The organism is Rossellomorea aquimaris TF-12, from assembly GCF_001648555.1.
In the GTDB taxonomy this organism is placed as follows: domain Bacteria; phylum Bacillota; class Bacilli; order Bacillales; family Bacillaceae_B; genus Rossellomorea; species Rossellomorea aquimaris.
Window position 1 is genome coordinate 56,110 of the sequence record NZ_LQXM01000030.1, and the last position, 461,373, is coordinate 517,482.

Sequence of the window (461,373 nt, forward strand, 5' to 3'; positions counted from 1 at the left end):
TGAACAGTAGTCCAATCAAGTGATAGTATGAGATGACCTCACCTAATATGACAGCTGCTCCTATCAGAGAGAAGAACGTATTTAAATTTAGAAAAATAGAGGTTTCAGCTGCTCCAATTTTTCCGATGGAATGGTTGTATACCATATGTCCGACAGCTGTTGCCAGCATAGCAGAGGCAAAGAATAAGATCCATACCCAGCTTGGTGCATTCCCAAGCTCCTCTAAGCCTGTTGGTTCTTTGAATAAGCTGATAATGAACAACACCATAGATCCAAACAGAAGCATATATCCTGTTAATAATCTAGGATCTAACGTTTTAGCCGCTTTGCTAATAATGATAAAGCTCATTGCCTGCGAGAAAATAGAGATGAATACAAATAAATCTCCTGTGTTAAGATCACCTATTCCCTCACCACTTGATAAAACAATGATCGCTACCCCAACACTTCCCGATAGAAACCCCATTATTTTTATAACCGTTGGACGATTCCTTAGCAAAATAGAAGCGAGCATTGCTGTTAACAGGGGGCCTGTACCCAGAATTAATCCTCCATTTGTTGAAGTGGTTTGAGTTAACCCGACGGATAGGAAGTAATGATGACTAACTACATTTAGCGAGCCTCCCACCATTATGAACATCCATTCTCTCAGAGATGGTTTACGTACTTTCTTCATAATACCTAATAGGATGAACACCGTTATGCTAGCTGTAAATATACGTAAAGAGGTTATCGTGACGGGGTTGAACTCACTTACTAAAATTTTTAAAACAGGTACATTAAATCCCCAAATCAACATGATGAACACTAATACAATATAGGTCTGCCATTTTTTCATGTTATTAAGCCCTCATTTATGATCTTAGATATTTGTAATCTTTTCATCATAGCACCACACACTTTTCAAAGCTATGAAATTTTTGAAACAATTCCCAGGTTGGTTCCGTTATATAAATAACAGATAAAGGAGGCTATTTCATATGTACTTCCGTAAACATGCTCTATTAATATGTATACTTCCTTTTTTTATCCTTGTAGGTTGTTCAGTCAATCAGCTGGAAACAATCAATTCTCGTGTGATTACCCTTGATGAATACCATCAATTGACCAAAGGGCTACCATTAGAAGAAGCAATCGAAATTATTGGTGGAGAAGGAAAAATTTCAAGCGAGAGTGGTAAAAAAGGGACTCCATCCTATCAAATTGGCTATGTGTGGGACGGAGAGGCAGCAAATTCCTTTGCCCATATTTCTTTTCAAAATAATAAAGTCATTACAAAAATGCAAACAGGATTACGTTAAAAAATATAAAACTATTAGAGTCACTCTATAAAAATGACCCTAATAGTTTTTTATTTATAGGTTTTTAAAAAAAGCATTTGGATATATTAGCCGTTCAAATTCATGATAGATATGTTACTATATATTAGTTAGTGTTAGATTTATAGATTCGTTACAAGGAGGAACAGAAGATGGATTTCTTATTCCCACTTGGACTTGCCATATCATCTGGAGCAATTATTGCGCTGTTAAAAATCATAGCGATAGATATCATTTTGTCTGGAGATAATGCAATTGTGATTGCAATGGCAACAAGAGGATTACCAAAGGAACATCAAAATAAAGCGATCTTTTACGGAACAGCTGGTGCTGTCATCTTACGTATTCTTTTCGCCGCTGTTATAGTTTATTTATTGAAAATACCGTTTGTTCATTTAATAGGTGGTGTTCTTCTTCTTTGGATTGCATACAAAGTGCTTGTAGAAGGTGAAGAAGAAGCCAATATTAAGTCACACAGCGGACTGAAGCAAGCGATTACGACGATTATTATTGCTGATGCTGTAATGAGTCTTGATAACGTTATTGCAGTAGCAGGTGCTGCCCATGGTCATATCGGAATGATTGCCCTAGGTGTTTTCATCAGTATTCCGATTATGATTTTCGGATCAAAAGCAATTGTAAAAATGCTGGACAAATATCGTTGGATTGCTTATCTTGGTTCAGGAATTCTTGCCTATACAGCCGGTGAGATGATTGTATCTGATAAGAAGTTTTTAGATTTGATTAATTTACATCATGGATTTATCACCACGGTCATAACGATTGTCTTAACTATTAGTGTTCTACTCGCGGGATTCTTAGTCAATCAAAAAGAGGCTAATCGTTCTGACAAAACTCAAGAAGCTAATTAATGATATAGAAAAAAGATGCTTACTGGTGTAGGCATCTTTTTTTGTACTGAATTTATTTTTTTAATACGAAATAGGTGACTTCAATCGTTTCAATAAATGAACCAGTTGACGATAATTTAGTTAATTCGTCTGTGATCTCGGCTTCAAATTCCTCTACCTTTTCTCCTAGAAGAGCCCGATTACAAAAAGATGTTGAATAAAGATAACCGATGATATGGTCGATGGTCCACGGATAATTAAATGTGTAATTCCCTTTAGTAACTTGAGTCAATGGGGATCTTTCGAGATAATACTCATGTTTTTTTGCGTCTTTCTGATACGTACTTGAGCCTGCTCTCCGGTCGGTACCTAAATATTTTTGAATTACTTCTACGATTTTTTTCTGCCATTCCTTTTTCCCGTTCCACACGCTTCCCCCTGCTAAAATGACCAACGTGCCTTTAGGCTCAAGCATGTTAAAGCAGGAATGTAGTACTTTTTCCCGATTCATCCAGTGAAAAGCATTGCCAATGAAGATGGCATCAAAGGATTGATGTAGTTCTTCCATTTTCTCAGCAGATAGATGATGCCACTTTATGTTTGACCTTCCTGCTTCCTGTCCTTTAGAGAGCATTTCCAAGCTACTATCGATGGCATGAACTTCATGAAAGCTTTGGGACAATGGAATCGCAAGCTGACCCGTTCCGCATCCTAAATCCAGTAGTTTACTTTCGCTCTTTTTTTCTACGAAAGTAAGGATGAAATTTAGCAGTTCCTTTGGATAAGCTGGGCGAAACTTTTCATAGTAATGGGCAGTTCCATTAAAAAGGTCAGAAGGTTGATTGTTCATTGTATGCTCCTTATGTTGGTGAGATTTGAATGATTCTTGTTATTCACAGTGAAACGGATAAATAGCTTGGTTGTGCGAATAAAATGCGCTTTTTAACGCGTAAATACCTTTTTTCACCCTTAAATCTGGAATCTCAATTTCCTTTCATTCGTTCATCAAGCAATTCAAACAGGTTTCTTAATGCATTTTTTGGAATTTGAGAATAAAGGTCACCAACCGTTACTTCATAGCCGCATTGATTATCATTTATGGCATTGACGTAAGCCGTAATTCCTATACCTGTTTTTTCATAGATTTCGATTAGTACCTCTTCCATCTTTTCTTTTGACTCATGGAAGATGACATGAAACATATTCGAGACTGGTATTTCAGGTTTCGTGGAAACCCCGTGGCATTGTTGAAACAACTCGGCAAGTTCTTTTGTTTCCTTATAATACTGATCCATTTTGGAGATTCTTTTTTCAAAGTAATAATCTGCACTAATAATATAAGGGTAAAGACTAATCAAATCTCCCCCGTGACGTCTCTTCCACACTTTCGACTCTTTTATGAAGTCCTCTTCTCCAGCAAGGATGGCACCGGCAAGCCCTCCGATTCCTTTATAAAAAGAGATATAAACGCTATCAAACAGACTGCATAATTCAGCAGCTGATTTTCCGTAGTATGGTAGAATTTCATAGAGTCTGGCACCATCTAGATGTAGTTTCACTCCATTTCCCCTACAATAAGCAGAGATTTTTTCAAGGGTCTTGAATTCAGGAAGCTGTCCTCCGATTTCACGTTGAGGCAGCTCAAGCAATAAGCAGGAGATGTCCTCCTTCATATTTTGAACGTCTTCTAATTCAATGACTCGATCTTTATCTGCTAATAGGATAGGTTCAATATGATGCAATTCCTTTAAGCCATCCTCTTCATGGATTTCTAAATGACTCAATGGATGATAGGCTACTTTCTTTATCCCTTTTTGATCACACCAAATTCTAAGAGCAATTTGCTGAGCCATCGTTCCACTTGGAAAGAAAACGGCTTTTTCCTTTCCGAGGTACTTTGCCATTTTATCCTGGAAGTCTTCTATTAATGGACCAGAACCGTAAATATCGCTTTCCTGGTCGTCGTCTATTTCTTGTAATGCTTCTTTTAAAACACCTGCGTTCCGTTTGCCATGGCCATTTAATTGCTGATTCGTGCTTTTAAATGCTTGGAATAAGATTTTTGACATATAGGTACCCCTTTCTATTCTTCTATCACTTTATCGATAAAGTTCTTGAGTCGTTCTTTGTATTCACGTTCAGCTATTGTATATCCTTCTGTATGTCCTGCTCCAGGAACAATCCATATTTCCTTTTCACTCGTTGCGGCATCATATATTCGTGATGCCATTTCTGTTGGGACGAGTTTGTCTTGATCACCATGGATAATGAATAATGGGAGACCATTGTTTTTTACTTGCTGGATTGCAGAAGCTTCTGTAAAGGTATAGCCGGCTCTTAGCTTGGTGACAACACTTGTGACTTCCATGATGGGAAACGCAGGTAATTTGTATAAATAATTTAATTGATGTGCCAATTCTTCGTGAACCGACGTATACCCACTATCTGCAATAATCCCTTTCACTTCTGGAGGAAGTTCCTCTCCGCTCGTCATTAAAACAGTTGCTGCTCCCATTGAAAATCCATGCAGGAAAATAGAGTCTGCCCTTTTTTCGTTGATTAATAGCTCTGTCCATCTTTGATAGTCTTTCCGATCGGGCCACCCATAGCCGACGTAGCTGCCTTCACTTTTCCCGTGACCTCTTGCATCAGGCTTTAAAATATCGAATCCTAGTTCATAATAATACTTTGTAATCCCGGGCATTTGCTCGTTATTTCCCTTATAGCCATGAGCAAGGATAACTGCTTTTCCGTTGGAGTTTTTATTTTTCAAAAAAACGGCTTGTAATGTTAAGTCGTCGTCTGATTGAATTTCAACAGTTTCAAATGACTGATTCTCTGTCCACTCCATTAGCTCTTTTAGTTTTTCCTGTTCTTCAGGGTTGGCACTAACTGCTTGGGCTTCGTCTTCAGTTCCACCGTATAATTGGATCGATTCGTCGCTTCGATGAATGGCTACGTTGTAGAAATAGTTTCCTGCCCCGACAAGAACAATGAGGGTTAGTACTACTAAACTACTAATGATCTTCACCATTTTCTTTTTCATTCTTGGTTTCTCCTTATTTCAATTTTAGAGGTCCGTCCCTCAAACAAGTGCACGCTCTGTCGTTTGTTTCCATCTTGGGCGCATGGCTTGTTGGATGAATGCTGGTTTGTTGGCGTATTGTCGGATGACGTCTCGTATGTATCCTGGTCTGTATTGTTCATTTTGATTGTTTTTGAGAGATTCATAGCCTGAGCCACGTTGTAGGTAGTCTGAAGTTGCGACAGTATACCATTTTTCATCTTCTAGTGGTGTTTCTCCTATAAGGATTTCAGAGATTTGTTTTCCATTATGGATAATCTCTGCTCCTGAAACATGAAGGCTTCCAACATATTTCCCTCTAAATCCCGGTCCCTTTCCATCAGCAAGACAAATCTGTGCGTCAAGAGACTGTTCTAAAGCCTCTCTTAAGAACTTTCCTTGTATTTCAAAGGAGGTTGGATTTAATGGAGAAGGACAGATTTCAATTAATTTTTTATTAGACAAATAGTGAAAAGCTCCTGCATTGATGATACCACTGTTCATTAGCCCTATATCACACTTCAATATATCCTTTACTCCGTCAGCGATTAAGTTCGTGATGGGGTTTTCTTCCAAAACATCATGCCAAAGAGGCTGCTCAAGTGGATAAAGAGGTTCACTTAACATTTCGATTGCCCGTTCTTTGTTACGTTTTAAAATGGAAAGAATGCTTTCGTCCTGGCTAGAGTTTTTGGTGGGGATCGTCGTTGAGCGAATTAATTTTACTCCCTCACTTTTCACTTCAATTTCAAGAACTCCAATATGTTCACCAAAGCAGCCAGCACTGTTCATGATTGTGTTATGTACTACTTTTGCTTCAGAATATAGCTTGTGATCATGTGCTGAAAGGATGACATCAAACTCTTTTATTTCATGGACAATTTCATCGTCAGCAAATGTTCCCACATGATTAAGGAGAATAGATAGATCATAGTTTCCTTTATTACGATCGATCTCTTCCTTAATCGCTTCTTTATAAGGTGTAATATGTATGCCTAAGCCGTCATTAAAATCTTCTAAATCGGGAGACGATCCCGTTACGAGAATTCGAAGACCATTTTTATTTAGAATGACACTGGAAACAACACCTTTGACCTTGGCGCCTTCCTTCCTAAGAAGGTTATTACTAATAAACGGTACGGAGCTGTTGGTTGCCATATGCTCTAGTGTATCAATTCCGTTAAACATTTCATTGTTCCCAACTGTCAATGCGTCATACCCAACGTACTCTAACAATTCAATTGCTGCTATTCCTTTTGTTCCTTGCAATTCGATGCTTTTGAAATCGGCAAAATCTCCTCCGTCAAAAATAAGAGTATTTTCATCCTTCAGTTCCTTCATGAGAGTAGCTGCTCTTGAAAATGCTTCAAAATGGCTGTGAAGATCATTTGTATGTAAAATTTTCAGTTTCATCGTATACCTCCGTCGTTTCACTATTTTAGTACTATTTGGAAAATTCACTACTTTAATAGTAAAGGAAACCAGCACGGAAAAAAAGATAGGATAAGACTTTTTTAACAACTATTAATCATACAATTAACTTAAGGACTACATTTATTCAAATAAAGGAACCTGGAGATCTAGATCAAAACAATGAATGAGAATGGTATGAAGCTGACCTCTATGGTGATAAAGGTGAGCGACGATTTCTACAAGCCATTCAAATCTTGAATAAGTTACACCCCAATAAGCGGTTGTTTCTTCCTCAAGCTCTAATTCTGTTAGTTGTGATACCCTTTCTTTTAAAAAGGTGAAATTCTGGATAAGTTCTTCTTGAATCTCAGTTAGGGAATTTAAGGATACACTGGAATAGTAAGTGTCCATTTCTTCTTTAGTTGCTTCATTTAACAAATAGTAATCTGCTTTACAAATAAGAGCTGTATGAATAAGCAACTCTCCAATAGAACGCTTTGTAGTGACAGGTTTTTTATGTAAGTCTTCTTCTGTAAGCCCATCTATTATTTTGACGATTGACGAAATGGCTACCTCCATTTGATTCAACGTGCTTTGACAGTATAAGTTCATCGTAAGTCTCCTTTTTGCTCTTATTATACTCTTTATAACATTTAGGATTGACACATCCTATTTCATGAATATAAAATGTTGAACTAATATCAAGGAACAATTACATTTTACGCTCGTATAATCTTGGAGATAGGGTCCATAAGTTTCTACCAAACTACCGTAAATAGTTTGACTACGAGAGGGAAAACATGTAGGTTTTTTTGGATACCGTATGATTCCCTCTTCAATGTCAAACCCTAGGAAAACTGGGGTTTTTATTTTTAGGCTTTGATAAGGAGAGGGTTCACGTGAATAAAGATAATGAAAAGCTAAAAAAACGAATAGCTGTTGCAAATAAAGAAGTGCCAGCAGACCTTGTCATTAAAAATGGAAAACTAATAGATGTTTTTAACTTAGACATTATAGAAGAAGATGTTGCGATTTCAAACGGGGTGATTGTTGGAATCGGAGAATTTCAGGGTAAGGAAACTTTGGATGCTAAAGGACGATATGTGAGTCCCTCCTTTATTGATGCTCATGTTCATATTGAATCATCGATGGTGACGCCAGCTGAATTTGCCAAAGTAGTGCTTCCCCATGGAGTAACAACTGTCATTACAGACCCACACGAAATTGCCAATGTGTCGGGTGAAGAAGGTATTCAATTCATGCTCGATAACTCTGAAAGCATTCCGTTAGATGTCTTATTAATGCTCCCTTCCTGTGTACCTGCTACCCCCTTCGAAAATTCAGGTGCAGAATTAACAGCTCATCACCTGGAACCTTTTTATAAGGAAAAACGTGTTCTTGGACTGGCAGAGGTAATGGATTATCCTTCTCTTCAAAAAGGAGAAAATTCCATGATAGACAAAATTACCATGACATTAAAAAACCGTGATTACATTGATGGACATTTAGCAGGTTTAGATCCAAATGCCATCAACATTTATAAAACCGCCGGGGTTCAAACCGATCACGAGTGCAACACGGTTTCCGATGCACGTGAACGCTTACGACGTGGCATGTACCTGCTCATTCGGGAAGGCTCTGTTGCAAAAGATCTAACCTCCCTTATTTCTGTAGTAAATGAAAAGAATGCTCGTCGATGCCTATTTTGTACTGATGATAAACATTTGGATGACTTAATAGAGGAAGGCAGTATCGATCATAATATTAGACTAGCCATTCAATCTGGTATTGATCCTCTAATGGCGATTGGAATGGCCACTTTAAATGCAGCTGAGTGTTACGGTTTAAAAAATAAGGGAGCCATTGCCCCTGGATACGATGCTGACTTTGTGCTATTTGAGGATCTTAAAAAATTGAACATTATTGAGGTATACAAACAAGGTGCCCTTGTGGCAACAGAGGGCACCTATGTTGGTGACAATGTTGAAAAACCTTCACCAAAAGCTTCTCTCACATCTACCGTCCATATTCCGCAGATTCATACAAAGGATTTACGAATTCCAATTGGAGAAAAAGCAAATATCATAGAAATTATTCCAAATCAATTAAGAACAAATAAGTTGATTGAAGTTGTGCGGGTGAAGGATGGATATTTTACTCCTTCGATTAAAACTGACCAACTTAAAATGGTGGTAGTAGAAAGACATAAAAATACAGGGAATATTGGATTGGGCATAGTAAAAGGATTTGGTCTTAAAAATGGAGCCATTGCGACAACCATCGCACATGACTCCCATAACATCGTGGCAACCGGTACGAATGACCAAGATATTTTAAAGGCAATCGATGCTCTTGACCAAATGAATGGTGGCTTGGTCATTGTAAAAGAAGAAAAGGTCATCGCGTCCCTCTCCTTACCGATTGGAGGATTGATGTCGGATGAAGGATATAAAAGCGTGAATGTTGGACTTCATCAATTAAAAAATGCTTTTCCTCATGTTGGATTTTCTGGGCAATTCAATCCCTTCTTAACTTTATCATTCCTTACCTTGCCTGTTATTCCAAGCCTGAAGCTTACTGATCTCGGCTTGTTCGATGTCGAGCTTTCTCGTCATATTGAGGTTGGAATTTAGGTGCTGCTGCTTTCAACATTATTCTATCTATTAGGATTTTGGTCCGATATTGATGATAAATTGTCATTGTTGACGATTAAATAATACAGTTGAAAATAACTGTGCCATTGTTGATAATTAAGTCCGAAAAGTTGAAAATAAAAATTGAAATGTTGAGAATAAAATATCTCCTCCACGTTTTATTCAAAAAAAACACTTTTCACAAATAATATTTCATAAAAAAAGAGATGATTCCCACAAAGAATCATCTCTTTTATACTATTCTTCTTTTTGACCTGCCTGCTCTTCATCACTTCTCGTCGCAGCTGCTTCTTTGTCTGCTGATTCAGAGATGGCTGGCTGATATGGTCTTTCATGACCTCGGTTTGCATAGGATTTCAGTAGTTCCCCTACATCGATGCCAGTTAGTTCTCTTAAAGGCTCTTGCATGTCAACCATAGTTCTTGTGATACTTTTGCCAAAGGAAGGTACTCCTTGGCCATTTCCTGAATCAATGATTTTAACAGAATCGATATTGTTAAGTGGCTGAGCAATTTTTTCTGCAAAGACTGGAAGCATTTCAATTAGCTTCTCTGTAATAATAACATCTCCATGTTTCTCCATGGCTTCAGCTAATAGTTTACGAGCTTCGGCTTCGGCTTTACCGCGTTCGCGAATAACGTCTGCTTCAGCAGAACCTTCCTCACGACGTATTTTCGCTTTTGCTTCACCGTCGATTTCTGATTTACGTGCTTCGGCTTCTGCCTTACGAGTTGTTTCATAGTATTCAGCATCAGCTTTTGTTTTACGAACCTTTGATTCTTCTTCTTCAAGCTTTACAGCACGTTCTCTTTCTAAGAATTGAAGGGTCAGCTCTTCTTCTTTTACTTCTTTTGAAAGCTTTGCTCTTTCCAATTCATACGATTGCTCAGATTTTGCACGTGCTCGTTCTGTTTCTTCTTTAAAAGCAGCGTCTTTAATGTCTTTCTCTTTTTTGGACTCAGCGATGGAAATTTGTCGTTTGTATTCTTCTTCCTTCGCTTCCTGGTCTGTTTGTGCACGGTGAATACGAGTTTCTCTCTCGGTATTTGCTTCAGCAATTTCCGCCTGCTTACGTACCTCGGCAATTCTTGGTCGGCCAAGATTCTTTAAGTATCCATTTTCTTCATCTGCATCGCGTATATCTGTTAATCCAAGGGACGTGATTTTGAAGCCCATTAAATCCAGCTGCTTCTGAGCAATTTCTGAAACATCCGCATTGAATTTTTCACGATTGCTATTAATGTCTTCAACGGTCATTTTTGACAAAATAGCGCGAAGATTACTTCCCAGTACTTCTATAATTTCATCTTCAATTTCATTTTGATTTTTCCCAAGAAATTGCTCAGCATAGTTGGCGATTCCGTTTAATGTGTCAGCTACCTTTACCATAGCTACAGCATCTGCCACAATTGGTACGCCACCATTTGTGTAGACTCTTGGTGTCGAAAGCTTTAATTGGAATGAAGTAAGGTTAACTGGTGTAGACGTTTGGAATCGTCTTAATCTGTATCCTCCACCCCTGATGATTTTCATGGAACGTCCTTCATCATCGGTAAAAATATTTGTTTCCTTTTCAGGATCACCAAGCTTCGGTCCAGTAATAATCAATGCCTGATTTGATTTCGCTGTACGGTAGCGAAACCTCATCCAAAAATAATACCCAACTCCTACAATTGCAGCAATAATGAGTACAGGAATGAGGAACATAATGAAACCAATTACACTTAAAGATGCTAGCATTTTTTTACCCCCTCAAAAATATCTTTCTCATCATTATTTACGGAATAAAATGGCAATTGGTTTCAAAAATATTTTAATATTTAGTAAAAAACTCATTTACGTAGTATAATATAATACAGAAATAATCCTGTTATCGGATTTAAGCTACGGAGGGAAACATGGAAAAAACATTAAATTTCACAACATATTTTCAAGAGAATACTGAAGAAATTGTTGCTAAATGGCTGGGGTTTCGAGAAAAAGATGAATTCTCTATATTCAATTCAAATGCTAGTACTAAAGTAGAAAAGCAATTAATAGAAGAGTCTTCACTGTTTATAAACTATATGACAAACTTATTGGAAAATAATGAAAATAGCATTTCTAAAGAACTGAAAGACTGGAGTCAATTAATCGCTCAAAAACGAGTCAATGATGGAACGAGCATTGAAAAGGTTCTCGAACAGTTTAAGATTTTTAGACACTTGTATTTTCAATATATGAAAGAATTTTTCACCCAGAATCCTGATTACTTCCACCATAATCTTTTTAAAGTGATTGAAGATTATCATCTTATTTTTGATGATGTGATTCAAACATTCGTAGACTCCTTTAAAAAGCACTATGAAAATAGATTGATAGACCAGCTTGGACTTATTAACGAATTGAGTTCTCCTGTCATTTCCTTAACTGATCACATTGCCATTCTCCCTTTAATTGGAGACATTGACACATCAAGAGCCAAGTATATTATGGAGCATACTCTTAGAGAGTGTTCCGATATGGAGATAGAGCATTTGGTGATTGATTTATCAGCTGTGGCTGTTGTGGATACCATGGTTGCTCAAAAAATATTTGAATTATTTAATGCTTTAAAGATTGTTGGGGTGAACCCTATTATCACAGGAATTAGACCTTCCATTGCACAAACAGCTGTTCAACTGGGTATCGAGTTTAACAGTGTGACCATCCATTCTACCCTGATGAATGCTTTAAAGAGTCTTGGTTATTCCATTGATAATACTAAATAATAAAAAAGGTCTGAAACCCGTTTGTCTTATAACGGTTTCAGACCTTTTTTGTTTTATCGATTGAAAAAGTGGCCTAAGCCTCACTCGTTGCAGATTTATTATTTTTCCAGAACATATAAAACGAAGCTGAGAAAATGGTAATGTATCCGATAATGCTGAAAATATCTGGCACTTGACCAAATAAGGTGATGCTAATAATGGCTGAATACACGACGGTTGAATAGAAAAAAATTGAAATCTCCTTCGCTGGAGCAAATTTATAGGCCATGGTTATGCCAAATTGACCTACCGTTGCAAAGACACCTGCTGATAAAAGATAGATCCATTGCTTCAGGCTCATCGGTTCATAAAAAGCGATGACAAATGGAAGCAGTGTCATCGTGGTGAAAAAGGAAAAGTAGAAAACCACCGTATAAAATTTCTCTTTATCACCTAGAACACGTAGTACCGTGTAAGCTCCTGCAGCAAAGACGGCGGACAATACACCTGCCAGATACGGGATCGTTTCATATGAAAACTGTGGTTTGATAATAAACAACGTTCCGATAAAAGCAATAATCATGGCTACAATTTGAAAAAATCGTGCCCGTTCCTTTAAGAATATAGCAGAAAACAGAATGGTTAAAAAAGGACTGAGCTTATTTAACATGTCAGCGTCAGATAAGACAAGATTGTCGATGGCATAGAAGAATAATACCATTCCTACTGTACCTAAACTAGAACGCAGTAGTAAATATTTCTGATTCTCCCCTTTTCCAAACAATCTCTCTTTGTAAAATTTAACAAACCCAAATGCAATTAGGGCAGATATGACATTTCGAAAAAATGTTTTTTGAATCGTCGGGACATCCCCTGACAGCTTAACAAAAGCAGCCATCATGGAAAAACCGAAGGCAGATAGTAGTAATAAGATAATTCCTTTATTTCGATTGCTCATGCTTTCCTCCACATTACACTAATACATCTATTTTTATCCTTCCCTATCCTACCTTTTCTATCTATTGAAATCAAAAAATTGAGCTAATTAAACTAATTTTTTATTTTTGTATACGAGAACCAATAAGGAGGAACCGTGTATAAAAGAAAGAATGAACAAGGTAATATACGGGACAATCATATCTACTCCGTCCATTACATAGGAGAGCGGCTGAAAGGGAATATAAAGTACACCTATCATAAATAAAAAAATGAAGTTGCAAAGAGCGTAAATATGAAAATCTAATTTATTTAATAGAGTTTGCTTAATGAAGTACTTTACCGATACATTATTCACGAAGAGTGAAACCACAGCTGTGATCAGAATAGTCGTAACTGAATGGGTGTTTGACATAAGCCCTTGAATCGTTAATATCAATAAAAAAATGAATATACTACTGATAAGACTAACAGCTATTTTCTTCACAAAAAATCACTCCTTTGGTGTAATTATACACTAAAGGAGTGATTTGTAATACTTTTTTCCAAACTATTTCCATCTTTTAAGTTTGTGAAGGTTCTTTACGAACATCCCTGATAAGACCTTTGGAACCCCCATCTCTATACACTTTTCTTTCACTGTCTGCTTCATTTCATCAACGGTCATATCCTGTTGGGTGAATTCACCTTGTTGATAACAATGTTTACAATACATTGAACTGGGATTTAAGTTCTCTTCAGTTCCTCGGTCTTCTACTTTTTTAATGGGCATACTGCAACTTTGACATTTTTTAAATTCTTTCACTATGAAGCCTCCAGGTTACTAATCGTTGTCTAGTTTTACGATACCATAGCTTCACGTACAACAATAATAAATTTATGATAAAATGAAAAAGTTCACAATTAAATAATTGCTCGTTGGTGAGGTTAACCACTGCTGGTTAACCCCTTAAAAGGGAAGTTGGTGAAAATCCAACGCGGTCCCGCCACTGTAAAGCACGAGACGTCTTATGGTTCCCACTGTTTCAATTAGAAATGGGAAGGGATAAGATGTCCTTGACGCTAAGCCAGGAGACCTGCCATTCGAGAAGAACACAAAGTTCCTACGGGAGATAGGAGGGTGTTGCGCTTATGAAACGTCTAAGAAAATCCAGTTGGACTCTGAACGTTCCTTTAGAATAGCTGCATCTTCTCCTAGAAGATGCTTTTTTTATTTCTATTTTGAGGAGATGAATGGAACATGGAACAATCTTATTCAGTTGAACGTTCACGTACAGTCCAAACGAAATTGGTTTTACCACCAGACACGAATCACATGCAAACGATTTTTGGAGGAAAAGTGCTGTCCTATATTGATGAAATCGCTGCACTTTCAGCAATGAAGCATTCCAGCTCTGTTGTCGTTACAGCATCCATTGATTCTGTCGATTTTTTATCCTCAGCTACTGTTGGAGATGCCTTAAGTTTAGAAGCTTATGTTACCTCAACTGGTAGAACGTCTATGGAGGTTTATGTAAAGGTATTCTCTACTAATCTATTAACTGATGTCAAAACATTGACCACAGAATCATTTCTGACAATGGTCGCTGTTGATGAGAATGGCAAGCCGAAACCAGTTCCGGCAGTTATTCCACAGAGTGAAGAAGAGGTACGGTTATATAAAACAGCCCCACTTCGAAAGGAACATCGAAAGAATAGAGCATTCATTTTATAGAAGAAAAAAGCAAGGGTGATTTGCACCCTTGCTTTTGATTCCTTCAATGTAAAAAGATCATTGGAAACACCTGCAGTGGACTCAGATTTCTGTTTTGCTACTTTCCGCTTTCCTTTCACTCCATGATTCTCAATAAGGTCTCGTCTTACGAAATGAAAAAAGAAAGGTCTGGCGACCAGACTTTCTTTTCTCTATTTAGTCATCAATTGACCGTACATAATCAGCAATCTTAGAAATTTCCACTTCACTTAGCTCTTGCTTCTCTTCGTATTCATGTTTTTTAATGGCTTCTTCGATCGTTTTTGCACTGCCATCATGTAAATAAGGTGCTGTAGCAAAGACCCCTACCAGACTAGGGGTGTCAAAGCTCTTTCCATCACGGGGATTGGAAAATCGAGCTCTTGCGTCTCCCTTAGAGGCGGCATCCAATTTGTTTGCCGTTCCGATATCATGAAGATAATCTGTAAATTCTGTTGATAATTTTCCATCCTCATCGACTGCTTTGACACTATCGGTAAACTGATTCCCACTATGACAAGAAATGCAGGAGGCTTTCCCTTCAAATAATGCTTTACCGTCTTTTGTGGAACTCGTTGTTTTATAGGGGCTTTCAGGAACAGGGAAGGAACTTGGTTCTTGTAAATAAGCAAATAAATCATCATACATCGCTTCTACTTCAGGTGGTAACTCTTCTCCTGGGTCATATTCCATCATTCCACCCATTTCACCTTGAACCGTTAACAGGTAATCTGTAAAGTCATCTCGACTCCCATCCCACAAAAACAATCCCGTTTCCGCCGTCCGTGTGTTGGTGGGTACATTCCGTTGACCCTTCCCTGTCATTAAGGTTAAACCATTAATTTCACCATCACTATGACAGGAAACACAGCTCATCCAATTGTTCCCTGTAATATCTGCAGCAAATTCATCGCTGTTTGCACTATAAAAAATCGTCTTCCCTCTTCGGATTTGAGGGTCCAGAGGATCTTTTCCGATCAACTTTACATTGTCATGAAGCTTTTTAGCCCTTGCATGACTACTCGTTCCACCTGAACGAATGGTAGCTAAATCATGGGACATAGCATTGTGAACATATAAGGTTTCCCCGTCTTTGGACAAAATAACGCCCCGAGGATTATCCCCCTCAATTCTCCTTACGATTTGAGTGGCATTTCCACCTCGTTTTAAGTCAAATACAACTAAATCTTCACTCCCGGACATGACGACAAAAGCTTTCGATCCATCTGATTGAAATACCACATCATATGGGTTCGAGACAATCATCGTTTCATTTTTCGAATCGAGTACATTTATTTCTTTGAAAAGTTCTTTTCTTTTATCCACCAGCTCTTCATCTTTTTCTAAATCAACGATAGAAATAGCAGGGAATATCGTCTCTTCAAACTGAATAGCTGTATCGACATTCGTCACTAAATGTGGAACCCAAGCTGTTTTTCCATCAGGGGAAATGACGAACTGCTCAAGTGTGTTCGGAATTCCTTGACTTTGTTTTGGATTCGATACGTCTGGTGAGTCTGCAAGTTGAATCGTCTTCTTCACCTTTTGTGTATCCGTGTCGAAGACAGAAATCTCACCTGATAAATAATGAGGGATGTATAGTTTCTTCCCATTAGCCGTAATAGCCAACGTTCTTGGCCTGTCATGGACAGGGATTTTTTTGGTTACATCTCCACTTTCCACATCAACAAGCATAAGACTATTTTCTCGATAATTCGATACATATAGTGTCTTTCCATCTTGGCTTGTTATGATTCCAAATGGCTCTAATCCTACTTCATAGGAATCTATTACTTTATGATTTTCTAATGAAATCACATCGATTTTATTAGAGAAACGACATGAAACATAAAGTCGATCCTCATCTGGTGATAATGCCAGTTGTACAGGCTCTTTTCCAACAGGAATCTCTACTTCAACCTTCTGAGTCTTCTCATTTACAATGGATACTGTATTGGCATCTAAATTAGCAATGTACAGCTTTGAACCCTCTTTATTCTGAAGAATATTATTGCTATTAGTTGCTACTTCTCTGACTGAATCAAAGCTAGGCTTTTCAACACCGCTCATTTTTATTGAACAAGCAGCAAGCGTTCCTACAATGAGAAACGCCGCTGCATATACGATTATTTTTTTCATAGAACCCCTTCTTTATCGTTTTTCAACCGTCACAGGAAGTAATATTGGGGAAATTCCATATTTTCCGTGCCCAGCTTGAATTTGAGGAACCTTGTCTCCATCCGTATTACCAGATGAGTCCTTGCTGTCATAATAATCTCCTGTATCCCAGAATTCACTAGCCTGCATCCCTTCATCAAGTGCTGGTCCGTCAATCACTGTATCATAGAACTCAGCGTAACGAGAGGTAATCGTTTCGATTTCTAAGCTATCTGGCGCATCAGAATCAGATCCATTATTGCTTAGGTTTTGAAGAGCTACACGATAGGTTGCTGATAAAGCACCTGCTGTATAAGGCGTATACTCCATTTTTCCTTTTGATGTTTCATATGCTTTCAATTCTTTGTTCCATAATTGGGAATCCATCGCATCATAAATGGAACGAGCCGCTTCTCTATACTTCTCATCATCTGTTGCTAAATAGGCTGCTGTTAACCCTCGAATCGCACCGAGTTGGGCGTCTAACGTTATTTCTTTATCTGCACTCTTTTCGATGTCATATCCTTTGGCAACAAGGCCAGAATCTAACACAAGATTTTTAATGATAAAGTTTCCTTGCTTCTGAATCATTTCAAGAGCACGTTTTCCTTCCTCTGTCTTTAACCCTTCAGCAGATTCTCCTGAAGCATATCCAACCGGTAGTCCGTCGATGGCACGCTGGAAGATTCTCATTGATTCCATTGCGTATCCTGCTTGGAAAGTATCCATATAAGTTCCTTGCTCTTTACCATCATGCTCTGTTACAAATACACCACTATCATTATTGAAATGCATGGCATCCATGTTTTTAAAGACATGGAGCATAACATTATAGTTTGCAGTGAAGGGGTCCGTCCCTTTTACATCGTTATCAGGATTTCCATCGATATTTTGTGCTGGTGCGGAAGGATATGGGGCACCGTCAAATAATGCTTGGAAAGATGGCGTTTTATTAGGATTGCTCTCTCTTTGATCTGTCATGCCAAAGAATTCAGAACTAGGCCAAAGCATTAGCCATTTATCTTGAAGCATACTTTTAGCATCTTTAACCTCTAATGATTTTGCCATTGGAGCTTGCGCTTCCCCTTCTTCAGTAACTTCAATACTGTGAGGTAAATAAACAAAACCATCTGCCGGGTCATACTGGCTGCCTAATTCTGCGGATGTTAATTCACCTGTTGAACCATTTACAAATAATTCTTTTGAAATATAGTGTACTTTATTCCAGATTTCCTCGGTTAATACCGCTCCTTGAAAACCGTCTGCGGAACTCACACCTAATGCAATATTATTGTCATCGTCATCCTTGGAGGTTTCTCCTGCAAGCTCTTCATCGCCATCTACTGTATGGAATCCACCCATAAAGTCTCCAGCCCAAAGTGCCTGTTTTAGGAAGGTAGCTCCATACGCTGAAGGAACCAGCGTTTTTTCCATTTTCTCACGGTCCCATCGTAACGACTTAAAGTTTACTTGATACATAGGAACATAGCTTCCATCATCATTCGACGCATACTCACTCGTATCCACTTCCCCTTTATAATGGGGGTCTCCAGCAGAATATTCAATAAAGGTTGGAAACATATTGCTAAAAATTTCATCTTGGGAATATCCAACTGCATCTGCTAATTCATAAAAACGGTTGCCTAACTTTTCTTCATTTGTTTGACCATTGTCAAGGTTCTCTACTTCTGGCCCATTAATAAGATGAAGACCTAATCCTGATTTCTCAACCACTTCATACATGGCTTCTTCAGAATACTCGTATGATTCGACTCCGGCTGTATAATCAAACTTTGTAGGTTGATCTAATGTATTAATATCTAATATATCTAAATCCAGGCCTAAGCTTTCTGCCAAGGGCTCTCCAGATAATTCGAATTCTGCATAGGCAAACATGTTTCCTGCTGTATCAAACGTGTAATCTGATACGGCTACCTTGCTTGCGCTCTTATTTGTTTCTTCAGATTTCCCTCCATCTTTGTTTGAAACCTCTTCTTTATCGTTAAAACATCCGGCTAAAACTAGGGAAGAAGCCAGGACAGAGGCAGAAAGTACTTTCCATGGTCTGTTCATATTATGTATCTCCTCTCAACACTTTCAATTGATAATGATTTTCATTACCATTGAGTATACCCTAGTTGAGAAACAATCTCAATAGATTTTCTAAATTCTATTACAGGCTGTCATGGGATTGAAATTTTCATAAAAAAGTAAAAGCCTGCTTACCAAGTGGCTCTTTTTGTAATGTTTATAGATAACGCAGAAAAGAAAGGAGTAGTGGATTTCCGCTTCAGTTGCTCGCTTTCCGCCGGGCGTGAGTTGAGCATAAGTCCATTCTTCCACAAAGGCAAAATGCGCATTTCCGACAGAATCGCCTATTGCATTTCGCCCCTGAACCAAGCCCCTCCGCTTTTCGTACTTTCCCGCAGAAGTCGAGCACCTTCCGCACCAATCAACTTCCCAGCATGTTTTTTTAAAAGAAATAAATACAAAACTTTTAGCAACCAAAATTTCTAGGATGAGTTGAGATTGATTTTTTAGAAGGAAGAAGAATTCTATTTAGATTTTTCTTGTACTTCTATGAAAAGAAATCGACAACGGCAATCTTAATATACTTAATTGGAGCTGAAATCGACTGTTCTCAACCAAAAAAATAGCCTGATTACCATATTGGTAAGCAAGCTGACTAATGTTTTTTCAAAATGGATTAAAAATTCCGGATTAAAACTCTAACCAGCTGTCTCAACTCTTGAAAATACCACCTTGCATTTGAAGTCCCAAGCTTCTCTTCAAAAAATCCACCATGTTCATACTTTGTTCGAAAATGTTTACACAGCGAACTTAATAGTTTCATTGTATCTTCCTTGATCATTTATCTATTTAACTACTATTTTGTCCGACTTTGCTCTTGATACACAACTTATGATAACATCCTGATTCTTCTTTTCCTCTTCACTTAAAAAGGAATCATAATGATCCACTTGTCCCTCTAATACCTCTAGCTCGCAGGTCCCGCATCGACCGAGGCGACAGGAGTAAGGAACCTCTATTCCTGATTCTAACAATGCTTCTAGTAACGTTTTTTCCTTTGTAACATATATTGTTTGGCCATTTGTCAGCTCTACTTGGAATGGATTCATTTTCAACGGCAGTGGGGGTGTAAATTGTTCATAGTGAATACTACATGTTGGGTAGCCTATTTGCTTTGCCGTTTTAATAAAGTGACGTGTAAATCCTTCAGGCCCGCAAAAGTAAACATGTGAGCCAATTGGATGTTCTAACAGAGTAGCTTCACTCAGTCTATTTGATTCACTTTCTTGAGAAAAATAGAATGAAGTCTGCTTAGGGTACTGTTCCTTTATAAAGGAATAAAACGCGCAGGTCTCTTTTGTTTTTGCAGCATAGTGAAGTTCAAATGAACCACCTTCGCTTTGTAGCTCTGCCATCATGGAAAGAAAAGGTGTAATTCCTATTCCACCTGCGTAAAAAACATGATGTTTTGCTTTAAAACTAAGTGGGAAGTCATTCTTTGGATAACTAATCCTTAAAGTATCTCCGATTTGAATATGATGATGCCAATAATAGGAACCTCCTTTTGAAGCTTCACTCAGGGAGATTGAAATCCTATATGATTGGTTGTGTTCGGGATGAGTCGTTAAGGAATAAGATCTCGCTATTATTTCGTTCTCTTTTTCTATATAGGTAGTAATATGTGAGCCTCCACTAAACAAAGGCAATGTCTCTCCTTCTACTGAGCTCAATGTAAAGCTTTTAATCGAAGGAGTCTCTTGTTGAATAGATTGAACGGTTACACGTATTGTTTTTTCAAGATTCAAAGATGTTCCTCCTACTTTATTGTCGCTATATATCCTAAATAAGCTTGTCGTAATGAAGAATAATGATCAGATACGGAAAGTTTTAATTGACAGTGATCGCATTTTGCCATCTTCGTTTGATCAATTACTTCTGTTAATCCATGACAACGACAGCAAAAGATTTGGATGGTTTTTACACCGTAGCCAATATATTGTGCTTCTTCTTCAGAATAACCTATTTCCTCGGCTACCGATTTTAAACGCTCAAGCTTTTCCCAAGCTGTACATATGTATAAATAGCTTCCCATTTTTTGATTTCGTAACCAGGGAGAGGCATCCTCCGGCTCAAGTACCACTTCCAAAGGAATCGTCTTCTTCCTTACTTCATACATAATAGGAGCGAGAATTTCTAACCCTCTCTTATCTGCATAAAATAAATATTTATTCTTTCCCTCAATGAACATGGGTTTGGATCTACCTATCATCCACCTCACCTGCTTTTTAAGTATTCTAGAACGGTTTGTCTGTATTGTGATAGCCCCTTATATTCTGCAATCTGATCTGGAAGCTCTTTTAAAAGCTCAAAAAATTGTCTTCTCCATTCTTTGTTTTCAACGAAAGTTCTTAAAGGGAGGAGATGAGTATGAATGGTAAATAGAATGCTATTTGAACGGGGTAAGCGAAATAGTTTTTGAACCTCTACTCGTAAGTGAACTAATTCCCCTACGTTTTCCTTAGTCACTTCATTTCTGCCTTTCCCCCACACATCAAAGGTTTCAAGGGATGTGTCTAAGCGACTTCCCGCCATAAGGGACCAATTTCTCCTACTCCAAGGTTCCCCCGCTTCCATTCTCATTAAGAAGCGTACTATACGATCATCTAACCCTTCTTCTTTAAAACCAGGAATGGGACGATGGATTTCCTTGAAACTCATTCCCACGTTAAAGGCGAGTGACCAATTCGCCGGGAAACACAGTTGTCCGGCATCTAAAAATAAATCTCCATCCCTCTCCATCATCAAAATCAAGTCCTCCTGGACATGACGACCGATAAAATCTAAAGGCTCAAATGGCAAGGTAGTATGATCACCGGATACAAACGATTGTTTTTCACTTAGGATATGATTGTGAAATGTCCAATTTTCACCGTTTTTCTCAAGAGAAAAATGATTAGGATATTCTGAAACAAGATGCTCGAGGATCATATGAACTATTTCCCATTGTCCTCTCATTGCATGTGGCCGGGATTGAAAACATCTTTTTGGATGTTCCGTTAAGAGTTCTCTTTTAAGCTTTATTTCTTCACAATATGATGGTGTCAATTGAATACTGATGGGAGGTTCGAGAGGAAGTGAATTATTGGAATAACGATACATATCATCTTTAAATGGATATGGAAAAAAATCAAGATTTTTTATAATACTCACCCCTTTTTCAGAAGATTCTTTCTTTTATTTTAATAGAAAATGGAAACGATTTGAAGGTAAAATTAATCTAACTGTTTATAGTGGCAACTTTTATAAAAGGACTCAACGTCAAGAAGGAAAAATCCTTTGATAGCTATATGATGGCATATATAATTAGGACCAGTTGGATATGTCTATAATATGGAAGGTAGTGGATACATAAGAAAGACCTGACTCCATTCAGAGTCAGGTCTTTCTTTCATCATTCATTTTTCCTTTATAATACTCCACAAGCTCAGGATATTGAGCGAACTCTTTTTTACCTGTATCACTTAAATCATATACTCCTCTTTTGACGCGTTCAAACCAACGATAATAATTTTTTTGGAGAATAGAAGAGGTTTTGTCACCGGTCCCCATTTCTTTAAGAGCCTTCGGAGACATCGGACCATTTTTCTCCAGAAAACAGGCTATGTGGATACAGCTTTCTTTGTACGCCGTCATGATTTTCGTTTTATTGCTGCCTCCTGTATTGTAATCGGCACTTCTTCCTTCGATCTCTTTAATTAGTGACAAACGTTTTTTCTTACTGTATTTCATACTCTTTTTACGGTCAAAGGGTTCAGGATGAAAGACAAAGTCGATCTTAGGGGTGTTACCATTGAGCGAAACCGTGATAAGGCCTAAATCCAAACGACGAACCAAATGACACACGTCACTCCATCGTTTTGAACGAAGACGTTTCGGCTTTGGGATCGCAATGTACACCAAGTCAGTGAGTCTTTGACGTTTGGCAGCTTGAATTAGAAGGTCAATGGTCAAGGACAGCTTAAGCTCGACGATTACGAGATCCTCATCTTTAACAGCCGTTAAATCACAATCATTCACTTCCCCATTCACACGATACCCTAGCTTTGTAAAATGTTTTTGTATAGGTTGATAGAGGTCTACTTCCTTTTTTTTCTGATTCATATGTAAATACCTTTCTCGTGAAAAATTATTCTATCTAAAAGTATAGAGCATTTTCAGGAGAAACGAAATGTCACGATGAGGGTGTGTTAGCTTCTAGACGGGTTTTTACGCCTAATTGGACTTTTATCGGCGAAATTAATGGATTTATCGGCGAAATTTCAATTTTATCAGGGAAATCACTACGTTTATCAGCGAAATTTAAAATATATCAGCGAGCTAACGATTTTTCGACACCACCACACACAAATCGACACATCCCCTTACAACCACTCTCTTACCCCATAAAAAAAGGACCTCACAAGTGGGCGATTAAGCCCACTGGAGGTCCGTCCCTCTTATGGTAGTTCGGTTGTGCCCATGAGGTAGCGGTCGCATTCGCGGGCGGCTTCTCTTCCTTCGTTGATGGCCCAGACGATGAGGCTTTGGCCTCGGCGCATGTCTCCTGCAGCGAAGATTCCTTCTACATTGGTTGTGTATTTTCCGTATTCTGCTTTAACCGTCGTATTGCTTTCGGTTTCGATTTCGAGTTGGCCAAGTAGTCCCTGCTCGGGACCGCTGAAGCCGATGGCTAGCAGGACCAGGTCAGCTGGCCAGACTTTTTCAGTACCTGGTATTTCTTCTCGAATTTTGTTTCCTTGTTCATCATAACGGAGCTTAACGTTAACCGTATGAACTTCCTTAATATGACCGTTTTCATCTCCTACGAATTTTTTGGTCATGACAGCATAGGCGCGTGGGTCGTCCCCAAATACTTCAGCGGCTTCTTTTTGACCATATTCTACTCGATGGACGACAGGATATTGTGGCCATGGGTTCCCTACTTCATCTCGAATGGAGCCTTTTTTATCGTAGATATCAAATTGAGTTAAGCTTTTACAGTTGTGACGTACTGATGTCGCCAAACAGTCTGTACCCGTGTCTCCTCCACCAATGACGATGACATTTTTCCCCGTAGCTGAAATGTATTCACCATCTTCAAGGTTAGAATCCAGTAAGCTTTTTGTGTTGGAATGAAGGAACTCCATGGCATAATGGACTCCCTTTAACGCGCGTCCCTCTACTTGAATGTTTCGATGGACGGCTGCACCTCCACATAGAATGACAGCATCATAGTTTTGCCGTAAGTCTGAAACAGGGTAGTCTTGGCCAACCTCTGTATTTGTAACAAATTCAATGCCTTCTTGCTCTAAAATATCCACACGACGCTTCACTATTGAATAGGGAAGCTTCATTTCCGGAATTCCGTAGGTTAAGAGTCCTCCTACTCGATCATTGCGTTCAAATACTGTAACGAGATGACCTGCTTTGTTAAGCTGAGCAGCAGCAGCTAATCCAGCTGGCCCAGATCCAACGACAGCGATTCTCTTTCCCGTTCGTTTTTCTGGCGGCTCTGGTACGACCCAGCCTTCAGCGAATCCTTTTTCGATAATGGAACGTTCAACGGTTCGGATGGCGACAGGTGGCTCATTAATTCCTAAAACACATGCTCCTTCACAAGGTGCCGGGCACGCGAAGCCTGTGAACTCAGGGAAATTATTCATTTCGTGCTCACGTCTTAAGGCTTCCTTCCATTGTCCTTGATACACAAGGTCATTCCATTCCGGGATAAGGTGATACACAGGGCATCCTGTTGTAACTCCGTTGATTTCCATTCCAGTATGGCATGTGGGAACGCCGCAATCCATGCAGCGCGCCCCCTGCTTCTTTACTTCCTCCTCTGAGAGTGGAATCGTGTAATCTTCCCAATCCTTCGTTCGCTCAGCAGGATTTCGTTCATCTAATGATCGTCTTTTATATTCCATGAAACCAGTGGCTTTTCCCATTCATATCCCCTCCTTTTATTTAGCTGGCTCTAATATTTTTGTTCCCTCTTCAAAAGCTTTCATCTCAGCATCAAATTTCTCAAGACCGCTGTTTTCAAGCTCTGAAATTCTTTCTCTCATCTTCAAATATGACTTAGGAATGACTCGCACGAATTTAGACAGGTACGCATCCCAATTAGACAATATTTTCTTCCCATTCGCACTCTGAGTGTATTCTACATATTGCTGAATCATATCGTAAACTTCCTTTGTTTCCTCTGGATCAAATAACGGTTGAATAAGGACAAGCTCTTGGTTACATCTTGATCTAAACGTATCATCTTCATCAAGGACGTAAGCGACTCCACCAGACATACCAGCGGCAAAATTTCGGCCGGTGCTGCCTAATACGACAACTTTTCCACCCGTCATATATTCACAAGCATGGTCTCCAACACTTTCAACAACTACTTGTGCTCCACTATTTCGAACGCAGAAGCGTTCTCCTGCTACACCATAGATATAGGCTTCTCCTGCTGAGGCACCGTAGAAAGAAACATTTCCGATGATGGTATTGCGTTCAGGGATGAATGTAGAATTCGGATCAGGGTGAACGATGATTTTCCCGCCTGATAGTCCTTTTCCTACGAAGTCATTTGAGTCTCCAATGAGTCTTAATGTTAATCCTTTAGGAATGAAAGCTCCGAAGCTTTGACCAGCAGACCCTTTGAAGGTTAACTTAATTGTGTCCTCTGGCAATCCATCTGCACCATAGCGTTTCGTAATTTCACTACCAAGCATGGTTCCTGTTACTCGGTGGATATTTCGAATAGCAGTGGTCCACTCAACAGGGTCTCCCGTTTCCAGAGTTTCTCTGCATCTAGGAATAAGCTCCTGATAATCCAGGGTTTTCTCTAATTCATGGTCTTGCTTTTTCGTTGCATATCGTCCCACTTTTTCAGGAACGTCCGGTTGATAAAGGAGAGCTGATAAGTCGATGCCTTTCCCTTTCCAGTGGTCGATGGCTTCATTGGTTTGGAGGATATCTGTACGGCCAATCATTTCATTAATCGTTCTGAAACCAAGCTGAGCCATTAGTTCCCTTGCTTCTTGAGCAACAAAACGCATAAAGTTCGCTACATGCTCCGGGTCCCCCATGTATTTTTTTCTAAGCTCAGGGTCTTGGGTTGCAATTCCCACTGGACATGTATTCATATGACATACACGCATCATGACGCAGCCAAGAACAACAAGCGGGGCAGTTGAGAAACCATACTCTTCAGCTCCAAGTAAGGATGCAATCACAACGTCTCTACCTGTCATCATTTTCCCATCTGCTTCGACAACAATTCGATCGCGAAGACGGTTCAAAAGGAGGGTTTGGTGAGCTTCTGCAAGTCCAATTTCCCATGGTAAGCCAGTATGCTTCAGACTTGTTCGAGGGGCTGCTCCTGTTCCCCCGTCATATCCACTGATTAAAACAACGTCCGCTCTTCCTTTTGCCACTCCAGCTGCAATGGTTCCAACACCTACTGCTGAAACAAGTTTTACACTGATTCGGGCATTAGGATTAGCATTTTTTAAGTTATAGATGAGCTCCGCTAAATCTTCAATGGAGTAAATATCATGATGAGGTGGTGGAGAAATTAACTCAACTCCAGGAGTCGATCCCCTTACCTCTGCCACCCAAGGATAGACTTTTTTACCAGGTAGGTGACCACCTTCACCTGGTTTTGCCCCTTGAGCTACTTTGATTTGAATTTCATCTGCGTTCACCAAGTAATGGCTCGTCACACCAAAGCGTCCTGAAGCTACCTGCTTAATGGAGCTTCGACGAGAATCACCATTTTCATCAGGAGTAAAACGGTTTGGATGTTCTCCACCTTCACCGGAATTACTTCTTCCACCGATTTTATTCATAGCAATGGCTAATGCTTCATGTGCTTCCTGACTAATCGAACCAAAAGACATGGCACCTGTTTTGAAACGGCGACAGATTTCTTCTACTGATTCCACCTCTTCAATCGGAATAGGCTTTGATTCTTTGAAAGAAAGAAGACCACGAAGAGATTGAAGATTTTGTTTTTCATCCGTTAACATGTTGGAATATTTTTTGAACAAATCATAATTGTTTGTTCGACAAGCATGCTGAAGGGTATGAATGGTACTTGGATTGTAGGCGTGATCTTCACCGTTTTTACGGTATTGGAATTCATCGCCTGAATCTAAGGTCCTGTTCCCATCTTTCCGGTCATTAAATGCTTTTCCGTGTCTTAATAGAACTTCTTTTTCAATTAGATCCATGCCAATACCGCCTAATCTGGACGGAGTACGAGTAAAATATTTATCGATGACATCTTTACGGATTCCAACTGCTTCAAAAATTTGAGCACCACGATAGCTTTGAATTGTTGAAATTCCCATTTTGGACAATACCTTGATGACACCATCGGTTACGGCTTGAACATAGGTATTCACAGCATCCTCATAGGTTTGTTCCGGAAGCTCACCCTTATTAATCAGGTCGCGAAGGGTTTCAAATGCAAGATACGGATTAATTGCTTCAGCACCGTATCCAAGTAGTGCCGCGTAGTGATGAACTTCTCTTGGCTCACCTGATTCAAGGAGAATACTGACAGTGGTTCTTGTTCCTTTTCGAATCAGATGGTGATGAAGTCCTGAGACTGCAAGCAGTGCGGGAATCGCAGCTCTCTCTTTCTGTACTCCTCTATCGGATAGAATGATGAGAGTCGCGCCGTTTTCAATTTCCTGGTCTGCTTTTGCAAAAAGAGAATCTAAGGTTTTATCAAGCTGATCCTCTTCCTCCGTTGCATTAAACAAAATGGATAATGTAACAGCTTTAAAACCCTTTTCCGTTTGATGACGTAGCTTTTCCAATTCTAACCCAGTTAAAATAGGCGTTCTTAAATGGATATGTCTGCAGCTTTCTGGTATTGGATTGACAAGGTTTCCTTCTGCTCCAATGGTTGTTCCAACAGAAGTAATAATCTGCTCTCGAATCGCATCAATCGGTGGGTTTGTGACTTGGGCAAACAATTGTTTGAAGTAATTGTATAAAAGCTGAGGTTTTTTTGATAAAACAGCAAGAGGAGAATCATACCCCATAGATCCAACAGGGTCTTTCTTATCCGTTATCATCGGCTTGATGATTTTATTTATTTCCTCAGTGGTATAGCCAAATGCTTGTTGCTGCAACAAAATTTGATTATCTGCAAGATAAGCAGGCTCTTGAGTTGGTTCTGGTAAATCCTCCAGCTCGTATTTATTGTTATCTAACCAATTTCTGTATGGCTGTTCAGATGCTACACGAAGCTTGATTTCTTCATCAGGGATGATGCGACCTTTTTCCAGATCAACAAGAAGCATTTTCCCTGGTTGCAAACGATCTTTGTACACAATATCATCAGCGAAAATATCGAGTGCCCCTACTTCTGAACCAAGAACAATCATGCCTCCCTTTGTTACGTAATAACGGGCAGGTCTTAGTCCATTTCGGTCCAAACAGGCTCCAATCTGTTTTCCATCTGTAAAAACAAGAGCCGCCGGTCCATCCCATGGCTCCATTAAACAACTATGATATTCATAAAAATCCTTTTTCTTTGGGTGAATGGTTGTATCATTTTCCCAAGGCTCAGGTACCATCATCATGGCAGTGTGAGCGAGAGAGCGTCCAGAAAGGTGGAGGAACTCAAAGCAGTTATCAAACATGGAAGAGTCACTACCTGTCTCATCAATAACCGGAAGAATTTTCTCTAAGTCTTCATCACTAAAGACACTTGAATGACACAGCTTCTCACGTGCTCTCATCCAATTCACGTTTCCACGTAATGTATTGAATTCTCCGTTATGAATGGTATAGCGGTTAGGATGTGATCGTTGCCAGCTTGGAAAGGTATTTGTACTAAAGCGGGAATGTACAAGGGCTAATGCTGACTGAAACTCAGGGTGATTGAGGTCAATATAAAAGGAGTCTAGCTGCTCCGGAATAAGCATCCCTTTGTACACTATGGTAGTTGAAGATAAACTGCAAAGGTATATATCCTCCAGTCCTTCAACGTTAGCTACTTCTTTTTCAATTCGTTTACGGATCACATATAGCTTTCGTTCAAAATCCATTCGAGTTTTAACATCATCAGATGCTCCAATGAATACTTGTCGTATAAACGGCTTCGACTTGGAAGCAACCTTTCCTACAAAGGAATCATTCAAAGGTACAGGTCGCCATCCGAGTGTTTTCTGCCCTTCTTCTTCAATGATTTTTTCAAATATTTCTTTGCTCTTCATTCTTTTATCGTAATTTTCAGGAAGAAAGACCATCCCAATGCCATACTCACCTTCACGTGGCAGTAATATGTCTTCCTTCTCACATTGTTTTTTAAAGAAATAATGAGGAATTTGCGTTAGGATACCTGCACCGTCTCCAGTGCTTGTATCAGCTGATTGTCCTCCACGGTGCTCCAAATTACATAAAATATTAATAGCATTTTGAACTATATTGTGTGTCTTTTTGCCATCAATGTTCGCGATCATTCCAATTCCACATGCTTCATGTTCATGCGCTGGATCATACAACCCTTGCGCAACAGGAAGATTCGTTTTCATCTAGCGTCCCCCTCTTCAAAACTTGTATTATTTCAAGATAATAAATGATTAATTAAATTTTCTTAATTTTCGTAAGTATATCATGAAATTTAGAAAAAACGAAAAATTTAGTCAATAAAAAAATGCCTTTCACACCTCTAATTCATTGAATTTCCTCTGTGATTGCTGTGCCTATTCACCTTATTTAACTAAATTTTCAGAATGTTTAAATCCTTGTTATTCCAATAAAGAAATCGCTTACATCTTTATGAATTCTTTTCTTATATTTATACATATTTAACAATCAATTCTGTCTATTTTATTCACAAAAAAAATTTTTTATTTCTTTAATTTCTTCTGTTATTTTATGAGGAACACAGTTAGGGACGGACCTCTGAAATGTTCAGAGGTCCGTCCCTATTTTTGCAGGAAATTCTTTATTTGATTAAGATGATGGTGGTCGTGTTGAGCTAAGTTTGTGAAGTATTCTTTTAAGGTTATTTTGGTCGGTCCAATGGATATTTGCCTGGTCCATAAATCGTCTTCCAGTTGAGAGATTGCTTCCATAAGCCCTTGTCTCTTGGAAATAAATGATGCTAAGGTCTCTTCTCTAGTCTGATGTCTGCTCGTTTCCGATGATTGACGATTCAGTTCTTCGACATCTGGCGCTGGAGGCAGAATGACATTGTCTAATCGAAAATATGGTATTCTCATCTCTAAAACAAATTCATCCCAAGGAATCAAATGACCAACGGTTTCACTGATACTCCATTTATTCTCTTCCATTGGAGCTCTCCATTGCTCATTTGATAAGGTATTTAAAGACTTTACCCATTCGATAAAGTGAGTGTGATGAGAAAGAATCTCTTGTTTACTCGTATTCAATACAATCAGCTCCTTGACTACTTTTAGATCTCATTTGCTTCCTAAGTTAAATATAGTTCTTTCGCATTTTTTTTGGAAGATAAATGTTAGGGAAGGGAGTAAAAGAGGGACGGACCTCCCCGGGGAGGTCCGTCCCTCTACTATGCTTCTTTTATTGCTTCACTTTCTACTCTATCCATGAAGTCGGTGACAACTTTTTTGTTGTTTTTTTCTCCACCAAGTTTTAGTAGGACTTTACCTAAGAAGTTTTTGCCTGTATTTTGACCTTGGTAGATGAATTTTGTTTGGTTTTCTTCTAGTTTGATGAGGGTGAATGCAGCTTCAATATCGAATGCATTGGCTAGTGAGAAGCCGATTTTATTATGTTTTTTCTCTGGAGTATTTTCATATTCAAGGTCCTCTACAATATAGGTTTCCACTCTTTTTCCTTCTTTGTATTTTTGTCGATAGGTTGAACCTACAACGCCTTCTTTCCTTTCAAGTACTTTGTTTTCAATCACATTCGGCATGATCCGCTGAATGTTTTCAATTTCAAACAAGTTCCACATAACTTCAATATTGACTGGAATGGTTCGTTCTTCATGCCATTTAATCATCTAGATCCTCTCCTATTCCCATTTCGAAAAAATCATCCATTTCTTCGATAATATTTTGAATTCGTGTAATCTCTGTTTCTAAGTCCTGCTTCTTTGCTTTTATCAGCTTTTCCAAATTCTCAAATGACTCATCGTTCACGACAGTGAGCATTTCTTGAATGGAAAAATTGAATCTTCTTAAATAGACGAGTAACCGTCCAACAAGATATGAACCGTTGTCATAGTATCGATAGTTGTTTTTTGGATCGATATAGACGGGCTCAAGTAATTTTATATCGGCATAATAGCGTAATGTTTCCTTGCTTAGTCCTGTCATTTTTGAGAACTCACTAACCTTGTACATGCCTTCCACCCCTCAACAAAATCTTAAACTATGTAGTGCACCACACGGTCAACTACTTTCTTTTTATAAAAATAAGACCTGGCGGCCAAGGTGGCAGGTCTTAAGAATTTGACGGTATTATACTGCCCATTTACCTCACTGGTAGTAAGTCGGTCTTAGACAAAAGGATTCCCTTTATCTCTTTAACCGCTTCCTCAATATTACTTACGTTTAGAGTAATCATTTGTTCCTCTGAATATTGCTGTGCCGTATGTATGTATCTCGGATCATAATAGTACTCCAATAACAATTGTAGGATTCTTTCATAGTTTCTTTCCTGTAATTCTTCTTCAATCTCGTTGGCTATTGGACTATGAATTCTTCTTTTTATTACCCGGAATGCTTCATTAAACTCTTCATGATGGTCTTGTAGTTTATATTCTTCTAAAATATGACGAACTCTTTCTTCCATAGGCATGTTGATAAAGATATGGGTTCCTTTTTCTTTTTTCTCCAGTAAAAATCCTGGAAGCAATAGCTTACCTATTCTTTTGCTTTCCGCTTCAAACACGAAAAAAGCAGATTTTTGAAGCTTGTGGATTTCTTCAATGAGTAAGGAATCAAACGTTTTCTGATTGTTAGGATCTAAACCGATTCCACCAAAAATAGAGCCTCTATGATTGGCTAATCCTTCGATATCCAGTGTCGGGTACCCTTCTTTTTTCAGTTGCTTTAAAATGGTGGTTTTCCCAATACCCGTTCCGCCATTTAATACATAGGCATGGGGTTTTAAGTCTACAGTCTCTAATTGATCTAAAACCCAATGGCGATAAGCTCGAACTCCCCCTTCTATGCGAAGGACTTTCACTCCCATCAAATCAAGAAATGTAGCAGCCGCCTTACTCCTCATTCCTCCACGCCAACAAAAAACCACCTTTTCTCCTTCAAGTCGTTTAATCTCTTTTATAAATTGTGGGAGTTTAGCAGAAAACAGCTCCAGACCCCGATCCGTCGCTTTCTCAGCACTTGCTTGTTTATACAGTGTACCTACCTCTGCTCTTTCCTCATCATCAAACACCGGTATATTCACACTTCCAGGAATGGTCATCTCTTCGAATTCAGAAGGTGATCTGACATCGATAAACACGAACTTATTTCGGTCCAGATGAATCAATTCATTTATTGTCATGTCCTTAAACATGCACTCTCCACCTTTCTAAACCTATCTACCTATCATTTCCTCTTTTTGCTTTTAGTAGACAATATTTCCTAATACATGAAGTTTACCAAAGTTAAAATCATTCTGTACATATACTTTACATTCTCTATACCAAAAAAGCGCCTTGATTCCATCAAGGCGCTTTTTTCACTTAATATTTTAATCCATAAACCAAAAACCTCTCGTACAGGTTGTGCTCATGGATGCCAGTAAGGTTGATTTCTTTCTTCAATTCAAATAAAGGATGATCCTCTAAGTAATGAATATAATCATCGGATACATAATACAGCATGAGCTCAATATTTCGTGGTGAAGTCTCAAGTGAGTAGAGAATATTGTTCATGACCTTCATGAAAATTTCAACAGAGAAAGGATTAAAAAAGTAAAAGCGATTGTCCTCAGGATGAACTTCATAATCTTCAGCGAACGTGCATTCAAAGTGAATGGTGTTATTTCCTTTATGTTTTTGACCATAGCTTGTACGATTTTCCAGAGCCTTTCGATAAAACGATTCATTCATTTCGATTCCTACAACAGTTGAATGAAATAAATAGTGAATCAAAAAGTTCAATCGACCTTTTCCACATCCAAAATCGACTACCCGGTCACTGCTTTTCAATTCATATTGTTGAAACAAGGCTTTTAGTGCATGGTAAGGGGTCGGTTCATATCGATGGTAATGGATCGATCGGTGAACCGCCATTTTATCCTTTCCAGTTTTAATATTGAGTAAATCATCATAATAGTGTTCGCTCATAGTTTACTCCTTAAAGAAACCAATCTGCATTCTTATCCATATGAACAAATGGAATATCCGTTTCGATTTCTCCAGTCATACGCTTCATATTAACATCTTCTCCAAGAAGCCATCTTGCAAAATCGATTGTTACTGGTTCTCGATTTCCACCCAATGCAAACCAGGCTTTTAAATCCTTGGGAAAGTAAGCCGATGTATGGATGGTCCCTGCCCAGCTTCCATATAAGTCCGAAAAGATTCCTTTATCCTTATCATTCAATAACCGGAATGCTTCCCGTGCATCAGACACTTGACTTTCCTTCAATACCGATAACCTCCGCATCGAATCAACCAAATGGTTCCGATTCTCACCCTTCATCACCTCAAAATGATTCGTACAAATATTTGAGGGACGGACCTCCACTCCACGAGGGGAAGTTTCCACAACATAGGTGTCACCACTCTTGTCATACACCACATAACTAAAGGAATGACGATGTGGAATTTCCTTTAGCATATGGACTGCCTCTAAGACATTCCCACACGATTCAAGTATCAACCGCCCAATCATACAACAGATGAAGCCCTCACCAGGTTTTTTACGATGCATGAAGTTGTAGCCAATAGCCAAGCCTTTTTCATTCATTCCATCCATTCTGCCGGTTACCCGCTGACTAGGTCCTACAATGGCATATCCTCCATCACTCGGTTGAAAGAACACATACCGACCTTCGTATGTCTTTGGATGATAATCATAATTCCGAATGAGGTAAGAATCTCCTGTTATGATGGAGCAACCAGATCGTACGTAATCTAAGCGATATCCCCCAAACTCTTGAAGTACTCGTTCCATTGGCCACTGAAGAGCAGCCTCAAGACCTAATAGTTCATCCCATACTCCAGGAGCAAACTCTGTAATCGCTTCCTTCACTTCCTCGATCTCAATTATGAAACGGGGCTTTCTCACCTTCCATTGATTCTTACGGTTTTGAACCGTCAAGGAATTCTTTATTCGTTCACCTTGCATAACGCCAAAGTCATAATGAGTTCCACGAAATTGAATTACGTCTGTATAAATTTCCTTCATGATTGTCCCTCTTTTGTATGTATTTCTTTCCTTTAGGATAAGGGATACAAGAAGAGAAAGAAAGGAAATGAATTCTAAATCACATAATAAAAAAATACTTACCTCACCTTAGGGAAGTAAGCATTTCTTTCATTAACCTGCTGCCGTTCTCTGACCAAGCTCCTGGTCCAAAACCAATAGTGCTGCAGGATTATCTTCAGCTATCTTTAACCGGTCAACAATGGTTTGGGATTGAGCCTCTTCATCAATTTGTTCTCTTAAGAATTCTTGAATAATAACTGATGTTTGCTGATCATTTTGTGCTGCATACTCATAGGCTTTACGATAGGATTCTGTTACAAATTGTTCATGCTCTAACACCTTCTGAAAGGTTTGTAGAGGGGTTCCATACTCTGCTGGCTGTGCAGGTAAAGCCTGTATTTCAACCTTCCCTCCACGATCTGTTACATAGTCAATCCACTTCAGCATATGAGTCCTTTCTTCTTCAGCCTGAAGTCTTAACCAGCTTGCCATGCCTGTATAATTTTGTTGAGCCATATAAGCAGACATTGCTAAGTACAAGGTTGTAGATACATGCTCAATTTGAATAAGGTTATTGGCTAATTTCTCTATTTCTTTTTTAAGCATTTCCATCCTCCTCTAATATAGGGATTTAACTCTATATTTTATTGGAAGATGGTATTATTTATGCTTTATCTCTTGGAGTGCTCTTTGAGCAAACCAATGATACTGCTCTCTCATGGTTTCTTCTGTGCGTTTTTCCAACCCCCAGCTTGAGATGCTGGATGCATGCTTTAGCGTTGCCCACAAGTCCCAATAAGGGAGGGTGGTAATATCAAGATGAGGCATTTTTGATTGATACAAGTGTGTGAATATTGTCATCGCTTCAACTCCAAATGCCCATAACATTTCTAAGCGAGCATTGGATAGATCAGATAATGGATCACCTACTGATGCATCCTCCCAATCGATTATAGATACCAGTTCGCCACTTCTCCATAGAATATTGCCTGGCCAGAAGTCTCCATGTAAAATTACATGTTGATTTTGTGATTGAGGTTCATGTATGTCCGAACCTTCTTCTGTAAAATCCCTAAGCACTTCTATCCAATTCACATCGAGCTTTGGTAGAAAATTTATTTCTGAGCATTCCACTCTATGTATTTCAACAAGATTCGATGCAGCCTGTATAAGATAGCAATCGATATCAGACGGAGTAAAATCAGGTTTCCCTTCTATATATTCAATTAATATATACGAACCCTTTTCTCTATAATGAAGAGGTTCAGGAACCAAAACTCCAGCTGATTTCATATTTTTCAACAAATTAAATTCATCTCTGGCCATTCGCGGATTTTGTTTACGATCCGTTTCCCCATGCTCTCGAACAACCATTTTCTTGATTTTACCGTTTGGTTGCATGACCTCTATTGCCGTAACATTTGCTGAGACTCCACCTTTAAGTTGCCACATGCGGAGTAATTGAAGTTGGCTATCGATTTCTTGAACGATATTTTTTATCCTGCTCATGGTTTCTTTCTGCTTTTTTTATATAAGACAAAAACAGCTACAAGCCCAATCAGGATAATATATGGTACAAATGAAAAGAGAACTATTTTCGTTAAATCAGTCATGTTTACATTCCTTTCGACTTCACATTAATAAAGATACCCTAAAAAATCTAAATCTCCATTAGGCCATTCCCTTTCACCGACTTCTTTTATCATCAATTCTTCTATGTATTCATAACCAATCCCAATTGTGGTCTGATTTTGGTCATTAATTTTCAGCCATCTACACTTATTATGTGCAGAAGAGAATCCGTTTCGTTCGTATAGACCCTTTTGATCTGCAAATAACAATAGGAAATCTACCTTTCGATTTTGACAAAAAGATTCAACTTCTAAAAGGATACGTGAGCCAATTCCTTGGGAACGATAACGAGGTGCCACACATAAGTCTATAATTCCGAGGACTCTCACAGGTGTATCATTTACGTTCATCACTCTATAATCCAGTCCAGCATGCCCCACCAGGACACCTTCTTCATTTAAAGCAAGAACCCTAGCGTGGGGAAGCTGTTTATAATAAATTCGACTGGTTGGATAATCTGGTTGAAAGCACTCACTCAACAATGATTGAATTTCTTCTTTCATTCCATCATGGATATCCATTTCAAATATTTTATTGATTTTCAAAGGAATCGACTCCATCTCTTATTTCTTCACTGGTTTAAGAATGGTTCTTTGCAAAGGTACCCCGCCCATACTAACGTTTCGCTCAATAAATAAAAATGGTTTCCCATCTATCAGAAATTTGTGGTCACCTTGATAGTTTACCTCTTTCCCTTGAGACTCAAGTTCATTTTGAATGGCGTCAATATATTCTTTTTCTTTATAATATCGTTCATCAAAGTCGATTTGTATATAGCCTTGTTTATATCCCATCAACCAATTGAATAATAAAAAAAGTCCTAGCCCTGTTAGTCCAACAAAAATGATCTCCATCAACACAAATCCCCTCTCTCTATAACTATACGAACGAAACTACAAATGGTTTCAATGCTAAATAAATGAATCATAGGTCAGCTTGTGTTAATTTTAAAAGGAATCATTTTACCGAAAAAGGAGCGAATGGAATATGCGTGATAAAGAGATTTTGAAACAAGAAATTTTAGATGCGTCCCATTTTAGACATGCCACAAAGGAATTTGATCCAGAGAAAAAAGTTTCCGATGATGATTTCAAATTCATTATGGAAACCGGTCGACTGTCTCCAAGCTCCTTTGGTTTTGAACCATGGAGATTCCTTGTCATCCAAAACCCAGAGCTTAGAGAAAAAATTAAGAATACGGCATGGGGAGCATACGGTAAGCTACCTGAAGCAAGTCACTTCGTCGTTATTTTAGCAAGAACGAAGGTAGACACAAAATATGATTCCTCCTATTTGCAGGACCATTTCAAAAATGTAAAAAAACTGCCTGATGAACATTTGACCAAATACCTTGAAAAAATCGAGCAATTTCAAAAGGTTGATTTCGACCTGCTTGAAGGCGAGCGTCCATTATACGATTGGGCTGGTAAGCAGACCTATTTAGCACTAGGAAACATGATGACAGCAGCTGCTCAAATTGGCGTCGACTCGTGTCCAATCGAAGGCTTCGACATTGAAAAGATGAACCATCTACTAGCTGAGGAAGGATTACTTGAAGACGGTCACTTTAGTATCTCTGTAATGGTTGCTTTCGGATATCGAGTGAAAGAACCAAATGAGAAAACCCGTAGACCGTATGATGATATTGTGAAGTGGGTTTAATTTAGATTTACGTAGGTTCAAAAAAACGCTTGGGTACCCAAGCGTTTTTACTATTATTATAAATGGAATTTTTCTTTGATGATCGTTGCCACTTCTTCGGCACTCAAGTTTGTATTGTTTATCTTTATAAAGTTTGAATAGGTCAGTTCACCTTCATAAGAATTCAATCTGTATTTTTCCATCGACTTTTTCAAATCACCTTCAGACCATTCAATATCCCTTTTCGATGGCTTATGTTCAAGTCTATTAAAGCTTTTATTTCGCTCAAGTCTTTCTTCTAAATCCGCCTCAAGCTCGACAAAGTAAACTGTGCCTCCTCTCTTCTCGAACAACTGAGAGACATGATGAACATAATCCCAATCCTCCTGCATATCAAAGGCCCAGACGTAAGTAAAAATCAGTCCTTTCAAATGACTCTTTGATACTTCTTCAAATATTTCTTGACGAAACAGACTGACTAATCTCTTTCCTTCTTTAGTACCGTAGTCAAAGAAATGACTAACCAAATCAATCGTCATATGATTATGAAAAAGTTTCAAACCCGTAATTTTAGCTAATTCTTGTCCAACTGTCATTTTCCCCACCGCTTGAGGTCCAAATACAAGAACAAACTTCATAAGATCTCTCCTTTATTATTGGATAGCTTTACGTATTTCTTAATGAGATTTATGGCTAATCGAGCCGGTTTCACAGATAATCGATCCAATATGATGAAAAATCGGTCCAGTTATCCTGAAAACCGAGCCATTTGCGAGTGAAATCAGTCCAAAATGAAGAAAAATAAATCCGTTTTACATTTACCTCCAATAAAAACCACCCTAATGAGAGTTATTTCTCACCATCAGTAATTCTCCTTTTTAATAAATAGTCCCCATCCTTAAAATGAACCTGATTCATAAAGCAAACGATATTTTTTCCACAGCTGATTCCGTTTGGTTGAAGATTCAATTCTTTTCGTAACCCGCTTAGCACCTGTTCTTTTTCTGCTAGAGTCATCGTTTTAAAATGCGGTGTTACTGGGAATTCAATGGTAATGGAAACATAATATAAGTACGAGCCATCCTCTTGTTTTTCAAAAATGGCAGGGGTTGAAATACTGGTTTCCAGCTCCCCAGACATTGCTTCACCAGGATGATAGCTCTCCACTTTTTCTATCATACCCTGAAGCTTCTCTTCATCAATCTCATAATCCTTCCCAACTGAACACCCTATTAGAAGGAATGAAGTCACTAGAATGTATAGGAATAGCCCCTTCAACTATTGCCCCTCCCTATTAACATATTTTTCATTAAATTCCTCAACCCATACCATATCAATCGGATCATTTACCACTTCGTAATAATCACCTGCCACAATATGAACCACATCTTTAGTGGCATATACGATGGCTGGATTTGCTGTTGAATGGGTGATAGTGAATTCGAACCTCTCAATCTTTGTTTTTTCATCTATTGCATTCTGTGTGAATATTTCTTCACTTACTCTCTTGACGCGATACTGTGCCAAAAAGTCCATTAACTCGTCGGCAGCTCTTGGATCTTCGCTACTCCATTCGAAAAATGATTCACGTTGACCATAATGTTTCGTAAACCCAATTCCCAAAAAATCCTCCGACTTATATCGAACAAGATCATCTAAACCTTTTATCCGATGATCATTCCAATAATAAAAAATAAATAGCAATAAAACGGCACCCAAATTGAACAATCGATTTTTACTCATGCCCTTCACCTACTCAACTGAAGTTTTCTTTACTACATCGTACTTCAAAATGTCATTCTCTAAAAGGCGTTTATGGAAAAACATTCCAAAATATCACTGCACAAAAAAACATCCCACCTGTGGTCTAGTGGGATGGTAAACCTTATAAAAAAGGAGAGTACATCGTAAGTTCCAATTCTTGTCTCAAAGCGTATAAACTTGCCATACTTCCACTTACTAATAATTTATCCCCAAGTTTCAGCTGTGTATCTCCATGTGGAATAATGTAGTGGCCGTTTCGATTCACCACTAAAATCAATGAGTCTCCCAAAAACGGGATCTTCTTAAGTGAAGTACTGTCATATTTCCCATTATTCATATACACTTCACGAATAGAATCATTGTGCTGGGAGATAAAATCGACAACTCCTGGGTTATTGATTAAGGCTTTCAATAATGTTCTGGTCGAGTATAACATGGAGTATAATGTTAGCCCTTCTTTTGATACCTGTTCATGGAGGTCTGGGCTCTCTACTCTAACAATGATGTTTGGTGTACCTCTATTTTTTGCATACTTGGCTAGTTGAATGTTTTGTACATCATCACTCGTTGAGAAGACGATTTTATCTGTGTCAAAAGCATCTTCATTTTCCAGTAAGTCGATAGTGAAATCCTCAACGTAGATGATTGGGAACTCTGTATACTCTCTTAAAAATGCTGCATTATTATTTTCTTCTTTACTAATTACCTTTACTAAGTACCCTTCCTTCAACAAATCTAAAGAAACAGCTAAGCTTGAGCTATTCGCTCCAACAATGCATACAGTTTCCTGTACTTTTTCTTGTTTTGGAAAAATTCTTGTAAAAATAATGGGTGAGATTAAGCACGTTAATACAGAAACTAAAATGAGCGCTCCATTGAATTCATCTGTTATAACACCAAGCTCTAAGGCAACGGCAGAGGCAGCTATGACCAAACTCAATTTAGAAGTTGTTAGAATTCCGACACTAAGTACCTCTCTCCATGAATACCATTTCCTCATCACAAGGGACGGAATCATTTTTGCCACATACATAAAAACTAATAGAATTGGCATCAATAATAAAATTTTCGGATCACTAAATAACTTCGGTATATTTAATTTCACCCCCACCATTACAAAAAAAATAGGGATAAAAAAACCAAAACCAATGGAATCTAATTGCTGTACAAATTCTTTTCGTGGAGATAAGAGAGAAACGATTACTCCTGCCAAAAATGCACCTAAAATATTCTCTGCACCTAACGTTTCAGATAGTGCAACAAAAAACAAGATTAATGTAAACACCCCGCGTGTTCCAAGCTGGACTGTTCCACCTAATAATCGATCAAAAACTTCTACTTTAAAGAAACGTTTAATAAAGCGATAGGCTACAAATACGCCTAGAAACAGAATGAGTAACAGGGAAATTTGCATCCCTTTTTCAGCTTGAATCATGGCATAGACCGTTAATAAAACCATTGTAGAAACATCTGAAATAACCGTCACTAACAAAATGGTTTGTCCTAATTCACTCTGAAGAAGATTTTTTTCTTTTAACACCGGAACGACAATTCCTAATGAAATCGTTGAGATGATTAACGTCATTAAATAAGGCTCTGTAATTAAATCAAACCCTACCAGGATTGTTGATAATCCAAAGGATGTAACAAGTATGGCAATAAATATAGATAATGCCAGTAAGAAAGGGTTGGGTAATTTTTTCTTATTTCCATTTTTCTTAACGTTTTTCTTCACATCAAAGGCATTAAAGTCAATTTCTAAACCACTAATAAACATGAGAAAAATAAATCCAAGTAAGGATAGTAATTCTAAAGAAAAATCTTCCGATACGATATTAAATCCACTTTTCCCTATGATTAGTCCTGCAATAATTTCTGCAATCACTACTGGAACAAACGATAACCGGAAGTGCTGAAGAAATATAGGTACTAAAAAGGAAACTGATACAACAAGCATAAGGGATAAGATTGAATGCTGTTCCATTTTTATCGCCTTCTTTAATTAAGATAATGACTTTAATCCTCACACAATACAATGTTGGCATGCAATCATTTGGACTTACGTAAAAAAGCTTTCTTTATTAAAGTAAACCATAAAATCCTATCAATGCCTAACAATCTATAATAGGTTAAAACATTTTCTTCCATAACCCTGAAAACAATAGCAATTGTCCAAGCAAATCTCATCTCTATCAATATACTAATAGGAATCTATTAATAGGGGTTGAAAAAAATGAAAGAAAGATGTATCTCTTATTTCTCATGTTGCATTGCTGCGGCATTAGCTTTACTAGGTTTTATGGGGATTGGCTATGGAATTGGATTATCAGGAGCAGCAGCTGTGGAGGGTATTGCAAGGCAGCCAGAGGCAGCTGAAATGATCACTGAATTTCACTACCTTTATGTCGTCATTCCCGAATTTATTCTAGCATTTCTATTAGTGTTCCTATCCTTACTATTCATAGGAAAAGGTGGATGGAAGAAAGGTGGTTAGAAGGACTTCGTAAATATCTATTCTTTGCTTTTCAAAGGGTGGGCGTTTAACTTCCTGCTAAAAACCTCTTACCCCACCAAGGAAGAGCCTCCCTACTTCCCATTGATTAGCGACAATCTTTACTAAACCAGCCCTTAAGCTGGTTTTTTTCCTGAAAACCAATCATATTCCCTATTTTTATACTATATACTTTACTGTTACAGAAATTGTAAACAAGGAGGTGTATTTATTGAAAATAGGCGTTCTTTTTCTTAAGCTTGCTTCCCTTTACTTTTTAGTAGGGGTTGGTCTGGGGTTAACAATGGAGATGATAGAAGATCATCGTTTGGCAGGTGCTCATGCTCATATAAATCTCGTTGGTTGGGCTTCAATGGCTTTGTTCGGAGTTCTATATGTTCTCTTTCCTAAAGCAGGAGATTCTACCTTGGGGAAACTTCATTTTTGGCTTTATAACATATCCTTTCCGTTATTTATGTTAGGTTTATCATTCTTTTTAGTAGGTAATCAATCTTTGATGTTCCTACTTGTCATTTTCCCTAACATTCTTGTTTTGAGTGTGATCCTTTTTGTTCTTAATGTCTTTTTGAACGTTAAGGCAGCTGATGTTCATCCGTATTTAAACAAAGATTCTTCTGTGTAAAAGAAATAAATAGACCCTTCCAAAAAAGACCTGCTTCCTCTTTGAATAGGAACAGGTCTTTTCAATCGTTTTTCTGTTTTCTTACATATGCTTTAATTCATTTTTATTTTTTAATTGGAATCCAAACCTCACAGCGATAATTCTCATCATTAGGGTTTCCTGGTGGATATAATTCGAATTCTGGTCCACCTCCATGCTCATAACCTGTCGAAGGAAACCACTCGGAGAAAATGCGTTGCCATACATTTTGAATGGAATGGGGCATGGGTCCAACTGACTCAAATACAGCCCAAGTAGCGGCTGGGATACTCTTCGTCTCAAATGCATCGGCTGTGTTAGTGCTCTCTGCTCCGATGAAATAGGTAAACTCTCCTTTTCCATGCTCAAACTCCATACAAATACCAAGCATTTCATTGTTGTCTGCCGCTTTACACATTTTTTCATCCGTACCCGTGCTAATCATTTCATCCCAAAAGGCTGGGATTTGTTTATTGTTTTCTCCATTAGTGGTAGTCACTTTTTTTCCTTTACCTATGACTTGAAAGCCTTCTTTTTCAATAATTTTATAGTCCATTTCCTTCTCTCCTTTAAGCTGGATTTGAAATGAGATACGAGGAAATGCCTTTAAAGGAGAACCATACTCCTTCACTTGTGATGGAGATATTCCATGTGCTTTTCGAAATGCCTTCGAGAACGACTCTGGTGTTTCATAACCAAATTGCATGGCAACATCAATGACCTTCACATGACTATTCGTTAACTGTTGAGCCGCTAGGGTAAGTCTTCTCTTTCGGATATAATCAGCTACTGTATAACCTGTCACCATATGAAACAATCGTTGAAAATGAAATTTAGAGTGGTATGACATCCGAGCTAAATGGTCAAGATCAATCGTATCATCGAGATGATCCTCTATATACTGGATGCATTCATTCAGTTTGTTCAGCATTTCCATCATTTCTCACCTCCTTATGTATAGAGTAACAGTAGGAGAACGCGTCCTCCTGTTCTTTCGTGCTCATTACTGACAGGTCAGAGTGGTCTATATCTAACTGAAATTCTAGAAGACCGTTAGGATTTCCTTCTTCATTACCACAACCCATTCTTTAAACATGCTTTAAAAAATATACTACTTTACAATATTTCTCATACAATGTTAAGGACATCTATTTATCTAAAGGAGAAATGAGCCATGATTATTCCAAATCTATTTCAAGACAAACTCCCTCCTTCTAGTGAAGAAATCGTTTCCAAGTTACTGGAAAGTATTGTGGAAGAGGAGATTGCTATCACGAATCTCATATCCTCTGAAGCTGATAAAATTACTGCTTTCGTTGGAGAGAAAAATAACTTCCCAACAAATCCAACAAATCAAGAGATTATCACCTTTAACCAAACCATATATCGAATCATTGAATCCTTACTAATGAAAGAATGGTTACTGCTAAAAAAGATTGAAACCGTCCTTTCCTTGAAAGAAAAACTGGAAAATGAAAACAAAAATGAAATAAAAAATAATCCCCCTCTCATTGAAGAGGAGGATCAATAATCACTTAGCTATGAAGGGAGGGGAATGAATGAAGCAAGAGTCGAAGGAAAATTATGATGAATTATATCGATTGAGTGAGCTGGCATTTCAAAAGTATCTCCTAGCCATTAACACAATGTTAGAAGCAGTTAATAGAAGGGATTCAAAAGATGCTAAGCTTACAGAAAATGCTAAACTCATGTCTAACTTCATTAAAGGAACCGTCTTAAATCTTAAATCTCTTCAATATAAGAAAGTAAAGCTTCTGAGTAATGGTCACTTTTCTTCCCGTGAAGAAAATAGAGAACAATCAAAAAACAAAAAAATCATTCGTTCATATAAGCAACCTAACATGACTAAAAAGAGTATGCCGGAATTGGAGAATCCTAAAAACATTATTAGTTATAAAAGCAGCTTAGGAAACAGAACGAAACGAATTTCTATAAAAGAGGGGAAACCTTCTCCTCCATGGAAGCCTTCAAGCTCTACCAAGAAAAATTGACTTTTTAGAATTAACTAAACAAAGAGATTGGGGAACATTCTCTTTGCGTCTAATCCCATTTTAAGACAATAGTGTCTAACTTCATTTGATGCCAAATTGGGTTGTAACTGATCATACTCACCGTCTCCATATTTAAACTTAGAAAATAAGTTGTTTGTGTGCCAACAATGAATATGAGGGTGAAGTGATATAGAGTTTATTGATGTACTATCATAATCCAGCATTTCAGGTTTGATGTCGATCATATCTACGAGATGATTAACGGCTATTTCTGTACTATACATAGAAGAAACTCCTCTAAACCACCCTGGCCATTGCCCTTCATTTTCACTGAATTCTTCTTCAAGTAAGTATTTGGCAATATCAACACTTAGCTTGCATACCTCTCTAACTAATGATGCATTTCCATAATGAGTAGATCCTATGTTGTGAATTCCTTGATGTCTCAGGTTAAACCTTTGTGATATTTGCTTTAGATTTGTCCGCACAAGATCCGAGTTAGCGTAAGCACCTCTTCCCACAGTGTAATATGCGGGAATATAATCATTCCATGACGGAGTTAAAAAAGTATCCACATCGGTTCTCAATATATAATCATAGGATGTCAAAAAATCCGCTTCTTTGCTTGCGACACAGTAAATTGAATTCATAAATCGGTAGGTCTTCCAGATACCCTCTAAAGGTTCTAATTCAATCTTTATACAATCATCAGGTACAAGCTCTAAGGATTTTTTCGGTCCAAATACAACTAGGTCTGTATCCTTATTAGCCCCTATATACTGATAAGAACGATACAAGCATGCAAATTGTTGAAGTAAGCCACGGGTATAATCCAGATAAACGACAACCGCTCTATTCATGATTCTTTCCCCTCTTTTTTTAAAGTAATATACTGTTACCAGAATGAGATTCCCAGCCACTAACTCCAAGGGTATCCAGGTAATGAATCGGCTTTTCAAAAAAGCTCGGCTGAATAATCTCAATGGATTGACCTTGTACTAACCCTGGGATACTTTGCTTTAAGGAATACCTCCAATTTAAATAGGACTGGGCAGGAAATCCATAAAGAACAGTAAATAGTCCACCATGATAGTTTTTTCCTGTAAAAGCATTACCAATCCATTCGAATTCCTTAAACTGCTGATTTAAAAAATATCGCCCACTTAGTTTGTAGTAATAATCCGCATTAAAAGAACTAATCCAACGATGGGATAAATATAAACTAATTGCTTCACCAAGACCTTTATAAGGTCCATCTGCTGCATCTCTAATTATTCTCTTATCTCCTAGATATACATATTTATCTACCTTTTTTTCAATTTGGTAGGGAAGGTTTTTATCTAAGCCTATTTCAATGAACAAAATTTTCGCATTTGGTATATAATCCCGAATAGATTGAATTGTCTTCAAAGTTTGCCGTGCCCTTACTTGATCTGTATACGCTGACCGAGTGGGAGAGTAGCATAAAGGATTTGTGGAAACACTGATCGCAGATGAGATAATAAACAACGTCTTCCTGTTCACATCTATACCTCCTCACATTAATCTATAATGTTCATATACTTGTTCTTGATTCTTCATCCACTCTCTCAACTCTGTTAACATATCTTTATAATCCAATACCTTATAAGAGAAATCTCTTCTGCTATTAATAAGTGTTTTATCACCTTTTAATAGATCAACAGGTATTATACTAATATCATCTTTATTAAATTCTTCTCTTATCATAAGAAGTAATTTATATTTTGATATTCGTTCTGTTCCTGTTAAGTGAACCAGTCCAGAAACGCTATTTTGGAGTATCCAATATATCGCTTTGGATAGCTCCAGGGTGGTAACCCCATTCCAATATACGTCCTTAAACCCCTGAATGCTTTCAGTCTGCTTCATAAACCAGTGAAACAATCCTATTCCATTTCTTCTTATTTCCGGCCCGATAATGGAGGTTCGTATCGTAACGTGCCTTTGATTTGTAACTTCACCTAAACTCTTCGTTTTGGCATATATTGTTGTACCATCTTTCAAATCTGACTCCGTATAATGACCTTTTTTCCCAGAAAATACACAGTCTGTACTAATATGAATAAAACGATATTCCAGTTCATCTCCCCATTTAGCTAACCTATGTGGTAGTAAACTATTAATATAAATGGATTCTTCTAACCTTTCTGAGGCTTCATTATTCAAGATACCTGCCGTATTGATGACAACATCAGGTTTCAATTTTTTGAGATAGTTATAGGTCAGGGGTTCATCTGTTAGATCCAATGTTTCCTCTCTTGGATTCGAGGAAGTTTTACGAGTTGTATAATGGACTTCGCAGGTTGTTTTTTCATTAAGAAATTGCACTAAAAGGTGTCCTGCCATGCCATTTCCGCCTAATATACATATCCTCACCTTAAGAATCCTCCTTGTTCAAGAAGACCCTTTATTTGTTCTTTGCTCATTAGGTTTTCATTTGATTCATATATTTCAAACACAACTTTTGGATATGCTTTATATTTATTAAGAAGGATTTCAGGTGAAGTTTGAGGTAGAATCACATAGTAATCGTTGTTGAGTTCGTAGGTTTGCTTGGATTCATATTTTGAAATAAGTGTTTCATGCAGCTTTTCTCCAGATCTAATTCCAATATCTATAATCGTTGATGTTTTGCCTAAAGTTTCTATCATTACCTCAGCTAAATCGATCATTTTACATGATTTCATCTTCATCACAAAAGTTTCTCCACCATAAGACTCCATTGCTGCTGTAAGTAAAAGCTTAATCGCATCATTTATTGTTAAAAAGAACCGAGTCATTGCCCTAGAAGTAATAGGGATATCTTTGTTTTCTTTTAATAAATTTTTAAAAAGAGGAACTACACTACCATTTGTTCCTAAAACATTCCCTCCCCGAATACATACGAATTTTGTTTTCAGTTGATTTTGATTGGCTTGAATCACAAGTTTCTCCCCAATGGCTTTAGTCATACCATAAAAATTAATAGGGTCGACTGCTTTATCACTTGATACATCTACAACTTTATTAACCTTTTGAGCAATACTGGCACGAATCACATTTTCGGTACCTGTTACGTTCGTCTTAATTGCCTCCAAAGGCTGCTCCTCACATACAGGTACATGCTTGAGAGCAGCCAGGTGAAAGACATAATCAACATTTTCACACGCGTTTAATACTGCAAGATAGTCTCTTACATCCCCTACTAAAAACTTAAGTATTGTAAGACTATTAAATTGTCTTTTCATATTTACTTGAGCATACTCATTCCTGGAAAACAACCGAATTTCTTTTGGCCTTAGTAGAATAAGCTGTCTGACCAACTCATGTCCCCATGAACCCGTCGCTCCTGTTATAAGAATTGTTTTATTTTCAAACATCATGGTATGCCTCCTAGATCGTTTTTATAGTATATGTTTCATTATTTACATAGGTATAGTTGAATTCCTTACAAACGAAGTAAAAATTATTGTTATATTAAAATAGGCATTGTCTATTAATAGACAATGCCTAAGTCATAGAAAGATTATAGAGCTGGCGGAGTAGGTACTGCAGGTGGAATATCCAAAACGTCTTCTAGCTTGAATTGCAATAGCATTTGAGTTTTCAAAGCGGTTTTGAGCGTGCTGTTTACATTCTCGTTTACAGCAAGAAGCTCATCAATCGTTTGGGCACGCACCATCGTAGCTGGTAACGTACCAATTACCGCTTGAATTTTTTCAGCTTCCGCATTGATAATATGCGCTAAACCAAGTTCTTCAAAAGCAATCGAAGCTAACAATAAATTAATAACATCATCTCTATCGATATCGATAGAAGGTGTTACGTTGGGTATGTTAGGAAAAGACATATCCATTTCCTCCTTTCTATTTATATAACCAAGATATTCAAAAAATAGAATGTGGAATAAACTTCTACCTACAAATACGGCCTATTAATCACCCATTTTTCTTTTCTACTGTGGTAAGAATCTCCTCAAGCTTTAACCTTTCTTTCCCGTTAAAATGTTTTTTTAATAATTTTGGTACATGTCTTTCATTATTTAAAAGGGAAGATAGTAGATTTTGAGAATCTTTATGACTTGGTGACAGCAATAATGATCTCATAATAGAAACAATAGCCTCTTCGGCATTTTTAAGTTTTTGGTGGCAACGACTTATATAGTTCCATGCTAGAAAAGAACCGACTCCCTTTAAGATGAGATAATGCTTGTTCTCTTCTCCCATTTCAATACAGTCCTTAAAGCATTGAATAGCATCCTCATACTTTTTCAAATAATACAAGATGACACCTTTTAGATATACTAAGTCCACATAATCTGGATAAAGCTTAAGGGCCTTCTCAATCCCAAGTAATGCCTCCTTAAATTTACCCATAGCGATAAGAATTGAATATTTTAATTTATAGACCATGGATTGAGGCAATACTCCATTCTCTAAGAAGGATAGAATAGATAAATTCACATGTTCGAGTGCTTCTGAATATTGTTTTTTATTGTAATATTCTAATGCTATAAAGTAATGAGCCCAATAAATATTCTCTCCTTCTTCGATCTGTCGCATTAACATTCCCATATTTCGTTCAGGCTTTTTCTTTTTTTGAATTGTAGAATCAAGGTAGCCATAGTGATACACCTTAACAGGAAGAAAGCCTATACGATCTTTAGAGATATTTGTTAAGTCTAAACGTTCGTGCATGTTATTAATGAATCTAATACCTTTATTCCTAAATAAGCGCGTATGGGCAATTTCAGTCGTATTATCTTCATCAATACACTTTCCGTAATAATTTATTAATCGAAGATTTATTACATCATATTTATTAAAATTTTTTCGTTCCTTCAGAAAAGATTGATCGCTTAAATCTAGTTCTTCATCAGCATCCAACCATAAGATCCAATCCCCCGTTGCCTTCTGAATACCAAAGTTCCTCGCATCAGCAAAACTACCATTCCATGTATATTTCACAATATTAGATTGGTAGTTTTGACATAACTCCACCGTCTTATCAGTTGAACCTGTATCGACAATGATGATTTCGTCTACTACCCCTTTCACACTATTTAAGCACCGTTCAATACTTTCCTCTTCGTCTTTAACAATCATACATAATGAGATTTTCACCATGCTCATATTCTCCCGCCTTTCCATGTCATTAATGTAGTATATGACAGCAACAGTAAGATACTGTGGGCATTACAGAAAGAAATGGAAGCCTGTCTTGTAAATAGGCACTTCATGTTTGTTATACGATTTGACTATGGAAAATTCATTGGTTGATATCACAAATAAATTTGCTTGAATACTATACATAGAATGAAACAAGAAATGGAGGAATAACGGAAATGAAGGTAGCTCTCTTAACTATGTTCAACGGGCTTAGCAGTACGTACTCATTAGTCAATATCGTAGCAGAACAGCTTCGAATGCTACTTGACTCAAACACAGAGGTTAAACTCCTAGTAAGTGAAAATTGTCCTGATGAGGAAAGAAGAGGAGTTTTCTTAGATGATCGAATTGAATGGGTGAAAATCAAAAATAAAATAGATGGAAAGATTATTCACTGGAAGGATTATTCCAACCCTAAAGAAAAAGTACACGATACCTTTTTTAAAGAAGCTGATATTATTGCTGAGGATTTTGTTGATCAACTCTCTGATGTAGATGTATGTATCATGCATGACATTCACTTTCAAGGGTGGCACTTGGTTCATAATGTGGCCATACGTAAAGCTCAAAAACAACTACCAAATGTAAAATTTATCGCATTCACCCACTCTGCACCAGCAAATCGTCCCCTTAAAATAGAATGGCCTCTTTCAGCTCGATACAGTTCAATGCCAAATACAGTTTATGTATACCCTACACAATCAGGCATTCCAGCCCTTGCAAAACAATACAACGTTCCTGAAGGAATGTGCAGAGTAGTTAGCAATAGTCTTGATCTCTCTTCTTTTCAAGGAGAAGAAGTTCTTAAAATCAAAGAGAAGTTTCTTTTTCAAGAAGCCGATATTTTTGTCGTCTATCCTGGCAGATTAACGACGGCTAAAAAATTCGAAAAGGTAGCTTCTTTTTGTGGAGCCTTAAAAAAGGTTAGCGAGTATGACGTTAAGGTGCTGTTTTGTGATTTTCCCTCAAAAGATATTGAAGGGGAAAAATATAAAACAATTATTCAATTAGCAGGGTGTAAAAGTGGACTCGATTATAAAGACATGGCCTTCACTTCAGATCTCGGATTCCCACATGGTTTTCCAAGAAAAGGTGTATTAGAGCTTCTTGCCCTTTCAAACTTATTTATTTGCCCTTCATTCTCAGAATCCTTTGGACTCACAGTACTTGAAGCAGCCACAAAAGGAAATTTTTTGATTGTAAATGAGGCTGTTCCTGCTTTGGAGGAGTTAGGTAAAAAGTTGAATGCCCATTTTATGAGATGGGATGCTCGAAACTTTGGTTTTGATACGCGGGAAACGTATAAGCCTTCTGAACAGGCATATTATGAAGAACATGCCGCTAAGGTAATAAGTCGTATCAGAGAGAATCCTGTACTACATGCTAAAACACTAGCAAGACAACGTTTTAGTCCAGAGTGGGTATGGCGAAATCAGCTCGAACCTCTATTAAGGGGATAATTACTCTAATATAGTAAAAAAGGATGTCTGAACAATGTCAGACATCCTTTTTCTTTCTACTTCCAATATACCTCCTAAAAGCCCTCTGCAACAAATTGGTGTACTCCACCAGGGTTTAGAATTGGGAGTGTACCAATTGTACCAATGATATTATCTATAACCTCAATATCAGTTAGAGGAACATCACCTGTATTGGTTACGGTATATCTAAACCACGGCTTATCACCTGGATTTAAGAAAGGACCATTCGGACTGTTTGCATCATCCCATGTTACACCCTGATCCACTGAAACCTCTTTTACAATATTAATAGAAGGTGTACCGAGGGCATTTGGATTTGGCGATACATACACACCACTTGTACCAGAAGTCATACTAAATTGTGTTGTAAGAGTGTACCAACCACCAACAAAAATGCCGTTACTTAATGACTGGGTACTTCCAATCAAAAGACCACCCGGTCCAGCAATAGTTGGATCCCCTGTTGTCAGCCAATACCCTGTAAAGAAGCCACCACCACTAAAGTCACTTCCTCCATCAATTAGTGCACCTTGTCCATCATCAAACCTTGGTCCTTGCGGATAAGGCGGCAACGGAGTAGTTCCACCACCTGAAGAGTTGATATCACCAGCAACATGGATAAAGTTTGTAGGCTCTAATCCTCCAAGTGGAACAATAGCTCCTCCACTTTGGAACTTTACCTGCCCTTGATAACCATTTATTGGATTTGCATCCGTATCCCATCTAAGGATGTATACATCCCCTGGATCACCAGTAATATTGATTTCACTAGAAACAGTGAAACCTGAAGTCACGTTAATAACAAAAACTTCATCTATATTATTTTGGGTATTTAATCCATCTAAAGAACCTGCTGATACACTAGCAAACCCCGGTGAAGCAGGAAGTGCATTGATTTGTTGAAAAGCACTCACAAGGTCTGTTTCAAGATTACTAATTAGAGAAACATTACCCGTCGATCCAAATGCCTGCGCTGGAGACACTTCTGGTGGATCATTTTGATCAACAATATCTTGCCATGCACCTAGAGTGATATCATTCGTATAGATTGTTCCTGCATAAGGAACTCCACCAGACGTTCTTTCATCTGCTTGAATCCCGTCTACTGCAACATCTCCAACGAAGCCCTTTGTAGCTCCTTGCCAGTTAGCATCATCTCGACCGTCACCAAAGAAGAATAAATAATTGGGCAACTCACCAAGATTGATTCCACCAACAAGAATATCTTCTGTTCCAGGTGCTAATGGAGAATCATTAAAATTGTATCCTGAAATAACCGGAATCTCTGTACTGTTGTAAAAGGCGTTATCATTCTCAGAATACGTTTCATTATTGAATTCACCAGTAGCAGAAGCGATATTTTGGAAAATAACAGGCTGTGGTTCAGTTGTTGTTGTCGTTGTTGACGTCGTTGAAGTCGTAGTTGTTGTTGTGGTTTCTGTTGTTGTCGTTTCCGTTGTTGTCGTTTCTGTTGTTGTCGTTTCCGTTGTTGTCGTTTCCGTTGTTGTCGTTTCCGTTGTTGTCGTTTCTGTTGTTGTCGTTTCTGTTGTTGTCGTTTCTGTTGTTGTCGTTTCTGTTGTTGTCGTTTCTGTTGTTGTCGTTTCTGTTGTTGTCGTTTCTGTTGTTGTGGTCGTTGTAGTCGTTGTTGTTGTGGATGTTGTTGTTTCTGTTGTAATACCTATTACATCCTCCAATTTGAATTGAAGAAGCATCTGGGTTTTCAGAACCGTTTTCAGAATACGATTAACACTCTCATTCGTATCCGTAAGTTCTGATATTGTTGTAGCAGCTAAATCTGTATTTGGTAAAGTACCCACTACTGCCTGGATTTTTTCAGCTTCTGCATTAATGATATGTGCTAACCCTAGTTCCTCAAACGCAATGGAAGCCAGTAATAGATTGATCACTTCTTCACGAGTTAAATCAATAGAAGGTGTTATGTTAGGAATATTAGGAAAACTCATATTTTTCACCTCATTTCATGTATTTGTTTTCATTCTATGAAATGATAGTGTTTCTGAAAGGTATATCTGCCTACACTCTATCTATCGAAAGGAAAAAAAGGCGAACACACACTATGAACAATCCTATTATTATAATATTTCTTATTAGTAGAGTAGAAACGTAAATCTCTCACATAAATTCTTCTTATCCAGAGATAGATCATTCCCTTTAGCATCAATGTTGTGAAAAATTCCCCTTACTTATTGGAATTAAGACATACATACATTGTATATATATATTTTGTAAAAGAATTTGGAGGTGATTACTTATGTCAATGCCAAACATTCCAAATATAAAGCCTGATATTGATTTAAAAAGAGAAGATGTTATTAGTTTATTGTTAGCATCTATTGCCTTAGAAGAAATAGGTTTATCTCATTTACTTAATGCAGAAGGGGAAAAGCTGCAAAAATCGATCAGTTTGGCAAATTGCTCAGATGACCTTTTAAATGCAAACAAAAGTGTAGAGAGAATGCTAAGAACCATTATCAAAAAGGAAATGCTTTTACAGTTTAAGTTGGAAGATGTGGTGGAAATCCCTGTATCACACACTCGTCAAAACACGAGAGAAAAAAGTAAAAAAACGGACACTCCTCAAGAAAAATAAAAAAACACCTAGTCCAAGAACGATTTTATCGTACTACGGACTAGGTGTTTTTATTTCCTTAGAAGAAAACAGCTATTCTAAAATGTCTTTAATCTTCTTCAAATCCTTCTGATTCGCTCTTTTCATCATCATAGACATGAATGGAGTCATCCATTTTGAAAAACCAGTTGGGATTCCTTTGTTTCTCAAAGTCATTTTGGTTACATTAGAACGAATGGCTTCCCATGTGTAAATGGTTTCCATTGGAAATGGACCGTCTGCTGTTTTCATCACTAGCTTTTGTCCTGGTATCCATTCAACTATTTCATAAACATAGGATAACTGCTTGCCCAGGAATTGAGCTTTAAAGGCTATTTGTGATGAAATCGATAAGGGTCTTTCTGTCAACCATTCTGAAGAGTCAATATTTACATACCATTCCGGTGCATTGTCAGGATTGGCTGCATAATCGGCAACCTCCTGAAGTGGGCGATGAATTTCGATTTCAGTTAAAACATCTACCATTGATTGATCCTCCGTGTATCCCTATTTCTTTTTCTCAACATAATCTTTAAGGAGTGTTCCAAGTAAATACGTCCATCCTTCGGTATGAGCTTGTTCCCAATCATCCTGAATAATACCGGACGCATGATGAGATAGTTGTAGAAGAGTTGCCCCGTCTTCCTCAATGAGTCGATACGTATAAGAACTATTTACTGCCCCTTGCATACCAAGATGCCCTTGCATGCGAATTTCTTCAGGGGCATTAACATAGTATACATTTCCCCATACTGCCCCTTCATTTTCACGCCACTTCTCAACGAATTGACCACCTACTACTGGATCAAAGGTAAATTCAGAGGGAACTCCTTCAGGTGCTACTCGAAACTCCCACCAATCTCCTGCCTGTTCTGTTAATGCTTTGAATACTTGCTCGCGCGGTGCCTCAATTCTTACCTCTTGTTCAATGCGAAATACGCGACTTTGTTCTTGATTTGTTGCTTTCATTTCTTCTTCTCCTCCTTTGTTTTCTACTAATGAACGTATTTTGAGTAATGAATTAGCATTCGCTTCCATATACTTACCTACCCAGCGATTATGCATTTCCTGAAGGGGAACTGCGTTTAAATAATTTCGGCGAAATTTCCCTTCTCTCTTCACTACTATTAGATTTTCTTCTTCCAAAATCGATAAGTGCTTCATAATGCTATACCTTGTTACTTCAGGAAAATACTCATTTAATTCTCCCGTTGTTTTCGCAGATTGCTTAAGAATGTCAAGAATCCCCCTCCGGATGGGGTGCCCTAACGCCTTAAACAGTGTGGAAAGTTCGTCTTTCATACCAACGACCCTTTCAATTGTATTTTCATGTGAATAAAAGGTCACATGTAATATGTGACTTTATAGTAACATGATGTCTTTAAATGGTCAAGGATTCTTATACTATGTTTACCCTTAGTTGCTTTAAACGATTTATACAAATGTATCCCAACGTTATTTTTCCTAATACTCAATATGGAAATAGTTGGTGCATCCAAAGTGGATAACTGTTATAGTTTTAAGTAAGAACGAAGAGAATAGGTGGGGTTACTATTGAAAAGAAAACATGCACACCTGTTAGTCTCGGCTCTTTTACTATTCTTCTTAGGAATTTCCCTCAACCATGCCTCTGCACAAACACAGGTGATCATATCTAAAGAAAAAGCATTCGGTTATCAGTATTCGATTTACCAAAAAGATGATACATTCCTTTGGGAAATCGGTCATCAAGATCAACTAGTCACAGTGAAAGAAAACAAAAAAAATCGTGAGGACTTAGAACACTTTTTTCTCATTGTGAATAAGTTAGATATTTCCATTTACCAACTGATTATTTTCTCTTTCTATTTCCTCATCATATTAACCTCATTGTTTTTCGCTAAAAAAAAGAACATCATCATTCCAAGAAGTGTTTGGATCTTCATTATTGGTTTATTAGGCTATGCCATTTATCAAATTCTTGTACCAGCTTTTGAATTGAATCATTTAGTTGATGAAGCATCCCTCTATTATTATAGGTTGACACATTAATCGGTAAACTACATTGTGTTAAGTCCTTAAGCTTCTTTTTAAAACGAATTCTTTTTTTCATTCTCTTACATACAATGTATGGAGAGGAGGGGGAACTGAATGGACCGGTTTATCCTTTTAATGTTAGCCAGTATTCTGTCAGGTTTTGCTTTATTAAAAGTTCCTTTAGAAGGCACATTCTTATCGAGTATTGACCCAATAACTGATTTAATCGGTATCTTGGCCATTTTAATTTTTTCTTTATTCCTAATATTTAAAGGCGTAATGGCACTTATCGGTAAATAAAAAGAAGGAAAGGTTCAGATTTTTCTTTGAACCTTTCCTTTTTTAAATTAACCCTATGGTTCTTGTCCTTATTCTATACTCTGATTAAACCGTGTCCCACGAAAAAGGATCAGTACTTGGTTGTAAATGGTTAAAGTAAGTTGTACTCATTTAACATTAATGGGTATAACATGTTAGAAGAGGATTTGAACCTCTGAGGACACCCCGAACCTCTGCTACAATCAAACTATTTTCGTTACCGTTAGGGGTTCCCATTCTTGTATTTTTGCATTCTGCAGCAAACGGTGCTTCAACTGCTCTACTCGCTTCTGATAAGTGATTATACAATACCCTAAAAAAATGACCCCCAGTAACCGAGCTGGAGGCCAGGACTGCATAATTTAATCTATTGGAATATCAATTCTCTTATCATACCCTTTCATATAATGTATTCCTTCTATATACATATACTCCGGTATCTTATCGGTTTCAAATCTGAGTGTACGCTCTTTCATAAGAGTTCCATTTCGTTCCTTGATCATGTCTTGATTCTTGATTGTAAGGAGTGGGACTTTCTGAGCTTCATCTCCAATGAACACCTCATCTAGCATGACGGACTCTTCTGTCTTGATTTTGATTTCAATTGAATTCGAGGCTTTTGATACATTCTTTATCCAAAGGCTTTGCCCTCCTACCTGTATAGGTACATCGTCAACGACTTTCATTAAAGGTATGGATTGATTGACTCGTTTATACCCAGCAAATTCCTTTATATGAAGCTGAAGGGATGTAAGATCTTTAGGAAGAGCATCGTAATCCAAGTTAAACGTGAATCGGTCTCCAAAGGACGAGCTCATTCCACTTCCCCTCACTTGTACAGGATTACCGTTTGCCAGTAATTCGATTTCGCTTAATGGTTGTGAAATTCGATCTACATTTGCCACACTCATTGTTCCATTAATCACCGTTAATGTTGGAGTAGCCAGAATTGATTTAAACGATACCGACCCCTTATCTACCTTTATTTTTTTATTGATGGACTGTTTAAATTTTGTTTCCAAGGCTTCGTTTGGTTCATAAGGAAAGGCCAGTTTACCACTAGTTGCCAGACCGTTGACTAGCTCTCCATAATAATGAAGGGTCAATGTTTTAGAAAAAGCGCTTGGCGGTTCAAATTCCATCTGCCCTTTGATTTCTGTTTTCTCATCATTTATAAGTGCCCGTCCGCCTTCGTATCTAGCCTTTGTTAAAAAACCTGTGATTTCTGTTGGGTTAAAATGATTCTCATAAGAATCATCCACACCATTTGGATTGGATAATGTGTAATAGACTATCATTCTGTTCTCATCTGTTAAAACACCGTTTATTGTAATCGTCGTGCCCTGTCCTAGATGATAGCTTCGATCTACCACCTGCCCCATACCATCATCGTTTAAGTCCTTCAACGTTCCTGACAGGATATCATCAAAACCTAAGATTTTTTTACCGTAATAGGCAAAGGCATTATACTGATACCCTACCATGAACAGAAGTAAGACGGCGATTGCAGCTATTTTCCACATTGGACTAATTCGCTTTGGCTTTTGACGGACAGCATTTTTCAGCCTTGCTTCTAACTCATCAGGGGCTCCCATTTTATTGATCCGCTTTGACTCTTCCTTCAGCATTTTATTTATTTCATTCATCATTTTCCCCTCCGTACAAATCTTTCATTTTTTTCAACCCTTGAAAGGTTCTTGATTTGACGGTTCCAACAGAAACCTGTGTTATTTCAGAGATAGTTTGATAATCGTAATCGAGAAAATATTTTAACCGAATCGCCTCAGCCTGATTAGGGTTGAGTTTTTCGAGTAATTGATTGATATCCATCCGCTGCTCAATTTCAATAAAACCGTTAGGTGCCTCCATCCTCATCTCTATATGGCTGATATCCTGTTGCCAATCTTCAACAAGAACGACTTTCTTCTTTCTTCTTAATATTGTTTTACACCGATTGACAAGAATGGTTTTACTCCAGCTATAAAATGCTTCTGCCTTTTTTAATTGATGAATGTTTTCATAGAGTTGTACAATCATCTCTTCCATGGCGTCCAATGCATCATGCTCATTTCCCATGTACACATACGCCAATCGATAATAATCGTCTTTTTGATTCATGATTAACTCTACCAATGCATCCTTGTTGCCTTTCTTCGCTTTTTTGACTCTACCCTTTACATCCATTCTGTCACCTCTCTTCTATATAAGAGTATCAGATTTGTAAAAAAGTTCATTTTATTTTAAGGTATTTTAGATACTTTGTTACTTTTTTTGTAAAAAGATAGGTGTGATTGATTTTTAGATATAATCTAAAATGAATACAATAAACTTAGTAAAATCAACTCTTTTAAAGAGAGTTGTAGTCAATTTCTGTTTAAGTAAGAGAAGTTCTGTTTTGAATAAGCTTTCTTATAAATGGTATTGGGAACAAGTGGTGTTCATGGAGATTCTAATACGGGGATTCATACATTGAATGAGTGGATGCAGCATAATCTATCCTGACTGTAAGAAGCATAAAAAAACAGCCTGAACTACCTTTATAATGAGGTAGTTCAGGCTCCTTATTCATAACGATTAATTATTTGAAGTTAATGACGATCTTCCCTTTAGCATGGTGAGTTTCACTAAGTGCGTGAGCATCCTTTAACCCCTGCTCACTGAATTGATATGTCTCACCAACAACAGGTTTTAATTCTCCTGCTTCAAACATACTAGCTAGTTTTTGTAGCTGATCTCCTTTTGGATCAAGCCAAAGAAATTCAGCATGGACTCCGTACTTTTTCGCTTCCTCTTCGTTCGGTGGTTGAGCAATCGAAACAAGTTTTCCACCTTTCTTAAGAACCTTGTAACTATTAGACTGAACTTCACCGCCCATTGAATCTAAAACGAGATCAAAATCTTGAAGAACTTCACTAAAGTCCTCTTCCTTATAATTAATAAATTGATCTGCACCTAGAGATTTCACAAACTCTTCATTCTTCCCGCTTGCAGTTGTCGCAACATAAGCACCGAAGCTCTTTGCTATTTGAATAGCAAAATTACCAACACCACCGGATCCAGCATGAATAAGCACCTTATCCCCTTCTTTAATCTTTCCAAAATCCACTAGACATTGCCACGCTGTTAGACCAGCCAGTGGAATAGATGCTGCTTCTGAATAGCTCATAGATTCAGGGATTCTCGCGAGTAACGATTCATCCACTGGAACATACTCAGCGTAAGTACCTTGTCGAGTAGTTGCAGGTCTCGCAAACACCCGATCCCCTACTTCAAAGCTAGTTACATCTTTTCCTTTCTCTACAATAATTCCCGCAGTATCCCATCCGAGGATGATGGGAAAGTCAAAGGACAACATTTCTTTTAGGTACCCGGCTCTCACCTTCCAATCGATAGGGTTTATTGAGGTAGCATAGCTCTCCACTAAAACCTGATCGTCTTCAATTACCGGCTTGTCCAGAACACTTTCCTCTAATACTTCTTTATCTCCATATTGATTAATAACAATAGCTTTCATATGATTTCCTCCTATTTTATATATAGAATCAATAGTATTTGTTCTTCCCTGTAAAATATCCTGTTAACCATTTATTTCGCTCATTCAGCACATTCAATGGTAAGGAGTGCTATTAAAGCTCTCTCTAATGAACTTAAGCTAAAATCAATTTTGTTCTTTTAATATAAGGTTTTTCGTAAACTTTGTTACTTTTGAAAAGAGAGTAATGGTTGATTGCAGCGAAGGGTGCTCGCTTTCGGAGGGGCGTGAGTTGAGCCTCTCCTCGGGCTTTACTCTGCGAGGTCTCAACTTTCTAAGCATGAATCTTTGCGAAAAGAGCCTAATAATAAAAACACCTTCCCTCACGAAGGGGAGATGCTCGTTTTAATGTTCAATTCCAATCGTACATTTTATAATCTCCATTATCTGATGATAGCTTTAAAATATTTTGATCTTCGGGTATCCCTTTAAAATAAGCACCAATACAGCCTGTTGTGCATCGATGGCCGGATAATAGGATGTTTACATCTCTTTTTCCGTATGTACCTTCGAGTTCTTTCATAAAGGATAATACTCTACCCATATATTGTTGAATATCCTCGACACCTTTATAAATAGTAGAATCCGGAACGATTCCTGCTAGCGTTACTTCTTCCTTTTTTAATCTGTCAGCCTCCCCAATGTCAAACACATCAAGCCTTTGATCTATGAGTGCTTTTTTTCCTGTAACTATCTCTGCTGTTTGAATCGCTCTTTCCTGTGGAGAGGAGAATACATAATCGAATCGGAAGTCTTTAAGCTTTTCTCTTACCTTTTCTGCTTGCTTTAAGCCTACTTCGTTTAAAGGTAACCCTAACCTTCCTTGCATTCTTCCTTCTTTGTTCAAATCTGTTTGACCATGTCTTACTACATAGATCAAATTAGTTCCTCCTCAATATTTGTTTATATGCATGAAGGAGCGCTTCTATAGACTTTCTCCTTTAAGCTTAAACTTGTTTACTACCAATTATTTCAAAATACAACAATTTCATCAATGTAAAATAAAAAAGCTTGAAGAGAAAAACAATCATTTCTCTTCAAGCACATGCTTCTTTTTCCTAGAAAATAGGCAAATGATCAAAATTATTTTCCTTTATCCCATCCGGTTCGCTTCGTATTATATCTCTCCCATATTTATGGAAGACATCTACATGAGCAATATTACCTGCTTTTGCTTCTTGGAGAGCTGTAAGGTAGTCTAATTCTCTTCCGCTGCTTGTTTTAAAGGCGATCAAATCTCCATCGTCATTTTTTCGAACGGCGACGATCTGTTCTTTTCCAAAGTCTACACTCTCTACTTGTGCCTCTGGCTGTACTTCACCTTGAGCTAAGTACTCTTCATATGCTTTTTCAAAATCTTTTTTTTCCAATCTCTACACCTCCCGAACATACGTTTAGTGTGTGAGGTTAGTGTGGGATTTATGTATGATTACGTCTCATTATCCCTCGCCGTAGTACTCAGCAAAATACAAAAAAAACACTTTTTTGACAAGGTAATTCCTCAGCTCCCCATCTGTCTCTTTTTCAATTGGAGGTTCTGTAAGGGTGTACGCTTTAGCAGACAATAATTCAAATTTTTCTTTATCTACTTGGTTATGGTATTCATCGTCTATTATTCCTGATGTAAGGGCCGTCTTTGGATACCCTGTTAAAAAAAGATGCGTTCTTAATGCTAAGATAGGAGATAGATGCAAAAAGATAAACACACTTACTATGCCTATCAAAAACCACCATTTTTTCATTGAAATTCCTCTCCCCACTTCTTTACCAATCTTTAAACATGATAATGAATCGATAATTTTTTCCTCTGATTTCATTTTGAAATTCTGCTTTCTTTTGAAAACCTTCTTTTTCATATACGTTTATGGCACGTTCATTAAAATCTGCAACGGCTAACTCTAAATGGTCGTACCCTAACATACTTCTTCCCTGCTCAACGATTGCGTGAATAAAACCTGCTCCATTTCCCTTCCCTGTTAAAGAAGGCTTCATTTGAACGCCGACAGCTAAAATTTCTTCACCTTCATCGCCTACATTAAAAAATTCACAATTTCCCACTACTTCATCTGCTGCATTCACAACTGTAAATGCCCGTTTGTCATGAACGCTCTCTATAAAACCATCGATCTTTTCCTGTTGTATAGAATTGTCATAGAATGAATAAATCCCGTCAAAGGTCCATGTTAGAAATTCTTGAATGTCCTCATCGGTTCTATTTCTGATCATAAATGTCATCAGAATCCCTCTCCCTGAAAATTGTTATTTATTTACTATATTAACTTATATTACAATAAAACAGGGAACTAATGAGATTTAAGGGGGCTAATACATGAAAACTCACTGTCAAGCTTGTCAAAACCAGCTTTCCACAAATACATACAGTTGTGTTCACGAATGTACTTTTTGTGAGGATTGTACAAAAAAACATCTTTTTATTTGTCCTAATTGTAGTGGAGGGCTTATAAAAAAACCAAGTTCAGAGTAGTCAATTCTAGGGGGGAAAACTAATGAAATCAGCATTGTTGATTATCGATGTACAAAATGGAATGTTTACCATGAACCCGCCTGTGCACCATGGAGAACAGCTACTAGAGAATATAAACAAAATGAGAGATTTTGCAGACAAACGAAACATTCCTATCATTTATGTTCAGCATAATGGTCCAGCGAACAGTCCATTAGAGTTCGGATCAGAAGGCTGGAGTATACATAGGGACATTTCGCCGCGTAATCAAGATACGGTCATACAAAAGACCACTCCAGACAGCTTTTATAAAACAAACCTTAAAGACCACTTAGAAAAGTTAAACGTAGAACATTTAATTATTACAGGTATTCAAACAGAAGCGTGTGTTGATTCTACCTGTCGAAGTGGCTTTGGCTTGGAGTACAAGATTACTTTACTAACAGATGCCCATTCTACTTTTGATAAAGATTACCTATCTGCTATGCAAATCATTCAGCATCACAATGAAATTTTACGTTGGTTTGCAGATACGGAAACGACTTTTGATTTTATGTCGAAATAAAAATAGGAGCCTGGCACTTACGGTAGGCTCCCTTTCATTAATAACATTTCTCCGCCCCTCATTATCTCTTGATTACAAATAATAAAGTCCGTACATTTGAAAATAAGAAACAAACGATTTTCTCTCACTTTCCAATCTTCTCAACTATAACTCCCACAACTTCGTCTTCATCAATGGTAAACTCCATATTTATCTTATTCCGTTTATCAAAGTACCCAATAACCCTTGAACCTGTTTCATTTCTTTCATAATAACTCTTCCCGTATGCTTCAATGACTTCTTCTTTCGTTTTTCCTATATTAATCCCTTTTTCAGTTTGATAGCCTCCTTTAAAATAATAACGGAAAGTCTTTCCATCTTTGAGTCCAAACTCTACCTCCTCGTACTGGAGATATTTTGACTTTGGGTTTGTGATGCTCGTCATATGTTCAGGCTCACCGAACGTATCTTTTATGTCATGTTCATTCGATAGCAAAGGTACAGTTAGAATATTTTCTTTTGATAAATCTGTACTTTTTGTTCCATCATAGAACTCCATTTTATCCTTAGAGGATATGTCACAACTCGTGAGAAATGTCAGAAGAATGGCACATAAAACAAGTAAATTTTTCATTGTTCTCTCCCATTAAACCGTTAAATCATTTTCCGATTTTATTTCTAATGCGTTTCTTAAAAGACCTTGAAGCAAGGCTGCAAAGAAGGAAATGGTCAAACTAGCAAATATGATGATGATCCCTAATATGGCTATCCCAGGGTGAAGTGCATTTTGCACTAAGAGAAGCAACACCCCTAAAATATAAATAAAAATAATGACTATGGCATAATTCTTGATAAGCTTCAATGAAACCACAGCTAATTCTGAAAAAGCTTGCCTATTCTCAATATACTGCAATAGCTTAAAAGCTTGATATAATGCCATAAAAAATGGAACCGCCGAACTATACAAACCAAATAGGACCGGATATCTTAAATGTGCAAACTCTGGATTCAGTTCTACCGTATGCTCTGCCAACCAAGGGAGCAAAGTCAAACATAGACTGAATACGATGATGCCCATCATAACTAATGCCGACTTTAAAAAAAGAATGGTTCCTCGTTTCATAACGCACCCCTATTTCCATGTTTTTCTAAATTATATATTATTATTTATTGATAAACAATAAATTTTTATTGAAAAATAGACATAATAGGATGAATCCCACCGTAACCTAGTAAATTTTCATACAACCGATTAATTTCCTTAACAAATAGCGGGTGTTTTCACTAAAAAAGACAATTTGAGGGGTGAAAGAATCAAAAACCGGGTTGGGGAGAGTAAAACAAAGACGTTTCGCACTAAAATTCAGGAGATTTGAAAGTTTATTTTCAACTTTTGAGAGTTTATTATCAGCTTCTGCACTTTTATTTTCAACTTCAAAAATTATCGGGAATTTATTATCAACTTTGGGTCTATTTCGTCATTTCTAGAGGTTTATTATGAATCTATTATCTTTATTGATAACCTAATAATCGTTCCACAAATCAAAAACACACCCAACCTAAACACTACAAAGTGTCTGGATCAGGTGTCATTATTTCATTCTTATTTGAACGATATCCCACGCAATTGCTCTACCACTCCAGGAAGATTTGCTTCCCCATAGAACATAATCGTTGGTTCTAAGGTTGTCACTTCTCCTGACGCTGTCGAGAATTCTTGTACAGATCCTGTTAAAAATACCTCTTGATTCATGTACATTTCTGCTATCTTTTTCTTCTCAGGATGAACGACGGTTACTCTCTCTTTTCTATCGTCTGATCCTATTGTGACGTAAGGTGTGCCTCTTAAGAAAAATTCTTCAACTCCAGCATAATAGGTATGAAATACCCCATCACTTGGTAGATTCGCATAGCAGGATGACAGGTTCTCACTTGGTTTGAAGAAAGCCTCTAAAACAAGCTGTTCCTTTACAAATGTTCTATTTGAATCTTGATGAATCTCTCCGTAAAGAGCAAGTACCGGAACCTCTGGCAGTGTTAAGGCATATTGACGAAGAGTCACACCTTTCATCGTTTCATGTTCTTTGAAGGTGGTTGATAGACAAAGCCCCGTCCATTGATGACCATGCCCATCCAGTTTTGTAACTTCTTCAATAATTGTTTGCTCCTTCGTCATAGAGTAGTCACTCACATTATGGAACTTAAAATGAGCGCCACCTCCCCACGGATTCCACCATGCTTTTGGACCGGTTTTCGGATACTGGTGATGGAAGCTTTCTCTTCCTTCATACATTAAGGAGTAAATTCCTGGATAGTACGATGAAGAAGCTTTAAAGGTAATAACTCCATTATCAACAGTCCAGTCTTCTTCATTCCTTTTTACTTCAATCGCACTTTCTCCTTTTACAAGCTGGAGAGAATGAAGGTCTGCTCGTTGACTGGCTGAACGGAAATGTCCTGTAATGCTCTTCACTCCAGGAGTCCCATGCTCTATTGGTACATTCATTCTTGTGACAGCATCCTCTTTACTTGCTTCTTTGACAAAAGTTTCTCCTTCGTTCTCTAACGTTAAGCTTCCATGGACATATGGAGTCAACATTGAACGGAATGAGTAATTGACTTTTCTACCAACACTTGTAATCAAATCTCCGCCTTCTGCTTCTAATGCATAAAGTGGGAATTCCTTCATACTCGGTGCATCAGCTCCCATGACCCATTCACGCCACTCTGACCAGGAATTAGCCATATTCACTCCTACTTGAATAGGTCCTAGGCCAATCTCACCTTGAGAAGGAATGGATAGACGTTGGTATTCAATACTGAATTTCCAGTCATCTTTTCTTCCAACGGCTTCTTTGGTCCAGGCAAGTCCTTTCGTTTCACCATTAGTGGAGGAAGTGAATAACCACTCTTCAGAAATATCTTTATCACGGATGTAATCCATAAACGGAATAAGCGCCTCGTCACCTACCATGACGCCATCTTTTTGCGGAAGGGCAATACCTTTCAACATTGGAAAAAACGGTTGCAGCAGAAACAGATCATTCAGATCCTCAGGACCCTTATTCACGATTTCATGCTTCACTTCTACTAAACCATCTCCATATACTTTTAAGTATGTGTTCAGTAAAAGAGGAGCAAAAGCTTCTGACTCTAGTGATGTTTTCATCACAAAAGCTTCAGGCAGCTCAATGTATTCAATTGTAGATGCTTCCTTCTTTGAAAATTCTTCACTAAATGGTTTACCCAGTTTAGGAGACAGAAGGGTGATAGGTTCCTCTACTGAATGCACAGATCCAACCTTTACAATATGATTCCGCTTTTCTACTTCTACATAAAATGGACCATTGTAGCCAAGCCAGTGCTCATCAGTTTCTCCACCAAACTTGGCTCCATAGCCCGGGAATGCCAAGGATAGAGTCGTGTTTAAGGTAAAGGTTTCTCCATTTTCACGTTCTACCTCTACTTCTACAGTTTCTGATAAGAAACCATTTTTCAACAGGGTGCTTTCTAAAGGTATCGATACTCTTCCCTTTCCTTTGAGTACCGCCTTAACCTCAGACTTTTCCCACTTCACGACAGAATTCACGGGCAATGTAATGGTCCAATTTGAATTCTCTTCCAGCTGACTCTCGAGGTCAAGATGGAGGGTTCCCTTTTGATGGGCTCTCCAGTTCTTTTTAACTGAACGAAGGTGAAGCTTTCCTGCTTGTTTAGGAAACACACCCATTTTAAACGTAGATGATTGTCCGTTAATCTCGATATCTGCCCCAATCACAGGATGGGTTTTCCAAGGACTCGGCTCTCTTTGAGGCAAGTTCACTGTAACAGGGAATTCTCCCTTCCACTCGTTGGCCACTTCAATGGACTGTTTGAAGTCGTGATCGACAGTCTCTGTTGATACCCCTGACAAGGAAACAGGTAGCGGGTTTTCCGTTTTATTGATCACATGATAAGTCACAGCGTGTTCTTCTTTTTCAAGGAGTTTAAAGTCAGGAAGCTTCATTTCTATTAAAAGATCTTGCGTTTCAATGAGTCGAATTCCTCTTCCTGTTCGTTCAAACTGAACACGAACGAATTCATCTCCCGCTTCCCATTTGTACTCATAAAAGGTATGTTCCTTTTCTTTCAGTCCGTCAGGCTTGATGTCAATGATCCGTTGACTCGTAGAATACCAATCATTCTTTTCAAAGAAAGGTCGCAGCCAGTCAATCTGTAGTACCATTGGGATAAAGTTCATCAAATGAGTGCTGTCATCTCGATCTTCCCAGAAGAATCCGCATTTCTTGTACAATGGAACCGCTTTGGTATTCCCCGCCCACGTAAATAAATCCAGTCTCGGCCATTTTAACTCTACCGTTTTCTCAAGGGCTTTTAAAACCAGCTTCTTCCCGATCTTCAATCCCTGATAGCCTGGATGGACGTTTAATAAAGGAATGTAAAGAGCCCCCTGATCTTCTCGATACTCTGATAATCCACAATATCCTACAACCTCTTCCCCTACTGTCGCCAGGAATAAATGTAGATTCGTAGAGTTGGCTTCTTTTTCTTTCACATCCTGCTCCGTTGTTACAGTGGAATCTCCACCCCAATTTTCCCGGCTTTCATTCCACATTTTCGCGATGCCCTTTGCAAGGCCCTCATGATATTCTACTATTTTCACTTGCTCTAAAGTTGATTTCATAACTTCCTCCTACACTACGTTTTTATGTGTCTAACCTCACCCTTTTTTACTTCTTGCTTTACATCGACGATTTTAATCATCATCTTCTCCTCCTTCCAATAATTAATGGGAAAATTTTCTTCCCCCACTCACAGTTTAAAATGATATGTGAGGGAAGTAAAGAATATTCTAATTTGACTGAATATTTTTCTGATAAAAAAAGACAGACTCTAAAAAATAAGAATCTATCTAGACTCAAACAACCCCGTACTCTTCGTTACATGAATAACCCCATCATTCCTTACCCGTTTCTCTTCTAAAAAGCGAATAAACTCTGCTAGTTTCTTCTCTACTAATCTATTTTTAAGATCTGTATGGGTTGATAGGAGGTAATCGACAATACCCTGAACATCTGTCACCTTGAGGTTTCCCGGGAACATCTTCAGGTTCACTTCTTCGAATTGTGATTTCAGGTGTTCTGCCCCATTTTCAACTCCAAAGGCTTTTGAATGATTCAGTGCTGAAGAATAGTTTAAGGTAGGGTCAAATTCTTTCAATAACTCTCCCAATTCCATCATATGAGTGTCTCCAATAGTCGAAGAATAGAACACTCCACCAGGCTTTAATACTCTGCGAACTTCTTGAATACCCAATTGTTTATCCTGTACATGATAAAGCATATGGTTGGCGATGACGGCATCAAATTGATTTGTGTCATAAGGAATATCCTCAATGTTGATTTGATTGTATTGGATGTTCGGCATGCCCACTAACTGTTGCTTTGCATCCTCTATCATCCCTGCTGAAAAATCAGAGAGAGTAATCGTCCATTGCTCTGGAACCCGGTGTTTATTTTTCAACCAGAATAGCCCGTTCCCACACCCAATTTCTAGTATTTGAGCCTTGGGCGGAATATCGTACTGTTCGAATAGCCATGAGTGCCAGTCTTTTTTATTTGTGCTGTAAAGATCGTGGATATTAATTCGCATCTGAAGATTTGATGAGTTTTGATATTGTTTTTTTATTTCTCCCATTGATTTCTCCTTTTGTTAATATGTAAAATTTTTCTATTGTTATATTTTAGCATAGAATAAGATTTGGTGAGGGTGTCGAAATTTGCAGAATGGCAGATATATTGATTTTTTGGCAGATAAAAAATATAAAAGGCAGATAAAAATTTATTATGGAAGATAAGTCATGAAAACGGCACATAAATCTCAAAAACGGCAGATATTCCAAAAATAAGCCCCCAGCAGAGATTCCAAACTGGGGGCTAGTTTATTTTATATCATTAATATCTCCCGTAGATCCTCTTCTGTAAGGGTTGAACCCCCTTTTTCTTTAGGATCAATGATTTCTTCTACTAATTGCCGCTTTCGATCTTGAAGGTCATTCATTTTTTCCTCTATTGTTCCATGGGTAACAAGTTTGATGACTTGTACAACATTTTTCTGCCCCATTCGATGGGCTCGGTCCGCTGCCTGTTCTTCAACGGCAGGGTTCCACCATGTGTCGTAGAGAATGACTGTGTCTGCACTCGTCAGATTCAGACCTGTCCCTCCGGCCTTAAGGGAAATCAGGAAGATGTCACGCTCACCGGAGTTAAAACGTTGGCAAATTTCGACTCGTTCTTCTGAGGGTGTTTGTCCATCAAGATAAAGGAATCCATGCCCTTCCATTGAAAGCTCCCGGCTGATGATCTCGAGCATTTTGGTGAATTGAGAGAACACCAATACTCTTCTTCCTGAAAGCTTGGATTCTCTGATGATCCTCATTAACTGTTCAAATTTGGCTGAGCTGCCTTGATAGCCGTCTACAAACAGACTGGGGTGACAGCAGATTTGTCGTAAGCGGGTTAAGCCTGCCAAAATTTTGATGCGATTTTTACTAAGAGTTTGCTTATCTAAATGCTTCAGTGTATCGTGTTTGAGCTTTGCTAAATAAGCAGCGTATAACTGTTTTTGGGAAGGGAGAAGTTCTACGGTTTCCAGCATCTCCATTTTCTCAGGAAGGTCTGCAAGGACATCCTCCTTCAATCTCCGAAGCATAAAGGGTCGAATTCTTTTTGAAATGGTTTTCCTTGTAAGCTTGCTGTATTCTTTTAAACCAAGAAACAGTTCAGGGAAAACCACATGAAAGATGGACCAAAGCTCTTCGATTGAGTTTTCAACCGGCGTACCTGATAGAGCAAAGGAGTGATCAGCCTTAAGTTTTTTCACTGCCCGTGCCGTTTGAGTGATTGGGTTTTTAAATGCCTGTGCCTCATCAAAGAATACCGTGTGAAAGCTTTGTTTCTCATACCAATGAATATCTTTTCGTAGAAGTGGATATGACGTAATCAGTACATCCACACCCTCGATTTCCTTCTGCAAGTTCACTCGCTCAGTTTTATTTCCATCAAGAACAACAGCCTCAATGTTTGGAGCGAACTTCATCAATTCATTCAACCAGTTATAAGTTAATGAAGAGGGACATACAACCAAGACAGGAAGACGGTTTTGACGGATGGATGGAAGCTCAGAAAGGATATAGGCGATGCTTTGAAGGGTTTTACCTAGACCCATATCATCGGCAAGAATTCCTCCGAATCCATAGTAAGCCAGTGTTTTCATCCATTTATATCCTTGCTTTTGATAGTCTCTTAGGATGCTCTCTAAACTTTCAGGTACAGGGAAGTCTAGTTGATCTGGATTTTGGAGATGATCAAAGAACTCACGGAACGATTTCTCCAGCTCAAAAATATTCCCACCCTCTACCGTATCTAGAAGCTGTAAGCTCTGATTCAATGGCAAGACCAATTCGCTCCCAAGATCTCCATTCTGAACTTGAGGAGATTGAAGAAAACGATGTATATCCTGAAACTCTCTCGTCTCTAAAGAGAGAAGGGCTCCATTCTTCATTCGATAATATTTTCTTTTCTCTTCAAGTGCTCCTAATATTTCTCGAATGTCATGATCATTGATTCCATCCATTTCAAATTTGAATTCCAACCAATTCGTTCGTTCTCTCTTAACCTTTACTCTCACCTTTGGGTGACTGTTCTTTCTGAAAATCCGATTACGCACAGCGGTTGTGGCATACATTTGAACCAGCTTTTGAAGCTTTGGAACCACGTAATATAGAAATTCATACTCAAGCTCTTCGTTATGGAGGAAATAACCGCTTTCTGTCTCAGCAAAGGAGCTGTCCTTCATCAGCTGTAAAATTTCTTGTTCTTTCTCCACATCTCTAATGACAGGAGTATTTGCAGGTAATTGATTTTCCTCTTGTGGATTGAGTACATAGTTTCCATAGTGAAACTCAAGCCCTGCCAAAAGACGATTTTTCACTCGATCTAAATACAGCTTCGCCACCAAGGGAGTTTTCATAAACTGCTTGGCGACTGTCTCTGAAAGATGAACCTCCCCCAGCTTCTTAAGCCCATGGGCTACTTTATCTAAAAACAAGCCAATTTGATCTTGTGAAACAGGAATCCGATCAGTCCCTGAAGCCGTCAACATCTTTTGCAACTGGGTCAGACGCTGACAATCCTCTTGCTCTAAGGAAAAAAAGACCCCGTTATACAAAACAAATCGATACGACTCCAGGACCAGCACGTCTTTTAATCCTTTGACTTTCAGCTGGTAGCCCCCTTTCTCTGCTTCAGTAAAATCAAATTGCAAAGGGAGCTTTTTTTCTGATACCTGAATCTCTTCAACTTGTTTCCCATCATACTCTACCTTCACTTTTGCTTTACGAAGTAAGGGCATGACTCTCTCCCATGAAGTAGGAGGAATCAGAAGGAGATCTGAATTGTCTCTCAAGTGAGTTCCATAGACCTCTTCATCGTGAAGAACTTGTACAAGCTCTTCCATTACAGCATGTGGTTCCTGTTGAAAGCAGTGAAGATTTTGCTGAAAGGTAAAAGAGTTAGACAGACTGTACGGGTTCCCTTTTTTTACTTCCACTAAAAAACTTCGTATATCCTGTACTTTTACAGAACCGATTTTGACTTTAATCCCCAGTATTTGCTGATCTTTTTCAACGGTGACAGGGGTACATATAAACTCTGCTTCGAGTACTTCTCTATTTTCAAAATGAAGCTGGTGGCCACTTGATCGATTTTTCTGATCGTCGAAAAGATTGAATAATCCTTCCGTCAGCATATTAGTCGGTCCAGATGGGTCCAATCCATTCCGTTGCTGGTCATAAACAGCAAGCAAAACGGCTGCTATATGCTGACAATCACGGTCAAAGGAAGCTAAGCTTGGACAGCTGCAATTCGTATGAATATCCCCTTGCTTTCCCTTTTCGATTTTCACATGAAATTCTTCTGTACCAAGAACCGATGCCTCACATCCAAGTGAACCATACTCCTTAAACACAACTTTATTGGAACGATAGTACGACTCTCCCTTTTTAAAGGAGACAGTTCCGCACATCTCTTTAATGATTTTATGGTTTAATTTCAATGTTGCTCCCTCCAGGAGGATGATTCTCTTATTGAATACTATACCCTTTACTTTAACACAGGGAAAAGTAGGTTTACGATTCATAAAAAATAGTTTATCGGTCCGAAATGGTTACTTATCGAGCCGATTTTAGTTGGAATCAATCCGATCCAGCACACATTCGGTCCGTTTTACATTAATTGTAAAAACCTGCCCCCGCATGATTACGCAAGGACAGGTTTTATAGTCTAAACTTGTTTTCTTAAAAACATTTCTAATTCCTTCGGTGGCAATGGTCTACTAAAATGATAGCCCTGACCAATTTCACATGAATTTTGTTTTAGGAAATGAACTTGCTCTTCTGTTTCAATTCCTTCTGCGATGGTGTTAAAGTTCATGTTTTGACTCATATCGATGATGGCTTTAACGATGGAAACGTGATTGGTGTCTGTTATGATATCGTCAATAAAGGATTTGTCTATCTTAATATTGTCTATCGGTAAAAATCTAAGATTGTTCAAAGATGAATATCCGGTACCGAAATCATCCATGGAGAGGACAATACCTAATTCCTTTAACTGAGTTAACACCTTTGTAGAATGTTCAAAATCCTGCATGATACTTTCTGTAATCTCAAGCTCAAGGCGAGAAGGTTCAAGGTCAGTCTCTGCTAAAATCTCTTTGATGACGTCAACGAAACCTTCATCCTTGATCTGTCTAACAGAGATGTTCACTGCAACTGGAATGATTCCGACTCCTTGTTTTTCCCATGCTTTACTCTGTTCACATGCTTGTTTTAATACCCATTTTCCCATTGGAATGATTAATCCTGTTTCTTCAGCTAATGGAATAAATTCAATAGGTGAAATCGTTCCGCGAGTCGGATGTTCCCATCGGATGAGGGCTTCAACTCCTAGTATTTCTTTCGTTTCTAAATGGATTTTAGGCTGATAGAAAAGGGTGAATTGTTCTAGTTCCAATGCTTTTCGCAGTCCTGTTTCAAGCTCCATTTTCTTGGAAGAAGCCTTGTCCAGATGAGCAAAATAAAATTGATAGTTGTTTTTTCCCGCATCCTTTGCCAGGTACATCGCTTTATCCGCGTGTTTAATGAGGCTTTCTTCTTCTCTGCCATCCTCCGGGTACATACTAATTCCTATACTAGGAGTGACAAAGAACTCCTGGTCGTTAATGATGAACGGGGTCGTAAAATAATGAAGTATTTTGTTTGCCATTAACTTCACACTTTTACGATTCATATTAGGCAGAATGAGGATGAATTCATCTCCCCCTTGCCTGAATACTACCCCTTCCTCTTGAACAACCTGCTTCAAACGAATCGCCACTTTTTTCAGGATGATATCTCCTGTTGAATGTCCCTTTGTATCATTGATCACCTTAAAACGATCTAAATCAAGGAAAAGAATAGCAAAGGGTTGATCAGAAGAAGTGTCTAATGTTTCATTCAAATATTTTTTAAACATATTTCGATTCGGAATATCAGTCAAGGAATCATAATAGGCCATGTGATGAATAGTTTTCTCTGCCTTCTTACGTTCTGTGATATCACGGCCAACCAGCTGGATGGCTGTTCTACCTCCGTATAAAATCGGCATAATTGAAATCTCCACTTCTATTTCTTGCCCATCGAGGCGGAATACCTTTACCTCAAATCGTTCTCCTACAAAGGAATTACTAACCTTCTCTTTTATGTTAGAAACCGTTTTCGAGTCGGAAAATTCGGAAACATCTTTATTTAAAACTTCTGAAGGACTTGAAGCACCGATTAGTTTACTCCCTGCTTCATTGATATACTCGAACTTACTGTTACTGATCACGGCAATAATATCCGGAGACATTTCCACTAAGCTGCGGTATTGATCTTCACTTTCCTTCCGATCCGTAATATCAAATAGCACACTTGTAAACGAAGTCATCTCACCTTTTTCATCAAGAGTAGGGATGCCCCGATCTTGAATCCAACGCACTTGCCCATCAGGCTTAATGATTCGATAGATGCTTGTACAAGGTTCTCCTGTGCTAAGCTTCTCTTTCCTTTCATTTAACACACACTCGTCTTCTGGAAAAATGACTTTTCTCCACAGAAGGGAATCTCGATAAAATTCATCTAATGAATAGCCATATAATTTCTCAATACCCGGTGTGATTAATAGATGGTCCGCTTTCAAATCATGAGACCAAATGGCCACATCAAGAGTTTCGAATATATCATTTAAATTTTTGTTACTGTTCCTTAATTCCCTAGACGTACTTGAACTTCCCTGGATTAAGAAAAGCAGCAGGATCATTGTGATGAGCAATAAACCTAAATGCATTAAAAAAGATACCATCTCATGATCCTTCCAAATTAAATCAGTCAGTTCTAAAAGGATGATGGCAGTAAAGATAATGATGAAAGTTTGTTTATGCTGAGTAAAATTAATCATATTTTTCTCCCACTCACTATGAAGTCATTTCTTTATGCAAGTGTACTATTATTACTTAATTAGAACAATATATTCCATAATAATTGTCAAAAAGACAATATTCTTCCTTTTTAATTTTCTATCTCCCACACATTAAAAATCATTCCAAACGGGTCTTTTACGTAACAATCTTTCCCTTTTCCTTCCCAACGAACTATTTCGAATCCGTTTGTCAGTAAATGATTTTTTGCTTCTTCTAAATTGTTCACAAAAATTTCCATAACCGGCCCTAGGTTCTCGGTTCCTTTTATTAAAAAAATACTATTATTGTCCGTTCTAAATTCAACTTCATTTACAAAGCTTTGTTCTGGATGCTTCAATCCCAGTACGTTTTCATAAAACAACTTAGCTTCTTCAACATTTTCTACCTGAAAGCCAATATTCTTTGAAACCGTGTAATTCATTTCAACATCTTTCTTATCCACAGCATAGTGAAATTTTGAGTTTAGCCCCTCTTCAATATCCTTTAAATCTACTTCTAATAAATTTCTACTCTCGATATCTTCCACTATTTTTTTATATTTTTTAGCCAGCTCTAAAAATCCCTTTGCCTTTTCAGTGTGCATCATGTTCATGGTAGCCCTGGCTAAAGCTTCATATGCATAAGCTACATAGAAAGGCTCCAGGTTTTCATTAGTACTAACCGTTAGGCATTTTTGTCCATAAATCAATGCCTGCTCACCGTTTCCTACGACTGAATAAACACGGGAAAGCTGCCAATAACCTACAGAAAGATTTTGAGAAGTATGGTTTTCAACCTGATTCCAGTGCCACAACGACGTATGACAAAGATGAACCATTTCCTCTTTATCAGCATCTGTTAACTCCCTTTTATCGAGGAATTCCCACACTTGATTAAAGCAATATACAGCCAGTTGCTTATGTGAATAGGGTACACTGTCTTTCCGTTTCATCTTTATCTCTCCCATCATTTTCAGATTCTCTTAATTACTATCATACAGCTATTCCCCATTTTTTTCTAAATACAAGATCAAATCATTCCTGGTATACATAGATCTATAAAACAAAAAGAAACCTGGAGCAACATTCCTCCAGGCATTCTATTAATCTAAATGACTCATTAAAACCTCTTCATATTCCGTAAGAGCTTCATCCAGCATTCTTAGCCCCTCATCAATTTGTTCTCTCGTCACAATGAGTGGGGGAATCATGCGTATGACTTCACTATGGTTGCCGCACAGGTAGAATAACACTCCTTTTTCAAGGGCAAGATCAAGAATTTTCATTAAACCCTCTTGATTCGGTTTACCTGTATTAGGATGAATGATTTCAATTCCAATCATTAAACCCACTGCACGTATACTGCCGATCACCCTATGCTTTTCTTTCAGAAGCTCAAGCTTCGATACAGCATACTTCCCCATACTTTTAGCATTATCCAGCAGGTTTTCTTCTTTCATCACCTCCAGCGTGGCAAGGCCAACTGAACAGGCAATCGGATTCCCTCCAAAGGTCGTACCATGACTACCGAGTGGCCATTGCTTCATTAGTTCTGAAGATGCCACCGTCGCACTCAGAGGCAGTCCTGAAGCAATCCCCTTCGCTACTGCCATGATATCTGGTGTGACCCCAAAGGTTTGGGATGCAAACCAATCACCAGTACGTCCAAAGCCTGTTTGAACTTCATCGAAAATCAATAATATATCATGGCGATCACAGATTTCTCTTACTTTTCTCAGCCATTCTTTTGGAGGTACAATATAGCCTCCTTCTCCAAGAACAGGCTCTAAGATGACACACGCTACCTCTTCAGGCGTCACCTGATGATTAAATAGTGTTTCAAAATCTTTTTCCAGCTTCTCTACTACATATCTTACAGAATCTGATCCTTCTGGACTCTCACTCTCATTAGCATATGGAATTTGATAGGTTAGTCCTGAAGGCTGTATGAACTTTCTATACTTACTTTTTGAGGTGGTCACACTTAACGCACCTAGTGACCGACCATGAAAGCAGCCTGTAAAGGAGATGACATACGGACGTTGCTTCACATATTTTGCCAGCTTAATAGCTCCCTCGATAGCTTCGGTTCCACTGTTGGCGAAAAAGAAACTGTCTAAATCTCCTGGGAGGATTTCTGCTAGCTCATCTGCCAGCCTTAAAATGGAATCATACATAATCACCCCTGAAGGTCCATGCATTAAACCGTCTGCAGCGTCCTTTATTGCTTGAACGATTTTCGGGTGACGATGTCCCACATTGGTTACGGCAATTCCAGAGGTGAAATCAAGATACTTTTTCCCATCTAACCCGTAGTAGTAGCAACCTTCTTCTTTTACAACGGGAAGATTCGGGTGATCCTTTGCCATACTGGGAGCCAGGCGATTCGGCATTTTTTGAATAAGTTGCTCAAAGGTTGGTTTCATTCAATAATCCTCCAAACGTGTGAGTGTCTTGTATCACATAAAAAACATATGGGCCATTAAAGCAACAATCGGTAATGTGATAATGGTGCGTTGGATAAAAATAATCAATAAATCCAGGAAGCTAATCGGAATTTTTGATTTTATTAATAGAATTCCGATTTCGGACATGTAGATGAGCTGAGTTAAGGACATGGCTGCAATGACAAAACGAGTGAGCTCACTTTCAATCCCACTACCAACGACTGCCGGTAAAAACATATCTGCAAACCCGACAATCATGGCTGGAGCAGCATCGGCTGCCTGTGGAATTTGCAGTAGCTCTAACAGTGGTACAACCGGGTAGGCAAGGACATCAAAGACCGATGTATATTCCGCTACAACCAATGCAAGTGTTCCAAGAGCCATTACGAGTGGAATCAACCCAAACCAAATATCAAAGACGTTCTGAAGACCTTTTTTCGTTACCTCTCCCACACCCTTCACCTCTGAGGCTTTTTCTACTGCTTTTTCAATCCCCCATTGAAAACGAGACTTATCCTCAGGTACCGATTCAGAAATTTGCATTCCTACCGGCTCATAATAGGTGTCTTTTTTCGTAGAAAGTGGTGGGATTCTCGGGCAAAGTACCGCTGCTGCAATACCTGCCACCACAACGGTTGAATAAAGTGGTACAAACATGGATTCTAGGCCAATAAAGCTAACAATGACCAAGCTGAATGCAATCGAAGCTACGGAGAAATTCGTCGCAATGACAGCAGCTTCTCGTCTTGTGTAATAGCCTTCTTCAAATTGTTTCGTTGTAATCAATACTCCAACCGTTCCACTTCCCATCCAAGAAGCAAGTGCATCAATGGATGACCTTCCAGGCAACCGAAAGAGTGGCTTCATAATTTTTTGTAAAAGAGTTCCAAAGAAATCCATTAATCCAAAATCCAGCAATAACGGCATAAGTAATCCAGCGAATAAGAACCACGTTGTTAAAACAGGAACCAGTGAATACAGGACCGTTCCACCTGTAAAGTCAGAGGTAATCCACTCAGGACCTATTCCGTTTAGTGTCATGATGGCAAATGCAGAGCCGATGATTCGAATGCCAATCCAAAAGAATCCAACATCGAATAACCCTTGTAAAAAGGATTGACTTAAAATCCATTGTGGTTTAGCTATTTTCGTATAAATGGCTAAAAGAGCTGATGCACAAAAAATAAGAGTCATAAATAATGGAATGATTCCTTCAAGGAGACCTTGGAAATAAGACGCAAATATCCCTACCCCTATGGTCATATTTCCTTGATACATGACGGGTACTAAAAATAACAATACTCCTATCAATGAAGGAATAATAAACTTCATTGAATCTTTCACTGTACGTTCTGATTGAGTCTGGGTTTGTAAATGACTAACATTTTGTTTTCCGACTTCCACTGTCATACACCCCTTATAAATAATAATATTTCAGTAATCCAATCCCCCTGATTTCTCCTTATAACGATCCTCCTTATTCTCAATTGCCTTATCACTTAACTTACTTGCAAGTTCCGTGCCAATTTAATATTAAATTCTATGTTTTTTCATTTTTCTGACGATTGAAGGTTGACTGACTCCCAAAGCCTTAGCCATTTGAGTTGTTGTTTTATGTCTCTCTTTTGACTTGACCAATATTTGCTTCTCTACCCCCTCAAGGATCTCTTTCAAAGATTGTCCATCATGTGGAGGAGTAGTAATATCATGGTTACTTTTTATGTAGCGCTCTGGAAGGTTATCTATTTCTATTAAAGGTTTAGAGGAAGTCACAATCATTCTCTCAATGACATTCATTAATTCTCTTACGTTCCCTTTCCACTCATGTATTAACAGCTGATGCAGAACCCCTTCATCTAAGCTTCGTTGACGATTGTATTTTTCAGAAAAATGAGTAAGAAAATAGTTAATTAATGTAAGAATATCCGAGGTCCGCTTTCTTAAAGGTGGAATGGTGATAGGTACTACATTCAGACGGAAAAATAAATCCTGTCGAAACGTTCGATTCTCTACAGATTTTTCTAAGTCTTTATTCGTTGCGGCTAATACACGAAAATCGACCTGTTTCATCTTTGTTCCACCTACACGATAGAACTGTTTTTCCTGTATGAATTTTAATATTTTCACTTGATTTGAAAGGGACAGCTCTCCAATTTCATCTAGAAAAAGGGTTCCCCCTTCTGCAAGCTCAGCTAAGCCAAGCTTCCCTTTCCGATTTGCACCTGAAAATGAACCAGACTCATATCCAAAGAATTCTGATTCAAATAAGGAATCTGGAATGGCTCCACAATTCACTTCAATGAAGGGTCCTTTGTTTCGATTACTTTTATTATGTATGAATTTTGCTATATGAGATTTTCCTACTCCTGACTCCCCTAGCAATAACACATTCACATCCACTTCTGCCACTTGGATGGCCACTTGCAATACCTTCTTCATTTCATCGCTTGTTGCAATAATCCCATCGGAAAAATAATGGCGACTTCTAAGAATCTCGAGCTCGGTTTTCACTCGTTCCATTTCATCTTCCATGTCCATGAGATACTCCTTCATCTTCAATAATTCTGTTACATCATGTGAATAGCTCACAACCCTTACGAGTTCTTTGTTATGATTAAACACTGGAATCCCCGTAACAAGAAGTTTTTTTCCCTCATTACTCGTTTGAACAAGGGTGATTTTCTTTTTTTCCTTCAGTACAACCGGTGTTAATAAAGGGGTGAAAACCCCCTCCATTTCAAGATCATATACCGATCTTCCTAACATATCCTCTGATTTTACATTGTATATATCTCCTGTTGCCTCACTTACCTTCATAATAATTCCGTCCGTATTTGTTACTAAAATATCATCTTGCAACGAATCCAATATGGCTTCATTTTCATTCCAACTTTTTTTTCCATCCCCCACAACACTTCACCCTTTCCCTTTATATGCTTATTCATTATTGAATAATTTATTGAAAATTCAGTGTTCTAACTTAGTTATATCAAATAAACTTAACGTTTTATACAAAAACGAATAAATAATTCATTTTTGTATAAGCGACTACCTAACTTTGTTATACACAAAGTAGAACACTTTTGTTATACTAAACATATAACAAATCAGGAGGTGAAGCCTTGTTTATCCAAATTGAACCTCAATCTGATGTACCCATTTATTCTCAAGTTCAGAATGGCATTATGGAAGGAATTGTTCGTGGGGAATTGAAGCCTGGGGATACTCTTCCTTCCGTTCGGGCTCTTGCCGGGGACCTCGGCGTGAACATGCACACGGTGAATAAGAGCTATCATGAATTGGAGAACAAAGGCGTTATCAAGATTGTTCCTAAATCAGGAGCCATCATTTCCTCATCGTCTGAGGAAGGTGTTATGGAAGAAAGGATTGAACAGCTTTCACAAAACTTAAGACCACTTCTCGCAGAGTCCCTCGTCTACGGATTGGATGAGAAACAGATTCAGGATTTAGTCAGTTCCATCATTAAAAAGGTCAAGGGGGAATAATTTATGGAAATGGCACTATTATTGATCACAATCGGATTTTTGCTGATGATTCAAATCGCGGTTCCCTTTATTGTGAAACGAACGGTGGTGTTTGGTGTCACGGTTCCAATCGAACAGGTAAAAAACAAGCAACTACTGGGATATAAAAAAAGGTATGCCATCCTTACGTTTGTCTTCTCACTGGCTATTTTGCTTCTATTCTTTATTTGGTCAGGCGGCACACCTCAAGAAAACCATCTTATTTTAGCAGGGTTGTACCTTCCGTTTGTCATTCTATTCGTCTCCTTATCCCTTTATTTTTACTTCCATGCAAAAGTGACCAAACTCAAACAACAGCAAGAATGGTTTAAGGATCGTAAGCAGGTGAATATTTCTGAATTAAACATACGGTCAAAGGATGAAATGCTTCCATGGGTGATTTTTACGATTCCCATGCTTATTTCCATTAGCTTAATCGTTTTTACCCTTATGAACTATCACCAGTTCCCTAACCAAATCCCTACTCATTGGGGACCGGATGGAAAGCCTGATGCCTTTACAACGAAAAGCTATTTTTCCATACTGACCCTGCCGTTGATTCTTTTGGTGATGCAAGGAATGTTTATTGGAATCATAGAGATGACAAGAAAATCAGGCATTAAGCTTAGTGCCGGGAATGTAAAAGCATCACGCATTCGTCAATTACGATTACGCAAATACACGAGCTGGTTTTTATTCGTTGTTTCTATTCTTCTGACTATGCTGTTTTCGTTCCTGCAATTCACAACCCTCTATGAGAATGTCGTAAACGACCTATTGATTCTTCTTATGCCCCTTACATTCTCTGCCTTACTTTTCATAGGAGCCATTATTTTAGCTGTAAAGGTAGGGAAAGTAGATTCAGACTTTGATTTGGAGATCATTGAAGATGAAAATGGAGAGATTACGAATGTGGATGAGGATCATTATTGGAAAGGCGGACTCATCTACTACAACCCAAATGACCCTTCTATCTTTGTAGAGAAACGTTTTGGTGTTGGCTGGACATTGAATTTTGCCAGACCGATTGGATATCTGATTCTAGTTGGGCCACTCCTCATTATTCTTTTAATTACTTTTTTATAAAAACCAAAAAGAACCTTTCCAACTTCGGAAAGGTTCTTTTTTCTTTTACACTAAGAATTTCTTATATTTCTCTGCATCACTACTTTTACATTCCATCGTTAATTTCGTGCCGTTTTCCTCGTACTCCGTGTTTAACACGTTGGCATGCTCATTAAAGTATGAAATCAACTGACCTTGGTCAAAAGGAATCAACATTTGACACTTCTTATAATCTTTAAACAGATGGGTTTTGATTTGCTCAATTAACTCGTCTGTACCAATGCGTTGTTTTGCAGAAAAATAGATTCGATCCCCTTCTACTCTTGGGATCGCTTGGTCCATTAAGTCTGATTTATTATAGGCGTAAATGACAGGAATATCAGAAACACCGATGTCCTCTAATGTTTGATGAGTTACGTCCATTAACAATTCGAAATGTGGGTCAGAGAAGTCTATCACGTGTACAATCAAATCCGCTTCTGCTACTTCCTCTAATGTCGATCGAAATGCCTTCACGAGATGATGTGGTAGCTTATGAACAAATCCAACGGTATCCGTTAGCAAAAATGCTTTATTATCAGGTAGTGTGATGTTTCGCACCGACGTTTCCAATGTAGCAAACAGCATATCCTTCTCAAAAACCTGCTTGTTTTCATTCGGATGAAATTTCTCCACCAACGCATTCATCGTAGTAGATTTCCCCGCATTTGTATAACCGACTAGAGAAACAACAGGGAGACCGCTTTTTTGACGCTGTTTTCGTTGAGTTTTTCGAAGCTCTACAAGTGCATCCAGTTCTTTATTAAGAGCCGTAATCTTATCTTCAATTCGACGGCGGTCAAGCTCCAGCTTCGTTTCACCTGCACCTTTGTTACTCATTCCCGCTCCGCCACCTTGACGACCAAGGGATTCCTGTCTACCCATTAATCGGGGAAGCATGTATCGGAGTTGAGCCACCTCAACTTGAAGCTGAGCTTCCCTTGTCTTTGCCCGTTCAGCGAAAATATCTAGTATTAACATTGTCCGATCCATCACTCGTGTCTCAAGCTTCTCCTCCAAAACTCGAATTTGTGAAGGGGACAGCTCATCATTAAAAATCAATACGTCTGCCTCAAGCTCTTCAATTAACGGTAAGAGCTCATCGATTTTACCTTTACCAATATAATGAACATGATTCTTTTTCGGGAGGTTTTGAATCAACTCTCCTACTACCTCGATATATCTGGCATTGGCTAATCCCTTTAACTCCAGCATAGAATACTCGAAATCTTCTTTCGGACTTTTCGTATTCACACCTACAGCAATAGCTCTTCTTAGTTCTTCCATATATTTTTCACTTCCTTATCTATTTTACTAACACAATTTTCTGCCTGTGCTTCACAGTAAATGGAGGTGGACTCTTTTTCCGGAATGGGAGCTCCCATTCCCAAAATACAGAGGCTTACAGTATCCAGCACCCTATTCAATTCTATCTTTAAAAACAACAAAAAGAGGAGTCATGTGCCTCCTCTTTTCTACGTAACGTAAAATGAAGTATTCCTTTAAAAATAGGCAGACCATTCCCATTTACTCCGCACCAAAAGCAGAGCCCTTGAACATATTCAATTAACAGTTCAAATCACGGAATTCAAGTCTGATTAAAATCAACAGGAAAACCTCCATTTCTCATAAGTTAAAAACATCTTACCACATCGTGATTCCAATTGGAAGAAACTGCTTTGAGGTACTCATTTGAGGTTGAGGGTCGGACCTCTAATGGAGGTGTATCCCTTTATTAAAAGGTTGAGATTCGTTTGAGGTCCGTCCCTCTTTTTGCTTCCAGTCCTCCAACCAGTTTGAAAGTGGTCTACTATAATTTTTTAAAACTGTTATTTTTGGTGGTTGAATTTATAAAAAAGGGGCATTTGTCGCGGAGAAAGAGTTCTTTTTATTATTCACATATGGTGAATTGGAAGTGATAGCGAGTTTAAGAAGGAATAGAACAAAAATTGAGTCATTATGGCTACGCCTAGAGGATTGAAACTTGAAATTTAGTGAGATGTGGACAAAAATGTGCGAAATTGGGGATAAAATGTGTGAATATTTCCTATTTATGTGCGAATTTCCCCAATAAATGTGCGAAAATCCAACCATAATGTGCAAAATTGTGAACAAGTATGGTTCCTCATCTCGAATTGGGCCTGAATAGCTCCTTATTGAGCCACTTTTCATCAATATTGGGCCAGAATGTAGTGTAATTTGGCCACTTTCAAGAATAATTGGGCCAAATTGTGAACTCAACTCTCCGAGGAAGAGACCCTTAAATATGTAACCTCGTAAAACTAAACGAGGACATTTACCGTTACCTTAATCTAGTAGTTTCATATTTTGAATAAGGTATTCTCTTCGATCTTTGATGAATTTCAGAATAAATTGTGGCTCTTGATCAAACAAAGATATATCATCTTTTTTATATGGATCCTTTGAAAGGTATGGCCTGATATATTCATGAAGAGAATTTACTTTGGGTTCCATAAACTCCGGGGTAAATTGATTAGTCAAAATCGATGTTAATAAGTACTTATAAGATTTCCTAAAAGAATTTACTGCTAATAAACGAGCGGTCAGTGTATTAAATCCTTGGATACGTACATAATCATAGTCCATTGCCTTCCCATTTACATCTCTTCCCCACGTTGCATCATAGTCCCATGGGATGATTTCAATCTTTCCTGTTTCCCCACTAACATAAAGAGAGTAGTTGTGTACAAATCCATCATAGTTTTGTGTACAAACAACCCCTGCCAGCCATGCTAAATACTTATCCACATCAATATACTTTTCGATTTTCTTCTCGAACTCGCTTGGTAATAATGTGTTAATGGAATAAATGAAGTCTTCTAAAACATTTCGATCTTCCTTATTTCCACATTTTTGTTCGTACCCTAAAAGCAGGTTTTTCTTTACTTCTTTATCTAGATCGCTCATAAGAGAAAAGTTAGCGTCCCCATCAATCGCGTAAAAGATAGACCCAGCAGCTTTATTTCTATTTATAATGAATTGTTCATCCACAGATTCTAATTGAAGGTAAACTCCCTCTTGCTTTCCATTGATTACGAGAAAGACATGTTGTGATTTAGGCGAACATACTCCAATGCTAGAAAAGAAATCCAATGAAAGCTTATTTCGAATGAGAGAAGGGTCTCGATATTCTGCATTCAAGTGCCATTCTTTTGCCCCTAAAAACGTTTTTGGTTTATAAAAACTCACATAATAGGATTTCTTATTAAACTTTCTCGTATGAGATCCACGATAAACGATGTCTATATCGAACTTTTTTTTATCTATTCTTAAGGAACCCGCTACCGGCTCATCACACCATATATCACTTTTAAGTTCCTTCACATCTTCCGGCTGCAGAAACAATCGATACAGTGGCATCTCATTGTTGGTAGACATATCAAACCCTCCTTAAACATTTCGATAGTTAATCGTATGTTTTAAAGACTTGCCTTGCTACCTTTAAATGACATATTGCCTTTTTTTGAGTGTCTATTTTTTCTATTTATCCACTTTAGTCTATACATAGCTTGTCAATTCTACGTAGTTTATTAATAAGAGAAAAAAAGACTTCATATCTCTAAAATTCATAGGAGGGAAATATATGCAAAACTACAATCACGAAGAACTACTTCTTGCTGCTCAAGAAGTGGAGTCTGCAGGAATAGAATGCTTCATGTACAACGATCCATTTGATTGTCGCAGTACCCGTAGATCTACCAGACGCTCTTCTCGTCGCAGTACCTGCAGATCCTCTAGACGGTCCTCTCGTCGCAGCACCCGCAGATCCTCTAGACGGTCCTCTCGTCGCAGTACCTGCAGATCCTCTAGACGGTCCTCTCGTCGCAGTACCCGCAGATCCTCTAGACGGTCCTCTCGTCGCAGTACCCGCAGATCCTCTAGACGGTCCTCTCGTCGCAGTACCTGCAGATCCTCTAGACGGTTCTCTCGTCGCAGTACCCGCAGATCCTCTAGACGGTCCTCTCGTCGCAGTACCCGCAGATCCTCTAGACGATCCTCTCGTCGCAGTACCCGCAGATCCTCTAGACGATCCTCTCGTCGCTGTTCTCGCAGATCTTCTAGACAGTCTGGACCTAGAAATTTCTATAAATGGTATTCTTGATCATTAGGGTGTAAGTTATGAATTCATTTGCATCTCCAGCTTGGATTGTAATTTCAAGAAAATACCCTTAACATGATCTTTTTCACTGAAAACCGAAAAAGGTGCGGACGTAAAAAAACCGAGTATGAAATCAAGTGATCTCTTACTCGGCTTTTCTTCAATTTTTCATATAATAGAGCTCCGAAACTATTTCTTCGCCTCATGAACCTTCAACAACTTCCCTTTTACAGTCGTATGTTTCATCGCATTTAGAACTAGTGGTCCTTTGCCGTTTAAGATGTCCACATATGAATGGATTTCCTGGATGGATATGATGCCAATATCATCAGCGGAAACACCCTCAATTTTGGCAATGGTCCCTACGAAATCCACGGCGCGTATTTTCTTTTTCTTACCGCCATTAAAATATAGCTTCATGATTTCTTTATTTAATTCTGTGCTTTTATCTTTTTTAATACTTGGATTGGCATCTAATTTTCTTTCAAATTCAGCCTTTTTCTCCAACACTTTTTCTTTTGAAGGAGAATGTATTTTCGCAATGGCGAACCCAATATACTCTTCTATTTCATGTAAAAATTTCTCTTCAAACGGTGTGATAAAGGTTATGGCTTTACCACTTTGACCAGCACGACCTGTTCTACCCGTTCTATGAACGTAGCTTTCTTTTTCAAGGGGGATATCATAATTGATGACATGGCTAATACTTTCCACATCGATTCCTCTTGCTGCTACATCTGTCGCCACCAGGTAACGGAATTCTCCTCTTTTAAAGTCATCCATTACTTCAAAGCGTGCTTCCTGAATCATCCCACCGTGAATTTTATCCACAGGATATCCTCGTTCATCTAATTGTTCACATAAAGTATCGACTCTTTCCTTCGTACGGCAAAAAATGATGCAGCTATCAGGGTTTTCAACCGTTGTCATGTCTTTTAAAAGAGAGAACTTAGCCTCATCCTTTACTTCTATTAGAACATGATCAATTTTATCCGTCGTGATTCCTGTCGCCTCGATTTCAATATCAACAGGGGCCTTCATGTATTTATAGCAGAGATTTTCAACATCCTCTGGAAGTGTTGCGGAAAAGGTAAATGTCACTCTGTCTTTCGGGAGCTCCTGGATAATGGATTCAACTTGGTCAATAAAACCCATATTGAGCATTTCGTCAGCTTCATCAATGACCAGGTATTTTAAGCAATCGAGGGTTAGAGTTCCTTTTTCTATATGATCTAGCACTCGTCCAGGTGTACCTACGACTACATGGGTTTTCTGCTTAAGTTCTAATTTCTGACGATGAAAGGGCGACTTTCCATATACAGCTGCAGCCTTAATTCGCTTAAAACGTCCAATATTCGTGATGTCTTCCTTTACCTGTGCTGCCAGCTCGCGAGTGGGAGTTAGAATCAAGGCTTGAGGCTTATTTTCTTCCCACTCCACCATTTCACAAATTGGGATACCGAATGATGCTGTTTTCCCGCTTCCTGTTTGAGATCTTACAACAAGATCCTTCTTTTCTAGAGCTACGGGTAAAACTTCAGATTGCACCTCTGTTGGATTTTTATATCCTAAATCAGAAAGTGCTCTTAAAATTTCTTCACTTAATGGATAATCTTTAAAATGTTTTATACTCATATAGCAACCTCATTCTGTTAAATAAACTATTCTTATTATCTTAACTCATTGTCTTTTTTTATACACATTAGGACCAAGGACGAGGAGGAAAAGGAAGTTTACATAATAATTTCAAATTTGTTTAGGTAATCCACTAATAGTGTGTTATGCTTTACCTAACCATTTTTAACTTGTAACATGTTGTCTCCGGAGCTGACTTTCAAAAGTTGGCTCTTTTTTTATGCTTTTTATTAATTTCCACAAAAAAAGGACTCTACGAGAGAGTCCTTTTTTACAAAAGCTATTACGCTTTGTTTACGTTAGTCGCTTGAAGTCCACGTTGACCTTGCTCAGTGTCAAATGTAACTTTTTGACCTTCGTCTAAAGATTTAAATCCTTCGCCTTGGATAGCTGAGAAATGTACGAATACATCTTCTCCACCTTCGATTTCGATGAAACCGAAACCTTTTTCTGCGTTAAACCATTTTACTGTACCTTGTTGCATAATTGTTTCCTCCTGCGTGGATTGAATCCACATTTTATTACTATCGTTGCTCAATTAGATATCAAAGGCGAAAAGTTTAAAACTTATTCTTTCCTTACAGACCGAACAAAAATAATTCTTCTTTAGAATAACAGATAACCTCATAAAAAGCAAATCTTCCATTAAACTTCCTAATTATGAATGTTCACTTTGAAATAAAGGATATACTCCTCTTCTTGTCGAAATGATAACTAAAGGGGTTGACCCAATGGATAAAATGGGATTATTAAAGGATCTAAATAAGACGAGTCGTGGAAATTTTTTCACAATCGACATTCCGACAAATTCCACGAAGGAAGAGGAAAAGATTGAAGAGTTGGCTCGAGAATTAGAAAGAGAAGGAAAGATTCGAATTAGAGAATGCATACAGAAGGAATCCTCTGTTTACATACAAGGAATCATTAAGTATGCCGCTAACTAAGGTGCCTCCCTTTATGGAAGGGCATCTTTTTTTGGCAAAAAAAAGGACTCTACGAGAGAGTCCTTTTTTCACAAAAGCTATTACGCTTTGTTTACGTTAGTCGCTTGAAGTCCACGTTGACCTTGCTCAGTGTCAAATGTAACTTTTTGACCTTCGTCTAAAGATTTAAATCCTTCGCCTTGGATAGCTGAGAAATGTACGAATACATCTTCTCCACCTTCGATTTCGATGAAACCGAAACCTTTTTCTGCGTTAAACCATTTTACTGTACCTTCTTGCATGTGTGTTTCCTCCTATGTGGATTTGATCCACAATTTATTACTATTATTGCTCAATTAGATATCAAAGGCGAAAAGTTTAAATACTTTCATTCCTTACAGACCGAACAAAAATAATTCTTCCTTAGAATAACAGATACATTTCGAAAAAGCAAATGGAATATAAAAATTGGGCTTTTTCTTCAAAAAATGTTGTTTGAATGACTTGAGTTTTGCTGGATGGTGAGGAAAACTGCCACTAAAAAATTTCATTAAATTTATTTAGTTAAGAAATATTCGCTTTGTAAATTAATTTCCTCATTATGTAGATAGCTTAAGATACATCCAAACAAAAAGTCCATCTCCTCAAAGGAAATGGACAATTATATGATGACTACTTATCTGAATTCTCATCTTTGTTGTTTCCATGTTTAACACCTTTGCTTTTATAAGGCTTAAAGCTCTTTGCCTTTTTAGCACCGGCTTGCCAACGATTCCAGCCTTTTTTGCCTGTCCCTTGGCCAGTACCACTTTTCTTCTTTGGTTTACTCATATGTTCACTCCGTTACAATAGTAAATGATATCGTCCTATCATAACATCTTTTAATAATGGAAAGTAGGGCTCATGAGTTTATTGTTTTTCCAATTTATTTCTTTTCACCTGTGTAAACGTGGATTGCATCCTTTAGAAATTCAGCCAATCCTTCTTGCCGTTTATCATAATAGGCTTTAAACCGTTCATCATCTACATACATTTGAGCAAGACCTGCGTGACTTTCTTTGCTGTACTCAGTCCAGTAAAACATTAGCCATTGCTTGTGTAAATCCGCTGCTTCCTGAGCAATCTTACTTGACGGATCCCCCGTCTCAAATGCTTTCCCTAAGGTTTCCATTAATTGTTTCTCTAGATTTGTCACTTTTTCATACTCTTCTTGGGACATATTCATAACCTTGGCATTGGATTGATCAACTGTGTCGTCTCCGTACTTCTTACGAATTTCCTGCCCATATTTCTTTTCATTTTCATCGATCAGCTGCTTCTTAAACCCTTTGAATTTTTCTTTATCTGTCATGTTCATTCTTCCTTCCTTCACTCCGATTGTTTTATCCACATTGGCAATCAACAGTTCTAGTTGCTCCCTTTTTTCCTTGAGCTTTTTACGATGTTCCAATAAGGCTTTTGTTTCGTCAAAGTCTGGATCGTCAAGAATCCTTTTTATCTCCTCAAGCCCTACCCCCAGCTCTTTATAAAATAAAATCTGCTGCAACCGATCCACTTCGTCCTGCCCGTAAATACGATATCCAGATGAACTCGTTCTAGCAGGCTTTAACATCCCTATTTCATCATAATAGCGTAGCGTCCTGGTGCTAACTCCCGCTAATTCTCCAAGCTTTTTAACGGTGTATTCCATGAAATCACCTCCTGATAATGTAAGTTTATAGGTTGACGTTGGGTGAAGGTAAAGGGGAAATTTAAAGTTTTTCATATGTTAGGTATTACAAAAAATCGAGTATAAAATCTTTTCGATTTCATACCCGATTTACGGCTTCCTCACGACTATCATAACGATGAGGTTTAACTGATTTGTTTTTCATATTTTTGAACGGTTCGATTTATTCTTGTAATCACAACAAAGCATATGAGCGCTAATAGTTCACAAACAGTAATAATAATTCCCAGTGGAAGTACATTTTCACTTCCTGCGATCCCAACTAATGGAGCAATCATTCCACCAAACGTAAATTGCAATAGTCCGAGTAAAGCAGATGCACTTCCTGCTGATTTCCCCTGACTTTGCATTGCTAGAGATGTACACGTTGGATTGACAACCCCTATTGTTGCAACTACTAGGAACATAGAAATGAGAACAAAGACCAGCTTAGCATCCATGAGAAAGACAGTCAGCAATGAAAAGCTTCCAAAGGCAGCGAGAATCAATCCGAATTTCAACATTTTTGTTTCTTTTACACGTCCTGCCAATCGCCCTGTTATTTGACTCGCTAAAATAATCCCTGCTGCATTCATTCCGAAAATGAAGCTATATCCTTGAGGTGAAACATGATAATACTCTTGAAAAACAAAGGATGAACCGGAAATGTACGAGAACATCGCTCCGGAAACAAGCCCCTGTATAAGGGCAAACCCCATAAAGGTTCGATCACTGAGTAGTCCTTGAAAAGTAGAAAGGGTATTCCTCAATCCGCCTACAGAACGATGATTATTCGATAATGTTTCAGGCAATCGGAACGCGACGGTTAACAGCATTGTCACTCCTAAAAAAGCAAGAACAATAAAGATTCCCCTCCAAGAAACAAACTGAAGCAATTGTCCTCCTATAATTGGAGCGAGAATCGGCGCTACCCCCATCACCAACATGAGCAAGGAAAATATCTTTGTCAATTGTGGTCCCGAGAAAAGATCTCGAGCACACGAACGAGCGATAACAATTCCACCAGCTCCTGATAACCCTTGTATAAACCTCATCAAGATGAAGAACCAAATCGAAGATGAGAATGCACAAAGTATGGATGACACAATATAAATCGTTAGGGCAGTAATCAACGGCTTCCTTCTTCCATAGATATCACTTAATGAGCCATTGATAAGCTGACCAAAGGCAAGCCCTAATAAACAAGCCGTTAAGCTAAGCTGAGTTAAGGAAGTACTGGCATCTAATTCGGTGGTTAATATAGGTAGAGAGGGTAAGTACATGTCTATCGTTAATGGACCAAATGCGATTAACAAACCTAATAAGACAATACTTCCCTTTGAATTCTTAAACGAAGCTACGTTTTGGTTCAATTCAATCTCATTCCTTTCTTGGAACATGATTCTATTATACAGGTGCAAATTCGAAAGGAGTCAAATGACTTGATTAGAATTTCAACCAGAGATTTCTCTCACCTTATAATAAAAAAAAGGCTCTGTCAGCATTGTACTACGATTCTTCTTTTTAAATGGCTCTATTCGTAAAGATCTTTGTTTTATGACATAGGATCTGCAAGGCTCTGTTAATTACCATATTAAATAGATTTGCGTTACAGAGCTTAATAGGGACGAACATCAATTTAAAGGACAGGATTTTTTCTTAAATGATAAAATCAATCGCTGAACACTTTAAAAATGCTGGTTTTTCAAACGTATAGGTACTTATATTATCTATTTTAAGAAACTCTCGCTTAGTAAGTTGATTGGAACGGAAGGTGCTCGACTCCTGCGGGAATAGCGGGAAAGTTGAGACCCCACAGGGCAAAGCCCGAGGAGGCTCAACTCACGCCCCGCGGAAAGCGAGCACCTGGAGTGGAAATCAACCACTACTTTCCCTTAAAAGCAACAAAATTTATAAAGAGAGCCTATTAAATTCAAATAAAAAACCTAACCTTCAGCTTTCACTAAAAGTCAGGCATCTAAAATAGATTAAATATGAGGTATTTTAAAATAATTAGCTTTTCAAATTCATTTCAGAATCCACCATGATATGATTGCTCTTCTTTAATACAACTAAGGCGTAAACGGCAAATAGAATGCACAACACACCAAAAACCACTAAAGTGAATGGAGAAAAGCTTAGGTCATGTACACCATATTCATTCGTGGCGAAATATTCCGAAAGATCAACAATAAAATGAAAGATGATAACTGGATAAATGCTGCCATTTCGAAGACGCATGGCTGTGAGGGCAATACCGCCAGCAATGGCCCATAGAACTTGAAATAGACCAAATAACATATCTCCTCCACCCAGAATATTCCCTATGTGAATGAGACCAAATAATACGGATGGCACGACTAATGTGGCTAGCGTACCGAAACGTAAGAAACCTTTTACTAACACACCCCTAAAGATGGTCTCTTCATTTATCGCTACACATAATGCTGCAATGGTTAAAACAATCGCTTTTGAAACGTCACTAACGTTAAAACCAAATGATAAGACAATGAAAAGGGGAATGAGCAGTGGCGGCAACCATAATAGCCACTCTTTCGTAGAAACAGGTTTAGTAAAACCAAAACCTTTTGCTTCACCCGACCAATACACTAATGCAACAGATGTTGTGGCGAATAAGAGTTGAAGAAGCCACCCTAAATCCTTAATTGGATGTAATTCAGGGAAAAATATATTCAGAATATAGATGGCACCTATCCCAACAATTCTTGAAGCAACCAGGATAAAAACGGCAAACAAAATAGGATGAGCTCTAAAGAATTTCCTCATTAAAATTCCTACTTCCCATGGGTTTATCACAAACAATCTAGTTTATTCCTCATATTTAACAATTATGTAATTCGTTACATTTTCACTATTTCCTTCTTTGAATAACAAAGGAGCAAACCCGAAAGTTTGCTCCTTCTTTATCACTATTCAACTAGATAAACACTTCAATTCTATTAGAGTCCTCATTTAATGCATTCTCTAGAACGTCGCGTTTCATTCTCATACCACTTGTACGATATCGGTTGGAAATGGAATCAACGGATATTACTTCACCATTCACTTTGATTAATTCCGTTTCTCGGTTTAGGTGGTAAATGAATGTTACAGGACGGTTCATAAACTTAAACTCAAAGGTTAAACCATCAAACTTCTCTGGGAGAACAGGATCGATGATGAGATCTTGTCCTTCTTGGCGAATTCCCAGGCAGTTGGTGATTAATTGGTTCATGTAGATTCCCGGTCCGCTGGAGTAGATTCTCCATCCTCCTTTTACAGGGACAGTTCCATCCCTCAGCTCGCTAAAGCGTTCTTGTGCTTCATATCGAGTGTTAAATTTACCATCTGAGCTACTGAAGTAAGAATTACTTTGTCTTCTTTCAGCGTTTGGCACTACTTCTTTTAACCCAACAGGATTAATGATTTCAAGACCCTTCCACACTTCTTCCTTATTTCCAAGCTTCGCCATGGCTTCGACAAATCGAATGTGGGCGTGAACGTATTGGAGGCCAATTTCTCTTCCGAAATTCGCAGCTTGCTCCGCTCGCTTGAAGTGTGTGCTTACTCCACCTTTATAATTGGCAGGACGGTTCATTAATCGAACTCCGTCAGGACAATAGAGATGCTCCTTCACTAATTTGTAATGGGATTCTGCTTGTTCCTTAGTAAATAATTCTGAAATAATACTGCGGTTCATTGGCAGAAGTCGATACTCAATACCCGTTTTAGTGTCAGTCGGGTGAAGCATTAATTCTGCATGAGCTGGATCTTCCATATAAACAAAGCCTGGAATAACATCATTTTGCAAAATATAACGGTTAAAATCTGTCTGAATTCCTGATGCAAGGGCTTTGAACTCTGACGCTTCTTCATTACGCACTCCATGGAGAATGTTAGCCAGCTGATTTAATACTTGATAGGTCAGAGCTACCGTCCAGCTACTTGCCATATACTTTTTAAGTTGTGAATTGGCTGGTTGAAGGGTGTCGTCCCAATCTCCATCCCCGTAGGATGACAGGTGTGTATCGTGCAAGAAATGTTCTTTAATATAGTCGATTTCTTTCTGAATATGGTGTAATAACGTTTCTTTCCCCTCAGAAAAACCAAAGCCATCACGGATGGTATATGGAATTTCTTCCTCCAAAATGCTGTAATCATTTGTTGCTTTAATATAGTCACTCACTACTTTTAACGGCCAAACAATAATGTCACCATGGCTATCATCCTGCTGAATGTTAAAGTAGCGGTCAAACATGAACCATTGTGGCCAATTTCCGTTGTCTTCATATTGATGAGAATAAACGGTTTTGATGATATCTTTTACACTTTTGTAGTTGTGAGTGGCCATAAAGTACTCAGTTGGTCCCTGGCACACATCGCGGGTTCCCCAAGCTGCTCCGCCGTATTGCTCCAATCCATGTGGCACGGAGAAATGGACAAGCATATTGTGTGTGTACCACCATGCCAGTGAATTGACTTTGGCCAACTCACCTGGAACCTCACCATTTTGAGAAAGTGAAAATCCATTCATCACCTGATGATAGTACTGACGATAACGTTCGATTTCAGCTTTCATGTCACGTTTTTCAAACTCTCTTTCTTCTCCGTGAAGAAGACCTTGAATGGTCATGTTCCATTCTGATGAGGCAGTTAAATCCAGTACACATAGAGAGGCACTCCCCTCTTTTACATGATGAGCCAATTTCCCTTCGTTTTCTACGGTCAATTCTGCTCCATCTACTTTAATCTTATAAGAAAGATTTGGGTATGTTTCGCTGCTTTCAGATTGAGCATTAGCAGATATAGACAAGATGTCCCCATCTTGATCAATTGTATAAGGGACTTCATATTCATTATTGTTCATCGTCATTTGATTTGTCACAAGATAACGGTACTGTTTTCCATCCTTAGAGCGTACATTCAGTTGTACTTCAGGAGAATCAACCGTCGTATAATTAGTGATAACGATGGTATCGGTTTTTGTTTTATAGTACCAACGGGCATAATTAAATCCCAGTTCAAACAGGGAAGGCATCGTTAATAATCGATATACTCCCTCGATTTCAACATAAATGCGTTGACCCGATGTTTTCATGACATTTAAATGATTACGCGTATTCGTCAGCATCTTGTTAAAGGATGTATTTCCTATTACCAACTGGGAGTTAAATACTCCATACATAAAGGAAGTGGACGTCATTGTTCCTTCTTTAAGCTCGTGATTTCCACCAGACATAAGAATATGTCCGTGGGGGCGTTCCACAACAAGCTCTTTTTCTTTCAAGACAATATGCTCGTGAGTGTTGGTAAAGAAGGAAAGTAATTGGTTACCATCCCACTCTTCCGTGTGACGCTCTGGAAAGAGAGCTTCTATGTCTTCTTTAGACATTTCTTCTGTTTTCAAAGGCTCACCCATTTCCGGTGATAAAGCCACTTTTTCCAGAGGAGGTGGGAAGTTTTCTTTTAGCTCCTGCGTTTGCTCCCAAGCATTTTTGATCTCCTGTTGGAATTCCAAATTCGTGATGGCATCCGAATGATTCTCTTTAAATAGGCCGTAGAAAACAAAATGATTTTCTCCTGATAATCGAACTTTTTCTGATTGTAGGGCCGTATAGGCAAATTCATATTGATAGATTTCGTTTGCTAATGAAGGCTTTGTTAAAATTTCTGGTTTATTTGTTTCCTTATAGGATAGACCAAAAAATTGGAACCCGTCGGTTGAATATCCGACTGTCTTTCCCATGGATCCCTGTTGCATATAGGGGAAGCCACTCGTCTGTGGCTGATTTTGGCGAGAACAGAAGACATATCCTTTTTGTTCATCTTCAAACACTTTGTGATCAATGTATTGAGACATATAGGCTTCATTTGAGCGGACACCGCCTTTATCTGCCAATCCAAGATCCTGTCCATAAATCACATCTATCTCTACATCCTGTCCATCTACCATAACATCCCAGAACCAAGTTCCGTTTTGTGATAAAGTAAACGTTACTTCATAGGAAAGTTCCTCATGATTTCCTGACCACTTCACTTGTGATGCAGAAAATTGAACCTTGCTAGCAGATTGAACCCCGGTCAATGGAACAAATTCTATTCCTGATGGTTGATAGATTCGTAAGTAAAGATTGTTTAACGAACCATCGATTGGATTCGTCAACAATTGATTGATCATGGTAGATGTATGCTTTATTTCAAAAAGATCGCCACTATTTAAAAAGATGAATTGAAGATCACCGGATGTAATGGTATGTGTTGAATTCATTCTATTCCCCTCTTTTCGTCTATTTTACTAATGTGAAGGATTGTTCCGTTCCTTCTTTACTATTTGGACCAACATAGGCAATGAATTTCCCTGGGTCACTTTCAAATTGTAAATCTGAATGATGATAGCGAAGCTGTGGTTCTGTAAGGGTAAAGGTCAACTTCTTTGATTCTCCTGGTTCAAGGACCACTTTCTCAAAATCCTTTAGCTCTTTTAAAGGTCTAACCACTTCGCCACTCACATCCCGTATATAAAGCTGCACGGTTTCTTCCCCTTCCCTGGAACCATTATTGGTTACGGTAACAGAGACTGTTATCGGTTGGTCTGGTGTCATCACTTCTTCTGATATCGCCATTTCACTATAAAAAAATGATGTGTAACCTAAACCAAATCCAAATGGAAACAAGGGATCGTTCGGTATATCCAGGTATTGTGAGACATAGCGCACCTGTGCATCTGGTGCACCTTTTGGTCGCCCTGTATTGAAGTGATTATAGTAAACAGGAACCTGTCCAACACTAAATGGAAATGACATTGATAGTCTTCCTGATGGATTTTCATCTCCATATAATAGGTCAGCAACCGCGGCTCCACCTTCTGTTCCAGGATACCAAGCTTCCAGTACCCCATCTACTTGGTCAATCACACCATGTAAATCGAGTGGTCTACCATTGAAAAGAACGGCTACCATTGGCTTGTTCAGTTTCTTCAAATGCTGAATCAATTTGAGTTGAGCATCTGGTAGTTTAATATTCGCTCTACACCCAGCTTCTCCACTCATTTCAGAATCCTCTCCAAGTGCAAGGACGATCAAATCTGCGTCTTTCGCCACTCTCTCTGCTTCATGCAATTGCTCTTCTGAAACCGTTTCAATCCCAGACCCTTTTGCTAATGTAAGCTGAGATGACTCCACTTTCATTTTCATTCCTTCCCTTAACGTCACTGCGTCTTCTTTAGACCCTAACCATGACCACGGACCTAAGATATCGCCACTTTGAGCAAAGGGACCAATGAGTGAAATCTTCTGTTTCTTATTTAAAGGTAAAACGTTCTCATTTTTTAATAGCACACAAGACTTAACAGCTAGCTTACGGGCAATATCACGGTGTTCTGCGCTCATCACAATTTCTTGTTCAAGCTTCTCATCTGCACCACGATAAGGATTTTCGAACAACCCAAGCCTTTCTTTAAGTTCTAATATACGTAAAACGGCTTCGTCGATTATTGTTTCATCCACTACTTTTTCGGCTACCAGTTCTTTTAAATAGTTCACGTAGGTGGCTGTCATCATTTCGATATCAATACCTGCTGTAATGGATTTAAGGGCCGCTTCCTTTTCATCCTCTGCTACACCGTGGGGAATCATTTCTTTTACAGCTCCCCAGTCGGAAATAAGAACACCATTAAAGTTCATTTCTTCTCTCAGAATAGAACGCATGAGCTTCTTGTTTCCCGTGGCAGGAATACCAAGTACTGTATTAAAAGCAGCCATCACCATTTCACAGCCTTCAGCTAGTGCTGCTTTATAGGCCGGAAGATAGGTTTCACGAAGTTCTCTCTCTGACATATCAACCGTGTTATAATCACGACCCCCTTCAGCTGCTCCATAGGCGGCAAAATGCTTGACGCATGCTGCAACACGATGGAGATCATGAGTTAAATCGCTTCCTTGAAACCCTCTTACATAAGCCCTGGCAAATTGGCTGTTTAAATAGGAATCTTCACCGGTTGACTCCATCACTCTCCCCCAACGAGGATCCCGAACGAGGTCTACCATTGGAGCAAACGTGACGTGAACACCTGATACTGACGCTTCTTTAGCAGCAATTTCTGCGCTCTTTTCCGTTAATTCCAAGTCCCAAGAACAACCAATCCCAAGAGGAACAGGAAAGATGGTTTTAAAACCGTGAACAATATCAGACATAAATAACAAAGGAATACCCAGTCTATTTTCTTCTATATGAGTGCGCTGAATATTAATTATTTCCTTTGCACCTGACGCACCAAGAACGGAGCCACTATTCATCACAACTTCTTCGTCTATGCCCATATTAACCATAGGACCTGTAATTTGCCCTTGATCACTTGCCCCTTTAAAGAAAGGAGTCGCCAGCTGTGTAAGCTGAGCAATTTTTTCATCCAAGGTCATTTGACCAAGTAATACAGTGAGTTTATTTTCATTCATTGGTAGAACCTCCAAATTAAGGTTTTCTTGCTTAAATTGAAACGTTTCGATTAACAGTTGAAAAGAATTATAAAGGTAAATGATGAACCCGTCAACTTAATATTATCAATCTATCAACCCAACAAAAACCTTGATAAACCAATCTTAACAGTCAAAAAATTATAGGTATCATTTGGTAAATAACTTAAAAATCTAGTATTTTTCAGAAAAGTATTGAAAGCGTATTCATGTTTGATTATAATATAGTCATCGAAACGTTTCAATAATAGTTGATAAGTTTAAATATTTATTTTCCTGGTATCCTTTTCAGGACAATAAATCTTATCAGCACTGATTCAAAATTTTTTAATAGGGTTTTAAACTAATAGAAATGGAGATGAAGGTATGAAAAAGAAAACATGGTCTTTCTTAATGATTTGTGTACTTGCGTTATCTACTGTATTAGCAGGTTGTGGTGGCGGAAGCGACTCAGAGGATGGGAAGAAAACAATCACAGTTTGGGCAATGGGTGAAGAAGGTAAAAAGCTTAGTAAACTTGCTGACAAATTTGAAAAAGAAAACACAGATATTAATGTAAAGGTACAAGCAATTCCTTGGGAAACAGCTCATGACAAACTGTTAACTGCTGTGGCGTCAAAAAATGGTCCTGATGTTCTTCAATTAGGAACAACTTGGGTGCCGGAATTTGCAGATGCAGGTGCACTACTTGATCTAACTCCTTACTTAAAGGATTATCCGGATTTCAAACCTGAGAATTATTTCGCAGGTTCAGCAGACTCTATGACATATGATGATCAAGTTGTTGGTATACCTTGGTATATTGACACTCGTGTTCTTTACTACCGTACAGATTTATTAAAAGAAGCAGGATACGATAAAGCCCCTGCTACTTGGGATGAAATGAAAGATGCAGCGAAGAAGTTAAACGACAGAGGCGACGACGTGTACGGTCTTGATATCGACCGCAACGACCAAATCACACCGTTTATCTTTGCTTGGCAAAATGGATATGAATTTGAAGGTAAAGATAAGATGAATTTCGATAGTCCTGAATTTAAAGAAGCAATGGAATACTATACAAGCTATTTTAAAGAAGGAATCAGCCCTACTACTGAAGGAATGGATATTGTCCAAGCGTTTAAAGACGGCGTGAAGCCAATGTTCTTCAGTGGTCCATGGATGATTAATATCATTAATGACCAGGCTCCTGATCTTAAGGATAAATGGGCAGTAGCTGTTATGCCGAAGAAAGAAAAGAACACTTCAAGCATGGGTGGAGCCAACTTCTCTATCTTCCATAATTCAGAGAATGTAGATGAATCACTTAAGTTTATTTCTTTCGTAAATGAAGTGGACACACAAATGGAATGGCTGGAAATGTCTAATACCCTTCCATCAAGAAAAGAAGCATGGGAAGAGCCTAAATTAAAGGACGATCCTCTATTATCTGTTTTTGGAGAACAGCTGAAATCTACTAAAGCATCTCCTCAAATTAAAGAGTTTGAAAAAATTGCACAGGAATTCCTTTCAACGATTGAAAGAGTAACTGTTGGCGACGCTGACTTAGACAAAGAATTAGAGCAGTTTAATAAAAAAGCACAAGAAATGGTAGAAGAGTAAACAGAATCATTCAAGACGAAAATAAATGAAACAAACGCTTCTATTATGAAGTTATAGTAAAGTACATTTGGAGTTACAGGCATATGGATCACACCTTTGCCTGAGCTCCATTTTTAGCAAGCTGACCTTTACGAAGCGTAGTTTTAGTTAGGTGGGATATCATGGGCAATGGATTTAAATTCAATAAAAACAATAAACATCCATATGTGTTTATAGCTCCTGCGGTTATTATATTGACTGTCTTTAGTATCATTCCGATCATAGTAGCATTCTTTATAAGCTTTACAGACCTTGACTTAAAAGGCCTAGCCGATTGGTCCAACATCAGTTTCATCGGATTTGAGAATTATTCAAAGTTGATAACGGATGATTTATTTCATAAGTCGATCATCAATACATTGTTTTATGTTGTTATCGGTGTTCCCCTTGTCATTATATTCTCATTGGGAATCGCCTTATTGCTGAACTACGGAACAAGCTCGTTGTTCAAAGTGTTTCGGGGCGTATACTACATGCCTTCTATCACAAACATCATTGCCGTTGCAGTGATTTGGGGATTTCTTTACAACACAGAGTACGGATTATTTAACTACCTATTATCACTATTGGATGTGGATAAAATTCCTTGGTTAGGAGAGCCAACGATTGCGAAACTATCGTTGATTGTTTTAGCCGTATGGAAGGGAATCGGAATCAATATGATCATTTTCCTTGCTGCATTACAAGGAATTCCAAAATCCTATTACGAGGCTGCTGAAATGGATGGGGCCAATCGATTGCAGGTATTATTTAATGTAACGATCCCATTATTGAGATACGCAACTTTCTTCGTCACGATTACCACCTTAATTGGTTGGTTACAATTCTTCGAAGAACCATTTGTAATGACAAACGGTGGTCCATTAGATGGGACAATCTCAATGGCCCTATTCATCTACAAAAAAGGCTTCCAATTTAGTGAATTTGGTTATGCTGCAGCTGGTTCCTTTATTTTATTTATCTTTATCATTCTTATTACGTTATTTCAATTCAAGCTTAGAAAATCTGATACAGAATATTAAGTCTGAAAATTTATTAGTATCGGGGCTGAAACAATGAAAGCAAATACAATGAAACGAAAAACCGAAAAAACGCTAGTTACCTTACTCATGATTCTTGGTGGAATCCTGGTGTCCATTCCTTTCATATGGATGATTTCAAGCTCATTCAAGCCTGAAAGTGAAGTCTTGCAAATCCCACCTACCTTGTTCCCAGAGAATCCTACATTGGAAAACTATTTTAACTTATTTGAAAGCATGAACTTTGGGGTGTATTTAAGAAATACCCTTGTGATCGTCTTATTTTCCTTTTTAGGATTATTCTTTAATGCTATGGCTGGTTATGGATTTGCCAAGTTTCATTTTAAAGGGAAGGATAAAATCTTTTACCTTGTGTTAGCCACTATGATGATTCCTGCACAAGTTACGATGATTCCAGTTTATTTGATTTTAAATGAAATGGGCTTAACGAATACAATGGCCGGGATTATCCTGCCGGGTCTGGCAGCAGCATTTAGTATCTTTCTATTTAGGCAGTTTATGACCACGATTCCAACTGACTTAATTGAAGCGGCTCGTTTAGATGGAGCAGGAGAATTCTACATCTTCTTTAAACTAATTGTTCCGATTGCAAAGCCAATCTTTGCTGTACAAGGAATTCTAACGTTTATTGGTGCTTGGAATAGCTTCTTATGGCCGTTAATCATTGCTAATGACGAAAGCCTCTATACCCTATCAGTAGGACTTTCTTTGCTTCAAGGACAATATGCAAATAACTTCGGCTTACAAATGGCTGGTGCTGCCTTCATGGTGGTTCCTATTATCATCATCTTTTCCTTCTTCCAGAAGTATATCGTTGAAGGATTCACCATGTCGGGGATTAAATAATGATGACGATGGAACAGAAATGGTGGCATAAGTCGACAGTTTATCAAATCTATCCAAGAAGTTTCCATGATCACAATGGAGACGGGATCGGAGACATACAAGGTATCATTGAAAAGCTAGATTATCTAGCTTTTCTTGGTATTGATGTTATATGGTTAAGTCCTGTCTACGAATCCCCCAACGATGACAACGGATACGACATCAGTGATTATTACCGTATTCATGAAGAATTCGGGACGATGGAAGACATGGAACAACTCATTAAAGAAGCAAAAAAAAGAAACATCCATATCATCATGGATCTCGTCATCAACCATACATCCGACGAACACCCATGGTTCATCGAATCCCGCAAATCCAAAAACAACCCCTATCGCGACTTCTACATTTGGCGAGACGGGAGGGACGGACCTCCAAGTGAGCTAACCTCCATCTTCAGCGGCTCAGCTTGGGAGTATGATGAAGAAACGGATCAATACTACTTTCATTTATTTAGTAAAAAGCAACCGGATCTTAACCTTCATCACAAGGAAGTACGAGAGCACTTGTACAACATGATGAGCTTTTGGCTGGATAAAGGAATAAGCGGATTCCGAATGGATGTCATTGATCTTATCGGAAAAGAAATTGATCAAAACATTATCCCAAACGGACCGAAGCTCCATGAGTATTTACAGGAAATGAACGAGAATGTTCTTTCGAAATACAATGTGATGACCGTTGGAGAAACACCATCTGCCACTACTGAGATCGCCAAGCAATTTACAGGGCCAGGCAGAAATGAATTAGATATGGTATTCACCTTTCAACATATGTCCCTTGATGAAGTTCAAGGAAAAGGAAAATGGGAGCTAAAACCATTAGACCTGTTAGATTTAAAAAACACTCTCAGTCATTGGCAAACGGCTCTTCACGACAAGGGCTGGAATAGTTTGTATTGGAACAACCATGATCAACCACGAATTGTATCTCGCTTTGGAAATGATGGAGAATATCGAGTAGAATCAGCTAAAATGCTTGCCACCGTCCTTCATATGATGCAAGGCACTCCCTATATCTATCAGGGGGAAGAAATCGGCATGACGAATATTCAATTCGATACCATCAACGACTATAAAGATATTGAAACATTGAATTATTATAGGGAAAAAAGAGATGAAGGGGTCCCCCACGACACGATTATGCAATCGATTCAAGTCAAGGGACGAGATAATGCGAGAACCCCTTTTCAATGGGATACGGAACAGAATGCTGGATTTACGGAAGGAAAGCCTTGGATTGAAGTGAACCCTAATTATAAGGCAATCAATGCCGAAGCTTCTCTTCAAAACAAGCAATCCATCTTTTATCACTATAAAAAACTAATTGAACTACGAAAGAAACTCGACATTATCGTTTATGGTGAGTACGAACTTCTATTAAAAGAACACAAGGAGATCTTCTCTTACGTTCGACGCTATCAGAATGAAACATTACTTGTAGTGGCAAATTTTTATGAAGAAGAAACAGAATTTAGATTGCCGAAAGAAATAAGCGATTCCAATGCCACTCTCATTATCAGTAATTATGATGATTCGAACACTCACCCTGCTTCCCTTACATTGAGACCCTACGAAGCCGTCGTTTATGCAATGAAGGAATGATTTTCTCGTTCTGAAGCCTGTAATTGAAGGAACATAACGGTATAATAAGAGTAGTACAGAATACTCAGACTTATTACCGGAGAGCAACTGCTATTTGTATAGCAAGCATAGGATGTGAATACATGGCAACCATTAAAGATGTAGCAAAGCTTTCAGGAGTAGCCGTTTCCACGGCCTCCTACGCTTTAAATAACAGCACCAAAGTAAGTGAAGAAACAAGAAAGAAAGTATTAGATGCAGCAAAACAATTGAACTATCAAAAGAACGGACTTGCATCTGATTTAAAACGGACCAGTACGAATACCATTGCCTTGATTCTAAGTGATTTATCAGGTCCTTACTATTCTGAATTGATTAAAGGCGTTCAGGATGTAACCTCCACAAACGGCTATGATCTTATCGCATGCAGCTCTATTGGAGGAGCACAATCGACTGCGATTAAATTTTTGAAAGAAAAACGAGTCGACGGTGTGATTATTTTAGCTCATAACATCACAGATGAAACCATCATGGAATCTACAAGAGAAGGATTTCCTATCGTTGTATTAGACCGGGATATTCAAAACGACTTTGTTTTACAAGTGGAAGTGGACAATGTGGAAGGAGCCTTTCAAGCAACAGAACACCTCATTGAAAAAGGCCATAAAGATATCGCGTATATCAGTGGTCCGTATAATTCCCATGATAATGAACTACGTTTCAAAGGGTATAAAGAGGCCCTTGAAAAACACGGAATCCACTATCGCTCTAAATGGAAAACCTCAGGTGGGTTCACACGTGAAGGTGGATATAAAGCAACCAAAATGCTCATTGCTCAGCAAGATATCCCCCAAGCTATTTTTTACGCAAACGATGAAATGGCCATTGGTGGATTACAAGCTCTTTCAGAAAAAAAAATCAACGTTCCAGAAGACATTTCTATTATTGGATTCGATGATATTCAACTGTCTGAGTATGTTTCGCCTCCCCTTACTACCATGAGGCAGCCGAAATACGAAGCAGGTGCCTTAGCCGTTCATCTGATCTTCCAGAAGCTGGCGAAAGAAGAAGTCGATCCATATTATAAGTTGACAACTGAGTTAGTGGAAAGAAGTTCTGTGAAGGACAATCGCTAGTTTAACTGGAACATAAGTGATTTAGCCTACGTAAAACCCGAAAAAATTTGCGATTCACCTGGCAAAATTTTTCGGGTTTTTAGTTTAAATGTTCAGTTAGATATTCGTTCATTCAAGCGGTTGATTGGAGTGCAAGACGAAGACTCCTGCGGGAAGAGTAGCTAATGTGAGACCCCGCAGGAACCCAGTGACGAGGAGGCTCACGGGCTACCCGCGGAAAGGGAAGTCTTGCACGGATATCAATAGAGGTGATTAGAGTTTTGTCCCAGCCTCTTTTTGGTACATCTATCTTCTTCCATTAAAAAACCTGACCTCACGTTAGTTCTGAAGGTCAGGCTCTCTAAAAAATTCTATTTTTTAAATGATGTAAACTTCAACACACCCTTCATAAATTCTTCGTAGGATGCAAAATGTTTGTTCCATTGGTTATACCATTTGCGGATGGTCTCTAGTAACCAGAACGGTACTGATTTCCCATCGATTAAATGATAATGCTCATCATATCCTTTTTTTAAATGCTCCCACCTGAAGTCGTTTCCAGGCTGGACGTATTCAGATACATCAATAATTTTTGCCCGTCCGTCTTGAAGCAATATATTTTTCAAATGAATGTCTCTAGGATTGAGCCCTTTTTGACGGACGTATTCTCTCGCTTCTTCCACGTCTCTAACCACTTGTTCCGGGATATGAACGCCTTGTAGCAAGCAGTCATAGAGGGTGATTCCTTCCTCATAGCTTAATACGAGATATTTATCATTTGCAGCAAAGCACGTTGAGAAAAAAGGAGATTCTCCTATTAAACTGTAAACTTTTTCTTCAATTTTTATTTTGGCTATTTTGTCTTCGGCATACAGTTTAAAGGCATATTCCGGTGAATAAACAGATTGAAAAACCGCTGCATCAGTCCCCACCCCGACACACCTAAGGCTATCATCACCACCAAAAATGGTTACAGGCTCATTGTTTGGATTAGACATGACCGTCACTTGAGAAAGAGAATGAATGGCATCTTCCCATTTATTACTCATATACTTCCTCCTTCATTCTCTTTAAAACTAGTTTTTTAGTATGTGCCTCTTATTAAATCTATTTCTAAATCGTTTGTTTAATCCTATATATAAAAGGTTGTTATTGCAAAGATTTGCTTCTCTCTATGGCTCTGTCAACCAGTGTGTGCCAGGTAGTGAGGGGAACTGCTTCGCTTTCCGCGGACGTTCGGCCGAGCCTCCTCAGCTTCGCTTCCGGGGTCTCGGCACGCCCGTTCTTCCGCAGGAGTCTACGCATTTCCCCTCACCACCTATAAGAGTTTTAAGTGACAGAGCTTAATGGTGACAAAAAACAATCGAAAGAAGCTGTCTTGCTATAATTCAAGTTCAATTAACCACTACACACTTTTAAAAATGCTGTTTTTCAACCGTATATGGTATTAATATTAGTCTATAGCAAGAACCTCAGGCTAAGAAAGTTGATTCTCGCTGCAGGTGCTCGGCTCCTGCGGGAAATGCGGGAAGATACGAAAAGCGTAGGGGCTTTGTTCAGGGGCGACAAGCATAAGGCGATTCTGCCGGAAATGCGCTTTTTGCCTTTTTGGCAGAATTGACTTATGACCTCGAGCCTCTAAGCCCGGAGCTAGACATTGAGACCCCACAGGGCATGCGCCCCGCGGAAAGCGAGCACCTGGAGCTGAAATCAACTACTACTCGCTTTATCTATTCAATAGCCACAAAGTTTACGAAAACAGCCTTTCTGAAACAACATTCCTTGCAATGGAATTATGATCTCTTAAAGGCTTACGATTAGGGCGGGAAAAACTTAAATCACACCTAAAGTAGGTATTGAAATAACACTGTAATTAGTGCTGTATTTAAACACTAAAACCCAGATCCTAATGGTTCTGGGTTTTTATATCTTCATGAACTTCTTATTCCATTAATGCTCCTAGACTTGAACTATATATAAGCGGCTTCGTCCACTATAATTGAAATTGAATAAGCATAATGTGATATCAACTTTTTACTTTGGCTAATCCTAAAGCAAAATGCTCCCAGAGTATTTTTTCTACGGCCTCACCCTTTGTTTCGTCACACTCAACAATTAGAATGACTTCGGATTGTTTTCCCTTTAATCTTTGCTGTTTTTTATTGCTCATTAAGACAATAAACAACCGAATCAGTAGTCCAATAATAAATCCACCAATCGCACCGATTAATCCCCAATAGATTGGTCCCCACTTAAGTTCAAAACCGATGCTAGACGTGATGACAGCAAATGCTGTTGCTAAAGGCATGGCAATATCAATAAGAGAAATTCCGTCTGACCGGTGCAACGTATCAAATATCTTTCTGCTTTCTTCTCGATTATCAAGGGGGACAGCATATATATTTTCTTTTTTTATGCCAATTTTTTCTAAATTTGATATAGCGATTTCTAAAAACATGTTATTTTCAAAAGTTGAAAACAATTGCATACTCATACAATCTTTTTTCCTTTCAGAATTCGAAATGTTTTGACTTGATACTGATTCTTTAGGAAACGCCTCTGTTCTTTTTCGTAAAGCTTATTATTTTCTACAGTATTCGTATACGCATCAAATATAGCGAAACCATATACAGAAGGAAACATAAGTAACCACTCAGGTTTTAGTACGTTAGTCGCCCTTTCTATTTCCCCTAAAAAAATCCAAGATATGCCTTCTAACATGTGAGAGTAGTAAAAGAATACGACACTCCAAATGATGATCATGAAAGCTGCAACGATTCTATGAATGTATAGTTGCCCTAATCCAGGCATGAATAATGACCATAATACGGCTTGGATAGGACTTCTTTTATCCAAATAATTGATTTCTAATGCACCTATACTAAAGGAGTTTATTTCATGATCTTCTCTTTCAGTAAGTATATAAACGTTATTCAAATCAACTGTTGTGCGATAACTATCCCATATGGCAAAAATATAGACTGGTATATAAATTAGCAGCCAGCGAGTATCTAATACCTCTTTTGCCATGGGGATGTTCCCCTGAAAAGAATAGATCATTGCTAGGTTTACATGTGCCTTTAAATTTATAACTACTTCCCATGCAAATAAGAGGAATCCTCTTATATACTTCGACAACAGCAAATGACCAAATCCAGGAAAAGATACTGACCACCATGCAATAATATAAGGATTTCTTAAATGTATTTGGGTAGTGCCTAGAATACTGACATGTGCCTTATATCTTCTTGCAGTGTTATTGTTCGAATAATTTTCCAAAATGAGTCCGCCCTCTTGTGTTCATTAATGTCCTTATATTTTACATACTTGAGAAAATTTATTATAAATGTTTTTTTATGAACATTTGCTCAATTAAACGGCCATTAATTGTGTATGTAAACATAATTCCTTACAAGGGAGGTTCTAAGAGTAATTGATCAGCAGTAGTAAAATGTAGATTAACAGCGATTTCAACACGCTTATTTGTTAGACACTAGTTTTTGTTCAATTACTGATCGATGTGTTAATTCGTCTAAAACTCGGTTAAAAACAGATCTATAACAAAAAATAAAGCAGGTCTAATTCTAATGAGAATTAGCCTGCTATTTCATCTGTTATTTGCTGTTTCATCTCTTCACAAGGGTTCTCACATCATTAACCAGCGGGCATTTTCATCTTACCAATCATTGTTGAAAAGTAATGACGTACGGGATTGGTTTGGGTAAAGACTTCATCCTTTAAGAACGCTTCTTCATGGTGATCCAGGTTATCCTCCATTAGCTTAGGAGAGTATATCCTTTTTCCTTCCATAATGAAGCGAATCGATGAGGTTAACTCTTCACTAGGACTATCCTTTAAGAGATAGCCTTTAATATCTGACTTAACTACTTTTTGAAAATATCCTTCACTAGGAAATGTTGAAAGGACAATGACTTTACATCCCATCCTCTTTAAATTGTCTGCAAGTCCGTCCCTCTCGAGCATCTCGATATCCATCATACAAATATCTGGGCGTAATCGGTTTACAAGGTCGAGTATTTTTTCCCCTTTTCCCGCTTTTCCGACCACTTCCATATCGTCTTCTAAGTTGAGTAAGGAACCTATTGTTCCCAACAATAATTCTTGATCCTCTAAAATGACAATTCGAATCATGTATGTTCTCTCCTTATCTGGCCGTTACTAAGCAAAGACTCCCCTTTGAGTATTTGATCAGGGGAGTCAGGGTTAGTGAATTAATGTTCAGGTTTTGCTTGAGGCGCAATGCTCGTTTTCTTTGAAGAAGACTTAACGGCTTTAAAGCTGACAAAATTCTTTATATCGTCGTCCCAAAGTTTAAAACGTAGCGATCCTAAGCTCGTTGCAAGCGAAATCGTTGGAACGTGTTGCAATGGAGCTGTATTTTTGTGTGCTTCTTCAAGCTTGTAGTTCGGTACTCTTGGGCTTAAATGATGCACATGGTGGAAACCAATGTTCCCGGTTAAGAATTGCATTAGCTTTGGAAGCTTGTAAAATGAACTTCCTTCCACTGCCGCTAAAACATATTCCCACTCTTTATTTTCTTCAAAGTAAGAATCCTCGAATGTGTGCTGTACATAAAACAACCAAATTCCAACTGAACCTGAAATCATGAAAATTGATCCTTGTACAAGTAGAAATGACTGCCAACCAACTGCGAGACACAGAAGTGCAACCACAGCTACGATTAATACATTGGTTAAATAGGTGTTGTTACGTTCTTTTTTTCTGGCATTTTTACGATTAAAACGATTTTTTAAAAGGAAAACATATATCGGACCTAAACCAAACATGACGATTGGATTACGATAAAAACGATACGCTAAACGAAGCTTCAATGGTGCTTCTTTATATTCTTTGACAGTAAGTGTCCAAATGTCACCCGTTCCACGCTTGTCTAAGTTACCACTTGTAGCATGGTGAATCGTATGCTCATGTCCCCACTGATCGAAAGGAAACAGGGTCAGTACACCCATAATCGTTCCGAGAATTCGATTGGCACGACGACTTTTAAAGAAAGAAAAATGGGTACAATCATGAAAAATAATGAACATTCTTGTCAAAAATCCAGCAGCTATTATGATTGGAACTAACGCTAACCAATACGAAATGGATAGGCTTTGATAGGCAAGGAACCATAAAAGAACAAATGGGCCAAGTGTATTAATGATTTGCCATACACTTTCCTTTGTAGTTGATTTTTCAAAAGGTGCTATATCTTTTTTCAAGGTTTTAAGATTTGTCATAGAGTTGAATTCCTTTCCTTTAACTTGATAAGACTCATTATAGAGGAAGGAAATTGTTCTTGTTAGTAGTAGGTGTCATGTACAGGTTATGACATTTGTCATATTAGGGGGATTTTTTTAAGGTTATTTGCAATTTTTTAGCAGGGACAGCTCCCATTCCACTGCTTTAAATGCCTACTCCCTTTGCTTCTCTACTCCATTCAACTTTTTTATCTTGTAAGTCCCTTATAATGTCCATAGCTAATGAAAAAACTTCCACTAATTTATCGGAACGTAGCCAGTGGATTTGGTCATCTTTTGTATGCAATAGATCAGCGACTCCCGTACAACTGAACGGAATACTCGGAATTCCTTTTGCAAAAAAAGTAAAATGATTGCTTTCATACCAAGGGTTCGTCCATTGAACAGATGGGAAGTTCTTTTTTAACAACTTCAATTGATTCTCGAGTTCCTTTGAACCGGACATAAGAGTAAGATTGTTTGTACCAAGAGCTTGACCAACACCATCAAAATTCATAGCGACTAACGCTTGTTGAAGGTCATGTTTGTTTTCTCTTAAAAATATTTCGTCACCTAGTCCAAGATATTCCTCTGAACTAAAGGAAATAAACTCAAATCCTACACGACGACTATTCTGTTTCATGATTTCTTCGGCCAGCAAAAGCATGACAGAAACTCCTGAAGCATTGTCGAATGCACCACTGGTTTCAAACACCGTATCATAATGGGCACAGATAATAATTCTTTCTGGTCGAGTACCGTTTACTCTTCCGATAATATTCTTCGTTTTACCAGGCGTTCTTTCACTTTTGATGATCAATGATAAAGGAGAAGAATGATTATTACGTATTCTCAATCCTACTTCAGGTGTCACCGTAGCAGAAGGAATCGCAAAATCCCAGTCATTAAAAATAGGCAGGCTGCTCTCCTTTTGCATTCGGACTGTGATAACAGCAGCAGGCTTTTTCTGCTCAAGTAAAGAAATGATTTGTTGGTGATGCACTGGATTGTATATAGTAAATCCTTTAGGAACAAAATTCTCCTTTGACAGCTCGCCATATAAAAAAGCGATTTTTCCTGATAGATCCTGAGCTGCTTCCAACTCTTCTATCGTACAAAAAGCCATCACCTCTCCTCTTACCTCGCAAGGCGCTGAGAAGTTATTGCTTTTCACATCCAGTCTCTCACTATCTAAAGTGACATAAGCTTCATTAAGCTCCCAGTGGGGAACGTCAAATTCTTGTGTCTCCACCTCTAATCCTGCTTCTTTAAAAACGTTTTCGATATAGTTACCAGCTCTCAGGTTTTCCACTGTGCCAACTGGCCGACATCCAATTTCCCTAGATAAAAACCTGGCATGCTTCATTACTTGATCTTGTAAAGAACTCAAGGTTTTTCCTCCTTTTGAACGATTAATTCCATATTTTAACTTTAACATAAATATCCAATTATGAATCAAAAAAGGATGAAATCGTGATGATTTCATCCTTTTTCAACCAAATCCCAAACGTTAATTAAGATGTCTCTGATCCTTTATTTATTTTCATACATCGCGGATAAGTACCCTAAAACAGCGCCTAATATAGCTCCGCCAAGGACTTCTATCGGCTGATGTCCTAAAAGCTCCTTCAGTTCTTTTTCCCTTTCCACAAATTCAAAGCTAGGAAATTTTCCTGAACTTGAAATGGCGGCAAAGTTATCCTCCAATTCATTGACCAAACGTGCTATTTCACCTGTATGACGGCGAATTCCCTGAGCATCATACATGACGATTACACCAAAAATGACGGCCAGTGCCGTTTCAGTATGACCTGAGCCTTTATTCGCCGCTATGTAGGTACTAAGTGCCGAAACCCCGGCTGAATGGGAGCTTGGCATTCCACCCGTTGTCGCAACCTGCTTTACATCCCATTCCCCTGTCAGCTTCTTATGGGTCAGGATCTTCAGTCCTTGTGCAATCGCAATCGACGATATGGCTGTCAAAATTCCTCTGTTCATCTTCTTCATCTCTTTCATCCTCCACTTCGCAATCAGGTTCAAATTGCTTCTTTTATTTCCATTACCCTAAGTGAAGAATTTTATGCGAGTGCTCATGACATTAAGATAAAAAGTTGTATTCGTTACTTTTATGAATTTTTCTTAATGGAGTATAATGATCATTAAGATTGTTCAACGAACGGAGCAGAATAATTTCATTAGTATTTGAAATAAACTATACGCATTTAGGAAGTGATTAAAATTAGTGCAATTGTTTTATTTATACTTGCAGGAATAGCAGAAATAGGTGGAGGTTATTTAATCTGGTTATGGCTGAGAGAAGGTAAGCCTTTTTATTGGGGATTAGGTGGAGGAATAGCATTAGCCATATATGGAGTAATTGCTACATTTCAATCTTTTCCATCATTCGGCAGAGTTTATGCTGCATATGGTGGAGTGTTTATTATTCTATCTGTTTTATGGGGATGGGGCATAGATAAGAAAACACCTGATTTATATGATTGGGTGGGTGCAGGAATATGTTTAATAGGTGTTTCCGTTATGCTACTTGCACCACGTCAATAGAGTTTTCATTCAAGTCAAAGGGGCTTAGTGAAATAGGACACACAGAAAGTCATACCATTGATATGGCTTTTTGTGTGCCAACTTACAGAAAAAAAACTTTAACAAAAAAAGAACCAACATTTGTTGGCTCTTTAAATACTATTAAAAAGTGTGAGCTAAATCCTTAGCTCGTCCAATTGCATCTTCTTTAATTTCTTGTGCTTTATCAGGCATGGCGGCATGGCCTTCTACAAATAAGCCTTCAAAGGAAGGTACCCCATAGAATTGCATGATAATATTTAAATAGCGGTGACCCATTTCCATTTGAGCTGCCGGTCCCTCTGAATAGATTCCTCCACGAGCTTGAATATGCAGGGCTTTTTTATCAGTTAAAAGACCAACTGGTCCTTGTTCTGTATATTTGAACGTTTTACCAGCCACAGAGACTGAGTCAATATATGCTTTCAATACTGGCGGGAAAGAAAAATTCCACAGAGGTGTAACGAATACATATTTGTCAGCTGAAATAAATTGATCACATAGTTCTGTGAGTCTGCTTACTTTTGTTTTCTCCTCTGATGAAAGTTCTTCAAAACCTTTTCCTGTTTGAAGTTTACCCCAACCACTAAAAACATCTGCATCAATATGTGGAATATGTTCCTTATAAAGGTCAACGTTTACGATTTCATCGTTTGGATTTGCTTCTTTATAAGTATCGATAAACGCCTTCCCGACAGCCATGCTGTAGGATTGTGTGTCATCATGTGGATGTGCTGTGATGTACAATACTTTTGCCATTTTGTTATTCCTTCTTTCTTTATAGTTTGTCATAGGTTGAGTGGGTACATTAGAACACGCCAATTATCCTATATTCAAATATATTTAATTCATATATATTGAATTAAAGATAATTCTATATAACTATACTTTAGAAAGCAAAGAAACTGCTCATAAAATAAAGAGGTACGTTTCATACTAACCATACCCCTTTTTATGTAGTATTATTCCATATTGCTCATATAAGGATTTCCACTTATACTTTTTCTCATTTCCTCTGTTAAAGTAAATTCTTCCTTTTTGTTTTCTTCATTTTCAAAATCGCTTATGTGTTGAATGCTTCCATCATAATGGAATGGTTTATTTTCCATATCATTTCACCCCCGACAATAGTAGTATATACAATATTTTACTAAATAATTTACGTTTATGAATGGTTAATTTAAAATATTTCTATTTGCTATAATTGTTAATTGGTAACATGAGTTCGTCATTGGCTCTGTCAATTAGATTGTGCAGGATGGAGAGGGGAACTGCTTCGCTTTCCGCGGACGTTCGGCCGAGCCTCCTCAGCTTCGCTTCCGGGGTCTCGGCACGACCGTACTTCCGCAGGAGTCTACGCATTTCTCCACACCATCTATAAAAAAGGCGTGACAGAGCAAAAAAGCAATTTATATAATATTTCTAGGAAGGAAGAAGAAATTGACCATTTCATCCTTTGAATAATTTTTTCTAATAGTTTTTAGATTTATTTTAGATTATTAAAAGATTCATGCTTAGAAAGTTGATTGGAGCGGAAGGTGCTCGACTCCTGCGGGAAAAGCGGGGCAGGTGAGACCCCGCAGGCGCAGCCGAGGAGGCTCACCGCCCGCCCCGCGGAAAGCGAGCACCTGGAGTGGAAATCAACCACTACTCACTTTTTAAATAGAATTAGTTGCACCCTGGTTGACAGAATTGGAAGCACTAAAATCTATGCGAAAAGAGCTTTTCACATAGAAAAAGAATGAAATCATTATGATTTCATCCTTTGTTCTAGTATAGAGCATGTATTAAAAAGTTTTCCTTACGCACAAACCAAAACCTGGCGAACAAATCTCCCTTTACTCACTTCAGCACGATCTTCAATCGTAAAGCCGGCTTTTTCAATAACGGAATCCACGTCTTCTAAGGTGATAATCACTACCTTCGTGGCAAATCTTCTGGCACTTCGAAGCATTTCGAGCTGTTCATCCTCTGTAATCACTGAGCATAAGTTGTAAGGAAGATCAATGATTGCTGCATCATAGTGGTCGGTGACGTCATTGATATCCTTAAGTGTTACTTCTCCATCTAAACCAAAATGCTCCATATTCTCCCTTACTCCTGAAAGGATCAAGGGGTTTCGATCGCTGCCTACAATATCGATTCCCATGGATAATGCTTCTATGAGTACCGTTCCAATTCCACAGCAAGGATCAATCATCTTGATTCCATCAGGATTGGGAGCAGCAATATTCACAGCTGCTCTTGCCAGTCGTGTGCCGAGTGCCGTGGAATAACTATGAGGCTTCCATTGGTGTCGAAGCCACACCGCTTCATTTTTTACGTACTTCCCAAATACCCATCGTTCATTTGTCTTCATAACCCCAAACCATATGGTGGGATCCACTAATTCGGCTTCACCTTTAAGATGCAAGCCCACTTCCTTCTCTATCTTTCGAAGCTTCTTAAAACCAACCTTTTCATCATCAGGGTTTTGGACAAAAACGACTTTGAATCCATCCAGTGCTTCTAACTGATTCACTGCTTCTAACAATTCTTCAAAACTATTCCCCTCGCAAATCACACCAAGTCTTTCCCTTATAAAAGGACTTCTGCTAGGATCAATTTTCACTGAACTTTCTAGAAGACTAGATTCAGAGCTCTTGCCAAATAATGCTCTTCTTTCTAAGGCACAAAGGGATTCTTCGTTACTCTCCCAAGAATAATTGTATATATACGTTTTCGTTTCTATTATGATCAACTCCATACGATGAATAAACTCTGTTAGTATACTAGCTTATTGTATCATATAGGACGGAAGTATTATTTTGGAAAATCTCCTTCATTTTATGTAATCGTAACATTCTCATTTACTAGTCTATTTGTCACAACTTCATCACTTTAGAACCACATTGTATTTTTCAGACAATTGTTACTATTTATCGATTTACGTGTTCTAACCACTCTTGTATACTTGGAATCGAAACGTTTCACCAAATTGAAAGGAAGTGAATTATTTGAAGAAATATTTATCAGTGCTTTTAGTCATGTTGCTAATTGCCAGTGCCACTCTCCCTTCTGCTGCACTTGCAGAACAAGATAACAAAGGAAAAGAGGTCGCTTTATCCAAACAATTGAAAGCGATTTCAAAGAAAACCTATCGATATTTTGAAGACTTTACAAATGAAGAAACAGGATTGACGTACGATGCCGTACGAATGGACGACGGTGAGATCACTTCTCAAGAATTCACGTCACCAACCAATATCTCAATGTATATGATGAGCACGATTGCAGCTGAAGATGCAGGCATAATTTCACGAGAAGAAGCTGTAAATAAAATTAAAAATACGCTGAATTCTTTAGATGGTATGGATAAATGGAACGGGTTATTTTACAACTGGTATAACACGGAAGATGCATCCCTCATGACCGATTGGGGACAATTCATCTCCACCGTAGATAATGGATGGCTTTCTGCCGGTTTGATTGTTGTAGGACAAGCCTATCCGGAACTCTATGACCAAGCACATGCACTTGTAGAAGATATGGATTACGCTAAACTTTACACACCAGAAGTAGGACAAATGAGAGGCGGATATGATGTAGCAACAGAGAGCTATACAGCTCACCATTATGGTGCCTTTTATACAGAACCTCGCGTAGCCAGCTATATCGCCATTGGAAAAGAAGATGTTCCAGAAGAACATTGGTGGAAAATGTTCCGCACTATGCCTGAAAGTTGGGACTGGCAAGCCCAAACCCCTGAAGGCTATACGGAAACGTATGATGGAATAGATGTGTTTGAAGGACATTATAGCTATAAGGGAACGAAATATGTACCAAGCTGGGGTGGAAGTATGTTTGAAGCCTTAATGCCACAGCTTGTCCTGAAGGAAAAGGAACTCGGAAAAAATGCCCTTGGTTTAAACAACAAGCGTCATGTAGACATCCAAATCCAATATGCCAAAGACCAAGGATATGAAGCTTGGGGCATGTCACCTGCAGCTACACCAGAAAATTATTCTGAATTTGCAGCGACTCCACTTGGAATGGATGGATATAAGGCTGATGGTACTGTCACTCCACACGCTACCTTTCTAGCACTGGAGTACGCACCAATGGAAGCTTTCGAGAATATTCAAGCATTGAAACGTTTCGACACCTACGATAAATATGGTTTCCTTGATTCTGTCAATGTAGAAACAGGAGAAGTGACCCAGGCATACCTCGCTTTAGATCAGGGTATGATCATGGTCTCAATCGCCAACTATTTACATGATGGAGTGATTAGAGATTACTTCCACCAAGATCAAATCGGAAAATCACCAGAGGATTTACTCATCAAAGAGACCTTTTCTATTAAAGAATAAAATGAATACCAATATAGAACAGCCCAAGTGAATTCACTTGGGCTGTTCGTCTATAAATCGGAAGGTTATTCCTCAGGCTAATAGGGGAACATCTATACTAAAAAGGAGTTGGAATGATGCCTGAAGGTCCAGAAATCAGAAGAGCAGCAGATGATATACAGCGTGCCCTTCAACATAAACCCGTATTAGATGTTCACTTTGCATTTCCACACTTAGGGGAATATGAAGACTTGTTAAAAGGAGCAGTGGTGACCCGTGTGGATACGAAAGGAAAAGCCATGCTCATCCGCTTTGACAATGGCTACAGCATCTATTCCCACAACCAGCTGTACGGGAAATGGTATGTAAGAAACGCCTACAACTATCCTAAAACCAATCGCCAGCTACGATTAGCCTTACATAATGAAAAAAAATCAGCCCTTCTTTATAGTGCGTCGGACATCGAAGTACTTCGGGATGAAGAGGTACCCCATCATCCTTTCGTCTCAAAAGTAGGTCCAGATCTATTAAGTGAAACGGTTACGATGGAGGAACTGCAACAACGCATAAGAGACAAGAAGTTTCACAGAAGAAAGTGGTCGATTCTGCTGTTAGATCAAGGATTTGTCGCTGGAATCGGAAATTACTTGAGGTCAGAGATTCTCTATGTAGCAGGAATCCATCCCTCCCTTCGTCCTATTGACTGTACAGATGAACAGATAGGCAAAGCAGCCAAAGGAATGTTGGAATTAATGCATCAATCATACACAACAGGAGGTATCACAAATGACCTTCAGCTTGTAGAAAAGCTAAAAGCAAAAGGCATGAAACGTTCTCGTTATCGTCATTGGGTATTTAATCGGGAAGGGGCAGCTTGTTTTGTGTGCGGGAGTGAAATTGAGAAAATCATGGCGGGTTCAAGGAGACTGTATTACTGTCCAGTGTGTCAGGCATTGTGATTCTCCCTTAAGAGTTTTATTTCAATAGAAAATGCAGCCCTCAAACGAGGGCTGCATTTTCAAACTAATAGGTTCATCACGTACCACAAAATGTACGGTAAGGACGGTCTGACGGTTCTGGCAACGTGGCGTACTTAGCCTGTTCGTCAGAGTACTCATAAGGATTTGAAAGAACTTCAAGAAGTCTCTCCATTACACTGTAGTCTCCTTGTTCCGCTGCTGATAAAGCTTCCTCCACCCGGTGGTTACGAGGAATGATCGCTGGATTGCTTTCCCTCATTAACTGGTAAGAAGAGTCTTTTGATTCTGTTTGCCTCGAAAGCCTCTCCTGCCAGCGCACTTTCCATTGAGTAAATTCAGTGGCCTTACATAGTGGAGAATGGTCCTCTTTATCCAACGTTAATCCACGGAAGGTGTTGGTAAAGTCAGCACGATGTTTCTCCATTATGTTATGAAGGTCTTCAATGAGAGCTTTATCTTTCTCCTCTTCATTAAATATCCCCAGTTTCTTTCTCATTCCTTTAAGCCAATGGGAGTAATACAATTTAGGAAATTCTGCAATCGTATCCTGGGCCAGTTTGAGAGACTCCTCTTGATTATCATGGAGAAGTGGCAATAGACTTTCAGCAAATCTCGCTAGATTCCAACCAGCAATAGGCGGCTGATTGCCGTACGCATATCGCCCTTGAGTATCAATGGAGCTGAATACGGTTGCTGGATGATATGTATCCATAAATGCGCATGGCCCATAATCAATGGTTTCTCCGCTAATCGTCATGTTGTCGGTGTTCATCACTCCGTGAATAAAGCCTACCAATTGCCATTTAGCAATGAGAGCAGCCTGACGTTTGATGACTTCCTTCAGAAGGAAAACATAAGGATTGGAAGCCGATTTCCCTTCTGGGTAGTGGCGTTCAATAGCATAATCAGCTAGTGCACGTAACTCCTCAACCGAGGCGAATTTGGAAGCATATTGAAACGTCCCTACTCGCAGATGACTTGCTGCAACACGAGTCAGAATTGCCCCCTCCTGTTTTGTTTGCCTGTAGATTGGTTCACCTGTTGTCACTACTGCTAAGCTGCGAGTCGTTGGAATACCAAGGCCATACATTCCTTCACTGATGATGTATTCACGCAGCATCGGTCCAAGCCCGGCTCGACCATCGCCTCCCCGTGAATAAGGAGTTCTACCAGGACCTTTTAGCTGTATATCAACTCGTTCATCCGTAGGAGTAACCTGCTCGCCAAGAAGGATGGCACGACCGTCCCCTAGCATATTAAAATGACCGAATTGATGACCCCCATAGGCTTGAGCAAGAGGGTCAGCCCCCTTTGGGATCTCATTACCAGCAAAAACGGCTGCCCGATCTTCCTTCAATCCAAGAGACGCTGCCAAGGAATGATTGAAAACCCTTAACTCCGGTGAGCTTACTGGAGTGGGGAGCTGTTTTGTAAAAAACGTTTCTGGAAGAGTAGCATAACTGTTCTCTAGATTCCACCCTGTTTCCATCATATCTCCTTCTTTTCGTTAGGTTTTGAATTACAGCTGATTAAACTTATCTGCATCGAAATTCTGGAACACATTCTTATCATGCATCGGGAATACTTCTCTTCCCACCAGGTGATTGATGATGACTTTGTTTCGGTGAACAGCAAGTCCTAAATTTGTGGACCCTACACCATGGGAATGAGAGATTCCACTATGGACATAGATTTGGTTAGGGATATTTAAACGCAAGCGATAGTCGGCTTCTACTTCATATCTGCCCTGGTCATCCCAATTCATATAGGAGCCTAAATTTTCTCGAATAAAGCCAGGTACATTCGGGCGATACCCTGTACCTACAATAACTACTTCACTTTCATGAGTGAAGTCTTTATCCTGCTGCCACTGATGACATTGAATTTCACACATATCGCCTTTCTGCTCTATCCCTTTCACTTCTGTCAGAACCTGTAACCCTAAGTTCATATCTTCACCTGAAACGGAATGTTCATAAAGTAAATTATAAATATCCGTTATCGTATGGGAGCTGATCCCTTTGTATAATAAATCTTGAGTTTTAAAGATTTCATCCTTTTTTTCTTGTGGGAATTGATAGAAATAATTCACATAATCCGGAGAGAATTGCTCTACACTCAGTTTTGATTCTTCCATGGACAGGAAGCTCTTCGAACGAGTGATCCACGTTAATTTGTAAGGATGCTCCATTCTCTCTTTTAATAATTCACGGAACGCTTCTGCAGCACTTTGACCAGACCCGATAACCGTAATCGATTTTGCTTTTCGACAGCGATCTTGATTTTCAAGAAATTTTGACGTATGGAATACGTTTTCTTCTGGAAGACCTTGAAACGTTTTTGGCAGTACAGGAATACTTCCTGTTCCTAGCACAAGATTTTTACTATGGTATGTAGCCTGTTCATTCGTATGAACATCTTCAACTGTTACAGTAAAATAGTTTTCACTTTCATTATAATCCAATTCAACAACCTTTTTTCCAAAACGACAATTGTCCAATTCATTGGCAACCCACTGACAATAATCATTGTATTCCCTTCTTGGAATATCCAATCGTTGCAGGAAGTAAAAAGGATACAAGCGGTTCTTCTGAGATAAATAATTTAAAAAGCTATATTGATTTGTAGGATCCGCCAACGTCACTAAGTCCGCCATAAACGGAACCTGCAGCCTTGTCCCTACAATTAACATCCCCTTATGCCAATCAAACTGTGGTTTTTGGTCAAAAAAGACCGCATCCACCTCACAATTCCCTTCCAATAAAGCCGCAAGACTCAAATTGAAAGGTCCAACCCCAACTCCAATTAAATCATACATTTTGCTAGACACGACAAAACTTCCTCCCTTAGTGCTCTTTGTTCTATTATTAGGAGAAAAGAATAAAGTGATACCCATTGTCTCCTATATAAAAGGGTAACGTAACCGGGGATGGATGTCACGGGTTGTTTGTTTCACACATTGTTTCACGAGTACAATTAAAACTCACCTTTTAAAAAGGATATTAACGCAAAGATTGTTGTTTTATTAAATATTCTTTACCGATTTCTCTGTCAATCAGTATGTGCTAGGTGGCAGATAGCATTCGGCCGCGCCTCCTCATTGCTTAGTTGTGCAAAGAGCAAACAAAGAAAAAGTATTTCAACTATACAAGCAAAAATCAATGACTGTACACATTGAAAAAATGATGTTCTCTAAACGTGAAAGGAATTTAGATTCGTCTATATTAAAATACTCCTGCTTTAGAAAGTGGATTGGAGTGATATCAACCACTTCTCTCTTTTCAAGAGCAACAAAGTTTATGAAAATAGCCTATAAAAAAAAAGCAGGAGCAACTGCTCCTACTTCTTTATAAAATACGATGCTCGCTTTACACCCAACCCATTCCTCTAACAATCGTTGCAACAAGGAAGGTTACTGCAATGGCAATCGCAGTTGGGATGGCGAAGGATAAAAACGTCCACTTTTTACTCTTTGTTTCTTTATAAATATTTACAAGCGTTGTTCCACAAGGGAAATGGAGCAGGGAGAATAACATCATGCTTAACGCCGTTAACCAGGTCCAGCCATGGCTGACGAAAACGGCCTTCAATTCCGTTAAATCATCAAGCTCCAGCATCGCACCTTGTGACAGATATGCCATGATCAAAATGGGAACAACAATTTCGTTCGCAGGTAATCCAAGAATGAAAGCGGCCATAATGAACCCATCCATCCCGAGAGCCTGACCAAATGGGTCAAGGAAATTAACAAAGTACATGAGAACACTAGTGTCACCGATATAAATATTCGCCACAATCCATGTCAGAATCGATGCTGGCGCAGCCACGATGACGGCTCTTTTTAACACATACCATGATTTATCGATACTAGAACGCAATACAGTGTTCCAAAATTTTGGACGTCTATAGGGAGGAAGCTCTAATGTATATTGAGTTGGTACCCCTTTTAAGGCTGTTTTGGATAATACCCATGATACCGAGATGGTCACAACGATACCGATCAGCACCATGGACATGACCATCGCAGCTGTAACAAGTGAAGCTGACGCACCTGCGTATCCTGCCGCCATAAATAGAGAAGCAAGCAAAATCAACGTAGGCCACCGGCCATTACATGGAACAAAGTTATTTGTCAAAATCGCAAGCATTCTTTCTCTTGGTGATTCGATGATTCTGGTTGACATAATCGCTGCCGCATTACAACCGAATCCCATCGCCATAGTAAGTGACTGTTTTCCATGTCCACCTGCCTTTTTAAACAGTCGATCCATGTTAAAAGCAACACGAGGTAAGTAACCATAATTCTCTAAAAGTGCAAAAGCAGGAAAGAAAATCGCCATTGGAGGAAGCATGACACTGATTACCCATCCAGTTCCTCTAAAAAATCCAAGGACCAATACGCCGTGTAGCCAAGCCGGAGCATTCAGTGCATTAAATAAAACAGTCAGTTGCCCTTCCATCCAAGCAAATCCTTGGGCCAGCATACTCGAAGGGACATTAGCACCAGCAATCGTCAAATAGAAAACCGCTCCAAGCATAGCAAGCATGATTGGGAATCCCCAAATTGGTGACGTTAGCACTTTATCCAGCTTCTCAGAGTGAATTCTATCTTTATTTTTGTAGCTCACGACTTCTTTACAGATGGATCGACTCGTACTATAAATATTTTCAACAATTTCATCTCGCAGGTTTTCACTCGACATCCCTTTCGCGTGGTTAAGCAGGTACGTTAGGGATTGATCACCTTCATGTGGTTGCATTGACCGAGACATTGGATACTCCTCCTCCTTTACTCTCTTTTCTGAAATAATTGTTTAGTGACTCAATAATACTTTCATCACCGTCTAATAAACGTAATGCAATCCATCGAATTGGAAAGTCATCCCCGATCATTTGTCTTACCTTCGGTGTCAGCTCTTCTATTTTCGCTTCAATATCTTCTGAATAGGTCATTCGATAAGGGTTTGTGGGTACATTCCCCTTAGCCATTTCATCAACCGTATCCAACAACTCTTTAATTCCAGTTTTATTTCTTGCGGATATTTTCACAACTGGAGCTCCAAGCTTCATACTAAGAGCCTCACTATTTACTTCAATCCCTTTTTTCTTTGCTTCATCCATCAGGTTCAAACAAACAATGACCCGATCGGTCATCTCTAATACTTGAAGAGCAAGATTTAAATTCCGTTCAATCGAAGTGGCATCCAAGACCACCAATGTTACCTCCGGCTTTTCAAATACAATGTAATCACGAGCCACCTCTTCATCAGCAGAATTGGAGTAAAGGGAATACGTTCCCGGTAAGTCTATAATGGTGAATTTTGATTCGTTATGACGAAACTCCCCTTCTGCATGAATGACGGTTTTTCCCGGCCAATTTCCTGTATGCTGACGTAAGCCTGTTAATAAGTTAAACAGTGTACTTTTTCCTGTATTCGGATTTCCGGCTAGAGCTATTCTATATGAACTCATCACTCATCCCCTCCTATCTTTTCCACGATAATTTTCGAGCTTTCCTCTTTTCTTAATGCAATCGTTGTATCACTCACTCGAAATGCCATCGGATCCCCTAGGGGACTTTTTTGTATTACCTTAAGCTCCGATCCCCTTACAAACCCTAAATCTAGTAATCTTCTTCTCATCGTACCTTCTAATGATAATGATTTTATAAGAACTTCATCCCCTGGTTTACATTCAGACAGAAGCATGTTTTTTGATTCGGACATCTTTCATTCCTCCAGTAAAGTATATTGCCTGTTCCATAAAAAGTTTCCTCGATGCAACTTTATAGTTTCATCATATTCCCCATAGGACCAATTTGTCAAAAAAAGTTTGAAAATAATTCTTACAAAATTGAAAGGTATTTTTTGATTTAGCTCTGTCGTCTTCTCTCAAACATTAATACCAAAGGAAAAATTTCAAACCATTAAAATATACATTTAATTAATTGTTCATTTTTAACATTATTGTAAAAAATAAAATTATTTTGTAATTATTGACATAAACTTTTATACTTAAAGAACTAGTTACTGTTAGGAGTTGTTTTCATGAACAGAGGCAATACCATTACCTTACCTATGCAATTTGTACTTACATGTTTTGGATTATTCCTTTTTAGTGGCGCTGGTTCACTGCTTGCCTATGATAGCGAATTAGTGATCATGCTGGGTAAATACATTCAAACTTTGAGGGAAATCGTTCAAGATTTTTTTCACCCAACCTCTATTATCATCGAAATTGGAGAGCCCTTTGATACCAAGAGCTATCCAATTTATCCACTGTTTTTTCAGTTGTTCGGCTACTCATTTTCCCTTTTACTTCTTGCATTTTTACTCGCAACCTTTATATCTACCATTCTAAGTTACTTATTTATGTTTCTGCCAAGAAACGTGTACCGTTTCTGCTTTCGGTTGCTGGATTTGTTAGATTCCCTTCCAGATGTACTCATCATTGTCTTTATCCAGCTTTTCATCATTTGGTTTTTCAAGAAAACTGATATCCTGTTGTTTGACATCTATACGCTAGGTGAAGAAAAAATCTATCTTCTTCCTATTATATGTCTTGCTGTCATGCCTATCGCTTTCTTAACCAAGCATTTTTTATTCCAGCTTCGTGAAGAACAAGAAAAACCATACGTAGAATACTCATTTTCAAAGGGCTTCTCTAAAGCCTATACGATTTGGGTTCACCTGTTTCGGAATGTTTGGATTCACTTTTATTACCACATTAAACCGATTTTTCTACTCATGCTGTCAAACCTATTAATTATTGAGATCCTTTTTAATATTCATGGGTTTATGAATATACTCCTTGATGTATCCAGCAATACACCAAGTGCATTTTTCTTAGGGATGCTGATGATTTACATTCCATTCTTTGTTGTATTTTCAATGGGAGCTGTGTTCTTAAAAAAATGGCTGCCTGACGAGGAGGTTCGTTCATGAATATCTTTCGATCGCTTCGATTTTGGCTGCCCCTAAGCTTTCTGATCATCCTGCTGGCTGCGAGCTTTATAATCTCTGCATTCTATCCTGAGCTTTTGGAGCAGGGGCCGCCCTATTTAAAAGATGAAGAAACAGGAGAGTTACTTGCTGATCCTCCCTATACACCGTCTGAAATGAAGCCATTGGGGAGCGATAAACTGGGGAGAAACCTGTTCTATATCTTGATTGCAGGAGCAAAATACACCCTATTATCAGCTGCTATTATTGCTCTTCTTCGCATGATTGGAGGATTTGCATTTGGTATTGTGTATGCTTTTCTTCCAAGTTGGAGCAGACAGGTTATCAAAGGAATTGGGGATACATTCAACTTTATCCCACTAGCGATTATTGCCTTTGTGCTTCTCACTCCTTTACAGCTTGCCTTTCAGTCAGGCGCATTGTTCTCATTTCGTTTTCTCGTCATTGAAATCATCGTGATATCCGTCATCGTCATCCCTTCTCTCGGTATGTACATAGGAGAAGAGATAAAGGAATATTTGAAAAATGATTTCATTACCGTTTCCAGGCAAATTGGTGCAAGCAAATTCTATATTATTAAAAAGCACTTGCCACCACAGTTCAGCAGAAATGCTCTTGTTATGTTTTCAGAACAGCTTTCGCAAACACTTTATTTACTCATCCAGCTTGGTGTCCTTTACATTTGTTTAGGTGGACTTAAGATCGTGGAATTTGGCATCATGGAATCGGTACCTGAATACTTTTCTTATACAAATGAATGGGCAGCAACCATGAGTATTAACCTCCATCAGGTGTTCCTTTATACATGGCTAGCCCTTGCTCCTCTTGGATTCTTTGCTGTATCGATTTTCTGCGTCAATGAAATCACACGGTTCCTTAAAGAGGTATTGCTCGAGGATACGATTGCTGTTAAAAAGAACAAACAAGAAAACATAGCTCCTTACTCTTCAAAGGAACTTGAAGAACCATTCACTTTCTCACGTAACGTCCATTCAAAGGAGGGCTTCCATTGAAAATAAAACTAAGCGCTGCCCTTCTTTTTGCTTTCCTATTGTTAACAGGCTGTCGGGTGGAGATGGCGACGGAACAGGTACATCCTATTCCAAAGCCTACGGGTATAAAAGTTGATATTGCCGGAACCGTTATGCTTCAGGAAAAAGAACTTATTGTTGAAGGACAAACCAATCTCCCGAAAGATGCCATCATGTATGCTGGAATCAAAGAATATGGAGATCATGAATCATACGCCAGGGTGATCAATGCTAAGGCCGAGGAATTTGAAGAATATATAGCTGAAGGTACTGGAAAGGTGAATGATGAGGGACAATTTCAAATAAGAATTGATCGCATCAATCCAAAAAAACGATACAAACTGGAAGTTCTCTTCAACCCAGCCATACAAAAATCAAAAATCCAGGAAATCTACGGAATGACAGGAGAAAATATTAGGACCAACATCGGGTACACAGAATTCAAACACAACGGAAACTTCGTGAATGGGATGATAAAGGTTGCTCCAATTGTAAACATCGATGACTACAGCGGCAATGGGTTCAAATGGAACTTAACGGACGTGTTTCAAGGGAAATCCAGACCACTACAATAAAACATAAAAACAGCATCATTCAAACATGAATGATGCTGTTTTTTTCTACTATTCTATTGACTTAAGTCAATGAGACATTTTACTGATGGAGGTACAATACATATAATCTTGATACTGATTTTAAAGGAGGTTCTTAATGAAAACATCATTAATAAACCAAAATATTCAACGGTCATCAGCAATCATTGCAGGTGTTTCATTACTCATCATGGCAGTTGCAGCTTTTATATCTTACGGTTATGTTCATCTTTCACTGATGGTAAGTGGAGATCCTGCTTCAACAGTCCGAAACATCCAAGAATCCTTCTCCTTATTTCAATTAGAAATCGTTGGATGGGTTGTTATCATTCTTTTAGACATTGTTATTTCATGGGCTTTTTATGTTTATTTAAAGCCTGTGCACGCAGAATACTCCCTATTGGCAGCCTGGCTTCGCCTGATCTATACGTCCATACTCGTTTCTGCTGTTTCAAATTTAATTACGGCTAGCAGAATCCTCCAAGAAAACACTTTTTCAACTGAAATGCTTGCTTCAAAGATCATGACATCTATAGGAAGTTTTGAATCCATTTGGTCAATCGGGTTAATTGTATTTGGCACACATCTAATCTTGATTGGTTACGTCGCGATGAAAGCCACTCATATTCCTAAGTGGATCAGTATTTTATTAATAGTAGCTGGAGTCAGCTACATGCTTATTCATGTATTACATGGTTTTCTCCCACAGTTTGATAGCGTAACGACAATATTGAGCATACCGATGATGATTGGTGAAGTAGGATTTGGTATCTGGCTATTGCTAAAAGGGGGAAAGGTCAATCCTTACATGGAATGATGCCGTTTTTTAATGCGGCTCAATGACTCTGGAGTGATACCAAGATAACTGGCAAGCTGATGCTGTGGTACTCTGTTGACTAGGTCCGGCCTCTCTTTCTGTAAATCTTTATATCGATCTTCTGGTTTTGAAGAGATAAACGCAGCAAAATCATCCTTCATTTTACCCATATCTTCTTCCACCATTTTACGAACCATCCTTTCAAGAAAAGGATTTTCATTATAAAGATTTTGCTCTACTGTTACATCACCAACGACCATAACACTGTCTTCAAGACAAACCAAAGAATAGTTAGATGCTTTATCAATCGTATGCTGATTAAAAACAGTTACACTCTGCTCTTCTGTATAAAAATCCGATGTAATTTCTTTACCTGACTCATCAACAGAAAACTGTCGGACACATCCTTTTAATACAAAGTAACATTTATCAGGAACCTCACCTTGACGTAATAGAATGCTCCCCTTCTCAAAAGTAGCAACCGGAACATCTGCTGCCACTTTTTCAAGTTCGGGCTCACTTAATTCAGAAAAGCGTTTCATATAGTTAATAAGGATTTCTTTCATACATTGCCCCCTCTTTAAATATTTGGAATTATCTGTTTTAAAGCTATCATGTAGGGATAAACTGCATCAAGACTTTTTTGTCTATCAAATCAAAAAAGGAATCCAACTAGTTGGATTCCTTTTTTTACACTATTTTAAAACTAAAATTGCTACGCACTCAACATGAACCGTATGAGGGAATAAATCTACGGGCTGAACCTCTTTTAAAGTATATCCAAACGGTTCAAGCTCCTTAATATCCGTTGCGAAGGTATCTGGATTACAGGATACATACACAATACGGTCTGGTTTAGAACGTCCAATTCTTCTCATCACTTTTCCACCTGCACCTGAACGAGGAGGATCGAGCATCAATAACTCTGGATGTCCAAAGCTCTCTAACATTTCGTCGATTCCTTTTCTTGCATCCTTCGCCAGGAAGGTTGTGTTTGAGATGCCGTTATCCTCAGCATTTCGTTTCGCCGATTCAATCGAGCTCTCAACAATCTCAATTCCTGCAAGCTTGCCTACCTTGCTTGCGAAAGGAAGAGAAAACGTTCCGACACCACAGAACAGATCAATCATCTTTTCTGTTTCCTTTGGTTGTCCCAATTCAATCGCTAAGTCCACTAACTTCTGCGCCTGTGTTGGATTGGTTTGGAAGAAGGTATCAAACCAAAGGCGGAAACGGTAGCCCGCCATTTCATCATAAATGTAATCACGTCCAGCTAAGAGATGAATTTCCTCCGCTTGCGTCCGGTCAGCCCATGCTGTATTTTCCATCCATAACAAGCTTTTTACTTGAGGGAATTTCTCGCTAATACGATTTACCAAATCATCAACGGCCTTTTGATGAGCAGAAGGTGCTTCTGTTGCGAATAACCCCAGCATAAGCTCACCTGTTTCAAAGGATTGTCGAACCATTAAATGACGAAGTAACCCTTCGTGAAGATCCTTGTTATATCCTACTAGTCCGTGATCCTTCACCCAATCGGCTACTTCCATGGTCGCTTCCACCATTTCTTCACTGGCAATCAAGCATGTTTCCAGTGAAATGATTTTGCGAAAGTTTCCTTGCTCATGTAATCCCAATTCGCCTTCTGGTGAAAACGTAAATTCCATCTTATTACGATAACGCCAAGGATTGTCCATACCTAAAGTATCTCTTACAAGATCGGGATCATAGCCCTGCTCTGCTAATGCATGCTTTACGTGATCCGTCTTTTGCTTTAACTGACCTTCATAATCCCAATGCTGCCACACACATCCTCCACATCGTTCAAAGTGGGGGCATGGCGGTACCGTTCGTTCAGGATGGGCCTCCAGTATTTCATCGGGCATAGCCTTTCTTCTTCTTCTGTCAGGCTGGTCAACCGTTAGCCGAACCTTTTCTCCTATTAGCGTTTGCGGAATAGTAAGCCTTAATTTCTTAGGATTGCCAAGTTCATTTTCTCGCCAAATGACGGCTTCTCCTGAGCCTTTCCGATCAAATTGTTCTATATGAGCAACCATTGTCTCTGGTTTGATATTCGTCAATTTTGGATCCTCCTTGATAACTTCTGTCTAACTTTATACTTTATTAAAATTTGAGGTGTATTGCAACTGGTTGTAGGACATAAAACCTGTCTCCTCTATCCCATTTACAATTAGTCCCAACTCCCCTATACTAACTAAAAAAGCGAGGTGTTAGATTTTGGCAATCGTTACCGTAGATTTTGATGGTACTCTCTATCAAGGAAACTCCTTTAAAATCATGCTTCAAATTGGGAAGAAACGATTCACGAAGAAGCAGTGGGCAATTGTAGCAGGTGGATTAGTGAAGGCGGCAGCTATTGGTTCAGTCAGAGGCAAAAACAGGTTTCGCCACGAATTTTTCAAATCCTTCGCCAAGGCATTTAAAGGGAAAACAGATAAAGATTTAGAAGAATTTTTCCAGGAGCTTGTTGATTTTGGAAGAGAAGATATTCACCAAACCCTTGTCCACAAAATCCGTGAACACCAAAAAGACGGGGATACAGTCATATTACTATCAGGTGCACTTCAACCCTTTTTAAAAATCTTTACAAAAGACTTGAAATTAGACGTTCATGTTTTAAGCACTGAATTACTTTTTAATGAAAAAGGTCATTGCACAGGTGAGCTTGGTCCAATCATTAACGGAAATGTGAAAGTGGAGAAATTACTCCAATGGATCGAGGAACAGCAGCACTTAACCCATCATTCAAAAGAAATTTGGGCATACGCTGATAGTGAGAGCGATATCCCCTTATTGAAGTACGTCACCCACCCTATTGTGGTCAATCCAAGAGAAGATATGGTGAAAATTGCGGAACAAAATGAATGGTCGATTTTTGCTTAGAATAAAGATGCCCCTGACTTCCTAATAGTCCGGGGCATTCTTTATTTTTAATTATCTAGTTCGTTCTACATAAGGATAAAGAGGATCTCTTAGTGAAAATTCATATGTTTCGCCGTTTACAATCCCAACGACTTTTTCCCCATCATATAGCTCCAACATGAAATCAGCCATTTCCTTTGCTGTATGAAATTGAGGAATGGTGCCTTCATATTGAAATTCATCCATATCCATAGAGCGTTGTGCAAATTCTGTTTCTGTTGCAGCAGGTGCTAATACTTTAGCCTGCATTTTCGCTCCCATCGCCTTCAATTCTTGAGCAAGTCCTTCGGTAAATGCACTAACATAAAACTTTGTGGCACAATATGTCACAGCACCACCTACAATCGTATATCCTCCAGCTGAGGACACGTTTATTAGCTGTGTGCCTTCTATGGATGAATAGTCTCTTACATATAAAGATGACAAAATGGTGAGGGCTTCGATATTCAAGTGAAGCATGGTTTCAATTTTTGGAAGCTTTTGTTCACCAACTGGATCAAAATTCCCAAAACCAGCGTTATTGATCCACGTTTCAATGTCATAGTCTTTCAACGAGTTATAGAAATCATGTACATTTTCTGAGATTGATAAATCAGAGGTCTTGATAACAACCTCTAATTCAGGATGCTTCTGTTGTATTTCTTTTTTTAGTTCTTCAAGCTTTTCTTCTCTTCTAGCAACGATAATAAGGTTTTTCCCACGACCTGCAAATGCGTGGGTTGCTTCATATCCAATTCCAGAACTGGCACCAGTGATAACTGTATACTTCATCATGTTCTCCTCCTAAATGGACAATGCCATTGAATTTTCGTTACTAGTATGAGTATAATGGCTAGAGTTTACTCTAGGTCAAGTGATAGACTTGAACAAAACAGTAGGAGGTAACTATGTACTCAATCGGTGAAGTAGCAGACCTGTTCGGTATAAGCGTTCATACATTACGATACTATGAACAAGAAAACATCCTTTCCCCTCTTCGCAATCACAACGGAAAAAGAATGTATGATGAATCTCAAATAAAATGGCTCCGCTTCGTCCTCAAACTAAAAGAAACGCAAATGCCCATTGCCCAAATAAAAGAATATACGAAATTCGTCAAACAGGGTGAAGAAACAACATCTGAACGTATTTCCCTTTTAGAAAACCATCAAAAGATGATTCAGCAGCAAATAGATACCTTACTCGCTACCAATGAGATGCTGGAAAAGAAAATCACTGGTTACAAGATTTGGTTGAAAGGGAAGAATTCGTAGGTAAAACCTGTATATTGTTTCATTTGATAATTGTTCGATTTTTCATAGGAAAACTTGCCGATTCACCCGTTTATCTTGCCGTTTTGAGAGTTAATCTTGCTGATACGAGGATTAATCTTGCCGATATTGCTCATAATCTTGCCATTTTACTTTTTTTGTAAAAAATTATACAACCATTTCGCCTCACAAATAACAAATCGAGCCGATTTACCTCTTAATCGAGCCGATTCCATACAAATACGAGCCGCCTCAACGACTAATCGATCCAAAATGAAAGCTAATCGAGCCGATTTTGATCATAATCAATCCATTTTACTTTTTTTGGATATTCTAACGCCAACACCAATAAAAAAGGAACCCTCCAATAAAGGTCCCTTCCTCAACTACTATCCTCTTCTACACGTACTAATTCCAAAAGGAAGATAGAGTGGACACCAGTTAATAAATGCTGTTAATAATAAGACTCCACCGAATAAACCAATCCATTTCAAGCTGCCTTCTATAAAGAATAATAAAGATAAAAGAATGATTCCAAGAATGATCCGAATGACTTTGTCTACACTTCCAACGTTAGATTTCATGGCAAGTTCTCCCCTTTCAAACTCATTATCTCTCAAACGGGAATGAATTGTATGTGAGAAATGTTACTTTTACAGGTGAAAACAGCCTGAGTCTATAAAGAAGACTCAGGCTGTTATATGAATTGTCCTTAGACATTACTCGTCATTTTTATTCTTTTTGAACACTTTGTTTGAGACACCTTTTATGGCTTTGGAAGAGGTATCGGTTGCTTTTCCGATGACGTCTTTTCCAAAACTCGATGTATTCTTGATCACGTCTGATGACACATCCGCAGCCTTACCAACTAAGCCTCCCTCTCCTGAAACAGACTTTACAATGTTGTTCGCTGTGTCCGCTGACTTATGAACCAGATCATTGGCTTTTTCTGACGTGTCCTTTATGATGTTTCTACTTTTATTGTTTTCTTGTGTGATGTCGATCTCCTCCTTGTAAATGTGCACTCTCTACATCTATATGAGAAAGGAGGATGAATATTCGGATAAAAAAATGCCTACCCCAATTTTACAGGGCAGGCATTCTTTAATCATTATTTCGCTTGTAAACGACTAATTCGGTCATCCAAGTCAGGATGGGTTGAGAAAAGAGCCGATTTTCTTCTATTATTAATTTTCATTGTGGCAATGGCTGTCTGCTCTTCACCTTTCATACGGTTTGAATAAGCCTTCAGCGTTTGTAAAGCATGGACCATTTTATCTTTACCGGCTAAGTCCGCTCCACCACGATCGGCGTGGAACTCACGGTGACGTGAAAATGCAAAGACAACCATACTGCCGAGTATTGAAAAGGCGATTTGGAAAACAATCACAGCAACGAAATGAACGATGGGTGCCATTTCTTCTTTAACAAATCGAGAAGCAACCCATGCAGCAATTCTCGCCAGGAAGACAACAAAGGTGTTGACCACACCTTGCAGCAACGTCATGGTGACCATATCTCCATTGGCAACGTGGGCAATCTCATGGGCAATTACACCTTCAATGGCATCATCATCCATTTGATGAAGCAAGCCAGATGAAACGGCAACCAAAGATCTTTTCTTCGTAGGACCTGTTGCAAAAGCATTCACTTCAGGAGAATGGTAGATTCCTACCTGTGGCATATGTGTTAAGCCTGCCGCTCTTGAAAGACGGTGAACTTTCTCCACAACCATTTGTTCCTCAGAAGACATTGCTCCATTCGGATCGATGACACGGACGCCCATCATTTTTTTGGCCATCCAACGAGACATAGCTAACGAAATAAAGGATCCGGAAAAACCTATAATGGCACTAAAAATTAATAAAGCTCCAAAATCAATTCCGCCTTGAGCATTGATATAATTCCCCGCTCCAGTAACGGAGAAAATAATACTAATGGTTAGTAATACTAATACGTTCGTTAAAAGGAAATAAAATATACGCTTCCCCATATTGACTCCTCACTCTCATTTCAAGTTCAAATGAACCTGTATTTGAATCTATTATAAATTCTTTTAGGCTAAAATACAAGAATAATAACCGAATTGACGAGACTATGGGGAAGCATTACTATAAAAGGATATAGACGATAAGGGACGGAGGATTCATGGTGGAAACATTTACATTAACGCGAAAAAATATGGCTGACCTGCTCCTATCACTGAATGGTGGCACGAATCGTACTCCTCTCATGGTTTTACAAGACGTGTGGAGCATAGATCTCTCCTCAGCTGAAATGCCTCCCATCTTACAAAAAATCATGAAACCAGCTAAAAAAGAAATCGGCTTTTCCTTAAAGGAAATTGTCTCCTTAGGAAACCAAATTGAATTCACCAGCTTTCCCCAAAGCACGATACAAAACTGGGTAAAGCGTGACGTGAAGGGACTTATTGGCTCTCCTAAGCTCGGCAAAAAATATACGACAGAACAAGCCGCCATGCTATTCATCGTCGAGGATTTGAAAGCTACACTAGACTTTGATTCCATACGAAAGATTCTAACCCTGGTATTTAACAACATTGAAGACACTACAGATGACATTGTGAACCCAACAGATTTGTATGCTGCCTACGCTTCAATTTTTGATAAAATTCATCATCGACCTCTACAAGCGAAAATAAGCTCTCCAACTGGTTCTGTCAATCAGTTGATTGATCAATATATTAAAGAGGAATGTCAGATGATGTTACCTTCTTTTAATGGAGTGAAGGAAGAGAACCTCAACATTGTGTTAAATGTATTGATTGTATCGGTGTTGACGGTGCAGTCTTCTTATTATCAAGCGGTTACGAAGGAATATGTGAATGCTGCGCTACTTGGACACCGAGTATGAAATCATACTCGGTTTTTTATTTTCTTTGTTTTTTTCATCGATTTTAAAAGATATCCTCCCTTAAACTTACGGGGCTCATACGAAATGATAAAGGCATTCGGCTCATATTCTTCGATCATGTTCATTACATTTTTTTCTAAACTTCTTTTTGTCAAAATCTGAAGCTGATAACGGACACTATCCTTCCCCATTCCTTCAAATACGGTTACTCCGATTCCATTGTTCCGAAGAATCGACACCAGATCAGAATTCATATTCATTAAGTTAACAGTAAGAGTTGTATATCCTAGAGCCAATTTAGTTTCAATATAATTCCCTAAAAAGATGCCTGCTGAAAAACCCAAGGCATAAACGAGCATCTCTGGAATACTTTGCTCGCCGCTTAGGACGATGGATAAACCAAATACATAAATGAGCGCTTCTAAAAATCCAAAAATAGCTGCAAATACACTCATATTCTTCACAACAAAAATAATGCGAAGAGATAATGTTGGCACTAAAATGATTTGTAATAAAAAAATTAATAGGATGCTAGACATGTCTAAACCCTTCTTTCATTAAAGAAACGTAAGCTATTTTTTTCCGGACACTAAATCTTTTTTTATTATCTCGATTAATTCGCTTACTATTCGTGTAGAAGAGAATTTTTCATTGAATAACATGACAAATAATGGAATAATATACCTATCTAAAATAAGGAGGAATGTCCTATTCGTGTACCCCAGCCGGAAATAGAACACTATTTTCACACTGTAGAAATCAGTACATTTAGCGTTAGCGAAAACGGAGAGAAATTGGTGTTCAGTACAAATTTAAACGGTGAATATAACCTGTGGGCAATGGATTTTCCAAATTCCTTTCCATACCTACTAACTACGATCAATCAGGAAAGCAGCCTCATCCATGTAGATCACTCCAACGAAACGATCGTAGCAACATTTGAAAACAACGGAGATGAAAATTTCCAATTACATTACCTGCCTCTGTCAGGAGGAACACCTATCCCCTTCAATGAAAAGGAGGCCAAATCAACCTGTTATCATGCTTGCTTTACAAGTACGCAGGATATCTACTATTCTGCCAATCATGAAAACCACTTGTTAAATATCTATAAAACCAATTTGCAAACGAGTCAAACCACCCTTATTCAAAAAGGAGAAAAAGCACCAATCGTGGTAGCGGCTGTTTCTTCAAATGATTCATCCTATGTTTTTACGGAAAGCTATTCTAACACTCATGTGGCAGCTTTTTATCAATCATCAGGGGATAAAATATCTCTTGTCCCTGATCCAGCTGTGCCTCATACGATCCGTGACGTTTTATTTTCAGACGACACTGTATATTTCGTCACAAACTATCAATCAGAGTTTTCTTACCTTGCTTCTTTTAACCTCTTAACTTATGAATTTCAACCTCTTCTAAAACTAGAAAAAGAAGAAGTAAAAGCCATTCAATGGCATTCTGATACAAGCAGTCTATTTATAGCAACGGAAAAAGGTGTTCAAGATCAGCTATACCACTATGACATAGCATCGGCAAAGGTTGATTTCATTTTAAGTCCCTGTGATATTATCAAAAAAATGATCCTGACTAGGGATGGAACTCTATTTCTATTAGGTATTTCAGCAGACAGGACCGATAATATTTTCAAGTTGGACCATCAAAGGAACTGGACCCAGATCACCAATAATAAAGTACTCGGGATCAGTGAAGAAGACTTGATTAAACCTGAAATCATTCATTATTCTTCCTTTGACGGACTGGAGATTGAAGCTTTATTATTTAACCCGAAGAATCCAAATGGCTACACCATCCTATGTCCTCACGGCGGTCCACAAGAAGCAGAACGAATGATGTATAGACCATTATTCCAATACCTTGTACAAAGTGGTTATGCCCTTTTTGCTCCAAACTTTAGGGGGAGCCAGGGATACGGTGCATCTTTCGAAAAAATGGTGGAACAAAACTGGGGTGGTGGTCCAAGGCTGGATTGTGTGGCAGGGATGGATTGGTTGATACAAGAGAATCTCGCAGAGAAAGGAAAAATCTTTGCTTTAGGTGGAAGCTATGGTGGATATATGAGCCTTCTTCTTGCTGGAAGGGATCCAGACTACTTCTGTGGAATAGTCGATATATTTGGCATATCCAGCCTACTCACTTTCCTATCTAATGTCCCGGCCAGCTGGAAGCCACTTATGGATCAAATGGTTGGAAATCCTGAAAAGGACTACGACAAACTTGTGAGAGATTCTCCCATTACTTACATAGAATCCATGAATACACCTATGCTCATTATCCATGGGCAAAACGACCCTAGAGTAAAAACGGAAGAATCCGAAAGAATGGTTAAGCATTTACAAGACAAAGAAATCGATGTGGAGTACCTTCTATTTGAGGATGAAGGACATGGATTTTCGAAAAAACGAAATCAGATGGTAGCTTATCGGGAGATACTGGGATTTTTGGGAAAACAGATAATCAATAAATAAGCTGAAGTTCATAGAAAAATGCCTAGTCACAGGACTAAGCATTTTTCTTTTTATCTAACTTTTTTATTGGAATCCATACTTCTTCAACTGCTTCTAAATCAGTGGGGTTATACTCTTCAGTGAAGCGTTCAAAATGCTCTCGTTCATCTAATCCATACCCTGAAGTCGGTAGCCAAGATTCGTATATGTATCCTAACGTTTCGTTAAAACGACTGGCTGGACCATGATGAAGGAACATAGCATATAAGCCACCACTCATAGTAAGTTGCTGCATTTCTTCCATTCCGTTATCAAAGCTCTCCACCTCCACTGCTGCCCATTTTCGAAAGATGGTGGAAGTACTGTATAGCGTAGGATCAAATCCACTTTCAAAAACTTTCACGTTATACAATTTCTCATCCAAACTGTATGGAATGGATGTGCGGTGAGGCATGAAGCCTCGCCACAGCTCTCTTGTAGTATCCATCTCCAAAGACATACTCATAGATTTTCCGATTAATTTCTTTTCTTCTAACTCGACAATCGTCCGTTCCATTCTTGTTTTCATCTCCTTCAACTTTTGTCCTGAACGTTTAATTTTTGAAGCTCGTTCACTGTAACAAACTTATAGCCTGCTTCAGACAAGGATTGTAAAATCTCTTTCAATACTTTCTGTTCTTCTCCAGTTTGATCATACATTGGGTGAATCAATATGATAGAACCGTTTTTACTATTTTTCTTCACATAATCAACCTTATTAGCCGCACCATCTGGTTCAATATCCCAAGTGATGGTTTCTCTATTATGTTTGTTTAAATAATAAGGCAATATCAGAAGTTTTTTCCCGTTAGGAGGGCGGAAATCAATTTCACCCTTATAGCCACTCTCTCTAATTAACGTATCTGTTTTCGTAATCTCTTCCTCGATAAAGGCAGGCGTTTTAAAAATCATTCGTTGGTGGGAATAACTATGGTTCCCAATCTGATGTCCTGCATCTGCAATCTTTTTCGCTTCATCAGGATTTTTTTCGATTTCATTTCCAATGAGAAAGAATGTAGCTTTTGCATTGTAATCCTCTAACAACGGTAGAATCTTGTCTACATTTTTTGTAGGTCCGTCATCAAAAGTCAATGCCACTACTTTTTGCTGAGTTTCTACATGATTGGTTAGCCCACCAAACAGTTGAATATTTCGAGAGTTCATTAGTTTATAAGTACCTAGTAATAGCAGGAACACGACTAAGATTAGAGTAATAAATATCTTTTTCATAAGGGACCTCCTACTGATATAAAACTAGTTTACTATCATTGGGGACATATAGAAATAGATATTGAATCTGAAATACGCATAAAAAAAGAACCCTTTTCATAAAACGAATAAGGGTTTTTTCTAGACCGTCATTTTCCAACTTGAACCTGCCAACCAGTTTTCCTTTTCCTTATAATCAGGCACGATTTTTCCAACGAGACGCCAGAAAGAACGATCGTGATTCAGATGAACCATGTGGCACATTTCATGAACAACTACATAGTCAATGACCTCTTGTGGTGCCATGGCCAGTCGCCAGTTAAAGGTTAACTGCCTTCTTGAATCGCAGGTTCCCCAGGTGGTTTTACTATCTGAAATCTTGATAGAGCGTGGTTTTGCTTTGAAGTGACGTTGATGAAGAGAGATACTCTTCTCTACTAACGATTTGCACTGCTGGTAATAATATCGTTTTAAGGCTTGTTTTATTTTGTCATCCTCAAGCTGTTTCACATAGATGTGAAGAGTTTTTCCGTCAAACATGACACGGTCTTGAGGGGTCGTTGAATCCTCATGGATTTGTATTGGAAAGGAGTTTCCTAAATAAAGAAAGCTCTCACCCGGCTCATAGTTTTTCTTTTGTGGTCCAAGCAGTCTTTCCTTCATTTCTTTGGATTTTTGCAGAATCACATCCCACTTGTCCTCTAGTATTCGAAGTACAGCTTCATCCGGTGTTCCTTTAGGCGCATGGATTTCAATGTTGCCATAGTTATCGAGATAAATGCCGATGGAGGCACGATTTTTGTATTTCACTTCGTAATGGATCGTCTCACCTAAGTAAGTATGGTTCATGTCATCAATCCCTGTATCTTATCGCTAATCCCTTTAAAAAGTTTCGAGCGTATCGATCTCCACATATTTTATAATTCTTATGTCCTTCTCTTCTTAAAAGGGCACTTAATTCTCCTTTTGTGATTATTACTCCCGCATCTTCTAAAATCTCAATGATATCCTCACTCGTAAGGGTCAAGGCGATTTTCACTTTCTTTAGCAAAAGATTATTCGCATGTTCATACGACAATTCCGGTCTTTCCGGTTGTCCTGGCTTGGGTTCTTGTTTTCCTCTTTTAAACGTAATAAAGCCGTTTAAAAAGGACTCATACATATCATCATCACATGGGATATGGTCTTCATCTTCACCAATATCATAATCATCATCATAATCGTCGGTATCCTTCGATTTCGTAAGCACTTTTAGCACTTCTTCTTTTGTTAAATCAATGCCACCAAGCTTAAAAATTTCAACCATTTCTGTATTTTTAATATCGAGAGCATATCGTAGTCGAATTAATATATCGTTATTATCCATGTTCATTTGTGTACCTCCTGAAATTTTGCAATCGTCATTGTTCACTAAATCATTAGCTTAACACTTTCATGACATGTTTTATAGTATGTCCTGAAAGCTTTAATGGCATTTTTGGAAAGAATGCAGTCAATGTAAAAGAGGAAATATATTAAAGTAGTACGAGTTAATTATATACTTTATAATGGATGTAAGGAGGTGATATTCATGGAAAAGCAAATGCTCAAAATATTATTGGAGCTTCAAAAGGATATGAAGGAAACAAAAAATGATATCAGGGAGTTACGAAGTGAGCAAAAAGAAACCAAAGCAGATGTCTCTTCAATAAGAACAGACTTATCGGATACCAAAGCAGACGTCTCTTCAATAAGAACAGACTTATCGGATACCAAGGCAGATGTCTCTTCAATAAGAACGGACTTATCGGATACCAAAGCAGATGTCTTTTCAATAAGAACAGACTTATCGGATACCAAAGCAGACGTCTCTTCAATAAGAACAGACTTATCGGATACCAAAGCAGACGTCTCTTCAATAAGAACGGACTTATCGGATACCAAGGCAGATGTCTCTTCAATAAGAACGGACTTATCGGATACCAAAACAGATGTAAAAACGATTAAAGAAACGGTCAATAGAATTGAAGCATCACAAGCAGAAGAGGTAATTTCTTTGCTTAAATTGACTAAAAAGAAGTCAGATTTCGAAGTGGAGTATTTGAATACAAGAATGACAGACATCGATAAGCGGGTATTTAATCTTGAAAATCAAGTGGAAGGTTAATAGTCACTGTACGAAAAAAGGTCGAATATAAAACCTTCCTTCTCTTTCCTGCGACACAAACCACATAACATTAATCCTACCTACAATGACCCCATCTAGAACATATTTCCCCCAAGAAAAGTCCAATTTCCTTTGAATGATAAAACAAAAGGTGCGTCCCCCATCACTTTAAAGCGATAGGGGACGCACCTTTTTCAAGAATGGACGAGGGGAAAGCGAATGGTTACGGTTGTGCCGATTCCTGGCTCGCTTTCAAATTGAATGGTGCCGTTGTATTTTTCTACTATGTTATAGCAGATCATGAGTCCGAGTCCCGTTCCTTTGCTTTTCAAGGAGTAGAAAGGGGTACCAAGGCTCTTCACTTCCTCTTGTGTCATCCCTTGACCACTATCGTTAATTTGAATGACCACATGTCGTTTTTGCTTAGTAGCCGTTACGGAGACGGATCCGCTGTGATGAGAGGCTTCAATGGCATTTTTAATGAGATTGATAAGGAGCTGCTTCAATTCAATTGAATGGGCCATCACATAACACCCTTTTTCTACATCGAGATGAATGCTGTTATCATTCAACAACCCGTACATATTCAAAAGTTCCGTTACATCCTTCAACACGGGCTCGATATCAACGTGATTCAGCGTCTCCCCTTGATCAGGCTTTGAAATGGAGAGGAACTGGGAGATAACATGCTCAGCCGTATTGAGTTCGTTAATCATCAGTGAAAAATTCTGCTTGTGATTGAATTCTTTCTCCTCCGCATAATACTGCAAAAATCCCTTCACCACCGTCAACGGATTCCGAATCTCATGAGCGACTGCAGCTGCCAGCTGTCCTGTTGTCTTCATTCGCTCTGCCTGCTGCACCTGCTCATAATACAATCGTTGCTTCTGTATGCGAAGATTGGTTAAATGAAAGATAAAATATAGCAGGATTTGACTTGCCATGAAGTTTACAACGTTTCCTACTACGTCTGTGTATATGTATGGGTATGATTGACCTTTATCCACGACCACAATATAGCTAAACAAAAAGGCAATGAACAACATATTCAATACGAGAGAAAAATAAAAAAGCCTACTGTCAAAAAAAAGTATGGAAAAGGCGGGTATGAAGCAAAGCAAAACAAAGCCCGACCAAGTCTCCGGATACAGATAAAATAAGGTGTAAAAAAACACAGTGGAAGAGATCACTGTGGTGTATCTCAACCATGCATGTTCGAATAGAGGATAAAACAACAAACATGCAGAAATGATGGCTACCATTAATCCATGGATGATAAAACGTGAATTAAAGGGATTATCAATCACCACTCCCATGACCATCAACACGATGATAAAAGAAACAATCGTATAATAATATTTTTTATGTAATCGATCATGAAATTCCTTCATAGATTTCTCCTACTAGTAAACTATTTTTCTCCTATTCATGACAGGACATAGTAACTATCTTACAAATATCGGAAATAGTCAAATGAAGAAAAGGCACCTTTTAAATAGGTACCTTTTCTTTTACCTTTTCAATTTACTTAACCGCTACACCCTTAATCGTCGCTCCACCAATTTCAGCCTCTCTCCCAAACAATCTCGAATAGACGCCTGTATGGTTTTGAAGCAAATCCGTATGCTTTCCTTGTTCTACGATTCTTCCATGTTCCAGGACCACAATTTTATCAGCTGAAAGAACCGTTGATAAGCGGTGGGATACAATGATAATCGTTTGATTTTTCCCGGCTCTCAATACAGCCTCATTGATCTTGGTTTCTGTAATGGGATCAAGTGCTGAGCTTGCTTCGTCCAGAATAAGAATCGGAGCATCCTTTAAAATCGCTCTCGCCAGGGATAAACGCTGCTTCTGCCCACCTGAAAGAAGGCTCCCTCTTTCTCCTACCTTGGTATTCAATCCTTCCGGCAGGGTTTCAATGAGTTCACCCAGCCCGCTATCCTCCAACGCTTTCAGCAATTGTTCCTCTGTTGCATCCTGCTTACCGATTCTTAAATTCTCAGCAAGTGTGCCGCTTCGCAATAATACATCCTGGGTCACGATGGCCATTTGTGATCTCAGCCAAGCTGTATCCCATTCCTTAATATCGCGTCCATCGACTTCAATCCGGCCAACGCCTGTATCATAAAGCTTAAACAACAAGTCGACAATCGTGGATTTCCCAGAACCACTCGGACCAACCAACGCCCACTTTTCACCTGCTCCAATGGAAAAGGAAACACCCTTTAAGACGTTTTCTTCTTTTCCGGGATAGGCAAACGAGACATCCTTCAGCACAATGCTTCCACTTGCTCTTTCACCACGAATGCCTTCATGAACCTCGGCCTCAGAAGCTTCCTTAGATAAAAGAATATCGGAACGATCAAGGGCCGGTCCCGTTCTTCTGACTGAGAGCCAGTTACGAAGTAATCGCTGCATTTCGTTTGCTGCAATCGTCACCAGTCCACCAGCCGTCAGCATCTGTCCACTTGTTAAACCTTGATTCCAAATCAATAACGTAGAGATTAAATAAACCAGTCCTAAGGCAAATCCATTATAGCTCGCAATCACTACCACGGATTGCATTCTTGCCTTTAGTTCTTTAATGGAGTGTTGAACAAAGGTGTCACGAATGGCTATAACACTTTCTACCTCACTATCCGAAACCCCTAGAACCCGTGACAAATGAATGCCGGTTACCGATTCTCTTAATCTCTCAAGATACCTTGAAGCCTCTTTTCTTGCATCGGCTGAAGCTGTTCTTGTTCTCGCCCCTACATAATTAGAGGTCCAATAAAAAATCACACCAAGTACGACACTGGTTACCATTAAGTAAGGATGAATCCATAACAGCACAAGACTATAAATGAAAACGCCCTGAACACTGGCCATGAAGGTTGACCCTTCCCAAGCAAGGAAGTTATGAAGGGTATCGGGATCATCCGAGACCCTCGCCAGCATTTCTCCAGTAGAGTTATTGTGATAATGGGAGTACGGTAACACCTGCAAATGTCGGAATAACCGCAGCTTCTGCCAATTGGTCACGGTCTTTGCGGTTTGATGGCAAAAATATTCATCGATGACCATCATCACTAAATCTAATACGGATGATAGTATCAATAACCACATCAATCCCCATAGCCAGTTGTAGTTTTCACTCGGGATGATGGTATCCACCAGCCAGCTAAGGGCCAGAGTCGGAATTAACGCTGAAAATACTTGACTGATGGCAATGACAACAGAGTCTGCGATGACCCATTTTTTATAGGGCTTTAAGAAGGCAAGTACCCTTCTGCCGTCACGATTCTTCGTTTGGGAGACAGTATTCATCCAATCATCTCCTTTTCCAGCTCACTGTATTGTGCTTTATATAATTCATAGTACTTTCCTTTGCGTAAAAGGAGTTCTTCATGGGTTCCCTTTTCCGCTACCATTCCTTGATCTAAAAGAATGATTACATCCGCTTTTCTCACTGTCACCAAGCGATGAGCAATCGTAATCGTTGTTCGGCCGGGAATCAATTTTTCAAGGGATGCCTGCACTCTTTCTTCTGTTTCTCCGTCGAGAGATGAAGTGGCTTCATCAAATATCAAAACAGGCGGCTGTCGTAAAATCGCACGAGCTAAAGCAACTCGTTGTCGTTGACCACCAGAAAGCTTTAATCCTCTTTCTCCAACAATCGTTTCATAGCGTTCCTCTAATGATTCAATCAATTCCTTTAACCCTGCTGCTTCCACCGCTTGCTCCAGCTCTTCCATGGTGGCGTCGGGCTTTCCATATAAAAGATTTTGACGAAGGGTACTATTTAGTAGAAAGGTTTCCTGAGAAACCACTCCTACCTGTTGCCTGAAGCTGTTCCGATTATATTTGAATAGATTGTTCCCATCTATTAAAACGGAGCCTTGCTGAGGTTCATATAATCCTAGTAAAAGCTGAACCAGCGTACTCTTTCCTCCGCCACTGGTTCCAACAATTCCGATATGGTTCCCTTGCTCTAAGGAAAGAGAAACACCCTTGAGAATTTGTTTGTCGCTTGAGGGATAAGAAAACCATAGATTGTCTAATTCAATTTTTCCTTTTACCTCTCCAAAGGAAGGAAGAGTCTCCTCGTGCTCCTCAGGCAGATCAAAATATTCATAGATTCGATTTAACGCCGGGATCGCCTGCTGAATCGTCAAGGCATGCTCAGCAAGGGAGCGAACAGGCAAAAACATGATGGGAATAAAACTTAGACAGGCAACCAAGGTCCCTACTGAAATCCTTCCATCCCAAATGGCAAATCCACCAATTAACATGACAACTCCAGGAGCTGCAATATTAAATAAGTTTCCCAGTCTCCAGTTGACCTTGCCGATAAGGGCTGCTCGAATGGAGTAATTCTTCCAATCTGTTAGCTTCTTTTCCTGTGTTTCCACTTCCTTGTCCTGTGTTTGATAGGTTCTCACTAATCGAACACTCTCAATGCTTTCCTGTAAATGCTGATACATATCGGCACTCATCTCCCGCTGTACAGCACTCATTTTTCGCATGGTTTTACCTAATGTAAAGGACGGGATGATGTAAATCGCAAACACAACAAACATGACAATGGCAGCTGGCCAGAATAACACAAACACAGCAGAGAACGCCGCAATGGCACCAACCACCTGCTGAAGAATTCGAGGCACAACCGTATTATTCAAGTTTTGAATCGACTCCACATCATGAGTCAAACGGAATAACATATCTCCCCGTGGTGTCGTTGAAAAGAACGACATAGGCGTTCGATGCAGCTTTCGAAAGGCACGAATTTGCATATCCGTAATCACATCGAGTCCAATCTTCACTTGGACATATTCCTGCATAGTTTCAAACAGAGACTTCCCTAAGAATGCTCCGAGAACGCCTCCAACCACCCACAGTAAAAAGTTCATCTCCCCTCCTGCTATCACTTCGTCCACCAGTTTTTTCACCAGTATAGAAGGAACAATCGTAAAGAGACCCCCTATGACAGAAAACGTCAGTGCAACCAATAGCTTTTTCCAATAAGGTTTAAAATGCTCTAAAGTAGTTTTTAATAAGTTCATATTTGATCCTCCCCAAAATTCTATTTTATTACAATTAATGAAAATATTCACTAAAATTTTAGAGGGACGGAGGGACAGGTTCCTTGTCCCAAAAGGAGGGAACTAAAAAAGGGTTAGTAGAAGTTGCCATGAGGCATTCTACTAACCCTTTCCCTTTCGTTCTAAATTTTTTCATCTAATCGTTAATCAACCTCAACCACTACACACCCATAAAAATCCCCTGCTTCAATTTGTTCATTCGCCTTCGCAATCTCATCTAATTGATATGTAGCTGCAATTCGATGCTGAAGTCGATTTTCTTTCAAAGCAAGTGTAATATCCCTGATGGCATCTCTTTTCGCCTCTTCCGGCATGGCATAGACGATAATCAAGCGCAGGGTTAAATCCATAAACATCATTTCTTTAAAGGGTAAGGTCGGTTCCGTTACGACTGTTGAAGAGTAGGTCGCGATAACGCCGCCGATTCGAATCAGCTGTAATACTCTGGGTAAATTCGCACCAAATTCAACGTCGATGACCCGATCGACCTTAACTCCCCCTGTAAAACCTAATACCTCATCCACCATTTCATCTTTTTTATGATCCACCACAAAGTCTGCCCCTGCCTCCATGCAATGCTTGCGAGCTAATTCGTTACTCGCAGTAGCAATAACCGTCGCTCCTGCCTGCTTTGCCCATTGAATCGCATAGTGACCAACACGACCAGCACCTCCAGTGATCAACAACAATTGACCTTCAACAGGACCATCTGAGAACACACTCCGGTGAGCCGTCATAACAGGAATCCCTAAACAAGCACCCTCAACAAAACTCGTATTCTCCGGGAGAGGAATAGCCCGCTTGCTATCAATCGCCACATATTGTGCCGCACTGCCGTGAAGACGGCCATACTGAGCCTGATGAATCCATACTCGTTCACCAATGCGGGAATGAGGAACACCTGGACCAACCGCTTCAATCATACCTGCACCATCACTGTTAGGGATTACCGGACCATCATTAAGTAAGTAGGGAAATGATCCAAGGCGTTTTTTCGTATCAGAAGGGTTCACTCCTGACGTATGTATACGGACAAGAACTTCTCCATGAGCAGGGTCAGGCGTTTGGAACTCACCTACACGTAGAACCTCCGATGCAGGACCAAATTCAGAAAACCAAGCAGCTTTCATAATACATCCTCCTTTTTCTATTTTTTTAGTATGGCTATTATGATGAAATACAATCATTTTCTTTTCGACTCAGCCATCACTCCAATGAAAAAATGGACCAAACCAAATACCAGGATAATGGAATAAGGGATTTCTAGAGACGTTACTTTATTTATGACAAATGCAAAGAGTAAAGCAAGGGCAAAAGAAGATAAGAATGAAATCCAAACGGACTTTAGATTAAAAGATAAATAGCCCATCGATAGGAGTAGGGTAAGAAATAGTAGACTAAAAGAAATCCATTCCACAAAAGGAAGAGACGCCCACACAATCAAGCTAACCGTCACTCCGACAATGACTAGATATATGTAGATCATATTAACCCCTCCATTCTTTTATCTAGTACCCAAATCCGTAAGGGCAAAACACCATAAAAAAAGCACCCATATAGGTGCCTCAAAATCACTACATCAATACCCTTGAAACATATAACCATGTTTCTCTTCAGCAGCCTCGGCATCGGCTTTCGTCACATGAATCGTCCCACGAGGATGCTGTGGGGGAGCATAAATTGAGTACAGCTTTAGCGCAGTGTCTCCCGTATTGATGACATTGTGCCACGTACCAGCTGGAACCATAATAGCGAAATCTTCCTTCACTTCTCTTTGGAAAGTTAAGTTATCTTGTCGATTACCCATTTTCACGATACCCTGCCCTTGTTCAAGTCGAAGAAATTGATCAATTTTTGGGTGAACCTCTAAACCGATATCCTCCCCTGGATTAATGCTCATTAAGGTAACCTGCAAATGCTCCCCGGTCCATAAAGCCGTCCGAAACGTATCATTTTGAACCGTCGCCTCATCAATATTCACTGTATAAGGAGAAGGACCATAATCCTTTAACGCAACTCGATCGTCCTCGTCCGCTCCTAATGCACTTAATCGGTTCGCATGCTCCCATTCATCCTTACAAGCATTCACCAAAACATCATAAACCTGTGGATTCTGGGTCTGTAAACAGCCTATACGAAACAGCTCATAATCCGCTAATTCTGTTTCATACCCTTTTTGCAAACCCTCCCGGTACGAGTGAAAAGGAATACTCTCTACCTGATAGTAAGGCTGACTTCCAGTAAGGGAGGTATAGAGATTCGTTAATTGCCACCAGTTTCGCTGTTCATCCTTCATCATGTGCAGAAGGTCTTGCTGGTGCATTTGATTCGGTGCTGCATTGGCTAACCGACTATAAAACTCGGCAGATGAAGCCTTCCCTTTGATTCCGTTAAGGAGCACCTCCCCTAATTGCTGATGGTTTTCAAGTGAGTTTCTATTCATGTCATTTTGATTAGCATAGCCATAATAAGGATAGTTGTACATACTGCTCATTCCCTTCAGTTTTTTACCACGATATCTTATGCAAAGGAAAGGGAGATGTGCTTTTGACTATTTTTTAATAAGGCTGTATTCGTATTTCTATTTCAGATAAGAAAGAAGTAGTTGATTTCCGCTTCAGGATGCTCGCTTTCCGCGGGGCGCGAGTTGAGCCTCCTCGGGCTTTGCCCTGTGGGGTCTCAACTTTCACGCATTTCCCGCAGGAGTCGAGCACCTTCCGCTCCAATCAACTTTCTCAGCTTGAATTTTTTAAAATTAAAATGAAAACAACAATATTACAAGAGAGATGTGGTCAATAAATAGTAGACATTATGAAAGAAAACAACACTTTCTTAGAATAGAGCTTTCAAACTATTATTTGCATGATCGCAGCAACCCTTTTAATGACAAACGAACGTCGGTAACTTGTCACAATGTACTATGATAAAATGGGTACAATTCATTTTTAATAAATCACGTTACCAATGGAAGGGAGCCTGAAACCTTGTTACCGTCAGATCTAAGAACCAACATTCGAAACGGTCAGCACCAAACCCATACCTCTGGTGTATGTCAAAATTATGTTCAAACCAATTTAGTCGTTCTTCCTAAAGAGTATGCCTTTGACTTTTTACTGTTTACGACGCGAAATCCAAAATCCTGTCCAATTGTCGAAGTACTCGAAGCAGGTCAATTCGAATCTCAATACGCGAAGGACTCCGATATTCGAAGGGATATCCCTTTGTATCACGTATATGAACATGGTCAACTGGTGGAAAAGAAACATCAAATCGATGATGTTTGGAGAGACGATTTTGTCACCTTTCTAATCGGGTGCAGCTTTACGTTTGAAAGCCAGCTGATCAAAGGCGACATTCCTTTACGCCATATTGAGGAAAACAAGAATGTCGCCATGTATACAACAACTATACAGACGGAAAAAGCAGGCGTGTTTGAGGGGCCGATGGTGGTTTCCATGAGACCAATTCCTGATCACCTGGTACAGAAGGCCACGGACATAACTTCATTGTTCCCAAAAATGCACGGGGCTCCTGTCCATATAGGCGATCCGAGTGAAATTGGGATTAAGGATATAACAAAGCCCGATTATGGTGACTTCGTTGGGATTAAAGACGGGGAGACTCCTATGTTCTGGGCTTGCGGGGTCACACCTCAAGCGGTTGCTCTACACGGGAAGGTTCCGTTTATGATTACCCATTCTCCTGGGTGTATGTTTGTGATGGATTGGAGTAATGAGGAGTATTTGCGGGAATAAGAAAGGGGGTGCGTCCCTCGTCACGATAAAGCTTTAACGTGTTGAGGGACGCACCCAAAAACCTTTTTTATCATTTCCCCTTGCTATGAAACGGGTTTCATACATTAGGATAAAAGGAGAATGCGAACTCTCGCATTCTCCTTTTATGATTGGCGTAACGTGATGAGGGCGGCGTGACAATCAAACAATAAGCATAGGAACGGTTCCAAGGAAGTAAGAGAACCGTGCTTGTGCTTATTCTATAGCTACTACTCTATTTCATTTTTATACTTATTTTCAGTTGAATTTTCTCTTGTGTCTTCTATTTGTTGCAGTATGTTTTTTCTGTTCCTGCATCATTTCTAAAAACATAAGGGATCCCTCATCAAACTTGGGTTCTTCGGAATAACCCTTATCAATCGTATTCTGTTGATATATTGAAGAGTACAACTTTTAAGCCAATGTTTAACTCAAGGTTGATTATCATATAACTTTTTGTGTAAAATGTTTGAATATTCTTATAATGGTTAGTATAATAGAAAAAAGGTCAAGGAGCTGATTTCATGAAGAAGAATTTGCTTAACTCACCACAGTCTGATGTAAATCACATGGATTCATTATTTGCAGAAATGATATTGGACGAGGCTCTGCTTACATTTCGAAAAGAGCAAATCACACAGGGCATTGACCAATCATTACGTCAACGGAATAAAGAAGAGTTCCTGCGCTTAACGGAGGAATTAAATCATATTTAGAGTACGGAATAATATCTAATAGGTGGATTTTCTATCAGAAAAAGGACACTTTTCTTGCTGGATGTAGCAGGGGGATTGTTCTTTTTTTTGTGTGAATGGCCTTTAATCAATAAGTACCTTTTTAACAGACTGCCTAAAAGAAATCCTACCTGTTCCCTTTAAATTATCTTTTGAGTTAGGAATGTTTTGGGTGACAGGGATAAGAATCAAATTCTTTATACAATATTCATTTGAGAGGAAATTCTCAAAAAATATTAATAGCTCTTAGGCAGTTTAACCAATAGTAATTATTCAACCCTAATGTTTTTTTATCTGGGACCGTATGTATCATAATTAATTAGAGAGACCTAATCCATTAGTACACCGAGGGACAATACCTCATAAAAGGCATATTTTGGAGAAACCCTCCCTCAAAGTTCTGTGATAAATTGACTATATAGTTTGAAAGCCTGAAAGAATAATATAACTTGGAGTGACAAGATATGAACCTTGAAGAAATCTTCACTAAAAATCCTGCTTTAAAGAACCAGTGGCACCACGAGAAAAATAGAGAGATTAACCCATCAAACATACGCCTAAAAAACAAAGCTTGGTGGATTTGCGACGTTTCCCACGAATGGGAGGCTGCAATATCTAACAGAGTAAACGGCACTGGCTGCCCATACTGCGCTGGAAAGAAAGTTACATATGAAGATAGTTTAAAAGGCAAGTTCCCTCAGTTAGCAAAAGAATGGCATCCTGAAAAGAATGCTAAACAGCCGGAAACGGTTTCTCCAGGCTCCCATAAGAAAGCCTGGTGGATATGCTCAAAGGGACATGAGTGGGAATCTCCCATTCACGTACGATCAAAGGGCTCAAAATGTCCATATTGTTCGGGAAGATTACCAGACGAAAAGAATAATCTAGAGGTATTATATCCATATATCTCCATAGACTGGCATCCTCTTAAAAATAAAAAGAAGCCATCCGATTATCTTCCATTGAGCAATAAAGTAGTTTGGTGGTTATGTTCAAACGGACATGAGTGGGAGGAAAACATTAGAGTTCGAAGTCAACAACAAGGCTGTCCTTATTGCTTTAAAAAAAGACCAAGTCCCGAATATAACTTAGCCGCCCTTTATCCTGAAGTTGCCGATGAATGGCACTCTACTAAGAATGGTGATCTTATCCCCACGGAAGTGATGCCATTCACTTCAAAACTCAGAGCTTGGTGGAGTTGCAAAAATGGACATGAGTGGGAGGAAACAATTGGACACCGAACAAAAGATGGTCAAGGATGTCCTTACTGTAACAGACGGAAAGCAAACGAAGAGAATAGTATTACCTCCACCCATCCTCATTTAGTCAAAGAATGGCACCATGATCATAATGAAGGGCTTACTCCTTCTCAAGTACTATCAGGTACCGAAAGGAAAGTTTGGTGGAAGTGTTGGAAAGGCCATGAGTGGATAGCGTCCGTTAATGATCGTGCCAGAAAAGAAACTGGATGTCCTTATTGTGCGGGCCAAAAAGTATCCCATGATAATAACCTGGCATTCTTACGTCCTGACCTTGCAAAGCAATGGCATCCAACTAACAATGGGAAATTAACTCCCTACGACGTCACCTCCTGTTCATCAAAAAAAGTGTGGTGGCTCTGTGAAAAAGGACATTCGTGGGAAGCACCTGTGTATTATCGAGAGAGAGGAAATGGGTGTAGCTACTGTTCACATCAATCTACTTCTTTTCCTGAGCAAGCATTATTTTATTATTTAAAAATGGTTTTTACCGAAATAGACGGAGCATTCACCTATAATCCTGACAGCAAAGAAAGTGTCGATCTTTATCTTTCAAATAAACATGCACCACTCAATGACACTATCGCCGGCATAGCGATAGAGTACGACGGTGTCTATTACCATAAGGATAGAGTGGAATCTGACCAGCTTAAAAATGATTATTTAATTTCTAAGAATATCGTCATCATTCGAATTAGAGAATTGGGATTACCCAGCCTGGCCTATCATAAAAAATATATAGAAATTTTCAGAGACCTAAAACAACCTTTTACATCTGTCATCCAATTATGTCTTAAAGCTCTAACAACTTTAACGACCCAGGAAATCGGTACTAAATTAATGACTCTCGACGTTGACGTTGAACGTGACGAACTGAAAATCATTGAGATGTACAAAATGAAAATTGAAGAAAAAAGTGTCTCTTCACATGAGGTGCTGGCTTCTCAATGGCATGATACGAAGAATGAAAATATTGATTCAAGAGCCATAAAATTAGGTTCTCAGTTACGTGTTTGGTGGAAGTGTGAAAATGGACATGAATGGCAAACCAGAGTTTCACATCGTGCTGCTGGACGTGGTTGCCCTTATTGCAATAGCTTTAGTGTAGGAGCAGACAATAATCTCGAAGTACTCATGCCTGACTTGGCAAAACAATGGCACCCTTCAAAGAATAATGGTTTACTGCCAACCGATGTTACACCCGGTTCTGGGAAAGATGCTTGGTGGATTTGTGAAAAAAAACATGAATGGAAAGCAAGGATTGGAAGCCGTGCTGGAGGAGTAGGATGTCCCTATTGCAATGGTAAAAAAGTAAGCAGAGATAATTGCTTAGCAGTACTCAGACCGGATCTTGCTGCTGAATGGCACCCTACTAAAAATGGTGAATTCACACCACAGCAATTTGTAACTGGATCTAGTAAAATGGTTTATTGGCAATGCACACATGGTCATGAATGGAAAGCAAAAATTCATCATAGAAATGAAGGCAGAGCCAGTTGCCCTCAATGTAAAGAGGAGATAAACTCCCTAGAGACCCTTCATCCGAAGATTGCATCATTCTGGGATGAACATCTAAACGAACCTCTGGGTCCCCATAAAGTCTCACCCGGTATGAACATGGTAGTTTGGTGGGCATGTCGCTGTGGGCATTCCTGGCAAGCTGGAATCAGGAATATGGTCCGTCGGAAACATAAGTGTCCGGAATGTAAGAGTATAGATAATAGGTAAATTAAGAGAGTCGTTCTTAATTTATGAGTTGAGAAAGGGTTCAAATCTTTATTGTTAAGGGTATGACTCCAATAAACAAAGACCAGATTATTTTTTAATATCAATAGTTCTGACACGACTTCTATGGTTAGCAAACTAATTAAGGCTACCCTTAACAAAAGGGTAGCCTTTTTATCACCAATACAGTTTCATTTATATCTAAACTGATAGGTCATGATGACTATGCTGCTTGTTCTCTTTCCGTACGAATAACTCTTCGTCTGAGCCAGACTCCCCCAAGAAAAAATATGCCCCCTAGAAAGGCAAGAAAAACCAACGATATCCCCCCACCCTTTTGATACGGAAGGTTTGTGTAATATCCATGTTTCTCTCCTAATAGTCCTCTGATCCATTGGGTTTCCAGCTTAGACTTTGTATCAATGGTAAAATTACTTTCCTTTACCACTCCGTTTTCATTAATGTGATAGGTACGGTATTTTATTGGCTTTGCGTTCAGCACTTCTGCGTTTGGTGTCGTTTGCATGGCAACGATGAAGAACTCCTTCTCATTCTCTACCACCTTTTGGTATTGAATAGCCTCTGCAAAATCACCCATCCCCTCCGGATCAGCAGGAATTTTAAAGCCTTTTAGCTCTGCTAACGGTTCATCCTTCACTTCAAAGAGTATGTTCCCACTCTCTTTTTCCACAAACGTATTCACCTTCACTCCATGGAACACTTGAACAGGATCCACCACACCGTCTTCCTCCAGCGAGATAAACTCATACTGGTTTTCAAAACGATTTTGATAGAATGATTCCCTTATGGATTGAACTAGAAAATAAGCTACGAGAGTCATGACAAGAAAACCTGAGATGAAAAAGAAGTGACTTAGATACAACAATCGTTTCTTCTTATTTATTGTCATGGAGTCCTCACTCAGTTCTGTAGTTTTTTATTGGAGAGATCTTTAACCACCAAATAAATAGCTACAGTACTAATTCTTTAAGGAATCCTTATTCCCCTTTGGGAAACGTGACAAATATCTTTGGAGTTTTTGTTATAAATGATGGAATGATAGGTTGATATGTAGAAAATTGGGATTAAGATTCAGATCCTCAATCACCTACATCATCTCCTTCTTTTTCCTCCATCATGCTGCTCATCATGATCATCAACATGATCCTTGATTTGTTCCGATCCCCCTTCAACATTCTGATTAGTTAATTGAAGAAACCTCTCTAATGTAATCACCTGAACAGCCTGTTGTTTTAACCTGTTCATGAGGTAGAAACAAATTAATAGGATAAGGATGATCAAAACCAGAATAATTCCTTTACTCATATGGAACAACCCCTTTCTATTTCTAAGGATATGAAATTATAGGAGTTTGCATGACAACCCTTCCCCTTAATATTTCTTAGATATCCATCTTCAGACTACTAACCTGCCCTAAAGCTCGAACAATCTTTTTTCCCCAGAAGGAAATTTGACCTATAACGCCGAATTTCACCTTATAAAATGTAGTTAAGAGGAGAGCCCAAATGGATAAGCCAGTAAATGTACGTAGGTACGATTTGGATTGGATAAAAGTCATCGCCACTTTCTGTGTGTTTTTGTATCACTGTTCCATGTTTTTCAATCCATTTGAGTGGCATGTGAAAAATAACGAAGTTGATTCAACTTTCATCCTCGCCTTTTCACTACTGCTTGGAAGCTGGATGATGCCTATCTTTTTTGTCATTTCCGGGATAAGCTCTTACTATTCGTTACAGAAGAGAAGCGCAGGTACATACCTGAAAGAACGGTTTATCCGTCTTGGAATCCCTCTTTTATTCGGTGTTTTCATATTGGCTCCGCCACAAGTCTATATGGAGCGTATGGGTAACCATCAATTCACAGGTTCATTCCTTGATTTCATCCCTCACGCTTTTGATGGGTTCTATTTAGAAATAGGAGGCACGGGGAACTTTGCTTTCTTCGGTCTGCATTTATGGTATCTGCTGGCTCTCCTATTGTTCTCACTACTGACATCATATGTATTTGTGAAAACCGATACTTGTAAGAAAATCACGGCCTTCCACTTTCTGTTTGTTTCCATATTGATTATCCTTGCGTCAGCGTTCGTGGAAACTGTACACCTGGGTGGTTGGGATCTCGTCGTTTATCTCTTATTTTTCCTTACAGGTTACTATATTTTCAGCAGCAGCCAATTGCTTGACGTATTGCACAGGACCTTCCGAATTCATTTAACGGTGGGACTGTTGTCCACCATCCTCTATACGGCGTGGTTCATGAATGGCTTGCCTCCAGAGAATTCAGTGGGATCCTTTCTGTTCACATCCTTAATGGTGATGAGCAGTTTCAATCTGATTCTGTCTTTTTATTTCCTGGCCAACAAGTATTTATCCTTTTCCAACAGGGTGCTCAAGTATAGCAGTGAAGCCTCCCTGCCATTTTACATCCTGCACCAGCCGGTCATCGTACTTATTGGGTACCACCTCAAAGACCTTAGCTGGTCCATTCCAGTCAAAGCTGTATTCCTAATAGGGGTTTCATTTACCGTCATTGCACTTACCTATCATCTGGTGATCCGTCCGGTTTCATTCTTACGAGTTCTATTTGGAATCAAAGGAAAGAAACGGGGGATTTCCGTTGAGACGGTTTCTAGAAAAGAGGTCAGACCCCCTGCAGGCTAAGGGAAGCGCGGGGATGGTTCTCATGCTTCCTTTTCGATCAAGACGAAGCAGCAGAACCGTCCCCATGCATGGTTTTTTCCTAGTCATGGTAACGTTTATGAGTACTGGCACCGCAAAGCATGTTTGACAATAAAATAGACCATCCCGATTATATACAAAAAAAGAGAGCCAATTGGCTCTCTTTTTTGTTTCTTACATTTTTTTAGCACGGATAATAAATGATCGATTTTTCGTGCTTTCTAATGAAAAGGAGTTACCGATTCCGTCCATGACATCAATGACAATCTGTAAGTGTTCCCAATAATTGGAGTTAGAGAGATTCATATAATAGGGAGAGTCCAACACATCTCCTATTTTTTCATCTCTGCTACCAAGGGAAAAACCATCAGCTGTCATACAAATCGGAGAAGTGCCATCACAACAGCCTTCTGAATGCAGGAAAATAATTTCCCCAAATTCTTCTTGCAGTTGCTTAATCAGTGACTTTGCTTCTTCTGTCGCAACGACTTTTTTCATTTTAGAAAAAGCCCATTGAACCTTTGTTATATCCAACTAGGATATTTTTAGTCTGTTGGTAGTGACCCAGCATGGATAAATGGTTTTCACGGCCGATACCTGATTGTTTGTAGCCACCAAACGCCGCATGTGCCGGGTATTGGTGATATGTGTTTGTCCATACACGGCCAGCTTCGATTGCACGCCCAGCACGGTAAGCCGTTTCTCCGTTACGGGACCATACGCCTGCACCAAGTCCGTATAACGTGTCATTTGCAATTTCCATTGCTTCGTCAAAATCTTTGAAGGTTGTAACAGATAGGACCGGTCCAAAGATTTCTTCTTGGAAGATACGCATTTTATTATTCCCTTTGAATACTGTTGGTTCAACATAATAGCCTTCTGACAGTTCGTCTTCTAACTTGTTCTGTTGGCCACCGATCAACAGTTCTGCACCTTCGTCTTGCCCGATTTCGATATAAGAAAGAATCTTATCCAATTGTTGCTTAGAAGCCTGAGCACCCATCATAACCTCTGTATCCAGTGGATTGCCGACTTTGATAGCCTTCACGCGTTCAATCGCACGCTCCATGAACTTGTCATAGATGGATTCATGGATTAATGCACGAGAAGGGCAAGTGCAAACTTCTCCTTGGTTTAAAGCAAATAACACAAAGCCTTCGATCGCCTTATCCAGATACTCATCGTCCCCATCCATTACATCTGAGAAGAAGATGTTTGGCGATTTACCTCCAAGTTCTAGTGTTACCGGAATGATGTTTTCCGTTGCATATTGCATAATTGAACGCCCGACTGCAGTAGATCCGGTGAAAGCGATTTTGGCAATACGCGAATTAGTAGCCAGTGGCTTTCCAACTTCCAATCCTGTACCATGAACAACATTTAAGATGCCTTTTGGAAGTAGATCTTGAATAAGGTCAAGTAATATACAGATAGAAGCAGGCGTTTGCTCTGCCGGTTTCAGCACGATACAGTTTCCAGCTGCTAAAGCAGGGGCAATTTTCCAGGTAGCCATCAGAAGTGGGAAGTTCCAAGGAATAATCTGACCTACAACACCTAATGGCTCATGGAAGTGGTAAGCTACTGTATCTTCGTTGATTTCGCTGATTCCGCCTTCTTGAGCGCGAATGACACCAGCAAAATAGCGGAAATGATCGACAACCAATGGAAGGTCTGCGTTCAACGTTTCACGGACCGCTTTCCCGTTATCCCAAGTCTCTGCAACCGCTAACATTTCTAAGTTCTCTTCAATACGATCAGCGATTTTATTTAATATAACGGCACGTTCAGCAACAGATGTTTTTCCCCAAGAAGATTTCGCTTCATGTGCTGCATCAAGTGCCAACTCAACATCTTCAGCTGAAGAACGAGGAACGGCTGTAAAAACCTTACCTGTCACTGGAGAAATAACATCAAGGTATTTCCCTTTTACCGGCGCAACCCATTCTCCACCGATGAAATTTTGATATTGTTCTTTGAAGTGAATTAAAGCATTTTCTGTGTTAGGATTTGAATAAATCATTATGTAGTACCCCCGAAGTATTTTGTATTTTTTGTCAAATTTCGACAAATCTTCCTACAATTCTATATTAGAATATTATCTATCAACTAACAAGACTATTAGTAAAAGTAAAAATTATTAAAAAATTATGTCAACATAACAAAAATCCCCTAGTTGGAAGCACGGGGATTCACCTTTGGGAATCGCGACAAATATATTTGGGTTTTTTGTTGAAAATGATTCAATGATCCTATTTCATCAGGAGAACAATTCCTTCATCATAAATACCTGCTTTACAGTGGTTTGAAACCCCAAGCCCTTATATACGGCATACGATGTTGCACTGACAGGTGAATTCGGGACAAGCCTCGTAATATCCTCTGAAAAATCACCGAAAATCTCAGCCAGCATGGACGTGATAATGGAGTCTGCATCCTTTTGTTCCGGGTCCGCTTCACACTGATACACAATGGTATGAGTATGGTCTCCTTCTTTCGAAAAGGCCTTCCGATAATTCGCATATCCAATGGCTTTTCCATTCTCATCAAGTGCCATCAATGCCTGACTTCCTTTTGCACTTTGCCAATGCGTCTGCCATGGATTCATGCCTTGATAAAAGGATAATCGATCTAATTCATGAATATATACAGGATTTTGCAACGTATACAGACCCGTTGATGTCGTGATGGGAGACGCAGACAGACTTCCTTTAAGCTCTAAATATTCAAGATGATCGACGATGCTGTAGCCGCATTGTTCGTAAAGAGCAATGGCTTTCTCATTTTCCTGAATGGCCTCAAGGGTTGCGATGTCTACTCCCTCTTCCTGATAGATCTCCAATGATCGTTCAATTAACGCTTTTCCAATCCCATGTCTTCTATAGGAAGACGCAACCCCGGTTCCACCGTTCCAAGCGACCTTCTTCCCATCCACTTCCCTTATTCCACTCTTCACCAGTCCTACAGGCACCCCGTCCATAAAAGCGACAATCGAATGCTCCGTCGACAAACCCTCGTTGACCAACCGTGTGGTAAACGCGTCTGCATTCATCGTCATAGTGAAATAATAGCCCTCGAACCCAGTGTTCCAAGCCTGTACCGCTTCATCTAACGTACATTCTTTCAATCTCTTAATCTCTACCATTTCCCTCTTCCTTTCAAGGTCCGTATAATGTTGAATCTATTGTTATTTCTATGTCACTAGGTGAAAACCCTTCCTATACGATAGATTCTCTGGCCATTGAAAAAAAGGTGCCTGCCCCAGGTACGATAACGTTTTACCGTATTGGGGGCAGGCACCTTTTTTTGAACGTCTTTAACCGGCAGGATTTTGCAAAATCATATCGATATGAGGGATCCCATCATCCAGATAGGTCTCCGTTATCGCCTTGAATCCAAATGACCCATAGAACTCTCGCAAATATTCCTGAGCCTGAATCTTCACTGTTTGTTCCCCCCACTCATCATGGATGAAAGCCAACCCTCTTTTAACTAATTCACTTGCGAACCCTTGACCACGATAGGCTTCCTTCACAAGGACTCTCCCAATGGACGGTTCCTTGTATGAAACACCTGCAGGTAAGAGCCTGGCATAGGCCACCACCTCACCGTTTTCTTCCTTATAAAGATGAAAGGCGTGCAGATCCTTCCCATCGACTTCCAGGTAGGGACATTCCTGTTCCACCACAAAGACCCCGGTCCTTACTTGTAGTATTTCGTATAGCTCATGGGTTGATAATTCATTAAAGCTCTTTACCTTCCAGTTCATGATATGGGACACCTCTACTGTATTATTTTTTATATTGTACCATGGAAGCAAAGTGACGGTTCTCATGCTTCCTTCTTCGTCAATGGAAGCAAAAGAATCGCCCAAAAAAGCCTCACACCCAAACACAGTGTGAAACTCTTTTCTATCTTATCCCGGCAGCAAGTTTCTCAGATCGGCGAAAACATATCCAAAATCACACACTCCTCGAGCACTTTCACACGTTGCTAGATGCTTGATGGGAAATATTGCGTATCCACTTGACTCAGGATTCATTTTTTTCCATCGACTTCGAACTTGGATTATTGGTTAGGGCATAAGAAAAAAACGCGTGGGAACACGTTTTTTCTAGTTTACAATTTTGTTTTTCGATAAGTGAGGAGACAATTCCAGTGGTCCAACCATTTAGATAAAAAAGGAGATCTAAACCCTTCACACCTTTATCTTACGCCCCTTCCACTTCACAGAATGAAAAACATTCACCCGAACGAAAGAATAAAGGAAAATCACGGCGAAAAACAAAAAGAAAAGCGGATAAAAAGGGAAATACACCCATCTGAAATCCCCGACCCTGCGGGCAAACCATGCCGTTTGAACGGTGTAGAGGAAATACAGTGCCCCGTTGACGATCATGGCGGCGGTTTCTCCCTCCATAATCGAAGAGATCAATGCAGACGCGCTCGTTAAACTTCCAGTAATCCAGAGGATCACCATCAACATGACAACGGGATGAGTGGATTTGGAACCGACGGCAAAGCTTTTGCACCAGCCTTCGATCAGACTCCCCACCCCTTCCGGATACATGCGGAACGAAATGATCCCCCTGCCGCCCAGGCAGCGAACAGGAAGGTTCTGATCCAAAAAGGCCTCTCCCAGGGCCAGATCATCCATGATGGCACCCTCGATTTTCTCATGCCCTCCGGATAAAAAGTAATCGTCTCGATTACATAGAATACATGGACCGAACGATCCGGCGGCTTTGAACCGGGAGCCCCAGACGGTAAATAGATTCATACCTACCACAACAATAATGTTAAAGACAATGGAGAGATGTTCATACACACGCTCCACGGTGTGATAGGGCTGCAAGGCGAGGATCCCCCTTGCTCCTTTTCCCTGATAGTAATGGAGAAGATTACGTAATCCATCCATACTGGTGAATCTGGTATCGGCATCCAGGAACAGCAACCAGGTCCCTTTTGCCTCCTTAGCACCCCGCCAGCAGGCAGACGATTTCCCTGCCCCGATATTGTGTAGGACCGTTACACCGTAGCTTTCTGCGATGGCCGCGGTACGATCCGATGAATCGTCATCCACCAACAGAACTTCGAATCCCTTGAATCGCTGCTCCTGCAACGACTGCAATAACGGGGAGATCCTGCCTTCTTCATTTCTGGCAGGGATAATGATGGACAGAAACGGCAAGCCGGCCGTACTTTTTGAAATGAAACCTGGAACCGGCAAGGACCAAAACATGATCATGCCAATGATAATCCCCAGGAAACCCAGGATGAGATTAATCACTTCTGAAATTGTCATTTCACCTGCCTCCTTCCTCTAGAACTCACAAACGTGACAATCCCCGTTCAGACTTTATGTAGTTGAATCATCGTACAGATTGCCTGTATCCTGGTGTTCCTGCCTGATAACAGCAAGATCGGGCCACCCACACCTTTCCTTACAATCGTCTGCTTCACTTCTTGCCAACCCCTGACGTAATCGCCGAGATCCGCCCACGATTATATCGTTGAACCACAATAATCGGAAGGTTAAAGACAACGGCATACAGGACCATCACCCATCCTACCGATACTGGATTCCATATGAAGAACAGGGGAGCCGGGAGAATGGAGAGCCAATGGGTTAATTCCGCGCGTTTCGTTTCTGCGGCAAATATCATCAAGTCCCTCGACTTCGTCCCATGCAACCCCTTTTTGCTGTATCCCTTTTTGAAAAAAATCGTGCCATCCAGAATCAAACCCTTCCACGCTTTCACCCGAAATAGACACTGCCACAGTTTTCCGGACTGTTCAAAAGAGAACGTCCGAAACCAGAAATGGTCTTTCAAAAACCAGGTCAAAGGCAGTTTCAAGCAAACAGCCGAAATGAAGAGATGAAAGAACGTCCAGGCCATCACATCAATGAGTATCATCCAATGGACAGGCAGTGATACGATCATGACATCACCCCTTTTTTATCCAGAATCCCTCTCCATAATCTTCTTACCTACAAGCTGGCCGCTTAAGGTAACCATCGGCATTCCGCCGCCGGGGTTCACCGTCCCACCGACAAAATAGAGATTGTCGTAGCGTTCACTCTGTTTCGGATGCTTCAAGCCTTTATTCTTCTTACTGTCCGACACCGTCCCATAAATCGCCCCGCGGTCAGATCCATACGTACGCCTGATATCTTCCGGTGTCCACATATCCTTCGTGACAATGTTGTCACGCAAGCCATCAAGGCCCATTTTCTCCAACTTGATCAGGACACGCTCAGCGAATTGTTCATAGTCCTTTTGCGTATACGGATTCTCATCCCGGATAAACGGAATATGAGGCAGCACTTTGATATTTTCATGTCCTCGAGGGGCCTGAGTCGGATCGGTCTTATTGACATTGACGAGATAAATGACCGGGTCGTCCGGCAGTTCATGGCGGTGGAAGATCGATTCCATTTGCTCCTTCATATTTTCGGCGAAAAAGAAATTATGATGGCGGAGCTGCGGATAACTCTTCTTCACACCCAGATGCATGACGAGACCGGAACTGGCCGGTTCGAATTTCTTTTTTAATTTAGTAATATAATCGCTGTCTTCCTCCAGTAATCGCTCGTAAACCGGAATGACTTCCATATTGGACACATAATGATCGGCCGTCACCCGTGTCCCGTCTTCCAACACGGCTCCGGTAATGTCGCCATCCTTCTTTTCAAGTTTGACGATCTGCCGTCCCAGATGGAAGGTCACCCCCACTTCTTCCGCCAGCTTCACAAGAGCATCCGCGAGCTTGTGCAAACCGCCGGGAACATACCATGCTCCCTGATCATGCTGCATATAGATCATCATGTTCATCACGGCCGGCGCATCGTAAGGGGACGAACCCACATACTTGATAAAATAGGAGAGCATATCGCGAAACTGCTCATGACTGATCCGCTTATCAAGGGATTTATGCACCGTGGACATCAGGTCAATGTTCTTCAAGACATTGAACAGTCCCGCTTGCTTGACGATTCCTCTTGCCGTATCCGCACCTTTAAATAAGGTTTTATCCGTCATATCGTAATGGGTCTTCGAATGCTCCAGCAGCCGTTGATATTCACGAATGTCCTTTTCACTGAGAGAGGCGTTTTTCTCTCGCATTTCGTTCACATCTTCATACAAGTCTATGATATTTCCATCGGGAAAGAAGGAACGCCATTGATGATCCAGCCTTTCAATCTGGACATAATCCTTCATGGATTTTCCACTGGCAGCATACAATTTCTCAAAGATCTGCGGCATCGTCAAAATGGATGGGCCAAGATCAAAACCAAAGCCGTCTTGTTCAAGCCGGTTCAACTTTCCTCCAATGTGATTGTTTTTTTCATATAAGGAAACATCGTATCCCGCCTGAGCGAGTGTAATGGCAGCCGACACCCCGCCGAGTCCGCCTCCAATGATAAGTACCGTTTTCGTTTTCAATGGTTACCGTTCCTCCTGTTCGGAAATCTTGTTTGGATTATGTATGGTTATCTAAAACACGTTCAACATCTGCCTGGCCTTGTGCCAGTGCTTTTTCCAATACATCAAGTTTGTATTCTTTGCACTTATCTTATACCCTAACTCCCTCTCATAAAAAACGTTGAATGTGTTTGGGTGATGGTTCAATATGGAGGGGGTTAAGTTTCAGGCAGTATGTAGAGAGTTTGATATGAATAGTCTTGATAAGACAGGTTTGTGTAATAACCATATTCCTCTCCTGAAAGTCTCCTGTGATACATTGGGTCTCCAACTTGGACTTTATATCAATCGTAAAATCACTTTAACTCTCAAATAAATAAATAAATATAGTACTAAATCTTTAATTCCTTTTTATTAACTCAATCTGATTCTCCGACATCTGGATTAGGGATTCATCCTCTACCAGCTGGGACACCATCAGTGCTTTTTCAAAATAGTACAAGGAACGCTCATGTTTTACTTGATCCCTATATATCTTCCCCATTTGAAAATATAACTCCCCCATTCCAAACAGGATTCTATTTTCCTTGCATTCATTGATACCTTTTCTGATAAAGTACAACGAGGAATCCAACTGACCATCTAAATACTAGGCCCGTGAATAATTGTAGTACACCTTGATTAAGAGGACTTTATCACGAATGAACGGCAGCTGTTTCAAAAAGATCAATATGTCATCAAAGAGACGGATGGCTTCTTGATCATCCTTTATTTCTGTAAAAATATTGGCTTTTGTCAGACTCATTTCGATTTCCTTTTCTGAATAACTCTTCGATGTTGTCTCTTTCATAGAAAGTGCCTCATCCAAGAGTGACATGGCCTGTTTATAATCCTGATGAACTTTATAGAGATAAATGGCTTCATACCAAAGTAATGTCTGTTTATTCTTGAATTGCTTAAAGAGAGGATTCTCCTTCTCATACTCCACCAGTTCTTTTATCTGTTCATAGTTTTTCATCTTAAGGGCTTCACCTAACTGATGTAGAACCTCTTGAACATAATCCATGCGAGATACATACACGCTCTCAAGGAAATAGTTAATATCAATGCCAAGCCTCATAGACAACCGATAAAGTAAGTTGGCAGATGGGGAAATATCACCACTTTCAACCCTGCTGATAAACGATTGACTACAGATATTCTTGCAGAGCTCTTGCTGTGATAAGCCAAAGTGTCTTCTAAGCTCCTTAATTTGTTCGCCAACTCTTCCTTCTTGTATGTCCATAGAAACCTCCCGAAACAATTACTATCTTCATAATTCTCTTACATGAAGGAAGAACCCTTCTGATATCAGCAAAAAAAGCATCCGTCTTGGATGCTTCAGTTTTTCATCGAGGCTTTCGCTTTATTTATTTGATACTCTGATACTTGAACGAGGCCAATGGTAGGGGTATCCCCTTTGCATTCCTGCAAAGAAATGGATCCGCTTCTTTCCTCAATACTGCCACATTCAGTGCTCATTTTTTCTTCCCCTGTTCCAGACTTTAATACGTATATTAACACATTATCATCATAGGATAGTTCATTGAGACTCACCTGACGATTGGCAAAGTTCGCTACCACCACTTTGGCAGCTTTATTTTCATTTACCTCGTCGATAAATAGTAAGAGGTTATCCAGGTTTACTACCTTTCTTTCTTCATCTACAATCGTGTCTCCGTTTTTAACCGATTCTTCCATTGTGTATTGCTTTTCATTTGCAGGGGGATTGTTGGTGCACCCTACTAGCAATATGAACCCAATTATGAAACTAGTCGTTAATACTTTCAAAATGTAACCTCCTTGTCTAGTAATATGGAAGTTTATCCCATTAATAAGTTGTACTTTTAATGTGAGTATATAACATATTATTAAGTTTTGAATTTCTGATGTGTTGCTTTTATAGGAGAGATTTGTTGGTAAAATATGAGGTTTTAACTTTTTTCTTGTTTAGATATGAATATTGTAATAATTATTATTCACTTGTAATGTAATTAACTCTTTGTTTCCATTTGTTCTCCTAGCTCACTCACCTGTACTCCTAATAAACTCCAGCTTCAACGTTTCAATTGGCCCATTCAAGTTCATGGCGATTTCCACTTCCACTGCATCGCCATCCTTAGAATTGGAATGGTATTAGTCATCCCAGTAAATGAAAACATGACCACCTCAAATAAAAATGTTGGTTTGTACATCAGTCTAGCTGAAAACGTGGAATCTAATTCTAAAAAAATCTGATTTTTTGTTACGTGCCTTGGAAAAAATGTGAGAAGGAAATTATCGACTCTGGAATAACTACACTCAAAAATCTAACAAAAGGAATTTCGTTGCACCTACACGCATTACTAATGAAATCAAAAAACTATTCCTTTTTTAAAATACAATAAAGAATTATAATAATTATAAAATATGTATGAATATAACTCATATTACAAATATTAACTATACAAGGAGATGCTATGATTAAAAAAGAGTTCTGGTTAATCAAAGATAAAGAAGCCCACCTTATAACCATATTAGGTTTTAATGGAAAAGATGGGTATGGAGAAATACATTTAAGAGATAAACGATCAACAACATATGTATTTAGAGGATATGATAGACAAAAAGTTATGAAAAAAGCAAAGAATGAATTAAAATCTAAAAATTATTGAAATCTGATAACCTTTTAAAGTAATCAATAAAATACTAAACCAGAAAAGTTCATTCTTGTAGTTTTTCTCTTAAATATATTTCTTATATTCAATGTAATTCTGGTCAAACAAGTTTATGAGAAATCAGGAATGTGATAAAAGGCAACAGACTTTTAAGAAAAAAAGAAATTGGAACATTTTACACCTATAGAAGCATCAAATACGTGAGGAATTTGTAAAGTGGGAGTCCACAAAATGTCTATATTCATAGAAGGATTTAAAATTGTTTACAAATAAAAACTCTCCTTTATTGGAGAGTTTTTTATTCATTCAAACCTGTATCAGAATATACCAAATCAAGTTCTTCTTGATTTCCATCTATATTTTCTTTTTCAATTTCCAAAATTATTTTGCCCATTCGTTCTATTAAACCAACTACTAATGCATTACCCATACAGAAGTACCTCATCCGTTCAGTCATGCCTTCTGTCCACTCATCAGGAAACCCATTCAGCCGTTCACATTCCACTGGGGTAAGGAAGCGCAACCTGTTTGTCTCGGGATCTTCAACAACATGAGTACTTCGATTGACAGTGCCCTCGCTCGTTAACATGGTCCTTCCTGGCCTTTCAAGAGGTTCAGGGAACGCCATGCCGCCTTCAGAAAATATATACTTATGACCTGTAGCCGAAGTTCTTTCTATTTTCTTAGGGCCTTTTAGATATTTAAATTTATCAATTGCCGCCTCTGACAAATAGAACCTTTCATCCACACCTGACTGAAGAATTTCTCTCAAGGAAACCGGTGATTCTTCCTTAGGTGTAACTTCTTCTGTATAAACTAGGTCATCCCTCATAATGCCTGAATTATAATAATTCATCGAAAAGTCGTCGGAAATCTCAACTAAATCCTTTTTCATGATGAATGACTGAGGTTTTTTCTTTTCAGAAATCCCCTCTTTTACCGGGAAAGCTTTTGCAAAAAATCCCTCCTCATGAATCATTTTGCTCTCATCTACATTTCTTCTATTGATAACATAAGAAGTTTCATTTTTGGTGGCAAAGATGAAAACCCTCCTTCTTCTTTGTGCTTTTCCATATTCAGCAGCATTGATAATCCTCCACTCTACTGAATATCCTAGGTCTCTCAGGCTTGCCAACATAATCGAGAAGTCCCTTCCACGTTGTTTAGAAGGGGATTTCAGTAATCTATCAACATTTTCAAGCAAGACATATTTAGGGTTGGTCTCCTTCATTAATCTGGTGATTTCCCAAAAAAGGACACCCTTTTTACCCTGAAGACCCTTTTCACCGTTCAAACTTCTCGCCACGGAATAATCCTGACAAGGGAATCCCCCAACTATCATATCGATGGAATGACCCTTGAAAGTATGGGCATTAACGGTACTGATATCCTCGTTGGAGTGTATTCCTTGACCCTCAAACCGACGTGCATAACAGTCGAATGCATGCTGAACCTTCTTGGAAGGCTCCCACTGGTTTCCCCATACAACACCGAAACCACCTACTGCTTCCAAACCGATTCTGAATCCACCTACTCCCGCAAATAATTCTATTACATTTATCATGACCGAACATCCTTTCGGTTTTATTACTTAGGTTCATTATAATAAAAGTTGAACAAAAGATCAACTTTTTTTATCTCAAAAATAAAAATTATTATAGGTTTACAAAAGTATATTATATCAGAAAAACGGTCACCATTTGTAGGTATATTTTAAAATTGAACAATCCTAGAAGTATATTCATATCAGTCCCCTATTTACTTATTTTAATATTAACTAAGGGAATAAGGCAGAACAACCTAATGAACCTGATTATGGGTAAAAATAATAAGAGCTGGGATTTCCAGCTCTTACCTTAATACAGATTCATACTTTTATTAAATTGTGTATCCAGCTCTTTTAAAAGGCGCAATGGCTCCCCATGAGTGAAGAGTTGAAGATGTGCTCGAGCACGTGTGATTGAAACGTATAATAAGCGTCTCTCAATCTCCCAATAGTTTTCTTCTTTTTCTTCGTCAGGTGTACTCGTGGGTTCAACCAGATCGATAATGAATACAAAATCAAATTCCAGCCCCTTGGCAGAGTGGAACGTACATAGCTTTATGCCGGGAGTATGTGGATTGCCACCTTCTTTAATATCCTCAGGACGGTACCCTGCTGTCTCTAATTTTCTCAGTATCCGGTTCCTGGATGAATCTTTCCTCCAGGAAATTCCATTACGATATAATATGCCTATCGTACAGTCTGGCGTTTTAGCCTGGATTTTTTTTATCGATTTGATGATTTCATCGTCCTGGACACTTTCGGATTTACATTTATACAGGATAGGCATCGGCCCTTCCCTTGTCGGCAATGTCGGCGCTACGTATTCTTCATCATGTATGACAGTGTCATTTTGCTGAAGGCTATTTGCCAATTCGATGATCTGTTTTGTGGAACGGTAAGATTCCTTCAGGACCTTCGTGCGTCCACCAGTGATATTTATCCCTATTTCCTTCCAGGTGAACGAGGTCTTGTAGATTTTCTGACCTTTATCGGCAGCAACAATGAACGTTCTCCGTGCGATATTCTTCAGCACCTGTAATTGGACCTGCTGAAGATCCTGTGCCTCATCCACAAAGATATGGTCATATTTATCCCCATCCGAGATTTTTTCTTTATTTAGGAACAACGCCACTGCAGCATCGTCAAAGTCATTCCGATAGTCCTTTTCCTTGTTATAGGCTTCGAAAATATCAAATATGACTTCACGGTCAGCCATGGTTACACGTGTGGTTGTACCTCGCCCCCTACGGTTGACATCCAGGTATTCATCCATGGTCTGAATCGCTTTTCCCTTTATCCATTGGATTTCTTCCTTCAAGAAATCAAAGTATTCGCCATTATCAACGAATCTATGAGAGCGGTTGGACTTCACCTTTTCAACCCCTTGTTTGATGAAGTTATCCTGATGTTTCCCTTTCACCAACCAATATTTCTTTTTCATTGCCCGCGTGAATGCTCCCATTGCCCAAGAATGGAAGGTCTTGACCTCCAGATTTTTAAGGGCATATTTTTCAATGATATGCTTGGTTGAATTGTTCAAGGCCCCGGCATATGTGAAGATGACAACTTTATCTTCCGGGTATTTCATAGCTGTTTTCTTTGCTTTTTTCAACATCACGAGGGTTTTTCCACTTCCGGCAATACCTCTTATCAATACTTCATTCCCTTTATAATCCACTATATCCTGTTGTTCTTTAGTCAAAGTCGGTTCTGAATTTGTCATAATACATAAAAGGTGAACAAACTCCCCTTTTATTCCTTACACCTCACAATCTTCAATCGCTTTATGGCCAGTCATCATCATCATCATCATCGTCATCGTCGAAATCATCCTGCGATTGACCTATCAACCCTTCTATCTCAATCAATTCCAGCGCTTCATCGGTCAGGTCCTCAATTGAAGCGGAAGGAGCATCATCAATCGTCATTCTCCAATTGGCAGCGACTTGCTTCCATATAGAATCCATCCTTCTTTTCACCCCTTATCCATTGCCAGTCTTGCATCCATACATGTATCAAGATGAGGACAGAACTTACAATGCTTTCCTGGTGATGCCGGTGGGTTTGTCGAATCATTTTCAATACTTTCAATCATCATTTCATGTAACGATTCCTTCTTTTCCAATGTTTCTTGGAATAACCGATTGCGTTCATAAGAACTCATCCCTGGAAATTGTACCACTTTCCTTGAAGAACTGACGCTGACAGTTTCGTTGACATCATCATGACCGACAGACGAGACACCGTTGATGAACTTCCGGGCAATAGATTCCTTCTTGTAATGCGTCCATTGGGGAAATAAATTTCCAACCAATTGGATGATCTCATCTTTTTTCAGGGTCGTGCTTCGTTTGACGGTTCGAATCAACTCAGTGTAAAGAAATTGATGAACGAAATCATCAGCAAAAACAGGATATTCATTCGTGATATAGCTATAGTAGAAACGCCGTTGACATTGATTGAATTCTACTAAGTAATCATAAAATGAAAGTTCACGACGGGACTCTTCTATTTGACTTGAATGTATTTCCTTGAAATTGACAGGGTTTGGACGGATTTCCTCGTGTTTCCCCTCCCTATTCTGCTGGGAGGACAATATCTTCATGCCAAGCTGATGGACATACATCGCCGGATGTAAATCTTTTCGATCTAAAAAGTTTTCCATCCATGAAAGTTCAAGCTTCATATTTTCTCCATCAAGGAATTCCAAGGCGATGAATAGTAAGTATCTTGATATTTGCTTGATGGATTTGTTCCGAAGGATATTCAATTCAAGCACTTCATAACGAAGTGATAGTTTTTCGAACGTCTCCTCCTGAAGCGGCCAAGGCGTACTGAACTCGTCTAGAGGCAGCCCCTTCTCATCCAACCCTGTCAAATAAAAGGACTTCACTTTCCTCTTGAACGCTTCTCCATCTACTTCGATGAAGGGCTTGATGAATGTATTATCTTTCTTTGAAAGCTTCCCGCTTAAGTAAAGGTTGATTGCTTCGCCGATGTCATCGTAAAGGAAGAAGTTATCATCTTTGATGGTCTCCAACTTGGTATTCAATTCATTGATGACCTCGATTTCATCCTCGAATAATACGGAATTTTTTATGGGATTCCGGTTTTGGACGATATTGAGAAGTTTGGTAAAATGCCGGGAGATCGATGTTTCTTCTGTCCCCGCTTCAAACAACTCTTCAGCAATGAATATCAGCTGATCGGCGAAGTACTTGACCTCTACCACTTGTTTTTTTGTAAAAGAGAAATGTGCAATCTTGGTGAATGGACTCCGGACACTCTTTACAATCCTATCATCCCCGGGTTCCTCAAAATGTGGTAGTACATTCTCGTAATGATCCAGCAGCTCTTCAAACCTTTTCATCCAGCTTTGTGTACTTTCGCACCCCGAAAAGAACGGCAAAAGTTGTTTCAGGATGTAGGTAAAGTCCCTCGCGTTTTTCTTATTATTAGGATTGAAAAGCCAGCCTGATGAAAAGGTAGACATCAGAATATCTTCATCAAGGATGAACCTTTTCCCATCCAACATCCCATGAATTTTGCTTATAAATTGTCCTATCGGATACTGAAGGAAATTCCGATTTTCTGCAAATCTTTCCGGGTAATACTGAACAAGGATATCATTCAGCATGTCGGCATTCGTCGCAATTATTTGAACATCCTCTTTGTCTTCCTGTTTCCTTCCAATGGGGTAAGAAGGTATAATCACTTCATTAAGGAACTCAAAAAATGAATCATATTTTATGATATTCCCCCCATGATTCTTCTTCTGGACTTTTTCCCCTTCAAATGCCGATAGGAAGTTAGTTCCAATTGTCTCCTTCAAGATATCACGGTTACTTTCAATAGCCCACTCATCGGTCCAATTGAATTGTTCTGAAATGAAAGCCCTTGTAAAGTCAAAGGTCTCGGAAAATCGCTGATCATAAAAATTGAAAAATACAACTTCAAATCCCGCTTTTGCTAGCGCCTGCAAGAACATCTGCTGTTCAGGCGTGATGAAGTAAAAGCCATGTAAGACGATTCTTTGTCCTTCGGTAAGCCGGTAATCCGATTTATTTTTCTTATTCTTCTCTTCCAATAATTCAACAAGTTTGGCCTTCACATTGGCAATCGACCAACCATCCTGCAATTTCCTCCTGATTGAACGATAGGAAAAATCCGCTTCATATGCCTCTGACCAGATTTGTTGGAAATACTCTTCTTTCTCAGTGTGGCAAAGCCCGGATAAATCCTCGGGCATCACCCCTATATAAGTCAATAATCGGATAGTTTCAAGTGTATCCGCTATATTATTCCTGAAGGCTTCCTTTAATAAAGGGTTGGTAGGTTCACTTTCAGCCATCACTTTGGAAAGTGCAAGATACTGCTTTAATTGCTCCTCTGGCTTATTCCATTTAATCAATAATGTGTCGATGACTTCACGAATCGTAAAAATGGAATGGAACTCGCCCTTCTGTTTGTCCCTGTACGCATCCGCAATGCCATCAGCCAGATTTTTTGTGGCGCAGATATGGATGGATTTATTTATTTTTTCAAACTGAGAATGATGCCTCCATCTCTTAGGATCATCATAGGTGTAAACTTTTATCTTCATTGTGAGCTCCTTTTATTGCCTGATCTAGTAGGAATCCCCAAGTGAAATCCTGGACCCTCTTCGGCATCAGGAGGATTAAGCGCTTCTTTGCCCTTGTCATTGCCACATATAGGAGACGTGTTTCCTCACGTTCCACTTCAAATTTCTCATAAGAATTCAAGGATGAATATCGATCATTTTCCGTATGTTCTTTGATTGACCAACCAACCATTCGTTGGTGCCCTTCCATTTCCTTTTCATCCTGAACGTAAAAAGTGGTCCTATCGCTCGTAAATTTGTGGCCGACCTTTGGAATAATCACCGTATGATATTCCAATCCCTTCGAACGGTGTACCGTTGTTATCTCAACAGCCCCACTTTCAGTCTTGATCATTGGCTCATTTTCCGTACGATTCACACGTATCTGCAAAGATAACCACTCATGTAGCCTCCATAACGTCCCATTCATGGAATCGAATTGTTGTTGTATGAGATTCACGAGATGGAATAAATTCTTTTCATATTGCTTAATGGCATTCCTGAGTGTATTTTCATTGTCGATGCTTGACTTATAAAATCCTTCCACATTTCGAAGAAGACCTTTTTCTGAAATTACCTTCTGGATGACGGCTGTTGCAGGTAATAAACGCAGGTCTTCCAAGTAACAGTCGAAATCCCCTTCGAGATGGGACCGAAGGAATTTGATGATTTTCTCGTCATCCCCTTTGAAAGGAACCAAAAGTTTGCCTGGGATTGAATAACCGAAATAAGGTGACTGAAGGACATTGACCATATGTGTTGCCTCATGTGGATACATTAAAGCATCCAGTAACATCTTGAAGTGCAGCACGGCATCTGACTTAAAGAATGTCCCATCCAGATTTTGTACAGTGCCTAATTTAGCTCTATCACACCATTTCAGGACTTCCAAAGCTTGTTTATTGGTCCTGACGATGAGGGCAATTTTTTTATTTTCCTTTTCCGATAATTTTTCGACATGTTGGAATGCATTTTGAATCTCAAGAACTGTATTCACTTCAAGTTCTTTTGCCTTCGATTCTATTGTACAGAACTCATTATCTTCACTATCAATGTCCATGCCAATAAGGCGGTCTTCCTGGGAATAAGGAAGAAGGCTTTGAAGATTTCCCCCCTTGCCCCATCTCTTTTGCCCCCATACCAAGAAAAGTTTATCCAATTCATTCAGCAGGCTCTTGGTGGTCCGATAATTCTGATTCAAGGAAATGGGAACAAATCCAGATTGATTATTCTTCTTTGCAAACTCTTTCAGCCGCTCAAAGGAGGTATAATCCGCACCCCTGAAGCGATATATGGATTGTTTTACATCTCCCACCACAAATAGCTTATAATCTAAAAGGATTTGAAGGTTTGCAACAAGCTCTATCTGGGTATTATCGCTGTCCTGGAATTCATCCACAAACAGATACTTTTCAGTTTCAAGCTGCTTCATTTTATCTCCGTCTCTTGTAAAAAGCTTCAACTTGCGGATAAGGTCGCCCATGTCAATCGCATTTTCTTTCTTCTTCTCAATCTCCAGCATCGTTTCACAACGAGTAAATACATATTTGAAAAGGTTATGAAGGATCGTATATCTTTCATCTATGGCCATCCCCCACTCCAATTTCTGGATTTCTTCCTTCGTCAAACCCTTCTTCTCCATTTCATCCCAAAAGTTGTTCATCAAATTGACAACTTCATAATGATTAAACTTAAGAGATATCAAGTCAGTGATAGGATGAATTTTGAAATATTCATCAGCCAATCTTTCGATGATTTCCTTTTTCTTTTTGATAAAGCTCCTCAGCTTCATGTTGCGACCAAAACCCAACTCATGTGCCAGCTGAGTCAAAATGGTCTTTGAAAAGGAATGAATCGTACTGATTTGCATGTTCTTCACATCTTCAGCCAATAAAAGGTACTTTGTTTTCCCTGTCAGCTCGAACATGGTCAACAATTTCTTTTGTAGCCGTTCCTTCATTTCATTTGTGGACGAATTGGTGAAAGTAATCATGACGATGTCCTTCATTGTGATATCCGCCATTTCAACTAAATACAATATCCGGTCGATCATCACATAAGTCTTCCCGGTACCCGCGCCTGCCGTTATCATCAAGTGATTTGAAGGAAGTGTGTGTGCTGCGGTGAACTGCCCATAGTTAAAGTCTGGGAAAGCAGGGGCAAGGAAATCCTTAAGGAATCCAACATCGCCCTTCCCATCCTTCATCACCACAGTCTCCAAAGGTCCCTTCCATTTATCAGTAACAAACACCTGAAATTGGAAATCCTTCCGGAAGCTCTTAAATGTATCCAACCAAGCTTTCTCTAATGGAAAAGTCGTGAAAAGATAAATCTTGACACCTTCTCTCATTGAAGCTTCAATCGCTTCCTTTTCTCTTAAAAAATTTTGCTTGTGATGGAAGAGATATAACCGGGAATATGAGCGTTTCTGCCCAAGATTCATCTCTTCATGTTCTTTGATATAAAAATGCTTCTTGAGTAACAGCCACTTGTGGTCATTTAAAGGCTTTCTGGCTTTATATACTTCCATCCCATCAAGCTTTCGGACCCATGTCCCTTGAATGAAATCATCTTTGAACAGGATGGGTGGATTTGTGAGGAGCTCATCGAAGCCTTTCTCCTTCCACTGAGTGCTTGTAATATAAGGAAGCGCCACGACCGCCCGCTTAGTGAATGAACGATATAACAATGCTTTCTTTTCAATATCATCGCAAAGCATATTAAGCTGCTGCATCGCCTGATTGTATGGTTCTCCCTGCTTTGTATAAAAATCTTCATATAGCCATTTATGGCCTTGGATTCCCACGATATTGTCGATGGTGATCCCTTTTACCTCGATAACGGTCGCACCAAACTCGCGATCCAATAGTAATATATCAATCTCCCGTTTTTCCGAGTGATTTTTCTTGAACATGGGAAAATGAAGGAAACCGAAGCTGTCCCGCTTTGAGAATAATGATTTCACATGGTCCCATACAAGTCGCTCTGCATCGATTCCTGGTCTATAATCAACAACCGTTCCTTCAATAAACAATGTAAACAAACCTCCAAATGAACCGAGTTAGTCTCATTATACTAAACCTTATGTATGAAATGGGAATGAATTTACAAAACCCGACAATTTTCTTGTACCTTACTCCCTAATAATAAAAAGTCCCCTGAAACTTCAGGGGAACCTCCGATTTATAATAACGTCTTCCTGAAACCACTTGCTTCGTAATCCCTTGTATCAAAATCCTTTACAAATGGGGAGATTTTTATTTCCGGGTGTTTGGGAGAGTGGTAATACATAAAAACAAGTTGCTTCGCCCGAGTCAAGGATACGTATAGAATCCGTTTTTCCTTTTCCTCAAGCTCCTTTTTATCAGCTTCAAAATCCGGAGATTTCGACTTGACGAGTCTCACTTTATTCAGACTTTCCACCTCGTCCCTGTGTGGATAATGCTTTTTATCTATATCCAGTATGAAGACATAATCGAATTCTAATCCCTTGGTCGCCTTCGCCTCGATGAGATATACCTTAGGCCCATGCTGTCGATGCCCAGACTGGGTGCTGCGTTCAATATAGGTCCTGAGCTTGAAATACTGTTCGAGATATATCTTAATGTTATTTTCATCCTGTGTTTCATGCCTACGGTGGATGATTGCGAAAGTCCTATTGGGATGTATCTGATTTATGCTTCTAATTTTTGTACTTATTTCATCCAGCATGCCGACATAAGTTTTAAAAGCTTTTATCTGCGGTTTTTCTCCGGGTCGTGGAAAATACTTCTCATCGTCATACTTGGAGTCTTCACTTGAGCGATTGAAGTTTAAGGAATTCGCCAGCTTCATGATGGAATAGGTCGAACGCCAGTTCCGTTTCAACACGACGTTGTTTCCGCTCCTTATATTGATGCCAAGGGCCTTGTAAGAAAATGGGCTGCTTTTATATATTCTTTGCCTCTCATCTCCACTGAGGGATAAAGTACCTTTATCGAAAGCCACTAAGACCCTGAGCTGCATCGGTTGGAGGTCCTGTACCTCATCGATGAAAATGTGGTCATACATCTGGTCCTTCTTTAAGAGGTGGAAATTCTTCATGATGAGCAATGCAAAATCTTCTGGATCAACCCTATTATAGAAGTTCTTCAGTTGGTCTTCTTGATAATATACAAATAATCTGAATATGGTCGACCGTTGTTTCACAGATATATTTGGCAGCTGCCCACGCCCTACCCGGTCACACAATAGATAGTCTTCCTCGGTGATGAATCCATTTCCCTTCATCCACGCGAATTCCTCTGATAAAAATGATGTATTCTGGGTTTTTTTGATTGTATGGATAGCCGGAAGCTCCTTAAATTCATCGGATTCAAGCAAATCCATCAAACGGAGGATACGGGCCCTCACCTCGTCCTCCCCCCGGTTCAATCCCTTATGATTCGTGCGGAATTTACGGACTTTGACACCTATCGAGGCCAATAAACGATGCGCCAATTCATGAAAGGTCAGAAAATCGACCCTGTGGTTATGTTCCTGGAGTGCATCATAATACTCCGACTGCCTAAAGCGGTTCTGGGCATCTTTAATCAGCTCTTCACTGTAGGAAACAAACAGGAATCTTTTTCCGAATTCCTCGGACATCTTCTGCATCATCCTAGTTAAAAGGGTTATACTCTTTCCGCTTCCAGCAGTGCCCTTCACAAGCAAATGGGTGGATTCCATTTTTGCTACCTTCTGCTGCTCATCACTCAGTTCAATGTTATGAAGGAACTTCTTGGTTTGGTTTACTATATCATTCGCTGTGCTGGGGATTGTCGACAATGCCTCGTTCAATAGTCCGAATGCTTCGTTAAAGTTCGTTTCATCAGTTGTCATCTGTGTCATTGTCATCCCATCCTTTCTTGGAAATATCTACAGCGTATAAAGCATCCTCGCAATATCCGGCATGTGGGCAGAGTTTACAGAATTCGGATGGATTTGCCTCAGGCAACCCCTCATCTATTGAAGCGATTTGCGTTGCGAGCTCATTCCTTTCCCGCCTCTTCCCTCTCACCATCGCAAATGAAGTCCTCCACCGTTCATTTTGGAAGGCACCACGGTGGGTCAGGTATTGAAAGTACAGGGTGCTTTCTGCGTATTCAACATCCTCATACTTCAATCGATTGGTCAATCCATACTTCCTCATGCTCTGAACGAGGTTTTCCTCCATATTCGTATCAATGATTGCACGTAGGCGGACATCACCCATGAACGGGAAAAGGGTCTTCATCAACCGCATGACTTCGGTTTTGTTTTTTCCGATGGAAGCATACAGCTTCACCACATTCCCCATCAGGAATCCTTGGTGAAATGAGGAATCATATGTTGAAAAGCGATCGACGACACTACTGTAGAAAAAGCGTCGCTTGCATAAATTCATTTCAACGAATTCTTCATTGGGATATGATAGAAGTTCCTCCACCACTTTTGCCTTTTGATCCTCAGACGGTCCGGTGGAGCAGTTTACATATTGATACTGTGAACCTTTATCGTCAGCTGCCTTTTCCACATCCAATAGCTGCAAATAAATGGATTTGTCGAGGTTTTCGTGGTCATTCCAATTCCTGATCCAAGACAGCTGGATTTCCCCGTTGAAGCAAAGTCCTGTATAAAACAAATATTTTGAAAATGAAAGCTCATGCTTTTTCCGAAATAAGTACATATTAGCTGCAGGATTATCCAATTCTCTTAATAAGGCTTCGGACAATGGCCAGGGCATCGGTGTTTGCCCATTAGGAAAGTGCTTTTCGTCCATTCCACATAAATGAAGGACCTTATCGGATTTCTTATAGATGAGACCGTCCAGGGCTTGCATCTTTTGAATCTTAATATTCTCTTCAATATCCAATGCTTCTTCAAAATCCTCTTCATCCTTATCCTTAAGACCCGTTTTCAGGAATACGACTATTGCATCCGATAAGTCGGAAATATTATAGGGGCTATTCGATCGGCCAGGTCGCCCCAGCATATCCTCCAGCTGTGAGACGAGTTTTTTCTCCGTCTTCCCAAGTAGTGAGTCCCGCGTTTCATGATTATCGAGTAATTGTTTTATTCGATTGAAGTGTGTCTTGATCGTCACCCTTTCTTCCTCTATATTTATCAACCATTTCGCATCTTGTATCAACTTTTTGATGAAAGCCTCAATGATCCCTATTTCCTTTAGTGTCAAAGACAGGAAGGAAAATCGAAGCACCGGGTTTACACGCACAGCTTTGAAATGTTCCCCTGTTCTCAACCCATGAGTTTTAATGGGGCCGGATGATGACCGCTTCGCCATTTTCAATTTTTCTATGGACGACAGCCATTCTTCAACGGTCTGACACTTATCAAAGTACGGTAGGATTGCCCTTAGCTGCTCTGTATAACTTCTTGCATTAAGGCCATCGTATTCAAGCCATCCCGATGCGAAGCATTCAGCCAACATCGAACCATTCAAGAGATACTCCTGTTTCGATTCATCCCAGATGGAGTGAAGATGCAGCAAATACTGACCGATGGGATACGACAGAAAATGTCGCTCTTCTATGAACATATCAGGCTTGAATTCCATCAATCTCCCAGTCAGTTCATCCTGGTTTGGTGAGATATAACGGTGGTTTTCCTGTATATCCTGTACAAAATCAATCATATATTCATATGGTTTCTCAGAAATGGACGGCAACGGCTGCCTTTTATAACTCCCTTCAAATGCAGAGGCAAACAACCTGCTTGCCATAGACATGCCCTTTGATTCCGTCAGCATCCACTCCTCTTTGGAGACCCAACCATTTTCCACTGAGAAATTTTCCTCCAAGAAGGAAAAAATTGCAGGATGGTCCTTATGGTAGAGATTAATGAATACCAGGTTCATCCCCCGCTCCTTCCACTTTGTGAAAACATGGTGCTGTACAGGCGTGATGAAGTAGAAGCCATGGAGGACTACGGTATTACCCGTTGTATCAAGGAACGATTGTATGGTATCAAAGGAATCCAGGTTTTTTACTGCATCTTCCATATAGGTATCGAAGGTAGACAGCATTTTCTCCCACACATCGCAAAAAACACGCTCCTCCACCTTTTTACAGAGGGGGCGAAGACTTTCCGGTCTCAACCCGATTTCTGTAAGGTTCCTCATGGTTATCAAGACATTCAACTGATTGCGCTTAAATGATTGGATGATTTCTGCTGAACCATCATCATCCCATGCCCTTAGATGATCCGCCAGCTCAGCATATTGCTCGAACCGTTTATCCACATCATTCCATTCAGGATAGAATTTCTGGATGACCTCTGTCGCCGAGAAAAGCCCGGACGCCACCTCCCCCGTGAGACCATGCTTCAATGACTCTGTAGCACAGATGTGAGGGGAATTCCTAAATGGAGCATATTCGGGCAAATCTTGAAAGGTAAACGGATTTTCATACATGATGACATCCACTTTTACACTCATCCTTTACTCCTCCTATCGCTCTTTTTTCAATATTTTCGACCAAGTCATTTTGTAGGTATCGTTTTTCAGGTTCCGGATGATCATCAACTCATTCTTCGCCCTGGTCATCGCTACATAGAGAAGCCTTGTTTCTTCGTGGATGGATTCAGTGTCATCCTGTGAATTAAGCAACTCAAAATGATTATTTTTCCTCTCTTCATGGCCTGGTTTATTTATTAGCCAACCTACCCTTCGGCGCTCATTGTCAAAGATGATTTTGCTGAATGAAGTCGTGAAAGGACGTTCTGTGAAAGGGATGATGACTGTATGATATTCAAGCCCCTTTGCTCTGTGAGCAGTCAAGATATGGACGTGATCGATTTCCGCATCCATGCCTTCCACAGTCATTTCCTCTTCATCACGGTTGGTTGCAATCTGTACACGCAGCCAACTCTCGATTTTGTGAAGGGAGACAAATTCAGCTGAAAATGCCTGATGGAGCATTTCGAATAATTTACCTACATTCAACTTATATTTTTCCGTATCGTTGACTGACTGTTGTTGGAGTTGCTCAGGTGTATAATCTTCCGAAAGAAGATTCACCAAATCATCCATACGGCGGGAATATATCCAATTGAATGGCTCCCTTTCCTCAATGATCGTCCTCAGTACCGATAAGACAGGTTGATAAGTCAGAAGCCGCTGATAACGCTGGAATGGGAAAGAGGTCGATTCCTTCATCCTCTCGATTGACGACTCTTTGAATCCATTTCGATCAACAACTTCATGAAGGATATAGTCCTCCAATTGCCCGTAAGGACCATGCAATAGGTTGCTTAGATATTTACCATCTTCAGGATGGAGGAGGGCGAGTACCAAAGAATGAAAATGACGGATGGCCTTTGACTGAAAGAATCCACCACCGACTTCAAGCTTTGTCAATAGTTGCTGCCCCCTGCACCATTCATCCACCAAACGGGCCTCCTCGACCGTCCTGGTCAGGACTGCAATCTTTTCCCGCTTTTCTTCCTGTGGGTTAGAGTCATTCAGCTCAACTATCCTCTTAAATCCGGAGACTACCTTTGGTAGAATATGATTCCTCATATTCTCTTTCGTTTCCTCACGTTTAGTCTCAATTTTCAAAGGGTCATCTTCTTCGCCGCTTCTCATCCCCACCAAGCGGTCACTGCTTTCCTCGCCATCAACATCATAATCAAGATAGCCTCTTTCCCCCCACAAGGAGAAATGGACATCCATTTGTTCCAACAACCGCTCGGTAGTCCGATAATTCTTCTTTAGGTAATACTTTCCGTCATCGATGAAAATATCGCGTTGTCCAAGCTTCTCTTTCAAGATTTTGAACGCAGTGTGGTTTGCGCCCCTGAAGCGATAGATAGACTGCTTTATATCCCCAACAACAAACAAAGTTGCCGAAAATGCCTCTTGGATGGTCGCTATCAACCGTATTTGGATATCATCACTATCCTGGAACTCATCCACGAACAGATGGGAAATGGGCTGGCTTATATTCTTGAATGCATCCACTCCATGTCTTTCTCTTATTTCATCTATTTGCCTTGTCAAATCATTCATTGTAACCGCATTCAAAAGATTCTTCTCTTCCTGAAAGCGGCGCTCCAAATTCCGAATAACTGTTTGCAGCAGGTTGTTCATGCGCTCATTGCCCATCGTCCCTTCTCCGAAATCCGTTCCAATAAGTATTTCTGCTGTCGAAAAGCCCTTTTGCTCGAACCTCTCAGAAAAATCATATATAGTATCTATCAACTCATAGAGCTTCAATGGAGAAATCAGCGCTTCAATCGTCCCCGATGCTTGAGAGAGTTCCTTTTCGAAAAACCTATCGAGCTCCTCTTCAATCCATTCTTTCTTTTCCTGTTTAAAGCTTCGTAGCGCCACATTCAACCCAAAGCCCCCGAGTGAACCAACTTCCTTCAGTAAAGATTTAGAAAAGGAGTGAATCGTTTGGATCCTTATATCGGCAAGATGCTCGATCAACGTTAAAATTCCCCGGCTCCCTGTAGCCTTGAAGCGTAAAAATAAGCTTTCCCTCAGCTTATCATACATATTCCGTGCAGCTTCCCTCGTGAAAGTGATCATTACTATCTCAGCAGGTTTGACCTTTGCTGCTAGCAATAGATAAAGAATCCGATCGATCATGACGGTCGTCTTCCCTGTACCCGCCCCTGCCTTCACCATGATATTTTCATCATAGGCTGCATGCTCAATCAAGAACTGTTCGATATTGAAACGAGGGAAGAACCTGACTATGTGTTTCATCTCCTCGAGTGATTGACCATCAATAACTTCAAACGTCTGTGTTATCGATATATCCTCTTTATGAATATGTAAAAGATTGGCGTCGAGATATCCTTCAAAATCATCTTTATCTTCCAACAGAAAATCTGAATTTGTGAACAGGAGGACCTTAATCCCTCTTGCCAACAACTCGGCTATTTCTACTAGTTTTCTATTAATGCTTTCATTATCTGAAAATAATACGTAAGAGTATCGTATCGTCCGTTGCATTTTTTCAAAATTCCTCCCCTGCAGGAAAATGTGACTCTATCTATTTTACTAGAATACCATTTATATGGAAACGGGAAATATGTCTGGCGCCTAATAATTATCCTTAAATAGTCGTATAATATTTTCTATGAATTCAATTTTAACCTTTCACTGATTACATAAAAAAGGGGCTAGGATTTTGGCGAATACACGTGCAAATTCCTCAAACGTCAATAAACATATTCTCTTATCTGACCTGGAACTAATCCAATACTCTAATACAACGATCTACCAGAAAAGCGGGTACTTCTTCTTATCACCATCCGTCCAGAACAATCACTGGTGGTTCGATCTCAGAAAAGTTAATATTGATAAATTTAATAGAAATATAGAACAGGGCTTTCTGCTGGTCAGGTTGCTTGATAAATTCCTTATCTGCAAACTGGTAAACTTCATCGATAAAATGATTTCAGATGATATTTTTGCTAAAACCAAAAACAACTGCATCCATTGGAAGTTCAATATTGTTTATCGCAACAGTAAATACATAGCCATAAATCAGAAGGATAAAAAGAAGTATTTGCTTAGAAAGGTTTCTGTAATGCGGTTGAAGAAGTTAGTGGGAATAGGATGAAACTTATTACTTTTTATGTTTTGTAAATATGAGGTGTTGAATAAAGGAAAGTCATTAAATGACTTCCCTTTATAATATTAAGATTATATTATTCTTATAAACTACCATCAAGTTGACTAAACATGTAGGTATTATTCAATGTAATAATTTTCCACCCATGTATGTGGATGAATATGAATAATTCGATTGGCGTCCTTATTAGGAAAGTTGTTTGTAATTATAAGGTCAATTTAATTTTTTTGTACTTCTTCTTAAGAGTTAATTTCTTGCGAACAATTTTTTGAACTTCTTCCCACCCAATTCGAGCTTCATCTAAATCTTAATTTGATATATTCCACAACTGGCAACCCCCTTAAGACAAAACAATCCCCATGTTTTTTGTAAATAACAAGTAAATATTGTTTTGAGCTTAAGTCATTATAAAAATCAGACTCTTCCCAGTCTTAGTGTACAAACTCTTTGAATGTTTTGTGTGGAATTGAAATACTTTGCTCAATATTTTCTTTTTCTTCTATACTTATTGTCTTAACTTCAATATTAGCTTTTTCAAACTCTCTGGCCCAATCGGATTTAACAACAAGTATTCGATAAGTTAGTGAACTCCTCAATTTCATGTGGACTACTTATAATAGAGTCATAAGCATCCACTTTCTTACGATTATATTCATTCAATACATAGGTCATATAAGATTGTTTAAAACAAAATGTTCTTTTCATGGCTTTTACTTGAGGGCATAAAACTCCTGAGGTACATGAGTCCTTTGTTTGTTGTACTTGTGTATTAAAAAAAGAACATTATAACCTTAAACTTTTACGCTATTGTACTCATGTACTTTACTTAAACTCATTCCTATACGTTCAACGATTTCTGTAACTAAGTCATTCCCATTAATACCCTATACAGACAAAAAATTGAATGTAATTTATAATGAAGTTGAGTAGTGGATGAAAGTTTCTATTAGGGAGATGGCGATGGATAGAGAATATAAAACAATTCGAGAAATAAAAGAACGTGGTGAAGCTGCTATTGGTAAAATGATAAAGGAGCTTGTGACACAGGAGAATGTGGATAAGTGGTACGCTAGCCCAAGAAATAAAGGTTGGCTTGGGAATGCAGTTGAAAAAGATTGGTTCGGGCTAGCGAATAACAGTCGACCTGAGGCTGATTTCAAAAATCTAGGTGTAGAACTCAAATGCGCTGGGCTTAAATTTTTCAAAAATGAAAATTCTTGGGCTGCCAAAGAAAGACTAGTTCTTAACATTTTTGATTTTAATGAAGAATATGTGAGGGAGTTTCAGAATTCTTCCTTTTTAAAAAAGTCAAAGCTTGTAGAACTCATGTTGTATAAATATGACCCAGTTGATTATTTTCAATTCGAAGGAAAGGAATACCCAACCTATCCAGATTTCTCAATGACCCATTCTATTCTTTTGAATTTGTACGACTTGTTAGAGGATGATTGGGCAATCATGGAAAACGATTGGAACATTATAATGGATATGATTCGTCAGGGGAGGGCTGAGGACATTTCCGAAGGTATGACACAATACCTTGGCGCAGTGACAAAAGGAAGTAAAACTGAAAAGAACCAAACAACACAACCGTGTAGTGATGAGAAAGCACATAGACGAGCTTTTTCTTTAAGACCAGCTTACATGAAGGAAATTACGAAGCGAATTGTACAGGGCGAATTAAAGAGTTCAATTACTTACGATTCTTATCAATATGATTATCCTGAGTTACATAAAAAAATCAATGCTAAGCAAATTGGTACTCAAGAGCATGTCATAAAAAATTTATCCGAGTTAAAACACAAAACGTTTGAACAAATCATTCTCGATCAGTTTACACCGTTCTACAATATGGATAAACAATCCTTAGCAGAAAAATTTGGCGTTAGAATTAAAGAAAAGAATGATAAAGCAAGTTCACGGCTAATTGCGCAGAAAATGTTTAATCTAAAAGGTGATTTAGAAAAAACAGATGAGTTTAAGAAGGCTGGAATTGCTGTAAAAACAGTTACCGTAAAATCTAATCAGAGAAAAAAAGCATCCAAAAAAAGACTCACTACTGAAGGATTTAAACTTGAATCGGATGTTAGCTTCATCAAAGATATTAGTAACCTTGATTGGGAAGATACCCGAGTGTATGACTACCTTTCCACAACAAAATTCTTATTAGTAGTTTACGAGGAAACACCAGAAGGCGAGATATTTAGGGGTGCAAAATTTTGGTATATGCCAGAAAACGAACTCATGGGTACTGTCAAAAAAACATGGGAAAGAATTAAACAAACTCTCATTAATGGTGTCGAGTTAACGTTTAAACATGTTAAGAAAAGTGCCTCAAATAAGAAAGGTTACAAAATAGAGAATAATCTGCCGAGTCAAGTGAGTGGTCCTCAAATTCTTCATATTCGACCATCAGCTGACAAGTCGGATTATCGTGAAAGTATTAATTCAGATCAGCTTCCCTCTCCTGCAATATGGAAGTTTAGACCTGAGAATATGAAAGATATTTTGACAAATAATTATATGGTAAAGCAAGCCTTCTGGTTAAATAAAAATTATATGTACCAACAAGTAAAAGAATTTTTCGAATGAGATTACTAGCTTTGTACTAATGTCCTCAATATGGGTTATTTGTGGAAAAAATCTGGTTTATAATCAATGTTATACGTACTACACCCACTTTCATTTTTATATTTCGACATTAACTTAGAAAACCTAAAAAATGACTCATCTCCATGATGAAGATGAGTCTAATAATAACGCAATGAGATTCCACTATTTTATGATGGTTTGCTAATAACCTCGGTTCCTATATCAACCGTTTTACCAATTAAACTAACTCCTCGGAATCCGCGAAGGTTATTAGCAGGGTAAAGAATGTTAACATTGTCATCCCTATCATCTCCTTATCATCTTTAGAGAGCGACTCCCAAGTAGTCTCCATAGCAAGTGAAAGGGTATTAGCGATAAATATGCCAATAATCCAATAACTGCTACTAAGGGCAATGTTTAATGATTGGGCGAGGAGTACGGGATTCGAACCCGCAACTGCGCACACTTATTCAAGTATAAGATAATAATAGATAAGCCAACTTATAGTGTCAAAATACTATATGTGGTTTTTAGATGTATTAGAGATTTAGAGATGTATTAATTTCAAACGATCGTTAGATTATTAGGTGTGCCATTTTATTTAATTTGAGTATAAATTGACATAAACGATGTTATAAGAACTTTACATTTATTTAAGTAAAACAATAATCCCTGACTTTGTTATTAACTATGATTCGACAATTATTGTTAAAATCCTCCAGATAAAAAAACAGTGAAAGCCAATACTGGATTTTGGCCCTCTCACTGCTTCAAGTTAAGCTATAAAGAAACGAAAGTTATTTCATCATGTAATTTACTTAAATCCAACTCGTTTTCAAGAGAATCATTCAAATTCAGATTATCCGTAAACAAAATACCTCTGACTTCCACTCCATTATTTTGATCCATATACTGATTGGTTTCATCCTTGATGAAACTGATATAATCCACAAGTTCCCTAAGTCCTGTTATGGCATATTCCCTCCTGGAAGTATGTTTTACTTCCCCTATGAAAACTTTCTTTAATTTTTTGGTTCCTTTATCATACACTTCAACCAATATATCTGGTCTTCCACTCCAATAGGTAGAAGTATTTAAGCCTTTTCCGAAGAATTCATTTGCAAATCTTTCTGCTCTTTCCATTGAACCTAATTTCCTTCTTATGAATGGATGCTCATGAAGGCTCACTTCATTCGTAGTAATGTTAAATCTTATTTGACTCGAGCCTGATGAATCATGGTACATCTTATATAAAAAATCTTTATCGCTCCAATGAGCTAGAAGATTATTTCGGCCATCTATCATCTGCAAATGGGCGTTCTTGTTGTTCTGTTCAATCAATTTGACTACCCAGTATAACTCGAATAGGACATCCTCTTCCTGCGGATAAACGAATGTTTCCCGCAATAGTTGTTGAATTTCTAGTTGATTCATCTCACACGAAAGTACCTTTCGATATTGCTGTAAAATTGAAGCGGCGTTCCTATACAGTGGATTTCTGTGCTTTAACGTATCAAGTATCATCCGATCCGTTACTTTTGCTTTATCTGATTGAATTCTTGACAGGTATATATTTTTAGTGAGCATATAATTGACGATAGGCTTCAACCTATTCCAATCTTGAAACCATGTATATCTTTTATAATAGTCACTGTCTATTTTCTTATATAAGATGTCGTACAGTGTCTGGATAACTTCTAAAAGTACCAGATTTTCTTTTATGGCATATTCCCTGTTCCGTTCCTTCACTCCGAAGATCGTTTTATCCTTTGCATTCCTTGCAATGCGATCATTGATGGTTTTTGGCCAATTGATCTGTCCTTTTATTTGCCCGTGATATGTGTTCTGCTTTTCGGTCGTAGAAGTTTTTATCCTCCTTATGAGTATAGGTAATTCCCGGACGAACTGTTTTACTTCATCTTTTAATAAAAAGTGAATCTGAAGTAATTGTTCCAGTTGGGATATCTGCAAGTCCGTTTTCTTGATGAAGGAGTTGAGTTCCACTTTCCCTGATTTGAGGTAAATGACAAGAAAGTCACTGATTTCCTCAATCAGTTCTTCTGCACTTCGTTTCATAGACTAACCCTTTACATGGAAGAAATCTTCTGCAAATTGTTTTAACAGTTCCCCATCCACTTCCTTCAAATGACTTATACCTTCGATGAATTCAAGTATTTCCTTATCCATCAATCCTTCAAACTGCGGAAGTACGTATAGGATGATAGCCGAAGTGAAGTTCGAATCCAATGCAGTGTATTTAGCCAAATCCTCGACAATCGCCGGGCCGATTTGGCGATAGTCATTGATTTTCTGCCATGTAACAGCCAATACTTCCGTATATTTATAATCACTTATATCCCATGCGTTAAGGAAGTGTTGTACCAAATCTTCATCGATGCGTTTCGGGACACCCACCGGAATGAAGGCGAAACGCCTCATGAAAGCATAGCTCATTTCATATAGGGAAGCCTTATCCATTGTATTCATCGTACCGATCAAGCGCCAGTCATTTGGAATCAGGTATTCATGATTGTTGGGCTCCATTGTTTCCTCTTCCCCTTGAGGTCGTAATAAGAGGGGATGTCCACTCTCTGCTAGGAAATTCAAGGTTATCGTATCTCCGGTTAGTGCAGAAAATAGAGAACCAAATGCTTTATCGATATCGGCACGATTCATTTCATCGATGATTAACCATTTGTTGATTGGCTTATTATTGTTTCCATCCTTGAAGCATTGAAGGAACAACCCAGGATTGAAGGACAAGGTCCCGTCACTCTTTGGTCTGTATCCCCCGATTGTTTCATAAGTTGACCAGTCAGAGGTCGCGGTCGCCATTTTATAGTCAGCCTCAAAAGAGCGACATATCTGTTTGGCCAATTTTGATTTGCCCGTCCCTGGAGGTCCGGTAAGGATGATGTGCTTACCATTACGCAAGGCTGTCTCGACTTGTTTCAGCAGTAAATCTTTATCCTCGAAATACAAATTATATAGATTCAATTTCCTTTTAAAAGAGACTGTAGGAATCTTCACTTCTTTGATTACTTCATTAGTGGGCTCCAATGATAAAATTGTCTCGAATTCTTCCTTCGTTATCTCAAACAGGCTTCCCTGTGCTCCATTCTTGATTGGGGAACAACTTTGCAGTTCCTCAACTTGAGAAATTGTTTCCCAACTTATAGGGGTGATATCCTCAATATAACGAAAAGATACCCCCAATATCGGCTCATCGAACCCTTCTTCTTCAACTTCATGAAGACCCTTGACCACTTCCCCTTGAGCAACGATTTCCTTTCTAGGCGTGGACTCATAAAAGATAATCTTGTCTTCTGGACGTGCGTTTTCAAATGCTGAATAAACTCTCCTTTTGTTTCCTTTTTCATTATAAGCTGTGTAGTTAACCGCACCGCCATCTTTGATTTCCTCTACACTCCAAATTGATGGGCTGGCAGTCAACCAGAAATACCTTGTTTTCTTGTCCTCGGTAGGTGGAATGGTACTATAAAATTCTTTTGTTAGCACCTCTGGCCTCTTTTCAGGATTAAATACTGCTTGTTCTAGTTGTGGTATATGTGCCTTTCTGTATGGTGATTTGGAGTAATTCTTAAATCTATCCTTCACCATTTTCAATGTATCAAAATAGACCTTCTGCAAGTGAGAGTCATTCTTAAAATCCTCTGCTGGGACATGAGCTATGGCAATCGGTTCTTCGCTTTCTTCATTGGCAAACATATTCTTGTGATATGCATCATTTATTTCGCTTTCAGGTAAGGCAAGCTCTAAGAAAAGCCGTTCTTCGTCTTTATAAAAACCTAAAATCAACCATTTACAGAAATTGACTCGTAATTTTTTTGAAGATAACGTCATTGAAACTCGCTGGTCGCCCGGCTCCAAGATTCCAAGTTGATTTAGGGATTGATTTGTTAAATTGAAAGTCCATTCTGCTTCTTCCATAGAATTGAAAATTCCCGAAAATGTATTTGTTAATGCCGTAGATTCATCATCCATGAGTTGTTGCACAAACCGATACCCCTCTTCAGGAATCTTGAAAATGGATGCAGAACCCATCACAGTAGCTGAATCCAGCCCCATTCTGGATTTGAAGCCGGATTCTGATGACCTGACCGGTTCATCTAATGTCTTGAACCATTCGACACCGATACGTTGTCTCCACCCTTCACCATTTACATCAATGAATTTAGATTCATCCTCTTCATTAAAGAATGGTTTGGTTACCTGTCCGATAGCCAAGAACCCTTTATTTCCAGTATAAGCGATTACATAATCCCCTATGGCTATCTCTTTTATAATGTTCAAATTCCGGGTGACTGCTGCCAACTTTTGTTTTCCTTCTTCATATTGCATTGCAGCAACGCCATATTCCCTGGATTTTTCCCATACCATCGGATTCTGAGAGTGATACACATTGAAAAGCCAGTAGTTCCGTTTTACATCACTTCCATCCTGGGTTTTATCATAAATACCTTGCAACTCCTCTATGATTTTTGCAATCTCTTGATCTGCTTCATCCCAGCTGAGGACTTCTTTTTTCGAAAAGACCTTGCCCACCCTAATCCATCGACCTTCTGAAGTACTTAATAATTCTTTATATTGTTTCTGAAGTTCTTTGTCTCTTAGAAAAGTATCCAGTGTAATATACTTTTCATCGTCCCCTTCTGCAGTCGTCCAAACACTGTATTCACTAGTGTTTATATTTTCACTCTCAATCCACTCTTCCATATGGTCCAACCATAAGTTATGTTCCTGGACTGAGGTGGAGGAGCTCTCACTACTGTGCTTATGCCACTCCAAATAAACCCGTAGTGTATATTCATTGATCATGGCAGCAATACAAGACGATGATTGCTCCCTATCCTTATACTTTAATCTTGTCCAAAACCGGGTACGGACTGACCAACCATTTGTCCAACTCTCAGTAATTGGTTCACTGAATTCACTGCTTATTGAATTATATACATTTTGCATTAAAGCTTTCCAAGATCCCCATGATTCTTTATAGGTTTCTTTAACTCTTTCAACTTCTTCAGGAGACATTTCTTCCTTCAGCTTTGCAAACAAAAAAAACTCCCTATCGAACAGTTCAAAATGTTTCTCATGTAATTTCATCTTTTACACCTCTTTATTAAAAATTCATATCCTAGCCTATTGTTAAATCTCGTTGTTTTATCTCTTCTTCTATAAGCCATAATAAATAATCAACTTTACTATTAAATTCATTGGTTTTCCTAATAAATGGAACCCCATCTTTTATTACTGACACACTTAAACTAACGGCCCATATTAAGCATAGGATAAAATAGACGTATGGAGTATCAGGTGTAAGTTTCTCAAAGGCTGGGAGTACCAGGGCAACGGTTGATATGTATATAGCAATGATAGAGAAGTTATTCCCTACCTCTTTCTTTTGACATTTTAAAAAGACACTGATTTTACATAGTTCCCCAACGGAATTAATATCTTTAAGGTAGTTAATTGCTAAAATGTCTGTTCGTGCTTCTAGTAATTTTTTTGTAATATCTTTAACATTGTCTTCCATTACGAAACTCTCAATTTTCATATCCATGGAATGCGGATTCTCCTTTTAGTTTAGAGAAACTGTAAACTTTTTTTCTTAATGTATCTTTAAGGAGTCCAAATAGCGTCAATATCATTCTTGACAGAATAATCATAAAGCAAGATCATCTTCTTCGGCCTATAGTTCTGCATCAGCTTGATCAACTGATTATCGGTATCAATAGAAGCGAGCTTCTCATTACTCTCCACAATACCTCCAAGGTAACCTCTTTCCGGCTGCTTATCACTCTTTGAGCTTCTATAATATAATCATTCTGTATCTCGTGAAGGGGATGTTGTGATGGACGTGGATGAAGTCTTTTCCCACTTCACCATAGATATTTTCGAAGTCCAGGTTACAAACTTGGCAACGAACCTCATATTGTTCTATGCATTTCTTTCTAGCTAAAGGATTGCGCTCGTACTTATTGTTGTACAGTTCCACACGCTCCTTCTGCTAAAGCTTCAGCATAGTTCCCTCTTGTCAAATCATGATTGTTTTGGTTTCAATATTTGATTTCTTCCTTAAGCGTTTACTTTAAAAAAAGGTTTTTCAATGTAATCAAGAAATCAGTAAATTCATAAAATCTTCCATTCCCATATTATCAAAACATTGAAAAAAGAGCCACCTACTCTAGCGGCTCTTTCAAGTAATCAATTATTTTTTTCAATATCTAACTTCTGAGTTTTAACTTTAAAGATGATAACTCTTTGAAAATATTACTTGTGGAAAGAGACACTAATGCATCCTTCATCATTTTAACTTCGGACTCACCAACTTCATCTGTATGTGCAACTTTATTTCTTACCCGATGTATAGTCTGCCAGTTTCTCAAGAAAATATCTTTATTACCTATTCCCATACTGGTCCATCCATCGTCGTTAATATAACTCACTGCAAGCTTTTTGGATTTCCCTAGTTCCGGAGGGGTCCACTTTCCATAATGATTGTTATTGAGATCTACAGAAAAACCATTTCTTCTGTTACCAGTATAATTAATGTCTACAATAGCATTTTTATCCGGTTGATATTTATAATAATAATAAGGCAATTCAATTCCAAGATGTTTACGGACCCAGTGAATCAACGAACTATTGATTTCTCTTTCAAACATCTTGGCAAAGCAGATAGCGCTTGCCGAATGATCCAGATTAAGTTCTCTCATTCCCAAGAACCGTTCTACTCTCAATCCAGTCTGCAGAAATTTGAAAGAATGACCATCCAGCCATTCCGTTTTTATAGGAAACGCATCCTCCGAATCAAAACTGCCTTTTCTCTCAACCATATTCAAAAAGGTTGCCAATTTTATATAAATACTTTCCAATAGTTGAAATTCAGGTTGTGGTTCCAGGTCATCGTGACCAAGGTCCTTGATTTTCCTACGAAGTCCCTTGAGTTCTTTAATCACCCGTTTAATTGAATCCTTTCTATGCCTGATTGCAATTTTTTTCACATAAATACTATTGTAATCCCGTTCTCCTTCCACCAAAAAGCTCAAGACGTCTGATAAAGCCCTTGCTATACTTTCAGTCAGTTGTGAATCCCCCATTCCCTTACATAGGTCAAGGTCTTGTTCATCCAGCATCTGATATAACATTTCTTGTTTCTCTGACACTGAGTGTTCGGATGATTCTTTGACAGTATGCATTTTATAAGAAACACCCGTGAGCTTGAACATTTGCTTCTCTATTTGATTCGGGCAAGTCTTGTAATAACGGAAGGAGGAATTACGTACATCTTGTGTCACAATGATTGCAGGCAACATTTCAGGACTTATATTCAAACTATGGGCCAGTGCAAATACAGAATAACTCCCATCTTCCATGTTTGGTGTCTTTTCAAAAGAAGAAACCATATCACGGATATCCTGATAAAATGGCTTCCTTCCAACCAGATTCAATGCACCTGGTGAATCGACCAAGCCAAAAAACACCAGGTGTTCTCCAGAGCTGTTGTGTAAATTGGCGAATTCTTTAACAAAATACTCATGGAAGTCTTTATGCTCTAGAGGGTCATGTATTATAAAAGCATAGACACTGTAATCACTTAATGAGTCCAAAGCCAATTCCATTTCTATGCTTTCTCGTCTCATAGGATTTTGTTCCATCCCGTCGGCTATATATTTGAGAACCGTAAAATCCGACAATGGTACCCCCATAATCAATCCCCCTTATTAATGAAAATCTGACCTTCTTGTTCCTTTAAGAATGCCAAGTACCTTGTTTCCATCCAATCATAAAGTTCACCGAAATCTTTTCCTTTCAGGAGTTTTCTGTTACTGTTACGATTATTCTTGAAAATGTGACGTTTCATTGTAGAAATAGTCTTTGAGTTTTCCAAGAAGAAATTCGCAAATTGGTATGTATCTTCTAATACATAATGAAGGTCCCATCTCAATTCTTTCTTGACTGCAACTAAATCCCAATCTGAAGAAAGTGAGGTTCTAAAATTCCATTCATAATTCAGTGTATCACTCTTAAAATTATTACAAAAAAGCACCTTGAACCAACATGCATTATATCGTCCAAAAAAAGAGACAAAGGGAGCCTTTCTACCATGGCCATCACAACTGGAGATTGTAGTTATGCCAGCTGAACTTAAAGATTTTATAAACAAAGCCACCCCGGTTTCCAATGTTAAAGTTCGAACCTTTGGACCATGGATGGATTTTATAAAATATTTCCAGCTCCGCCAACCACCATTTCCCCCTGCTTCATGATTTTGTGCTGGATACCAGATTAGCTTGTCTTTATTATACAATCCTTCATTTATAAAAAATGTTCTACCTTCTAAATGAATCGGTAAATTCAATTTTTGAATAAGCCACCTAATATCATATAAATCTTCAGGATGATTTGCTGAAGTAAGAAGGATTTTATTTTCTTCTTCCTTTACCAGAAAACCACGATATTCCAAGCCTTCACTAGATCAATCATATTTAGTTCTTCCTCCAAGGGTATAGATGAATGATTTGGTTATTTATGAATAATAGTCAGAAGTGATGAAATATAAAATTTTTAAAATTAAGAAAACTCTGCATTAATATTACCAAATAAGAGGTAAAAGAGCTATAAGAGGCAAAATAATTTTTGATTTAATAATCCGCGTAATGATGACTAATCAATTGTAGGATAAAGCATTAATTGAATCAGAGGTAAACTAGTATAAAAAAAGGTCCCTATAGAAGGAACATTCATAATCTATTTAACGGATGGCCATTTAAAATCATTTTTATAAAATTGTTTTTTTAATCGGTTCAAGTCGTATTCCCACTCTGTTATTGAATATTTAAACTTTGTAGCACCATTCACTTGACTCGTTCTGTTCCTTATATGGGAGGTTATTGTTTTGACTGTCTGTTCCAAACCTAAATTAGGCAACGCATAATTTATTAGTACTCGCCACCTTTGATCCCGATTCAAACCAGTGATACGATATCCTATTTTTCGCAATTCAGACTCTGCATTGAATTCTATCTTGGATGTTTCCCGCCCATTTGTCTCCGATTTATTTGAAGTATCGTTATTTGAAATGCTACTTTCGGTTTGATTCTCATTATCTGAATAAACAGTTTGGGGTTCTACAACAACTGCTTTCACCTTTTTGATAAATTGATTTCTTGGCATTAAGACACTGTGCTCACACCCCTGGCACTTGATGCGTATATCTGCCCCTACTCTAATAATTTTCCAACTATTTGTTCCACAAGGATGAATTTTCTTCATTTTGACAATATCGTTAAGTCTAATTTCAATGTCTCTCATTAGATTGTTTCTCCTACCTTCAAGTTAACAACTAAAATATATCCTGCCCTTGCTCTGTCTAGTCCTCTACATCAATCAAGAAAATCTTCTCCTCAAACCCCCCTCGTTTTTCTGCTTTCTTCCGGCGGATTTCTTCCACTTCCTCAAATGTTGTACCAAGAGATTTGGCAAATTCATGTACGATTTCCATCAGGTCTGCCAATTCTTCCAGAGCTTCTTCCCTTGTTTCTGCATCCCGGTACTCCTCTAGCTCTTCAAAACTTTTATTCTTCAACTCTGTTATGTATTCTTCATCAGATAGAATTCTTGTTGAGAGTTTCTTACCGCTAGATTCAATGATTTCCGGGATTCGGTCTCGTACTAGTTTTTTGTATGTAGGCATAGGGAATTCCTCCCACATGTATTATAAAGTTATACTAATTTCCACCCTAATCTTACCAAATCAATGGGAAAAGAGCCACCTGCCTAGAGAGACTCTTTTCATATGTCAAATGATTCTTTGAAGGCTGTATTCAAATTGTACCTTACTCTTTCTTGATGGGAAGCCCCTGATCAATAAAATCAGTCCAGGTCGTCTGGCCGATTTTGAATAATCTTTTTCTTTTCGGTACGTTAAGGTCTTGCTCAGTCAGAAACAATTGGTAATAGTGATCGCTATTTTTCACAAAGAGTTCGTAATCCTTTAACTTCATGACGAACACTTCATAATTTAGATCCCATTCATGAAGCTACCGCTCAATGATTCCTGATACATGCTTCAGGAAATCTCCCACATTCATTATGCGCATCATATAGCTTTTCACCCTTCCGTTTATATTCATGGCATCCCTCCTGATTTAGAGCTTTTCCCGTCATTTTATTTACTTTCTGTTTTCCTACCTGATATCCAGTATAATTCTTCGTAGCTCTCTGTCCATCTTGAATAAACCTTGTATCAGGTATCCACATCGAGCGTTTACCAGGTCAGTGTGTTCGTTGGTGTACCCTGCAGAAAAGGATAACGCATTGAATGCCTTGCGACAAAGAGGTCTGCCCCCACGGGTAATCTGAAGTCTTAACGTGTTGAGGGTCAGACCCCACTAACTAGGTTGATTCGTATACCATTATGTTTTGTCATTCCTTTTTCTAACAGTATGATTCTATTATTTAACTAAATTTGGTATTTTACAAGTGAATGTCAAATTTAAAACCAAAGGGACAGGTGCCGTGTCTATTTACAACCAGATGACCTGTCCCCTTGATTATTTCTATATATAAGCATTCACATCCTTAACCCCTTCCTTTACATTACCTTCAATTTCATTGCGAGCGCTTTATTATAAAACCGCTTAGATTTTTGTGTTGGTGTAATTTATTTGATTGTTTTGAAAGGTCGGTTTGTTGGTGAAATAAAAAAAGTTTCATATATCTCTGTTTTAGAGGGATATGAAACTTTTTTTATGGAAAGGGCTGTTTTTTGAGATTAAGTCCTTAGCTCTGCCCAAAGTTCAGGGTCTGACCCCCTCGGCGTTAATGCGTTAGCCGACCGGGGGATCTGGCCCAGATTCCCCGTATACTTTTACCTATATGAAGCTGCCGAAGAGTTAGCATGAAATCGACCGACCGGGTTTTCCAGATCACGGGCTATCTCCAACGTATATAAGAGAGGATATTCGCATATGTATTGTAGAGCCGGCACCTGAAAAGGGTGTCAGTTCTTTTTTTTGCCTAAAGAACCCTTGCCGTATCACAGGGTATCGATTTCATATTATTCGACAAATTATTTGAAATGCGATTCTATTCAGATTTGTTAAAATTCAAAGAGGAAATAAGAATTTGCGGTAAAATGAACAAAGTGATTTCGGTTATTCAGAAAGGGGTAGCAAAAAAATGAATAAGAAAATAAACAGATTACTCTTGTTTTTAACAACTGTGTTTATCGCTGGTTGTGCCAATGTAGAAGGTGCAACCCCTATAGATAAAGAAGCAGATCAGAAAGTAGAAGCCACGGAGAATACTGATGTAAAAGATGAGAAGGAAGAAGCTGCTCCGGAGGTTGTGGATGAGCCTGAAGTAGAGGAAGCAGTCGCAGAAGAAAACTCAACCGAAACAAAAACAAATGATGAAGGGTTTCCAGGATTCGATCTCCTTGAAGTCGATGGTGGTGATTTGTCTGGGTATCGTCAACCGAACGTCGTCGTTGACATCGGTTTTGGGGACCGTGAGTATTGGGCATTCACGAATGAATACGGTCAGCTAGTGCGCGTCATTGCAGACGAAATCATTTTACAAAATGACCGAACGGAACCGGTATTATCGTCTGGCAGATATTACTCTGATGAAGCAAAGGTTCCTGGCGTCGAAAGTGCTGTGTTAGATGAAGGGCATATCATTGCTGACTCTCTCGGCGGGGTATCGAATGCTTATAATATCACCCCTCAAGACAGCACGCTTAACCGACACGGTGATCAAGCGTATATGGAAAAAAGTATCCGGGATGCAGGTGGAGTTACTAATTTTCAAGCCATTATCACCTATCCAAATACGGAAACCCAGATCCCTTCAAGTTATCAGTATACCTATACATTAAGAGGGAACGTAATCGTTGATACATTCGACAATGTAAACCCTGATGAAGTAAATGAATCACTTGGTTTAACAGAAAGTAAGCCCTCGAGTTCAAAGAGCTCAAACACAAACTCAACGAATTCAAACACAGAAGGCGATATCTCAAGCATTGATACGAACGGTAATGGACTGGTGACAATCAAAGAAGCAAAAGCAGCTGGCTTCAGCATGCCAATCACAAGCGATCACTGGTTATACCCTTATATGCGAGACAATGATGGAGACGGGATGGTCGGAGAATAGAATACCGATACGAAACTATGACAAAAAGCTTGGGACTCCCCTAGCTTTTTTCGTGGCCATCATACATTGGCAGACTCCCGGATTTCTAATGCTTTAGCGTACCAGTGATTGCCCAAATCGAAGTGAAGGAAGTTATTATGTTAGCAAATAGAGAAAGCCAAAGGGACAGGTTACATGGCTCATTTAAGAGTAAAGTACCGGGAAGCACTGGGACGGTTCTGATGCTTCCTCTTAATGTAAAAAGAAACACGATAACCTTTAGCCACGGTTTTCCATCAAGAACCCCATTCCTTCTAACAAAACCACTTAACCTGTCCTCGTACCTCTCCTACACACCCCCAGGCAAATAAACCCTAAACGTCGTCCCCTCCCCTCGCTCACTTTCCACCTGAATTTCCCCTTTCATCCGTTTAACAATCTGATAGCAGACCGTCAATCCAAGTCCCGTTCCTTTTTCCTTGGTCGAATAATAGGGTCTGCCGAGTACCTTGAGTTGTTCTGAAGACATGCCGGCTCCATTATCTTGAATCGTGATCATCATCCGGCCGTCATGATGACGACTTGCTGAAGCCGTGATTTCTCCATTTTCTTTTATCGCTTCGATGGCATTTTTCAGAAGATTGAGCAGGACTTGTTTCACTTCTATCTTCATCCCTTTGACCATCAGGTCGTTTTCAAAGTTTTGGTTGATTTTTATGCTGTTCATGACAGCATAAGTAGACATGACATCAACGGATTCATGCATGGTGTCGGTCAAACTGAACACCTCGTATTCCTCCGTCTGGGGCTTTGCAAGGGCAAGGTATTGATTGATGACACCTTGCGCGTGATCGAGTTCCTGTATGGATATGTCGATAAAGCTCTTTTGTTTCTCTGTTAAGGTTTCTCTCTGCAGGAGCTGCATAAACCCTCTTACAGTGGTCATGGGATTCCGGATTTCATGTGCCACAGAGGCTGCCAATTGACTGACGACATTGAACTTTTCAGCCTTCATGAGCTCTTTTTTGATTCTTATCTGTTCTAATCGATTTTCAATCAGATAAGCGGTCAGGATCAGCGTGATCCATATGATTAACGTGGAGCCTGCCACTAATGGGAGCTGTTTCAACTCATCTTTCTGGAGTAAATAAAGCGATCTTGTAATTGGTATGAACAGATAAAAAACCGAAAGCAGGAGCATTTTGTTCTTCCAGTTTAACCTTCCATACCATTTAGATAGAGGGATCAGCAACACAACGTAAATCGCATAATTCATGAGTAAAAAAAGCCATACATGGTCAGTAAACAAACCGATCACAAGCATGGTGAAGTACGTACCAACCCCCACCCTCTTCCCACCATAGAGAAAGGCAAGGATAATGGGAATCACTTTGAAATCGTACACATATCCGCTTGAGTAAACTACGGGAAAGATCATGGTAAACACTAAAACTACAAGATTCATGAAAAAGAACTTAAGGGTAAACCTTTTTGTGCTACTGTCCGATTCATTTGTAACCATTTGAAAGAGAAGAATCGTAAACAGAATAAATACCACATGCAAAATTAAATGGTGGACAGTCTCTAACATATAGGATCTCCTTTAAGTAGACAGAGTCTTTTCTATGTTCTTCGACATTCTTTCCGGAATTCCTTTCCATTTGTCACGAATATTCGACAGAAAAAAGGGACAAGTCCCCTTGTCCCCTACTCTTCAATATACGGCTGCTCCCTCAAATGACTCGTCCGCTCCACCATCGCATAATAAAAATGATCATACTCCACCCATCTTAATGGAACCTTCAGTTTAAGGCTATTCTCTTTGTTGAACACGCTGATATATTTCTTATCATAAGTCACTTTTTTAATTTCTTGAAGAGGGATGCTTTCCTTCTTATCCCCTTTTACCTTAATCAATTCTTTACCTACAATGGAGACAGCACTCCGTTTTTTCTTCCAAAGTTCATAGATTGTGAGTATTCCACCAAGGAGAGTGAAGCCTATGGAAATAAAAATCTCTTCATCTATTCCGTTAATGAAAACTCTTATCCAGTGGGAAATTAGAATGGCATAGAAGAACCATAAGCCTTTTGATAGTTTAGGTGAACTTTCATAATGAATGGTCTGTTCAACCTCGAGAGCATTCTCTTCACGCTTTTTCATAAACAGTAGCTTATGCTCTTCAATGGACCTGTTGTGAAAAGGCTCAAGATCGGTGTAAGTCCCTTCCCACATATCCGCACCGTCATCCTCTTCTTCCAATGCGTATCCTCCTGTCCACCCCGTGAGCACTTCTTCCCCATGCGAAAAGCTCAGAAGATAATAGCGGAGTGGCTGACCGTATGAATTGACGGTGTCCACTGAATCCACCACTTGGATATTATTTGGATAGATATTCATTAGTTCCCCTTCTTCATCCTGCAAATAGACAAGATGTGTAAAAAGGTGCGACTTGGCCAAAACAGGCTGCTTGGGACTGACTGGATATAAATGTTCTTTATTACTTTCCGCTAGTCCCCAGTACATCATTTCGGCACTTTCAACATTGACAGAAAGCCTTTCAAGGATATCCGATAAAACTTGGATATTCTTGTTCAAACAGACGATTGAGGCATTTGTGCTGATCCTCGGATCCTTGAACATTGTAGCCTCTTTCAGAAGGTCCTCTGTTTCTTCGGAAAAATAAAAGTTCATTAATCCTATCAGCACATTCATTCGATACCTCAGAAGGAAATAGGAATCCTTCCAGGATCGATACACATATTCAGGCTTGTATTCCCCATCATACACGCGGTACTCGTCCCTTAGCTTTTTATAATCGGCAATGAGCAACGGAAGAATTTTCGCCCTTTTGTAACCCGGCTCCACACCGGACTCATTAATTGCTGTAATGAAGTCATAGTACATGAATTTATAATGAGAAGATTCCAGTTTTTCGATTGTCTTATCGACAATGCCTCTTAACAGCACCGGAAACTCACATAGTTCCTCGACTGGCAACTCGACTTCCTCTTCTGAAATCAATCGGACCGTTTTATCATGGATTTCTTGAAAAATCCCCTCATCCTTCGTCATCAACAGACAGACCAGAGCACGGACTTTGGCGTCTCGATCCAATGTATCAAAACAGAGAATGATCTCATCAATGATTTCCGGCATCGGATAATCACAAACAAAATCTATCAAAGCAAAAGAAGGATTATCCCAACTGTCGACACGTTCAGGGAAAGAAGAAGCAGCTAACTTCACCATATCCTTTAACACTTCAACTCGAATCTTCAGTTGATCATTCTGTTTTAATTCATACAAATTCCCCAAAGCATCAAACCGCTTCTCAGGCTCAGGACTATGCAACTGCTTCATCATATTTCTTATTTTAATTTCGCTCATATTTTCCCCTTTCCAAAAACATCCACCTTTTTCTTTGTTATTTTATTATGGGGAGCCAGAGAACGCATGTGTCTTTATACCTATAAAATTTAAAAAAATTTACAGGTGGCGATAGAGAAATACACTTCCCAACTGCTCCATTCGAGTTTGTAACTTTTTTGAATAATAATGAGATACAGCCGTAGAAAGAAGCGTAAAATGAACTCCTCATGATACAATAATAATGAAAGTATGTTTCTCACATTAAAGGAGGGAATCACAATGTTCACATCAAAAAATGATTTCTTACAAGAATGGAAACAAGAAGCAGCCGTCACCCAAAAAGTGCTGGATGCACTAACGGATGAGTCGTTGAAGCAAGAGGTTTCTCCGGATCTGTACAGTATTGGGAGCGTAGCCTGGCATATCACAGGAGCCGCTTATTACTTCCCTGCTCAGGTAGGTGTCACCTTTGAGGTTCCAGATCTTCGGAAAGATGCACCGACATCTGCAACAGAAATCAGCGAAACGTATAAGCTGGTAAGTGATCGCCTGACAGAAGCCGTTTCTGAGCAGGTGTCTGATGAAAAGATGAATGAAATGGTGAATCTGTTCGGAATGGACATGCCGGTACAGGCTGTATTCCGTTTACTCATTCAACACCAGGTTCACCATCGTGGACAATTGACAGCTCTTATGAGACAAGCTTATTTGAAAGTTCCTGGCGTTTATGGTCCCAGTAAAGAAGAATGGGAAGCGATGAATGCTCAAAAAAGCTAAACATGAAAAAAGCCGGCCTGAGCCGGCTTTTTTTGGAGAAGGAATTTCATCATATCGTCCCCTTAAACTTCTCCGGTTTCTTCACATACCCTTCAATAATAAATCCACAGGCTGTGCAAATCACATATTCAACATTTGAGCCAAGACTCATTTTCTTTACCGGTGCCATTACTGCATACCCGGTTTGTTTACCCAAGCCCAATTCCTTCCCACCGCATTTTGGACATTCCGTTGCTTTTGTTGATTTGTTCATTAGAATACCTCCCATGAACATCTAGCACCTTACATACTTCCGCTTAAACCCAATCCTTCCTTTCTCTACTTGCTTCTGAATATCATCGGCAGCCTTTAGGATGCTGTTCGGTTTGTTGTCCCGTTTCATTTCTACCGGTCCAATTTCTTTTGCCGTCTCGAGGGCCCTTTCATGAAGAGGTACATAAGAAACTGCTACTGTCGTGACGAAATTATTCATCGAGGATTTCGTTCGTTCTGGAGCACTGTGAATGGTCTCTTTTACTTTTTCAAGCATCCCTGCAAGCTTCGTTTCCGAAAACTCTTCGTCTTTTCGATTCCCGAGCAGCCAGCAGTAGCAGCTCCACCCCGCTGACATTTTCAGCTCTTCTCCGCTTGCAATCCATTTATCAGCCACCTCTTGTGCGATATCAGCTTCAGCCAATGTAACGGCTACCACGTAATCGGACAGCATATAGAAATACGCCCCATCAATCCAACGATCAAAGTCCTTCTCTGTCATGGCTTTTGGATCAGCAATGATACCGGCAAAGTACATGGCATCGTAATTGCCTGTTGCATATAACTCCTCAGCCAATTCCTGATCCTTTTTGATTTTCTTAGCGATTGGTTTCATCGCACCTGTTGCAACCCCAAATACCGGCTCATGTGCACCATTGGATAGGTACATTTTCTTCGATCGTTCCTTACCGAGGGCTTCCAGCTCTTGCATTACGGTTTGTGAATTCATCTCTACACTTCCTTTTTTGGGAGGTTATTTTTTTGATTTAGTCCATCAGGTTTATACTTATTATCTTATAACACAATTTTACATTTGTCAGAGCCACTTCGATTTGTTTCAATCATGTTATATTTCTCCTGTTTTCTCTTATTCTATTAGAATTCTTTTTTTATAAAAACATTCCTTCAACACTTCTCACTTTTAATCAAACTCCTAGTCCACTATAATAATAAGTAAGAATTATCACAATAATCTAACACTTCATCCTTAGTAAGCAGTGTCTCATATCAGAAAGGAGAATGATAAATGGAAAACAATCATCGTCCCGATCAAAAGGATCACTCAGCAGCTGCAGGTCAGTGTCCTGTGACACATCACAAGGATAGTGCGATCACAACAACGACAGCCCCTGGTGGTACAACGAATCAACACTGGTGGCCGAACATGCTGAACTTGAACATTCTTCGCCAGCACGATAGGAAATCGAACCCTATGGGGGAAGACTTCAATTATAAGGAAGAATTCTCTAAGCTGGATTACGATGCACTGAAACAAGATCTTCACAATCTAATGACAGACAGCCAGGATTGGTGGCCGGCTGACTACGGTCATTACGGTCCATTCTTTATCCGGATGTCTTGGCACGCAGCAGGTACATATCGTGAGACCGACGGACGCGGAGGCGGCTCGTCAGGTGCACAGCGCTTTGCCCCTCTGAACAGCTGGCCGGATAATGTTAACCTTGATAAGGCTCGCCGTCTGTTATGGCCGATTAAACAAAAGTATGGAAATAAGATTTCCTGGGCGGATTTGCTTGTGTTAACAGGGAATGTGGCCCTTGAATCCATGGGCTTGAAGACATTCGGATTTGGTGCAGGACGTGAAGACATTTGGCATCCTGAGGAAGATGTGTATTGGGGTTCTGAGAAGGAATGGCTTGCTGACAACCGTTATTCCGGTGACCGTGAGCTTGAGAATCCACTGGCTGCCGTGCAGATGGGTCTGATTTATGTGAACCCGGAAGGACCAAACGGGGAGCCGGATCCACTGGGAAGTGCCCGTGATATCCGGGATACATTCGGACGTATGGGAATGAATGATGAAGAAACAGTGGCCCTTGTCGCCGGTGGTCATACATTCGGTAAGGCCCATGGAGCTGGTGACGCTTCTCTTGTTGGTGACGATCCGGAAGCTGCTCCGCTGGAAACACAAGGGTTTGGTTGGAACAGCTCTTATGGAAGCGGAAAAGGACGCGACACGATTTCAAGTGGTGTCGATGGTGCCTGGACAACAAATCCAACCAAATGGGATAATGGCTACTTTGATCTTCTATTCGGCTATGAGTGGGAGAAAACGAAGAGTGCGGCAGGCGCTTCTCAATGGACACCGGTCGGTATGAAGGAAGAGCATATGGCACCGGACGCGGAAGATCCATCCATCAAGGTGAAGACGATGATGACAACGGCGGATATGGCCCTGCGCATGGATCCCGACTATGAGAAGATTTCCCGTCGATTCCACGAGAATCCTGAGGAGTTCGCCGATGCCTTCTCCCGTGCCTGGTTCAAGCTACTTCACCGTGACATGGGTCCAAAAGCAAGATACTGGGGTCCAGAGGTTCCACAGGAAGACCTGATCTGGCAGGATCCAGTTCCTGCAGTGGATTACGATCTATCGGATGGTGAAATTGCCGAACTGAAAGAAAAGATCCTAAACACAGGCTTAACCGAGAGCGAACTGGTGAAAACCGCTTGGGCATCAGCAAGCACATATCGAGGTTCTGATATGCGCGGAGGCGCGAACGGTGCACGCATCCGCCTGGCTCCTCAGAAAGACTGGGAAGCGAACGAACCACAACAGCTTGAAAAAGTCCTTGGAGTCTACGAAGACCTCCAGAGCAAGCTGAACAAGAAAGTCAGCCTGGCTGATCTCATCGTACTTGGAGGAAACGCAGCGATCGAAAAAGCCGCAAAAGACGCCGGCTTTGAGGTTACGGTTCCATTCTCACCAGGTCGAGGCGACGCAACAGCTGAGCAGACCGATGTGGAAAACTTCGGCGTACTTGAGCCCGTATCAGACGGATTCCGTAACTACCAGAAGCAGGAATACGCTGTCAGCCCTGAAGAAATGCTTGTGGACAAAGCACAGCTACTCGGCCTGACTGCGCCAGAAATGACTGTCCTTCTCGGCGGTATGCGTGTCCTTGGTACCAACCATGGTGGCACGGATCACGGTGTTTTCACAGACAAAGTCGGTACTTTAAACAACGACTTCTTCGTGAACTTACTCGACATGGGCATTGAGTGGAAGCCAGCAGGCTTCAACCAATATGAAGGTCGTGACCGCAAAACAGGTGAAGTGGTGCGAACGGCCTCACGCTTTGACCTTGTGTTCGGTTCTAACTCGGTGCTTCGTTCATTAGCTGAAGTATATGCCCAGGATGATAACAAAGAGAAATTTGTCCGTGACTTTGTTGCCGCTTGGGTAAAGGTGATGGATGCGGATCGGTTTGATTTGAAATAACGATTACGGTATAAGAAAAAAACACGCCTCCACCTAGATGGGTGAGGCGTGTTTTTTCTTATAACGTGAATAAGATTTCTCCTAAATCTTATTCTCCTTCTCTATCTGGAGAACCGGGGGGATTATATTTCGGTGGAATCCTGAGCCACCCTCTCGATATCATCAAGTTTTTTAACGGTGCTGCGAATTTCATTAAGTTGATTTGAATGGAAAAGAACATTAATCCCACATCGGTTCGAACGGTTTTCGACATTGCCTGAGCACAAAAGGTAATGGATGTTGCCACTTTGGCTGAAATGAGATTGGCAATCTCATCGTCATTCAGCTTAACCCCTTCCGGCACAGCGTTGGAATTTGATATCGGTTTTTTAGGATTGACCAAAGGTAAGGGCACTCCTTCTTTTAAAAGGAATTCTTCTATTTTTTTCGTATCAGACTTACTACCTTCCAATGCGTTTTGTAACACATGCAGCATATCTTTATCAGTGGAAGTATTTAACCCTATTTGATAGAGGGAGTGGGCTTCATGAAAAGCAGTGAAAGCTGTCCATAAGTCCATTACTTCTCCTACATGTAAAGGCGGTTTAGGTGCTTCATCTGCAAAATTTTTTATAATGGCGGAAATCGCTTCAAGAGCACTTGTCATGGAATAGCCTCCTCGTTATTTCTCGCCACTATTATCCCCCATTATTCATAATCCATTCGTATGAGGGTACAATTGAAGAAAACAAGTCCTTCATTTAATTTCCTCATTTTATAAACGTCCACCTTTTCAGGAACCCTCATATAGTGCTTCCCTTCACATTTTCAAAACAACTAATATGATGTTATATTTTTCCTTAAAGGATTCAGTTGGGAATAAAGAGTTTACGCCCCTACTTTCTCACGTATCACATCTTCTTTTTCATCTGTTCTCTTCTCCAACTTATAAACCAACACCCCACCAATCAACAAAGCAATCCCAAGCAGCTTCTCCCAAGAAAGTGCAGAGGGTTCAAACCCGAACATGCCTCCTGTATTGACGATAAATGCGATGGTAATTTGAGAAATGAGCGCGATCGAAATCGCATAAGCTGGACCAATGAGTGTAACTCCCCTCATCAAGAAGAACACGATTCCGACACCGAACACCCCGCTAAATAGAAAGACAGGATTGACCCCACTAAAGTCCAGCAAACTTTTATCTTCCATTGTATAGAATACCGGCAGTGAACAGACGAGACCGAGACCAAGGACCAGGCTTGTTGTTGCCCACGGACCTGTTTTTTCACTGACACGAGCATTGAATACATTTTGTAAACTGATTAAGATTCCTGCCATAATGGCTAATCCGATTCCGATCATATGATTCCCTCCTTATTCATAGATGTTTCCTTTTGCAAGGATGCTGAGTTTTTCAAGATCTTTGATGGTGATGGAACCGTTGACCCGCTCGATGAGGTCGTCCGTTGCCATCTTCTTTAGTACCCGGTTCAGGTGACGATAGCTCGTTCCGATCCATTCGGCGAGCTCCATGAGATTGGATGTATGCATCTCCTGATGAAACATCGTCCCTTCGCCGGCTTCTGAAATGGATAATAAATAGCTCGCCAGGCGTACTTCGACGGGATACAGCATATGCATGCTCGTGATATGAGATTCCGTGTAAAACTTGTGGGCCACTGTATCAAATAAAAAGCGCAGGATCGCCGGATGCTCCTTCTCGAGCCTTGAGAGATCCGTGAACGGAACCGATAGGAACACCCCGTCCGTGACGGCTTCCACAGAGTTAAGAACCGCCGTCCCTTTTGCATATTCCACATCCCCAATCAGGGCAAGGGGACGCTTGAACCGGTTGATCAGCAGCTTGCCCTCTGGTGTATGGGTGAAGATCTTAATTTTCCCTTCCATAAGGAAATACAGTTCATCGACTTCTTCCCCCGTGGAAAATAAGACGTCTCCTTTTTCAAAGGAATACACTTTGATATATTTTCTAAAATGATTTGGAAATAACTCTTCCAGCTCGAATTGTTTTATATAATGGTCTGTTTCCGCACTTTGTATTTCTTTCATCATTTGACTCCTTCTTCTACAATTGGAAAAGGATAACCCCTGCAAGCATCATCGTCAGTCCCACAGCCTGCCTGGGCGTAACCGGGATCTTCTTCTCGCCGAACCATCCTCGTGACTCAATGAGAAATGCCGTACCGATCTGTGCCACAAGAAGAATCGCAATAGCCGCTGCCGGGCCGATCATATGAATCGCCGTTAGTTCTGAGAACACGACAATCACACCGAACGATCCTCCAATCAAGTACAGAAACGGCACCTGCCTGAAGCTCTTTCCTTTTCCATCTCTTACTTTCATATAGATGATCATCGCAATCGTAAAGGCCACAAGATGAACCATCGAAGTCGTATGCCATCCACCGATCGCGTCACTCATTCTTGCATTGAAAATTCCCTGCATGGTGATACATAGTCCCCCAAGCAGAGCAAATAAAGCACCTTTCATCGTTCATCCTCCTATTCTTTGTTCTATTAAATAGGAGGTTAAGGTTTTGTGAAAGGACATATGTCCTAAGGGTTGCCTTTTTTGTGATATGGCAAACAAAAGCGATATTAACTCCCATGAAAAAAGAATGACCATCATCACGATGATCATTCCTTTTTCATTCTTATAGTTTTCGTACCGCCTCTTCGATCCCATCATTTCCTGAAGTCAGATCAAAGCCTCGGTTGAAGGTGCGTTCCTCTGTTAAGGACGCTACAATCGTGTGAGCTACATCTTCACGTGAAATAGAGTTTCTTGAAAGATTTTCTGCTGCGGCTACCTTCCCTGTACCCGGTTCATTTAATAATCCCCCAGGACGGATAATGGTATAGGTTAAGCCACTCTGTTCCAATGCCAAGTCAGCAAAGTGCTTTGCTACATAATAAGCTTTTATGGACTCATTCCAATTCTTTCGATTATGAGCTTGTAGAGCACTCACCAAGATGAATCGTTGGATTCCCGCCTGCTTGGCTGCCTCCATCGTTTTCACCGCTCCGTCCAGATCGATGAGCAATGTTTTATCCGCACCTGTTTTGCCACCGGATCCTGCCGTGAAGACAATGGCGTCAGCACCTTTAAGACCATTCGTAATCTCATCCACAGTACCCTCTAAATCAACCAGAGAGGATTGAACCCCATCCTGCTCAAAAGACTGCGCTTGCTCTTCCTTCCTTACAATGGCTCTTGGTGTGTGCTCACTGCTTTCCTTTAAAAGACCAACCACTTGCTTTCCGATTTGTCCATTCGCTCCTACAACTGCTACGTTCATTTCATCATCTCCTTATCCCGATAGATTTGGTATGAATTCATCATGACATGTAAAGTGAATGGTTACAAATTATCTGTTTCTTTCCTATAACTTATCATCAACCTCCGAAGTATCTACATCATCTCCGAACCAATCACTCAGCTTCGCCTTGGCTTTTGCTTTTACTTCGTCATCGATATACATGGCCACCTGTAATAAAGCCAGACCTAACGCACCCAGGTCGTCGGTAAACCCAACACCCACGGCTATGTCTGGTATCAAGTCGGTCGGAAGAATGAAATACCCAAGAGCTCCGATGATTACCATCTTTGCTTTTACGGGAATATCCGGCTTTTGCAAGGTAAAATAAAGAAGCAAAGCCGTGTAAACGACTGAATGCCCGGCTTTCACGCCAAACTTCTTCAGCTTAGTCCAAAATTTATCTTCTGAAAAATGTTTTTCCATGTTGTCCATTTGATTTATACCTCCAATATCACCACTTGTTCATTACATTGTAGAAGGTTTGATGGAAATAGACAAATTTAAATAAAAATAGACCTTACTTATGATGTCTTCCCTTTCTACATCCCGTATTCCTTTCGATATCCATCTTGCTTAGGCTGAAATAGATCCTCATTGGAAGATCTGACATCCGAGAAATGATTTACATTATAATGCCCCCTCAGTGCGACATTATGATGGGCGATGATTTGTTCAGCCTTTAATGCAGATGAATCCTTGGTGGAATGACCGTCTGCCACCAGCGTGACGTCCAATCCACTGACCGTTGCATACCGAACGGCAGTGTCGATGCAATACTCGGTCTGACAGCCTGCTATTACAACATGAGCAACCTCTTTTTCTTTTAAAAAATCTAGTAACGGCGTCCCATAGAAGGAATTGGTCGCCAGCTTGTCAAACACGACGGCGTGGTCCGGAACCTGTAAATCCCTGTGGACCTGAAAGCCTTCCCCGTTTCCACCCGCCACATCCTTGTCTCTTATGAAGACGATATGGGCATCGGCTTCCTTGGCCATTTCGATGACCCGATTGATGGTTTCAATCAGTTTTTCCTTTTGAAAGACGGCCTGTTCCTTTTCGTTTCCTTCCACTAATTCCTGCTGAACATCAATGACGAGCAATGCCTGTTTCACGTGTAAAACCCCTTTACGCTTATTCCTCTTTTATTTCAAACCTCAAAGGAAATTCCATTAGTAAATAGTTCATCGTTTCACTGCTATAATCCTTTAATCGAACAAAATAAGCAGATCCTTCATGAAAGAGAACGGATTCTGCTATTGTATTGTATGGTAAAATGTAGTTGGAAATTTAGTTAAGCAACGTTAAAAGATGGAAAAAATCGGCTAGTTGCTGTTGTATATCTTCCAATAATAGATTGAAATCATAGAAGGTAGGAGGAGTTTCATGAGCAATATAGATATAAATACCAAAAGAGAACTGTCTGTACGTGGGACATTAACGATCAAAGAATATAAGAAGTTTTCATCTTTTCATACCAGAGGATGGATTAAATGGCTTGTGCTATCTACTTTTTTACTAATCTTCCCTTTTATCACTTACATTCTTTATAATCCTCGAGATATTTTTTATTTTGAAAACATGGCTGCCATTTTTTTGGTGAGTTCCACGGTCTCCGTTTCGATTTCAATCCTATTTTTTCTATACGCTAAGTTAATCATTCGAATTAAAGCAACAAGGGAATATAAGAGTGACCAATTGATAAAGAATGAATTCACCTATACTTTTCATGAAAATGGGATAAATCAAAAAAGAGGAAGGTCGATCACCTATATTGAATGGAATGATATTGTTTCAATTCGAGAGTACCCTCCTATGTTTCTTATATATGTATCTAAAAATAAAGCAATCGTCATACCGAAGAGATTTTTCGAATTAAGTGAAGAGATAATGCTATTTAAAAAAATCATGAATGAGAATGTTGCGTCAGAAAAGAATAAGATTACCTAGCGATAAAAGAATAGCGAATAAAAACCTTGGGAATATCCCAAGGTTTTTTTGTTGTGCTACAAATCATATGTTTTTTGCACTGCTATTTCGGATTTTGCTCCGATCCTTTCAAGAAATCATCCTGGAAGTAATACAATCTTCCCGATCTTTCCTGATTGTTTAAAATACGTTTGTGCTTCTCCCGCTTTTTCAAGAGCAAATGTGCGATCAATGACAGGTTTAATTTTCCCGGAAGAGATGGCTTCAAGCATACGTGTAAACTCTTGTCGTGTTCCTAAAACGGAGCCATATAAAGTGATATGCTTTAAATAAACCGTTCTGAAATCGAGTTCCGTTTTCTGACCACCGGCAGATCCCGAGATACAAAACTTCCCTCCTTTTTTCAATACTTGAAGGGATATTGAAAACAACGCATCCCCCACGACATCTAATACAGAGTCGACGGGACCTCCATTCACTTCGACTATTTCTTCAGCAAGGTTATGAGATCTGTAAGACAATACATGTGTGGCTCCTAGTTCTTTCATTTTATCCTCTAAGCCAATATCCCCCACTATGGCAATGACCTTTGCTCCAAAAACGTTAGAAGCAATTTGAACATTCAATGACCCTACACCGCCATTCGCACCTGTGACGACGATTGTCTCTCCTGCCTTAGCCTGGATTTGCTCCACCATATGCCAAGCTGTCAGCCCGCTTACAGAAAACACAGCACTTTCTTCATATGTTGAGAGTGGCATGTCATAACAAAGTTCAGCAGGCCATACGACATATTCAGCGTACCCTCCATCATACTCAGAACCTATGAAGGACATATCCTCAGAAATATGCTCATAACCCTCCTCGCCACTTGAGGTGAAAGGAAAAAGGACAACCCTCTTACCGATCAAGGCTTTCGAAACGTTCTCTCCGACTTCTACAATCTCACCTGCAATATCGGAACCGGGAGTTCTCGGAAACTGGACCCCTTCAGGACGCCAGCCTGACTTTGCACCTGTTCCATACGCGCCTTCTCTCATCCAAATCTCTGTGTTATTAATGGCACATGCCTTAACCTTGACCAGGACTTCATCCTGTTTCGGCGTCGGGATCGGAACTGTTTTTACTTCTAATTTGTCGATATCTCCGTATCCGGTAACTTGAACAGCCTTCATTAGCCCTCACCCTTCCATTATCTTCATTGTTCAATCGCTGTTATTTTATACGTTTCATGAACAGGCATACATGTTTCATACAAAAAGGGTTTTTTGTAAAGAATGTAGCTATTAACTGATCAGTACTTAATTGCATTTTATGAATGCATACCTTACCGCTCGTCAAATTGACCGGTATCATGGAATGGAAAATCACCTTTATATTACTCTTGATTTTGATTAAAAACGATAAAACTGCTTCTTAGATGTTTGTTCAATCGATCTTAATATTTTATACGGTCGACACTTTGGACTATCATTCTCACTGCTATTTTATGAGCAGGTTTTCACTCTTTTCGAGCCACTTTTAGGATTTATGAGCCGTTTTTGGGAATTTACGAGCCGAAATTCTCATATATGAGATATTTTCCAAAAATATACATCCCATTCATTGATTTTATCAGCAACAAAGCTTACAAAAACAAAAAATGCCTGGTCATCTATAATACTGACCAGGCATCTAATGGTTCTAAATCCTTTTATTTCGCATTCTCATCCGGCTGATGAATCCCAAAAATATTCCCTTCGGTGTCTATGTAGTATCCTTGCCACGCCATTCCAGGCAGGGCATACTTGGGCAGGGCGACCTTTCCGCCATGTTCCAGAATGCGCTTCTCTGTTTCATCGTAATTCCCTACTCCCATCGTACACGAATACCCATTCATCGGCTGGTTTGCTTCAGGAGGAGGACCTTGCCTCTGCATCAATGCACCGTTGATCCCGGGTACACTTTCGTCACCCGTCACCGCTCCAAAGTAAGGCATCCCGGCGAATTCGCTCCAATCCTCGAATTTCCACTGGAATACTTCTCCATAAAACTTCTTTGCTCTTTCCATGTCATCCACATGAACTTCGAAATGCACTAATCTTCCCATCGACCATCGCCCCCTAAAATATCATTCACTATAATCATTCTTTTTCGTCAATTAAAACCCTTTTTTTCAATAAAATAAATAGAAACCGTTCGACTCATTAGGGGGCCATAGTGGCTACCACTCTTAAGACTTCTGCACCAAGTGATCCTTCAACTGCTCACGTAGTGCACGTTTCAGAAATTTACCTACAGATGTTTTCGGTATTTCGTCCATAAAGACGATATCATCAGGAAGCCACCATTTTGCGAATTGAGGGGCAATGAAATCGATTAACTCTTGGTTACCCACTTTTCCTTTATATGGATCCTTCAACACTACGCAGGCAACAGGACGTTCTTGCCACTGCTGGTGAGGGACAGCGACAATGCTTGCTTCAAAGACAGCTTCATGTGCCATCAAGGCATTTTCGAGGTCAACAGACGAAATCCATTCTCCCCCACTCTTGATCAGATCCTTTGTTCGGTCAACAAGCTTGATAATACCTTCTTCATCGACTGTCGCAACGTCACCTGTGTAAAGCCAGCCATCCTTGAATGCCTCATGGGAACGATCATCCTTGTAATATTCATCTGCTATCCACGGTCCACGGAGCATGATTTCCCCCATTTCCTCGCCGTCCCATTTCACCTCTCCATCGACTCCCATTACTTTCATTTCAAGACCTGGTACAATGAGTCCTTGCTTCGAACGGATATCAAGGATTTCCTCTTCATCAAGTTCGGTCTGGTAGCTCTTGAGTCGAGAAACAACCGCAAGTGGAGTGGTCTCTGTCATGCCGTATGCGTGAAGGAATGGAATTTTGTACTTCGTTTCGAAGGTTTTGATCATTCCCCGTGGAGCTGCTGAACCACCGCATATAATGGATCGTAACGAAGAAGTCGTATAGTTCCCATTTTCCAGTTCATTCAGAAGTCCCAGCCAAATGGTTGGAACGCCAGCAGTAAGGGTCACTTCTTCTTCTTCAATCAGTTCAGCAAGAAGCTTTGGTGTGAATGACGGACCTGGTAAAACTTGAGTGGAGCCAAACCAGGTGGCGGCAAACGGCATTCCCCAGGCGTTGGCATGGAACATCGGCACAACCGGCATAACGACATCCCTTTCTGAAAGCGCAGCCGTATCAGCTAACCCAAAGGCAAAGCTGTGAAGGACAATTCCTCTGTGTGAGTAGACTACACCTTTTGGTTTGCCTGTGGTAGCAGATGTATAGCACATTCCCGCCGGTTCATTTTCATCGATGTCCTTTACGAATTCGAAATGTGGATTGGCTTCTTTCAATAGTTCTTCATATGAATAGACGGGTTCAAGTGTGGTCTCCGGAAGCTCGTCTTTGTCCGTCATGATGATATAGGCTTCTACTGTTTTGAATTGGTCTTTACTCTGTTCAATGATTGGCAGTAAATCCTCATCAACGAATAACACCTTATCTTCAGCATGGTTGATAATGTATGAAATATGTTCAGGAGACAGGCGGATATTGATGGTATGAAGAACCGCCCCCATTCCTGGAGCTGCAAAATAAACCTCCAGATGGCGATGGTGATTCCAAGCAAATGTCCCGACTCTATCTCCTTTTCCTACACCCAGATTCTCTAGGGCGCTTGAAAGTCTCCGTGTACGTTCTCCGATTTCCTTATACGTAAAACGATGCGTACCCGAAAATGTCCGTGAAACGATTTGCTTTTTCGGGAAAAACTTTTCTGCTCTTTCGAGTAGTGAACCTACTGTTAATGGAACATTCATCATACTGATATTTCCCCTTCCGTTTTCTCCATATTTTTATTCAATAACACCCTTCTTCTGCCAATCAAGAACTTCCTGATCAGTAGCATTAAGCCACTCTTGTAAAATTTCCTTTGTTTGTTCACCTTTTTCAGGTGGCGATGTGACAGACTTCCAATTTAAGTCCCCATGGATTTTCACTTGTCCTTCTAAAGAAACAAAGTCCTTTTCCTTAAAAATAGGGTAGTCAGCAAGCTGATCCGCTTCAAGTACAGGCGTAAGACAGCAGTCCACCTCCTGGCCAAATGCAGACCACTCTGATTGTGACTTGCTACGAAACAAATCAACCAGTTCACAATAAATCGAATTTTCTGATTTTGGTTTCAAGTAGTGGGCAGTCAGCCACTCCTCCCTGCCAAGTGCCTGACAAAAGTTTCGCCAAAATTTAGGCTCCAAGGCAGCAAGGCTCACATATCTCTTATCCTTCGTTTCATACAGACCATATGAAATCACGGTACCGTTTAAAACTTGAATGCCATTCGGGTAGCCTGTCTCCTTCTGGATTAGAACATGGTTCGTCATCAACGAAGCCATGCTATCGGCAATCGAAATGCAATGATAGCTTCCTTCACCTGATCGACCTCTGGCCACAAGTCCTGCCAGGATCCGTTCACTTGCTGCTAAACCGCCGATATAGTCTGCAAAGGTATGGTTCGGATGGACCGGCTTGCCCGTCCCATCCTTAAGCTGGGCAAGAGCACCGCTAACACTCATATAATTCAAATCATGACTGCCAAGCTCAGACATTTTCCCGCTGTTTCCGTAGCCTGTAATGGAACAGTAGATAATCGCGGGATTGAGACTGCTGACAGCCTTATAACCAAGTCCTAGCTTTTCCATAACACCAGGCCGGAAACTTTCAATGACAGCATCAGCCTTTTTAAGTAAGTCGAGGGCAATCTTTTTCCCCTCTTCATGTTTCAAATTCATGGAGATACTCTTTTTGCCGCGGTTATGGGCTGTAAAAACGAAACCATTCTCATTATGTCTTGCCGGATCTCCTTCAGGGGCTTCCACCTTAATAACCTCAGCTCCCAGTTCAGCAAGTCGTAATGTGGCAAAGGGTCCTGGTATATAGTTGGTAAAGTCGATAATTTTAATGCCACTTAGCATAGTAAGAGATCCTTCCTCCTTACGTGATGTGACCTTTTGTAAAGACGTTCTGCGCTTTATCAGTTGGTATTTTAATGTTTTGTGGTGCCAGGTACAAATTGCTCTTTTTGTACCTGGTACTAAATGGTCTATTGGTGCCAGGTACAGATTGTTCTTTTTGTGCCTGGCACCAAATGGTCTATCAGTGCCTGGTACAGATTGTTCTTTTTGTGCCTGGCACCAAATGGTCTATCAGTGCCTGGTACAGATTGTTCTTTTTGTACCTGCACCAAATGGTCTATCGGTGCCTGGCACCACCACCACCCAAACCCTAACCCCTTACCCACTTCCTATACTCAACCCCTTTTCAATCCAGTCGCTCAATAATGGTCGCGTTTGCCATTCCATGACCTTCGCACATGGTCTGCAAGCCATAGCGACCGCCGGTTCTTTCAAGCTCGTGTAGCATGGTAATCATCAGCCGTGCCCCACTTGCTCCAAGTGGATGGCCAAGTGCGATGGCCCCACCATTCGGATTTAATTTTGCGGGATCTGCGCCTGTTTCTTTGAGCCAAGCCATCGGGACAGGAGCAAACGCTTCATTGACCTCGAATACATCAATATCTTCTAGCTTTAAACCAGCCTTTTTCAGGACTTTCTCTGTAGCTGGAATCGGTCCTGTCAGCATCAAGGTGGGATCTGAGCCGACCACTACTCTTGTATGGACCTTGAAGCGTGGTTTCAAGCCCAGTTCTTCTGCTTTTTCACGGCTCATCAATAGGAGAGCCGCTGCACCATCACTGATTTGGCTTGAGTTTCCTGCATGGATGACACCGTCTTCCTTAAAAACCGTTTTTAATTCGGAAAGGGTTTCTGGTGTCGTGCCTTTCCTTGGACCGGAGTCCTCGGTCACGAATGTTGTTTCGCCGTTTTCCAGTGTGACCTCGAGTGGCATGATTTCCTTTTTAAAATATCCTTCAGCCTGCGCCTTCAAAGCTCGGCGATGACTTTCTGTGGAGAATGTATCAAGCTCTTCACGTGTAAATCCATATTTCTCAGCAATCCTTTCTGCTGATAGCCCTTGGTGAATGATTTCATAGCGTTCCTTTAACTTCGGGCTGAACGGGACGGCATCCCCATAGTTCGATGCCATCGGGACTCTGGACATATTCTCCACGCCTCCGGCAATCACGATGTCCATGTCACCTGCTAATATGGCTTGTGCTGCGAAATGGACAGCCTGCTGGCTCGAACCGCACTGACGATCGATCGTGGTGCCTGGCACTTGAATTGGAAAGCCTGCAATCAGTGCTGCCACCCGGGCAATATCACCTGCTTGTTCGCCTGCCTGAGTTACGCAGCCAAGAATGACATCCTCCACAAGACCAGCATCGATACCCGCTCGTTTCACCACTTCTTGCAGTACCTTTGCAGCAAGATCATCTGGACGGATATCCTTTAAAGCTCCCTTTCTTCTTCCAACAGGTGTTCTCACACCTTCTACAATGACGACTTCTCTCATGTTTATTCCACCCTTCTGTCTTCTAAGATCTATCACTCTATAAACCTAAGTTTTTAGCAATAATCGTCTTCATGATTTCATTTGTTCCTGCGTAAATACTCGCTACGGGAATGTCGCGGAACCGCCTGGCAATCTCGTACTCTTCCATATATCCGTATCCACCGTGGAGCTGCATGCATTCCCCGGCGATTTTCTTGGCAATGTCCGTCAGCTTCCACTTCGCCATGGAAACCTTTGTTACAATATCGTTCCCTTCGATATGCTCAGTAATCAACTGATCAAGGAATGCCCTGCCCATTTCGATTTCTGTCGCCATTTCCGCTATCTTAAATTGAGTGTTTTGGAATTTGCTCACGGGCTTTCCGAAGGCATCACGGCTTTTTACATACTCAATGGTCTGTTTGAGCATCACTTCTGATGCTATTTGTGCAGCGATGGCCACCAATAGGCGTTCCTGCTGAAGCTTTTCCATTAAGTAAACGAAGCCTTTTCCTTCTTCACCAAGCAGGTTTTCCTTCGGTACGAGGCAATCCTCAAAGATAAGCTCTGCTGTGTCCTGAGAATGAAGACCTACTTTGTTCAGCTTCCTCCCTCGTGAAAAACCTGGATTATCACGTTCGACAACCAGCAAGCTGACACCCTTATGCTTGGGGTTCGCTTTTGGATCCGTTTTACAAGCAACAACGATGAGATCCGAGTGAATGCCATTGGTGATAAACGTTTTTGAACCGTTTAGGATGTAGTGGTCACCTTCAAGGGTCGCCGTGGTTTGAATGTTCGCGAGATCCGACCCGGTACCAGGCTCTGTCATGGCAATCGCCGTAATAATTTCACCCGTAGTGCATTTCGGCAGCCAGCGTTTTTTCTGTTCTTCCGTCCCATACGCTGTGATATAAGGAACAACAATATCATTATGAAGTCCAATACCAACAAGACCGGAGCCCACTCGCTCAATCTCTTCATTAATAATGACCGAGAATCCCCAGTCGACCTCGCTGCCGCCATATTGTTCATCAATATCCGGGCAGAGATAGCCCTGCTCTCCCATCTTCCTCCAGAAGGAGCGTGGAATCATCCGCTCCTCCTCCCACTGATCATAGAATGGATAGGCTTCCTTCTCTAAAAATTTCCGTAAGGACTTGCGAAAGATTTCGTGATCGTCTGTTATATAAGGGGGGGTCATTTTCATCTCTCCTCGAGTTTTAGATATGCGCCTATTGTTTTACTCCGTTCAGCGATTGGCGCAGCTGATATTTTAATATTTTCCCAGAAGCATTTCTTGGCAGAGCATCTTCGATAAAGATTCTCCTTGGAACCTTATAACCTGCGAGTTTTTGGCGGCAAAAGCTTTTTAATTCCTGTTCGTCTATGCTGGCACCCTGTTTTGGTACAATGACGGCACAGACCGCTTCACCCCACGTTTCATCGGGTAGACCGATAATGGCAGCTTCCAATACGGCTGGATGTTCATAGAGAACTTCCTCCACTTCAATTGAATACACATTTTCTCCGCCAGAAATGATCATGTCCTTTTTCCGGTCTACGAGTGTGATGTATCCATCTTCATCAATGGTGGCAAGATCGCCGGTGTACAACCAGCCATCCTTTATCGTTTTCGCGGTCTCTTCCGGTTTTCCGTAATACTCCTTCATAATTGATTCACCTTTGATAATGAACTCTCCCACAGCACCAGGCTTAATATCCATCCCTTCTTCGTTCACCACTCGTGCTTCAGTCAGAAAAGCTGCTTTCCCACCCTTTCCAAAATGGGTTCTGTGTCCCTCTGGGGTAAGGAGAATTCCTCCTGGTCCTGCTTCAGTCAGACCACATAGGTTATAAAATTGGTCTGTCTTAAACAATTCGATACTTTTCCTTACAACCTCTGGTGCCATCGGTGCTGCACCATAGCCGCATCTTTTAATAGAAGAAAGATCATAATCAGTGGCATTTGGTACCTGCAGCATAAAGTTATACATGGCCGGTACCCCAAAGAAATGAGTAATCTTATGCTCCTGTATTGCTTCAAGTGTCTTCACCGGGTGGAAGTCACGATGGATGATGTGAGTGGCTCCAAGCACCACCCCTGAAATAAGGAACAGGTTTAGTTGAGCTGAATGGAATAACGGAGCAATATGAAGGAAGTGTTCTTCTTCGTTGATCCCCATGCTGATCATCATCGTAAGTCCCACATTAAAAATCCGTTTGTGGTCAAACAAGGCTCCTTTAGGTCTACCTGTTGTACCTGATGTATATAATATTTCCAAATCATCATCATCACTGACGAGAACGGACGGATTCTCTGTACTTACCCCAACGACTCTTTCGAATGAATGATGCCCCACTACTTTCGGAGCTCCAGTCGTAACCACATGCAAGACACCCGTTCCTTCTCTCGCAGACGTGATTGTTTCCTCGAATTCCCCGTCACAGAAGACGACAGCCGCGTCAGACTGTTCAAGAATATAATGAACCTCAGATGACGTCAGGCGGAAATTGACAGGTACGATTACCGCACCTATTTTGGCTCCTGCAAAGAAAGCAAGGACAAACTGATCAGAATTCTTCATCATCAAAGCAATTTTTTCACCCTTTTGAACTCCAAGGCCAAGTAGCCCATGTGCCAACTTATTCACTTCTTCATTAAATTGCTTGTACGTATACTTTCTTCCTTCACACTCAATCGCAAGCTTTTCTGGCTTCTTTCTCGCATTTTGTGCTAAATATGATCCGATATCCATTCTCGCTTCCCCCTATTATAATCAATATTGAAAACGCATTCATTATCTTACATGCAATAATTGTGCCAACTTTCAGAAAACAGTAGACAGCATGGTATTTCTGACCTGTGACAAAAGAGAGAAAAGAAAAGGTGTCCAGAAATTGGACACCTTGATTTGGACAGTGCAAGGTACGTATAGTGAACTTCCTATACAGATAACTCGTACTTTTTCAGTTTTTCATATAATCCAGAACGGCTGATTCCAAGTAGCCTGGCTGCCTGGGCTTTGTTACCGTTTGCCTGGATCATGGCCTTTTTGATTGCTCCAAGTTCCGCATCTCCTGCAAGACCTGCGTTTTTTTGCATCAGCGGCTCTGAAACTTGGGAAATGAGATAATCAGGAAGATCCTCTGTCTGTATATTTCCATGCTCTGCAAACGTCATAGCACGCTCAAGTACATTTCGAAGCTCACGTACATTTCCCGGCCAGCTGTATTGAAGTAATGCGTCCTTCGCCTTTCCAGATATCCCGGTAATACTTGTACCAAGCATGGAATTTAGCTCGATCATTAATTTGTTGGTTAGATGCTCCACATCATGAACACGCTCACGTAATGGGGGAATATTTAAGGAGATCACGTTCAGTCTGTAATATAAATCCTCACGAAATTCTCCTTCCTTCACCATCTTCTCTAGATTCCGATTGGTTGCAGCGATAATACGCACATCTACCTTGATGCGTTCATTTCCACCGACACGGTAAAATTCACGTTCCTGCAGGACTCGTAATAACTTTGCCTGCAGAGCGATAGACATATCTCCAATTTCATCAAGAAACAGCGTTCCACCATTGGCTAAGTCAAACTTCCCTACCTTGCCACGCTGCTTCGCTCCTGTAAACGCCCCTTCCTCATACCCGAAAAACTCAGATTCCAGAAGGTCTTCAGGGATCGCTGCACAGTTGACGATGACAAATCTGCCATCACTTCGGGCACTGCTGTTATGAATTGCATGGGCAAACAATTCCTTACCTGTCCCGCTTTCTCCCCTGATCAGCACAGTCGACCGGCCTTTCGCCGCTTTGGCAGCACTTTTCTTTAATTTATCCATATACGGGTATTCACTTAAAATATGGTCCCAGGTAAATCGTGCTGATTCGGTTTGTTGAAGCTGCCGGTGATAAAAGCTTGCCTTGTTTTCAGCTTTTTGCAGCCTTTTGAATAGCTCACTCACCTCATTTAACTGGCGGAACATCACCTTTCCTATCGCTCCGATGACCTTGCCATCCTTCAAGATTGGGATTCTGTGAACAATATATTTAATCCCTTTCCTTTCGTTAAAATCACTTATTTCAGCTGTTTCGGTCTTAAATACATTCGCAAGCTTCAATTGGGGTAGCACGCTGTCAACATCTTGATGTAATACCTGGGCTTTTTCAAGATCGAAAAGCTCAAGAAGCGGTGGACTTACCATTTTAATGATGTTCTTTTCATCCGTCATCAGGATTCCATCGTATGCATGCTCTAATGAAGTCTCGATTGTCAGCTTCAATTTCTTAACCGTTTGCAACTCCTCAGCCATTTTTTCGATTTCGGAAATGTCCTGAAATAAGATTATTTTACCTTCCTTACGGTTCACGGTTTCGTAGGATGAAAGATGGATGATGGATTTATATTTCTCATCATGATGATGGCCTTGTGGAGAAATGGCCAGGCTTGGAAATACGTTACCAAGCTGATGAGAAAGAATGGAGTCGATCGATCGCCCTGTGATTTTCGAAAAAGCTTCATTGGCATAGATAATCTGTGAATCCTCATCCGTCATTAATACACCTATATTAGAATGCCTTAAAATTGTTTCCAGCTGCTCCTTCAGAGTGTTGGCTGATTTTAATAACGCCAACACCATTTCTGTCTTTGTCAGTAATCCCATTACCTTGCCCTCTTCATCAAGGACGACCCCGGTACCAGCCTTGCTCGTTTTAACCATTTCCTCGATTTGGTGATACGGTGTATCCACTCGGATGGTGAGTGATTTCTTCTTTATGTATGACTCGATCGTTGTCTCAAGTGGCAATCGGTCGAGAATCATTTGATATAATCCGCTGCGTGTAAATACACCCTTGATGTTCCGATTTTCATCTGTTACAGGCAGCAGATTCCATTTCTTCTTCTTTATGATTTCTATTGCTTCTTTCAATGTTGTACCTTCTGTAATCACACAATCGACTGGAGTAACAATATCCCTGAACTGAAGCATTTCAATCCCCCTTTTATAGATGGTTTCTTTCCCTTAGAGTTATGCTATTACAGCGCATACCGGCTCATTTTAAAAACAGCACTTAGTAAAATCTGAAAATTCAATCTGTTATTTCTATTATAAGGCTTTACTGTTCAAAGGTCACTTCCTCAAGGGAACTTCTCCATAAAAAAGGCCCCTTTTGATCAAAAGGGGTCTTCTCTATTATTTTGGCTGCATTCGTATCCCTCCGTCGAGACGGATTGTTTCTCCATTCAACATAGGGTTTGTGAGGATACTTTCTACCAGATGAGCATATTCCTCAGGATGTCCGAGCCTCTTTGGAAATGGAACCATTTTACCAAGTGATTCAATCGCTTCCTCCGGTAATGATTCGAACATCGGGGTGTGGAACAGCCCTGGTGCAATGGTCATCACTCTGATGCCGTAAGAAGCAAGCTCCCTTGCGATAGGTAGCGTCATTCCCACAACTCCCCCTTTTGAAGCACTATAGGCTGCCTGTCCGATTTGCCCCTCATAAGCCGCTACCGATGCCGTATTGATCACAACTCCCCTTTCGCCAAGTTCACTCAGCTCATTCTTAGACATTTGTTCAGATGCCAGCCTGATCACATTGAACGTGCCGATCAAGTTAATGGTAACCACCTTAGAAAACTGCTCAAGAGAATGAATTCCTTTTCGTGACAACAGCTTAGAGGCAATCCCGATTCCTGCGCAATTAACCACTGTATTAATCGATCCGAATGCCTCAACGGTTTTGGTAATGGCGTTCGAGACTTCTTCCTCACTTGTTACATCCGTTCTGACAAAAATGGCACCCTCCCCTAGTTCTTCAACAAGGGATTGACCTCTTTCATCGGATAAATCAAGGATAGCTGCTTTGCCTCCTTGCTTGATAATCTGTCTTACTGTCGCTTCCCCTAACCCTGAAGCCCCACCTGTCACAATTGCAATTGATTCACTGATTTTCATGGAATGACCTCCTGTATATTCTATTCAATGATTTATATTGCAAGAATTGTGCCATACTGGATTTTCTTGTGTTTGTAAGAGGAAGAGAATCCAAACTGTCCAGAATCAGGACACTTTAGAAGGAATTTTCGACATTATATTAGAATCATCGTAGTGATCGATCGGTTCAAACAGATAAATCATAGAGAGTGATTTTGCTATAATGGAAATATTAAACTACATACCTGGCCCCCACCCAAAATTATAGAAAGGAATGGTATAACCATGATTATACGAGATACGAAAGATTCATTTATCATGATCAAGCAGCATGACCACGCCTTTTTATCCGGAAAAATCACAGAGCATTTTAAACCAAGTCTACTAAAATCCCATAGCTTCTTTAATGATGTACAATATGCCGCATATGAACATGACCGCAGCTGGATAGGCTTAGATGACACACCCATTTGGAATGATCAACTGAATATCCCTTACACCTTTTCAGATTACCCACTACTACCCAAACTAGCATTCTACAAAATTGGTTTAGATGAGATTGAAAACGTGAATCCCTATTCGAGTCTGCTTTGCAGCCTGCACTTTTGCTCATTCTTTACTCAGTCTAAAAATAAGGATTGTCTTGTTTTTTTACAGGAAGAAGCAAAAAGGCAATCGTCTATTAAGAGTCAACTTGACGTTGATGAGAAATTACTCCTTCAGCATTTTCGTTTACTTCAATTTTCCGATGACCTGTCTTTGTATCTTTGTTTGAATGAGCCTGGTGCTGAAAAAGAAGAAGAACATCCGTGGTTTCAGAACGGATTTAAGAACACGGAGTTGTTTCATCCTTTGAAACAACCACTTATGGCTGAATGGATCAAGGAACATGAAGTCACATTTGATGCGTTTCCTTTTATGAATGATTTTCACTTATCTTTAAAATACAAAGCTGTTTCAAAGAAGCTAATTAAAGATATGGGAATTGTTGATGCTTACGAAAAGAGTGAAATAGAAGAGCGAAGGATATTACTATGTAAAAAGGTCTGCCTGTGATGTGTACCATCATCAGAGGCAGACCTTTTTTATTGATCACTTTTCAAAAAAGAACATGGAAATGGCTCCTAATCCAACATGGGTTCCGACTGAGACGCCCATTTGCATAATATAGATTTCTTTAGAAAAATCTGTGTTTGATTGGATTTTGGCTTTAAGGTTTTCGGCTACTTTGATATCGGATGTATAACCAATGATGATGAACTCCGTTATATCACGGTCATATCGATTGGAAAGTTCGGTGACGTAATGCTTCAGTACTTTTTTTAGTCCTCTTTCCTTTGCCACGATGGCACCTTTACCTTTTTTCATGGTCATAATCGGCTTTAGCATTAGCAGTTTTCCTATAAATGCACTGGCATTGGTAAGTCTGCCACTTTTTAATAAATGATCCAAGTCGTTTACCGAAAGGAAGTGTTTGACCTTTTCTTTATATGTTTCATTAAACTCTACAATTTCTTCAAATGTTGCTCCCTGCTCCCTCATCATGGCACTTTGTAATAGAAGCAATCCACTTCCATGGCTCATGCATTTTGAGTCCACAACATGTATCTTCACTAGGGAGTCACTCTCTGCCTCATAGAAATACCCTTTGGCAATCTCTGCTGATTGATACGAGCCGCTCGTTCCACTGGACATACATATACAAAGGATTTCCTTATATCCGTCCTTAACAGCTTGATGGAAAATGGCGAGGTATTCCGCAGGGCTCGGCATTCCCGTAGTGGGAAACTCAGGTAAGTCCTCCATGAATCCATAGAATTCATCCGGTTCAATATCTACCCTATCCTTGTAATCCTTACCACCGATCGTAACCGTCAGTGGAGCCAAGCTAATATCGTATAATTCCAATACTTCATTGGATAAATCACATGTTGAATCAGCCATTAGTTTTATCATGTATGCCCTCCATTAGGTACCACTAGCATACCCTATCTTTCGTACCGAACTTTCATTACTCCCACTTAAACACATAACTGGCCAACGCAAACCCGCCAATAAGCCAGGCACCTAAGATCAGCGTCTCCGTCCCTAATTCAAAAAACGGAGTCCCTAGATTCATCGTCTCCCTCAAAGCCGAACTCAAATGAGCAATCGGCAGGATCTTCACAATAGGCTGAATGATATCCGGCATATCGCTGATGGGAAAGAACACGCCTCCTAAAAACAGCAAGGGAAACGTCACGAATCCTGCAATCGGTCCCGCACTTTCCGGGTTCTTCGCAAGGCCAGCGATGATAAAGCCCAGTGACATAAACGCAAGTGTCCCGAGTACAATGAAGAAAATTAACGCAAGCCAGGAGCCTGCGACGTTTATGTTAAAGATCAGATTGGCGATTAGCACAACCAGTAACGCCTGGGTTCCGTTTAATACCAGTCTCGCCGTGATTTGAGCAGCAATAAAGGTCGATGCTTTCAGTCTCGTTCCTTGCATTCTGCGCAGAATTCCTCTTTCACGCCAGGCGGAAATTTGTCCTGCGACACCGTTCATGTTGTTGCTCATAATCATCATGGCGACGATTCCCGGAACAAGAAAATCAACATATCGAATATTTAAGGCTTCAATTCCAACCTTTTCAACCGTCACTAAAGGCTTGTAATCCACAAGATCTTTACTGTACTGATCAATGATTCCGTTCAAAACCGTTAGTCCAAGCTCGGAGGTGGTGAGATTTTTTTCATTATAATAAACAGGAAGGGAGAAGGCTTGATTTTCATCCTTCAGATTCTCTTCGTATCCTTTAGGAATTTCAATAAGAAGCTGGATGTCTCCATTTTCAACGGCTTCTTTTCCCGTTTTAACCTTTTCGTACTTCCGTGTTTTCAGTCCCTCATTTTTGTAAAACAGATCCTTTAAATCCGTTGAAGAATTGGTTTGATCTTTATCGATGACCCCTACTGTTAAGGAAAAATCATTTTCATTTCCGGCAAAAGATCCAAGAGCCAGCATTAAGATAATCGGGAAGAGTAATGTAAAGATTAAGACCTGTTTGTTTCGGGCAAAAATCCGTAATTGTGCCAGTGTTAATTGCCAATAAGCTCTCATGATTCTCTGATACTCCTTCCTGTCATATGTATGAATACATCCTCTAGTGTTGCTAAGCGCGTTTGTAGATCCTCGATTTTCAAATGATGTTCTGTTGAAACCTGAATCAGGGATGTTAGGGCTTGCTGAAGATTGTCTGTATACAGCTGGACAAAGGTATCCTTGATTGAGGCTTCCTCTACTCCATCCATTTCCAAGAACCATTCTTTTTTAGGCGGATTGGCCAAATGGAATTCTACTGTACTCGTAGATTGTAATTTTTTCACCAGGTTCGTTGGGGTATCAAGTGCAATCAGTTCTCCTTGGTCCATGATGCCGATCCTGTCACAAAGCACATGGGCTTCATCCATATAATGAGTGGAAAGAATCACCGTTTTCCCCCGTTCCTTCAAGCGTATGACGATATCCCAAAGAGTTCTTCTTGCCTGTGGGTCGAGTCCCGTCGTCGGTTCATCTAAAAACACAATGTTCGGATCATGAATAAGTGCCAACGCAATCGCTAAACGCTGTTTCTGTCCACCAGATAGCCCTTTTATTCGGTCATTTCGCTTCTCGGTTAGAAGCATATCCTCTATTAATTCATTAATGTCTACGTTTTTTGGATAAAAGCTCGCATACAAATGGAGAATTTCTTCTACCTTTAATAATTCAAACAATGAAGTGGATTGAAGCTGTACGCCAATCACCTCTTTCACTTTGTTCACCTGTTTACGGACATCAAAACCTGCCAGTGAGGCCGTTCCTTCATCTGGTTTCCTTAGACCAACAAGCATTTCAATGGTGGTTGTTTTTCCGGCACCATTGGGTCCAAGGAGGCCGAATATTTCTCCTTTTTCCACCTGAAATTCCACGCCCTTAACCGCTGTAAAGGAACCGTATCGTTTCACAAGTCCTTTGACGTCTACCATTACTTCCGTATGCATAACAAACCTCCTCAGGATTGTAGTGTTTTTGTTCAAAAAAAAGAAACAGCATTTATAAGCTGTTTCTCTTTTCATTATACTTGATTTTCCTAAAACATGAACCAATATATTTCTTTAAATCGATGTTGCTGATTGTGCACTTGACGGAGTCTCACCTTCGATTTTATTCCTCACCGCCACCGAAATAATAAATAGAAGAACTAATAGGGAACCAGTCACGATGAAGGATGGAATAACGCCAATGAGTGTAGCAAGTCCTCCGCCTGCTAAAGGTCCGATGATGGTTGCTGTGGTCGTGGTGCTGTTGATGACTCCAAATACCCTTCCAGTCATATGAACCGGGGTCTTCTCTTGTGCCGCCGACTGAAAAGGAATGATGACCAATCCGAATGCCGTACCAACAAGCAATCCAAGTGTAGGAAACCAGAGGATGGATTGACTCAAATCATAATAAGTAAGAACCCCCATGGCCCCGAATCCCAATCCAATTCCCAATACGCCTAGACACATATAAAGAAAGGCATTATATTCTGTTTTTTTTGATAGATACATTCCCGTAAACAGCATTCCAAGACCTGATCCGGCAACACAATAACCAAACAAATCTGGTGAGGCATTAGTTAATTGACGAACCAGAACGATAATTTGAGAATCAGATAATTGGAGAATCAATAAGCTTACTCCAAGTAAAAATAATCCAAACATCAAAAAATTAATTTTCTTAATGAACTGAAACCCTACCTTTACCTCCTCTTTAAAAGAATGGCTTTTCTCTTTTTCAGAGGATACTTCTACTACTCCCTTAGGTAAAAAGAGAATGAGCAGGGCTGAAAGGAAAAAGGTTGCTGAATCGATATAAAAGACAGTATACGCTCCAAGCATGGTAACAAGGATCCCACTTAATAGGGGACCAATCACTTTGGAGCTGGAATTAATCATAGACGTAATAGCCATCGCTTCCTTCATATGTTCATCAGGAACTACTTCCTTTAACTTCCCGTTTTTTGCCGGGATAAAAACAGATGCGAAGAGTCCCAAAAGGAACAAGCAGCCATACACCATCCAAACATTTGTCGCAATCGTTAGTAAAAGGATCAAGACACCTCTTACCACATCTGAAAGAATCATCAACGTTTTCCGTTCCATCCTGTCTGCAACGGCACCGGAAACCGGTCCGAACAAAGCCATCGGCACAGCCAAACTTAAAATGATGAAGGACATTTGCATGGACGTTGCTTCCCACTTTAACCCCACTAACGTCATAATCGCTACAATACTCAACCAATCCCCTAAGCTTGAAATCGCCTGTGCTGTCATCAACCTAATAAAGTGTTTGTTCTTTCTTAATGAAGGACCCATATTATCTCTCCTTTTAAAATGACACTAATGTCGTTTTGTTAGTTTTATTATATCGACACCAATGTCTTTTTACAAGTGTTTTTTAAAAGATATTTGAAAATGGGCTTGGATACGGGGTTCAGCCTGTACTTTTTTTAAAAAATTTCAAAAAAAGGTTTTAAAAGACACTAATGTCGATTATAATAACGACAAAGGTGTCATTTTTATTGTGTCACTCACATATGATTTAAAAACAGACACAGAAAGGGGAATTTCCATGTTAGGGATTATTAAAGTATTTTACTTACACTCACAAGATGCTGAAGTCAAGAAACTCAAGGATAAACTGCTTGATCAGAAATCCAGTTTTTATAAACAAATACTTTAAATAAAGGAGGGATTCTTATGTTGGCGGCCATTTTCAAAAATGCTGAAGTGAAGCAAATCAAAGATAAAATTCTTGATCTGAAGTCGAGTTACTATAATCGAATTCTTTAATTTTCAATGAAAAGGAGGTTTTCTTATGTTGGTCATTATTAAATTCTTTTTCTTACACTCTCAAGACACTGAAGTGAAGCAAATCAAGGATAAACTGCTTGATCAGAAATCCAGCTTCTATAATCGAATGCTTTAAATCAAGTTTCACTATGAATATCATTAAAGGAGATACTCATGAAAAAATATCATTATCAGTAGAATGTGCCCGTAATGACATGTATATTTAAATATCATTACGAGCACATTTATTCTCTATATATACTCCTTCTACTTCACACCTCTGTTACTCTTTCCCATTACAATTCTCAAAACAAAAAAAGAAACAGCTTTGTTAGCTGCTTCCATTTGTATTTATACACGATGATGGTCTGCACGCCACTTTTGTACAGCCTGCTTTATGTCGTCTGGAGAAAGATTCTCAGACACGGCTTTTGCCACTAATTCAGGGAACTCTTCATCATCTGCAAATCGTAGAGCAATCACTTGCTTCAGTGAAAGCTTAGAGTCTAATAGTTTCCCTGTTAAACGATAATACCGAAAATTTTCTTCAGTCCGAATGATTCTGTCCTGAAGCTTCAGGGCGTATCCTCTTACCATAAGTGCCAAAAATACAAGAGTGACCGTAGTCAATAGCAGGACAAGACTTAGCAGCCACTGACTCCCCAGATTTTGCACGAAAAACATAATTGAAAAAATAAGCGTTATGAGAGAAAGCAGTGCAATAACCCCATGAAATAGTGGGTCGATCTTTCTGTGATGTTGATAGTTTTGTTGATTCATTATGTAACCTCCTATTCTTCTTTCATTATATACGTTTATGAAGGAATGTGCCGTTCTAGAAGATTATTCGAAAACCTCATTTTCCTTCTCCCTTTTTCCACTGACGGTTCAGCAATAGAAAAAAGGGTATCATCCGATACCCTCTTTCTTCTATGTTTGATCAATCTGTATGATGTACCGCACAACGATTCGGTCCGATTTCCAGCTCTTGCTTTCTTTCATAATCGGCATCTTGAACGCCACGGTTAATCATAATGATTTCTTCAAAGTTAGGCGGCTTCACAGAACTTGCTGATTTCTCTACATCATTGAGGAAATCTTCTCTTGAAGCGGTGAACATTTTTTCGTTACGCTTTCTGATATTGCCCAAGGTGTCGCCAATGTATCCCTCTTCGTTCAGTTCCGTATCAAAGTCCGCATAGTGGGATGGCAGAACTATGACATCATCCGCAATTTCAGAAACTTTATTGTATACGGTATTGTACAAGTCATTCGCCCATTCCCTTACTTTGTTTCCAAGGTCCGGTCGGCCAAGTCCGCTTACAAAGATCGTATCACCAGAGAATAATAGCTTCTTATTCACAAAGAAAGATACGCTCCCCGGTGTATGACCAGGTGTCTTTACGGCAAGTACTTCCAACTCGATATCTTTGAACTCAATCTTCTCATGGTTTTCAAATGGGTTGAAGTCGAATACGGCACCTTCGCTCTTCATCAGGTAATAGGATCCGCCTGTCTGATCCGCTAAGTCCTTCCCTCCTGAAATATGATCAGCGTGCAAATGTGAGTCGACGATATGAGTGATCTTCGCTCCTTCAGCCTTTGCTGCATCGATATATTCATCCACAAATCTTGCTGGGTCAACGATCAATGCTTCACCATCAGAAACAACCATATAAGATAAGCATCCTTTTCCGACACGCACGAATTGATAGACTTTTATCTTCTCATCTTCATATACCTTCGCTTGATACAAATGCTCGCTCCATGATTTCATACCACCACTGAGGTATGCTGAATTGATTCCTTCCTCATCCAGCATTTCAGCCACCATCATGGAAGAACCTTCTTTTGCACAGACCACTAGTATCTCACGATCGGAAGGGATCTTATCCATGATCCCTTCTATACCATCAAGTAACTCAAAGTATGGCACATTTAAATATTCGAAGTTTTCACCTTCGATTTTCCAATCCTCGAAGTCACTTATATTACGAACGTCCAGGATAAATGTGTTTTCCTTATTTAAAATCTTCTCGGTTATCTCTTTAGCCGTCCATTTTCTAATAGTCATCTCAATTACCCCCTAAGGTATATTTTATGATAAAAAAATATAGTGTCTTATTTATTTAATAGTTCCACTACTTTATTTGGATCAAACCCAAGAACCCATTGACCATTCACTTCAGTCTGCGGTACACCCATTTGACCTGTGGCCTCGACTAACTTCCTTGCTGCCACAGGGTCCACTTGAACATTTACTTCTTTAAAAGGAATTCCCTGGTCGTTCAGGAAGTTTTTCATCATTGTACAGTAAGGACATGTATTTGTTGAATAAACAGTAACACTTTTATTCATTTTTCCATCTCTCCTTTTACTTAGTATAAGATTTTTTTAGTATGAATTATACCCCTATAGGTATTTTATTCAGTAAATGGATAATTGTCAACAGTTTATTTTTGATAACTTTGCAGGACTTCGACCACCATGGATGAATACAAGTTCGCTACCACTGGAGAAACTTAGAAAATTAAAAAGGAGCCTGCATCCCAGTGCATCAATTAATGTTTGCATCTAGAAGCAGACTCCTTATTTTATAACCATACTTTTCCGTAATAAAGTTTTCCTTTTTCCCACTTTACCATATCTTTAGAACGTTTTTTCAGAAGGGATAATCTATTTTTTTGATCACTTTCTCCCCAATTTGGAACCAATCGGTTTTATAAAAGGGGGCAACTTAAAGGAAAGAGACTAATAGAAAAAAAGAATTTTAGTTCACCGGATGAACAATCGGTTTAAAGCCGCCTAATTCAACGATTTCTTTCTTCCCATCTACCGTTACCATAAAATAGTCTTCTCTTTCTGTGCAAGCGATATCTTGAACGGTTAATCCCTTCGCTGAGTAGAACTCTTCAATTTCACTCCGTTCAATGTTGGAAACCTCATTTTTCTTCTTTCCCTTTTCCACCGCTGGTTCAGCAGGAATTGTTCTTATTTTAGGAACAGACGGTTCATTTTGATTAAAAATCCCCTGAAGGAGCTTGATAATCTCTGAGAAACCAAAAAAGACAATTCCCCACACGACACCGTTAATCATTAAACCTATTCCAACAATAGCCTGCGTTGCACCTAAAGCGTTAAAGGCATCATTCATTCCATAATACAAACCCGTTATTATTCCCAATACGATGGATACAACACCAATCACATAAAGGGCTGAGGCCACACTGTTTTCTTTACTCGTCAAAAAAATACCCCCTTGAACAATTTTCTCGTTACAGGAATAGTATTCTTGTTAAAGGGTAATATTTCCTTTTTTTGAGGCTCTTCCATCGAAAAAGGACTACTCTTTTGCTTACGTTTCAGAAGCAGAAGAACAGTCCTCATTTTTTAGAACATACAGGGATTTTGATTGATTTAACGTACCCAAAAAGACTTCATTGATATCCGATATGTTTTGTTTAGCCAGCTTATTCATTAGCCATGATTCATCAACATCAAGTTGTTTTAAGTTCTCTGGTATCAAATGCCCTTCATTTATGACAATGAGAGGAATTTCAGTGGCACTCACAGGAAGCTTCATATCCTTAGGGGTCACATGAGATTCACGATCATATTTTATAACAGAAATAAATCCATTGGGTTCTAAAATAGCGTATTTAACCTGACTCACATCGAATACACCGTTTACGCGAAGTTCCGAAAGCAGCAACTCGATATTGATAAATTGCCGTTTTAAGTTTTTCACGACAACTCTCCCATTATCAATCAGTAGGGCTGGCTTCCCATTAAAGAAAAAACTAAATCTCCTATTTTTCAATGAAATCAAGCTTAAAATGATGTGCCAAGAGATTAGTGTCAACAAGGGGACCAACATATAGGTAAAGGAAACCTTTCCATCTAAAAGGGGCGATACGGTTATAGCCCCTAGAATCCAAATAAGAGCAAAATCATACGTAGTCAATTGACTTACAGCACGCCTTGATACGAACCTTCCTACGAAAAATCCAATAACCCCAACAATTAAGGTTCTGATTAAGTATCCCAGAAACGTTATTTCATCTATGACACCAAATACATCCGGCAAACATCAGCACCCCCTTAATTTAAATACAACTCATTTTGTTCCGTTATGAGTCCAATATAGACTTCCCCAATAGAAGTTACTTTTTGTTCTTTTAATTGAGCATGAACCCAGTCTATTTTTAGGTTTTTATCTTTCAATACTTTTCTGTCAATTTTCCCCTCATAAATCAATATTCTTGTGAGTTCTTTCGTTGTCATTGGTATCCCCATTGTCGATTTCGTCACGGGTAAGGAATGGCTATTTTTAGCCACACTGTAATGTCCGTTTGGTTCAGCAATTAAATAATCGACATTTTCCAATCCAAACACATTTTTTTGTCTTAAAATTGAAAACATATTGTCGATGGTAAGCAATGACTTTCTCAGATTGCCTTTTTTCACCTTCCCATTTTTCACTAGTACATTTTGCTTTTTCGAAGCAATGTATGGTGACAGCTTTATATAACTGTATGAAACCAATAAAATGATGACGATATATACAAACGTAATCGCAATCGCATCAATCGGCCGTGACTGGGGCTGCACCATTCGAGCGGCTGCAATATGACTAATCCCCGCACCCACCAGGAAATTATAAGGAGTCACAATCCCCGGCTGTCGGAACCCTAACGATTTATCTGCCAGAAAAAGAACAAAATATAAGATTGTTGTTCGGAAAAATAATTCCAAATAACTAAGCTCTTCTGCTTCGAATAATATATCTTTCCACTCCACCCTACCCATCTCCCCGACATCCTTATTTTTACTATTATTTCTTCATTTCCTTAAAGAATACCCTTATCATGATTTCCCGGTGCAAGAGAAAGAGCCTTTGGGATGATCCCAAAGGCTCTTTTGGTTGTTTATTTTAATGTTAGCTGTGCAACGCACTCCACATGCGCCGTCTGCGGAAACATATCCACCGGCTGCAAATACTCCACGCGATAATGCTTCTTCAAATAATCAATATCCTTCGCTAAGGTGGATGGATTACATGATACATACACGAGCTTCTTCGGCTTTACTTCTTTAATCGTATCAAGAAACTTGTTGTCACAGCCCGTTCTTGGTGGATCAACTACGACCACATCGGGGCGCCAGCCTTCTTTTTTCCACTTCGGCATGAGGGTTTCGGCACTGCCTACAAAGTACTCGGCATGGTCGACTCCAAATTTTTCGGCATTTTTCTTTGCATCCTCAATACCTTCTTTGATGACGTCCATTCCGCGGATTTCTTTTGCACCATCTGCCAGCCAAAGACCGATGGTTCCTACTCCACAGTAGGCATCCACTATCTTCTCTTCACCTGTTAATCCCGCTGCTTTTTTTGCTTCGTTATACAGCTTGCTTGTTTGGATCGGGTTCAGCTGGAAGAATGCCCGCGCTGAAAGTTCGTAGGTGAATTCTTCTAAGCGTTCTTCGATGCTCTCTTTTCCTGCCAGATGAATCGTTTCGTCTCCAAAGACAAGGGACGTTTTCTGTGGATTGATATTTTGAGCAATGGAAACTACTTCAGGTAAACGCTTTTGAATCTCAGTGAGCAGTAATTCCTTACGTGGAATATTCTTCACTGTTGTCACGAGTACGACTTGGACTTGTCCTGTTTCAAAACCAACACGAGTAACGATGGTTTTGATGAATTGTTTTTTCGTTTTAACATCAAAGACTGGAATCTTAAAGTCGTTGATGATGCGTTTGATTTCCGTTGTGATTTTATTGGTTAATGGGTGCTGAACGATACACTCGTCGATGTCGATAAGCTTGTTTGAGTTCATGCTGTAGAGGCCAGCAATGGCTTTTCCTTTGTCTGTACCCATTTGGAATTGGCTCTTGTTCCGATAGTGCCAAGGGTTTTCCATTCCGATGGTTGGACGGATATCCAGTTCATCCAGGTTGAGCTTGGTGTGTCGTTCCATGGATTGAAGAACGATGTCACGTTTTGCTTCCAATTGTCCGTCGTAGCTTAGATGCTGAAGCTGACATCCTCCGCATTGCTCGTAGACCGGGCATGGAGCTTTTGTTCGTTGCGGAGACTTTTTACGAATTTTTTTCACGCGAGCCTCTGTGAATTTCGGATGAACCTTTGTGACTTCAACGACTACCTCTTCTCCTGTAAGTGCTCCAGGAACGAAAACGATTTTGCGTTTAAAGAAGCCGATGCCTTCTCCGTTAATTCCGATCTTTTTTATTGTAAGAGGAAACTGTTGTTTCAACTCAATTTTGACACTTTTATCTTGTTGTTTTTTCATTTTTCCACGTCCGTTCTATTCAATACTTCTCCATAAATACAATGATGCATAACTTAAATAAGGGTGCCACGGGTCGCTGAAGGAATCAAGCTCTTCCATGGTTGGCTTTCGGTCCATTTCAAAAAGAATTTTAATGGCGTTCTGAATGCCGATGTCCGCTTTTGGAAAAAGGTTTGGTCGACCAAGCCCAAATAATAAGAAGCTTTGAGCCGTCCATGGTCCAATTCCACGTACTTTTGTCAGTTCTTTTATAATTTCTTCGTCTGATTGCTGTGCTAGTTCGTCTAAATCCAGTTCACCACTTATGATTTTTTCAGCGGTTCCAATGACGTATTCTGCTTTTCGCTGACTGAATTGAAGCTCTCTTAATTCTTCCACCGTTAGTGTAGACACTACTTCTGGTGATGGGTAAAACCAGACATCGTCCTTTTGCCAGCCATAGGTCGTCACAAATCGATGAGTTAAAGTAAAGGCAAACTTCAGGTTGAGCTGCTGATGGATAATGCTTTTAATAATCGTAGCAAAGGGATCGAACTCAAGGATGATGGGTGTTCCCTTATGCTCTTCAAAAATGGGCTTTAGGTCTGTGTTCAAGAAGTGTTCGTGAACCGAGTGAAGACTGATATGCCACTGAAAGATATGAAAGATATGCTTTTCTTTCTCATCTAAATCGTTCTTGTTTTCAAAGGTAATCGTGAACTCGGGTTCATCCGTGGTTCCCGTTGCTTGCACCTTGATGACTTCCCCTTGCCCATTCTTAAGATAATAAGGAACCTTGACGCTTCTTTCCTCTTTATCAACAGCATTCAATGGATCCAAAGACAAACGATCTAACACACGATCAAAATTATACGGACCCTCAATCGCCACATTCCTCACAAACATATACCTCTTCCTCCCGCTCATTTCTTGTATGTGTATTATAGCACAAGAGGGACGGACCTCTACAAGTAAAGGTCCGTCCCTTATGGTATTATTAGGTAAAAGGGGGAGAACTTATATGAAGCAATTGTGGATAATCATTTTCGCTTCTTGTTTCGTCCTATGGGCTTGTGAAGAGGAAACATCTTCAATAGATAACAAAGAACTCTTGCAGGATTACAATCCCATTTCTACTGACATTGTGGCGACTCATGGAGAGATTGAGAACCTAGATCGATTCAAGGAGTTTTTTGATCATGTATCAAGTGGTAAACCTGATTGGATTCGAGTGGTCTCTTATACTGAGGAGGGTGACGCGATTCTCCAGGAGCTGGACTATGATGGCGAGACCATCCAATCCAAGCTGGATTCTCGCAGAGACCGATTCGGCTCTGGTGTTGTGGAACGAATGTCGTGCATGAAATTGGAATACACTCAGAACACTTCGAGGTATGATCACGTTTATGAGCTGAAAGAGTGTGACAATGATGAGTATAATCGGACTGTGATATGGTATTGAGAAAGGGTTAGAGGGACGGACCTTCATTCCTAGTACCTTGTCCTAGGAATGAAGGTCCGTCCCTCTGGTTTATTTTTTCATCATGGGGTGCTCATCCAGGCTTTTGAAGGTGTAGCCTTTTTTCTTGAGGTCTTGGATAGCTTTTTCGAGTGCTTCGGCGTTGTCTTTTGATACTGTGTGTAGCAGGATGATGGCTCCCGGATGGGCTTGGTTCATGATGTTATCGTAGGAATATCGCCATCCTCTTTGCTGGTCGGTTTTCCAGTCGACAAAGGCCAGTGACCAGAAAACATGTGTATACCCTTCTTCTTTGGCAATTTTCAATGTACGTTCACTAAATACTCCTCTTGGTGGTCTGAGATATTTCATCTCCTTTTGACCCGTTAGCTCCGCTGTTTTCACTTTTACTTTTTCTAATTCTTCTCTTACTCGTTGATCTGTTACCGCTGTGAAATCTGGATGATGCCAGGAGTGATTTCCAACAATGTGACCTTCCTTTACCATTCTTTTCACGAGGTCCTCTGCACTTAACAGATAATGCCCGGTGACAAAGAACGTAGCAGGTACTTTTTCTTGCTTTAGAGTATTGAGAACTTTTTCTGTAAATCCATTTTCGTATCCATTGTCAAAGGTAAGATACAGTTCTTTTTTGTCAGAAGACCCTTTATAAAAAGCACCATATTTCTCAAGTAAATCATCGTATTGCCGCCCAGCTTCTGCCGGCACTTCATTTTGACTCTTCTTAAATCCCCAGCCAATCGGTTGATTCGAGACGGCTTGGGCTTGAGAAGGAATAACGAGGATTAGAATGGTAGCAATGATGAGGATTTTTAAAATTTTCAACATGTAACCCTTCCTTCATATTCGTTTTCTTTAGTTTTTGAGAAGATTGAGGTTTCATGCTTACTAATAGTATCCAATTTTATGAAAATCCTTTTAGAAATGGCTTTACACTTACAGTTGAAACATAATCGGGCTTAATCGGGCCACTTTTTGACGTATTTGGGCCACATTAAGCCTTAATTGGGCCTCTTTTTAACTTTATTGGGCCATAATCACCTAACATTGTGCCAAATTGTGAACGAAGCGCAGCGTAACGAACTAAGGTCCGTCCCTCCAAAACCACTACACAAAAAACCACCCCGCATCAATCGAGGTGGCTTCATTTCAATTATTTAAATACCGGCTCTTTAAATTGAGCTAGTTTTTCCAGTGATGATTTGTCTACTTCTTCATGTAGGCTGTTTCCGTGTGAGTCCATGGTTACAACGGCTGTGAAGCCTTCTACGTTCAGGTGCCACATGGCTTCAGGGATACCGAATTGCATGAGGTCTACTCCGTCTACACCTTTGATGCAGTCTGCGTAGTATTGAGCCGCTCCACCGATTGCGTTCAAGTAAACGCCTCCGTGCTCTTTCAGTGCTGCAAGTGTTTTAGGACCCATTCCGCCTTTTCCGATAACGGCACGGATACCAAAACGTTTCATAATATCACCTTGGTAAGGCTCTTCACGAATGGAAGTGGTTGGACCTGCTGCTTTCACATGCCATTGACCTTCTTCATCTTTTAACATAACCGGACCACAGTGGTAGATGACTTGGCCATTTAAATCCACTGGTGCATCATTGTCTGAAAGATGCTTATGGATCGCGTCACGACCTGTGTACATACGGCCGTTGATTTGAACAACGTCTCCTACTTTCAGCTCGCGCACTTTTTCTTCTGTAATAGGTGCTTCAAGAACGACAACGTTTGGCTGCTCACCAGAAGAAGCTGCTGCCGTTTCTTTTTCTGCTGCAAATCCTTCTGTTAAGTCGATTTTGTCTCCTTCTTGGTACATCCACTCATCTATTCCGCCTGTTTCCGTGTTTAGCTTCACACCTAAGCGACGGAACGCCCAGCAGTTGTAAGCAACAGAAACGAAAAAGCTTGCTGGAATACGATTCATCACGCCGACTTTACAACCAAGCAGCGTCGTCTCTCCTCCAAAGCCCATGGTTCCGATTCCAAGCTCATTTGCATTTTCCATCACATATTCTTCAAGCTTACGAAGGTCTTCGTTGGTATTCACATCATCCACGGAACGGAATAATTGTTCTTTGGCAAGATCATATCCAGATGAACGATCTCCACCGATTCCTACACCGATGAATCCGGCACTACACCCTTGCCCTTGTGCTTGATACACCGAATGCATTACACATTTACGGATTCCATCAAGGTCACGGCCAGCGCGGCCAAGCCCATCAAGCTCACAAGGCAGGCTATATTGAATGTTTTTATTTTCACATCCGCCACCTTTTAAAATCAGGCGGGCATCAACGTAATCTTTTTCCCATTGCTCGAATTTGATAACAGGAGTACCAAGGCCGAGGTTGTCCCCACTGTTTGCTCCTGTTAATGAATCAACGGAGTTTGGACGAAGCTTTCCGTCCTTCGTTGCTTGAACCATAGCAGCATAAATTGCTTCTTTGATTTCAAGCTGGTTGACACCGATTGGCGTTTTTATTTTAAAGGTTGGAAGACCTGTATCCTGACAGATAGGAGATACATTGTCATCAGCCATTTTTACGTTATTCGAAATAGTATCAAGGCTCATGGCCGCTCTTGTGCCTGCATTTTCACGAGCTTTTGCAGAACGGATCGCACGACGCACATCCTTTGGTAAGTTCGTTGAGGTTTCTACAATTAAGTCATACATGCTTTGCTGTAATGTCTCTTTATTCATCGTTCTTCCCCTTCCCTTTGCGTAAAGCTATTTATTGTCTATTTTCATAGGAATATTCTCATTTTTCATTCATTATTATACTCCTATAAGAATAAGATTGAAAGGGATTTCACAACGGAATTTCCTTTTCAAAATAACAAGAAACCTCGTCTTCTTCCATGTATGTAAAACCGTAATTTTTATAAAATTGAATAGCATCCTCCCACTTTTTATTGGTTTCGAGGATGAGTCTCCTTGCTCCTAATTTTACAGCTTCATTCTCAAGATGGAGTAGCATCGCACGTCCAAGCCCTTGTTGGCGGTACTCCTTTAATACGGACATGCGAACAATTTGGTAGGTGGCATCTTTTTCTTTTCTGATCGCCCCAGTTGAAACGATTCGTTCGTTTTTCATTCCTACAAAAAAGTGATGAGCCCCCCCTTTGTATTCTTCAATAATATTATAGATATCAGGATTCAACGAATAATCGATGAACCCAAAACGCTCACGAAACCCTGATAAAATCACATCCCTTGCTTCCTGACAATCTGCCTGACTAATCGGATTAATCACCATGACCCTATCCCCTTTATCTTTTATCCTCTTTGATGAGGGACGGACCTCATTTGTAACCAAATACCGTGCTATTGCTCATACTGATTCTTGTGAACATGTCATCATCCACCAGAGAGGTCCGTCCCTAAAAATATCCCCTTTATCTTCTATAATTAAATTAGACACAAAGACTGGAAATTCCTCTGCACAAAAAAGAGGGACGGACCTCCAAAAATTTTGGAGGTCCGTCCCTCTAATCGGTTTATTCGCTTTTCTTAAATTGTTCGCATTTTACTTCTATATCATCGATCATCGCGATTAGTCGATCGATATCTTCTACATCTGCTTGTTCAGGGTCGATTGAATCTAATACATCGACGAATAAGTTTAGACGTTGTTTTAAATAAGTAACTTGTGAATCTTTATCGTTAACTGCTTTACCCAATGTACTCTCTCCTTTCGTACCTTTACTATGGTAACCAATATTATTCGGATTGACAAGGACTTGTGATTTCTCAATAATGGATAGGTGACTTAAATAAAAAGGAGTTTCTTATCATGAAAACAAATACTCTCTCCAAGAAAATGTCCATAGAACATGATCCTTGGGAGGCTTACTTAGATGTAGATGAGCATGGTGACATTACGCTCTCCAATATTGAATTTACTACTACGACTCTTTGCAATATGAGATGCGAACATTGTGCCGTGGGATACACCCTATCACCAAAGGATCCTAGTGCTCTTCCCATTGAGCTGATTCTTTCAAAACTGGATGAAATAACGACGCTTCGTTCTCTTAGTATTACCGGCGGAGAGCCGATGCTTTCAAAGAAATCCGTTGAAAATTATGTATTACCTTTATTGAAATACGCCCATTCACGAGGCGTACATACTCAAATCAACTCTAATTTAACCCTGGAATTAGATCGATACTTATTAATTGCCCCGTATTTAGATGTTTTACACATTTCTCATAACTGGGGAACCATTGATGAGTTTATCGACGTTGGATTTGCCAACATGGAACGAAAACCTACCCGTGAGCAAAGAAGAAAGCTGTTTGATCGCATGATCGAAAACAGTAGGGCTCTTTCTGAAAACGGTGTCCTCGTTTCTGCAGAAACCATGTTAAATAAAAATACTCTGCCTTATTTAGAAAAAATTCATCGACAAATCGTTGATGAAATGAAATGTGGCCGTCATGAAATTCACCCTATGTATCCATCTGACTTTGCTTCAAGCTTAGAAACTCTTTCATTAGAAGAAACTCGTGAGGCGATTCGAAATATTCTTACCTTCAGAGATGAAAATGTATGGATGCTGTTTGGAACTCTTCCATTTTATCCTTGCAGCTCTTCTGAAGAAGACCTCGAATTATTAAAGAAGTTATACTCTGCCAAAAATGTAAGTGTCCGTAACGATCCTGATGGACGTTCTCGACTAAATGTAAGTATTTTTACTGGGGATGTCATTGTGACTGATTTCGGAGATACACCTCCCCTAGGAAATATCACAAAGGATTCTCTTCCGGAAATCTTCACGAAATGGAAGCAAGAGCCTCTTGCAAAAGAATTAAACTGTCATTGTCCAATGGCTCGCTGCTTAGGACCGAATGTCCTGGTAAAATCCATGTATTATGAAGATGTTGATTTTTCAAAACGCCAGGCCAAGATTTCACGATAAGAAAGATGCTTAGATTCGTATTGAATCTAGGCACCTTTTTATGATTTCCGTTAAAATGAGAGTTTTACCCGTCACAAAGAAACATTTATGCGTAAGTTTCAGTCTTTTATCCGTTAAAGTCCTCCATTTATCCGTATAATTGTGAACGATTAAATTCATTCTAAACACAAACCCCATCCACATCAAAAAAACACCCCGGAAACTATGTCCGAAGTGCTTCTAATGTGACGCGCCGTCATTATGATTGGGTTCTTGAGAATGCTTAGAGATGAGTTCATACGAATCTCCCCGTCGTTTTCCTCGATCTCTTTTTGCTCTTCTTACTCCAAACCAAATTCTTAAACCTGTAAAAACAATAAGCAACCCTACAAATAAGAATAGATATTCCATTTTCCCTCTCCTTTATTCTGAATATTCTAATTATTGTAACATATTTTACACATGAAAAAAAGAGTGAATGTCAGGATTCCTACAACTCACTCTTTTTTCTATTCTTATCGCGGAGACTCGCTTGCCATAAATCCGAAATGGACATGATCCTGAACAGGAATCCATGCTCCGACACCTTGTGACGTGACGTTTTTCACAACGATGGAACGCTCCATCCCTTTCATGACAAGGAAAACTTCCCCGTAGGTTACCTTTCCTTTTTCGTTAATGGCAGGAGCGTATGCATATAGATAGCCAAGTCGTTTTGGTGAAATGTTATAGACCTGGTCTTTTTTTGTTCCTGCTCCTACAATCGTTTGAAACGCGAGTGGTAGCTGGGATTTATCCATTGCTTTGATGAGCATCATCTTTTCCACATCTTCTGCGTGAGGAACTTTTGCTGTCAGCCCGCCTTTTACGGCTTTCTGAGCTTCTTGAACATAGTGGATTTGGTGATTTCCTTTTCCACCACGGTTATCGAAATAGTTGGTGTTGATCTTTTGGTATTCCCAGTTAGGGGACGTTTCGTTTGAAGCATAGTTTAATGGCCACTCTCCTAAATAAATAGTTGCCCTTAACCCTATTGTCGGTGCTTTATTAATATTGGTTTCGTTTAAAATACGAATCAGGTTGGGATTTTCGATTTTAACATTGGATGTATCAATTAGTTCTTGTGACATTTCACTTGGTTGGAGATACGGTTGATCTTGTGTTGAATTAGGATACGTGTTTTCTTTGGCAATATTTAAAACAGAGTTTGGAACCGTGACCTTCGCAGGGCTGCTTTCCTTTTTAGGACTCTTCTCTGCATTTTTTTCAGCATGAATACCAGTTGTTGCAACGAAAAATGCGAGAATGATCATTAGAGCAGTACGCATCATTTTCATAAAACTAACTCCTTTCAATCTTAACTTTTCAGGTTTGCCGTTAGTTTTTCCTATATAAACAGGCTTATCCAAAAAACTTTATTTGAAAGAATATTTACAAAATTCTTATTTTATTTTATAATCTAACTGAAAAGAAAATAATCAGGCTTCTCCTACAAAGCATATCTGATTATTTTTTATGTAAAGTTCATTTCTATTTTTTCCCTAAAAAAGACTCAGGCCCGCATGCGGACCTGAGTCTTTTTTTTACAACAGATAAAATCCAATTCCCATTATTAAATAGGCCGCCAGCAAGGTGAGTCCTTCAAACCAGTTCGTTTCTCCATCATTTGAAATGATAATGGTTAGTAATACCGCTGATACCATGGCCACGAGCTCAGGCAATGTAAACACAAGGGACATGCTTTTCTCAAATAACAATGAGATTAAAACGAGTACCGGGGCAACAAACATGGCCACTTGAAGAGTGGATCCTACAGCAATTTCAACGGCCACATCCATCTTGTTCTTATAAGCCATAATAATAGCTGACGCATGCTCAGCTGCATTTCCTACAATGGCAACAATGATAACCCCAATAAACAATTCACTCCAACCGAATGCTTCACCAACCTCTTCAAATGTATGAACGAGACGTTCAGATACATAGGCAACAGCGACAGTGGAAGCAGCAAGAATGAGTAAGGCTTTCCCTTTACTCCATTCCGGCTCTTCTTCGTGGGCTTGCTCTCCTTCACTTTCATGCTGATATACACCTCGATGGGTCACTAGCTTGAAGAATAGGGCAAATAAATAGAGAGCAATTAAGATTACAGAGATCCCAATGCTTAGTGTCATTGTTTTTGCTTCATCTATATCCTGCGCGAATACTTCCGGTATAACAAAGGCAACAATAATAGCAAACATTAAAAGTCCTGAGTTATGGCGTGCATCAAAGACGTTAAACTTCTGACGTTTAAACTTTAAGCCACCAACAAAGAAAGACAATCCCGCAACTAATAATAGGTTACCAAGAACCGATCCTGTTAGAGATGCTAATACGACTCCAATCAATCCAGCCTTCAAGGCAAAAATGGAAATAATCAGTTCAACGGCATTTCCAAAGGTAGCGTTCAACAATCCTCCAATACGTGGACCGGACACGACCGCCAAGCTTTCCGTTGATCTTCCCATAAAGGCTGCAAGGGCTATGATGGTGACACAGTATACAGCAAACATGACAACACTCGGCCAGTGTAAAAGTGAACCGATAACGGATAATGGAACTCCGGCAAAAACAAGCAGTGCAAAAATTTTATTCACGTTTTATATCCTTCCTTCTAAAGAAATTTGATTAAAAAGAATGAGATTAGACACATTAAAGGTAGAACCATTTAAGGAGGTAACATGATGGCAAAAGCATTAAAAGATCAAGTATTAGAGCTCCTTTCTCATCATAAAACAGGAACTCTGGCAACCATTCGTGACGGGAAGCCCTACTCTCGATTTATGATGTTCTACCATGATGAGTTAACACTTTACACCGCTACGAATGAGCATGCCCATAAAGCCGTAGACATTTCACAAAATCCTCATGTTCATATTCTGTTAGGCTATGATCGTGACTCAAACCATGAACATTATGTAGAAATTGAAGCAACTGCCGAGGTTGAAGAATCCGAAGAACTGAAGCATAAATTTTGGAATGAAGAGCTTAAAGCCTGGATTCCAAGTCCGGACGATCCCGAATACATGCTTCTCAAGCTAACGCCCAAAACCATTCTCTACTATGAAAAACCAGGTAAAGAACCACAGGAGCTCAGCCTTTAGTAGAATTATTTTTGAGGTCCGTTTCTCGGACCTCATTTTTTATTGTACGAGTTCAAAGGTTTCTTCGATTTTGATGCTGTCTTGTACGGATTGGACCATGGAGCAGTTTTTGCGTGTTAGGTGCATGGCTTTTTGAATTTTCTTCTCGTCAAGGTCCGTCCCTCTAATCGTAAAGTGCAGAGAGATTTCTTCTACACGGTTTGCTTCTTCTTCGTTTCGGGTGACGTCTGCTTTGATATGTATATCGTCAAATTCAATGCGCATTTTCTCCAGTACTTTTCGAAGTACTCCTCCACTGCAAACTGCTACGGATGAAACGAGTAATTGATATGGTCGAAAGCCATATTCTTCGTTACCCGAAACCTCTAACTTTCCAAACCCTAACTCTGTATAAAAGCCTCCATCTTGCATAGAAAATTCCATTATTAATTCCTTCCTTCCTATTTATGTAGTATGATGTACTAAATTTTACTCTATTCGTTTCGTATTGCCAAACATTCAAATTGAAGGTACCATCAGAGAGGTATAATTTATTTGATTGGGAGTTTTTTTATGAATCAGGCATTACGATTTCGCTTTAGGGTCTTAGTCGGGATTGTTGCGATCTCCGGGTTTTCCCAAGGGATGCTACTTCCTCTAATCGCTATCATTCTCGAACAGGAAGGCATCTCTTCTTCCTTAAACGGACTAAACGCAACCGCTTTATATATAGGAATTCTACTCGCCTCTCCATTAATGGAAAGACCTTTGCAAAAGCTAGGCTACAAACCAATGATCATAATAGGTGGAATCATAGTTGCGTCATCACTCCTCCTATTTCCTCTGTGGAAATCCTTTTGGTTTTGGTTTTTCCTGCGTTTATGCATTGGAGTCGGCGATCAAATGCTCCATTTTTCCACCCAAACGTGGATCACTTCTTTCTCACCAAAAGAACACCGGGGACGAAACATTTCCATTTATGGTGTTTCCTTTGGGATTGGCTTTGCCGTAGGACCGATGATGACTACATTGGTTTCAATACATCCGGCTTTACCGTTTATCATTTCGTCCTTATTAAGCATCATCGTTTGGCTGTTTGTATTTAAGCTACAAAACGAATTTCCTGAGCAACAGAATATGGGCAGTGCCACTTTCATCGGCTCCTTCCAACGATTTGGCAAGGTGTTCAAGTACGCTTGGGTCGCCCTTTTGCCTCCATTAGGCTATGGATTTTTAGAAGCTTCTTTAAATGGAAACTTCCCCGTATTCGCACTAAGAAACGGACTTTCCATCGAAGCCGTATCGATTCTTTTACCTGCATTTGCTGTAGGTGGCATTGTGTCTCAGCTTCCCCTTGGAATTTTAAGCGATAAATTTGGGAGACAAAATATTCTCCTTATCGTTATGCTAATCGGCTTCCTTTCCTTTTCAGCAGCAGGAATCGTAGCTGACTCTATACTAGGCTTATTCATTTGCTTCACACTGGCAGGTATGGCTGTAGGATCTACCTTTTCACTTGGCATTAGTTACATGACGGACCTTTTGCCAAAGGAATTACTTCCAGCCGGTAATATTATGTGCGGAATCTTTTTTAGCTTCGGTAGTATGATTGGTCCATTTGTTGGGGGAATTACGATAGACTGGCTCAAAGGTTCAAGCTTCTTCTATTTAATAAGCTTCATGCTATTCATTATTTTTGTAAGCTTATTATCCTTTTCCCTTCAAAATCGACGCCGGGAAATTACTCAGAACTAATCAGCACAAAAAACTTTCCAACCTCGTATAAATGTGGTATTATAAATTATAATAATTATAAATTAAAAACTTTTATAAATATATGTCCACGAACACCAGCAGATTTGCTGTCACCTGTAAAAGGTGGCAGCTTTCGTCGTTTTATAAGGGTATTGACGTTGATTATTATTCTCAATGAGAATCCTGGATTTTCATTTATTACAAGGAGGAAAACGTAATGAGCTCTCAATCTAAAGCCTTTCCTATGGGAAGCCATAATGAAAAAATACAATTACTTGATAAAATAAAGCCTCATGCAGAATTAATCGCCGCTTTAGTCAGTGGTGTCTTTATTTTACTGGGATGGCTGTTTTCAAAGGATGAATCCTCTGCCACCTTGAGCATCGTCTTTTATTTATTGGCCTTCGTTATTGGAGGATTTGCCAAAGCAAAAGAAGGAATCGAAGAAACGATTGAAAATAAAGAACTGAATGTGGAAATGCTCATGATTTTCGCAGCCGTCGGTTCTGCCATCATTGGATACTGGACTGAAGGAGCCATCCTTATTTTCATCTTTGCAGTCAGTGGTGCACTTGAAACCTATACGATGAATAAGAGTCAGAAAGAAATCTCAGCACTGATGGAATTGCAGCCTGAGGAAGCATGGCTTGTAACCAATGGTGGCGAAAAGAAGGTCCAAGTATCCACCCTTGATATTGGGGACCAAATATTAATTAAACCAGGTGAGCGTGTTCCAACCGATGGTGTCGTCATCAAAGGAAACACGACGATTGATGAGGCAGCTATCACGGGAGAAGCCGTTCCCGTTACAAAAGCTCAACAAGACGAGGTGTTTGCTGGTACGGTAAACATCAATGGTGCTATTACCATTGAAATGACCAAACCAAGCAGCGAAACCCTTTTCCAAAAAATCATCGATCTCGTTCAATCTGCTCAAAGCGAAAAGTCCCCTTCCCAGCTGTTTATCGAACGCTTTGAAGGGACTTATGTGAAAGTCGTTCTAGTTGTTGTCTTTCTTATGATGTTTCTCCCACACTTCTTCCTTGGGTGGAGCTGGACAGAAACCTTTTACAGAGCAATGGTCTTACTGGTGGTCGCATCTCCTTGTGCTCTCGTAGCAGCCATTATGCCTGCAAGTCTATCGGCTATTTCAAACGGAGCGAGACACGGTATTCTCTTTAAAGGTGGCGCTCACTTAGAAAACCTCAGCAATATTAAAGCCATTGCCTTTGATAAAACAGGTACCTTAACAAAAGGAAAGCCAGTTGTGACGGATCTGTTAGTAAGTAGTCAATTAGAGGAACATGACGTGTTACACATTGTGGCATCCATTGAAAATCAATCCAATCATCCACTGGCACAAGCCATTGTCGGTCACGCTCGTAAACAGTTAGACCGGGCTCTATTCCAACCCGATTCTCTCGAAGATGTATCAGGATGGGGAGTCAAAGCAATGGTAAACGGCGAAGAATGGAAAATTGGAAAAGCTGATTTTGTGGATAAAGTGTTAGCAGAACAATTCATGGATGGTGCTTTTAACAAGCTTGCTTCAGAAGGAAAAACCACCGTCTTCGTCGCGAAGGAAAATACAATCGTCGCTCTTATCGCTCTAAAAGACGTCGTTCGCAAAGAAACCATTGAAGCACTTGAACTCTTGAAAAAAGAAGGCGTCCAAACCATCATGCTAACGGGAGACAATGAAAAAACAGCACGCGCCATTGCCGAAGAAGCAAAAGTGGCTTCCTTTATCGCCGAATGTCTGCCTGAAACCAAAGTAGAAGAGCTGAAAAAGCTAAAAGAACAATTTGGAACAGTTGGAATGGTTGGAGACGGTATCAACGATGCTCCTGCCCTGGCAACGGCGAACGTCGGCATCGCCATGGGTGAAGGAACCGACGTAGCTCTCGAAACCGCCGATGTCGTCTTAATGAAAAACGACCTTACCCGGATCGCAGAAGCCATTAAACTATCGAAAAAAATGAAGCGTATCGTTCAACAAAATGTCGTCTTCTCCATCGCCGTCATTATGATACTGATCGCTTCAAACTTCCTGCAGCTACTGGATCTTCCATACGGAGTCATCGGTCACGAAGGAAGTACGATTTTGGTTATTTTAAATGGATTGCGTTTATTGAAATAGAGGAATGGCAGCTAATCTTTATGGATTAGCTGCTTTTTTTTGATGGGTGTTGGGTTTTTCTGCTGTTTTGGGGATTTATCTTCCGTTTTGGAATTTTATCTTCCATTATTTCTTTTTATCTGCCAAAATTCCAATATATCTGCCATTCTTGTAAATTCGACAAAAAACCCCCTGCCCTCCACAAGGTCCGTCCCTCATCTTCCGTTCGGAAAAATCCGCACCGTTCCCCTGGAGGTCCGTCCCTCAATAAATAAAAGCACAGCGCCAACAGGCGCTGTGCTTTTATAGTGATTTACTTCAGTTCTACATTATCAATCATCACTTCATGCTCTCCTATTGGTGAGCCTGTTGCACCTAATAAGAACTTTAAACTTGTTAGTTCACTTTTTGGCATGGTAAAGGTATATTCATAGTGTGTTTTCTCGCCATTGAGTTGAACCTTTTCTGATAGAAAGCGTGTGTATTGACTGTTTTCAATGGTTACTTCCATTGATCGTTCGACGGTTGATTGTGCATCGAAGGAAAGGGTGTATTGTCTATTCGGTTCTAAAACGACATTTCCTTGATAGAACTGAACGCTCCAAGTTTCATTTCCCTCTTGTCCAATCACAACTTTTGCCTGACCGTCTTCATGCTGAACGCTTGCTGCAGCATCCTTGTGAATATAGGAAGTCCATGGGTCTAGTCCACCATCGAAGGTTCCGTTTTTAATGAGGGATGAGTCAGCTGGCCCTCCTATTTTCACTAGCTTGATCCCGTCCAGTTTTACCTCTTCTGTGCTTCCACCTAGATGAATGATGAGTTGCGATTCTAAATCCGTTACATCTGGCATCATGAAGCTCATGGATTGCTCTCCCCATTCTGTATCAAGGGAAAGGGTTTCTGATGCATAGGTAACATGACCATCATGACTTTTGAATTCTATTTGAATATCCCGAGCACTTTCAGCTTTTGCGTTCAGGGTTAGCTCATATTCACTTTCACTTTGTAGCTGCAGTCCCTTTTGAACGAGTTGAACATCTTCAGAAAGATCCGCGAATTGAGCCCATAGAACACGTTCATCCGCATCCACTTTAATAGAAGCTGCATTTGCCGGGTCTACTATGTTCCAGTAAAGTAAACGGTCTGGATAGCCTTGATCAAAGGTACCGTTGTACACTAGGTTCCCATCAGGAAGTGGTGATTTTGAAGCATCCGGATTCATAACAATAGGAGAAATTTCTTCTATTCTTGCGTTGCCTATCCATACAGGCATAGTGGAAAGTCCAAGGTTAAATTCCATACGAGCGGCAAGGTCCGTCTCTTCTGTCATTTGAAACACCATTTCATATGTTTGAAGTTGATCAGTAAGAGAAAAAGATTCACTTCTTGAATAGGTTGCAAACCCTCTTTCTGCCCCACCATTAACCTTTACATTGATTGGACGATTATCACTTGATTTCGCATCAAATGTAACTCGATAATATCGTCCTTTTCCAATTGATGCATCCTGAATTAGTTGTACCGAATAAGGCTGACTGCCTGGATTTTGAATATCTACTTTCGCATACGATTGACCGTCAAGCTGGTCGATGGCAATATCCGCTTCACCGCCAAAGTCTGGTAGTGTAAGGAAATACCAATAATCTGTATTCTCTACCCCTTGAATTCCTTCTACGTTTTCCCAATCTTGGTCAAATCCATTGTTATAGATTAAATTCCCGTCCTCTAATGGCTGTTTCGCACCCTCTGGTAAAGGCTCTGGTTCTACCGTTGGAAGCTCCAGTGTTTTATATGGACGACCTGTTAAATCATAGGCACGTACGTATTCAACTTCCATTGACTGAGGGAACATCGTTTCTGCCGTTGGATCTCCATCAAAGTTCCCTCCAACTGCCAGGTTTAAAAGCAGATGAAATGGTTGATCAAACGGAGCTGGGTACGTGTAGTTTGCAGCAGTACTAGTACCTTTGCTGTACCAATTGTTTTGGGTTTGAGTTAGCTTTCCATCCACATACCAGCGAATTTCTCCCGGCTCCCATTCAAGAGAATAAACATGTTCGTCAGAGATCGTTGTTCCGTCTTCGAACGCATAGTGGGAACCTGTATACTTGTTGTTTGGCCAGGTTTCTCCATAATGAATAGTTCCGATTACCTCATGAGGGTTACTCCCTTGTACCTCCATGATGTCAATTTCTCCAGATGAAGCCCACGCTCCATACACATCATCCTCAGGAAGCATCCAAAATGCCGGCCAATAGCCTTTCCCAACCGGGAGGGAAGCCTTCATTTCAAATTTCCCATATGCCTTAGCGAAAAGCCCTTTTGTTTTCAAGCGGGCAGAAGTATAGGAATAGCCTTCATACTCCTCTTCTTTTGCTGTTATGAAAAGCTTTCCATCTTCTGTTTTTGCATTTTCAGGTCGGTCTGTGTAGTATTGCTTTTCATTATTACCCCAACCCGAAATAAATTGTCCGTTTTCATCTAAAAACCCGTTGCCAATATCAAATGTCCACTTATCCCGATCAATCTTCGTTTGATTAAATTCATCATGCCAAATGAGTGACCATGGTGTAACGAAGGAGGCGGCGTCGCTTGTTTCCTTCCCATTCACCACAATGGAGGTTTTTAAGGTTGCCTTTTCTATGGAACCTTCCCCATCAATCGTAGAGCTTTGACCACCCTCTGATACCACTAACTCCTGCACTAAACTATCAGTAGGTAGAAGAATAGATGAAAGCGCGTTCAAAATTAACCCTTCAGAAATACCTTGAAGCTCTAATTGAGCAAGACCACTTTTACCAGCCATTGTAATGGTCTCAAATTCCCCGTCTAGTGTAGATTTTTCTTTTTTAGAGGGAGATGAAAATACCGTTACATCTTGAAACCCTTCAGACGTAATCTCGTTTTCTTCTAAACTAGCATTTGCACTCAGCAAGGTTTCATTTATGTCTGATTTTCCAGAGACAGTAATTTTCGTTGAAAATGATGGTGTAATTACAGAGAGGATGTGTAACTTTGAATCTGTTACTTGAAGAGTTTCAGGTGCTGTTCCCTTTATTAGGGTTGTACCAAGTACCGTCACGTTATCTAACGTAATATTCTCACCAGCGTCAGGTGTAATGACTAAGTTCCCTTCAATCGTTGTGTCCTTTAAAATAGAATCCTTGAGATGGTATTGCTTTTCTTTGCTATTTGCTTTCCCCATATTTCCGGGAGCCAAAGCAAAGATCAGGCATGCAGCCGTAAGAGAGGTGACTACTTTTTTAATCATGATACGCCTCCTTTTTCATTTATGTCCCACGTAGGACATTTGCTTATAACTATAAGAGCATATCCCATCTTTGACAACATTTTTTTACAATAATAATAAGGAGAAGAGACACAAAAAAACGCTCAAACCCTTAGGATTTAAGCATTTTCTGAAAATTATTTTTTTGAAATACAGGAACCCCTTTTGACAAGGGATGCTTGAAAGGAACTCGTTTTTTCAATGGGCTGCTGCTCCATCTGATTAATCAACTGCTCAACTAATGAAACCGCCATCTCTATTCGTGGTACATGCATCGTTGTTAAAGGCGGAGAGGTATGTTCTGTCAGCAATATATCATCAAACCCAATAAGGGAGACGTCTTCTGGAACCCTTCGATTGGCCGCTCTTAAAGCTTTAAGAGCACCAATAGCAATATAATCATTTGAGCACACAATGGCAGACGGTAGTGTCCCCTTTTGAATCCAATGATTAATCGCTTCTGTCCCTGCTTCTTCCACGAATTTTCCTTTGAAAACAAATTCTGATTTTGGTTGAATCCCTGCTTTTTCAAGAGCTTTTTGGTAACCTCTATAGCGTTCATTGGCAGCATTATTATCTTCGTCCCCTGTAATGATGCCAATGTCCCTATGGCCAAGCTGAAGGAAGTAATGGGTAGCCTCCATGGCACTTGCTTCATTTTCAAATAATGGCATGGGAATTGAAGGCGCAGGATTGCCCACATTGTTCTGATCAAATACCCCTACCAAAAAGTTGGCTGATGTGATTTGATCCACAATCTCTTGAACGTTTGTCCAACTGATGATGATTCCCCCATCTATGCTTTTTTCACGGTACAGCTTTAAAATAGGAGAAGAATCCGTCACGTCGGTCATGGTCACAAGCACATTGTACCCCCGCTCAGAGCAAGCACTGATTATCGATCCAATCACCACACTGTAAAAAAGATCATCAGAATAGATTCGGTGTTTGGAAGGATCTTGTATGATAAAAAGCCCAATCGTGTGCGTTTTTTTCTTTACGAGTCGCCTTGCCGAAACATTAGGCTGATATTGATGCTCTTCCATAATGGTAAGAATACGATCCCGCGTTTCAGGTCGTACTTGGTCCGAATTGTTTAGCACACGCTGTACCGTCTTCCTCGATACCCCCGCAAGCTTCGCAATATCAAATATATCCATAATTTCCTCCTGATTGGTTGGTCTTTCTTTACGTTATATTATAGCCGATGATGGATTGGTTGTGTTTGGTTTATGTTTATCTGCCGTTTCGGAGATATATCTGCCGTCTTTTCAATTTATCTGCCGTTCCTGAAATATATCTGCCATTATTTCTTTTTATCTGCCAAAATCCAAATATATCTGCCATTCTTCCAATTTCGACAATATCCACACCGTTTCCTTGGAGGTCCGTCCCTCAAACATCCTCAAACATCTCTCAAAAACCTTTCAAACACCTCACCACAAAAACAAAATGAAACCTAGACGTCCTTCCAAACGTATATACAGTATAAATAGAAATAGAACCTTGAAAGGGGATCGACATGAGTAACATCTTATTATTTTCCGTTATCGTAGGCTTGGTTATGGCCTTATTGATTGTTCCTGTAACACTCTCTAGAAAGGACCGTAAAAAAGAGGGGCATCCTCCGCTTATTGGGTTCATGGTTGTCACACTAATATTATCTTTTGTGGCCGTATTTGTTTTTTATTATGTGACAAATCTTGATCGAAACTTCACTTCGGTTTGGATCTTACTGATATTTGCTACTGGAGTGGGAGCTGCCTTTGCCACTGGAGTCGAACGATTGGTGAAGAGTGCTCTGTTTCTAGCCAGCCTTCTCGTAGGAGCTTATTTTCTATCAGCCTTTGTCTTTAATGCTGATGAAAAATATGATTCTGCTAAGATGGAGGTTCAAACTGAAATTGAAGCATTTGATGAAAGTGAAACACCAGCCAGTGTTCCACCACAGTTTGCTCGAAATAAAATGAAGAAGTCCTTCGGTCAGGTACCGAATACGAGTTACTATGATCTTGGACGTTTGCAAATTCAAAAGGTTAATGGGGAGTATGTATATATTGCTCCTGTTGAATTCTCTGGATTTTTCAAATGGTTTAAGGGAGATAAAACACCTGGGTATTTCACCTTGAGCGCCACAGATTCGTCTGATAATCCAACCTTTATCAAAGAAGAAATGGTCTACACACCATCTGCTTACTTTAATAAGAAAATTGAACGGCATATTCGTATGAGCTATCCAACGTACATTTTTAATGGTGACGTTCAGCTTGAAATTGATGATGATGGAAAGCCTTATTATATTCGCACGTATGGAGAGTTTATTTCTGCTCGAAACGGTTTTGAAGTAAAAGGAATCGTGATGGTAGATCCGAAAAATGGCGGGGCAACATCCTATGCGCTAAAGGATGTACCAGAATTTATCGATGGAGCTTTATCACCGGACACGGTTAGTTTACAAAACAGTTATTTTGGTAACTACGTTCAAGGGTTTTGGAACAGCAAGTTTGGTAAATCGGATGTAAAGCTTCCTTCTGATGAAGGAACGGAAGCGAATGTGAGTCCTATTTTTGACGAAAATGGCGACATGTATTATTTCACGGACTTCACGTCTCCTAAAGAAGGCGTAGATTCCATGCTCGGGTATTCACTGACTAACTCTAGAACAGGTGAAGCCACCTTCTATACAGGAAACTTAGAGAAGTCTTACATGGATTCTCAAGGAGCTCTGCAAATCATACAGAAAAAATTCATCGAGAAGAAATGGGACGGAGAAATGCCTGTTCTTTACAACTTCTACGGTGAAGCAAGCTGGTTAACACCTGTATTGGATGCCAATGGCTTCCTGCAAAATTATTTTATCGTTTCAGCAGCGAATCCAGAAATCTCAGCCTATGCCAACACCCCAAATCAAGCCTTAAAGCAGTATAAAACAGCCCTGCAACGAGGCGGCAGCAGCGTTGACGGAAGCTCAAAGGCCGAAGAGAAGCAAGTAAAGGGAACCGTCGTCAGGGTCTACAAGGAAAAAGCCGGTGAATACACTACGGTTTCATTCCTACTGGACAACGGTCAAAGCTACATTGTTTCATCTGAAAATAGCTTACTTGCCATTTATTTAAAAGAGAACGATAAGGTTAACGTTACCTACTTAGATACTGGTGAAGCGTTCTTACCAGTCAAAGAAATGAAAATTGAAGGCTTGTAAAATAGAAGAAAAGACGGAATCCTCATGATTTCGTCTTTTTTTTGCATTAATATAGAAACTCCTCTGCATTTACATAGTAAATAAGATTATCCGTCCACTTCCCCTGCTCATGAATGAAGCCTTTCCTGGTACACTCATACTTCATCCCAATGCTTTCTGCCAGTTTAATAGAAGGAAGATTATCAAGGTTAATATGAGCCTCGATTCGATGGTAATTGATTTTCACATGTGCTAATTGAATGGCCGCTTTCACCGCTTCTTTCCCGTACCCTCTGCTCCAGTAGCTGTTGTGTAATATGTACCCAACTCTACCCCATTGGAAGTTGTACCTCATGAGAGTAGAGAAATCAATGGTACCAATGTTGGCTCCACCCTTTCTCAAAAACACTCCTAAGATGTATACCTGATCGTTTTCGATCATCTGATTATGCTTATCAATCATTTCGTTGAACCAGTATTCTGTGCACTCACTCATATCCTGATACCCTATATCATATTTATGCTGAGATGGAAGTCTATTAAGATGTTCATGGAGCCAATTCTGGTAATCTCTTTTTACAAAGGGCCTTACGATTAGTCGTTCTGTTTCAATCGTTAAGTCATTATGGTTCATGGGACACCGCTCCCCTCCGTTTGATTATGACTAAAGTATACCATGGATGTAAAAGAGCGTTCCTCATCTGAGAAACGCTCCAGGAACCTACTTTTCATCCCATTCTTCCTCTAATTCTTTTTCAATCTGCTCATCGGTTAAGAAGTCTTCATCCTGACGTTTCACGTGCTCAGTGATGGTGTTCAATTTGGCATGAATGACCCAAAGGCTGATTACTACATATAGCATAAATAAAACAAAGATGATTTCCACTTCCATATAATCGCCTCCTTTACCTATGTTTATTAAAAACAATCGGTAAATAGACGACTTATCCTAGAAAAAGGTGGGAAGAACCAGATCTTTTTTTAAAGCTGTTTTCGTAAACTTTGTTGGTATTGAAAAAACGAGTAATAATTGATTTCCTCACCAATCAACTTAGTGTAGAAATCAACGATAAGCTTAACATTAGAATATCCCTTCCGGAAAGATCCTTTTAATATGCTTTCGCCCAATATACCAAATGCTTCGATTCTTTGTCGCAGCAGATACACGTATCAGAAAGAGACTCCTGTGCAAACGGTATGCATCTTGACGTAGCACTTGTTTCTTCTTTGATTTTATCCTCGCAAGCTTCGTCTCCACACCACATGGCTTTGACGAACCCGCCCTTGGTTCGAATGGTTTCTGTAAACTCTTTGAAAGTTTTTGCTACGGTCGTTTGTTCTTCCCGATGATCTCTTGCTTTTTCCAATAAATGAATTTGGATGTCGGTTAGCAATTCGGCTACTTTTTCTTCTAATTCACTTACTGGCACAGTAATCTTTTCACCTGTATCTCTTCTTGCCAGAATAACTTGACCATTCTCTATGTCTCGTGGTCCTACTTCAAGTCGTAATGGGATTCCCTTCATTTCGTATTCATTAAACTTCCAGCCTGGCTTCTTGTCACTTGCATCGATATCGACTCGAGCAACAGAAGACAGCTGGTCTTTTAAGGCATAAGCAAAATCGAGAACCCCTTCCTTGTGTTGAGCAATCGGAACAATCATCAGTTGAGTCGGAGCAATTCTTGGTGGTACGACGAGGCCTCTGTCGTCACCGTGGACCATAATCATGGCTCCGATAATTCGAGTCGTGAATCCCCAGGATGTTTGCTGTACATATTGGAGCTTTCCTTCTCGATCGGTGAACTGAATGCCAAATGCTTTGGCAAAACCATCTCCTAAGTGATGGGATGTTCCTGATTGAAGGGCCTTTCCGTCATGCATTAAGCTTTCGATGGTATAGGTGTATGTTGCACCTGCAAACTTTTCTTTCTCCGTTTTTTGACCTTTGATAACAGGAATCGCAAGTAATTCCTCACATAGCTCTCCATATACCTCAAGCATTTTCAGGGTTTCTTCATGTGCATCCTCATGGGTTTCGTGACATGTATGTCCCTCCTGCCACAAAAATTCCAGTGTGCGAAGAAATGGACGTGTAGTCTTTTCCCACCGAACCACATTGGCCCATTGATTGTATAGCTTAGGCAGATCTCGATAGGAATGAATAATGTTTTTGTAATGCTCACCAAACAGTACTTCTGACGTTGGGCGGACGCATAATCGTTCAGCTAACTCCTCTTCTCCACCATGTGTCACCCATGCTACTTCAGGTGCAAAGCCTTCAATATGATCCTTCTCTCGCTGGAGCAGGCTTTCAGGAATAAACAATGGCATATACACATTTTCATGGCCTGTTTCTTTAATTTTTACATCCAGAGCATTCTTAATATTTTCCCAAATGGCGTACCCGTAAGGTCGAATGATCATGGAGCCTCGCACGCTTGAGTAATCAATAAGCTCTGCTTTCGTAACCACATCAGTATACCATTGGGCGAAGTCTTCCTTCATTCCCGTTACATTTTTCACAAATTCCTTTGCCATTGTAAGCACCTCTTTTTTATAAAATAAAAAAAGCCCTACTTCTCATTAGGGACCATTTCCGGCGGTACCACCCTAATTCAAAGCAAAGCTTTACTCTCATACATGATAACGGTATTGAACCGCTGATAAATCAGAACTTAGAGGCAGGTTCAAACGGTTGTCAGTAGGAGCTTTTCACCACACGGCTCCCTCTCTAAAAAGACAAGATCATTTTACTAATCCTCGGCATTGTTTCAACTATTTTAGATGATTATATAGAGATTTCTTATATGTGTCAATCACTGTTTATTCACCGGACATAACGGGATTCACTTCAAGATTCACGAAATCCCCATCATGGATTGCATAGAATAATCGTGAATCCTTTGAAATACTTAATTCTCTTTGAGGTCCGTCCCCGGAAAGGAGTATTTTTTCGATGGTGTAGTCGTAGGCTTTGCCTGCGAGTATGGGAACTTTGAGACCGGACTCTGTGATGTAATCGAATCCTACTGTTGTGAAGTTGCTTTCTCCTTCGAAGCCATGACCAGGACTACTTCTATACCAGCTATAACCTTTTTCCCCTTTAGTTATACTAGCCACCCATAGAGAACCGTCTCGCGAATAGAAAACAAGGGTCTCCCCTTCGACCTCTTTTGTTGATAGAAGTTCTGTTTTAGCAGTGGAATCCTCTACTTCACTATTTAATCCATATTCAATGGCTTCTTTTTTTGTATCAAACCATTGAGTGGAATCTTCCTCACTACAAGCTCCTAATAGAAGCATCATCACAAGAAACATGCTGGATATTTTTTTCATAGCTTCACTCCCTTATTCTCATTGTAACCTTTATACATTTATTTTCCATAAAATTCCGTTATTTAATTTCTTTGGGTACAAGCTGTAAAAACAAAGAATGATGGTAACAATCAACATTGTTAAACAACCGGTTATGACCATGGTCTCAAGGGAGATCAGGTGGGCTAAAACTCCAATCAATATAGTCGTGATGATGACGAGCACTCCCTCGATCAATCCATATATACTCCCTACTCTCCCCATGATCTCCACAGGGATGTTATTTTGGTAAAAGGTTTGAAAGCCTGTGTTAGCAAAGGCGAGGGCAAAGGATAAAACAAAGACTCCTATCGCTGCTAATGTGAATCCGTTTGAAATCGAATACACCACATAACCAGCCGAAACCATAACAGAGCCGATTCCAATCAGCAATGAAGGTTGAAGCCTTTTGACAAATACAGTATTCACAATGGACCCGACGACAAATCCACCTCCAGCAATACTGACAAGATACCCGTACGTACTGTTTGAAAGGGAAAGAACTTCTTTTGAAAAAGCAGCTTCAAGGGAATCCACCGCTGCTGTCATCACCAGCATAAGGCTGAATAAAAAGCATATGAGCATCACATAGGTATGACGAAGACTAAAGCTCCATACTACTTGCCAATCCTTTTTTAAAAGTTCAATGGAAACGGTATTGCCTGCGGTATGCTCTGTATCAAGATTAGGCAAAAGCAATGTGATCATTCCCGACAAAATTAATGCCAGAGCATTCATATAGAGAGCAAATACAGGGGTCCCAATGATAAATAATACCCCTGCAATGGCTGGACCTATAAGAAAAGCACCTGAACCGATCAGTGTTTTAAGTGCGTTAAAACGCTGTCTGCTTTCTGCTGGAATCAGCTTCGTCATATACGTGATAGATGTAGGATAAAACATGGCACTTGCCATATTGATGATAAATACAACGGCATACATCAATTCCATAGAAGAGATGAATGGCAATGTCCCGATCAATGCTCCCCTAAACAAATCCAGAGCTACCATTGCATTACGTTTGTTCATTCGATCGATAACACTTCCTGCCCAGCTGTTTGTAAAAAGAGCTGCTAATGGTTTTAAAACGTATAAAATACCAACAGCAAGAGCTGAACCACTTTCATCCAGGACAATTAAGTTTAGAGCGATAAGATAAATCCATGCCCCCACATTCGATATTCCGATTCCGAGCAACAGTAACAATGGATATTTTCCTTTTTTCATGTGAATTCCTCCCGCGATATGATTAAACCAATAAAAAAATCCCACCCCCAAGACATTCATCTTGGGGGCGAGATTTGTATCGCGGTGCCACCCCAGTTTATTAATATGTCACCATATTAACCTTTTCGGGTACGGCAAAAATAAGCTTATACCCTAGCTCTATAACAGGAGCTCCTGTCACATCATCACCAATTTAGTTCCAATGTGCTGCTCAGAGTCTTGGTTCAACAACGTCCCTCTTGCTCCCTTTCAGCTACCGGAGCTCTCTGTAAAGAATTCAGCCATCTAATCTTCTCGTCATCGCGTTTTGTTAATTTTTACTATATTATCATGTTACCATTTTTGTGTAAATGTTTAATTTTCAGCTTTTTCAGCCTCTGATAAAATAAAGTCATCTTCAAGCTTCCACCCATAACGCACATTATAAAATTCCCCATTGTTCATTTGTTCCCATAAGACTTTATTTCTTACCTCGATTTTAATGAAGTCACTCTTTTTAGCATACTTCCTTGGTGTACGAATATCCATTACAACATAATGCTTTTCACCGATGACTTCTTTATCTATCACTTGTCCTTTTGCAAACACATGATCCACAATAAACGGGACCGTGAGTAGTGTGATTTCCGTCGCCATTTCATCCTTCTCTTTCCTGCATCCTTGAAGTACATACTTTCCATAATCACGATTTTCACCGTACTCCAACTCTTCGCACTCATGCTTTCCAATGAAATCCCCATCAACCTTAAAGGTAAGGTCGAAATTATTACCATCGAAGCGAACATGGTGAATCCCTTCCTGGCCCTCTATCCCAAAAGAGATAACCTTGATTTCCGCTTTCTTCTTATTTTTAACCTTTTTATAAAATGACTCGAAATCCTCCAGGTTTTCAACCTCGTCGAACCCCCTAGTGACTTCCTTCACTTCATCACCAGGGAACGGGTTAAATTCGCCCTTTACCAAACCATAAATGAGGACAATCACCAGTATAATCCCAAAGCTTACAAAAGGGGCATACCATCGACGTCGGTACTCCTTTTTGTTCTTTTGGGATACCTTTTTCCGTACCTCATCCTTCATTTGATGGGTAAATTCAAACCCATTTAACCCTTCCTCCGTCATTTTTTTGATCTGATTCTGAAGCTCCCTATCCATCCTGATGCCCCCCTTTCGGATACATTTTATGTAATCGCCGTTTTCCATTTTTCAATCGGGTTTTCACTGTATTTGCATTGATATGTAAACATTCAGCTATTTCATTGATCTTCAGCTCTTCATAATAGTATAAAAATAATACCTCTCGATACTTTACAGGTAAGGATAATAAATGAGCATGAAGCTCCTTGCTGCTTTCATTTTGTATAGCAAGTGATTCAGGGATATCCCGCTCCTTGAGCAATTCACTTACCTTATTCGAAATTAAAACTTTCCTCGTGTCCCACCTCTTTAAATGGTCTTTGCTTTGATTAATGGCAATTCGTATAATCCACGTTTTAAGGGAAGATTCGCCTCTAAACTCATCATATTTTTGATAAAACTTCACAAACACCTCTTGAGCAATATCCTCAGCAAGGCCGTAATCCTTCACATATGAATAGGCAAGATACAACACCTCATTGCCATATTCGTTCATGACGTTTTCTAGTAATTCATCTTTTGATCTTTCGATTGGTTGCTTAAGGTTATCCCTCAATGTGTCATCACCTCTGCTCTACTTCCCTTGTATACTTTTGACGAGGCTAGGGGGAAAAAGTTTGATTTTATTTTTCCTGCCGATTTGGTGAAATACGTTCCATATTTTTGATTTACATTCCAAAATTTCATTTTTCATTCCATTTTTAAAATTTACGTTCCAAAAACTCTATATATCTGCCATTCTACATTTTTCGACACAAAAAAAGAGCGCTCCTCAGCACTCTTCTCTTCCCTGTCATGATTAGCTACCCATTTTACGACGAGTATTGCTAGGCTTCTTCGTTTGCTGACTTTGCATGCGCTGGTTTGAAGCCTGGCCATTGTTCGCTTGCTTTCCTTTGCCTTGTGCTTCTTTCTTCTTAGCCAGCTGTTGCTTCATCGCTTCTTGCAGGCTGATTTTCTTTTTTTCCGGCTGTATTGTTTGATCATTATTATTAGACATAATGTAATCTCCTTCTGAGACAACTATTTTTTGACTCTTTTTCATTATAATACAAGCGTTGACAGAAAACATCTGGATAATTCAAATGTTCCTTAAGCAACCAAAAAAAAGACCAACCCTCTAAGGGATTGGTCTCTACCTACTAGTGATATCCATTCTGCCCATTTGCAGAGCTGGAGGTTTTGTTTTTTGGTTTGTGTTTGCTGTTTTGCTTTGTTCCGCCGTCTTTTTTCGTTTTCTTTGTCACGTTGAATCACTCCTATTGAATGGTGTAAGCAAGGAAAACTGATCGTTGGTGAAGCATTCTTATTTTGCACCAAAAAAGAAAAGAGTTTCCCGGTAATTTCCGGAAAACCCTTTTCCATTATGCGGCTATTTCCTCGTCGACAATAATGTCTACACCAGCATTCAAACGTTTTTTCACTGTAGAAATAAAAGCAAGAATAGCACCGATCGTAACAATAGTTGCGCCTGCATAAGCCACCGTCATAGATAATCCAAATCCGATTGGTGCACTTAAAATATACGTAAAGGTTACCATGGTCATGAACACCGCTGGAATTGTCGCCACCCAGTGAGGCTTCCTCTGAAGGGCTAAATACATGGCACCGACCCAAAGGGCAATCATAGCCGTTGATTGATTTGCCCATGAGAAGTATCTCCATAAAAGGTTAAAATCAATTTTTGTTAGAACAAAGGAAATCGCAAATAGTGGTAAGGCAATCCATAAACGACTTGAAATCTTTGCTTGTCCTACTTTGATGTAATCCGCAATGATCATACGTGCACTTCTAAATGATGTATCACCAGATGTGATTGGAAGAATAATAACACCTAGAATCGCTAACGTTCCTCCAACCGATCCAAGCATTAGAATCGAAACTTCACTCACAACCGCTGCTGGTCCGCCTTCTTTAAGAATGGCATTCAGCTCGCCTGGTTGGAATAAACTCATAGCTGCTGCTGCCCAGATCATAGCGATAATTGCTTCTAAAATCATCATACCGTAGAAAATTTTACGTCCATTCTTTTCATTTTGTGTCGTTCTAGAAATGATTGGAGATTGAGTTGCATGAAAACCTGAAAGTGCTCCACATGAAATGGTTAAGAATAATAATGGGAAAATTGCAACAGAATCAGGATGCATATTGCTAAGAGTGATTTCAGGAATGTCCGCTCCTGTAATCACCAATCCTGCTCCAATTCCAACGGCACTCACAACAAGCAGTGCTCCGAAAAACGGATAGAGACGACCAATGATTTTATCAATCGGAAGAAGGGTTGCTACAATATAATAAATAAAGATGGCTGCAAGAATAACCCCTAAACCAACCCAAGCCGGTGTTAAATTAGAAATTAATGTAGCAGGTGCTGTAACGAAAACCGTCCCTACTAACACTAATAAAAGAATCGAGAATGCGTTTACAATATGCTTCATAGATTTACCAAGGAATTTCCCTGCAAGCTGAGGTAAATGAGCCCCACCGTTACGAATGGAAATCATACCCGTTAAATAATCGTGAACCGCTCCTGCAAAAATAGCTCCAAGTACAATCCAAAGAAACGCAACGGGACCATACAAAGCTCCCATAATCGGACCAAAAATTGGACCCACCCCTGCAATGTTCAATAACTGAATCATCGAGTTTCGCTTCGTGTCCATCGGTACGTAATCCACCCCATCCGCTTTCGCATAAGCCGGAGTCGAACGTCCCTCATTAATACCAAATATCTTTTCAATAAATTTTCCATATGTGAAATAACCAATAACTAATAATGCAATTGAGACCAGAAATGTGACCATGATGATGATCCCCTTTCGTTCTTTTGTGAATACGCTTACATTATATCAACTGCATTCACACATTCGACACATTCTGTTTAACATGTCCCAAAATCGGGTTAAGATGTTGGGAGGTGGGGATGACGTGTGGGGGTTAGGAGGGTGCCTGGTACATTTCAAGGGTTTGGTGCCTGGTACGAATGTTGGTTTCTGTGCCTGGTACATTTCTTCGCTTTGGTGCCTGGTACAAATGTTGGCTTTTGTGCCTGGCACATCTACCCACTTTGGTACCTGGCACCCCCACCACCACCAACAACAACAACTCCAACAGACCTACAACTCCAACCTCTCCCTCAATTCCTTCACATAATTCCGACTAACAGGTATAGCTTCGTTTGCTCCATGAACCTTTAATTGGTACACGCCGCTTCCCCAGGGAATGAGTTCTTCTACATATGGAAGCTGGACGAGGTAGCTTTTGTGGACCCGGAAAAAGGGATAGGTGTTTAATTTTGTTTCAAGGTCCTTGATGGTTAGTCGGCATGTGTATTTTTTCTTTTCTGTACAGATGAAGGTTTCTCTTTCTTCTCGACTTATGTAGAGAATGTCACGGGGCTTGATAAAGACGATTTTATCTTCGTCTTGAACGGCCAGTTTGCCTAATGATTTTGTTTCTTCCTTTGTTTCGAAATGGACTACTTTCTTTAATCGTTCCACTGCTTTGTCGAGCTGTTCTTCATCGAAGGGTTTGACCAGATAATCAACGGCATCGACTTGAAATGCTTTTAGGGCGTAATCTGGATAGGCTGTGGCGAAGACGATTTCTGGTTTGTGTTTCATTTTTTGTAGCGTTTCGGCTAGTTCTACACCACTCATACCAGGCATTTCGATATCTAGAAATAATACGTCTGGTTCTTTAGTTAAAATGATTTCCAAGCCTTTTTCTGCTGAGCTTGCTTCTCCTACAACCTCGATCCAGGAGTATTTTTTTAGAAGGTGCTTCATTTCTTCCCGGCTATATGGTTCATCATCAATGATGGCGATCTTCAATGTGGTTCACTCCTTCTTTCTTGATGGAAAATTGAACGGCTGTTCCCATTCCTTTACTTGATTGTATGAGCAGTCCTGCTTCTTTTCCTTTTAGCATTTCTAATCGTTTGTTTACGTTGTAAAGGCCAATGCCAGTTCCTGATGTTGACTCTAATGGCTGTTGAAGAATTTTTTCTAAGCGACTGGGTTCCATTCCATCTCCGTTGTCTTCTATTCTTACAACGACTATGTCATTCTCAGCAATGATCGAAATCGTTAATTGAAATCCTTCCGTTTGATTCTTCATTCCATGTTTGATGCTATTTTCTACCAGTGGCTGTAAAGTAATGGATGGGACCGTTGTGCGTAATGCTTCTTCATCTATTTTGTATTCGACATGTAAACGGTCATAAAATCTTGCCTCTTCAATTGCCAGATAGGCTTTCACATGCTGACATTCCTCTTTTAACGTAGAGGTGGATTTTGTGCTTCCTGTCAGGTTCTGGCGGATAAATTGAGAAAGGGAAATCAATAGGGTTCTTGCTTTATCCGGATTTATTCTGGTAAGGGACACGATGACATTAATAGTGTTAAATAAAAAGTGAGGACTGATTTGAGCTTGTAACGCCTTTACCTCTGATTCCTTTGCGAGTTCTTTATGGTAATCAATTTCAGCTAACTCCAACTGGTGACTGAGCAAAGTTGCGATTCCTTTTGTTAACTCCATTAAAATCGGTGTAATTTCTTTTTCTGAATGGAAATAGAACTTCAATGACCCGACTATTTCATCTCCTTTGTGCAGTGGTGCCATGATGGCAGCTCCGAGGGGACAGTCGTTTCGATCACATTGAATTTCTTCTCTTCCCACCTTCATTAATTCTCCCGTTTGAATGACTCGTTTGGTTGCTTCGGTTTGGATGGGACGTCCTTGTTGATGGTGATCTGAAGCTAGTCCAACATGAGCCAATATGTGAGTGGTATTGGTAATGGATACGGCAAGGGCATCAACATCCCTCATGAGAATTTGGCATGTTGCCTGTGCGCTTGTCTCATTCAAGCCTTTCCTCATATATTTGACTGTACTGTCTGCCAGACGCAGGGCTTTCTGTGATTGTGCAGCTCCCATTCGCTCTTCTTCATGAAAAACACTTTTTATGATGAGCAGGAAAATACCAGTGCCGATCCCGTTGGCGATAATCATGGGCCAGCCAATGTTAGAAACCAATAAGTATGCATCATCGAAGGGCTTAGCAATAAGGAGAATTAAGATCATCTGTATTCCCTCTGCTATAAACCCAACGATAAATGCTTTCTGGGGAGATACAAGTCTGCTTTTTTTCTCACGCTTCCCAATCCAGCCGGCCATTAAGCCTGCTATGATGGTTGAAATGGCGCAAGCGAGTGCTGTAAAGCCCCCTAGAAAAAAGCGATGGACCCCAGCGACGATTCCAGCTCCAATTCCAATCCATGGTCCTCCTAGAAGACCTGCTACTACAACGCCAATCACTCGGGAATTGGCGATGGCTTCATTTTCCTGCAAGTGCCATTGCCACTTCGTATATTCTTCTTGAAATGGATTAACGATTAACCCTGTGTATGTACCGACAATTCCAAAGAAACCAAATAACAAGATAATTAAAAGGGTTTGAGATTTTTTCATGTTCGTTCTTTGATCAATTAAATTTCGAAAAAAACCAATCCTTGTCATAACAAAGGCAATGGTCACAATAATTCCTAAACGTTCAATCATTGCAGCAATTAGCAAGCGTGGACACCTCTTTTTACTTTTTAAATCAAACAAAAAAGAAGACCTATTAACAACTCTTAATAGAATCTTCCCCAATAAAGACAACCTATATGTTCGGGGAGTGATTTCCCCATTTTAACATGAATCATTCTCTTTAATTGTAATTAATGCATTGATTTCGCCACCGATCATAATGATGATTCCCGTTAGATAGAACCAGATCATCAGAACGATGATTCCTCCAATACTTCCATAAGTTGCTGAGTAGTTTCCAAAGCTTCCTACGTAAAAGGAAAAAGCCAAGGATACGAGTACCCATCCTAATGTAGCAAAGATTGCACCTGGAAAAGCACTTAGGCATTTGATTCGTTTACTTGGAGCAAAAAAGTACAGACCAACAAAGATAATGAAGAGAATAATTGGACTGATTGCCCAGCGAATACCATTCCAAACCGTTAGGAATTGTTCAGAAAAACCGAATTGGGAAAATAAATAAATTCCAATTTGTTTTCCAAATACCGGTAGTAAAAGAGCAATGACAAACACTAAAATCATCGCCAGGGTTAACAGGATCGACATGAACCTGGTAACAAGGAATGACCTTGTCTCTGATACGTCATACGCTCGGTTTAAGCTTTTTACAATGGCGTTCATCCCATTGGATGCAGACCACATTGTGGCGATGATACTGATGGATAATAGTCCGGAATTCCGATTAGACATGACGTCCTGTAAGGTTTCATCAATCATCTTCATGGTTTCCCCTGGAGCAAAATCTCTTACAACTCCCAGTACATCCCCTTGTTCAACAGGAAGATAAGGCAATAGTGTCACTAGAAAAATAAGAAGGGGAAAGAGTGACAGAAGAAAGTAATAGGCAATTTGCGCAGCAAGGCCTGTTACATCATTGGCACTTATATTGGAGAATAGACTTTTTGAAAAACCTTTCCATCCTCCTTTTACGGTTTCATCTGACATGCTTTCACCTCTTTCATCAATATCCTTTAAACGACGATGTGACAGGCTGACTTTCTTCGTTCTCCCCTGTCAGTTCATTGGCTGTTTCTTTTTCCGTAAAGGTATCTTTATAAGCTTCTGAAGAGTCTTCAAAGGTTTCCTTTGTTTCCTCAATGATTTCTTTCACCTGAGGCGTCATCCCTTTGATTTCATCTACTTTTTCTGAAATGAATTGAATATCTTTGCTGACTTGATCAGCTGTAACCTTTAACTTTTCGTACACTTCTCTTGAAGAATCCACAAGCTGTTTTGGATTTTTCGAGTAGGTAGAAATGTATTGGCCACTGTTCTTTAAGGTAGACCCTACTTCTTGACGAGTTGTCCGATCCAGAAGAGATAGAAGCCCCCCGGCCATTGCTCCAAACACAATTCCTTTAAAAAATTTATTACTTCCCATATGTATTACCCTCCTTCAGAAAATAGACTGCTTTATTTTATTTCATACTTTATTAAGTTCTGTAATGATGGCTAAAGTTCCTTCATTAGAACAATCTTAACTAATAAGTTCCCATTCCTTTATATTGTAAAACATCCTTTGAAAAAAATCCCCATCATGTTAAGTTGACACGGTGAGTGAATCATGGAAAGATGAGAATAGTTAAAACGGTGAAGGAAAGGAAGATGTCCAAATGGATTTATCACAAAATACAACAGAAAATATAGAATTTATGATTACTTCCATCAAAGAAAAGCTGAACGTTGTCAATGCCGGGGCGATTAAGCCTGAACACTTCGACGAAGAAATGTATGAAGATCTTCATGACCTTTATGTCATGGTGGATCGAAAGGATCGATTTAGTCCAAGTGAAATGACAGCCATTATCGAAGAACTAGGAAAGCTGCGCAAATAAGAAAAAATGGGGACATTCCCTCCAAGGTATCTTTTTACCTCTTGGGGAATGTCCCCTTCCTTTTATTTTGAAAGTAACGCTAGAGATTCACGGTTAAATGCAGGGAGGTCATCAGGAGTTCTGCTTGTTACAAGCTGGTTCCCGCATACAACAACCTCTTTATCCTCGTAGGTTGCTCCAGCATACTCCATGTCTACTTTAATAGACTTAAACCCTGTTGCTTTTCTTCCTTCTAATGCTTTTGCCGTTATAAGTAGCTGAGGGCCGTGACAGATTGCAAACACTGGCTTTTTTTCGTCCATGAAATGCTTTGTGAAGGTCACGAAGCGATCATCCCCACGGAGCTGATCCGGTGAAAACCCTCCTGGTAGCAGCAACGCATCAAAGTCAGACGGATTAACGTTATCAATGCTTTCATCAATGGTAACCTTCGCTTCTCCCTGCTTTCCTTTTACACTCTTTCCTTTTTTCTTTTCAATCGTGATCACACTATGTCCTGCTTCTTTAAGGGCTTTTTCTGGATCTGTAAATTCCACATCCTCAAACATATCTGTTAGTAAGCATGCTATTTTAGCCATTTCATAAAACACTCCTATTTGTAAGATTATTGAAATTGTTCTCACTTAAAAATTACCCTGCTAACATGAGTTCAAACATCTCAACTGTCTTTCATCGTAAATTGTGAAAAGATCGTATCTCTTTGATTCGGGTATACTTCTTCTCCTACAATATCGTTGATGATTTGAATATTTCGGTCCACGGCTAAGCCTAAGTTTGTAGCACCTGCCCCATGGGAATGCTCTAAATTGGTGACGGTATAAAAATGATGATCTCGGTCCTCGTTCTCCTTAAAAACCAATTTATAATCTCTCGTCACCTTATATTTTTTCTCATCCTCCCAGACGATTCTGTCCTTAAAGTTTTCAAAAAACCAGGTTGGAATATTTGGCTTGTAGCCCGTAGCCAGAATGACCTTTTCAGAAAGGTACGAAAAATCTCTGTCTTCCTGCCACTGTCTGCAGCTTAAGACATACTTACCTTCTTCCTTCCGAATCTTATTTACCTCTGTAAGAGGTTGAATCGTAATGTTAGGCTTCGATTCGCTAACAGAGTGGTTGTAAAGGATATTATAAATATTGTTCAACGTATCCTGGTCTATTCCGTTTCGGAGCTGATCTAATGTTTCCAAAGCTTCCATTCGTTTTTTATATGTAAGGGAGTGAAAATAGTCCACATAGTCTGGAGCAAAGAATTCTTGTCCAAGCTTAGAGGATTCAAGCTGTAAAATCCCTTCTGAACGAGTGAGCCATGTGAGCTGATAGGAGTGATCCTTTTGCTCCTTTAACAAGTCATAAAACACTTCAGCTGCACTTTGACCTGATCCAACAATCGTAATGGAGGAGCTTTTTAGTGTATGATCTTTGTGAAAAAGATACTGACTTGTATGGTGCACATCTTCATCTGGGAGTCCATCCATTCCTTCTAGAATCAACGGTTTGCTTCCCGTTCCCATGACGACATGTTTAGCATAATACACTTCCTCTTCATCCTTTAGGCGATTATGAATGACTACCTTATAGCAATCTCCTTCGTCCGTTACCCCTACCACTCTACTGTCAAATTGACAATTGTCGAGCTGACTGACTACCCATCGAGCATAGTCATTGTACTCCTGCCTAGGCATTTCGAACTTATGGAAAAAGAAGAATTTATATAAACGATTATGTGTATGTAAATAGGTTAAATACGTATACTTGCTTTGTGGATTAGCAAACGTCACCAAGTCTGCTATGAACGGCACCTGCAAATCGGTTAGGTCAATGAGCATGCCAGGATGCCACTGAAATTCTGGTGTTTGATCAAAAAACCGTACTTTAAGATCCGTTTTTTCTTCCATTAGGGCTGCTAGGCTTAAATTATAGGGTCCGATTCCAACCCCGATACAATCATATACTTCTCTTCTATTCAATTGGCTCTCCTCCACTTTCACTTATCTTCTTTTCTTATTTTTACCCTAATAGGATGAGAGAATATCATGGTTTGTTAAAAATATTTGTAGGATTTATTAAAACAAAGGCTCTGTCAACTAGGATGTTCTGAATGGTGAGGGGAACTGCTCCGCTTTTCGGGGTCTCGGCACGCCCGTACTTTCGCAGGAGTCTACGCAATTCCCCTCACCATCAATAAGAATACACGTGACAGAGCAATAGTGACTTTAATGTGACGGTAGAAATCTACCACCGCTGACTATTAAAATTTTTTTCTGAAAGTTGAATGTTTTAGAACATTAAAAAACTCACACTAAGAAAGTTGTTATAGATTTATCGAAAAAAACTGTAAGATTAACCCTTTCTAAACACCAACACATACCACCCGCCTTCTTTAACAATAGGCTCAACGGACTCTACTGTGAAATTTGTTTTTTCAGCTAGAATCTCCATCTCTTTTTGGGATGGGATAGGATATAAATTTTCAAAGGTCATGAAAAAGCTGTTAAAGGCACTTGAAAATTGTTTTCCATGTTTTGATTTTTGCATGGGGGTTAAGACAAAGAATATTCCTTCAGGCTCAAGCCAGGTCGCTGCCTTTTCGAAAAATTGGAGTCGATCAGTAGGATCGATATAGTGAAAAAGATTGTTGGCCATGATCATTCCAAATGGTTCTTCAGGATCATATTCATGCAAATCTTTGTTGTAAATATCAATATTTTTATAGGTCGCCAGAGATTCTTGTGCTGCTTTTGCCACGGCTTCATGAATCTCAATCCCTACCATTCTCTTTGTTGGATATCGATCTCCTATTCTCTTAATATATCCTCCTTCTCCACAGCCTAAATCAAGCAGGGATTCCACATTGTATTTTTTGATAGCCTTTTGCACCTTTGGAAAAGCGAAGCGTTCTAATAGAATCGATGTTTTTGCCACGGTGGATCCATGTAGATCTGAGTTGAAATGCTGCTTTGTCTGGTTTCGAAGTAATTGCGGATAGGATAATAGAGCGGGAATATGTAATTCCATCATTTCCTTTAGAAGGATTCCAGAGGAGTGGGGATCCTTTTTTGACGTGGGTAATTTCCACCTGTTTCGAGTCGTTACCTTTTCATCCGCCACCCGTTTAAGGTGCTTGATTGTAATCCCAACCTCTACCCACTGCTCCAGCAAATCCATTTCAATATTCTTTCCGATGGCCACTTCTTGTATAGATGAAGGTTCTTTAAAGCTTTCAAACAACTCTAATTCATATCCTACATAGGCGTGCCAGCTATATAAAAAAGGGACATTTTTCTTCATCCATGTTCTTGCTCTCCACACCTTGACCATTTCTTTAATCATTGTAGGACCTCCTTTCCTTTCCAGGGATAATCTTGTTCTTTTGTAAATGTCGTTTTTCGTTTATCTTCTATCGATAGCGGCTTTGTACGAATTGGTAATACTCCACCTTGAACCATTCGATCATAAAGAGTCTCTCTCCACATTCCAAGACCAGAAATATTGAGCATTTGCTTGAATTGGGAAATTGAGTCGCGTTCCATGCGTTGAAGACTTTTATTTCGCAGCCACCCTACTGGTCGGTAGGGATATGAGTAGACAAGAGCCGATAAGTGACTTAAATGCATTTGATGTGCTACCCTGCTCTTTCTCACTTTTGGATACCACTCTAAATTAACGGGATTTAATTTATTTTCCTCATACATGTCACATAATAACTCTCCAAGGATGCTTCCATCTTGAATAGCCATATTCATTCCTTCTCCAGCCATTGGATGAACCGTATGGACTGCATCTCCTATCAGAGCTAAATGATCCATCACATATTTTTCCGCATGGTATTTTAAAGGAACCATGAGTTGAATTTGCTTCCAGTCCTTAATTTGGTTTACATACCCATCAAGGTCCGGACACATTTCAATATACAGCTTATGAAATTCGGATATTGGCTTTTTTCGAAGAGATTTATATTCTCCTGCTGGAATTAAGTACACTGATCTCACTTCATCGTTTGGTAACGGAAATAACCCGAGAAACGATTGATACGTAGAGACAATCCTTCCCTTTACCATGTCTTTTGGCCTTGGAAATGTCACCGTTAGGAAATGGTGATTATATTTCTTCTCCTTAACTTGAATGTCCATATAATCACGAGTAACAGAGCTTCTTCCTTCAGCTCCAACGATGAAATCACACTCTATCTCTTGTTGGTGTTTTGTATCTCGATCTTCAATGATCACAGTATGCCCATTTATTTTTTGACAAACTGTATTCGCTTTATAATGAAACGAAGGATATCTCTCCCCTTTTTCACGAAGGATTTCTTTTAGGGTTTCATGGTGAATCATTAATGAAAAAGGGTAGTCGCTTGGTAAAATAGAATAGCTCATTGTGGAATTCTCTGCTGAACTCTTGGTACTCTTCAATTCAATGAGCTCTAAATCGGTTATTGAATGTCCATTTTCAAAAACCTTTTCTATTACGCCGAGAGATTGAAAAATTTCCAAGCTTTTCGGCTGTAAGAGTTCACCCTTATATATGGAACTCGGTCCTGGAAGACGTTCTACAACTGTTACATCGATGTTGCATTGTGCTAATTTCAGGCCTAGTGTAAGACCACCTATGCCTCCTCCGCTAATAAAGACATTTGTCTTCATCCACTCTCACCTCTTTTCTTCCATTTAACCAATATGAGGAAAAACAAAACACACCGATGTGCTGGAAAATAGAGTACACGTTTAGACAAATTCCGTTCTTTTAAAACAAAACTATTTCCCGGAAAATAAGTGAAAATGAATTTATTTCCATAAAAAGAGCAGATTTTGTCACATACATCCTTCGACAAGATTCTTTTCGCAAGAACCAATGGCTCTGCCCATGTAATCATCAAGTCTGAAAAAGCAACAATGCTTATGAAAATAGCCATTAATTAAAAAACACCCAAAAAGAATTCTTTTTGGGTGTTTCTCCTATTCCTCTTCGTTTACAATCGGAAGCAAAATACTCACTGTAGTTCCTTCATTCACATTGCTCTGAATGGAAATCGAACCGTTATGTTCTTTTATGATCTTTTGGCAAATCATCAATCCTAATCCTGTACCTTTTTCCTTCGTACTGTAAAAGGGCTCGCCTAAATGCTTCATTCTCTCCGGTGGAATTCCGCTTCCTGTATCTTGTATGGTGATATTTGCGTCATTTTCATTCTTCTCAAGTTGTACACTCAGGAGACCTCCACTTGGCATAGCTTCTAACGCATTTTTCATGACATTGAGAATGACTTGCTTTATTTGATGAGAATCGCAATAGATTTCTGCTTCCTCTACTGAAAAGCGCACATCTACACCTTGCTTCAAACACTCCATTTTAATAAATTCAACTGAGCTTGTTAGTAGCGATGTGAGGGAGGTTAATGAAAATTGCACTGCTCTCGGCTTAGCCAGTGCCAGAAACTCATTCGTAATAATCTCTATTCGATCCAACTCACCTTGGATTACACCTAAATAAAAATCGTCTTGAGCACTCTCTGTCATTAGCTGGAGAAACCCTTTCAGAGTGGTCAGTGGATTCCGAATTTCATGAGCCACTCCCGCTGCAAGCTGTCCAATCATAGCCAATTGTTCTGATTTCTTTAAAAGATCCTCGTTTCGTTTCTTTTCAGATAAATCACGAATAATGGCAGAGACCCCTATCAGAGTCCCACTGTCGTTTAGGATTGGGTTCATGTTGAAAGCAATTTCCACTGGATTTCCGTCTTTATGATAGCGAACCGTTTCATAATCCTTTATCCGCTTCCCGGCTTTAACGGTTATTAAATTTTGCTTAAATTGTCCAAGTTGATTTTCTTTATGTAAAAAAGTAATCGGTGTTCCCACAATTTCATCCTTATTCCAACCAAACATCATTTCAAACTGCTGATTGACCTTTAGAACCTTCCCATCCGGGTCAAGGAGAGCAATACCGTCTCCTGCATGTTCGAAATATGCCTCAAGCAGCTCTTTCGCTTCCTTTAATTCCTCTTCCATTTTCAGTTTTTCTGTGATGTCTTGTCCAAATCCATAGATCCCAATCACTTTGTTTCTCACTCGAATCGGAATGTTTGTCACTGCTACATGACTTTTTACACCTTCTCCATTTTCAAACGTGGTGATGAATTTTGCGGCATCTCCTCTAAGGGCGATTTCAAAATTCTCTATGGCTTCTTTCTTACTGCCCTCAGCAATGAATGTTGTATAATGACTTCCTATCATATGGGGAGCAATGTGATTCCACTGGGTTTTAGCTGCAGGATTTACTTCCTGAATAATTCCGTTAATATCAACCATATAAATATTATCTGGACTATATTTCACAATCGATTTGTATTTTTGTTCACTTTCTATCAGCTTTCGTTGAATATCCTTCACAAGAGAAATATCGGAAATGGAGCAAATAATCTCTACGACTTTTCCGTTTTGGAAAACAGGCACAATAGAAGCCAAATACTCTAAATTTTTATATTTATCTTCATAGGTTAATTCTTCTCCCGTTTCCCAAATTCTATTAAGTTTAGGCTGGATTTTCCCTAAGTGATGAGAATCAAATACTTCTTGAATCGTTTTCCCTATCACCTTGGAGGGAGTTAAATTTAGCTTTTTCAGCAATTCCCCTGCTGCCATTTCAATCACAAAGTCTTCGTTTTTTTTCTTAATTTTATATGTAATGGTTTTCTGAAGACGCAAAGTGTTTTCAAGTTCAATTTTCAACGAAACGAGTTCGTTTTCATAGTTTTTCTTTTCTGTTATATCATGGAGAATAATCCCTACACTGTTAACAGTGCCGTCATTCTTGTAATTGGCCGGTGAGATCGTAATATTACAGGTGCTCAGCCGTTGATTATTCATTACAAAAGTCACTTCTTCTCCTGTGGTGCTGATGCCCCCAAGACCTTTCTTCACTAAATGGACAAAATCAGGGTTTTGGAGTGGAGGCTGCTGACATAACGATTCCCCTAAAAACTCATCCTGAACATCAAATAATTCTTGAAAAGATGCATTCATCTCTACTACTTTTTCGTTTTCATCTATAATACACACGCATGTCGGTGTGTTATGGATTAATGATTCATAAATAGCCGACCGTGAATCACTTAAAAAATGGCTAGTGATGACATTGGGTTCTTCTCTATTATCTTTTGGAACAATCGTTAAAAGCTCCAGCTGTTCGTCAATTCCCTTCCTCTTCATGACGAAATGATGATGATTGAATTGAAATAAATCCATACTTCTATTTAATAATGTGTCTTGATGTACATCCTCATTTTTTATTAGTTCTTTCCATTCTTCATTTTCTTCGACTACCGATTGAGTTTGTCGATCCCATAATGCTGCTGGAAATGGAATAGAATAAATGGTCAATGCATTCATGGGTTTCATATCTGTCATAATACCTTCCTTTACGTAACCATATTTATTCCATTTTACCCTAGATTTTCACACATATAAACGTAATTCTGTAATTCCATCTTATTAGAAGGCTCTTTTCTTAAAAAGTAGCAAAAAAAACCATAATAAAAACCTAAACGAGTATACGTTTAGGTTCGTACTTTTTGCAACTGAAAACATTGTGCAATCTCTGCTCCTACACGAGCATTATGTTTTACTAGAGCAATGTTTGCCAGTAGGCTCTTTCCTTCAGTCAACTCCTTAACTTTACCAAGTAGGTATGGAGTGACTTCTTTTCCCGTAATTTGCTGTTGTGCAGCTTCCCTTAGTGCTCTTTCGATGATCGAGCTCATCTCGTCTTCCTTCATGGCATACTCTCTTGGGATTGGATTAGCAATAACAACACCGCCGTTTAAGCCAAGATCCCATTTAGCTTTAAGAATAGATGCAGTTTCCTCTGGTGTATCGATATTGTAATTAACGGAGTGAGGGCTCTCTCTTGTGTAAAAAGCCGGGAGGGAATCCGTTTTGTATCCAAGCACAGGAACACCTTTCGTTTCCAAATATTCCATCGTCAATCCGAGATCCAATATAGATTTCGCACCAGCACAAACAACGGCTACATTGGTTGTGGCAAGCTCTTCAAGATCTGCTGAAATGTCCATTGTTTCCTGTGCACCTCTGTGGACCCCACCAATCCCACCTGTAACAAAGATGGAGATGCCTGCCAGCTCTGCACAAATCATTGTTGCAGCGACGGTCGTTGCCCCATCTTTCTTACTAGCCAGTATGTATGGAAGGTCTCTCCGACTTGCTTTGATAACATTCGGGGCCTGCCCTAAATACTCAAGTTCTTCATCAGACAACCCGATCTTTACTTTCCCATTTAAGATGGCAATCGTTGCTGGGACACACCCCTCTGTCCGGATGATATCCTCCACCTCACGAGCCGTCTTTACATTTTGAGGGTAAGGCATACCATGGGAAATGATGGTCGACTCCAACGCAACAATGGCTTTCCCATCTTCCATTCCTTCAATAACCTCTCGAGAAAACTCAATATACTGTTTTAGTTCCATCCTTCTTCCTCCTACTTTATTTAAAATGATTGCTAAACTCCTTTTGAACCTTACTTTGTGTCAGAAAAGGAGTGACGGTTCGATTGGATTGTAGAGTAATAGAGGAACAGGCGATTCCAATACGACACGCGCCTTCCGTATCAGAGCCTTTCATATAGCCGTATAAAATACCCGCCACAAGAGCATCTCCGGCACCTGTTACGTCTACTACGTCTATTTTTGGAGGAAGAATCGCACTTGCTTCTTTATAGGTAGTGTAATAGATTAATCCACGATCTCCTCTCGTAATGACGACTCGTTTTGCACCTCTTTGAGTGATGGCTTTCGCTGCTTTAAAATAGTCGCCTTCCTTTTCAATCTCCATTCCTAGATACGCTTCCGCTTCACCTTTATTGCAAATGAACCACGTTACTCCTTCTAAAGAAGAGGGAAGTTTGTTTATTTTAGGAGCTGAAACAGGAGTGATGGTTAAGGGAATTCCCTCGTTCTGACATCGACGAATAATATACTTGATCACTTCTTCAGGAAAATTCGTATCCAGCAACACCATTTTAGAAGAAGCAATCGTGCACCATCTTTTATCAATAAACCCAATGTCAACGCTTTCATAAATGTTCATGTCAGCTAACGCATACACCATTTCACCTGTCTCATCGAGCAGCGCTGAGTATGATCCCGTCGTCTCATTATTTAACAGTTGAGTAGAGCTAATATCAACAAACGGCCTTGTTTGGTTAAGAAGCCATTTTCCTTCCGTATCTTCTCCTACAACGGAAACCAGGTTCGAATCGATACCCAACCGACCTAAATTTTCAGCGATATTCCTGGCAACTCCTCCACTTGTTTGACTGGTCTTTACAGGATTAGATGTCCCCTTAAGCAATGAGTTCTCGCATTGAAGCTTGCGATCAATATTCGCGCCACCAATACATGTGATTCCTTTTTTGGTTGGCAGAACATAAGCACGCCCTAGAATTCTTCCTTCTTTTATCAAGTTGGAGATATACCCTGAAACTGCCGATCTTGATATGCCACTTCGGTCCGATAATTCCTGCTGGGTCATAAATGGATTTTCTTCTATATAAGATAACAAAAGCTTTTCTTTATCATCGTTCATAAGCTCCTACCCTCTTTAAATTTAACTTTTGTTAATATTCTAAACTTTTGTTCATTTATGTACAAGGTTGATTTTGAAGATTATATAGTATAGATGTCCTAGAAAAGACCCGCTTCATTTTTGAGTAACCTCCTCGATTCAGATGTTGAAGATACTAATTCGCCTTTGGAGTACAATTAAATTCACAACTAAAAAAGCAACGCATTGAAGCGTTGCTTTTTTCAATTTGGACCCTTTTAGTAGAATAATTCACTTTGTAAACTAATCTTTAAAGATAGAAATTTTAAGCCTACTACTTGTTGATTGCTTGCCAGATGTCACTCATTTAGCGTTTCACAGGATGATTAGGTTTGTTAATATCAATAACCCCATTGTCTACTGGATCAGATTGATTTCCACTGACTGCAAGATGATATTCCCAACTACCCCACACTGGAGTTCCTTCTCCTGTATAACGGGGATCTGTTTCATGAACAATAAGGTAAAAATACTTTTCACCCGTTTCCGTGTTCGTGATGTGATTTATCATCCATCCACTGTCTAGATAAGGATCTCCTCCAAAGTCACCACGATATTGAACTTTGTAATGATACACACCATCATCTTGAGTATACATGCCCGTTACATCGCCCACCGGAATACTGCCATCATCTGTCTGTTGACCAGGAACGACGGTACTCTTAGCCGACACCCCCGATACCATTAAACTCATTGTAAAAAGCATGACTAATGTAACTGTTAATAATTTCTTCATGTTAAAAATACCTCCTAGATTTTGATTAAGATGAAGATCATTAGTTGTTCTTACTATGTATGCTTCATGTTGGTCACAAAATTAGTTTACAAAGGAATGTACCAATCCTATCATAAGCAGAAAGAATATTTTGTCAATTTTTGTTGTAGTAGTATTATTAACTTAGTAACAAATACCTGTATGTTAATTATTTCGAAGTATACAGTTAATTAGCTCAAACCCTATAGTACAAGCTAATAATAACTCGGTTATTAAAAACGAACCAGTATTAACAAATGGGTTCGAACCCCATAAACAATAGTACATAGATATTGATATGCCAACAAAAAAAGAGGTGCGAATGATTATAATAACTCGCACCTCCAAAAATCAATACCATTTTGTGTTTTTTCCTTCTCAATCGAAATAGAATAACGTTTTTAGAAGAGGTTTTTTTATTCTCCCTAGTTAATTTTTCTATTTTCCGGTTCCTTCACTTTACCTATGTCTTTTAAGTAGTACTGGTCAGATGTAAAAAATTCATCAGTTAATCTCTTAACCTCTTTGCTTAATAAAAGAACAGCAATAATATTTGGAATTAAAATAGCTACAAGTGCTAAATCCAGGAACTGCCAAATCACTTTAGCTGCACCTATGGACCCGAGTACAATCGCTACTGTATATACGACCTTAATTACTTGGGCTGCTTTCCATCCAAATAAAAACTCTGCTTGCTTCGCACCGTAAAACACGATGACAATAATCGTCGATAAGACGAAGAATATAAGGGAAACGGTTACTAAGATTCCTCCAAATGAGCCAAAGTAGTTTGTAAAGGCTTCTGTTGTTAAGGCCGATGGATCATCTAAAGCATTCTCTGCTGTCCAAACACCAGATGATAGAACAACGAACGCTGTTGCTGTACAAACAATAAGTGTGTCAATGACAATACCAATAATTGCCCAAAGACCTTGTCTCACTGGGTGGTCCGTTGTGGCTGCTGCATGGGCAATCGGCGCGGTTCCTAGTCCTGCTTCATTGGAATAAAGACCACGGGCAAATCCCCATCGAATCGTTTCTGCAACGGCTACCCCTGCAAACCCACCCATGGCTGACATGGGTTGAAATGCATTCGATAATATCAATTGGAAGAACTCTGGAACTGCATCCAGATTCATAAATAGAATAACAACGGCACTTCCTACATAAATAAGAGCCATGAATGGAACAAATATTTCTGTTACCTTACCAATTCGTTTAATTCCACCGAATACAATTAAGATCACTATGAAAGCAATCATTAGCCCTGTAATCCATCCGTCGATATGAAAGGTTTCTTCAACAGTTGAGGCTACTGCATTTCCTTGTACCATCACGCTTGGAATCAATTCAATCATGAGGGCAAAAGCAAACCATACACCCAGCCATTTCATGTTCAATCCCTTTTTCATATAGTACATTGGCCCACCAACATACTCTCCCTTTTCATTCTTCTCTCGATAACGCACTGCAAGAACACTCTCTGAGAACTTGAGAGCCATACCGATTAATGCGATAACCCACATCCAAAATACGGCTCCAGGGCCACCAAACATAATAGCTGCGGGAACCCCAACGATGTTCGCTGCACCAATCGTAGAGGATAATGCTGATGTTAATGCCTGCAGTGGTGTAACAGTTCCTTCTCCCTTGGGCTTCTTAAATATGCTACCAATGGTTTGTTGAAATATGTAGAGTGGGTAGCGAAATTGAATAAATTTCAAAATGAAAGTTAAATACAAGCCTGTCCCAGCTAAGATGATGATTAAGGGTGGACCCCATATCCATGCTGAAACTTTTCCAATGATGTCAAAAAACTGATCCAATAGTGCTCCTCCTTAGGTAGACGAAGTGGCTAAAAATTGGAATGGTAAAGAATATAGCTCGTTTCCAGAAATTAGCCACTACTTCTAAATATTTTTCAAACATTTCCCTTTTATGGGCACAACCAAACATTTTGTTAGAAAATTAGGAGAATTGTTACCGATTGGAGTGGATATTATTAAATGGGGTTGCTTGCGGTGGTAATATGGCTCTATATCTTCTGAGACAGTTTTGAAATGTGCGAAAAACAACGATGAATGTGCGATTTTAATTGGAAAATGTGCGAAATTGGTTCACTAATGTGCGAAATTCCTTCAAGAATGTGTAAAACCCACAAAAGAATGTGCAAAATTGTGAACACTTTCGAGGGACGGACCTCTAACCCATAACCACGTTAAAGGTCCGTCCCTCAGCCCATCCAACAAAAAAATCTCAAGCCGGTTCATTCGCTGGCTTGAGATTTTTCCATTTTTATTCTGGTGATACGCGGGGGAGGATCAATACTTCTACTCTTCGGTTTTTTCCGCGACCTTCTGCTGTTGAGTTGTCTGCGGCTGGTTCGAACTCTCCAAATCCTTTGGCACTGAACCATTCAGGCTTGAGGTTTGGGTTGTCTAATATAATTTTCATAAAGTTTACAGCTCTCATGACACTGAGCTCCCAGTTTGATTCATACTCGGCGTTGCTGATTGGTACGTTATCTGTATGACCACTTATAATAATATTTCTGGGAGGATTCATTTCTAACAGCTTAGATAATTCTTTGGCTACATTCGTATCGTTTACTTGAACCGTTGCGGATCCTGAATCGAACAAGACATTATCCCGAATGGTGAGCAGTAACCCTTCTTTTGTTAACTTTGTGACAAATTGTGCTTCTAATTCATTCGTCTTGATGTATTGGTTTACTTTTTTCTGAATTTCTTTTAACTCTTCCTGATCCTTCTCAAATGCCAGTTTCTTAGCATCTTCCTTATCGGATTCATCGTTATTGGCTGCTCCTTCTTTCTCTTCCTGGTCACTTGATTGCTGAGGAGCCACCGGACTCGGAAAATCCATCATCCCTGTTCCCCCGGTAAAAATTTCACTAAACACTTGGGAAAGCTCTTCAAATTTTTCAGCATCCACTGAACTTGATGCATACAAAACGATGAAGAGAGCCAATAAAAGAGTGAGGAGATCCGCATAGGGAATGAGCCAGGATTCGTCCATGTGATCATCGTCGTGTTTCTTTTTACGCCGGCTCATCTGCATCCCCCTTCATTAACAGCACTCTCTCAGATGCTGGTAGATACGATGCAAGCTTCTGCTCAATCACTCGTGGGGATTCTCCTTCTATAATTGAAAGAATTCCTTCTACCATCATCATTTTCAGCTGTACTTCACGTTTTGATTTTCGCTTTAATTTGTTGGCAAAAGGATGCCATAAAACGTATCCTGTAAAAATTCCAAGCAAAGTGGCAACGAAGGCTGCTGAAATAGCATGACCCAGTTCATCCGTGTTATCCATATGACTTAGCGCAGCAATTAAACCAATAACAGCACCAAGAACTCCTAATGTTGGGGCATAGGTCCCGGCTTGAGTGAAGATCGCTGCTCCTCCACTATGCCTTTCTTCCATTGCATCAATTTCTTCATGCAGAACATCTCTTATGTAATCAGCACTTTGGCCATCAACAGCTAAAATAAGTCCGTCCCTCAAAAATAAATCATCTACTTCGTGAGTTTTGGATTCTAGTGCTAGTAGACCTTCCTTACGAGCTAAATCTGCGATTTGAGAGAAAAATTGTATTACTTGTTTTGGATCTTGTAAATTTTGTTCTTTAAATAAAATCCCAAATAACTTGGGAACTTTTTTTATCTCGTAGGTTGGGAAAGCAATCGTTACTGCTGCCACCGTCCCCAGGATAATGATTAAAATTGCAGCAGGGTTGACAAGGGCAATGGGACTTACTCCTTTAAACACCATTCCTACACCTACGGCAATGATCCCTAAAATTACACCTATTAATGACGTCTTATCCATCTGATAGCTCCACCTTACTCATCTTAGTCTATCTTTTATATCGGTACGGATTTTCATTTATTGAGGGTAAATAACTTTCTCTTTTTTCTGAAAAAATATGTATTTTACGCTATTCCGTTATTAATATTAAGATTTGCTCGTCCGATATTATGAATAGATAAATTAAAGGAGAGAAAGATCATGACCCCTAAACAACTGAAAGAAGTAGACAGTAAACGAAAGAATTTACTTATGCTCATCACCTATGGAATAAGCTTGATGGCAGGACTAGGTTATTCTATTTTAAACGAATCAGGAATCATTAATTTAACCGTTTACTCTTCACAATTAGTACTACTTACTGGGTATTTTCTTGTTTTGCATTTTGTTAGTAAAAAACCAGGATTATTTGTGTATATAAGCATTCCTACGATTTATATTATTAACGGCATTTGGCTGTTCCTTGAAGGCTCAAACCCTACAAATATGGTTACGTTGATTCTTCTCGCCATTTTTTCTGCGATTCACTTTCATTCAATTGTATTTGGATTTGGCTTTACTTCAGGACTTATTTTGCTTATCTTAAACAAAGTAATGGCACCTGCTGATAACGTACTTTTTGCTGAATTATTTGTTCCTTCATTATTAGTTTATATTCTGTTAGGAATCGTCCTTGGAGTTGTCATCAAATTAAACCGAAATCAATTTAAACAAATTCAAGAATTTATCCTTAATAATGAGATTGAAAGTAAGAATAAAGATGAACAGCGTTCTTTCCTTGCAAAAGAATTGACTACGATCACAAAAAGCATTAAACAAATCAATGAGCAGATTCAAACTCATCTTGTATCCCATGATGAAATGAGAACAGCCGTTACAGAAATTTCAGCTGGAAGTGTGAATCAAAGCGACCAGATCAACCATATCGCTTCTGTTGCGGAAATGACCATGACAAGAATGGAAGAAGTTACTCACCTATCAAATGACCTATCTATTCATTCTTCTGATGCCAATTCACTTGCTGTATCAGGAAATGAACGAGTTACCTATCTTCATGAAAACATGATTGAATTAAAGAATATTATAGAAGGACTTAGTCATACCTTTAAAGAACTGACTAGCAAAATTGAGGAAACCAACACATTTATTGGTAGCATTCAAGATATTACGGACCAAACGAATTTATTAGCTTTAAATGCTTCCATCGAAGCAGCTCGTGCAGGAGAAGCTGGCAGAGGATTCAGTATTGTGGCTGACGAAATTCGTAAGCTTGCTGAAATTACCCGTAACACAGCAACGAGAATCAATGAAAATCTCTCATCTGTTAACTCAGTGAACTCCTCTGCCTTAGAGATTATGAATTTAAGCTCAACGAAGTTAAACGAAAATGTTAGCGCTACAGGTGATGTAACCGAATATTTCAAATCCCTTCGTGAGAAACTGGATGCCATTTCAAAAGAATTCCAAAGGTTATCTACCACAGCCTCCTCTGTTAAAGACCAAACGGAAGAAGCAGGGCTGTCAACGAAAGAACTTGCGGCTGTCATTGAACAATCTTCTGCAGGACTTGAAGAAATCAGTGCAACGATTGAAACATTAAACCAAGACAACACAACCATTGCCGAATATATACAGGATACAGCTCAAAGTGCTGACCGCATCCAGAAGAGCATCCATAACTAAAGAATTTATGGTAAACTTTAAGAACTATCTAGGAATAAAGGGTGTGTCAGCTTGAAAAGAATCATCATGATTATACCAATCATGTTTATCGTCGCTTACTTGGCAAATTGGATCTTAAATAAGGACTATTCGGAAATTCCAGATGAAACGAGAATTCTCATTGTCATAGGTGGTACCCTCTTATCAGGGGTCATTTCCTTCTTTCTATTTAAAAAAGATGCCGAGGTAAAATAAATAATAAAAGAACCCTTGCTTATCAAAGTAAGGGTTCTTTTTTGGGAGAATAAAATTTTACATAGAATAGAAAATAGCAGGTTAATACACAAATGAATTATGCCTGCTTCATTTGTTGTTATGTCCTTGTTTGCATTCAATTTTGTGAAGATTTAGCACTTCGATTACCATTTCAATTTGCAATTGAACTGTTACCTATTCTCAGGCGCTCTCATGTAAAAGTTCATGTGATATAATCGAAACAAACATTCCATTAACTGGAAGGTCATTAGAGGAAGTCTGTTAATTTTGGAATGATCTACAAGGAGGTTTTTAATGAGGTTTTTAAAAATTTTATTACTTCTTAATATCTTGGCTGTATTTCTGGTCGGTTGTAATAGTGAAATTTCGATAAATCAATCTACCGGCAACCCAAGCCCAAATGATTATTTAAAGTACGAGAATGCTGATATTTTCCTCCTAGGCGATTATGTATATTCAAACGCACAAGATTTGGACTGGGTTTCTGAACTGGAATATGAATTAGGGGAAGAATTGGGGGAAATAACAAGTCAGGCAGATAGGGCATCCAACTTCAAAAATGGCACAGCTAATAAATTGCCAATTGGCACAAAGATATTCAACACTAATACACCTGCTTATATCGCGGTAGTTGATGGAAAAAAGATTCTCTATTTAAAAATGGTTGAAGGTTAAAACGGTATTCAACTAAAGGGGACTTTATTGAAACAAAGAAAACCCAGAGCATCTGGTCTCGGTTTTTCTTTTTAAATAACGTTTATTAACACTCCTATTTCTATGGATAATTTGGGTGTGGTTTAAGGAATTCCCTCCTTAAACGGAACCCATTATAGTAATTTACTTTCTATTTTTTGTTCATAATTTTTAAAAAGAGCACTGTTCGTCTTGATTCCCTTTTTAGAGAGCATGGAATTGTATCTCACCATTTTTTCATTAAGACTCCGACGAAGTTCTTCCTTCTCTAATCCGTCTTCACATACTCGAATCAGGTCTTCAATCTGCATCATTTCTTTTTTTACATTCATTTCTTCAGGTGAGAAACCGGCATTTTTTAATATTCGATGAGCCATTTTTAACTCCTGAGGCACTCCCAGTTCATCGTCTAAGTTCATCGGCTTACCGAACCCTGAAAGCTCTTTAAATTCCCCGTCTTCATAAGCCTTTTTAATTCTTTGTTCAGACAGTATCATCGCGAAATCCATACGCTATCCCTCCAACATGAATTCTCAGTGGGTATAGGTGATCCAGTTCCTTGACGTTATCGTAACAACCACTTGTACTTCTATTTTATCCATAAACGTTTTCTTTTTACGGATTATTTACGTCTATTTTCTGACAATTCATTACTACATATTTTAAGTATAGCTGGAAAAACTACACCTATCACTTACTAAAGGAGTGTTTAATATGTCACGTGGTAAATCGTTTGAATCAAAGAAAAAAGGGCATCCTGGAAATTTTCCTAAAAACAGCCTTTCACAAAAGCACTCAGAAGACCCTGCAGGAGATGAAGAATTAATCGCTACCCAAGAGGCTTTTAAAAATAGAGTGGATAAAGACGAGCATCGTTTTTAAGAAGAAAAATAAAAACTTCAGCCGTTTTGGCTGAAGTTTTTTTTCAGATTTAAGCTTTTATTCTATACTCATCAAACCTTCATCATTTCCTTTTCATCAACCTGTGCCAAATCCATAGAAGGTCCAAAGAATTCATAGTGAATATGACTGTCAGGTACACCCATTTCCTTTAATGCCGTAATAGCTGTTTTCATAAATGGAGCTGGTCCGCAAACATAACATTCCACATGAGAATCTACATAAGTAGATAAGATTTCCTTCGTGATATATCCTTTGTAATGGCACGAAGACTCTTCACTGGGATTTTCAAGAATATAGCAAGCTTCACCACTGGATAATTGTTTCATAGCTGCTTCTACATCATGTCGAAATGCTTGAACCCCTTCATTTTTACTAGCGTGAATAAAGACGGTTTGACGTTCAGGAGACGTATGAACAACTGTTTCAAGCATGCTTAACATTGGAGTAATCCCAACTCCTCCGCTAATAAAAGCTACTTTTCCATTATTCTGGTCTTGTAGTACAAAATCTCCAGCAGGAGCGCTGACTTCTAAAGTAGATCCTTCCCTTACCTCATCATGTAAATACGTGGAAACCTTACCGTTTGGCTCGAATTCCCCTTCTCTTTTCACTGAAATTCGATAATACTCACTATTAGATACAGACGATAAACTATATTGACGGATGTGGGTATTCTCTTCTCCGGGAATTCTCACTCGAACGGAAATGTATTGACCAGGCTTAAACTCAGGGACTTTCATTCCATCAGACGGTTTAAGGTAAAAAGATGTAATCACGTCACTTTCCTGAACCTTCTCTGTGACAATAAATGACTTGAAGTCTCTAAAGCCAGCCTCTTTTCTCTCTGCTTCTACGTACATTTCCTCTTCCACATCGATAAATACTTGAGCGATTACACCGTAGGCTGCACCCCATGCTTCGATAATTTCGTCTGTAGCCGCTTCTCCAAGTACTTCTTTTATAGCAAGAAGTAAATGCTCACCTACGATTGGATATTGCTCAGGCTTAATCCCTAAGCTTCTATGCTTGTGTGCAATTTGCTTTACTGCTGGAAGTAACGATTCTAATTGATCTATATTTTTTGCAGCAGCATAAATCGTATTCGCAAGAGCCGTTTGCTGACGTCCTTTTTTCTGGTTTGCATGGTTAAACACATTTAATAATTCTGGATGGTTCGAAAACATTGTTTTATAAAAATACGTGGTAATCTCTTTCCCTTTTACCTCTAAAATAGGAGCTGTGGATTTTACGATTTCAATTGTTTTTGGAGAAAGCATAACAATCACCTCTAAAAGATATATTTTAAATACATCTTTAATGTACGTCTAAAATTCATTCAAAGCAATACTTAAAATACATCTTTAATAATATAGACACATTTAGATACATTGCTCTCTCCTTTTTGTATAATAGAATTATCGGAATAGAAAGGTGAGATAAATGAGACTAACTTTATACACTGACTACTCTCTGAGAGTTTTGATCTTTTTGGCATCCAAACCAACTGACGAACTCTCTAATATAAAAGAAATTGCAGATGCCTACTCCATCTCAAAAAATCACCTGATGAAAGTAACCTATGAATTAGGTAAAGCCGGGCTGGTGGAAACCATTCGCGGAAGAAATGGTGGAATTAAACTGGCCAAAGAACCAGAACACATCAATATTGGAGAACTCGTGCGAATTACAGAAGAAGATTTCCACTTAGTAGAATGCTTTGACAGTGAACATAATAACTGCGTTATCACACCTGTTTGTGGATTAAAGCATGTGTTAGGAAAAGCATTACAAGCCTATCTCTCTGTATTAGATGAATATACTTTAGCCGATCTCGTTCAAAATCCAATGGAATATCGAATGCTCTTTCAGGCAAAATCACCTGAGACGACGTAACAAGTCGATGAAAAACTCTTTACCTTTATGGGTAAGGAGTTTTTTTTACAGGAATTCACCCTCTTTAACTAGAACTAGTAAGGATGGACATCCAAAAAGTCCCTTCAAAGGAGTGCTATCATTGATACGAGAATGTAAATTAGAGGATATCGAAACGTTAAATAAATTGGTTAAAGAGGTAGGGACGGACTATGAACCGATCGACCTGGGGGAAGAATTTCGTGATGCCCATCAATTCCTTTTGTATGAAGTAGGTGGAATCCAAGGGTTTGGCTATTCTTCCCTTTATCAGAATGGATTGAACGAAAAAGAGGCGCAGCTGAATCTATTTACCTTGCCAAACAGTAGACGGAACGGAATTGGAACTCTTCTATATCGAGAGCTTCTAGCTTTTCTTCTACCTGAAAACCCTCGTTCTCTAGTTGTATATATAAGAGTCGATCAAGAAGACCCAAGTCCTTTTTATGAAAAACAGGGCTTTAAGAAATGGTGGGGTTCTCCGGAACTAATCTACTTTGGGAAGGGGTTTCCAACTGTTGAGCTGGACTTCATTCCATATGAGGATGAATTTTACGAGAGGTACAGCAAGGTAAAAAACGATTGTTATTACCATATTCAAGTCTCAAATGACATTAAGCCTTATACATATCCACCAAATGAAACAGAACGAGCAGCACTTTTAAAAAGCAAGGAAAATATTTATATCCTTACAAAAGATGACAACCTCGTCGCCTCCGTAACCATTGGTGACGAAACCATCGATAACCTCATGGTCTCTCCTGCCTATCAAGGAAAAGGGCTCGGAAAATGTGCTCTTCAATTTGCAATGAATGCGATGATCGAACGTGGCAATGAGTACATTCGAATATGTTATATGGAGAATAATCAAGGCGCAGAGGAATTATACTATTCTCTAGGCTTCAAGCCTTTACAAAACACTCATGTTTATCGAAAGTTTGTTAAATAATACTCTTGGCTATTTAAGAGGAGAAAGTATTGGTTGATTGCCGTTCCAGATTGATTGCTTTCCGCTGGAGTCGATCAACTTTCTTCAATTATAGATGGTGAGGGGAACAGCGGAGACTCCTCTCGGAAGTACGGGCGTGGCGAGACCCCAGGCTCGGCCGAACGCTAGCTGCAAGCGAAGTGGTTCCCCTCACCATCTAAGCACACATTAGTTGAAAGAGCCATTGGTGGTAGCACTCATATTATCAAACAACGATTTAAGCGTATAAGCTATAAAAAATAGAGCCTGACTTTAATAAGAAAGGCTCTTTTCTTCATTTATCTTTTGCTTTTACTATATTTAAAGGTCATAAACACAAACAGTAAAAAGCTTAGCAATAAAGTACTTCCTCCAACGATGTAAAAGACCATCGTAAAGTTTTGAGGTAGATTGAACGGGTTTAAGTTATACAACCACATTCCGACTGTTAAGCCTATGGATCCAATAATGCTTGTCCATACATGGGCAAAGGCCAGCTTTGAATTCTTCGGTACTTCATATGAGCGATAGTAAGAAGAAAACGCAAACAAGCTTAACCATCCGACAACTAATATATGGGCATGAATGGGTTTAAAGGCATATGATCCTGCCCCTGCCATATGAGATCCCAGAAACGCTCCAATAAATCCATAGATTGCCGACATTCTTAATAGTAGTACATTCCACGCCACTTTGTATCCCCCTTCCCTTTCATCGTTATCCAATCATTATATATCGTTTATTAGTCCTTTGCTATGAATTAACTAGAATGTTAGAGAACGTTCATATTCTATAAAATCAATAGTATTCTTTTTCCACGATCCATTATACAATGAATGGGATTTGAAATTTCTAACAAAAGTATAGGTGATCATTGTTGTTTAAAAAAGCTAGTTTTTTATTGTTACTCCTTCCCTTCCTTCCCATAGCTACTTGGCTTTTAAAGTCTGACACCCCAATCGATATTCTTATTGTTGATAAAACTGTACCTCAGGCAGATTATCGGGAGCATGGAGGACTAGTTTGGCTCTTAAACTATTTAAAAATACAACACCCCGAGAGTGATAAACAGTATCTACAAACAGATTATGCCGGCTATCACCCAGAAAAAAATGATGAAAACAAAATTCAGCCCCTCACTAAGGACAACTTAGATGTCCCTCTTATTTACTTAGCTGATACGTACGGCGTTTACCCGGATCAGCAAGCAGATGATGAACGTGGAAACGAACCTCTGTATGGTGGACTTACAAATGAAGAAGTCACATTGATTCAAAACCAATTGTTCAATCAACCTACAACATTGGTAACGGAATTCAATACGTTAGCAAGCCCTACTTCAAAAAAAGCACGCGTAGAAATGGAAAAGCTACTAGGAGTCGAATGGACAGGATGGATTGGTCGTTATTTTCATGAATTGAATCCAGCTAAAAATGATGAGATTCCTGAATGGCTCATTTCAAACTATGGTTCACCTTGGAGCTTCAACGGCTCAGGAGTCGTCTTTTCTCATGCAAACGGAGACATTGTTGTCCTTGAGGAAGAAAAGCATATTAGTGAAGATTTTGTTTGGATAGAGTTTACTAAAAAGGGCGAGAGTCAATTTGGATTGGATAAAAGTCCTTCCTATCAATATTGGTTTGATATTGTTCAGCCTACTAATGCAGACTCATTAGCTTCCTATCAGATAGATTTAACTGACGAAGGAGAAAATCTGCTTGCAGAACATTCGATTCCCTCCACTTTCCCTGCTGTTACCCATCACATGACAGGGAAATCCGAGGTGTATTATTTTGCAGGAGATTACGTGGATATTGATGATACTCCAGCGTTCTATCATTATAGTGGAATGGATTCGATTCGAAGATGGCTCTCCTATGAACGCAAAGGACATGCCCCCTTCTTCTGGAAAACATATATTCCAATGATGAAAAAGATCATCGAGAACATCGAGAATGATGATATTGCATCTAGTGATGATCCTAAGAAACCTACTGAGCCTTACTACTCCAAAATCAAGGACGATCAATTTCAAGTGTTACAAAAGGGGAAGTGGGAAAACCTCACGATTAAAGGCGTTAACATCGGAATGGGGAAACCCGGGTACTTCCCAGGTGAAACAGCCATCACAAAAGAGGAATACCTTCGTTGGTTCACTCAAATTTCAGAGATGAATGCTAATACAATTCGGGTTTACACCTTACATCCACCTGCTTTCTATCAAGCATTGAAGGAATTTAATGAAGCTCATACAGACAATCCCCTTTATGTTCTTCACGGTATATGGATTGAAGAAGAGCCATTAGAAAAAAACTTAGATGCCTTTCATAAGGAAAGCACAGAGCCATTTAAAGAAGAAATGAAGCGTATGGTGGATGTGATTCATGGAAATGCCAATGTAGAGAAAAAAGCAGGTCATGCAAGTGGTCTTTATTCCGCAGATATTTCTCAATATGTAGCTGGATGGATCATTGGCATTGAGTGGTATCCGTACATGGTAGAAAACACAAACAAACTCCACCATGATATCGGTGATTATAAAGGAACACTGATTTATACCAAGGACGCAAAGCCTTTTGAGCACTGGTTAGGAAGCATGATGGATACCATATTAACCTATGACTATGAACACTATAAAACCTTAAGACCCATAAGCTTTACCAACTGGGTCACAACGGATTTACTGGATCATCCTTTCGAACCACTGGAGCAGGAAGATTTAGTCGGCATTGACCCTAATACTATTTATGTAAATGAGAAGATGGAACCGGGACAGTTTGCTTCCTATCACGTGTATCCTTATTACCCTGACTTCCTTTATCTCGAACCAGAATTAGCACAATATAAGGATAAAAACGGAGAAAGAAACAGCTATGCTGGCTACTTAAATCAACTCCATCAGGCCCATCGTATGCCCATTCTGATTGCTGAATTCGGTGTCCCATCATCAAGAGGAAAAGCCCATGACAACTCTTACGGCTGGAACCAAGGAGCACTAAGTGAAAAAGAACAGGGAGTAATTGACTCGATTCTCTATAAAAACATTATCGATGAAGGCTTACTGGGTGGACTTGTCTTTAGCTGGCAGGATGAATGGTTTAAACGAACGTGGAATACGAAAGATCTCGATGACCCAGAGAGACGCCCCTACTGGTCTAATTCACAAACCAATGAACAACATTTCGGATTACTGAGCTTTGACCGTCAAAAAATAAAAATTGATGGAGAAATAAACGATTGGTCTGATGTTGATTCCTTTTACAGTAACGATTCTACTTTTAAAGATATCCAGGTTACCCACGATGAACGGTATCTCTACCTTCAATTCTCCTTAAAGGAGAGTTTCGATTGGGAAGATACAGACATATTTGGCTATTTTGATACAGCTTCCTTTACTGGGAATGACACGTTTCAAGCAATGCCCATTATGGAGGGGACAGATTTTGTTCTTCATATAAATGGAAAAGAGAATTCAGCCTTATATGTCGATCGTTATTATGATCCTTTTTATTATGAATATGGTGAAAAACTAAAATTTTTACCTCAAGAGAAAAAGCATGGAATCAAGAACTCCGGGTTCTTCAATCCTATTCGACTAGCCCTAAGTAAGCCAATGACTCTTCCTTTAACAGGTGAGAAGCTGCCGTTTCACTATTATGAAACTGGAAAACTCACCTATGGAATTGGAAACCCTGAGGAAAAAGCGTACAATTCCCTTTCTGACTTCTATGTTAACGATAAAACGGGAAATATTGAAGTTCGGATCCCTTGGCTGCTCCTAAATTATCGTGATCCGAGTCAGCATGTCATTATGGATGACCTGTGGAAAAAAGGTCTTGAAGGAGCTGTTGATTCAAAAGGTATCACCATGAGCTTCTCTTTCGGAAAAGGGATGAACAATCAAGAACTTGATACGACACCTCAGCAACTATATGAATGGGACAAATGGGACTTACCTCCTTCAAAGGAACGGTTAAAACAATCGTATTACATTTTACAGGATCTGTTTCATCAATTTGAATAATCTTTTAGAAGTGGAATGATTGGTTCCACTTCTTTTTTTATAGCAGTACAAATACTTTCATCAGACACTGCATACTCTATAAAGATTAAAGTGTAAACACTTGCAAAGCCTGTGCGCACTGATACAATAAGAATGTAATGGAACATTCTGAAAAAAGGAGACTACATAACATGTCAAATTTTCAACAAAATTTAGAAAAGTATGCAAACCTAGCCGTTGAAGTAGGAGTTAATGTACAAAAAGGACAAACACTTGTGATTAACACTTCTATTGATTCAGCAGAATTTGTACGTCTTGTAGTAAAAAAAGCCTATGAAGTAGGAGCAAAGCACGTTTATGTGAATTGGAATGACGATGTTGTTAATCGTACAAAGTATGATCTAGCTCCAGACGAAGCATTCCAAGAGTTCCCTCAATGGAAAGCTAGAGAAGTGGAAGAGCTTGCTGAAGGCGGCGCTGCATTCATGAGCATCGTATCTTCAAGCCCTGACCTGCTAAAAGGAGTAGATCCTGAACGCATCTCAAACTTCCAAAAAGTAGCTGGTCAAGCTATGTCTAAATACCGTCAGTTTATCCAATCAGATAAAGTAAGCTGGTGTGTATTAGCTGCTCCTTCTAAAAACTGGGCTGCAAAAGTATTCCCGGATGCTTCAGAAGAAGAGCAAGTTGACCTTCTATGGGACGCTATCTTCAAAGCTGTTCGTGCTGATCAAGCAGATCCTGTCCAAGCATGGAAGGATCACGATGCAAACCTTCACGAAAAAGTCGAATACCTAAACGACAAAAACTACAAAAAGCTTCACTACACTGCTCCAGGGACGGACCTTACAATCGAACTTCCTAACGGCCACCTTTGGGTTGGAGCTGGAAGTGTAAACGAAGACGGCACAACCTTCATGGCAAATATGCCAACAGAAGAAGTGTTTACGGTTCCTTTAAAAACAGGAGTAAATGGAACGGTTTCAAGCTCAAAGCCACTTAGCTACGGCGGAAACGTCATTGACAACTTTACCATCACTTTTGAAAATGGACGTATCGTTGATGTGAAAGCTGAGGAAGGCGAAGAAATTTTAAAACGTCTTGTTGATACAGATGAAGGCTCACATTATTTAGGAGAAGTCGCATTAGTACCACATAAATCACCTATTTCTCAATCCAATATTCTTTTCTATAACACATTATTCGATGAGAACGCTTCTAATCACCTTGCAATCGGAAGTGCTTATGCATTCTGTATCGAAGGCGGAAAGAAAATGAACAAAGAGGAATTAGAGAAAAATGGCTTAAACAACAGCATCACCCACGTTGATTTCATGATTGGTTCAGACAAAATGAACATCGATGGAATCAAAGAAGACGGAACAACCGAAGCAGTATTCCGCGATGGTGGATGGGCGTTTTAATGAACTATAAGGTGAAGTAACCGATCTCGGTTACTTCACCTTTTTTCAACCCTTGATTCAAACTGCTTCGTCAAAGCAATCGCCGCGATGGTCGCGCCAGCAGCTTGTGCATAGCTTCCAAAGGCTGTAATTTGCAACCCTTTTTCTTTATTGTCATTTAAAATATAGGTTTCACCGGTTGCCTCGATTGCAGCGCCTAGAGATTGAATCGTATTTCCAGCCGTTAGAAGCCTTGAGAATTCCTCATCACTTAAACTCGCTCCATATGCTTCAAAGGCTACTCCAATGGACTGGACCGTGTCTCCGATTACATCAAGTCGCAGTCCCTCTAATTCTTCTCCCGAAAATTGGAGTTCCGCTGCCACCACATTTGTCATGTTCCCTGCCGCTTGAGTCCAATCACCCAAAATCCTAAATGTCTCTCCTTCTGATCCCGAAGACAATTTTGATGCAGCTACCCCTTGCAACGAATTCCCCGTGGCTTCAAACCCGTTGCCTATGGAAACCAAGCGAAACCCTAAGGGCTCCCCTTTTACAACTAATGTTTCCCCGATTGCTGCTATCACGGTTCCAACCACCTGTGTCCACGCCCCAGTTAGTAAAATCAACTCATTGATCAACACCATCCTCCCCCTCTCATTTTTGTTTTACCATAGTTCCATATTCTACAATTAGTTATTAAAAAAAATAATGTAAATTCCAGTAAATCGTTCTTGTCTAATCTCAATTATCAAGCTATGATATTCTAGTTCATCTATCGTTTCAGAGGGGAGGAATATAGATGAGAATTCGAGATTGGGACCGGAATTTAAAGGTTCGTTTATTTGGAGAAGCAGCCATCAATATTACATTTTGGATGTTTTTTCCATTTTTAACGATTTATTTTACAGAATCGTTCGGAAAGCAGACAGCTGGATTACTGTTGGTACTTTCACAAGTATTTGCTGTTGTTGCTAATTTAATGGGTGGTTATTGTGCAGACCGTTTTGGTCGAAAGCGCATGATGGTATTTTCAGCCTTCGGACAAGGCTTTGCTTTCTTAATATTTGGATTAGCAAGCTCACCTTGGCTTGATTCAGCCATGATTGGATTTATCTGTTTTAGTTTAGTAGGAGTATTCGGTTCATTTTATTGGCCAGCGAGTCAGGCAATGGTTGCGGATGTCGTTGATGAAAAAGACCGAAGCCATGTGTTCGCTGTTTTTTATACATCGATTAATATCGCCGTAGTTATTGGACCGATTTTAGGTGGGATCTTCTATGTCCACTACCGCTTCGAGTTATTACTTTCTGCTGCACTGATTTGTATGATGCTAGGCCTTCTCTTATATAAAATGACAAGAGAAACGGCACCAACCGACAAGAGCAAGCTTCTTGTTACAGAAGGTAAAAAGAAGGTTTGGTACAGTGTCATGACGGATCAATTTAAGGATTATGGTGTTATTTTTAAAGACAAAACGTTTTTACTATTCATTTTAGCAGGGATTCTCGTCGGTCAAACCTTTATGCAGTTAGACCTGTTAATACCCGTTTATATTAAAGATGTGATGGATCAAGCCACATTGTTTAGCATAGGAAATTGGTCTTTAACATTAGTAAGTGAACAAGTATTTGGACTCATACTTTCGGAAAATGGATTTTTAGTCGCTTTACTTACCGTCGTCATCACACGATGGATCACGAAGTTCCGCGAGCGAAATGTATTCATATTATCTTCTGTCATTTATGCAATCTCTATCTTTATGTTTGGACAAACAAGCTCCGTTTGGCTGTTTATCATCGCCATGGCCGTGTTTACCTTTGCAGAGCTTATGACAGCAGGAATTCAACAAAGCTTTGTTTCAAAGCTGGCTCCTGACCATATGAGAGGACAATATTTTGCCGCTGCGAGCTTACGCTTTACTATCGCAAGAACGATCGCTCCATTGTCAATTACCCTTTCATTATATGTAGGATACGATTGGACGTTTATCATCTTATCCATTCTTGCTTTAATAAGTGCAGGATTGTTTTTTATTATGTTCGAACGCTTTGAGAAGGAGCAAGCATCGGTGAAGAAAGAAGTGAATAGTTGAAGGTGTGGTGGAAATTGAGTCGTCGTTAGTAGAATCAAGCCGGATTAAGTGATAATCGAGCCGTTTTCTATAACAATCGAGCCAATTTCACGTAAAATCGAGCGAAAATAGTGCGCAATCAAGCCGTTTTCCAACAAATCACAGAAAAGGAATGACCCCCTTGGGGGTCATTCCTTTTCTCTTACTCTATTACAGTCCTAAACCAAAACTATCTTCAGAAGAATGTGTCATTGTTTCTAGACCAAGATCTGTTGAAAGACCAAGGTTTAACTCACGATCAGAAGAATTATCCTATTGAGTGTAGTTTGCATCAGCATTTACACCAAGGTTTGACATTAGTAAAGACTTATCTTCTTCGTCAGAAAATAAGTAACCTAGAGTTGTACCAGTATCGCTGCTACTCCAGCATTTGTGCACTCCTCCTGCTCATTTTCCATTGATTCAACCCAAAGTCCTGCATTTGTGTTAAAAAGTTTTTTTCACTATATATCATTTTTGAATTAACCCTATTTTGTTTAAGTAGTACAGTTATTACAGGTTCTATCACACAACAATAAATAGCACGCAAAAAAAAGCTCAGAGTTTACTGCTGAGCTTTTCTTATTTAGAGGAGTTATAAAGAAGATTTTATTCATTCACAATGATTACTTTCAAAATGCTCCCCTTCGTGAGGGCTTTTACCTTCTGGGGGTGTCCAAACGCTTTGGCAAATATTCTTTTCTACTACCACTGAGTAAGTATAAATCCACCCCTTTTCATTATCGAACTCAACATTTAAGTGATAAGGATTGTATTGTCTTCCTGTTTGACGGCTAATTTCCCACTCTTGATTAGGATATTTTCCCTCAAGATAATCTTCTAGTTGTTCTGCCTTATTGGATACTTGATCATCTATCCAATAAGGGCGAATAGCAAAGAATGAAAGTAATATTACAGTTATTGAGGATGCAATAATTAAACTCAAATTTCTACTCTTTTTTGGCACTAACAATGCGGCTACAAAAATAATTATTATTAAAAAAACAGACATTGTAATTTCTATTACTGATATTGGATGCACTACCATCCTCCATCCCCCTACTGATCAAACTTAAGGTTCATTAATCTTTCCTGTTAACTTGTCAACGAGAACAGAACTAACTCTTACATATCAATAATTTTATTTTTTACTCAGCTAGGAATCCGTTTTTTCCTCAAGTGATTGTCATAAGGAAAGTGGCTCCACAAGTAACAATTAAAGCAATAGGCATGATCAACTGATTCTTTTCCCTTTTTTCTTTCTTTCTTATAACTAGTAGAAACGAAGTGAAACCATATATCATTCCAGCAACCAATATGATCTGCACCATTAGTTCGTTCAAAGAAAGCCCCCCCTGCACTTCAATTTAATTCCAATTATTTCAAATGCTACCCAAACTGACAACCCCCTCTTTCTTTTAAACACAAAAGAAAGTATCAGCTTTAAATAGGAAAATGAGGAAGTATTAAAATTTTAATATTCCTACATGAATGATAGAGGTAGATCCTATTTTCAGGGGTATATTTCTACTAGAAAAGATAATACACTTAACCACAATTAAAATAGTTATAGTATGATTATCATATATAAATGACAATTTATAACAAATGGGAGATGGCTAGAATGAATGATTTCTTTAAGAATTCCGTAAAGTATTTGGTCGCGTCTTCATTGATTCTTTCTGCTGGTGAGGCAGTAGGCGTAACACAGATATTCGCTGCAGAGAATGACGGCTCCAAAGTTATAGAAGACGGAGGCGGTCAGGGAGGAGTCACCTGGGAGGAATCATACCGGAAGACTTCAGGCAGTTATACCATCATCGTGTATAGAAGTGCAAACGGGGGGAACCAGTGGAAAGAAGTCACCTATGATCAGTATGGAAATATCGTAAAGGTCGTATACGGAACATACTAAAAGCAAAAGGATGAAGGGTCACTTAGATCCATCATCTTTTTGCTTTTTATTGAAAGGACTCTGCCACTTTAATCATGTCACGTTTGGATAGGGTGACATCAGATTGTCCAGGCAAGTATTCGATTTCGTATAGGATATCCCCTTCAATCCATGTCAGGCGATTGATCTTCGCAGCACCATCTGATTCATAGTAACTTCCCTTGAATTGCCCTACTTTCACTTCTTCCTGGGACAATGTCAGATTCGTATCCGGATCAAAGGACTGAAAGGTCAGTTTGAGCCTCTGCTTTTCTTTTCCCATCAAGGTAATCATATGCATCGGTCCTATTGTGTCCTCTCTCGTTTTCGTATTGACATTATACACTTCAAAAGGGGCCTTTGTAAGAAACTTGAACTCCTTACCAAGTGATGCCGGTCGGTCAGAAGACTCGTATTGATAGATGGGCGCGCTGGCATTATTTCCGTCAATGAGCCCTAATTGCGTTCCACCAAAATAGACGAAGACAGAAAGGCATGCCACAACGAACAGAAAAGACATTAAAGGAGCAAAGACTGGTCTTTTATTGAAAGAAAACGACTTGGATGAAGACTTCGAATGAATCTCATTTAAGATATTTTCTCTCATCTTATTGGTAAAACCGTGTCCTTTAAAGGTCTCTTCTTTCATTAAACCTCGTAAATGTTTAAGCTCATCCATTCTTATACACCTCGTTTCGTTTAATCGTTGAACCGAGTAATGCCTTCCCTCTTGTCAGTCGGGTCTTCACTGTATTGGTGTTTATATTCATACAGGCACCAATCTCGGAAAGCTTCATTTCTTCAAAATAATATAAAAAGATAATTTCTCGATATTTGATGGGCAGGGATAAGACCTTTTGGATCAGCTCTGAATTCCGTTCTTTTTCAATCACGGTTTGTTCAGGTGCTCCCATCTTTCCTTTGACCATATCATTAATCTTATTGGATATACTGACCATCCTCGTATCCCACCGTCTTAAATAATCCTTACAGTGGTTAACGGCGACGCTGATAATCCATGTTTTAAGGGTAGATTCCTCGCGAAAGGTATCCATCTTTTGATAGAACTTGATGAAAATCTCCTGTGTCAGATCCTCGGCCAGGCTATGCTCCTTCACATAGGAATAGACAATATAATAGACATCATTTCCATATTCCGTCATGGCTTTCTCAAGTAGTCGATCCTTCTCTGATTTAGAAACATTCCTTGGTTGCTCCATTAGCTAAAACTCACCTGCTTTATCTGTATCTCTGTTAATATGACGTATCACTGAGGAAAAAAGTTTGGATTTTTTTACAAATTCATCAAAATACCCTGAGGTTGGTGTTGTAAATAAACCTCTCTTTCAAGTGAACATAATACCAATTATTTCAAAATCGGTCGGCTTGCTCAAGTGAAATTTTCATAAAAAAAGAGGCATATCCTGTTTTGGATAAGCCCTTTCTTCTTAAATAAGGTTATTCTTATATTGGAGGGCAAAAGGATGATAGTCCCTTCTCACAAAGCTGAAGAGAGCTTATAAACCAATTCTACTCTTACTCTCTGGATTCATTTATCCACCCTCTAGAATAAAGAACTTTTATATCTGTTAAACTATAAAAAGGGCACGAATCATGCCCCAATCTCCCCTTAAGTGGAATAACAACTATCTACTTAAATGACTCAGCCACCCTTATCATCGTCTCTTTTGTTACTTCAGTGTCTAACCCAACCGTTTGGTAATTTAAAATATAATAATAGTCTCCCTCGGCCCAGGCTAAGTCAAGACCAGCTCGATCATCTTCTGTAAAAAAACCTTCATTTCCGTTTACCTCAACATCTTCTTTTTTGAACTCTCCATGATATGATACATCTCCAGTGTGTACTCTTAGATTGAATATTTCTCCCTCTTTACCTTTAAACATTACGGGGTAAATGGCAGATTTGTGAGGAGGCAGCTGAAGTTCATAACCATCAACTTCCATCGGAAATTGAGTAGGTAACTTCGGTTGTATTCCTTCATTTTTCAATTCTTTCGATAGCTCTTCATTATTAAAACCTATTAATTCCTGTCCATTATTGCATCCTGCCGTTGCAAACAATAAAACTACCAGTAAAAGCATTGTCATTTTTTTCAAAAAAATCCCCCCCTGTTGTCTAACTTTACGATAAAACGAATAAAAGGTTTCAACAATTTACCTCGAAACTGCTGGTATGTTGTTTTATAACATGAGTCTATTATGCTCTGGCAACCAGTACGTAGTTGATGGTGAGGAGAACTATTTCGCTTTTCGGATGTTCCGCCCATACTTTCGCAGGAGTCTACGCAGTTCCCCCTCACACATCTATAAGAGAATAAGTGACAGAGCTTAATAGTGAAAATACAGTATATAATCGACCACTTTAACCTTAAAAAGGCTTTTATTGAAACAAGTAAGGTATTATACCTTTTCAAAACAACAAATTTTAGCCTTCTGGCATTACTAAAATCTTATGTTTTGGTCTAACAGAGCGCCTTCCTGAACATACTTTATTACCTTTGCACATTCATCCTTCACTCGTTTCCTTCCTATTTCCGTAAGGAACCAGTTATCCTCTCTTGTATTTTGATCTTCAGCTGGACACAAGGTGAAGTGAATCCAATCAGGCATATAGGTTCTTAAGGTTAAATGTACCCTTCTCATATGGTATGAGGTTGTTACTACTAGAATTCTTTTAATGTTGTGTAAGTGAAATTCCCTGTCTAAAACCAATAGTGATGCCAATACATTTTCTAGTGTTTGTAACGATATGGCTTCCGTTAATATATCCTTTTCAGGCACACCCAGTGCAATTGCTTCTTTTTTCAGCTCAAGAGCTTCCGGGAGTTCCTTATCTCGCCATCTAACACCACCGGAGAACAAAATTTTACCCGCTCTTCCTTCTTTATATAATTCAACTGCTTTAGGTAAGCGGTACTGAATCGCCTTGCTGCTGCCTACAACGAAAATACAGTCTCCATTTTCATTATCATCTTCAACCCCGGAGAACAACAGCTTTGTCATTTGATCATTGGAGAGATTTTCAACGTCTAATTTAGATATATACATTTGACACCTCTGGATTATTTTAAATAACTTAATTCCAATTATTTCAAAAAATCACTTTTTAGACAATATGTTATTCCATTTACCTAAATATCCTAAGATATCTCAAATCCCCGCTGCATCACAAGGGAAGATAAACGGATTTAGGTTATAAAAAATTTTCAGAATAGGATGAATGTGAAAAATTCCTTTTCCCCCCTTTTATGACTTAAAAGGAGATGTTACAATGTACAACCGTAAGCAATCTTAACGTAACTCGGAGCACTTCGGGTTAGTCGGAGATTCCAATCAATACTACGCAAAGAAAGGATGTTTTCAATGCATATCGGAAGCAAAGGCTGGTACGTACACGAACTAAAAAAAGCAGGTGTTCGTCACTACGAAGAACGCTATGTTGAATCATACAAAAAACACGTTCTAGCAAACCTATTAGAACGTACAAAATAATAGATACAAAAGAGGGACGGACCTCCCATGGAGGTCCGTCCCTCTTTTATTATCCTTAGATTGAAAATTGATAAAAGTAGGAAAAAAGAAACAATTGTATTTTCCATATTTTCTTTTTAGAAAACTGTTGTTGCACGGCTTTCCTGTGTGGTAAAGTAAAGAACATATTTTAAAAACTTCATACGAATTCCTTATATATCTATGGTGATATGGACCATAAGTCTCTACCTGGCAGCCGTAAATTGCTAGACTATAAGGAAAGTCTTATCTATATACTGACAAAGTGTGTGGAGGCTTTCTTTATGTTGAGTAGAGATTGTCTTCATGCACTTTTTTTAATTGATTTTCAAAGAGGTCTGACATCATACAACATAATTTTCTTTTTATCAGGATTCGTTGAAGGATACATTTTAGGAGGTTTTTTACTGTGAGTTTAATTTATGGCGTTTTATCCCTGTTAGGCGTCCTGTTTCTAGGTTGGCTGTGGAGCAGTAATCGTTCAGCTATTCAGTGGCGTACTGTCATTATAGGAATTTGTATGGAATTCTTACTAGTGTTATTTGTTCTAAAAGTTCCTTTCGGTCAGACTGTTTTGAAAAAAGCAGCCCTAGGGGTTCAGAAAGTCATTGATTTCAGTAATGAAGGAATTATGTTCGTTTTCGGAGGGTTCTTTGATAAAGGAACGAATATTTCTTTCGTTTTTGCCATCAATGTACTTGGTGCTATTATTTTTATTTCTGCTCTTATCTCTGCCCTTTACTATTTGCGAATCATTCCATTCTTTGTGAAATACATTGGAATTGGATTAGGTAAAATTTTAGGAACAACAAAGGTGGAATCCTTCAATGCCATCGGAAATTCATTTCTAGGCCTGGCTGAAGCACCATTATTAATTAAGCCCTATTTAATCAAATTAACCCGTTCTGAACTATTTGCCGTAATGGTTGGTGGAACGGCATCAGCAAGTGGAGCGATTTTAATTGGCTATTCTTTAATGGGAATCGACATGAAATTCCTCCTTCTATCGGTCTTTAGTGTACCGATTGTTTCACTCGTTATTGCAAAAATTATGGAGCCTGAAACAGAGGAATCAAAAACGAATGGAGACATATCTTTAGGAAAAACTACTCACACAAACGTATTCGAAGCGATTTCTGAGGGTGCTTTAAGTGGAACTCAATTAGCCATCAATATCGGTGGATTATTGATCGCCTTTATCGGAATTCTTGCTTTAGTAAACGGTCTGTTAGGTACTGTCGATACAAGTCTATCCACTGTATTTGGTTACTTGTTCTATCCTTTCGCTCTATTAGTTGGAATCCCTATGGATGAAGCATTTCGTGCGGCCTCCATTATTGGAACCAAGCTTTCAGTTAATGAATTTGTAGCCTATAAAGAACTATCGGAAATGATGAATGACCTATCTCCAAAAACGATTGCCATTTTATCAGTAGCTCTTTGTAACTTTGCTAACTTATCTTCTATCGGTCAGTTAATCGTTGGTTTAGGATCACTTGAACCTACTCAACGTCCAACTGTATCTAAGCTTAGTCTTAAAGCAATCGTCGCTGGAACACTGGCTAGTTTCATTACAGCTATTATCATTAGTATATTTCTATAATATTTTCTAATAAGATAGGTTTCTTTCAACGTCATTTAGTGAATAGTAAAAGATAGTGAACTTTTCACACTAGATTACGGAGGTTGACTCTTAATGAGACAAAAAAAATTCATGAAAGAAACGAAAACGACAAAAACGACTCACGTTCTTCCACCTGATACAAATCATCACGGAACATTATTTGGCGGGAAATTAATGGCCTATATAGATGATGTGGCATCCATTGCTGCAACTCGGCATGCACGTAAGCCAGTAGTCACTGCATCAACGGATTCTGTGGATTTCCTTAAACCTATAAAGGTTGGAGACTCTGTTACTTTAGAGGCTATCGTTACGTACACGGGTCGAAGTTCTATGGAGGTATGCGTTAAGGTGACAACAGAAGTTCTTCTTACGGGAGAAACGAATGTAGCAGCCATTTCCTTTTTAACCTTTGTAGCAGTTGATGGTGATAAGACGGCGGTTGTTCCTGAAATCGTTCCAGAAACAGAAGAAGAGAAATGGCTTAACGAAACGGCTCAAAACCGTGCCGAACACCGAAAAGCTAGAAAAAAGCATAGTCAAGAACTTGCCGAGTTCTTTAAAAAAGCATACTAGTATTCAAAACAAACACTTAGAGTATTTATTACTCTGGGTGTTTGTTTTTTTTATTCCTTTCAAACCTTTACATTTTAATGATTCTACACTTGATACTTTTTTCCTATCATTTTTATTGAAATACCTCTTATAATTAGGTCCGTCCCTCCGATAATAGAGAGGTACGAACATGTCGGGAATGTACAAACTTGTTCGGGGATTTATTATTTTATTTTATTTGGAGGTAAAGATTTGAAGAAGTTAGGGATGATATTTCTTGTTGTGATGATGGTGATGGCAGGTTGTTCACCAGCACAAGAAGAAAGCAGCAAAGAGAAACAGCATACAATTGGAATTCTTCTTTCTGATACAGGGTTAGGAGATGGTTCCTTTAATGATTCAGCCTTTCGAGGGTTAGAACGTGCTCGAGATGAGCTAGGTATTCTATTTGATTATCGCGAGGCTCCAGACGGAAACTTTGAAGAGGCTCTTCAAGAGCTTGTGAAGCAAAAGCATGATCTTGTCATTGGACTTGGTTTTTCCATTCAAGAGGCGATTGAAAAGGTTGCTCAAGATAATCCAAACCAACAATTTTTATTAATCGATGGTTACTCAGAACTTGATAATATTACGTCCATTACCTTTAAAGAACATGAAGGGAGCTTTCTCGTTGGAATGGTTGCAGCCATGAAAACGAAAAGTAATACTTTAGGTTTCATAGGTGGAGCAGATGTCCCTGTTATCCAGCGGTTTGAAAAAGGATTTGAACAAGGAGCTAAATACATCAATCCATCTATTAAAATACTTAAAGACAATGCCAATAACTTCGGTGATGCAGAAATTGGTCGTGCCCTTGCAGAGAAGCAAATGGAACAAGGAGCAGATTTTCTTTATCCAGCCGCAGGTTTTACAGGAGTCGGTGCCATTCAAGCCGCTCAACAAAAGGGGAAGTTTGCCGGCGGAGTCGATTCGGATCAATATTTCATCGCTGAGAAAGCAGTCGTCACTTCCATGGTTAAAAAGATTGATAATGCCGTATTCAACATATCAGAGGAGTTACTCTCTGACAAAAAATCAACACAACAATCATTCGAATTAGGTCTTACAGAAGACGGTGTTGGTTTGGCACCCATTCGTGTTCTAACTTTATCTGATGATGAAAAGAAACAGATTGAAGATGCTAAAAATAAAATTATTTCTGGAGAAATTTCCGTTAATATGCAATAAAAACCACCTAAGGAGTAACATATATGAGGCTAAAAAACAGATTATTGATTTTAGGGCTTATCCCCCTCATCCTTTCTACCTTCATTATTGGGTATATCGTGTCTCAATTGATATCGATACAAAGCTCGGCTAAGGATGATGTACAGGTTTTACTAGAAACTGAGCAATTAAGAGGAGATCTTATCGTTACGAAACAGGCTCTATCTAATTACTCTGTGAATTCAACAGAAGAAAATAAACTAGCTGTTGAGAATTTATTAAATGACTCCTCTTCTCAAATTAACGAATTAACCGCTCTTCTTTCGGTAAAAGAGCAACAAAACACACTAAACACTATTGAAAAAAAGTTCAAAGATTTAAGAACTATTTCAGAAGATGCCCTTAAAGCAAGTAATAAAGCAGAGATCAAGCGTCAATCCATTCGTATATCAGGTGTCTTAAATGATATGTACTTATTGACCAAACAAACGAATGATTGGTACCAGTCATTATTAAAAGAAAACAAACAAAAAATCTCTTTCATTGTTTGGGCTTCGATCATTGGGTTTTTACTGACGGTTCTCCTTTCACTTGGAGCTTCAACGATTCTTACTCAGCGAATCGTACGTCCCTTAAATGCTATGGTTCTAAATGCAGAAAAAATTGCAGATGGAGACTTAACCATTACATTGAAAAATACGAATCAAAAAGATAGTAAATTCGAGGTAATAAAATTAGAAAAAGCATTTACTCATATGGTGAATAACCTTCGGAATACTGTTCAATCTGTTCATACAATTGGAATCAGTGTTGAGAAATTCACTCATGATGTACAAGACCAAATGAACAGTCTTGCTGAAGGAAGTCACCAAGTAGCTACCTCCACTGAAGAATTAGCGAGAGGCAGTCAGTCTATCTCAGAGGATGTTCAAGAAACAGCTGCTCTGATGTCTGTAATGGCAGATGACTTTGCTGAAAACGTAAAGCAAGGTCAAGAATCAGCTGCCAACAGTAAGATTGCCCTTCAATCCGTCCAGCATGGTCGCTCTTCTTTAGATAAACAGAAGGAATTCGCTGAAATGATTGCAACATCATCTTCATCTATTAAACAGTCCATCGAATCCTTTGCCCAGTATGCTGGTGAAATTGAACATGCATCTCACTCCGTTAAAGAAATTGCGGATCAAACCAATCTCCTTGCCCTTAATGCAGCTATTGAAGCCGCAAGAGCCGGAGAAGCTGGAAAAGGATTTGCTGTTGTAGCAGAAGAAGTTCGTAAACTAGCTGAAGATTCTTCTGTTGCTACGCAGCGTATAGGAAATATGGTGGCAAACATTAAGCAAGGTATTCATTCGATTATGGAGGCTTCAGAGCAAGGAAACTCCCTTTCCAATCAACAAGTAGACTCTATGCTCGTTACCGAGAATGCATTTGAAGACATATCAGGCAATGTTTCCTCCATTTATGAAAAACTGACAAAGCTGGAAAATGCGATGCAATCTTCAAATGAGAGAACCACTCAAGTCATTGAAGCCGTTGAAAACATATCAGCCATCACTGAAGAAACAGCCGCTGGTACGGAAGAAATTTCGTCCTCTACTGAGGAGCAGCTTCGATACTTCGATCAAATGAAAGAGCAGGTACAGCATCTAAACACGATGACCATTGAAATGAAAAAACAGCTGGAACGCTTTACACTTTAATAGTAGGATTTAGAAACGCTCGGATTTCTTATCTGAGCGTTTTTATTGTAGGTTAATTTGTGATGGCACCTGCACTCCAATTGGGGTAAAGTGTAAAACGGATTGTTTTTATTCTGCACCGGCTTGATTTCTCTAATCTCCGGATCGTTTCTACCAGATTGTGGATCGATTTTAGCCGAATGTGGATTGATTTCTTCCGAGAAAACCTCGTTTTTCACCTAATATCCCTAAATCTATTAGAATTACCAGCATTTACACTCAGAATCCACTCAAAACATATCATCCAAGAACCATTTGGTTATCCCCTTTAATATCCCCACCACCTTCCTACTAGTCTATTTATCCTCCGTTTTTGTTACAGAACGTTTAAATCTTTTTAACGAAGAAATATTCTTTCAACAGACCAATATACGTATATGGGTATCAAAAACAGCTATATAATCACTCTTTTTCTCAAAAATGAAAGCCTGTAATCTGTCACACTTTGTAATATTTTGTCGGTGGTAAATTTCTCCACATTCATTACCCTCTAAAATCTCCTATACTGTATAGAAGGTTATACTGTGTAGAATTCTTATAGTTGGAGGAATACTGATGTTATCAAACTCTGAAATTGGGATCGATTTAGGAACTGCAAATATACTTGTGTATAGTAAGAATAAAGGAATAATTTTAAATGAACCTTCTGTTGTTGCTATCGACACAGAAACTAAAAATGTATTAGCTGTCGGAACGGAAGCGAAGAGCATGATTGGTAAAACACCAGGAAAAATTGTGGCTGTTCGCCCTCTTAAAGACGGAGTCATTGCAGACTTTGATGTAACGACTGAAATGTTAAAACAAGTGATGAAAAAAGCGAGTAAGAAACTAGGCTTCTCTATCCGAAAGCCAAATGTAGTCGTATGTACTCCTTCTGGTGCAACAAGTGTTGAGCGCAGAGCCATTCAAGATGCTGTAAGAGGCAGCGGAGCGAAATCTGTTACTCTTATTGAAGAGCCTGTCGCTGCTGCTATTGGAGCAGACTTACCAGTTGATGAACCTGTTGCTAATGTAATTGTTGATATTGGTGGAGGTACTACTGAAGTAGCCATCATTTCATATGGTGGAGTCGTTTCTTGTAACACCATTCGCATCGGTGGAGATCAAATGGATGAGGACATTGTTCACCATGTTAGAAAGCGTTACAACCTTCTTATTGGTGAAAGAACAGCAGAAAATGTAAAGATTGAAGTTGGACAAGCCCTGATTGATCATGAAGAAAGATCAATGGAAATTCGCGGTCGGGACTTAGTAACGGGGTTACCAAAGACGATTGTTTTATCTTCAACTGAAATTCAAGACGCTTTAAAGGAGTCCCTTCTTCATATCTTGGAAACCATTCGTGCCACATTAGAGAATTGTCCACCTGAATTGAGTGGAGACATTGTCGACCGAGGTGTCATTCTTACTGGTGGAGGCGCATTGTTGAATGGACTTCAAGACTGGTTAAGTGAAGAAATTGTTGTACCAGTTCATCTAGCACCGAATCCTCTTGAATCGGTTGCAATTGGGACAGGACGCTCATTAACCGTAATTCATAAGTTACAAAAAGTAAAATAATGAACATGCCGTTCAGATTTATTCTGAACGGCGTTTTTTTGCTCTTTCGCAATGATTGTTGTTTAAAGCTGATTTATGCTGCAGGTGCAAAACTCCAGCAGCGTAAATCAACAACTACTTTCTCCTCTAATATAACAATAACCTCAATGTTAAATTTCTCCCTTTCCACCCTATTCTACCCCCATACTCAACACACAATATTTTTTCGCAATCAGATATATTACCCCTCTTCAATTCTCTTTAAACCAAAGTGATCCAAATTCCTCTTTCATACGTTAGCTTCTTAGAAATTGAGATACCTTGGATTTTCTAGTATCCTTAAACTATTCATGTCAAACTTAAGGAGCATACTATGTCCGAAGAACTTAAGGATATTGATTTATATCAAAAGATATTAAATCAAAAAGATTCATCTGCGTTACGAAGTTTATATCAGAAGTATGAGAAACTCATTTATTCTTTTTCTTATAAAATGACACAAGATCGAGAAATTGCTGAGGAAGTCATTCAGGAAGTGTTTTTAAAGCTATGGAAAAAACATTCTCCTTATGATAGCACCAAAGGAAAATTCTCTTCCTGGTTATTAACCATGACACGAAATTCTTGTTTAGATGCTCTTAGAAAAAGAAAGAAGCATGAATCTGTTGAGTATATTGAAAAAGATTCACTTCAGATTAGTCATGAAACGCCTTCAGACTTATTAGAATGGAAGGAAAAAGGTTCAGCAATCAGAGACTGTATCAGCCTTTTAAAAGGCGATCAACAGAAAATTGTTGAGCTGTTCTATTTTAAAGGGTTAACTCAGCAGTCCATTGCTGATCATTCTGATCTTCCACTTGGAACTGTTAAAGGGCGAATTCGTTTGGCTTTAAAACATTTACACACTTGCCTTAAAGGGAAAGGAGGTATTTTCGAATGACTCAACACCAATGTGATCAGCTGCTGGATTATTTCAATGGACATTTATCACAGGTTGAGAAAGCAGCATTCGAAAAGCATTTGGCTACTTGTTCCTCTTGCCAGGAAGAGTTGATAGAATATCAACAGCTAGCAGACTATTTGCCTTATGCTACGAATCCTATCGAACCTCCGAAAGGCTTGGAAGAACGAGTTTTTTCTCACATTTTCAAAGAAGAGAATCCTACTCACATAGATATACAACGAGAGCCTAGGTCAAGCAGACAAAAACGAATGAAGTGGATATTCCCTTCCGTAGCTGCTATCTTCGCGTTGTCTCTCATAGGAAATATTTATTTATATAATGAAATCAACAACGAGGTTAAGCCTCCAACAACAGAGCAAGCTACTATTGATAAGGTACTCAAATCAGTAAATCTTGCAGCTGTTGAAGGTGAAGCTACAGGGACAGCAAGCTTAATCCAACACGGTGAGCAAACGAGCATGGTAATTCAGGCTTCTCAATTAAAGTCATTATCAAACAATGAAGTTTACCAAGTATGGTTGATTAAAGATGATAAACCTGAACGTGCAGGTACATTTATCTCTACTAAAGATGGAAAAGGTTCAGTCGTATATAGTATTAGTGAAAATCTGACTGAAAAAGATTGGGACACTGTTGCCATTACCCTGGAACCAGATGCCAATAGTCAAACTCCAAAAGGAAGTATTGTGCTGGCCTCTGAATTGTAAAAACATCCGATTATTTCGTTTCCCGAAAATAAATACAAAACTTTTAAAAGCTCAGGAGCCTATTGGCTGCTGGGTTTTTTTCATTTATTCACTTTCTGTTTTGATTCGAATGTTCTACTTATTGTTTAGGTCTAAAATACCCAGGGAATACACCTAAACATAAGACAGTAGTTATACAAATATATAACAAATATTAAACACTCTATTTTTTTACCTATAATTAAAGGATACACAAGTAAAAGAGATTACATATCTAACCACTTTCAACCTACTTAATAAATCTTTTAAAATATTTTTCGAAAAATAGTGATCCATCGTTTAACTTCTGTCGTTAGCTTTACGAAAATATAAAAAAACTAAAGGAGAGATTTGATTATGAAAATGAAAAAAGGTTATCTTGCCATCCCATTAAGTATGACTCTTATGATTCCAACAGTAGGTTCTGTATCTGCACACAACGGGGAAGATCACAGTCACGATGCAAAAGTAGATACGCCAGCAGGAGAATTAAGAACTTCTTTAGATCATTTACTTACAGAGCACGCATACTTAGCAGTCGAAGCAATGAGAAGAGGAGCTGAAGGTGCTGAAGATTTCGATGCAGCCGCTGGAGCACTAAATGATAACGCCGCTGACCTTAAAGGAGCCATCGCTTCTGTATATGGTGAAGAAGCTGGTAATCAATTTAATAAAATCTGGACGAATCATATTGGATTCTTCGTCGATTATGTAAAAGCTACTGGAGCAGATGACCAGGAAGCAAAAGATAAAGCATTAGCAAACCTAGCAGGCTATAAATCAGAGTTTTCTAAATTCCTTGAATCAGCGACTGGAGAACGTTTAGAATCAGATAGTTTAGCAGAAGGTTTACAAATGCATATTAACCAACTAATTGGTGCTTTTGACAGCTATGTAGCTGGAGATTATGAAAAGGCTTACGAATACGAACGTCAAGCTATCCATCATATGAGTATGGTATCAAAAGGATTATCCAGTGCCATCACTGACCAATATCCTGACAAATTTGAAAATACAATGGCTGTAACGCCAGCAACTGATTTACGTTCAACATTGAACCACTTACTAACTGAGCATGCCGCTTTAGCCACAATGGCAATGCAAAATGGTATTGATGGATCAGAAGACTTTGACGCATCTGTTAATGCTTTAAACACTAATACTGAAGATCTTGCAGCAGCGATTACCTCTGTATACGGTGAAGAAGCTGGTATGCAATTTCAAGATATGTGGAGTAAGCATATTGGATTCTTTGTAGACTATGTAAAAGCTACTGGAGCTGAAGATGAAGCCGCGAAAGAAGAAGCTCTTCAGAATCTTGATGGTTACCGTGCTGAATTCTCAAATTTCCTTGAAACGGCAACGGACGGCCGCTTAAAATCTGATGCTCTTGCAGAAGGACTACAAATGCACGTAATTCAACTTACTGGAGCATTCGATAGCTATGCAGCTGGAGACTATGAAAAAGCTTGGGATGAAATCCGAATGGCTTATGAGCATATGCTAAATCCGGCAAAAGGATTATCAGCAGCATTCACTGATCAATTCCCTGACAAATTCAAAGCTACAATGCCTTCAGATATGCCGAACACTGGTATGGGTGGAACAGCTGACCAAAACCAATTCCCAATTGAATTTCTACTGGCAGCACTAATGGTCATCGCTGGTGGAACAACACTTGGAATGAAAAAATACGCTTCAAACAAACAATAATCCTAACAAGAGGGACGGACCTATAAGGTCCGTCCCACAATGTGAAGATGAAAGGAGTGGCTTCACATGTTGTATTCTATGAGAGCAGCATTCCTTGTGCTTGTACTAATGACTATTTCTGCATGCAGTGCCGGAATAAATATGAATAATACAGCGGATGAGCCTAAAGAAAAGGCAACAGAACAGAAGGAAGAAAAAACAGAGAGACAAATGGCCAGTACGACAACAAAATCATCAGAATTTGCAAATACCATTGTCAAAGATGAACGTACAGGTATTGTCCCTGCATCCATTGAAATACCGGCCATTAATGTGAAAGCTCCATCAGTAGGAGTCGGCCTAAAGGAAAATGGTGAGATGGATGTAACCAAAAGCTTTGAAGAAACCTTTTGGTTTGACAAAGGCTACAAACCAGGTGAACCTGGAAATGCTGTCATCGGAGGTCATGTAGACAGTAAAGAAGGTCCAGCCATTTTTTATGATATAAAAAAACTTAAAGCTGGAGACGAAGTCATCGTGACGAGTAAAGACGGAGAAAAAAGAACCTTTGTTGTTACTGATAAAAAAGAATTCCCTTGGGACGAAGCTCCCCTAAGATCCATCTTTGGATACTCTCACGCAAGCACTTTAAATTTAATTACTTGTACAGGCGACTACGACCGCGCGGCGGAGAATTACAGCAAACGTTTAGTTGTTTATACTAAATTAAAATCATAAAACAACGGCACAATTTTCATTGGTGCTGTTGTTTTATTTTCATGTTCATTTGGAGAGCCTTTATTTGGATAATTTCTAACAAGATAAGAAATGCTATTCATGAAGGCAGGTGCATGAAATGAACGAACAACAACTGGAAGACTTATTCAGCTTTTATGGACATGAAGATTTATACAGACGTTTTAAAACCCCTATATATGTAACTGGTATCCTCGATCATGTTGACACCGAACTATTAGAAGATTTTTTTGAAAACTTCACTCTAGATCATTCCATTTTGTTTGATGAATTCCGGTTTTGGTTTCAGTATTATGAAGTATCGAAACGCCCTCCTTTTACTTATTAAAAAAAGCTGTTTTCTGCAAAAACACAGAAAACAGCTTTTTTAATATGGTTTTTCTTGATAAAAATAATTCGTTTGATTCCAGGTATTATCGTAATCTTTATGAAAAACATGCGTCGTTGCAGGAGAAACTGGTGGAATAAGCCACGTCCAATCTCCTGTTACAGAACGGTCAGCATTCTTTTCATTTTCTTCGAACAATCGAAATTGCTGGGCTGCTGTATGATGGTCTACGATGTTTACTCGATCCTCTTTAAAGGAATGTAATACAGCAATATTTAATTCAATCAGCGCTTTATCCTTCCACAAAGTAGCTGCTCTAGAAGTATCTAATTTCATACAGCTTGCGACTTTTGGAAGGAGATTGTATCGTTGTTCATCCGCAAGATTTCGCGCGCCTATTTCTGTTTCCATGTACCATCCATTGAATGGGGCAGCTTTGTACGAAATTCCACCAATCTTTAATTCCATATCAGAAATAATAGGAACCCCATACCATCTTAAACCGAGGTCCTCAAACCAAGAAAACTCCGGATGGCGAAGTGGCACCTCCAACGCTAAATCTTTCTTAATTTCTTTCCAATGAGGCTTTTGATCCCCAATTTGAACGACCATTGGAAGCACATCAAAATTTGTTTTTGATCCGTTCCAACCAAGGTCTAAGCATTTTTTTGTAAATTCAACGGAATGTGGATCTCCAATATATGTCCCACTCTCTTCATAACCCGCATACCTAACAAGTTGGTGATTCCATAATCGAATTTCAGGCTGGTTCGGTTGAGATGGACGAAAAATTGTAATGGTTGGCCTTATTCTCCCTCCATTAGTTGCAAACTCCAAATGCCGCTCTAAAGAGTTGAACACTTCATCTGCTGTTGATGCATGACGTTGGTCAAATACATGTAAGGAATGCCAAAAAAGCCGTCCTATGCAGCGATTACTATTTCTCCATGCCATCTTTGCTCCATGCTCTAGTTCTTCCGTTGTATGTGTATAAGTGCCATCTGCCTGTAGTTCCTTCTCTATTTGTTGTATTCGAAAATCTATGTCAGATTCACTTTTATTTAATTCTTTATAGCACTGTTCAATAAAGGCTTTCGCCTCACTTAAAATCGGTGTCAATATAATCGCTTCCTCGCAATCTTATTCAGCGCATACTGTACCTTTTAGTATAACACTCTTATAGGGCTATTTTCGTTGGTACTTTTGAACAACCCTTGAAAGTTATTTGGTTAAAAATGAGAGGATGTTGAGCCAAACACTCACCCCTTTAAACAATCCACCATTCTCTCTCCTGCTGATATCCCTGACAAAAAAGCACTCTCAAATCGAGTACGTCCTGCTTCATCATTCTCTCTTAAAAATGCATCTCCACAAACTATGATTTTCCCCCGCTCTCCCAGTTCTATGTAAGGAGAGTGAAATACCTCTTTAGCCTCTGCATATTTCCAACGCTTCAATTGACAATGGACGAGAGAATTATTAGGGCCTGTATACTGCTCAACAATGGCTTTTATCTTCTCTAGAATAGATTGATCACTTTCTTCATAATGCTTTTCTGCCCATATTCCTGTCATATACACACTAATCGTTACAGTTTTTGAAATGCCTTTTTTCTGATGATCCACGATTCTTTCCACCCCGTCAGGAAGTTGTTCATCAAGATGACCTGGGGAAGGAATCGCACTTTCCTTTTCCAAAGTAAAGAGTCCAACTAACGAAGGGGCAAACGAAATTTGATTAAGCTGCTTCTTGTCAAACTCTGAATCGATTAGCTCAAATGCTTGTGGTGCTGGGGGCGTAATAATGACGTGTTTTGCATTTATTCTATCTCCATCATGGAATTCAATTTCGAGAGGTCCGTCCCTCTTTTCCCTAACGTGCAAGACCTGTGAGTTGAGTTTGGTTGGGAGGTGTTGGGCTAGTTTTTTGGTTAGGGTGTTCATGCCGTCTGTGCTGGTGTAGCGTGGGTATGGGTGACCAAACCATTTTTTGATCCAGCCTGCCTGGAGCCATTTTTCCACTTCATCTTGGAGTTCTTTTGAGCGTACGGTAAAGAATTGAGCTCCATGATCAGCCTTCCCTTCTCCTATTCTCCTTGTAGCAAGTCTTCCACCTACACTTTTGCTTTTTTCTAGTATGATAAAGTTTTCTATACCATTTCTTTTTAATATTGAAGCAGCCATTATTCCTGACAATCCTCCACCAATGAGGACAACGTCTTTAACATTCATTTCCTTCAAGCACCTCTCTAGACTGACTTTTGCTCTAATAATGGCTCGTACATCATAAGAGCATGATTTTCTGTAATAAACTGATCGTCTATTTCCACACGCTCCCGATTATACACTTTCCTATAAATTTGATTGTGACGTAAATACCCGCCCCAAAATTCATGGCTTATTCGGTGTTCCTTTTCATATACTTCATATGTATAAAGGGAAGGCGAGCTCGCTCTCCACTCTCCCACCAATTGTTGATCCGTTAGATAAACATGTAGTTGGTAGGTTGAATCCGTTTCATTCTTTATTTGTAAATCTAAGTAGTTATACGCACAGGTTGCCCCACTACCAAAGGGCTGGCGACGATTCGAATCAGGGAATACATCATAACTATGTCGATGCCTTTCAGTTACAGTAAGTGGTGTATGAATTGTCATCCAGTAAATCAGATTAGACAGCTGACACAATCCTCCCCCGATACCAGGTTTAAAGGATCCGTAGTACAGAACCATCCCATCCACATACCCCTTTCTCTTCGTTGTGTTACCGAGGGTCTTCCAATAGGAAAATGTCTCCCCGGGCTTGATGGTCAGCCCATCGAGTTCCTTCACTGCAATCTTCAAGTTTATTACTTTGTTTTGCTGATACCACATATCCACGTCCTTTAATTTTCTAAATAAAGGCGTCCTATGAGTGAAAATAACATTTCGCTGCAAAACCTTTTCCTTTACTTTAGCAAACGTTTCTTTCGATGTCTGCCATTGAATATATCGCTTCGTTCGATAATAACAGGTACCTAGAAACACACGAAATGCAGATCGCATTTTTGGTTTGTAATCTAAGGATTTGTACATTTTCATCACCTTATCTTTTACATAGAATAGTATTTTTGTCTATCAATTCAACCACTAAAACAAAAACCACAACCCAATACCAATACCTACTAGAATGTATCCCATCATCTTTTTATAAAACTGAAGAAAATGCCCTACTAACATTAGTAATATAGCTAACCATTTAAAGTTATATTACTCTCTGATAGTTTCAGCAATGTATCCAATCCAGGTGGAGAAAATTAAAAATAGAATGATAGTGGGATTAAGAAAGTAAGTCCTATCCTAACCACATTCATTAAAATCCTCCTTTTCTAATTAATTTAGTAGACTGCCAGTTCAAGAAGTTTCTACTCTTCTTCTCTTTTTAATGAAAGAGTTTCAGACCCGTCTTCCCAATTAATTGTCATTAGTAATTCCACATATTCTGGCGTATTTCTTTCATTTAGACTTTTCCCTTCGTTCATGAATACCCCTTCTTTATTTAATTCCACTCCACTTCTCCCACTTCCCCAGCTTGGAGCTTCTACTTGATATTCGATCATCCCTACATTCTCTGGCTTATCTCCTGTATAAGTGATAATTACATCTTCACTTTCCTGACCAGATGCTTTATGGACAACTACTTTGGCTTGCCAGTTCTCACTCGCTCCTTTAAAAGTAAGAGTGTCAGAAAGCTGACAACCTGGGATAATACCAGTTAACACTATTAATAAAATTAGACCATACCTACGCACAGAATCTTCCCCTTTGAACTGACTATTTTTTATGATCCTCTTAAACATTTATCCATATAACTCTTCACTCAACCTTAAACTCCACTGCCAAATCCACAGAGACATCTGTGTAAGCAGGATCTAAATTCAAACTTTCTAAATTGATTAGTGCTTGGAATGGTGTATAGCCTTATTAGCCATGTGAACAGCTTCTTTCGGCACATATACTTGATAAGTGGAGGCAAATCCATACCCTCCTCTTTCTCCTCCTCCAGAACTAATCGTTTTAGTTTTATACTTCACTCCTTTATTCTGTAGTCTTCCGATTATGTTAGAGTATTCTCCTACTTCTTGAGTAGAGTAATTCAGTTCCCATTTATTGAAAATTTTTTTAAGGTTGAACATACTAAATCTCCCATTAATTTGACATAATATTCTGCCATTATATAACTATGTCAATTTTAACATATTTTTCCTAACAATATAATAAAAGCAGTGGGTAAATTGAAACCCACTGCTTTTATCGCTTTGATTATAACAATTCCTCTAGCTGTTCATATTTTTTATCTCGTTCCTTTTCCATCCTTTCTTTTTCTGTGTAAAGCTCTTGGAGGGTATTTATATCTTCCTGCACTAATAATTTTTCCTCAATTAACAAGATTTCTTCTTCTAATCCCTCAAGCTCTCTTTCTAAATGCCCCATTGAAAAAAGCTTATTCTTAGGTTCAACTTTCTTTTCCACAGTCTTCTCTGTCTTCTTCAACTCTACAACGGGTTCTTCCTGCGGTAACAATTCATGAAGCTTTTCCTTTGCCCAGCTGTATGGTCCTTCAAAGGAAAAGAGCTTGTTGCTATGAATCCAGTAGGTTTTCTTAAACAGCTTATTTAAAAAATAGCGATCATGGGAAACAGCTAATATGGTTCCTTTAAAGTCTTCTAACGCATCCTCTAATACTTCTCTGGAATCGATATCGAGATGATTGGTTGGCTCATCCAGGACTAAAAAGTTAATATCCTGATGCATAAGCTGAGCTAATCTTAGCCTCATTTTTTCTCCTCCGCTTAGCTGTCCAACCTTTCTAAACACATTGGGACCATAAAAGAGAAACCTGGCTAGAATGTGACGGGCATCTCCTTCTGCTACGGGAACTTCTTCCCTGAACGCGTCAATTAACCGGGCATTAGGGTCAGCAACAGTAAAGTGTTGCGATAGATAACCAAGCTTTACATTGCTTCCGATTTTCACCTCTCCACTGTCAGGGGATTGTTGCTCTAAAAGCATTTTCACGATGGTGGATTTGCCTGTTCCATTTTGTCCAACAATGGCCGTTCGATCCTTGAAATGGACAAGGATATTCGCTTCATTAAATAAAGATTTTTCTCCAAATGCTTTTGAAACATCCTTCATGGAAAAGACAACTTTCCCACTTCGATCAGTTTCTTCAAATTCTAACCCCATTTTCTTGCGATCTAAGATAGGGCGCTTAATTTTCTCCATTCTTTCTAATGCCCGTTCCATATTGCGAGCTCGTTTGTGCAAGGCTTCATTGGGAGGATTGGCTTGGTTTGCCCACTCTCTCAGCCTTTTGATGGCTTCTTTCATTTTCTTTATTTTCTTCTGCTGCTCTTGATACACTTGGAATTCAATCATCAAGCGTTCTTCCTTCTCTTTTACAAAACCAGAATAATTGGTGTGGTATATGGTTAGCTCTCCGTCTTCCAGGTCAAACACCTTCGTGATGATATGATCAAGGAAATAGCGGTCATGGGAAATGCATACGACGGTGCCATCATAATCCTTTAAAAATTCTTCCAGCCACTCAACCGCTCCAATATCTAAATGATTCGTCGGCTCATCAAGTAGTAATAAATCAGGATTTTGAAGAAGTATTAGACCTAAGCAAAGCTTCGTTTGTTCTCCGCCACTACACTGATTGAAGTCCATTTCTAACAGATTATTGACTTCTAATCCATTGACAATTTTTGAGATATTCGAGTCAATCTCATATCCTCCAGATAAGGTAAAATGATCCTGCAATTTTCCGTACTCCTCCAGCAGCCCATTGAGAAGATCAGGGTTTTCTTCCTTCCCCATTTGTGCTTCTAATTCTTTCAAACGTTCCTCTGTTCGTAACAAGTCTTTGAATGCAGAGCGTAATACATCAATTCCTTTCGTCCCTTCTGGATATTGAGGAATCTGAGCGAGATAACCAATCTTTGCTCCTTTTTTCATATGGATCTGACCTTGGTCAGGAGTCTCTACACCTGATAATAATTTAAAAATGGTTGTTTTCCCTGTTCCATTTCGACCGACAAGGCCGATTCGTGATCCTTCTGGTATTTCAAAAGATAAGTTTTCAAATATTAAATGACCACCAAACATTTTACTTAATTGTTGTGCACTACATAGTATCATTTTCCTCTTCCTTTCACCGGTTCAAAATAAGGAGTAAGAGGATCTCGCAAATATAAAAAATAGCCAGATGTAAGCGAAGGCTCACTTCTGGCTATAAAAGAGCATGAAAAAAGAGAGCATCCGCCCTCTTTCCATTTCCTTATAGAAAAGTTACTGGAATTGAGACCTCTTACCGTTCAAGTATTCATATTCATTTGCTAAAAAAGGGCATACGTGTCCCTTTGAATGCAAATACATGAAAAATTGCACGGCACATATGAATAAAGTCTAAAAACTTACCACGCAATCCTACTGAACGATTCATCTCAATTCCACCTCCTTTTCATTAAAACGATTATTTATATTGTTATTATATAATTTTTCAGAATGCTTTTGCAACTTGTTTTATGTCTTTTTGTATAGTACTCTCGATAGAATTAGTCCAATTACACCAATTGGAATCAGGATCATCGCTCGAATCGTAAAGTCTAGGAAGACTAAATCGGCTAAGAAAAATTTTACTAAAGCCAACCCTAAAAAGCCGATTCCTACCCATCGATAAAAGACATCCTTTTTGCTTTCTCCAACAATCAAGTACACGATAGAAAAAGCTGCGATGGCTACTGTAAACGCAGTGGTTCGCGGTGTGTAATCCCAACCAATCACAATGAAGTCTGTTGTCCTTAAGACTAAGAAAAATACTAAACCTGTTAACACTGTTTTAATAGCGACAATTGAAACATTTAAGAACGAAGAATCTCTTTTATTGTAATAGGTAAATAAATAGGTGTAGCCAAAGGCTAGTGCAAAAATGGGCAGCTCCTTTGATAAGAAGTCTTCTGATGTTCCCACCAACACCCCTAAGAACGAAAACATGATTAATAAATAAGAACCTGCTAACCCTAAGTAGCTCTCTCTTCTCCCCGACAACCAAAGTAAAGCCATGGCTTCAACAGCAATCAAAACAAACGTCCACTCATAATCGAATAGCTCAAATACAAACAGAATCAATTGAAGGAATCCAAGTACCAGCAATACATCCTTCGTCTGTTTCTTTTCCTTCGGCTCTACATAAGAAATCCCGATATATAGTCCAGCCAGTATTCCATAATAATAAAGAGGAATTTCTGTATAGATTGTATTTAATAAACTAAGTAAAATAAAGCTTCCAGAAGCAAGAGCCGGAATCATCTCTGCACTAACACGTTCATCTCGATTTAACACAATTAAGAATAAGATGTAGGCATGTTGAATCGCAAATGGAATAAAGACCGTAAAGGTAATCTCCCCTACACCAAAGGATGCGAAGAAAAACAGAGAAAAATACAGTAAGTAATAATGAATATTCCATGCAAAACGATAACGTTTCATTGTGCTGAAGGTCATTAAAATGAAAAACAGAACTAACTCATAGCCATAGAATAACCACTCATTTCGTTCATCTCCTGCAAAAATAAATGGGAACAAATATGCACCTATACCGATTAAGCAAAGAATAAGCTCGGACCCGTGTTTATGAGATAACCATAGTCCCGCTGAAATAATGAGAATTAGTAAAAGATTCGTTCCGATTCCACCAATGTATCCGTAAAGAACATTAGCTGAAAACAAAGTAATAACCCCAAGGACAATACTTCCTGACAATAAAGTCACGCCTAGCTTACGTTGGTCTTTAATGGATCGCTCCCCTAAAACATACATTACGATACTGATCAGTGCACCGGTAAGAACCCTTAAACTCGGCGTAATCCACCCATTTTGAGAAGCAGCCATGAATCCCCACACACTACCAATTAATAATACGAACAAAAATACTTTCGGCAGCCACCATTCAACAGAGAAGTCAAAGGTCTCTTTGTCTTTAGTGAAATCACTCGATTCTGTTTGGTTTTTCATTGGAAACACAGTACTTGCCTTAAGAACCTCTCTCTGTTGAACGTGAGAATGATCTTCACCTGTCTCACTCTCACTTTTCACACTCATTAACTGCCTCTTAACAGAATATAATTCTCTCTCTAAGGAATGAATACGCCTTTCCAACTGTTCAAACTCTTCTTTTTCCATCCCTACACCCCCTTGATGTTATTTTACAATAAAAGTGTAATATTTTCCTTTTATTTTTTTGAAAAATAGAAAAATATTATGAATGGATTAGAAAGATCTCTTTTACAGCAAAACAAAAAGCTTCATACGTTAAAAGTAACGCGTTCAGTTTGGAGTATAAAGTTATAGCACAATGGATATAGCATCCGAATGAACCAATAAAATCACACTATAGTTAGCACTGAATAAAAACGCTCAGAAATTTTAATCTCCGAGCGTTTTTATTCAGGTTTTATTCAATTCATCCCGTGAACAATTCTCATTTTTAATTGATAGGAGGATTATATTTTTCAATTAAATCATTCCATGAACCATTAAAACCTGTCCATTGACCGTTCTCGAATATTCCTAACACTTCACCTTTTCCTGATATAAATTTAATTATCATATCATCGTCTTTATACGTAGTTATTGGAAATTTAACTTTTATAGATTTGATTTGATTATTCTCTCCTAAAAACATTTCGTAATCAGAAGCATCATCAAGACCTTTTAGCACTTCATCGCCTATCAATGAATATTTCATTGAGTGACGCAATTCCTGAGCCAATCTCATTTGTTGATACAAAGTCTGAAATATTTCGTCAAAAGTTATGACTTTTGTTTCGTTTGTAACTTTTTTATTATTGTTGAATGAATACAGTTTTGTATGAGCCACTATTTGCGATAGATTTGCCAATATGAGGATTAGAATGACCACACCCAATATGATACTCAGTTTTTTCATGGATTTGTTCCCCTATCTTTATCATGATTGTTGCCTTTTTAATACAACTCTACTGCCAGATAGTTTAAGTACAATTATTATTCATATTATCACTTTAACATAAATATCCATTTCGCTTGTTGTTTGAAATCAACTAAACCAATAAAAATAAGCAGTCCCATTTGTTACTTGGACTGCTTAAAGTTTTATTATTTTATTTTTTGTCTAAAAGGATGATGCTTTTCCATCTATGCCAATCTCTTAAAGTTTTGTCCTAATATCTCATTCATCGTATGAACGGTGATAAAGGCTCGATTATCCACTTCAGTAATGTACCCTTTCAGTTTAGAAAAGTCTTTACGTCCAAGAATGGTCGTGATGACTTCTTTCTGATCTGATGTAAAGGCTCCAGTTGCCGTATGGATCGTGGCACCTTTCCCTAATTCATGTACGATATAGGATTTGATTTCATCGCTATATGCGCTGATGATCACTATTTCTTTATTTGAGTTAAATTGCTGCAATGCGTAATCAATGACAAGTCCGTTTAAGATTACTCCAAAGAATGCGTACATTCCGACTTGTGGACCGAACAGAACAGCAGAAGATAAAGCGATAGCTAAATCCGCTAACAGTACTCCTCGTCCTACTTCAATATTAAAATATTTATTAAAGATCAAGGCAACAATATCCGTTCCACCTGTTGAGGCTTGCTGATTGAAAACAATCGCCATGCCGATTGCGGCAATACACTGACCGATAATTAACTGTATGAGTATATCATCACTTAATGCTTGATTCATTGGTGCGAATCGTTCTAATATCCACACATAAAAAGAAAGGGCAAAGCTTGCATAAATCGTTTTGGCACCGAAATTGAAGCCAAGAAAGATAACACCAACGATAAACAGTACGATATTCGTTATGATCATAAAGGTTCCTAAAGACAGTCCTGGGAACAGATCATTTAGAATAATCGACAATCCACTTACTCCTCCTGTCGCTAAATTATTAGGCGATAAGAAAAAGTGAACATTTACTGAAACAAGAAATGCACCTAAATTCATCATTAAGAAAGAAAAGATTCTTTGTCGCATCACCGCAACCTCCTTTATTAAATGTATTTTTTCGTTTTCCGTAAAAAGTTGAACAACGGGATTATAAAGCCCATTGAGACCCTTTGTAAAGGGAATACGGTTAAAAAAATAAGGTTTAATAATTGTGAAAATTGAAAGGGTTTGCAGATGCGAGTCTGATAGGGTCCAGTTATTTTAACGTAAGAGCAGGTGTATCATACAAAAAATCCCCTTCAAAGATGAAGAGGATTTTTTCAACTAAACTGTTTTCGTGAATGAGTCGTTTTGAATTGAAGCTGTGGTATGGCAATCCCGAGGAGAATTAGAAAAATACCTATAAACTGTAGCAATGCTACATGTTCATGAAGAATCCACATTGCCGCCAGGATTGCAGCCGGTAATTCTGCTGCCCCAACAATGGTAGATATACTTGAATCTAAATGAGGTGTTCCCACTGCAAAAAAAATGACAGGAAGAATACTTCCGAATATAGCCACTAGCAGGCCAAAGTCTGCCATTTCAATGATTCCAACCGGCTCTTGTATAAAGGAAGGCTGAAAAGCAAGAAAGACGACGATTACACCACCCAATGTTATCACCATGCTTTTTTGTATGGTTGGTACTCCTTTGGCTACCTTTCCACTAAAAAAAAGAAATAAGGCAAAGGTGATGGCTGCAACAAAACCGTAGAAAATTCCTAATATGTTCCCACTCCATTGAAATCCGCCTGGAGCACCAACTCCTCCAGCGAGCAAAGTTCCCATCCATAAAAGTAGAACAGAAACGAGTTTTTTAGTGCTCGGCCATTTCTTCATGTATATCGATTCAATTACCAGTCCGATCCAAGTAAATTGAAATAACATCACCACTGCAATGGACGCAGGAACTTCATGAAGACTAAGCCCGTAAAAAATCCCGGTAATACTTAGAAGAATCCCAATTCCAAGAAGTGAATTCAACTGCTTCATGGATAATTTTACTTTTTTGGTAAATAGAAAGGCTAAGCAAAGCATTATTAACCCAAATAAATATTGAATCCCCGTTACTTCTGTTACTGTGTAGCCTTTAGCAAATCCTATTTTTACCACAGCAGCATGAATACCATAGCTGCTTGCTCCGATTAACACACAAAGGGCTGCATGTAAGGGTTTCAATCCTACTCCCCCTCTCCATTCTCTCTCGCAAGTATAATGCCTTGTTGTTTATTTCGGCAATAGAAATATTAATGTCTTTTTCTTGATCACCTTGATGCTCTCCCCACTCTAATAATAAAGCTCTTTTCAAAGTGTCCAGTAGTCAATTTTAGCTTTTATAATAGAAATGTTTTTTCTTTCGATTGTATTTTGTGACTATTGTTGCGAAAAGAGCCTAAATAAAAGAACGATCCTTCATTCAGGATCGTTCCTCACTCTTATCGATTATCTATCTTTTCAGGATACAAGTCGTGATTCATTAAACGGTGGTCTGCCATTGTTTCGTATTTCGTACCCGGCTTCCCGTAGTTACAATATGGATCAATGCTGATTCCACCACGTGGAGTGAACTTTCCCCATACCTCAATGTAGCGTGGGTCCATTAATTCTATCAAATCGTTCATGATAATATTCATACAGTCTTCGTGGAAATCTCCATGATTTCTAAAACTAAACAGATAGAGCTTCAATGATTTACTTTCAACCATCTTTTCACCAGGTATATAGCTGATGTAAATCGTTGCAAAGTCAGGCTGTCCTGTTTTTGGACAAAGGCTTGTAAACTCAGGACAATTGAACTTCACGAAATAGTCTCTGTTTGAATGTTTATTATCAAAGCTTTCCAGAATATGAGGAGCGTATTCAAATAAGTAATTCGTTCCTTGATTTCCTAATAATGATAGTTCTGTTAAATCTTCGTCTTTTCTTCCTGACATGTAAAAATCCTCCCTTTAAGTGCGACTCGAACTAAAGGAGGACATAGCATTTGCCTATGAATCATATATCAAGCTGTCATTTTGCAATTTCCTTTATTAGCTGTTAATCTTAAAGGATAATTGGCTTGAGTATTATGGCCTTTTTATTCATAGAACCATAGTTTTTTATAGAGGGTAAATGCTATGAACCTCTCTCAATTTAAGAGTTACATCTATCTTTACTGAGGTTATCATATATAACAATTGAGAGAAAGTCAATTCCAATAAAAATCGTCAAAAATGATGAAGGATTTACATGATTTTTATTGAATATACTACTTGTATTTTCACATTTCCAGGAGTGATGAAATGAACCAACTTGTCCAGACCTTCACCAAGTCAATTTTAACCGGAGACGTCCACGCCTTGTTGGATTTTCATTCGTCTTCTATACAATCTAAGATGGATGAGATAAATTTTTACGAAAAGGTTGTTAAACCTTCCATGTATCGAATTGGTGAGCTATGGGAAAAAAATCAAATCACCGTAGCTGACGAGCACTTAGCGACTGCTACACTTAAATATTTACTTGCTAGTCTGTATACCCCTCATGTCATAAATGAAACAAGTCCAAAGGCTCTTTTATTTTGCATAGAAGGTGAGGAGCATAGCTTAGGTTTAGAAATGGCCCACGAAGTGTTCAAGACAAACGATTGGAATACTCGTTTTCTAGGTTCAAATGTGCCAATTAAGGATATAGTAACGTTTATACAGTCTTGGGAACCACATACAGTGGCTATTTCTATTGGAATGACAACTGAATTACCACGATTGAAAGAATGTATCCAAGAAATTGAAAAGAACCACCCGAAAATGAACATTCTAATTGGTGGCAGACTCATTTCTCACTATACATTAAGCTTTTTAGAGACAGATCAAATAACATGTTTTGATGATTTATTTGAGTTAAACAAATACCTGGCTGATTTCTCTCAGCAAATGATTTCTCTTAAAGTATAACCATTTTTCATTAGGTTTCACTGATAGTTATCCCACATGTCACCTTCAACAATCAATGTTTTTTCGATTGAGTAGGGAGGGCTATAACGTCCGTTGACCTGTAATAAAGGAGTGATCATGTGGAAAATCTTCATTTATGTCCTATCCCTTATTTAATTTTAGATAGGAAATTCACTGTAATGGAAGCATCAAATTCAGGCTATTCTTTTATCAAGGATGGCGAGAATTTTTTATCTATAATAGAAGAAGAGAGTGCTCCTAAATTCTCTCGTATGATTCATAAAAACAGCACAGGGGAAATGGAATTAAATATTAAACAAAACTCTACCTTTGAGTTAGTTGAGTTATTTTACCAGTTTTCAGAGATGCAGCAAGCCTATCATGTTGCGATTATTTCAAAGGATACACAGTACAACAAGGTCTCTGAACAGATGAATGGACTTTTTGATCTGATGGGGAAATCAACCTTCCCTAGAAAAGAACCAAACCTTACTGATGTATTAGCTCAGGTTTCATCTCTTTATTTGAAACTGTCTAATACATCTGATTGGAATCGACAAGAAGTAATGAATAAGATTAAGGAAATTGAAAATCAGCTTCAGAAGAATGTAAAATAATTTATTATATAGGAGAGGTAAATGATGAAATTATTGACTAATATTCTTGAGTTCAACCAACAATTTGTTGAAGAGAAAGCATACGAACAATATCGCACCACCAAATTTCCTGATAAAAAATTAGTTATTCTTACATGTATGGATACACGCTTAGTTGAGCTACTGCCTAAATCAATGAATGTAAAAAACGGTGATATAAAAATCGTCAAAAACGCCGGTGCCCTTGTCTCTCATCCATTCGGAAGTATCATGCGCAGCCTTCTTGTTGCAGTGTACGAGCTTCAAGCAGATGAGGTACTCGTTGTTGGACACCATGATTGCGGCATGAGTGCTTTGGACAGTCACAGTCTGTTGGACAAAATTAAAAGCCGCGGAGTAACCGAAGATACCTTGAACACGGTAAACTACTCTGGTATCGACCTTCACGACTGGCTTAAGGGCTTCAATTCTGTTCAAGAAAGCGTCGCCCATAGTGTCGATATGATCAAACAACACCCACTAATGGACAAAAAAATACCTGTTCACGGCCTTGTCATCTCACCGGAAACAGGAAAACTTGATCTTGTTGTCGATGGATACGGAAACGAAGAGTAAAAAATGATAAAAAAGAGAGGGACGGACCTTAGGTCCGTCCCTCTCTTTTTTTATCTTTTTCCTTCTAGTTTTTCTCCAAGCTCTTCAATTCTTTCAAAATCGGCATTTCTTCCATTTCCTCTTGTGTTACATGTTTCCATTGTATTCCTTCAGGCTTCTCGTACGGCGTGTTTGTTTCAGATATCCCCTTCTCCGTCACGATATAATCGACAGCCAGATCATAAGAATCTCTCGGAATATCTTCTGAGACTAACTGTTCACTAATGATCGTGGTGATGACAGGGACAGGCTTATTTCCTATCTCCCTAATAATGGCATACTCCCTATCAGCATAGCCCTCTCCCTTCCCCAGCCTTCTTCCATCGGGATGAATCGCAACGGAACCGACTACAATTAGATCAATTTCTGGAATGTCAGTCAAAGGACTCACTTTCCCGTATGTATTCATATGCTTGATACTAGCCGCTTTTCTTTCTTCCCCATCTGGCACCCACTCCGGCTTAATCATAACAAAGCCATCCTTCAAGCGTGGTGTTGGAATAAGCAAAGTTTTTTTGTCCTTTAATACAGAAGCTCTAAGAGGAAGCTGGGGAGCATCAGGATTTACTTTTACCACTTGAGCATGTTGATAGACACCTAAACTTTGCACAAACTTAGCAGCACTTTCAGCTCCTTTAAAGTTAGGAATTCGATTCACTAACGGAAATGGGAAGCGGCCGAGCTTTTTCTCCGTAAGATTGTGCCAAACCATCTGTCTAATTTCATCTTTTGCTTTCATTAATTTCCCTCCCTTTTTAATAAATCCTATAAAATAAATAATTGCAAAAACAATTTTTGAATGGATGTTACTTACATGTCAATCTACGGATTATTGGTTCTTATCCACGTCATTACTGCAGTTGCAGGATTAGGTGCAAGTTTTGCCATGCCCGTTGTTATGAAAACTCCGGAGACTTCACAACAAGCGAAATATTCTTTGGATCTCAGCAAAAAATTTGAAGTTTTCGCGAAAGTGGGAAGCATCGTGCTACTCATTACAGACATGCAAAATAATAAAATGACACGTTTGGAATACAACGAACCAACCCAGCAATGATTATTCTGTTTTCGATACCATTTTCTCATTAAAAAATCGATCCTCACAAAAATCCAACACACATTCGATAAAATAGATCGTTTCCCTCGTCATGTCCTCTGAAGCAGACTCACCACTCTTACCTTCTCGAATGGAGAGTGCTTTTTGAATTAACTCACTAAACCTACCGTTGAACCGATCTCTAACCTTTATCAAAGCTTCTCTTTTAGAAACAATTCTTTCTTCCTCTAACGTAATCAAAATTCGACACAGAGTGGAAACAGCAAACTCCACCCACTCGTTTGGAACATAAAGAGGGGCCTTTTCTATCTTCCCTTTCCAGTAACTATAGAGGTTATATTTCATTTCTTCTTTTACGTCCTTCCATGAGATCTCATAGTTCAATTGGTGATCCGTTTTATGAAGGATTCGAGTATTCGCGGCCTTTAATCCATACCATGTGACAGCATTAATATCCCAATGTCCTTTATGAAGCTCACCTTCTGCACAGTATAGATAAGGTTCTAAATCTCGATTCTTTTTCCCTAGATTCTCTCGAGTGAGATACATGCCGTCCATACGGTCTCCATAAGGAATACCGGCCATTTTCTTATGGACTTCTTTCAAAGTATTTTCTTCCCTTATTGTTAAAGGCCTCTTGATAACAGTGACAAAATCTATGTCACTACTGTTCACCTCAAAAGCTCCAAGGGTTATGGATCCATATAAATAGGTCTCGATTATCAGCTCTGCTGGAAATTCACTGAGGAGGAATTTTTCATACGTACTTAACGTTTCTTTTATGACTGGTGGAATATTTGTCATGTTCTTCATCCTTTATCTTAAGGTATAGTATATGTAACTATTTATTTATTAGGAGGACGATTATGAAGGTTAGACGTGCAGTACTTTCAGACGTAGAGGAACTCGCTCAATTATTTAATGATTATCGAACATTTTATCATCAGCCCTCGGACATAGAAGGGGCACGACTCTTTCTTAAGGAACGATTATCTCGTGATGAATCTGTGGTTTTTGTGGTCGTTGATGAAAAAGAAATGGTTGGTTTTACTCAGCTGTATCCTTCCTTTTCTTCGGTTTCACTGCAACCTATGTGGATCTTAAATGATTTGTTCGTTGCACCTCAGGCAAGAAAACAAGGTGTTGGCCAAATGCTCTTAGATGGTGCGAAAGAACATGCAATTCAATCAGGGGCAAAATCTCTCATACTGGAAACCGATTGGGATAATGTTTTTGCTCAAAAATTGTACGAAAAAAATGATTATGAACGAGACACCAAGGTCTTTCATTACACATTGCCTCTCCAGTAATATAAATAGCCGGATCAACGCTCCTTTGTAGATCCGGTTCATTCATTTAAATGATTCGTATCGTTCATAAATCGTACAGCCCGTCCTCGTTCGGTCATTTCCAGTAAATGAAGGGTTGTATCTCCACAGTGAAAGTAAACTTCAGCATCAATCGGAAGTTTTAAAAAAGAGCATAAAAGATTATTGATAACTCCACCATGAGCCACGATGGCAACCCTACTTTCATTAGAAGATTCTGCTATTATTTTAGAGAAAATCATCTCAATTCTCATACGGAATTCTATGTGGGATTCTCCATTTTCAACGCTTTCGTGAAGGTGGTTTGGCATGATAATTTTCTTTGCCTCTTCATAGGATAAACCAGCCAGCACTCCATTATTATGCTCCATGAGATCCTCTTGGAACCGCACCTCACATCCTACTTTTTCAGCTAAAACGGTTGCTGTTTCCTTTGCTCTTTTTAAGGTACTAGACCAAATCACATCCGGTGGATATTCCCTCTTCACTCGATTGGCCATGGCATGAACCTGTTTTACACCATGAGCTGTTAGAGAAAAGTCCGCCCTTCCTTCGTGAACATGTAAAATATCTGCTTCTGATTCTCCATGACGAATCAATAAAATTTCCATAGACGCCTCCTGAATTTTGAAAATTAACATAATTAAAGTTAGATTTTACCATATTGCCAGATTGTTAACAATGATCATATAAAATAGGCATGGTTTCACGTACTCCATGCCCTTTTCACCTATTGAACTTTACCATTTTCGGGAGCTGCATCCTCTGTCCCTCTGATCATTGCATGTAAATTTTGTTTGTAACTTCATATATTGATAGTAAAGTAATGCGTGCCTTCCTTCTCTTGTATGAGGATTGATTCTTGATTGAAGTTGCTTCATGAACATCCGATCACATTTGCAAGATGGTCCATAGCGCTCATAGCATAAGTCATGGGCTTTACATGCCGCATCTACTGCATTTATGGGAGCTCCTGGACCGCTACATCCAGGTCCACACCATCTGTATCCCCGGGGAATACAAAAGCCTGGACGTCTATGATTTTTCCTCTTTTCCATATTGAGCATCTTCCTTCCTGCATATTCTAACGTTTAACTCTCTACCAAAAGGGAATTAGTTTACTATAACCACATAACATAATATGAATTATTTTTGACGGGGTTTGTCCTTTAGCCTAGAAGCACGATAATTATAAAATGTAGGAGGAATTAAAAATGGCAAGTTTTAAATTAAAAGATCAAGCACCTGACTTCACTCTTCCAACCGTTTCCGGTGAGGATTTCTCATTTGAGAAACACCGAAAAGAACATAATCACTGGCATCTTATCGTATTCTTTAGAGGTTCATGGTGTCCTGTATGTCAAGAAGAACTAAGAGAACTTCAAGCAAATAAAGAATACTTCGAGAAACACAATGTGCACTTACTGACCATCTCGAGTGACAAAATGGAAGACTTACAAAAATTTGCAAATGATGAGGATCTGACATTCCCAGTTCTTGCAGATGAAAACCTGGAAGCGATAAAAGCCTATGATGTTTTTTATCATGGAGAGGATGCTCCGTATGAGGACCATGGACAACATGGAGAGCCTGCTTATTTCTTAGTAAACGAAAAGGGTCAATTCCTATATCAGCAACGACAAACAAGCCCATTTGGTCGACCACATGCCAATGAGCTTCGAAAAATTGTTAAATATATTGGAAAAAATATTAAATAGCATGAAAAAGCCGTTTTGACATGTCAAAACGGCTTTTTTTATATTAACGCTAGTTCTAAACTTCTCTGAGCTTCTTTCACAGTAGCCTTTTGGTTCTCATGGTATCCGTATAAAAGTAACACAACGTTTGTATAGATCGCTTTAAAGCGGGCATATTCGAGTTCAATTGGCTGAACTTCTCCGTAAATATTAAAAAATGCTGCTCTTCCTTCTAGTGTTAAGAAACTGTATACCATGTTTAAATCTACTGCGCGATGCCCAATATGTACATCTCCCCAATCAATAATTCCAGAAAGAATTCCTTCTTCATTCACTACTACATTTTTAAAATGAAGATCTCCATGTACAAGTGTTTTTTCTTCTGGTAAAAGGTCTGTAGGTACTTTACTTAGATAATGATGTAGAGTCTCGACTTCGGTAAATAGTTGTAGCTCTCTTATTTTTTGTATATTTTTCTCTAACGGTTCAAATCGTTTCTCTACATCTAAGCGGGCTAATTCGTCTTGTGGCACATAGTACTCTTGCAGTTTCTTTCTATCCACCTTATGAAGAGATTTCATAAAGGCTGCTAGTTTAACAGCTGACTCCTCTCCCCTCTTTACCAACTTCATATGTGAAGGAAGCTTTCCCTTTACATAATGATAGCCAAGAAAAGGCCATGGATACATAGAAGAAGGCTTACCGTAGTATGTAGGTAATGGCAACTCTAACTGTAGATTTTGTTGATGAAGAAATGGTAAAATACCTCCTTCAGCTTCCAGTAATTCCACTGCGATTTCACGCCTTGGGAATCGGAAAACCCATCGATGATTCACTTGAAAAACTGTATTATCGAACCCATAATCCATTATGTTCAGTTGAAGAGGAGCTAACTCGGGAAACTGGGTTCCGATAAGCTCCCGGGCAACCTCTATAGTCATAGCCACTTCTGGCTCCCATACGTTTTGCACATGCATTCCCCATTTCTTCGAGTGTTTTTCTTTGTAGAGATTCCGTTAATTGTGATAAGTTTCAATCAAACAGTAAATTCTATTGAAGGAAAGATTAAAGGAGGAATCATTATGTTACCCGAATCACAGCAACAAATCCAATTGGCTTCTCGCCCAGAAGGAACGCCAACGAATGCAAATTTTCATTACAAAAAAGTGAATGTCCCTCAGCCTTCGGAACGAGAGGTTTTAGTTAAAACCCTTTACCTATCTGTCGACCCTTATATGCGTGGAAGAATGTCCGATGCGAAATCTTATGTAGAGCCATTTCAATTGCATGAACCCTTAATGGGTGGGGCCGTTGGTGAGGTTGTCGAATCAAAATCTGAGCAATTTCAGAAAGGTGATTTTGTTGTCGGTATGCTTCCTTGGCAGGAATACTCCATCGCTACTGAACAACAGGTAAGAACCATCGACCCAAACGTTGCTCCTATTTCCACTCACTTAGGAATTTTAGGATTAACAGGATTAACTGCTTATTTCGGTCTCCTTGATATCGGCCAACCAAAAGAAGGCGAAACAGTCGTTGTATCAGGAGCTGCCGGTGCAGTCGGTTCGGTTGTTGGACAAATTGCGAAAATTAAAGGAGCTCGTGTTGTAGGAATTGCCGGTTCTGATGAAAAAGTGAGCTACCTTACTGAAACATTAGGATTTGACCAAGGAATCAACTATAAAACAACCGATAACATTTATGCTTCATTAAAAGAAGCATGTCCTAACGGAATTGATGTTTACTTTGAAAATGTAGGTGGAGAAATTGGGGACGCTGCCTTAAGTTTACTAAACAAACATGCTCGTATTCCAGTCTGCGGAGCGATTTCTTCTTATAATAAAACGGACAGAGATCTTGGACCTCGTGTTCAAACCAGATTAATCAAATCAAGCGCCCTCATGAAAGGATTCGTTGTGAACGACTACAACGAACGTTTCAAAGAAGGAGCAACTCAACTAGGACAATGGCTTAGTGAAGGTAAACTCTCCTACGAAGAAACCATCACCGAAGGCCTTGACAACGTAACCGACGCCTTCCTCGGACTATTCCAAGGAAAAAACATCGGCAAACAACTCGTCAAAATCGCCGACCCAACTAAGTAATTAATACATTTGAGGGACGGACCTCCATTTCTACTCGAATCCCATTAAATCAACTTTTTGATTAATGGAATGAGTAGAAGAGGTCCGTCCCTCTTCTCTTTCTCGACACATTCCCATGTTTACGTCGTTGTTTAGAACGGGAATGGAGTAGGTATGTATATACAGCGAGAGCGAGGAGGAGCAGGTAGTATGAAGAAGTATCAGTTATATATTAATGGTGAATTTGTCGATGGGACGACTCATGAGTCGTTGGATGTGATTAATCCTGCTACGGAGGAAACGATTTCTTCGATTCAGAAGGCCTCAGAGGAGGATGTCAATCGAGCAATTGAGGCAGCTCATTCCGCCTTTAAGAATTGGGAGAAGGTGCCTTCTAAAGAACGAGCTGCCTATTTATATAAAATAGCCGATAAGCTTGAAGAACGTAGAGATTCATTTGTTCAGATGCTAACAGAGGAAAACGGAAAAACATTGGAAGCTTCTGAAGGTGAAATTGATCTGGCTATTGAGTATTTCCGCTATATGGCCGGATGGGCACTGAGATATGAAGGTGAAATTCTTGAAAGTGAACGCTCCAATGAGAATATCCTGGTTTATAAGAAACCGATTGGCGTCGTTTCAGGTCTCATACCTTGGAACTTCCCTATGTTTATTCTTGCCAGGAAGGTAGCTCCTGCAATTGTGACTGGATGTCCAATTGTGATAAAGCCAAGTCAATATACACCAAATACAGCATGTGAATTTGCGAAGATCATAGACGAAATCGAGCTCCCTAAAGGGGTCTTTAACCTTGTTACAGGAAAAGGATCTGATATCGGAAACCCTCTATCCAGTCATCCTAAGGTACGCATGGTTTCCATGACTGGTAGCTACCCAGCCGGAACGAAGGTAATGGAGGCAGCTTCTAAATCGATTACGAAAGTAAATTTGGAGTTGGGAGGAAAAGCTCCAGCCATCGTAACAAAGCATGCGAATATCGAGTTGGCTGTTGAAAAAATAAAAACATCCAGAATTACCAACTCAGGTCAAGCTTGTACGAATGCTGAAAGAGTGTATGTACATGAAAGTGTTGCCAAAGAATTTATCAGTAAAATGACAGAAGCCATGAAAAACACAGCTGTTGGCGATCCAACGAATCGTGACAATGACATTGGTCCTCTTGTTAATAAGGATCGACTTGATACTGTAACTAAAATGGTGAATACTGCCGTTGAAAATGGAGCCAAAATCCTTACGGGTGGAAAGCCTGTTGATGCCGGCAAAGGCTTCTATTACGAGCCAACCATTCTCGTGGATGTAAAACAGGACATGGAAATTATCCAAGAAGAAATCTTCGGACCTGTCCTGCCAATTATGACGTATACAGATTTTGATGAAGTGATTGAATTAGCTAACGATACAGAGTACGGTCTCTCTTCTTCTATTTTCAGTGAAAACTTACATGAGATTATGAGAGCAGCCAACGAACTGCGATACGGTGAAACCTTCGTAAACCGTGAAAACTTTGAAGCAATTAACGGCTTCCACGCTGGTCGAGGTCAATCCGGTATTGGTGGAGCTGATGGGAAGCATGGTTTAAACGAATACCTTGAAACTCATGTTGTTTACCTGGAGTATGATGAGAACTATAAAGGATAAATGAAGAAAGCCTATCTGAGTGCCTTTTCAGATAGGCTTTTTATTTTTTCGTACTATTTTTGCCCATAAAAAAAGCCCTATATCCATAGGACTTATTGAAAATACATTCAGTTGTATTATGAAACAATGAAGAAATTTGCCATTGCGATAAGAAGTAAGATAATAGCAACTCCAGAACTCATCCAAAGAATATCGTTGAAATCCATTTTCATGTCAGTTATTTTTTCTTTGTTTAGCATGGAACTTCACTCCCTTGAATATTTTCAATAAATCCAATGATTTTAAAAGTAGATAAGTCAAAAGCTGGATTGGTTGATGCAGAACACTGTGAACATTTAATATTTGATACATTCATCGTTGTACGAAATTCGTTTTCACATTGTGTGCACTCCAGAATGTGTAGATCTCTCTTCTTTCCTTTACGATCAAATTGTATGCGCTCTCTACCTCGGTTAATGTATGTCACTTTTTTTCTCTCCTGTCAAGTTTTATTTACTTAATATTTACCCCCTCTTCAAAGGTTGAAACATTTTTTATGTAATTTTTTCTAAAAAAATGGAGAGTTTCACCAAATTGTTCTAGATACGTAGACTTAGAGAGTTTGACCTAACAGCCCGTTTTCAAAAAAACCAGCCTCAAGGGGCCGGTTACAATCTCTTTTCCATATAAACTTGACGGTGACCTTTAGGGAAATCCTCTACCACACCAAATTCTTTGTATCCTATTTTTTGATAAAAATGAGGTGCTTGAAAACTAAATGTATCAAGGATCACCACATAACATCCTTTCTCCTTGGCATACTCTTCAATCTTCCTAATTAGTTTCGTACCATACCCCCCTTGTCGATATTCTTCCGCTACCCAAAGGAAATCTACATGTAAATGGTGCCAGAACATTTCACCTACTATACCACCGACAATCTCCTCTTCATCATTTCTCATAACAAAGCTAACTTTTTCAAGTGGCGTTTTCGTTTCTTCTTCAATCTGGGACATATTGTACTCAATCAATTTCTTTCTTATATAGTCACTATCTTCATCTATCCATTGCTTAGAAATCTTCAAACCCTTCCCCTCCTTCATTCAATTATTTTTCCTTACTTCTATTAACAGGTCAAGTTTACTTTATTTACCTAATTCACGTTTAAGAAGTATCCATGCCGTTTATAGAATAGTAAGGTTACAAATTTTCAATAAGGAGGAGTTCCATGTCTTTAAAGAAAACGATAAGCGTTTTAGAAAACTTATACTTACAAAAGCCTGATAAACTATTAACCTTGTACTTAAATACAGATCGAAGAGACCAGGACCAACAAGGTGGCGAATGGAAGATTGCGTTAAAAAATGGATTCAACCGATTAGAAGAATATTTAGAAAGCGCCCCTGAAGAATTGGATCGATTGAAAACCCTCCGGGAAAAAGTAGAAAACCATGTTTACAGCTTAGAAAGGGATTTGCCACGAAGCTTTATCATTTTTGCTTCTGCTGATAGTGGAATATGGGAAACCTTTGAACTTCAAGTACCTGTTGAGACCAACTTTTATTGGGAAGAGAATCCTAACCTCAACCAATTAAAGGCATTACACAATCAATATCCATTGACAGGTCTTGTTCTCCTGCAACAAAACCAAATTAAAATTCTCACTTCTGTATTTGGGCAGCTTGAGACGAAAGAATTTATGGAATTTGATCTCGACACTGAGGATTGGAGAACGTATGAAGGACCCCACCATGCGGACATCAACGGTGGAGGAAAAGCCAATCAACAAGAAGAATATGAAAATCGGCTAAAAGCGAATCAACAGCGATGGTGGAAAAGCCTTGGAAGTATTCTTGATAAAAAAGCCGCCGATGAAGCTTGGGAAAAAATCGTTCTCGTTGGTGATAAAGAAGAGGCTAACGTATTAGAAGAAAGCATGAACAAAAAGGTACATGAAACCATTCAGAAGAACTTATTAAATGAAAATGAGCATCGAGTTGTTGAGAAATTATTAGCTTAGAGGAAGGACTCGCATGGAAATGTCTGTGCGAGTCCTTTTTATTTTTAGATTTCAATTTATCTCTTATCTTTTTCCTTTAATACAATATCTTCTTCTGAAACTTTCTCAAATTTCATTACTTTTTCATATGAAACTAAATGATCGTTAGTAGCCCAATCGACTAACGAAGTAATAATATATTCATCCTTTTTCTTGTGAACGGATAGCTCGGTAGAAATATACTCATTTTCTTTGTGGTCAAGTCTATAGAATACATACGTGTAATTTTCAAAACTGTGTATAGAGAAACCATTTTTTTGAGGGTTTGCTAACATCTCATTCTGAACTTCTACTGGTACGTCCTCAATGTTAAGGACTTCGTATTCGACCTTTTGACTCCTCATTTTATAAATAGAGAATGAAAGTATAAGAACGACTATCATTAAAGTTATTGAGAGTGATTTTTTCAACCTTTACCTCCATCTTACCTTTCCCATATTATATATCATGTCAAAACTCTACTCGAAAAACAGGCACACGCTCCTGATCACTTCATACAATGAAACTAGGAGGTGTGTGCCCGTGCTTTCTCGTATAAAATGGTTATCCTTTTCGATTGAATTATTTTTAGCTGTTCCCATATTCGGAAATATTGCTGGTGATGGTATTCCTTTTCTCTTATGTTTAATTGCTCTGTGGCATTTTGGGGTGTTGGTTATCTCCAGATCTGAAGATCAACCGATTCTCGGCAGTGTTCTTGGTATTATCGCGTCTTTCCTAAATTTTTTCCCGGTCATTCGATTAATTGCCCATGCCGTTACGGCCATTGTACTTATTTTTGAAATTCAGAAAGCTCCTGGGATGGAGTAATAGTAAAAACGCAGGAGTTTTGAACTCCTGCGTTTTCATTTTAACTGGTTCCAATCCCTTTATCCGGTGTTTTCGGCTATTTATGGGGATGCATCCTCAGTTTATGCGTATGAATCCTGGTTTTATGCGTAAGATTCCCACTTTTATTCGTGAAAAACACTCATTTATCCGTTTCACTGTGAATAATAATAGTGATTCTAATTGAAATCCCTTTACTGAACGACTCCACCTGCATTTACATATCTAGCATTAAATTCCTGGACGAATTGGTTAGCAATTTCAGTGTCATGAATGATAAGCATATTTTCATCATTTACGTTGTTGCCATTTTCGCTCCAGTTGGTAGAGCCCACAATAACCGTTGGATCACTGTTTGTATCGGCATCAATAATCATAGTTTTGGCATGAAGCTTTCGGCTTTCATTCGCCGTGTAAACTGGGGCTGGATTTGCCCAGCGTGTATTTGGGTTGTTTGTGCTTGTCTGGGAAGCGGTTCTTCCTGTCATTTCAATGCTTGCAGACCACCATTGGTTCCAGAAGCTGGCATCAAATAATCCTTTCACATCAAATCCTGTTAATGTTCCTTGGTTATCAAGGTAACTGCCTTCCCATTTGTTCTTTAATTCGTCAACAAGTGCTTGATCACTCCATGCAAAAATGGTGAAATATGCACTTTCATCTGCTTCGGTTTTTACAAGCTCTGTCATATGGCCAACGGCATCGTCACCAGAAGAGAAATAGACTTCAACTGTCTCTCCACCAACCGTAACAGAGTGAGGAGTGTTGTCTATTTTTCTCGTACTGAAGTTTGCAACGGTGTTATCAGGCGTCGTTGTGCTACTTCCCCACATTTCCTCAAATTCAGTTTTATAAATAGAAGCAAGCTCAGGAGAATGAACCTCTACTACATGCTGTTGATTGCCATCTAATATTCCTTGATTCATGTTTTCTTCAGAACCATATAATCCTGTTACAGTAAAGTTCCAGCTTCCTGTGAATACCCATTTGTTATCTACAAGGGCAAATTTGTTGTGCATTTGGTTTCCTGGAGAATAGTAGCTATTGGCTTCCTTTAATTCCCCTTCAACAAATAGATAGCCTGTCATATCAGAGCTTCCGACCGTAACCGTGCGTTGTTGGAAGTCATTAAAGCTAGCTGGCAAGCTATATTCTGCTCGTTTCGCTGCATCTTCTACTACAAACATAGGAGAATCAGATAAGATATGAACATCATCTGCGGTTCCAACAACTTGATCTTGTCCACGAACTAGTTTTTCTAAGTATAATCTCATTGTTTCATAACGTTCTGTATAGTGAGGGTCTGTGGCATCCTTTGCATCTGCCAGAACTCTAACATCTACGCCCTGTGCCGCTTTTTGAATGAGTGTGTCGATCACTCTTGGTAAATTGATTTCATACGTAGCTAAATCAATGGAAGTCGTTGCCTCGTTTAAACGTTTAAGTAAACGATTTTCTAAATTCACATTGTAATTTGCATCATTTCCACTAGAAGCATATTGTGTGGAAGCACTTTTATTAAAATAAACATTCATAGCCCCAAGCTCCTCGCTTACATTCGTAAGAGATTCTCCTGAGTTCGTTGAAGACGTCTTTGAATTCACTCCTTTAGGTGTACCCAAGCCGCCTTCATATGTAGTTGTTGATGTGCTCCAATTCGATGATAAAGTACCATCTACAGTGCTGTCGTTTCGTTCCATTGTCGCCTTTGTATTATTGTCCCCGGCATACCAGTTATTTACTTCATCAATAACCGTCCCGCTCGCATCTTTTAAATAAAGAACTTCACTTGAATTTCCAAGTCCTCCAGTATAAATCAAATTAGCCGGGATACTAGGAATCGTATCATCACTCGTTCTTTCTAGTAAGTAAAATCCGTTTGCTTTGACTGTTCCGCTTAATGGAATACTAGGTGTTCCATCTTGAGCTTCCAACACCCATCCGTCAAGAGACATGCTCGATGATGTTCCGTTGTATAATTCAATCCATTCATCATTGTATGAAGCAGTTGTCCCCATCCAGGCTACCTCATTAATCACCACTGATTTAGAAGCAGCTGCTACTCCCTTTTCCATGGTCTCTTGAGGCTGTACAAGTCCCCCTAGAAGTAAAAACAAAATACTTACGACAGATAACGATACCTTTTTATTTCTCATTGCTTTCCCCTTTCAAAAATAGATTACAATTCTAAAAAAAAGATTACAATACTAGTATATTTTGTCGTATTTTGTAGTGTAATAGGCTAAAAGACATTATTTTTCTAATTATTTTGTAAATTAAATATAAAGATTGTAAATGTTCTAATCTTTTTTCCTATGTAACTTCCTTTAATTTCTTAAATATGTGAAAAGACCTTATAATAAGAGTTTTTCCATCTAGTTCAAAAGGACCGTGCTGTCGAAAAATCGTTACTTCGCCGAAAAATTTCAAATTCCGCTGATAAATGACGGGTTTTCGCTGATATATATCTTACAACATAAAAAAGGACCCTTAACGGATCCTTTTCAAATCAATAATATATGAATGCAAAGATAAAATTAATGAGGATAAACAGAACTAACCCTATTTTCACTGGACCCATTCCGAATGTAATGGCCTTGATTTCACCGGCATCCTGTCCTGTCCATCCCCGTATACCAGCATTAAATTGATTGCTGGACTGCTTCGTAAAAAAAGTAAATAACCATATGGCACAAAAAGTGACGAGCCCACCAACGAAAAAAGTGTCGACTGCTTTCCAACCAAAGGCTAGTGAAACAATCCAAAATACAATGGCTTCAATGGAGATGGTCAATAAGATTATACTTAAAGACTTTTTCATTCCTTCACCCTTCCTTTTTTACCTTTCAAAATCCCATTCTTCTTTTAAAACAAGATACAGAATTAACAGGGTATCTTCTAATTCTTCATAGGTTTGTTCCTCCACCTCTAACCCTAGTTTGGGATAGAGAATAAAAGCCAGCTTTCTCGTTAAATGATTTCGTTGACCCAATGGCAGTTGCAAGAAACGATTGCTGTATGTTTTCAGTAAATTCCATTCCTTTGTTCCAAGCTGATTCAAATTCCATGTTTCTATTACGAGGTCTTCTTTCCTAAGCCCTCGACGATTGATTTCCTTCTCAATGGCCTTCATTTTTTTCTTTTTCTTCACTTTTTCCTCATGAACCACTATGGTACCTGCGACCAGATCACCGATTCGTTTGTGCTTAGAGTGAAGATAAAGCATGGTCATACCAATGAAATAAAAAGCAGGTAATGAATCAATTAATCTCAAAAGATTTCGTATAAAGCTTGATAACAGGGTGATGCTGTGACCATTTTCTTGGATGACACGAATACCGAGCACTCTTTTCCCTACGGTTTTTCCTCCCCAGAAAAATTCCAAGAGGAAATAGTACCCCCAGTTGATAGCGAAAATGGCGACAATCCCGATGCCAAATACATATGAAGGCATGGATTGTAAAAAAAAGAAATCCGCCTGACCGTATGTAATTATCAGAAGGACAATGATAATCAATAGATTAACCGCCATTAAGATGAGTTGGTCCAGAATAAAGGCTGCTGCTCTGCTTCCTAATCCAGCAGGCTGAAACTGCAGTGATACATATTCAGGAGTTTTAATATCAACTTGATTATCGTACATGACAGCTCCCCCTCCTTTGGTTTAATTTTCCTGTTTTTGTTTCTATTCTTCTATAGAATTACTATAATAGTAGATATGATAAATCCAAAACAAGAAGGTGTTTTAATGAATGTGAAGCAATTTATCAAACAGCACCGTGAAGAGTGGAAGGAACTTGAAGAGCTCCTTACTTCCCTTCGTAAAAACAAGAATAAGACCGGAAAAAATATAGATAAGTTTCAGCGACTGTATCAAAAGGCTGCTCAAAATCTATCTTATAGCCAAACCTATTTTCCGAATGAAGAGGTTACGTCTTACTTAAATGGTTTAGTATCTAAATCTCATAATCTTTTATATAAAGATCAGATTTCAAGTATGAAGCAGGTTCGGCGTTTCTTCTCCACTACTTTTGTAGGCTTATTGTTTGAGCAATGGAAGTTTGTTCTGATTGCACTGGGGCTATTCATGGTTGGAGCTATCGGGGCTTACCTCTCCGTACTGAATGACCCATTAAACATCTATTCCATACTCCCGGCTAATATCTCGCAAAACGTTGATCCAACGACTCTCGGACAAAGTGACGGTGAGGTGGATTCCTCATTTATGTCTGCTTCGATTATGACGAATAATATTAAGGTCGCCTTTTTAGCTTTTGCTGGTGGTGTTACGTTTGGATTACTCACTGTTTATATGATGGTTTATAATGGCATCATTATCGGAGCCTTAGCTGCTCTGTTTTGGCATCACGGTAAAACATACGAATTCTGGGCTTATATCGTTCCTCACGGGATGATTGAGCTTACAGCTATTTTCATTGCAGGCGGTGCAGGACTGTTAATGGGCTATAAGCTTTTTGTTCCCGGTCGTTTTACGAGAAGCTTTCAATTAAAGCAACAAGCAAAACGATCCGTACAATTACTACTGGGAACGGTTCCACTCTTTGTGATAGCTGGGATCATAGAAGGATTCATTACGCCTGCTGCCATTTCTCTTGAAACAAAATATATGGTTGCCTTTGTAACGGTCATCGGTTTAATTTTATATGTTACCATTGGCAGGCTGCGATGGAATAAAGCTAAGTTGAACTTACAATAGTCCACGATTCATCATATCGATATAATACGAAACAGCTGTTGTTGCCAGTTTCTCTTCCCGGGCCTCCACCATTAGGAGGCCATTTTTTTCCCATTTTGCTTTTTCTCTTTTTTTGACAAGCGCTTGATTTTGCGCCATGCTTTTCACCATTGCGCTTTGAACATCTACAGGCTCTGACTTTAAGTTTTTTAATAAGGTTTCATCTTCAATTCCTATCGTTAAAAAGAGGTGTCTTCTTCTTAGCCTTTTTAAATAGAGTAAAGCATTATCTTCATGAAGAAATGTGTGAACATCACTGAACAACAATAGTAAACTTCTCTTCTTCTGTTTCGTTTCAAGGTAATGAAGGACGACGGCATAATTAGATTCTGCTGTATCTACTGTGAGGTTATACACTTGATGAATGATGGTTTGAAGGTGTTCCATTCCTTTAGCAGCCGGGATGAAGACCTTGACATCTTTACTAAAAGCGAGAACAGACACATAGTCTCCTTTTTGTAAGGCTGCTGCCGCAACGGTTAATGCTGCTTCAATGGACTTCTCTAATCGGTTTCCCCGTTTGAGCTCTGCCCCCATCATTCGTCCACAATCGATGAGAATGGTTATATACTTACCATGTTCAGGTTCGTATTCGTTTGTCATGACTTCTTGAAGCTTTGCTGTTTGCCGCCAGTTTATTTTTCGTGGATCGTCACCAACGACGTAGCTTCTAATCTTTGCAAATTCTCCAACACCGCTTCGTTGTTTGCGAATCTTTACACCGTCATACAACAGGAATTGCTGAGCACTCTCTATGACTTTTTTAGTTTCAGACAAATCCGGAATGACTTTTACTTTATCCACTAGCTCTATTGCATTTTGCTTTTCCCATAAGCCTAATATACTCCTGTAACGAAGATAGAGCTTTGACAGCTTATAATCTCCTCTAACGTGAGCTACCGTATCATAATAGAAGGTAGAAGTGGAGTTTCCAGCAAGCTTTCCTTGTAAGGGAAAACGGACAATAAAGCTTTGTGGTGTACCGTCTATCATTCGGATATTTGTTTCATGGTGAGAAGAATTACTCACATGGAGCTCCACCGTGTATTGAAGTCCTCTTTCTAGTTGATCAGTTATTTTCCGCTTCACTTTCACCTCTTTTTTCCCTGGTGAAAGAAGTAAATCGAATAAGCTAAAAGCTAGAAATAGTCCATTTACAATCAGGATGACCTGCCAGGATAATTGGAAAATCGCTCCTACTAATAGACAAGCAGAGACTGCAAAATAAAACAGCAATAACCGTTTCGTTGGCACAATTCCTCTATCTTGGAACAGTAATCGACCCAACAAGGTCCTGGATGATTTGGTCAATGGTCACTCCCTCCAATTCTATATGAGGAGATAATTGAATACGATGTCTGAGGGCAGGTCGTGAAACAATCTTGATATCATCTGGTGTCACATAGTCTCGTCCCGAAAGGTATGCCCATGCCTGACTGGCTTTTCCAATGGAAATCGCTGCTCTCGTACTGGCTCCAAAGCGAATCGACTCAGACTCCCTCGTTCGGCGGACAATTTGCATAATATAGTCTAGAATCGAATCATTTAATGTGACTTCTCCTATTTCTTTTCTAATGGCTAAAAAAGACTCAATGTCGAGGACTGCATCAATGTCATTCCCATAACTACGATTCTCAAGTACTTGCTTTAATACACTTTTCTCCTCTTCAAAAGCAGGAAAATGCATATCCAGCTTAAACAAAAATCGATCTTGTTGTGCCTCAGGCAGAGGGTACGTTCCTTCAAATTCAATCGGGTTTTGAGTAGCTACTACAAAGAATACGTCAGATAATGGATATGTTTCTCCTTGAATCGTTACTTGCTTCTCTTCCATTGCCTCTAATAAAGCTGCTTGAGTTTTTGCTGGAGTGCGGTTGATTTCGTCAGCTAAAAGAATATTCGTGAAAATAGGACCTTTGATGGTTTGGAAACCGCTATCCTTCATGCTGTAAATCGTGCTTCCTGTAATATCACTTGGAAGTAAATCTGGAGTGAATTGGATTCGATTAAAATCTCCCCCCAGTAAATGAGAGAGTGTTTTGACCATTTGGGTTTTGCCTGTCCCGGGGACACCTTCAACTAATACATGACCACCTGCCAGAATAGCAGATAACAAGAGTTTAAGATTCGTACTTTGACCTACAATCCGAGATTCATATTTCTCCATTAAGGACGCGACTTCTGGTTTCAACGCTCCTCCACCTCTTTCCTGATTCTATTTATCTTTTTAGACCAGAGTAAATATTCCTGTTTACTGAGGCTTTCTTTGTCTATGATTTCATGTAAACCTTTGAGAAGACCTGGGATTTCTTTCCGAGGAATTCCCATGATTTTTCGAGCCAGCTGCTCTTCTAAATCCACCCAATCCCTGGTTGTAGGAATACCCCATTTTTCTTGAAGCAATCCCCGAACATAGTCAGATTGAATGTTTATCGAGTCCCTATATTGACGTCCCTTTAAATACCATGCTCCTAGTGCTTTTATTCTTTCATCACTGAAGCGGACGGTCTCTTCTCTTGGTACTAAAATGGACCCAAAGCGTTTGCCCCGATACCACAGCCATAATAATGTGAAGATGACACATTGCAGAATAATAAGTAAAAACCACTTTGGATAAAGAGTGTGAACAGGTGCTCCCCCTTCTCCCCCATGGTGATACTCATCAAATAAAATCTTTTTTTCTGATGTCATTCCTTCTTCCAACAAGGAAAGAACAAGATGAAGATGATCTCTCGTTAAAATGCGCTCATTCATTAACCAATTTGGGGAATTCGAAACAATTAAATCCCCTTCCCCCACTTTTCGTTTTAAAGCCAGAACTCCCAGTTCGTCTTGTAGTAAAATGTCATCTCTTTCATTTGGGACAAGTCGGACATCCGATAGAAGATCTCCTTGATATGTATGACCCTCAGCATCTTTAATCTTTTCTTTATCCTGTTCTGCTTCGGGATATTTCGTTTTAATAGAAAACATGTCCTTTGGGTTTTCTTTAAAAAGGAGAATGGTGTTTCCAGCTTCCATAAATTTTTTATAGGCATTCATGTCTTCTTCACTGGAAATTGCGAAAGGTTCTACCATAATGAGTACTTGATCCTTAGACTCCAAAGATAAGTAGGCAGGTGAATGAGACCATCGTTTCACTGAACCCTGCTCATTTTCCAAGTATGTATAAACTGCTTTTGTACCAGTAGGAGCGGGAGACTCTGAATCGTATGGAGGATATTCCTGAGGCTTGTGAGATCCAAGGATGTAGCTCAGGATTAAAAACAGAGCAAGAAGAAAGGCGAGCCATATCCATGCTTTTAGATTTACATTTGATTTCAACGCTATTCATTCCACCTTTCCTCAGAGACATTAAGCAGATGCTTCCCTCTCCCTGTCCATCCAACTCTTGGCTTCATTTCGATACTTTTCATACTCTTCCTTCAGTATAAATCGTTCTCCATAGGCTACTTCATCAAATAAAATGGCGAGGTGATAGAACCTGTCTGCCTTACCTTCATGAACCCTTCTAAGCTCTTCGTAATAATCCCAGTTCGTTTTCCAAACTCTCGCCTCAAGCCATTCCTTCTCGTGAAAAAATAATAGTAAGGCCAGGAACATATGACGTGTGGCTAATGAATATTCTTCTAATTCCTCTTGTCGTTTTGCTTCTGCTAAATGACTCTCAAAGGACCACTGCATTTCATTCATCGTTTGTAGTGGTTTATTGTAGCGGAACTTCCGTCTGCGAAGCCCATTACGGATCGAAAGCGTCAACGTTACAAGAAGAACCAACACAACAACAATGATGATGATAATGAATAAACTTGACGCCACTTCACTGGTTGGAACCAAAGAAGGAAAAAGGTTGGCCAGCTTTTCAGCTAGCCACTCTTTTGCATTCTCCCACAGTTTTGTAAGGACGTTTTCTGATGCGTACGCCTTATATTCAGAACCATTCAAAATATCTTGCATCTTATCTCGTGCTACATCTTCTTTAAACACTTCTATCATCACCTAGCTTTCACGAGGAAATAGGTTCATTATTGAACTGCATTATAGTCATCGATCATTTCATTTAAGTCGTCTCCATCATGTCTTGTTTTTAAATCCAGGAACATAACACCGTAACCTACCGCGAACACCATTCCTGTAAACAATGAAACCAGATTAATAATCATGCCATACACTACACTGTTTCCTAGTAGAGCTCCAAATGACAATTCAAAGGCAATGCTTACGATTCCAACAATGAGTGAGAATATAATATATAATCCCATAAGCACCCACGTGCGTTTTTTAGTTAGTGTCCAACTTCTTGAAATTCCTGGTGCATCATTTTCTAATACAACCGCCCCAAAGTAAAAGCTCCAACGAGTCAGTAAGTAAGCAATTCCTACAGCAACGGCTAAAAATGCGATAATAGCAAAGATGATACCAACTGAAGGCTCCATAAAGACTCCAAATACTCCACCACCTATACCAATTATGATCATTGGCACAACGATGAGTCCAAAAACAATAAGTCCAAATAAAATACTGCTTCCAATGATCGGCCAAAAACGAGAGAATGCTTGTTTAATAACCTTCTTGACAGTATACTCTTCATTTTTGCGAATATGATTTAAGGCAAAAAGGATAGCCGCTTCTGCGACAGGTAATAGAATAATAGCAATCAAACCAATTAATGCAATTCCTATTTCTGCTGCCATATTGATGGGTTCTGACACAGCAACTGTTTCTGTATTAAAGCTATTTATAATATCCTCAATCCAGTTCCCACTATTACCGGCAGCTCTAAAGAAGCTCGTGCCTGCTGCTAATTGGATGAGTCCTTGTAGTAAATAAACAGGTCCTACTAATATTAAATAAATCAGAAAAAAGTCTTTAAAGCGATTTTTACTTAATCGAAACGTATGGTCCAGTATTTCACCAAACCCTTTTGGTCTACTAAATTGTTCATTCATACTTTTACCCCCATTAATAAATATTCAAAAATTGACAATATATCGTTTATTTTACCATTAATTATCCTATTTCGGTCTAGTAATGTAATATTTTGTTATTATTTCCACTTCGCACCCTCCCTCCTTTCATTCATATCTTCGATTGGAGGGATTATGACTTTATTAGAGGTAATTTTTCAATACGATTTCTTCAATGGCTTTGTCAAACCACCCCTTTCTTTCCTATACGAAAAAGAGACCCAAAAAGTTTTATTTTTCAGGTCCCTTTTTTCATTTATTTAACTAAATCATGCTTGAAGGCGTAAATGACTGCTTGTGTTCTATCTTGAACATTTAGTTTTGAAAGGATATTGCTTACGTGAGTTTTCACTGTTTTCAATGCAATAAACAATTCATCGGCAATTTCTTGATTGGTCTTTCCTTGTGTCATAAGAAGAAGGATTTCCAGTTCACGATTTGTTAGTTCTTCGTGGGGCTTAGAGACTGTTCTCTGTCTCATTCTTGTCATCATCTTTCCTGTCACTTCCGGCTCTAAAATCGACTGACCACTATATGTTTTCCGAACAGCTTCTGCAATTTCACTTGCCTTTGACGTTTTCAGCATATAGCTGACAGCTCCAGCTTCAAGCGCAGGATACACCTTATCATCATCTAAAAAGCTCGTTACGATAATAATTTTGGCGTCCGGCCATTGCTGAATGATTTCTTTCGTTGCTTGAATTCCGTCCACTTCCTTCATCACGAGGTCCATTAAAACAATATCTGGACGTAATTCGAGGGCTAGCTTTACTCCTTCTTTTCCATCGGATGCTTCACCTATCACTTCGATATCATTTTGAGCTGAAAGATAGGATGATACACCAATCCGAACCATTTCATGGTCATCAACAAATACTACACTAATCATTTTTTTCACCTACATCCTCGATTACGGGTACCTTAACTTCCAAGCGCGTTCCTTTGTTGGGTACACTTATAATTTTAAACGTTCCACCAATTTCAATGGCTCGCTCTCTCATATTTTGAAGTCCATAAGAGCTAGTCACTTTCGATTCATTTACATCAAATCCTTGCCCATCATCCACTACCCGAAGAATGATGATGGATTCTCTTTTGATCAAGCGAACGTCAAGGGACGTCGCTTTTGCATGCCGAAGAGTATTGGAAACAGACTCCTGCAAAATTCTGAACAAGTGATCCTCAACCCCTTTATCAAGAGGCATATCTTCGACTTTCCATTCAATATCCAATGGAACTTTCTGTGATAATTCGACCAGTAGCTCCTTCATTCCTTCTTGAAGATTTTTTCCCTTTAGAGCAACGGGACGAAGGTGGAGAAGAAGAGCTCTCATTTCCAGCTGAGATTGATGAATCATTTCCTCTACCATGCCCAGCTGTTTTTCCTCGTGTAACGAGCGAGTGGACGATGGGGTTTCAGTAATAGCTGACATCAGCATAGAAGCGGCAAATAACTGCTGACTAACGGAATCATGAAGCTCTCTTGCTAGACGATTTCGTTCCTGTGAAACAATTTCTTGAATTCTCTTTTCTTGTTCTTCTGCTTTTTCATTGGCCAGTTTTTGAGAGTACCGGGTTTGATCTGCAATATGCTTTCTTAAGGTATCAACCTTTTTCCAAACTTGTTGTAATTCTGTCGTGGTAGCTTCAGGAATTGAAACCGTTCTCCCTTGTTCCACCTGCATAAGGGCGTCTTCAATTTCTCCCAGCTGCTTTTTATTCGTTAAGCCTGATTGAATGCCAAACCCTACTCCCAGGAGCAAAGTGACTACAAGAATAAAGACGCCTCCTGGGATATCCATCATTTGAACCTCCCAGAGGAGAGACCAATCCTCTAATGGATATAAGTAAAAGAATGAGATAGCCAGGAAGACCAGGACCAAGAGGGAAAAAAGTAAACCGGCAACTATTTGTTTTCCGACTGTACTCATATTCTCTTCACCTCTAAATCACCAATCCACATAGAGGTAACAATTTTCACCTTCTGAACAGCTGTATCATATCCTGGAGTTTGATAGTACAAGGATTGATTAATAGCCTTTGGTTCCACTTGATCAAACAGTTCAATTGATCCAGCTAAAATTGAGTGATGAACGCTGACTTCCACATCATAGGGAACTAAAATTTCAATATTTCCTAAAATGTTTCGAATGGTTACAACGGTAGTTCCTTTCGGTAGCACCGTATTTCCCATGTCAATCACAGAATCTCCTATCAGACCTTGAATATTAATGTCGTTCCATTCGTACACATCTTCTGGTGTTCTCTTTGGTCCGAACCACTCGTTTTGGATAGCTGATTTCTTCATCACCAGTGGTTCTTGTGACTGGGTAAAGGTGTCTTTTATGGAAGGTGTAATATACTTAGGATGCTTTTTGGAATCCGCAAAACGAACGATTATGAAAAGTAAAATAGCAAAAAGTAAAAATTTAAAGGCCACCGTATTCAGTATATTGATGGCTAAGCTAATGATCCCAAACCATAATAGAAGCTTACCTGACGTTTTGGGTAATCTTTTTCTTCCAATATAAATACAAAATGCAGCGAGTACCAGAAAGACGAGAACCCCCCCATCATAAAAGGAGACTTCTAAAAGAATGAGTAATGTACCAATCAAAATAATCCAACTAATTCCATCTGACCGTAAACGATTGAACAAGGGGGTTCCTCCTTTCCGAATATATGTAATGGATCTTTCCCTTGAAATCATGAAAGGGGGTGAACCTTTTGGCTCCCCCTTTATTACTAACTAGAACTAGAATACCATGTTTTTTTATGAAAGTGCTGCCGTTTCCTCTTTTTTCATTTCTTTTTCCAATTTTGCTATTTTAGCATCGATGGTGTTTCGATAATAGGATGAGTTTACTCCATACTCTAACTGATCTAAATACGTTTCTATTTCGTTAAATTTTGAAAATGTCTGATCGTTATAGCTTGAGGATGATTCTAGTACTGAATTCATTTTATTATGCGCTCGAGCAATGTTCTCTCGGCCCATCAGTTCCATTCGCTTAATATACATATCCTTTAATTTATGTTTCATCTCTTCATATTTGCGTTCTAATTCTTGAAGTTCCTTAGAAGCATTTATTTTCGACTCAGCGATCCGTTCCACACGTTCTTCGTAATACGTTTGTTCTTGACGTGCAAACTCATACAGCTCATCTTCGTTGGCACTTGAAGCGACTTCTGCTTGATATTTTCGTTTTTCAGCTAGCTTAGACGCTTGCTCATATTCTTTTCGAAATTCCTCTTTCAGAAGATATTGCCTTTTCACGAGCTTTCTAACTTTTTCTACCTCTTGCTCACATTGTCTTAAGTATTGGTTTAAGACGGCTATCGGATTTTTCTTTTCTTTCTTATCTAATGCTTCGTGCAGGTCAGACATGACCGTATTTTTCATTCTCTCAAATAAGTTTGCCATATATTGAACTCTCCTTTAGTTTTTGTTTAATTGAGACCATTCTCTTTCAAAATTTTTGAATGGATCAGTTGTTTTTTCTTGAACAATATTCTCTTCTTTTTTCCAGTTCTTATAGATGATGTAGAGGATGTATAGAGCGACTAAACCGATAAGGGCTGGAAAATTAGATACGGTAGCACTGAATGCCGCTAATCCAATCAAGGCCCAGATGATTTTTTTAAATGTGGAGTCGGATTTCACAAACTCCTTGAAGCTGTAATACATAATCAATAAGCTAATGGCTAACCCGACAATCGGTCCTAAATTAGCAAGCAGGACGATGGCGGCAATCCCTCCAGCTACTAGCAATCCAAATTTTTTCATATGTTATTGCCTCCTTTCTTCTTCATGTCTCTATCCTACCTACTTTTTGAATTTCTCATAACGAGCTCGAGCTTTATTTTCTAATAGGACTTGAGACTTAGTGGGAGTAGGACTGGGTTGAGTGGCAGGGGTTTGTTATGTAAACTTTGTTGTTAATGAGACCAATCAGAAAGAGTGTAATATATGTATATTTTTGGAAAATGACTTATATCATTTGGCAAACGGCTCATAAAATCGGAAAATGGCTTAAAAAATTTCAAAACGGCTTATAAATCAGAATTCCGGCTTATAAGATGGAAGTCGAAGGTGTGGACTTTAAAAAAGTTCACATAAAGAATCGTATTAACTGACACCTAAGCTGCGTCTTGAGTAGAAATACGAGTTATTTTATTACTAAAGCAGACGAATGAACCCCTGATTTCATGTATCAGAACGTGTATAGTGGGTAAGCATTGAACTATTCCAAGGATATCAACTTGCCAAGTATGAACCCTTACGGTAGTACATTCTCAGCCAAACACTAATGGAATGAACCATGGCCAGAACTCATGGTATAAAACATTCTTGAAATAAAAGAAGGTCCGTCCTCAAGAGAGGGACGGACCTAAATGTTTAGTTTGTTAGTTCAAGGAATTCTTCTGCGTCTTTGATGCAAAGTTGAATCCCTTTTTCCCAGAAGGCTTCTTTGGTGATATCTTCGCCAAGGTGTTTCATGGCTAGCTCTTCGACGTTCATGACTGCTGTATCTCGAAGAAGAGACATGTATTTTTCTTCATAGCTTTCATTGGATTCCAATGCCTTCGCGTAAATACTTAAAGAGAATAAGTATCCGAAAGTGTACGGGAAGTTATAGAATGGTACTCCCGTGATATAGAAATGAAGCTTCGATGCCCAGAAGCGAGGATGCACTTCTCCAAGTGCACCAGCAAATCCTTCTTTTTGTGCTTCGACCATTAGCTCATTTAACTTTTCAGAAGAAACCATCCCTTTTTGACGTTCTTCATAGAAACGTGTTTCAAATAAGAAACGAGAATGAATGTTCATGAAGAATGCAACACTCCGTTGAAGCTTGTCCTCAACTAAAGCAATCTTTTCTTCTTTCGTCTCTGCTTCTTTTACCGCTGCATCTGCTACAATCATTTCGGCAAAGGTAGAAGCCGTTTCTGCTACGTTCATAGCATAGTTTCGATTTAATGTATGCATTGGTCTAAGGGCGTAGGAATGAAATGCATGGCCTAATTCATGGGCAAGTGTAGACACATTTGACATAGAGCCTGAATACGTCATAAAGATACGGGATTGATCACTCAGTGGAAACGACGTACAGAAACCTCCTGGACGCTTCCCTGGACGATCTTCAGCTTCAATCCAGTTATCCTCAAATGCTTTTTCGGCAAATTGAGACATCTCACTACCAAAGCGTGAGAACTGCTTTAAAATAAATTTTGCACCTTCATCATAGGACATAGTGCTTGTTGACTCTGCAACTGGTGCATCCAAGTCGTACCAATCCAAGTTCTCTTTGCCTAGCATTTTGGCTTTTCTCTCTAAATATTTTACAAACGGAGCTTTATGTTTTGATATGGCTCCCCACATTGCATCAAGTGTTTCCTGCTTCATGCGGTTGTATTCTAAAGGCTCCTTTAAAATTTCTTCCCAGCCTCGTTTTTTATAGACACTTAATCTAAATCCACCTAAGTGATTGAGCGTACGGGCAAACAATTCCTCATTTTGCTCCCAAGACTTTTCAAGCTTCTCAAACACCTCTTTACGTGTTTTGGGATCTGGACTCGATAACAAATTATTTGCTTGACCTACGGATAACTTTTTTCCATCATGGGGTATTTCCATAGAGCCTACAATGGTGTCATACATCTGACCCCACCCATGATAGCCATCGACTGCCAGAGCTTGTATGAGTGACTCTTCAGTGCTTGAAAGTTTATCCTTTGCTTTTTGTCTCCATTCGTTTAACACAAACTCAATCTGACTCAGGTTCTCATCTTGTAAAAGTTCGTTCCAAATGTCCTCTGAGCAATCTGACAGCTGTTGTTGAAATTTTGTGAAGGTAGAAGAAAAGTCTGCACTTAAGCTCGTTACTTCTCCTCTCAAAGAATCTGCTTTTCTATCATGCATGTTTTGCGCTTCTAAACACCCGACAAAGGCACCTGCTTGACGTAAATAAAGCATCACTTCTTTTGCTTCTTCAATCAAATTCCAAATCAATGTGCTGTCCTTTTTGGACTGAGGAGGATAAAAGGCAGATGCATTTTCCTCAAAATGATTTTTCTTTTCTTTCAAAGCTTCGAGATGCTGTCGAAACTCCTGTGACTCACTTCCACCTTTAAAAAAAACATCTAAATCCCAAACATCAGAATATGTATTATTTGTATGATTCATAATGGCCCCCTAATTTTCTCTATAAATTCTGTCTTATTTCTAATTCTCGATTGAAGTGTGAAATCCTTTAATGAATTACTCTCTCTCTTTTCTTAAACTCTCTCAAAAAAGGTTATGAATATGGCAAAAGTGGAATAGTAATAAAAAAATGATAAACTAACAAGCCTTTTCACACACAATAAGAATCGAGGAGGAATGACGTTGAAAAAATTAATTCTGAACATTTTTGCTTTCGCTTTGGTCATTGTGATGAACACCTTAGCTGTGACCTTGCCTTTAAATAATCAATCTACCCAAGAAATTAGTGACAGACTCGATATTATGATTACACCTGCGGGGTATGTGTTCTCTATTTGGAGTCTCATATATTTACTCCTTGCCATTTGGATTATCCGTCAAATCCCGAAAACAAGAAAGAACCTTCCTCTTTATCAGGAATCGAGCGGCCTATTTGTGCTTAGCTGTTTATTGAATTCCACTTGGATATTAGTATGGCATTATAATTATTTTTTAGTTTCTGTATTAATTATGTTAGGACTGCTTCTCACTCTTATCGCCCTTTATAAACGAGTGAAACATGCAAGTCCGTCCCTCCTGGATTTTGCTCCATTTTCTATATATTTAGGATGGATATCGATTGCGACGATCGTAAATATTACGTACTATTTGACGGATATCGGCTGGGATGGTTTTGGTATTTCAGATAGTGTTTGGGCATTTGCTGGTCTTGTTGTGGCTACGATTCTTGCCTTTTGGTTTCGAATCCGTGAGAAGGATTGGTTGTTCCCCCTTGTATTTGTTTGGGCCTTTGTTGGAATAGGAGTTAAAAATGGAGTTGATCATACAACATTCTCATACGTTGCTTATGCTTTAGCTGTAGTTATTTTGGTTTTTAACTTCTTTTATCACCGTAAAAAATAGATGTCGTATAGAATACCTCCTTCTGACTTACATTAAGTCTTAGGGGGTGTTTTTGTGACTGAACAAAAGAAAAGCCAAACGATTGCAGGTACAGATATTGATGAAGTAAAGCGCCAGAATCAAAACTCAGGATTGACGTACAATCAAATAAAGCAGATTCTCGGTGAAAAGTATACTGGAAAGAAGTAAGATAAAATATTTGTCAAAGTCCCCATCAAGAATATCTTTTAGAATGCTGGCTCTGTTCCAAAACAGCGTTGGTATAAGAAAAGCGTCGACTGTCTAGTCGACGCTTTCTTCATCGTGATATATTCTCTCTTCCTTAGCTTGTTTTTCATCTATCGCTTGCTGTTCTTTTTTTCGTTGAACCGTTAATTTTTCTTGAATCTTATTGAACTCTTTATGAGGCTTAGTAAGACTAATAATAACATCCCCTTGTTCTATTTTAGGAGATGCGCCTTCTGTAAAGAATTCAATCTTTCCAGTAGGCTTGAAGGCAAACATAAGTAATGTTCCTTCGTCCCTCTCTTGTAGATAGGATTCAAACGTGTATTTTTCCGTGATATTGGTTTTTCTTAAAATGTCTCCCCGTTCCACTCTCTTATTTAATTCCTCCCATGTAACATGATCTTGGAATAGAATACGTCCGCCGATCGTATGAACCATGTCCTCGAGGTCATCCCCCCGTTGACTCCGCAAGCTTAATTGGAACAAGTTGTTTCGTCCAATTTCAGGAACAAACGTTGTGCAAACAAGGGCATTATAAGAATCTAATTCTGTGGCTGCAATCATGTATTCATATGGTGTCATGTCTAAGTAATACTCCGTTTGTTCAGAAAGAATCTCTCCTCGATAGAAGGGAATTCCCGCCTTACGCACTGAAAACAGACGTTGCCACGATGAATCTGCAATCAAGACTGGCACCTTCAGCTCTTGAAGAGTTTTCGCAAATTCAGTGCTAAAACTGCTTCCACCGACAATAATGACACCCGGTCTGTCATCAATGGCTAAATCAAGCTTCTTAGCCATCCATTTAATTGAAAATCCATGGGCACAAACTGTAGAAAACACAAGAGCAAAGGTTAAGGATGTCAAAATCGCCGCGTCCTCAAAGCCCTTATCCAACAATACGGATGCAAAATAACCTGATACCGTTAAAGCTACTATTCCTCTGGGAGCAATCCAACCGATAAGAAGTTTTTCTTTGTTTGAGAGGTCCGTCCCTATCGTAGATAACCAAATTGAAAGAGGGCGGACTACGAATAGCATAAGTAGCACGAAAGCGATGATCTTCCAATTAAAGATTTCCAAAAGGGTATCGACTTTAAGTGATGCAGTCAGCATAACGAATATAGTTGAGATTAATAGTACTGAAATATTTTCTTTAAAGTGACGCATATCATCAATAGAAGAGATATGCATATTTGCCAAGGTCATTCCCATGGCTGTAACAGCCAATAATCCTGTTTCATGAGTGATTTGGTCTGAAATGGTAAAACAGGCAAGGACGAGTGCAAATACTACTGGTGATTTTAAAAACTCAGGCACATGACCTTTATCATAAATAAACCCTGTGAATCTTCCTAAACCCCAACCAAACAATACAGCAAATAGAGAGGCTGCAAAGAATAAAAGTAGGGATAATCCCGTTACATCATCACTGATAAGGAAGTTAATAATTTCAAAAGCAAATACTGCTAGTAATGCGCCAAATGGATCTACTACGATCCCTTCCCATTTTAATATAGCTGCCGGTCTTGGTTTCAACTTAGCTTGTCTTAATAATGGGAGAATAACGGTAGGCCCTGTTACAATGAACAATCCCCCGATAACAAAAGCTACTGCCCAAGATAGCCCTGCAACATAATGGGCTCCAAGTGAACCCAGAATCCAGGCTAAAAGGGCTCCGAATGTAACAATTCGAAAAACTGGCTTTCCTAAACCCTTTACTTCTCGGAAATCAAGATTCAAACTACCTTCAAATAATATAATGGCAACGGCCATAGAAATGATTGGCTTAAATACTTCTCCAAAATCATCCTTTGGATCGATAAAGCCAAATATCGGTCCTACTAAAAGACCAACTATGGACATGACCACAATTGCAGGAAACCTAAACCTCCAGGCAAGCCATTGGGATGCAATTCCTAGTACTCCGACTAACATGATGTTGAAAAGAATAGAATCAATCATAGCTTTCTCCTTTGAAGGTTATGAAATCAGTCATCATAACAAGTAATGATAGTATGTATCGATTTTCCCTTTATTACTGATTACAAGTATCTTATAAGGTTCGACCCTTTTAATGCAAAACAAACGCTTGATCAACTGTTTATTCATGATTATTTATGAGTGCGGTTCTTTTTAAAACAAAGCATTTCGTATTATTGTACTATTGAAATAGTTTGTGAAAGTAAACCGTTGTTAAAAAAGTTGATTGAATCGGAAGGTGCGAGATTCCTGCGGGAAAAGTGGGACAGGTGAGCCCCCACAGGCGCTTGCGCCGAGGAGCTCACCGCCCGCCCCGCGGAAAGCGAGCACCTGGAGCGAAAATCAACCACACCTATCTTCAATACCAACAAAGTTCATAAAATGAACCTAAATAAATACCACGCTTTTATAGTTTACATTTTAATCATAGGTTTTAACCAAAGAGTCGTTTCCAATTCTCTACATATTGTAAAATAATGCAGGAGCGTAATGAGTACTGCTCCTGCATTCATTCCCATAATCACTCCTTCCATTCCTAATTGGAGCTCAGAGCCAAGTAAATAAATGAAAGAGAAAGAAAATATGCTGGACCAAATCGTATGAAGCAGTGCATCCTTTACGAGCCCTAATCCAATTAAAAATGCTTGTAAAGGTAGCACTAAAAAGTGAAAGAGAAAATACGGCCATAATAACTTTAAATAATAGGCTGAGTACAAGGAATGAAAAAACGTTTCTGTTATGTAATCCCCAATATAATAGTAAATAAATACAGCCGGAATTCCATAACCCAGGGTCATCCACATCACCTGCTTCAGATGAGTCAGGATTCCTGTTATATCATTAGATGAAACCTTCTCTGAGATCGTTGGAATTAAAACAATCAGCATGGAAAAAGCAATAAATGCTGGAAAGAATCCAATGGTCAGAGCAATTCCAGCTACCATTCCAAAATGCTCGTTTGCTTCGATTCCGTTCATTCCTGATTGTATAAGTGTCCACTTAATAAGAAATGGCTGTATGGCGTGAGTGAATGCATGAAAAATCCTTAATATCGTTGTAGGGACAGAAACAGATAAAATTGAATTTCTCATTTCAACCTGAGATAAGTTTATATGTTTATTCTTCCTTTTACCCTTAATCTCAATAAAGTAAGCATGGAGTAAATACGCAAATACGAATGCCTCGCTGGCAATTAATGTGCACAAAGCAATAAAAATAGATGTATCAATTCCAAAGGATAGAAAATGATAAATAGAGATCAATAATAAAAGCTGTATTCCTTTCCGCAAAAAATTTGCAGCGGCTATTTTCCCCATCTGTTGGATTCCCATGAAATATCCTCTAGTGATAGAGGTAAACGCTACAATCGGGACAACCAACAGAATGAGCCAGGGAATGCCAGGGTGGTACCCTTGAAATAACGGTGTTGAAGATAGAATGAAGGTTAGGATTAAAAGTAAAACAATGATCGTAATAACAGCAAACCGAAATGCATAATGAAGCATCCCCCTATGATACCTCTCCTCCCGTTCAGCAAAAAACTTAGACAGGCTAATAGGCAGCTCCATGCTGGACAGAATAACTATCAAAAAAACTGTCGGTAATATGGACATATATGTACCAAGACCCGCTTCCCCAAGCTCACGAGCCAAAATCATATTAATCACAAATTCCAAACATTCACCTACAAAAGCTGTCGCAATCAATACCAACGTACCCCTTAAAAACACACTCATGCTTCATACCCTACCTTTATTTAGGATGGTCTATTCTATGATGGTTGTCCATGGAATATGTAGGCGCACGCACTTCTCTAATTGGTCTTAAGGTGAATTTTAAGGCGTAGGCATATAAAAAGCTGTACCCGGAAATTTTGTTGCTTCTAAAATAGAGAGTGATAGTTGATTTCTGCTCCAATCAACTTTCTAGGCGTGAATTCTTTATAAACCTAAAATAAATACAAAGTGAGCAGTAGTCCATTCTTGCTTTTGTCGCTAATTAGCTTGTCAACGCATTCTCATATAGATGACAGAGGCATTGGAAGCTTTTATAAAGAAGACAAAAAAACTGACTTAAACATAGCAGAAGCTAAGTAAAGTCAGTCCATCTTGAATAGAATTCACTATTATTTTATTAGGAGGGTTGTGATCGAATGGGCAGGAAGCAGAGTATTTATTCTTCCTTCCGAACACATAAGTGATGTCGTTTGCTCTTCATCTGTCTCATTCATCATTACAACAACAATCTCTCCGTCTACATTTTCAAAGGCTGTTACAAGAATGCTTTCAACTGGAACATGGCATGAAATCCTTCTTGCCCCCGCCTTAATATACTTACTGAAATGTCCAATATAGTAGTAGGAGCTATTATAGTGTACTTGATCCTTCTCCGTATCGACAATAATGGGGGCATCACAGAAATTCCCTACATGGTTGGGTCCACCGTGCTCGTTTAACACCAGGTTCCAATCAATCCATGCTTCAAGGTAATTGTTCAAATCACCCATAATATTTCTGCCATAACGCTCGCCCGTATGCCAAGCTCCTAATTGGACTCCACCTTCTATGCACCCTTCCGTAAAAATTAAATGCTTACTCGGAAAGGCATGATGGACTTTAGAAAGATTTTCAAACTCTTCCGATACATACCAGTGGACACCCGTTCCCCAGACATACTTAGCTGCCTCAGGATCAGATAACACAGTAGAAGCACGCTCAAACACAACATCGCGATTATGATCCCAAATAATCACCTTAACATCCTCATACCCATTTTTTTCGAGGGACGGACCTAGGTAATTTTTGATGAAATCTCTCTCTTCTTCTGCTGAATATAAACAAGAATCCCACACCTGCTTTGCTTCAGGCTCATTCTGAATGGTAATACCCCAAATTGGGATTCCCTCTTCTTCCATAGCATGGATATATTTTGAGTAGTACTCTGCCCATAGAGACTGATATTCAGGTAACAGCTTCCCACCATGATTCATTTCACAGTTTGTTTTCATCCAAGATGGCGGACTCCATGGTGAAGAAACAATGGTTACATCCTCACCCGCTACCTTCATGGCATCCTTGATAAGAGGAATAACCAACTTCCTCTCCCGTTCTATGGAGAAACTCTCTAAAGAAGTATCCTTCTCTTCTACATAAGTGTAGTTTCCTAAAGAAAAATCACAGCTATTAATATGCGTTCTTCCCAATCGATAGCCTAACCCTTCCTTTGGGTCAAAGTAAGAGTGGATGATTTCGTCTCTTTTTTCAGGACTGATCAAAGAAAGCGAATGAGCTGCTGCCTCAGTAAAAGCGCCACCAAATCCAAGCATTTCCTGATATTTCTGCTGTTCATCCAGCTTAATTACGATAGATGAAGATTGAGCCTCTGTACCGAATGTGAGTGGTTCTTTTATTGCGAACCGATCTCCAGTGTCTTTTGTTGTTTGAATCACTTGCACTTTCTTCTTAATCACTTTGTTACTCCTTCATGATCTTCGTAAATGGAATGAGCCTTTTTGTGATCTCTGATGATTTCAGCATATCGATATGCGCTGTCTTTCCAGATTCTTTCTTGTGTATCAAAATCAATATAAAGTATACCGAATCGTTTATCGTACCCGAAGCTCCATTCGAAGTTATCCATAAGAGACCATAAATAGTACCCTTGGATGTTCATTCCATCCTTATTCAATTCAGAAACGGCTTGAAGATGTTGTTCTACATATTCCACTCGCTCTTGGTCATGTACTCTCCCGTTCTCCAAAACATCATCAAATGCTGCTCCGTTTTCTGTAATAAAGATTGGAAGGTCCGTATACTCTTTTCTCAAACGACGAATTAAGTCTTTGAACTCATTAGGTGCAATGTCCCAACCCATTCCCGTCTTCTTATAATCTGAATGTGCTCCTCTATGTAAGAAGTCATTAGCAGCACTAAACTCTACAAGTCCACGGCTATAAAAATTGATCCCAAAAAAATCACATTCTGTTGAAATGAGTTCCATATCACCTGCATGAATGAAATCATAAGAATGGACGTATTTAGAGAATAGGTTCATCATATCCACCGGGTAACTCCCTTTAAATACCGGATCGAGGAACCAACGATTTGAATATCCATCCGCATTGTTTGCTGCAAGTTGATCATTATAGGAATGGCTGTTTGGATAGATTGGAGAAAGATTCAACGTAATCCCAATATCAGTCTTTGATTTAAGCTCTTCCTTTAATAACTTAACCGCTTTCCCGTGAGACACCAGCATATGGTGAACCGCTTTTACTGCTTCATCTAAATTTGTATGTCCCGGGGCATGCACTCCCTGATGATAGCCAAGAAAGCCTGCACACCAAGGTTCATTATGAGTGATCCAAGAATCGATTTCTGCATCTAGCTCGGTAAAACAAACCCTTGCGTAGTCTACAAACCAGTCAACTGAATCTCGGTTGACCCATCCTCCTTCCTCATGTGCCCATAAAGGAAGATCCCAGTGATACAGCGTTACAGCCGGCTTAATTCCTGCTTCTTTCAATTCGCGTATTAGCTTCTTATAAAAATCCATTCCCTCTGGATTGTACTTTCCTTTTTCCGGGAAAATTCTTGGCCACGCAATAGAGAATCGATAGGTATCTACTCCAAGACGTTTAATATGTTGGATGTCCTCTTCATAACGATGATAATGATCGCAAGCTACATCTCCATTGTGTTGCTTATATACTTTCCCTGGAATATCACAAAACATATCCCAGATGGAAGGTGTTCTTCCACCTTCTTTATGAGCTCCTTCAATTTGATACGAAGAAGTTGCTGTGCCAAAAACGAATGTTTTATCAAAATTCATAGTTGTTCCTCTCCCCTATTCCTTAATTGACCCTGCTGAAATACTGTTTACGATATATTTTGATAAGAATAAAAATGCAATCATGATTGGTACAACTGAAATAGCAATACCTAAATACATTGAGCCTAAGTTTTGAGCTACTTGAGAACCTTTTAAGAAGCCCATCAACACTGGTAAGGTGTACTTTTCAGGTGAAAATAAGATCACTAAAGGCATAATGTAGTTATTCCAAGACCCGATAAATGTAAAGATGGACATGGTTGCAACTGCTGGCATCATGATGGGTATGCCGACAGTATGAAAAATTTTGAATTCACTCGCCCCATCAATTCTAGCTGCTTCAATCAGACTGGGATGTAATGTTGTCTGAATATATTGTCTAAGAAAGAAGACCACGAAGGGACTAGCAATCGTTGGAACGATTAAAGGAATAAACGTGTCTAAAATCCCTAGTGTTTTACTTAACTCATAAAAACCAATCAGGCCCAGCTGACCTGGAACCATCATCATGACAAGCATGAATACAAATAAGAAGTTCTTCCCTTTAAATGTATAAAAAGCAAATCCATAGGCTGTCAGGGCTGAGAAATAGCCAGATAAAACCGTGACTAAAACAGAAATAATTAAACTGTTTTTAAATCCCGTCCAAATATTCACGTATTCCATCATGTTCGTGTAGTTTTCTACTAAAGAACTTCCCGGAATCAGCGTGAAACCAGTCAGGATTGCTTCATTTGAACGTGTAGCATTGACTAACATCATTAAAAAGGGAATAAAACAGATGATGGCCAGCATGCATAATGAACCATATATAACCGCTTTTACCATCATGCTTCTTCTTTTTAACTTTGATTCATGTGGTAAAAGAGTTGGTTTTGACTTTGGTAACTTACTATTTTCTATATTTTTTTCAACTGCTGTTCTTCCTAACATGATTTACACCCGCCTTGGTTGTTTGCGATTATTTCCATACATTCCTTTAAAAATAACTGCTGAGAAAATTAAAGTAATGACGAACAATCCATATGCCACTGCAGATGCGTAGCCATAATTGTTATATTTAAATGCTTGATTGTATAAGTAAAGAACCATCGTGTTAAGCGAACCATCTGGTGATCCGATTCCATCTGTTATCAGCATTGGTAAATCAAATAATTGGAGACCACCTATTAAAGAAGTGATCATGATATAAAGTAAAATAGGCTTTAATAGAGGAAGCGTGATTTTGGTAAACGTCTGCCAACGATTGGCTCCATCAATTAATGCAGCTTCATAGTAATCCTTCGAAATTCCAGATACCCCAGCCATCACAACAATAAAAGAATGACCAAACCACATCCATGTCAGAATTAATGATACGGATAGTTGAGCTGTTGCAGGTTCGTTTAACCAATTTATTGGATCTGAAATAAGCCCTATTTTTAATAGAAGCATATTCAATGATCCATGCTGCCAATCTAATAAAATACCAAATAATAAAGCAACCGAGCTAATCGTGATCAGATTAGGTAAATAAAAGATAGACCTGAAGAAAGGCAATCCCCTTAACTTCATTCTCATATCCGAAAAGATTAATGCTAGAATAAGAGCTAAACCAATTTGTAACGCGAAATTTATCCCCCAAATTTTCCATGTATTAACAAATGCTTCTACAAAATAAGTATCCGTTAGCAAACGTGTATAGTTAGCCAGTCCTACTACCTCAGCAACTCCACTGCCAGAATAGTTCGTAAAGCTATAGTAGAAAGTAAGCGCTACAGGATAAATACTAAATATTAAAAAGATAATCCAAAATGGGGCAATAAAAATGTAACCGTATCGGTTTAATTTACTCATATCCCCTTCCTCCTTCGAATAACGAATTTAGCAAGGGGCTGTCTTTCATTTAGACAGCCTTACTTGCTCTTTTTATAAGACTCATAACCTTTGAGACAGGTGAAGTTGATCTCAACTCCAATCAACTTCACTTTTTTATTAATCTAAATTATTTTTTTGGTACTTTTAAATCCGGATATGCATTCTGTGCTTTTTGGTAAAATTCCTTAATGGCATCATCCTTGGATTTCTTACCATCTACATATTGCTGAACTGCATTACCGTAGAAAGTATCAAGCTGTTGATCATACTTCGTTACAATTCCTGGTTCAATTTCTTTAGCTTGCTCCAGGAAGAACTGATAGTTATTTTGTCCACCAAGAAATTCATCACTGAAGTCATCTTTAATGGCATTTGTTACAGGCAGGTAAGAAAGAACATCTCCTGTTTCTTTCGCCCATTCAGTTAAGAACTCATCGTCTTGAGTCATCATTTTCACAAAGTCGTACGCAAGTTCTTTATTTTCTGATTTGTTATAAACTCCAAGCCATGTTCCACCCCAGAAATAAGGACTTGGTCCATTCGTTACAGCCCAATCGCCAGAAGAATCTTTAACATTTGTTTTTAGAACACTATGTAATCCCCAAGTAGGAAGTACATAAGAGAAAACCTGTGTTTCTTGTTCCTTACCATCTTCTTTTACTTTAATTGGCTTATCCATAGCTTCAAACCAAGACGGAGACCATTCAGGAGCTAAAGCTGTATAGCTGTTTTCTCTTAATTTTTTTGCATAATCTAAAAATTCGATTTTCTGATCAGTCAGTTTTAACTCATTATCTTCGTTCACCCAAGGCTGTGGGTTATCTCCTTGTGCGAACCAACGGATAGAACCTTCATCTGGAAACATTCTGTATCCTTTTTCTTTCATCTTTTCAGATACTTCAAATACTTTATCCATAGAACTAAGCATATTACCTATTTCAGTAGGGTCATCTGTTCCTAAAACTTCTTTGGCAATGCTTCTCTTATAGAAGAGACCACCAGGTGTTGTTTGCCAAGAAAGAGCTCGAACATTTCCGTCTTGATCTTTTCCTAAATCAAATACATAAGGAACATATTTATCAGCAATATCATTTACATTATAAGGATCTTCGGATAAATTCTCCCAATAACCTGCATCAACCCATTGCTTTAGGAAAGCAATTTCGCCGGTAAATACATCGGGTGCACCTACGCCACTTTCAAGAACAGGCTTTAATTTTGTTGGATAGTCCGCAATAGGAACAATCGTTAATTCAACCTTTACACCATTCTTTTCTTCAAAAGTCGTAATTGGTTTTTTCAACTCATCTGTAAATGACCAAACCTTTAAATCTACCTTTTTCTTGTCAGATTTAGAATCACCAGATGTTTTTGAATCACCAGAACAAGCTGCAAGTACCCCAAACACCAATACAAATGCCATAAATAAACTTAAAACTTTTTTCATGGAATTTCCTCCTAATGGTTTTATATATATATATTACGAAAGCGGTTTCGTATTAAGTTAAATAAAAAATGCCTGTTTTCGAAACCGGTTTCGAAAATACCAAAAAAAATTAGTTTCTTTTTTCTTTTTTCAAGCTTGTACAAGATTCTCTAATCATAAGTTCTACTGGGACAACCTCAGTAATCTTCACTTTCTGTTTTTGTAAAATTTGATGCATTAACAGCTTAGCAGCTTTAGTCCCTATAAGATCAGTATCTTGCCTTATAGTAGTAAGCTTCGGTGTAATATAACTGGACATTTCAATATCATCATAACCAACGATTGAAATATCTTCTGGCACTCTTAATCCTTGTTCCTTTATGGCTTCTATTGCTCCAATAGCCATATGATCCCCTGCTACAAATACTGCAGTGGGCTTATCCTTTAGAGTAAGCAGCTTCTTCATTGCTTCCTTACCTTCTTGAATGGAAAACATCCCTGCTTCTACAATGTATTCTTGTGGAATTGGAAGATTTAATCCCTTCATTGCCTGAGAATATCCTTTAATTCTTTCAGCACCAGCATCAATCATAGAGTCTCCGGCAATATGAGCAATCTTTGTGTGGCCAAGAGTATGTAGATAGTTAACGGCAAGATTCCCGCCCTCAATGTTATCGGAATAAACAACACTGCAATTCTGATTGTTCATATCGATTACGACTATCGGCACACTGCTATTAATCATATCCTGCACCTGTGGATCATGAGGATCGGAACAAATCACAACTATGCCATCAACGGCACGATAAAGAAAATGTTCTAGATAGCTAGTATCACGGTTTCTGAGATTACGAGATGCGAAAATGAGATCGTAGCCTTCACGCTCTGCATTTTTCCTGAAACTTTCAATAATGGCACTAAAAAACGGATGCTTCATCCCAACTTCATTCGCCTCAGAAAACATCACACCTATTGTCCAAGACTTTTTAGTAGAAAGGGATTGGGCATGAGCATTTGGTAAATATCCCAAATCTGCTGCTGCCTGTAGAATTTTCTTCTTCGTCTTTTCACTAACATCTGTGTAATTATTTAGAGCTTTAGAAACTGTCGTACTTGAAAATCCAGTCTTTCTAGCTAAATCATAGATAGTTACCATTGTGATCTCCTCTTTATCGAAAGCGCTTTCGTTAAAATTATTATATCCTAGACATTGTATTGAATCAATATAATTTTTAGAAAATTTAATGTTAGATTGAGAGAGAAACCATTGTACTTTTTTCATACTTCTCTATTGAATGAAAAGCTTTCATAAAAGGCTTCTATATTCAGCTATAGTAGTTACTCAGTTAAATAGATTAAAAGTTTACAAAAAAAGCAGCCCTCCTCAGGGCTGCTTTTTTCCACTCTATTCTTTTACTACTTTACGTCGAGTTAATTTCCCTTTTATTTTCATTAACACTTCATACACGATTGGGACTACCACAAGAGTTAATAACGTTGAGCTTGTGAGACCACCAATAACGGTTACACCAAGACCTTTTGAAATCAGTCCACTTCCTTCCAAACCAAGTGCTAGAGGGAATAGTGCTCCGATCGTAGCGATGGCCGTCATCAAGATTGGACGAAGGCGAGTAACTCCCGCTTCCAATAAGGCTTCTCTCGTTGATAATCCTTCTTTCTCTTTATGGATAACACGATCAACCAGGACAATGGCATTTGTTACAACAATACCAATCAGCATAAGAGCTCCAATCATTGATGAGATACTGATTGTTTCGCCAGCAATTAGTAATCCTACTAACGCACCGATAATCGTAAATGGTAAGGAGAATAAAATCGCAAATGGTGCAAGTCCCCCACCGAAAGTAATCACGAGAATCAAGTAAACAATGGCGATGGCTGCCAGCATAGCTAAACCTAATTGAGTAAATGATTCTTGAATATCCTCTGTTACTCCACCCATGTCTACCGTTACTCCGGATGGTAAATCCATTTCTTTAACCTTTTTTTGAACATCCGCAGATGCTTTTGATACATCATCAGTCTTTAATTCTCCACTCACTTGAGCAAAAACTTTTCCGTCTCTTCTTGAAACCGTATCTGATGTTTTTCCTTCTTTTACTTCTACAACCTCTTTAATCGGAACTTCCATTCCCAATGGAGATTGAATGGTTTTGTCTGTTAAATCTTCGATACTTTCGTAGCTTTCTTTTTCAACGTCAAGATATACGTTTACTTCTTCACCATCTTTTTCAATAGTGGTTAAGACTGGACGTTGGCGAGTTTGACTAAGCTCCATGGCAATTTGACCCGCTGTTAAACCAAGCTCACTTAGCTTTTCTTGATCCGCGATAAATGAATATTCATCATAGGATTCAGAAATGCTCGATCCGACTTTCTTGAAATCTTTATTTTCTTCCATCATAGATTGAACTTCTTTTACGACTGGTTCAATTTCTTTAAGGGTTTCTCCGTAAACATACACAACAATCTCATTACTTCCTGCGCTTGCAGAGAAATCCTGTGAAGCCCACTCACCAGTATTCGTTGATTCCTGTAAGTCTTTGATTACCTGTTCTTTTTCCTCTGAGAAATTCTCAGTGTCATCACTATATTGCACGTAGAAAATGGCATTATTCGTGCTTCCTGGACTCATTGGATTCTCTCCACCAACAGAATACTGAATCGTTTCAGCATCCTTGCGTCCTTCGAAGTATTCATTTGCTTCTTGAGCAATTTTATTAACCTCTTCTTCTGTTTGACCCGGCTCCGGCTTATAAGTTGCCATGACCATCTTCTCTTCATCTGACGGCAGGAAGCTGACACCAATAAGAGGAACTAAGAACAAACTTCCAACCAGCATAGCAATGGCTAGAATAGAGGAAATGATTTTATGGTTTAATGTCCAACTCAAAATACTTCTATACCACTTTGCTAAAGTGCTTGGTTTCTCCTTATGCTGTTTCTTTCCAACACCTTGTTTAAACATGGAGTGGGCAAGCATGGGAACGATCGTTACGGCAACCAACAATGAAGCCAATAAGGCAAATACAATGGTTAACGCAAATGGAAGGAATAACTCCCCAATCATCCCTTGCACTAATCCTAATGGAAGGAACACTGCAATAGTTACGATTGTTGAAGACATAATCGGAACAAACATTTCCTTCGTTGCTTCACGAATCAATGCCTTCCCTCGTAGTTCTTCGTCTTTTAACGACATTCTGCGATAAATATTTTCTACTACGACAATGGAATCATCAATTACACGCCCAATGGCAACCGTCATGGCACCTAAGGTCATAATATTTAATGTGATATCCATTTGTTTTAATAACAGAATAGCGATTAATAGTGATAATGGAATGGATACAACTGAGATAATCGTAGATTTTATATCTCGTAAGAAAAGCAAAATAATGATGACTGCAAACACGGCACCAAATAACGCTTTATTTAACATAGTGCTTACAGACTCTTCAATAGGCTCTCCTTGGTCAAAGGTAGATATAATTTCTATACCATCTAAATCTTTTTCAAACTTTCTTACTTCTTCTTTTACGGCATTCACAACATCCACCGTATTTGCATCTGCTGTTTTCACTACTTGAAGTCCAATAGACTCAATTCCATTCGTTCTTGAAATGGATTCCGCTTTACCAACTAGTTTAATATCCGCTATATCTGATAACTCAACCGTCGGAATGTTTGGAGATACTGTAGCTTCCCCACCCGTTTGAGGTGATGGTGGCGTTGTTTGCCCCCCTTGTGAAGGGTTTACCGTGCCTTCCCGATTCATCGAAGGAGTAACAGGTATCTTCACCTTTTTTAAATCTTCAATACTTGTAATATTTCCATCAATGAGTACCGACTTTTGGGTGTCTTTAAACGTATACAAGCCTAAAGGGGCTGAGATATCTGAACCTTTAATCATATTTTTAACAGTTTCTTCAGATAGTCCATATTCAGCCAATTTATCTTGATCAAAGACAAGCTGAGCCTCTTCCATTTCTTGACCTGATACTTGAATAGAAGCGACTCCATCTACTCCCTCAAGCTGAGGTACGATGGTTTCTTCAACTGTTGTCGTTAATTGTGATAAGGATTGATCCTCATTCGCTACACTAAAAGCAATGACTGGGAAAGCGTTAAAGCTCAGTCTAGAAACATCCGGTTCATTTACGCCTTCTGGAAATGATAGATCAGAAAGTGCTTCTTCTACTTCTGTTTTAGCTTCATCCATGTCTTTTGAAAATTTATATTCAATTTGAACGGCAGAAGCATTTTGGTAAGAAGTAGAGCTTACAACATTTACTCCATTTAAATTCCCCAACCGTTTTTCAATAGGAACCGATACTTTTTCTGCTACATCTTCAGGGGTTGCCCCTGGATAAATGGTCGTAACACTAACAATAGGAGTGTTAATATTCGGTAATGTTTCAAGCTTCATATTAAAGCCAGAATACAATCCGGCAATAATCACAATGATGGTCATCAACCATACCGCGAATTTATTTTTCAGAACAAAATTGATTGTTTTATTCACTCTTTACTCTCCCCTTTTCTCTATTAATGACCGACTAGTCATAACACATTCAAATATAACTGACCGTACAGTCACTAGTCAATATTAAAAGGTTTATTTTTTATGACCAATCAGTCATAATAGAAGATAGGAGTTTTATTGAGGAGAGGAACGTATGAAGGAAAAAGAAAAGTTAATCATTGAAACATCAATAAAGTTATTTGCAACCAAAGGGTTTAACGCCACCTCTGTTCAAGAAATTGTGAATGAATGTGACATCTCGAAAGGTGCTTTTTATTTATATTTCAAGTCTAAGGAAGCCCTGTTGTTAGCCATAATGAGCTACTATTTCCAAATGATTCATTCAAAAGTAAATGAAATTGAACATGAGGATTTACCCCCATATGAAAAATTCCGAAAGCAGATTCAATGTCAGCTGGTTGAAATTTGCAAACATAAAGAGTTTATTATTATGCAGATTAGAGAAAACGCAATGCCTTTCAACGATGAGATTCATGATCTAATTCGGGAAATGAAAGTAAATACCAATCAATTCTACAAGCGACGCTTATTTGCTATATATGGTAATAAAATAGAACCTTACTTTTGGGATATAACTCTAATGATTCAAGGTTTTTTTCAATCCTATTTAGAACTGGTTATGCTTGATAATATGGAATTAGATTTTGATTATCTCTCTACCTTTATCCTCAAGCGTACGGATGATGTCGTGGAGGGGTTATTAAAAAGTGGGGAACAGCCTGTACTTTCATTTGAAAAGATGGACGATATGATGAAAGGGCACACCACCTCTAAAATCACAGAGGCGACTCTAGTTACTTTGATAGAAAACTCAATTAATAACACAAATGATGAGAACACTAGAATATCTCTAGAAGTAATTAAAGAAGAAATTCAAAAAGAGCAAACTCGCCCCATTGTGATCAAAGGAATGCTGGTGAATATAGAGGGTGATTCGTCTCTCAAGGAAGCTGTTCATATGATTCGGCAGTATTATGATATTTAAACAACAATGCTCTTTTCACAAAGATTGTTGTTTTTAACATGGGTTCTGCCCTTGCTCTGTCAATCAGTGTGTGCTGGATGGTGGGGGGAACTGCTCCACTTTCCACAGGCGTTCTGCCGAGGAGCCTCACCGCCAGCCCCGCGGAAAGCGAGCTTCCTCTCACTGCAATCAACTACTACTCTCTTCTTTAAAATAGCAACAAAGTTTCCGAAAATACCCTTACGAAATAAGCATTTTTTTAAAATCCATAAACAAATTAACCCATCCTCACATGTGAGAATGGGTCTTCTTTTTAAGACAACACCTTTTCTTTTAAATTCTGAATCCCTTCCTTGCAAACTCCGTATTCGAGCCATGAACACCCTTCACATAAATGATCTAAGTCATCAGGCTGAACCAAAGTGGCGGTTTTCTTAATGATCTCTGATTTCATATATGTTTCACCGTGCTTTATCCTTAAATGGTGAAGCACCTTCCCATCTAAGCTGAGTACATGTGTATTAGAATCTTCACTTTTTTCACACTGGGTCTTTCCTTTATGGGGACATGCTTGGCAAGCATCATCAAAGGATTGAACCACTTGAATTGGGAAGTCCGTGTCATCATGGCTTATATCTTCTACAATGCTACTCATCACTTCAATAAACTTAGGGCTGTATCCCATTCCTTTAAAGCCGTGAATACATAGTAGATGATGACCTCTAATGATTCTCTTCATGTCTCTCCTCCTTTAAAATTGCTGAATGTGATCCGATTCATAAATAGAAATGCCCATTTGTGCAGGTTGATTAGCAGCTTGGTACATTCCATAAGCAACTTGCTTTCCGGCAATACTTTGATATTTCCTTAACTTCCCTACCATTACAGGGCGTATCACTCTAGAAAATAGCTCTCCAGCTTTTTCCCCTAACCTGAATTCTTCCCTCTCTCCTAAAAGCAAGGACGGTCTAAAGATATGTAACAAAGAAAAGTGCATGGCCTTTAAAGCTTCTTCTACGTCTCCTTTTACTCGACTGTAAAAAAATCTTGAGTTGGAGTTTGCTCCCATAGCTGAAATGATTAAATACTGCGTCGCACCATGTTCCTTCCCTAATTTCGCAAGCTGAATTGGATAATCAAAGTCTACTTTTTTAAAGGCTTCTCTTGTTTTTGCTATTTTAATTGTCGTACCGAGACAACAAAACACATCATCCACCTCTTCATGTGGTAGAAGCTTCATGGAATCGAAAGAAATAACCCTCTCTTCCAGCTTTTTATGCTTCAATCCACTACTTCTTCTTACGAAGGAAATAACCTTTTTATAATTTGGACTTTTTAGAAGGATTTCAATTAACTCTTTTCCTACCAAACCGGTAGATCCAGCAACTAATGCTACTTTTTCTTTTTCCATTTTCATTCCTTCTCTCTTTTTTATTCCATAATTAAAGCAAAAACAACTGATATTGCCTTAAATCAGTTGTTTTTTGATATTTCATGGAAGCTTCATCCAGCTATCTAAGTGGTGAATGGCTATACCATGATAGGGCAGGTCATTTGAATAGTACCTATCAACAATCTCAATCTGCCTATTCATTTCATCCTGTCCTTCCTCAAAAAAGGTTAGAAATCCACCCTCTGAGCTGGGAGCTGTTTCAACTCCTACCTTTACCTTCTTACCTTCTAAAAAGGCAAAATCCATTTCATTTTTTACTAGTTGGATGATTCCATTTGGACCCTCTGCCCGATCTCGATATGCCATTATCGCTACTTCATCGGTCTCAGATATAACCCACTGGGCAAGATTTCCTTTACCAAATTCATTTTGAAAGTATTTTTCATCAAACCAAAAAGGAATATCTACTCCTAATGAAAGCTTATGAGACTTAGAAAAGATAGCTGCATCCCGAATCATTTTTTGGTAGTTTAAAACCGTTTTTTTATATGAAGAGCTCCAGCCCGGTAATAAATAAGGTTCTACGTCTAAATGAACACCGGTAAACTGTTGGTTTTCATTTGACTGGTGTTGATAGTTCTCAACCCACTCAAAGAAAGTTGCAAGTGACTTTCCCCCTTTAACTGTGGCCCAGGTCGCTGCTCCATCAAGAGCATAAACCTTAATATGTTCCATTGAAGCTCTTTCAATGAACTGCTGATAATGCTCATTAGAAACTGACCGATTAATTTGCAAATAGAGTTCATTTACTCCGTTTGCTTTCAGGAAAGTAATGATTTCATCTTTATTTTCAATCAATTCCTCTGTGTTCCAAAGCCAAGTACTTTTCCCTTGAATACTCATTGCCGCCGCCTTTTCATTCATTGCTGTGCCTAATAAATTGATACCCAAAAGTAAGACCAAAATACATTGGAAAAACTGCTTTTTCATCATCCATGCTCCTCTTCTTTGAGCCGCGACTCTTAAGAAGAGTCTGGTAACCTGGCAGCCTTACGATTATTCGCTTTAGGCCCATGGCTTTGCGTCCTTATCTTTCAACAAGTTTGCCTTTTTCAGTTTGTTTTCATCTTCCTTTTAGTATAACTTTTTTTCTTAAAATGGATAGAGAAGTCAGGAATTTTTTTGAATATTTTTGATAAAGAAATACCTCTGCATATTATTACAATGTAAGGGTTATCATAAAAAAACTCTCTCAATAATTTAATTCTATCCTTTACATATTCATATTTTTCATGAGATAGTAACCAAATGTGTTTTTTGCAAAGTAATAAATTAAAGGAGCTTATAATACATGTCTACTAAAAATAGAACGACATCCAAAATTGATTGGCCCGTATTTGCCATCAGTGGTGGATTATTAATTGCTTTCGTTATCGCAGCTTTTGTAAGTATTGATAGCGTTAAGACTTTTGTAAATGGTGGCTTTGCATGGTCATCAAAGTACTTTGGAGCATTTTGGCAAGTACTAATGCTACTTCATTTTCTTGTGGCTTTGTATATTGCATTTTCAAAATACGGGAAGGTTCGATTAGGGTACTTAGAAAAACCTGAAATCACCACGTTTAAATGGTTGTCCATTATTATGGCGACATTACTAGCAGGTGGCGGTGTATTCTGGGCTGCCGCTGAGCCTATGTATCATTTCATGACGGTCCCACCTATGCATGAGGGTGTTGATGCAAAAACCGCAGGTGCCATCATGCCTGCCCTCGCTCAAAGCTATATGCACTGGGGATTCCTTGCATGGGCAATTTTAGGAACTTTAAGTGCTGTCGTTATGATGTACGGTCATTATCATAAAGGTATGCCATTAAAACCGCGTACTCTTTTATACCCTATTTTCGGTGAAAAGCTGAAAACAAGTATTTTAGGAACAATCGTTGATGCATTTGCCATTATTGCTGTTGCAGCTGGTACGATTGGTCCAATTGGATTCTTAGGACTGCAAGCGAGCTATGGATTATCTGCTTTATTCGGTATTCCTGATCAATTCTCTACACAGCTTGCCATTATTATCGGACTAGTGATTGTTTCAACAATTTCTGCAGCTACTGGTATTCATAAAGGTATTCAAATTTTAAGTAATTTCAATGTTCGTTTGGCCTTCGGATTAATCGTATTCGTTCTGATCTTTGGTCCTGGAGGATTTATCTTTGATTCCTTTATTTCATCTTTTGGTTTCTACGTTGATCACTTTATAGAATTAAGTACTTATCGTGCCGACAAAAGTTGGTTAGGTAGCTGGACCGTGTTTTTCTGGGGCTGGTTTATCGGATATGGACCTATGATGGCGATTTTAGTTAGTCGTATCTCTCGAGGAAGAACAATTCGACAGATCATAGTTGCTATTGCTGTTATCGCTCCTCTCGTTACAACGTTCTGGTTTACAGTCGTAGGTGGCTCAGGAATTTTCTATGAATTACAGAATCCAGGAAGTGTTTCTGAGCAGCTTACAAACGGTGGAATGCCGGCAGCGATGATTGCTATTACAGATCAGCTACCGCTAGCAGCGATTATTTCACCACTGTTCTTGCTTCTAACCATTATTTTTGTTGTGACCACTGGTGATTCCATGTCCTACACGATTGCCATGGCGGTTTCAGGAGAAGGAGATCCAAAGGTTTCCCTTCGTGTATTCTGGGCAATGCTAATGGGAGCCATTTCAGCCATTCTTCTTTATATTGGTGACGGAAGCATAAATGCACTACAAAGCTTTATCGTCGTGACAGCTGTTCCAGTTTCTATATTATTGCTGCCTATGCTGTGGCTTGCACCTAAAGTTTCGAAAGAATTACTTGCTGAACAGTACAATGAAAAGCTTTAATTCTTTTGTAAAAGAGTCTGTTACCTTTAGTGGTAACAGACTCTTTTTTTAGGGTTTTTTTAAATCCTTATGATAAACACTTATCGAATGATGCGAATTAAAAAAGGTGTATTCCATTTAAACACAAAATGGAATACACCTAATATGGAATGATTTGATAATGTCTCATTACAGAATGTCGTCATTAAAAAAACGCTTTAACTTTTCACTTTCTTCCTCACTAGCACGTTCTGAAGCGTATGGGTTTTCCTTGTCATCGGGATCATCGAGGTTCGTCTTGATTGCAAAAAATGGACCATTTGAAGGTTCTGCAATAACTCGATCATTTAGCTGTTTGAAATCCGGTATGTTTTTATTTCCTTTTTCCATTTAGTTTCCTCCTCTGTTTGTATTTCGTTCATTTTAAGGATGGAGGGTTTAAGTACTCGTATTTATGTTTTGTTGGATTTTCCCATTCTTATAAGCAATTAAAATGATATCTTCGTTTGTCTCCTGACGAAGCTCATTTTCCATATGCTTTACTTTTTCTAAAGAGTCGTCTGTAAGACTTGCCACTGGAAACTCTTGATTGTTCACTTTTTACACCTCATCCATTTTCTATTTGCTGTCCTATTTCCTTACCAGCTATGAATTCGTTCCCTTCTTCCACTTGGCTATGCTCATTCACAGAATCACCAGGTGTATAGGCGTTCACTTCATTTTCTTTAAAAGTAGACGTATCACTTTTCATTGTGAATTCCGGGTTAAGAGCTGTGTCCATCTCCATTTCTGCTTCTTTCTTTTTTCTGCCATTCATATATTCCACCTCCATTATTAGTATGGCTAATTATTCTTTTATTACACTTCAACTCTTATGAAAAGGGCTAAGCAACGTCTCGGTTGCTTAACCCTCTTTACTTTTGCCTGTTTACAAATAGATTGTTGCTAAGAAACAGACTTTATTTTTATACCCAGGAATAATCCTTCCCCCAGCTATCTCTTGCAAGTTCTTCAATTTTTTCGACAATATCATTCTCAACAGCAAAAGAATCTCCTTGTTCATAAGGATTGTAATGAAAAGCATAGAGTCTAGATACAAATTCGTGGAATGGAAGGGAGCATTCCCCTTCCCTCTCTCCGTTATCCATGACTGATGACTCAATGCCCTGTCCCCAGTTCTGAGATCCGTCATTGTTTGGATTGTAAAAATAAACTCGATAGTCTCCTTTAGGATCCTCAGTAATTCTTAAGATCGACACAGCGTGAAAGCCAAGAAGCTTCCCATGGACATTTGTTATGAAAATCCCCACTGGATTTGGGTAAATTAATCCGTAGTCATCATTATAATCTGGGTGGTGAGTAGAGTAGAACAACCTCACGAACCCTTGAAAATCAGAAATACGGCCAGTTAAAGGGTCAATTACGTTGCTAAACCCTTTTTGAACCCAGTCTCCATAAAATTCAGGATTTACCCATCGATGTCCATCTTCTCCCCTCAAGGATACCCTCATCATCATCTCACTATATATCCGATCAAGATGAGGAACAAGAACGAGTGACACAGAATCAAGCTCCTGATGAAGCTCAGGGGCTAACCCACCGCTCAAATCTTTCGAGTGAATGGGTATTCCCTCAAATTTGATATCAATATCACCATCCCGAGCTGCCCTTGGAATAATTTCAAGCAAATATCCTGGGGCATGCTGGGACCAGAGACTAATCCCTCTAGCTGCCTGGCAGGTAGGGTTCAGACCCTGACCAATTCCGAGGGGCTGTCCGAGAACACTGATTACACCCGCTAGAAGAACAGAGTTAGCCGTAATTCCTTCACCAGGTTTATATGCATTTAGAAGCGTTTTTCTTACTTCAGGTCTAATATCCAGCTCAATGAGCCTTCTAAGTCCCGGTGAGACCGGTGAAGACGAAAGTACACCTCTTTCAAGCATCAGTGCTAAACCATACACAGATTGCTTTGTAGCAGGGAATATGGCCACTTTTATTAGTTGACCAACTAATTCTGAATGCTCGTCAAGGTTCGCTTTCCCTTTATCATTCAATTGCAAGGCCACGGGAATAAGCTCTTGCATCTTTCTACTTAAAAATCGAAGCAGAATGGCATGATGGGGAGAAACTAATCCCGTCTCACGCATCGATTGAGCAAATGTAATAGATTCTTTCTCCAGCTCTTCTTTTGATAGCTCCATCAGTTTTTTCCGGTACTCTCCAGGGCTACTGATACTTTTACTTAACGGAGATGGTCCTTCGATCGCAGCTACATACCGTTCTAATACAAGTCTCTCAGCAACACTCAATTCTGAATGAAGCATCCTTTTCGCCGTTTTGATCATCGAGGTTGTACGTTTTACCATGATAGGTCTTTGAGCAGTAAGTCGTTCAATTTCCTTAATCAATGTAGTTGTGAGTGCTTGATAGGAAAGCTTTTGGGACAAAAATTGAAACAGCTCTGTGGCCCTTTCACTTTCCTCCCCACCTTCAATCCGAGAAACTTCCGTAGCTTCAGGAAAAAGAAGGTTAAGGTTTAGCACCATTACTTCGTTTAAGTAGTCTCCTGCCATTTCAGAAGAGACATTAGGGTTATCATATTCCCCTTCTGCTATGGATAACATTCTCAGTTCACTAAGAATTTCAATGATAGATGGAAGTCCCTTTGCTTGTAGAGATCCAGCCACAAGGGGGGGTTGGAGCTTAGATGCCTGCTCCCACGGTCCATCCTGAAAAACTCCAGCCCTTTCAAAGCGATTAGCATAGCGATATAAGGTCTCTAGACCTTCACTTGTCTCCAAAAGTCTTTGAGCTTCTTGATACACATCAGTTTGATACATTGATTTTGCGAAAGACGCTGAGTTCTCCAGGTCATCCAACGCCCGCATAAATCGTTCCTCTAACTTAGACGTTAATTCAAAAGCCATTTCAAATCTCCTTTATCAATCAGAATGCCGTATGAATAAGGGAATCAAATATAAAAATTAAACTTTTCATATTCCTTCAATAAGCTCCGCATTTCTTCGCTGTCTTCTCCATAAAAGAATATTGTTCCATAATGATTTCCGAAGCCAATTCTTTGGGCCACTTTACCTTGTGCCGGGCTAAACATATCATGCTTCTCAAAATAAGGGTGGTTTTCCAGTTCATCAGGTACTTCCAGCTTTTCTACATAATTCACGTGAGGATGAACCATTAAGCAGCCCGCATGTTTTTCAGCCTTTTCCCCTGTTGAAGGAAAGAATTCACGGAGCTCTTCTTCCGTTGTGTTTGGATCAGAACATAAAATTTGAGCTTGGTACGCACTGAATCCATAAGCTTTTTCTATTAGGTCAAAAATATGACCTCCCGGTACTCTGGCAGCAACCTCTCCAAAATGCAGAGTGCCATCGGAAGTAATGAAATACTCTGGATGAATGACTCCGTTTTCAATTTCAAATGCTTCAATTAACTGCTCAATTGCCTTTCGGATGATGGGTCTTTTTTCTTCTAAGGAAGGAGATGGTGGAACAAAGTTTGAGTATCCTAAACGAACATACTCTGTTATATTTAAAAATTGAATTTTCCCATTATGAATGAAGGCTTCACAAGAAAATTCCTGACCATCAAGATGACTTTCCATCAGTAGTGGAAAATCTCCATCTGCGATGGCATCAATATCTTCTGGGTTTTCTATTGCACGGTGTCCTACTGAACCGGCTTTATCTAGGGGCTTTACGTGGATAGGGTCGTTTTTATCTCCTTCTACTTTTAGAAGGGCTTCGTTAACTCGCTTTAAAAAGCGTTTAACATCTTCCTTATCTCTTGCTTCTTCAAATACGCCAACTTTAATTCCGGCAATTTGTGCCTTCCGCTTCATCATTCCTTTATCTCTTAAAAGTAGGGAACGGTTAAAGATTCTTGGCTCATTTCGAAAGCGTGAATTTAAAGCTCCTGCCCACTCTACACACTCTTCGTAAAGAGGGACCGCCACCTCTGCTCCCATTGCTTTTAATTGCTTATAAAGATGGTCTGACCCTTCATTTAATCGTTCAAAATCCCAGCCTACAAATGCTATATCATGCTTCTCTGCATATGATTCAAAGTCTGGCGGACCGACAACGACGAAAGGTCTCTCTAATTTTGCACAGGCTTCAATTGCAGGTAGACTCCAGCCGATCAATGCCGTTAAATAGGGTTTGGTTTTTTCCTTCTGATCCACTTTCAGTTTTTCTTGCTGTAATTCAAGTTGATCTAATCCCATTATTACCTCTCCCTTATCACATATTTTTTTACATTCCTTTTTTAGCATAACAAAGACGATAGCTAGAATGAAGTAATATGCTGAATTTTCAATCAATTCGACAAAACAAGTGATAAGACGACTTTAGTAGACAATTTCCTTATTTTTAGAACAACAAAAACGACTTGTCAATTTGACAAGTCGTTTTAAAGGGAAGTGCTTCGTTTGCCGCTAGTATCAGGTAGCAGAAAATGTACTACTTTTCACTCTAAAATTGCAACATTTTTTTAAGAAAAGAACAATTTCAATACTAAATTAGGTTCCTTATGGTCATAATCTCTATAAATTAACCTCTTTTTTACGATTTATAGACGGAATCACTACTTCAAGCAAGAGATATTATCGACAATCAAGGATTTATTTTCAACTTTTCAAACTTTATTTTCAACTTTTAGACTTTTATTTTCAACTTTAAAAAATCCATTAAAAATATAAACAACTTTTATGAATTAGTATCAACACTAATCGTTTATTATCAAAAACAAAACTTTATTATCAACCTAACCATGTCAACACCCATGTTATAAACAACTCAAAAGCTTATCCCCTTATCTATCAATAAATCATCATTAATAATTCCTGTACCTTCAATTACACCGTTCTCCACATCCGGTTGGACCGATGGATTGGACGGGTACTTTTCACCATCGAATGTAAGCATTTTGTAGCTACTCTTAATCCCACCACCGGATACATACATGATGATGTTCCTCCAACCATTCGTTTTCTTGTCTTGAACAATAATCGGGTTTCTCACTAATGAGAATTGCGAGCTTAATTTGTACTGGTCATCAACCTTTTGATAAATAAGAGCACTGCATCCTCCTGTACCACAAACTGTTGGACCAACCAGGTAAACAAATGTTTCAGGGGTTCCATCATCGTTTAAATCAATCCGATTATAATAATACTGAACTTTATCTTCGCCACGTTTCAAATGATATACTTTACTGAAAGCCTCTTCCAATTCACGATCAGGTTCCATTTCTGATTTTACAAAGGTGACATTGCTTAAATCAATTTGACTTGATTCATGGCTAGCAATTACCAAATTCGTCTTCTGTAAAAATAGAAAAATCAATACCATTGAGCCTAGAAGCAACCATGCTTTTTTATTCACTTTTTCTACCACCAATCATGAAAGAAATGTAGTGAATAGTCTCCCCTGAAATATGGATTCTATTAGGCAGACATTTTTCTTCATTCAAATATCCGTTGGTAGATAACCATGTCCATTGGCTCGCCGCTATATGTATTTGCTTCTCTGCTATTTGCCTTTTTTATAAAATAACCATTCTTCAACAATGCAATAGAGTCTTTATTTTTGGAGTTTGTATAAGCTTCAATGGTTTTTAGACCCATTGTGTTCACTCCATACTCAACAACTTTTGTTAACGCTTCGCTCATCAAGCCTTTCCCTCTATAACTAGGGAATAGTCCGTATCCTAACTCCCCTTTACGTTGTTCTTCTGATAAATTCCATATGGATGCAGTTCCTAGAATTTGATCGGAGTGAACATCTGCTATGGCCCAAATAATCCATTTATTGCTTTCCACTCCTGCATTCATTTTTTTAATATAGCTTTGCGCTTCTTCTTTTTCTGTATAAACCTGCATGTCCACATAAGGAAAATTTTCTTTATTTGATTGGTATTCAAAAATGGATAAAGCGTCCTTCGATTCTAGTTTTCTTAAAAGGATTCTGTCCGTCTCCAAAGTTGGAAATGGGCTGAATTGAAACGTAACCATATCTCTTCCCTCCACTCTATTGATATTAAAAATCCTCTAATGCATAGGCATTAGAGGAATAGAAATCCAGGAGATTATTCTCCTAAATCAACATTATGGTACACCTGTTGAACATCTTCCAGGTCTTCAATCGCATCGATCATTTTCTCGAATTGTTCCTGTGCATCTTCAGGTAGTTCTACATCATTTTGTGCAAGCATTGTTAACTCTGCCACTGAAAATTCAGTAACCCCGGCACCTTTGAATGCCTCCTGGACTGCATGGAACTGATCAGGTTCTGCGTATACGATGACAGCATCTTCTTCTTCTAAAATATCACGCGCATCGACATCTGCTTCCATTAATATCTCAAGAACTTCTTCTTCTGATTTCCCCTCGACACCAATAACTGCAGTAGCATCAAACATATAGGCAACAGAGCCACTTACACCCATATTCCCACCATTTTTACCAAAGGCAGCACGTACTTCTGAAGCGGTACGATTAACGTTATTTGTTAGGGCATCAACAATAACCATTGATCCGTTTGGTCCAAATCCCTCATAACGAAGCTCGTCGAAATTCTCTTCAGAACCGCCCTTTGCTTTATCGATGGCACGATCCACGATATGTTTAGGTACACTGTATGTTTTCGCACGCTCTAGTACAAATTTCAAGGTTTGATTTAACTCAGGATCTGGTTCACCCTGTTTTGCAGCTACATATATTTCTCTTCCGAATTTCGCATATATACGACTAGTATTAGCATCTTTTGACGCTTTTTTTTCTTTAATATTGTTCCACTTACGTCCCATCTCGTTTCACTCTCTTTCCCGATTATATCTATATCTCTGATATTTCACTCGTCTCTATTATACCTTAAAAATAGGGGAATTGGCTATGTGTTTACCTGTCACTCTTTTAAAAGAAGCCGACTCTTAAAAGAGTCAGCTTCCTTCTTGATACGCACTAATCGCCTCATATTCTTCTTCAAGCAATCGTGGGAGTCGGATGAAAATAGGCATTAATTTTCTATATGCTTCCGTTGCTTCAGGATTTGGCATATGAGAGTGAACCGATCCTACCATTTCACTTACCTTCTCTAATGAATTTAGTTTTCCTTGACCATACATTCCTAAAACAATAGCTCCTAGACAAGAGCTTTCAAAGCTTTCAGGAATTTGTACCTCCTGATCAAATACATCTGCCAGCATCTGACGCCACAATTCAGAACGGGCAAATCCTCCTGTTGCCTGGACACGTTTAGGGGCCCCGACTAATTCTTCAAGTGCCAGTAGAACGCTATATAAGTTCATCACAATTCCTTCTAAAACAGCACGGATCATATGCTCTTTTTTATGGTGCATTCCAAGACCAAAGAATGACCCACGTGCTTTTGCATTCCAAAGGGGGGCTCTTTCTCCTGCCATATAAGGATGGAAAAGCAAGCCATCAGAACCTGGTGCTACTTTTGCAGCAATATCCGTTAAAACCTCGTATGGATCTTTGCCTACTCTATTCGCTACCTCCACCTCTGCAGAGGCAAGCTCGTCCCGCACCCATCTAAAAATCATTCCTCCATTATTGACTGGACCTCCAATCACCCAGTGTTTATCCGTTAAAGCATAACAAAAAATTCTTCCTTTTGGATCTGTCACTGGACGGTCCGTGACAGCACGAATCGCTCCACTTGTTCCGATTGTCACGGCCACAACACCAGGTTCAATAGCGTTCACACCTAAATTGGATAGAACTCCATCGCTTGCTCCAATAATAAATGGCGTTTTTTCAGGGAGACCTAATATCTCTGTATACTCTGGTTTTAAGCCAACAATACTTTCAGTTGTCGAAACTGGGTCTGATAACTGATCTTCTCTAACCCCGGCTACCTCTAAAGCCTCTTTGTCCCAATACAAGTTTTCTAAATGGAACATTCCCGTTGCAGAGGCAATGGAATAGTCCACAACATACTTTCCAAACAGACGATGGAAAACAAATTCCTTAATGGAAATGAATTTCGCAGCCTTTGAAAATAGTTCTGGTTTCTCATTCTTTAGCCAAGTCAGCTTAACTAATGGAGACATAGGATGAATAGGGGTTCCTGTCCGACGATAAATATTCATTCCGTTCAAATCTCTTTTGATTTTCTCTGCCCATTCAGAGCTTCTATTATCTGCCCATGTAATGGAAGGGGTGATTGGCTGATGATTTTCATCTACTAAAATTAAACTATGCATAGCAGAACTAAAGGAAACGAATGAAATCTTCTCATTCGTTTGAGATGTAACTTCTTTCATACAGCTCATGACGGCATGGAATATTTCTTCTGGGTCCTGTTCTGCCGTTCCCGGTGACGGTGTATGTAATGGATATTCGACTCCATGGCGATGAATCGCTTCTCCTCTTTCGTTAAAAAGTACTGCTTTTGTACTGGTTGTCCCTATATCAACACCTATCATCAGTTCTGACATTATCGTTCCTCCTAATAAAATAGAGAAAAGGAAGAAGCAACACGGCTCTTCCTTCTCCTACTCATATTTTATCCTATTTTAGCTAATGAATATCCCTAAAATGAATGCAACAGCAACCGATCATCGTTTCCATTATCGTCCATAATTTTAATGTATCTTTTACGTCTAATCCAAAATAACGGTTCACTAACCAGAATCCACTGTCATTCACATGAGAGAACGCAGTTGCTCCTGAAGCAATGGCAATGACCATTAACCCAAGAACCGGACCTTCCATACCTAATGTAGCAATTAACGGACTCATTAATCCAGCTGCTGTAACCATAGATACTGTCGCTGAATCTTGAGCGATTCGAACAACCATGGCAATTAAGAAGGCAAGAGCGATAGGCGGTAAACTTGAACCTGCCATCATTTCTCCCAGTACTTCACCGACACCGGAGTTAATCAGTACCTGTTTGAATACTCCACCAGCACCTGTAACTAAAATGATAATTCCAGCTGGCTCAAGTGCTTTCGTTGCAATATCTTGAACATCTTGGCGAGAATATCCTCGTTTCGTTCCTAAGAAAATGAACGTTAGAAGGGTTGCAATCGTTAACGCTACAAACGGATGACCTAAGAATGTTAATACGGAACGCAACGTATTTCCTTCTTCTAACAATACCCTTCTTTTATAGAGACAGCTATACTGCTTTCATTAACTTAAACCATGACCCTTTAAAGCAACGATAAAACGTTTACAAAAAGTTCTATGTATCTCTAATTCTCATAGAGATATAAAAACTTATTTCGTGCCCTTGAGATAATTAAGAAATTTTTTCCATATACTCTATTATAAAAAATATTTTTATTTTTGCAACCGTTTACAGAAATTATTTTTATTTTTCTCTAATTCTTGTATAATTACATTATGAAAACCCTTACAGGAGTGTTGCTTATGAATCAAGAACATCAACATTGTTTAGCAAGTATCCGATCACATTACCCACAATTTAGTGTGACAGAGAAGAAGATTGCCGATTACATTTTGGAAAACCCCACTGACATTATCCATTCCACTATTAACGGCTTAGCTGAAGATTTAGGGGTAGCAGATTCAACTGTTTTTCGCTTTTGTAAAAGAATTGGATTTAAAGGCTATCAAGCAATGAAAATAGCCCTTGCATCTGAAATCGTGACAGGATTAAAGGATATTCACGAGCGAATTGATGAAGGAGACACAACTCAAACAATCGCCACCAAAGTATTTCGTTCAAATATAAAAACAATAGAAGATACCTTAATGGTAGTAGATGAGAAAAAGCTAATGAAAGCCGTTGATATGATGGTGGATGCACGGAGTATTGAATTTTTTGGTAGTGGAGGTTCAGGTGTCATTGCTCTGGATGCCTATCATAAATTTATTCGTACAGGCCTTCGTGTCCATGCAACAAGTGATAGTCACATTCAACTTATGACTGCTTCTCAAATGACAAGTGCTGATTGTGCCGTCTTTATTTCTCACTCCGGGTCTACGAAAGATATTCTTCAAGTATTGGATATCGTAAAGGATACGGGTGCTAAAACGATTTGTATTACTAATTTTGCTAAGTCTCCACTGAGCCAACAAGTTGATACTTCTCTCTTTACGGTCTCTGAGGAAACCGATTATCGCTCAGAAGCTCTGTCATCTCGAATTGCACAGCTGACTTTGATTGATGCCCTTTATGTAAACTTAATGATGCGTCGAGAAAAAGAAGGACAGGAAGCCTTAAGAAAAATGAGAAATGCCATTTCTGTAAAAAGGCTATAAAAAAGGTTGATCAGTAAAAAAACTGATCAACCTTTTTGGTGTTCTACTGTTCATAACCCTCATTTTATTCGTTGCATTTAATATTTCGAAAATAGCTTTTAAAAAATAAAAAAGACATCTACTAATGGTACTAAAATTACTTATGAACGTACTATTGGTTGATTATGATTACACTACTATAGACTTATATTTTCTTAACAAATTCAGATTTTAATTTCATGGCTCCAAAACCATCAATCTTGCAATCAATATCATGATCACCTTCAACCAATCTGATACTTTTTACTTTTGTACCGATTTTCAAGACTGAAGAGCTCCCTTTTACTTTAAGGTCTTTGATAACTGTTACAGCATCTCCATCGCTTAAAACATTTCCGTTTGCGTCCTTTACAACCTTAGTATCTTCGCTATTTCCCGATTCTAGTGTCCATTCATTAGCACATTCCGGACAAACAAAAAGAGTGCCATCCTCATACGTATATTCTGAATTACATTTTGGGCAATTTGGTAAATCTATCATCTTTACATTCCTCCATAGTGATGGATTTTCTAATGAATCCATTTCTCATATTATATTTAACTCTATTAATAAATGTCTCTTTTCTCAAAGTTGTTTGTCATAGGATAGCTCTGTCAATTTGTGTGTGCTTGATGGTCAGGAGAACTGCTTCACTATCTATAGGAAATTGCGTGACCGAGATGGGTAGTGATAAAAACCATTTATACAAACTAAATTCTTACTATACAAGTAGATTTTGAGCACTACTATGCAGAAATGCCACTTGTATTATACCTTTTATTTTAAAGAAGCGCATGGATATGTAAGAGAATTATGGTTTAATCCCTTTCAGGCTGATATTCTATCAATCCTTTCATTATCCTCTCGAAATTATTTTACTATTCTAACCATTTCCATTATGATTTTTATAGAGAACAGCAAAGGCGGGATGAGGATGAAGCAGGAAAAACAGTATACTTTAGAAGATGCATTACAATTGGACAAACAAGACTCATTAGCAAGCTTTCGAAACGAATTTTACATAAGAGATGGACACTATTATATGGATGGGAATTCACTGGGGTTATTATCAAAACGTGCAGAGAAATCCCTCCTGATTTCCCTTGACGACTGGAAAGAGCATGGAATCGACGGTTGGATGGATGGACAAGAGCCTTGGTATTATTATTCTGAGAAACTGGGTGAAATGACTGCCCCTTTAGTAGGCGCTAAAAAAGACGAAGTGATTGTTACCGGGTCCATTACTACCAACCTCCATCAGTTGCTCGCTACCTTCTACCAACCTAGTGGAAGTCGCTCTAAGATTTTAGCAGATGCCCTTACCTTCCCCTCTGACATTTATGCGATTCAAAGTCAGCTGGAGTTAAAAGGTTTTTCACCTGAAGAACATCTGATTAAAGTAGAAAGCCATGATGGAAACACGTTAAAAGAAGAGGACATCGTAAACGCCATGACTGATGATGTTGCTCTTATTCTATTACCTTCCGTCCTGTATCGAAGTGGACAGCTACTCGATATAAAGTATTTAACGAAGGAAGCTCACAAAAGAAATATCGTCATTGGATTTGATTTGGCTCATTCCATTGGCGCTCTCCCACATCAATTGCATGAAGATGATGTAGACTTCGCTGTTTGGTGTAATTATAAATACTTAAATAGTGGTCCCGGTGGTGTTGGAGGATTATATGTGAACAATCGACACTTTGGAAGAAAACCAGGACTTGCTGGCTGGTTCGGTTCTAGGAAGGATAAGCAATTTGATATGGAGCACACGTTGACACCTGCCGAGTCTGCTGGTGCCTTTCAAATTGGAACACCCCATATCCTAAGCAGTGCACCTTTACTCGGATCATTAGAACTATTTGAGGAAGCTGGAATCGAGAATCTTAGAAATAAGTCCCTTTCCCTTACAACGTTTATGATGAACTTAATCAACCAAGAGCTTTCTGAACATGGATTTACCATTTGCAATCCACTTGAAGATCAGCGTCGTGGCGGTCATGTGAGCTTAAAGCATGAAGAAGCAGCAAGAATATGCAAAGCTCTGAAAGTCAATCATGTAACACCGGACTTTCGCTCTCCAAATGTGATTCGTTTAGCACCTGTGGCTCTTTATTCTTCTTATAATGATGTTTTTAACACCATTCGTATTCTGAAAGAAATTATGGATAAAGAAGAATATAAACAATTTAAAAATACACGAAATGTTATAGCCTAACAATCTCCAGAGAGGATGAAACAGTTGAAAATCATTGATATTTCTCAACCATTACATAGTGGCATCCCTGTTTGGCCAGGGGATACCCCCTTTTCCTTTTCTTTGAATTGGACGAAGGAAGACACTGGATCTGTTAATGTTGGACAAATCACCATGAGCTCCCATACTGGCACTCATGTGGATGCTCCTTTCCATTTTGATAGCAAGGGAGGAAAAATCCTCGATCTTCCATTAGAGCGTTTTATTGGTCCCGCCATTGTCATTTCTGTTGACGACACGATGGAAATTGGACGTCAGCATATTGAAAAAATAGACTTAACAGGGATTAAAAAGGTCTTGTTTAAAACCAATGCCTGGAAGAACCCTGAACGCTTTCCAGAACGTATTCCTGCTATCCAAAAAGAGCTTGCGTCTTACTTACGTGACAAAGAAGTGGATCTTATCGGAGTTGACCTTCCATCTGTTGACCCATTAGACAGTAAAGACTTAAAAGCTCATCATTCCTTACATGAGAACGATATTGGAATTCTTGAAGGAATTGTTTTAAAAGACGTTGAGCCTGGAAGGTATGAATTATATGCCCTTCCTCTTCCTCTTCAAGAAGGAGACGGCTGTCCTGTACGTGCTGTTTTAATTGATCGAAATTCATAAGATTGCTTTACACTATTTCCTGGAGTTCGGTATAATAGAGAGAGCATAAAAAACATGAATTACAGAGTCCTGGCTGCCACCAGAACTCTGACAGTATACATTGCCGTTTGCGCAATATTATATTCTTTTAATAAAATCTGAAGTAACCTATCCCTTGCAGTTGTAATAGCGGGTGGGTTACTTCTTTTTTTGTGTTACTGCGATTATTGCTACTGTTAATGTACCAAAGGCAATCATCAGTTGTAGTACGTCTGCTGTTTCAATCATTTCTACTCATCACCTCCCACCTTAGGGAGCTGCCTCTTGCCCACCCAGCTATGTACACCGTATGTTTATTTTAACACAAAAACAGAACGTATGTTCTATAATTATAAGCATAAATAGAAAATAGTTCCTTTTTACTGAATTCCTTCCTATCTCCTATCTTGTTTTTCATCGAATATTTTCTCTACTCTTTTTCATAGACTAACTATATAGAGGTTTAAATTATCAAAAAGTTCACCATAACTAATAAAGTGAAAGGAGGCGGGAAAATGGGAATTGCGACAACCATTGGTTTAGTCGTTATACTGGCGATGATTATGGGCATTCTAATTTATTTCTTAAGACAAGCTTTAGATTCAAATGATTCCAAGAAAATTGATTCATATGACAAAGATCAAGATCATTTTTCACAATAATAAAATGAAAAGAGCATGCTTCCTCATAAGGAAGCATGCTCTTTTATATGGCAATTTCTTTTTCGCCTAACTCCATTGAACTCGAACAAAGAGGACAACTTTTTTTCCCATTGTCTTCCTTTCCATCGTTCTTCTGCCAGGCAATACAGGAATCACTCGTACAGATCCATGCAGTGATTGTAGTAGTTGGCCCTTTTACTTCCTTTACAGAAGGAGCCTGTTCTTCTTTTGGAGCTTTTTCCCGAAAAATATCTGCAATAAAACGAGAGCATTTTCGAGTATCTCCTTGATAATAAGCAGGGGAAGAAATAAATAACTTTTCCTTTGCTCTTGTAATGGCTACATAAGCTAACCTTCGTTCTTCCTCTAATGCACTGGCGTATTTCTCTTTTTGATTAGGGCTATTTAGAACCTTGTCCTCAAGCTTGTCAGCATTTAAGGCAGAGCTATGAGGTAAATTCCCTTCTATGGCTCCGATAAGAAAAACGACAGGAAACTCTAATCCCTTCGAACGGTGTATTGTCATCAACGAAACACTGTTCGTATCTTTCCGCTTGTTCTGGTTCAAATAAATTTCTTCATACTTCGCTTTCATTTCATCAATAAAGCTAATGAAACTTGAAATCGTATCAAATCGTTTAGCAGATCCTTCAAGTTCATCTAACATTTCTTTAATTAATTCCTTCTGCTCCGTTACCACATGGGATTCTTGAGCATCAATATATTTATGATAGAACTCTCTACGTATACGTTTGATGGCTGCTTCTGGTGAATCCTCTTGAATGTCTTTTAAAAACTTCATTCGATCCTTTAGATTCTTTACTTGAAATGGCTTGAGACCTGATAAAGTCGTTAAGTGTATAAGAGGATATTTTTTCCTCACTTTACGATCTTCCTCTAAAATATGAGCCATCCCTCTCTCTTTCCTTATGAACATGGTAGGTAATATGGATTCCATTGCCGAGAAGTTTCTTGGGACAATGGATAACCGAAGATAATCCACAACCGGCTTTACAGTCCAATTTTCATAAAATAGAGAGTCCTTTTGATTGTAAGGGTGAAAGGGGATTTCTTTTAATAATAGTTGCTCAAATACTGCTCGCCCACTACTCATCGTCCGGTGAAGGATAGTAACATCACCATATGAATAGCCCTCTCCTATGAGTCTAACAATCTCTTCCGTCACCCAAACCGCTTCTTCATCTGCGGTGGATGGCCTTGAATAGAGAGGCTTTAGCCCTTCTACCTTTGTGGCGATAAGCTCTTTATCCCGCCGATGAGTATTTCGTCCAATAACTTCATTTCCTAGACCAATAATGTACGCATCAGATCGATAATTTTCTTTTAACGTAACCACCTGAGCCGTTGGAAACTCTTGATCAAAGTCTAAAATAAATTCATTGCGCGCTCCGTTAAACGTATAGATGGTCTGATCATCATCACCTACCACGAACAAGTTTTCATGAGCAGCAATTAATTTAATCAATTCATACTGAACTAAGTTCGTATCTTGAAATTCATCCACCATCACATATTGAAAGCGATGCTGTAACGATTTTAAGAGATTAGGATTATTCATTAGTAATTCATAGGACTCTGTTAAAATATCATCAAAATCCAGTTTATGATTCATCCTCTTCCATTCTTCATATTTTAACAGAATCTCTCGAATCTCTTTTTCTGACTTGGACTTCTGTGGAAGGTCCTTTACATTCATTTTATTTAATTTATAATGTGACAATTGAGCAAGTAACGTTTCAGCATCGTAAGGATCATAAATACTCATTTCCCGCTGAATCTGCTTCAAAAGAATTTGCTTGTAACGTTCGTTCCCAATGATTTCTTGAGTATAATGACGAGATCTTAATAAGTATAAAAACAAGGCATGAAACGTACTGGCATGAACCCCATAACCTCCTTCTGCACCAGGCAAAACGGAAATCCTTTGCTTCATTTCTTCAGCCGCTTTTTTCGTAAACGTCACGAGCAATATATTCCTTGGATGTATCTTTTTCACTGACATAAGGTAGCCTGCTCGACACACTAATACCGTCGTTTTACCCGTTCCAGCACCAGCTAATGTTAAACAAGGTCCATCAACATGGCGTACAGCTTCAATTTGAGATCGGTTTAAATGAATCCCTGCCTCTTCGATTGTACGAAAGAAAAAGGCATCCTGCTCATTTGCACCTATTATTTCATGAGAGGTGTCTCCTTTATACAATGGAGCAAGGGGAATCTCTTTCTTCTCTGCTTCATATGGATAGATAGCATAATTGGTCAATACTTTATTCAAAGCTCATTCTCCTAGCTTTACTTAACGATTCATAACCTTCTCATCATAACAAGAGAGAATCGGGAATAGCAATGTGTTTTTCAATGGCTAAGTCGACCAGTAAGTAGTAGAGGTGACGAGAACTTCATTTTCCAGTGAAAAAAGAGTGCTCCAGATACTTTCTCTGAAACACTCTTCTTAGCATACAATATGAAAATTATCTTTTCCTTGTTCCTTTACTTTGTACATTGCCTGATCAGCACTTTTCATTAAGTCTTCAATATCACTTCCATGCTCAGGGTAGATGGCAATCCCTGCACTAAAAGTGACATGAATTTGTTTTTCCATAACTTGAAAAGGTTTTTTGCATAATAATAGGAGTTCTTTAGAATAAGAAAGAATTTCCTCTCTTTTATGTACGTGATGAACAATAATAAATTCATCTCCTGATTGCCTTGCCAGCATGGATCCATTTGGTAACAGAGACGTAAATCTCTTAGTAAACTCAACCAGCAATTGATCTCCATATGAATGTCCATAACGATCATTTACCTCTTTAAACTGATCTATGTCCATAAACACTAACGAAAATGGTGTTTCCTTTTTCATCAACCGGTCTATCTCTACCTTCAATCCTCGACGATTTGGCAATCCCGTTAATTGATCATGCATAGCCATATGCTCTAATTGAGTGAAAGTCCGCTGAAGCTCTTCATTTTTCTCTTGTAACTCTACTGTCCGTGCTTCAATTTGCCCTTCTAAATTCCTACTTAAAAGCTGGTAGGATCCAGCTAGCCTTTTATATTGATATGAAGAAAGGAGCTGCCTCAGGAAAAGGAAAAAAATAATACTTATAAAACCTATCCCTACAACGATGTCATCTGTACTTGTATAAAGTAGAAATAACGAAAGGATCCCCATTCCGCTTAGGATATTCCTCCAAAGTGAATGGGAATAATCTTTATAATAGAAAACACTTTCCCCTAATTTAAATTCTCGTTTATCTTTTACTAAACGAGTGATGGCCATAGATTGAAGTAAAATAGGCACCATCCATACCAACTCAAGTATCGTCCCTTGGAAAAAGGTTCTATTAAAAACAAAAAAGCTTTCCATTCCTAATTGAATACCCATAGAAATAGAGAATAGTAGTAACGCCAATCTGGGAAAGAAGTACCTTTTAATAAAAACAGTTAATAATAATCCAATAAACAACAGAAACTGTATAATTGGGTAACTAATCACTAAAAAACTTGTTGATAAAGGTAGACCCAGGGGTTGGACTAAAGAAGAAATCCACCAATGCCAAGACATAATAAATAACGCAACAAAAACGATTAAAGTATCAAAAGAATAATATAAAAAGTTTATCCGATTCCTGATTGGTAGGATGAGTAAGGTAAAACTAAGGATGTAAATTGATATGTATAGAAGATTCAAGATGTTTGTCAGATCCCACAAGGCAGTGGCTTCTGGAAGAGGTTGTTGAAGCATCAATACGATTTTCCCTGAGAAGTAAAAGGACATTCCCACTGCAATAAAACCAATAAACTTCTTCTTAAATCCCTTAGTGTTTATGAATGAGAGTATTAGTAAAAGTAGAACCATTCCCATACCTATGAACCCAAAGGCAATATTAAGGCTGACTCTAGTACTCTCGGTAACTTGTGTGAAGAGGTAAGAATATATCACAATATAAAGAATGCTTAAAAACAACATGTTCCTTGTTAACAGCAATGATTTCATAATAATCTTCCTATCATTTCATGGAATTTCTCTATCACTCTAAAATATTTCCATAGTAGATTTTACGGTATTGAGTAAATTAACACAATTCTCTCACTTTTTCATTTTACCTTAAAAACCATCTATATCCTACTAAATACTCATATTTTAATCTATTTTTTTTATTTTTTCACAATTAAATTATTGTGTTTGCTCTTTGAGAGAAAAAGTAGAGGTTGATTGCATCGAGAGGCTGCTCGCTTTCCCTCGGGCGGGCGGTGATCCTCACACCTAATAAATACAAAAACTTTTGGAAAAATCCACCCAAGGAGAGTAATGATTAATTTTTGATTTCGTTCTAAAGATATTTATATAAAATATTTTGTCAATATAAATATCTGTCACTAATTCTCTTGAAGATGGTAGACAGAGTCATTGTTTTGAGAGGATCCTTTTTATGATGTTAAACAACCGTTTAAGCTCTTTATCCTTAATTTGAGAGGGATTTTTTATATTAAACAAACGTTTGTTTAAATTGAATATGCTTCTTAAGGATTATAAAATGTCCATTAGCGGGTATTAAATACATAGGTGATATACGATGATTTTAACAAAATGGGGATTTACCCGTCGTAATAGCATAAAGGCAGAATTTGATTCCTATCCACATTCCCTTGTTATCCTTCGGAAAATTAAGAATTACTATTTTATTCACAAAATCCACTGGTCTCAGCTTGATCCTGTTGTAGAAAAACATCATCTTGAGGAAATGGAGATACTCGTTAATCGTGAACTTGATTTAGAGACATATTACTTTAATCGAAAAACACGTAAGATTTGATTCTGTGACAGCCTTTTTGAAATAGTGAGAAAAAATAAGAAAAAGAAAGATAACAAGTAAAATTGATTATAAAAACAGCCCAAATCGCATTATATTGATTATTCTGAAGATTTAAATAAAATTAAGATTTTGTTAATATATACTTAATAAAAGATTTACAATACACTCTTTAAAGGAAGGCGTGATTCCAATGACGTAAGTAAGCAAAGCATGTCAACATCACATCTGGACTTTGAAATCGGCCCGTGAAAACTGATTTCAAGATGTGTGGATATGCGGGAATGCGCAAATCTTATTTCAGGAGATGATTCCAATGAAGAATGTTAGCGAGACATGCTAGAATCATGATACGGTTAAAGATAGCCTGTGAAAACTATCTTTGTAGCATGTGGGCGTGTTGGGACTAAAAGGAGCAAGTAAAAATAAACTATATAATACATGCACTACCATTAAATTTAAATGAATGTGAAGTATGTTTATTAGTAAGAAAGGATAGAAAGTATAATTGAATACGGTTTACTTAATTTAAGGCGCTGTTTATGTGATGTATACATAAGCAGCGTCTTACATTTATTTTCCCTTTATTTTTCAAAAGCAGACTCCTTTAACACTCCTTCAAAAAATAAAGACTCCTTTCTCAAGAACGGTTTTCAATGGGATGTTTTCCGGATCCGGTCCATGCCTGCAATCCTCTACTACTTCTTCTCAATGACCTATACCATATATTAACTATAAATTTGTATTCCCTCGCCCTTTCTGTTTACAATCAAGGTAAGCTACTAAAAAGAACAGGAGAAACGGTGATTATTATGGAAGCAACTAAAATAATCGTAAGTAACGCGATTTTCACAGGAAATTCAACTGTTCCATTTGATGGATTTATTGCAGTACAAGGGGACACCATTATCGGTGTTGGCCCACGATCTGAAATGGAAATCTTTGTTGGTCCACACACAGAAAAACGGGATGTTGGCAACCGTCTTGTGATGGCAGGCTTCCATGACTTCCACCTTCATTTATTTTTAGGTGCCATGTTTGAAAGCTTTTGTCAGCTGACATTTGCCTATTCAGAAGAAGAAGCTGCACAAATGATTGCACAATATGCCAGTGAGCACCCTGAGGATGAATGGGTACTTGGCTTTGGGTGGCATCATGTTCGCTGGCAGGGTCAGACCTTACCCACTCGTCATTCATTAGATCGTGTTCTATCCCATCGCCCGGTCATTCTTCTAAACGAAGAAGCTCATAGTGCTTGGCTTAATACAGCTGCTCTTCACAAGCTTGGGATTCGTCGAGATACTGAAGAGCCTCAATTTGGAAGAATTGAAAAAGATGAGGATGGAGAGCCTACGGGTTTCTTATATGAAACAGCAGTTCAATACGTTATCAATGCCTTTATATTTGATAATGAAAAAACGAACAACCTAATGGAATCGTTTCTAAAAAAGACCGCCAGTTATGGAATCACTTCTGTATCAGATATGCTTCCCTTACCGGGCTATACACTGGGAGACCCTGCTTTTTATAGAAGTATCGAGGAAAGGGGGAGACTCACCACAAGGATTCATTTCTTAGATGTGTTAGACGGTAACTTTGAACGCGCTAAGAGCCTCAGGGAAAAATATCGCTCGGATAAGCTTCAATTTTCAGGATTAAAACAATTTTTAGATGGTGTTCCCCTTACCTATACAGGCTATCTATTACGTCCTTACTCGGACCGGCCATCTGAAATCGGTGGTACGATTTATGAGTCTGAGGTCTATCAAAAATGGATAGATGAAGCTGATAGAGAAGGCTTTAGAGTAAGGCTTCATGCTTGTGGGGATGGAGCAGTTAGACTTGGACTGGATTTATTTGAGCACGCTCAAAATGTAAATGGGAAGCGCGACTCCCGCCATACGATAGAGCATATTGAAGTTTGTGACCCAAAGGACTTTGAGCGTTTTTCAAAACTTGGAGTTATCGCTTCGGTTCAGCCTGAGCACCTCACCTCTGGATCCATGGAAACGCATGCCTATTTAGATCGTTTAGGAAAAGAGCGCTCACAATTCACTTGGCCATTTGGTTCCTTGCAGAAACATCATGCTCCACTTGCCTTTGGAACCGATTTTCCGATTGTCGATATTAACCCAATGCTGGGCATTTATCGAGCCGTTACACGAAGACATGAGGATGGATCTCCTCTTGAAGGGTGGAATCCACAAGAAAAATTGTCTTTGTCAGATGCTCTTATCCATTATACAAAATCTCCAGCTTACGGAAATTTCAGAGAGCATGATTTAGGAACCATCGAAAGAGGAAAGAAAGCCGATATCGTTGTACTGGATCGGAACATCTTTGAAGTAGATTCCTCTGAAATTCTTGAAACAGCCGTTCGGATGACGATGATGGATGGGGACATAATCTATGAAAAATAAACAAATTGGGTAAAAAATAGGTCCGTCCCTCAAAGAATGCTCTTCTTTGAGGGACGGACCTTTCTTATTTATGATTTTGGTGGTTCGCTAAGTCCGCCGCCGCGGATGGTTTTTTCTGTGAAGGGGAGATTTAGTTCTTTGCTTAATTTTTCGAGAAAGCTCAGTTCTCGTTTAGATACCAGACAAATGACGGTTCCTTCAGCTCCCATACGCCCAGTTCTACCGGAACGATGAATATATTGCTTTGTGTCTGTTGGAAAATCGTAATGGATAACATGTGTGACATCGGTAATATCTAACCCTCTTGCTGCTACATCCGTTGTCAAAAGGAGTGATACTTTCCCTGCTCTAAAGCGATCTAGAGAATGCTTACGCTCCATTTTGTTAGATTCACCTGCAAGAACTTCAAGCTCGACACCCTTGAATTTTAACTTTTCTTCTGCTTCAGAAAGCTTTTCTAGCTGATTGAAGAATACTAATGCCTTTATGTCTTTGAAATAAGCAAGACTTCGAAGGGCTTCCACTTTATCACGTAGCTCACTGTATACAAATACATGATCGACTTTAGGATTATCGAGATTTGCCTCCATCTTTACAATTTCATAGTCTTGTAATAAGTCATCTGCTACACTCTCTGTTTCATCTGAAAGAGTGGCAGAGAAAAAGAGAACCTGACGCTCTTTTAAGGTTGATTTAATGATGTCCTTTACCTCACGGATATGTTCTGGAGAAATCATTAAGTCAAACTCATCCACGATGATGGTTTTCACCTCGTGCATTTTTAATTTTTTCAGCTTCATTAGTTCTAATAATCGTCCAGTCGTACCGACTACAATATGAGGCTTTTTCTTTAGCTTTTCTAGCTGTTTCTTAATATTCGCACCGCCAATAAAGGCAGCACTGGTCACTTCGCTTCCTTTTGCCCACTTCTGGATTTCTTGTTGAATTTGCATGACAAGCTCTCTAGATGGAGCAAGAATGACTGCCTGTGCCTGCTTTCGATTTGGATCGATTGACTCAAGGACCGGGAGTAGATAAGCTAACGTTTTCCCTGTCCCAGTTGGAGACTCACATACAACGTCCTTTCCCGACATAATAAGAGGGAGAACACGCTCCTGTACAGGTGTTAAAGAGCTAAACTTGTTTTCTTCCCAGTTTTGTTGAATAAAGGGTGCTTTCATAATAGTAGAAATTGAGTTCATAAGATCATTACGTTCCTTTCCTAATGGGAAGATGCTGTGTTACTAATCCTTGTCTACAAGAGGCAAACAAATCTTCACAACCGTCCCTATTTCTTTTTCACTTTGAAAATGAATTTTTCCGTTATGTCTTTCTATAATTTTATGACAGACCGCTAAGCCAAGGCCTGTTCCTTTTTCCTTTGTGGAATAGAATGGTTCACCTAATTTTTCAACACGTTCAGACTCCATACCTACTCCATTATCCTCTACCAATATACACACGTTCGTACTCTCTTTAAATAATGAAATGGTCACTTTCCCCTCTTTTGTAGCTGGTATAGCCTCCACAGCATTTTTTATTATATTGATAAAAACCTGTTTGAGTTGGTTACCTTCTCCCATTACATAAAGGGATTCATATTCATTATTCTCGTATTGGATGGACACATTATCGAGATTCGCCTGTGCCTCCATCAGGATGAGCACCTGTCTGAGCAGTTCATCCACTTTTTGTTTTTGAAAATGAACATCCTGCTGCTTTCCAAGTATGAGCATTTCGCCGGAGATAAGGTCAATTCGACCTACTTCAGAAAGCATGATATCTAAATGGTTATGATCGATTGTATTCGTCGTTTGCATTAATTGAATGAATCCTTTTAATGAAGTTAAAGGATTTCGTATTTCATGAGCAACAGCAGCAGCCAGTTGTCCGATGACAGACAGTTTTTCAGATGCGACCATCATTTCTTCATTTTTGCGATAATGAGTAATGTCTCTCGCTATGGCATATAACCCTGTTACTTCCTCATCAACAATGATTGGTACAAATGAGCATCGAAGAATCTTGCTTTTATCATTTGGCAGATGTATGGTCGTTTCAAATTTCGAAGCCTTCCCTAAAAAAATCCCCCGAAAATGTTTGGTCACTAACCTTATGTCACTTTCATCTAGAAATGTTCTGAATTTCACTTTCTTTAATTCCTCTTGAGTAGATTCCAATAAATCTTCAGCCTCTTTATTGACAGAAACGACATTTCCTTCTAAATTCAACTCAAATACTCCATCAGGATTCTGTTCAAATAACGAATGATAATGTTGGTTTTGTATTTGTAATTGACGCTCTTTGTTTGTCAGCTTTTCATTAGATACAATCAGCTCTTGAGTTCTTCGATATACCAACAAATAAATAATAAAACCTGTTATGAGTATAAAAAACCAGCCTTTATACCGCTGAAAGTAAATATAGATACTCAGTTGTTCATGAGCAAGCGCCATAGAAACAGTATCAGATAGGATGATCCATAGTCCTCCAAGAAGAACATATGTAATGGCAACCCTTAAAGAGATTTCTTTTGCTTTTTTCATTGTTGTTGGTTCACCTGAATTCATCGTAGTGTTACTCCTATCCTTTCACAATTCTTACCAATTTATCAAAAATCTTTTTCTTTAAATAAATAGGAAGAGAATGGGTATATGGCAATACTTTGGATAAGTAAGGATAGCATGATAACACCAAATGTTAATGAATGCAGATATTCAGTTCCTTGTTTTTCAATTCCAAGTAATAAAGCAATAGACATTGTGCCTTTTATGCCTGACCAGGTTAAAATAAGAACTTCCTTCCAACCATAATTCCTTCTCCAAGATTTTCGCAATTTCACAACTCCAATAATAATAACATAGCGAACGATTAAGGAGAGAATAAATAGAAGGAAAATCCACCCTACTAAAGAAAAGGACAAGTACTTAGTAAATTCAATCCCTATTAATAGGAATAAAAACGTCAAAATAGTCGGTTCAATGACTCCCCAAAAACGGTCCAGGTCATTTCTAAAGTGATTTTCTTTAATCGTGCGTCCATATTCATAAGAAAGCATGATTCCACTTGCAACAGTAGCTAATACCCCAGAAACACCCATCTCTTCTCCTATGTAAAAACTTCCATAAGCTAAAATAATACTTAACATAACTTGATAGTTTGAATCTGTAGTAAAATGGATCGCTTTACTTACCAGCCAGCCGAGAACACCCCCGATTAGGGCACCTCCAATAGATACCCATAAGAATTCCCATGTAAATGAAGTGGCCGAAAACGTGCGTTCACCAAAATACATGCCTGCAACCACAGTAAACAAGACAATACTCGTACCATCATTTATCATGGATTCTCCTTCTACCACATCTGCAATATCTTGTTGGTTTGATGACTGTTTTAATATAGAAACAACTGATACTGGATCAGTAGGTGTCAAAATGGTCGCCATTAAAAGGGCTTCAAGATAGGAAATCGAAAAAAGTGGCTGTAGGGAATAATAAAATAATAAGCTCATTAACAGCGTCGTTAAGACAATTCCCACAGTACTTAATATCGAAATGATGCCCACATGCTTTTTTAAATCTTTAATGGGAAATTGATATGCTGAGATAAATAGTAAAGCAGGTAAAAACCAATAAAATATAATTTCCTTTGTTAACTTCACTTCTGTAAAAAACGGGAGAAAGGATAGCCCGATCCCAATTAAAAGTAATACAACAGGAACAGGAATATTCTTCTTCTTTCTATCCATGATAAAAACACTATATCCAATAACTAATAAAATAAGAATTTGAATTGGTTCCATAGAAGGCACCTCCATACCTAAAGTATTGTATTCTTTTTTTATTCCCTTACTCCTCTTTTTCATAAACTTGAACTTCTCTATCCTTCTTCCTATTTTTTCAATATTAAGTTTAATTTCCATAAAAAAGGTAAAAGGGTACTATATGCAGAAAGTAGGTGATGCACTATTTTGAGCATTATGGACAAGAGTAAGGCATTTAGCAAAAGCGGAACGATTACGTTGCCCACTAAATGGAGGCAACGCTTTGGACTTCTGCCCGGAAAACTAGCGGAGCTCTTTTATCAAAATAATTCCATCTACATTAAGCCAGCCGAAAAAGAATCCACTCATAATAAACGGTACATTTCTGAAAAAGGCACGATTCATATCCCACAAGAACTCCGTCGCGAAATGGGGATCACTTATCAGTCACCCTATTTTCTACACGTCAACGAAGATGAACACTGTATTGTGATCACCCATGAAGACGAATAAACAGGTGCGTCCCCCATTGCTTTAAAGCGATGAGGGACGCACCTGTGTTTCTTGGAGGATCGTGTTGCTTCCTGATTGAGAGATGGATAGTCTTTTCACGTTCATGTTAGGAAATACCTGCTGAAGTTGGCGGGTTAGCCATTCACTTGCTTCTCTTTCAACAAAGCATGCTATGGTCGGACCTGCTCCGCTTAAGGAAACACCGAAAGCTCCGAATCTAATGGCTACTTCCTCTACTGCTTCATAATGGGGAAGTAATTTTTTTCTGTAAGGCTGATGGTACCTGTCTTGTTTCATCATCTTTCCTACGGACTCCCAATCTTCCGTTAAAAAGGCCGCCACTAACACATTCGAAACTGCCCCTGCTTTAACAGATTCTTCATATGAAACGCTATTAGGCAGCACCCTTCGAGATTCAGAGGTTTTCAGCTCTGCCTTAGGAATAACTGAAACGACATCAATAGGTAAATCTTTTACCGTGATCAGGTTAACACCTTTTTCGTTGTAACAACTAATGACAAAGCCACCGTACAAAGACGCCCCGACATTATCAGGATGCCCTTCAAACTTTGTTGCTAACGAAAGCTTTTCCCCTTGAGATAAATGTAAATCGCATATGATATTTGCAAGCTCAACCCCTGCCACCACAGCAGCCGCACTTGACCCAAGCCCCCTTGTTAATGGAATATCACTAGAAACAAATAAGTGACAAGGTCTTGGTTTTTTTCCATACAGTTCTCCAACCTCACAAGCAACCTCCACTATGGAGTGGGATTCATCTTCAGGAAACACCTTCAACTCCGGTGATAAAGGAACCACCTTCCATTCAGAAGCTTCCTGTACCTCTACCGTTAAAAATAAATTCAACGCCAGTCCAAGAGAATCAAAGCCAGCACCTAAGTTAGCTGTACTACCAGGGACCGTTATCTTCCAGGATCGAGCTGCCCGTTTTTTCATACACCAATCGTTCCTTTGATATAATCCATCACCATATCCCGATTATTTGGCAATTTAACGGGATGAACCGGACTAAATTCCATTGCCGTTGAAGGATCTTTCAACCCATTACCCGTTAAGACAGCTACTACTTTCACACCTTTTTCAAGATTGCCGTCTTCCAATGATTTTTTTATACCGGCAATGGATGCACAGGAAGCAGGTTCGGCAAAAATTCCTTCTTTAGAAGCCAGAAGCTGGTAAGCATCAATAATCTCTCCGTCGGTTACTTCATCAATATGCCCATTCGATTCTTTTAGAGCGGAAACAGCCAGCTCCCAGCTTGCTGGATTCCCAATTCGTATGGCAGTGGCAATCGTTTCGGGTTGAGAAAATACTCGATTATGCACCAAAGCAGCTGCACCTGAGGCTTCAAAACCAAACATTCGAGGAAGACTTGATTTTTTATGCTGATGAAACTCTTTAAATCCCTTCCAATAAGCTGATATATTTCCCGCATTTCCTACAGGAATCGCCAATACATCTGGAGCTCCACCTAAGTCTTCAACCACTTCAAAGGCTGCTGTTTTTTGACCTTCCAAACGATATGGATTAACAGAATTCACAAGCGTAACGGATTCTGTTTTGCTTAACTCCCTTACAATTTCCAAAGCTTCATCAAAGTTACCTTGGATCGAAATGATCTCTGCACCGTACATAACAGCCTGAGCTAATTTCCCTTGAGCAATTTTCCCTTCTGGAATGACTACGATGCATTTTATCCCTGCTCTTGCAGCGTAAGCAGCTGCTGAAGCAGATGTATTTCCTGTAGATGCGCAGATTACTGTAGAGCTCCCAGATTCAATAGCCTTTGCCACCGCCAGTACCATCCCTCGATCCTTGAAGGAGCCTGTAGGATTCGCTCCCTCTACCTTTGCATATAGCTCAATACCCCATTCTTTTGACAAGGTTTTTAATTCAATTAATGGAGTGTTCCCTTCATTTAAGCTTAAAAGAGGGGTGTCTTCATTTACTGGAAGGTACTCTCTAAACTTCTCTAATAACCCATTCCACCTCATGGTTTCTCCCCTCCCTCTACGCGATATGAGCTTTGAACAGACTCAATCCCATGAAAATCCTTAAGCTCCATTAAAATATCTTCATACCGATCCAGAGAAGCTCTGTGGGTAACGAGAACAATTTCGGAATAGCCCTCTTCGTTTAAGGGATTTTGCAGTATTTTTTCAAAACTTACTCCATGATTTGAAAAGATAGATGTTAACTTTGCTAAAACCCCTACTTCATCTTGAACGTGCAGGCGTAAGAAATATTTAGATGAGATTTCATTTCGCTCTTTGAGTTTTTTAGGATACTGTGGATTCACAGCACTTTTACCCGTAACTCCGAGTCGCATATTTTTCATGATCCCTACCATATCAGACACTACAGCAGTTGCAGTTGGAAGACTTCCGGCACCTGGTCCGTAAAACATCGTCTCACCAACCGCTTCACCATACACATAGACAGCATTGTATTCATCATGAACAGAAGCTAGTGGATGTTCATTTTGAAGTAACGTCGGCTCGACGCTTACTTCAACCTTTTCACCTTCACGATGTGCATAACCAATCAATTTCATCGTATAACCAAATTGCTCGGCATACTGAATATCATCCTCTGTCACCTCTGTAATGCCCTTTACCTTCACGTCAGCCAGGTCCACATTCATGGAAAAACCTAAAGTCGAAAGAATCGCCATTTTCCTTGCTGCATCTAGTCCTCCAACATCTGCAGTGGGATCTGCTTCTGCATAGCCTAATTCTTGAGCTTGTTTTAAGACATCATCGAAGGTCCGTCCCTCTTTTGTCATTTTGGTTAAGATGAAGTTGGTTGTGCCGTTGACGATGCCCATCATTTTGGTGATTCGATCGGAAGCTAGGCCATCGACTAAGCTTCTGAGGATGGGGATTCCTCCTGCTACACTGGCTTCATAGAATAAATCACAGCCGTTTTTTGAGGCTGCCGCCAATAGTTCGGGACCATGAAGTGCCATTAAATCCTTGTTTGCCGTAACGACATGCTTTTTTTGGTTTAATGCATGGAGGAGGTGTTCCTTTGTTGCTTCAATTCCTCCCATGACCTCGACCACAATATCAATTTCAGGATCAAACAGGACTTCTTCTGGATTTAAGGTTAACATTCCATGCTCAACCGCGAACCCTCTATCTTTCTGTAAATCCTGAACAAGGGCTTTTTTTACTTTTACTGGACAACCAATTTGATGTGACAATTTATCTTGATGATTCTCAACAATTTTCACCACTCCGGCTCCCACCGTTCCCAGTCCTAAAAGTCCAATTGAAATTGATTCCATATGTCGAAAACCTCCATTTTGTTTATTTCTTGCGTACATTTGTATTTATATAGAGGACATTATAATAGAAATTTTTCCCTATTACAATATCATTTTTCTTTTTTTCGCTAATGTAAGAGCTTTCTTTGTTGGTAGATAAGGAGAAACTTTTTCTATAAAAAACGTTTACTGTTGATTAGAAAGACTTCTTTGGCCGGATTAGCTGGTATGTTCTTTTATTGGGCCATATTCGTGTCTGATTGGGCCACTCCCTTCAATAATCGAGCCAAATTATGAAAACCACTCCCATATTTACAAATAGAGGACCACTCCTAACCGAGTAGTCCTTCTATTTACACAATATGATGAATTTGCCTAACCATCTTCGAAAGGTCACGATAGACTGGGATTTTGCTGGGGTCTGCATTTCCACCGCTAATCACGCAGCCTACTTTCTTCCTTCTGACGTTCACTTTGTGACACATGGCTGCCGCTAGCGATGCTGCTCCAGCGCCTTCTACCAATGTTTTTTCTCGTTGAAGCATAAACATAATGCTGTATGAGATTTCTTCGTCTGTCACCGTGACCATGTCATCTACGTACTTTCGAATGACGGGGAAGGTTAATTCTCCGGGTTTCTTCACGAGAATTCCATCGGCAATTGTATGAACATGTTCCAGTGAGCCTTTGTTTCTGCCGGTAAAAAAGTTATACGTAGCAGGTGCACCAAGGGCCTGAACACCGACAATTTGAACTTTCGGATTAAAGGCTTTTACTGCTAACGCCATACCCGCCAGTAATCCTCCTCCTCCAACCGGCACTAAAATCATGTCCAAGTCACTGAGTTGTTGAAGCATTTCAAGGGCTACCGTTCCTTGACCAGCCATCACTTTAGGGTCATCAAAAGCATGAACATAGGTGGATCCATTTGATTGCATTTCTTCTATTGCTGCTTGATAGGCTTCTTGGTAGGTATCTCCACCAAGAACAATTTCTGCTCCGTAATGCTTTGTAGCTGCAACCTTTGTAGAAGGAGTTCTTTTTGGCATAAATATTTTTGACTTCACTCCTCGTAGGGCGGCAGCTAGAGCGACTCCTTGAGCGTGATTTCCAGCTGAAGCAGCGATGATTCCTTTTCCAGCCTCTCCTTCAGACAAGGACATTATTTTGTTCATGGCTCCCCTTACCTTAAAAGAACCTGTACGTTGGAGATTTTCCATTTTCAAATAGATTTCCCCACCGGTAAAAGCATTTAAAGTAGAGGATTGCTTTAACGGTGTACGATGCACCCGATGACTGATTCTTTCCATTGCTTCTACAACTTCAGCGCTGTTTATTAAATTCCCAAGCCACTCACCTCATATTGTTTAATATTTTTTTCATAGTTTAACGTCAAATCGATCTCATCCAAGCCTTCTAACAGCATTGTCTTCCAATATGGATCAATTTCAAAGGAAACACGTAATCCTTCCGAATCACAGATCGTCTGATGCAAAAGAGAAACTTCTATTTTGTATAAATCTACTTGGCTCTCATTTTTCCATAATGCCTCTACCGTATCTTCCTTTAGTTGAATGGGTAAAAGACCATTTTTTAAGCAATTGTTGTAAAAAATATCAGCAAAGCTTTTGGCGATGATCACTTGAAATCCATAATCTTTCAGTGCCCATGGCGCATGCTCTCTTGACGAACCACATCCGAAATTTTTTCCTGCCAGAAGAACCTGGGCATCCTTGTATTTTGGTGAGTCTAATGAAAAGTTTTGTTTAATGGTTTTCCCATCATCCTCAAATCGCCAATGATAAAATAAATATTGGCCAAATCCTTTTCTTTCAATTCTCTTTAAAAACTGCTTAGGAATAATTTGATCTGTATCGATATTGTCTCGATGAAGAGGAAAGACCTTTCCTTGAACTGTATTTATTGCCATCGACTCACCTCCTTAGGAAACTAGTACTCTTTCAAATTTTCTTACGTCTGTTAGTTTGCCTGTAATAGCAGCAGCTGCCGCCATCCCTGGACTAAGGAGATGAGTTCTAGATCCATTTCCCTGTCTCCCTTCGAAGTTCCGATTTGAAGTAGAAGCACATCGTTTACCAGGAGGCACAATATCATCGTTCATGGCCAAGCACATACTGCACCCAGCTTCTCTCCACTGGAATCCCGCTTCTTTGAAAATATGATCTAACCCTTCTTCCTCGGCTTCTTTTTTCACCTTAAACGAGCCTGGTACTACTAAAGCCGTGACACCTTGTTTCACAGAATGACCCTTCACCACTTCAGCAGCCGCCCTCAAATCACTCAACCGTGAATTCGTACACGACCCAATGAACACATAATCCACTTCAACCTCCTCCAAGGACATCCCTCCATGAAGACCCATATACTCAAGAGCCCTCTCCACCCCTTTACGCTCAGAAGGGTCTCTATAATCATGGGGATGAGGGACGGACCTCGAAATCGAGGTCCCCATCCCAGGGTTCGTCCCCCATGTCACATGGGGCTCTATGTCTTCACCTTTCACGATGATTTTGTGATCAAACGTGGCGTCTTCATCACTTGCAAGCTTACGCCATTCAGCTTTACACTCTACATAGGATTTGTTTTTCGGGATAAATTGTCTTCCTTCTAAATAATCAAAGGTGACTTCGTCAGGACTAATCAACCCTGCTTTCGCCCCACCTTCAATGCTCATATTGCATACCGTCATCCTCTCTTCCATGGACAGGTTCCGAATGACGTTACCTGTAAATTCTATTACATACCCGGTTCCAAAACCTACTCCATAGGAAGAGATGATATATAAAATGACGTCCTTTGCGGTCACACCGAAACCCAGCTCTCCAGACACTTCGATTTGCAGTGATTTAGGTTTTGTTTGCCAAAGGGATTGAGTGGCTAGAACATGCTCTACTTCACTTGTGCCAATCCCAAATGCCAGGGCACCAAAGGCACCGTGGGTAGAGGTATGACTATCTCCACAGACAATCGTTTTTCCTGGTTGAGTCAGACCAAGCTCAGGACCAATCACGTGAACAATCCCTTGATCAGGATGATGGATATCTGCAAGAGGAACACCAAATTCCTCACAGTTTCTTTGGAGGGTATCCATTTGCAAACGGGCTATTTCATCCCGAATCATGTGACGTTCTCGTGTTGGCACGTTATGATCCATCGTCGCGTAGGTTAAATCTGGCCTGCGCACCTTTCGATTTTTCATACGAAGTCCTTCGAATGCTTGGGGAGAAGTCACTTCATGTACAAGGTGTAGATCTATATACAGTAAATCAGGCTTTCCCTTTTCACTGTGAACAATGTGTTTCTCCCATATCTTCTCGATAATATTTTTCCCTGCCATGAACTCCCTCCTGGTTTAGGTATTTTTTACGAATATAGATAAATATCAGCGGAATTCTGAATATATCAGCGAAAATCGAAAAATATCAGCGATATACCGATTTTCCGACAAAACTTCCAATACACTCTTACCTCATCACATATAAGCCGCTAAAATCGAAGATAACGCATGATCTGCTTCTAATCTCTCTACTACAAGCTGACTCATGGCACCTGTACCAACAACGGTCCCCCGTCCCATGGTCCACAGATCTCCAGTGCGGAAGCCTGCGTTCAATACTTCCTGTACTGCCAGTTCAATCATTTCTGCTTCTTCTTTTAAGCCGAAGGAATGTCTCAGCATCATGGCCACTGATAGAATCATAGCTAGTGGATTAGCTTTTCCTTTGCCTGCAATGTCTGGGGCCGATCCGTGGACTGGTTCGTACAGTCCAAAGGTATCGCCTCTTAAACTAGCTGACGGGAGCATACCAAGTGAGCCTGTGATCATGGAGGCTTCGTCACTTAAAATATCTCCGAACATGTTTTCCGTTACGATGACATCAAATTGCTTCGGCTGATACATGAGCTTCATAGCTGCTACATCCACCAGCATGTGCTCTACCTCCACATCGGGATATTCTGAAGCCACTTCATTTACAACCTCACGCCACATTCGACTTGTTTCTAAGACATTTGCTTTATCAACAGACGTTAGTTTGTTCTTTCTTCTTTGAGCTAATTTGAACCCTTTATGGACAATTCGTTCGATTTCATTTCTGTCATATACAAGGGTATCAACGGCTACTTCATTATGCTTGCCTTGTCGACCGGATGGCTGACCGAAGTACAAGCCGCCTGTTAATTCCCTGACAATGACTAAATCTACTTCTTCCACGATGTCCCGTTTCAATGGAGATGCCCCCAATAAACTTTCAAATGCCTTTACAGGACGGAGATTCGCGAATAAATCAAACTCTTTTCGAATAGATAGGAGCCCTTTTTCAGGACGTAGATGAGGAGGAAGATGCTCCCACTTCGGACCTCCAACAGCTCCTAAAAGGACCGCATCGCTCCCTTTGCAAAGGGAAATAGTTTCTGAAGGTAATGGTTCTCCGAAACGGTCAATGGCAGCCCCGCCAATATATCCTTTTTCTACTTCAAATTCATGACCAAACCAATCCCCCACTGCCTTCAGTACTTCTAATGCTCCATCCATAATCTCTTGACCAATACCATCTCCAGGTAATACAGCGACTTTCTTCTTCATTAGAACTACCTCCTATTTTTTTATTTGAGGGACGGACCTCCAAATTTGCTAACTCTTACAAACTAGCTTTCACTGCTTCCTTCTCTTTCATATATTCATTCCTCTGACTTAATCGATTCACTGCATTTAGATAAGCTCTGGCCGATGCCTCTAATACATCTTGGGCAGTTCCCCGTCCGCTTGTGTTTTCGCCGTTATATTCCAGTCGAACATAGACCTCAGCGAGAGCATCCCTACCTCCACCGACGGAGTTAATCTTATAATCCAGCAGCTTCGATGGACTTGGGAGAATCTTCTCAATTGTGTTATAGATGGCTTCTACACTACCGGACCCGGTTGAAGCTAGCTGAGTCAGTTTCCCATCTTCCATTTTCAACTCAATCGTAGCTGTCGGAATATTATCCATTCCGTATTGAACCTGCATCCGTTCTAATCTAAAGCCTACTCCGTCAGCCATTTCTGTTTGCTTGTTGGTTAGAATGCTAAAGAGATCTTCATCGACAATCTCTTTCTTTCTATCAGCTAAATCTTTAAATGTTTTAAATGCTTCATTTAGCTTTTCTTCTGTAAGCTCAAAGCCAAGTTCAATGGCTTTATTTTTAAAAGCGTGGCGTCCAGAATGCTTGCCGAGAACGAGACGGTTGGAGCTGACTCCAATGAGTTCAGGGGTAATGATTTCGTAGGTGGTTTTCTCCTTCAACACACCATCCTGATGAATTCCCGATTCATGAGCGAAAGCATTATCACCTACAACAGCTTTATTGGCTGGAACTCTCATACCTGTCAACTTGCTTACAAGAGCACTCGTTTTCTTGATTTCATCCAGCTTCAATCGAGTTGTCGCCCCGTAAAAATCTTCTCGAATACGAAGAGCGACGGCTACTTCTTCAAGGGCTGCATTTCCAGCCCTCTCTCCAATACCATTGATGGTTCCTTCAATTTGATCGGCTCCATTTTCAATGGCTGCTAAGGAGTTTGCCGTCGCCATCCCCAGGTCATCGTGACAATGTGCCGATAGCTTCACCGCTTCGATATTTGGAACATGTTCTCTAACGTATCGAAACAATTCCCCGTATTTATGAGGCGTGATATATCCCACAGTGTCAGGAAGATTGATGACAGAAGCTCCTGCTCGAATCACTTCCTCCATGATTTTGACCAAAAAATTTAAATCCGACCGGCAGGCATCCTCAGCTGACCATTGAACGACAGGGAAAAATTTCTTCGCGTAAGTCACAGCCTTTACAGCGGAATCAATGACTTGGTCTGGTGTCATCTTCAATTTATGGGTCATATGAATGGGAGAGGTGGCAAGAAACACATGCAGCCTTGGCTCTGCCGTATTCTTCAGGGACTCCCAGACAGCATCAATATCTCGTTGTTGAGCTCTCGCAAGTCCCGTAACGGAACTGTTTTTTACAGTCGATCCGATCATTTTTACTGCATCAAAATCTCCCTTTGAAGCTGCCGGGAAACCCGCTTCTATCACATCGACTCCTAATCGTTCTAATTGTTTTGCTACTTCTACCTTTTCAACCGTATTGAGGTTTACTCCAGCGGACTGTTCACCGTCTCGTAGGGTTGTGTCAAAAATATCAATGGTTCGCACTCGCAACCACTTCCTTTTCTTTTGTAGAAGGCTTTTGTACAAATGGCATCATTTTACGAAGCTCTTTTCCCACCACTTCAATAGGATGCTGACTTTCTCGATGATTGATGGCGTTAAATTCAGGACGGTTCGCTTGATTTTCTAAAATCCATCCCTTGGCAAATTTCCCTGTTTGAATATCTGTTAATACTTCCTTCATACGGGATTTTGTTTCCTCGTTCACCACTCTTGGACCGGAAACAAAATCTCCCCATTGGGCTGTATCAGAGATTGAAAATCGCATTCCTTCTAACCCTTGTTCATACATAAGATCAACAATGAGTTTTAATTCATGTAAGCATTCGAAGTAGGCCACTTCTTTTTGATAACCCGCTTCTACAAGAGTTTCAAATCCTGCTTTTACAAGAGAGGTTAAACCTCCACATAATACTGCTTGTTCACCGAAGAGATCGGTTTCGGTTTCCTCTTGAAATGAGGTCTCAAGAATTCCAGCGCGTCCTGCCCCCACACCCTTTGCATAGGCTAAAGCTAGCTCGCGGGCATGGCCCGATTCGTCTTGAAATACTCCAAATAAAGCAGGAACCCCAGCTCCTTCTTCAAAGGTCCTTCTGACAAGATGCCCAGGTCCTTTCGGAGCTACTAAAAAGACATCTACGTCCTCTGGAGGAACGACTTGGTGAAAGTGAATATTAAATCCGTGTGCGAAAGCCAGTGCTTTCCCTGCTGACAGTGCTGGCTTGATTTCTGCTTCATACACTTTCGGCTGATGCTCATCGGGAAGAAGCACCATGATGACTTCTGCTTGTTCACACGCTTCCCGGACAGAGTAAACGTTGAATCCATCTTTCTCAGCCTGGTCCCATGACTTCCCTTTTCGTAAACCGACGACTACATCAAATCCACTTTCCTTCAGGTTTAGTGCATGTGCGTGACCCTGGGATCCGTAGCCAACAACTGCTACCTTCTTTCCTTTTAGAACCTCTTCGTTTACATCGCCGTTATAATATACCTTTACCATTTCCCTCATCCTCTCCATTTTGTTATTAGGAACTTTTCGCAAACTTTGTTTTTTTTTGAAAATGCGAGTAGTGGTTAATTTCCGCTCCAGGTGCTTGCTTTCCGCGGGGCTTGAGTTGAGCCTCCTCGGATTTGCCCTGCGGGATCTCAACTTTCCTACAATTTCCGCAGGAGTCATGCACCTTCCGCTCCAATCAACTCTACAAAATTTATTAATAGAATGTAAAAACACGAATTTACTGATCCTACTTTCTTCTAATTCACAATCGAATACTGTTTCAAATCCGTAACCGATTTTCCATTTCCTCTAGCAAAAGCTGTAATCCCCGTTCGAGCGATTTCCTTAATCCCATAAGGTCTTAGCAGATCAATAATTGCTTCGATTTTTGCTGTTTCACCTGTTACTTGTACGGTTACACTGTCGCGGGCGACATCGATAATCCCCGCTCTGAAAGGTTCTACAATTCCATTTATCTCTGACCGTGTCTGTCCAGTGCTCAATACTTTAATAAGTGCCAATTCTCTCGCAACGACTCCTTGATCCGTAATATCTGAAACCTTTAACACATCAATTTGCTTATGAAGTTGCTTTAAAAGCTGTTCAATTTTCCGATCATCCTCAACGTTTACAACAAAGGTCATTCGCGAAATCCCTTCTACCTCTGTGTAACCTACTGAAATGCTTTCAATATTAAATTGTCTCTTCGTGAACAATCCGGTTACCCGATTTAAGACTCCGCTTCGATTATGGACGAGAGCTGTGACAATCCGCTTCCTCATGGTTTCACTCCTAACATTTCGTGTAATCCTTTCCCTGGAGCTACCATCGGGTAGACATTTTCCTTCGGATTTACCAAACAATCGATAAGAACGGGTTCATCACTGGTTAATGCTTCTTTTAAAACTTTGTCTACTTCCTCTTGGGTTTTCACTTGGTAGCCTTGTATTCCATACGATTCAGCCAGCTTGACAAAATCAGGCTGAAGGGAAAATACTGACTGTGAATAACGTTCTTCAAAAAAGGTTTCCTGCCACTGTCTTACCATTCCTAACGTACCGTTATTTAACAAAACCACCTTGACGGGAAGATTCAGCTCTTTTAGTAGAACTAACTCCTGGAGAGTCATTTGAAATCCCCCATCTCCTACAAAAGCAACAACCGTACTCGATGGATTTGCTAACTGAGCCCCTATGGCTGCCGGAAATCCAAATCCCATGGTGCCAAGCCCTCCAGAGGTTACCCAATTGTTAGGCGATTTAAATGAATAATATTGTGCTGCCCACATTTGATGTTGACCTACATCTGTTGTTACTACTGCATCTCCGTTCGTCATTTCATACACCTGTTCAATTAATCGTTGGGGAGATAGCACGTCAGCTGACTGGTTATACCAATAAGGATATTCCTGTTTATATGATTGCAGATGCTTATGCCAACCTTCTAAATCTGCTTTTTCTGTTTCATACTCCAACAGTTTTGTGAGAGCCAGCTTCGAATCCGCTACGATTGGGATATGGGTTTCGACATTCTTACCAATTTCAGCTGGATCAATATCGATGTGTGCTACCTTGGCTCTTGGTGCAAAGGTGGCTAGATTGCCTGTTAATCGATCATCGAATCGGGCTCCTATATTAAGTAATAGATCACATTCATGCAGAGCCATATTACTGGAATAACATCCGTGCATTCCGGCCATTCCTAGAAATAAAGGGTGGTCTGCTGGGAATCCGCCTAAACCTAGTAGAGTGTGAACAACGGGTAGATCATACCCTTCAGCGAACTTCTTCAATTCTTCAGAAGCTTTTCCGTGAAGAACTCCTGCACCTGCTAAAATTACTGGTTTTTTTGAAAGCTTTATAGCTTCCACCAGTTTCTTTAGTTGGAGAGGGTTGGGATGCAAATTGGGCTGGTAACCCGGTAAGTCCATCTCCGCCTCCAGGCTCGGATAAGCTTGCTGAAGAGTTAAATCCTTTGGGATATCAACAAGAACAGGTCCTGGCCTTCCCGTTGAGGCAATATGAAAAGCTTCCTTTACAATTCTCGGCAAATCATTAATATCCCGCACCTGATAATTATGCTTCGTGATCGGCATGGTAATCCCTACAACATCCGCTTCCTGGAATGCGTCCGTTCCGATGACACCTGAAGCAACCTGTCCTGTAAAAATCACGAGTGGCAAGGAATCCATCATGGCATCTGCAATTCCAGTTACCAGATTAGTAGCTCCCGGCCCTGAAGTTGCAATAACCACACCCGGTTTCCCAGACACCCGTGCATATCCTTCTGCAGCATGTATCGCTCCTTGTTCATGACGAGCAAGTACGTGTTTGATAGGAGCTTTATATAGAGCATCATAAATGGGCAAAACCGCTCCTCCAGGGTAACCAAACAGAATATCAACCTTCTCCTTCTTCAAAGCAACCATAAGCATGTCGGCTCCATTAACATTTCCTGTTAATGTCTGTGAAGCTGGTTCTTCCTCTAATTTTGCTCTCATTTTAATCTCCTCCCTGGTAAGAATTAAGTTAAAACAACATTTCAAGACAGCTAATTTATAAAATATAAAAGAGCCCTTCCACCCACTACGACAGAATTTATCTTTCGCAGGGGCGAAAAGGCTCTTTTCCTTTCCACGGTACCACCCTATTTCGAAAATAACTGTAAACAGCTATTTCCCTTTGCAGGTCGACTTTACAAACAATCAACCTTCGTTTTGATAACGAGTAACAGTTACTCGATCACTCCTACTACGATTTTCAGAGGGATACTCAGAGGGGATGTCGGCATTGGGCGTATTACTGGTTCGCAGCACCACCAGCTCTCTGTAAATACAAAATCCAATCCTTTTGCCTCTTCAACGTTTTTTTGTTATTCCGTTTTCAACACTCCACCTGTACTAGCCGAGGTGACGAGCTTAGCATATCTTGCTAAGTAACCCTTCTTTATCTTTGGAGGAGGCTGTACCCACTCCTTTTTCCGTTCGTTTAATTCATCTTCAGAGACCATTAGGGAAATGGTCCGATTGGTTAAATCGATGAAAATAGGATCACCGTTTTGAATAACACCAATTGGTCCTCCTTCCGCTGCTTCTGGTGATACATGACCGATGGAAATTCCTCGGGAAGCTCCTGAGAATCGACCGTCTGTCATTAGAGCAACCTTCTTCTCTAACCCTCTTCCTGCAATAGCCGCTGTTGGTGCAAGCATTTCCGGCATTCCAGGTCCACCCTTAGGTCCTTCATAACGAATGACCACGACATGCCCTTCTTTTACTTCACCACTTTCAATTCCTGACAGGGCATCATCTTGAGATTCGTAAATAATCGCTTCTCCCATAAAGGTCTCAATGGAAGGGTCAACAGCTCCTACCTTAATTACACCACCATTTGGAGCAATATTTCCAAAGAGTACTGATAATCCTCCAACGGGACTATGAGCCTTCTCTCTTCTTCGTATCACATCATCATTTTGAATATGAGCATCTTTTACATTTTCATATAGAGACTTTCCTGTCACAGTGATCCGGTCTCTGTGGACTGCACCTTCCATCTCACAAAGCTCTTTAATAATGGCGCTGACTCCTCCTGCATTATGGACGTCCTGCATAGAGTAATCGGATGCTGGACTTATTTTTGATAAATAGGGGACTCTCTCAGCCACTTTATTAATTCGATTAATGTCGTAATCAATTTCTGCTTCGTTGGCAATGGCCAGTGTGTGGAGAACGGTATTAGTTGAGCCTCCCATGGCCATATCTAATGCAAATGCATCATCAATCGTATCCTCTGTTATAATGTCTCTCGGTTTGATATCCTTCTTAATCATCTCGACTAAATATTTCGCTGCATCTTTAATTAATTGATGCCTCTCGGCTGAAGTGGCTACAATCGTTCCGTTTCCTGGAGGAGCCATACCGAGCATTTCCATCAGTGAGTTCATGGAGTTCGCTGTAAACATCCCGGAACATGAACCACAAGTTGGGCACGCATTGGCTTCAATATCAAGGAGTTCTTGAGCCGACATTCTGCCTGACTGATGGGCTCCCACTCCTTCAAATACGGATACAAGGGATAGTGGCTTTCCATCACTGGATATTCCAGCCTCCATTGGACCACCTGATACGAAAACAGAAGGGACATTGGTTCTGACGGCTGACATCAGCATTCCTGGAGTGATTTTGTCACAGTTTGGAATATAGAAAACTCCGTCAAACCAATGTGCGTTGATCACTGTTTCTGCGGAGTCGGCGATGAGTTCCCTACTTGGTAATGAGTACCTCATCCCGATGTGCCCCATGGCAATCCCGTCATCTACTCCAATGGTATTGAATTCAAACGGGATTCCACCTGCTTCTCGAATCGCTTCTTTCACGACTTGAGCAAAGCCGTTTAAATGCATATGCCCTGGAATTATGTCGATATAGGAATTACACACCCCGATAAATGGTTTTTCTAGGTCTTCCAGCTTGACTCCCGTCGCATACAGTAAGCTGCGATGGGGAGCTCGATCGATTCCTTTCTTGATCATGTCACTTCGCACATCATCACCCCCAACTTATCCAACATGAACTTTTCTCTCATACACCTTCGTTCCATCCTGAGTCACTGTATTTCTAAATTCATGGAGCAGTCGATTCGTATGCTCTCCCGGTTTTCCATCTCCGATAATGCGACCATCCACTTTTACAACAGCAATCACTTCTGCTGCCGTTCCTGTTAAAAACACTTCATCTGCTGTATACACATCATGACGAGTAAATACCTCTTCCTTCATTTGGAACCCTAATCTGTCAGCAATTTCGATGATGGCATTCCTCGTGATTCCTTCTAACGCTCCAACGTATCCTGGAGGAGTTAGGATTTTTCCTTTTTTGACAATGAAAATATTATCGGCAGAACCTTCTGCCACATACCCTTGATCATTTAGCATCAAAGCTTCACTTACTCCAGCAAGGTTCGCTTCGATTTTTACCAGAATGTTATTTAAGTAGTTTAAGGACTTAACCTTTGGTGACAGAACATCTGCCCGATTCCGACGACTTGCTACGGTGACGATATCAATACCCGTTTCATATAAGCTTTTAGGAAATAGAGCTAATTGTTCTGCGATGACAATAATTTGTGGTCTCTTACAGGTGAAGGGGTCGAGCCCCAGGTTTCCAACACCTCTCGAGATGACCACTCGTATGTAGGCATTTTCTAGTTCATTCTTTTTTAATGTATTGACGATAATGTCACACATCTCCTGCTTAGAAGCTTCGATATGCAACATGATTGATTTTGCTGAGTCATAAAGGCGATCAACATGTTCTTCTAGACGGAACACATTTCCATCGTACATTCGAATTCCTTCGAACACTCCATCTCCATAAAGAAATCCATGGTCATAAACTGATACAACTGCATCTTCCTTTTTCACGTATTGACCGTCTAAGTAAATCCACTGTTCGTTCATGTTAATCATTCCTTTCTCCTTGTTATTTATCTGATTATTCAGAAACTTAATTGTACAGCTTAAGGACTATTGTTTCAGCTACTTTCAAGAAGCTTATTTTGGATCCCTTTGACTGTTTTTGTTTGGCTTGAAAAATTTAATTGAGGACAATATTACTCTCGTTTGCGAGGAAGGTCAACAGTCTTTTTGTAAATTTTTAGATTATTTAGATTAATCTGATATTAAGAAAACGCTTTCATCTTTGTCCTTATAGAGTTTGATTGATGATAAATTTTTTTGGATTTTTTTATAAAAAGGGTATGAATGGAGATTCATTCATGTTGGGGGATTTTGTTTAAAATTATTCGACATTATTTACTTTATATAGCTTTAGGGGAGGATTGTCCTACTTGAAGTAAGGTTGTCTTTTTCTCAACATTTTTACTCAATTGATAATGATTCGAATTTTTATTAGAGGCTAAGTGAAAATTTACTGCAAGTGTTTACGAAAGGCTATTTTCGGAAGGTTTGATGTTTTTCACAAAGAGAGTAGTGGTTGATTGCAGCGAAAGGTGCTCGCTTTCCGTGGGACGTGAGTCGAGCACCTTCCGCTCTAATCAACTTTCTAAGTATGAGTTTCTTAATAAAGATTAAAATAAATACCTTTCAAGTTTAAAAACATCATTTTTCAAAGTGTGCATTGGACGATTTTAGCTTGTATTGTAATAATAATTTTTCTTTAGAATATCTTATTCACTTTAAGCTCTGCCACAAAAAATTCTCTTAGATGGTGAGGGAAACTATGTAGACTCCTGCGGAAGTACGGGCGTACCGAAACCCCGGAAGCGAAGCTGAGGAGGCTCGGCCGAACGTCCGCGGAAAGCAGTTCCCCTCACCATCTAGCACACGCTAGTTGACAGAGCCTTTTCTTCATTCGCTCAAATTAAAATTTTTATAAATAAAAAAACCAATGATAAGCACCATTAGCACTTATCATTGGTTCCATGATTATACCCAAGTAAACATATAGTTAGGATCTTCGACATCTTTAGCCTTTTTGACTATTTTTAATGGCTTGAACGTATCAATCATTACGGCGAGCTCCAAGGTTTCTTTTTTTCCAATACTTGCTTCAGTTGTACCAGGATGTGGACCATGAGGAATTCCACTTGGATGCAGGGTGATCGATCCTTCTTTAATTCCTTTTCTACTCATAAAGTTGCCTTCCACATAATACAGTAATTCATCACTGTTTACGTTACTGTGATTGTATGGTGCCGGAATCGATTCTGGATGATAATCGTACAATCTTGGGACAAATGAGCAGACCACGAAATTATGCCCTTCAAAGGTCTGATGAACGGGTGGTGGCTGGTGAATACGGCCCGTGATTGGTTCAAAATCCTCAATGTTAAACACCCACGGATACAAGTAGCCGTCCCAACCGACTACATCAAGAGGATGATGATTCAGTACATGTGAATGAAGTGCTCCCCGGGATTTTGTAATCACTTCAAACTCCCCTTCATCTTCATGGGTTTGAAGTGTTTCAGGACCTCTCAAATCCCGTTCACAAAATGGACTATGCTCGAGGAGCTGACCATATTCATTGCGGTATCTCCGTGGTGTCGTTATTTGGCTGAAGGATTCCACAATAAGCATTTTTGTATCTTGTTCAGGAACGACTCGATAAATGGTTCCAATCGGTATAACGACGTAGTCGCCTTTTCCATAAGTAATCGAACCAAACATGGTCTCTACAGTTCCACTCCCAAAATGAATATAGAGCATTTCATCTCCATCACCGTTTCGATAAAAGCCGTTCATTTCTTCCGTTACATAGGCCGTTCCAATTAATAAATCGGTGTTTCCAAGCAAGTATTCTCTACTTTCCAGTGCGTCGCCCTTCTTTTCAATTCCGTCTGTAAAAAAGTGACGGTGACGAAGAGCACTATCCTCTTCAAATTCAGGCATATAGTTGCCTAGAAATTTCGTTTTGGCCACTGCAGTAGGGAGATGATGATGATACAGGATTGATTGTGTACCAGAGAACCCTTTTGTCCCCATGACCTGTTCTCTGTAAAGGTTTCCATCATCTTTTTTAAATATGGTGTGACGTTTGTGAGGTATCTTCCCCATTTGACGATAATACATGGTTTTCCCCCTCTCTAATATTGGCAACAGTATTTTGCAAAACTCCTAATCCATCAATCTCTAATTCCACCACATCCCCAGCTTTTAACCAGGGATGAGTTTCAGTACCAAGTTCTAAAATACATCCTGTACCTACTGTACCTGACCCAATGACTTCTCCTGGGTAAAGTGTTACATCCTTAGAAGCTCTTTCAATCATTTCCGCAAATGTATAATAAATATCTTTATAATTCCCTTTTGATAATAGCTTTCCATTTACCTTTGCAGTCATAGTGAGATTGAATCGATCTCCTTCTTTGAAAGAATCAAGTTCATCTTTTGTCACAAGATATGGTCCAAAGGATGTAGCAAAATCCTTCCCTTTCGCAGGACCTAAGCCTACTTTCATCTCATGTTTTTGAATATCTCTTGCGCTCCAATCATTCATGATGAAATAGCCGTAAATGTATTCCTCTGCATTTTCTTTGGAAATGTTCCGCCCCTCTTTGCCAATCACACAGGCTATTTCCAATTCATAATCTAGCCACTGACAATCTGAAGGGATTCCAATCACATCCTGGGGTCCCTTTACAGCTAAGTGATTGGTGAAATAGAAAACGGGTATGTCATACCATTCAGGAACCACCTCAAGCCCTCTTCGTTTACGAGCTGTTTTTACATGATCTTCGAATGCATAGAAATCTCGAATGCTGACAGGCCTTGGAATCGGAGACTCAAGCTTCACTTTTTCTAATCGTTCTACACCTTCGTCTCCCTCAGAAAATCCACCTAGATTCTCAACCTGCTTTATTCCATCCTCCCCTAACTGAATTAAGGAAAGGATATCCTTTGGTAAGCCCCCGTTACTTACTGTATGTAAATCCACGACGAAGTCTTCTTGGATTTTACCAACTCTTATTTCATTCTCTTTTAAAAAGCTTACTAGTTTCATTTCACATCACCTTTTTCGAATCAATTCAAATGAATCAGTTAATGGCTTTGTGTACATTTGTCCAGCGAGTCTTCCCACTGGCTTTAATTTCTCTGAATCAATCTTTCCGTCATAGTAAAGCTGATCTTCGATTCTTACACATTCAACTTTTCCAATGACCAGACTTCCCGCTCCCGGATGATTTCCAAAATGAAGGACTTCATGTAAAACACATTCCAATTGCACCTTACTTTCAGAAACACCTGGAGGTTTTACTGTTATTGAATTTTTCTTCGTTAATCCTACTTCTTCAAATTCATCCGTAGTAGAATCATACTCAATGGCACAATCATTCATTTTTTCTGCAAATTCTTCACTTACGATGTTGATAACAAATTCCTTTGTTGCTTCAATATTGGCAAGGGTATCCTTTTTGCTGCCGTCACTGCCTCTTCGCATAGGTGAGAAGCAAACGAGCATAGGTTCAGCAGAAATGGCAGTAAAGAAGCTATATGGAGCTAAATTAGCATTTCCTTCTTCATCCAATGAAGAAACAAAGGCAATGGGACGCGGCAAAATGGAGCCAATCATTAATTTATAGGCATCCTGCCATTGGAGTGTGTTTGGCTTGATATCCACTTACTTCACTCCTTTCTCTTCCAATATTTCTTCTAAAGCGACGATGAATCGTTGATTATCTTCCTCTGTCCCCACCGTTACCCGAACGGTTGTAGGATAGCCTAATAGTGTTCCCGACCGGATCACCAACCCTCTTTTTACTAGTTCAGAGGCAACGATTTCACCATTTAATGTAGTATCCACCATAATAAAATTAGATTGAGACGGAAAGTATTTTAATCCTAATCGATCAAATTCCTTTTCTAGAAAAGCACGCCCTTTTTCATTTTTATACGTACACTCTCGAATGAATTCCTGATCTTCTAACGCTATGACGGCTGACTTCTGAGCGACTGAGTTTACATTGAACACATCTTTCACCTTTTTCAGCTGTTCAGCAATTTCTTCATTCATGGCGCCAAATCCAACTCGGAGTCCTGCAAGCCCGTATATTTTTGAAAACGTCCTCAGCACAATCAAATTTTCAAAGGTTTTAAGTAATGGTAGAGTCTCTAAATAATCATCTGTTGTCACATACTCCATATAGGCTTCATCGACAACGACTAATATATGGGATGGGACACTCTCTAAAAATTGTAAAAGCTCTTTTTTGCCTACAATGGTTCCAGTAGGATTGTTGGGATTACACACAAACATAAGCTTTGTCTTTGGAGTGATTTTATTGTACATCTCATTTAAGTCATGAGTCCCGTCTACTAGAGGTACGATTACAGGAGTTCCGCCTTCTAAAAACACATTCGTTTGATATCTTGGAAATGTAACGTCCGCCATAATGGCTTCATCTCCACTATTAAGATAGGCTCTCGTTAAAAGTCTTATCACTTCATCAGAACCATTCCCAAACACAAGCTGTTCTTTAGGAACTCCTAAAAAGGTGGAGACTTTATGTCCGAGCTCCATAGTAGCTCCGTCAGGATAGAGAAATAAGTCTCCTCCATTACCTTTAAACCATTCCTTCACCTTAGGTGAGCAGCCATATATATTCTCATTTTCCGAAAGCTTTCTTATAGATCTTAGTCCGTGTTCTTTTTGTAAATCCCCTAATGTTTTCCCTAGTACATATGGTGCGATTTGTGTGACGACCTCTCTCGTTTTAAACTTTAGTGTCATACGCAGATCCTCGCCTTCCTCATGGATGAAGGGGGTTGACTCAATGGAGACCTCCTCCCACCACCATCTAGTACTGTGTACTATCTTGTGTGTAGAAGCAGGTACTCTCTTCTTGAGTTAACCCCCTAACCGGTCCCTTTGACCCCCGTCAATCTATCTCTATTTATCTACTTTTTATAGGTTTCCTCTACGCTCTTGCTCACGTTCAATAGATTCAAATAATGCTTTAAAGTTTCCTTCTCCAAATCCTCTTGATCCTTTACGTTGAATCACTTCAATAAAGAGTGTTGGACGATCTACGATTGGCTTTGTAAAGATTTGAAGAAGATATCCTTCGTCATCACGATCTACTAATATATTTAATTCTTTAATTTTAGAGATTTCTTCATCAATTTCTCCAACACGCTCAGACAACATCTCATAATATGAATCTGGAGTATTTAGAAACTCAACGCCATTTTCTTTTAAGATTCCCACGGTCTTAACGATGTCCTCCGTCAGGATGGCGATATGCTGCACACCTGGCCCGCCGTAAAACTCAAGATATTCTTGAATTTGAGATTTGCGTTTTCCTTCAGCCGGCTCGTTGATTGGGAATTTAATTCTTCCGCCATTATGCATAACCTTGGACATTAGAGCCGAATATTCCGTTGTAATATCTTCATCTGTAAAGTGACGCATTTCTTTAAAGCCTAAGACTTTCCCATAGTACTCTACCCATTCTTCCATTCTCTCAACGTTTCCAACTACGTGATCCACAGCGATAATACCTGCATCTCCATTTGTTAGGACAGAATCGTATTTTTCAAAGCCTGGCATGAAGACACCCTTGTAATCTTTACGTTCCACAAGAGTATGAATTGTATCTCCATATGTACCTATTACGGCTTTTTTCAATGTACCGTTGTCATCTTCTAAAGTCGAAGGAGGCATGATTTCAATTGCTCCACGGGATACTGCACCCTTGTAAGCCTTTTCAACATCATCCACCATAAGAGCGATGTCTTTAATTCCGTCTCCATGCTTCTTCACAAATTGGGAAACACGACTGCCTTCATGTAAACTTCCTGTCACAACTAAGCGTACTTTGTTCTGCTGCAGCACATAGGATACAGTGTCACGATTCCCTGTTTCTAAACCTGAATATGCAACGGTTTTAAAACCAAATGCCGTACAAAAGAAATGAGCAGCTTGCTTGGCATTTCCCGTATAATACTCTAAATAGTCAACATCTCTTACTGGGAAAAAATCTTCTACTTCTATCGTTTTCTTCGCTACATTTTCTTGCATCCTAATCCCTCCACAAAGTTTAGTATTTTCTGAATATTATATTAAATAGTTTTCCAGAACTTCTCAAGAGCAGCTAGTAAAGCTGAAACGCTTCTCTGTGATAAAGCCTGTTATCTATTGGCTATCTCTTTTTTTCGGGGAGGCAGATGAACGGCTGCTCCTTTTAATCCTTCCACGGCTTCTAATAAGCCCTCGTTATAGCTTGGATGGGGGTATAGCGGAAAATGAAAGTCCTCATCTCTCGCTACCATCTCAAGACCAAGAATCCCTGAAGTGATCAGCTCAGCTGCCCCGACTCCCATTATATGAATACCCACAATCAAATCCGTCTCACTGTCTGACACAACTTTGACGAAGCCGTCTTTCTCATTTGTCAGATGCGCATACCCATTTCCTCTAATGGGAAATTCACTCACTGCCACAGAATAACCCTCATCAACAGCCTCTTCCTCCGTCAATCCTACACAAGCAATCGGAGGACTCATCTGAACAACCGTGGGAACAAACTGCAAATCCACCTCTACACTAAGCCCACCAATCGCCTCCGCTGCCACCTTCCCTTGCTTAATGGCCTTTACTGCGAGGGACGGACCTTCCGTGACATCTCCAATTGCCCATATAGTTGAAATCGATGTTCTCCCTTGAGCATCTGTTTCGATATAGCCCTGTTCAGTTAATTGAATACCTAATCGATCAAGTCCCAAGTCTTTTACGTTAGGCTTTACTTTTCCACTTACTACAAAATGAGTCCCTTCAAGAGAAACCATTTCACCTGACTCACTCTTAAGCTTCAACTGTACTTTTCCTTCTGACGTTTTAGCTTCTTGAAGGAACGCATTCTTCATCACATGGATTTTCTGTTTCTTAAACTGCCTGAACAGCTCTTTTGAAATCCCGGAATCAAAGGGTAAAGGCTCATTCATAATAAGAGTGACACTACTGCCAAGGATAGAAAAAACCGAGGCGATTTCTAAAGAAATGTAATCTACACCATAGATAAGTAATTCATTCGGTATCTCTTCTAATTGAAAAATTTCTCTTTCCTTTAAGACATGAACAGAGTCAAACTCTATTCCTTTTGGATAATGAAAATCTCCACCCGTTGCCACAATGGCATGCTTAAAGTTGAAAAGGGAAAATTCATGCCCATTTTCAACTCCAATACGAGATTCTGAAAGGAAGGATGCTGATCCCTTCACTACTTCAATCTTGTTTGCGTTGCAAAGAGATTCTACACCTTTTCGTAATTGAGTAACTCGTTTCTCTTTATACTGCTGAAGAATAGCAATATTTGCCTCAACTTCTCCAAACTCCATACCCATTTCATTTAAATGGCTCATCTTTTTAAATTGTTGGGCAAAATGGGTAAACACCTTCGACGGGATGCATCCTTTATTTAAGCAGGTACCCCCTAGTTCTTCCCGCTCTATCAATGTTACGTTTGACCCTAAGCTAGCTGCACGAATCGCTGCATGGTAGCCTCCAGGACCTCCACCTAAGATCACAACATCTTTATCCTCTGTTATTTCCCCTACGACCATTTACATCAACTCCAGAAGCATAGATTGGGGTTGTTCAATAAGATCTCTTAATCGATTCGTAAACCTTACGGCCATTCCGCCATCGACGATTCGATGATCATAGGACATGGAAACGTTCATCATGGAGCGAACGACAATTTCATCCTTTTCATTCACCATTGGTCGTTTTTTAGTTTTGTGAAAGGCGAGGAGAGCAACCTCTGGCTCATTAATAATCGGAGTGGCTCCAATTGAGCCACCTAGTGGTCCTACATTACTAACCGTAAAGGTTCCGCCTGAAATATCTTTTATCGTTAACGTATCTTCTTGTGCTTTGATTGTCAGTTCCTTCATTTCTCCATGAATGTCCTTCATTGTTTTACTTTCCACATGTTTGATGACCGGAACAATCAATCCTTCTTCTGTATCGACGGCGATACCAATATTGTGTTGGTTTTGCAGTTCCACACACTCTTCCTTCTCATTGAGACGTGCATTGAAGATCGGGTACTCTTTTAAACAAACCGAAATCGCTTTGATAAAATAAGCTCCCATGGAGATTGATCCATTGCTGGCTTTCATGGTTTCTTTCCACTCTAATAGATTCGTTACATCTATTTCTTCAAAATGAGTGCAATGAGGAATCGTTCTTAATGACTGTGACATCTTAGCAGCAATTTGCCTCCGTCTTCCTCTGAATGGAATCGTTGTGGATTCAACTACCTTGACGGAGTTCTCTTGAACGATATCCTCTTTTCTTTCAGATGAGGAATCTTCTTGTGACCCACCATTTAAATATTGAAGAACATCTTCATCTAGGATTCTCCCTCCTGCTCCAGAACCTTTGACCTCTTCAATATTCACTCCATTCTCACGTGCAATTTTTCTAGTGTAAGGCGATGCTAGTATTCTTTGATTCTTCATTACTCTCGCTTTTTTGGGTGCTGCTATCGAGAGTGCACTTTCTTTTTCCATTAAAAGAACCGTTGATCCAACAGGAATGGTTTCACCTTCTTTTACGGTGAATTCCTTAATCACACCTGAAAAAGGGGCTGGGATCTCAGCTGTCATTTTGTCGGTTTGAACCTCTACTAATGGCTGGTCTGCCCTTACAACGTCACCAACATTTACAAGAAAGTGATTGATATTGGCTTCGGTCATTCCTTCTCCAATATCATGAAGCTTGACTTCCATGAACTCCCTCCTCTTCTAGTAGATTGCTACTTTTTCCACCGCCGCCAACACTCGCTTGCTATCAGGCAAATAGAAATCTTCAAATCCAAAATAAGGTACTGGTGTATCAAACCCTGTTACTCTCTCTGTTGGTGCCTTTTGATATAAAAAGGAGGTATCATTAATAATTGACATGACATCATTTCCTACTCCACCAGTGGCATGAGCTTCATGAACAATTACGGTCCTTCCCGTTTTCTGAACCGATGCTGCTATAAGGTCCTTATCTAATGGATAGAGAGTTCTCAGGTCAAGAACTTCACATGAGATTCCCTTTTCAGAGGCTTCCCTTGCTGCATCCTCTGCTACCTTCACCATCGCTCCCCATGCAATGACGGTTACGTCTTCCCCTTCTCGAACAACCTTCCCTTTTCCAATTTGCACTGTATATTTCTCTTCTGGAATGTCCTCACGGGAAGAGCGATAACATCTCATAGGCTCTAGAAACAAAACAGGATCAGGATCTTCAATGGCAGCAATCATTAATCCTTTTGCATCATAAGGAGTGGAGGGACAGACAACCTTAATACCAGGCATGTGAGTAAACAGAGCCTCTGTGCTATCAGAATGGATTTCAGGTGCCCTAACTCCTGCACCATAAGGAGCCCGGATGACAATTGGACAAGTAAAATGACCTAAAGTACGTGAACGTAAACGGGATGCATGAGTCATTATTTGCTCATAAGCAGGGTAAATAAATCCTAAAAATTGAATTTCAGCAACCGGCAAATAGCCATTGACAGCCATGCCGATAGCTGCCCCGATAAAACCCGCTTCACTTAATGGGGTATCAAGAACTCTCTCTTCTCCAAACTCCTCCTGAAGGCCATCTGTCGCTCGAAAAACACCACCATTCTTGCCGATGTCTTCACCCATTAAAAGAACTTCTTCCCTTTCCTTTAGCATTACTCGAAGACCATCCGTTATGGCTTGAACCATTGTGAGGGTCTTTGTTTTTATTAAGGTGCTCATTCTATTCACCTCTCCTATGCTCAAGGAGCTTTTCTTTTTGTTCTTGAATGGTCCATGTAGGAGTCGCAAACACATAATCAAAGATGACACTTGGATCAGCTGGTGGGTATGCCTCAAGCTCTTCAACTGCCAGATCCACTTCTTTTGCACATTCTTCTTTTACAGAAGTCACCCATTCTTCGTCTAACCAACCCTGTTTCTCCATGAAATTCGTCAGCCGGTCTACAGGATCACTATCCTTACGACGAGTTTCGCTTTCTAACTGATCACGATACTTGGTTGGATCATCAGCAGTGGTATGAGCTCCATACCTCCACGTAACGGCTTCAATTAACGTAGGTCCGTCCCCGTTTCTTGCTCTTTTTAATGCTTTTAACGTTTCAAAATAAACAGCAAACACGTCATTGCCATCGATTCGTACGCTTGGAATATCGTAGGCAAGTGCCTTTTGAGCAATGGTTTTCGTTTTCATTTGCTTATTCACGGGAACTGAAATGGCATATTGATTATTTTGATTAAAGAAGACAACAGGTGCTTCCCACACACTGGCAAGGTTCAGCCCTTCATGGAAATCACCTTCAGACGTCGCCCCGTCTCCAAAATACACGATGGCTGCGTTCTTCGTTCCTCTTCTTTTTTCTGCATAAGCTGCTCCTACTGCATGTGGGAGTTGAGTCGCAATCGGAATTCCAGGAGTGAAAATTTTTTTTCCTTCAGGCGGTACACACCCTTCATTTCTTCCTTTCCAAAACAGGAGAATATGGAGTAATGAATGTCCAAAGGTCATGGTAGCCCCATGGTCACGATAGGAAGGAAACAACCAATCATTCCCTTTCAAAGCTAGAGCACTTCCCACTTGAGAAGCTTCCTGTCCTTCATAAGGAGCATATGTCCCAATTCTCCCTTGGCGCTGCAAGCTAACGGCTTTTCTGTCAAAGGTACGAATGCGCATCATATGACGATAAAAATTCCGAGTTAATTCTTCAGAAATTTCTTTTTCATACTCTTCATGAACGAATTCTCCTTGCTGGTTCAATACTTGAACAAGTTGAAATTCCTCAATCATTTCATCACCTCTTTTGGTGGAATTATTTTATTGGATGGATTTTCTCTAGTAGAGTTTCGCAAATCCCTAATTGGGCGAACGGTGAACAGATCTCAGAATGAAATTTCGTGAAAAAACAACAAGCTACTGGAGAACAGATAGAGACTTGAGCTCGATTCACGTCAATCATTAGGAAGCCAATGGACACCTTCCTCTGATGGTTTTTCCTTTATTGTCTTACAGACCATTTTGGTCGTTTCATATGGGAGAAGAAGCTGTTTCTTCTTGAGCGAGAATGGATTCTTTCTTCACAGAAGAGATTGGCTGCTTCAACGGTTGTCATCTGTTGGTTTTCTGATTGTAGGTAAATATTCTGAAGGGTGTTGTAGATGGCACTTGTTTTTTGAAGGACTCGTTCTTTATTTGGTTCATACAATTCATCGGCTACTTGAATCAAGCCACCTGCATTGACAATATAATCGGGAGCGTACAGGATTCCTTTTTCATGAAGTTTTTTCCCATGAGAAATCTCTAACAATTGGTTATTGGCAGAACCTACGACCGCTTTGACTTTTAACTGGTCAACAGTTTCATTATTAATAATTCCACCAATGGCACAAGGGATAAAAACATCAGCATCAACCGAATATATTTCATCTCCTGATACTACTTTAATGGCAGCCCCCATGTTTTTAGCCTTAGAAACTAACTGATCAATCGATTTTTGACTAATATCTGTGACATATAAGTCTGCCCCTTCATCAAGTAAGCGCTCCGCCACTTTATAGCCTACTTTTCCTAAGCCTTGAATGGCATAACTTTTCCCATGAAGATCTCTTGAGCCCCAAACTGTTTGATTCGTAGCCTGAAGTCCATAAATAACACCCATTGCAGTTGGAATGGATGAATCTCCACTTCCCCCGTACACTTCATCTACGCCTACAATACAATTGGTTTCTCTTAGTGCGTAAACAAAATCCTCCGGAGTCGTTCCCATGTCCGTCCCTGTATAAAATCTACCGTTCAGTGATTCTACAAATTGACCGAAAGCACGGAATAGCTCTGGGTGTTTGTCTTTTTCAGGGTCACCGATGATAACGGCTTTCCCGCCGCCAAAATCTACATCAGCTGCTGCACACTTGTAGGTCATTCCTTTGGACAACCGAAGTACGTCCTCTAATGCTTCATCAACTGAACCATAGGGTCTCATTCGACACCCGCCTAATGCAGGTCCCAGAGTTGTGTTATGTATAGCAATAATGGCTTTTAAACCTGTATCTTCATCGTTACAAAAAACGACTTGTTCGTGATTTTTGATTTGTTCAAACATATCCATTTTCATGAAGTCACCCCTAATCCTTTTGTAAACGCTTTCAACCTATATTAAAAAAATCTAGTTTGCCGTTCTTTCTTTAATCTTCTCTTTAGGGAGAACGACTTGCTTTACATGACCTTTTCCGATCAATTTGTCTCTCTTACTTTCTTTGACAGTAACCTCGGTCAGGATCATGTTTTGTTCATATTGAATAACGACTGCTTTGATTTCAAGGCAGGTACCATTCTTCGCAGGTGCCACGTGCTCAACGGTTACCTTCGAACCCATGCCTTCTTCATGTTCTTCTAAATACGGAAGAATAATCTTTCTTGATGCCCATTCCATGTGATACACCATGGAAACCGTTGAATAGACAGGATGTACAACGTTTCCTTCAAACTGAGCATGCATGTCTGGGGTCACTACAATTGTGATGATTTCTGTCTTTCCTTCACCTAATCCAGACTTCATTGCTTTCCCCCTTTAAACTAACAAATTATATATTTTTATATAACGTTAATTCAACGATATAATAACATTTTGTATTATGAATAGTCAATAAATTGTTAAAATTTAAAATATTATATTAATATAAATTATGCATAGGGACGGACCTTCGGCAAAGCCGATGGGTCCGTCCCTCACTCATGTAACGCAAAAAAGGAACGAGTGGTTCCCTCGTTCCTTTTTGTGGTCTATGTTCTGTTTTCTATGAGAGGAGTGCACGGTCACTGGCAAGTTTACTTCCGCGAATGCGTTGGAATTCGTTCAGTAGTCCTTCAACGGTTAGGTGCTTTTTCTCTTCTTCATTTACTTCTAATATAATCTGCCCTTTATCCATCATAATGAGACGGTTTCCTAAGTCTAGAGCTTGTTGCATATTATGAGTTACCATGAGAGTGGTGAGGTGATATTTTTCCACAATCTCTTTTGTTAAGTTGGTAATTAAATCAGCTCTTGCCGGATCCAATGCTGCCGTATGCTCATCAAGAAGTAAAATGGATGGTTCGGTAAAGGTTGCCATTAGTAAGGAGAGAGCTTGTCTTTCCCCACCAGATAAAAGACCAACTTTTGCATTCAATCGATTCTCAAGTCCTAAATGCAAGGTTTCAAGTACTTCTTTAAAAAACACTCGTCGTTTTTTGGTTACCCCTAATTTAAACGTACGACTTCTATTCCGTGAGTAAGCCATAGCCAGGTTTTCTTCAATTGTCATAGAAGGAGCGGTTCCTGCCATTGGGTCCTGAAACACTCGACCAATTAATTTCGAACGCTTATACTCAGAAACCTTCGAAACTTCATGATCATCAATCAGTACATGTCCTATGTCAGGCAGTAAAACACCGGAAACAATATTCATTAAAGTTGATTTACCAGCACCATTACTTCCGATTACAGTAACAAAATCTCCTGGATTTAAGGTCAGTTGAATATCATCTAGGGCAATTTTTTCGTCTGGTGTTCCCTCATTAAATACTTTGTGAACTCTATTTAATTGTAACACCACGATCACCCTTTCCATCAGAGATAGGAGCTTTCTTAATTCGCTCAGCCATTCGTTGAGATTTGCGTTTTTTATCCCTATAACGGTCCATCACTTTAGGCATAATCAGCGCTAAAATAACAATCGATGCTGTGATCAGCTTCATATCTCCCGTTTCTAAGAAGTCTACACGAAGGGCCATACTGACAACCAGTCGGTAGATAATCGCCCCACCGATGACAGCTAACGTTGTACGAGCAATGGTCTTTGTTCCAAATAAAGCCTCACCGATGATAACAGATGCAAGTCCGATGATAATCATTCCGATTCCCATCCCAACATCAGCAAATCGACTATATTGAGCAATTAACGCTCCAGATAAAGCTACCATTCCATTCGAAATTCCTAACCCCAAAATAATCATCAGATTGGTGTTTGCGGAAAAGCTTCGAATCATTCGTTGATTATCCCCTGTTGCTCGCAGTGCCAGACCAATTTCTGTCTTCAAAAATCCGTCTGTCAAAAACTTAATCGCAAGAGTAATAATCGTCATAAAAAATAAAACGCTCCACGTACTCGGTAGAGGATTCCCCAGTCCAACTGCCACCCAAAGCTTATTTAAAGCAGCATCTATTCCCAGTGGTGACCAAAAACCTTCTATACCAGAAAAAGCGGTCTCCTGGCTCAATAACGGTACATTCGATCTTCCCATAATTCTGAGATTGATGGAATACAAAGCAATCATCATTAAAATACCTGACAAAAGCGCATTGATTTTACCAAATGTATGAAGTAGTCCTGTAATGCATCCCGCTACAAATCCAATAATGATCGCTGTCAATGTAGCTATAATTGGGTTAACGCCACTGACAATCATGGTAGCAGCAACGGCAGCTCCCGTTACGAAGCTACCATCTACTGTTAAATCAGGAAAATCCAGTATCCGAAAGGACAAATAGACTCCGAGGGCCATAATAGCGTATATGATTCCAGATTCAAAGGATGCGAATATTGCTGTTGGCACGAATCATCATCCCTTCCTATTTATCTTCTAAGAACTTCCCTAATTCAGACCAAGAATCCTGCACTTCGACTCCTTGTTCTTCTGCTGCTGCCTGATTAAACATCAATTCAAAATTTTGAGGTGCTTGTACAGGAAGTTCAGAAGGTTTCTTCTCTCCTTTTAAAATCTTCACTGCCATTAATCCTGTTTCATAGCCAAGATCCTCATAGCTAAATCCACTCGCTGCTATAGCACCTTTTTTCAACGAATCCAACTCTCCTACAAAAAGAGGAATATCCTTTTCATTTGCAACTCCGATTACAGATTCCAAAGCAGATACCACCGTATTATCTTTCGGAATATAAATAGCATCTACTCTTCCTGTTAAGGATTCTGCCGCTTGCTTTACATCAGCTGAAGTAGAAACAGATACTTCAACAATTTTTACTCCTTTTTCCTTAGCAAGCTTATTAATTTCAGCCGCTTGCACTACAGCGTTTTGCTCTCCAGAATTATAAATAATCCCGATTGTTTTCGCTTTCATTTCATCCGTAATGAAGGAAATCGTTTTAGAAATCGCTTCAGGATGTGTATCCGTTGTTCCTGTTATATTTTCACCTGGTTCATCGAAAGATTTTACTAGTTCAGCACCAACTGGGTCCGTTACAGACGTGAATACGATTGGAATGTCTTTTGTGGCATTTAAAGCATGTTGAGCACTTGGGGTAGAGTTCGCAAAGATGAGATCGACACTATCACCAACAAAATTTTTGGCAATCGTTTGGGAGTTAGTTGGATCCCCTTGAGCGATTTGTACATCAAATTTAACATTTTCGCCTTCTTTAAATCCATTATCTGCTAACGCTTTCTTAAAACCTTCAAATGCAGCGTCAAGAGAAGGATGTTCAACAATCTGGGTTACACCGATTACATATTCCTTATCACCATTTCCTGAGCTCTTGTCACTTCCACAGCCCGATAAAACTAGCATTCCTAGTAGCATTGTCATAACACCGATTAACAAACTCTTCTTCTTCACAGAAATCCCCCTTTTTCTTTCTTAATGTATGATGAGTAGTCTATGAGACTAGCAAACCCAATATGTATTTTCTATGATAAAAATAGTAATCAACGTAATTACAACGTTATATTATCACTCTTGTCACGAAATAGTCAATAATATTCGGAAAATTTAAAAATTAATATAATTATAGCTGTAAGTGGAGAGTAATTCTAGGGGGAGAGCGTAAAATTTATGTCGAAATGTAGAGTAGTGACTGCTTTTTAGGTGGAAAAGTGTCGTTTGTACATTGTTGATTGAGTTTCGCACATTAATTAGAGATTTTCGCACATTCTTATAGGTTTTTCGCACATTCAGTTGGAATTTTCGCACATTAATCAGGTGATTTCGCACATTCTTGTACGTATTTCTCACATTCTTTTAATTTCAAACAGCGATGACTCTATTAATTGAGCTACTTTAAGCTGGAATTGGGCCACTTTCTACAAAATTCGGGCCACTTTCAGACATAATTGGGCCAAACACAAAAAAAACACGGCCCTCCCAAGGAAGAACGTGCTCAAATATATTATTTACTCCCATAAGATTTTGATAGTTTACTAAAAATCTTGTTAACATCCACCATCATGTTCTCTACTAACTCTTTTACAGTCGGCACATGGGATACTAGTCCTGAAACCTGCCCCCCATTAATAAAACCTTGATCAAGTTTTCCTTCAAGAGCACCGATTCGATGATAATCCTCTGATGTCATCTCACTGAATTGTTCCAGGGGGACTCCCTCTTTTTCTTTTTGTATTAATTGGGCTGCATAAGGGGTCTTCATGACTCTTCTCACTCTACCAACGGAACGACCAACGATGACTGTGCTATCGTCGTTTGCTTCTACTAAAGTTGTTTTATAGTTTTCATGAAATGGAGCTTCTTTTGTAGCAATAAATCGGGTTCCCATTTGCACACCACTCGCACCGAGAGCCAGCATGGCAGCTAATCCTCTTCCATCTCCAATTCCACCTGCAGCAACAACCGGAATATTCACTGCATCCACAAGCTGCGGTATCAATGCCAGGGTTGTTGTCTCAAGATTCGAGTTTATCCCGGCTGCTTCATATCCTTCTGCAACCAGGATATCTGCACCTGCATCTTCTGCTTTCTTGGCTTGTTTTTTGGAAGCCACTACACAAATAACTTTAACACCTTGTTCATGAAAATAAGGCATGAGAGGCGCAGGGTTTCCAGCTGATAATGATACTACCGGTACTTCATGAGTTACGACTAATTCCATCAATTCTTGTAAATGAGGTGTAATAGAGATCGGGATATTGAGTGCAAATGGCTTCTTTGTTCTTTTCTTTGTATCCACAATCAGTTCTTCTACTTCCTCTACACTCATGGTTCCCACTCCGATGGTACCTAGGGCTCCTGCTTCTGAGATCGCCCCTGTAAGTGGGGCATTGCTGATATTCCCCATACCTCCTTGAATAATTGGATATTTTATATGTAATAAATCAGTTAAGTTATTCATAAAAATCCCCCTTCGTTAAATTAATGTTATACTTTTTAGAATTATTAGACAAGGGGGGGGATAATAGAGGTCCGTCCCTCAAAAAACACTTGCCTTTTTGGCAAGTGTTTTAGTTTTTATTCAAGTAGGAGGGGATGGGTCATGATGTCGTGGCTCAGGTCTTTGTGTTTTAGTTCGTTGCCGTCTTCGAATACACTTTCAAAGAAGCGTGATGCAGGTTCTGCCAGTGCTTTATAGTATTCTCCGAACAGAGAGGCTGCGTGTGCTCCTAACCATTTCTCAGGTAGTAGTTCTTCTGGTAAACCTGGGTCAACGAAGAGAAATTTTCTGTATTCATGGACGAGCTTTGTTCTTTCTACAAAGCATTCGGCATCGCTCATGTCACCTTTTTGAATTTTATTTTTATCAATCATGTACTGTTGACTGTAATGAGAAATAAATTCCTGGTATCGTTCATTGATTTCTTTAAGGTCCCAGCTTTTTTCAATTAAACGTTTATTTTCGTTTGGGCCATCATAATCTGCAATAAAAAAATCAACGTATTCTTTTATTTCATATTTTTTAATGAGAGATTGTACTTGTTTGTCTAAGTTGTTAGGTGAAATCCAAGTGCTTGTTGAAAGCGTACCGAATCCGCTCCATACTAATTCTTTTCTCAGTTCGTCTCGTATGCTTCGAATCTCTTCTGGAATGCTGTACATGAAAATTCTCCATTTACCGTCCCATTTTTCAGGCTTTAGTTTAAAAATTCTGTTTGCTGCTTCTTCCATTCGATTGACTCCGCGCTCAGTAAGGGAATAGTAGCTTTTGTTGCCCTGCTTCTCAGCCTGCACCCATCCTTGTTTATTCATTCGGGAAATAGCTGCACGTACGGCTTGGTCGTTATGGCCAAATTCATTTAATAAACGGATTAAACTTCCTATCCAAATTTTATTCCCGTAATGGCGGATGTAATCTCCGTATAATGTGAAAATCATTGATCTGGTATTCATCGGTGTAACCCCTTTTATCTGTTTTTACTTAGCATTCATCTTGTGACGTTTAATTTACGTTTAAATAATATCTTATCACATATTAGAAATATAAATAAATGAAAATTCTTTATTTGCTGGTTCCATTAGCTATAGGGATGAGAAAGAAAAAGCCCTGACCAAGTCAGAGCTCTACGATTCAATATTCTCAACCAATGTGGCAATTCCCTGGCCAACTCCAATACACATGGTTGAAAGGCCATATTGAACTTTCCTCTTTTTCATTTCATATAGGAGTGTGGTTAGGATTCTTGCTCCACTTGCTCCTAATGGATGACCGAAGGCAATAGCACCGCCATTTACATTCACGATATCTTCATTTAAGCCCAGCTCACGTATACATGCAATGGATTGTGCAGCAAAAGCTTCATTTAGCTCTACTAGCCCAATTTGATCAAGGGCTAAACCAGAACGCTTCAACACCTTTTGCGTCGCATAAATCGGTCCCAACCCCATGACAGACGGTTCTAGGCCTGCGGTGGCTGAGGTTACATAGCGAGCCAGGGGCACAACACCAAGCTCATCAGCCTTTTCTTTACTCATAAGCAGAAGTGCCGATGCACCATCATTCACTCCAGATGCATTTCCCGCAGTGACCGTACCTCCGTCAAAGAGTGGCTTTAATTTTTCTAGTTTTGCCATGCTTGTTTCCGGTCTGGGATGTTCATCCTCGATAAAAGTGGAGACATTACCTTTCCTGTCCCTCAGTTCTACTGGAATTATTTCTTCCTTGAAACGCTCTTCCTCTGTGGCTCGCTTTGCTTTCATTTGGCTCAAAAGAGCAAACTGGTCCTGTTCTACTCTCGAAATCCGATACTGCTTCGCCACATTTTCTGCTGTTTCAGGCATTGAATCGGTACCGAATGTTTCTTTTAATCGAGAATTAACGAATCGCCAACCTATGGTTGTATCAAACATTTCCATGTTTCCTCTTGGAAAATCCTTTGTTGGCTTTGCCATTACATAAGGGGCCCTTGTCATACTTTCTGTACCACCTGCAATAAAGATATCTCCTTCTCCTGCGAGAATCGCCCTTGCTGCATAGTTAACGGCATCTAAGCCTGAACCACATAGTCGATTGATGGTTGTTCCACCTACTTCGACTGGAAGACCTGCCAGAAGAGACGACATTCGGGCTACATTTCGATTGTCCTCTCCCGCTCCATTGGCATTACCAAAGACTACTTCTTCAATGGTATTAACAGGTACTTGTGGATTTCGTTCTACTAAACCTTTAATGACAAGGGCTCCTAAATCATCAGGTCGAACGTCTTTTAATGCCCCTTTGTATCTACCCACTGGCGTACGAACGGCATCTACGATTACGACCTCCCTCATGACTGTCGCTCCTTTTCCTTTAGCTCTGAGTAATCATAAACCCCTTTTCCAGATTTCCTGCCGAGTCTGCCTGCCTTCACATACTTTTCTAGTAGTGGAGCTGGTCGATACTTCTCACCTAACTTCTCGTGTAAATATTTAAGATTATTTAAGCGTGTATCCAGCCCAACTAAATCTCCAAGCTCAAATGGACCCATTGGATAGTTGAGTCCCAGCTTGATAGCTTTATCGATTTCTTCAGGGGACCCTAAGCCTTCCTGAAGCATATAAAAGGCTTCATTTCCAACCAACGCACTGATTCGACTGGTAACGAAACCTGGGAATTCATTGATAACGACCGTTTCCTTTCCCATTAGATGAGCCACTTTTTGAATGACTTCCGTTGTTTCATCACTCGTTTCAAGTCCCCTTACAATTTCAATCAGAGGCATTTTATGTACAGGATTAAAAAAGTGCATGGCAATGACTTTTTGCGGGCGTTTCGTGAAGGAACCAATTTCAGTAGGACTCATCGTTGACGTATTGGTGGCAAAATAACAAGCCTCAGGAGCATGTGCGTCGATTACTTCAAATACTCCTCGCTTAATGTCTGTTTTTTCAGGTACTGCCTCTATGACTACGTCAGCATTACGCACAGCAATGGATAGATTGGTAGAGTAAGACAATTGTTCTTTTGCTTCTATATACTCCTGTTGGGTAAGCTTTCCTCGTTCCAACCCTTTTTGAAAAATGCTTTGAATGTCTTGTTCAGCATGGTCTAATTGTTCTTTCTTAATATCTACCAGAGTCGTTTTAAAACCTCCAACTGCGCTTACATAGGCAATTCCTCTGCCCATTACTCCTGATCCTACGACGACAATATGTTGTGTCATTTCTGTCTCCTCCTTTTCTAGCAATAAGGGGTTGACCTTTTTAAAGGACAACCCCTAATAAATTCTTATACCCCAAATGGATTCAAAGGACGATTTCCAAAATAGGAGATAATACTCTTTGTTTCTGTATAAAGATCCAGCGTTTCTACACACAGCTCACGACCAAACCCTGACTGCTTGTAGCCTCCAAAAGGTGTACCTGGAAATGCTGAGAATGGACAATTGACCATGACAATTCCTGCTTGAATCGCTTTTGAGACTCTTGTAGCACGACCATGATTTTGAGTCCAAACGGCTGAACCTAATCCGTACTCACTATCATTGGCCATTTTGATCACTTCTTTTTCTTCCTTGAATTTCATCACTACTACAACTGGTCCAAAGATTTCTTCCTTTACGACCTTCATATCATGGTTTACATCTGTAATGATGGTTGGCTCATACCAGTAGCCTTTTTCAAATCCTTCTACCTTCGCAGCATTTCCACCTACTAATATAGTGGCTCCATCCTCTTTGGCTGATTCTACATAGCCATGGATGGTATCAAGCTGTCCTTGATTAATAATCGCTCCTATATGAGTTCCCTTGTCATGGGGATTACCGAGCTGAAGCTTCTTCGTTTTTTCTACGAATTTCTCCATAAACTCGTCATAAATGTCCTCGTGAACATATAATCTTGAACGTGCTTCACAGGATTGACCTGTGTTATAAAAGATACCGAATAAAGATCCATCAACGGCAGCATCTACATCTGCATCGTCAAATACGATATTCGGGGATTTCCCACCTAGCTCCAGTGTTACTCTTTTTAGAGTTTGAGACGCTTTTTCCATTATATTTTTCCCTATAGGTGTTGAACCTGTAAATGCTACTTTATCTACTTTCTCATGCTCGACTAAGTGGTTTCCTACGGAGGAACCTGCACCCGGGATTACATTGACCACTCCTTCAGGTACTCCTGCTTCAATACAAATTTCACCAAGAACAATTGCTGTTAATGGAGTCAGGGATGCTGGTTTTACCACTACGGAACAGCCAGCTGCAATGGCAGGGGCAATCTTCCAGGCTGCCATCATTAATGGGTAGTTCCAAGGAATGATTTGGGCACATACCCCAACAGGTTCTTTCTCAGCAACATTCGTAAATTGTCCTGGTACGTTGTTGACTGTTCCACGATGTCCAACAATTGCTCCAGCATAGAATTCGAAATCTTCAATGGCTTGCATGACTTGACCTTGTGCAGCAGATAATGATTTTCCACTATCCATGATTTCTAGGGCAACTAATTCATTAAAACGAGATCTCATAATGCCGGCAATTTTATTCAACACGCGAGAGCGTTTATTAATCGGAAACTTCTTCCACTTTCCAAAATCAAAGGCGTTTCGTGCAGCTTCTACTGCTTTTTCTGCATCCTCAACTGATGCCATTGAAACGGTGGCAATCGCCTCACCTGTCGCTGGATTATACGTTGTAAAGGTTTCACCTGATTCACTTTCCATGCGTTGACCATTAATCACTAATGAATAATGCTCTCTTTTCATTTCAAGAACTTCAAAGCTCTGCTCTTTTACTGTAGACATACGTCCATCTCCTTTTCGATTGGTTTATTTTCCGTGAAAGGTTGGTCTTCTTTTTTCTAAGAAGGCTGTCACACCTTCTCGATGGTCTTTAGTCTGACCTGCTATCCGCTGGGCATAGGCTTCTTTTTCTAAATATTCATGGAAGGAAACATCTTTACTTCCCTTTAATAAACGTTTCATCAGACCAATGGCTTTTGTTGGCATAGAAGCGATTCTTTCAGCAAATGCCGTTGTTTCTTCCTGCCATTGCTCAAGTGGAATCAGTTTCGTTACTAGCCCTAATCTTTCTGCCTGTTCTGCGGATATTTTTTCTCCAAACACCGCCAGCTCCAATGCTTTTGCGTAACCTAAAATATTAGACAGGTAGTAGAGATTACCTGAGTCAGGGACTAGCCCAACATGAACAAAGGCTTGAACAAAGCTTCCTTTTTCAGAAACCAGCCTGAAATCACAGGCAAGGGCTAAGCTGAATCCCGCTCCGGCAGCCACCCCGTTTACTGCGGCGATGATTGGTTTTTCACACAACTCAATTTCTTTCACCATTGGACCATAATTGTTTCTTAGTACTTCACCATGATCCATGCTCTCGTCTACTTCACTTAAATCCTGACCTGAACAAAAAGCCCGCCCTTCACCTGTGATGACAATCGCCCTCACTTCATCATTTCGAGACGATTCCTTCACAGCTTTCTGCACTTCAAGGTTTAACTGACGAATAAAGGCATTGAGTTTATCCGGTCGATTTAAGGTAATCCAGGCTACGTTATTTTTCACTTCATAGTTAATCGTTTCAAACATTATGCAGCCTCCTTAATTCCCTTTGAAATGTGGTTTTCGTTTTTCTACAAAAGCTTTCATGCCTTCCTTTTGATCTTCAGAGGCAAAAAGAAGATAGAAATTCTTTCGTTCAAATTGCATTCCTTCATATATGGAGTAATCCACTGCTTTGTGAACTGACTCTTTGATGAGACGAAGGGATAGAGGCGGTTTAGTTGCTAATTTTCGAGCGAATTTCTCTGTTTCTTCTATTAATAATTCCTTCGCGATGCTTCTGTTGATTACTCCCCACTCGAGGGCTTGAGATGCGGAGAACATTTCACCTGATAATAGCCATTCCATCGCTCTTGATTTTCCCATTAACTTTGTTAGACGCTGGGTTCCCCCTGCTCCAGGCATAACACCAAGGTTAACTTCAGGAAAACCAAAGCTCGCATCCTCGGAAGCAAACAAAATATCACAGCATAGTGCTAGTTCAAACCCACCTCCAAGGGCAAATCCTTGAACCGCTCCAATGATCGGCTTTTTAATCCAGGCAAGGCGATCCCATTCTGTGAACTGATTTAATAGTTCTAGGTCAATCGCTCCATCTTCAGCCATTTCATCAATATCGGCTCCTGCTGCAAAGGCTCTACCTTTACCTGATAACACAATAACCTTTACGTTGTCGTCTCGATCAAATGCTTCAAAGGCAGCTACAAGCTCAGATACCATGGGACGATTGATGGCATTCAATACTTTCGGTCTGTTTAGCTCAATAACACCAAGTCCGTCCCTCTCACTAACGACAATATATTCGTATTTTTTATTCATTCACTTCTTCACCGATCATGAGGGTGACGAGTTCAGCTGCAAAGCCCATTAAGTCCTTTCCAGATGCTTTTCCTTCATCAGATTTCATGGCTGATTTCAGTGCCTCATGACTTTCATAGTACATTTCACACATTAAGTAATATTTGCCTTCTCCACCCATTGGAGACCCAACAATCTTCGTCACATCCATCTTTTTAAGACCAGGAATCTTTGCCGTGATTGGTGCATGGGTATTGAAGTAATGCTCATCAAACTTTTCTTTGTCCTCAGGGTGTTTGTATAATGCGATTAGTTTTACCATTTTCAAATCTCTCCTTTAGGTTTAGTAGTTTAATAGGTTTTATTTACATCATGGTTGAAATGGGCTTCATGGCTTCAAAGGGATTTTTGCATTGCTTGCAATAAAGAATGCTCCTACAAGCCGTAGGGCCAAACAGATTCTCCATAGAAGTATAAGGTGAATCACAATAAGGGCATTGGATTTGCCAATCCTCTTCCCCCGTGAAATTCTTAGGTGGGGGAGCAATTCCAAACTCTTTTAATCTATCTCGTCCACCCTCCGTTAAACGATCTGAGGTCCATGGAGGTGAGTAGACAAAGTTGACCTCTACTAAGTCTGTCCCTAATTCTTCCTTACAAGCCTTTTTAACATTTCCCTTAATAATGTCTAAAGCTGGGCAGCCCATAAAGGTTGGGAGCAGCTCGATGACTATTGTGTCTTCAACTTGTTTGATACTATTGACCATTCCTAAATCAACGATGCTAACGGAATCAATTTCCGGGTCCTTCACAGAATGAAGGATGTTCCAAATATGTTGGGTCATTTCACTTCATCCTTTACCAGGTTGCTGCGGGATTTGAGTTATACACTTCACTTAATGTTTCAAGTGCTGTGTCTAAATCAGTAGTGTGCTCACCATTGCGTCCGTTTCCTTTTTTCATATCTACTTTTGGAGGAAAGGAAAGGCTTGTTGATTGGAAAACGGGTTGTAGTGCTAACTCCCATCGTTTCGTCAGATTCTCTTCCCCTTCAATCAGTGCCATGAGGGTCATTTCTTTCCCTAGTGGTCCTAATGTGAGGACACCTTTGAATTCATTTAATACTCTTTCAATGGCGTTGTTCATTCTAGAGGTCGCTTCTCCTCCTGCATTCACCAGCTGTATAAACCATGTTTTCCAGTGAAGCAGGTGGTAATATAACTCTGTATTCATTTTGATTGCCATTTCTGCAAGTGGCTCATAGGAGGAATTTTTCAAGGAGTCAATTTTCACTTTTTTGGCAACGGTGTAAAAATAGTGTCTCACCACGGCATAAGCCCAGTCGTAGTCAGGTTCTTTCAAATAGTGACCCGGACCATTCACTTCTTCTAGTAAAATGGCATTTTTTCGTTCCGCTGCTTTTCGACCATGAGCTAAATAATCTTGATCTCCTTCACCCAAATCTTCAAGCAACTGATAAAACATGGTGGCATGCCCCATGGTGTCTTGATTAATAGACGAGAAAGCAACATCCTCTTCAATATGGGGAGCCAATCCCAGCCACTCAGAGCCGCGGTAGGCTATGATAAAATCATCATCTGCTAATTGGTAGAGTAAGCTTAGGAGAGCTTTTTTATAATCCGGGTTAGGGATATCACTTGGGCTATTTACTTTCATTTCTTCTTCACCAACTCTCCCCATGACATGATTTCTTTTTCATCTAGCATTTCCTGTTCATACTGTCTCCACTTTTTCTTTAAGTAGCCATACCCTTTTGCATTACGATAATCTTTATTATCCAGTCGTTTTACACTTTCTCTTTCTTCAGGTGTCATCATGCGAACGTCTGAACGTTTGACTACCCAAATATCAGATACAGGCTCTCTTCTCATAAAATTCTCTTGAGCCATTACCATAGCTAATTCATGATTCGGAGCTAGCAGACTGAATTGGTGTTGCATAGGTGCCCCATCTGTTCTCTTGCTAAACACTTCAAATTCTTGATAAAAATTCTGCCCCTTGTCTGACATCCTCTCATTCCCTTCTAACTAACTTGATCACTAGGGCTAAGTGCTTCACGAACCCAAGCATTATTGTCATAGGATAATTCTCTTAAACGAAGACGATCCTTCGACTTAGGTCCCTTGTTCTTAATGATTTCCTTAAAGCGATTCCAGTCTGGCTGCTTGTAGATCCACAGCTCTTTTTCTTCATCGAAATACATGGTTTCATCTGGAAGGGTAAGACCTAATGACAGCATTCTGGGTACATATTTAGTGAAAAAGTCTTGTCTGAGCTGTTCATTTGTTTTCGTTCGAATTTTGTATTTAATCGTAATATCTTGTTTTGAAGATCCAGTCGTTTTCGCATCTCCAGGTCCAAAGAACATAAGAAGAGATTCCCACCAGCGGTCCACGGCATCTTGCACCAACGCTTTTTGATCGTCCGTTCCTTCAGCCAAGGCCATGATGATTGCTTCCCCATGCTGGGCATGAAAGACTTCCTCAGCGCAAATTCGTTTTAGTGCTCTTGCATAAGGTCCATAAGATGCGCTTAGCATATTGGTCTGGGTAATAATCGCCGCTCCATCCACGAGCCAGCCTATTAATCCTGCATCTCCCCAAGTCGGTGCTTCCATATGAAAGACATTATGAAACTTTAAATCTCCTGAGAATAAATCTCTCATAATATGTTCTCTCGTTTTTCCATATGGTTTCATCAAATCTTCTGCCACACGAAGTAAAAGCTGCCCATGTCCCATCTCATCTTGAACCTTTGCCATGATTCCCAGTTTCCGTCTTAAAGAAGGAGCTTTTGGGACCCACTCTTTTTCAGGAAGTGCTCCCATAATCTCACTTATTCCATGCATAGAGATGAGCTTTATTAAAGCATTCCGGTATTCATCAGGCATCCAATCGTCTGCTTCAATCTTTTCATCAAGTTCAATCTTTTTCATAAACCGTGTCATATTCTCTTCTTCCGTTAGTGGATTCGATAATAGATCACTCATTGTCCATCCTCCTTTATCACGATGTTTTCACGCATCATACGTAATTCGTGATAAAAATTTTTAACAAAAAAATTTACTGAAGCATCGGTTCCTCCCTTAAGTCAACAATACGAATCGCTTTCCCTTCTGAACGAGGAATTTCTTTAGGAGGTCTCACCTTAATATCCATTGAGACATAGCAATGATCTTTCATTAACCCCTTTACCTTTGCTTCTAATTCATTTATTTTTTCATGTTGTATATCTTTTGAAACCTTACGATAGAATTCATCTGTTATTTCAACCTGCAATTCAACAAGATCAAGTGCCCCTTTTTTCTTTAAGTGAACCTGATAATGAGGAGCTAACTCCCCAACCTGTAATAAGAAATGCTCCATTTCGGAAGGGAATACATTGACACCTCTAATGATCAGCATGTCATCGACTCTTCCCTTCACTCTGGACATTTTCACTGTTGTTCTTCCACAAGAGCACTTTCCGTGTTGAATCGAGGCGATATCTCCTGTCCGGTAACGAATAATTGGGAAGGCTTCCTTCGTTAAGCTCGTAAAAACAAGTTCACCCACCTCTCCTTCAGGTAAAGGTTCTAATGTATCCGGATGAATCACTTCCACAAGAAAATGGTCTTCAGCAATATGAAGTCCCTCCTGAGCTTCATGACATTCCATCGCCACTCCCGGCCCAATGACTTCACTAAGACCGTAAATATCACAAGCTTTAATACCAAGCTTTTCTTCGAGAGTTACTCTCATTGAGTTTGACCATGGTTCTGCTCCGAATATTCCGTATTGTAACGATAATATTGACGGATCTTTTCCTTCTGCTTCCATGGTTTCAGCTAAATTCAGAATGTAGGAAGGAGTTCCACAAATGACAGTTGGTTTAAAATCTTCTATTAAGGTAATCTGTCTGGACATGTTCCCACCGGAAACAGGAACGGTAATCATTCCTAACTTTTCGCTTCCATAATGAAGACCAAGTCCACCGGTAAAGAGTCCGTAGCCGTATGCGTTATGTAGTACTTCTCCAGGACGACCTCCTGCCATGGCGATTGAACGTGCTACAATATCTCCCCACATGTGTATATCATTCTGAGTATATCCAACGACTGTCGGCTTTCCACTTGTTCCGGAAGATGCATGTACCCTGACCATCTCTTCGCGCTTCACAGCAAACAGGCCAAAGGGATAATGATCCCTCAAATCCTTCTTCGTTGTAAGCGGTAACATTTTTATGTCTGACAAAGACTTGATATCTTCGGGCTTCAGTTGTCTCTTATCAAAATGCTCTCGATAAAAAGGGACATGGTTATAAACGACATGAGCAACTCTTTGAAGTCGTTCTAGTTGAAGGCGCTCCATTTGCGTTCGACTGACCGTTTCAATCTCATGCAAAATCATTATGCGTGCCTCCCTATTTTCTCCATTATATAAACCTATATTTATATAACGTTAATAATTCGTTTGTGTAAATATGTGTTATATTTAACTACTCAAAAGATAACGCCTTTACAGAAAATTGTCAATATATTTTCAGAAAATTTAATAATTAATCTTGCGCTTTTTTAAGGTAATTGAAGGACAACGACTAACCATGCAGAATTGATTAATAGACTCATGATTATAGGAGGGCGATTCTATGACAATCTATGAAGTGACGAAACAAATTCAATCGTTGGAATTGGAAATTATGACAAAGAAAAAACAGCTTGCCGAACTCCGGAAAGAACAAAGCTTACAAATAGTAGAAAACTACATGTTTCAGACCGTCGACCACTACACGATTACTCTTAAAGAATTATTTAAAGATAAGAATCAATTAATCATCATTCATAATATGGGCAGCACTTGTCGTTACTGTTCCATGTGGGCTGACGGCTTTAATGGTATCTATCATCATTTACTTCCATCCTGTGAATTTGTTCTTTCTTCACCTGATGACCCCATTGTTCAAGAAGACTTTGCTGCTTCTAAAGGATGGTCCTTTCCAATGGTATCTTCTAAGGAAAGTACATTTTCAGAAGATCTTGGTTTTAAAAATGAACAAGGGTTTATGCCTGGAGTCTCCACTTTTACCAAGGACACCGAAGGAACTATTTTCCACCATCATTCTGCTTTTTTTGGCCCTCATGATGAATACTGTGTAACCTATTCACTTCTTGATTTATTGCCGTCGGGTTCAGAGGATTTTGTCCCCCAATTAAAACGGTCGAACTCTTCCTTTCAACTAACGAATAACGTGGCCGTCGGTGTGAAGAATTATGAGAATGCTCTTCAGTTTTACTCAACTATTCTCGGCATGAAAGCTGTCAGCCAAGGGGAGACGGAAACAAAGTTTTCAATGAACGGAGTCAACTTCTTCATTGAAAACAGCGATAAAAATACCGTACATTTTGAATTTGCAGTAGATGATTTTCAGAGTTCAAAACAGAAGCTTCTTGATAGCGGCTGCACAGTGGATAAGACCCATTCCTCTAAAAGCGAAATGATTTCAGATCCTTATGGTTTAAAATTTCATTTGTATGAGATAAAAAAAGGCTAAATAAAAAGGCTTGCTTTAGAAAAAAATTCTAAAGCAAGCCTTTGCTCTTTATTCAGAATAAGCTGGGTTTAGTTTGGTTCCTTCAGCTTCTTCTTGTTCTGCCTTTAATTCTTTATCACGTTTAATTTTACCGTTTCCTACTGATAGAGCTACGCCTACCCCAATTGAAATAAACACAAGTCCTGTTAAAAATACAGTTGTGAATGAATCAGACCATGCCGTTTCAATAGAAGCTATCACGATACTCCCTATCTCTTTAGGAGCTTGAAGTAAGCTTGGTGTCACAAGTAACCCGAATAGAGCATCCGTTTTTTCACTTAGTATGGCTAGAATTTGACCAGCAGCAGGATTTTGTTGCTGTTCTGTCACTTCCTTCATATTCCCCTGGAGAGACTGATTCATTACAGCATTTAAAACGGTAATTCCAATAGTTCCTCCAATGGATCGGAAGAAGGTTGAAGCAGAAGTTACTGCTCCTAATTTTGATTTAGGAAATTCATTTTGTACCGCAATCATCAGCGTTGGCATGACAAGACCCATACCAAATCCCATCACGATCATAAAGAGATAAGCCGTAAATACTTTTGAAGATGGCCCCATAGTACTCATTAGGAAAAATCCTACTAACGTAATGACCATACCCATCGTTAGAACTGTACGGTATTTGAGTTTTAATAACAGCCTACCTCCAATGACGCTGGCTGTAATTAAAGCGATCATCATGGGAGTCATAGTAGACCCTGCTTGAGTAGGCGTTACTCCCAGTATTCCCTGCATAAACATCGGTACGAACATAATGGCACCAAACATCCCTAACCCTAACAGGAAGCCCAATGCATTCGTTGTGGCAAATACTCTATTTTTAAATAAACTTAAATCCAAGATTGGTTCTTTTGCTTTTTTTTCAATGAATCCGAAGACAAGTAATAACAGTAAAGAGCCACCAAAGAGAAGGAAACTTGTTCCAGATACCCAATCAAATTTGTCCCCGCCAAAATTGAGACCAAGCAATAATAGAACCAGGGCTGGAATAAGAGTCATGATTCCTAAGTAATCAATGCTAACTTTTTCTTTTGAACGACCAATATTTTCATATTTCAGACCTACAAATAAAAGGAGAGCTGATAATAAACCAAATGGAACATTGATTAAGAAAATCCAATGCCAGCTAATCGTATCAACAATAAATCCACCAATAAATGGACCAATAACTGAACTTAAACCGAATAATGCTCCAAAAACACCCTGCCATTTTGCACGTTGCTCAGCTGTAAAAATATCACCGATAATGGTTTGTGATAGTGGCATAATCATTCCTCCACCAATCCCTTGCAGTCCTCGATACAGGACTAACTGCTCCATTGAAGTGGCTGTGGCACACAAGCCTGAACCGATAATAAAAATGATGACTCCAATTAGGTATAATAATCGTCTTCCATATAAGTCCGATAATTTACCTACAATGGGTGTGACGGATGTGGATGTGATTAAATAGGCTGTTGTGACCCATGCAAAAATTGAAAAACCATTCAATTCTGCAATAATGGTCGGCATTGCTGTACCAACTACTGTTTGTTCTAAGGCACTGAAAAACATACCGATAATTAATCCAGTAAGAACTAAGCGTCTGTTAATTCCTTGTTGAACGGTCATACTATTCTCCCCTATTCTGTTAAATCTTTCTCTATCGCCGCTGCTAATTTTTCATAAATTGAGACAAATCTATCGACATCATCTTCCTCGAGATAGGATAAGTAACGAGTGAATATTTCTCTTCTTAATGTCTTTGCTTTTTCAAAAGCCTCTTTTCCTTCCGAGGTGAGGGCTAATTTAACAATTCGCCTATCCCTTTCATCACGCTCACGAGTTACAAATTTATTTTTAAGTAAGCGATCAATCATCACTGTAATCGCACTGGGTTTAACATCTAATTGTTCAGCCAACTCAGTTGACTTCGTACTATCTGTTGTTGATAAAAGGGAAAGAATATAAAATTGTGGACCTGTTAATTTCAATTCTTTTAAAGTAGTAGCCATGTCCTGCTGAATTTGACGATTGGATACTTGAAATACTCTAAATAAACGATCTATATATACATTTTTAATTTGGTCTTCGTTCACATTCTCCCTCCATTTCATTTCACTCATATAATATTTAACCTATTTAAATATTAATTATGTTATGTAAAAAAGTCAACATTGTTTTCTTCCTCAAAAATTGTCTGAAAAAAGCCATAATAAAGACTTTTATAAGAAAATGCTTTCATCAAAATTTATCATTTACAGTGAAGTTTCCTATCTTTATAATCGGGTTGATTGTTTTTTAACTCTCAATAAAGGAAGGAGCTCGCTCCGTGATGAAACAAATTCAATCCTTATTCAATATTGTACTCGGCGCATTCTTGATAGCCTTAAATATACATTTCTTCCTGTCACCAAATATGGTTGGCACAGGCGGAACCAGTGGAGCAGGAATTGTTCTAGCTCAATTTATTGATTTACCGGTTGGTGTGTTGATGTTCACACTTGATATGGTTTTATTTATTCTAGGCCTTATTCTGATTGGTCCAAGTTTTGGCGTCAAAACCATTTTCGCCAGTCTTTCACTAAGTGGAATGGTGTGGGGATTAGAAGTATTCCTCCCTCTTCACAATCCCATTAGTCACGATGTCTTAATTCAAATTGTGATAGGTACCATGATTGGAGCCATTGGTGTTGCCATGGTTTTTAATGAAGAAGCATCAGCAGGTGGAACAGGTGTCCTTGCAAAGATCATTCATAAATTCACCGGTCTTGAGCTTGGACGTGCTGTACTTGCCTCAGATGTTGTCATTGTGACCGCTTCTGCATGTTTCTTTGGGATTCAAATTGGTCTCTACGCATTTCTGGGTTTATTAATTAAAGGAATGCTCATTGATCGTACTCTTCAATTTTTTAATGAAAACAAGGAAATTGTTATTATTAGTGAACACAGCGAAGAAATTACACAGTTTATCGTAGATGATTTAGAAAAGGGTGCCACCATTCATTCGGCAAAAGGAGCGTTTTCCAACGATCAAAAAGAAGTCATCACCACCATTCTTGGTCGTAAAGACTTCTCAAAATTGAAATCGTATATTCAAAATACTGATGAAAAAGCATTTATTACGGTCCATAGCATGAATGAGATTTGGGGACATAACTTTAAATCTGTTGCTTAGAGTGAGTTATGAGCACACCATTTTTTTCGATTTATGAGCCGTTTCTAGAAATTAATAGGCCATTTTAAATATTTATATTCCTTTAACCAATGTAAAAAAGCCGGATCTTTTAGCAATACAATGCTAAAGATCCGGCTTTTATTAAATTAAAATAGTTTCGTTGTCCAAGACTCACAATTCCAAACATCTGTTGCCACATCTTGATAGAATTCCGGTTCGTGACTGATAAGGATAACGCTGCCTTTGTATTCTTTTAATGCTCGTTTTAATTCTTCTTTTGCCTCAACGTCTAAGTGGTTGGTCGGCTCATCAAATACTAGAACGTTTGATTCATTGTTCATTAATTTACAAAGACGGACCTTTGCTTTTTCTCCACCACTCAGTACTTCTACCTTACTTTCAATATGCTTTGTCGTTAGGCCGCATTTCGCAAGGGCCGCACGTACTTCGGCTTGATTAAAGGATGGGAACTCATTCCACACCTCTTCAATACATGTATTATTGTTTTTGGTTTTAATTTCTTGCTCAAAATAGCCAATATGAAGATAGTCTCCAAGCTCCACTGAGCCTGAAATTGGTTTAATTTCTCCTAAAATGCTTCTTAAAAGCGTCGTCTTTCCAATTCCATTCGCTCCTGAAAGGGCAATTTTTTGACCACGTTCCATTTTTAAATTAAGTGGTCTTGATAACGGTTCATCATACCCGATTACAAGGTCCTTCGTTTCAAAAATGACTCTTCCTGCTGTTCTTGCTTGTTTAAAGTTGAACTCGGGCTTAGGTTTTTCAGCAGCCAGTTCAATCATGTCCATCTTATCAAGCTTTTTCTGACGGGACATGGCCATGTTACGAGTTGATACACGAGCCTTGTTACGTGCAACGAAATCCTTCAGTTCCGAGATCTCCTGTTGTTGCCTCTTAAAGGCTGATTCAAGCTGCTGTTTTCTCATTTCATGAACTTTTTTGAATTCATGATAATCTCCAGCATAGCGATTTAATTCTTGATTTTCCATATGATAAATAAGGTTTATCACGCTGTTTAAGAATGGAATATCATGTGAGATTAAAATAAATGCATTTTCGTATTCTAGAAGATAACGTCTTAACCACTGAATATGCTGTTCATCCAGATAGTTTGTAGGCTCATCCAGTAGTAGAATGTCTGGTTTTTCAAGTAGAAGTTTGGCCAGCAGCACCTTCGTACGCTGTCCTCCACTTAAATCATGAACATCCTTATCAAGACCAATATCATCTAACCCTAGACCGCGCCCAACTTCTTCAACCTTTGCATCAATAATATAAAAGTCATTGTTTGTTAATGCATCCTGCAAGGTTCCTGTTTCTTCTAACAATTCCTCTAGCTCTTCAGGAGATGCCTCTCCCATTTTTGCAAACAGCTCATTCATTTCTGTTTCCATATCAAATAAATATTGAAAGGCCGTTTTCAATACATCCCGAATGGACATTCCTTGCTTTAGCTGTGCATGCTGATCAAGATATCCAATACGAATTCGCTTTGCCCACTCCACTTTTCCTTCGTCAGGCTCAAGCTTCCCCGTAATAATATTCATAAAAGTAGACTTTCCTTCTCCGTTTGCACCAATTAATCCGATGTGTTCTCCTTTTAACAATCGGAAAGAAACGTCGTTAAAAATCGCACGGTCTCCGAAACCGTGTGTTAAATCTTTGACTGTTAATAAACTCATATCTATTACACCTTTTCTTTGTATACTAAGTTCGCTTTCTCTATTATAAAGGTCATTGAGGCTAGAAGATAGAGGAAAATCCTTTCTGAAATCCCCTTACCCAATAGCGCCATTTACATCATAGTCAAGTGGATCCAGTTCTGTGTTTTCTCCTAATGCCAGGTTAGCCAGCTCTGAACCAAGAAACGGACCAACAGTTAACCCCGATGCACCAAGACCGTTGGCAACGAATACTCCGTTCATAGTAGGAATAGCTCCAAAAACTGGCAGGAATCCTGGGGTAAAGGGACGGAACCCTACTCTCGTTTCCATAACAGTACTGTCATGAAGCCCTGGACCTATGCTTAGGGCTTTGTGGAGAACCTCATTCATTCCTCCAGCTGTTACTCTGTTATCAAGACCCACTTCATTTTCATGAGTTGCCCCTGCTACGACTCGCCCTTCAGGGAAAGCAAGTAGGTATTGGTCATTTGGGGGCATCACCACTGGCCATTGACTCGTTTCTCTGTCGTTAACCCCTAAGTGAAGAATTTGTGCTTTTTGGGAAGAAACCAGAAAATCAATTCCTAAAGGTGCAAATAGTTCTTTCGCCCAAACACCGGCCGTTACGATCACCCCATGGGCTACGATTTTCTCTTCACCAAGCATAACACCTACTACCTGGTTTTTTTCAACCAATAGTTCTGCATTTCCTGTCCGAAATGCTGCACCGTGTTTTTGGGCGGCACGAATAAGAGCCTTTTTAAGGGCTCTTCCGTCTACCCTGGCAGCTCCGCTAACATGGACAGCCATATACTCTTCAGAAAGGAGAGGGAACTTCTCTCGAATTTCTTCATTGGATAGCTTTGTAATAGAACCAATTTCCGGAGCATCTTCACGACGTTTAAAGGCTCTCTCCATCATTTTATCTAATTTTTTTTCGTCTGTATGTAAACTGATGGCCCCCACACGGCTATAACCAGTTTCCGTTTCTCCGTCTAACTCTAATTCTTTAATAAGTTGAGGGTAGTATTTCGCTCCCCCTTTGGCTAATCTATACCATATTTTATTTCGGCGCTGGGAAAGCCACGGACAGACAATACCAGCTGCTGCATCTGTTGCTTGTCCAGAATCCTGTCGATCGATGATCAATACATTTGCACCTTTTTTAGCCAGGTGATAAGCCGTAGAAGCCCCTAAGATTCCTGCGCCAACGACAATATATGTTTTCATTTTAGAACACCTTTTCACTTCGTTTTTCTCTTTATTTTACTTGAGAAGAAAGGGGAACTCAATGGAGGAGCGGTTTTCAAGTTGTACCTTCATGTTTGTGCTTTTTGTGCCTGGCACATTTCAATGCATTTGTGCCTGGCACAATTTGAACTTTTTGTACCTGGCACTGACACCAACATTTCCAGACAATTCTCACTACATTTTTCGAAATATATTGACAAGTTGTTTCGTTTCATGATAAAAATTGTATAACCTAATATTGAATAAGCTTTGAAGGAAAGCAGTAGCTGACATTTCCCTGTTAAAGAGAGCCGATGGTTGGTGTGAATCGGTACAAAGATGAGTAGTGAATTTCGATTCTGGAGCTTCTTTTGACGAGATCAAGAGACGGTGTAAACCGTTATACGTGAAGAGTGATGAGAGTTTTTTCTCATAACTAGGGTGGTACCGCGATATCCAATCGTCCCTACATTTATGTAGGGGCGATTTTTTTATTGCCATGAACCCCTTCAAAGGAGCAATACAACTAACGAACTGAGAGAAAGGAGAATAAGAATGAGTCAACGTGAACAATGGTCATCCAAGCTTGGCTTTATATTAGCGGCAGCAGGGTCTGCTATTGGACTGGGGGCAATCTGGAAATTCCCTTATACGGCTGGTCAAAATGGAGGCGGAGCTTTTTTCCTGATCTTTATCCTTTTTACTTTATTACTTGGGCTTCCTTTACTTCTGGCCGAGTTTTCTATTGGACGTACAGCTCAAAGCAATGCCGTTGATTCCTATCGAAAAATAGCCCCCAATTCGAAATGGCACTGGGTTGGTATTCTTGGTATGATTACATCTTTCATTTTATTATCGTTTTACAGTGTCATCGGAGGCTGGATTGTCGTTTACTTGTTTAAGGCTTTGACAGGACAAATGAACGGTCTGACTTCTGATCAATACGCAGAAGTGTTTGGGGCAACTATATCAAGTCCGTTAACGAGTGTATTCGTTCAATTCTTATTTATTCTTATGACAATTATCGTAGTAGCAAAAGGAATTCAAAAAGGAATTGAACTGGCAAGTAAGATTATGATGCCCGCTCTATTCATCCTGTTCTTCATCCTAGTCATCCGAGCAGTTACTTTAGATGGAGCAATGGAGGGTATTATTTTCTTATTACAGCCTGATTTTTCTAAAGTAACGTCTCAGACTATTTTAGAAGCCATGGGACAATCATTCTTCACTTTAAGTGTCGGGGTATCTGTTATGGTAACCTACAGCTCGTATTTACCAAAATCACAGAGTTTACCTCGTTCCGCTTTTTCTATCGTGGGAATGAATATCTTTATCGTACTTTTAGCAGGATTGGCTATTTTCCCAGCAGTCTTTGCTTTTGATTTAGAACCTGGAGCAGGACCGGTTTTACTATTCAATGTATTACCAACTGTATTTAGTCAATTGCCATTTGGAATGTTATTCTTTATTGCATTTCTCATATTGTTCCTATTTGCAGCCTTAACTTCAGCTTTTTCAATGCTTGAAATTATCGTTTCAGTGATTTCAAAAGGAGACGCCGCACTTCGCAAAAAATGGTCTTGGATCATTGGCCTGGCTATCTTCATTTGCGGAGTACCATCTGCCTTATCATTTGGTATCCTGTCAGATGTTGTTCTATTTGATAAAACCATTTTTGATTTAGCGGATTTTGCCGTAAGTAACGTCCTTCTTCCTATTGGGGCCCTTCTCATTGCCTTATTCGTCCCAGCTAGAATGAAGAAAACTGCTCTCTACGAAGAATTGAAGCTTGGCAGCGGCTTGAAAAAAGGTCTATTCGAAGCATGGTTTATCCTGATTCGATATGTGGCACCTATCTTAATTATTGCCGTGATGCTTGACGGATTAGGACTATTTTAATTAGTAACAACGAAGGGTTGACCTATGAAGGTCAACCCTTTTTATCCGTTCGTTCCATATCCTATAACCACACCACATGCGAGTCTTTTTCCAGCATCTCCTGAAGGCTGTGATCGAAAGTCATCTGGATTTTGATGAATAATGACTCCCTTTCCTATTACATCCTTCACTTTAAACTTATTTGAGAAAAAAGACATTTTCCCATATCCGTCATTTGAAAAAAGAACAGGAAAATCACCTGCATGATTTCCATGTGGTTGATTGGTCGGATTCCAATGCCCTCCAGCAGACGAGAAAGGCTCTTTTTCATCACCAATTTCACACACCCCTTTTTCATGTATATGAAAACCGTGGGGGCCAATTGGCTTCTGACCATCCTTTCCTTCTTGATACGTTGGTAATCCTGTAACTTCAACGTACACTTCTACTCCCTTCGGAACTTCTCTAAAAAAAACATATCCTTGTAATGCGGGAGCTAATGGACCTCCCTGTATTTGAGCATATGCCATAGCAGGCATATTTCGATATGGATAATAAGAATAAGCAGGATAGCCATATTGATAATAATTCATCATTGCTTCCTCCTTTTCATTTCACTTCAGAAACAGTCTATGTGAAAAGGAGTAAAGAAATGATAAAAAGCTCATTCTGAAACTTAATCAAACGTTTGTTCAATGGCTCAACCCCTTTATTTATAAAGGGTTTTCATCGTTAAACAAACGTTTGTTTGAAAATCGGGAGCTTTTTCTTCCTGTTCAATGGAAATTTAAACAAACGTTTGTTTAAATGGGATACCCCTTTTTAAATAGGGATTTATTGGACTAAACAATCGTTTGATTGAAAAATTGACCTTCACAGTAAAACTTATAAGCATACGTTTATTACGCAGACTCGACCCATCTTGAGGAACCAACATTTATTTAGAATCATTATCATCATTCACAGTGAAACGGATAAATATCAATTTTGTACGGATAAAGACACGATATTCACGTAAAAACCGTGGAAACCTACGTATATACCCAAGATACTTACTCATAAATCAACTAAACCTACGAATAAACCAAATACAAACCGTTTTCCTTTTGGCCAGTGTGGCATCTCCAATGAAATTAATTGGTTTAATTTTCCTATTACTAATGACACTTTTATTCTTGTCCAAAAAATGTTATATTTTCAGAAAGTTCAGTTTTTTTGCAAGGTAAACCATTTTAGGAGGGATTGCTATGCAAGGTGAAATGAAGTTAATTCCGTATTTTATGGAGGAAATGATTGTTGATGTGAATGAAATTCCCAAAGGCGTCGATTTGATACAGTCTCCAAGCTTATGGAAGAACGGTTACAAAGGGAAAGGCATTAAAATTGCTGTCCTTGATACCGGCTGTGACATGGATCATCCTGATTTAGCCGGGCAGATCACTAGTTATCGTAACTTCACAGATGACAATAATAAGGCTGAAGATAATGTAACAGATTACAGTGGGCATGGTACCCATGTGGCGGGTACGATTGCTGCCAAAGAAAATGGTGCAGGGGTCATTGGTGTAGCACCGTTAGCTGAGTTAATTATCGTAAAAGTCCTTGCTGGAAGTAGAGGAAGCGGAAAATACGATTGGATCGTTAATGGTATTCAGTATGCCATTGATCAAGATGTAGACATTATTTCTATGTCTCTAGGTGGACCTACTGATTACAAGCCGTTACACGATGTTATTAAAAAAGCGGTCGCCGCCAATATTTCAGTAGTATGTGCCGCTGGAAATGAAGGAGACTCAGATAGTGAAACAGACGAGTTCTCGTACCCAGCCAGCTATAATGAAGTCATTTCCGTAGGAGCCATTGATCTATCCAGAAAATCCTCTTACTTTACCAATTCCAACAATGAAGTAGATTTGGTTGCCCCCGGAGAAAAAATCCTCTCTACAATCCCTGGTGATAAATACGCAAAGCTCAGTGGTACATCCATGTCGGCACCACATGTCTCTGGAGCAGTAGCTCTTATCAAGGAATTTGAGCAGGCTGCTTTTGACCGTTCCTTATCTGAAACTGAAATTTACGCTCAACTCATCAAACGAACCGTTCCTTTAAGCTTTCCTAAGACGTTAGAAGGAAATGGACTCCTATTCCTAACTGCACCAGATCTTCTTCGAGAACACTTGCGTAATCAACCACTCGCTCAGATTGGATAAAAATCGTCAAAATGAAAAGAGGACAGGTATCCATTCCTGTCCTCTTTTTTCTTATTGCATTCTGCTTTCGACTTGTTGACATACCTCATCTGCACTTAATCCGCTTGCTTCAATAACAGATCCTTGAGTGACTGCGTTTTGGATTCCCATTACATTTGAATCCATTCCTGTAACGACACAGCAATCGCAACCATTTGCATCAGATTCCTGCTTCAGTTCTACCACATCATGTCCTTTTTCACGTAAGGCTTGTACAACGTTCTGTAAAGATTGTTCAACACCAATTCTTCTTGTCATGCCTTTACACCTCCTATTTCTACATATAGGTTTTTCTTTCATGGAAAAAGATATTCATTTTTTATTTGTTTGTCTTCCACTCTTTTTTTGACTTTGCCCCTTGGCGTTCCCTACCTGAGTATCTGCTCCAAATTCCACATCATTTTTTGCTTTTTGTTTGGCCAGCTGTTCAGATGTTTGATCCATACTTTTCTTTCCCTGTTTGGACATTTTCATCCCTCCCTTAATCTTTATAGAATTAGAATCCCCTTTTAAAGACAAAATATTTGAAGAGGTTCGAATGTTTAATGAAAGAATCCTGAGGGTAAAAAATTTATATAACAAATTTAAAAGGGTGGTAATAAACAGATGGATGCAAAATTAAAAGAGTTAATCGATGGATTGAATGTAGATTTAGCTAATGAATATGCAGCAACAATTCTTTACACAAATTATGCTGCTGTTGTAAGTGGCTTATATCGCCAAGTACTTAAGCCTTTCTTTGAAAAGGAAATTCCTGATGAGCAAGGACACGCTTTATACTTAGCGGAAAAAATTAAAACATTAGGTGGAGAGCCAACAACAACTCCTGCTCCTGTTAAGCAAACAGATAATGTGAAAGAAATGCTAGAAGAAGGCCGTAAAGCTGAGGCTGATACCATTGAGCGCTATAAAAAGCGTAAAGAGTTAGCAGAAGAATTAGGTTATACAGAGCTTGTTATTAAGCTTGATGACATGATTGCCGATGAAACTCATCATTTAGAAGAATTCGATCGTATGTTAATGGATCCTTCTTTTAACTAATAGCATGAAAAAAGACCGCTTGCGAAGCGGTCTTTTTTATTTCCATTCTTCTAACATAAGCCCTTGATATTTAGGGGTTAAATATCTGTCATCGATTAACAGAAGCACTCCTCTATCCTCTTCAGAACGTATCAGTCTTCCTCCTGATTGAAATACCTTGTTTAAGCCCGGATATACATAGGCATAGTCGAAGCCATTCATTCCTTGAGCATTAAAATATTCTTTAATCAGCTCTTGCTCATTACTTGGTTGTGGCAACCCTACTCCTACAATAATGACACCTGTTAAACGATCCCCTTTTAAATCAATTCCTTCTGAGAAGATTCCACCTAATACTGCAAAACCAATGACAGGCTTTTCTCGATTTCCATGAAATTGAGAAAGAAATGCTTCCCTTTCATCCTCTCTCATCCCTTGTTCTTGAATGAGGAACGTTGCGTCTATTGATGAAGAGTCTATTCTTTCAAAGGCTTCACGCATATAGGAATAGGAAGAAAAAAAGACCAAAAAGTTTCCACCATATTTTTTTATGGCTGCTTCGATGGAATCTACAATCATCGGCAAGGTTCTGTCTCGATCTTTAAACCTTGTGGAAATAGGTAAAACACCAACATCCCATTGTTCTTTCTGAAATGGAGAAGGAATAAGAAAACGATAATCCTCTTCCCTCCCTCCAAGCTGTTTAAAAAAATAGGAAAAGGGATGAAGCGTAGCAGAGAAGAATACCGTTGATTGAAACGATTTCGTTACGTTTCTAATCACTTTAGAAGGATCGATACAAAATAACTTTATTTCTACGTCTTTGCTGGAATGATCGATTACAAACCGGTGTTCTTGGGAATATATCTTTGAAATCCTCATAAAGCTTAAGGCATCAAAATACAATTGGAGAAATTCCTCTGACCATTCTTTGCCGTCTTCTCCCAAGCATTTTTCTGCAATCTCCACAAACCCTTCGATTTCCTCTACAAGCTGTTTATCTAATTCTGTCCTCGCTTCACATCTATTTTCTACTTCTTTTTTCAATTGAAGAAAATATTTATTTACAGAGTTAGTACTTTTCTTGATGTGCTCATTGTCACCGTGTAACCTTTTTACTTCTAAAAAGGATGATTTCTTTAATTCTGCTGAATACATCTCCCTGCCTCGACTAACCAGATTATGTGCTTCATCAATAAGTAAAGCGGTTTTTTTCTTTTTTTCTTCCTTCATTCTTTGCAGAGAAACTTTCGGATCAAAGACATAATTATAATCACAAATGACTCCATCTACTAGATAAGTAAGGTCTATGGAAAATTCAAAAGGACAAACCCTGTGTTTTTTTGCATAGCTTTCAATAATAGGTCGTGTCATCGACATTTCATTTTTCAAAATATCAATTAAGGCTCCATTGATTCGATCATAGTATCCATTAGCAAATTCACAGTATTCCTTTTGGCAGATCGTTTCTTCCTTGAAGCAAATTTTATCTTTTGCCGTTAGGGTAACAGCACTGTGTGACAACCCTTGTTTTTCTAATAGAGACAGTGTCTCTTCTGCCACCGTTCGCGTAATCGTTTTCGCCGTTACATAAAACCATTTTCTTTCCGGCTCGTCAACTATTCCCTTTATGGTAGGAAAAAGAGTTGATATCGTTTTTCCTGTTCCAGTTGGTGCATTAGCAAATAAGGTTTTCGACTCTTCGATGGTTTTATATACTGCTCCCGCCAGCTTTTTCTGCCCTTTTCTAAAAGCAGGATAAGGGAAGGATAGATTCTGTATGCTCTGTTGCCGCCTTGATTGATTATGTAAAAGCACCAATGCTAAAGGTGTATAGGAAACTAGTGTCTCATGAACAATGTTTTCAAGCTCATTTAATGAATATTTTCTCAGAAATGTTTTCGTTTTTTCTGTCTCTATTTGTATGTAAGTAAGCTGTACTCCGATGTGGTCTAATTGCCTTTCTTTTGCCAATAAGAAGGCATAACACTCAGCTTGAGCCCAGTGAACCCTTGCACCTTCCTCAATATCCAGCAAGCTTCTTGCCGTTGATTTTATCTCTTCAATGATGACTTCTTCGTTTTCATACAGTATTCCATCACATCAGCCTTCTAATTGATAAAGAATTGAACCAGCCATGAACTCCCCTTGAAGGAAGACCTCCTTCTCATCCCCTTCTTTATAGGCTTTCTGTATTTTTTGGTGGAGCCTGGTGCCTAGGGTCATGGACGATCGAGTCTGAAACCGAACATCAATGCTTCCTTCTTTGTAAACAAACTCAACTAATTCCCGTATAGAAACCTTTACTTTCCCTTCCAACATATCACCCTGGCTTTCTCCCTATAAAAAATATTCTAATTTACCTCACCATTTCATATTGTATCTAGTAGACAAGCTTTCTAATTGAAATGGAGGACGTAAGAATGAAAGTAAGATTCATCTTTTATTGTATCGGTCTATTTTGTCTCTCATTAGGTGTGTCTCTTATTATCAAAGGAGATTTAGGGGCAGCTCCTTGGGACGCACTAGCCGTGGGAGAATCTTACTTGTTCCACCTATCAATTGGTACGTGCATTTTTATCAATGGCTGTATACTCATTTGCATCAACGCTATTTTATTAAAAGAACGCATAGAGTGGTTGGCGGCTCTTTCTATATTCGTGATTGGAATGCTTGTGGACTATTGGATAACTGTTGGACTTCGAACCTTAGAGCCTATTGGATTCCTTCAACAGCTAGGACTAGTATTAATGGGCATCTTAATCCTTGGCATCGGCATTTCCATCTACCTGCAAGCCAAGCTTCCTTCGAGTCCAATGGATACCTTCATGGTGGCAATCCACTATAGATTCGGATTAAATTTACGGAATTCCCGACTCCTAAATGAAGCGATCGCCATTACTTTGGCGATTCTTTTTCACGGTGCTGTTGGGATTGCCACTGTCATTGTTGCCTGTTGTCTTGGATTTATTATTCATTTCTTCTATCCTATCATGGAACGTATGTACGATAAATGGAGTTTATAAAAACACTTAGAGTTTTCTAAGTGTTTTTCGGTGTTACATTGCATCTTGAATATCTTCATCAACTTGTTTTAATTGTTCTCTGTTTAAAGGAAGGGTAATGGTAACAATCGTCCCTTTATTAACTTCACTTGCATAATGAACAGAACCGCCCATCGCTTCAATGATTCGGATAGATACACTTGTACCAAGACCAGTGCCTCGATCCTTCGTTGTGTAAAACAACGTGCCAAGCCTTCCTAACTCTTCTCTCGTCATACCTTTTCCAGTATCTTGTACAATAATGACCGATTGATTATTGGTTCTATTTAAGCTTACCTTCACTTTTCCTTGTGGTGGCGTGGCTTCTATAGCATTTTTTATAATATTTACAAATGCCTGTTTCAATTTATTCCGATCCGTGTGTAAATATCCATCTTCTTTAACTTCTTCCTCAAGAGAGACTCCTTCTTTTAATGCATAGGCATTTAATAGCAACGTAACATCAGAAAGAACGTCTTTCACATTGATTTGCTCAATTTTTTCGAATTCCGGCTTAGCAAAATTCAAATAGTCATTAATGATTTCCTCTGCCCTTCCTAATTCAGTTAAAACAATGGTTAAGTATTCCTGCTGACTCCCCGATGCTTGTTTTTTCATTAATTGAAGAAACCCTTTTACAACCGTTAATGGATTTCTCACTTCATGAGCAATTGAGGCAGCAAGTTCACCAAGAGTATTAAGCTTCTCCGACTTTAAAATCTCTTCTCTCAATAGTTGCTTCTCAAGCATCCATTCATTCAACTGAGCTGCAATTCCTACACCTAACACCTGAATTCCACCAAATGCTAAAACATATATCCCCATTTCTTGATTTCCAGATACGGGTATCCCACTTATAAGGGAATAGGAAAGCAGAATAGCCAGCATAACCAAGGCTGGCCAAAACCCTAATAGGACAGCGAAGGACACCCTCTTTTTAGGAGCATATGTCCAAAATCGGTTTGCTATGAGAAATGGGAGAATTCCTGCAAGGAATGCACTAATAAATCCAAAAACGATGGCATCACCACCATTGATGACCCGAGCAGACAGTATAAACAAAAGTACAATTAATCCAGCCTTTCTCCCACCATACAACATGGAAAGGACGAGAGGAATGTAACGGAAATCCCAATACAACCCAAAGCTTTCATAAGCAAAAATCATACACATAAACGCAGCGAAACCATGAAGAATCCCTATAAAAACAGGGGATTTACCTAACTTATTATTTTCCAGCAAAGAAGCTTGGATAAGAACAGGAGCCAATATTATTAATACATGCAACAGCAATTTTTCAATCAGCATCGATTAGTCTCCTAAAAATATTTATTACTTTACACATACGACAAATTTCTCTGAAATCCTTTTTCTGGATGGGTTTTTTGTGAAAAAAAGGTATTTATTGAAGAATGGTGGGAAGGAAGTACTCTCTATTTTTGGTAGAGTCAGTTGAAGAGAAATTAGATTTCTTTAAAATAGTATAGGTTTGGTCTCTCGATGAGAGATGGAGGAATGTCTTTGCTTCCTGGTTCGTAATGGTAGGTTTTAGAAGAATGAAAAAATCAGAAAGAGCTTGGACATGAGCGGACTTTGAAGTAGCACGACAATACGAACAAATCCACACCCCACATTTTCTCATCATAGGGGATGTTCCACACTCTGGACAAATTACCCCCGTTTGAATATCTTCTTTTTTCAAATTGTAGTATTCAAGACTATTACTAGTTACTGGTGTATTCGATTTAATAATCTTTTTACTAAGTCTCCGTAAATCTTTTACTTCTAATTTTAATGATTGATGATGTTGCTTATACTCTAACAAAATCTGATATAGATTATGTAAGTGAGTTACATATTTTCTTAGCTCCTCATTGTTTTGTACTTTCAATATGGTTGTAGGATTTGAAATGACCACAAACGATTTGATTGGCAGTTGATTTATTTTATTTTCCAACAACCACTTTCTAAAAATATATTCCTGCTTCTTCACCTGAGTAATGGGATCTAAAAAGCCCTCCCCCTTTCCATTTGCTTTCCTAATTAATTGCTTTAAACCCAAATCAAACTCCAACGTACCAAATATATTCTTCACCTCGAGAATCACAGCAAAATATGAGGTTAAAATTAACGTGTCCATTTGAAAATAATGATTTCCAAAGAGTAGTCTTACATCATGGAAAATAGTAAAATCCTCATCTGCCAGTAACTCTAAATGACGATCAACATCTTGTTCGCCACGAAAACCAGCTCGTCTTTTCCGTAAATCTTCTTGAATGATTGGAATAAGGGGATGTTCCGGGGATAACCTTCTTAATAATGCCTCGCTTTGGAGTATTCGTAGGGGAACTTTTCTTTCTTTTAGTATCAATAGATCAACCTCCTTTTCATTTTAGAATTCATTCGATTTGATGGGGGTGAAATCCTTCCTTTTTTTGAGATTCATATTTTTTGTTGGTGTGTTTTTCTTCTACTTTGCTTCGGGTTAGTGCTGGGTACTGTATCCGTGGATTTGACTGGGTTATGCGTGGGAATCTAGATTTACCCAGTCGAATCCTCGTTTTATCCGTGAACTCGATCTCTTTATGCGTGAGTAGAACTGATTTATCCGTTTCACTGTGAATAACGAGAATGATTCTAATCTTTTACTTGCCTCAGAACAGTCTCCGTACCTTTTACCCAATGATCGAACTGTTTTTTGCGTGGAAATTTAGA

General features: G+C 39.3%; 422 protein-coding genes, 2 pseudogenes, 4 riboswitches and 4 other annotated features (1 of these 432 only partly in view). Of the genes and pseudogenes, 104 read left to right on the plus strand and 320 right to left on the minus strand.

Annotation, left to right across the window (positions count from 1 at the left end; genetic code table 11):
* Window positions 1-838, minus strand: the 5' portion of a protein-coding gene (locus IQI_RS17580; protein ID WP_064093979.1) for a DMT family transporter. It extends 101 nt beyond the left edge of the window; 838 of the gene's 939 nt are visible here — the first part of the coding sequence; the start codon lies at window positions 836-838; its stop codon lies beyond the left edge, outside the window.
* A gap of 142 nt (window positions 839-980) precedes the next feature.
* On the opposite strand from IQI_RS17580, the gene IQI_RS17585 reads away from it, so the two are divergent.
* Window positions 981-1,301 (plus strand): hypothetical protein, encoded by a 321-nt coding sequence (locus IQI_RS17585; RefSeq protein WP_064093980.1) that lies wholly within the window; start codon window positions 981-983, stop codon window positions 1,299-1,301.
* A 170-nt stretch (window positions 1,302-1,471) separates the two neighbouring features.
* The gene (locus IQI_RS17590) at window positions 1,472-2,191 is read left to right on the plus strand and encodes a TerC family protein (RefSeq protein WP_064093981.1); all 720 of its coding nucleotides are present in this window, start codon (window positions 1,472-1,474) and stop codon (window positions 2,189-2,191) included.
* A 52-nt stretch (window positions 2,192-2,243) separates the two neighbouring features.
* On the opposite strand, the gene IQI_RS17595 is transcribed toward IQI_RS17590, so the two are convergent.
* The 5 genes from IQI_RS17595 to IQI_RS17615 form a co-directional block, all read right to left on the minus strand.
* Window positions 2,244-3,020, minus strand: coding sequence for a class I SAM-dependent methyltransferase (locus IQI_RS17595; RefSeq protein ID WP_064093982.1), 777 nt, complete (start codon window positions 3,018-3,020; stop codon window positions 2,244-2,246).
* A gap of 133 nt (window positions 3,021-3,153) precedes the next feature.
* Window positions 3,154-4,239, minus strand: coding sequence for a threonine aldolase family protein (locus IQI_RS17600; RefSeq protein WP_064093983.1), 1,086 nt, complete (start codon window positions 4,237-4,239; stop codon window positions 3,154-3,156).
* A gap of 14 nt (window positions 4,240-4,253) precedes the next feature.
* The gene (locus IQI_RS17605; protein WP_064093984.1) at window positions 4,254-5,216 is read right to left on the minus strand and encodes an alpha/beta hydrolase; all 963 of its coding nucleotides are present in this window, start codon (window positions 5,214-5,216) and stop codon (window positions 4,254-4,256) included.
* Window positions 5,217-5,255: 39 nt separating this feature from the next.
* Window positions 5,256-6,647, minus strand: coding sequence for a bifunctional metallophosphatase/5'-nucleotidase (locus IQI_RS17610; protein WP_064093985.1), 1,392 nt, complete (start codon window positions 6,645-6,647; stop codon window positions 5,256-5,258).
* A gap of 141 nt (window positions 6,648-6,788) precedes the next feature.
* A complete protein-coding gene (locus tag IQI_RS17615; RefSeq protein WP_064093986.1) occupies window positions 6,789-7,259 on the minus strand; it encodes a DinB family protein in 471 nt (156 codons plus the stop codon).
* A 93-nt stretch (window positions 7,260-7,352) separates the two neighbouring features.
* A riboswitch (purine riboswitch) is annotated at window positions 7,353-7,454 on the plus strand.
* 92 nt (window positions 7,455-7,546) lie between these two features.
* Here IQI_RS17615 and ade point away from each other — a divergent pair.
* The gene (gene ade, locus IQI_RS17620) at window positions 7,547-9,280 is read left to right on the plus strand and encodes an adenine deaminase (RefSeq protein WP_064093987.1); all 1,734 of its coding nucleotides are present in this window, start codon (window positions 7,547-7,549) and stop codon (window positions 9,278-9,280) included.
* A 258-nt stretch (window positions 9,281-9,538) separates the two neighbouring features.
* Here ade and IQI_RS17625 read toward each other — a convergent pair whose 3' ends face one another.
* Entirely contained in the window at window positions 9,539-11,041 is a 1,503-nt protein-coding gene (locus IQI_RS17625; protein WP_064093988.1) for a flotillin family protein, read from the minus strand.
* A 158-nt stretch (window positions 11,042-11,199) separates the two neighbouring features.
* Here IQI_RS17625 and IQI_RS17630 point away from each other — a divergent pair, with 158 nt between their 5' ends.
* Window positions 11,200-12,051: an STAS domain-containing protein gene (locus tag IQI_RS17630; RefSeq protein ID WP_064093989.1), complete on the plus strand. Its 852-nt coding sequence runs from the start codon at window positions 11,200-11,202 to the stop codon at window positions 12,049-12,051.
* Between the two features lie 73 nt (window positions 12,052-12,124).
* Here IQI_RS17630 and IQI_RS17635 read toward each other — a convergent pair whose 3' ends face one another.
* From IQI_RS17635 to IQI_RS17645, 3 genes are all read right to left on the minus strand, one after another.
* Window positions 12,125-12,988: a DMT family transporter gene (locus tag IQI_RS17635; protein WP_064093990.1), complete on the minus strand. Its 864-nt coding sequence runs from the start codon at window positions 12,986-12,988 to the stop codon at window positions 12,125-12,127.
* Between the two features lie 87 nt (window positions 12,989-13,075).
* Window positions 13,076-13,453 carry a hypothetical protein gene (locus IQI_RS17640; protein ID WP_064093991.1) on the minus strand — a complete coding sequence of 126 codons (378 nt, stop codon included), beginning with the start codon at window positions 13,451-13,453 and terminating at the stop codon, window positions 13,076-13,078.
* 63 nt (window positions 13,454-13,516) lie between these two features.
* Entirely contained in the window at window positions 13,517-13,771 is a 255-nt protein-coding gene (locus IQI_RS17645) for a zinc ribbon domain-containing protein (protein ID WP_064093992.1), read from the minus strand.
* Window positions 13,772-13,868: 97 nt separating this feature from the next.
* Window positions 13,869-14,064, plus strand: a riboswitch (cobalamin riboswitch).
* A gap of 142 nt (window positions 14,065-14,206) precedes the next feature.
* Here IQI_RS17645 and IQI_RS17650 point away from each other — a divergent pair.
* Window positions 14,207-14,680: an acyl-CoA thioesterase gene (locus IQI_RS17650; RefSeq protein WP_064093993.1), complete on the plus strand. Its 474-nt coding sequence runs from the start codon at window positions 14,207-14,209 to the stop codon at window positions 14,678-14,680.
* Window positions 14,681-14,875: 195 nt separating this feature from the next.
* Here IQI_RS17650 and IQI_RS20730 read toward each other — a convergent pair whose 3' ends face one another.
* The 18 genes from IQI_RS20730 to IQI_RS17745 all read right to left on the minus strand — a co-directional run bounded on the left by IQI_RS20730 (window position 14,876) and on the right by IQI_RS17745 (window position 36,803).
* Complete coding sequence (locus tag IQI_RS20730; RefSeq protein ID WP_064093994.1) at window positions 14,876-16,837, minus strand: beta-propeller fold lactonase family protein; 1,962 nt, start codon at window positions 16,835-16,837, stop codon at window positions 14,876-14,878.
* A gap of 12 nt (window positions 16,838-16,849) precedes the next feature.
* Window positions 16,850-18,928, minus strand: coding sequence for a hypothetical protein (locus IQI_RS20735; protein ID WP_064093995.1), 2,079 nt, complete (start codon window positions 18,926-18,928; stop codon window positions 16,850-16,852).
* 803 nt (window positions 18,929-19,731) lie between these two features.
* Entirely contained in the window at window positions 19,732-20,691 is a 960-nt protein-coding gene (locus IQI_RS17670) for a PDR/VanB family oxidoreductase (RefSeq protein WP_064093997.1), read from the minus strand.
* A gap of 11 nt (window positions 20,692-20,702) precedes the next feature.
* Window positions 20,703-21,155: a dimethylamine monooxygenase subunit DmmA family protein gene (locus IQI_RS17675; protein WP_064093998.1), complete on the minus strand. Its 453-nt coding sequence runs from the start codon at window positions 21,153-21,155 to the stop codon at window positions 20,703-20,705.
* A 5-nt stretch (window positions 21,156-21,160) separates the two neighbouring features.
* On the minus strand, window positions 21,161-22,045 hold the full coding sequence (locus tag IQI_RS17680) for a heme-dependent oxidative N-demethylase family protein (protein ID WP_156509960.1): 885 nt from the start codon (window positions 22,043-22,045) through the stop codon (window positions 21,161-21,163).
* Window positions 22,046-22,321: 276 nt separating this feature from the next.
* The gene (locus IQI_RS17685) at window positions 22,322-23,047 is read right to left on the minus strand and encodes a DUF2161 domain-containing phosphodiesterase (RefSeq protein ID WP_064094000.1); all 726 of its coding nucleotides are present in this window, start codon (window positions 23,045-23,047) and stop codon (window positions 22,322-22,324) included.
* A gap of 335 nt (window positions 23,048-23,382) precedes the next feature.
* Window positions 23,383-24,870: a glutamate synthase subunit beta gene (locus IQI_RS17690; RefSeq protein ID WP_064094001.1), complete on the minus strand. Its 1,488-nt coding sequence runs from the start codon at window positions 24,868-24,870 to the stop codon at window positions 23,383-23,385.
* Between the two features lie 15 nt (window positions 24,871-24,885).
* Window positions 24,886-29,472 (minus strand): glutamate synthase large subunit, encoded by a 4,587-nt coding sequence (gene gltB / locus IQI_RS17695; protein WP_064094002.1) that lies wholly within the window; start codon window positions 29,470-29,472, stop codon window positions 24,886-24,888.
* Window positions 29,473-29,868: 396 nt separating this feature from the next.
* On the minus strand, window positions 29,869-30,336 hold the full coding sequence (locus tag IQI_RS17700) for a DinB family protein (protein ID WP_064094003.1): 468 nt from the start codon (window positions 30,334-30,336) through the stop codon (window positions 29,869-29,871).
* Between the two features lie 140 nt (window positions 30,337-30,476).
* A complete protein-coding gene (locus IQI_RS17705; RefSeq protein ID WP_064094004.1) occupies window positions 30,477-30,932 on the minus strand; it encodes an SRPBCC family protein in 456 nt (151 codons plus the stop codon).
* A complete protein-coding gene (locus IQI_RS17710) occupies window positions 30,925-31,275 on the minus strand; it encodes a MerR family DNA-binding transcriptional regulator (RefSeq protein WP_064094005.1) in 351 nt (116 codons plus the stop codon). Before IQI_RS17710 ends, IQI_RS17705 begins: the two co-directional genes overlap by 8 nt.
* A gap of 130 nt (window positions 31,276-31,405) precedes the next feature.
* Complete coding sequence (gene mnmH, locus IQI_RS17715) at window positions 31,406-32,455, minus strand: tRNA 2-selenouridine(34) synthase MnmH (RefSeq protein WP_064094006.1); 1,050 nt, start codon at window positions 32,453-32,455, stop codon at window positions 31,406-31,408.
* Between the two features lie 169 nt (window positions 32,456-32,624).
* On the minus strand, window positions 32,625-33,230 hold the full coding sequence (locus IQI_RS17720) for a methyltransferase (RefSeq protein ID WP_064094007.1): 606 nt from the start codon (window positions 33,228-33,230) through the stop codon (window positions 32,625-32,627).
* Between the two features lie 10 nt (window positions 33,231-33,240).
* Window positions 33,241-34,296, minus strand: coding sequence for a C45 family autoproteolytic acyltransferase/hydolase (locus tag IQI_RS17725; RefSeq protein WP_064094008.1), 1,056 nt, complete (start codon window positions 34,294-34,296; stop codon window positions 33,241-33,243).
* 132 nt (window positions 34,297-34,428) lie between these two features.
* Window positions 34,429-34,923 (minus strand): ferritin, encoded by a 495-nt coding sequence (locus tag IQI_RS17730; RefSeq protein WP_064094009.1) that lies wholly within the window; start codon window positions 34,921-34,923, stop codon window positions 34,429-34,431.
* A 54-nt stretch (window positions 34,924-34,977) separates the two neighbouring features.
* Entirely contained in the window at window positions 34,978-35,826 is an 849-nt protein-coding gene (locus IQI_RS17735; protein WP_064094010.1) for a phosphotransferase family protein, read from the minus strand.
* Between the two features lie 128 nt (window positions 35,827-35,954).
* Complete coding sequence (locus tag IQI_RS17740; protein WP_064094011.1) at window positions 35,955-36,494, minus strand: GNAT family N-acetyltransferase; 540 nt, start codon at window positions 36,492-36,494, stop codon at window positions 35,955-35,957.
* An 18-nt stretch (window positions 36,495-36,512) separates the two neighbouring features.
* Window positions 36,513-36,803 carry a hypothetical protein gene (locus IQI_RS17745; RefSeq protein WP_064094012.1) on the minus strand — a complete coding sequence of 97 codons (291 nt, stop codon included), beginning with the start codon at window positions 36,801-36,803 and terminating at the stop codon, window positions 36,513-36,515.
* Between the two features lie 133 nt (window positions 36,804-36,936).
* Here IQI_RS17745 and IQI_RS17750 point away from each other — a divergent pair, with 133 nt between their 5' ends.
* The gene (locus IQI_RS17750; protein WP_064094013.1) at window positions 36,937-37,611 is read left to right on the plus strand and encodes an NAD(P)H-dependent oxidoreductase; all 675 of its coding nucleotides are present in this window, start codon (window positions 36,937-36,939) and stop codon (window positions 37,609-37,611) included.
* A 56-nt stretch (window positions 37,612-37,667) separates the two neighbouring features.
* Here the strand turns inward: IQI_RS17750 and IQI_RS17755 are convergent, their stop codons facing one another.
* The 4 genes from IQI_RS17755 to IQI_RS17770 form a co-directional block, all read right to left on the minus strand.
* Window positions 37,668-38,228 (minus strand): AAA family ATPase, encoded by a 561-nt coding sequence (locus tag IQI_RS17755; protein WP_064094014.1) that lies wholly within the window; start codon window positions 38,226-38,228, stop codon window positions 37,668-37,670.
* Window positions 38,229-38,439: 211 nt separating this feature from the next.
* Window positions 38,440-38,868, minus strand: coding sequence for a hypothetical protein (locus IQI_RS17760; RefSeq protein ID WP_064094015.1), 429 nt, complete (start codon window positions 38,866-38,868; stop codon window positions 38,440-38,442).
* Window positions 38,869-39,333, minus strand: a complete 465-nt coding sequence (locus tag IQI_RS17765; RefSeq protein WP_064094016.1) for a hypothetical protein — start codon at window positions 39,331-39,333, stop codon at window positions 38,869-38,871.
* 142 nt (window positions 39,334-39,475) lie between these two features.
* Entirely contained in the window at window positions 39,476-41,338 is a 1,863-nt protein-coding gene (locus IQI_RS17770) for a monovalent cation:proton antiporter family protein (protein WP_064094017.1), read from the minus strand.
* A gap of 249 nt (window positions 41,339-41,587) precedes the next feature.
* Here IQI_RS17770 and IQI_RS17775 point away from each other — a divergent pair, with 249 nt between their 5' ends.
* Both IQI_RS17775 and IQI_RS17780 read left to right on the plus strand, forming a co-directional pair.
* Window positions 41,588-41,848 carry a hypothetical protein gene (locus IQI_RS17775; protein ID WP_064094018.1) on the plus strand — a complete coding sequence of 87 codons (261 nt, stop codon included), beginning with the start codon at window positions 41,588-41,590 and terminating at the stop codon, window positions 41,846-41,848.
* Window positions 41,849-42,077: 229 nt separating this feature from the next.
* Complete coding sequence (locus tag IQI_RS17780; RefSeq protein WP_231893456.1) at window positions 42,078-42,488, plus strand: cytochrome-c oxidase; 411 nt, start codon at window positions 42,078-42,080, stop codon at window positions 42,486-42,488.
* A 103-nt stretch (window positions 42,489-42,591) separates the two neighbouring features.
* On the opposite strand, the gene IQI_RS17785 is transcribed toward IQI_RS17780, so the two are convergent.
* On the minus strand, window positions 42,592-43,446 hold the full coding sequence (locus tag IQI_RS17785) for an effector binding domain-containing protein (protein ID WP_408007810.1): 855 nt from the start codon (window positions 43,444-43,446) through the stop codon (window positions 42,592-42,594).
* Between the two features lie 234 nt (window positions 43,447-43,680).
* Between IQI_RS17785 and IQI_RS17790 the strand changes: the two genes are divergently transcribed.
* Window positions 43,681-44,037, plus strand: coding sequence for a hypothetical protein (locus IQI_RS17790; protein WP_064094019.1), 357 nt, complete (start codon window positions 43,681-43,683; stop codon window positions 44,035-44,037).
* 28 nt (window positions 44,038-44,065) lie between these two features.
* On the plus strand, window positions 44,066-44,518 hold the full coding sequence (locus tag IQI_RS17795; RefSeq protein ID WP_064094020.1) for a hypothetical protein: 453 nt from the start codon (window positions 44,066-44,068) through the stop codon (window positions 44,516-44,518).
* 14 nt (window positions 44,519-44,532) lie between these two features.
* Here the strand turns inward: IQI_RS17795 and IQI_RS17800 are convergent, their stop codons facing one another.
* The 6 genes from IQI_RS17800 to IQI_RS17825 form a co-directional block, all read right to left on the minus strand.
* Window positions 44,533-45,378, minus strand: a complete 846-nt coding sequence (locus IQI_RS17800) for a DUF7164 domain-containing protein (RefSeq protein ID WP_064094021.1) — start codon at window positions 45,376-45,378, stop codon at window positions 44,533-44,535.
* A 19-nt stretch (window positions 45,379-45,397) separates the two neighbouring features.
* The gene (locus IQI_RS17805; RefSeq protein WP_064094022.1) at window positions 45,398-46,042 is read right to left on the minus strand and encodes a hypothetical protein; all 645 of its coding nucleotides are present in this window, start codon (window positions 46,040-46,042) and stop codon (window positions 45,398-45,400) included.
* Between the two features lie 12 nt (window positions 46,043-46,054).
* Window positions 46,055-46,915 carry a dTDP-4-dehydrorhamnose reductase family protein gene (locus IQI_RS17810; protein WP_064094023.1) on the minus strand — a complete coding sequence of 287 codons (861 nt, stop codon included), beginning with the start codon at window positions 46,913-46,915 and terminating at the stop codon, window positions 46,055-46,057.
* A complete protein-coding gene (locus tag IQI_RS17815) occupies window positions 46,912-47,898 on the minus strand; it encodes a polysaccharide biosynthesis protein (protein ID WP_064094440.1) in 987 nt (328 codons plus the stop codon). The genes IQI_RS17810 and IQI_RS17815 overlap by 4 nt, the downstream gene beginning before the upstream one ends.
* Window positions 47,899-48,044: 146 nt before the next feature.
* Window positions 48,045-48,368, minus strand: coding sequence for a hypothetical protein (locus tag IQI_RS17820; protein WP_064094024.1), 324 nt, complete (start codon window positions 48,366-48,368; stop codon window positions 48,045-48,047).
* Window positions 48,369-48,456: 88 nt separating this feature from the next.
* Window positions 48,457-49,644: a glycosyltransferase gene (locus tag IQI_RS17825; RefSeq protein ID WP_064094025.1), complete on the minus strand. Its 1,188-nt coding sequence runs from the start codon at window positions 49,642-49,644 to the stop codon at window positions 48,457-48,459.
* Between the two features lie 218 nt (window positions 49,645-49,862).
* Between IQI_RS17825 and IQI_RS17830 the strand changes: the two genes are divergently transcribed.
* Window positions 49,863-51,146 (plus strand): glycosyltransferase, encoded by a 1,284-nt coding sequence (locus IQI_RS17830; RefSeq protein ID WP_064094026.1) that lies wholly within the window; start codon window positions 49,863-49,865, stop codon window positions 51,144-51,146.
* 74 nt (window positions 51,147-51,220) lie between these two features.
* On the opposite strand, the gene IQI_RS20920 is transcribed toward IQI_RS17830, so the two are convergent.
* A complete protein-coding gene (locus IQI_RS20920) occupies window positions 51,221-53,131 on the minus strand; it encodes a hypothetical protein (protein WP_064094027.1) in 1,911 nt (636 codons plus the stop codon).
* 308 nt (window positions 53,132-53,439) lie between these two features.
* Between IQI_RS20920 and IQI_RS17840 the strand changes: the two genes are divergently transcribed.
* Window positions 53,440-53,778, plus strand: a complete 339-nt coding sequence (locus IQI_RS17840) for a hypothetical protein (protein ID WP_064094028.1) — start codon at window positions 53,440-53,442, stop codon at window positions 53,776-53,778.
* Between the two features lie 72 nt (window positions 53,779-53,850).
* Here the strand turns inward: IQI_RS17840 and IQI_RS17845 are convergent, their stop codons facing one another.
* Both IQI_RS17845 and IQI_RS17850 read right to left on the minus strand, forming a co-directional pair.
* On the minus strand, window positions 53,851-54,282 hold the full coding sequence (locus IQI_RS17845; RefSeq protein WP_064094029.1) for an SRPBCC family protein: 432 nt from the start codon (window positions 54,280-54,282) through the stop codon (window positions 53,851-53,853).
* Window positions 54,283-54,303: 21 nt separating this feature from the next.
* A complete protein-coding gene (locus tag IQI_RS17850) occupies window positions 54,304-55,098 on the minus strand; it encodes an SRPBCC domain-containing protein (RefSeq protein WP_064094030.1) in 795 nt (264 codons plus the stop codon).
* A gap of 252 nt (window positions 55,099-55,350) precedes the next feature.
* Here IQI_RS17850 and IQI_RS17855 point away from each other — a divergent pair, with 252 nt between their 5' ends.
* Complete coding sequence (locus tag IQI_RS17855; RefSeq protein WP_064094031.1) at window positions 55,351-55,827, plus strand: hypothetical protein; 477 nt, start codon at window positions 55,351-55,353, stop codon at window positions 55,825-55,827.
* A gap of 99 nt (window positions 55,828-55,926) precedes the next feature.
* Complete coding sequence (locus IQI_RS17860) at window positions 55,927-56,112, plus strand: hypothetical protein (protein ID WP_064094032.1); 186 nt, start codon at window positions 55,927-55,929, stop codon at window positions 56,110-56,112.
* Window positions 56,113-56,492: 380 nt separating this feature from the next.
* Here the strand turns inward: IQI_RS17860 and IQI_RS17865 are convergent, their stop codons facing one another.
* From IQI_RS17865 to IQI_RS17895, 7 genes are all read right to left on the minus strand, one after another.
* Window positions 56,493-57,776 carry a DUF4179 domain-containing protein gene (locus IQI_RS17865; protein WP_064094033.1) on the minus strand — a complete coding sequence of 428 codons (1,284 nt, stop codon included), beginning with the start codon at window positions 57,774-57,776 and terminating at the stop codon, window positions 56,493-56,495.
* On the minus strand, window positions 57,769-58,314 hold the full coding sequence (locus IQI_RS17870; RefSeq protein WP_064094034.1) for a sigma-70 family RNA polymerase sigma factor: 546 nt from the start codon (window positions 58,312-58,314) through the stop codon (window positions 57,769-57,771). Before IQI_RS17870 ends, IQI_RS17865 begins: the two co-directional genes overlap by 8 nt.
* Window positions 58,315-58,708: 394 nt before the next feature.
* Window positions 58,709-59,644 carry an NADP-dependent oxidoreductase gene (locus IQI_RS17875; RefSeq protein ID WP_064094035.1) on the minus strand — a complete coding sequence of 312 codons (936 nt, stop codon included), beginning with the start codon at window positions 59,642-59,644 and terminating at the stop codon, window positions 58,709-58,711.
* 370 nt (window positions 59,645-60,014) lie between these two features.
* Window positions 60,015-60,542 (minus strand): histidine phosphatase family protein, encoded by a 528-nt coding sequence (locus tag IQI_RS17880; protein WP_064094036.1) that lies wholly within the window; start codon window positions 60,540-60,542, stop codon window positions 60,015-60,017.
* Between the two features lie 178 nt (window positions 60,543-60,720).
* Entirely contained in the window at window positions 60,721-61,032 is a 312-nt protein-coding gene (locus tag IQI_RS17885; protein WP_064094037.1) for a DUF3892 domain-containing protein, read from the minus strand.
* A 69-nt stretch (window positions 61,033-61,101) separates the two neighbouring features.
* Window positions 61,102-61,404 (minus strand): hypothetical protein, encoded by a 303-nt coding sequence (locus IQI_RS17890; protein ID WP_156509946.1) that lies wholly within the window; start codon window positions 61,402-61,404, stop codon window positions 61,102-61,104.
* A gap of 22 nt (window positions 61,405-61,426) precedes the next feature.
* Window positions 61,427-61,897: a GNAT family N-acetyltransferase gene (locus IQI_RS17895; protein ID WP_064094039.1), complete on the minus strand. Its 471-nt coding sequence runs from the start codon at window positions 61,895-61,897 to the stop codon at window positions 61,427-61,429.
* Window positions 61,898-61,991: 94 nt separating this feature from the next.
* Between IQI_RS17895 and IQI_RS20425 the strand changes: the two genes are divergently transcribed.
* Window positions 61,992-62,147 carry a DUF1272 domain-containing protein gene (locus IQI_RS20425; RefSeq protein ID WP_082892784.1) on the plus strand — a complete coding sequence of 52 codons (156 nt, stop codon included), beginning with the start codon at window positions 61,992-61,994 and terminating at the stop codon, window positions 62,145-62,147.
* Window positions 62,148-62,169: 22 nt separating this feature from the next.
* Window positions 62,170-62,691: a cysteine hydrolase family protein gene (locus IQI_RS17900; RefSeq protein WP_064094040.1), complete on the plus strand. Its 522-nt coding sequence runs from the start codon at window positions 62,170-62,172 to the stop codon at window positions 62,689-62,691.
* Window positions 62,692-62,815: 124 nt separating this feature from the next.
* Here IQI_RS17900 and IQI_RS17905 read toward each other — a convergent pair whose 3' ends face one another.
* The 10 genes from IQI_RS17905 to IQI_RS17950 form a co-directional block, all read right to left on the minus strand.
* Entirely contained in the window at window positions 62,816-63,304 is a 489-nt protein-coding gene (locus IQI_RS17905) for a hypothetical protein (RefSeq protein ID WP_064094041.1), read from the minus strand.
* Window positions 63,305-63,316: 12 nt separating this feature from the next.
* Complete coding sequence (locus tag IQI_RS17910) at window positions 63,317-63,793, minus strand: DUF2975 domain-containing protein (RefSeq protein ID WP_064094042.1); 477 nt, start codon at window positions 63,791-63,793, stop codon at window positions 63,317-63,319.
* A 480-nt stretch (window positions 63,794-64,273) separates the two neighbouring features.
* Complete coding sequence (locus IQI_RS17915; RefSeq protein WP_064094043.1) at window positions 64,274-67,354, minus strand: GNAT family N-acetyltransferase; 3,081 nt, start codon at window positions 67,352-67,354, stop codon at window positions 64,274-64,276.
* A gap of 224 nt (window positions 67,355-67,578) precedes the next feature.
* Complete coding sequence (locus IQI_RS17920; RefSeq protein WP_064094044.1) at window positions 67,579-68,367, minus strand: class I SAM-dependent methyltransferase; 789 nt, start codon at window positions 68,365-68,367, stop codon at window positions 67,579-67,581.
* Window positions 68,368-68,616: 249 nt separating this feature from the next.
* On the minus strand, window positions 68,617-71,754 hold the full coding sequence (locus tag IQI_RS17925; RefSeq protein WP_064094441.1) for a DEAD/DEAH box helicase: 3,138 nt from the start codon (window positions 71,752-71,754) through the stop codon (window positions 68,617-68,619).
* A gap of 257 nt (window positions 71,755-72,011) precedes the next feature.
* Complete coding sequence (locus tag IQI_RS17930; protein ID WP_064094045.1) at window positions 72,012-74,207, minus strand: sensor domain-containing protein; 2,196 nt, start codon at window positions 74,205-74,207, stop codon at window positions 72,012-72,014.
* Window positions 74,208-74,317: 110 nt separating this feature from the next.
* Complete coding sequence (locus IQI_RS20925; RefSeq protein ID WP_197489774.1) at window positions 74,318-75,160, minus strand: VOC family protein; 843 nt, start codon at window positions 75,158-75,160, stop codon at window positions 74,318-74,320.
* A 150-nt stretch (window positions 75,161-75,310) separates the two neighbouring features.
* Entirely contained in the window at window positions 75,311-76,633 is a 1,323-nt protein-coding gene (locus IQI_RS17940; RefSeq protein ID WP_064094047.1) for an aspartate aminotransferase family protein, read from the minus strand.
* Between the two features lie 33 nt (window positions 76,634-76,666).
* On the minus strand, window positions 76,667-78,064 hold the full coding sequence (locus tag IQI_RS17945; protein WP_082892786.1) for a YjiH family protein: 1,398 nt from the start codon (window positions 78,062-78,064) through the stop codon (window positions 76,667-76,669).
* A gap of 123 nt (window positions 78,065-78,187) precedes the next feature.
* Window positions 78,188-79,564 (minus strand): sigma-54 interaction domain-containing protein, encoded by a 1,377-nt coding sequence (locus IQI_RS17950; RefSeq protein WP_064094049.1) that lies wholly within the window; start codon window positions 79,562-79,564, stop codon window positions 78,188-78,190.
* Window positions 79,565-79,776: 212 nt separating this feature from the next.
* On the opposite strand from IQI_RS17950, the gene IQI_RS17955 reads away from it, so the two are divergent.
* Together IQI_RS17955 and IQI_RS17960 are read left to right on the plus strand one after the other, a co-directional pair.
* A complete protein-coding gene (locus IQI_RS17955; protein ID WP_064094050.1) occupies window positions 79,777-80,160 on the plus strand; it encodes a GntR family transcriptional regulator in 384 nt (127 codons plus the stop codon).
* A 3-nt stretch (window positions 80,161-80,163) separates the two neighbouring features.
* Window positions 80,164-81,264, plus strand: a complete 1,101-nt coding sequence (locus IQI_RS17960) for a DUF1648 domain-containing protein (protein WP_082892787.1) — start codon at window positions 80,164-80,166, stop codon at window positions 81,262-81,264.
* Window positions 81,265-81,309: 45 nt separating this feature from the next.
* On the opposite strand, the gene hflX is transcribed toward IQI_RS17960, so the two are convergent.
* From hflX to IQI_RS17985, 4 genes are all read right to left on the minus strand, one after another.
* Window positions 81,310-82,569 (minus strand): GTPase HflX, encoded by a 1,260-nt coding sequence (gene hflX / locus IQI_RS17965; protein WP_064094051.1) that lies wholly within the window; start codon window positions 82,567-82,569, stop codon window positions 81,310-81,312.
* Between the two features lie 1,020 nt (window positions 82,570-83,589).
* The gene (locus tag IQI_RS17970; RefSeq protein ID WP_064094052.1) at window positions 83,590-84,681 is read right to left on the minus strand and encodes a CotH kinase family protein; all 1,092 of its coding nucleotides are present in this window, start codon (window positions 84,679-84,681) and stop codon (window positions 83,590-83,592) included.
* A 910-nt stretch (window positions 84,682-85,591) separates the two neighbouring features.
* Window positions 85,592-87,037 carry a DEAD/DEAH box helicase gene (locus tag IQI_RS17980; protein ID WP_064094054.1) on the minus strand — a complete coding sequence of 482 codons (1,446 nt, stop codon included), beginning with the start codon at window positions 87,035-87,037 and terminating at the stop codon, window positions 85,592-85,594.
* A gap of 283 nt (window positions 87,038-87,320) precedes the next feature.
* Window positions 87,321-87,521: a cold-shock protein gene (locus tag IQI_RS17985; RefSeq protein WP_064094055.1), complete on the minus strand. Its 201-nt coding sequence runs from the start codon at window positions 87,519-87,521 to the stop codon at window positions 87,321-87,323.
* A gap of 247 nt (window positions 87,522-87,768) precedes the next feature.
* On the opposite strand from IQI_RS17985, the gene IQI_RS17990 reads away from it, so the two are divergent.
* Window positions 87,769-87,981 (plus strand): hypothetical protein, encoded by a 213-nt coding sequence (locus tag IQI_RS17990; RefSeq protein ID WP_064094056.1) that lies wholly within the window; start codon window positions 87,769-87,771, stop codon window positions 87,979-87,981.
* 80 nt (window positions 87,982-88,061) lie between these two features.
* On the opposite strand, the gene IQI_RS17995 is transcribed toward IQI_RS17990, so the two are convergent.
* The 7 genes from IQI_RS17995 to IQI_RS18020 all read right to left on the minus strand — a co-directional run bounded on the left by IQI_RS17995 (window position 88,062) and on the right by IQI_RS18020 (window position 98,121).
* A complete protein-coding gene (locus IQI_RS17995) occupies window positions 88,062-88,262 on the minus strand; it encodes a cold-shock protein (protein WP_060671790.1) in 201 nt (66 codons plus the stop codon).
* A gap of 370 nt (window positions 88,263-88,632) precedes the next feature.
* The gene (locus tag IQI_RS20435) at window positions 88,633-88,791 is read right to left on the minus strand and encodes a DUF3934 family protein (RefSeq protein WP_082892789.1); all 159 of its coding nucleotides are present in this window, start codon (window positions 88,789-88,791) and stop codon (window positions 88,633-88,635) included.
* Window positions 88,792-88,885: 94 nt separating this feature from the next.
* On the minus strand, window positions 88,886-89,650 hold the full coding sequence (locus tag IQI_RS18000; protein WP_064094057.1) for a MerR family transcriptional regulator: 765 nt from the start codon (window positions 89,648-89,650) through the stop codon (window positions 88,886-88,888).
* Between the two features lie 164 nt (window positions 89,651-89,814).
* Complete coding sequence (locus IQI_RS18005) at window positions 89,815-91,041, minus strand: multidrug effflux MFS transporter (protein ID WP_231893457.1); 1,227 nt, start codon at window positions 91,039-91,041, stop codon at window positions 89,815-89,817.
* 640 nt (window positions 91,042-91,681) lie between these two features.
* Window positions 91,682-92,455, minus strand: a complete 774-nt coding sequence (locus IQI_RS18010) for a CPBP family intramembrane glutamic endopeptidase (protein WP_156509947.1) — start codon at window positions 92,453-92,455, stop codon at window positions 91,682-91,684.
* Window positions 92,456-92,606: 151 nt separating this feature from the next.
* Entirely contained in the window at window positions 92,607-95,936 is a 3,330-nt protein-coding gene (locus IQI_RS18015; RefSeq protein WP_064094059.1) for a GH36-type glycosyl hydrolase domain-containing protein, read from the minus strand.
* A gap of 19 nt (window positions 95,937-95,955) precedes the next feature.
* Window positions 95,956-98,121, minus strand: coding sequence for a glycoside hydrolase family 3 N-terminal domain-containing protein (locus IQI_RS18020; RefSeq protein WP_064094060.1), 2,166 nt, complete (start codon window positions 98,119-98,121; stop codon window positions 95,956-95,958).
* Window positions 98,122-98,505: 384 nt separating this feature from the next.
* Here IQI_RS18020 and IQI_RS18025 point away from each other — a divergent pair, with 384 nt between their 5' ends.
* The 5 genes from IQI_RS18025 (at window position 98,506) to IQI_RS18045 (ending at window position 104,424) form a co-directional block, all read left to right on the plus strand.
* Window positions 98,506-99,741, plus strand: a complete 1,236-nt coding sequence (locus tag IQI_RS18025; protein WP_064094061.1) for a sugar ABC transporter substrate-binding protein — start codon at window positions 98,506-98,508, stop codon at window positions 99,739-99,741.
* A 161-nt stretch (window positions 99,742-99,902) separates the two neighbouring features.
* Entirely contained in the window at window positions 99,903-100,802 is a 900-nt protein-coding gene (locus tag IQI_RS18030) for a carbohydrate ABC transporter permease (RefSeq protein ID WP_064094062.1), read from the plus strand.
* A 33-nt stretch (window positions 100,803-100,835) separates the two neighbouring features.
* On the plus strand, window positions 100,836-101,666 hold the full coding sequence (locus IQI_RS18035) for a carbohydrate ABC transporter permease (RefSeq protein WP_064094063.1): 831 nt from the start codon (window positions 100,836-100,838) through the stop codon (window positions 101,664-101,666).
* 8 nt (window positions 101,667-101,674) lie between these two features.
* The gene (locus IQI_RS18040) at window positions 101,675-103,309 is read left to right on the plus strand and encodes a glycoside hydrolase family 13 protein (RefSeq protein ID WP_064094444.1); all 1,635 of its coding nucleotides are present in this window, start codon (window positions 101,675-101,677) and stop codon (window positions 103,307-103,309) included.
* 122 nt (window positions 103,310-103,431) lie between these two features.
* Window positions 103,432-104,424, plus strand: coding sequence for a LacI family DNA-binding transcriptional regulator (locus IQI_RS18045; RefSeq protein ID WP_064094064.1), 993 nt, complete (start codon window positions 103,432-103,434; stop codon window positions 104,422-104,424).
* 350 nt (window positions 104,425-104,774) lie between these two features.
* On the opposite strand, the gene IQI_RS18050 is transcribed toward IQI_RS18045, so the two are convergent.
* The 7 genes from IQI_RS18050 to IQI_RS18080 form a co-directional block, all read right to left on the minus strand.
* Complete coding sequence (locus IQI_RS18050) at window positions 104,775-105,452, minus strand: hypothetical protein (protein WP_064094065.1); 678 nt, start codon at window positions 105,450-105,452, stop codon at window positions 104,775-104,777.
* Between the two features lie 977 nt (window positions 105,453-106,429).
* Window positions 106,430-106,891 carry a hypothetical protein gene (locus tag IQI_RS18055; RefSeq protein WP_064094445.1) on the minus strand — a complete coding sequence of 154 codons (462 nt, stop codon included), beginning with the start codon at window positions 106,889-106,891 and terminating at the stop codon, window positions 106,430-106,432.
* Between the two features lie 2 nt (window positions 106,892-106,893).
* On the minus strand, window positions 106,894-107,682 hold the full coding sequence (locus IQI_RS18060; protein ID WP_064094066.1) for a hypothetical protein: 789 nt from the start codon (window positions 107,680-107,682) through the stop codon (window positions 106,894-106,896).
* A 375-nt stretch (window positions 107,683-108,057) separates the two neighbouring features.
* Window positions 108,058-108,555, minus strand: coding sequence for a response regulator (locus IQI_RS18065; RefSeq protein ID WP_064094067.1), 498 nt, complete (start codon window positions 108,553-108,555; stop codon window positions 108,058-108,060).
* Window positions 108,556-108,635: 80 nt separating this feature from the next.
* The gene (locus tag IQI_RS18070; protein WP_064094068.1) at window positions 108,636-109,664 is read right to left on the minus strand and encodes a fatty acid desaturase; all 1,029 of its coding nucleotides are present in this window, start codon (window positions 109,662-109,664) and stop codon (window positions 108,636-108,638) included.
* Between the two features lie 166 nt (window positions 109,665-109,830).
* Complete coding sequence (locus tag IQI_RS18075; protein WP_064094069.1) at window positions 109,831-111,054, minus strand: M28 family metallopeptidase; 1,224 nt, start codon at window positions 111,052-111,054, stop codon at window positions 109,831-109,833.
* Between the two features lie 143 nt (window positions 111,055-111,197).
* Window positions 111,198-111,671, minus strand: coding sequence for a divergent PAP2 family protein (locus IQI_RS18080; protein WP_064094070.1), 474 nt, complete (start codon window positions 111,669-111,671; stop codon window positions 111,198-111,200).
* 231 nt (window positions 111,672-111,902) lie between these two features.
* Here IQI_RS18080 and IQI_RS18085 point away from each other — a divergent pair, with 231 nt between their 5' ends.
* A complete protein-coding gene (locus IQI_RS18085) occupies window positions 111,903-112,226 on the plus strand; it encodes a YnfA family protein (RefSeq protein WP_064094446.1) in 324 nt (107 codons plus the stop codon).
* A 141-nt stretch (window positions 112,227-112,367) separates the two neighbouring features.
* Here the strand turns inward: IQI_RS18085 and IQI_RS18090 are convergent, their stop codons facing one another.
* From IQI_RS18090 to IQI_RS18095, 3 genes are all read right to left on the minus strand, one after another.
* A complete protein-coding gene (locus IQI_RS18090) occupies window positions 112,368-113,003 on the minus strand; it encodes an FMN-dependent NADH-azoreductase (RefSeq protein WP_064094071.1) in 636 nt (211 codons plus the stop codon).
* 203 nt (window positions 113,004-113,206) lie between these two features.
* Window positions 113,207-113,353, minus strand: coding sequence for a hypothetical protein (locus IQI_RS20930; protein ID WP_197489775.1), 147 nt, complete (start codon window positions 113,351-113,353; stop codon window positions 113,207-113,209).
* 692 nt (window positions 113,354-114,045) lie between these two features.
* Window positions 114,046-114,990 carry a TRM11 family SAM-dependent methyltransferase gene (locus IQI_RS18095; protein WP_064094072.1) on the minus strand — a complete coding sequence of 315 codons (945 nt, stop codon included), beginning with the start codon at window positions 114,988-114,990 and terminating at the stop codon, window positions 114,046-114,048.
* A gap of 241 nt (window positions 114,991-115,231) precedes the next feature.
* On the opposite strand from IQI_RS18095, the gene IQI_RS18100 reads away from it, so the two are divergent.
* Window positions 115,232-116,596 (plus strand): glucoamylase family protein, encoded by a 1,365-nt coding sequence (locus tag IQI_RS18100; protein ID WP_231893458.1) that lies wholly within the window; start codon window positions 115,232-115,234, stop codon window positions 116,594-116,596.
* Between the two features lie 116 nt (window positions 116,597-116,712).
* Window positions 116,713-117,534, plus strand: coding sequence for an endonuclease VIII (nei, locus tag IQI_RS18105; RefSeq protein ID WP_064094074.1), 822 nt, complete (start codon window positions 116,713-116,715; stop codon window positions 117,532-117,534).
* A 76-nt stretch (window positions 117,535-117,610) separates the two neighbouring features.
* Here the strand turns inward: nei and IQI_RS18110 are convergent, their stop codons facing one another.
* From IQI_RS18110 to IQI_RS18130, 5 genes are all read right to left on the minus strand, one after another.
* The gene (locus IQI_RS18110) at window positions 117,611-119,047 is read right to left on the minus strand and encodes a protein adenylyltransferase SelO (RefSeq protein WP_064094075.1); all 1,437 of its coding nucleotides are present in this window, start codon (window positions 119,045-119,047) and stop codon (window positions 117,611-117,613) included.
* A gap of 27 nt (window positions 119,048-119,074) precedes the next feature.
* A complete protein-coding gene (locus tag IQI_RS18115) occupies window positions 119,075-120,385 on the minus strand; it encodes a lysine N(6)-hydroxylase/L-ornithine N(5)-oxygenase family protein (RefSeq protein ID WP_231893459.1) in 1,311 nt (436 codons plus the stop codon).
* A 538-nt stretch (window positions 120,386-120,923) separates the two neighbouring features.
* Complete coding sequence (locus IQI_RS18120) at window positions 120,924-122,258, minus strand: nucleoside recognition domain-containing protein (protein WP_408007948.1); 1,335 nt, start codon at window positions 122,256-122,258, stop codon at window positions 120,924-120,926.
* Window positions 122,259-122,301: 43 nt separating this feature from the next.
* Window positions 122,302-123,027 carry a FeoB small GTPase domain-containing protein gene (locus IQI_RS18125; RefSeq protein ID WP_064094076.1) on the minus strand — a complete coding sequence of 242 codons (726 nt, stop codon included), beginning with the start codon at window positions 123,025-123,027 and terminating at the stop codon, window positions 122,302-122,304.
* Window positions 123,027-123,281: a FeoA family protein gene (locus IQI_RS18130; RefSeq protein ID WP_064094077.1), complete on the minus strand. Its 255-nt coding sequence runs from the start codon at window positions 123,279-123,281 to the stop codon at window positions 123,027-123,029. Before IQI_RS18130 ends, IQI_RS18125 begins: the two co-directional genes overlap by 1 nt.
* Before the next feature lie 321 nt (window positions 123,282-123,602).
* Between IQI_RS18130 and IQI_RS18135 the strand changes: the two genes are divergently transcribed.
* From IQI_RS18135 to IQI_RS18150, 4 genes are all read left to right on the plus strand, one after another.
* A complete protein-coding gene (locus IQI_RS18135) occupies window positions 123,603-124,499 on the plus strand; it encodes an ABC transporter permease subunit (RefSeq protein WP_064094078.1) in 897 nt (298 codons plus the stop codon).
* Window positions 124,496-125,530, plus strand: coding sequence for an ABC transporter permease subunit (locus IQI_RS18140; protein WP_064094079.1), 1,035 nt, complete (start codon window positions 124,496-124,498; stop codon window positions 125,528-125,530). The genes IQI_RS18135 and IQI_RS18140 overlap by 4 nt, the downstream gene beginning before the upstream one ends.
* Entirely contained in the window at window positions 125,527-126,123 is a 597-nt protein-coding gene (locus IQI_RS18145; RefSeq protein WP_064094080.1) for a hypothetical protein, read from the plus strand. Before IQI_RS18140 ends, IQI_RS18145 begins: the two co-directional genes overlap by 4 nt.
* A 136-nt stretch (window positions 126,124-126,259) precedes the next feature.
* Window positions 126,260-126,958 carry a DUF4386 domain-containing protein gene (locus tag IQI_RS18150; RefSeq protein ID WP_064094081.1) on the plus strand — a complete coding sequence of 233 codons (699 nt, stop codon included), beginning with the start codon at window positions 126,260-126,262 and terminating at the stop codon, window positions 126,956-126,958.
* Here the strand turns inward: IQI_RS18150 and IQI_RS18155 are convergent.
* Both IQI_RS18155 and rlmD (IQI_RS18160) read right to left on the minus strand, forming a co-directional pair.
* Window positions 126,946-127,524: a Crp/Fnr family transcriptional regulator gene (locus tag IQI_RS18155; RefSeq protein ID WP_064094082.1), complete on the minus strand. Its 579-nt coding sequence runs from the start codon at window positions 127,522-127,524 to the stop codon at window positions 126,946-126,948. The genes IQI_RS18150 and IQI_RS18155 overlap by 13 nt on opposite strands.
* Window positions 127,525-127,653: 129 nt before the next feature.
* The gene (gene rlmD / locus IQI_RS18160) at window positions 127,654-129,015 is read right to left on the minus strand and encodes a 23S rRNA (uracil(1939)-C(5))-methyltransferase RlmD (protein WP_064094449.1); all 1,362 of its coding nucleotides are present in this window, start codon (window positions 129,013-129,015) and stop codon (window positions 127,654-127,656) included.
* A 181-nt stretch (window positions 129,016-129,196) separates the two neighbouring features.
* Between rlmD (IQI_RS18160) and IQI_RS18165 the strand changes: the two genes are divergently transcribed.
* Window positions 129,197-129,862 (plus strand): HAD-IB family hydrolase, encoded by a 666-nt coding sequence (locus IQI_RS18165; RefSeq protein WP_064094083.1) that lies wholly within the window; start codon window positions 129,197-129,199, stop codon window positions 129,860-129,862.
* 51 nt (window positions 129,863-129,913) lie between these two features.
* On the opposite strand, the gene IQI_RS18170 is transcribed toward IQI_RS18165, so the two are convergent.
* The gene (locus IQI_RS18170; protein ID WP_064094084.1) at window positions 129,914-130,672 is read right to left on the minus strand and encodes an SDR family NAD(P)-dependent oxidoreductase; all 759 of its coding nucleotides are present in this window, start codon (window positions 130,670-130,672) and stop codon (window positions 129,914-129,916) included.
* A gap of 116 nt (window positions 130,673-130,788) precedes the next feature.
* Here IQI_RS18170 and IQI_RS18175 point away from each other — a divergent pair, with 116 nt between their 5' ends.
* On the plus strand, window positions 130,789-131,154 hold the full coding sequence (locus IQI_RS18175) for a MerR family transcriptional regulator (RefSeq protein WP_064094085.1): 366 nt from the start codon (window positions 130,789-130,791) through the stop codon (window positions 131,152-131,154).
* A 386-nt stretch (window positions 131,155-131,540) separates the two neighbouring features.
* Here the strand turns inward: IQI_RS18175 and IQI_RS18180 are convergent, their stop codons facing one another.
* The 3 genes from IQI_RS18180 to htpX all read right to left on the minus strand — a co-directional run bounded on the left by IQI_RS18180 (window position 131,541) and on the right by htpX (window position 133,144).
* A complete protein-coding gene (locus IQI_RS18180) occupies window positions 131,541-131,735 on the minus strand; it encodes a YgaP family membrane protein (protein ID WP_064094086.1) in 195 nt (64 codons plus the stop codon).
* A gap of 135 nt (window positions 131,736-131,870) precedes the next feature.
* On the minus strand, window positions 131,871-132,176 hold the full coding sequence (locus IQI_RS18185; protein WP_231893460.1) for a hypothetical protein: 306 nt from the start codon (window positions 132,174-132,176) through the stop codon (window positions 131,871-131,873).
* 86 nt (window positions 132,177-132,262) lie between these two features.
* Window positions 132,263-133,144 carry a protease HtpX gene (gene htpX, locus IQI_RS18190; RefSeq protein ID WP_064094087.1) on the minus strand — a complete coding sequence of 294 codons (882 nt, stop codon included), beginning with the start codon at window positions 133,142-133,144 and terminating at the stop codon, window positions 132,263-132,265.
* 158 nt (window positions 133,145-133,302) lie between these two features.
* Between htpX and IQI_RS18195 the strand changes: the two genes are divergently transcribed.
* The gene (locus tag IQI_RS18195) at window positions 133,303-134,025 is read left to right on the plus strand and encodes a DUF1836 domain-containing protein (RefSeq protein ID WP_064094088.1); all 723 of its coding nucleotides are present in this window, start codon (window positions 133,303-133,305) and stop codon (window positions 134,023-134,025) included.
* A gap of 2 nt (window positions 134,026-134,027) precedes the next feature.
* Here the strand turns inward: IQI_RS18195 and IQI_RS18200 are convergent, their stop codons facing one another.
* Window positions 134,028-134,564, minus strand: a complete 537-nt coding sequence (locus tag IQI_RS18200) for a DUF5698 domain-containing protein (RefSeq protein ID WP_064094089.1) — start codon at window positions 134,562-134,564, stop codon at window positions 134,028-134,030.
* 258 nt (window positions 134,565-134,822) lie between these two features.
* Between IQI_RS18200 and IQI_RS18205 the strand changes: the two genes are divergently transcribed.
* Entirely contained in the window at window positions 134,823-136,514 is a 1,692-nt protein-coding gene (locus IQI_RS18205; RefSeq protein ID WP_082892793.1) for a S9 family peptidase, read from the plus strand.
* Between the two features lie 34 nt (window positions 136,515-136,548).
* On the opposite strand, the gene IQI_RS18210 is transcribed toward IQI_RS18205, so the two are convergent.
* The 4 genes from IQI_RS18210 to IQI_RS18225 all read right to left on the minus strand — a co-directional run bounded on the left by IQI_RS18210 (window position 136,549) and on the right by IQI_RS18225 (window position 139,113).
* On the minus strand, window positions 136,549-137,049 hold the full coding sequence (locus IQI_RS18210; protein WP_064094091.1) for a GyrI-like domain-containing protein: 501 nt from the start codon (window positions 137,047-137,049) through the stop codon (window positions 136,549-136,551).
* Window positions 137,050-137,066: 17 nt separating this feature from the next.
* The gene (locus IQI_RS18215; protein WP_064094092.1) at window positions 137,067-137,762 is read right to left on the minus strand and encodes a polysaccharide deacetylase family protein; all 696 of its coding nucleotides are present in this window, start codon (window positions 137,760-137,762) and stop codon (window positions 137,067-137,069) included.
* A 120-nt stretch (window positions 137,763-137,882) separates the two neighbouring features.
* Window positions 137,883-138,590 (minus strand): M48 family metallopeptidase, encoded by a 708-nt coding sequence (locus tag IQI_RS18220; protein WP_064094093.1) that lies wholly within the window; start codon window positions 138,588-138,590, stop codon window positions 137,883-137,885.
* Window positions 138,591-138,594: 4 nt separating this feature from the next.
* On the minus strand, window positions 138,595-139,113 hold the full coding sequence (locus IQI_RS18225) for a YehS family protein (RefSeq protein WP_197489776.1): 519 nt from the start codon (window positions 139,111-139,113) through the stop codon (window positions 138,595-138,597).
* A 198-nt stretch (window positions 139,114-139,311) separates the two neighbouring features.
* Between IQI_RS18225 and IQI_RS18230 the strand changes: the two genes are divergently transcribed.
* Window positions 139,312-139,887, plus strand: a complete 576-nt coding sequence (locus IQI_RS18230) for a coiled-coil domain-containing protein (protein ID WP_064094094.1) — start codon at window positions 139,312-139,314, stop codon at window positions 139,885-139,887.
* Window positions 139,888-140,081: 194 nt separating this feature from the next.
* Here IQI_RS18230 and IQI_RS18235 read toward each other — a convergent pair whose 3' ends face one another.
* From IQI_RS18235 to IQI_RS18260, 6 genes are all read right to left on the minus strand, one after another.
* Window positions 140,082-141,278, minus strand: coding sequence for a sensor histidine kinase (locus tag IQI_RS18235; protein WP_064094095.1), 1,197 nt, complete (start codon window positions 141,276-141,278; stop codon window positions 140,082-140,084).
* 133 nt (window positions 141,279-141,411) lie between these two features.
* On the minus strand, window positions 141,412-143,199 hold the full coding sequence (locus IQI_RS18240) for an ABC transporter ATP-binding protein (RefSeq protein WP_064094096.1): 1,788 nt from the start codon (window positions 143,197-143,199) through the stop codon (window positions 141,412-141,414).
* Window positions 143,196-144,935 carry an ABC transporter ATP-binding protein gene (locus IQI_RS18245; protein ID WP_064094097.1) on the minus strand — a complete coding sequence of 580 codons (1,740 nt, stop codon included), beginning with the start codon at window positions 144,933-144,935 and terminating at the stop codon, window positions 143,196-143,198. Before IQI_RS18245 ends, IQI_RS18240 begins: the two co-directional genes overlap by 4 nt.
* A gap of 182 nt (window positions 144,936-145,117) precedes the next feature.
* Window positions 145,118-146,104: an NADPH:quinone reductase gene (locus tag IQI_RS18250; RefSeq protein ID WP_064094098.1), complete on the minus strand. Its 987-nt coding sequence runs from the start codon at window positions 146,102-146,104 to the stop codon at window positions 145,118-145,120.
* A 53-nt stretch (window positions 146,105-146,157) separates the two neighbouring features.
* Complete coding sequence (locus tag IQI_RS18255) at window positions 146,158-146,460, minus strand: hypothetical protein (RefSeq protein WP_064094099.1); 303 nt, start codon at window positions 146,458-146,460, stop codon at window positions 146,158-146,160.
* Between the two features lie 93 nt (window positions 146,461-146,553).
* Window positions 146,554-147,459 carry a cupin domain-containing protein gene (locus tag IQI_RS18260; RefSeq protein ID WP_064094100.1) on the minus strand — a complete coding sequence of 302 codons (906 nt, stop codon included), beginning with the start codon at window positions 147,457-147,459 and terminating at the stop codon, window positions 146,554-146,556.
* Between the two features lie 499 nt (window positions 147,460-147,958).
* On the opposite strand from IQI_RS18260, the gene IQI_RS18265 reads away from it, so the two are divergent.
* The 3 genes from IQI_RS18265 to IQI_RS21095 all read left to right on the plus strand — a co-directional run bounded on the left by IQI_RS18265 (window position 147,959) and on the right by IQI_RS21095 (window position 152,468).
* Window positions 147,959-148,729 carry a putative hydro-lyase gene (locus IQI_RS18265; protein WP_064094101.1) on the plus strand — a complete coding sequence of 257 codons (771 nt, stop codon included), beginning with the start codon at window positions 147,959-147,961 and terminating at the stop codon, window positions 148,727-148,729.
* A gap of 542 nt (window positions 148,730-149,271) precedes the next feature.
* Window positions 149,272-149,463 carry an IDEAL domain-containing protein gene (locus IQI_RS18270; protein ID WP_064094102.1) on the plus strand — a complete coding sequence of 64 codons (192 nt, stop codon included), beginning with the start codon at window positions 149,272-149,274 and terminating at the stop codon, window positions 149,461-149,463.
* A gap of 482 nt (window positions 149,464-149,945) precedes the next feature.
* The gene (locus tag IQI_RS21095) at window positions 149,946-152,468 is read left to right on the plus strand and encodes a zinc-ribbon domain-containing protein (protein ID WP_064094103.1); all 2,523 of its coding nucleotides are present in this window, start codon (window positions 149,946-149,948) and stop codon (window positions 152,466-152,468) included.
* Window positions 152,469-152,688: 220 nt separating this feature from the next.
* Here IQI_RS21095 and IQI_RS18280 read toward each other — a convergent pair whose 3' ends face one another.
* Together IQI_RS18280 and IQI_RS18285 are read right to left on the minus strand one after the other, a co-directional pair.
* Complete coding sequence (locus IQI_RS18280; RefSeq protein WP_156509948.1) at window positions 152,689-153,375, minus strand: hypothetical protein; 687 nt, start codon at window positions 153,373-153,375, stop codon at window positions 152,689-152,691.
* A gap of 203 nt (window positions 153,376-153,578) precedes the next feature.
* Entirely contained in the window at window positions 153,579-153,791 is a 213-nt protein-coding gene (locus tag IQI_RS18285) for a hypothetical protein (RefSeq protein WP_064094105.1), read from the minus strand.
* Between the two features lie 200 nt (window positions 153,792-153,991).
* Here IQI_RS18285 and IQI_RS18290 point away from each other — a divergent pair, with 200 nt between their 5' ends.
* A complete protein-coding gene (locus tag IQI_RS18290; RefSeq protein WP_064094106.1) occupies window positions 153,992-155,146 on the plus strand; it encodes an acyltransferase family protein in 1,155 nt (384 codons plus the stop codon).
* A 192-nt stretch (window positions 155,147-155,338) separates the two neighbouring features.
* Here the strand turns inward: IQI_RS18290 and IQI_RS18295 are convergent, their stop codons facing one another.
* The 9 genes from IQI_RS18295 to IQI_RS18335 form a co-directional block, all read right to left on the minus strand.
* Window positions 155,339-155,662 carry a DUF779 domain-containing protein gene (locus IQI_RS18295; protein WP_064094107.1) on the minus strand — a complete coding sequence of 108 codons (324 nt, stop codon included), beginning with the start codon at window positions 155,660-155,662 and terminating at the stop codon, window positions 155,339-155,341.
* Between the two features lies 1 nt (window position 155,663).
* On the minus strand, window positions 155,664-157,184 hold the full coding sequence (exaC, locus tag IQI_RS18300) for an acetaldehyde dehydrogenase ExaC (RefSeq protein ID WP_064094108.1): 1,521 nt from the start codon (window positions 157,182-157,184) through the stop codon (window positions 155,664-155,666).
* Window positions 157,185-157,421: 237 nt separating this feature from the next.
* A complete protein-coding gene (locus IQI_RS18305; protein ID WP_064094109.1) occupies window positions 157,422-158,306 on the minus strand; it encodes a GNAT family N-acetyltransferase in 885 nt (294 codons plus the stop codon).
* Window positions 158,307-158,477: 171 nt separating this feature from the next.
* Window positions 158,478-158,930 carry a GNAT family N-acetyltransferase gene (locus IQI_RS18310; protein ID WP_064094452.1) on the minus strand — a complete coding sequence of 151 codons (453 nt, stop codon included), beginning with the start codon at window positions 158,928-158,930 and terminating at the stop codon, window positions 158,478-158,480.
* Between the two features lie 429 nt (window positions 158,931-159,359).
* Window positions 159,360-160,466: a glycosyltransferase gene (locus tag IQI_RS18315; RefSeq protein ID WP_064094110.1), complete on the minus strand. Its 1,107-nt coding sequence runs from the start codon at window positions 160,464-160,466 to the stop codon at window positions 159,360-159,362.
* A gap of 154 nt (window positions 160,467-160,620) precedes the next feature.
* Complete coding sequence (locus tag IQI_RS18320; RefSeq protein WP_064094111.1) at window positions 160,621-161,106, minus strand: glycosyl-4,4'-diaponeurosporenoate acyltransferase CrtO family protein; 486 nt, start codon at window positions 161,104-161,106, stop codon at window positions 160,621-160,623.
* Between the two features lie 15 nt (window positions 161,107-161,121).
* Complete coding sequence (locus IQI_RS18325; RefSeq protein WP_064094112.1) at window positions 161,122-162,609, minus strand: phytoene desaturase family protein; 1,488 nt, start codon at window positions 162,607-162,609, stop codon at window positions 161,122-161,124.
* A gap of 628 nt (window positions 162,610-163,237) precedes the next feature.
* A complete protein-coding gene (locus tag IQI_RS18330) occupies window positions 163,238-163,873 on the minus strand; it encodes a helix-turn-helix domain-containing protein (protein ID WP_064094113.1) in 636 nt (211 codons plus the stop codon).
* Between the two features lie 95 nt (window positions 163,874-163,968).
* Window positions 163,969-164,418: a hypothetical protein gene (locus IQI_RS18335; protein WP_064094114.1), complete on the minus strand. Its 450-nt coding sequence runs from the start codon at window positions 164,416-164,418 to the stop codon at window positions 163,969-163,971.
* Between the two features lie 668 nt (window positions 164,419-165,086).
* Here IQI_RS18335 and IQI_RS18340 point away from each other — a divergent pair.
* Window positions 165,087-165,281, plus strand: coding sequence for a hypothetical protein (locus tag IQI_RS18340; protein ID WP_064094115.1), 195 nt, complete (start codon window positions 165,087-165,089; stop codon window positions 165,279-165,281).
* A 301-nt stretch (window positions 165,282-165,582) separates the two neighbouring features.
* Here IQI_RS18340 and dcm read toward each other — a convergent pair whose 3' ends face one another.
* The 8 genes from dcm to IQI_RS18380 all read right to left on the minus strand — a co-directional run bounded on the left by dcm (window position 165,583) and on the right by IQI_RS18380 (window position 181,430).
* Window positions 165,583-166,848 carry a DNA (cytosine-5-)-methyltransferase gene (gene dcm, locus IQI_RS18345; protein WP_064094116.1) on the minus strand — a complete coding sequence of 422 codons (1,266 nt, stop codon included), beginning with the start codon at window positions 166,846-166,848 and terminating at the stop codon, window positions 165,583-165,585.
* Window positions 166,849-167,140: 292 nt separating this feature from the next.
* A complete protein-coding gene (locus IQI_RS18350) occupies window positions 167,141-168,532 on the minus strand; it encodes a 3'-5' exonuclease (protein ID WP_231893461.1) in 1,392 nt (463 codons plus the stop codon).
* Between the two features lie 82 nt (window positions 168,533-168,614).
* The gene (locus IQI_RS18355) at window positions 168,615-168,797 is read right to left on the minus strand and encodes a hypothetical protein (RefSeq protein WP_064094118.1); all 183 of its coding nucleotides are present in this window, start codon (window positions 168,795-168,797) and stop codon (window positions 168,615-168,617) included.
* A gap of 8 nt (window positions 168,798-168,805) precedes the next feature.
* The gene (locus IQI_RS18360; protein ID WP_231893462.1) at window positions 168,806-171,433 is read right to left on the minus strand and encodes a hypothetical protein; all 2,628 of its coding nucleotides are present in this window, start codon (window positions 171,431-171,433) and stop codon (window positions 168,806-168,808) included.
* Window positions 171,408-174,485, minus strand: a complete 3,078-nt coding sequence (locus tag IQI_RS18365; protein ID WP_064094119.1) for a UvrD-helicase domain-containing protein — start codon at window positions 174,483-174,485, stop codon at window positions 171,408-171,410. Before IQI_RS18365 ends, IQI_RS18360 begins: the two co-directional genes overlap by 26 nt.
* Window positions 174,486-174,634: 149 nt before the next feature.
* On the minus strand, window positions 174,635-176,320 hold the full coding sequence (locus IQI_RS18370; RefSeq protein ID WP_064094120.1) for a 3'-5' exonuclease: 1,686 nt from the start codon (window positions 176,318-176,320) through the stop codon (window positions 174,635-174,637).
* The gene (locus IQI_RS18375; RefSeq protein WP_064094121.1) at window positions 176,301-178,904 is read right to left on the minus strand and encodes a hypothetical protein; all 2,604 of its coding nucleotides are present in this window, start codon (window positions 178,902-178,904) and stop codon (window positions 176,301-176,303) included. The genes IQI_RS18370 and IQI_RS18375 overlap by 20 nt, the downstream gene beginning before the upstream one ends.
* A gap of 12 nt (window positions 178,905-178,916) precedes the next feature.
* Window positions 178,917-181,430 carry a UvrD-helicase domain-containing protein gene (locus tag IQI_RS18380; protein WP_064094122.1) on the minus strand — a complete coding sequence of 838 codons (2,514 nt, stop codon included), beginning with the start codon at window positions 181,428-181,430 and terminating at the stop codon, window positions 178,917-178,919.
* 178 nt (window positions 181,431-181,608) lie between these two features.
* Between IQI_RS18380 and IQI_RS18385 the strand changes: the two genes are divergently transcribed.
* The gene (locus IQI_RS18385) at window positions 181,609-182,043 is read left to right on the plus strand and encodes a hypothetical protein (RefSeq protein WP_064094123.1); all 435 of its coding nucleotides are present in this window, start codon (window positions 181,609-181,611) and stop codon (window positions 182,041-182,043) included.
* A gap of 972 nt (window positions 182,044-183,015) precedes the next feature.
* Window positions 183,016-184,647 carry a MutH/Sau3AI family endonuclease gene (locus IQI_RS18390; RefSeq protein ID WP_064094124.1) on the plus strand — a complete coding sequence of 544 codons (1,632 nt, stop codon included), beginning with the start codon at window positions 183,016-183,018 and terminating at the stop codon, window positions 184,645-184,647.
* A gap of 780 nt (window positions 184,648-185,427) precedes the next feature.
* Here the strand turns inward: IQI_RS18390 and IQI_RS18395 are convergent.
* The 7 genes and pseudogenes from IQI_RS18395 to IQI_RS18425 form a co-directional block, all read right to left on the minus strand.
* Window positions 185,428-186,723 carry a hypothetical protein gene (locus IQI_RS18395; RefSeq protein ID WP_064094125.1) on the minus strand — a complete coding sequence of 432 codons (1,296 nt, stop codon included), beginning with the start codon at window positions 186,721-186,723 and terminating at the stop codon, window positions 185,428-185,430.
* Between the two features lie 3 nt (window positions 186,724-186,726).
* Window positions 186,727-189,771 carry an HI_0552 family protein gene (locus IQI_RS18400; RefSeq protein ID WP_064094126.1) on the minus strand — a complete coding sequence of 1,015 codons (3,045 nt, stop codon included), beginning with the start codon at window positions 189,769-189,771 and terminating at the stop codon, window positions 186,727-186,729.
* A gap of 31 nt (window positions 189,772-189,802) precedes the next feature.
* Complete coding sequence (locus IQI_RS18405) at window positions 189,803-190,228, minus strand: hypothetical protein (protein WP_064094127.1); 426 nt, start codon at window positions 190,226-190,228, stop codon at window positions 189,803-189,805.
* A 664-nt stretch (window positions 190,229-190,892) separates the two neighbouring features.
* The gene (locus IQI_RS18410; protein ID WP_064094128.1) at window positions 190,893-192,377 is read right to left on the minus strand and encodes a hypothetical protein; all 1,485 of its coding nucleotides are present in this window, start codon (window positions 192,375-192,377) and stop codon (window positions 190,893-190,895) included.
* A gap of 2 nt (window positions 192,378-192,379) precedes the next feature.
* Complete coding sequence (locus tag IQI_RS18415) at window positions 192,380-193,030, minus strand: hypothetical protein (RefSeq protein ID WP_156509949.1); 651 nt, start codon at window positions 193,028-193,030, stop codon at window positions 192,380-192,382.
* Window positions 193,031-193,797: 767 nt separating this feature from the next.
* Window positions 193,798-193,983: pseudogene (locus tag IQI_RS21100) on the minus strand (DUF951 domain-containing protein); the annotation flags it as partial.
* 58 nt (window positions 193,984-194,041) lie between these two features.
* Complete coding sequence (locus tag IQI_RS18425) at window positions 194,042-194,365, minus strand: nucleoside triphosphate pyrophosphohydrolase (RefSeq protein ID WP_064094130.1); 324 nt, start codon at window positions 194,363-194,365, stop codon at window positions 194,042-194,044.
* A gap of 1,487 nt (window positions 194,366-195,852) precedes the next feature.
* Here IQI_RS18425 and IQI_RS18435 point away from each other — a divergent pair.
* Window positions 195,853-196,833, plus strand: a complete 981-nt coding sequence (locus tag IQI_RS18435; protein ID WP_064094132.1) for a DNA/RNA non-specific endonuclease — start codon at window positions 195,853-195,855, stop codon at window positions 196,831-196,833.
* A gap of 328 nt (window positions 196,834-197,161) precedes the next feature.
* Here IQI_RS18435 and IQI_RS18440 read toward each other — a convergent pair whose 3' ends face one another.
* Window positions 197,162-198,403 carry an ATP-binding protein gene (locus tag IQI_RS18440; RefSeq protein WP_064094133.1) on the minus strand — a complete coding sequence of 414 codons (1,242 nt, stop codon included), beginning with the start codon at window positions 198,401-198,403 and terminating at the stop codon, window positions 197,162-197,164.
* Window positions 198,404-198,519: 116 nt separating this feature from the next.
* Window positions 198,520-200,202 (minus strand): hypothetical protein, encoded by a 1,683-nt coding sequence (locus IQI_RS18445; RefSeq protein ID WP_064094134.1) that lies wholly within the window; start codon window positions 200,200-200,202, stop codon window positions 198,520-198,522.
* A gap of 261 nt (window positions 200,203-200,463) precedes the next feature.
* Here IQI_RS18445 and IQI_RS18450 point away from each other — a divergent pair, with 261 nt between their 5' ends.
* Window positions 200,464-200,961 (plus strand): DinB family protein, encoded by a 498-nt coding sequence (locus tag IQI_RS18450; protein ID WP_064094135.1) that lies wholly within the window; start codon window positions 200,464-200,466, stop codon window positions 200,959-200,961.
* 49 nt (window positions 200,962-201,010) lie between these two features.
* On the opposite strand, the gene IQI_RS18455 is transcribed toward IQI_RS18450, so the two are convergent.
* Window positions 201,011-201,214, minus strand: coding sequence for a hypothetical protein (locus IQI_RS18455; RefSeq protein WP_064094136.1), 204 nt, complete (start codon window positions 201,212-201,214; stop codon window positions 201,011-201,013).
* A 21-nt stretch (window positions 201,215-201,235) separates the two neighbouring features.
* On the minus strand, window positions 201,236-201,943 hold the full coding sequence (locus IQI_RS18460) for a DNA alkylation repair protein (RefSeq protein ID WP_064094137.1): 708 nt from the start codon (window positions 201,941-201,943) through the stop codon (window positions 201,236-201,238).
* Between the two features lie 297 nt (window positions 201,944-202,240).
* On the opposite strand from IQI_RS18460, the gene katG reads away from it, so the two are divergent.
* Entirely contained in the window at window positions 202,241-204,457 is a 2,217-nt protein-coding gene (gene katG, locus IQI_RS18465; protein WP_064094138.1) for a catalase/peroxidase HPI, read from the plus strand.
* 88 nt (window positions 204,458-204,545) lie between these two features.
* Here katG and IQI_RS18470 read toward each other — a convergent pair whose 3' ends face one another.
* From IQI_RS18470 to IQI_RS18500, 7 genes are all read right to left on the minus strand, one after another.
* Window positions 204,546-205,103, minus strand: coding sequence for a DUF3231 family protein (locus IQI_RS18470; RefSeq protein ID WP_064094139.1), 558 nt, complete (start codon window positions 205,101-205,103; stop codon window positions 204,546-204,548).
* Between the two features lie 221 nt (window positions 205,104-205,324).
* Complete coding sequence (locus IQI_RS18475) at window positions 205,325-205,801, minus strand: DMT family transporter (protein ID WP_064094140.1); 477 nt, start codon at window positions 205,799-205,801, stop codon at window positions 205,325-205,327.
* A 12-nt stretch (window positions 205,802-205,813) separates the two neighbouring features.
* On the minus strand, window positions 205,814-206,509 hold the full coding sequence (locus IQI_RS18480; RefSeq protein ID WP_064094141.1) for a Crp/Fnr family transcriptional regulator: 696 nt from the start codon (window positions 206,507-206,509) through the stop codon (window positions 205,814-205,816).
* A 16-nt stretch (window positions 206,510-206,525) separates the two neighbouring features.
* Window positions 206,526-206,951: a DMT family transporter gene (locus IQI_RS18485; RefSeq protein ID WP_064094142.1), complete on the minus strand. Its 426-nt coding sequence runs from the start codon at window positions 206,949-206,951 to the stop codon at window positions 206,526-206,528.
* 163 nt (window positions 206,952-207,114) lie between these two features.
* Window positions 207,115-207,759, minus strand: coding sequence for an SDR family oxidoreductase (locus IQI_RS18490; RefSeq protein ID WP_064094143.1), 645 nt, complete (start codon window positions 207,757-207,759; stop codon window positions 207,115-207,117).
* An 84-nt stretch (window positions 207,760-207,843) separates the two neighbouring features.
* Entirely contained in the window at window positions 207,844-208,212 is a 369-nt protein-coding gene (locus IQI_RS18495; RefSeq protein ID WP_064094144.1) for a YkvA family protein, read from the minus strand.
* 107 nt (window positions 208,213-208,319) lie between these two features.
* Window positions 208,320-208,892, minus strand: coding sequence for a cysteine hydrolase family protein (locus IQI_RS18500; protein WP_064094145.1), 573 nt, complete (start codon window positions 208,890-208,892; stop codon window positions 208,320-208,322).
* Between the two features lie 271 nt (window positions 208,893-209,163).
* Between IQI_RS18500 and IQI_RS18505 the strand changes: the two genes are divergently transcribed.
* Window positions 209,164-209,727: a YcxB family protein gene (locus tag IQI_RS18505; protein ID WP_064094146.1), complete on the plus strand. Its 564-nt coding sequence runs from the start codon at window positions 209,164-209,166 to the stop codon at window positions 209,725-209,727.
* 116 nt (window positions 209,728-209,843) lie between these two features.
* Here IQI_RS18505 and IQI_RS18510 read toward each other — a convergent pair whose 3' ends face one another.
* The 9 genes from IQI_RS18510 to IQI_RS18555 all read right to left on the minus strand — a co-directional run bounded on the left by IQI_RS18510 (window position 209,844) and on the right by IQI_RS18555 (window position 222,138).
* Window positions 209,844-210,881 (minus strand): zinc-binding dehydrogenase, encoded by a 1,038-nt coding sequence (locus IQI_RS18510; RefSeq protein WP_064094147.1) that lies wholly within the window; start codon window positions 210,879-210,881, stop codon window positions 209,844-209,846.
* A 518-nt stretch (window positions 210,882-211,399) separates the two neighbouring features.
* Window positions 211,400-211,795, minus strand: coding sequence for a VOC family protein (locus tag IQI_RS18515; protein ID WP_064094148.1), 396 nt, complete (start codon window positions 211,793-211,795; stop codon window positions 211,400-211,402).
* 123 nt (window positions 211,796-211,918) lie between these two features.
* On the minus strand, window positions 211,919-213,538 hold the full coding sequence (locus IQI_RS18520; RefSeq protein ID WP_064094149.1) for a long-chain fatty acid--CoA ligase: 1,620 nt from the start codon (window positions 213,536-213,538) through the stop codon (window positions 211,919-211,921).
* A gap of 33 nt (window positions 213,539-213,571) precedes the next feature.
* Complete coding sequence (locus IQI_RS18525) at window positions 213,572-214,687, minus strand: CaiB/BaiF CoA transferase family protein (RefSeq protein ID WP_064094150.1); 1,116 nt, start codon at window positions 214,685-214,687, stop codon at window positions 213,572-213,574.
* 346 nt (window positions 214,688-215,033) lie between these two features.
* Complete coding sequence (locus IQI_RS18535; RefSeq protein WP_064094152.1) at window positions 215,034-216,188, minus strand: thiolase family protein; 1,155 nt, start codon at window positions 216,186-216,188, stop codon at window positions 215,034-215,036.
* 37 nt (window positions 216,189-216,225) lie between these two features.
* Window positions 216,226-217,371 carry an acyl-CoA dehydrogenase family protein gene (locus IQI_RS18540; RefSeq protein ID WP_064094153.1) on the minus strand — a complete coding sequence of 382 codons (1,146 nt, stop codon included), beginning with the start codon at window positions 217,369-217,371 and terminating at the stop codon, window positions 216,226-216,228.
* Window positions 217,372-217,402: 31 nt separating this feature from the next.
* A complete protein-coding gene (locus tag IQI_RS18545) occupies window positions 217,403-218,926 on the minus strand; it encodes a class I adenylate-forming enzyme family protein (protein WP_064094154.1) in 1,524 nt (507 codons plus the stop codon).
* A 188-nt stretch (window positions 218,927-219,114) separates the two neighbouring features.
* Window positions 219,115-221,166, minus strand: a complete 2,052-nt coding sequence (locus tag IQI_RS18550) for a sigma-54-dependent Fis family transcriptional regulator (RefSeq protein WP_064094155.1) — start codon at window positions 221,164-221,166, stop codon at window positions 219,115-219,117.
* 204 nt (window positions 221,167-221,370) lie between these two features.
* Complete coding sequence (locus IQI_RS18555; RefSeq protein ID WP_064094156.1) at window positions 221,371-222,138, minus strand: 3-hydroxyacyl-CoA dehydrogenase; 768 nt, start codon at window positions 222,136-222,138, stop codon at window positions 221,371-221,373.
* A gap of 264 nt (window positions 222,139-222,402) precedes the next feature.
* Between IQI_RS18555 and IQI_RS18560 the strand changes: the two genes are divergently transcribed.
* On the plus strand, window positions 222,403-223,173 hold the full coding sequence (locus IQI_RS18560; RefSeq protein ID WP_064094157.1) for a DUF3891 family protein: 771 nt from the start codon (window positions 222,403-222,405) through the stop codon (window positions 223,171-223,173).
* A gap of 36 nt (window positions 223,174-223,209) precedes the next feature.
* Here the strand turns inward: IQI_RS18560 and IQI_RS18565 are convergent, their stop codons facing one another.
* The 12 genes from IQI_RS18565 to IQI_RS18620 form a co-directional block, all read right to left on the minus strand.
* Entirely contained in the window at window positions 223,210-224,073 is an 864-nt protein-coding gene (locus tag IQI_RS18565) for a DegV family protein (protein WP_064094158.1), read from the minus strand.
* A gap of 55 nt (window positions 224,074-224,128) precedes the next feature.
* Complete coding sequence (locus IQI_RS18570) at window positions 224,129-225,220, minus strand: ABC transporter permease (RefSeq protein ID WP_064094159.1); 1,092 nt, start codon at window positions 225,218-225,220, stop codon at window positions 224,129-224,131.
* Complete coding sequence (locus IQI_RS18575) at window positions 225,217-226,143, minus strand: ABC transporter ATP-binding protein (protein ID WP_064094160.1); 927 nt, start codon at window positions 226,141-226,143, stop codon at window positions 225,217-225,219. Before IQI_RS18575 ends, IQI_RS18570 begins: the two co-directional genes overlap by 4 nt.
* Window positions 226,144-226,257: 114 nt before the next feature.
* Window positions 226,258-227,502, minus strand: coding sequence for an MFS transporter (locus tag IQI_RS18580; protein WP_064094161.1), 1,245 nt, complete (start codon window positions 227,500-227,502; stop codon window positions 226,258-226,260).
* An 828-nt stretch (window positions 227,503-228,330) separates the two neighbouring features.
* Complete coding sequence (locus tag IQI_RS18585) at window positions 228,331-228,759, minus strand: DUF6526 family protein (protein WP_064094162.1); 429 nt, start codon at window positions 228,757-228,759, stop codon at window positions 228,331-228,333.
* A 160-nt stretch (window positions 228,760-228,919) separates the two neighbouring features.
* Window positions 228,920-230,053, minus strand: coding sequence for an MBL fold metallo-hydrolase (locus IQI_RS18590; RefSeq protein WP_064094163.1), 1,134 nt, complete (start codon window positions 230,051-230,053; stop codon window positions 228,920-228,922).
* A gap of 47 nt (window positions 230,054-230,100) precedes the next feature.
* On the minus strand, window positions 230,101-230,337 hold the full coding sequence (locus tag IQI_RS18595; RefSeq protein ID WP_064094164.1) for a glutaredoxin family protein: 237 nt from the start codon (window positions 230,335-230,337) through the stop codon (window positions 230,101-230,103).
* Between the two features lie 412 nt (window positions 230,338-230,749).
* Complete coding sequence (locus IQI_RS18600) at window positions 230,750-231,226, minus strand: hypothetical protein (RefSeq protein WP_064094165.1); 477 nt, start codon at window positions 231,224-231,226, stop codon at window positions 230,750-230,752.
* A gap of 108 nt (window positions 231,227-231,334) precedes the next feature.
* On the minus strand, window positions 231,335-232,066 hold the full coding sequence (locus IQI_RS18605; RefSeq protein WP_064094166.1) for a DUF421 domain-containing protein: 732 nt from the start codon (window positions 232,064-232,066) through the stop codon (window positions 231,335-231,337).
* Between the two features lie 14 nt (window positions 232,067-232,080).
* A complete protein-coding gene (locus IQI_RS18610) occupies window positions 232,081-232,779 on the minus strand; it encodes a YetF domain-containing protein (protein ID WP_197489777.1) in 699 nt (232 codons plus the stop codon).
* Between the two features lie 128 nt (window positions 232,780-232,907).
* Window positions 232,908-234,293: a 23S rRNA (uracil(1939)-C(5))-methyltransferase RlmD gene (rlmD, locus tag IQI_RS18615; RefSeq protein WP_064094168.1), complete on the minus strand. Its 1,386-nt coding sequence runs from the start codon at window positions 234,291-234,293 to the stop codon at window positions 232,908-232,910.
* Window positions 234,294-234,308: 15 nt separating this feature from the next.
* Window positions 234,309-235,178: a DNA-3-methyladenine glycosylase family protein gene (locus IQI_RS18620; RefSeq protein ID WP_064094169.1), complete on the minus strand. Its 870-nt coding sequence runs from the start codon at window positions 235,176-235,178 to the stop codon at window positions 234,309-234,311.
* A 115-nt stretch (window positions 235,179-235,293) separates the two neighbouring features.
* Between IQI_RS18620 and IQI_RS18625 the strand changes: the two genes are divergently transcribed.
* Window positions 235,294-235,734, plus strand: coding sequence for a DUF4362 domain-containing protein (locus IQI_RS18625; RefSeq protein ID WP_064094170.1), 441 nt, complete (start codon window positions 235,294-235,296; stop codon window positions 235,732-235,734).
* Window positions 235,735-235,803: 69 nt separating this feature from the next.
* On the opposite strand, the gene pdaA is transcribed toward IQI_RS18625, so the two are convergent.
* The 4 genes from pdaA to IQI_RS18645 form a co-directional block, all read right to left on the minus strand.
* The gene (gene pdaA / locus IQI_RS18630; protein WP_064094171.1) at window positions 235,804-236,580 is read right to left on the minus strand and encodes a delta-lactam-biosynthetic de-N-acetylase; all 777 of its coding nucleotides are present in this window, start codon (window positions 236,578-236,580) and stop codon (window positions 235,804-235,806) included.
* Window positions 236,581-236,905: 325 nt separating this feature from the next.
* Window positions 236,906-238,462: a fumarate hydratase gene (locus IQI_RS18635; protein ID WP_064094172.1), complete on the minus strand. Its 1,557-nt coding sequence runs from the start codon at window positions 238,460-238,462 to the stop codon at window positions 236,906-236,908.
* Window positions 238,463-238,571: 109 nt separating this feature from the next.
* On the minus strand, window positions 238,572-239,018 hold the full coding sequence (locus IQI_RS18640; RefSeq protein WP_064094173.1) for a GNAT family N-acetyltransferase: 447 nt from the start codon (window positions 239,016-239,018) through the stop codon (window positions 238,572-238,574).
* A 241-nt stretch (window positions 239,019-239,259) separates the two neighbouring features.
* Window positions 239,260-239,442: an SE1561 family protein gene (locus IQI_RS18645; RefSeq protein ID WP_064094174.1), complete on the minus strand. Its 183-nt coding sequence runs from the start codon at window positions 239,440-239,442 to the stop codon at window positions 239,260-239,262.
* A gap of 113 nt (window positions 239,443-239,555) precedes the next feature.
* On the opposite strand from IQI_RS18645, the gene yfkAB reads away from it, so the two are divergent.
* On the plus strand, window positions 239,556-240,683 hold the full coding sequence (gene yfkAB / locus IQI_RS18650; protein WP_064094175.1) for a radical SAM/CxCxxxxC motif protein YfkAB: 1,128 nt from the start codon (window positions 239,556-239,558) through the stop codon (window positions 240,681-240,683).
* A gap of 219 nt (window positions 240,684-240,902) precedes the next feature.
* Here the strand turns inward: yfkAB and IQI_RS20740 are convergent, their stop codons facing one another.
* From IQI_RS20740 to cax, 3 genes are all read right to left on the minus strand, one after another.
* A complete protein-coding gene (locus IQI_RS20740; protein WP_156509950.1) occupies window positions 240,903-241,073 on the minus strand; it encodes a hypothetical protein in 171 nt (56 codons plus the stop codon).
* 104 nt (window positions 241,074-241,177) lie between these two features.
* Window positions 241,178-241,999 (minus strand): YfkD famly protein, encoded by an 822-nt coding sequence (locus IQI_RS18655; RefSeq protein ID WP_064094176.1) that lies wholly within the window; start codon window positions 241,997-241,999, stop codon window positions 241,178-241,180.
* 246 nt (window positions 242,000-242,245) lie between these two features.
* Complete coding sequence (cax, locus tag IQI_RS18660) at window positions 242,246-243,301, minus strand: calcium/proton exchanger (protein WP_064094177.1); 1,056 nt, start codon at window positions 243,299-243,301, stop codon at window positions 242,246-242,248.
* 87 nt (window positions 243,302-243,388) lie between these two features.
* Here cax and IQI_RS18665 point away from each other — a divergent pair, with 87 nt between their 5' ends.
* Window positions 243,389-243,808: a pyridoxamine 5'-phosphate oxidase family protein gene (locus tag IQI_RS18665; RefSeq protein WP_156509951.1), complete on the plus strand. Its 420-nt coding sequence runs from the start codon at window positions 243,389-243,391 to the stop codon at window positions 243,806-243,808.
* Window positions 243,809-243,847: 39 nt separating this feature from the next.
* On the opposite strand, the gene IQI_RS18670 is transcribed toward IQI_RS18665, so the two are convergent.
* A complete protein-coding gene (locus IQI_RS18670) occupies window positions 243,848-244,231 on the minus strand; it encodes an OsmC family protein (protein ID WP_064094179.1) in 384 nt (127 codons plus the stop codon).
* Between the two features lie 129 nt (window positions 244,232-244,360).
* On the opposite strand from IQI_RS18670, the gene IQI_RS18675 reads away from it, so the two are divergent.
* Both IQI_RS18675 and IQI_RS18680 read left to right on the plus strand, forming a co-directional pair.
* On the plus strand, window positions 244,361-245,542 hold the full coding sequence (locus IQI_RS18675) for an MFS transporter (RefSeq protein WP_064094180.1): 1,182 nt from the start codon (window positions 244,361-244,363) through the stop codon (window positions 245,540-245,542).
* 217 nt (window positions 245,543-245,759) lie between these two features.
* Window positions 245,760-247,682 (plus strand): heavy metal translocating P-type ATPase, encoded by a 1,923-nt coding sequence (locus IQI_RS18680; RefSeq protein WP_064094181.1) that lies wholly within the window; start codon window positions 245,760-245,762, stop codon window positions 247,680-247,682.
* A 292-nt stretch (window positions 247,683-247,974) separates the two neighbouring features.
* Here IQI_RS18680 and IQI_RS18685 read toward each other — a convergent pair whose 3' ends face one another.
* On the minus strand, window positions 247,975-250,935 hold the full coding sequence (locus IQI_RS18685; protein ID WP_064094182.1) for a carbohydrate binding domain-containing protein: 2,961 nt from the start codon (window positions 250,933-250,935) through the stop codon (window positions 247,975-247,977).
* 155 nt (window positions 250,936-251,090) lie between these two features.
* Window positions 251,091-252,113, minus strand: a complete 1,023-nt coding sequence (locus IQI_RS18690) for a LacI family DNA-binding transcriptional regulator (protein ID WP_064094183.1) — start codon at window positions 252,111-252,113, stop codon at window positions 251,091-251,093.
* Between the two features lie 362 nt (window positions 252,114-252,475).
* Here IQI_RS18690 and IQI_RS18695 point away from each other — a divergent pair, with 362 nt between their 5' ends.
* Window positions 252,476-254,155 (plus strand): hypothetical protein, encoded by a 1,680-nt coding sequence (locus IQI_RS18695; protein ID WP_064094184.1) that lies wholly within the window; start codon window positions 252,476-252,478, stop codon window positions 254,153-254,155.
* Between the two features lie 46 nt (window positions 254,156-254,201).
* Here IQI_RS18695 and IQI_RS18700 read toward each other — a convergent pair whose 3' ends face one another.
* The 13 genes from IQI_RS18700 to IQI_RS18760 all read right to left on the minus strand — a co-directional run bounded on the left by IQI_RS18700 (window position 254,202) and on the right by IQI_RS18760 (window position 266,827).
* Window positions 254,202-254,768, minus strand: a complete 567-nt coding sequence (locus IQI_RS18700; RefSeq protein ID WP_064094185.1) for a GNAT family N-acetyltransferase — start codon at window positions 254,766-254,768, stop codon at window positions 254,202-254,204.
* A gap of 87 nt (window positions 254,769-254,855) precedes the next feature.
* Window positions 254,856-255,026 (minus strand): hypothetical protein, encoded by a 171-nt coding sequence (locus IQI_RS20745; RefSeq protein ID WP_156509952.1) that lies wholly within the window; start codon window positions 255,024-255,026, stop codon window positions 254,856-254,858.
* A 217-nt stretch (window positions 255,027-255,243) separates the two neighbouring features.
* Window positions 255,244-256,674: a proline--tRNA ligase gene (gene proS / locus IQI_RS18705; RefSeq protein ID WP_064094186.1), complete on the minus strand. Its 1,431-nt coding sequence runs from the start codon at window positions 256,672-256,674 to the stop codon at window positions 255,244-255,246.
* Between the two features lie 44 nt (window positions 256,675-256,718).
* Window positions 256,719-256,912: a binding site (T-box leader), on the minus strand.
* Window positions 256,913-256,959: 47 nt separating this feature from the next.
* Window positions 256,960-257,472 (minus strand): hypothetical protein, encoded by a 513-nt coding sequence (locus tag IQI_RS18710; RefSeq protein WP_064094187.1) that lies wholly within the window; start codon window positions 257,470-257,472, stop codon window positions 256,960-256,962.
* Window positions 257,473-257,502: 30 nt separating this feature from the next.
* Window positions 257,503-258,717, minus strand: a complete 1,215-nt coding sequence (locus IQI_RS18715; protein ID WP_064094188.1) for an MFS transporter — start codon at window positions 258,715-258,717, stop codon at window positions 257,503-257,505.
* Between the two features lie 60 nt (window positions 258,718-258,777).
* Window positions 258,778-259,027: a binding site (T-box leader), on the minus strand.
* Window positions 259,028-259,071: 44 nt separating this feature from the next.
* Window positions 259,072-259,872, minus strand: a complete 801-nt coding sequence (locus IQI_RS18720; RefSeq protein ID WP_064094189.1) for a DUF4362 domain-containing protein — start codon at window positions 259,870-259,872, stop codon at window positions 259,072-259,074.
* A complete protein-coding gene (locus IQI_RS18725) occupies window positions 259,865-260,410 on the minus strand; it encodes a sigma-70 family RNA polymerase sigma factor (RefSeq protein WP_231893463.1) in 546 nt (181 codons plus the stop codon). Before IQI_RS18725 ends, IQI_RS18720 begins: the two co-directional genes overlap by 8 nt.
* Before the next feature lie 243 nt (window positions 260,411-260,653).
* Entirely contained in the window at window positions 260,654-260,854 is a 201-nt protein-coding gene (locus tag IQI_RS18730; protein ID WP_064094190.1) for a hypothetical protein, read from the minus strand.
* Between the two features lie 364 nt (window positions 260,855-261,218).
* The gene (locus IQI_RS18740; RefSeq protein ID WP_064094192.1) at window positions 261,219-262,658 is read right to left on the minus strand and encodes a carbon starvation CstA family protein; all 1,440 of its coding nucleotides are present in this window, start codon (window positions 262,656-262,658) and stop codon (window positions 261,219-261,221) included.
* A gap of 312 nt (window positions 262,659-262,970) precedes the next feature.
* Window positions 262,971-263,687 carry a LytR/AlgR family response regulator transcription factor gene (locus IQI_RS18745; RefSeq protein WP_231893464.1) on the minus strand — a complete coding sequence of 239 codons (717 nt, stop codon included), beginning with the start codon at window positions 263,685-263,687 and terminating at the stop codon, window positions 262,971-262,973.
* Window positions 263,668-265,431 carry a sensor histidine kinase gene (locus IQI_RS18750; RefSeq protein WP_328585753.1) on the minus strand — a complete coding sequence of 588 codons (1,764 nt, stop codon included), beginning with the start codon at window positions 265,429-265,431 and terminating at the stop codon, window positions 263,668-263,670. The genes IQI_RS18745 and IQI_RS18750 overlap by 20 nt, the downstream gene beginning before the upstream one ends.
* A gap of 117 nt (window positions 265,432-265,548) precedes the next feature.
* On the minus strand, window positions 265,549-266,391 hold the full coding sequence (locus IQI_RS18755) for a YihY/virulence factor BrkB family protein (RefSeq protein WP_064094193.1): 843 nt from the start codon (window positions 266,389-266,391) through the stop codon (window positions 265,549-265,551).
* Between the two features lie 16 nt (window positions 266,392-266,407).
* Window positions 266,408-266,827 (minus strand): hypothetical protein, encoded by a 420-nt coding sequence (locus IQI_RS18760; protein ID WP_064094194.1) that lies wholly within the window; start codon window positions 266,825-266,827, stop codon window positions 266,408-266,410.
* Between the two features lie 232 nt (window positions 266,828-267,059).
* On the opposite strand from IQI_RS18760, the gene IQI_RS18765 reads away from it, so the two are divergent.
* Window positions 267,060-267,281 carry a DUF1128 domain-containing protein gene (locus IQI_RS18765; RefSeq protein WP_064094195.1) on the plus strand — a complete coding sequence of 74 codons (222 nt, stop codon included), beginning with the start codon at window positions 267,060-267,062 and terminating at the stop codon, window positions 267,279-267,281.
* A 62-nt stretch (window positions 267,282-267,343) separates the two neighbouring features.
* On the opposite strand, the gene IQI_RS18770 is transcribed toward IQI_RS18765, so the two are convergent.
* From IQI_RS18770 to motA, 11 genes are all read right to left on the minus strand, one after another.
* Window positions 267,344-267,859: a type 1 glutamine amidotransferase domain-containing protein gene (locus tag IQI_RS18770; RefSeq protein ID WP_064094196.1), complete on the minus strand. Its 516-nt coding sequence runs from the start codon at window positions 267,857-267,859 to the stop codon at window positions 267,344-267,346.
* A gap of 80 nt (window positions 267,860-267,939) precedes the next feature.
* The gene (locus IQI_RS18775; protein WP_064094197.1) at window positions 267,940-269,250 is read right to left on the minus strand and encodes a lysine N(6)-hydroxylase/L-ornithine N(5)-oxygenase family protein; all 1,311 of its coding nucleotides are present in this window, start codon (window positions 269,248-269,250) and stop codon (window positions 267,940-267,942) included.
* 373 nt (window positions 269,251-269,623) lie between these two features.
* A complete protein-coding gene (locus tag IQI_RS18780) occupies window positions 269,624-270,613 on the minus strand; it encodes a class I SAM-dependent methyltransferase (protein ID WP_064094198.1) in 990 nt (329 codons plus the stop codon).
* Window positions 270,610-271,926: an FAD-dependent oxidoreductase gene (locus tag IQI_RS18785; protein WP_064094199.1), complete on the minus strand. Its 1,317-nt coding sequence runs from the start codon at window positions 271,924-271,926 to the stop codon at window positions 270,610-270,612. The genes IQI_RS18780 and IQI_RS18785 overlap by 4 nt, the downstream gene beginning before the upstream one ends.
* A gap of 312 nt (window positions 271,927-272,238) precedes the next feature.
* Window positions 272,239-274,689, minus strand: a complete 2,451-nt coding sequence (locus tag IQI_RS18795; RefSeq protein WP_064094201.1) for a PAS domain-containing protein — start codon at window positions 274,687-274,689, stop codon at window positions 272,239-272,241.
* A 149-nt stretch (window positions 274,690-274,838) separates the two neighbouring features.
* The gene (locus tag IQI_RS18800) at window positions 274,839-275,768 is read right to left on the minus strand and encodes a pseudouridine-5'-phosphate glycosidase (protein ID WP_064094202.1); all 930 of its coding nucleotides are present in this window, start codon (window positions 275,766-275,768) and stop codon (window positions 274,839-274,841) included.
* Window positions 275,769-275,784: 16 nt separating this feature from the next.
* On the minus strand, window positions 275,785-276,885 hold the full coding sequence (locus IQI_RS18805) for a carbohydrate kinase (RefSeq protein ID WP_064094203.1): 1,101 nt from the start codon (window positions 276,883-276,885) through the stop codon (window positions 275,785-275,787).
* Window positions 276,886-277,210: 325 nt separating this feature from the next.
* On the minus strand, window positions 277,211-277,639 hold the full coding sequence (locus tag IQI_RS18810) for a hypothetical protein (RefSeq protein ID WP_064094204.1): 429 nt from the start codon (window positions 277,637-277,639) through the stop codon (window positions 277,211-277,213).
* A 443-nt stretch (window positions 277,640-278,082) separates the two neighbouring features.
* Complete coding sequence (locus IQI_RS18815; RefSeq protein ID WP_064094205.1) at window positions 278,083-279,483, minus strand: alanine/glycine:cation symporter family protein; 1,401 nt, start codon at window positions 279,481-279,483, stop codon at window positions 278,083-278,085.
* A 469-nt stretch (window positions 279,484-279,952) separates the two neighbouring features.
* Complete coding sequence (gene motB / locus IQI_RS18820; protein WP_064094206.1) at window positions 279,953-280,729, minus strand: flagellar motor protein MotB; 777 nt, start codon at window positions 280,727-280,729, stop codon at window positions 279,953-279,955.
* The gene (gene motA, locus IQI_RS18825) at window positions 280,716-281,507 is read right to left on the minus strand and encodes a flagellar motor stator protein MotA (protein WP_064094207.1); all 792 of its coding nucleotides are present in this window, start codon (window positions 281,505-281,507) and stop codon (window positions 280,716-280,718) included. The genes motB and motA overlap by 14 nt, the downstream gene beginning before the upstream one ends.
* A gap of 180 nt (window positions 281,508-281,687) precedes the next feature.
* Between motA and IQI_RS18830 the strand changes: the two genes are divergently transcribed.
* The 3 genes from IQI_RS18830 (at window position 281,688) to IQI_RS18840 (ending at window position 284,099) form a co-directional block, all read left to right on the plus strand.
* The gene (locus IQI_RS18830) at window positions 281,688-283,169 is read left to right on the plus strand and encodes a methyl-accepting chemotaxis protein (protein ID WP_064094208.1); all 1,482 of its coding nucleotides are present in this window, start codon (window positions 281,688-281,690) and stop codon (window positions 283,167-283,169) included.
* 51 nt (window positions 283,170-283,220) lie between these two features.
* Window positions 283,221-283,403, plus strand: a complete 183-nt coding sequence (locus tag IQI_RS18835; RefSeq protein ID WP_197489778.1) for a histidine kinase — start codon at window positions 283,221-283,223, stop codon at window positions 283,401-283,403.
* 315 nt (window positions 283,404-283,718) lie between these two features.
* Window positions 283,719-284,099, plus strand: coding sequence for a hypothetical protein (locus tag IQI_RS18840; protein ID WP_064094209.1), 381 nt, complete (start codon window positions 283,719-283,721; stop codon window positions 284,097-284,099).
* A 152-nt stretch (window positions 284,100-284,251) separates the two neighbouring features.
* Here the strand turns inward: IQI_RS18840 and IQI_RS18845 are convergent, their stop codons facing one another.
* The gene (locus IQI_RS18845) at window positions 284,252-284,626 is read right to left on the minus strand and encodes a DnaJ family domain-containing protein (RefSeq protein ID WP_064094210.1); all 375 of its coding nucleotides are present in this window, start codon (window positions 284,624-284,626) and stop codon (window positions 284,252-284,254) included.
* A 205-nt stretch (window positions 284,627-284,831) separates the two neighbouring features.
* On the opposite strand from IQI_RS18845, the gene IQI_RS20965 reads away from it, so the two are divergent.
* Window positions 284,832-284,999 carry a hypothetical protein gene (locus IQI_RS20965; protein ID WP_197489779.1) on the plus strand — a complete coding sequence of 56 codons (168 nt, stop codon included), beginning with the start codon at window positions 284,832-284,834 and terminating at the stop codon, window positions 284,997-284,999.
* A 71-nt stretch (window positions 285,000-285,070) separates the two neighbouring features.
* On the opposite strand, the gene hmpA is transcribed toward IQI_RS20965, so the two are convergent.
* The gene (gene hmpA / locus IQI_RS18850) at window positions 285,071-286,297 is read right to left on the minus strand and encodes an NO-inducible flavohemoprotein (protein ID WP_064094211.1); all 1,227 of its coding nucleotides are present in this window, start codon (window positions 286,295-286,297) and stop codon (window positions 285,071-285,073) included.
* A 163-nt stretch (window positions 286,298-286,460) separates the two neighbouring features.
* On the opposite strand from hmpA, the gene IQI_RS18855 reads away from it, so the two are divergent.
* A complete protein-coding gene (locus tag IQI_RS18855) occupies window positions 286,461-286,913 on the plus strand; it encodes an RrF2 family transcriptional regulator (protein WP_064094212.1) in 453 nt (150 codons plus the stop codon).
* 121 nt (window positions 286,914-287,034) lie between these two features.
* Entirely contained in the window at window positions 287,035-287,880 is an 846-nt protein-coding gene (locus IQI_RS18860) for a GNAT family N-acetyltransferase (protein WP_064094213.1), read from the plus strand.
* A gap of 317 nt (window positions 287,881-288,197) precedes the next feature.
* On the opposite strand, the gene IQI_RS18865 is transcribed toward IQI_RS18860, so the two are convergent.
* Window positions 288,198-288,590, minus strand: a complete 393-nt coding sequence (locus IQI_RS18865; RefSeq protein WP_231893465.1) for a hypothetical protein — start codon at window positions 288,588-288,590, stop codon at window positions 288,198-288,200.
* Between the two features lie 185 nt (window positions 288,591-288,775).
* Between IQI_RS18865 and IQI_RS18870 the strand changes: the two genes are divergently transcribed.
* Both IQI_RS18870 and IQI_RS18875 read left to right on the plus strand, forming a co-directional pair.
* The gene (locus IQI_RS18870) at window positions 288,776-291,922 is read left to right on the plus strand and encodes a hypothetical protein (protein ID WP_082892802.1); all 3,147 of its coding nucleotides are present in this window, start codon (window positions 288,776-288,778) and stop codon (window positions 291,920-291,922) included.
* 170 nt (window positions 291,923-292,092) lie between these two features.
* A complete protein-coding gene (locus IQI_RS18875; RefSeq protein ID WP_064094215.1) occupies window positions 292,093-293,325 on the plus strand; it encodes an aminopeptidase in 1,233 nt (410 codons plus the stop codon).
* A gap of 35 nt (window positions 293,326-293,360) precedes the next feature.
* On the opposite strand, the gene IQI_RS18880 is transcribed toward IQI_RS18875, so the two are convergent.
* Window positions 293,361-293,948 (minus strand): DUF6944 family repetitive protein, encoded by a 588-nt coding sequence (locus IQI_RS18880; protein ID WP_156509953.1) that lies wholly within the window; start codon window positions 293,946-293,948, stop codon window positions 293,361-293,363.
* Between the two features lie 158 nt (window positions 293,949-294,106).
* On the opposite strand from IQI_RS18880, the gene IQI_RS18885 reads away from it, so the two are divergent.
* Window positions 294,107-295,399 (plus strand): MDR family MFS transporter, encoded by a 1,293-nt coding sequence (locus IQI_RS18885; RefSeq protein ID WP_064094217.1) that lies wholly within the window; start codon window positions 294,107-294,109, stop codon window positions 295,397-295,399.
* A gap of 291 nt (window positions 295,400-295,690) precedes the next feature.
* Here the strand turns inward: IQI_RS18885 and IQI_RS21220 are convergent, their stop codons facing one another.
* The 3 genes from IQI_RS21220 to IQI_RS20750 all read right to left on the minus strand — a co-directional run bounded on the left by IQI_RS21220 (window position 295,691) and on the right by IQI_RS20750 (window position 296,760).
* A complete protein-coding gene (locus IQI_RS21220; protein WP_268874514.1) occupies window positions 295,691-295,816 on the minus strand; it encodes a hypothetical protein in 126 nt (41 codons plus the stop codon).
* 214 nt (window positions 295,817-296,030) lie between these two features.
* Window positions 296,031-296,465, minus strand: coding sequence for a hypothetical protein (locus IQI_RS18890; RefSeq protein WP_064094218.1), 435 nt, complete (start codon window positions 296,463-296,465; stop codon window positions 296,031-296,033).
* A 127-nt stretch (window positions 296,466-296,592) separates the two neighbouring features.
* Entirely contained in the window at window positions 296,593-296,760 is a 168-nt protein-coding gene (locus IQI_RS20750; RefSeq protein ID WP_156509954.1) for a hypothetical protein, read from the minus strand.
* 281 nt (window positions 296,761-297,041) lie between these two features.
* On the opposite strand from IQI_RS20750, the gene IQI_RS18895 reads away from it, so the two are divergent.
* A complete protein-coding gene (locus IQI_RS18895) occupies window positions 297,042-297,332 on the plus strand; it encodes a hypothetical protein (protein WP_064094219.1) in 291 nt (96 codons plus the stop codon).
* 46 nt (window positions 297,333-297,378) lie between these two features.
* Here IQI_RS18895 and IQI_RS18900 read toward each other — a convergent pair whose 3' ends face one another.
* From IQI_RS18900 to IQI_RS18915, 4 genes are all read right to left on the minus strand, one after another.
* Entirely contained in the window at window positions 297,379-298,029 is a 651-nt protein-coding gene (locus tag IQI_RS18900; protein ID WP_064094220.1) for a hypothetical protein, read from the minus strand.
* The gene (locus IQI_RS18905; protein WP_064094221.1) at window positions 298,022-298,570 is read right to left on the minus strand and encodes a sigma-70 family RNA polymerase sigma factor; all 549 of its coding nucleotides are present in this window, start codon (window positions 298,568-298,570) and stop codon (window positions 298,022-298,024) included. Before IQI_RS18905 ends, IQI_RS18900 begins: the two co-directional genes overlap by 8 nt.
* A gap of 430 nt (window positions 298,571-299,000) precedes the next feature.
* A complete protein-coding gene (locus IQI_RS18910; protein WP_064094222.1) occupies window positions 299,001-299,468 on the minus strand; it encodes a hypothetical protein in 468 nt (155 codons plus the stop codon).
* A gap of 345 nt (window positions 299,469-299,813) precedes the next feature.
* Window positions 299,814-300,419 carry a YdcF family protein gene (locus IQI_RS18915; protein WP_064094223.1) on the minus strand — a complete coding sequence of 202 codons (606 nt, stop codon included), beginning with the start codon at window positions 300,417-300,419 and terminating at the stop codon, window positions 299,814-299,816.
* Between the two features lie 315 nt (window positions 300,420-300,734).
* Here IQI_RS18915 and IQI_RS20155 point away from each other — a divergent pair, with 315 nt between their 5' ends.
* From IQI_RS20155 to IQI_RS18965, 11 genes are all read left to right on the plus strand, one after another.
* Entirely contained in the window at window positions 300,735-300,863 is a 129-nt protein-coding gene (locus IQI_RS20155) for a DUF2639 domain-containing protein (RefSeq protein ID WP_064498969.1), read from the plus strand.
* Between the two features lie 171 nt (window positions 300,864-301,034).
* Window positions 301,035-301,136: riboswitch (purine riboswitch) on the plus strand.
* A gap of 154 nt (window positions 301,137-301,290) precedes the next feature.
* The gene (locus tag IQI_RS18920) at window positions 301,291-302,484 is read left to right on the plus strand and encodes a NupC/NupG family nucleoside CNT transporter (protein WP_064094224.1); all 1,194 of its coding nucleotides are present in this window, start codon (window positions 301,291-301,293) and stop codon (window positions 302,482-302,484) included.
* 93 nt (window positions 302,485-302,577) lie between these two features.
* Window positions 302,578-303,081, plus strand: a complete 504-nt coding sequence (locus IQI_RS18925) for an acyl-CoA thioesterase (protein ID WP_064094225.1) — start codon at window positions 302,578-302,580, stop codon at window positions 303,079-303,081.
* A 231-nt stretch (window positions 303,082-303,312) separates the two neighbouring features.
* Window positions 303,313-304,287, plus strand: coding sequence for a BMP family lipoprotein (locus IQI_RS18930; protein ID WP_064094226.1), 975 nt, complete (start codon window positions 303,313-303,315; stop codon window positions 304,285-304,287).
* A 23-nt stretch (window positions 304,288-304,310) separates the two neighbouring features.
* Window positions 304,311-305,969 (plus strand): methyl-accepting chemotaxis protein, encoded by a 1,659-nt coding sequence (locus IQI_RS18935; RefSeq protein WP_064094227.1) that lies wholly within the window; start codon window positions 304,311-304,313, stop codon window positions 305,967-305,969.
* A 594-nt stretch (window positions 305,970-306,563) separates the two neighbouring features.
* Window positions 306,564-307,568, plus strand: coding sequence for a rod-share determining protein MreBH (gene mreBH / locus IQI_RS18940; RefSeq protein ID WP_064094228.1), 1,005 nt, complete (start codon window positions 306,564-306,566; stop codon window positions 307,566-307,568).
* 352 nt (window positions 307,569-307,920) lie between these two features.
* A complete protein-coding gene (locus IQI_RS18945) occupies window positions 307,921-308,487 on the plus strand; it encodes an RNA polymerase sigma factor (RefSeq protein WP_064094229.1) in 567 nt (188 codons plus the stop codon).
* The gene (locus IQI_RS18950; protein WP_064094230.1) at window positions 308,484-309,218 is read left to right on the plus strand and encodes an anti-sigma factor; all 735 of its coding nucleotides are present in this window, start codon (window positions 308,484-308,486) and stop codon (window positions 309,216-309,218) included. The genes IQI_RS18945 and IQI_RS18950 overlap by 4 nt, the downstream gene beginning before the upstream one ends.
* Window positions 309,219-309,593: 375 nt before the next feature.
* Window positions 309,594-310,949 (plus strand): hypothetical protein, encoded by a 1,356-nt coding sequence (locus IQI_RS18955; protein WP_064094231.1) that lies wholly within the window; start codon window positions 309,594-309,596, stop codon window positions 310,947-310,949.
* Between the two features lie 66 nt (window positions 310,950-311,015).
* Complete coding sequence (locus IQI_RS18960) at window positions 311,016-311,666, plus strand: class F sortase (protein WP_231893466.1); 651 nt, start codon at window positions 311,016-311,018, stop codon at window positions 311,664-311,666.
* Between the two features lie 118 nt (window positions 311,667-311,784).
* Window positions 311,785-312,012, plus strand: a complete 228-nt coding sequence (locus IQI_RS18965) for a hypothetical protein (protein WP_064094232.1) — start codon at window positions 311,785-311,787, stop codon at window positions 312,010-312,012.
* A gap of 39 nt (window positions 312,013-312,051) precedes the next feature.
* Here IQI_RS18965 and IQI_RS18970 read toward each other — a convergent pair whose 3' ends face one another.
* The 12 genes from IQI_RS18970 to queF all read right to left on the minus strand — a co-directional run bounded on the left by IQI_RS18970 (window position 312,052) and on the right by queF (window position 323,969).
* The gene (locus IQI_RS18970) at window positions 312,052-313,131 is read right to left on the minus strand and encodes a nitric oxide synthase oxygenase (RefSeq protein ID WP_064094233.1); all 1,080 of its coding nucleotides are present in this window, start codon (window positions 313,129-313,131) and stop codon (window positions 312,052-312,054) included.
* A 140-nt stretch (window positions 313,132-313,271) separates the two neighbouring features.
* Window positions 313,272-314,243, minus strand: a complete 972-nt coding sequence (locus IQI_RS18975) for an NAD(P)/FAD-dependent oxidoreductase (protein WP_064094234.1) — start codon at window positions 314,241-314,243, stop codon at window positions 313,272-313,274.
* A 17-nt stretch (window positions 314,244-314,260) separates the two neighbouring features.
* The gene (locus IQI_RS18980; protein WP_156509955.1) at window positions 314,261-315,085 is read right to left on the minus strand and encodes a VanW family protein; all 825 of its coding nucleotides are present in this window, start codon (window positions 315,083-315,085) and stop codon (window positions 314,261-314,263) included.
* Between the two features lie 329 nt (window positions 315,086-315,414).
* Window positions 315,415-315,801 carry a hypothetical protein gene (locus IQI_RS18985; RefSeq protein ID WP_064094236.1) on the minus strand — a complete coding sequence of 129 codons (387 nt, stop codon included), beginning with the start codon at window positions 315,799-315,801 and terminating at the stop codon, window positions 315,415-315,417.
* Window positions 315,802-315,945: 144 nt separating this feature from the next.
* Entirely contained in the window at window positions 315,946-316,185 is a 240-nt protein-coding gene (locus tag IQI_RS18990; RefSeq protein WP_064094237.1) for a hypothetical protein, read from the minus strand.
* Window positions 316,186-316,312: 127 nt separating this feature from the next.
* A complete protein-coding gene (gene abc-f, locus IQI_RS18995) occupies window positions 316,313-318,196 on the minus strand; it encodes a ribosomal protection-like ABC-F family protein (protein WP_064094238.1) in 1,884 nt (627 codons plus the stop codon).
* A 190-nt stretch (window positions 318,197-318,386) separates the two neighbouring features.
* Window positions 318,387-318,500, minus strand: coding sequence for an RAxF-45 family protein (locus IQI_RS21275; protein ID WP_328585754.1), 114 nt, complete (start codon window positions 318,498-318,500; stop codon window positions 318,387-318,389).
* An 80-nt stretch (window positions 318,501-318,580) separates the two neighbouring features.
* A complete protein-coding gene (locus IQI_RS19000) occupies window positions 318,581-320,239 on the minus strand; it encodes a DUF2339 domain-containing protein (RefSeq protein ID WP_064094239.1) in 1,659 nt (552 codons plus the stop codon).
* A 304-nt stretch (window positions 320,240-320,543) separates the two neighbouring features.
* Window positions 320,544-321,005 (minus strand): hypothetical protein, encoded by a 462-nt coding sequence (locus IQI_RS19005; protein ID WP_064094240.1) that lies wholly within the window; start codon window positions 321,003-321,005, stop codon window positions 320,544-320,546.
* A gap of 227 nt (window positions 321,006-321,232) precedes the next feature.
* On the minus strand, window positions 321,233-322,081 hold the full coding sequence (locus IQI_RS19010) for a YitT family protein (RefSeq protein WP_064094241.1): 849 nt from the start codon (window positions 322,079-322,081) through the stop codon (window positions 321,233-321,235).
* A 233-nt stretch (window positions 322,082-322,314) separates the two neighbouring features.
* On the minus strand, window positions 322,315-323,214 hold the full coding sequence (locus tag IQI_RS19015; protein WP_064094242.1) for an EamA family transporter: 900 nt from the start codon (window positions 323,212-323,214) through the stop codon (window positions 322,315-322,317).
* Window positions 323,215-323,471: 257 nt separating this feature from the next.
* Window positions 323,472-323,969, minus strand: coding sequence for a preQ(1) synthase (queF, locus tag IQI_RS19020; protein ID WP_064094243.1), 498 nt, complete (start codon window positions 323,967-323,969; stop codon window positions 323,472-323,474).
* Between the two features lie 348 nt (window positions 323,970-324,317).
* On the opposite strand from queF, the gene IQI_RS19025 reads away from it, so the two are divergent.
* The 3 genes from IQI_RS19025 (at window position 324,318) to IQI_RS19035 (ending at window position 326,179) form a co-directional block, all read left to right on the plus strand.
* Complete coding sequence (locus tag IQI_RS19025) at window positions 324,318-324,968, plus strand: cobalamin B12-binding domain-containing protein (protein ID WP_064094244.1); 651 nt, start codon at window positions 324,318-324,320, stop codon at window positions 324,966-324,968.
* A gap of 119 nt (window positions 324,969-325,087) precedes the next feature.
* Window positions 325,088-325,585: a hypothetical protein gene (locus IQI_RS19030; RefSeq protein ID WP_064094245.1), complete on the plus strand. Its 498-nt coding sequence runs from the start codon at window positions 325,088-325,090 to the stop codon at window positions 325,583-325,585.
* Window positions 325,586-325,609: 24 nt separating this feature from the next.
* Complete coding sequence (locus IQI_RS19035) at window positions 325,610-326,179, plus strand: beta-class carbonic anhydrase (RefSeq protein WP_064094246.1); 570 nt, start codon at window positions 325,610-325,612, stop codon at window positions 326,177-326,179.
* Window positions 326,180-326,243: 64 nt separating this feature from the next.
* On the opposite strand, the gene IQI_RS19040 is transcribed toward IQI_RS19035, so the two are convergent.
* Window positions 326,244-326,957: a 5-formyltetrahydrofolate cyclo-ligase gene (locus IQI_RS19040; protein ID WP_064094247.1), complete on the minus strand. Its 714-nt coding sequence runs from the start codon at window positions 326,955-326,957 to the stop codon at window positions 326,244-326,246.
* Window positions 326,958-327,032: 75 nt separating this feature from the next.
* On the opposite strand from IQI_RS19040, the gene IQI_RS19045 reads away from it, so the two are divergent.
* Window positions 327,033-327,275 carry a hypothetical protein gene (locus tag IQI_RS19045; protein WP_064094248.1) on the plus strand — a complete coding sequence of 81 codons (243 nt, stop codon included), beginning with the start codon at window positions 327,033-327,035 and terminating at the stop codon, window positions 327,273-327,275.
* Here IQI_RS19045 and IQI_RS19050 read toward each other — a convergent pair whose 3' ends face one another.
* Window positions 327,276-328,079 carry an aminoglycoside adenylyltransferase domain-containing protein gene (locus tag IQI_RS19050; RefSeq protein WP_064094249.1) on the minus strand — a complete coding sequence of 268 codons (804 nt, stop codon included), beginning with the start codon at window positions 328,077-328,079 and terminating at the stop codon, window positions 327,276-327,278.
* A gap of 62 nt (window positions 328,080-328,141) precedes the next feature.
* Between IQI_RS19050 and IQI_RS19055 the strand changes: the two genes are divergently transcribed.
* Complete coding sequence (locus IQI_RS19055) at window positions 328,142-328,585, plus strand: GNAT family N-acetyltransferase (RefSeq protein ID WP_064094250.1); 444 nt, start codon at window positions 328,142-328,144, stop codon at window positions 328,583-328,585.
* A 38-nt stretch (window positions 328,586-328,623) separates the two neighbouring features.
* Here the strand turns inward: IQI_RS19055 and IQI_RS19060 are convergent, their stop codons facing one another.
* Together IQI_RS19060 and IQI_RS19065 are read right to left on the minus strand one after the other, a co-directional pair.
* Window positions 328,624-329,214 carry a histidine phosphatase family protein gene (locus IQI_RS19060; RefSeq protein WP_064094251.1) on the minus strand — a complete coding sequence of 197 codons (591 nt, stop codon included), beginning with the start codon at window positions 329,212-329,214 and terminating at the stop codon, window positions 328,624-328,626.
* A 129-nt stretch (window positions 329,215-329,343) separates the two neighbouring features.
* The gene (locus IQI_RS19065) at window positions 329,344-329,661 is read right to left on the minus strand and encodes a hypothetical protein (RefSeq protein WP_064094252.1); all 318 of its coding nucleotides are present in this window, start codon (window positions 329,659-329,661) and stop codon (window positions 329,344-329,346) included.
* Between the two features lie 156 nt (window positions 329,662-329,817).
* On the opposite strand from IQI_RS19065, the gene IQI_RS19070 reads away from it, so the two are divergent.
* Complete coding sequence (locus IQI_RS19070) at window positions 329,818-330,321, plus strand: peroxiredoxin family protein (protein ID WP_064094253.1); 504 nt, start codon at window positions 329,818-329,820, stop codon at window positions 330,319-330,321.
* Between the two features lie 38 nt (window positions 330,322-330,359).
* On the opposite strand, the gene IQI_RS19075 is transcribed toward IQI_RS19070, so the two are convergent.
* Window positions 330,360-331,271: a phosphotransferase gene (locus IQI_RS19075; protein ID WP_064094254.1), complete on the minus strand. Its 912-nt coding sequence runs from the start codon at window positions 331,269-331,271 to the stop codon at window positions 330,360-330,362.
* Window positions 331,272-331,382: 111 nt separating this feature from the next.
* Here IQI_RS19075 and IQI_RS19080 point away from each other — a divergent pair, with 111 nt between their 5' ends.
* Both IQI_RS19080 and aldA read left to right on the plus strand, forming a co-directional pair.
* Entirely contained in the window at window positions 331,383-332,405 is a 1,023-nt protein-coding gene (locus IQI_RS19080; protein ID WP_064094255.1) for an NADP-dependent oxidoreductase, read from the plus strand.
* 189 nt (window positions 332,406-332,594) lie between these two features.
* Window positions 332,595-334,043, plus strand: coding sequence for an aldehyde dehydrogenase (gene aldA / locus IQI_RS19085; RefSeq protein WP_064094256.1), 1,449 nt, complete (start codon window positions 332,595-332,597; stop codon window positions 334,041-334,043).
* 116 nt (window positions 334,044-334,159) lie between these two features.
* Here aldA and IQI_RS21225 read toward each other — a convergent pair whose 3' ends face one another.
* The 3 genes from IQI_RS21225 to IQI_RS19095 all read right to left on the minus strand — a co-directional run bounded on the left by IQI_RS21225 (window position 334,160) and on the right by IQI_RS19095 (window position 335,107).
* The gene (locus IQI_RS21225; RefSeq protein WP_268874515.1) at window positions 334,160-334,282 is read right to left on the minus strand and encodes a hypothetical protein; all 123 of its coding nucleotides are present in this window, start codon (window positions 334,280-334,282) and stop codon (window positions 334,160-334,162) included.
* Window positions 334,276-334,509: a hypothetical protein gene (locus tag IQI_RS19090; protein WP_064094257.1), complete on the minus strand. Its 234-nt coding sequence runs from the start codon at window positions 334,507-334,509 to the stop codon at window positions 334,276-334,278. Before IQI_RS19090 ends, IQI_RS21225 begins: the two co-directional genes overlap by 7 nt.
* Window positions 334,510-334,690: 181 nt before the next feature.
* Window positions 334,691-335,107: a GNAT family N-acetyltransferase gene (locus IQI_RS19095; RefSeq protein ID WP_064094258.1), complete on the minus strand. Its 417-nt coding sequence runs from the start codon at window positions 335,105-335,107 to the stop codon at window positions 334,691-334,693.
* Between the two features lie 143 nt (window positions 335,108-335,250).
* Here IQI_RS19095 and IQI_RS19100 point away from each other — a divergent pair, with 143 nt between their 5' ends.
* The gene (locus IQI_RS19100; RefSeq protein ID WP_064094259.1) at window positions 335,251-336,042 is read left to right on the plus strand and encodes a VLRF1 family aeRF1-type release factor; all 792 of its coding nucleotides are present in this window, start codon (window positions 335,251-335,253) and stop codon (window positions 336,040-336,042) included.
* Between the two features lie 56 nt (window positions 336,043-336,098).
* Here the strand turns inward: IQI_RS19100 and IQI_RS19105 are convergent, their stop codons facing one another.
* Window positions 336,099-336,491, minus strand: a complete 393-nt coding sequence (locus IQI_RS19105; protein ID WP_064094260.1) for a hypothetical protein — start codon at window positions 336,489-336,491, stop codon at window positions 336,099-336,101.
* A gap of 112 nt (window positions 336,492-336,603) precedes the next feature.
* On the opposite strand from IQI_RS19105, the gene IQI_RS19110 reads away from it, so the two are divergent.
* Window positions 336,604-336,891: a hypothetical protein gene (locus IQI_RS19110; protein ID WP_064094261.1), complete on the plus strand. Its 288-nt coding sequence runs from the start codon at window positions 336,604-336,606 to the stop codon at window positions 336,889-336,891.
* A 212-nt stretch (window positions 336,892-337,103) separates the two neighbouring features.
* Here IQI_RS19110 and IQI_RS19115 read toward each other — a convergent pair whose 3' ends face one another.
* The 3 genes from IQI_RS19115 to IQI_RS19125 form a co-directional block, all read right to left on the minus strand.
* Entirely contained in the window at window positions 337,104-339,065 is a 1,962-nt protein-coding gene (locus IQI_RS19115; protein WP_064094262.1) for a phospholipase D-like domain-containing protein, read from the minus strand.
* Window positions 339,066-339,418: 353 nt separating this feature from the next.
* Window positions 339,419-339,730 (minus strand): hypothetical protein, encoded by a 312-nt coding sequence (locus tag IQI_RS19120; RefSeq protein ID WP_064094263.1) that lies wholly within the window; start codon window positions 339,728-339,730, stop codon window positions 339,419-339,421.
* An 18-nt stretch (window positions 339,731-339,748) separates the two neighbouring features.
* The gene (locus tag IQI_RS19125; RefSeq protein ID WP_064094264.1) at window positions 339,749-340,552 is read right to left on the minus strand and encodes an RDD family protein; all 804 of its coding nucleotides are present in this window, start codon (window positions 340,550-340,552) and stop codon (window positions 339,749-339,751) included.
* Window positions 340,553-340,657: 105 nt separating this feature from the next.
* Between IQI_RS19125 and IQI_RS19130 the strand changes: the two genes are divergently transcribed.
* Window positions 340,658-341,626, plus strand: a complete 969-nt coding sequence (locus tag IQI_RS19130) for a stage II sporulation protein M (RefSeq protein ID WP_064094460.1) — start codon at window positions 340,658-340,660, stop codon at window positions 341,624-341,626.
* Here IQI_RS19130 and IQI_RS19135 read toward each other — a convergent pair.
* The 11 genes from IQI_RS19135 to IQI_RS19185 all read right to left on the minus strand — a co-directional run bounded on the left by IQI_RS19135 (window position 341,618) and on the right by IQI_RS19185 (window position 352,819).
* Window positions 341,618-342,976: a DUF58 domain-containing protein gene (locus tag IQI_RS19135; protein ID WP_231893467.1), complete on the minus strand. Its 1,359-nt coding sequence runs from the start codon at window positions 342,974-342,976 to the stop codon at window positions 341,618-341,620. The genes IQI_RS19130 and IQI_RS19135 overlap by 9 nt on opposite strands.
* Window positions 342,927-343,856, minus strand: coding sequence for an AAA family ATPase (locus tag IQI_RS19140; RefSeq protein ID WP_064094265.1), 930 nt, complete (start codon window positions 343,854-343,856; stop codon window positions 342,927-342,929). Before IQI_RS19140 ends, IQI_RS19135 begins: the two co-directional genes overlap by 50 nt.
* Window positions 343,853-344,989, minus strand: a complete 1,137-nt coding sequence (locus IQI_RS19145) for a DUF4350 domain-containing protein (protein WP_064094266.1) — start codon at window positions 344,987-344,989, stop codon at window positions 343,853-343,855. Before IQI_RS19145 ends, IQI_RS19140 begins: the two co-directional genes overlap by 4 nt.
* A 30-nt stretch (window positions 344,990-345,019) precedes the next feature.
* The gene (locus IQI_RS19150; protein WP_408007887.1) at window positions 345,020-345,652 is read right to left on the minus strand and encodes a DUF4129 domain-containing protein; all 633 of its coding nucleotides are present in this window, start codon (window positions 345,650-345,652) and stop codon (window positions 345,020-345,022) included.
* A gap of 38 nt (window positions 345,653-345,690) precedes the next feature.
* Window positions 345,691-346,614 carry a hypothetical protein gene (locus IQI_RS19155; protein ID WP_064094268.1) on the minus strand — a complete coding sequence of 308 codons (924 nt, stop codon included), beginning with the start codon at window positions 346,612-346,614 and terminating at the stop codon, window positions 345,691-345,693.
* A gap of 274 nt (window positions 346,615-346,888) precedes the next feature.
* Window positions 346,889-347,521, minus strand: a complete 633-nt coding sequence (locus IQI_RS19160; RefSeq protein WP_064094269.1) for a response regulator transcription factor — start codon at window positions 347,519-347,521, stop codon at window positions 346,889-346,891.
* A complete protein-coding gene (locus IQI_RS19165; protein ID WP_064094270.1) occupies window positions 347,514-348,563 on the minus strand; it encodes a sensor histidine kinase in 1,050 nt (349 codons plus the stop codon). Before IQI_RS19165 ends, IQI_RS19160 begins: the two co-directional genes overlap by 8 nt.
* A complete protein-coding gene (gene liaF / locus IQI_RS19170; RefSeq protein ID WP_064094271.1) occupies window positions 348,560-349,291 on the minus strand; it encodes a cell wall-active antibiotics response protein LiaF in 732 nt (243 codons plus the stop codon). Before liaF ends, IQI_RS19165 begins: the two co-directional genes overlap by 4 nt.
* 114 nt (window positions 349,292-349,405) lie before the next feature.
* Window positions 349,406-350,056 (minus strand): PspA/IM30 family protein, encoded by a 651-nt coding sequence (locus IQI_RS19175; protein WP_064094272.1) that lies wholly within the window; start codon window positions 350,054-350,056, stop codon window positions 349,406-349,408.
* Window positions 350,057-350,071: 15 nt separating this feature from the next.
* A complete protein-coding gene (locus IQI_RS19180) occupies window positions 350,072-350,419 on the minus strand; it encodes a lmo0954 family membrane protein (protein WP_064094273.1) in 348 nt (115 codons plus the stop codon).
* Window positions 350,420-351,031: 612 nt separating this feature from the next.
* Window positions 351,032-352,819: a M3 family oligoendopeptidase gene (locus IQI_RS19185; protein WP_064094274.1), complete on the minus strand. Its 1,788-nt coding sequence runs from the start codon at window positions 352,817-352,819 to the stop codon at window positions 351,032-351,034.
* 201 nt (window positions 352,820-353,020) lie between these two features.
* Between IQI_RS19185 and IQI_RS19190 the strand changes: the two genes are divergently transcribed.
* Entirely contained in the window at window positions 353,021-353,740 is a 720-nt protein-coding gene (locus IQI_RS19190) for a tryptophan-rich sensory protein (protein WP_064094275.1), read from the plus strand.
* A 54-nt stretch (window positions 353,741-353,794) separates the two neighbouring features.
* A complete protein-coding gene (locus IQI_RS21230; RefSeq protein WP_268874517.1) occupies window positions 353,795-353,929 on the plus strand; it encodes a hypothetical protein in 135 nt (44 codons plus the stop codon).
* Between the two features lie 93 nt (window positions 353,930-354,022).
* Here the strand turns inward: IQI_RS21230 and IQI_RS19195 are convergent, their stop codons facing one another.
* The 9 genes from IQI_RS19195 to IQI_RS19235 all read right to left on the minus strand — a co-directional run bounded on the left by IQI_RS19195 (window position 354,023) and on the right by IQI_RS19235 (window position 368,613).
* Complete coding sequence (locus IQI_RS19195) at window positions 354,023-355,933, minus strand: cation:proton antiporter (RefSeq protein ID WP_064094276.1); 1,911 nt, start codon at window positions 355,931-355,933, stop codon at window positions 354,023-354,025.
* A gap of 431 nt (window positions 355,934-356,364) precedes the next feature.
* Entirely contained in the window at window positions 356,365-357,687 is a 1,323-nt protein-coding gene (locus IQI_RS19200) for an oligosaccharide flippase family protein (protein WP_064094277.1), read from the minus strand.
* Between the two features lie 389 nt (window positions 357,688-358,076).
* Window positions 358,077-359,417 carry a glycoside hydrolase family 30 protein gene (locus IQI_RS19205; RefSeq protein ID WP_064094462.1) on the minus strand — a complete coding sequence of 447 codons (1,341 nt, stop codon included), beginning with the start codon at window positions 359,415-359,417 and terminating at the stop codon, window positions 358,077-358,079.
* The gene (locus IQI_RS19210; RefSeq protein ID WP_064094278.1) at window positions 359,417-360,784 is read right to left on the minus strand and encodes a GH1 family beta-glucosidase; all 1,368 of its coding nucleotides are present in this window, start codon (window positions 360,782-360,784) and stop codon (window positions 359,417-359,419) included. The genes IQI_RS19205 and IQI_RS19210 overlap by 1 nt, the downstream gene beginning before the upstream one ends.
* 15 nt (window positions 360,785-360,799) lie before the next feature.
* Window positions 360,800-361,615 (minus strand): carbohydrate ABC transporter permease, encoded by an 816-nt coding sequence (locus IQI_RS19215; RefSeq protein ID WP_064094463.1) that lies wholly within the window; start codon window positions 361,613-361,615, stop codon window positions 360,800-360,802.
* A gap of 105 nt (window positions 361,616-361,720) precedes the next feature.
* Complete coding sequence (locus tag IQI_RS19220) at window positions 361,721-362,620, minus strand: carbohydrate ABC transporter permease (protein WP_064094279.1); 900 nt, start codon at window positions 362,618-362,620, stop codon at window positions 361,721-361,723.
* Window positions 362,621-362,768: 148 nt separating this feature from the next.
* Complete coding sequence (locus IQI_RS19225) at window positions 362,769-364,088, minus strand: ABC transporter substrate-binding protein (protein ID WP_064094280.1); 1,320 nt, start codon at window positions 364,086-364,088, stop codon at window positions 362,769-362,771.
* 109 nt (window positions 364,089-364,197) lie between these two features.
* On the minus strand, window positions 364,198-365,223 hold the full coding sequence (locus tag IQI_RS19230) for a LacI family DNA-binding transcriptional regulator (RefSeq protein ID WP_064094281.1): 1,026 nt from the start codon (window positions 365,221-365,223) through the stop codon (window positions 364,198-364,200).
* Window positions 365,224-365,472: 249 nt separating this feature from the next.
* Window positions 365,473-368,613: an efflux RND transporter permease subunit gene (locus tag IQI_RS19235; RefSeq protein WP_064094282.1), complete on the minus strand. Its 3,141-nt coding sequence runs from the start codon at window positions 368,611-368,613 to the stop codon at window positions 365,473-365,475.
* A gap of 154 nt (window positions 368,614-368,767) precedes the next feature.
* Here IQI_RS19235 and IQI_RS19240 point away from each other — a divergent pair, with 154 nt between their 5' ends.
* Window positions 368,768-369,619: a TetR/AcrR family transcriptional regulator gene (locus IQI_RS19240; RefSeq protein WP_064094283.1), complete on the plus strand. Its 852-nt coding sequence runs from the start codon at window positions 368,768-368,770 to the stop codon at window positions 369,617-369,619.
* Between the two features lie 292 nt (window positions 369,620-369,911).
* Here the strand turns inward: IQI_RS19240 and IQI_RS19245 are convergent, their stop codons facing one another.
* The 3 genes from IQI_RS19245 to IQI_RS19255 form a co-directional block, all read right to left on the minus strand.
* On the minus strand, window positions 369,912-370,337 hold the full coding sequence (locus IQI_RS19245; protein ID WP_064094284.1) for a DUF1284 domain-containing protein: 426 nt from the start codon (window positions 370,335-370,337) through the stop codon (window positions 369,912-369,914).
* Window positions 370,338-370,349: 12 nt separating this feature from the next.
* On the minus strand, window positions 370,350-371,009 hold the full coding sequence (locus tag IQI_RS19250; protein WP_064094285.1) for an oxidoreductase: 660 nt from the start codon (window positions 371,007-371,009) through the stop codon (window positions 370,350-370,352).
* A gap of 81 nt (window positions 371,010-371,090) precedes the next feature.
* The gene (locus tag IQI_RS19255; protein ID WP_064094464.1) at window positions 371,091-371,981 is read right to left on the minus strand and encodes a hypothetical protein; all 891 of its coding nucleotides are present in this window, start codon (window positions 371,979-371,981) and stop codon (window positions 371,091-371,093) included.
* A 42-nt stretch (window positions 371,982-372,023) separates the two neighbouring features.
* Window positions 372,024-372,109, minus strand: a riboswitch (cyclic di-GMP riboswitch).
* A 233-nt stretch (window positions 372,110-372,342) separates the two neighbouring features.
* Here IQI_RS19255 and IQI_RS19260 point away from each other — a divergent pair.
* Window positions 372,343-373,875 (plus strand): BCCT family transporter, encoded by a 1,533-nt coding sequence (locus IQI_RS19260; RefSeq protein ID WP_064094286.1) that lies wholly within the window; start codon window positions 372,343-372,345, stop codon window positions 373,873-373,875.
* Between the two features lie 168 nt (window positions 373,876-374,043).
* Here IQI_RS19260 and IQI_RS19265 read toward each other — a convergent pair whose 3' ends face one another.
* The 10 genes and pseudogenes from IQI_RS19265 to IQI_RS19305 all read right to left on the minus strand — a co-directional run.
* Window positions 374,044-374,244 (minus strand): hypothetical protein, encoded by a 201-nt coding sequence (locus IQI_RS19265; protein WP_064094287.1) that lies wholly within the window; start codon window positions 374,242-374,244, stop codon window positions 374,044-374,046.
* 48 nt (window positions 374,245-374,292) lie between these two features.
* Entirely contained in the window at window positions 374,293-374,451 is a 159-nt protein-coding gene (locus IQI_RS20970; protein ID WP_197489780.1) for a hypothetical protein, read from the minus strand.
* 10 nt (window positions 374,452-374,461) lie between these two features.
* Entirely contained in the window at window positions 374,462-374,671 is a 210-nt protein-coding gene (locus tag IQI_RS19270; protein WP_064094288.1) for a hypothetical protein, read from the minus strand.
* 148 nt (window positions 374,672-374,819) lie between these two features.
* The gene (locus IQI_RS19275; protein WP_064094289.1) at window positions 374,820-376,784 is read right to left on the minus strand and encodes a hypothetical protein; all 1,965 of its coding nucleotides are present in this window, start codon (window positions 376,782-376,784) and stop codon (window positions 374,820-374,822) included.
* 44 nt (window positions 376,785-376,828) lie between these two features.
* Window positions 376,829-378,100, minus strand: a complete 1,272-nt coding sequence (locus tag IQI_RS19280; protein WP_064094290.1) for an ATP-grasp domain-containing protein — start codon at window positions 378,098-378,100, stop codon at window positions 376,829-376,831.
* A 571-nt stretch (window positions 378,101-378,671) separates the two neighbouring features.
* A complete protein-coding gene (locus tag IQI_RS19285; protein WP_064094291.1) occupies window positions 378,672-379,259 on the minus strand; it encodes a hypothetical protein in 588 nt (195 codons plus the stop codon).
* An 80-nt stretch (window positions 379,260-379,339) separates the two neighbouring features.
* Window positions 379,340-379,888, minus strand: coding sequence for a GNAT family N-acetyltransferase (locus tag IQI_RS19290; protein ID WP_064094292.1), 549 nt, complete (start codon window positions 379,886-379,888; stop codon window positions 379,340-379,342).
* 74 nt (window positions 379,889-379,962) lie between these two features.
* Window positions 379,963-380,682, minus strand: a complete 720-nt coding sequence (locus tag IQI_RS19295; RefSeq protein ID WP_064094293.1) for a YebC/PmpR family DNA-binding transcriptional regulator — start codon at window positions 380,680-380,682, stop codon at window positions 379,963-379,965.
* A gap of 132 nt (window positions 380,683-380,814) precedes the next feature.
* Window positions 380,815-382,326 (minus strand): gluconokinase, encoded by a 1,512-nt coding sequence (gene gntK / locus IQI_RS19300; protein WP_064094465.1) that lies wholly within the window; start codon window positions 382,324-382,326, stop codon window positions 380,815-380,817.
* A gap of 90 nt (window positions 382,327-382,416) precedes the next feature.
* Window positions 382,417-383,005, minus strand: a pseudogene (locus IQI_RS19305) (GntP family permease); the annotation flags it as partial.
* Between the two features lie 273 nt (window positions 383,006-383,278).
* On the opposite strand from IQI_RS19305, the gene IQI_RS19310 reads away from it, so the two are divergent.
* Window positions 383,279-384,133 carry a MurR/RpiR family transcriptional regulator gene (locus IQI_RS19310; RefSeq protein WP_064094294.1) on the plus strand — a complete coding sequence of 285 codons (855 nt, stop codon included), beginning with the start codon at window positions 383,279-383,281 and terminating at the stop codon, window positions 384,131-384,133.
* A 184-nt stretch (window positions 384,134-384,317) separates the two neighbouring features.
* Here IQI_RS19310 and IQI_RS19315 read toward each other — a convergent pair whose 3' ends face one another.
* Window positions 384,318-384,653: a zinc ribbon domain-containing protein YjdM gene (locus IQI_RS19315; protein ID WP_064094295.1), complete on the minus strand. Its 336-nt coding sequence runs from the start codon at window positions 384,651-384,653 to the stop codon at window positions 384,318-384,320.
* Window positions 384,654-385,086: 433 nt separating this feature from the next.
* Between IQI_RS19315 and kynU the strand changes: the two genes are divergently transcribed.
* On the plus strand, window positions 385,087-386,370 hold the full coding sequence (kynU, locus tag IQI_RS19320) for a kynureninase (protein ID WP_064094466.1): 1,284 nt from the start codon (window positions 385,087-385,089) through the stop codon (window positions 386,368-386,370).
* Window positions 386,371-386,394: 24 nt separating this feature from the next.
* The gene (kynB, locus tag IQI_RS19325) at window positions 386,395-387,021 is read left to right on the plus strand and encodes an arylformamidase (protein ID WP_064094296.1); all 627 of its coding nucleotides are present in this window, start codon (window positions 386,395-386,397) and stop codon (window positions 387,019-387,021) included.
* Window positions 387,022-387,198: 177 nt separating this feature from the next.
* Here kynB and IQI_RS21105 read toward each other — a convergent pair whose 3' ends face one another.
* On the minus strand, window positions 387,199-387,288 hold the full coding sequence (locus tag IQI_RS21105) for a putative holin-like toxin (protein WP_231893468.1): 90 nt from the start codon (window positions 387,286-387,288) through the stop codon (window positions 387,199-387,201).
* Window positions 387,289-387,554: 266 nt separating this feature from the next.
* On the opposite strand from IQI_RS21105, the gene IQI_RS20755 reads away from it, so the two are divergent.
* Window positions 387,555-387,701, plus strand: a complete 147-nt coding sequence (locus tag IQI_RS20755) for a hypothetical protein (protein ID WP_156509956.1) — start codon at window positions 387,555-387,557, stop codon at window positions 387,699-387,701.
* 43 nt (window positions 387,702-387,744) lie between these two features.
* On the opposite strand, the gene IQI_RS19330 is transcribed toward IQI_RS20755, so the two are convergent.
* Window positions 387,745-389,997, minus strand: coding sequence for a UvrD-helicase domain-containing protein (locus IQI_RS19330; RefSeq protein WP_231893469.1), 2,253 nt, complete (start codon window positions 389,995-389,997; stop codon window positions 387,745-387,747).
* A gap of 177 nt (window positions 389,998-390,174) precedes the next feature.
* Window positions 390,175-391,722 (minus strand): GGDEF domain-containing protein, encoded by a 1,548-nt coding sequence (locus tag IQI_RS19335; RefSeq protein ID WP_064094297.1) that lies wholly within the window; start codon window positions 391,720-391,722, stop codon window positions 390,175-390,177.
* 580 nt (window positions 391,723-392,302) lie between these two features.
* On the opposite strand from IQI_RS19335, the gene IQI_RS19340 reads away from it, so the two are divergent.
* Complete coding sequence (locus IQI_RS19340) at window positions 392,303-392,542, plus strand: hypothetical protein (RefSeq protein ID WP_064094298.1); 240 nt, start codon at window positions 392,303-392,305, stop codon at window positions 392,540-392,542.
* An 809-nt stretch (window positions 392,543-393,351) separates the two neighbouring features.
* Window positions 393,352-394,959 (plus strand): amidohydrolase, encoded by a 1,608-nt coding sequence (locus IQI_RS19345; RefSeq protein WP_064094468.1) that lies wholly within the window; start codon window positions 393,352-393,354, stop codon window positions 394,957-394,959.
* Window positions 394,960-395,027: 68 nt separating this feature from the next.
* On the opposite strand, the gene IQI_RS19350 is transcribed toward IQI_RS19345, so the two are convergent.
* Genes IQI_RS19350 through IQI_RS19360 form a run of 3 tightly spaced genes read right to left on the minus strand, consistent with a single transcriptional unit; the run spans window position 395,028 to window position 398,761 of the window.
* Window positions 395,028-396,161: a DEAD/DEAH box helicase gene (locus IQI_RS19350; protein ID WP_064094299.1), complete on the minus strand. Its 1,134-nt coding sequence runs from the start codon at window positions 396,159-396,161 to the stop codon at window positions 395,028-395,030.
* A 42-nt stretch (window positions 396,162-396,203) separates the two neighbouring features.
* The gene (locus tag IQI_RS19355; RefSeq protein WP_231893470.1) at window positions 396,204-397,529 is read right to left on the minus strand and encodes an ATP-binding protein; all 1,326 of its coding nucleotides are present in this window, start codon (window positions 397,527-397,529) and stop codon (window positions 396,204-396,206) included.
* 41 nt (window positions 397,530-397,570) lie between these two features.
* Window positions 397,571-398,761, minus strand: coding sequence for a cation:proton antiporter (locus tag IQI_RS19360; RefSeq protein WP_064094300.1), 1,191 nt, complete (start codon window positions 398,759-398,761; stop codon window positions 397,571-397,573).
* Between the two features lie 177 nt (window positions 398,762-398,938).
* Between IQI_RS19360 and IQI_RS19365 the strand changes: the two genes are divergently transcribed.
* The gene (locus tag IQI_RS19365; RefSeq protein ID WP_064094470.1) at window positions 398,939-399,235 is read left to right on the plus strand and encodes an AbrB/MazE/SpoVT family DNA-binding domain-containing protein; all 297 of its coding nucleotides are present in this window, start codon (window positions 398,939-398,941) and stop codon (window positions 399,233-399,235) included.
* 21 nt (window positions 399,236-399,256) lie between these two features.
* On the opposite strand, the gene thrB is transcribed toward IQI_RS19365, so the two are convergent.
* The 40 genes from thrB to IQI_RS19565 all read right to left on the minus strand — a co-directional run bounded on the left by thrB (window position 399,257) and on the right by IQI_RS19565 (window position 443,212).
* A complete protein-coding gene (gene thrB, locus IQI_RS19370; protein WP_064094301.1) occupies window positions 399,257-400,192 on the minus strand; it encodes a homoserine kinase in 936 nt (311 codons plus the stop codon).
* Window positions 400,189-401,250 (minus strand): threonine synthase, encoded by a 1,062-nt coding sequence (gene thrC / locus IQI_RS19375; RefSeq protein ID WP_064094302.1) that lies wholly within the window; start codon window positions 401,248-401,250, stop codon window positions 400,189-400,191. Before thrC ends, thrB begins: the two co-directional genes overlap by 4 nt.
* Window positions 401,247-402,545, minus strand: a complete 1,299-nt coding sequence (locus tag IQI_RS19380) for a homoserine dehydrogenase (protein ID WP_064094303.1) — start codon at window positions 402,543-402,545, stop codon at window positions 401,247-401,249. Before IQI_RS19380 ends, thrC begins: the two co-directional genes overlap by 4 nt.
* Before the next feature lie 332 nt (window positions 402,546-402,877).
* The gene (gene ilvA / locus IQI_RS19385) at window positions 402,878-403,834 is read right to left on the minus strand and encodes a threonine ammonia-lyase (protein WP_064094304.1); all 957 of its coding nucleotides are present in this window, start codon (window positions 403,832-403,834) and stop codon (window positions 402,878-402,880) included.
* Window positions 403,835-403,860: 26 nt separating this feature from the next.
* Window positions 403,861-404,454 (minus strand): 3-isopropylmalate dehydratase small subunit, encoded by a 594-nt coding sequence (gene leuD / locus IQI_RS19390; protein WP_064094305.1) that lies wholly within the window; start codon window positions 404,452-404,454, stop codon window positions 403,861-403,863.
* A 12-nt stretch (window positions 404,455-404,466) separates the two neighbouring features.
* Window positions 404,467-405,882 carry a 3-isopropylmalate dehydratase large subunit gene (gene leuC, locus IQI_RS19395; protein WP_064094306.1) on the minus strand — a complete coding sequence of 472 codons (1,416 nt, stop codon included), beginning with the start codon at window positions 405,880-405,882 and terminating at the stop codon, window positions 404,467-404,469.
* 135 nt (window positions 405,883-406,017) lie between these two features.
* Complete coding sequence (gene leuB / locus IQI_RS19400; protein WP_064094307.1) at window positions 406,018-407,130, minus strand: 3-isopropylmalate dehydrogenase; 1,113 nt, start codon at window positions 407,128-407,130, stop codon at window positions 406,018-406,020.
* A 55-nt stretch (window positions 407,131-407,185) separates the two neighbouring features.
* Window positions 407,186-408,739, minus strand: coding sequence for a 2-isopropylmalate synthase (locus IQI_RS19405; RefSeq protein ID WP_064094308.1), 1,554 nt, complete (start codon window positions 408,737-408,739; stop codon window positions 407,186-407,188).
* Window positions 408,726-409,757 carry a ketol-acid reductoisomerase gene (gene ilvC / locus IQI_RS19410; protein ID WP_064094309.1) on the minus strand — a complete coding sequence of 344 codons (1,032 nt, stop codon included), beginning with the start codon at window positions 409,755-409,757 and terminating at the stop codon, window positions 408,726-408,728. Before ilvC ends, IQI_RS19405 begins: the two co-directional genes overlap by 14 nt.
* A gap of 254 nt (window positions 409,758-410,011) precedes the next feature.
* Window positions 410,012-410,536, minus strand: coding sequence for an acetolactate synthase small subunit (gene ilvN, locus IQI_RS19415; RefSeq protein ID WP_064094310.1), 525 nt, complete (start codon window positions 410,534-410,536; stop codon window positions 410,012-410,014).
* Entirely contained in the window at window positions 410,533-412,254 is a 1,722-nt protein-coding gene (gene ilvB, locus IQI_RS19420; RefSeq protein ID WP_064094311.1) for an acetolactate synthase large subunit, read from the minus strand. Before ilvB ends, ilvN begins: the two co-directional genes overlap by 4 nt.
* Before the next feature lie 105 nt (window positions 412,255-412,359).
* Window positions 412,360-412,624: a binding site (T-box leader), on the minus strand.
* Window position 412,625: 1 nt separating this feature from the next.
* Window positions 412,626-414,296: a dihydroxy-acid dehydratase gene (gene ilvD, locus IQI_RS19425; protein ID WP_064094312.1), complete on the minus strand. Its 1,671-nt coding sequence runs from the start codon at window positions 414,294-414,296 to the stop codon at window positions 412,626-412,628.
* Window positions 414,297-414,311: 15 nt separating this feature from the next.
* Window positions 414,312-415,211 carry a branched-chain-amino-acid transaminase gene (gene ilvE / locus IQI_RS19430; RefSeq protein ID WP_064094471.1) on the minus strand — a complete coding sequence of 300 codons (900 nt, stop codon included), beginning with the start codon at window positions 415,209-415,211 and terminating at the stop codon, window positions 414,312-414,314.
* Window positions 415,212-416,198: 987 nt separating this feature from the next.
* Window positions 416,199-417,344, minus strand: coding sequence for a homogentisate 1,2-dioxygenase (locus IQI_RS19435; RefSeq protein WP_064094313.1), 1,146 nt, complete (start codon window positions 417,342-417,344; stop codon window positions 416,199-416,201).
* The gene (locus IQI_RS19440; RefSeq protein ID WP_064094314.1) at window positions 417,292-418,275 is read right to left on the minus strand and encodes a fumarylacetoacetate hydrolase family protein; all 984 of its coding nucleotides are present in this window, start codon (window positions 418,273-418,275) and stop codon (window positions 417,292-417,294) included. The genes IQI_RS19435 and IQI_RS19440 overlap by 53 nt, the downstream gene beginning before the upstream one ends.
* Window positions 418,276-418,281: 6 nt before the next feature.
* Window positions 418,282-418,893, minus strand: a complete 612-nt coding sequence (locus tag IQI_RS19445; RefSeq protein ID WP_064094315.1) for a flavin reductase family protein — start codon at window positions 418,891-418,893, stop codon at window positions 418,282-418,284.
* Window positions 418,894-420,003: a histidinol-phosphate transaminase gene (gene hisC / locus IQI_RS19450; protein WP_064094316.1), complete on the minus strand. Its 1,110-nt coding sequence runs from the start codon at window positions 420,001-420,003 to the stop codon at window positions 418,894-418,896.
* A gap of 174 nt (window positions 420,004-420,177) precedes the next feature.
* Window positions 420,178-421,293 carry a 4-hydroxyphenylpyruvate dioxygenase gene (gene hppD, locus IQI_RS19455; protein WP_064094317.1) on the minus strand — a complete coding sequence of 372 codons (1,116 nt, stop codon included), beginning with the start codon at window positions 421,291-421,293 and terminating at the stop codon, window positions 420,178-420,180.
* A 110-nt stretch (window positions 421,294-421,403) separates the two neighbouring features.
* Window positions 421,404-422,834, minus strand: a complete 1,431-nt coding sequence (gene lpdA / locus IQI_RS19460; RefSeq protein WP_064094318.1) for a dihydrolipoyl dehydrogenase — start codon at window positions 422,832-422,834, stop codon at window positions 421,404-421,406.
* Window positions 422,835-424,007, minus strand: coding sequence for a dihydrolipoamide acetyltransferase family protein (locus tag IQI_RS19465; RefSeq protein ID WP_064094319.1), 1,173 nt, complete (start codon window positions 424,005-424,007; stop codon window positions 422,835-422,837).
* A 15-nt stretch (window positions 424,008-424,022) separates the two neighbouring features.
* The gene (locus tag IQI_RS19470; protein WP_064094320.1) at window positions 424,023-425,018 is read right to left on the minus strand and encodes an alpha-ketoacid dehydrogenase subunit beta; all 996 of its coding nucleotides are present in this window, start codon (window positions 425,016-425,018) and stop codon (window positions 424,023-424,025) included.
* Window position 425,019: 1 nt separating this feature from the next.
* Window positions 425,020-426,084: a pyruvate dehydrogenase (acetyl-transferring) E1 component subunit alpha gene (gene pdhA / locus IQI_RS19475; protein ID WP_064094321.1), complete on the minus strand. Its 1,065-nt coding sequence runs from the start codon at window positions 426,082-426,084 to the stop codon at window positions 425,020-425,022.
* A 208-nt stretch (window positions 426,085-426,292) separates the two neighbouring features.
* Window positions 426,293-427,399, minus strand: a complete 1,107-nt coding sequence (locus IQI_RS19480) for a Leu/Phe/Val dehydrogenase (protein ID WP_082892817.1) — start codon at window positions 427,397-427,399, stop codon at window positions 426,293-426,295.
* Between the two features lie 57 nt (window positions 427,400-427,456).
* Window positions 427,457-427,849 (minus strand): thioesterase family protein, encoded by a 393-nt coding sequence (locus tag IQI_RS19485; protein ID WP_064094323.1) that lies wholly within the window; start codon window positions 427,847-427,849, stop codon window positions 427,457-427,459.
* Between the two features lie 238 nt (window positions 427,850-428,087).
* Entirely contained in the window at window positions 428,088-428,882 is a 795-nt protein-coding gene (locus tag IQI_RS19490; protein WP_064094324.1) for an ABC transporter ATP-binding protein, read from the minus strand.
* Window positions 428,866-429,885, minus strand: a complete 1,020-nt coding sequence (locus tag IQI_RS19495; protein ID WP_064094325.1) for an ABC transporter permease — start codon at window positions 429,883-429,885, stop codon at window positions 428,866-428,868. Before IQI_RS19495 ends, IQI_RS19490 begins: the two co-directional genes overlap by 17 nt.
* Before the next feature lie 16 nt (window positions 429,886-429,901).
* A complete protein-coding gene (locus tag IQI_RS19500; RefSeq protein WP_064094472.1) occupies window positions 429,902-430,873 on the minus strand; it encodes an ABC transporter substrate-binding protein in 972 nt (323 codons plus the stop codon).
* Window positions 430,874-431,453: 580 nt separating this feature from the next.
* Complete coding sequence (locus IQI_RS19505; protein WP_064094326.1) at window positions 431,454-432,410, minus strand: NAD(P)H-dependent flavin oxidoreductase; 957 nt, start codon at window positions 432,408-432,410, stop codon at window positions 431,454-431,456.
* Between the two features lie 116 nt (window positions 432,411-432,526).
* Window positions 432,527-433,402 carry a phenylacetic acid degradation operon negative regulatory protein PaaX gene (paaX, locus tag IQI_RS19510; RefSeq protein WP_064094327.1) on the minus strand — a complete coding sequence of 292 codons (876 nt, stop codon included), beginning with the start codon at window positions 433,400-433,402 and terminating at the stop codon, window positions 432,527-432,529.
* A 171-nt stretch (window positions 433,403-433,573) separates the two neighbouring features.
* Window positions 433,574-434,779: an acetyl-CoA C-acyltransferase gene (locus IQI_RS19515; RefSeq protein WP_064094328.1), complete on the minus strand. Its 1,206-nt coding sequence runs from the start codon at window positions 434,777-434,779 to the stop codon at window positions 433,574-433,576.
* The gene (locus tag IQI_RS19520; protein ID WP_064094329.1) at window positions 434,776-435,651 is read right to left on the minus strand and encodes a 3-hydroxyacyl-CoA dehydrogenase; all 876 of its coding nucleotides are present in this window, start codon (window positions 435,649-435,651) and stop codon (window positions 434,776-434,778) included. The genes IQI_RS19515 and IQI_RS19520 overlap by 4 nt, the downstream gene beginning before the upstream one ends.
* A gap of 65 nt (window positions 435,652-435,716) precedes the next feature.
* Window positions 435,717-437,234: an aldehyde dehydrogenase family protein gene (locus IQI_RS19525; protein WP_064094330.1), complete on the minus strand. Its 1,518-nt coding sequence runs from the start codon at window positions 437,232-437,234 to the stop codon at window positions 435,717-435,719.
* A gap of 24 nt (window positions 437,235-437,258) precedes the next feature.
* Entirely contained in the window at window positions 437,259-438,032 is a 774-nt protein-coding gene (locus tag IQI_RS19530) for an enoyl-CoA hydratase-related protein (RefSeq protein WP_064094331.1), read from the minus strand.
* A 12-nt stretch (window positions 438,033-438,044) separates the two neighbouring features.
* Window positions 438,045-438,824, minus strand: a complete 780-nt coding sequence (locus tag IQI_RS19535) for an enoyl-CoA hydratase/isomerase family protein (RefSeq protein WP_064094332.1) — start codon at window positions 438,822-438,824, stop codon at window positions 438,045-438,047.
* Window positions 438,817-439,125 (minus strand): EthD family reductase, encoded by a 309-nt coding sequence (locus IQI_RS19540; protein ID WP_064094333.1) that lies wholly within the window; start codon window positions 439,123-439,125, stop codon window positions 438,817-438,819. Before IQI_RS19540 ends, IQI_RS19535 begins: the two co-directional genes overlap by 8 nt.
* Before the next feature lie 43 nt (window positions 439,126-439,168).
* Window positions 439,169-439,648 (minus strand): 1,2-phenylacetyl-CoA epoxidase subunit PaaD, encoded by a 480-nt coding sequence (gene paaD, locus IQI_RS19545; protein ID WP_064094334.1) that lies wholly within the window; start codon window positions 439,646-439,648, stop codon window positions 439,169-439,171.
* Window positions 439,649-439,661: 13 nt separating this feature from the next.
* A complete protein-coding gene (gene paaC, locus IQI_RS19550) occupies window positions 439,662-440,480 on the minus strand; it encodes a 1,2-phenylacetyl-CoA epoxidase subunit PaaC (protein WP_064094473.1) in 819 nt (272 codons plus the stop codon).
* The gene (gene paaB / locus IQI_RS19555) at window positions 440,477-440,833 is read right to left on the minus strand and encodes a 1,2-phenylacetyl-CoA epoxidase subunit PaaB (protein ID WP_064094335.1); all 357 of its coding nucleotides are present in this window, start codon (window positions 440,831-440,833) and stop codon (window positions 440,477-440,479) included. The genes paaC and paaB overlap by 4 nt, the downstream gene beginning before the upstream one ends.
* A 14-nt stretch (window positions 440,834-440,847) precedes the next feature.
* On the minus strand, window positions 440,848-441,813 hold the full coding sequence (gene paaA, locus IQI_RS19560) for a 1,2-phenylacetyl-CoA epoxidase subunit PaaA (protein ID WP_064094336.1): 966 nt from the start codon (window positions 441,811-441,813) through the stop codon (window positions 440,848-440,850).
* Between the two features lie 73 nt (window positions 441,814-441,886).
* On the minus strand, window positions 441,887-443,212 hold the full coding sequence (locus IQI_RS19565; RefSeq protein WP_064094337.1) for a phenylacetate--CoA ligase family protein: 1,326 nt from the start codon (window positions 443,210-443,212) through the stop codon (window positions 441,887-441,889).
* Between the two features lie 238 nt (window positions 443,213-443,450).
* On the opposite strand from IQI_RS19565, the gene IQI_RS19570 reads away from it, so the two are divergent.
* A complete protein-coding gene (locus IQI_RS19570) occupies window positions 443,451-444,353 on the plus strand; it encodes a DUF899 family protein (RefSeq protein WP_064094338.1) in 903 nt (300 codons plus the stop codon).
* 48 nt (window positions 444,354-444,401) lie between these two features.
* Here the strand turns inward: IQI_RS19570 and IQI_RS19575 are convergent, their stop codons facing one another.
* Both IQI_RS19575 and IQI_RS19580 read right to left on the minus strand, forming a co-directional pair.
* Window positions 444,402-446,006 (minus strand): MDR family MFS transporter, encoded by a 1,605-nt coding sequence (locus IQI_RS19575; protein WP_064094339.1) that lies wholly within the window; start codon window positions 446,004-446,006, stop codon window positions 444,402-444,404.
* Window positions 446,007-446,017: 11 nt separating this feature from the next.
* Complete coding sequence (locus tag IQI_RS19580; protein WP_231893471.1) at window positions 446,018-446,473, minus strand: MarR family winged helix-turn-helix transcriptional regulator; 456 nt, start codon at window positions 446,471-446,473, stop codon at window positions 446,018-446,020.
* A gap of 236 nt (window positions 446,474-446,709) precedes the next feature.
* Here IQI_RS19580 and IQI_RS19585 point away from each other — a divergent pair, with 236 nt between their 5' ends.
* Complete coding sequence (locus tag IQI_RS19585) at window positions 446,710-447,552, plus strand: YitT family protein (RefSeq protein WP_231893476.1); 843 nt, start codon at window positions 446,710-446,712, stop codon at window positions 447,550-447,552.
* 146 nt (window positions 447,553-447,698) lie between these two features.
* Here the strand turns inward: IQI_RS19585 and IQI_RS19590 are convergent, their stop codons facing one another.
* Complete coding sequence (locus IQI_RS19590; RefSeq protein ID WP_064094341.1) at window positions 447,699-449,255, minus strand: ABC-F family ATP-binding cassette domain-containing protein; 1,557 nt, start codon at window positions 449,253-449,255, stop codon at window positions 447,699-447,701.
* A 96-nt stretch (window positions 449,256-449,351) separates the two neighbouring features.
* Window positions 449,352-450,467 carry an NAD(P)/FAD-dependent oxidoreductase gene (locus IQI_RS19595; RefSeq protein ID WP_064094342.1) on the minus strand — a complete coding sequence of 372 codons (1,116 nt, stop codon included), beginning with the start codon at window positions 450,465-450,467 and terminating at the stop codon, window positions 449,352-449,354.
* Between the two features lie 261 nt (window positions 450,468-450,728).
* Window positions 450,729-450,938: a binding site (T-box leader), on the plus strand.
* A gap of 84 nt (window positions 450,939-451,022) precedes the next feature.
* Here IQI_RS19595 and IQI_RS19600 point away from each other — a divergent pair.
* On the plus strand, window positions 451,023-452,366 hold the full coding sequence (locus IQI_RS19600) for a sodium-dependent transporter (RefSeq protein ID WP_064094343.1): 1,344 nt from the start codon (window positions 451,023-451,025) through the stop codon (window positions 452,364-452,366).
* Between the two features lie 41 nt (window positions 452,367-452,407).
* On the opposite strand, the gene IQI_RS19605 is transcribed toward IQI_RS19600, so the two are convergent.
* A complete protein-coding gene (locus IQI_RS19605) occupies window positions 452,408-452,938 on the minus strand; it encodes a superoxide dismutase family protein (RefSeq protein WP_082892806.1) in 531 nt (176 codons plus the stop codon).
* 654 nt (window positions 452,939-453,592) lie between these two features.
* Between IQI_RS19605 and IQI_RS19610 the strand changes: the two genes are divergently transcribed.
* The gene (locus tag IQI_RS19610; RefSeq protein WP_064094345.1) at window positions 453,593-454,555 is read left to right on the plus strand and encodes a S8 family peptidase; all 963 of its coding nucleotides are present in this window, start codon (window positions 453,593-453,595) and stop codon (window positions 454,553-454,555) included.
* A gap of 51 nt (window positions 454,556-454,606) precedes the next feature.
* Here the strand turns inward: IQI_RS19610 and IQI_RS19615 are convergent, their stop codons facing one another.
* Both IQI_RS19615 and IQI_RS20975 read right to left on the minus strand, forming a co-directional pair.
* Complete coding sequence (locus IQI_RS19615; RefSeq protein WP_064094346.1) at window positions 454,607-454,852, minus strand: YkuS family protein; 246 nt, start codon at window positions 454,850-454,852, stop codon at window positions 454,607-454,609.
* Window positions 454,853-454,906: 54 nt separating this feature from the next.
* Window positions 454,907-455,062, minus strand: a complete 156-nt coding sequence (locus tag IQI_RS20975) for a hypothetical protein (protein ID WP_197489781.1) — start codon at window positions 455,060-455,062, stop codon at window positions 454,907-454,909.
* 138 nt (window positions 455,063-455,200) lie between these two features.
* Between IQI_RS20975 and IQI_RS19620 the strand changes: the two genes are divergently transcribed.
* The gene (locus IQI_RS19620) at window positions 455,201-455,635 is read left to right on the plus strand and encodes a ferritin-like domain-containing protein (RefSeq protein ID WP_064094347.1); all 435 of its coding nucleotides are present in this window, start codon (window positions 455,201-455,203) and stop codon (window positions 455,633-455,635) included.
* A gap of 36 nt (window positions 455,636-455,671) precedes the next feature.
* Here the strand turns inward: IQI_RS19620 and IQI_RS19625 are convergent, their stop codons facing one another.
* Together IQI_RS19625 and IQI_RS21280 are read right to left on the minus strand one after the other, a co-directional pair.
* On the minus strand, window positions 455,672-457,651 hold the full coding sequence (locus IQI_RS19625; RefSeq protein ID WP_328585755.1) for an ATP-dependent DNA helicase: 1,980 nt from the start codon (window positions 457,649-457,651) through the stop codon (window positions 455,672-455,674).
* A gap of 66 nt (window positions 457,652-457,717) precedes the next feature.
* Entirely contained in the window at window positions 457,718-457,936 is a 219-nt protein-coding gene (locus IQI_RS21280; protein WP_328585756.1) for a hypothetical protein, read from the minus strand.
* A 101-nt stretch (window positions 457,937-458,037) separates the two neighbouring features.
* Here IQI_RS21280 and IQI_RS19630 point away from each other — a divergent pair, with 101 nt between their 5' ends.
* Window positions 458,038-458,640 (plus strand): YczE/YyaS/YitT family protein, encoded by a 603-nt coding sequence (locus IQI_RS19630; RefSeq protein WP_064094348.1) that lies wholly within the window; start codon window positions 458,038-458,040, stop codon window positions 458,638-458,640.
* A gap of 33 nt (window positions 458,641-458,673) precedes the next feature.
* On the opposite strand, the gene IQI_RS19635 is transcribed toward IQI_RS19630, so the two are convergent.
* On the minus strand, window positions 458,674-459,966 hold the full coding sequence (locus IQI_RS19635) for a sensor histidine kinase (RefSeq protein WP_064094349.1): 1,293 nt from the start codon (window positions 459,964-459,966) through the stop codon (window positions 458,674-458,676).
* A 94-nt stretch (window positions 459,967-460,060) separates the two neighbouring features.
* The gene (locus IQI_RS19640; RefSeq protein WP_064094350.1) at window positions 460,061-461,029 is read right to left on the minus strand and encodes a nuclease-related domain-containing protein; all 969 of its coding nucleotides are present in this window, start codon (window positions 461,027-461,029) and stop codon (window positions 460,061-460,063) included.
* Window positions 461,030-461,373 lie beyond the last annotated feature (344 nt).

Bases quoted from the DNA above. Each gene is read 5' to 3' on its own strand.
- IQI_RS17585 (WP_064093980.1), top strand. From the start codon at position 981: ATGTACTTCCGTAAACATGCTCTATTAATATGTATACTTCCTTTTTTT.
- IQI_RS17590 (WP_064093981.1), top strand. From the start codon at position 1,472: ATGGATTTCTTATTCCCACTTGGACTTGCCATATCATCTGGAGCAATT.
- IQI_RS17595 (WP_064093982.1), bottom strand. From the start codon at position 3,020: ATGAACAATCAACCTTCTGACCTTTTTAATGGAACTGCCCATTACTAT.
- IQI_RS17600 (WP_064093983.1), bottom strand. From the start codon at position 4,239: ATGTCAAAAATCTTATTCCAAGCATTTAAAAGCACGAATCAGCAATTA.
- IQI_RS17605 (WP_064093984.1), bottom strand. From the start codon at position 5,216: ATGAAAAAGAAAATGGTGAAGATCATTAGTAGTTTAGTAGTACTAACC.
- IQI_RS17610 (WP_064093985.1), bottom strand. From the start codon at position 6,647: ATGAAACTGAAAATTTTACATACAAATGATCTTCACAGCCATTTTGAA.
- IQI_RS17615 (WP_064093986.1), bottom strand. From the start codon at position 7,259: ATGAACTTATACTGTCAAAGCACGTTGAATCAAATGGAGGTAGCCATT.
- IQI_RS17625 (WP_064093988.1), bottom strand. From the start codon at position 11,041: ATGCTAGCATCTTTAAGTGTAATTGGTTTCATTATGTTCCTCATTCCT.
- IQI_RS17630 (WP_064093989.1), top strand. From the start codon at position 11,200: ATGGAAAAAACATTAAATTTCACAACATATTTTCAAGAGAATACTGAA.
- IQI_RS17635 (WP_064093990.1), bottom strand. From the start codon at position 12,988: ATGAGCAATCGAAATAAAGGAATTATCTTATTACTACTATCTGCCTTC.
- IQI_RS17650 (WP_064093993.1), top strand. From the start codon at position 14,207: ATGGAACAATCTTATTCAGTTGAACGTTCACGTACAGTCCAAACGAAA.
- IQI_RS20730 (WP_064093994.1), bottom strand. From the start codon at position 16,837: ATGAAAAAAATAATCGTATATGCAGCGGCGTTTCTCATTGTAGGAACG.
- IQI_RS20735 (WP_064093995.1), bottom strand. From the start codon at position 18,928: ATGAACAGACCATGGAAAGTACTTTCTGCCTCTGTCCTGGCTTCTTCC.
- IQI_RS17675 (WP_064093998.1), bottom strand. From the start codon at position 21,155: ATGATAGGTAGATCCAAACCCATGTTCATTGAGGGAAAGAATAAATAT.
- IQI_RS17680 (WP_156509960.1), bottom strand. From the start codon at position 22,045: ATGTATCGTTATTCCAATAATTCACTTCCTCTCGAACCTCCCATCAGT.
- IQI_RS17685 (WP_064094000.1), bottom strand. From the start codon at position 23,047: ATGAATCAGAAAAAAAAGGAAGTAGACCTCTATCAACCTATACAAAAA.
- IQI_RS17690 (WP_064094001.1), bottom strand. From the start codon at position 24,870: ATGGGAAAAGCCACTGGTTTCATGGAATATAAAAGACGATCATTAGAT.
- gltB (WP_064094002.1), bottom strand. From the start codon at position 29,472: ATGAAAACGAATCTTCCTGTTGCGCAAGGGTTGTATGATCCAGCGCAT.
- IQI_RS17705 (WP_064094004.1), bottom strand. From the start codon at position 30,932: ATGATTAAATGGCATGAAGAACGAACCATTCCAGTCAATATTGAAGTT.
- IQI_RS17710 (WP_064094005.1), bottom strand. From the start codon at position 31,275: ATGTACAAGGTTAGTGAGTTCTCAAAAATGACAGGACTAAGCAAGGAA.
- mnmH (WP_064094006.1), bottom strand. From the start codon at position 32,455: ATGTTTAAGGACATGACAATAAATGAATTGATTCATCTGGACCGAAAT.
- IQI_RS17720 (WP_064094007.1), bottom strand. From the start codon at position 33,230: ATGAGCGAACACTATTATGATGATTTACTCAATATTAAAACTGGAAAG.
- IQI_RS17725 (WP_064094008.1), bottom strand. From the start codon at position 34,296: ATGAAGGAAATTTATACAGACGTAATTCAATTTCGTGGAACTCATTAT.
- IQI_RS17730 (WP_064094009.1), bottom strand. From the start codon at position 34,923: ATGCTTAAAAAAGAAATAGAGAAATTAGCCAATAACCTTATTCAAATT.
- IQI_RS17735 (WP_064094010.1), bottom strand. From the start codon at position 35,826: ATGAGCAGGATAAAAAATATCGTTCAAGAAATCGATAGCCAACTTCAA.
- IQI_RS17745 (WP_064094012.1), bottom strand. From the start codon at position 36,803: ATGGAGATCATTTTTGTTGGACTAACAGGGCTAGGACTTTTTTTATTA.
- IQI_RS17750 (WP_064094013.1), top strand. From the start codon at position 36,937: ATGCGTGATAAAGAGATTTTGAAACAAGAAATTTTAGATGCGTCCCAT.
- IQI_RS17755 (WP_064094014.1), bottom strand. From the start codon at position 38,228: ATGAAGTTTGTTCTTGTATTTGGACCTCAAGCGGTGGGGAAAATGACA.
- IQI_RS17765 (WP_064094016.1), bottom strand. From the start codon at position 39,333: ATGAGTAAAAATCGATTGTTCAATTTGGGTGCCGTTTTATTGCTATTT.
- IQI_RS17770 (WP_064094017.1), bottom strand. From the start codon at position 41,338: ATGGAACAGCATTCAATCTTATCCCTTATGCTTGTTGTATCAGTTTCC.
- IQI_RS17775 (WP_064094018.1), top strand. From the start codon at position 41,588: ATGAAAGAAAGATGTATCTCTTATTTCTCATGTTGCATTGCTGCGGCA.
- IQI_RS17785 (WP_408007810.1), bottom strand. From the start codon at position 43,446: ATGATGGAAATGCTGAACAAACTGAATGAATGCATCCAGTATATAGAG.
- IQI_RS17790 (WP_064094019.1), top strand. From the start codon at position 43,681: ATGATTATTCCAAATCTATTTCAAGACAAACTCCCTCCTTCTAGTGAA.
- IQI_RS17795 (WP_064094020.1), top strand. From the start codon at position 44,066: ATGAAGCAAGAGTCGAAGGAAAATTATGATGAATTATATCGATTGAGT.
- IQI_RS17800 (WP_064094021.1), bottom strand. From the start codon at position 45,378: ATGAATAGAGCGGTTGTCGTTTATCTGGATTATACCCGTGGCTTACTT.
- IQI_RS17815 (WP_064094440.1), bottom strand. From the start codon at position 47,898: ATGTTTGAAAATAAAACAATTCTTATAACAGGAGCGACGGGTTCATGG.
- IQI_RS17820 (WP_064094024.1), bottom strand. From the start codon at position 48,368: ATGTCTTTTCCTAACATACCCAACGTAACACCTTCTATCGATATCGAT.
- IQI_RS17825 (WP_064094025.1), bottom strand. From the start codon at position 49,644: ATGGTGAAAATCTCATTATGTATGATTGTTAAAGACGAAGAGGAAAGT.
- IQI_RS17830 (WP_064094026.1), top strand. From the start codon at position 49,863: ATGAAGGTAGCTCTCTTAACTATGTTCAACGGGCTTAGCAGTACGTAC.
- IQI_RS20920 (WP_064094027.1), bottom strand. From the start codon at position 53,131: ATGAGTTTTCCTAATATTCCTAACATAACACCTTCTATTGATTTAACT.
- IQI_RS17840 (WP_064094028.1), top strand. From the start codon at position 53,440: ATGTCAATGCCAAACATTCCAAATATAAAGCCTGATATTGATTTAAAA.
- IQI_RS17845 (WP_064094029.1), bottom strand. From the start codon at position 54,282: ATGGTAGATGTTTTAACTGAAATCGAAATTCATCGCCCACTTCAGGAG.
- IQI_RS17850 (WP_064094030.1), bottom strand. From the start codon at position 55,098: ATGAAAGACGAACTTTCCACACTGTTTAAGGCGTTAGGGCACCCCATC.
- IQI_RS17860 (WP_064094032.1), top strand. From the start codon at position 55,927: ATGGACCGGTTTATCCTTTTAATGTTAGCCAGTATTCTGTCAGGTTTT.
- IQI_RS17865 (WP_064094033.1), bottom strand. From the start codon at position 57,776: ATGAATGAAATAAATAAAATGCTGAAGGAAGAGTCAAAGCGGATCAAT.
- IQI_RS17870 (WP_064094034.1), bottom strand. From the start codon at position 58,314: ATGGATGTAAAGGGTAGAGTCAAAAAAGCGAAGAAAGGCAACAAGGAT.
- IQI_RS17875 (WP_064094035.1), bottom strand. From the start codon at position 59,644: ATGAAAGCTATTGTTATTAATCAATATGGAGATAAAGAAGTATTAGAG.
- IQI_RS17890 (WP_156509946.1), bottom strand. From the start codon at position 61,404: ATGAAAAAATGGTGGTTTTTGATAGGCATAGTAAGTGTGTTTATCTTT.
- IQI_RS17895 (WP_064094039.1), bottom strand. From the start codon at position 61,897: ATGACATTTATGATCAGAAATAGAACCGATGAGGACATTCAAGAATTT.
- IQI_RS20425 (WP_082892784.1), top strand. From the start codon at position 61,992: ATGAAAACTCACTGTCAAGCTTGTCAAAACCAGCTTTCCACAAATACA.
- IQI_RS17900 (WP_064094040.1), top strand. From the start codon at position 62,170: ATGAAATCAGCATTGTTGATTATCGATGTACAAAATGGAATGTTTACC.
- IQI_RS17905 (WP_064094041.1), bottom strand. From the start codon at position 63,304: ATGAAAAATTTACTTGTTTTATGTGCCATTCTTCTGACATTTCTCACG.
- IQI_RS17910 (WP_064094042.1), bottom strand. From the start codon at position 63,793: ATGAAACGAGGAACCATTCTTTTTTTAAAGTCGGCATTAGTTATGATG.
- IQI_RS17915 (WP_064094043.1), bottom strand. From the start codon at position 67,354: ATGAAATCAACTTTAGAGCAAGTGAAAATAGTAGAATATCATGAGGGC.
- IQI_RS17920 (WP_064094044.1), bottom strand. From the start codon at position 68,367: ATGGGAGAAATAAAAAAACAATATCAAAACTCATCAAATCTTCAGATG.
- IQI_RS17925 (WP_064094441.1), bottom strand. From the start codon at position 71,754: ATGTGCGGAACTGTCTCCTTTAAAAAGGGAGAGTCGTACTATCGTTCC.
- IQI_RS17930 (WP_064094045.1), bottom strand. From the start codon at position 74,207: ATGATTAATTTTACTCAGCATAAACAAACTTTCATCATTATCTTTACT.
- IQI_RS20925 (WP_197489774.1), bottom strand. From the start codon at position 75,160: ATGAAACGGAAAGACAGTGTACCCTATTCACATAAGCAACTGGCTGTA.
- IQI_RS17940 (WP_064094047.1), bottom strand. From the start codon at position 76,633: ATGAAACCAACCTTTGAGCAACTTATTCAAAAAATGCCGAATCGCCTG.
- IQI_RS17945 (WP_082892786.1), bottom strand. From the start codon at position 78,064: ATGACAGTGGAAGTCGGAAAACAAAATGTTAGTCATTTACAAACCCAG.
- IQI_RS17960 (WP_082892787.1), top strand. From the start codon at position 80,164: ATGGAAATGGCACTATTATTGATCACAATCGGATTTTTGCTGATGATT.
- hflX (WP_064094051.1), bottom strand. From the start codon at position 82,569: ATGGAAGAACTAAGAAGAGCTATTGCTGTAGGTGTGAATACGAAAAGT.
- IQI_RS17970 (WP_064094052.1), bottom strand. From the start codon at position 84,681: ATGTCTACCAACAATGAGATGCCACTGTATCGATTGTTTCTGCAGCCG.
- IQI_RS17980 (WP_064094054.1), bottom strand. From the start codon at position 87,037: ATGAGTATAAAACATTTTAAAGATTATCCATTAAGTGAAGAAATTTTA.
- IQI_RS17985 (WP_064094055.1), bottom strand. From the start codon at position 87,521: ATGCAACAAGGTACAGTAAAATGGTTTAACGCAGAAAAAGGTTTCGGT.
- IQI_RS17990 (WP_064094056.1), top strand. From the start codon at position 87,769: ATGGATAAAATGGGATTATTAAAGGATCTAAATAAGACGAGTCGTGGA.
- IQI_RS17995 (WP_060671790.1), bottom strand. From the start codon at position 88,262: ATGCAAGAAGGTACAGTAAAATGGTTTAACGCAGAAAAAGGTTTCGGT.
- IQI_RS20435 (WP_082892789.1), bottom strand. From the start codon at position 88,791: ATGAGTAAACCAAAGAAGAAAAGTGGTACTGGCCAAGGGACAGGCAAA.
- IQI_RS18000 (WP_064094057.1), bottom strand. From the start codon at position 89,650: ATGGAATACACCGTTAAAAAGCTTGGAGAATTAGCGGGAGTTAGCACC.
- IQI_RS18010 (WP_156509947.1), bottom strand. From the start codon at position 92,455: ATGAGGAAATTCTTTAGAGCTCATCCTATTTTGTTTGCCGTTTTTATC.
- IQI_RS18015 (WP_064094059.1), bottom strand. From the start codon at position 95,936: ATGAATTCAACACATACCATTACATCCGGTGATCTTCAATTCATCTTT.
- IQI_RS18020 (WP_064094060.1), bottom strand. From the start codon at position 98,121: ATGAATGAAAATAAACTCACTGTATTACTTGGTCAAATGACCTTGGAT.
- IQI_RS18025 (WP_064094061.1), top strand. From the start codon at position 98,506: ATGAAAAAGAAAACATGGTCTTTCTTAATGATTTGTGTACTTGCGTTA.
- IQI_RS18030 (WP_064094062.1), top strand. From the start codon at position 99,903: ATGGGCAATGGATTTAAATTCAATAAAAACAATAAACATCCATATGTG.
- IQI_RS18035 (WP_064094063.1), top strand. From the start codon at position 100,836: ATGAAAGCAAATACAATGAAACGAAAAACCGAAAAAACGCTAGTTACC.
- IQI_RS18040 (WP_064094444.1), top strand. From the start codon at position 101,675: ATGGAACAGAAATGGTGGCATAAGTCGACAGTTTATCAAATCTATCCA.
- IQI_RS18045 (WP_064094064.1), top strand. From the start codon at position 103,432: ATGGCAACCATTAAAGATGTAGCAAAGCTTTCAGGAGTAGCCGTTTCC.
- IQI_RS18050 (WP_064094065.1), bottom strand. From the start codon at position 105,452: ATGAGTAATAAATGGGAAGATGCCATTCATTCTCTTTCTCAAGTGACG.
- IQI_RS18055 (WP_064094445.1), bottom strand. From the start codon at position 106,891: ATGCAATTGTTTTCAACTTTTGAAAATAACATGTTTTTAGAAATCGCT.
- IQI_RS18065 (WP_064094067.1), bottom strand. From the start codon at position 108,555: ATGATTCGAATTGTCATTTTAGAGGATCAAGAATTATTGTTGGGAACA.
- IQI_RS18070 (WP_064094068.1), bottom strand. From the start codon at position 109,664: ATGACAAATCTTAAAACCTTGAAAAAAGATATAGCACCTTTTGAAAAA.
- IQI_RS18080 (WP_064094070.1), bottom strand. From the start codon at position 111,671: ATGAAGAAGATGAACAGAGGAATTTTGACAGCCATATCGTCGATTGCG.
- IQI_RS18090 (WP_064094071.1), bottom strand. From the start codon at position 113,003: ATGGCAAAAGTATTGTACATCACAGCACATCCACATGATGACACACAA.
- IQI_RS20930 (WP_197489775.1), bottom strand. From the start codon at position 113,353: ATGGAAAATAAACCATTCCATTATGATGGAAGCATTCAACACATAAGC.
- IQI_RS18095 (WP_064094072.1), bottom strand. From the start codon at position 114,990: ATGGAGTTGATCATAATAGAAACGAAAACGTATATATACAATTATTCT.
- nei (WP_064094074.1), top strand. From the start codon at position 116,713: ATGCCTGAAGGTCCAGAAATCAGAAGAGCAGCAGATGATATACAGCGT.
- IQI_RS18110 (WP_064094075.1), bottom strand. From the start codon at position 119,047: ATGATGGAAACAGGGTGGAATCTAGAGAACAGTTATGCTACTCTTCCA.
- IQI_RS18120 (WP_408007948.1), bottom strand. From the start codon at position 122,258: ATGTCGAGTGAAAACCTGCGAGATGAAATTGTTGAAAATATTTATAGT.
- IQI_RS18125 (WP_064094076.1), bottom strand. From the start codon at position 123,027: ATGAGTTCATATAGAATAGCTCTAGCCGGAAATCCGAATACAGGAAAA.
- IQI_RS18130 (WP_064094077.1), bottom strand. From the start codon at position 123,281: ATGTCCGAATCAAAAAACATGCTTCTGTCTGAATGTAAACCAGGGGAT.
- IQI_RS18135 (WP_064094078.1), top strand. From the start codon at position 123,603: ATGAACAGAGGCAATACCATTACCTTACCTATGCAATTTGTACTTACA.
- IQI_RS18140 (WP_064094079.1), top strand. From the start codon at position 124,496: ATGAATATCTTTCGATCGCTTCGATTTTGGCTGCCCCTAAGCTTTCTG.
- IQI_RS18150 (WP_064094081.1), top strand. From the start codon at position 126,260: ATGAAAACATCATTAATAAACCAAAATATTCAACGGTCATCAGCAATC.
- IQI_RS18155 (WP_064094082.1), bottom strand. From the start codon at position 127,524: ATGAAAGAAATCCTTATTAACTATATGAAACGCTTTTCTGAATTAAGT.
- rlmD (WP_064094449.1), bottom strand. From the start codon at position 129,015: ATGGTTGCTCATATAGAACAATTTGATCGGAAAGGCTCAGGAGAAGCC.
- IQI_RS18170 (WP_064094084.1), bottom strand. From the start codon at position 130,672: ATGAAGTATACAGTTATCACTGGTGCCAGTTCTGGAATTGGATATGAA.
- IQI_RS18175 (WP_064094085.1), top strand. From the start codon at position 130,789: ATGTACTCAATCGGTGAAGTAGCAGACCTGTTCGGTATAAGCGTTCAT.
- IQI_RS18180 (WP_064094086.1), bottom strand. From the start codon at position 131,735: ATGAAATCTAACGTTGGAAGTGTAGACAAAGTCATTCGGATCATTCTT.
- htpX (WP_064094087.1), bottom strand. From the start codon at position 133,144: ATGGGGAAGCGTATATTTTATTTCCTTTTAACGAACGTATTAGTATTA.
- IQI_RS18200 (WP_064094089.1), bottom strand. From the start codon at position 134,564: ATGTCTAGCATCCTATTAATTTTTTTATTACAAATCATTTTAGTGCCA.
- IQI_RS18210 (WP_064094091.1), bottom strand. From the start codon at position 137,049: ATGGAACGGACGATTGTCGAGTTAGAAGAAAAGAAATTAATCGGAAAA.
- IQI_RS18215 (WP_064094092.1), bottom strand. From the start codon at position 137,762: ATGAAAAAGATATTTATTACTCTAATCTTAGTCGTGTTCCTGCTATTA.
- IQI_RS18220 (WP_064094093.1), bottom strand. From the start codon at position 138,590: ATGAACCATACTTACTTAGGTGAGACGATCCATTACGAAGTGAAATAC.
- IQI_RS18225 (WP_197489776.1), bottom strand. From the start codon at position 139,113: ATGAACATGGATAATAACGATATATTAATTCGACTACGATATGCTCTC.
- IQI_RS18230 (WP_064094094.1), top strand. From the start codon at position 139,312: ATGGAAAAGCAAATGCTCAAAATATTATTGGAGCTTCAAAAGGATATG.
- IQI_RS18235 (WP_064094095.1), bottom strand. From the start codon at position 141,278: ATGAAGGAATTTCATGATCGATTACATAAAAAATATTATTATACGATT.
- IQI_RS18240 (WP_064094096.1), bottom strand. From the start codon at position 143,199: ATGAATACTGTCTCCCAAACGAAGAATCGTGACGGCAGAAGGGTACTT.
- IQI_RS18245 (WP_064094097.1), bottom strand. From the start codon at position 144,935: ATGAACTTATTAAAAACTACTTTAGAGCATTTTAAACCTTATTGGAAA.
- IQI_RS18250 (WP_064094098.1), bottom strand. From the start codon at position 146,104: ATGAAAGCTGCTTGGTTTTCTGAATTTGGTCCTGCATCGGAGGTTCTA.
- IQI_RS18255 (WP_064094099.1), bottom strand. From the start codon at position 146,460: ATGATCTACATATATCTAGTCATTGTCGGAGTGACGGTTAGCTTGATT.
- IQI_RS18260 (WP_064094100.1), bottom strand. From the start codon at position 147,459: ATGTACAACTATCCTTATTATGGCTATGCTAATCAAAATGACATGAAT.
- IQI_RS18270 (WP_064094102.1), top strand. From the start codon at position 149,272: ATGAAGAAGAATTTGCTTAACTCACCACAGTCTGATGTAAATCACATG.
- IQI_RS21095 (WP_064094103.1), top strand. From the start codon at position 149,946: ATGAACCTTGAAGAAATCTTCACTAAAAATCCTGCTTTAAAGAACCAG.
- IQI_RS18280 (WP_156509948.1), bottom strand. From the start codon at position 153,375: ATGACAATAAATAAGAAGAAACGATTGTTGTATCTAAGTCACTTCTTT.
- IQI_RS18285 (WP_064094105.1), bottom strand. From the start codon at position 153,791: ATGAGTAAAGGAATTATTCTGGTTTTGATCATCCTTATCCTATTAATT.
- IQI_RS18290 (WP_064094106.1), top strand. From the start codon at position 153,992: ATGGATAAGCCAGTAAATGTACGTAGGTACGATTTGGATTGGATAAAA.
- IQI_RS18295 (WP_064094107.1), bottom strand. From the start codon at position 155,662: ATGAAAAAAGTCGTTGCGACAGAAGAAGCAAAGTCACTGATTAAGCAA.
- exaC (WP_064094108.1), bottom strand. From the start codon at position 157,184: ATGATTTATTCAAATCCTAACACAGAAAATGCTTTAATTCACTTCAAA.
- IQI_RS18305 (WP_064094109.1), bottom strand. From the start codon at position 158,306: ATGGTAGAGATTAAGAGATTGAAAGAATGTACGTTAGATGAAGCGGTA.
- IQI_RS18310 (WP_064094452.1), bottom strand. From the start codon at position 158,930: ATGAACTGGAAGGTAAAGAGCTTTAATGAATTATCAACCCATGAGCTA.
- IQI_RS18315 (WP_064094110.1), bottom strand. From the start codon at position 160,466: ATGACAATTTCAGAAGTGATTAATCTCATCCTGGGTTTCCTGGGGATT.
- IQI_RS18320 (WP_064094111.1), bottom strand. From the start codon at position 161,106: ATGATCGTATCACTGCCTGTCCATTGGATGATACTCATTGATGTGATG.
- IQI_RS18330 (WP_064094113.1), bottom strand. From the start codon at position 163,873: ATGGACATACAAGAAGGAAGAGTTGGCGAACAAATTAAGGAGCTTAGA.
- IQI_RS18340 (WP_064094115.1), top strand. From the start codon at position 165,087: ATGATTAAAAAAGAGTTCTGGTTAATCAAAGATAAAGAAGCCCACCTT.
- dcm (WP_064094116.1), bottom strand. From the start codon at position 166,848: ATGATAAATGTAATAGAATTATTTGCGGGAGTAGGTGGATTCAGAATC.
- IQI_RS18355 (WP_064094118.1), bottom strand. From the start codon at position 168,797: ATGGATTCTATATGGAAGCAAGTCGCTGCCAATTGGAGAATGACGATT.
- IQI_RS18360 (WP_231893462.1), bottom strand. From the start codon at position 171,433: ATGAAGATAAAAGTTTACACCTATGATGATCCTAAGAGATGGAGGCAT.
- IQI_RS18370 (WP_064094120.1), bottom strand. From the start codon at position 176,320: ATGACACAGATGACAACTGATGAAACGAACTTTAACGAAGCATTCGGA.
- IQI_RS18375 (WP_064094121.1), bottom strand. From the start codon at position 178,904: ATGAGTGTAAAAGTGGATGTCATCATGTATGAAAATCCGTTTACCTTT.
- IQI_RS18380 (WP_064094122.1), bottom strand. From the start codon at position 181,430: ATGCAACGGACGATACGATACTCTTACGTATTATTTTCAGATAATGAA.
- IQI_RS18390 (WP_064094124.1), top strand. From the start codon at position 183,016: ATGGATAGAGAATATAAAACAATTCGAGAAATAAAAGAACGTGGTGAA.
- IQI_RS18395 (WP_064094125.1), bottom strand. From the start codon at position 186,723: ATGAAACGAAGTGCAGAAGAACTGATTGAGGAAATCAGTGACTTTCTT.
- IQI_RS18400 (WP_064094126.1), bottom strand. From the start codon at position 189,771: ATGAAATTACATGAGAAACATTTTGAACTGTTCGATAGGGAGTTTTTT.
- IQI_RS18405 (WP_064094127.1), bottom strand. From the start codon at position 190,228: ATGGATATGAAAATTGAGAGTTTCGTAATGGAAGACAATGTTAAAGAT.
- IQI_RS18410 (WP_064094128.1), bottom strand. From the start codon at position 192,377: ATGGGGGTACCATTGTCGGATTTTACGGTTCTCAAATATATAGCCGAC.
- IQI_RS18425 (WP_064094130.1), bottom strand. From the start codon at position 194,365: ATGCCTACATACAAAAAACTAGTACGAGACCGAATCCCGGAAATCATT.
- IQI_RS18435 (WP_064094132.1), top strand. From the start codon at position 195,853: ATGAATAAGAAAATAAACAGATTACTCTTGTTTTTAACAACTGTGTTT.
- IQI_RS18440 (WP_064094133.1), bottom strand. From the start codon at position 198,403: ATGTTAGAGACTGTCCACCATTTAATTTTGCATGTGGTATTTATTCTG.
- IQI_RS18445 (WP_064094134.1), bottom strand. From the start codon at position 200,202: ATGAGCGAAATTAAAATAAGAAATATGATGAAGCAGTTGCATAGTCCT.
- IQI_RS18450 (WP_064094135.1), top strand. From the start codon at position 200,464: ATGTTCACATCAAAAAATGATTTCTTACAAGAATGGAAACAAGAAGCA.
- IQI_RS18455 (WP_064094136.1), bottom strand. From the start codon at position 201,214: ATGAACAAATCAACAAAAGCAACGGAATGTCCAAAATGCGGTGGGAAG.
- IQI_RS18460 (WP_064094137.1), bottom strand. From the start codon at position 201,943: ATGAATTCACAAACCGTAATGCAAGAGCTGGAAGCCCTCGGTAAGGAA.
- katG (WP_064094138.1), top strand. From the start codon at position 202,241: ATGGAAAACAATCATCGTCCCGATCAAAAGGATCACTCAGCAGCTGCA.
- IQI_RS18470 (WP_064094139.1), bottom strand. From the start codon at position 205,103: ATGACAAGTGCTCTTGAAGCGATTTCCGCCATTATAAAAAATTTTGCA.
- IQI_RS18475 (WP_064094140.1), bottom strand. From the start codon at position 205,801: ATGATCGGAATCGGATTAGCCATTATGGCAGGAATCTTAATCAGTTTA.
- IQI_RS18480 (WP_064094141.1), bottom strand. From the start codon at position 206,509: ATGAAAGAAATACAAAGTGCGGAAACAGACCATTATATAAAACAATTC.
- IQI_RS18485 (WP_064094142.1), bottom strand. From the start codon at position 206,951: ATGAAAGGTGCTTTATTTGCTCTGCTTGGGGGACTATGTATCACCATG.
- IQI_RS18490 (WP_064094143.1), bottom strand. From the start codon at position 207,759: ATGAACGTAGCAGTTGTAGGAGCGAATGGACAAATCGGAAAGCAAGTG.
- IQI_RS18495 (WP_064094144.1), bottom strand. From the start codon at position 208,212: ATGGACAACATGGAAAAACATTTTTCAGAAGATAAATTTTGGACTAAG.
- IQI_RS18505 (WP_064094146.1), top strand. From the start codon at position 209,164: ATGAGCAATATAGATATAAATACCAAAAGAGAACTGTCTGTACGTGGG.
- IQI_RS18510 (WP_064094147.1), bottom strand. From the start codon at position 210,881: ATGAAGGCTGTTCAAGTTACCGGATACGGAGATATCGACAAATTAGAA.
- IQI_RS18515 (WP_064094148.1), bottom strand. From the start codon at position 211,795: ATGGGAAGATTAGTGCATTTCGAAGTTCATGTGGATGACATGGAAAGA.
- IQI_RS18520 (WP_064094149.1), bottom strand. From the start codon at position 213,538: ATGATGAATGTTCCATTAACAGTAGGTTCACTACTCGAAAGAGCAGAA.
- IQI_RS18525 (WP_064094150.1), bottom strand. From the start codon at position 214,687: ATGCTAAGTGGCATTAAAATTATCGACTTTACCAACTATATACCAGGA.
- IQI_RS18535 (WP_064094152.1), bottom strand. From the start codon at position 216,188: ATGAGAGAAGTCGTCATTGTAGAAGGTGTGAGAACACCTGTTGGAAGA.
- IQI_RS18540 (WP_064094153.1), bottom strand. From the start codon at position 217,371: ATGACCCCCCCTTATATAACAGACGATCACGAAATCTTTCGCAAGTCC.
- IQI_RS18545 (WP_064094154.1), bottom strand. From the start codon at position 218,926: ATGGATATCGGATCATATTTAGCACAAAATGCGAGAAAGAAGCCAGAA.
- IQI_RS18550 (WP_064094155.1), bottom strand. From the start codon at position 221,166: ATGCTTCAGTTCAGGGATATTGTTACTCCAGTCGATTGTGTGATTACA.
- IQI_RS18555 (WP_064094156.1), bottom strand. From the start codon at position 222,138: ATGAAAATCAGTGAATCAATTGCAATTGTGACAGGTGGGGCTTCAGGG.
- IQI_RS18560 (WP_064094157.1), top strand. From the start codon at position 222,403: ATGATTATACGAGATACGAAAGATTCATTTATCATGATCAAGCAGCAT.
- IQI_RS18565 (WP_064094158.1), bottom strand. From the start codon at position 224,073: ATGATAAAACTAATGGCTGATTCAACATGTGATTTATCCAATGAAGTA.
- IQI_RS18570 (WP_064094159.1), bottom strand. From the start codon at position 225,220: ATGAGAGCTTATTGGCAATTAACACTGGCACAATTACGGATTTTTGCC.
- IQI_RS18575 (WP_064094160.1), bottom strand. From the start codon at position 226,143: ATGCATACGGAAGTAATGGTAGACGTCAAAGGACTTGTGAAACGATAC.
- IQI_RS18580 (WP_064094161.1), bottom strand. From the start codon at position 227,502: ATGGGTCCTTCATTAAGAAAGAACAAACACTTTATTAGGTTGATGACA.
- IQI_RS18585 (WP_064094162.1), bottom strand. From the start codon at position 228,759: ATGAATCAACAAAACTATCAACATCACAGAAAGATCGACCCACTATTT.
- IQI_RS18590 (WP_064094163.1), bottom strand. From the start codon at position 230,053: ATGACTATTAGAAAATGGACGGCTAAAGAGATAACCGAGAAGATTTTA.
- IQI_RS18595 (WP_064094164.1), bottom strand. From the start codon at position 230,337: ATGAATAAAAGTGTTACTGTTTATTCAACAAATACATGTCCTTACTGT.
- rlmD (WP_064094168.1), bottom strand. From the start codon at position 234,293: ATGAAAAAACAACAAGATAAAAGTGTCAAAATTGAGTTGAAACAACAG.
- IQI_RS18620 (WP_064094169.1), bottom strand. From the start codon at position 235,178: ATGTTTGTGAGGAATGTGGCGATTGAGGGTCCGTATAATTTTGATCGT.
- IQI_RS18625 (WP_064094170.1), top strand. From the start codon at position 235,294: ATGAAGCAATTGTGGATAATCATTTTCGCTTCTTGTTTCGTCCTATGG.
- pdaA (WP_064094171.1), bottom strand. From the start codon at position 236,580: ATGTTGAAAATTTTAAAAATCCTCATCATTGCTACCATTCTAATCCTC.
- IQI_RS18635 (WP_064094172.1), bottom strand. From the start codon at position 238,462: ATGAATAAAGAGACATTACAGCAAAGCATGTATGACTTAATTGTAGAA.
- IQI_RS18640 (WP_064094173.1), bottom strand. From the start codon at position 239,018: ATGGTGATTAATCCGATTAGTCAGGCAGATTGTCAGGAAGCAAGGGAT.
- yfkAB (WP_064094175.1), top strand. From the start codon at position 239,556: ATGAAAACAAATACTCTCTCCAAGAAAATGTCCATAGAACATGATCCT.
- IQI_RS20740 (WP_156509950.1), bottom strand. From the start codon at position 241,073: ATGGAATATCTATTCTTATTTGTAGGGTTGCTTATTGTTTTTACAGGT.
- IQI_RS18655 (WP_064094176.1), bottom strand. From the start codon at position 241,999: ATGAAAATGATGCGTACTGCTCTAATGATCATTCTCGCATTTTTCGTT.
- IQI_RS18665 (WP_156509951.1), top strand. From the start codon at position 243,389: ATGGCAAAAGCATTAAAAGATCAAGTATTAGAGCTCCTTTCTCATCAT.
- IQI_RS18670 (WP_064094179.1), bottom strand. From the start codon at position 244,231: ATGGAATTTTCTATGCAAGATGGAGGCTTTTATACAGAGTTAGGGTTT.
- IQI_RS18675 (WP_064094180.1), top strand. From the start codon at position 244,361: ATGAATCAGGCATTACGATTTCGCTTTAGGGTCTTAGTCGGGATTGTT.
- IQI_RS18680 (WP_064094181.1), top strand. From the start codon at position 245,760: ATGAGCTCTCAATCTAAAGCCTTTCCTATGGGAAGCCATAATGAAAAA.
- IQI_RS18685 (WP_064094182.1), bottom strand. From the start codon at position 250,935: ATGATTAAAAAAGTAGTCACCTCTCTTACGGCTGCATGCCTGATCTTT.
- IQI_RS18690 (WP_064094183.1), bottom strand. From the start codon at position 252,113: ATGGATATATTTGATATTGCGAAGCTTGCGGGGGTATCGAGGAAGACG.
- IQI_RS18695 (WP_064094184.1), top strand. From the start codon at position 252,476: ATGAGTAACATCTTATTATTTTCCGTTATCGTAGGCTTGGTTATGGCC.
- IQI_RS18700 (WP_064094185.1), bottom strand. From the start codon at position 254,768: ATGAACCATAATGACTTAACGATTGAAACAGAACGACTAATCGTAAGG.
- IQI_RS20745 (WP_156509952.1), bottom strand. From the start codon at position 255,026: ATGGAAGTGGAAATCATCTTTGTTTTATTTATGCTATATGTAGTAATC.
- proS (WP_064094186.1), bottom strand. From the start codon at position 256,674: ATGGCAAAGGAATTTGTGAAAAATGTAACGGGAATGAAGGAAGACTTC.
- IQI_RS18710 (WP_064094187.1), bottom strand. From the start codon at position 257,472: ATGAAAAAAATATCCAGCATGTTTCTTGTGATGATGCTTCTATTAGGA.
- IQI_RS18715 (WP_064094188.1), bottom strand. From the start codon at position 258,717: ATGAAAAAAGGAAAATATCCATTGTTACTGTTGCTCGGAATCGGAATA.
- IQI_RS18720 (WP_064094189.1), bottom strand. From the start codon at position 259,872: ATGGATAGGGAGCTTCAGAATCAGATCAAAAAAATGACGGAGGAAGGG.
- IQI_RS18730 (WP_064094190.1), bottom strand. From the start codon at position 260,854: ATGTCTAATAATAATGATCAAACAATACAGCCGGAAAAAAAGAAAATC.
- IQI_RS18740 (WP_064094192.1), bottom strand. From the start codon at position 262,658: ATGGTCACATTTCTGGTCTCAATTGCATTATTAGTTATTGGTTATTTC.
- IQI_RS18755 (WP_064094193.1), bottom strand. From the start codon at position 266,391: ATGTCAGATGAAACCGTAAAAGGAGGATGGAAAGGTTTTTCAAAAAGT.
- IQI_RS18760 (WP_064094194.1), bottom strand. From the start codon at position 266,827: ATGGGAAGTAATAAATTTTTTAAAGGAATTGTGTTTGGAGCAATGGCC.
- IQI_RS18765 (WP_064094195.1), top strand. From the start codon at position 267,060: ATGGATTTATCACAAAATACAACAGAAAATATAGAATTTATGATTACT.
- IQI_RS18770 (WP_064094196.1), bottom strand. From the start codon at position 267,859: ATGGCTAAAATAGCATGCTTACTAACAGATATGTTTGAGGATGTGGAA.
- IQI_RS18780 (WP_064094198.1), bottom strand. From the start codon at position 270,613: ATGATTAAAGAAATGGTCAAGGTGTGGAGAGCAAGAACATGGATGAAG.
- IQI_RS18785 (WP_064094199.1), bottom strand. From the start codon at position 271,926: ATGAAGACAAATGTCTTTATTAGCGGAGGAGGCATAGGTGGTCTTACA.
- IQI_RS18795 (WP_064094201.1), bottom strand. From the start codon at position 274,689: ATGACAGATATGAAACCCATGAATGCATTGACCATTTATTCTATTCCA.
- IQI_RS18800 (WP_064094202.1), bottom strand. From the start codon at position 275,768: ATGGAACTAAAACAGTATATTGAGTTTTCTCGAGAGGTTATTGAAGGA.
- IQI_RS18805 (WP_064094203.1), bottom strand. From the start codon at position 276,885: ATGAACGATGATAAAGAAAAGCTTTTGTTATCTTATATAGAAGAAAAT.
- IQI_RS18810 (WP_064094204.1), bottom strand. From the start codon at position 277,639: ATGAAGAAATTATTAACAGTTACATTAGTCATGCTTTTTACAATGAGT.
- motB (WP_064094206.1), bottom strand. From the start codon at position 280,729: ATGAGCCGGCGTAAAAAGAAACACGACGATGATCACATGGACGAATCC.
- motA (WP_064094207.1), bottom strand. From the start codon at position 281,507: ATGGATAAGACGTCATTAATAGGTGTAATTTTAGGGATCATTGCCGTA.
- IQI_RS18830 (WP_064094208.1), top strand. From the start codon at position 281,688: ATGACCCCTAAACAACTGAAAGAAGTAGACAGTAAACGAAAGAATTTA.
- IQI_RS18840 (WP_064094209.1), top strand. From the start codon at position 283,719: ATGAGGTTTTTAAAAATTTTATTACTTCTTAATATCTTGGCTGTATTT.
- IQI_RS18845 (WP_064094210.1), bottom strand. From the start codon at position 284,626: ATGGATTTCGCGATGATACTGTCTGAACAAAGAATTAAAAAGGCTTAT.
- IQI_RS20965 (WP_197489779.1), top strand. From the start codon at position 284,832: ATGTCACGTGGTAAATCGTTTGAATCAAAGAAAAAAGGGCATCCTGGA.
- hmpA (WP_064094211.1), bottom strand. From the start codon at position 286,297: ATGCTTTCTCCAAAAACAATTGAAATCGTAAAATCCACAGCTCCTATT.
- IQI_RS18855 (WP_064094212.1), top strand. From the start codon at position 286,461: ATGAGACTAACTTTATACACTGACTACTCTCTGAGAGTTTTGATCTTT.
- IQI_RS18875 (WP_064094215.1), top strand. From the start codon at position 292,093: ATGTCAAATTTTCAACAAAATTTAGAAAAGTATGCAAACCTAGCCGTT.
- IQI_RS18885 (WP_064094217.1), top strand. From the start codon at position 294,107: ATGAGAATTCGAGATTGGGACCGGAATTTAAAGGTTCGTTTATTTGGA.
- IQI_RS18890 (WP_064094218.1), bottom strand. From the start codon at position 296,465: ATGGTAGTGCATCCAATATCAGTAATAGAAATTACAATGTCTGTTTTT.
- IQI_RS18895 (WP_064094219.1), top strand. From the start codon at position 297,042: ATGAATGATTTCTTTAAGAATTCCGTAAAGTATTTGGTCGCGTCTTCA.
- IQI_RS18900 (WP_064094220.1), bottom strand. From the start codon at position 298,029: ATGGATGAGCTTAAACATTTACGAGGTTTAATGAAAGAAGAGACCTTT.
- IQI_RS18905 (WP_064094221.1), bottom strand. From the start codon at position 298,570: ATGGAGCAACCAAGGAATGTTTCTAAATCAGAGAAGGATCGACTACTT.
- IQI_RS18915 (WP_064094223.1), bottom strand. From the start codon at position 300,419: ATGTATATATCTAAATTAGACGTTGAAAATCTCTCCAATGATCAAATG.
- IQI_RS20155 (WP_064498969.1), top strand. From the start codon at position 300,735: ATGCATATCGGAAGCAAAGGCTGGTACGTACACGAACTAAAAAAAGCA.
- IQI_RS18925 (WP_064094225.1), top strand. From the start codon at position 302,578: ATGAGACAAAAAAAATTCATGAAAGAAACGAAAACGACAAAAACGACT.
- IQI_RS18935 (WP_064094227.1), top strand. From the start codon at position 304,311: ATGAGGCTAAAAAACAGATTATTGATTTTAGGGCTTATCCCCCTCATC.
- mreBH (WP_064094228.1), top strand. From the start codon at position 306,564: ATGTTATCAAACTCTGAAATTGGGATCGATTTAGGAACTGCAAATATA.
- IQI_RS18945 (WP_064094229.1), top strand. From the start codon at position 307,921: ATGTCCGAAGAACTTAAGGATATTGATTTATATCAAAAGATATTAAAT.
- IQI_RS18950 (WP_064094230.1), top strand. From the start codon at position 308,484: ATGACTCAACACCAATGTGATCAGCTGCTGGATTATTTCAATGGACAT.
- IQI_RS18955 (WP_064094231.1), top strand. From the start codon at position 309,594: ATGAAAATGAAAAAAGGTTATCTTGCCATCCCATTAAGTATGACTCTT.
- IQI_RS18960 (WP_231893466.1), top strand. From the start codon at position 311,016: ATGTTGTATTCTATGAGAGCAGCATTCCTTGTGCTTGTACTAATGACT.
- IQI_RS18965 (WP_064094232.1), top strand. From the start codon at position 311,785: ATGAACGAACAACAACTGGAAGACTTATTCAGCTTTTATGGACATGAA.
- IQI_RS18975 (WP_064094234.1), bottom strand. From the start codon at position 314,243: ATGAATGTTAAAGACGTTGTCCTCATTGGTGGAGGATTGTCAGGAATA.
- IQI_RS18980 (WP_156509955.1), bottom strand. From the start codon at position 315,085: ATGTACAAATCCTTAGATTACAAACCAAAAATGCGATCTGCATTTCGT.
- IQI_RS18990 (WP_064094237.1), bottom strand. From the start codon at position 316,185: ATGTTCAACCTTAAAAAAATTTTCAATAAATGGGAACTGAATTACTCT.
- abc-f (WP_064094238.1), bottom strand. From the start codon at position 318,196: ATGATACTATGTAGTGCACAACAATTAAGTAAAATGTTTGGTGGTCAT.
- IQI_RS21275 (WP_328585754.1), bottom strand. From the start codon at position 318,500: ATGAATCGTTCAGTAGGATTGCGTGGTAAGTTTTTAGACTTTATTCAT.
- IQI_RS19000 (WP_064094239.1), bottom strand. From the start codon at position 320,239: ATGGAAAAAGAAGAGTTTGAACAGTTGGAAAGGCGTATTCATTCCTTA.
- IQI_RS19005 (WP_064094240.1), bottom strand. From the start codon at position 321,005: ATGAAAAAACTGAGTATCATATTGGGTGTGGTCATTCTAATCCTCATA.
- IQI_RS19010 (WP_064094241.1), bottom strand. From the start codon at position 322,081: ATGCGACAAAGAATCTTTTCTTTCTTAATGATGAATTTAGGTGCATTT.
- queF (WP_064094243.1), bottom strand. From the start codon at position 323,969: ATGTCAGGAAGAAAAGACGAAGATTTAACAGAACTATCATTATTAGGA.
- IQI_RS19025 (WP_064094244.1), top strand. From the start codon at position 324,318: ATGAACCAACTTGTCCAGACCTTCACCAAGTCAATTTTAACCGGAGAC.
- IQI_RS19035 (WP_064094246.1), top strand. From the start codon at position 325,610: ATGAAATTATTGACTAATATTCTTGAGTTCAACCAACAATTTGTTGAA.
- IQI_RS19040 (WP_064094247.1), bottom strand. From the start codon at position 326,957: ATGAAAGCAAAAGATGAAATTAGACAGATGGTTTGGCACAATCTTACG.
- IQI_RS19045 (WP_064094248.1), top strand. From the start codon at position 327,033: ATGTCAATCTACGGATTATTGGTTCTTATCCACGTCATTACTGCAGTT.
- IQI_RS19050 (WP_064094249.1), bottom strand. From the start codon at position 328,079: ATGACAAATATTCCACCAGTCATAAAAGAAACGTTAAGTACGTATGAA.
- IQI_RS19055 (WP_064094250.1), top strand. From the start codon at position 328,142: ATGAAGGTTAGACGTGCAGTACTTTCAGACGTAGAGGAACTCGCTCAA.
- IQI_RS19060 (WP_064094251.1), bottom strand. From the start codon at position 329,214: ATGGAAATTTTATTGATTCGTCATGGAGAATCAGAAGCAGATATTTTA.
- IQI_RS19065 (WP_064094252.1), bottom strand. From the start codon at position 329,661: ATGGAAAAGAGGAAAAATCATAGACGTCCAGGCTTTTGTATTCCCCGG.
- IQI_RS19070 (WP_064094253.1), top strand. From the start codon at position 329,818: ATGGCAAGTTTTAAATTAAAAGATCAAGCACCTGACTTCACTCTTCCA.
- IQI_RS19080 (WP_064094255.1), top strand. From the start codon at position 331,383: ATGTTACCCGAATCACAGCAACAAATCCAATTGGCTTCTCGCCCAGAA.
- aldA (WP_064094256.1), top strand. From the start codon at position 332,595: ATGAAGAAGTATCAGTTATATATTAATGGTGAATTTGTCGATGGGACG.
- IQI_RS21225 (WP_268874515.1), bottom strand. From the start codon at position 334,282: ATGCTAAACAAAGAAAAAATAACTGACATGAAAATGGATTTCAACGAT.
- IQI_RS19100 (WP_064094259.1), top strand. From the start codon at position 335,251: ATGTCTTTAAAGAAAACGATAAGCGTTTTAGAAAACTTATACTTACAA.
- IQI_RS19115 (WP_064094262.1), bottom strand. From the start codon at position 339,065: ATGAGAAATAAAAAGGTATCGTTATCTGTCGTAAGTATTTTGTTTTTA.
- IQI_RS19120 (WP_064094263.1), bottom strand. From the start codon at position 339,730: ATGAAAAAGTCTTTAAGTATAATCTTATTGACCATCTCCATTGAAGCC.
- IQI_RS19125 (WP_064094264.1), bottom strand. From the start codon at position 340,552: ATGTACGATAATCAAGTTGATATTAAAACTCCTGAATATGTATCACTG.
- IQI_RS19130 (WP_064094460.1), top strand. From the start codon at position 340,658: ATGAATGTGAAGCAATTTATCAAACAGCACCGTGAAGAGTGGAAGGAA.
- IQI_RS19155 (WP_064094268.1), bottom strand. From the start codon at position 346,614: ATGAATGAACAATTTAGTAGACCAAAAGGGTTTGGTGAAATACTGGAC.
- IQI_RS19160 (WP_064094269.1), bottom strand. From the start codon at position 347,521: ATGATTAGTGTAGTATTTGTTGATGACCATGAAATGGTTCGGATTGGT.
- IQI_RS19165 (WP_064094270.1), bottom strand. From the start codon at position 348,563: ATGAGTACAGTCGGAAAACAAATAGTTGCCGGTTTACTTTTTTCCCTC.
- IQI_RS19175 (WP_064094272.1), bottom strand. From the start codon at position 350,056: ATGGCAAACTTATTTGAGAGAATGAAAAATACGGTCATGTCTGACCTG.
- IQI_RS19180 (WP_064094273.1), bottom strand. From the start codon at position 350,419: ATGAAAAAATTTGGATTGCTAGTAGCTGGAGGGATTGCCGCCATCGTC.
- IQI_RS19185 (WP_064094274.1), bottom strand. From the start codon at position 352,819: ATGAATCATACAAATAATACATATTCTGATGTTTGGGATTTAGATGTT.
- IQI_RS19195 (WP_064094276.1), bottom strand. From the start codon at position 355,933: ATGATTGATTCTATTCTTTTCAACATCATGTTAGTCGGAGTACTAGGA.
- IQI_RS19200 (WP_064094277.1), bottom strand. From the start codon at position 357,687: ATGAGTGTGTTTTTAAGGGGTACGTTGGTATTGATTGCGACAGCTTTT.
- IQI_RS19210 (WP_064094278.1), bottom strand. From the start codon at position 360,784: ATGAATTTTGATAAAACATTCGTTTTTGGCACAGCAACTTCTTCGTAT.
- IQI_RS19215 (WP_064094463.1), bottom strand. From the start codon at position 361,615: ATGATGGTAAAAGCGGTTATATATGGTTCATTATGCATGCTGGCCATC.
- IQI_RS19220 (WP_064094279.1), bottom strand. From the start codon at position 362,620: ATGAGTAAATTAAACCGATACGGTTACATTTTTATTGCCCCATTTTGG.
- IQI_RS19225 (WP_064094280.1), bottom strand. From the start codon at position 364,088: ATGAAAAAAGTTTTAAGTTTATTTATGGCATTTGTATTGGTGTTTGGG.
- IQI_RS19230 (WP_064094281.1), bottom strand. From the start codon at position 365,223: ATGGTAACTATCTATGATTTAGCTAGAAAGACTGGATTTTCAAGTACG.
- IQI_RS19240 (WP_064094283.1), top strand. From the start codon at position 368,768: ATGAAGGAAAAAGAAAAGTTAATCATTGAAACATCAATAAAGTTATTT.
- IQI_RS19245 (WP_064094284.1), bottom strand. From the start codon at position 370,337: ATGAAGAGAATCATTAGAGGTCATCATCTACTATGTATTCACGGCTTT.
- IQI_RS19250 (WP_064094285.1), bottom strand. From the start codon at position 371,009: ATGGAAAAAGAAAAAGTAGCATTAGTTGCTGGATCTACCGGTTTGGTA.
- IQI_RS19255 (WP_064094464.1), bottom strand. From the start codon at position 371,981: ATGAAAAAGCAGTTTTTCCAATGTATTTTGGTCTTACTTTTGGGTATC.
- IQI_RS19260 (WP_064094286.1), top strand. From the start codon at position 372,343: ATGTCTACTAAAAATAGAACGACATCCAAAATTGATTGGCCCGTATTT.
- IQI_RS19265 (WP_064094287.1), bottom strand. From the start codon at position 374,244: ATGGAAAAAGGAAATAAAAACATACCGGATTTCAAACAGCTAAATGAT.
- IQI_RS19270 (WP_064094288.1), bottom strand. From the start codon at position 374,671: ATGAATGGCAGAAAAAAGAAAGAAGCAGAAATGGAGATGGACACAGCT.
- IQI_RS19275 (WP_064094289.1), bottom strand. From the start codon at position 376,784: ATGGCTTTTGAATTAACGTCTAAGTTAGAGGAACGATTTATGCGGGCG.
- IQI_RS19280 (WP_064094290.1), bottom strand. From the start codon at position 378,100: ATGGGATTAGATCAACTTGAATTACAGCAAGAAAAACTGAAAGTGGAT.
- IQI_RS19290 (WP_064094292.1), bottom strand. From the start codon at position 379,888: ATGGTTACGTTTCAATTCAGCCCATTTCCAACTTTGGAGACGGACAGA.
- IQI_RS19295 (WP_064094293.1), bottom strand. From the start codon at position 380,682: ATGGGACGTAAGTGGAACAATATTAAAGAAAAAAAAGCGTCAAAAGAT.
- gntK (WP_064094465.1), bottom strand. From the start codon at position 382,326: ATGATAGGTGTTGATATAGGGACAACCAGTACAAAAGCAGTACTTTTT.
- IQI_RS19310 (WP_064094294.1), top strand. From the start codon at position 383,279: ATGAATCAAGAACATCAACATTGTTTAGCAAGTATCCGATCACATTAC.
- IQI_RS19315 (WP_064094295.1), bottom strand. From the start codon at position 384,653: ATGATAGATTTACCAAATTGCCCAAAATGTAATTCAGAATATACGTAT.
- kynU (WP_064094466.1), top strand. From the start codon at position 385,087: ATGAAGCAGGAAAAACAGTATACTTTAGAAGATGCATTACAATTGGAC.
- IQI_RS21105 (WP_231893468.1), bottom strand. From the start codon at position 387,288: ATGATTGAAACAGCAGACGTACTACAACTGATGATTGCCTTTGGTACA.
- IQI_RS20755 (WP_156509956.1), top strand. From the start codon at position 387,555: ATGGGAATTGCGACAACCATTGGTTTAGTCGTTATACTGGCGATGATT.
- IQI_RS19335 (WP_064094297.1), bottom strand. From the start codon at position 391,722: ATGAAATCATTGCTGTTAACAAGGAACATGTTGTTTTTAAGCATTCTT.
- IQI_RS19340 (WP_064094298.1), top strand. From the start codon at position 392,303: ATGATTTTAACAAAATGGGGATTTACCCGTCGTAATAGCATAAAGGCA.
- IQI_RS19345 (WP_064094468.1), top strand. From the start codon at position 393,352: ATGGAAGCAACTAAAATAATCGTAAGTAACGCGATTTTCACAGGAAAT.
- IQI_RS19350 (WP_064094299.1), bottom strand. From the start codon at position 396,161: ATGAACTCAATTTCTACTATTATGAAAGCACCCTTTATTCAACAAAAC.
- IQI_RS19355 (WP_231893470.1), bottom strand. From the start codon at position 397,529: ATGAATTCAGGTGAACCAACAACAATGAAAAAAGCAAAAGAAATCTCT.
- IQI_RS19360 (WP_064094300.1), bottom strand. From the start codon at position 398,761: ATGGAACCAATTCAAATTCTTATTTTATTAGTTATTGGATATAGTGTT.
- IQI_RS19365 (WP_064094470.1), top strand. From the start codon at position 398,939: ATGGACAAGAGTAAGGCATTTAGCAAAAGCGGAACGATTACGTTGCCC.
- thrB (WP_064094301.1), bottom strand. From the start codon at position 400,192: ATGAAAAAACGGGCAGCTCGATCCTGGAAGATAACGGTCCCTGGTAGT.
- thrC (WP_064094302.1), bottom strand. From the start codon at position 401,250: ATGAGGTGGAATGGGTTATTAGAGAAGTTTAGAGAGTACCTTCCAGTA.
- IQI_RS19380 (WP_064094303.1), bottom strand. From the start codon at position 402,545: ATGGAATCAATTTCAATTGGACTTTTAGGACTGGGAACGGTGGGAGCC.
- ilvA (WP_064094304.1), bottom strand. From the start codon at position 403,834: ATGGAAAGAATCAGTCATCGGGTGCATCGTACACCGTTAAAGCAATCC.
- leuD (WP_064094305.1), bottom strand. From the start codon at position 404,454: ATGGCAATAAATACAGTTCAAGGAAAGGTCTTTCCTCTTCATCGAGAC.
- leuC (WP_064094306.1), bottom strand. From the start codon at position 405,882: ATGGCAGGGAAAAATATTATCGAGAAGATATGGGAGAAACACATTGTT.
- leuB (WP_064094307.1), bottom strand. From the start codon at position 407,130: ATGAAGAAGAAAGTCGCTGTATTACCTGGAGATGGTATTGGTCAAGAG.
- ilvC (WP_064094309.1), bottom strand. From the start codon at position 409,757: ATGGTAAAGGTATATTATAACGGCGATGTAAACGAAGAGGTTCTAAAA.
- ilvN (WP_064094310.1), bottom strand. From the start codon at position 410,536: ATGAGGAAGCGGATTGTCACAGCTCTCGTCCATAATCGAAGCGGAGTC.
- ilvB (WP_064094311.1), bottom strand. From the start codon at position 412,254: ATGAGAGCAAAATTAGAGGAAGAACCAGCTTCACAGACATTAACAGGA.
- ilvE (WP_064094471.1), bottom strand. From the start codon at position 415,211: ATGAACGAACAGTGGATTTACTTAGACGGTCAATACGTGAAAAAGGAA.
- IQI_RS19435 (WP_064094313.1), bottom strand. From the start codon at position 417,344: ATGTATTATCGTCAAATGGGGAAGATACCTCACAAACGTCACACCATA.
- IQI_RS19440 (WP_064094314.1), bottom strand. From the start codon at position 418,275: ATGAAACTAGTAAGCTTTTTAAAAGAGAATGAAATAAGAGTTGGTAAA.
- hisC (WP_064094316.1), bottom strand. From the start codon at position 420,003: ATGACACTAAAGTTTAAAACGAGAGAGGTCGTCACACAAATCGCACCA.
- hppD (WP_064094317.1), bottom strand. From the start codon at position 421,293: ATGCAAGAAAATGTAGCGAAGAAAACGATAGAAGTAGAAGATTTTTTC.
- lpdA (WP_064094318.1), bottom strand. From the start codon at position 422,834: ATGGTCGTAGGGGAAATAACAGAGGATAAAGATGTTGTGATCTTAGGT.
- IQI_RS19465 (WP_064094319.1), bottom strand. From the start codon at position 424,007: ATGGAAGTCAAGCTTCATGATATTGGAGAAGGAATGACCGAAGCCAAT.
- IQI_RS19470 (WP_064094320.1), bottom strand. From the start codon at position 425,018: ATGAGCACCTTAATAAAAACAAAGACCCTCACAATGGTTCAAGCCATA.
- pdhA (WP_064094321.1), bottom strand. From the start codon at position 426,084: ATGATTGAGGAATTTCAACTTGTTCAAGTATTGAACCAGCAAGGAGAA.
- IQI_RS19480 (WP_082892817.1), bottom strand. From the start codon at position 427,399: ATGGATATGTTTGAACAAATCAAAAATCACGAACAAGTCGTTTTTTGT.
- IQI_RS19485 (WP_064094323.1), bottom strand. From the start codon at position 427,849: ATGAAGTCTGGATTAGGTGAAGGAAAGACAGAAATCATCACAATTGTA.
- IQI_RS19500 (WP_064094472.1), bottom strand. From the start codon at position 430,873: ATGACAATGCTACTAGGAATGCTAGTTTTATCGGGCTGTGGAAGTGAC.
- IQI_RS19505 (WP_064094326.1), bottom strand. From the start codon at position 432,410: ATGAATAACTTAACTGATTTATTACATATAAAATATCCAATTATTCAA.
- paaX (WP_064094327.1), bottom strand. From the start codon at position 433,402: ATGAATACCAGATCAATGATTTTCACATTATACGGAGATTACATCCGC.
- IQI_RS19515 (WP_064094328.1), bottom strand. From the start codon at position 434,779: ATGAGGGAGGTCGTAATCGTAGATGCCGTTCGTACGCCAGTGGGTAGA.
- IQI_RS19520 (WP_064094329.1), bottom strand. From the start codon at position 435,651: ATGACACAACATATTGTCGTCGTAGGATCAGGAGTAATGGGCAGAGGA.
- IQI_RS19525 (WP_064094330.1), bottom strand. From the start codon at position 437,234: ATGTCTACAGTAAAAGAGCAGAGCTTTGAAGTTCTTGAAATGAAAAGA.
- IQI_RS19530 (WP_064094331.1), bottom strand. From the start codon at position 438,032: ATGTTTGAAACGATTAACTATGAAGTGAAAAATAACGTAGCCTGGATT.
- IQI_RS19535 (WP_064094332.1), bottom strand. From the start codon at position 438,824: ATGAATAAAAAATACGAATATATTGTCGTTAGTGAGAGGGACGGACTT.
- IQI_RS19540 (WP_064094333.1), bottom strand. From the start codon at position 439,125: ATGGTAAAACTAATCGCATTATACAAACACCCTGAGGACAAAGAAAAG.
- paaD (WP_064094334.1), bottom strand. From the start codon at position 439,648: ATGACCCAACATATTTGGAACATCCTTCATTCTGTGAAGGACCCGGAA.
- paaC (WP_064094473.1), bottom strand. From the start codon at position 440,480: ATGAAAGTAAATAGCCCAAGTGATATCCCTAACCCGGATTATAAAAAA.
- paaB (WP_064094335.1), bottom strand. From the start codon at position 440,833: ATGTCAGACAAGGGGCAGAATTTTTATCAAGAATTTGAAGTGTTTAGC.
- paaA (WP_064094336.1), bottom strand. From the start codon at position 441,813: ATGAGTGATCTATTATCGAATCCACTAACGGAAGAAGAGAATATGACA.
- IQI_RS19565 (WP_064094337.1), bottom strand. From the start codon at position 443,212: ATGATTTTGCATGAGATTGAAACGGTCAGTCGAACGCAAATGGAGCGC.
- IQI_RS19570 (WP_064094338.1), top strand. From the start codon at position 443,451: ATGACAATCTATGAAGTGACGAAACAAATTCAATCGTTGGAATTGGAA.
- IQI_RS19575 (WP_064094339.1), bottom strand. From the start codon at position 446,006: ATGACCGTTCAACAAGGAATTAACAGACGCTTAGTTCTTACTGGATTA.
- IQI_RS19585 (WP_231893476.1), top strand. From the start codon at position 446,710: ATGAAACAAATTCAATCCTTATTCAATATTGTACTCGGCGCATTCTTG.
- IQI_RS19590 (WP_064094341.1), bottom strand. From the start codon at position 449,255: ATGAGTTTATTAACAGTCAAAGATTTAACACACGGTTTCGGAGACCGT.
- IQI_RS19595 (WP_064094342.1), bottom strand. From the start codon at position 450,467: ATGAAAACATATATTGTCGTTGGCGCAGGAATCTTAGGGGCTTCTACG.
- IQI_RS19600 (WP_064094343.1), top strand. From the start codon at position 451,023: ATGAGTCAACGTGAACAATGGTCATCCAAGCTTGGCTTTATATTAGCG.
- IQI_RS19605 (WP_082892806.1), bottom strand. From the start codon at position 452,938: ATGAATTATTATCAATATGGCTATCCTGCTTATTCTTATTATCCATAT.
- IQI_RS19610 (WP_064094345.1), top strand. From the start codon at position 453,593: ATGCAAGGTGAAATGAAGTTAATTCCGTATTTTATGGAGGAAATGATT.
- IQI_RS19615 (WP_064094346.1), bottom strand. From the start codon at position 454,852: ATGACAAGAAGAATTGGTGTTGAACAATCTTTACAGAACGTTGTACAA.
- IQI_RS20975 (WP_197489781.1), bottom strand. From the start codon at position 455,062: ATGTCCAAACAGGGAAAGAAAAGTATGGATCAAACATCTGAACAGCTG.
- IQI_RS19620 (WP_064094347.1), top strand. From the start codon at position 455,201: ATGGATGCAAAATTAAAAGAGTTAATCGATGGATTGAATGTAGATTTA.
- IQI_RS21280 (WP_328585756.1), bottom strand. From the start codon at position 457,936: ATGTTGGAAGGGAAAGTAAAGGTTTCTATACGGGAATTAGTTGAGTTT.
- IQI_RS19630 (WP_064094348.1), top strand. From the start codon at position 458,038: ATGAAAGTAAGATTCATCTTTTATTGTATCGGTCTATTTTGTCTCTCA.
- IQI_RS19635 (WP_064094349.1), bottom strand. From the start codon at position 459,966: ATGCTGATTGAAAAATTGCTGTTGCATGTATTAATAATATTGGCTCCT.